Origin of the sequence: Endozoicomonas sp. 8E (genome assembly GCF_032883915.1) — a bacterium.
In the GTDB taxonomy this organism is placed as follows: domain Bacteria; phylum Pseudomonadota; class Gammaproteobacteria; order Pseudomonadales; family Endozoicomonadaceae; genus Endozoicomonas_A.
Window position 1 is genome coordinate 4,429,213 of record NZ_CP120717.1, and the last position, 461,373, is coordinate 4,890,585.

399 protein-coding genes, 12 tRNA genes and 5 pseudogenes (2 of these 416 cut by a window edge) are annotated in these 461,373 nt (G+C 46.7%); 133 read left to right on the forward strand and 283 right to left on the reverse strand.

The features are described from left to right. Positions 1 to 518, reverse strand: the 5' portion of a protein-coding gene (gene rluC / locus P6910_RS14480; protein WP_317141992.1) for a 23S rRNA pseudouridine(955/2504/2580) synthase RluC. Its footprint begins 466 nt before the window's first position; only the first 518 of its 984 coding nucleotides appear in the window; its start codon is at positions 516 to 518; the stop codon falls past the left edge of the window. Positions 519 to 1,089: 571 nt separating this feature from the next. Here rluC and rne point away from each other — a divergent pair. Both rne and P6910_RS14490 read left to right on the forward strand, forming a co-directional pair. After that, positions 1,090 to 4,041, forward strand: a complete 2,952-nt coding sequence (gene rne / locus P6910_RS14485) for a ribonuclease E (protein ID WP_317141993.1) — start codon at positions 1,090 to 1,092, stop codon at positions 4,039 to 4,041. Between the two features lie 297 nt (positions 4,042 to 4,338). After that, positions 4,339 to 4,704, forward strand: coding sequence for an RING finger domain-containing protein (locus P6910_RS14490; RefSeq protein WP_317141994.1), 366 nt, complete (start codon positions 4,339 to 4,341; stop codon positions 4,702 to 4,704). Between the two features lie 194 nt (positions 4,705 to 4,898). Here P6910_RS14490 and P6910_RS14495 read toward each other — a convergent pair whose 3' ends face one another. From P6910_RS14495 to P6910_RS14540, 10 genes are all read right to left on the reverse strand, one after another. Beyond that, positions 4,899 to 5,663: a DeoR/GlpR family transcriptional regulator gene (locus P6910_RS14495; protein WP_317146555.1), complete on the reverse strand. Its 765-nt coding sequence runs from the start codon at positions 5,661 to 5,663 to the stop codon at positions 4,899 to 4,901. Between the two features lie 324 nt (positions 5,664 to 5,987). Next, positions 5,988 to 7,445 carry a L,D-transpeptidase family protein gene (locus tag P6910_RS14500; RefSeq protein WP_317141995.1) on the reverse strand — a complete coding sequence of 486 codons (1,458 nt, stop codon included), beginning with the start codon at positions 7,443 to 7,445 and terminating at the stop codon, positions 5,988 to 5,990. Positions 7,446 to 7,615: 170 nt separating this feature from the next. Next, the gene (gene murB / locus P6910_RS14505; RefSeq protein WP_317141996.1) at positions 7,616 to 8,629 is read right to left on the reverse strand and encodes a UDP-N-acetylmuramate dehydrogenase; all 1,014 of its coding nucleotides are present in this window, start codon (positions 8,627 to 8,629) and stop codon (positions 7,616 to 7,618) included. 3 nt (positions 8,630 to 8,632) lie between these two features. After that, positions 8,633 to 9,115 (reverse strand): low molecular weight protein-tyrosine-phosphatase, encoded by a 483-nt coding sequence (locus P6910_RS14510; RefSeq protein WP_317141997.1) that lies wholly within the window; start codon positions 9,113 to 9,115, stop codon positions 8,633 to 8,635. A gap of 25 nt (positions 9,116 to 9,140) precedes the next feature. Then, positions 9,141 to 9,932, reverse strand: coding sequence for a 3-deoxy-manno-octulosonate cytidylyltransferase (kdsB, locus tag P6910_RS14515; protein WP_317141998.1), 792 nt, complete (start codon positions 9,930 to 9,932; stop codon positions 9,141 to 9,143). Further along, complete coding sequence (locus tag P6910_RS14520; protein ID WP_317141999.1) at positions 9,932 to 10,153, reverse strand: Trm112 family protein; 222 nt, start codon at positions 10,151 to 10,153, stop codon at positions 9,932 to 9,934. Before P6910_RS14520 ends, kdsB begins: the two co-directional genes overlap by 1 nt. Further along, the gene (lpxK, locus tag P6910_RS14525; RefSeq protein WP_317142000.1) at positions 10,134 to 11,195 is read right to left on the reverse strand and encodes a tetraacyldisaccharide 4'-kinase; all 1,062 of its coding nucleotides are present in this window, start codon (positions 11,193 to 11,195) and stop codon (positions 10,134 to 10,136) included. Before lpxK ends, P6910_RS14520 begins: the two co-directional genes overlap by 20 nt. A 98-nt stretch (positions 11,196 to 11,293) precedes the next feature. After that, positions 11,294 to 11,722 carry a biopolymer transporter ExbD gene (locus tag P6910_RS14530; protein ID WP_317142001.1) on the reverse strand — a complete coding sequence of 143 codons (429 nt, stop codon included), beginning with the start codon at positions 11,720 to 11,722 and terminating at the stop codon, positions 11,294 to 11,296. Continuing rightward, complete coding sequence (locus P6910_RS14535) at positions 11,722 to 12,351, reverse strand: MotA/TolQ/ExbB proton channel family protein (RefSeq protein ID WP_317142002.1); 630 nt, start codon at positions 12,349 to 12,351, stop codon at positions 11,722 to 11,724. The genes P6910_RS14530 and P6910_RS14535 overlap by 1 nt, the downstream gene beginning before the upstream one ends. A gap of 131 nt (positions 12,352 to 12,482) precedes the next feature. Continuing rightward, complete coding sequence (locus P6910_RS14540; protein WP_317142003.1) at positions 12,483 to 14,939, reverse strand: DNA internalization-related competence protein ComEC/Rec2; 2,457 nt, start codon at positions 14,937 to 14,939, stop codon at positions 12,483 to 12,485. Between the two features lie 329 nt (positions 14,940 to 15,268). Between P6910_RS14540 and P6910_RS14545 the strand changes: the two genes are divergently transcribed. Both P6910_RS14545 and P6910_RS14550 read left to right on the forward strand, forming a co-directional pair. After that, positions 15,269 to 15,796, forward strand: a complete 528-nt coding sequence (locus P6910_RS14545) for a DUF2062 domain-containing protein (RefSeq protein WP_317142004.1) — start codon at positions 15,269 to 15,271, stop codon at positions 15,794 to 15,796. A gap of 196 nt (positions 15,797 to 15,992) precedes the next feature. Next, positions 15,993 to 16,283 carry a hypothetical protein gene (locus P6910_RS14550; protein WP_317142005.1) on the forward strand — a complete coding sequence of 97 codons (291 nt, stop codon included), beginning with the start codon at positions 15,993 to 15,995 and terminating at the stop codon, positions 16,281 to 16,283. A gap of 387 nt (positions 16,284 to 16,670) precedes the next feature. On the opposite strand, the gene P6910_RS14555 is transcribed toward P6910_RS14550, so the two are convergent. Then, positions 16,671 to 17,216 (reverse strand): hypothetical protein, encoded by a 546-nt coding sequence (locus tag P6910_RS14555; protein ID WP_317142006.1) that lies wholly within the window; start codon positions 17,214 to 17,216, stop codon positions 16,671 to 16,673. Between the two features lie 115 nt (positions 17,217 to 17,331). Beyond that, the gene (locus P6910_RS14560) at positions 17,332 to 17,697 is read right to left on the reverse strand and encodes a hypothetical protein (protein ID WP_317142007.1); all 366 of its coding nucleotides are present in this window, start codon (positions 17,695 to 17,697) and stop codon (positions 17,332 to 17,334) included. A gap of 10 nt (positions 17,698 to 17,707) precedes the next feature. Between P6910_RS14560 and P6910_RS14565 the strand changes: the two genes are divergently transcribed. Next, positions 17,708 to 18,118 (forward strand): lipocalin family protein, encoded by a 411-nt coding sequence (locus P6910_RS14565; RefSeq protein ID WP_317142008.1) that lies wholly within the window; start codon positions 17,708 to 17,710, stop codon positions 18,116 to 18,118. A gap of 266 nt (positions 18,119 to 18,384) precedes the next feature. Continuing rightward, entirely contained in the window at positions 18,385 to 19,209 is an 825-nt protein-coding gene (locus P6910_RS14570; RefSeq protein WP_317142009.1) for a hypothetical protein, read from the forward strand. Between the two features lie 393 nt (positions 19,210 to 19,602). Here P6910_RS14570 and P6910_RS14575 read toward each other — a convergent pair whose 3' ends face one another. The 6 genes and pseudogenes from P6910_RS14575 to P6910_RS14600 form a co-directional block, all read right to left on the reverse strand. Then, on the reverse strand, positions 19,603 to 19,854 hold the full coding sequence (locus P6910_RS14575; protein WP_317142010.1) for a hypothetical protein: 252 nt from the start codon (positions 19,852 to 19,854) through the stop codon (positions 19,603 to 19,605). A gap of 29 nt (positions 19,855 to 19,883) precedes the next feature. Next, a pseudogene (locus P6910_RS14580) lies at positions 19,884 to 20,213 on the reverse strand (transposase); the annotation flags it as partial. A 303-nt stretch (positions 20,214 to 20,516) separates the two neighbouring features. After that, positions 20,517 to 22,028: an amidophosphoribosyltransferase gene (purF, locus tag P6910_RS14585; RefSeq protein WP_317142011.1), complete on the reverse strand. Its 1,512-nt coding sequence runs from the start codon at positions 22,026 to 22,028 to the stop codon at positions 20,517 to 20,519. A 175-nt stretch (positions 22,029 to 22,203) separates the two neighbouring features. After that, positions 22,204 to 22,701, reverse strand: a complete 498-nt coding sequence (locus P6910_RS14590) for a CvpA family protein (RefSeq protein WP_317142012.1) — start codon at positions 22,699 to 22,701, stop codon at positions 22,204 to 22,206. Positions 22,702 to 22,813: 112 nt separating this feature from the next. Further along, positions 22,814 to 23,098, reverse strand: a complete 285-nt coding sequence (locus P6910_RS14595; protein WP_317142013.1) for a ComEA family DNA-binding protein — start codon at positions 23,096 to 23,098, stop codon at positions 22,814 to 22,816. A 639-nt stretch (positions 23,099 to 23,737) separates the two neighbouring features. Then, positions 23,738 to 23,893, reverse strand: a pseudogene (locus tag P6910_RS14600) (DegT/DnrJ/EryC1/StrS family aminotransferase); the annotation flags it as partial. Positions 23,894 to 24,191: 298 nt separating this feature from the next. On the opposite strand from P6910_RS14600, the gene P6910_RS14605 reads away from it, so the two are divergent. Together P6910_RS14605 and P6910_RS14610 are read left to right on the forward strand one after the other, a co-directional pair. Further along, positions 24,192 to 24,506 (forward strand): type II toxin-antitoxin system HigB family toxin, encoded by a 315-nt coding sequence (locus tag P6910_RS14605; protein WP_317142014.1) that lies wholly within the window; start codon positions 24,192 to 24,194, stop codon positions 24,504 to 24,506. Next, positions 24,503 to 24,955: a hypothetical protein gene (locus P6910_RS14610; RefSeq protein WP_317142015.1), complete on the forward strand. Its 453-nt coding sequence runs from the start codon at positions 24,503 to 24,505 to the stop codon at positions 24,953 to 24,955. Before P6910_RS14605 ends, P6910_RS14610 begins: the two co-directional genes overlap by 4 nt. Positions 24,956 to 25,116: 161 nt before the next feature. Here P6910_RS14610 and P6910_RS14615 read toward each other — a convergent pair whose 3' ends face one another. The 25 genes and pseudogenes from P6910_RS14615 to folC all read right to left on the reverse strand — a co-directional run bounded on the left by P6910_RS14615 (position 25,117) and on the right by folC (position 53,510). Beyond that, a complete protein-coding gene (locus tag P6910_RS14615) occupies positions 25,117 to 27,147 on the reverse strand; it encodes a nucleoside-diphosphate sugar epimerase/dehydratase (protein WP_317142016.1) in 2,031 nt (676 codons plus the stop codon). An 18-nt stretch (positions 27,148 to 27,165) separates the two neighbouring features. Beyond that, on the reverse strand, positions 27,166 to 28,350 hold the full coding sequence (locus P6910_RS14620; protein ID WP_317142017.1) for a DegT/DnrJ/EryC1/StrS aminotransferase family protein: 1,185 nt from the start codon (positions 28,348 to 28,350) through the stop codon (positions 27,166 to 27,168). A gap of 52 nt (positions 28,351 to 28,402) precedes the next feature. Beyond that, a complete protein-coding gene (locus tag P6910_RS14625) occupies positions 28,403 to 29,077 on the reverse strand; it encodes an HAD family hydrolase (protein WP_317142018.1) in 675 nt (224 codons plus the stop codon). After that, positions 29,074 to 30,057, reverse strand: a complete 984-nt coding sequence (locus P6910_RS14630) for an ATP-grasp domain-containing protein (RefSeq protein ID WP_317142019.1) — start codon at positions 30,055 to 30,057, stop codon at positions 29,074 to 29,076. Before P6910_RS14630 ends, P6910_RS14625 begins: the two co-directional genes overlap by 4 nt. 173 nt (positions 30,058 to 30,230) lie before the next feature. Then, entirely contained in the window at positions 30,231 to 30,878 is a 648-nt protein-coding gene (locus P6910_RS14635; RefSeq protein WP_317142020.1) for a sugar transferase, read from the reverse strand. Between the two features lie 2 nt (positions 30,879 to 30,880). Continuing rightward, positions 30,881 to 31,954 (reverse strand): nucleotidyltransferase family protein, encoded by a 1,074-nt coding sequence (locus P6910_RS14640; protein WP_317142021.1) that lies wholly within the window; start codon positions 31,952 to 31,954, stop codon positions 30,881 to 30,883. A gap of 121 nt (positions 31,955 to 32,075) precedes the next feature. Continuing rightward, a complete protein-coding gene (locus P6910_RS14645) occupies positions 32,076 to 33,263 on the reverse strand; it encodes a glycosyltransferase family 4 protein (RefSeq protein ID WP_317142022.1) in 1,188 nt (395 codons plus the stop codon). A gap of 4 nt (positions 33,264 to 33,267) precedes the next feature. Then, positions 33,268 to 34,449, reverse strand: a complete 1,182-nt coding sequence (locus tag P6910_RS14650; RefSeq protein ID WP_317142023.1) for a hypothetical protein — start codon at positions 34,447 to 34,449, stop codon at positions 33,268 to 33,270. A 1-nt stretch (position 34,450) separates the two neighbouring features. Next, entirely contained in the window at positions 34,451 to 35,101 is a 651-nt protein-coding gene (locus tag P6910_RS14655) for a hypothetical protein (protein WP_317142024.1), read from the reverse strand. Between the two features lie 5 nt (positions 35,102 to 35,106). Next, positions 35,107 to 36,192, reverse strand: a complete 1,086-nt coding sequence (locus P6910_RS14660) for a glycosyltransferase family 4 protein (protein WP_317142025.1) — start codon at positions 36,190 to 36,192, stop codon at positions 35,107 to 35,109. Beyond that, the gene (locus P6910_RS14665) at positions 36,189 to 37,418 is read right to left on the reverse strand and encodes an O-antigen ligase family protein (protein ID WP_317142026.1); all 1,230 of its coding nucleotides are present in this window, start codon (positions 37,416 to 37,418) and stop codon (positions 36,189 to 36,191) included. The genes P6910_RS14660 and P6910_RS14665 overlap by 4 nt, the downstream gene beginning before the upstream one ends. Before the next feature lie 304 nt (positions 37,419 to 37,722). Further along, entirely contained in the window at positions 37,723 to 38,838 is a 1,116-nt protein-coding gene (locus tag P6910_RS14670; protein WP_317142027.1) for a glycosyltransferase family 4 protein, read from the reverse strand. Then, positions 38,828 to 40,231 carry a hypothetical protein gene (locus P6910_RS14675; RefSeq protein ID WP_317142028.1) on the reverse strand — a complete coding sequence of 468 codons (1,404 nt, stop codon included), beginning with the start codon at positions 40,229 to 40,231 and terminating at the stop codon, positions 38,828 to 38,830. Before P6910_RS14675 ends, P6910_RS14670 begins: the two co-directional genes overlap by 11 nt. A 19-nt stretch (positions 40,232 to 40,250) precedes the next feature. Beyond that, the gene (locus tag P6910_RS14680; protein WP_317142029.1) at positions 40,251 to 41,126 is read right to left on the reverse strand and encodes an NAD(P)-dependent oxidoreductase; all 876 of its coding nucleotides are present in this window, start codon (positions 41,124 to 41,126) and stop codon (positions 40,251 to 40,253) included. Positions 41,127 to 41,187: 61 nt separating this feature from the next. Beyond that, a complete protein-coding gene (locus P6910_RS14685) occupies positions 41,188 to 42,405 on the reverse strand; it encodes a DegT/DnrJ/EryC1/StrS family aminotransferase (RefSeq protein WP_317142030.1) in 1,218 nt (405 codons plus the stop codon). 22 nt (positions 42,406 to 42,427) lie between these two features. Next, on the reverse strand, positions 42,428 to 43,507 hold the full coding sequence (gene rfbG / locus P6910_RS14690) for a CDP-glucose 4,6-dehydratase (RefSeq protein ID WP_317142031.1): 1,080 nt from the start codon (positions 43,505 to 43,507) through the stop codon (positions 42,428 to 42,430). Then, positions 43,498 to 44,271, reverse strand: a complete 774-nt coding sequence (rfbF, locus tag P6910_RS14695; RefSeq protein WP_317142032.1) for a glucose-1-phosphate cytidylyltransferase — start codon at positions 44,269 to 44,271, stop codon at positions 43,498 to 43,500. The genes rfbG and rfbF overlap by 10 nt, the downstream gene beginning before the upstream one ends. Before the next feature lie 182 nt (positions 44,272 to 44,453). After that, positions 44,454 to 45,881 carry a mannose-1-phosphate guanylyltransferase/mannose-6-phosphate isomerase gene (locus tag P6910_RS14700; RefSeq protein WP_317142033.1) on the reverse strand — a complete coding sequence of 476 codons (1,428 nt, stop codon included), beginning with the start codon at positions 45,879 to 45,881 and terminating at the stop codon, positions 44,454 to 44,456. 83 nt (positions 45,882 to 45,964) lie between these two features. Beyond that, on the reverse strand, positions 45,965 to 46,423 hold the full coding sequence (locus tag P6910_RS14705; protein ID WP_317142034.1) for a GDP-mannose mannosyl hydrolase: 459 nt from the start codon (positions 46,421 to 46,423) through the stop codon (positions 45,965 to 45,967). Beyond that, positions 46,423 to 47,385: a GDP-L-fucose synthase gene (locus P6910_RS14710; RefSeq protein WP_317142035.1), complete on the reverse strand. Its 963-nt coding sequence runs from the start codon at positions 47,383 to 47,385 to the stop codon at positions 46,423 to 46,425. The genes P6910_RS14705 and P6910_RS14710 overlap by 1 nt, the downstream gene beginning before the upstream one ends. Before the next feature lie 23 nt (positions 47,386 to 47,408). Then, complete coding sequence (gene gmd, locus P6910_RS14715; protein WP_317142036.1) at positions 47,409 to 48,530, reverse strand: GDP-mannose 4,6-dehydratase; 1,122 nt, start codon at positions 48,528 to 48,530, stop codon at positions 47,409 to 47,411. A 424-nt stretch (positions 48,531 to 48,954) separates the two neighbouring features. Next, complete coding sequence (locus tag P6910_RS14720; RefSeq protein WP_317142037.1) at positions 48,955 to 50,325, reverse strand: phosphomannomutase CpsG; 1,371 nt, start codon at positions 50,323 to 50,325, stop codon at positions 48,955 to 48,957. Positions 50,326 to 50,381: 56 nt separating this feature from the next. Then, positions 50,382 to 50,564, reverse strand: a pseudogene (locus tag P6910_RS14725) (ISAs1 family transposase); the annotation flags it as partial. Positions 50,565 to 50,575: 11 nt separating this feature from the next. After that, positions 50,576 to 51,712, reverse strand: a complete 1,137-nt coding sequence (locus P6910_RS14730) for an ISAs1 family transposase (protein WP_317142038.1) — start codon at positions 51,710 to 51,712, stop codon at positions 50,576 to 50,578. A gap of 436 nt (positions 51,713 to 52,148) precedes the next feature. Next, positions 52,149 to 53,510: a bifunctional tetrahydrofolate synthase/dihydrofolate synthase gene (folC, locus tag P6910_RS14735; RefSeq protein ID WP_317142039.1), complete on the reverse strand. Its 1,362-nt coding sequence runs from the start codon at positions 53,508 to 53,510 to the stop codon at positions 52,149 to 52,151. Between the two features lie 116 nt (positions 53,511 to 53,626). Here folC and P6910_RS14740 point away from each other — a divergent pair, with 116 nt between their 5' ends. Beyond that, the gene (locus P6910_RS14740; protein ID WP_317142040.1) at positions 53,627 to 53,878 is read left to right on the forward strand and encodes a hypothetical protein; all 252 of its coding nucleotides are present in this window, start codon (positions 53,627 to 53,629) and stop codon (positions 53,876 to 53,878) included. A 149-nt stretch (positions 53,879 to 54,027) separates the two neighbouring features. On the opposite strand, the gene accD is transcribed toward P6910_RS14740, so the two are convergent. The 7 genes from accD to truA all read right to left on the reverse strand — a co-directional run bounded on the left by accD (position 54,028) and on the right by truA (position 60,888). Further along, positions 54,028 to 54,957 carry an acetyl-CoA carboxylase, carboxyltransferase subunit beta gene (accD, locus tag P6910_RS14745; protein WP_317142041.1) on the reverse strand — a complete coding sequence of 310 codons (930 nt, stop codon included), beginning with the start codon at positions 54,955 to 54,957 and terminating at the stop codon, positions 54,028 to 54,030. 90 nt (positions 54,958 to 55,047) lie between these two features. After that, positions 55,048 to 55,851 (reverse strand): tryptophan synthase subunit alpha, encoded by an 804-nt coding sequence (gene trpA / locus P6910_RS14750; RefSeq protein ID WP_410493935.1) that lies wholly within the window; start codon positions 55,849 to 55,851, stop codon positions 55,048 to 55,050. A gap of 17 nt (positions 55,852 to 55,868) precedes the next feature. Further along, the gene (trpB, locus tag P6910_RS14755) at positions 55,869 to 57,083 is read right to left on the reverse strand and encodes a tryptophan synthase subunit beta (protein ID WP_317142043.1); all 1,215 of its coding nucleotides are present in this window, start codon (positions 57,081 to 57,083) and stop codon (positions 55,869 to 55,871) included. After that, entirely contained in the window at positions 57,080 to 57,694 is a 615-nt protein-coding gene (locus tag P6910_RS14760; protein ID WP_317142044.1) for a phosphoribosylanthranilate isomerase, read from the reverse strand. Before P6910_RS14760 ends, trpB begins: the two co-directional genes overlap by 4 nt. Positions 57,695 to 57,960: 266 nt before the next feature. Continuing rightward, complete coding sequence (locus tag P6910_RS14765) at positions 57,961 to 58,920, reverse strand: KTSC domain-containing protein (protein ID WP_317142045.1); 960 nt, start codon at positions 58,918 to 58,920, stop codon at positions 57,961 to 57,963. Between the two features lie 128 nt (positions 58,921 to 59,048). Next, entirely contained in the window at positions 59,049 to 59,912 is an 864-nt protein-coding gene (locus tag P6910_RS14770) for a hypothetical protein (protein WP_317142046.1), read from the reverse strand. A gap of 172 nt (positions 59,913 to 60,084) precedes the next feature. Then, complete coding sequence (gene truA, locus P6910_RS14775; protein WP_317142047.1) at positions 60,085 to 60,888, reverse strand: tRNA pseudouridine(38-40) synthase TruA; 804 nt, start codon at positions 60,886 to 60,888, stop codon at positions 60,085 to 60,087. A 313-nt stretch (positions 60,889 to 61,201) separates the two neighbouring features. Here truA and P6910_RS14780 point away from each other — a divergent pair, with 313 nt between their 5' ends. Continuing rightward, the gene (locus P6910_RS14780) at positions 61,202 to 62,539 is read left to right on the forward strand and encodes a hypothetical protein (protein ID WP_317142048.1); all 1,338 of its coding nucleotides are present in this window, start codon (positions 61,202 to 61,204) and stop codon (positions 62,537 to 62,539) included. Between the two features lie 275 nt (positions 62,540 to 62,814). Here the strand turns inward: P6910_RS14780 and P6910_RS14785 are convergent, their stop codons facing one another. The 17 genes from P6910_RS14785 to ndk form a co-directional block, all read right to left on the reverse strand. Further along, the gene (locus P6910_RS14785) at positions 62,815 to 63,156 is read right to left on the reverse strand and encodes a group II intron maturase-specific domain-containing protein (RefSeq protein WP_317142049.1); all 342 of its coding nucleotides are present in this window, start codon (positions 63,154 to 63,156) and stop codon (positions 62,815 to 62,817) included. Between the two features lie 11 nt (positions 63,157 to 63,167). Continuing rightward, positions 63,168 to 64,121 (reverse strand): reverse transcriptase domain-containing protein, encoded by a 954-nt coding sequence (locus tag P6910_RS14790; protein ID WP_317142050.1) that lies wholly within the window; start codon positions 64,119 to 64,121, stop codon positions 63,168 to 63,170. Positions 64,122 to 64,699: 578 nt separating this feature from the next. Further along, positions 64,700 to 65,782: a group II intron reverse transcriptase/maturase gene (ltrA, locus tag P6910_RS14795; RefSeq protein WP_317142051.1), complete on the reverse strand. Its 1,083-nt coding sequence runs from the start codon at positions 65,780 to 65,782 to the stop codon at positions 64,700 to 64,702. Continuing rightward, positions 65,746 to 66,024, reverse strand: a complete 279-nt coding sequence (locus P6910_RS14800; protein ID WP_317142052.1) for a hypothetical protein — start codon at positions 66,022 to 66,024, stop codon at positions 65,746 to 65,748. The genes ltrA (P6910_RS14795) and P6910_RS14800 overlap by 37 nt, the downstream gene beginning before the upstream one ends. A gap of 506 nt (positions 66,025 to 66,530) precedes the next feature. Further along, entirely contained in the window at positions 66,531 to 68,936 is a 2,406-nt protein-coding gene (locus P6910_RS14805; protein WP_317142053.1) for a FimV/HubP family polar landmark protein, read from the reverse strand. Positions 68,937 to 69,369: 433 nt separating this feature from the next. Beyond that, positions 69,370 to 70,377 (reverse strand): Asd/ArgC dimerization domain-containing protein, encoded by a 1,008-nt coding sequence (locus P6910_RS14810; RefSeq protein ID WP_317142054.1) that lies wholly within the window; start codon positions 70,375 to 70,377, stop codon positions 69,370 to 69,372. 109 nt (positions 70,378 to 70,486) lie between these two features. Next, positions 70,487 to 70,936, reverse strand: a complete 450-nt coding sequence (locus tag P6910_RS14815; RefSeq protein WP_317142055.1) for a PaaI family thioesterase — start codon at positions 70,934 to 70,936, stop codon at positions 70,487 to 70,489. Next, positions 70,933 to 71,394 (reverse strand): PaaI family thioesterase, encoded by a 462-nt coding sequence (locus P6910_RS14820; protein ID WP_317142056.1) that lies wholly within the window; start codon positions 71,392 to 71,394, stop codon positions 70,933 to 70,935. The genes P6910_RS14815 and P6910_RS14820 overlap by 4 nt, the downstream gene beginning before the upstream one ends. A gap of 137 nt (positions 71,395 to 71,531) precedes the next feature. After that, positions 71,532 to 71,879, reverse strand: coding sequence for a hypothetical protein (locus tag P6910_RS14825; protein WP_317142057.1), 348 nt, complete (start codon positions 71,877 to 71,879; stop codon positions 71,532 to 71,534). A 260-nt stretch (positions 71,880 to 72,139) separates the two neighbouring features. Beyond that, a complete protein-coding gene (gene der / locus P6910_RS14830; protein WP_317142058.1) occupies positions 72,140 to 73,606 on the reverse strand; it encodes a ribosome biogenesis GTPase Der in 1,467 nt (488 codons plus the stop codon). A gap of 224 nt (positions 73,607 to 73,830) precedes the next feature. Continuing rightward, positions 73,831 to 74,985 carry an outer membrane protein assembly factor BamB gene (bamB, locus tag P6910_RS14835; RefSeq protein WP_317142059.1) on the reverse strand — a complete coding sequence of 385 codons (1,155 nt, stop codon included), beginning with the start codon at positions 74,983 to 74,985 and terminating at the stop codon, positions 73,831 to 73,833. A gap of 3 nt (positions 74,986 to 74,988) precedes the next feature. Beyond that, on the reverse strand, positions 74,989 to 75,654 hold the full coding sequence (locus tag P6910_RS14840) for a YfgM family protein (protein ID WP_317142060.1): 666 nt from the start codon (positions 75,652 to 75,654) through the stop codon (positions 74,989 to 74,991). 3 nt (positions 75,655 to 75,657) lie between these two features. Next, positions 75,658 to 76,938: a histidine--tRNA ligase gene (gene hisS, locus P6910_RS14845; RefSeq protein WP_317142061.1), complete on the reverse strand. Its 1,281-nt coding sequence runs from the start codon at positions 76,936 to 76,938 to the stop codon at positions 75,658 to 75,660. A 192-nt stretch (positions 76,939 to 77,130) separates the two neighbouring features. After that, entirely contained in the window at positions 77,131 to 78,087 is a 957-nt protein-coding gene (locus P6910_RS14850) for a RodZ domain-containing protein (RefSeq protein WP_317142062.1), read from the reverse strand. Then, on the reverse strand, positions 78,077 to 78,835 hold the full coding sequence (gene pilW / locus P6910_RS14855; RefSeq protein ID WP_317142063.1) for a type IV pilus biogenesis/stability protein PilW: 759 nt from the start codon (positions 78,833 to 78,835) through the stop codon (positions 78,077 to 78,079). Before pilW ends, P6910_RS14850 begins: the two co-directional genes overlap by 11 nt. A 143-nt stretch (positions 78,836 to 78,978) precedes the next feature. After that, positions 78,979 to 80,127 carry a 23S rRNA (adenine(2503)-C(2))-methyltransferase RlmN gene (gene rlmN, locus P6910_RS14860; RefSeq protein ID WP_317142064.1) on the reverse strand — a complete coding sequence of 383 codons (1,149 nt, stop codon included), beginning with the start codon at positions 80,125 to 80,127 and terminating at the stop codon, positions 78,979 to 78,981. 289 nt (positions 80,128 to 80,416) lie between these two features. Next, complete coding sequence (gene ndk / locus P6910_RS14865) at positions 80,417 to 80,848, reverse strand: nucleoside-diphosphate kinase (protein WP_317142065.1); 432 nt, start codon at positions 80,846 to 80,848, stop codon at positions 80,417 to 80,419. A 113-nt stretch (positions 80,849 to 80,961) separates the two neighbouring features. On the opposite strand from ndk, the gene P6910_RS14870 reads away from it, so the two are divergent. Next, positions 80,962 to 82,542, forward strand: a complete 1,581-nt coding sequence (locus P6910_RS14870; protein WP_317142066.1) for a serpin family protein — start codon at positions 80,962 to 80,964, stop codon at positions 82,540 to 82,542. A gap of 59 nt (positions 82,543 to 82,601) precedes the next feature. Here the strand turns inward: P6910_RS14870 and iscX are convergent, their stop codons facing one another. The 10 genes from iscX to trmJ all read right to left on the reverse strand — a co-directional run bounded on the left by iscX (position 82,602) and on the right by trmJ (position 90,479). Beyond that, positions 82,602 to 82,796 carry a Fe-S cluster assembly protein IscX gene (gene iscX, locus P6910_RS14875; protein ID WP_317142067.1) on the reverse strand — a complete coding sequence of 65 codons (195 nt, stop codon included), beginning with the start codon at positions 82,794 to 82,796 and terminating at the stop codon, positions 82,602 to 82,604. Between the two features lie 82 nt (positions 82,797 to 82,878). Continuing rightward, positions 82,879 to 83,217 carry an ISC system 2Fe-2S type ferredoxin gene (gene fdx, locus P6910_RS14880; protein WP_317142068.1) on the reverse strand — a complete coding sequence of 113 codons (339 nt, stop codon included), beginning with the start codon at positions 83,215 to 83,217 and terminating at the stop codon, positions 82,879 to 82,881. Between the two features lie 3 nt (positions 83,218 to 83,220). Beyond that, positions 83,221 to 85,086, reverse strand: a complete 1,866-nt coding sequence (gene hscA / locus P6910_RS14885; protein ID WP_317142069.1) for a Fe-S protein assembly chaperone HscA — start codon at positions 85,084 to 85,086, stop codon at positions 83,221 to 83,223. A gap of 9 nt (positions 85,087 to 85,095) precedes the next feature. Beyond that, positions 85,096 to 85,638: a Fe-S protein assembly co-chaperone HscB gene (gene hscB, locus P6910_RS14890; protein WP_317142070.1), complete on the reverse strand. Its 543-nt coding sequence runs from the start codon at positions 85,636 to 85,638 to the stop codon at positions 85,096 to 85,098. 206 nt (positions 85,639 to 85,844) lie between these two features. Further along, complete coding sequence (gene iscA, locus P6910_RS14895; protein ID WP_317142071.1) at positions 85,845 to 86,168, reverse strand: iron-sulfur cluster assembly protein IscA; 324 nt, start codon at positions 86,166 to 86,168, stop codon at positions 85,845 to 85,847. Positions 86,169 to 86,222: 54 nt separating this feature from the next. Continuing rightward, positions 86,223 to 86,609, reverse strand: a complete 387-nt coding sequence (iscU, locus tag P6910_RS14900; protein ID WP_317142072.1) for a Fe-S cluster assembly scaffold IscU — start codon at positions 86,607 to 86,609, stop codon at positions 86,223 to 86,225. A 27-nt stretch (positions 86,610 to 86,636) separates the two neighbouring features. Next, on the reverse strand, positions 86,637 to 87,851 hold the full coding sequence (locus P6910_RS14905) for an IscS subfamily cysteine desulfurase (protein WP_317142073.1): 1,215 nt from the start codon (positions 87,849 to 87,851) through the stop codon (positions 86,637 to 86,639). Positions 87,852 to 87,936: 85 nt separating this feature from the next. Beyond that, on the reverse strand, positions 87,937 to 88,413 hold the full coding sequence (iscR, locus tag P6910_RS14910; RefSeq protein WP_317142074.1) for a Fe-S cluster assembly transcriptional regulator IscR: 477 nt from the start codon (positions 88,411 to 88,413) through the stop codon (positions 87,937 to 87,939). A gap of 404 nt (positions 88,414 to 88,817) precedes the next feature. Beyond that, positions 88,818 to 89,624, reverse strand: a complete 807-nt coding sequence (gene cysE / locus P6910_RS14915) for a serine O-acetyltransferase (protein ID WP_317142075.1) — start codon at positions 89,622 to 89,624, stop codon at positions 88,818 to 88,820. Between the two features lie 54 nt (positions 89,625 to 89,678). Continuing rightward, a complete protein-coding gene (trmJ, locus tag P6910_RS14920; RefSeq protein ID WP_317142076.1) occupies positions 89,679 to 90,479 on the reverse strand; it encodes a tRNA (cytosine(32)/uridine(32)-2'-O)-methyltransferase TrmJ in 801 nt (266 codons plus the stop codon). A gap of 415 nt (positions 90,480 to 90,894) precedes the next feature. Here trmJ and P6910_RS14925 point away from each other — a divergent pair, with 415 nt between their 5' ends. Continuing rightward, positions 90,895 to 91,710: an inositol monophosphatase family protein gene (locus P6910_RS14925; protein WP_317142077.1), complete on the forward strand. Its 816-nt coding sequence runs from the start codon at positions 90,895 to 90,897 to the stop codon at positions 91,708 to 91,710. A 49-nt stretch (positions 91,711 to 91,759) separates the two neighbouring features. Here P6910_RS14925 and P6910_RS14930 read toward each other — a convergent pair whose 3' ends face one another. The 6 genes from P6910_RS14930 to queA form a co-directional block, all read right to left on the reverse strand. Then, complete coding sequence (locus P6910_RS14930) at positions 91,760 to 92,299, reverse strand: isochorismatase family protein (protein WP_317142078.1); 540 nt, start codon at positions 92,297 to 92,299, stop codon at positions 91,760 to 91,762. A gap of 199 nt (positions 92,300 to 92,498) precedes the next feature. Beyond that, a complete protein-coding gene (secF, locus tag P6910_RS14935) occupies positions 92,499 to 93,431 on the reverse strand; it encodes a protein translocase subunit SecF (protein WP_317142079.1) in 933 nt (310 codons plus the stop codon). A 10-nt stretch (positions 93,432 to 93,441) separates the two neighbouring features. Beyond that, positions 93,442 to 95,304, reverse strand: a complete 1,863-nt coding sequence (secD, locus tag P6910_RS14940; protein WP_317142080.1) for a protein translocase subunit SecD — start codon at positions 95,302 to 95,304, stop codon at positions 93,442 to 93,444. 224 nt (positions 95,305 to 95,528) lie between these two features. Continuing rightward, on the reverse strand, positions 95,529 to 95,867 hold the full coding sequence (gene yajC / locus P6910_RS14945; RefSeq protein WP_317142081.1) for a preprotein translocase subunit YajC: 339 nt from the start codon (positions 95,865 to 95,867) through the stop codon (positions 95,529 to 95,531). Positions 95,868 to 95,934: 67 nt separating this feature from the next. After that, a complete protein-coding gene (tgt, locus tag P6910_RS14950; protein WP_317146556.1) occupies positions 95,935 to 97,047 on the reverse strand; it encodes a tRNA guanosine(34) transglycosylase Tgt in 1,113 nt (370 codons plus the stop codon). 140 nt (positions 97,048 to 97,187) lie between these two features. Further along, positions 97,188 to 98,213, reverse strand: coding sequence for a tRNA preQ1(34) S-adenosylmethionine ribosyltransferase-isomerase QueA (gene queA / locus P6910_RS14955; protein WP_317142082.1), 1,026 nt, complete (start codon positions 98,211 to 98,213; stop codon positions 97,188 to 97,190). Positions 98,214 to 98,511: 298 nt separating this feature from the next. On the opposite strand from queA, the gene P6910_RS14960 reads away from it, so the two are divergent. Beyond that, a tRNA-Leu gene (locus tag P6910_RS14960) sits at positions 98,512 to 98,598 on the forward strand. A 182-nt stretch (positions 98,599 to 98,780) separates the two neighbouring features. Here the strand turns inward: P6910_RS14960 and P6910_RS14965 are convergent. Next, a complete protein-coding gene (locus tag P6910_RS14965) occupies positions 98,781 to 99,293 on the reverse strand; it encodes a hypothetical protein (protein ID WP_317142083.1) in 513 nt (170 codons plus the stop codon). Between the two features lie 534 nt (positions 99,294 to 99,827). Between P6910_RS14965 and P6910_RS14970 the strand changes: the two genes are divergently transcribed. The 6 genes from P6910_RS14970 to P6910_RS14995 all read left to right on the forward strand — a co-directional run bounded on the left by P6910_RS14970 (position 99,828) and on the right by P6910_RS14995 (position 109,274). After that, the gene (locus P6910_RS14970; RefSeq protein WP_317142084.1) at positions 99,828 to 100,442 is read left to right on the forward strand and encodes a hypothetical protein; all 615 of its coding nucleotides are present in this window, start codon (positions 99,828 to 99,830) and stop codon (positions 100,440 to 100,442) included. A gap of 412 nt (positions 100,443 to 100,854) precedes the next feature. Then, positions 100,855 to 102,351 (forward strand): DUF3375 domain-containing protein, encoded by a 1,497-nt coding sequence (locus tag P6910_RS14975; RefSeq protein ID WP_317142085.1) that lies wholly within the window; start codon positions 100,855 to 100,857, stop codon positions 102,349 to 102,351. A 4-nt stretch (positions 102,352 to 102,355) separates the two neighbouring features. Then, positions 102,356 to 103,102, forward strand: a complete 747-nt coding sequence (locus P6910_RS14980) for a DUF4194 domain-containing protein (RefSeq protein WP_317142086.1) — start codon at positions 102,356 to 102,358, stop codon at positions 103,100 to 103,102. A 3-nt stretch (positions 103,103 to 103,105) separates the two neighbouring features. Continuing rightward, the gene (locus tag P6910_RS14985; RefSeq protein ID WP_317142087.1) at positions 103,106 to 106,522 is read left to right on the forward strand and encodes an ATP-binding protein; all 3,417 of its coding nucleotides are present in this window, start codon (positions 103,106 to 103,108) and stop codon (positions 106,520 to 106,522) included. Then, positions 106,506 to 107,654 carry a Wadjet anti-phage system protein JetD domain-containing protein gene (locus P6910_RS14990; RefSeq protein ID WP_317142088.1) on the forward strand — a complete coding sequence of 383 codons (1,149 nt, stop codon included), beginning with the start codon at positions 106,506 to 106,508 and terminating at the stop codon, positions 107,652 to 107,654. Before P6910_RS14985 ends, P6910_RS14990 begins: the two co-directional genes overlap by 17 nt. A gap of 750 nt (positions 107,655 to 108,404) precedes the next feature. After that, entirely contained in the window at positions 108,405 to 109,274 is an 870-nt protein-coding gene (locus P6910_RS14995) for a hypothetical protein (protein WP_317142089.1), read from the forward strand. 174 nt (positions 109,275 to 109,448) lie between these two features. Here P6910_RS14995 and P6910_RS15000 read toward each other — a convergent pair whose 3' ends face one another. Further along, a complete protein-coding gene (locus P6910_RS15000; protein ID WP_317142090.1) occupies positions 109,449 to 110,360 on the reverse strand; it encodes a hypothetical protein in 912 nt (303 codons plus the stop codon). Positions 110,361 to 110,700: 340 nt separating this feature from the next. Between P6910_RS15000 and P6910_RS15005 the strand changes: the two genes are divergently transcribed. Then, the gene (locus P6910_RS15005) at positions 110,701 to 111,252 is read left to right on the forward strand and encodes a hypothetical protein (protein ID WP_317142091.1); all 552 of its coding nucleotides are present in this window, start codon (positions 110,701 to 110,703) and stop codon (positions 111,250 to 111,252) included. 73 nt (positions 111,253 to 111,325) lie between these two features. On the opposite strand, the gene P6910_RS15010 is transcribed toward P6910_RS15005, so the two are convergent. After that, a complete protein-coding gene (locus P6910_RS15010) occupies positions 111,326 to 112,087 on the reverse strand; it encodes a DUF6309 family protein (protein ID WP_317142092.1) in 762 nt (253 codons plus the stop codon). Positions 112,088 to 113,221: 1,134 nt separating this feature from the next. Here P6910_RS15010 and P6910_RS15015 point away from each other — a divergent pair. Next, positions 113,222 to 113,548 carry a hypothetical protein gene (locus P6910_RS15015; RefSeq protein WP_317142093.1) on the forward strand — a complete coding sequence of 109 codons (327 nt, stop codon included), beginning with the start codon at positions 113,222 to 113,224 and terminating at the stop codon, positions 113,546 to 113,548. Positions 113,549 to 113,615: 67 nt separating this feature from the next. Here P6910_RS15015 and P6910_RS15020 read toward each other — a convergent pair whose 3' ends face one another. After that, positions 113,616 to 113,810, reverse strand: a complete 195-nt coding sequence (locus P6910_RS15020) for a hypothetical protein (protein WP_317142094.1) — start codon at positions 113,808 to 113,810, stop codon at positions 113,616 to 113,618. A 43-nt stretch (positions 113,811 to 113,853) separates the two neighbouring features. Then, positions 113,854 to 114,033 (reverse strand): hypothetical protein, encoded by a 180-nt coding sequence (locus P6910_RS15025; protein ID WP_317142095.1) that lies wholly within the window; start codon positions 114,031 to 114,033, stop codon positions 113,854 to 113,856. Positions 114,034 to 114,928: 895 nt separating this feature from the next. Here P6910_RS15025 and P6910_RS15030 point away from each other — a divergent pair. Further along, positions 114,929 to 116,119, forward strand: a complete 1,191-nt coding sequence (locus tag P6910_RS15030) for a hypothetical protein (protein WP_317142096.1) — start codon at positions 114,929 to 114,931, stop codon at positions 116,117 to 116,119. A gap of 1,099 nt (positions 116,120 to 117,218) precedes the next feature. Here P6910_RS15030 and tnpA (P6910_RS15035) read toward each other — a convergent pair. Together tnpA (P6910_RS15035) and P6910_RS15040 are read right to left on the reverse strand one after the other, a co-directional pair. Beyond that, positions 117,219 to 117,671: an IS200/IS605 family transposase gene (gene tnpA / locus P6910_RS15035; RefSeq protein ID WP_317142097.1), complete on the reverse strand. Its 453-nt coding sequence runs from the start codon at positions 117,669 to 117,671 to the stop codon at positions 117,219 to 117,221. Positions 117,672 to 118,168: 497 nt separating this feature from the next. Further along, a complete protein-coding gene (locus P6910_RS15040; protein WP_317142098.1) occupies positions 118,169 to 118,522 on the reverse strand; it encodes a hypothetical protein in 354 nt (117 codons plus the stop codon). A gap of 257 nt (positions 118,523 to 118,779) precedes the next feature. Here P6910_RS15040 and P6910_RS15045 point away from each other — a divergent pair, with 257 nt between their 5' ends. Next, positions 118,780 to 119,112, forward strand: a complete 333-nt coding sequence (locus P6910_RS15045; RefSeq protein WP_317142099.1) for a type II toxin-antitoxin system VapC family toxin — start codon at positions 118,780 to 118,782, stop codon at positions 119,110 to 119,112. Between the two features lie 322 nt (positions 119,113 to 119,434). On the opposite strand, the gene P6910_RS26855 is transcribed toward P6910_RS15045, so the two are convergent. Next, complete coding sequence (locus P6910_RS26855; protein WP_410493836.1) at positions 119,435 to 119,716, reverse strand: transposase; 282 nt, start codon at positions 119,714 to 119,716, stop codon at positions 119,435 to 119,437. 354 nt (positions 119,717 to 120,070) lie between these two features. On the opposite strand from P6910_RS26855, the gene P6910_RS15055 reads away from it, so the two are divergent. Further along, positions 120,071 to 120,589 carry a hypothetical protein gene (locus P6910_RS15055; RefSeq protein WP_317142101.1) on the forward strand — a complete coding sequence of 173 codons (519 nt, stop codon included), beginning with the start codon at positions 120,071 to 120,073 and terminating at the stop codon, positions 120,587 to 120,589. Between the two features lie 218 nt (positions 120,590 to 120,807). Here the strand turns inward: P6910_RS15055 and P6910_RS15060 are convergent, their stop codons facing one another. The 11 genes from P6910_RS15060 to P6910_RS15110 form a co-directional block, all read right to left on the reverse strand. Next, entirely contained in the window at positions 120,808 to 121,194 is a 387-nt protein-coding gene (locus P6910_RS15060; RefSeq protein WP_317142102.1) for a hypothetical protein, read from the reverse strand. Positions 121,195 to 121,269: 75 nt separating this feature from the next. Further along, positions 121,270 to 121,689, reverse strand: a complete 420-nt coding sequence (locus tag P6910_RS15065; RefSeq protein ID WP_317142103.1) for a Fic family protein — start codon at positions 121,687 to 121,689, stop codon at positions 121,270 to 121,272. Between the two features lie 9 nt (positions 121,690 to 121,698). Continuing rightward, positions 121,699 to 121,854 carry a hypothetical protein gene (locus P6910_RS15070; RefSeq protein WP_317142104.1) on the reverse strand — a complete coding sequence of 52 codons (156 nt, stop codon included), beginning with the start codon at positions 121,852 to 121,854 and terminating at the stop codon, positions 121,699 to 121,701. Positions 121,855 to 122,536: 682 nt separating this feature from the next. Then, complete coding sequence (locus P6910_RS15075; protein ID WP_317146557.1) at positions 122,537 to 122,863, reverse strand: transposase; 327 nt, start codon at positions 122,861 to 122,863, stop codon at positions 122,537 to 122,539. A gap of 142 nt (positions 122,864 to 123,005) precedes the next feature. After that, the gene (locus P6910_RS15080; protein ID WP_317142105.1) at positions 123,006 to 123,182 is read right to left on the reverse strand and encodes a hypothetical protein; all 177 of its coding nucleotides are present in this window, start codon (positions 123,180 to 123,182) and stop codon (positions 123,006 to 123,008) included. 137 nt (positions 123,183 to 123,319) lie between these two features. After that, on the reverse strand, positions 123,320 to 123,691 hold the full coding sequence (locus tag P6910_RS15085) for a transposase (protein ID WP_317142106.1): 372 nt from the start codon (positions 123,689 to 123,691) through the stop codon (positions 123,320 to 123,322). A gap of 139 nt (positions 123,692 to 123,830) precedes the next feature. Next, the gene (locus tag P6910_RS15090) at positions 123,831 to 124,304 is read right to left on the reverse strand and encodes a hypothetical protein (protein ID WP_317142107.1); all 474 of its coding nucleotides are present in this window, start codon (positions 124,302 to 124,304) and stop codon (positions 123,831 to 123,833) included. A gap of 846 nt (positions 124,305 to 125,150) precedes the next feature. Further along, complete coding sequence (locus P6910_RS15095; protein WP_317142108.1) at positions 125,151 to 125,537, reverse strand: hypothetical protein; 387 nt, start codon at positions 125,535 to 125,537, stop codon at positions 125,151 to 125,153. Positions 125,538 to 126,041: 504 nt separating this feature from the next. Continuing rightward, positions 126,042 to 126,461, reverse strand: coding sequence for an IS66 family transposase (locus tag P6910_RS15100; RefSeq protein WP_317142109.1), 420 nt, complete (start codon positions 126,459 to 126,461; stop codon positions 126,042 to 126,044). Positions 126,462 to 126,473: 12 nt separating this feature from the next. Beyond that, complete coding sequence (locus P6910_RS15105) at positions 126,474 to 126,899, reverse strand: hypothetical protein (protein ID WP_317142110.1); 426 nt, start codon at positions 126,897 to 126,899, stop codon at positions 126,474 to 126,476. Beyond that, the gene (locus P6910_RS15110) at positions 126,896 to 127,210 is read right to left on the reverse strand and encodes a type II toxin-antitoxin system HigB family toxin (RefSeq protein WP_317142111.1); all 315 of its coding nucleotides are present in this window, start codon (positions 127,208 to 127,210) and stop codon (positions 126,896 to 126,898) included. Before P6910_RS15110 ends, P6910_RS15105 begins: the two co-directional genes overlap by 4 nt. Positions 127,211 to 127,455: 245 nt before the next feature. Between P6910_RS15110 and P6910_RS15115 the strand changes: the two genes are divergently transcribed. The 4 genes from P6910_RS15115 to P6910_RS15130 all read left to right on the forward strand — a co-directional run bounded on the left by P6910_RS15115 (position 127,456) and on the right by P6910_RS15130 (position 129,058). Continuing rightward, on the forward strand, positions 127,456 to 127,881 hold the full coding sequence (locus P6910_RS15115; RefSeq protein WP_317142112.1) for a phage integrase N-terminal SAM-like domain-containing protein: 426 nt from the start codon (positions 127,456 to 127,458) through the stop codon (positions 127,879 to 127,881). Beyond that, entirely contained in the window at positions 127,878 to 128,174 is a 297-nt protein-coding gene (locus P6910_RS26860) for a hypothetical protein (protein ID WP_410493936.1), read from the forward strand. The genes P6910_RS15115 and P6910_RS26860 overlap by 4 nt, the downstream gene beginning before the upstream one ends. A 243-nt stretch (positions 128,175 to 128,417) precedes the next feature. Further along, positions 128,418 to 128,660 (forward strand): FitA-like ribbon-helix-helix domain-containing protein, encoded by a 243-nt coding sequence (locus P6910_RS15125; protein ID WP_317142113.1) that lies wholly within the window; start codon positions 128,418 to 128,420, stop codon positions 128,658 to 128,660. After that, entirely contained in the window at positions 128,657 to 129,058 is a 402-nt protein-coding gene (locus tag P6910_RS15130; RefSeq protein ID WP_317142114.1) for a type II toxin-antitoxin system VapC family toxin, read from the forward strand. Before P6910_RS15125 ends, P6910_RS15130 begins: the two co-directional genes overlap by 4 nt. 78 nt (positions 129,059 to 129,136) lie before the next feature. Here the strand turns inward: P6910_RS15130 and P6910_RS15135 are convergent, their stop codons facing one another. After that, a complete protein-coding gene (locus tag P6910_RS15135; protein WP_317142115.1) occupies positions 129,137 to 129,601 on the reverse strand; it encodes a GNAT family N-acetyltransferase in 465 nt (154 codons plus the stop codon). Between the two features lie 167 nt (positions 129,602 to 129,768). On the opposite strand from P6910_RS15135, the gene P6910_RS15140 reads away from it, so the two are divergent. Continuing rightward, positions 129,769 to 130,494 carry a group II intron maturase-specific domain-containing protein gene (locus P6910_RS15140; protein ID WP_317142116.1) on the forward strand — a complete coding sequence of 242 codons (726 nt, stop codon included), beginning with the start codon at positions 129,769 to 129,771 and terminating at the stop codon, positions 130,492 to 130,494. A gap of 93 nt (positions 130,495 to 130,587) precedes the next feature. On the opposite strand, the gene P6910_RS15145 is transcribed toward P6910_RS15140, so the two are convergent. After that, complete coding sequence (locus P6910_RS15145; protein ID WP_317142117.1) at positions 130,588 to 131,292, reverse strand: hypothetical protein; 705 nt, start codon at positions 131,290 to 131,292, stop codon at positions 130,588 to 130,590. Between the two features lie 231 nt (positions 131,293 to 131,523). On the opposite strand from P6910_RS15145, the gene P6910_RS15150 reads away from it, so the two are divergent. Beyond that, complete coding sequence (locus P6910_RS15150; protein ID WP_317142118.1) at positions 131,524 to 132,588, forward strand: transposase; 1,065 nt, start codon at positions 131,524 to 131,526, stop codon at positions 132,586 to 132,588. A 272-nt stretch (positions 132,589 to 132,860) separates the two neighbouring features. On the opposite strand, the gene P6910_RS15155 is transcribed toward P6910_RS15150, so the two are convergent. After that, positions 132,861 to 133,193: a type II toxin-antitoxin system HicB family antitoxin gene (locus P6910_RS15155; protein ID WP_317142119.1), complete on the reverse strand. Its 333-nt coding sequence runs from the start codon at positions 133,191 to 133,193 to the stop codon at positions 132,861 to 132,863. A gap of 722 nt (positions 133,194 to 133,915) precedes the next feature. Further along, positions 133,916 to 134,041 carry a hypothetical protein gene (locus P6910_RS15160; RefSeq protein WP_317142120.1) on the reverse strand — a complete coding sequence of 42 codons (126 nt, stop codon included), beginning with the start codon at positions 134,039 to 134,041 and terminating at the stop codon, positions 133,916 to 133,918. Between the two features lie 346 nt (positions 134,042 to 134,387). On the opposite strand from P6910_RS15160, the pseudogene ltrA (P6910_RS15165) reads away from it, so the two are divergent. After that, positions 134,388 to 135,590 (forward strand): annotated as a pseudogene (gene ltrA / locus P6910_RS15165) (group II intron reverse transcriptase/maturase); the annotation flags it as partial. Positions 135,591 to 135,684: 94 nt separating this feature from the next. On the opposite strand, the gene P6910_RS15170 reads toward ltrA (P6910_RS15165), so the two are convergent. The 5 genes from P6910_RS15170 to P6910_RS15185 all read right to left on the reverse strand — a co-directional run bounded on the left by P6910_RS15170 (position 135,685) and on the right by P6910_RS15185 (position 137,620). Then, entirely contained in the window at positions 135,685 to 135,930 is a 246-nt protein-coding gene (locus P6910_RS15170; protein WP_317142121.1) for a DUF2442 domain-containing protein, read from the reverse strand. After that, positions 135,911 to 136,162: a DUF4160 domain-containing protein gene (locus P6910_RS26865; protein ID WP_410493837.1), complete on the reverse strand. Its 252-nt coding sequence runs from the start codon at positions 136,160 to 136,162 to the stop codon at positions 135,911 to 135,913. Before P6910_RS26865 ends, P6910_RS15170 begins: the two co-directional genes overlap by 20 nt. A gap of 449 nt (positions 136,163 to 136,611) precedes the next feature. Continuing rightward, entirely contained in the window at positions 136,612 to 136,905 is a 294-nt protein-coding gene (locus P6910_RS15175; RefSeq protein ID WP_317142122.1) for a hypothetical protein, read from the reverse strand. A 95-nt stretch (positions 136,906 to 137,000) separates the two neighbouring features. Beyond that, entirely contained in the window at positions 137,001 to 137,300 is a 300-nt protein-coding gene (locus P6910_RS15180) for a helix-turn-helix transcriptional regulator (RefSeq protein WP_317142123.1), read from the reverse strand. Continuing rightward, a complete protein-coding gene (locus tag P6910_RS15185) occupies positions 137,297 to 137,620 on the reverse strand; it encodes a type II toxin-antitoxin system RelE/ParE family toxin (RefSeq protein ID WP_317142124.1) in 324 nt (107 codons plus the stop codon). The genes P6910_RS15180 and P6910_RS15185 overlap by 4 nt, the downstream gene beginning before the upstream one ends. Positions 137,621 to 137,879: 259 nt before the next feature. Here P6910_RS15185 and P6910_RS15190 point away from each other — a divergent pair, with 259 nt between their 5' ends. The 3 genes from P6910_RS15190 to P6910_RS15200 are packed head-to-tail and all read left to right on the forward strand — an operon-like array spanning position 137,880 to position 139,860. Next, positions 137,880 to 138,047 carry a hypothetical protein gene (locus P6910_RS15190; RefSeq protein WP_317142125.1) on the forward strand — a complete coding sequence of 56 codons (168 nt, stop codon included), beginning with the start codon at positions 137,880 to 137,882 and terminating at the stop codon, positions 138,045 to 138,047. 20 nt (positions 138,048 to 138,067) lie between these two features. After that, positions 138,068 to 138,781, forward strand: a complete 714-nt coding sequence (locus tag P6910_RS15195; protein ID WP_317142126.1) for a tyrosine-type recombinase/integrase — start codon at positions 138,068 to 138,070, stop codon at positions 138,779 to 138,781. Beyond that, a complete protein-coding gene (locus P6910_RS15200; protein ID WP_317142127.1) occupies positions 138,778 to 139,860 on the forward strand; it encodes an IS91 family transposase in 1,083 nt (360 codons plus the stop codon). Before P6910_RS15195 ends, P6910_RS15200 begins: the two co-directional genes overlap by 4 nt. On the opposite strand, the gene P6910_RS15205 is transcribed toward P6910_RS15200, so the two are convergent. The 3 genes from P6910_RS15205 to P6910_RS15215 form a co-directional block, all read right to left on the reverse strand. Further along, positions 139,817 to 141,451 (reverse strand): IS1634 family transposase, encoded by a 1,635-nt coding sequence (locus tag P6910_RS15205; protein WP_317142128.1) that lies wholly within the window; start codon positions 141,449 to 141,451, stop codon positions 139,817 to 139,819. The two genes, P6910_RS15200 and P6910_RS15205, sit on opposite strands and share 44 nt — an antisense overlap. Before the next feature lie 391 nt (positions 141,452 to 141,842). Beyond that, positions 141,843 to 143,549, reverse strand: coding sequence for a GIY-YIG nuclease family protein (locus tag P6910_RS15210; protein ID WP_317142129.1), 1,707 nt, complete (start codon positions 143,547 to 143,549; stop codon positions 141,843 to 141,845). Between the two features lie 600 nt (positions 143,550 to 144,149). Beyond that, on the reverse strand, positions 144,150 to 145,133 hold the full coding sequence (locus P6910_RS15215) for a hypothetical protein (RefSeq protein ID WP_317142130.1): 984 nt from the start codon (positions 145,131 to 145,133) through the stop codon (positions 144,150 to 144,152). 180 nt (positions 145,134 to 145,313) lie between these two features. Here P6910_RS15215 and P6910_RS15220 point away from each other — a divergent pair, with 180 nt between their 5' ends. Both P6910_RS15220 and P6910_RS26870 read left to right on the forward strand, forming a co-directional pair. Then, positions 145,314 to 145,739 carry a phage integrase N-terminal SAM-like domain-containing protein gene (locus P6910_RS15220; protein ID WP_317142131.1) on the forward strand — a complete coding sequence of 142 codons (426 nt, stop codon included), beginning with the start codon at positions 145,314 to 145,316 and terminating at the stop codon, positions 145,737 to 145,739. Beyond that, complete coding sequence (locus P6910_RS26870) at positions 145,736 to 145,942, forward strand: hypothetical protein (RefSeq protein WP_410493937.1); 207 nt, start codon at positions 145,736 to 145,738, stop codon at positions 145,940 to 145,942. Before P6910_RS15220 ends, P6910_RS26870 begins: the two co-directional genes overlap by 4 nt. Positions 145,943 to 146,214: 272 nt before the next feature. Here P6910_RS26870 and brnA read toward each other — a convergent pair whose 3' ends face one another. The 6 genes from brnA to P6910_RS15250 form a co-directional block, all read right to left on the reverse strand. Then, complete coding sequence (gene brnA / locus P6910_RS15225) at positions 146,215 to 146,445, reverse strand: type II toxin-antitoxin system BrnA family antitoxin (RefSeq protein WP_317142132.1); 231 nt, start codon at positions 146,443 to 146,445, stop codon at positions 146,215 to 146,217. After that, positions 146,435 to 146,692 (reverse strand): BrnT family toxin, encoded by a 258-nt coding sequence (locus P6910_RS15230; protein WP_317142133.1) that lies wholly within the window; start codon positions 146,690 to 146,692, stop codon positions 146,435 to 146,437. The genes brnA and P6910_RS15230 overlap by 11 nt, the downstream gene beginning before the upstream one ends. A 139-nt stretch (positions 146,693 to 146,831) precedes the next feature. Then, positions 146,832 to 147,725, reverse strand: coding sequence for a DapH/DapD/GlmU-related protein (locus tag P6910_RS15235; protein WP_317142134.1), 894 nt, complete (start codon positions 147,723 to 147,725; stop codon positions 146,832 to 146,834). A 97-nt stretch (positions 147,726 to 147,822) separates the two neighbouring features. Further along, on the reverse strand, positions 147,823 to 148,452 hold the full coding sequence (locus tag P6910_RS15240) for a LysE family translocator (RefSeq protein WP_317142135.1): 630 nt from the start codon (positions 148,450 to 148,452) through the stop codon (positions 147,823 to 147,825). Between the two features lie 140 nt (positions 148,453 to 148,592). Beyond that, the gene (locus P6910_RS15245) at positions 148,593 to 149,126 is read right to left on the reverse strand and encodes a GNAT family N-acetyltransferase (RefSeq protein ID WP_317142136.1); all 534 of its coding nucleotides are present in this window, start codon (positions 149,124 to 149,126) and stop codon (positions 148,593 to 148,595) included. Next, complete coding sequence (locus P6910_RS15250) at positions 149,123 to 149,392, reverse strand: DUF1778 domain-containing protein (protein WP_317142137.1); 270 nt, start codon at positions 149,390 to 149,392, stop codon at positions 149,123 to 149,125. The genes P6910_RS15245 and P6910_RS15250 overlap by 4 nt, the downstream gene beginning before the upstream one ends. Before the next feature lie 709 nt (positions 149,393 to 150,101). On the opposite strand from P6910_RS15250, the gene P6910_RS15255 reads away from it, so the two are divergent. Together P6910_RS15255 and P6910_RS15260 are read left to right on the forward strand one after the other, a co-directional pair. Beyond that, positions 150,102 to 151,004, forward strand: coding sequence for a site-specific integrase (locus P6910_RS15255; RefSeq protein WP_317142138.1), 903 nt, complete (start codon positions 150,102 to 150,104; stop codon positions 151,002 to 151,004). Next, a complete protein-coding gene (locus tag P6910_RS15260; protein ID WP_317142139.1) occupies positions 151,001 to 151,945 on the forward strand; it encodes an IS91 family transposase in 945 nt (314 codons plus the stop codon). The genes P6910_RS15255 and P6910_RS15260 overlap by 4 nt, the downstream gene beginning before the upstream one ends. Before the next feature lie 484 nt (positions 151,946 to 152,429). Here the strand turns inward: P6910_RS15260 and P6910_RS15265 are convergent, their stop codons facing one another. The 5 genes from P6910_RS15265 to P6910_RS15285 all read right to left on the reverse strand — a co-directional run bounded on the left by P6910_RS15265 (position 152,430) and on the right by P6910_RS15285 (position 155,194). Further along, a complete protein-coding gene (locus P6910_RS15265; protein WP_317142140.1) occupies positions 152,430 to 152,882 on the reverse strand; it encodes a hypothetical protein in 453 nt (150 codons plus the stop codon). Positions 152,883 to 152,984: 102 nt separating this feature from the next. Next, the gene (locus P6910_RS15270) at positions 152,985 to 153,524 is read right to left on the reverse strand and encodes a hypothetical protein (protein WP_317142141.1); all 540 of its coding nucleotides are present in this window, start codon (positions 153,522 to 153,524) and stop codon (positions 152,985 to 152,987) included. A 54-nt stretch (positions 153,525 to 153,578) separates the two neighbouring features. Further along, a complete protein-coding gene (locus P6910_RS15275; protein ID WP_317142142.1) occupies positions 153,579 to 153,953 on the reverse strand; it encodes a hypothetical protein in 375 nt (124 codons plus the stop codon). Positions 153,954 to 154,045: 92 nt separating this feature from the next. Next, positions 154,046 to 154,588 carry an AAA family ATPase gene (locus P6910_RS15280; protein ID WP_317142143.1) on the reverse strand — a complete coding sequence of 181 codons (543 nt, stop codon included), beginning with the start codon at positions 154,586 to 154,588 and terminating at the stop codon, positions 154,046 to 154,048. Between the two features lie 81 nt (positions 154,589 to 154,669). Further along, positions 154,670 to 155,194: a GNAT family protein gene (locus tag P6910_RS15285; protein ID WP_317142144.1), complete on the reverse strand. Its 525-nt coding sequence runs from the start codon at positions 155,192 to 155,194 to the stop codon at positions 154,670 to 154,672. 267 nt (positions 155,195 to 155,461) lie between these two features. Between P6910_RS15285 and P6910_RS15290 the strand changes: the two genes are divergently transcribed. Then, positions 155,462 to 155,827, forward strand: a complete 366-nt coding sequence (locus P6910_RS15290; RefSeq protein WP_317142145.1) for a site-specific integrase — start codon at positions 155,462 to 155,464, stop codon at positions 155,825 to 155,827. A 34-nt stretch (positions 155,828 to 155,861) separates the two neighbouring features. Here P6910_RS15290 and P6910_RS15295 read toward each other — a convergent pair whose 3' ends face one another. Beyond that, a complete protein-coding gene (locus P6910_RS15295; protein WP_317142146.1) occupies positions 155,862 to 157,025 on the reverse strand; it encodes an RNA-guided endonuclease TnpB family protein in 1,164 nt (387 codons plus the stop codon). A gap of 11 nt (positions 157,026 to 157,036) precedes the next feature. Further along, positions 157,037 to 157,321 (reverse strand): recombinase family protein, encoded by a 285-nt coding sequence (locus P6910_RS15300; RefSeq protein WP_317142147.1) that lies wholly within the window; start codon positions 157,319 to 157,321, stop codon positions 157,037 to 157,039. Here P6910_RS15300 and P6910_RS15305 point away from each other — a divergent pair. From P6910_RS15305 to P6910_RS15320, 4 genes are all read left to right on the forward strand, one after another. After that, entirely contained in the window at positions 157,273 to 157,998 is a 726-nt protein-coding gene (locus P6910_RS15305; RefSeq protein ID WP_317142148.1) for an integron integrase, read from the forward strand. The two genes, P6910_RS15300 and P6910_RS15305, sit on opposite strands and share 49 nt — an antisense overlap. 252 nt (positions 157,999 to 158,250) lie before the next feature. Continuing rightward, complete coding sequence (locus P6910_RS15310) at positions 158,251 to 158,814, forward strand: DUF2878 domain-containing protein (RefSeq protein ID WP_317142149.1); 564 nt, start codon at positions 158,251 to 158,253, stop codon at positions 158,812 to 158,814. Then, a complete protein-coding gene (locus tag P6910_RS15315; protein WP_317142150.1) occupies positions 158,808 to 159,557 on the forward strand; it encodes a hypothetical protein in 750 nt (249 codons plus the stop codon). The genes P6910_RS15310 and P6910_RS15315 overlap by 7 nt, the downstream gene beginning before the upstream one ends. After that, positions 159,544 to 160,086, forward strand: a complete 543-nt coding sequence (locus tag P6910_RS15320) for a DUF3833 domain-containing protein (RefSeq protein WP_317142151.1) — start codon at positions 159,544 to 159,546, stop codon at positions 160,084 to 160,086. Before P6910_RS15315 ends, P6910_RS15320 begins: the two co-directional genes overlap by 14 nt. Positions 160,087 to 160,235: 149 nt before the next feature. Here P6910_RS15320 and P6910_RS15325 read toward each other — a convergent pair whose 3' ends face one another. Then, the gene (locus tag P6910_RS15325) at positions 160,236 to 163,586 is read right to left on the reverse strand and encodes a hypothetical protein (protein WP_317142152.1); all 3,351 of its coding nucleotides are present in this window, start codon (positions 163,584 to 163,586) and stop codon (positions 160,236 to 160,238) included. 129 nt (positions 163,587 to 163,715) lie between these two features. Further along, positions 163,716 to 167,072 carry a hypothetical protein gene (locus P6910_RS15330; RefSeq protein ID WP_317142153.1) on the reverse strand — a complete coding sequence of 1,119 codons (3,357 nt, stop codon included), beginning with the start codon at positions 167,070 to 167,072 and terminating at the stop codon, positions 163,716 to 163,718. Positions 167,073 to 167,273: 201 nt separating this feature from the next. Here P6910_RS15330 and yghU point away from each other — a divergent pair, with 201 nt between their 5' ends. Next, the gene (gene yghU / locus P6910_RS15335; RefSeq protein WP_317142154.1) at positions 167,274 to 168,113 is read left to right on the forward strand and encodes a glutathione-dependent disulfide-bond oxidoreductase; all 840 of its coding nucleotides are present in this window, start codon (positions 167,274 to 167,276) and stop codon (positions 168,111 to 168,113) included. A gap of 299 nt (positions 168,114 to 168,412) precedes the next feature. Here yghU and P6910_RS15340 read toward each other — a convergent pair whose 3' ends face one another. Then, the gene (locus tag P6910_RS15340) at positions 168,413 to 168,742 is read right to left on the reverse strand and encodes a DUF5615 family PIN-like protein (protein WP_317142155.1); all 330 of its coding nucleotides are present in this window, start codon (positions 168,740 to 168,742) and stop codon (positions 168,413 to 168,415) included. Next, a complete protein-coding gene (locus P6910_RS15345; protein WP_317142156.1) occupies positions 168,742 to 168,963 on the reverse strand; it encodes a DUF433 domain-containing protein in 222 nt (73 codons plus the stop codon). The genes P6910_RS15340 and P6910_RS15345 overlap by 1 nt, the downstream gene beginning before the upstream one ends. A 386-nt stretch (positions 168,964 to 169,349) precedes the next feature. Between P6910_RS15345 and P6910_RS15350 the strand changes: the two genes are divergently transcribed. The 3 genes from P6910_RS15350 to P6910_RS15360 all read left to right on the forward strand — a co-directional run bounded on the left by P6910_RS15350 (position 169,350) and on the right by P6910_RS15360 (position 171,035). Beyond that, the gene (locus P6910_RS15350) at positions 169,350 to 169,883 is read left to right on the forward strand and encodes a methylated-DNA--[protein]-cysteine S-methyltransferase (RefSeq protein ID WP_317142157.1); all 534 of its coding nucleotides are present in this window, start codon (positions 169,350 to 169,352) and stop codon (positions 169,881 to 169,883) included. Positions 169,884 to 169,915: 32 nt separating this feature from the next. Beyond that, on the forward strand, positions 169,916 to 170,464 hold the full coding sequence (locus P6910_RS15355; RefSeq protein WP_317142158.1) for a GNAT family N-acetyltransferase: 549 nt from the start codon (positions 169,916 to 169,918) through the stop codon (positions 170,462 to 170,464). 88 nt (positions 170,465 to 170,552) lie between these two features. Beyond that, positions 170,553 to 171,035, forward strand: coding sequence for an RDD family protein (locus P6910_RS15360; RefSeq protein ID WP_317142159.1), 483 nt, complete (start codon positions 170,553 to 170,555; stop codon positions 171,033 to 171,035). 123 nt (positions 171,036 to 171,158) lie between these two features. Here the strand turns inward: P6910_RS15360 and lptG are convergent, their stop codons facing one another. Both lptG and lptF read right to left on the reverse strand, forming a co-directional pair. Then, positions 171,159 to 172,217: an LPS export ABC transporter permease LptG gene (gene lptG, locus P6910_RS15365; protein ID WP_317142160.1), complete on the reverse strand. Its 1,059-nt coding sequence runs from the start codon at positions 172,215 to 172,217 to the stop codon at positions 171,159 to 171,161. Beyond that, entirely contained in the window at positions 172,210 to 173,319 is a 1,110-nt protein-coding gene (lptF, locus tag P6910_RS15370; protein WP_317142161.1) for an LPS export ABC transporter permease LptF, read from the reverse strand. Before lptF ends, lptG begins: the two co-directional genes overlap by 8 nt. A gap of 507 nt (positions 173,320 to 173,826) precedes the next feature. Here lptF and P6910_RS15375 point away from each other — a divergent pair. The 5 genes from P6910_RS15375 to P6910_RS15395 all read left to right on the forward strand — a co-directional run bounded on the left by P6910_RS15375 (position 173,827) and on the right by P6910_RS15395 (position 179,746). Further along, entirely contained in the window at positions 173,827 to 175,308 is a 1,482-nt protein-coding gene (locus P6910_RS15375; protein WP_317142162.1) for a leucyl aminopeptidase, read from the forward strand. Between the two features lie 146 nt (positions 175,309 to 175,454). Next, positions 175,455 to 175,748: a hypothetical protein gene (locus P6910_RS15380; protein ID WP_317142163.1), complete on the forward strand. Its 294-nt coding sequence runs from the start codon at positions 175,455 to 175,457 to the stop codon at positions 175,746 to 175,748. Positions 175,749 to 175,884: 136 nt separating this feature from the next. Next, positions 175,885 to 176,316, forward strand: coding sequence for a DNA polymerase III subunit chi (locus tag P6910_RS15385; RefSeq protein ID WP_317142164.1), 432 nt, complete (start codon positions 175,885 to 175,887; stop codon positions 176,314 to 176,316). 75 nt (positions 176,317 to 176,391) lie between these two features. Continuing rightward, entirely contained in the window at positions 176,392 to 176,787 is a 396-nt protein-coding gene (locus P6910_RS15390; RefSeq protein WP_317142165.1) for a hypothetical protein, read from the forward strand. 103 nt (positions 176,788 to 176,890) lie between these two features. Then, positions 176,891 to 179,746, forward strand: a complete 2,856-nt coding sequence (locus P6910_RS15395; protein WP_317142166.1) for a valine--tRNA ligase — start codon at positions 176,891 to 176,893, stop codon at positions 179,744 to 179,746. A 407-nt stretch (positions 179,747 to 180,153) separates the two neighbouring features. On the opposite strand, the gene P6910_RS15400 is transcribed toward P6910_RS15395, so the two are convergent. From P6910_RS15400 to P6910_RS15410, 4 genes are all read right to left on the reverse strand, one after another. Further along, positions 180,154 to 180,513 carry a hypothetical protein gene (locus P6910_RS15400; RefSeq protein WP_317142167.1) on the reverse strand — a complete coding sequence of 120 codons (360 nt, stop codon included), beginning with the start codon at positions 180,511 to 180,513 and terminating at the stop codon, positions 180,154 to 180,156. Between the two features lie 229 nt (positions 180,514 to 180,742). After that, entirely contained in the window at positions 180,743 to 182,260 is a 1,518-nt protein-coding gene (locus tag P6910_RS15405) for a fumarate hydratase (RefSeq protein ID WP_317142168.1), read from the reverse strand. A 593-nt stretch (positions 182,261 to 182,853) separates the two neighbouring features. Then, positions 182,854 to 183,078 carry a DUF4019 domain-containing protein gene (locus tag P6910_RS26875; protein WP_410493838.1) on the reverse strand — a complete coding sequence of 75 codons (225 nt, stop codon included), beginning with the start codon at positions 183,076 to 183,078 and terminating at the stop codon, positions 182,854 to 182,856. A gap of 607 nt (positions 183,079 to 183,685) precedes the next feature. Beyond that, positions 183,686 to 184,903: a hypothetical protein gene (locus tag P6910_RS15410; protein ID WP_317142169.1), complete on the reverse strand. Its 1,218-nt coding sequence runs from the start codon at positions 184,901 to 184,903 to the stop codon at positions 183,686 to 183,688. Positions 184,904 to 185,125: 222 nt separating this feature from the next. Between P6910_RS15410 and P6910_RS15415 the strand changes: the two genes are divergently transcribed. The 7 genes from P6910_RS15415 to P6910_RS15445 all read left to right on the forward strand — a co-directional run bounded on the left by P6910_RS15415 (position 185,126) and on the right by P6910_RS15445 (position 191,639). After that, positions 185,126 to 185,803, forward strand: a complete 678-nt coding sequence (locus tag P6910_RS15415) for a hypothetical protein (protein WP_317142170.1) — start codon at positions 185,126 to 185,128, stop codon at positions 185,801 to 185,803. A 150-nt stretch (positions 185,804 to 185,953) separates the two neighbouring features. After that, positions 185,954 to 187,054: an RING finger protein gene (locus P6910_RS15420; RefSeq protein ID WP_317142171.1), complete on the forward strand. Its 1,101-nt coding sequence runs from the start codon at positions 185,954 to 185,956 to the stop codon at positions 187,052 to 187,054. A gap of 604 nt (positions 187,055 to 187,658) precedes the next feature. Then, positions 187,659 to 188,495, forward strand: a complete 837-nt coding sequence (locus P6910_RS15425; RefSeq protein WP_317142172.1) for a type II CAAX prenyl endopeptidase Rce1 family protein — start codon at positions 187,659 to 187,661, stop codon at positions 188,493 to 188,495. Between the two features lie 385 nt (positions 188,496 to 188,880). After that, on the forward strand, positions 188,881 to 189,813 hold the full coding sequence (locus tag P6910_RS15430) for a 2Fe-2S iron-sulfur cluster-binding protein (RefSeq protein WP_317142173.1): 933 nt from the start codon (positions 188,881 to 188,883) through the stop codon (positions 189,811 to 189,813). 100 nt (positions 189,814 to 189,913) lie between these two features. Next, positions 189,914 to 190,222 carry a BolA family protein gene (locus P6910_RS15435; RefSeq protein ID WP_317142174.1) on the forward strand — a complete coding sequence of 103 codons (309 nt, stop codon included), beginning with the start codon at positions 189,914 to 189,916 and terminating at the stop codon, positions 190,220 to 190,222. Between the two features lie 126 nt (positions 190,223 to 190,348). Then, entirely contained in the window at positions 190,349 to 190,771 is a 423-nt protein-coding gene (locus tag P6910_RS15440) for a hypothetical protein (protein WP_317142175.1), read from the forward strand. Positions 190,772 to 190,952: 181 nt separating this feature from the next. Further along, complete coding sequence (locus tag P6910_RS15445) at positions 190,953 to 191,639, forward strand: DUF3313 domain-containing protein (RefSeq protein WP_317142176.1); 687 nt, start codon at positions 190,953 to 190,955, stop codon at positions 191,637 to 191,639. Between the two features lie 66 nt (positions 191,640 to 191,705). Here P6910_RS15445 and P6910_RS15450 read toward each other — a convergent pair whose 3' ends face one another. Then, positions 191,706 to 192,326, reverse strand: a complete 621-nt coding sequence (locus tag P6910_RS15450) for a phosphoadenosine phosphosulfate reductase family protein (RefSeq protein WP_317142177.1) — start codon at positions 192,324 to 192,326, stop codon at positions 191,706 to 191,708. 242 nt (positions 192,327 to 192,568) lie between these two features. Next, complete coding sequence (locus P6910_RS15455; RefSeq protein WP_317142178.1) at positions 192,569 to 193,204, reverse strand: O-methyltransferase; 636 nt, start codon at positions 193,202 to 193,204, stop codon at positions 192,569 to 192,571. 204 nt (positions 193,205 to 193,408) lie between these two features. On the opposite strand from P6910_RS15455, the gene P6910_RS15460 reads away from it, so the two are divergent. After that, positions 193,409 to 193,687 carry a SelT/SelW/SelH family protein gene (locus P6910_RS15460; RefSeq protein WP_317142179.1) on the forward strand — a complete coding sequence of 93 codons (279 nt, stop codon included), beginning with the start codon at positions 193,409 to 193,411 and terminating at the stop codon, positions 193,685 to 193,687. A 115-nt stretch (positions 193,688 to 193,802) separates the two neighbouring features. On the opposite strand, the gene P6910_RS15465 is transcribed toward P6910_RS15460, so the two are convergent. The 3 genes from P6910_RS15465 to ispZ all read right to left on the reverse strand — a co-directional run bounded on the left by P6910_RS15465 (position 193,803) and on the right by ispZ (position 195,479). Next, complete coding sequence (locus tag P6910_RS15465) at positions 193,803 to 194,501, reverse strand: TIGR04211 family SH3 domain-containing protein (protein ID WP_317142180.1); 699 nt, start codon at positions 194,499 to 194,501, stop codon at positions 193,803 to 193,805. 102 nt (positions 194,502 to 194,603) lie between these two features. Beyond that, positions 194,604 to 194,903, reverse strand: coding sequence for a YciI family protein (locus P6910_RS15470; RefSeq protein WP_317142181.1), 300 nt, complete (start codon positions 194,901 to 194,903; stop codon positions 194,604 to 194,606). Then, positions 194,904 to 195,479, reverse strand: a complete 576-nt coding sequence (ispZ, locus tag P6910_RS15475; protein ID WP_317142182.1) for a septation protein IspZ — start codon at positions 195,477 to 195,479, stop codon at positions 194,904 to 194,906. 180 nt (positions 195,480 to 195,659) lie between these two features. Here ispZ and P6910_RS15480 point away from each other — a divergent pair, with 180 nt between their 5' ends. Then, on the forward strand, positions 195,660 to 196,580 hold the full coding sequence (locus P6910_RS15480; protein WP_317142183.1) for a PHP domain-containing protein: 921 nt from the start codon (positions 195,660 to 195,662) through the stop codon (positions 196,578 to 196,580). Between the two features lie 57 nt (positions 196,581 to 196,637). Here P6910_RS15480 and P6910_RS15485 read toward each other — a convergent pair whose 3' ends face one another. Then, positions 196,638 to 198,272: an RING finger domain-containing protein gene (locus P6910_RS15485; RefSeq protein WP_317142184.1), complete on the reverse strand. Its 1,635-nt coding sequence runs from the start codon at positions 198,270 to 198,272 to the stop codon at positions 196,638 to 196,640. A gap of 406 nt (positions 198,273 to 198,678) precedes the next feature. Here P6910_RS15485 and P6910_RS15490 point away from each other — a divergent pair, with 406 nt between their 5' ends. The 8 genes from P6910_RS15490 (at position 198,679) to rapA (ending at position 207,995) form a co-directional block, all read left to right on the forward strand. Beyond that, positions 198,679 to 198,852: a hypothetical protein gene (locus P6910_RS15490; RefSeq protein ID WP_317142185.1), complete on the forward strand. Its 174-nt coding sequence runs from the start codon at positions 198,679 to 198,681 to the stop codon at positions 198,850 to 198,852. 196 nt (positions 198,853 to 199,048) lie between these two features. Beyond that, positions 199,049 to 199,672 carry an L-threonylcarbamoyladenylate synthase gene (locus P6910_RS15495; RefSeq protein WP_317146558.1) on the forward strand — a complete coding sequence of 208 codons (624 nt, stop codon included), beginning with the start codon at positions 199,049 to 199,051 and terminating at the stop codon, positions 199,670 to 199,672. Between the two features lie 206 nt (positions 199,673 to 199,878). Further along, positions 199,879 to 201,093 (forward strand): tryptophan--tRNA ligase, encoded by a 1,215-nt coding sequence (locus P6910_RS15500; RefSeq protein ID WP_317142186.1) that lies wholly within the window; start codon positions 199,879 to 199,881, stop codon positions 201,091 to 201,093. A 142-nt stretch (positions 201,094 to 201,235) separates the two neighbouring features. Next, positions 201,236 to 202,099 carry a segregation and condensation protein A gene (locus P6910_RS15505; protein WP_410493839.1) on the forward strand — a complete coding sequence of 288 codons (864 nt, stop codon included), beginning with the start codon at positions 201,236 to 201,238 and terminating at the stop codon, positions 202,097 to 202,099. Continuing rightward, positions 202,099 to 203,022, forward strand: a complete 924-nt coding sequence (scpB, locus tag P6910_RS15510) for an SMC-Scp complex subunit ScpB (RefSeq protein WP_317142187.1) — start codon at positions 202,099 to 202,101, stop codon at positions 203,020 to 203,022. The genes P6910_RS15505 and scpB overlap by 1 nt, the downstream gene beginning before the upstream one ends. A gap of 117 nt (positions 203,023 to 203,139) precedes the next feature. Further along, positions 203,140 to 204,051, forward strand: a complete 912-nt coding sequence (gene rluB, locus P6910_RS15515; protein ID WP_317142188.1) for a 23S rRNA pseudouridine(2605) synthase RluB — start codon at positions 203,140 to 203,142, stop codon at positions 204,049 to 204,051. Between the two features lie 153 nt (positions 204,052 to 204,204). After that, on the forward strand, positions 204,205 to 204,483 hold the full coding sequence (locus P6910_RS15520; protein ID WP_317142189.1) for a YebG family protein: 279 nt from the start codon (positions 204,205 to 204,207) through the stop codon (positions 204,481 to 204,483). 641 nt (positions 204,484 to 205,124) lie between these two features. Further along, positions 205,125 to 207,995, forward strand: coding sequence for an RNA polymerase-associated protein RapA (rapA, locus tag P6910_RS15525; protein WP_317142190.1), 2,871 nt, complete (start codon positions 205,125 to 205,127; stop codon positions 207,993 to 207,995). A 128-nt stretch (positions 207,996 to 208,123) separates the two neighbouring features. Here rapA and lpxL read toward each other — a convergent pair whose 3' ends face one another. Further along, positions 208,124 to 209,074, reverse strand: a complete 951-nt coding sequence (gene lpxL / locus P6910_RS15530; protein ID WP_317142191.1) for an LpxL/LpxP family Kdo(2)-lipid IV(A) lauroyl/palmitoleoyl acyltransferase — start codon at positions 209,072 to 209,074, stop codon at positions 208,124 to 208,126. 275 nt (positions 209,075 to 209,349) lie between these two features. Here lpxL and minC point away from each other — a divergent pair, with 275 nt between their 5' ends. From minC to minE, 3 genes are read left to right on the forward strand one after another with little or no spacing between them, the layout of a single operon-like run. After that, on the forward strand, positions 209,350 to 210,132 hold the full coding sequence (gene minC, locus P6910_RS15535) for a septum site-determining protein MinC (RefSeq protein WP_317142192.1): 783 nt from the start codon (positions 209,350 to 209,352) through the stop codon (positions 210,130 to 210,132). Positions 210,133 to 210,179: 47 nt separating this feature from the next. After that, a complete protein-coding gene (gene minD / locus P6910_RS15540) occupies positions 210,180 to 210,995 on the forward strand; it encodes a septum site-determining protein MinD (protein ID WP_317142193.1) in 816 nt (271 codons plus the stop codon). Then, a complete protein-coding gene (gene minE, locus P6910_RS15545) occupies positions 210,992 to 211,249 on the forward strand; it encodes a cell division topological specificity factor MinE (protein ID WP_317142194.1) in 258 nt (85 codons plus the stop codon). The genes minD and minE overlap by 4 nt, the downstream gene beginning before the upstream one ends. Before the next feature lie 650 nt (positions 211,250 to 211,899). Here minE and P6910_RS15550 read toward each other — a convergent pair. Then, positions 211,900 to 212,880, reverse strand: a complete 981-nt coding sequence (locus tag P6910_RS15550) for an NAD(P)H-quinone oxidoreductase (protein ID WP_317142195.1) — start codon at positions 212,878 to 212,880, stop codon at positions 211,900 to 211,902. A 464-nt stretch (positions 212,881 to 213,344) separates the two neighbouring features. On the opposite strand from P6910_RS15550, the gene P6910_RS15555 reads away from it, so the two are divergent. The 3 genes from P6910_RS15555 (at position 213,345) to P6910_RS15565 (ending at position 216,727) form a co-directional block, all read left to right on the forward strand. Further along, positions 213,345 to 215,516 carry a carboxy terminal-processing peptidase gene (locus tag P6910_RS15555; RefSeq protein WP_317142196.1) on the forward strand — a complete coding sequence of 724 codons (2,172 nt, stop codon included), beginning with the start codon at positions 213,345 to 213,347 and terminating at the stop codon, positions 215,514 to 215,516. A gap of 232 nt (positions 215,517 to 215,748) precedes the next feature. Then, the gene (locus P6910_RS15560; protein ID WP_317142197.1) at positions 215,749 to 216,354 is read left to right on the forward strand and encodes a glutathione S-transferase family protein; all 606 of its coding nucleotides are present in this window, start codon (positions 215,749 to 215,751) and stop codon (positions 216,352 to 216,354) included. Between the two features lie 85 nt (positions 216,355 to 216,439). Further along, entirely contained in the window at positions 216,440 to 216,727 is a 288-nt protein-coding gene (locus P6910_RS15565; protein WP_317142198.1) for an antibiotic biosynthesis monooxygenase, read from the forward strand. A 64-nt stretch (positions 216,728 to 216,791) separates the two neighbouring features. Here the strand turns inward: P6910_RS15565 and P6910_RS15570 are convergent, their stop codons facing one another. From P6910_RS15570 to P6910_RS15585, 4 genes are all read right to left on the reverse strand, one after another. After that, entirely contained in the window at positions 216,792 to 217,160 is a 369-nt protein-coding gene (locus P6910_RS15570; protein WP_317142199.1) for an STAS/SEC14 domain-containing protein, read from the reverse strand. 132 nt (positions 217,161 to 217,292) lie between these two features. After that, positions 217,293 to 217,724: a TraR/DksA family transcriptional regulator gene (locus P6910_RS15575; RefSeq protein WP_317142200.1), complete on the reverse strand. Its 432-nt coding sequence runs from the start codon at positions 217,722 to 217,724 to the stop codon at positions 217,293 to 217,295. Continuing rightward, a complete protein-coding gene (gene zigA, locus P6910_RS15580) occupies positions 217,721 to 218,920 on the reverse strand; it encodes a zinc metallochaperone GTPase ZigA (RefSeq protein ID WP_317142201.1) in 1,200 nt (399 codons plus the stop codon). The genes P6910_RS15575 and zigA overlap by 4 nt, the downstream gene beginning before the upstream one ends. An 88-nt stretch (positions 218,921 to 219,008) precedes the next feature. After that, complete coding sequence (locus tag P6910_RS15585) at positions 219,009 to 219,206, reverse strand: hypothetical protein (RefSeq protein WP_317142202.1); 198 nt, start codon at positions 219,204 to 219,206, stop codon at positions 219,009 to 219,011. 8 nt (positions 219,207 to 219,214) lie between these two features. Here P6910_RS15585 and P6910_RS15590 point away from each other — a divergent pair, with 8 nt between their 5' ends. The 4 genes from P6910_RS15590 (at position 219,215) to katG (ending at position 223,775) form a co-directional block, all read left to right on the forward strand. Continuing rightward, on the forward strand, positions 219,215 to 220,246 hold the full coding sequence (locus tag P6910_RS15590) for a hypothetical protein (protein WP_317142203.1): 1,032 nt from the start codon (positions 219,215 to 219,217) through the stop codon (positions 220,244 to 220,246). A 258-nt stretch (positions 220,247 to 220,504) separates the two neighbouring features. Beyond that, positions 220,505 to 221,083 carry a DJ-1/PfpI family protein gene (locus tag P6910_RS15595; RefSeq protein ID WP_317142204.1) on the forward strand — a complete coding sequence of 193 codons (579 nt, stop codon included), beginning with the start codon at positions 220,505 to 220,507 and terminating at the stop codon, positions 221,081 to 221,083. 80 nt (positions 221,084 to 221,163) lie between these two features. Next, on the forward strand, positions 221,164 to 221,439 hold the full coding sequence (locus P6910_RS15600) for a hypothetical protein (RefSeq protein WP_317142205.1): 276 nt from the start codon (positions 221,164 to 221,166) through the stop codon (positions 221,437 to 221,439). Positions 221,440 to 221,594: 155 nt separating this feature from the next. After that, positions 221,595 to 223,775: a catalase/peroxidase HPI gene (gene katG, locus P6910_RS15605; RefSeq protein WP_317142206.1), complete on the forward strand. Its 2,181-nt coding sequence runs from the start codon at positions 221,595 to 221,597 to the stop codon at positions 223,773 to 223,775. 71 nt (positions 223,776 to 223,846) lie between these two features. Here the strand turns inward: katG and sstT are convergent, their stop codons facing one another. Further along, positions 223,847 to 225,097: a serine/threonine transporter SstT gene (gene sstT, locus P6910_RS15610; protein WP_317142207.1), complete on the reverse strand. Its 1,251-nt coding sequence runs from the start codon at positions 225,095 to 225,097 to the stop codon at positions 223,847 to 223,849. An 837-nt stretch (positions 225,098 to 225,934) separates the two neighbouring features. On the opposite strand from sstT, the gene P6910_RS15615 reads away from it, so the two are divergent. Together P6910_RS15615 and P6910_RS15620 are read left to right on the forward strand one after the other, a co-directional pair. After that, entirely contained in the window at positions 225,935 to 226,999 is a 1,065-nt protein-coding gene (locus tag P6910_RS15615; protein WP_317142208.1) for an AraC family transcriptional regulator, read from the forward strand. A gap of 189 nt (positions 227,000 to 227,188) precedes the next feature. Next, complete coding sequence (locus tag P6910_RS15620) at positions 227,189 to 228,520, forward strand: acetyl-CoA hydrolase/transferase family protein (protein ID WP_317142209.1); 1,332 nt, start codon at positions 227,189 to 227,191, stop codon at positions 228,518 to 228,520. A gap of 481 nt (positions 228,521 to 229,001) precedes the next feature. Here P6910_RS15620 and P6910_RS15625 read toward each other — a convergent pair whose 3' ends face one another. The 3 genes from P6910_RS15625 to P6910_RS15635 form a co-directional block, all read right to left on the reverse strand. Beyond that, complete coding sequence (locus P6910_RS15625; RefSeq protein ID WP_317142210.1) at positions 229,002 to 229,298, reverse strand: DUF6482 family protein; 297 nt, start codon at positions 229,296 to 229,298, stop codon at positions 229,002 to 229,004. Positions 229,299 to 229,307: 9 nt separating this feature from the next. Next, positions 229,308 to 229,850, reverse strand: coding sequence for a hypothetical protein (locus P6910_RS15630; RefSeq protein ID WP_317142211.1), 543 nt, complete (start codon positions 229,848 to 229,850; stop codon positions 229,308 to 229,310). A 94-nt stretch (positions 229,851 to 229,944) separates the two neighbouring features. Beyond that, positions 229,945 to 230,103, reverse strand: a complete 159-nt coding sequence (locus P6910_RS15635; protein ID WP_317142212.1) for a hypothetical protein — start codon at positions 230,101 to 230,103, stop codon at positions 229,945 to 229,947. 152 nt (positions 230,104 to 230,255) lie between these two features. Here P6910_RS15635 and P6910_RS15640 point away from each other — a divergent pair, with 152 nt between their 5' ends. The 4 genes from P6910_RS15640 to P6910_RS15655 all read left to right on the forward strand — a co-directional run bounded on the left by P6910_RS15640 (position 230,256) and on the right by P6910_RS15655 (position 233,002). Continuing rightward, positions 230,256 to 230,504: a hypothetical protein gene (locus P6910_RS15640; protein WP_317142213.1), complete on the forward strand. Its 249-nt coding sequence runs from the start codon at positions 230,256 to 230,258 to the stop codon at positions 230,502 to 230,504. A 103-nt stretch (positions 230,505 to 230,607) separates the two neighbouring features. Next, positions 230,608 to 230,883 (forward strand): hypothetical protein, encoded by a 276-nt coding sequence (locus P6910_RS15645; protein ID WP_317142214.1) that lies wholly within the window; start codon positions 230,608 to 230,610, stop codon positions 230,881 to 230,883. Position 230,884: 1 nt separating this feature from the next. Next, entirely contained in the window at positions 230,885 to 232,126 is a 1,242-nt protein-coding gene (locus tag P6910_RS15650; RefSeq protein WP_317142215.1) for an MFS transporter, read from the forward strand. 273 nt (positions 232,127 to 232,399) lie between these two features. After that, positions 232,400 to 233,002 (forward strand): porin family protein, encoded by a 603-nt coding sequence (locus tag P6910_RS15655; RefSeq protein WP_317142216.1) that lies wholly within the window; start codon positions 232,400 to 232,402, stop codon positions 233,000 to 233,002. A 317-nt stretch (positions 233,003 to 233,319) separates the two neighbouring features. On the opposite strand, the gene P6910_RS15660 is transcribed toward P6910_RS15655, so the two are convergent. The 3 genes from P6910_RS15660 to P6910_RS15670 all read right to left on the reverse strand — a co-directional run bounded on the left by P6910_RS15660 (position 233,320) and on the right by P6910_RS15670 (position 236,811). After that, a complete protein-coding gene (locus P6910_RS15660; RefSeq protein ID WP_317142217.1) occupies positions 233,320 to 234,684 on the reverse strand; it encodes a leucyl aminopeptidase family protein in 1,365 nt (454 codons plus the stop codon). A gap of 194 nt (positions 234,685 to 234,878) precedes the next feature. Further along, positions 234,879 to 235,574, reverse strand: coding sequence for an ABC transporter ATP-binding protein (locus tag P6910_RS15665; protein ID WP_317142218.1), 696 nt, complete (start codon positions 235,572 to 235,574; stop codon positions 234,879 to 234,881). Next, positions 235,567 to 236,811, reverse strand: coding sequence for a lipoprotein-releasing ABC transporter permease subunit (locus P6910_RS15670; RefSeq protein WP_317142219.1), 1,245 nt, complete (start codon positions 236,809 to 236,811; stop codon positions 235,567 to 235,569). The genes P6910_RS15665 and P6910_RS15670 overlap by 8 nt, the downstream gene beginning before the upstream one ends. Before the next feature lie 170 nt (positions 236,812 to 236,981). Here P6910_RS15670 and P6910_RS15675 point away from each other — a divergent pair, with 170 nt between their 5' ends. Further along, positions 236,982 to 237,362: a hypothetical protein gene (locus tag P6910_RS15675; RefSeq protein ID WP_317142220.1), complete on the forward strand. Its 381-nt coding sequence runs from the start codon at positions 236,982 to 236,984 to the stop codon at positions 237,360 to 237,362. A 208-nt stretch (positions 237,363 to 237,570) separates the two neighbouring features. On the opposite strand, the gene P6910_RS15680 is transcribed toward P6910_RS15675, so the two are convergent. The 6 genes from P6910_RS15680 to rlmKL form a co-directional block, all read right to left on the reverse strand. Further along, positions 237,571 to 239,064, reverse strand: coding sequence for an oligopeptide:H+ symporter (locus tag P6910_RS15680; RefSeq protein ID WP_317142221.1), 1,494 nt, complete (start codon positions 239,062 to 239,064; stop codon positions 237,571 to 237,573). 649 nt (positions 239,065 to 239,713) lie between these two features. Beyond that, positions 239,714 to 240,283, reverse strand: a complete 570-nt coding sequence (locus P6910_RS15685; protein WP_317142222.1) for a DUF29 domain-containing protein — start codon at positions 240,281 to 240,283, stop codon at positions 239,714 to 239,716. Then, positions 240,234 to 240,380, reverse strand: a complete 147-nt coding sequence (locus P6910_RS15690; protein WP_317142223.1) for a hypothetical protein — start codon at positions 240,378 to 240,380, stop codon at positions 240,234 to 240,236. Before P6910_RS15690 ends, P6910_RS15685 begins: the two co-directional genes overlap by 50 nt. A 286-nt stretch (positions 240,381 to 240,666) precedes the next feature. Further along, the gene (locus P6910_RS15695; protein WP_317142224.1) at positions 240,667 to 241,002 is read right to left on the reverse strand and encodes a hypothetical protein; all 336 of its coding nucleotides are present in this window, start codon (positions 241,000 to 241,002) and stop codon (positions 240,667 to 240,669) included. 442 nt (positions 241,003 to 241,444) lie between these two features. Beyond that, positions 241,445 to 242,362 (reverse strand): hypothetical protein, encoded by a 918-nt coding sequence (locus P6910_RS15700; protein ID WP_317142225.1) that lies wholly within the window; start codon positions 242,360 to 242,362, stop codon positions 241,445 to 241,447. Between the two features lie 581 nt (positions 242,363 to 242,943). Continuing rightward, positions 242,944 to 245,148, reverse strand: a complete 2,205-nt coding sequence (gene rlmKL / locus P6910_RS15705) for a bifunctional 23S rRNA (guanine(2069)-N(7))-methyltransferase RlmK/23S rRNA (guanine(2445)-N(2))-methyltransferase RlmL (RefSeq protein ID WP_317142226.1) — start codon at positions 245,146 to 245,148, stop codon at positions 242,944 to 242,946. A gap of 272 nt (positions 245,149 to 245,420) precedes the next feature. Here rlmKL and rmf point away from each other — a divergent pair, with 272 nt between their 5' ends. Beyond that, a complete protein-coding gene (gene rmf, locus P6910_RS15710; RefSeq protein ID WP_317146560.1) occupies positions 245,421 to 245,633 on the forward strand; it encodes a ribosome modulation factor in 213 nt (70 codons plus the stop codon). 148 nt (positions 245,634 to 245,781) lie between these two features. On the opposite strand, the gene P6910_RS15715 is transcribed toward rmf, so the two are convergent. Beyond that, a complete protein-coding gene (locus P6910_RS15715) occupies positions 245,782 to 246,807 on the reverse strand; it encodes a quinone-dependent dihydroorotate dehydrogenase (protein ID WP_317142227.1) in 1,026 nt (341 codons plus the stop codon). A gap of 206 nt (positions 246,808 to 247,013) precedes the next feature. On the opposite strand from P6910_RS15715, the gene P6910_RS15720 reads away from it, so the two are divergent. Then, entirely contained in the window at positions 247,014 to 250,997 is a 3,984-nt protein-coding gene (locus tag P6910_RS15720) for a hypothetical protein (RefSeq protein WP_317142228.1), read from the forward strand. On the opposite strand, the gene P6910_RS15725 is transcribed toward P6910_RS15720, so the two are convergent. The 3 genes from P6910_RS15725 to P6910_RS15735 form a co-directional block, all read right to left on the reverse strand. After that, positions 250,990 to 253,722: a hypothetical protein gene (locus P6910_RS15725; protein WP_317142229.1), complete on the reverse strand. Its 2,733-nt coding sequence runs from the start codon at positions 253,720 to 253,722 to the stop codon at positions 250,990 to 250,992. The two genes, P6910_RS15720 and P6910_RS15725, sit on opposite strands and share 8 nt — an antisense overlap. Positions 253,723 to 253,814: 92 nt before the next feature. Further along, a complete protein-coding gene (locus P6910_RS15730; protein WP_317142230.1) occupies positions 253,815 to 256,667 on the reverse strand; it encodes a hypothetical protein in 2,853 nt (950 codons plus the stop codon). A gap of 265 nt (positions 256,668 to 256,932) precedes the next feature. Next, on the reverse strand, positions 256,933 to 261,738 hold the full coding sequence (locus P6910_RS15735; protein ID WP_317142231.1) for an NAD-glutamate dehydrogenase: 4,806 nt from the start codon (positions 261,736 to 261,738) through the stop codon (positions 256,933 to 256,935). A 1,048-nt stretch (positions 261,739 to 262,786) separates the two neighbouring features. Here P6910_RS15735 and P6910_RS15740 point away from each other — a divergent pair. The 6 genes from P6910_RS15740 to P6910_RS15765 are packed head-to-tail and all read left to right on the forward strand — an operon-like array spanning position 262,787 to position 269,965. Then, entirely contained in the window at positions 262,787 to 263,749 is a 963-nt protein-coding gene (locus P6910_RS15740) for a MoxR family ATPase (protein WP_317142232.1), read from the forward strand. A gap of 14 nt (positions 263,750 to 263,763) precedes the next feature. After that, complete coding sequence (locus tag P6910_RS15745) at positions 263,764 to 264,699, forward strand: DUF58 domain-containing protein (RefSeq protein ID WP_317142233.1); 936 nt, start codon at positions 263,764 to 263,766, stop codon at positions 264,697 to 264,699. After that, complete coding sequence (locus P6910_RS15750; RefSeq protein ID WP_317142234.1) at positions 264,696 to 265,223, forward strand: DUF4381 domain-containing protein; 528 nt, start codon at positions 264,696 to 264,698, stop codon at positions 265,221 to 265,223. The genes P6910_RS15745 and P6910_RS15750 overlap by 4 nt, the downstream gene beginning before the upstream one ends. Beyond that, positions 265,216 to 266,250, forward strand: a complete 1,035-nt coding sequence (locus P6910_RS15755) for a VWA domain-containing protein (RefSeq protein WP_317142235.1) — start codon at positions 265,216 to 265,218, stop codon at positions 266,248 to 266,250. The genes P6910_RS15750 and P6910_RS15755 overlap by 8 nt, the downstream gene beginning before the upstream one ends. Then, positions 266,247 to 268,244: a vWA domain-containing protein gene (locus P6910_RS15760; protein ID WP_317142236.1), complete on the forward strand. Its 1,998-nt coding sequence runs from the start codon at positions 266,247 to 266,249 to the stop codon at positions 268,242 to 268,244. The genes P6910_RS15755 and P6910_RS15760 overlap by 4 nt, the downstream gene beginning before the upstream one ends. Beyond that, entirely contained in the window at positions 268,238 to 269,965 is a 1,728-nt protein-coding gene (locus P6910_RS15765) for a BatD family protein (protein WP_317142237.1), read from the forward strand. Before P6910_RS15760 ends, P6910_RS15765 begins: the two co-directional genes overlap by 7 nt. A 375-nt stretch (positions 269,966 to 270,340) precedes the next feature. Here the strand turns inward: P6910_RS15765 and P6910_RS15770 are convergent, their stop codons facing one another. Together P6910_RS15770 and P6910_RS15775 are read right to left on the reverse strand one after the other, a co-directional pair. Next, positions 270,341 to 272,254 (reverse strand): F-box/WD repeat-containing protein, encoded by a 1,914-nt coding sequence (locus P6910_RS15770; RefSeq protein ID WP_317142238.1) that lies wholly within the window; start codon positions 272,252 to 272,254, stop codon positions 270,341 to 270,343. Positions 272,255 to 272,397: 143 nt separating this feature from the next. Further along, positions 272,398 to 274,233, reverse strand: coding sequence for an F-box/WD40 repeat-containing protein (locus P6910_RS15775; RefSeq protein WP_317142239.1), 1,836 nt, complete (start codon positions 274,231 to 274,233; stop codon positions 272,398 to 272,400). A 254-nt stretch (positions 274,234 to 274,487) separates the two neighbouring features. Here P6910_RS15775 and P6910_RS15780 point away from each other — a divergent pair, with 254 nt between their 5' ends. Continuing rightward, positions 274,488 to 275,765 (forward strand): IS4 family transposase, encoded by a 1,278-nt coding sequence (locus tag P6910_RS15780; protein WP_317146561.1) that lies wholly within the window; start codon positions 274,488 to 274,490, stop codon positions 275,763 to 275,765. Positions 275,766 to 275,850: 85 nt separating this feature from the next. Here the strand turns inward: P6910_RS15780 and P6910_RS15785 are convergent, their stop codons facing one another. The 3 genes from P6910_RS15785 to P6910_RS15795 form a co-directional block, all read right to left on the reverse strand. Then, on the reverse strand, positions 275,851 to 276,075 hold the full coding sequence (locus tag P6910_RS15785) for a hypothetical protein (protein ID WP_317142240.1): 225 nt from the start codon (positions 276,073 to 276,075) through the stop codon (positions 275,851 to 275,853). Positions 276,076 to 276,221: 146 nt separating this feature from the next. Then, positions 276,222 to 278,051, reverse strand: coding sequence for an F-box/WD40 repeat-containing protein (locus P6910_RS15790; RefSeq protein WP_317142241.1), 1,830 nt, complete (start codon positions 278,049 to 278,051; stop codon positions 276,222 to 276,224). A 176-nt stretch (positions 278,052 to 278,227) separates the two neighbouring features. Beyond that, positions 278,228 to 280,033, reverse strand: a complete 1,806-nt coding sequence (locus P6910_RS15795; protein WP_317142242.1) for an F-box/WD40 repeat-containing protein — start codon at positions 280,031 to 280,033, stop codon at positions 278,228 to 278,230. 42 nt (positions 280,034 to 280,075) lie between these two features. On the opposite strand from P6910_RS15795, the gene P6910_RS15800 reads away from it, so the two are divergent. After that, positions 280,076 to 280,345: a hypothetical protein gene (locus tag P6910_RS15800; RefSeq protein ID WP_317142243.1), complete on the forward strand. Its 270-nt coding sequence runs from the start codon at positions 280,076 to 280,078 to the stop codon at positions 280,343 to 280,345. 108 nt (positions 280,346 to 280,453) lie between these two features. Here the strand turns inward: P6910_RS15800 and P6910_RS15805 are convergent, their stop codons facing one another. The 16 genes and pseudogenes from P6910_RS15805 to P6910_RS15880 form a co-directional block, all read right to left on the reverse strand. Continuing rightward, a complete protein-coding gene (locus tag P6910_RS15805) occupies positions 280,454 to 282,265 on the reverse strand; it encodes an F-box/WD repeat-containing protein (RefSeq protein ID WP_317142244.1) in 1,812 nt (603 codons plus the stop codon). A gap of 178 nt (positions 282,266 to 282,443) precedes the next feature. Then, positions 282,444 to 284,249 (reverse strand): F-box/WD40 repeat-containing protein, encoded by a 1,806-nt coding sequence (locus tag P6910_RS15810; RefSeq protein ID WP_317142245.1) that lies wholly within the window; start codon positions 284,247 to 284,249, stop codon positions 282,444 to 282,446. A gap of 178 nt (positions 284,250 to 284,427) precedes the next feature. Then, positions 284,428 to 286,239 (reverse strand): F-box/WD40 repeat-containing protein, encoded by a 1,812-nt coding sequence (locus P6910_RS15815; protein ID WP_317142246.1) that lies wholly within the window; start codon positions 286,237 to 286,239, stop codon positions 284,428 to 284,430. A gap of 178 nt (positions 286,240 to 286,417) precedes the next feature. Continuing rightward, positions 286,418 to 288,223: an F-box/WD repeat-containing protein gene (locus tag P6910_RS15820; RefSeq protein ID WP_317142247.1), complete on the reverse strand. Its 1,806-nt coding sequence runs from the start codon at positions 288,221 to 288,223 to the stop codon at positions 286,418 to 286,420. A 168-nt stretch (positions 288,224 to 288,391) separates the two neighbouring features. Beyond that, on the reverse strand, positions 288,392 to 290,221 hold the full coding sequence (locus tag P6910_RS15825) for an F-box/WD repeat-containing protein (RefSeq protein WP_317142248.1): 1,830 nt from the start codon (positions 290,219 to 290,221) through the stop codon (positions 288,392 to 288,394). Between the two features lie 170 nt (positions 290,222 to 290,391). After that, positions 290,392 to 292,194, reverse strand: a complete 1,803-nt coding sequence (locus P6910_RS15830; RefSeq protein ID WP_317142249.1) for an F-box-like domain-containing protein — start codon at positions 292,192 to 292,194, stop codon at positions 290,392 to 290,394. 341 nt (positions 292,195 to 292,535) lie between these two features. After that, positions 292,536 to 294,335: an F-box/WD40 repeat-containing protein gene (locus P6910_RS15835; RefSeq protein ID WP_317142250.1), complete on the reverse strand. Its 1,800-nt coding sequence runs from the start codon at positions 294,333 to 294,335 to the stop codon at positions 292,536 to 292,538. A 339-nt stretch (positions 294,336 to 294,674) separates the two neighbouring features. Further along, positions 294,675 to 296,465: an F-box/WD40 repeat-containing protein gene (locus tag P6910_RS15840; RefSeq protein WP_317142251.1), complete on the reverse strand. Its 1,791-nt coding sequence runs from the start codon at positions 296,463 to 296,465 to the stop codon at positions 294,675 to 294,677. Positions 296,466 to 296,643: 178 nt separating this feature from the next. Beyond that, a complete protein-coding gene (locus P6910_RS15845) occupies positions 296,644 to 298,443 on the reverse strand; it encodes an F-box/WD40 repeat-containing protein (protein WP_317142252.1) in 1,800 nt (599 codons plus the stop codon). Between the two features lie 178 nt (positions 298,444 to 298,621). Then, a complete protein-coding gene (locus P6910_RS15850; RefSeq protein WP_317142253.1) occupies positions 298,622 to 300,424 on the reverse strand; it encodes an F-box/WD40 repeat-containing protein in 1,803 nt (600 codons plus the stop codon). Between the two features lie 166 nt (positions 300,425 to 300,590). Further along, the gene (locus P6910_RS15855; RefSeq protein ID WP_317142254.1) at positions 300,591 to 302,393 is read right to left on the reverse strand and encodes an F-box/WD repeat-containing protein; all 1,803 of its coding nucleotides are present in this window, start codon (positions 302,391 to 302,393) and stop codon (positions 300,591 to 300,593) included. Positions 302,394 to 302,547: 154 nt separating this feature from the next. Next, positions 302,548 to 304,356 (reverse strand): F-box/WD repeat-containing protein, encoded by a 1,809-nt coding sequence (locus P6910_RS15860; protein ID WP_317142255.1) that lies wholly within the window; start codon positions 304,354 to 304,356, stop codon positions 302,548 to 302,550. Positions 304,357 to 304,524: 168 nt separating this feature from the next. Beyond that, positions 304,525 to 306,330 carry an F-box/WD40 repeat-containing protein gene (locus tag P6910_RS15865; protein ID WP_317142256.1) on the reverse strand — a complete coding sequence of 602 codons (1,806 nt, stop codon included), beginning with the start codon at positions 306,328 to 306,330 and terminating at the stop codon, positions 304,525 to 304,527. A 118-nt stretch (positions 306,331 to 306,448) separates the two neighbouring features. Then, positions 306,449 to 308,290 (reverse strand): F-box/WD40 repeat-containing protein, encoded by a 1,842-nt coding sequence (locus P6910_RS15870; RefSeq protein ID WP_317142257.1) that lies wholly within the window; start codon positions 308,288 to 308,290, stop codon positions 306,449 to 306,451. A gap of 247 nt (positions 308,291 to 308,537) precedes the next feature. Then, positions 308,538 to 308,990 (reverse strand): IS200/IS605 family transposase, encoded by a 453-nt coding sequence (gene tnpA / locus P6910_RS15875; RefSeq protein ID WP_317142097.1) that lies wholly within the window; start codon positions 308,988 to 308,990, stop codon positions 308,538 to 308,540. Positions 308,991 to 309,087: 97 nt separating this feature from the next. Continuing rightward, positions 309,088 to 309,429: pseudogene (locus P6910_RS15880) on the reverse strand (hypothetical protein); the annotation flags it as partial. Positions 309,430 to 309,654: 225 nt separating this feature from the next. Between P6910_RS15880 and P6910_RS15885 the strand changes: the two are divergent. Then, the gene (locus tag P6910_RS15885; protein ID WP_317142259.1) at positions 309,655 to 310,266 is read left to right on the forward strand and encodes a hypothetical protein; all 612 of its coding nucleotides are present in this window, start codon (positions 309,655 to 309,657) and stop codon (positions 310,264 to 310,266) included. Between the two features lie 265 nt (positions 310,267 to 310,531). Here P6910_RS15885 and P6910_RS15890 read toward each other — a convergent pair whose 3' ends face one another. The 7 genes from P6910_RS15890 to P6910_RS15920 form a co-directional block, all read right to left on the reverse strand. Then, the gene (locus P6910_RS15890; RefSeq protein WP_317142260.1) at positions 310,532 to 312,412 is read right to left on the reverse strand and encodes an F-box/WD repeat-containing protein; all 1,881 of its coding nucleotides are present in this window, start codon (positions 312,410 to 312,412) and stop codon (positions 310,532 to 310,534) included. A 158-nt stretch (positions 312,413 to 312,570) separates the two neighbouring features. Then, positions 312,571 to 314,361, reverse strand: a complete 1,791-nt coding sequence (locus tag P6910_RS15895; protein ID WP_317142261.1) for an F-box/WD repeat-containing protein — start codon at positions 314,359 to 314,361, stop codon at positions 312,571 to 312,573. Positions 314,362 to 314,543: 182 nt separating this feature from the next. After that, positions 314,544 to 315,887 (reverse strand): WD40 repeat domain-containing protein, encoded by a 1,344-nt coding sequence (locus P6910_RS15900; protein WP_317142262.1) that lies wholly within the window; start codon positions 315,885 to 315,887, stop codon positions 314,544 to 314,546. 82 nt (positions 315,888 to 315,969) lie between these two features. Continuing rightward, complete coding sequence (locus tag P6910_RS15905) at positions 315,970 to 316,356, reverse strand: F-box protein (RefSeq protein WP_317142263.1); 387 nt, start codon at positions 316,354 to 316,356, stop codon at positions 315,970 to 315,972. Positions 316,357 to 316,525: 169 nt separating this feature from the next. Beyond that, positions 316,526 to 318,334: an F-box/WD repeat-containing protein gene (locus P6910_RS15910; protein WP_317142264.1), complete on the reverse strand. Its 1,809-nt coding sequence runs from the start codon at positions 318,332 to 318,334 to the stop codon at positions 316,526 to 316,528. A 187-nt stretch (positions 318,335 to 318,521) separates the two neighbouring features. Then, positions 318,522 to 320,330, reverse strand: a complete 1,809-nt coding sequence (locus P6910_RS15915) for an F-box/WD40 repeat-containing protein (RefSeq protein WP_317142265.1) — start codon at positions 320,328 to 320,330, stop codon at positions 318,522 to 318,524. Positions 320,331 to 320,510: 180 nt separating this feature from the next. Further along, positions 320,511 to 322,319, reverse strand: coding sequence for an F-box/WD repeat-containing protein (locus P6910_RS15920; RefSeq protein WP_317142266.1), 1,809 nt, complete (start codon positions 322,317 to 322,319; stop codon positions 320,511 to 320,513). An 896-nt stretch (positions 322,320 to 323,215) separates the two neighbouring features. On the opposite strand from P6910_RS15920, the gene P6910_RS15925 reads away from it, so the two are divergent. Beyond that, positions 323,216 to 323,779 carry a hypothetical protein gene (locus tag P6910_RS15925; RefSeq protein ID WP_317142267.1) on the forward strand — a complete coding sequence of 188 codons (564 nt, stop codon included), beginning with the start codon at positions 323,216 to 323,218 and terminating at the stop codon, positions 323,777 to 323,779. A gap of 70 nt (positions 323,780 to 323,849) precedes the next feature. Here P6910_RS15925 and P6910_RS15930 read toward each other — a convergent pair whose 3' ends face one another. From P6910_RS15930 to P6910_RS15980, 11 genes are all read right to left on the reverse strand, one after another. Beyond that, positions 323,850 to 324,020, reverse strand: coding sequence for an F-box protein (locus tag P6910_RS15930; RefSeq protein ID WP_317142268.1), 171 nt, complete (start codon positions 324,018 to 324,020; stop codon positions 323,850 to 323,852). A gap of 319 nt (positions 324,021 to 324,339) precedes the next feature. Continuing rightward, positions 324,340 to 326,145, reverse strand: coding sequence for an F-box/WD repeat-containing protein (locus tag P6910_RS15935; protein WP_317142269.1), 1,806 nt, complete (start codon positions 326,143 to 326,145; stop codon positions 324,340 to 324,342). A gap of 103 nt (positions 326,146 to 326,248) precedes the next feature. Continuing rightward, positions 326,249 to 328,126, reverse strand: coding sequence for an F-box/WD40 repeat-containing protein (locus tag P6910_RS15940; protein WP_317142270.1), 1,878 nt, complete (start codon positions 328,124 to 328,126; stop codon positions 326,249 to 326,251). Between the two features lie 156 nt (positions 328,127 to 328,282). After that, entirely contained in the window at positions 328,283 to 330,094 is a 1,812-nt protein-coding gene (locus P6910_RS15945; protein WP_317142271.1) for an F-box/WD40 repeat-containing protein, read from the reverse strand. A 166-nt stretch (positions 330,095 to 330,260) separates the two neighbouring features. Next, on the reverse strand, positions 330,261 to 332,069 hold the full coding sequence (locus P6910_RS15950; protein ID WP_317142272.1) for an F-box/WD repeat-containing protein: 1,809 nt from the start codon (positions 332,067 to 332,069) through the stop codon (positions 330,261 to 330,263). Positions 332,070 to 332,398: 329 nt separating this feature from the next. After that, a complete protein-coding gene (locus P6910_RS15955; protein ID WP_317142273.1) occupies positions 332,399 to 334,198 on the reverse strand; it encodes an F-box/WD40 repeat-containing protein in 1,800 nt (599 codons plus the stop codon). Between the two features lie 259 nt (positions 334,199 to 334,457). Continuing rightward, entirely contained in the window at positions 334,458 to 336,260 is a 1,803-nt protein-coding gene (locus P6910_RS15960) for an F-box/WD repeat-containing protein (protein ID WP_317142274.1), read from the reverse strand. Positions 336,261 to 336,601: 341 nt separating this feature from the next. Continuing rightward, positions 336,602 to 338,407, reverse strand: coding sequence for an F-box/WD repeat-containing protein (locus P6910_RS15965; protein ID WP_317142275.1), 1,806 nt, complete (start codon positions 338,405 to 338,407; stop codon positions 336,602 to 336,604). Between the two features lie 259 nt (positions 338,408 to 338,666). Further along, complete coding sequence (locus P6910_RS15970) at positions 338,667 to 340,472, reverse strand: F-box/WD40 repeat-containing protein (protein ID WP_317142276.1); 1,806 nt, start codon at positions 340,470 to 340,472, stop codon at positions 338,667 to 338,669. Positions 340,473 to 340,808: 336 nt separating this feature from the next. Then, complete coding sequence (locus P6910_RS15975; RefSeq protein WP_317142277.1) at positions 340,809 to 342,611, reverse strand: F-box/WD repeat-containing protein; 1,803 nt, start codon at positions 342,609 to 342,611, stop codon at positions 340,809 to 340,811. A gap of 213 nt (positions 342,612 to 342,824) precedes the next feature. Further along, complete coding sequence (locus P6910_RS15980) at positions 342,825 to 343,022, reverse strand: hypothetical protein (protein ID WP_317142278.1); 198 nt, start codon at positions 343,020 to 343,022, stop codon at positions 342,825 to 342,827. Positions 343,023 to 343,390: 368 nt separating this feature from the next. Between P6910_RS15980 and P6910_RS26880 the strand changes: the two genes are divergently transcribed. Then, entirely contained in the window at positions 343,391 to 343,543 is a 153-nt protein-coding gene (locus P6910_RS26880) for a recombinase family protein (protein WP_410493871.1), read from the forward strand. A gap of 14 nt (positions 343,544 to 343,557) precedes the next feature. Next, positions 343,558 to 344,688, forward strand: a complete 1,131-nt coding sequence (locus P6910_RS15985; protein WP_317142279.1) for an RNA-guided endonuclease TnpB family protein — start codon at positions 343,558 to 343,560, stop codon at positions 344,686 to 344,688. Between the two features lie 416 nt (positions 344,689 to 345,104). Here the strand turns inward: P6910_RS15985 and P6910_RS15990 are convergent, their stop codons facing one another. The 4 genes from P6910_RS15990 to P6910_RS16005 form a co-directional block, all read right to left on the reverse strand. Further along, the gene (locus P6910_RS15990) at positions 345,105 to 346,385 is read right to left on the reverse strand and encodes an IS4 family transposase (protein WP_317146562.1); all 1,281 of its coding nucleotides are present in this window, start codon (positions 346,383 to 346,385) and stop codon (positions 345,105 to 345,107) included. Between the two features lie 417 nt (positions 346,386 to 346,802). Continuing rightward, a complete protein-coding gene (locus P6910_RS15995) occupies positions 346,803 to 348,656 on the reverse strand; it encodes an F-box/WD40 repeat-containing protein (RefSeq protein ID WP_317142280.1) in 1,854 nt (617 codons plus the stop codon). Between the two features lie 262 nt (positions 348,657 to 348,918). Next, positions 348,919 to 349,632: a hypothetical protein gene (locus tag P6910_RS16000; RefSeq protein ID WP_317142281.1), complete on the reverse strand. Its 714-nt coding sequence runs from the start codon at positions 349,630 to 349,632 to the stop codon at positions 348,919 to 348,921. Positions 349,633 to 349,852: 220 nt separating this feature from the next. Further along, entirely contained in the window at positions 349,853 to 350,740 is an 888-nt protein-coding gene (locus P6910_RS16005; RefSeq protein WP_317142282.1) for an F-box/WD repeat-containing protein, read from the reverse strand. A gap of 491 nt (positions 350,741 to 351,231) precedes the next feature. Between P6910_RS16005 and P6910_RS16010 the strand changes: the two genes are divergently transcribed. Further along, entirely contained in the window at positions 351,232 to 352,416 is a 1,185-nt protein-coding gene (locus P6910_RS16010; RefSeq protein ID WP_317142283.1) for an RING finger domain-containing protein, read from the forward strand. A 78-nt stretch (positions 352,417 to 352,494) separates the two neighbouring features. On the opposite strand, the gene P6910_RS16015 is transcribed toward P6910_RS16010, so the two are convergent. From P6910_RS16015 to P6910_RS16055, 10 genes are all read right to left on the reverse strand, one after another. Beyond that, complete coding sequence (locus tag P6910_RS16015; RefSeq protein ID WP_317142284.1) at positions 352,495 to 353,562, reverse strand: ShET2/EspL2 family type III secretion system effector toxin; 1,068 nt, start codon at positions 353,560 to 353,562, stop codon at positions 352,495 to 352,497. 53 nt (positions 353,563 to 353,615) lie between these two features. Beyond that, the gene (locus P6910_RS16020) at positions 353,616 to 354,671 is read right to left on the reverse strand and encodes a ShET2/EspL2 family type III secretion system effector toxin (protein ID WP_317142285.1); all 1,056 of its coding nucleotides are present in this window, start codon (positions 354,669 to 354,671) and stop codon (positions 353,616 to 353,618) included. 240 nt (positions 354,672 to 354,911) lie between these two features. Continuing rightward, complete coding sequence (locus tag P6910_RS16025) at positions 354,912 to 355,979, reverse strand: ShET2/EspL2 family type III secretion system effector toxin (RefSeq protein ID WP_317142286.1); 1,068 nt, start codon at positions 355,977 to 355,979, stop codon at positions 354,912 to 354,914. A 207-nt stretch (positions 355,980 to 356,186) separates the two neighbouring features. Then, on the reverse strand, positions 356,187 to 356,267 hold the full coding sequence (locus P6910_RS26885) for a hypothetical protein (RefSeq protein ID WP_410493938.1): 81 nt from the start codon (positions 356,265 to 356,267) through the stop codon (positions 356,187 to 356,189). A gap of 10 nt (positions 356,268 to 356,277) precedes the next feature. Beyond that, complete coding sequence (locus P6910_RS16030; protein ID WP_317142287.1) at positions 356,278 to 357,342, reverse strand: ShET2/EspL2 family type III secretion system effector toxin; 1,065 nt, start codon at positions 357,340 to 357,342, stop codon at positions 356,278 to 356,280. A gap of 186 nt (positions 357,343 to 357,528) precedes the next feature. Further along, positions 357,529 to 358,746: a hypothetical protein gene (locus P6910_RS16035; RefSeq protein ID WP_317142288.1), complete on the reverse strand. Its 1,218-nt coding sequence runs from the start codon at positions 358,744 to 358,746 to the stop codon at positions 357,529 to 357,531. Between the two features lie 255 nt (positions 358,747 to 359,001). Then, positions 359,002 to 360,189 carry a hypothetical protein gene (locus P6910_RS16040; protein WP_317142289.1) on the reverse strand — a complete coding sequence of 396 codons (1,188 nt, stop codon included), beginning with the start codon at positions 360,187 to 360,189 and terminating at the stop codon, positions 359,002 to 359,004. Between the two features lie 189 nt (positions 360,190 to 360,378). Further along, positions 360,379 to 363,015: an aminopeptidase N gene (pepN, locus tag P6910_RS16045; RefSeq protein ID WP_317142290.1), complete on the reverse strand. Its 2,637-nt coding sequence runs from the start codon at positions 363,013 to 363,015 to the stop codon at positions 360,379 to 360,381. 87 nt (positions 363,016 to 363,102) lie between these two features. Beyond that, on the reverse strand, positions 363,103 to 363,942 hold the full coding sequence (locus tag P6910_RS16050; RefSeq protein ID WP_317142291.1) for a DUF2797 domain-containing protein: 840 nt from the start codon (positions 363,940 to 363,942) through the stop codon (positions 363,103 to 363,105). Between the two features lie 10 nt (positions 363,943 to 363,952). Continuing rightward, entirely contained in the window at positions 363,953 to 364,225 is a 273-nt protein-coding gene (locus tag P6910_RS16055; RefSeq protein ID WP_317142292.1) for a YeaC family protein, read from the reverse strand. Positions 364,226 to 364,482: 257 nt separating this feature from the next. Here P6910_RS16055 and P6910_RS16060 point away from each other — a divergent pair, with 257 nt between their 5' ends. Beyond that, a complete protein-coding gene (locus P6910_RS16060) occupies positions 364,483 to 366,249 on the forward strand; it encodes a trans-sulfuration enzyme family protein (protein WP_317142293.1) in 1,767 nt (588 codons plus the stop codon). A 142-nt stretch (positions 366,250 to 366,391) separates the two neighbouring features. On the opposite strand, the gene rhuM is transcribed toward P6910_RS16060, so the two are convergent. Further along, complete coding sequence (rhuM, locus tag P6910_RS16065; RefSeq protein ID WP_317142294.1) at positions 366,392 to 367,366, reverse strand: RhuM family protein; 975 nt, start codon at positions 367,364 to 367,366, stop codon at positions 366,392 to 366,394. Positions 367,367 to 368,147: 781 nt separating this feature from the next. On the opposite strand from rhuM, the gene P6910_RS16070 reads away from it, so the two are divergent. Both P6910_RS16070 and P6910_RS16075 read left to right on the forward strand, forming a co-directional pair. Next, complete coding sequence (locus P6910_RS16070) at positions 368,148 to 368,615, forward strand: hypothetical protein (protein WP_317142295.1); 468 nt, start codon at positions 368,148 to 368,150, stop codon at positions 368,613 to 368,615. A 224-nt stretch (positions 368,616 to 368,839) separates the two neighbouring features. Next, a complete protein-coding gene (locus P6910_RS16075) occupies positions 368,840 to 369,100 on the forward strand; it encodes a hypothetical protein (protein ID WP_317142296.1) in 261 nt (86 codons plus the stop codon). 30 nt (positions 369,101 to 369,130) lie between these two features. Here the strand turns inward: P6910_RS16075 and P6910_RS16080 are convergent, their stop codons facing one another. Both P6910_RS16080 and P6910_RS16085 read right to left on the reverse strand, forming a co-directional pair. Continuing rightward, entirely contained in the window at positions 369,131 to 370,000 is an 870-nt protein-coding gene (locus P6910_RS16080; protein WP_317142297.1) for a rhomboid family intramembrane serine protease, read from the reverse strand. Between the two features lie 45 nt (positions 370,001 to 370,045). Continuing rightward, a complete protein-coding gene (locus P6910_RS16085; RefSeq protein WP_317142298.1) occupies positions 370,046 to 370,930 on the reverse strand; it encodes an NAD(+) kinase in 885 nt (294 codons plus the stop codon). 208 nt (positions 370,931 to 371,138) lie between these two features. Between P6910_RS16085 and P6910_RS16090 the strand changes: the two genes are divergently transcribed. Beyond that, on the forward strand, positions 371,139 to 372,068 hold the full coding sequence (locus tag P6910_RS16090) for a DUF1853 family protein (RefSeq protein WP_317142299.1): 930 nt from the start codon (positions 371,139 to 371,141) through the stop codon (positions 372,066 to 372,068). 104 nt (positions 372,069 to 372,172) lie between these two features. Then, the gene (locus tag P6910_RS16095) at positions 372,173 to 372,682 is read left to right on the forward strand and encodes a DUF2780 domain-containing protein (RefSeq protein WP_317142300.1); all 510 of its coding nucleotides are present in this window, start codon (positions 372,173 to 372,175) and stop codon (positions 372,680 to 372,682) included. On the opposite strand, the gene P6910_RS16100 is transcribed toward P6910_RS16095, so the two are convergent. Beyond that, on the reverse strand, positions 372,675 to 373,598 hold the full coding sequence (locus tag P6910_RS16100; RefSeq protein ID WP_317142301.1) for a 1-aminocyclopropane-1-carboxylate deaminase/D-cysteine desulfhydrase: 924 nt from the start codon (positions 373,596 to 373,598) through the stop codon (positions 372,675 to 372,677). The genes P6910_RS16095 and P6910_RS16100 overlap by 8 nt on opposite strands. A 130-nt stretch (positions 373,599 to 373,728) precedes the next feature. Here P6910_RS16100 and P6910_RS16105 point away from each other — a divergent pair, with 130 nt between their 5' ends. Next, entirely contained in the window at positions 373,729 to 374,163 is a 435-nt protein-coding gene (locus tag P6910_RS16105) for a hypothetical protein (RefSeq protein WP_317142302.1), read from the forward strand. Positions 374,164 to 374,280: 117 nt separating this feature from the next. On the opposite strand, the gene P6910_RS16110 is transcribed toward P6910_RS16105, so the two are convergent. The 10 genes from P6910_RS16110 to P6910_RS16155 all read right to left on the reverse strand — a co-directional run bounded on the left by P6910_RS16110 (position 374,281) and on the right by P6910_RS16155 (position 375,622). After that, positions 374,281 to 374,357 (reverse strand) — tRNA-Asp (locus P6910_RS16110). Between the two features lie 49 nt (positions 374,358 to 374,406). Beyond that, a tRNA-Val gene (locus tag P6910_RS16115) sits at positions 374,407 to 374,482 on the reverse strand. A 70-nt stretch (positions 374,483 to 374,552) separates the two neighbouring features. After that, positions 374,553 to 374,629, reverse strand: a tRNA-Asp gene (locus tag P6910_RS16120). A 48-nt stretch (positions 374,630 to 374,677) separates the two neighbouring features. Next, positions 374,678 to 374,753: transfer RNA gene (locus P6910_RS16125), tRNA-Val, on the reverse strand. Positions 374,754 to 374,823: 70 nt separating this feature from the next. After that, positions 374,824 to 374,900 (reverse strand) — tRNA-Asp (locus P6910_RS16130). Between the two features lie 46 nt (positions 374,901 to 374,946). Further along, positions 374,947 to 375,022, reverse strand: a tRNA-Val gene (locus P6910_RS16135). Between the two features lie 71 nt (positions 375,023 to 375,093). Then, positions 375,094 to 375,170, reverse strand: a tRNA-Asp gene (locus tag P6910_RS16140). A 46-nt stretch (positions 375,171 to 375,216) separates the two neighbouring features. Then, a tRNA-Val gene (locus P6910_RS16145) sits at positions 375,217 to 375,292 on the reverse strand. A 130-nt stretch (positions 375,293 to 375,422) separates the two neighbouring features. Beyond that, a tRNA-Asp gene (locus P6910_RS16150) sits at positions 375,423 to 375,499 on the reverse strand. Positions 375,500 to 375,546: 47 nt separating this feature from the next. Continuing rightward, a tRNA-Val gene (locus P6910_RS16155) sits at positions 375,547 to 375,622 on the reverse strand. A 255-nt stretch (positions 375,623 to 375,877) separates the two neighbouring features. Here P6910_RS16155 and rdgC point away from each other — a divergent pair. Then, the gene (gene rdgC, locus P6910_RS16160; RefSeq protein WP_317142303.1) at positions 375,878 to 376,801 is read left to right on the forward strand and encodes a recombination-associated protein RdgC; all 924 of its coding nucleotides are present in this window, start codon (positions 375,878 to 375,880) and stop codon (positions 376,799 to 376,801) included. Positions 376,802 to 376,878: 77 nt separating this feature from the next. On the opposite strand, the gene P6910_RS16165 is transcribed toward rdgC, so the two are convergent. The 4 genes from P6910_RS16165 to dapA all read right to left on the reverse strand — a co-directional run bounded on the left by P6910_RS16165 (position 376,879) and on the right by dapA (position 381,763). Further along, positions 376,879 to 377,739: a tetratricopeptide repeat protein gene (locus P6910_RS16165; RefSeq protein WP_317142304.1), complete on the reverse strand. Its 861-nt coding sequence runs from the start codon at positions 377,737 to 377,739 to the stop codon at positions 376,879 to 376,881. 472 nt (positions 377,740 to 378,211) lie between these two features. Next, positions 378,212 to 379,315 carry a phosphoribosylaminoimidazolesuccinocarboxamide synthase gene (locus P6910_RS16170; protein WP_317142305.1) on the reverse strand — a complete coding sequence of 368 codons (1,104 nt, stop codon included), beginning with the start codon at positions 379,313 to 379,315 and terminating at the stop codon, positions 378,212 to 378,214. A gap of 315 nt (positions 379,316 to 379,630) precedes the next feature. Beyond that, positions 379,631 to 380,773, reverse strand: a complete 1,143-nt coding sequence (gene bamC, locus P6910_RS16175; protein WP_317142306.1) for an outer membrane protein assembly factor BamC — start codon at positions 380,771 to 380,773, stop codon at positions 379,631 to 379,633. A 114-nt stretch (positions 380,774 to 380,887) separates the two neighbouring features. After that, on the reverse strand, positions 380,888 to 381,763 hold the full coding sequence (dapA, locus tag P6910_RS16180; protein WP_317142307.1) for a 4-hydroxy-tetrahydrodipicolinate synthase: 876 nt from the start codon (positions 381,761 to 381,763) through the stop codon (positions 380,888 to 380,890). A gap of 286 nt (positions 381,764 to 382,049) precedes the next feature. Here dapA and P6910_RS16185 point away from each other — a divergent pair, with 286 nt between their 5' ends. Beyond that, a complete protein-coding gene (locus tag P6910_RS16185; RefSeq protein ID WP_317142308.1) occupies positions 382,050 to 382,517 on the forward strand; it encodes a peroxiredoxin in 468 nt (155 codons plus the stop codon). A gap of 92 nt (positions 382,518 to 382,609) precedes the next feature. Here the strand turns inward: P6910_RS16185 and P6910_RS16190 are convergent, their stop codons facing one another. After that, positions 382,610 to 383,677 carry an AI-2E family transporter gene (locus P6910_RS16190; protein ID WP_317142309.1) on the reverse strand — a complete coding sequence of 356 codons (1,068 nt, stop codon included), beginning with the start codon at positions 383,675 to 383,677 and terminating at the stop codon, positions 382,610 to 382,612. Between the two features lie 80 nt (positions 383,678 to 383,757). After that, on the reverse strand, positions 383,758 to 383,988 hold the full coding sequence (locus tag P6910_RS16195) for a sulfurtransferase TusA family protein (RefSeq protein ID WP_317142310.1): 231 nt from the start codon (positions 383,986 to 383,988) through the stop codon (positions 383,758 to 383,760). 398 nt (positions 383,989 to 384,386) lie between these two features. Here P6910_RS16195 and P6910_RS16200 point away from each other — a divergent pair, with 398 nt between their 5' ends. Next, positions 384,387 to 385,838: a M48 family metalloprotease gene (locus P6910_RS16200; RefSeq protein ID WP_317142311.1), complete on the forward strand. Its 1,452-nt coding sequence runs from the start codon at positions 384,387 to 384,389 to the stop codon at positions 385,836 to 385,838. Positions 385,839 to 385,871: 33 nt separating this feature from the next. Here the strand turns inward: P6910_RS16200 and nadA are convergent, their stop codons facing one another. Together nadA and P6910_RS16210 are read right to left on the reverse strand one after the other, a co-directional pair. Then, entirely contained in the window at positions 385,872 to 386,918 is a 1,047-nt protein-coding gene (gene nadA, locus P6910_RS16205; RefSeq protein WP_317142312.1) for a quinolinate synthase NadA, read from the reverse strand. Between the two features lie 102 nt (positions 386,919 to 387,020). After that, positions 387,021 to 387,096 (reverse strand) — tRNA-Lys (locus tag P6910_RS16210). 234 nt (positions 387,097 to 387,330) lie between these two features. Between P6910_RS16210 and P6910_RS16215 the strand changes: the two genes are divergently transcribed. Beyond that, positions 387,331 to 388,701, forward strand: a complete 1,371-nt coding sequence (locus P6910_RS16215; protein WP_317142313.1) for an esterase-like activity of phytase family protein — start codon at positions 387,331 to 387,333, stop codon at positions 388,699 to 388,701. 90 nt (positions 388,702 to 388,791) lie between these two features. Here P6910_RS16215 and queC read toward each other — a convergent pair whose 3' ends face one another. The 11 genes from queC to ruvB all read right to left on the reverse strand — a co-directional run bounded on the left by queC (position 388,792) and on the right by ruvB (position 398,048). Beyond that, entirely contained in the window at positions 388,792 to 389,469 is a 678-nt protein-coding gene (gene queC / locus P6910_RS16220; RefSeq protein WP_410493840.1) for a 7-cyano-7-deazaguanine synthase QueC, read from the reverse strand. Between the two features lie 172 nt (positions 389,470 to 389,641). Further along, the gene (gene queE, locus P6910_RS16225; RefSeq protein WP_317142315.1) at positions 389,642 to 390,292 is read right to left on the reverse strand and encodes a 7-carboxy-7-deazaguanine synthase QueE; all 651 of its coding nucleotides are present in this window, start codon (positions 390,290 to 390,292) and stop codon (positions 389,642 to 389,644) included. Between the two features lie 168 nt (positions 390,293 to 390,460). Then, a complete protein-coding gene (gene ybgF / locus P6910_RS16230) occupies positions 390,461 to 391,255 on the reverse strand; it encodes a tol-pal system protein YbgF (protein WP_317142316.1) in 795 nt (264 codons plus the stop codon). Positions 391,256 to 391,374: 119 nt separating this feature from the next. Then, positions 391,375 to 391,935: an OmpA family protein gene (locus tag P6910_RS16235; RefSeq protein WP_317142317.1), complete on the reverse strand. Its 561-nt coding sequence runs from the start codon at positions 391,933 to 391,935 to the stop codon at positions 391,375 to 391,377. A gap of 288 nt (positions 391,936 to 392,223) precedes the next feature. Beyond that, entirely contained in the window at positions 392,224 to 393,693 is a 1,470-nt protein-coding gene (gene tolB / locus P6910_RS16240; protein WP_317142318.1) for a Tol-Pal system beta propeller repeat protein TolB, read from the reverse strand. Further along, positions 393,690 to 394,511: a cell envelope integrity protein TolA gene (locus P6910_RS16245; RefSeq protein ID WP_317146563.1), complete on the reverse strand. Its 822-nt coding sequence runs from the start codon at positions 394,509 to 394,511 to the stop codon at positions 393,690 to 393,692. Before P6910_RS16245 ends, tolB begins: the two co-directional genes overlap by 4 nt. Before the next feature lie 79 nt (positions 394,512 to 394,590). Further along, entirely contained in the window at positions 394,591 to 395,037 is a 447-nt protein-coding gene (gene tolR / locus P6910_RS16250) for a protein TolR (RefSeq protein ID WP_317142319.1), read from the reverse strand. Between the two features lie 18 nt (positions 395,038 to 395,055). Then, complete coding sequence (gene tolQ / locus P6910_RS16255) at positions 395,056 to 395,730, reverse strand: protein TolQ (protein ID WP_317142320.1); 675 nt, start codon at positions 395,728 to 395,730, stop codon at positions 395,056 to 395,058. Positions 395,731 to 396,035: 305 nt separating this feature from the next. Further along, on the reverse strand, positions 396,036 to 396,449 hold the full coding sequence (ybgC, locus tag P6910_RS16260; protein ID WP_317142321.1) for a tol-pal system-associated acyl-CoA thioesterase: 414 nt from the start codon (positions 396,447 to 396,449) through the stop codon (positions 396,036 to 396,038). 63 nt (positions 396,450 to 396,512) lie between these two features. Further along, positions 396,513 to 396,977, reverse strand: coding sequence for a hypothetical protein (locus P6910_RS16265; RefSeq protein ID WP_317142322.1), 465 nt, complete (start codon positions 396,975 to 396,977; stop codon positions 396,513 to 396,515). A 60-nt stretch (positions 396,978 to 397,037) separates the two neighbouring features. Further along, positions 397,038 to 398,048 (reverse strand): Holliday junction branch migration DNA helicase RuvB, encoded by a 1,011-nt coding sequence (gene ruvB / locus P6910_RS16270; RefSeq protein ID WP_317142323.1) that lies wholly within the window; start codon positions 398,046 to 398,048, stop codon positions 397,038 to 397,040. 226 nt (positions 398,049 to 398,274) lie between these two features. Between ruvB and rarD the strand changes: the two genes are divergently transcribed. Then, positions 398,275 to 399,150, forward strand: coding sequence for an EamA family transporter RarD (gene rarD / locus P6910_RS16275; protein WP_317142324.1), 876 nt, complete (start codon positions 398,275 to 398,277; stop codon positions 399,148 to 399,150). A 53-nt stretch (positions 399,151 to 399,203) separates the two neighbouring features. On the opposite strand, the gene ruvA is transcribed toward rarD, so the two are convergent. Then, positions 399,204 to 399,815 (reverse strand): Holliday junction branch migration protein RuvA, encoded by a 612-nt coding sequence (gene ruvA / locus P6910_RS16280; protein WP_317142325.1) that lies wholly within the window; start codon positions 399,813 to 399,815, stop codon positions 399,204 to 399,206. A 138-nt stretch (positions 399,816 to 399,953) separates the two neighbouring features. Here ruvA and P6910_RS16285 point away from each other — a divergent pair, with 138 nt between their 5' ends. Continuing rightward, a complete protein-coding gene (locus P6910_RS16285; RefSeq protein WP_317142326.1) occupies positions 399,954 to 400,499 on the forward strand; it encodes a hypothetical protein in 546 nt (181 codons plus the stop codon). 288 nt (positions 400,500 to 400,787) lie between these two features. Here the strand turns inward: P6910_RS16285 and ruvC are convergent, their stop codons facing one another. Then, entirely contained in the window at positions 400,788 to 401,315 is a 528-nt protein-coding gene (gene ruvC, locus P6910_RS16290; RefSeq protein ID WP_317142327.1) for a crossover junction endodeoxyribonuclease RuvC, read from the reverse strand. A 342-nt stretch (positions 401,316 to 401,657) separates the two neighbouring features. On the opposite strand from ruvC, the gene P6910_RS16295 reads away from it, so the two are divergent. Beyond that, positions 401,658 to 401,843 (forward strand): hypothetical protein, encoded by a 186-nt coding sequence (locus tag P6910_RS16295; protein WP_317142328.1) that lies wholly within the window; start codon positions 401,658 to 401,660, stop codon positions 401,841 to 401,843. On the opposite strand, the gene P6910_RS16300 is transcribed toward P6910_RS16295, so the two are convergent. The 5 genes from P6910_RS16300 to P6910_RS16320 form a co-directional block, all read right to left on the reverse strand. Further along, on the reverse strand, positions 401,840 to 402,586 hold the full coding sequence (locus P6910_RS16300; protein WP_317142329.1) for a YebC/PmpR family DNA-binding transcriptional regulator: 747 nt from the start codon (positions 402,584 to 402,586) through the stop codon (positions 401,840 to 401,842). The two genes, P6910_RS16295 and P6910_RS16300, sit on opposite strands and share 4 nt — an antisense overlap. 98 nt (positions 402,587 to 402,684) lie before the next feature. Continuing rightward, positions 402,685 to 404,466 (reverse strand): aspartate--tRNA ligase, encoded by a 1,782-nt coding sequence (gene aspS, locus P6910_RS16305; protein ID WP_317142330.1) that lies wholly within the window; start codon positions 404,464 to 404,466, stop codon positions 402,685 to 402,687. Positions 404,467 to 404,586: 120 nt separating this feature from the next. Further along, positions 404,587 to 404,847, reverse strand: a complete 261-nt coding sequence (locus tag P6910_RS16310; protein ID WP_317142331.1) for a zinc ribbon domain-containing protein — start codon at positions 404,845 to 404,847, stop codon at positions 404,587 to 404,589. Between the two features lie 178 nt (positions 404,848 to 405,025). Further along, positions 405,026 to 406,522, reverse strand: a complete 1,497-nt coding sequence (locus tag P6910_RS16315; protein ID WP_317142332.1) for a hypothetical protein — start codon at positions 406,520 to 406,522, stop codon at positions 405,026 to 405,028. Between the two features lie 2 nt (positions 406,523 to 406,524). Then, the gene (locus tag P6910_RS16320; protein WP_317142333.1) at positions 406,525 to 407,010 is read right to left on the reverse strand and encodes a SycD/LcrH family type III secretion system chaperone; all 486 of its coding nucleotides are present in this window, start codon (positions 407,008 to 407,010) and stop codon (positions 406,525 to 406,527) included. A 687-nt stretch (positions 407,011 to 407,697) separates the two neighbouring features. Between P6910_RS16320 and P6910_RS16325 the strand changes: the two genes are divergently transcribed. After that, the gene (locus tag P6910_RS16325) at positions 407,698 to 408,921 is read left to right on the forward strand and encodes an OprD family outer membrane porin (RefSeq protein ID WP_317142334.1); all 1,224 of its coding nucleotides are present in this window, start codon (positions 407,698 to 407,700) and stop codon (positions 408,919 to 408,921) included. A 203-nt stretch (positions 408,922 to 409,124) separates the two neighbouring features. Here the strand turns inward: P6910_RS16325 and P6910_RS16330 are convergent, their stop codons facing one another. After that, on the reverse strand, positions 409,125 to 409,466 hold the full coding sequence (locus P6910_RS16330; protein WP_317142335.1) for an HU family DNA-binding protein: 342 nt from the start codon (positions 409,464 to 409,466) through the stop codon (positions 409,125 to 409,127). A gap of 592 nt (positions 409,467 to 410,058) precedes the next feature. Here P6910_RS16330 and P6910_RS16335 point away from each other — a divergent pair. Beyond that, positions 410,059 to 410,592 carry a cold shock domain-containing protein gene (locus tag P6910_RS16335; RefSeq protein WP_317142336.1) on the forward strand — a complete coding sequence of 178 codons (534 nt, stop codon included), beginning with the start codon at positions 410,059 to 410,061 and terminating at the stop codon, positions 410,590 to 410,592. A gap of 59 nt (positions 410,593 to 410,651) precedes the next feature. On the opposite strand, the gene P6910_RS16340 is transcribed toward P6910_RS16335, so the two are convergent. Both P6910_RS16340 and P6910_RS16345 read right to left on the reverse strand, forming a co-directional pair. Then, positions 410,652 to 410,870 (reverse strand): SlyX family protein, encoded by a 219-nt coding sequence (locus P6910_RS16340; protein ID WP_317142337.1) that lies wholly within the window; start codon positions 410,868 to 410,870, stop codon positions 410,652 to 410,654. Beyond that, the gene (locus P6910_RS16345; RefSeq protein WP_317142338.1) at positions 410,867 to 411,283 is read right to left on the reverse strand and encodes an HIT domain-containing protein; all 417 of its coding nucleotides are present in this window, start codon (positions 411,281 to 411,283) and stop codon (positions 410,867 to 410,869) included. Before P6910_RS16345 ends, P6910_RS16340 begins: the two co-directional genes overlap by 4 nt. Before the next feature lie 158 nt (positions 411,284 to 411,441). Here P6910_RS16345 and P6910_RS16350 point away from each other — a divergent pair, with 158 nt between their 5' ends. Together P6910_RS16350 and P6910_RS16355 are read left to right on the forward strand one after the other, a co-directional pair. Next, positions 411,442 to 413,157 (forward strand): proline--tRNA ligase, encoded by a 1,716-nt coding sequence (locus P6910_RS16350; RefSeq protein ID WP_317142339.1) that lies wholly within the window; start codon positions 411,442 to 411,444, stop codon positions 413,155 to 413,157. A gap of 67 nt (positions 413,158 to 413,224) precedes the next feature. Continuing rightward, on the forward strand, positions 413,225 to 413,761 hold the full coding sequence (locus P6910_RS16355) for a lytic transglycosylase domain-containing protein (protein WP_317142340.1): 537 nt from the start codon (positions 413,225 to 413,227) through the stop codon (positions 413,759 to 413,761). A gap of 31 nt (positions 413,762 to 413,792) precedes the next feature. Here P6910_RS16355 and P6910_RS16360 read toward each other — a convergent pair whose 3' ends face one another. The 4 genes from P6910_RS16360 to P6910_RS16375 form a co-directional block, all read right to left on the reverse strand. Next, positions 413,793 to 414,065 carry an acylphosphatase gene (locus P6910_RS16360; RefSeq protein WP_317142341.1) on the reverse strand — a complete coding sequence of 91 codons (273 nt, stop codon included), beginning with the start codon at positions 414,063 to 414,065 and terminating at the stop codon, positions 413,793 to 413,795. After that, positions 414,058 to 414,456, reverse strand: coding sequence for a TlpA disulfide reductase family protein (locus P6910_RS16365; protein ID WP_317142342.1), 399 nt, complete (start codon positions 414,454 to 414,456; stop codon positions 414,058 to 414,060). Before P6910_RS16365 ends, P6910_RS16360 begins: the two co-directional genes overlap by 8 nt. 380 nt (positions 414,457 to 414,836) lie before the next feature. Beyond that, entirely contained in the window at positions 414,837 to 416,093 is a 1,257-nt protein-coding gene (locus P6910_RS16370) for a YihY family inner membrane protein (protein WP_317142343.1), read from the reverse strand. Positions 416,094 to 416,163: 70 nt separating this feature from the next. Continuing rightward, a complete protein-coding gene (locus P6910_RS16375) occupies positions 416,164 to 416,739 on the reverse strand; it encodes a DUF4136 domain-containing protein (protein WP_317142344.1) in 576 nt (191 codons plus the stop codon). Positions 416,740 to 417,057: 318 nt separating this feature from the next. On the opposite strand from P6910_RS16375, the gene arsC reads away from it, so the two are divergent. Then, the gene (gene arsC, locus P6910_RS16380; protein WP_317142345.1) at positions 417,058 to 417,402 is read left to right on the forward strand and encodes an arsenate reductase (glutaredoxin); all 345 of its coding nucleotides are present in this window, start codon (positions 417,058 to 417,060) and stop codon (positions 417,400 to 417,402) included. Between the two features lie 2 nt (positions 417,403 to 417,404). After that, on the forward strand, positions 417,405 to 417,770 hold the full coding sequence (locus P6910_RS16385) for a DUF2069 domain-containing protein (protein ID WP_317142346.1): 366 nt from the start codon (positions 417,405 to 417,407) through the stop codon (positions 417,768 to 417,770). An 82-nt stretch (positions 417,771 to 417,852) separates the two neighbouring features. Here P6910_RS16385 and P6910_RS16390 read toward each other — a convergent pair whose 3' ends face one another. The 4 genes from P6910_RS16390 to P6910_RS16405 form a co-directional block, all read right to left on the reverse strand. Further along, positions 417,853 to 419,910, reverse strand: coding sequence for a hypothetical protein (locus P6910_RS16390; RefSeq protein ID WP_317142347.1), 2,058 nt, complete (start codon positions 419,908 to 419,910; stop codon positions 417,853 to 417,855). A 14-nt stretch (positions 419,911 to 419,924) separates the two neighbouring features. Then, positions 419,925 to 420,641 (reverse strand): DnaA regulatory inactivator Hda, encoded by a 717-nt coding sequence (gene hda, locus P6910_RS16395; RefSeq protein WP_317142348.1) that lies wholly within the window; start codon positions 420,639 to 420,641, stop codon positions 419,925 to 419,927. A 206-nt stretch (positions 420,642 to 420,847) separates the two neighbouring features. Beyond that, entirely contained in the window at positions 420,848 to 421,915 is a 1,068-nt protein-coding gene (locus P6910_RS16400) for an AI-2E family transporter (protein WP_317142349.1), read from the reverse strand. Between the two features lie 78 nt (positions 421,916 to 421,993). Beyond that, positions 421,994 to 423,085, reverse strand: coding sequence for a DUF2066 domain-containing protein (locus tag P6910_RS16405; protein WP_317142350.1), 1,092 nt, complete (start codon positions 423,083 to 423,085; stop codon positions 421,994 to 421,996). 314 nt (positions 423,086 to 423,399) lie between these two features. Between P6910_RS16405 and purM the strand changes: the two genes are divergently transcribed. The 6 genes from purM (at position 423,400) to P6910_RS16435 (ending at position 429,248) form a co-directional block, all read left to right on the forward strand. After that, positions 423,400 to 424,455, forward strand: a complete 1,056-nt coding sequence (gene purM / locus P6910_RS16410; protein WP_317142351.1) for a phosphoribosylformylglycinamidine cyclo-ligase — start codon at positions 423,400 to 423,402, stop codon at positions 424,453 to 424,455. 81 nt (positions 424,456 to 424,536) lie between these two features. Further along, entirely contained in the window at positions 424,537 to 425,202 is a 666-nt protein-coding gene (gene purN, locus P6910_RS16415; protein WP_317142352.1) for a phosphoribosylglycinamide formyltransferase, read from the forward strand. A 123-nt stretch (positions 425,203 to 425,325) separates the two neighbouring features. Then, positions 425,326 to 426,078, forward strand: coding sequence for a DUF3108 domain-containing protein (locus P6910_RS16420; RefSeq protein ID WP_317142353.1), 753 nt, complete (start codon positions 425,326 to 425,328; stop codon positions 426,076 to 426,078). A 163-nt stretch (positions 426,079 to 426,241) separates the two neighbouring features. Next, entirely contained in the window at positions 426,242 to 426,649 is a 408-nt protein-coding gene (gloA, locus tag P6910_RS16425; RefSeq protein WP_317142354.1) for a lactoylglutathione lyase, read from the forward strand. A gap of 101 nt (positions 426,650 to 426,750) precedes the next feature. Continuing rightward, positions 426,751 to 427,854: a membrane-bound lytic murein transglycosylase MltC gene (gene mltC / locus P6910_RS16430; protein WP_317142355.1), complete on the forward strand. Its 1,104-nt coding sequence runs from the start codon at positions 426,751 to 426,753 to the stop codon at positions 427,852 to 427,854. Positions 427,855 to 427,952: 98 nt separating this feature from the next. Then, positions 427,953 to 429,248, forward strand: a complete 1,296-nt coding sequence (locus P6910_RS16435) for a hypothetical protein (RefSeq protein ID WP_317142356.1) — start codon at positions 427,953 to 427,955, stop codon at positions 429,246 to 429,248. Positions 429,249 to 429,456: 208 nt separating this feature from the next. Here the strand turns inward: P6910_RS16435 and P6910_RS16440 are convergent, their stop codons facing one another. Then, complete coding sequence (locus P6910_RS16440) at positions 429,457 to 432,018, reverse strand: hypothetical protein (protein ID WP_317142357.1); 2,562 nt, start codon at positions 432,016 to 432,018, stop codon at positions 429,457 to 429,459. A 550-nt stretch (positions 432,019 to 432,568) separates the two neighbouring features. On the opposite strand from P6910_RS16440, the gene P6910_RS16445 reads away from it, so the two are divergent. After that, positions 432,569 to 434,785, forward strand: coding sequence for a hypothetical protein (locus P6910_RS16445; RefSeq protein ID WP_317142358.1), 2,217 nt, complete (start codon positions 432,569 to 432,571; stop codon positions 434,783 to 434,785). Positions 434,786 to 435,287: 502 nt separating this feature from the next. Here the strand turns inward: P6910_RS16445 and P6910_RS16450 are convergent. Beyond that, a complete protein-coding gene (locus P6910_RS16450) occupies positions 435,288 to 436,502 on the reverse strand; it encodes an argininosuccinate synthase (protein ID WP_317142359.1) in 1,215 nt (404 codons plus the stop codon). A 557-nt stretch (positions 436,503 to 437,059) separates the two neighbouring features. Here P6910_RS16450 and pyrC point away from each other — a divergent pair. Together pyrC and rnt are read left to right on the forward strand one after the other, a co-directional pair. Continuing rightward, positions 437,060 to 438,112: a dihydroorotase gene (gene pyrC, locus P6910_RS16455; protein WP_317142360.1), complete on the forward strand. Its 1,053-nt coding sequence runs from the start codon at positions 437,060 to 437,062 to the stop codon at positions 438,110 to 438,112. Between the two features lie 92 nt (positions 438,113 to 438,204). Next, positions 438,205 to 438,804: a ribonuclease T gene (gene rnt, locus P6910_RS16460; protein ID WP_317146564.1), complete on the forward strand. Its 600-nt coding sequence runs from the start codon at positions 438,205 to 438,207 to the stop codon at positions 438,802 to 438,804. A 276-nt stretch (positions 438,805 to 439,080) separates the two neighbouring features. Here rnt and P6910_RS16465 read toward each other — a convergent pair whose 3' ends face one another. From P6910_RS16465 to clpB, 7 genes are all read right to left on the reverse strand, one after another. After that, a complete protein-coding gene (locus tag P6910_RS16465; RefSeq protein WP_317142361.1) occupies positions 439,081 to 440,808 on the reverse strand; it encodes a hypothetical protein in 1,728 nt (575 codons plus the stop codon). A gap of 460 nt (positions 440,809 to 441,268) precedes the next feature. Next, positions 441,269 to 443,005 carry a hypothetical protein gene (locus tag P6910_RS16470; protein ID WP_317142362.1) on the reverse strand — a complete coding sequence of 579 codons (1,737 nt, stop codon included), beginning with the start codon at positions 443,003 to 443,005 and terminating at the stop codon, positions 441,269 to 441,271. A 336-nt stretch (positions 443,006 to 443,341) separates the two neighbouring features. Beyond that, positions 443,342 to 444,916: a hypothetical protein gene (locus tag P6910_RS16475; protein WP_317142363.1), complete on the reverse strand. Its 1,575-nt coding sequence runs from the start codon at positions 444,914 to 444,916 to the stop codon at positions 443,342 to 443,344. Between the two features lie 499 nt (positions 444,917 to 445,415). Beyond that, positions 445,416 to 447,143 carry a hypothetical protein gene (locus P6910_RS16480; protein WP_317142364.1) on the reverse strand — a complete coding sequence of 576 codons (1,728 nt, stop codon included), beginning with the start codon at positions 447,141 to 447,143 and terminating at the stop codon, positions 445,416 to 445,418. Between the two features lie 464 nt (positions 447,144 to 447,607). Beyond that, positions 447,608 to 449,344 carry a hypothetical protein gene (locus P6910_RS16485; protein WP_317142365.1) on the reverse strand — a complete coding sequence of 579 codons (1,737 nt, stop codon included), beginning with the start codon at positions 449,342 to 449,344 and terminating at the stop codon, positions 447,608 to 447,610. Positions 449,345 to 449,630: 286 nt separating this feature from the next. After that, a complete protein-coding gene (locus tag P6910_RS16490; RefSeq protein ID WP_317142366.1) occupies positions 449,631 to 450,434 on the reverse strand; it encodes a Cof-type HAD-IIB family hydrolase in 804 nt (267 codons plus the stop codon). Between the two features lie 249 nt (positions 450,435 to 450,683). Next, entirely contained in the window at positions 450,684 to 453,254 is a 2,571-nt protein-coding gene (clpB, locus tag P6910_RS16495; protein WP_317142367.1) for an ATP-dependent chaperone ClpB, read from the reverse strand. 248 nt (positions 453,255 to 453,502) lie between these two features. On the opposite strand from clpB, the gene P6910_RS16500 reads away from it, so the two are divergent. Further along, positions 453,503 to 454,186, forward strand: coding sequence for a hypothetical protein (locus P6910_RS16500; protein WP_317142368.1), 684 nt, complete (start codon positions 453,503 to 453,505; stop codon positions 454,184 to 454,186). Positions 454,187 to 454,225: 39 nt separating this feature from the next. On the opposite strand, the gene P6910_RS16505 is transcribed toward P6910_RS16500, so the two are convergent. Next, positions 454,226 to 455,992 carry an MOSC domain-containing protein gene (locus P6910_RS16505; RefSeq protein WP_317142369.1) on the reverse strand — a complete coding sequence of 589 codons (1,767 nt, stop codon included), beginning with the start codon at positions 455,990 to 455,992 and terminating at the stop codon, positions 454,226 to 454,228. A 213-nt stretch (positions 455,993 to 456,205) separates the two neighbouring features. Between P6910_RS16505 and P6910_RS16510 the strand changes: the two genes are divergently transcribed. Next, on the forward strand, positions 456,206 to 457,846 hold the full coding sequence (locus P6910_RS16510) for an alkaline phosphatase D family protein (RefSeq protein WP_317142370.1): 1,641 nt from the start codon (positions 456,206 to 456,208) through the stop codon (positions 457,844 to 457,846). A gap of 256 nt (positions 457,847 to 458,102) precedes the next feature. Here the strand turns inward: P6910_RS16510 and pgeF are convergent, their stop codons facing one another. Together pgeF and rluD are read right to left on the reverse strand one after the other, a co-directional pair. Next, on the reverse strand, positions 458,103 to 458,843 hold the full coding sequence (gene pgeF, locus P6910_RS16515; RefSeq protein ID WP_317142371.1) for a peptidoglycan editing factor PgeF: 741 nt from the start codon (positions 458,841 to 458,843) through the stop codon (positions 458,103 to 458,105). Positions 458,844 to 458,907: 64 nt separating this feature from the next. Then, complete coding sequence (gene rluD, locus P6910_RS16520) at positions 458,908 to 459,864, reverse strand: 23S rRNA pseudouridine(1911/1915/1917) synthase RluD (protein WP_317146565.1); 957 nt, start codon at positions 459,862 to 459,864, stop codon at positions 458,908 to 458,910. 409 nt (positions 459,865 to 460,273) lie between these two features. On the opposite strand from rluD, the gene P6910_RS16525 reads away from it, so the two are divergent. After that, positions 460,274 to 461,194: an outer membrane protein assembly factor BamD gene (locus P6910_RS16525; protein ID WP_317142372.1), complete on the forward strand. Its 921-nt coding sequence runs from the start codon at positions 460,274 to 460,276 to the stop codon at positions 461,192 to 461,194. 52 nt (positions 461,195 to 461,246) lie between these two features. Further along, positions 461,247 to 461,373, forward strand: the 5' portion of a protein-coding gene (gene yacG / locus P6910_RS16530) for a DNA gyrase inhibitor YacG (RefSeq protein WP_317142373.1). The gene runs 71 nt beyond the window's last position; the window shows 127 of its 198 coding nt (coding positions 1–127); it begins with the start codon at positions 461,247 to 461,249; its stop codon lies off the right edge, out of view.

Sequence of the window (461,373 nt, forward strand, 5' to 3'; positions counted from 1 at the left end):
TGAAGATAACGAAGCATGCTTCGCTTTTTGGCAATCATCAGGCAGCCCGAAGTATCCCGGTCCAAACGATGCACCAGTTCCAAACTTCGATCCTGTGGGCGGATGTTTCTCAGAGTCTCGATAACGCCATAGGAGATACCACTGCCACCATGAACAGCAATACCGGCTGGTTTATTGATGATAATCAGAGATTTGTCTTCATAGAGGATGGCGTCTTCCAGCTTCTGGATAATAACAGCCCCAGGCGTTGCCATGGGAGCCTTTTCAGAAATTCTGACAGGAGGAACCCTTAACAGATCCCCATCCTGAAGCCGGTAATCTGCAGTTACACGCTTTTTGTTTACTCGTACTTCACCTTTACGGATGATTCTGTAAACCCGGGTTTTGGGCACACCTTTGAGAATCCGTACCAGATAATTATCGACCCGTTGCCCGGCATCTTCGCTGTCAATATTGATCATTTTTACCGCTTGGCGGGATTCTCCGGCTTGCCGGGAGTCGTTCTGATGTTTATCCATTGCGCTATAGTATCAGCTTTCCGTCATTTGAAGCACTTACTGATTACTGGTATAGTTGTTGCACTGCCTTATGCGTATATGAATAGGCAGTTCGATTTACGAATCCTGAGAGCGGCCGACAGCGGAACTGGCAAATAGGAAAGAGCCATAAAGCCACTTGAACCAGAGCCGATGACACTCAGGACAGATGAAACACCATCACGGCCCAGCCGTGTAAGATAAACAGCGCTACTCTCTGTCAAGCAGTGCACCCCCGGATTCCGGGCGTGAGGAGAACTCCGGGAAAAATGACATTATAATCGGCCTACTTTTTTATCGAGCCAATCGCTATCGATAAACGCCGAAAAATTCCCGGTTAAACTGAATTCCCCGCCCAGGGTGACCCGTCTGGATTAAGACCTGGTCACCGGTTTGATGCTAAATAGTTACAAAGCTGGTTAAAGAAGTACTGGGAAGTAACCCTGATAGCACAGATTATAAACCGGCAGTTCCGCATCAGTGACGGACCGGAAGACAAGAAAACGGGCAGTGCCGGCTTGAGAGGATAGCCTCTGAATGTATTCGGTACTCTATGAAGAGAATGTTAATCAACGCAACTCAGTCTGAAGAGTTGCGCGTTGCGCTGGTTGATGGCCAGCGCCTTTACGACCTGGATATCGAGTCCGGCGCTCGTAAACAGAAAAAAGCCAACATCTACAAAGGAAAAATCACCCGGGTTGAACCCAGCCTGGAAGCGGCTTTTGTCGATTTTGGCGCTGAGCGTCACGGATTCCTCCCCCTGAAGGAGATCTCCAGAGAATACTTTAGCTCCCCTCACCAGGGTGGTCGTCCCAACATCAGGGACGTTATCAAAGAGGGGCAGGAAGTCATTGTTCAGGTAGACAAAGAAGAGCGTGGCAATAAAGGCGCTGCTCTTACGACGCTGGTCAGTCTGGCCGGTCGTTATCTGGTTCTGATGCCCAACAACCCAAGAGCCGGCGGCATTTCGCGTCGCATCGAAGGTAATGAACGGGCTGAACTCCGTGAAATCCTGAGCAACCTCAAGATCCCTTCCGAAATGGGTGTTATTGTCCGCACAGCAGGTCTCGGTTGTTCCGGGGAAGAGCTGCAGTGGGACCTCGATTACCTGCTTCAACTCTGGAGTTCCATCAAGGATGCGGCGCAAAAACCTGCACCCATGCTGATTTATCAGGAAAGCAACGTTATTATCCGAGCAATCCGGGACTATCTGCGTCAGGACATTGGCGAAGTTCTGATCGACAAATCCAGCGTATTTGATGAAGCTGTGGACTTCATCACGCAGGTTATGCCCCAGTACCAGCACAAGGTCAAGCTATACAAAGACAGCATCCCGCTGTTCAACCGCTTTCAGATCGAATCTCAGATTGAAACAGCTTTTCAGCGTGAAGTTAAGCTGCCTTCCGGTGGTTCTATTGTCATTGACCCCACTGAAGCCCTGGTTTCCATAGATATTAACTCTGCCCGGGCAACCCGTGGTGGCGATATTGAAGAAACGGCACTCAACACCAACCTGGAAGCGGCCGATGAAATCGCCCGTCAGCTCAGACTCCGTGATATCGGCGGGCTGATCGTGATCGACTTCATCGACATGAGTCACAACCGCAATCAGCGTGAAGTCGAGAATCGCATTCGTCAGGCACTCTCCATGGATCGCGCACGCGTGCAGACTGGACGCATTTCTCTTTTCGGACTGCTGGAAATGTCTCGTCAGCGTCTGCGCCCGTCACTGGGTGAAACCAGCGGTGTGGTCTGCCCAAGATGCTCCGGCCAGGGCACTATACGTGATATTGAATCCCTGGCCCTGTCTATACTGCGCCTGATGGAAGAAGAAGCTCTCAAAGACAAGACTTCTGAAATCCGTGCCCAGGTGCCGGTCGCTGTTGCTGCCTTCCTGTTGAATGAGAAACGCCAGACCATCGCCAAGATTGAGAAGCGTCACAAGATTCGCATTGTTGCGATTCCCAACCCCAACCTGGAAACACCCCATTACGACGTCCAGCGTCTGAGAGATGATCACGTTCTGGAAGGCTCCGAGAGCAGCTACGAAATCATCACTGCCGAAGAGCCACAGGAAGAAAAAGTGACCGCTTCACAGACCAGGGCAACTCCACGTCAGGAAGCGGCGGTTAAGAACGTAGCTCCATCACAACCCGCGCCCGCTCTAGCTGAAAAACAAGGTCTGCTGAAGTCTTTTGTCAGAGCAATTGGTGGTCTTTTTACGGCCGAAGAAACCTTACAAAAACCTGCCCAGACTGAAACCCAAAAGCCTGCTCGTCAGCAGCGCCAGCCAAGAGATCGCAATAATCAACAGCGCGACTCTCAGCAGCGAGATCATCGTGGCCAGCGCCAACAACGCAACAAGCCACCGCACCGCAAAGAGCAGCCTGATGATCGTCAGGCTCGAAATGATCGCCGTCGCGGTAGTCGCCAACAGGACGAGAGAAGAGACGACACGCCCCGTCAGGAACGCGTTGCTCGCCAACAGCCGGAGGAGCGTAGCTCTCGTCGCCAGCAGCAGGAAAGAAGAGACCGCCGTGAGCCTTTAGCAGAACGGAAACATCAGGACCAGACCATTTCCGAGCAGCAGGAAGATAACCGCCGCCGTCGTCGTCCCGGCTCTGCACATCGCAGAAGAAACAATCGCCCCTCCCAGAGAGATCGTAACCAACTGGAACAACCTGTACTACCATCTCTGTCTCAGCCTGAAGAAGGGAAGACGGAAGCGCCAGCGCAACCTGCTGCCACCAGAGCGCGTGAGGCTATAAAAGAGCCTGTAGAACAGACCTCTCAAAAACAGAGTGCTAAACCGGCTCCCGAGCTGGACGTAAGAGACTCTCAGGAATTAAAAGCCCCACTGGAAGCTCCGGCTGAAAAGACGGCTGCCAGAGAATCTGAACAGAAAGCATCCCACCAGTCAGAAAAGGTCGATGTTATTGCCGAAGCGCCAACAACCAGGCAGGCTGAGGAAGCCGTCAGCAAGGCAGCTCCTGCCAATGAGCAGAAGCCTCAGGCTGAAGATACCCGACCTGCTAACCAGCCAGTTGCTGAGGCACCTGAAACTGCAGCACCTCGCATGACTGAAATGGCCAAGGCAGTCGCTGCCAGCAGCCACAGGGAAGCAGCCCCTCTCCAGAAGCCAAATGTTCCGGTTCAACAAAGCGTTGAACCCACAGTCGCAAAAGCAGAAGAACCTGCCAAGCCCGCAACTCCAGCAATTGAGAGCAGCAGGGAAACCGCTCCGGCACCGGTTGCTGAAGCAGCACCTCAACAGCAGGAAGCACGCAAAGCTGCCGAACCCGAAGCTGCAGCCGAGCCAACATCAAATGTTGTTGAGTTCAGCAAGAAAGAAGAACCTGCCCCCCGCCGCAGACGCAGCAGGGCTCACAACGACCCTCGCATGAAGCGTCGTCAGGAGCAACAGCAGGCTTCAACAGCCCAGCAGCCCGAAAGCAAGCCATCTGAAGATGAGCAACCTGCTGTCTCTGCATCACAGGAAAATTAATCATCAAGCCCGGTGAACTATCATCGGGCTGTTATGACTCCAGTGATGAGAGTTCATCATTTCACGCTGTCATGTTGCAATGACGCCCATAGAAAAAGGAGAGGCAATGCCTCTCCTTTCTTGTCTTAAAACTCATATCTTCATGCTTATTACGGGAGTTGGAAAACACGATTGACGTTGCAACTCCGATTACATCGTTACCGCTTTCAATAACCACAAAAAATACAGAGGATCAGGGAACTAAAAGAGATAACGCAAGTCAAATAAATATAAGCCAAGCAAACAGGAGTAAATATCATGAACGGAATCACAACCCCTTCTGACCAATATTACTGGCCCGCTACTGAATATATGCAAGAGGACGAATGTGCTATTTGTTATTTTAGTTTTGCAGAAAAAGAAGTATCGGTTACCAAATGCGCCCACAATTTTCACACATCCTGTCTGGAAACCTGGCTAGAGCATGGAGATGTATGTGCTATGTGTAGGACTCCCCTCAAGGATAGGACTACCCGGCAAGAGGACCCATTTGTTCATATATTGACAGAAGCTGATAACTTCACACCTATCCTGCACCTGATGGACCCTGACCACAATGACTTGCATTTTTTAAATTTGTTGATTGAAGCTCGCGTCAGCTTAAGAAATGGCGATAGCATTTAAACCAACGGACTTTACTCGTTGAGATAAGAGCCTGCTTCTCTTTGCCTGAAAGCCCACCGGATTCTGGCTAGTGTATGGCTGAAAGTCCTTAGACAGATGAAGGTTGAATCTTGTATGGCTATAAGGGCGATTTGGTGCTCTTTAACCATTAACCTTTTTTGAAAAAAACACTTTTTATGCGCAACAATGATCCGTTATTCGCAAATTACCATCTCTATCGCCGAATTTGCCATAACCTCTTTAAGCGGCTCAGGTGGCTCAACATCCGTGAACAAGACATCAATCTGCTCAAGATGACCGAGCCTGACCATAGCACTACGACCATATTTACTGTGATCCGCCGCCAGGAAACAGTGTTTGGCATTACCAATCATGGCCTGTGCGACCCTGACCTCGTGATAGTCGAAGTCCATCAGGGCACCGTCCATATCGATGCCACTGATCCCCATGACGGCATAATCCACTCTGAATTGTTCAATAAAATCCCGGGTTGCCTGACCGACAATACCGCCATCACGATTACGGACTTCACCACCTGCAATGACAACGGTAAAGTCCTCGCGCTGCAGCAAAATTGACGCCACATGAAGGTTATTGGTAACGACTCTTAACGCCTTGTGATTCAACAACGCCCTGGCAACGGCTTCAGTTGAAGTACCGATATTGATAAACAGAGATGCACCATCGGGGATTCTTTTTACCAGCTCGGCAGCAATACAATCCTTTTCTTCACTCAGGCTCATCTTGCGCTCTGAATAAGCTGTGTTGACTGTACTACTGGACGGCATACCTGCACCACCGTGATGCCTGGAGATCAGGTTCTTTTTGTCCAGCTCATTCAAATCTCTGCGAATCGTCTGGGCAGCCACTTTAAAGTGTTGCACCAATTCATCGGTCGTCATAAAGCCATGCTGACGAATCAAATCAACAATTAATTCCTGACGATGGGTCTGAGGTATAGAAGATACAGCGGCTGTCTTGGCAGTCATCCGAAAACTCTTGTCAGCTAAAACACCCTGCAACAGAGTGTCAATCCATGGAGATATTCCAATCAATCCCTTCAGGATACCAATTTCAAATGCTCGTGGCGAAGAAAATTCGAAGGTCTCCAGTGGTGTAACTAGCAGCCTGTCGGACTTGAGCGTCCGTAGCGAGGATTGCGAGAAATTGAGGATAAGAATTTCTGATTCCGAGGAGAATAGCGAGCTATTTGACGAGGGAGCAGGAATTTTTAGACCAATTTATCGCAACCGCAGTAGGACAGTCTTAAGTCCGACAGGCTGCTAGAGTCCGGACAGCAACGCATCATCCAGATTGTAGATATCCTGCCTGAAGCGGACACGACCACGACTGTCTGGCCAGGCGGTGAAGTAAACAAAATAAAGTGGAACAGGCTTTCTGAGTTTTAACTTGCCGGTCTCCGAAGTGGCTTGCAGAGTCCTTACTTCATTTTCCATTCCCTGGCTTTTAAGAATATTGCCAATTAAATGTTCAATATTTTCAACCCGGGTGCAACCGGAACTGAAGGCTCTGACAGATTGCTTGAAAAGATCCGGCTTGTCAGTATCATGCAGGTAAATACTGTAGGCATTGGGAGAGTCCAGCTTATATTTGCCCAGTGGATTCACCTTCCCCGGCTTCTGCTCCAGACGATAGGGAAAGACTCTGCGATTGTATTTTTTCCAGTTAATCGTGTCAGGATCCAGCTCTCTTGCAGTTGACTTCCAACTCTCATACACGGAAAAACCCTCACGTTTCAGGAATGCAGGATCTTTCTGAGCCCTCTTCAATATCGAAGTCGAGGAAATAGAGGTAGGTACCCGCCAGTATGGATTGACTGTAATACTCTCTATACTTTCCTGAAAAATCGGAGTCTGCCGAGAAGGCTTACCAACAATGGCGCGATAAAGCCTCTGTTTTCTTTGACTCGTCACCCAGGCCACATTAAAACCGGCAATATCCACCAGCACATGAGGATAAGGCAATGATCTGGGCATCCACCTCATTCGCTCCATATTCACCTTCAGGACTTTGATTCTCTGAAGGGTTAATGCAACCAGAGCCTGACGAGTGCGCTCGCCTACATATCCGTCTGCACGAATACGATACTGCTTCTGTAATGTCTTGACCACTGACATGTGGGATCGACTGTAATACCCTGTCGGCAGACGATCAGCCAGATCCAGATCAAATAACCATTGGTTCAGAATCAAGACGGAAGGATGCCGATCGCCTTCTTGCAGCACCATACTCGACGGAAAGTGATCAACAGCTGTCTCCAGATAGGAATAAAACCGTTGTAGTGCTCTCATGAACAACTCATATTGCGGCAGCCTGGGCTCAATCATATCAAGCGAGTTGGAGTCCATATGCTCTTGCAATACAGGCAAAGTAGCTGTGTCTGCAATTCTCCACCCAGGCTGATAAACCCTTCTGTCCAGTCGCCCGGTATCCAGATAAGCCGCAAATTCGTAAGCGACTTTTCGAACATTCTGCTCGGAGGGATCAATCGCCAGCTGCAACCACTGACTCTGAGGAAATTCAATACCATGCTGGGGCGCTGTCGACATCCAGCTGATCAACTGCTCACTGGAAGCAGCTTGTGAATACCCTTCATTCTTGATTCGGATATCAGGCTCAGAAGATGCTGAAGGGACTGATAACCAGTCCTCGGCGGACACGGCTGTAGCCAATAGGTTAACAAAAAGGTATGGCAACACTAACGATAGAAAACCACGCATGAAAGCTCCATTTACAGTGCAAGCCTCACTGCATCAAAGGCTTTCATCGAACAGAAAACATCTCGTACTTTTTTAAGAGTAGACAGCCTGAAAAATGGGTTTTTCTTTATCATCAGAAGGGAAAGGGAATGCCAGAAAACTGGCACTCGCTATTGGAAGAGCTAAAGGAATTAATAGACTCTTGGCTCCATCTCCAGCTCGACGCCAAACTTATTATGAACCTCAGCCTGAATATGTCTGGCCAGCCCCAGAAGATCATCGGGCTCTGCTCCACCATGATTGACAAGTACCAGAGCCTGCTTGTGATAAGTGCCTACCGATCCCTGACGAAAACCTTTCAGACCCGCCCTGTCAATCAGCCAGCCAGCGGCCAGCTTCCAGCGGCCTTCAAAGGGATAAGCAACGATGTCAGGGTAATCTGCCTGCACCTTCTTCAAAAGTGCTTCATTCACTACAGGATTCTTAAAGAAACTACCGGCATTACCCAGTTTCAAAGGGTCAGGCAATTTTTCCCTGCGAATATCAGAGACAGCATCACTGATCGCAAAAGCATCAGGGCTCCCGTCTGAGCGCCGCTCTAGTTTCTGCTGTAAATCGCCATAAGAGAGCCTGGGCGACCACCTGGCATCAAGAGCAAACGAAACAGACGTGATGATAAAGCGGTCTCGAGCTGATTGCTTGAAGATCGAGTCACGATAGCCAAACCGGCAATCCTCAAGAGAAAAGCTTTTCAGTTCTCCGGACTGGATATCCAGTGCTTCCAAACTCCGGAAGTAATCTTTGATTTCAACGCCATAGGCACCAATGTTCTGAATCGGTGCTGCTCCTACACTCCCCGGAATCAGGGAGAGATTCTCAAACCCGAAAGCCTGTTCAGACAGAGTCCAGCGGACAAACTCATGCCAATTCTCACCCGCTCCCGCAGTCACAGTGACACATTCATCTTCTCGGGAGATGACCTTTTTGCCAGGAATATTGATATGGACAAACAGAGCCTCCTGATCACCACTTAACACCAGATTACTACCACCACCCAGAGGAACAAGGGGTAGATTCTTTGTGCTTGCAAAAACAATGGCCTCGCGGAGATTCTCAACCGAAACGGCATCAACGAAATAACGGGCATTGACTCTGAAACCAAAGGTGTTCAGAGTCTGGAGGGAATAATTTTCAAGAATTCTCATGAACTACCGCAATTCACTCCGATCATGATGTTTGATGTGCTCCAACAGTGACACCCCTCCTTTCTCAACCAGAGAGAGCACTTCGGTAAAACCCTGTGCCCCACCATAATAGGGATCAGGCACTTCACGTTCAGAAACATCACTGAAAGACAGAAAAAGTTGTACTTTGTGGCGGTAATCAGGCGGGCAGATATCCAGCAAATCACCGAGATTACTCTCATCCATGGCCAACACATAATCAAACTCTTCAAAATCAGAGATTGAAACCTGCCGTGAACGAATAAACGACAAGTCATAGCCCAGACGTGAAGCTTCTGCCATTGACCTGCCATCGGGCTCTGCTCCCTTGTGCCAGCCACTGGTACCGGCTGAATCCACCCCGATCTGTCCAGATAAACCGGCCTGCTCCACTAAATGAACAAACACACCATGAGCGGTGGGAGAACGACAAATATTGCCCAGACAGACAAAAAGTACCTGAATCATCCTTTTACCCTTGCTTGACTGCCAATCAGGAAATATCTGCCAGCCTGTTCTCCATGAGCCCCCTGATCACTTCAAGATCGTCTTCCGTATCAACCCCGTGGGGAGGTGTCTCCATGGCGTCGGCCACATGAATACGATGACCATTCCAAAGCAGTCGCAACTGCTCAAGCGACTCAACGGACTCAACCGGACTCTGTTGCCATTGCACGTACTGATTCAACAGGTTGACACGATAAGCATAGATACCGATATGGCGTCTGAAAATATCCACCTTGGGCAGAGCTTTACCACTGTCAGCAAACTCATCTCTGGCCCAGGGCACAGGAGCACGACTGAAGTAAAGAGCAAACCCTTCATGATCAGTCACTACCTTGACCACATTGGGATTAAACAGATCTTCCCGATTTCGCACAGGCTCCGAAAGAGTTGCAGCACCCGCCGAGTCAACCTGTATGAGATTATTAGCCACCTGATCGATAACTTTTGCCGGAATCAGTGGCTCATCCCCCTGCACATTAACAATCACCTCATTGTCACCCATCTCATAAAGGCGGGTCACCTCCTGAAGCCGATCGGTTCCGGAGGGATGGCCGGAGAGTGTCATGCAGGCCTCGGCATCGAAACTTTCAGCCACTTTGACAATACGCTCATCATCCGTCGCGATAATGACGCGATTGGCGTGACTCTCACAGGCCCGCTCATAGACATGCTGAATCATGGGCTTACCACAGATATCAATCAGCGGCTTGCCGGGCAGACGACTGGAACTGAATCGGGCAGGAATAACAACAGTAAATGCAGCATTGGAAGCACTCATCAGGCTGACGTATCCTCTTGGGAAGGTGTCGCTCCGCCACCTTCAAGCCGCTCATCAGCAGTCAGGGTGCGGGCTTCGTTTTCCAGCATAACAGGAATACCATCACGAATGGGATAGGCCATGCCGCAGGGACGACAAATCAGCTCAGCCGCTGATTTGTCGTATTTCAGATCGCCCTTGCAGTGGGGACAGGCCAGAATCTCAAACAGCTTCTTGTCCATGGGTATCCTTATCAGGCCGACTCTGCGGCCCATGAGTTTCAATCAGTGTCAGAATTCGTTCAAAAACCGACTCAGGCACCTTTGCCTGGACCGGCAGAAACCAGAAACGGGATTCTGCGAAAGCAGAGCATTTTACTGCATCCTTGGCCGTCATGATAACAGGCAGATTGTCCCGAAACTGAAAATCTTCTTTCCTGAACCCATAATGATCGGGAAAAGGATGGGGAATTACCTCGTATCCAAGCTTTTCCAGCGTTTTGAAAAAGCGCTCCGGATTACCGATACCTGCCACGGCATGTACTTTTCCGGAGGCAGGAGGCTGGTCTGTATTTTGCCCATTGACAGGCTTGAGTGCACCTGGCTCAAGGGAAAAACGTTCAGAGTGACAATCCAGCGTCCCGGAGGGCTCGCCATTGATCAGCACCTGATCCACTTCCCTGAGTCTGTCCGGGGGTTCCCTGAGAGGTCCGGCAGGCAGAACGAGACCATTACCCAGCATTCTCTGGCCATCAATCACCACCAATTCAACGTGGCGATCAAGATTATAGTGCTGAAGACCATCATCAGCGATGACCAGATTACACTTTTTCTCTTCAATCAACGCTTTCGCTGCTGAAACCCGATCCGGGTCAACCATAATCGGGATATTCAACTGCTGAGCCAACATTACAGGTTCATCCCCAACCAGAGCAGGATCAGAGCCAGGCAATACTTCCGCGGGTAAATGAATGCCCTTACCGGCTCCAAAGCCCCTACTGGCAATCCCGGGCTTGAATCCCTGCTGGATTAATTTTGCCACCAGACTGGCTACAAAAGGCGTTTTACCTGTGCCCCCTACCGTAATGTTGCCAACGATAATAACAGGAACAGGCGACTGCCAGCGCTCTGAGCGCTCTAGCTTTACCCGGCGGCTTTGGGCGATTCGAGCGAATAAAAAGGACAGTGGAAGCAACAGTCGGGTCCAGCACCCACTGCCGTACCATGACTTGAGAACCGAGTCACTGAGTACCGCCTGCCAACGACGAGATTCCTTGCTTTCCATAGGGGGGGTCAGTCGCTCTCGTAAGAAAAAAATGCCAACGCAGTCTTTAGTGACTGCGTTTGTACCAGAGGTAACAGGCCTTTCAGGCTCATTTACCGTTACTGTTCCGATTCTACCGGTTTGCGCGTTGTCATGCTGAGGTTGGCAAAACCGAGCTGACCGGCAGCATCCATGGCGGTGACCACTGACTGATAAGGTGTCTTGGCGTCTGCCGTAATAGTAAGAGGCAGATTGGAGTCTCCCTCACTGACTTTTGCCAGGGCATTTTTCAATGTGTCCAAACCACTGTTCACAAGAGACTGGCCATTCACCGCATAATTACCTTCACGGCTGATGGTAATTTCCACCTGAGTTTTCTCAACAGACGCGCTTTGCTCTCCACTGGCTTCCGGTAAATCAATGGCTAACTGAGTCTCTTTGGTGAAGGTCGTCGAGACCATAAAGAAGATCAGCAACAGAAAGACCACATCAATCAGCGGTGTCAGGTTCAGCGAGACTTCTTCCCGGGACTGGCGACGAAATTTCATCACTTGCCCTCGCGGTCTTTCAGCTTACGCTCTCCCTGGAGCACTTCCACCAGCTTGGTGGCTTCCTGCTCCATAGTCACCACCAGTTCATCCACACGACGGGTAAAATAACGGTGAAAGATCAGACTGGGAATCGCAACGGTCAGACCAGCTGCAGTGGTGATCAGGGCTTTGGAGATCCCCCCTGCCAGCACACCGGCATTTCCTGTACCTTCCAGCATGATCACTGTAAACACATCAATCATACCAATGACCGTGCCCAGCAGGCCCAGCAAAGGGGCAATGGCAGCCACCGTTCCCAAGGTATTCAGATAACGCTCCAGCTCATGGATAACCCTGCCTGCCTGTTCCTCAATACTTTCTTTCATGATATCGCGGCCATAGCGGGCATTACTGATGCCTGCAGCAAGGATTTCACCCAACGGAGACCCACCCCTCAAGCCACTGACTTTCTTGCTGTCCAGATCATTATTCTTTATCCACTTCCAGACCTGAGACAAAGTATTTCTGGGTGCAATACGCGACGGTCTGAGCGTCCAGAGACGTTCAAAAATAATCGCCATGGCAATGACAGAACTAAGCAGGATTGGCAACATCAGCCAACCACCGGATTTCACCAACTCGAACACAGCCCATTCCCTTCCAGAAGCCTGTTTAATAGAAAGACTCTATCATAGAGCATCGGCTTAAAACCACGCACACATGCGTCTCAACTCTAATATTGCTAACAACCTAAGTGCAAACATTGGACAGCCCCTTCTCAGCGCCACCAGTATCTGGCACTTTGACTTTTGTACTTTTTCACGGTCTCAGGCTCCTTCCCCATAACAAAACTGAGGGTTCCTGAACTGGCCGTGTTGAAGAGAGCCGCTCCCAGTTGTTCAACCCGGCTCAGGGTTTCTGCCGTCGGGTGTCCAAATGGATTTCGATAACCCGATGACACCAATACCTGTGATGGGTTGACCTGGGATAGAAACGCCTTTGAGCCTGAAAAGCGGCTGCCGTGATGGGGAAGCAGAAGATAATCTGCCTCAAGATTTTCAACCTGACTGATTAAATAAGACTCGGTTTTTTTGCCAATATCGCCGGTCAGGAGCAACTTTTCAGTGCCGGCTGTCACTTTCAAAACACAGGATCGCTCATTATCAGAAACCGATAATCGGCTGCCTGACAAAACCTCGAACGCCACTCCATCCCATTGCCATTTCATTCCGGGCAGACAGGGGCTCATTGCCCCTTCAAACCCGGCAACTGCAGAGCCTGAAATAATCTCTGCTTCAGGGAATCGCTGATGAATCAAGTCAAGCCCACCAGAATGATCATTATCACCATGGGAAATCATGACACGGTCCACCCGGTCAATACCAAAGCGATTAAGGTAAGGAACAATGATACCATCCACCGAGTTGAAACGGCCTCTGGAAGCCACTCCGGTATCATACAGCAGTGTGTTTCGACGAGTTTGCAAGACCACTGCAACACCCTGCCCCACATCCAGTACGGCCACTTTCACTTCACCTGTTTCAAGATAATCCTTGATGGGGAAAAACAGAGGCAGAAGAAAAAAGGGGAAAAGCACCCTCAACCCAAGCCCTCCGGGTGAAGCCAGAATCAATACGGCTACTGCCATCAGGAGAACTTGTGTCAGTCCTATGCTGACCTCGGGTATGAAGACTGGCAATGAGGATACAGCGGCCAATCCCATGTCCCATAACCTGAAAGTACCATCCAGAAAATGAAGAATCCCGTTAGAGAGCGAAGTAAAAACAGGCTGAAAGGCCAAAGCAAGAAAAGCTGCAGGCACCACCAGCAGCCCCATAACAGGAATCGCAACGAGATTAATCAGCGGTGAAAACAGAGATACCGACTGCTCATTGAATAACAACATGGGAGCCAGCATCAGGAAAACCAGCCATTGAGGTCTGAGCCAAAGCTTCGACCTGGCGCCCATACTGACATCGTCATCAGCTTTCATGCAAAGCCGTCCACAACAGCCGTAAAGCAAAATACCCACCGCCGAAAAGGAATACCAGAATCCGGCACTGGTTATAGCCAGAGGCTCGATAGACAATACGACACAAAGCGCCAACAGGAACAACGTCAGGGGTCTGGCTTTAATACCCAGTAAAGGGCCCGATAATGCCAGACCGGTCATCACCAGCGCTCTCTGAACCGGTACCGTAAAACCTGCCATAAAGGCATACATCAGGGCAAACAAGAGCCCTGCTCCAGCCGCATATCGGGGTAAGGTAATCTTCCTGAGAGGAACAACGCCTGTTTGTGCCAGCATCATCATTAGCCAGTAACCTACAGCCGCCATAAGACCTATGTGCAGTCCCGAGATCACCATTAAATGAGTTGTACCCGTCTGATTCAACCACTGCCATTGCTGCTGAGAGATTCCTGACTTGTCACCAATTAACAGCGCCGATAACAAGCCGGCAGAATGCTCGCTGCAATGTTGATAGAGCCAGTTTCGCACAGCACTTCTAAAGCGGCTTCTGAAGAAAACCATGCTATCAGAAGTCGCTATTTTTTCGCCTGTTTTGACATAACCCGTAGCCTGAATGTTCTCTCTGGCTGCCCAGGCCTCTCTGTCGAAAGCCCCAGGACTTCGATTGCCCTGAGGGTGCTTGATCCGAACCTGTAATTTCCATAACTCTCCAGCCTGAACTTCAGGTGCCCGGTACCAGCTGAGTCGAATCTTTTTAAGATACCCGGCAGTCTTTCCCTCCAGCGTTTTCACATTAAAATCAAAGCGGGTAAGATGTGGATGATAAGCAGGAATATCAGAGATAAATCCTGTTACTATCATCGCTCTGCTTTCTTGCTCAGTGTTGATCCAGCTCTTCTTAAGCCCATCAGCATGTAAAAATCCTGTAAAGATTCCGATCAACCCCAACCCGGCATAAAGGAGAATAGGCACCGAAAAACCATTCAGGAGATAACTAACACCTGGCAAAATGCTCCGAAGGCTTCGATAGCCTTTATAAAATCTCCGGAATCTCAACACTCTGTTTAATGGCACAGAGTCTGGGGTTTGGACGACTCCAGCCTCCATGATGACATGCAGCAGCCCGGTTATAATCAACAGCACGCCCAGGACGCCGATAACCCTGATAGACATATCGCCTGGTATTGTCGGAAAAAGAACCGTCAGCACTATTCCCGATAAATAGCTACAGTATGCTGTGGGAAGATAGATAGTGTGTTTCATTTAATCAGTGCATAATGTCGCGCTTTTTGCAGAGAACCCAACGTCAGACCCAAGATCAGTTTAACGTTTGGATCAGGCTCTCAGCATAGTCATCAAGATTGGATTATGCTGAAAGGTATGCTGGTTAGATGGCTTTCAACCAACCAATTCTGCAAGGCAATGACAGGCTGAGTGGTAAATGCTCACAAGATTGCCTGATCAAAACAACCGGAGACGACCGACTTTTAAGGTGTGAATCACTAAACTCGATTCGCTAATTATGGAACGGTATTTCCACACTGAAGACTGGAAATCAGTCTCAGATCAGAGAAAGAGTACAGTTAAGGGACATGGCGAGGAAACTGATAAAACGCTATCTGCCGGATCCGGGAACCATCAAGGGCAACCGCCATCTTCGGTTTCTGGGCAGCACTATCCATGACGCCAACCTATGGCACCTGAATCGTCGCTCTGCAGCCAGCGCTTTTTTTGTGGGTGTGTTTTGTGCCTTTATCCCCATCCCTTTCCAAATGGTTGTGGCTGCTGCTATGGCCGTGGTATTCCGCTGCAACCTACCCCTCTCGGTAGCTCTCGTCTGGATCACCAATCCGGTCACTATGCCAGCCATATTTTATTTCACCTATAAGGTGGGATGCTACATTCTGGATGTCCCCATCAGCGAAACCCCTTTTGAGCTCTCGGCACATAGCCTGGGTGTTGAATTGGCCAGAATCTGGAAACCCCTGTATCTGGGCTCATTAGTTACCGGTGTTATTCTGGGTTTTCTTGGCTACCTGCTGATCAGGCTATACTGGCGCTGGAATGTCGTTCACAACTGGCGCCAGCGACGCAAACGTACAATATGCAAAAAGTCATAGGCCCTTCTTTGCCCAAATGTCCCTTATGGACATTATTCCAGTCCGGGGTATAAAGGGATAAATTTCACTTAAAATGCGACATTTTTATTCTATTACTATGGACAGGAGATCGCTGTCTTCCTATAGTTATCGCCATGAGTTAGAGCACTCACCTTTCGAAAACTTTTTTTGACTCCTCGGTAATCCAAATACTGCCATGCAAAGAAGCTTCCAAAAGCGCAAGCCAAAGCTGGAAGGTCGCGGTGTGCTTGAGAACATCAGCACCGAAGGCCCACACAGTGACTGGCTGGGTATGCCCGATTATTACATCCACACACTGACCATATCCGATGATGAATATAAGTACCTCTCAGCCGACAAGACCTTAGATGTCAATGTGGGCGATACTGTCGTCTTCCGCTATAAAGAGCAGAGCAATGAAAAGCGTATCGACAAACGTTCTCTGGGTATCTACATTGACCCAAGCCAGTATATGAGCGACAACTGATCGGTACTTTCTGAGCTGCACTTCCACTGAAGTGCAGTTTGTGCGGGGCTCCGCTCCATATAGCTCTCCTTCCAGCAAGCTCCCCATTGATACACCGGATAAAGTTCAGGGCTGTGGCTGCATGCCCAACCATAAGTCTCACATCATCATTATTACTAGGAGCCTGACCGAGAATAGCGCCCGTAGCGAGGACGGCAGAAAATTGAGGATGAAAATTCGGTTTTGTAAGGAGAATAGCGAGCTATTTGACGAACAAAAGCGGATTTTCAGACCAATTTGCTGCCGCCGCACGACTGCATGGATGCAGGAGCTAGAGCAACGCAGGAGCAGTTGCCGCGTAGGGCAGTCTATTCTCGGTCAGGCTCCTAGCCATCCATGGCTCCACTCTTATTCTACGTAAGGATATGCAAGGGTCATTCGATGGTTAGAAAGCTTTATAGTCACCTTTGATTGCCATGAAGGATCATACCTCTCCACAACACCTCGCACTGTCAGATAACTCTTAGAACCCTTTCCTATGAATTCACCATTAATCTCTCCACTTAGCGTCTTCCCATGAAGATTGATGTTCTGAAACCAAAAGCTGAAATGGTTGCCATTGCACAGGTTGGCCAAATCCGCTGAGTTACCATAGGGATTGACCAAAAAATACTCTTCTCTGCCATCAGGAACCAGTTGCAGGGTCAAAACCATGAGACCGCCAGGATTCACATGCAGTTTCAGGAGGAGTTTGTTAATGCCTATGTTATGCAATTTGGCCAGATACTTAGCATCAAGCCTGTAGGTCCCTGCTGGAATGGCGCAGGGAGTAATCGCCTGTCCAAATACATGCGGCGGAGGCATTGTGTCGTAGCCAGGATAAGGTGGGAACTCAAAGCCAATGGCAAAAACCAGCTGTGGAATAGCCCATAGGCTGTACCAGTATCTTTTCATGATATATTACCCTATCGTCAGGAATCAGAGCGTTAATGCGTATCGACGAGATTCTTCAGGATAGGCGAAAGGTAAGGTCTGCTGTGCTATTACAGGGTGTTTATTATCGCCTCGATCAAAAACCACTGAATTCTGGCGTAAATCCATCAGTACCATAGTCATCACTCCGTTGGCGATGCCGCCCGGTGCGTGAGGGTGGTTGCTGTCGCAAAAGTGCTATAAATTCTTCTGCGTTTTTATTGGATAAAGATTCCAGGAAAACAAGCTGATGATAAAGAACTTTTCTGGACAGGGGTGAAACTCCATCTTCGCGACAATAGATGTTTAATTGCTTCCAATCCCTTAAAATCCCCTTATCGTTACCATGAATAAAAAGAGGATGACTACTTGTGAAGCTCATTGCCTGCCTGGCTATGTTCGCACTACTTTCAGGCTGCACAGGAATTCCCGAACGCGTAAAGCCAGTAAAACCTTTTGACATCGAAAAATATATGGGCAAGTGGTTTGAAATTGCCCGACTGGATCACTCCTTTGAGCGAGGACTGAGCCAGGTCACTGCTGATTACACCTTACAACGGGATGGTTCTGTCAAAGTGATCAACTCTGGCTACTCTGAAAAAGACGATGAATACCATCAGGCAACAGGCACGGCAAAGTTCGTTCAACAAAGTGATGAAGGCTATTTAAAAGTCTCTTTTTTTGGCCCCTTTTATGGCTCTTATGTTATCTTTGAGCTGGACCAGAAGGGCTACCAGTACGCTTTTATCAGCGGTTATAACAAGAATTATCTATGGCTTTTGTCCCGAACCCCTGAAGTGAGCCAGAAGTTAAAAGAACAGTTCATCCAGCAATCCGGTAAGCTCGGATTTGATACTGACCAGTTAATCTGGGTCAAACAGTGATAGTCAGAAACTGAACTGTCAGGGCTGAGAATGCTTCTCGCAACTTTCTCAATCCCTCGGCTGGCAGTGTAGCCACCGATACCCAGCTGGATCATGCTTAACATACTCAAATATCTGACACTCCCCGCTACTCGCTTCGCTCTGGGCGAGGGTTCTTGATTGCTCAAATTACCATTGGTCGCCAGCACGGTCGCAATCAGCTTTTCAGACTTGCAAGTTAGCAATATTGTCTATAATCGTGCCATCAATAAAAAAGAGAACAACCGATGGAACACTACAAAGAAGTCTTTGTTTGGCAAATATTATTTATTGCTTGCCTGCTTTTTCTTTCCGTAAACGTTTTAGCTAATCACACATGTAATCAATGTGATAAGTCAGATCAGGAATGTGACTGCCCCAAGGCTGAGGCATTTAGCCCAAAAAATTTGATTGATATGACAACACTGAGATTGCAAAGCTCAACAGGTATTAGTCCCGATGCTAAACTGCCCTCTCATCTGAGTATTGGGTTTTATCAGGCATTAATGCCAACCTCAACCAGTGGCTCGCCTGAAACCCCAGCTCTCACTTTGCTGTTCAACACACCCCAGGATCAAAGCCTGATGGCAGGGTATCTCAATGCCATGGGTGCTCTGTTAATAAATGACAGTCAAGGTACTGAAATAGACCCAAATTTTGTATTTGCCATTCAGGACAGGGAAACTGTACAAGGTGATATACAAACTCTGGAGTTTCTGCAGGCTACAACTTTTAATGATCAACAACTTAATGATTCGCGTCATGAATTTATTCCTGAAGAAATAACTGAACTTGGCCAACAAATCCGTAATTGGATTAACAACAATCTTCGACTGGAAATAAACTCCTACCATTTTATTTATTTTCAAACGAAAGATTACAGCGAAGTAAAATACGGAATCTTTGTCTCAGCGGTTGGGAACATTTACTTTATTGCCAAGTCTGGCGTTCATCAATTCAGGGATGGAGGCACTCTTTGCCTTCATTTACACGCAATGCTCTACCGTTTTAAAGTTCGGCAGGTAAGGTATGCAACAAACTTCTTCAGGCGCAACTACTCACTTCTACGTTAAAAGACAGTTGTTCTGTGATTCCTATAAACTGCATTAAGCGCCAATGGTATACCTTGCCAAAGTTCAACTACCGGCAACAAGCCTAAAGCAAAGACGAAAAGAAAAATTCTAATGCAGTAGCTCAAGATACGTTGAGTGATAAGGAAAGAAAATAATAGTTTGTTTCTACAGCCTGTATATAGCATTTTTTAAGGCTCACTTAAATTTATCAAATCATCTTTGAGATGAAAATCAGTGTAGCTCTTCCATTGCTTCTTTGTACATTTCAGCAGATTTCAGAACTTTTGATTCGCATATCTCAATGGGAATCCCTTTTCGCTTTAAAAACTCCAAAGATAAATGAACTACCTCATATGCATCAAAACCAACAAGAACGAATGCAACTATTTTTCATCATTTATCAAACAGTAATTGCACCGTTTTCATAGGCAAGAACTTACGCGCTCGACTACTTTCCTTCGTTAAGGATTCAAAGCCAAACTGTTCATAAAAGGCCGCAATGTTATCGTTCAAACAATCAACAATAACAGCATAAGCCCTCATATGAGCATTAATGTCGTATAAGTGCTCAAGAGCTTTGATCAGAGTAATCTTAGCAAGCCCCTTATCTTTGAAGCCTTCGTGAGCCGCAAGTTGTGCTAACAAAAAAACAGGCACAGGTCTGCACGCTGAGAAGCCTGATCAGCACCTGAAATACAAGCGTGCTTCCACTCCTTGACTTGTTGAGGATAAAGCCCTTTTTTACGGCAGTATTCACTTAACTCTGTTTCTGACAAAGCAGCGGTTTCAACGACCACGGCAAATTTGCTTTCAGCAGACCATTGTTCTGATTTTTGTTCGTTCCCTGGCACAGGTAATCCTTTGTCCCGTCGCTTTTTACGCCAATTATACAGAGTTTGTTCGCTGACACCTTCCTCTCTGGCAACGTCCGGTACAGAGCAATTGTGTGGTGGTAACAGTTTTTTCAAAACAGCTGATTTACGTTCCTCTGAAAAACGAAGCATATTCAACGTCCATCGCCCACTGTCTAGCTTTTATTGGTTAATCAGTGAGCGGGACAACTATCCTGACACCGCGGGTTTAGCCCCTGCCAGCAAGTCTAACAAGGGCTAGCAGCCTGTCGGACTTAAGCGTCCGTAGCGAGGATTGCAAGAAATTGAGGATAAAAATCTCTGTTTCTGAGGAGAATAGCGAGCTATTTGACGAAGAAACAGGGATTTTTAGACCAATTTATTGCAACCGCAGCAGGACAGTCTTAAGTCCGACAGGCTGCTAGACTCTGGTAACTGGCGCTGTTGGCGGATAAATCAGGCAAGCTCTTCATCATTGTGAAGGTCAATGATCGAATCGCTTCCTTCATTCGCCCGGGTTTCTTCGTTCCTGCTGGCCGCAAGACGACTCAAATATTCACTGTCGATACCGCCAGCAATGTATTTACCATCAAAAACAGAACAGTCGAAGTCGGTAATCTCGGGATTCAACGAAGAAACGATCTTCTTTAGATCATCCAAATCCTGGAAGATCAGACGATCTGCCCCGATTTCCTGCTCAATTTCCTTATCAGTCCGATCGTAGGCTATAAGCTCTTCTGATGTCGGCATGTCGATCCCATAAACATTGGGATAGCGAATCGCAGGGGCAGCAGAGCTAAAATAGACTTTCTTGGCACCACTGTCTCTGGCCATTTCAATAATCTGCTGACAGGTTGTGCCTCTGACAATAGAGTCATCAACCAACAGCACATTCTTGCCTTCAAATTCCTGTTGAATCGCACTGAGTTTTTGACGAACGGATTTTTCCCGGACTTCCTGACCAGGCATAATGAAGGTTCGACCGATATAGCGGTTTTTAACAAAGCCTTCTTTGTAAGGAAGCCCCAACCGGTTGGCAATCTCCAGTGCCGATGTTCGGCTGGTATCAGGAATGGGCATGACAACATCAATATCGTGCTCTGGCCAATCTCTGAGAATCTTGTTGGCAAGGATCTGCCCCATTCTCTGATGCGCCTGGTAGACAGAAATACCATCCACAATTGAGTCAGGGCGAGCGAGATAGACGTATTCAAACATACAAGGGTGCTTGGTGCCCTGGACACACTGGAAGCTGTGCAGCTGATTATTTGAGTCTATAAATACCGCTTCGCCTGGCTCAACATCACGGATTACTTCAAAACCAGAGGCACTCAGGGCGACGGATTCAGAAGCCATCATATATTCTGTGCCTTTCTCGCTTTCTCGTTTACCGTAGATCAGGGGGCGAATACCATAAGGGTCACGAAAACCAATAATACCGTGACCATTGATCATAGCAACGACAGCATAACCCCCTTCACAACGCTCATAGACGCGACGAACCGCCTGAAAAAAATCTTCCGGACTGGGCTGCAACTTGCCAGACTGTTCCAGTTCATGGGCGAAGACATTCAACAGAATCTCCGAATCAGAACTGGTATTGATATGGCGAAGATCTGCTTCAAAGAGCTCTTGCTTGATGCTCTGGGCATTGGTGAGATTTCCGTTATGGGCAAGGGCAATCCCATAGGGAGAGTTCACATAGAAGGGCTGGGCTTCGGCTGAGCTGGAAGTACCCGCAGTAGGATAACGAACATGAGCGATGCCCATATTCCCTACCAGTTTTTTCATATGCCGGGTTCTGAAGACATCACGGACCAGCCCGTTATCTTTTCTCAGATAAAAATGCCCTCCCCCCAGAGTTACCATTCCGGCTGCGTCCTGCCCCCTGTGCTGAAGCACGGTCAGCGCATCGAACAACAGCTGGTTAACATTCACTGTCGCCGAAATACCGACAATTCCACACATTTATCACATCCTCAGGCTGGATCAGCGGCTCTAAAGCTATGGCAGGTTAACCTGAAAATCAGCTCTCCCCGCATTTTATGCTTTTGGCTGTCTTTAGAGCCTATTTTTTCTCAAGAGTTCATTGAAAGCCCCACCTGGACGTTTGCCTGTTCCCGGAAAGCTTTCAGAGATTATTTCAACCAGCTTGCAGCACAGGTCCAACCCACTGGACCACTGTTTGCCTGGACCAGTCTGCAAGCAGCAAAAAGTGGGGCAATAATACCGAATCTTGCCATGCTTCGTCATTCTCTAATGGGGCAAATGTCATTAATCCCACCACAAGCACCACAAGCAGGCAGCCTCTGAGCCCCCCAAAAACCATACCCAGCACCCTGTCAGTCCCAGTAAGGCCAGTGGCTTCCACCAATTCTGCAAACAATCGATTCACTAACCCACCCACCAGTAGGGTTGCGACAAAAAGCAGGATTGATGCGGAAATTACTCTAACTGATGGGGTCTCTACATACTGGGTCAGCAAGTTGGCAACACTGCCGTTAAAAGTCCAGGCTACAAAAATAGCCACTACCCAGGTCAGAAGAGAAAGGACTTCCTTGAAAAAGCCACGTTTAAGGCTGATAAGAGAGGACACAGCAACTATGGCCACAATGACCCAGTCGATCCAGGTAAACGTCAAAGGAAAACTCCTGCATTAGTCTTTATTCAGGTCAGATTATCGGTTTTGGAACAGGTACTCAACACACAAAAAAGCCCGTCTCTATGGACGGGCTTTTTTGTGTGTTGAGTACCTACTCTTCAAAAATTATTCTGGATTCGTTTTTCTTCATAAAGGCTTCACCGATGAACTTCACCTGATCAAGGTCATCCATATTCTTGTAAGGACCATGTGCTTTGCGGTGTTTTACTATCTCTTCTGCTGTTCGTCGGCCTACACCTATAAGCTTTTCGTCCAGTTCTTGAACGGTGGCTGTGTTGACATTAACGACCCATTCTTTTTCGTCGCTATTGGCAAATGAGCCTGCAGAGAACATCAAAAGACTGGAAAGAGCGAGGGCTGGGAAAAAATTATTCATAATCAAACTTCCTTATTGATTATTTAAATTTGGCTTCGGATATTTCCAAAACCGTTATTTCCAGTTTTAGACTGCTTTTAGAAAAAGCTAAAGCAATAAATTTAAATAAATCTTCTCGCTTCCAGTAATTTCCCGTAAGTCACTGTTTTTTCTGCATCCAGTTATGATGTCGACAATGTACCCAATTAAAAATCCATGTCAGTATTCTGACCATTTTCAATAGACTCATTAGACCGCCTGGGAAAATGACAAAGACTCTATTGGATCTACTCTATTGGGCGCATAGAGCTAAGAACGGTTCCCTAATGGTCAATGATATTTGAGGGATTGCCTCTCTTGTCGTGAGTCAGACTGTCTGGACTGATCCATCCAATCCACCACATCAGAGGTTGGATTAAAACCATTCACACAGCTGGAAAGCAGATCTCTTAGATCGGTAAAACGCCCACTCCTTGCCACTTCGAAAACAGTTTCCAGGGCCAGCCTATAGTTATTCCATAATTCTTTGCTTTCCATAGCAATACTGATTTTAGGATGACTGGTACCTGTCACATTGTCTCCAATCAACAGCTCTTCATAGAGCTTTTCACCGGGGCGTTCCTGTGTAGACAATTTCAATATCGCCTTCAGGGTTACCCGCTGAGTATTATAAACCGCATCATAAGACTTACCGTGATCTTTATACGACCACATTTTTTTCCATAACACTTCATCATTGGTGGTGACCATGCCACCTTCACCGCCGGTGGTCATAATCTTGTCCTTGCAGAATGATCAGGCACCGATGTGGCCAACACTCCATGACTTTATTGGACAACACTACACGGCTGAACGCATCGGCCTCTTCCTGCGTATAGGAAGGTCAGGGGGAAAAGGGCTGTTTAGCATGTTTTTTTTCAAACTGAGTCATTAAATTAATGGCAAATCTCACTATCCGCTTCCCGTAGACCGTTATCTGAAAAAGATAAGAAAAAATGCTTAACGGGTTAAGGACAACGGGAAACGAACAGCGGCTTTATCTGGACTACTATGAAATACCAAAAGGATTGACGGTAAAAATTGCAAAATCTCAAATTGAGATATAAGGTTAACAATGCATATCATTGCAAAGCGAAAGTTCTCTGAAGCGGCAAGAAAGTACCCGCAGCACGCCGGGGCCATTATGGAAACCTACCTGGTATTGAATAAACGCAGCTTTGTGGATATTCATTCCTTAAAACAGATCTTCAAAACGACAGAGCGTTTTCGTTATGACAAAGATGCCTATGTCATCGATATTGCCGGTAACCACATCCGGCTGGTTGGCATTGTTTACTTTAAGAATCAGAAGCTCTTTGTAAAGCACATTGTTGACCACAAGGGCTACGATGAAATCACCAAACGCTGCCGAAAAGGAGGAAGTCTGTGAACCTGAACGATTCAAAAGGCATGGCCGAATTAACCCGACGTTTTCAGCATTTACTGGAAGTTGCCCCCTTTCTGGAAGGCATCAATAACGAAAACGAATATCAACAGGCCCTAGATGCTACGGAACTGCTGTACAGAACCATCGGCGATAACCCGAATGATCCCAGAAATCTCCTTCTGGATATGATCGCCCAGAAAATAGAGCACTATGAATACCAGACAGACCCGGTGCTTTCCCAGTGGGACCAACAGGATGGCACAATTGCCCTGATCAAAGTATTAATTCGCCAGCACGGCCTGACTCAGGCCGAACTGCCTGAGATCGGCAGCCAGGGTGTTGTTTCGGAAGTATTAAACGGCAAGCGACCGCTGAACCTGCGACAGATGCAAAGCCTGGCTAAACGGTTTGATTTGCCGGTGACTCTTTTTCTGGAGCATGAGGAGCATTGATTGTCGTTGTTCTAAACAGCCGTCTTTTCAGACTCTAAATATTCATCAACGGATAACAGTGGATTTTTCGTAGCATTTTGTATCTGGCTCACCGATCATTTCAAAAATATGAGCCGTTCAATATGGACAGGGATTAAGCAAACATCATAGCAAACGACAGCTCAATGGTAGTTCAAAACTCCTCGCTCTGGTTTTGATTCAGCTTGTCTGGACTGATCCATCCAATCCACCACATCAGAGGTTGGATTAAAACCATTTACACAGCTGGAAAGCAGATTTCTCAGATCGGTAAAACGCCCATTTCTTGCTACTTCGAAAACAGTTTCCAGGGCCAGCCTATAGTTACTCCATAATTCTTTGCTTTCCATAGCCATACTGATTTTAGGATGACTGGTACCTGTCACATTGTCTCCAATCAGCAGTTCTTCATAGAGCTTTTCACCAGGGCGTAATCCTGTGTAGACAATTTCAATATCGCCTTCAGGGTTACTTTCATCCTTCAGGGTTAAGCCAGATAAATTAATCATACGCTTTGCCAGGTTGGCTATTTTGACAGGCTTCCCCATATCCAGCACAAAGACCTCCCCTCCGCTGGCCATCGCACCGGCCTGAATCACCAAAAGTGCAGCCTCAGGAATCGTCATAAAATAACGATTAATGTCTGGGTGAGTCACCGTCACAGGGCCACCGACCCGAATCTGCTCACGAAACGCTGGTATAACTGAACCACTCGAGCCCAATACATTTCCAAACCGCACCATTGTAAAACAGGTATTAACGGGTATTTTTGTTTCTGGCCGAAAGCCAAACCTGTCGGAATGGAACAGATTCACCGAACGTTCATCAGCCAACCCCTGCAAAGCCATTTCTGCCAGACGCTTTGAGGCACCCATAACATTGGTGGGACGTACCGCCTTATCAGTAGATATCAGAACAAAACGTTCTACCTGAGCAACAATGGCGGCTTGTGCCGTATAAAGCGTACCCAAAGTATTATTGCGTAAACCTTCTTCAATATTTTGTTCAACGATAGGTACGTGTTTATAGGCAGCAGCATGATAAACCGTATTCACAGCAAATCTTCGCAAGGTCTCAATTAATCGATCCGGATTGTTGACCGAACCCAGCACTGCCGCAAGCTGAACCGCTTTACAGTCATTGGTACTCTTTTGCGTCTTTATCAAATCCTGCTCAACAGAATATAAGCTGAACTCACTGTGTTCATAAAGCACAAGACATAAAGGTTTCTTTTTAAGAATCTGACGACAGAGTTCAGAACCGATAGAACCTCCTGCCCCAGTCACCATGACAACCTTACCGGTGATACATTTCTCCAAAAGCTCTTGCCTTGGCTCTACCTCATCTCTTCCGAGCACATCACCAATATCAACTGGCTGAATTTCCTGCATTTTCATGCGACCGCTGGCCAGGTCAGCCATCGCGGGTATAGTTCGAATAGGTAGACCATGTTGTTCAAGAGTATGAACTATCTCCATTCGTCTTTGCCTGCTCGCAGAGGGAATAGCCAGTAACACCTCCTGAACACCTGTCTCCTGAACCATCTGCTCGAAACTTAAGGGTCGGTAAATGCGCCTCCCTTGAATAGCACGACCAGCATTGTCCTTTTTGTCATCTAAAAAAGCGACTGGCTGGTATTCAATCCCTTTGTCTAAAGCGGACATTACCTGCACACCTGCAGCACCTGCGCCATAAATGGCGACAGGAACTCCCCGGCGTGAGTGGCGTTCCCTGCGTGGAAAAAATTCAGGAAAAATATCTGCTATAGATTCCTCTAATAACCAGCTTCTGATCAGATAGCGAGAGATAATCATTGTCGGTAGCAAGAGGAGCCAATATATAAAGGGTATGGACCGGGGAAGATGAGCCTGACCGGAAAGAAACCCAGCCAACATCAGGCAGATAGCAGCATAGGAACAGGCTTTAAAGATGACGATAAGAGAGTCTGAGCCCATGTACCGGAGGACAGCTCTATAAAGTCCCATTTTCACCAGGAAGGGCAAAGTGACCGCTATAGCAATGATAAACGCAGGATAATATCGAGTGAATGAATCCACCATGCTCAGGCGTATATAAAACGCCATCCATAGACAGAAGATTATTGCTATTGAATCGAATAGCAATGCGACCAGCCGTTTGCCTGAGCGTGGGAGTGAGAGCAGTGTGTTGCGCATTTTTATCAAACCCAAAGGTTAAAGTTCGACTTGTGAGGCATGGCGCATAACCTCGCGAAGAACTTCCAGAGTTTTATTTATTTCGCCATCTTTTAGGGTTGGATGAACAAGAAACATCAGACTACTCTCTCCTAGTTCTTGAGCTACTGGAAGTCGTTGCGCCGGTTGAAGCCCGGTATTGTCAAATGCTTTCTCCATATAAATTTCTGAACAAGAACCATGCAAGCAAGGAACACCTCTGGATTGAATTTCAGCAACAACCCTATCTCTTGTCCAGCCTTCTTTTAGTTTTTCAGGCTGAACAAAAAGGTAATATTTATAGAATGCATGTCTAATATACTGCGGAACTTCAGGTAGCCGCAAAGCTGCAAATTCTAGAGACACCTCTCTTATAGCTTCTGCATTGGCCTGACGTTTCCTGTTCCATTCTGGCATCCTTTGAAGCTGAATACGGCCTATAGCTGACTGCATTTCTGTCAGCCGCCAGTTGGTACCGAATGACTCATGAAGCCACCGAAAGCCCGGCGGATGCTCAGTATTGTAAACCGCATCATAAGACTTACCGTGATCTTTGTAAGACCACATTTTTTTCCATAAAGCTTCATCATTGGTCGTCACCATACCTCCCTCTCCGCCCGTTGTCATAATCTTATCCTGACAAAAAGACCAGGCACCAATATGGCCAATAGAGCCAACACTTTTATCCTTATATGAAGCACCATGAGCCTGAGCACAATCTTCAATTACAAACAGGCTATGGCGGTCAGCTAAATCCATAATGTCGTCCATCTCACAAGGCCAACCTGCCAGATGTACACAGATAACAGCCTTCGTTTTAGGTGTTAGAACCTTTTGAATGGTTTCTGCAGTTATATTCTGGGAGTCTCGGTCCACATCAGCAAATACTGGAATAGCACCTGACAAAACAATAGCACTGGCTGATGCAAGGAAAGTACGGGATGTAACAATTACTTCATCACCAGATTTGATATCCAGAGCTTTCAAGGCAAGTTCAAGAGCTAGGGTTCCGTTAGCTACAGCTACAGCATGTTTTGCGCCACACCAACTAGCAAATTCTTTTTCGAATTCTCGACCTTGAGTTCCAGTCCAGTAGTTAACTTTATTAGAGAGTATGGTTTGGGTGACAGCTGAGGCCTCTTCTTCCGTGAAAGAAGGCCAAGGAGAGAATGGAGTATTTAGCATTTAAAGAGTCTTTTATTTTAAGACGAAGTATATCTTATATTAAGAGTACGACTTATAGATATCCCAAGACATTTTTAAGGAAAAAAAATGAATCTATTTTTATATGAGCTTGAAAAGCCTGATCTACATCCATCGAACAGTACTCACCTTTCTCAGTCAATATCTGAATGGTTTTCCAACCAAGACGATTTGGCGTCACAAAGTCTTTAGTAGGGTTATCACCGACATAAACGCATTCTTCAGGCGCAACATTTAAAAATTCTTCTGTTTTTTTGTAGGAGATCTCATGAGGCTTCCAATACTCCTTACCAAGCACATCTGTAATGCAGATATGATCAAAGTAAGTACCAATATTGAGTGATTCAATTTTTTTCTTCTGAGCGACCTGATAGCCATCAGTAATTAATGCAGTTTTATAGAATCTTGATATGTAATCTAAAACTCTCTGTGTCGTTTCGTCTAACTTAATATCAGGGTTATGATTTCTATAAACTGAAACTAACAGCTTTATAAAAGCATCATCATGTGAAAAGCTTAAAGATTCCAAGGCTTCATTGAATACATACCCTCGAGAACCCTTAGAAAATAACAGACTAGCCACTTCATAGAAACCTATCAAATTATAATTCTCTGTAAGAAACTGATCAACAGCCTTAAATCCACTATCTACATACCTATGTTCTGGATATAGAGTGTCATCCAGATCAAAAACTACTGCTTTAATCAACGGATATCTTCTCCACGGACAATAATCTCATCATCATAACGAAGCATAGCCAGATCATCCTGCCAGGCATCCTGCCGGGCTTCACATACCTGATCGGTGAGCTCCTGAATAATCCATTTTGGGAAATCAGCACCAGCATGCAAACTGAGAGGGTGACCACCACCGAAACGAGGGTTAATCTCAATAAAACAGATTCGACCATCTGCTTGTTTAAAGCATTGTACCGTCATACAACCTGCAGCATGAGGCAACTTGGCTACGACATTATTTACTGCTTCGATAATGTCAGCATCGTTAACGGTCAAACCTTTACTGACTTCCCCTGCTCTTGTCTCCAGGCGCTTTCGGGGCACAACACAGCGAACTTGTCCATTAAAATCTACATAGGCATCACAGGTATATTCATCTCCCTGAATGTATTCTTGGACAATGGCATTTTTCACATACTGCCTGAAAAAGTGCAGTTCTTCTAAACTGTTCACCTTATTAACACCAATACTGCAACTTCCATCCCAAGGTTTTACAAGCAAAGGGAAGTCCGATGCATTCAGGTTCTGAATCTCGTTTTCAGAGAACACCTTGGGAGTATCAATTTCGTTATCAGTAAAAAATTGCCAAGTATTATTCTTATCGAAACAGATCTCATTGGTTGCAGGATCACAGACTAATACCTCTGTACCCACATCTATGAACTTGGCTTTATGTTGTGATAGCAAAGTCAGGTCTGTATCGATAAGGGATATCAACAGACGAATCTTCAACCTCTCACAGAGAGATAACAACTCAGGAATATAATCAGGTGATGACACTCTGGGAACTTGCACACGGTGATCAGTAACAAAAGATGCCGGGGCTGACTTACCAGCATCTGCAGCAAAAACTGCCCCGGTAATTCCCATCTCGTACAGCGTTTTTTTAAAATGACGGATCAGGGAAACACGCCGACCAGCAGCAGAAAAAAGTATATTAAATTCGCTCATAGAATATCGATATTTAATAATCAGCACATGTAAAAGTCTGGCTGACAAACAGCAGAATAGGAAAGTTAAAGATCAACTTTATTCTTACAAGTATTAACTTTTAAATCGTTAACCTTTTCATTTTTACGAGAAGCAGCCAACGAGCAGTCAGTAACATCTTTCTCAGTCGTAGACTAAATAACATCGGTCTTATTTCGGATAACGGAATGCGGATCACGGACAACGCCCGAAGAGCTTCCCTCAAAAAAAGGCATAGTCGCATGATCATCCGCACTAATCCCTTCCCGCAAAACCACTTTCTTGACCGTTAAAAAAAGAATCTTGATATCTAGCCAGAGCGACTGGTTATCAACATACCAGACATCCAGCTTGAACTTTTCATCCCATGAGATGGCATTACGACCATTAATTTGTGCCCAGCCGGTAATGCCTGGTTTTATCTCATGACGACGATACTGCTCTTTGGAGTAAAGAGGTAGGTACTGCATTAACAAAGGTCGGGGCCCCACAAGACTCATATCCCCTTTCAGTACATTCCAGAACTCCGGCAGCTCATCCAGACTGGCACGGCGCATAAAGCTACCAAAAGGTGTAATTCGTTCAGCATCAGGCAATGGTTTACCATCGGGGCCATTGGCATCCCGCATTGTTCGGAATTTAACCATTTTAAATGGTTTGCCATCCTGACCAGGGCGTATTTGGCGGAAAAAAACAGGCCTCCCCATCTGTTTTGCGACTTTCCAGGCAACAAAAATCATGATTGGGAAAAACAAAACAAGTGCAACACAGGCCCCAAAAATATCTAATATCCGCTTTAACATGGTTAAGTATTTACTCGTCGCAGAACAAGGTTTGCCAGCCTCTTACAGTGGTAATAGGGCAAGAGCCCACTACTTTTAAAATGATATTGCTCTTTCATTAGCTCAGCTTTAGGAAATACACCGGCCACTAAATCAGAAAAACAATCGTAAAGTAAACTAACAAAAATAATATAACCCAGTTTACTCCACTTAGGCGCATCGGGTTCAAAGATACCAACCCTATGTAACCATGCAACCATAAGCTTAACTTTCCATTTAGCAGGTGAAAGTTCTTTTAAAACGCTGTCAGGTATTGGTGTTCCGAGCAAACTTTTAGCCATAGCCAAGGACATAAAAACGGCTGTTTTTGTTCTAAGTTGTATTACACGTTTGACAAACGCAGACCAGTCGACCTTTTGAGATGAAACTATACGATCTACATCGGTATGGAGGCGGAAACCGGGAGCCCGCACGAATGTATGTTTAGCAGTATGGAGAGCAACCTGCAATAAATTATCTTCTGGTGACAAGAGTTTAACATCAGAACCTTCAATAGGTATTGATCGCTGAATAAGATCATCAGCGTCAGGTTCCTGATCTGGTTGAATCCAGCGTCCTGCTACAGGGCGCCACTGAAGTTCAAACCAGAGGTGCTCTCCATTTGGAAGGTTTACGGAATATTCTGCTCCACCACCATGCTCAGCTGCTTCTAGGCTATCTTCTTCAAAAGGACAGCGAAACTTTAATTTATAGCCCTCATTGGTGAGAACTTTGTGGGCCTTTCTAAATAGTTTTTTGCTCACAAGAACATCAACATCACCCATAGGACAAGCACCATAGTAGGGGTACATGCCACGAGTGATACCACTATTTTTCAGGGCTAATAGCGGTATACCATTATTGGCAAGCAATGAGGATACTTCATCCAGCTCATTCATATAAGATTCAATTCGCTGGCCAATCTTATTATATTCAGCCATCCAGTGCTCTGGAATATTGCCAGAAAAAACCTTATCCAGAGCATGAGCAACAATTGGAACAACGCCATTCAATGATGCTTCCTTGAATAGCTTTTCATCCCCGATTTTGGTATACATGGAACGGATTTCCTGAGTATTCAAGTAATTGCAGTGTCGAATGCACAGGCAAAGAAATCTTTGAGAATCTGTCAGTTTGAATTCAATCATTAATATAATCCAAATATCACTTCAAAGTTTTTCATCTCTCTAAGGGAAGTGAATTGATAAATAAATAGGTGCAAACAGCTCTTGAATAGGAATTAACCGCTGCTCTTCTTGCTTTTTTACGAAGCAGGCACAACTTTTCAGGATCATCGACCAACAAACTGATAGTTCTTACAAGCTCATTAGGCATTCCGGGAGTTACAGTAATCCCACAATCAGCCTTATTTAATGTTTCGGAAACATCATTTCTGCCATGACAAATCCCTAACACGGCTGAACCAGCCGCCAGGTAGTAATACATTTTGCTGGGAACCATTAATCCCTCTGCACCTTTATCCAAGGCAACCAGTGCTATATCACCCAATGCCATGGTGTATGGTAGTTTTTCTTCGGGTTGGAAAGGGAGTACATCCAGATTATTCAATCGATGTTTGTCACGAAAATCACAGGCATCCTGCCACTTTGCGCCTTCTCCAATAAAAAGAAACTTTATGTCCTGACGAGAGCGAAGCAGGCGTACTGCTTCAAGCATGCTATCGATATCATGGCTAATGCCCATATTGCCGGAATATAAAACAGTGATAACACCGGCTTGGCCAAATTCTTCAGCCAAAGGATTGACCAATTTAGAGACAGGTTTAATTCGCTGGGTATCAGCCCAGGGAGGCACAATACCAACTTTACCCAGTGGCGTACACAATGGGTCAAACTGCGATGCCAGCTTTTCCGCCATAACCGGACCTATGGTATATACCGCTGCGGCTTTTTCCCAAACAGTGCGGTTAATTTTTCTCCATAGCCTGGTAATTATCGAGTCTTCACTGAGTACACCAAAGCTGACCATAGTATCAGGGTGCATATCGTAAACCAGGACAACATAAGGCGTATTTCTTATGCAGTTTACCAGCCAGGCTAGAGGGCCGAGCAGTGGTGGGTTAGATACAATTAATAAAGCTGTATTTTTATCTGCTCTTAACATCGACCACAAGCTGATAACAGCATAATGAAGCCAGCTCAAAACACGGGTAATTTTATTTTTCCTGTTATATGCTGGAGCAGAGTCTATCTTGAGTTTTATAGTCTGACTGCCTAAGCGCAGGGTATCAGGGTGCCCCGTTTTTAAAATACAGCCTTCGGGCATCGCATCGGCAAGGTCTTCCGCCAGCTCCCTGAATAAAGGTCCCGCCATTTGGTTCAATAATAGAAATTTGGTGATCTTCATCGGTTTAAACAAACTGTCTGATTAATAGAAAATCTGAGAGCCATGGTCTGAGTGTTACTTCCTTGTCAGTAATAGACTCAGACGCAACCTCTTTGAGTTTTACCAGACATTCTTCCAGCAAGAATAAAGGTAAGAGCAGTTTGTGTGAGTACACAGAACCAATCCCGGACCATCCAACAACCGCTTTCAATAATTCAGGATTGTGTAGCAGGTGGTGATATCGTTGGGCAATACCCGTGCTGAATCTGCTCATTAGTCCGTAGCATAATGCATCGTGAGTACGGCAACGTTTATCCGCGTATTCCCAGTCGATAATCCAGCACTTGCCATGGTCATACAACAAGTTTGCTGGCTGAAAATCTCCATGAGTGGAGGCTAATTCAACCTTATGATCAGCGTACACACTAAGGGCAGATTGCAGATTTTTAATATAATTGGATAACCGAATAATCAATTCCCTGGACAAAGAAGGCTCTACAGCATTGAAAACATCTTTAATTGCCTGATCAACAACAACCAGATAGTCAGAAAGCAGGCAAACGGTTGAGGATTCATCATAGAGTCTGGCCATGGCCTTATGAGCAATCGCTAAAGCTTCATCGACAGTGTTCTTATCACCTAGCCTGTTTAGGGGCAGCGCCCTGATACGTTGCTCTATATACCAGGATTTTGATGGTGATAACTCAAGGACAGTCGGCGAAGGAAGCCATCGATTGTTCAGTCGAATTTCTGCATCAGTGCTTGTGAATAAAGGATTAAAACCGGGTTTATAAAAAACAAAACAACACTCATTAGCTACATCCACAGCCCTGTGACTATGATTACCAGGAATAAACACCCAGTTATGTAACTCAGGAGGGCAATTTTCGATGATAAGCTGGGCAGACGTAGCGAAACTTTCAAATGGTCGTCTGACAGCACCATAAATATAGGCTTGTTGTAATTTACGTCGAAACCATATGGGGTTATAAGAAAATTCACGGGTAAGGCTATAAAGGCGTTCCCGTGGTAAGTTGTTCGGATAAATAACGTTCAGGTAATCATTGGCAACAAACACAGCACCAGCTGTGTTTTTATCCCAACTCATCTTCCCGGACCAGCCCAAATAATCTTGAAGAAACTGGGATAATGCCCGAATAAAACCCTGCTCAAAATCTTCACGCTGGCGAAGCAGCTGTATCCGCATATTAAGCTGCCTCAATATGATTTAGGATTAGAGCTTGTATGGCTTCAACAGAATGCTGACATTCAATTTTACAAAACTTCTCAGAGGGGAAATATTTCTCATTAAGGTAATATTCTAGCCTCCACTTAAGGGTTTCTGGTGAATCAGGGAATGGTTCATTTTTAAATTTAGATCGCTCCAGACTGAGTTCAACAGGAACGTAGAGCAGAAATGATTTATCAGGTTTAGGTGCTAACAGTTTTACCATACACCAAAGAAAACCTTTTTCTTTAAACCGACTACCAAAGTTGAGTTTAAAATCAAGACAGCTATCTTCTAAATAACGGTCACATATAACAACATAACCTAACCAAGAGTGTATTCTTGCATAGAGCCCATAAAACATTAATAAATCAGTAATAGCAATAAACAACCAGACACTACTAACACTTTTTCTCTGAATAATCCTTTCTCTTTCTTTGCTTTTTCCTTCTGATATTTTTTTAAAAAACAACCTTTTTGCTAATTTCTTAACACTTTTAAAACAAGGAGTATATCCACCTCTACCCCAAAGATACTTAACATGTTTTTCTTTGTCTTTATAATAATCTTTCAACAGCTCAATTTGCGTTGACTTACCTGCGCCATCAGTACCAGAGAAAACTAAAATCATTTAAATTAAACACCTAAAAAACTTCTAACATTAGCTTGGTATTTTTTTTCAGAATATCGATCGATAGCCTCAGAGGAATTACATGAAGAAATATTATTTAACACATCCATATTACTAATTATAAACTCCAGCTTTTCGGCAATACCAATAACTGATCTAGTTTCAACTAAATAACCATTAACCCCATCCTTAACTATAGATGGCAAGTATTTATATTTTGTTGTCAAAATCAAACATCCCATTCGCATTGCTTCAATAATTGATAAAGGAACAGCCTCTGACCGATAATAACTAGGTAGTGAAAAAACATCTGCTTGTGATAAAAGATTGTATTTTTCTTCACTACCTACCACTCCAACATAATTAATATAATCAAACCCTTTTATATCAGATCTTAATTTATCTTCTATTTCTTTACCGGAGTATTCTTGATCGCCTAGAAACCCGCCCGCAATAGTTAAGGTTAAATTAGCACCCTTATCATTCAAATATTTAACCGCATCTATCAATTCAAAAACACCTTTACTTTTAACTATACTTGAAAGGTATAAAATCTTAAGGCTATTCGAAGCTTTACCCCTTTTTGCTTCAAAAATAGAAGGGTGGTCTTTATAAAAATTATGGATAACACTGACAGTTGCGTTGCCTTTAATATCATTGAGCTGTTCTTTCATTTCATCAACAAGGACCGCATGTTTATTTACTCTAGAATAAGCAGCCCTTAACAAGGATTTGAAGCACGCATTAAGCGGCCTATAAAATTCCTTAAAATCAGAACCATGTAAATGATTATATACTTTAGCTTTAGAAAAAAAACATAAGAATAAAAGATATAAATCTCTAGAAAAACCTATCTTTGTTCGAGAACATGTAAAATATACAATGTCTGGTTTGAACAAAATGATAACAATTGGTAGTTTTAGAAAATATTCAACCGCATTAAGGCAAGATTTAACAACACTAGTATTTCTAAATGAAGTATTTACAGTCTTACAATGCTGATCTGAAAGGGCTTTTAATGTTGAATCTAAGCATATCGACTGTCCATGATATGGTGGTGGAAGAGATCCGACTATAAGTATCTTTTTCATAATTCAGGATAAGATTTTTTCATATTTATAATTCCGCCTGTTATTATAAACAGCAGAACAATTTCCAATTGAAATGATGCTAATGAAGAACTAGTTAACCCTCTGATCAAAAAAGAAGAAAGCATCACAAACAAAACTATATTTTTTTTAGTCGGTTTTTTATTTAAGTAAAAAAAGGACTGCATATAAAAACAAACAAAACAAAATACAAAAACCCCTCCTCCTACACCTCCAGAAACTAAAATATCTAAAATACTATTATGCGAAGATGCATTACGCATTACACCACTTTCATACAATTCTCTAGTAAACCCTATCCCCCTACCAAAAGGTTCAAAATCATGAATAAATGGCATCACATTACGTGCTAACTCTAATCGACCAGAGCCACTCATCAGATTTTCTAAGCTTTGCCCTTTGCGCAATATATAACCTAAAAAATACTCGACATTTTCACTAATGTAATATATAGACATAAACAAAAAAAATAGGAACAGGACGTGCAGGCCGTAAATTTTTTTTTTGGCTTGAAAATACGCCATTAAAGAAAGCCCAACCAACGCCGCAACATATGAACTTCTCGAGTTCTCGTTCAAAAAAAACCACAACCCAAAAGCTATGAGCGTAATAAAAACTATTTTTTTTTCAAGATGGAAATCAAACAAGAGTAACAAAACACAAAAATATAAACTATAAAATCCAAGTGCATTAGGGTTAATACTTGGGAATGATGACTTTAAAATCTGATAGCCAAATATATTTAGCGAATATATATAATCAGTAGACAGCAAAGAACCTATAAACACATATACCAAGATAACCCCCAAAAAACAAGCAGTTACTTTAAATGCATTTTGCAACTGCAAGTCATTATATTTATGTGTACCTAGCACAGTGACCGACCAAATAAAAACTACCAAAAGTTCAAAGCCTTTCCAAACACCTATAGGCGATAAATATAATGCGCTTGCTAAACAGGAACTGATAGCATAACAAAAAAAACCCAACTGCAGTTTTTTTGAAAAAAAAGACACCTTCATATCATTTAATAGAAAAATGGCAATCGACAGAAAGAAGACGAGTAGTATAGCTATCACTCTAATAAAAGCATGAATATTATAGTATTCTATTGCTGAAGACGTTTTATACCATGATAGAGAACTCACTAATAAAAGAAGGAAAGAAAAATAAAAAACACGATTCTTTGAATAAAAAAGATCAAGCACTTATCAAAATCTCAATTATAGAAATTTATCTTTTTGCAATACGAAAGAAAAACTAAGGCAATGGAAATCAACTTATAAATTACAGAAATACAATAGAACCTAAAAACTCTGACACCTGAATATTTCATTGTGTAATATTTTTTAATAATCTCCATTACATATTCTACAAGCGCACGTGTGAAGGAAATATTTCTTACCTGTAGTAGTCACGATCTTACCTAATCAAATTGCAACTTTTCCTCATGTACCGGCTTTTGAGTACTTACGGTATTTTCATATTATTTATTTCAATACTACTTTTTCTTTAATACGCCAATTGTTTTGAAAATATACTCTTTAATAATTTACTAACATATTCGCTACTACCATAAGATGAGTCCTTTCTAGCTTGAAAAGACATTCTTTTGAGGTTGTCTTTATTAATGATGCAGTACCTCATGTTTTCATACAAACTTTCATAACTCATATTTAATACCTTTCCATTGATATTATGACGTAAAAAATACCGAGCGGCTTCAGCCCGATTTGTTGAGAGTACAACCACTCCAGCAGCCATCGCTTCAGGAATAACCAAGCCCCAGCCGGAATGGCTTGTTGGATAGATAAGAACATCAGCATTAGCAAAAGGTCTTATTCTATCTTCCCAATTCTTATAATCTCGATCATAACTTATTATTTTATGAAGCTTTGGCTTCTCTTTAAATAACTGGGTGATGTACTTTTCATGTGGACCTTTTGCCGCAATTATAACCTCAAATTCATTATGGTGAGCTTTATCAAGTTCAAATATGGCTTTACAAATCCAGGGGATATTATGCCTTTTAATCAACTGTCCTGAGAACAGAAACTTTACTTTACTATTATCTTTATTATTTGTGTCAACTTCTAGGAAACGGGACAAATCCTGTCCATAACTAAGATGTAAGACTTTTGTTTTCTTTGATGCAATTTTCTGATAATTAGCTTCACAACGATCCCCAATAGTTAAGAAAAAATCCGCATTGCGAATCCTGTAAGCTGAGTAATATTTTAAGATCAATTGAATTGCCTTAGGCAATAAAAAATTTGGTGGCTCCATCCAGTAGCCATATATTATATTGTTTTGAAAAGCATAATCAGATAATTTATACCATAACTTTCTCTTCCATTGTCCAAGTATAATATGCGTAGGTTTTATTTTTTGAATCAGATTAATCACCCACTCGTACTTATACTCTTCTCCATTATCTTTATCAATGGTATGTATAAATTGTGACTCACCGGCAGCATGCGAACGCCAATGTGCCCCTCTGTGACTTGCTGCATTTAAAGTGAAAGCGATGTGATACTCAAACTGCCCAGGTTCTTGCTCGAATGAATTAACAACATCAATCTGAAAAGGTGAATATAGAGTAGAAATAAAAAGTATTTTAGTTTTCATTTGATATGCTTCTGAGCTCCATGATTTCTTTCATCATTTTGTACAGTATTAACACAAAGCTAAAAAGGAGTAGTAAGATACTGGCTATATACAGGTTTTTGCTTCCATATTCAATTATAAGCTCGATTAGCATTGCGTAGCTGACAGCTATCGCAAAGCTTTTCACCACTATCATATGATGTTTTTTTTCTAAACCAAGTATTAAGTGAACACGCATAGATCTTGCAAAGTTCATTAAAAATTGAGCTAAAAGTGCAGAGACTGCGATTCCCAGCGCTCCGTAGAATTTTAAAAGTAGCATTGAACTAAGCAACATAAATATGCATGTACAAAAAATATTTTTAAACTCCCATTTTTTATCAAATGAGTTAACTATAGGTATGTTAAGCCCAAACAATAACGTACTGAAGTTTGCAAATAGTAAAATTTTTACAAAACTCAGGGATGCCATATATTTAGGATCTATCCAGGTGATTAAATATTGACTGAATCCATATAAGAAAAGGAAAGAAATAAGATTTAAGGTTGATGTAACTCTCGTTGTACTTACATAAACTTCCCTAAGCTTTAATTTACAATTTGATTCACCTACACGAACCAGAACTGGTACCAGAAAGCCATTGAAAGCAATGACCACCATCGCTAGTAGAGCAGCATAACGTATCGCAAAACTATACAACCCTAATTCATCTGATGACGCATACTTTTTCAGTAATGCAATTGCTATATAGTTTTGCTCAACACCTGATAGAAAAAACTGTAACACAAAAATCGATAAAGATATTTTTAATAGGCTCCCAGCATCACCTTTATTCATAAGGCTGAGAGTGAAAATGTTTTTTCTATATAAGAGTAATATTAAAACCAACCCTGAAACCAAAAAACTGATTATTCGAAAATCTAACACGTTATTTACATCTACATGTAGCATCGCGATTAAAAAACACATTATTAAAGGCGCTAAAACATATAATCCAAATACTCTTTCTGTATTAGCACCAATTACCCTTAGAGTAGCACTGGCAAAAGTCAGAAGGAAAAACGATGCGGTTATGAAATATACTCTATAGTAGTCTACCTCAGGGTAAATTTTATTAAACAAACTTTTCCATATGAAACTCGTTAAAAATATCGAAATAAAAACAAAAAAGTAAAATAGATACAGTGATGATATTATTGCCTTATTATTCTCTTTTGATTGATTTGATCTTGGCATAAGATAAACTAATCCTTCATCTATTCCCGCCTTTAAAATCATCACCAAAAAGAAAGAGATACTCAAATAGAATTGATATTCACCAAAATCACTAACACTTAAATTTAATGCTAAAACATATGTTATATATAAATTTATCAGCTGATAAAAAACTAATCCAAACGTGTTAGAGAACACAAACACACCCTATCTAAAATCAATTTGCTTTTTTATTCCTAATATCATCAATGAGTTTATTCAAACTTTTTTCAATAGATAATAATGGTTCCCAACCCAGCTCATGTAACTTTGTAATATCTGCCTGACAAATATTGGGCTCATTCGCTCGGGTGGATATAACTCCAAATTTCAATTCTGTAGTACTCCCTGAAATTTCTTTCATCTTTTCTACAAAATCTTTTATTTTTATTGCTTTCCCTGTACCTATGTCGATGCTTTCGTATCTATCTAGTAGTGACATCTTGTCAATTATCTTATTTAATGCTGATAACAGTTCAGATAAGTAAATAAAATCTCTTTTCTGTTCGCCTGCAGTTAATTCTATATAGGGTACATTCCTTACCAACTTTGTTGCAATCATCTTGACAAATCGATTATCAGGTTCATTTGCATCAAAGAAGTACTCAGCATTGATATTGATAAACTGCATTCCATTGTTGGTTGAATAAAACCGACCCCATTCAACTAACTGGCTTTTACTCAGAGAATAACTTGCTACTCCCCTAGGTAGCGATGTCCCTATATTTAAAAAAGTACATTTCTTTTTTTTTGCAGCCAATTCCATTAGTTGCACGGGGATTAAAACATTTGAATCAATTACCTCTTTAACACTTTCATTCGCTCTTTGGTAGCAAACAATGCAATTGATGATTAAATCAATATCAATCTCATCAAATATACAATCTAAGGAATTTTCTATATGGTAAAATCTGTTCGCTGGCATGTAACTTTCCAACAGTCTTATGTTGCTGCTTTTTCTAACTAAGGCTGTAATATTATTATTACCCTTGACTAATTTTTCTATTAAGGCTCTTCCTAGGTAGCCAGTAGCACCAGTTACCAAAATATTCATTATATTCTACTTTCCAAATTGTGAGCGCTGAGGAGGGTGGAACCCCTCCTCTTACAAAGTTTTATTTATACTGTTTAGCGAATGTGGTGAAACTGCCGTGAACATGAGCCAGCATTTCATCAGTTAAACCATGATGGCAGGCCAGTAAAACTCCACCGCGCATAACGTGGTCCGCAACAGGGTAACCTTCAGTGGCTTTTTTCATTTCAATATCTTTAAAACCAGGCTGCCGAGTGATATTCCCAGTAAAGACAACACGGGTCTGAATATTGCGTTCTTCGAGGAAGATTTGCATCTCACGACGAGTGAATGGTGCATCATCCCGAATAGTCAACGGGAAGGCCAACCAGCCCGTGCGGGATTCGTTGGTCTGATTTGGCAAAATAAACCAGTCCTGATACTGGCTGAAGAATTCGTATTGCTTATTGAAATACGCTTCACGAGCCTTAATATTTTGTTCAAGCTTGGCAAATTGCACCAGAGCAAAAGCGGCACTAATTTCAGAAGGCTCCAGCTGGTAACCAATGGCTTCAAAAACGAATTTAGCATCGTAAGGAATACCATCCACTTCAACGTTAAAGCGGTTTTCAATGGCTTCACTTTCTACAAACAATGAAGAACTTCGCCCCCATGAACGTAGCAACCGAGCTCTGGCTGCCATGGCATCATCCTTTACACACAACATACCGCCATTACCTGCACCATTAATTACATGAGAACCATAGAAACTGGTAATACTGATATCGGAGTAGTGGCCACTGGATTGACCTGAAAGGGTGCCACCCAGAGTGTCTGCGCTATCTTCAATGATTTTCAAATTGTGCTTGCAACAAATTTCAACAATACGATCCCAGTCGCAGATATTCCCGATCAGGTTCGGGATACAAACTGCGCTGGTTTTTTCAGTGATCATGGCTTCGATTTTCGCTGGATCAATGCAGTAGGTGCCTTCTTCTACATCGACAAAGGCCGGGATCAAACCGTTTCTAACAAGGCAGCCCACTGTGGTGGAAAAAGTCAGTGCCGGAGTAATAACCTCGCTACCTTGGGGCAGATCCAACACTTCTACAGCAAGATAAAGTGCAGAAGAGCCTGAATTCACCATAATGCCGTGAGGTTTATCAAAGGTTGCAGCTACCTTTGCTTCAAACTCGCGGACGTGGGGGCCCATTTGTGTTGATGTACGCAACACTTTATCAACGGCCTTGATTTCTTCTTCACCGTGAACGGTGCAGCCGTATGGCACATAGAGGTAATCTTCACGTTTCAGTTCTGTCATCGTGATACTCGATAAATAGCGGTTATACGCTTGCTGATTGATATTGATGAATTTGCTGAAGGGTCAGCGCATGCATATCCGCGCCACTTTCATGGGCTTTATGCCATTCGGTAATGTTTGCCAGCGCCTGTTTGAGTGACCAACGTGGTCGCCAGTTTAACCGGGCATAGGCTTTTGAGCAGTCCAATTTCAGATAATGGGCTTCGTGGGGGTGCTCATTACCGTCTGTTTGCCATTGGGCCTGCTCGCTCCACAGACTGCTGATTTCTTTGGCTACCCAGCTGACAGGTTTGGCATCGTGCAGCTCAGGGCCGAAATTCCAGGCTTCGGCAAATTCCGGACCGTGCTCACACAGTTTTTGAGCCAGTTCCAGATAGCCGGCAAGCGGTTCCAGAACATGCTGCCAAGGGCGGATTGCATTGGGGTTACGGATAACAGCCAGTTGCTCGTTGATAAACGCGTTGATCATATCTGGAATTAAACGGTCTTCAGCCCAGTCCCCACCACCTATTACATTTCCGGCTCGGGCTGTCGCAATGGCCGTTTTGTGCTCGTCGTACTTCTGCGGTAGGAAATAGGAGTTTCGGTAAGAAGCTGTCAATAGCTCCATACAGCCTTTGCTGCTGCTGTACGGGTCAAAGCCACCCATTGGGTCGATTTCCCGATAGCCCCAGTCCCATTCCCTGTTTTCGTAGCACTTGTCGGTTGTGATCAAAACACAGGAGCGAACTGTGTCGGTACTGCGAATAGCTTCCAGCAAATGCAATGTTCCCATCACATTGGTTTGATAAGTTTCTACAGGTTCACGATATGAGTACCTTACCAGTGGTTGAGCCGCCAGATGTAAGACAATTTCTGGTCTTGCTTCTTTCATTGCTTGCTTAAGATTACTCCCATCTCGGATATCTCCGATAACGTGCCCCATATTCTGTGACACGTTAGCCAGGGTAAAAAGAGATGGTTTTGTTGGTGCAGGAAGTGAGTACCCAGTTACTTCTGCGCCGAGATCCTGCAACCAGAGAGATAGCCAGCTGCCTTTGAAGCCTGTGTGGCCTGTCAGGAATACTTTTTTTCCCTGCCAGAAGCTCTTGTTTAGTGCCATGTTTTCCAAGGTGCTTTTCCTGACTGCCAGAGTTTTTCCAAGTGCACTTTATCCCGAAGGGTATCCATTGGTTGCCAAAAACCGTGGTGTTCATAGGAAGAGAGTTCCCCATCCTCTGCCAATTTCATTAATGGTTCCTGTTCCCATGTAGTTTGATCATTATCAATGTAGTCAATCACTTTGGGAGATAGCACGAAAAATCCACCATTAATCATGCCTCCATCGCCTTTTGGCTTTTCGTCGAACGACATGACTTTATGCTTATCGGTGGTTAAGGCACCAAAACGACCGGGTGGATAAGTTGCGGTAAGTGTTGCCAGGGTATTCTGTTTTTTGTGGTGCTTGATGGTTGCGGTGATATCAACATCTCCGACACCGTCACCGTAGGTAAAACAGAATGCCTCTTCATTCTCCACGTAATCTTTAACCCGCTTCAAACGACCTCCAGTCATGGAGGCGTCACCAGTATCTACCAGGGTCACCTTCCATGGCTCCGCTTTTCGGTGGTGTACATGCATCTGGTTGTCGCTCATATCAAAAGTAACATCAGACATATGCAGAAAATAGTTGGCAAAGTATTCCTTGATTACATAGCCTTTGTAGCCACAACAAATAATAAAATCGTTTATCCCATGGGTGGAATAGATTTTCATAATATGCCAGAGGATAGGTTTGCCACCGATTTCAACCATTGGTTTTGGCTTGGTTTCGGTTTCTTCACTGATACGGGTGCCCAGACCCCCTGCTAAGATTACGGCTTTCATACATTATTTACTTGTAAATGAGTTGATTTTCATACCATGTACAGAACTGAATTTGGTATGAAATGCAATTTAAAATATCAATTTTGATTATTGATATTTTCGAAGAAATGTTTGAAGAGAGCGCTACTGATCATTCGATTTAAACGGTCAGAAAAAATAGAGCAGAGTCTGACATAATGACTTCATACTCTGCCATAAGTATCTTCAAATCGAACAATATCATCTTCCCCAAGATAAGACCCGCTTTGAACTTCTATCAGCTCAAGGTCAAACTTACCGGGATTTTTCAGCCGATGAATAGCCCCGATAGGGATAAAGGTTGATTGGTTTTCGGTAAGTAGTGTCTCCTGGTCTCCATTGGTCACCAGCGCTGTACCTTTAACCACAATCCAATGTTCTGCCCGGTGATGGTGCTTCTGCAAGGATAACTGTGCACCCGGCTTCACGGTAATCCTCTTAACCTGAAAGCGGTCGCCCATATCAATGGAGTCGTACGCCCCCCAAGGCCGGTAAACTTTACGGTGCAGTTTTACCTCTGGCCTTTTTTCTGCTTTCAACCGATCAACAATTTTTTTAACATCCTGCACCCGGCTCTTATGGGCCACCAGGATGGCATCGTCGCTTTCGGTGATGACCAGGTCATTAACACCCAGTGTAACAATCAGTTTTTTCTCACTGCGAACGTAAGTGTTGCGGGTATCCTGTAGCAACACATCACCCTGAACAGAGTTCCCAGATTCATCCTTTTTACAGATATCCGCCAATGATGACCAGGAGCCGACATCGGACCAGCCCGCATCCAGTGACACCACTACCGCATCGGTGGTTTTTTCCATTACCGCATAATCGATGGATTCCTCGGGGCAGGCTTGAAATGCCGCTTCATCGAGTCGAACGAAATCAAGATCAGTACTTTCAATTGCCATGGCCTTTTCACAGGCTTGTAATATATCGGGGCGAAACTTGTTCAGCTCTTCCAGATAGCGGGTAGCCTTAAATAGGAACATACCGGAGTTCCAGTAATAGTCGCCGTCAGCAAGATAGCCCTGAGCTGTTTCCAGTTCAGGCTTCTCGACAAAACTTTCTACCAGGGCAACCTGTTCACTGTTACCTATTAATTCTTCACTGGCCTTGATATAGCCATAGCTGGTTTCCGGATGTGTAGGCACAACTCCAAAAGTCACCAGATCGCCGTCACTGGCCGCAGGTAACGCCGCTTCAATAGCATGATGAAAAGCAGGTACATCCTTAATCACATGATCCGCAGCCAACACTAATAACAGTGGCTCATTTTCCTCGGAAACAGCTTTGGCTTTCATTGCTGCCAGAGCAACCGCAGGTGCAGTATTTTTACCAACAGGTTCAAGAATGATGGCTGAAGCTTTTCGCCCTATCTGCCGAATTTGCTCAGCCACCAGGAAACGGTGCTCTTCATTTGCAATGACCATTGGATCGGAAACAGAGTCCAGCCCATCCAACCGGGAAAGGGTGTTTTGCAGCATTGTCTGTTCGTTTACCAGCGGCAAAAACTGCTTTGGATATAAAGAGCGGGACTGGGGCCAAAGTCTGCTGCCGGAGCCTCCGGACATGATTACGGGTATTAAATTCATATTGATGTTTTTGCAGTTGTGGGTTGTTTGGTAGAACTGTTTTTAGGGCTTGAACTCATGCCTCAAAACACATCACTCACAACTTATAGAAAATAATCTTTGGTATGTTGATGAACTTGCTCAGAAGCCAACAGCTCATTAACGGTAAACCAGCGATAATCCTGATGCTGATCAGCAGACAGATTATTGAGATTAATATCCAGTTTCAGCTCATAACCCAGCACCACGTAATGAGTACTAAAATTCTCGCCGGAAAAGTTATCAGGATATAAATGTTGATAAGACCGTAAGAACCGCGCTTGCTCAAACCATGCGTCACATCTCAGCTCCATTTTAACCAGACGATCAAAAGCATTTTCAAACCGTTCCTCTTTCTGAATGCGACCACCGGGTACAAACCAATACCCTTGGCCTGGGCGGTTATTCCGCAACCCCAACAATACCTGCTCTTGACTATTGCGAACAACTAAATCAATAGCCACAAGCGGCGTTGAGGCAACAATAGTTTTAAAGATTTCAACTTCAAGCATCTTAAACGACATCAAACCGAGCGTAACTCGGCAGCATGTTCCAGAAACCAATGGTAAGTCATCTCCAGTCCATCCTGTAAGGAAACTGAAGCCTTCCATCCCAGCCGCTCCAGCCGGGAAACATCCATCAGCTTGCGGGGAGTACCATCGGGCTTGGAAGTATCAAACAAAATTTCCCCTTCAAACCCTACTACCACCTTCATAGTTTCGGCCAGTTGACGAATGGTGCAATCTACACCGCTACCCACATTGATATGGGACATCATCGGTTGGGTGTGTTCGCTGTAGATGGTCTTATCCAGTTCCATGACATGAATACAGGCCGCCGCCATATCATCCACATGTAGAAACTCTCGCATGGGGGTGCCGGTTCCCCAGACCACTACTTCTTTGTCGTCCCGTAGTTTCGCCTCATGAAAGCGACGCATCATGGCCGGGATCACATGGCTGTTTTCCGGATGGAAATTATCATTCTCACCGTAAAGGTTGGTAGGCATTACCGAGCGGTAATCCACACCGTATTGGCGATTGTATGATTCACACAATTTGATGCCGGCAATTTTAGCGATGGCATAAGGCTCATTGGTGGCTTCCAGATGCCCGTTTAGCAGCACAGTTTCTACCATAGGCTGCTGTGCCAGCTTCGGATAAATACAGCTGGACCCGAGAAACAGCAATTGCTTGACACCAGCAGCATAAGCCTGATGGATAATATTGCACTCCATCATGAGGTTTTCATAAATAAACTCAGCCGGATAGGTATTATTGGCGTGAATGCCGCCAACTTTCGCTGCGGCCAGGTAGACCTGTTCAATTTTTTCAGACTGGAAAAAATCCTGAACCTCTGCCTGACTTGTTAGGTCCAGCAACTCCCGCTCACGGCTGACAATGTCAAAACCACCAATGGCTTCCAGTTTGCGTACAATAGCGGATCCCACCATCCCACGGTGGCCTGCTATATAGACTTTCTTCATATAATCTTGTTAACAACCGTCAATTATTCCCGTGATACTTTTATATCGTATCCGTGAGATTTGAGAAGTGCATGCTGCTTGGCCTTAGCAAGGTCGTGAGTGACCATCTCGGTTACCATATCCTCAAGTGAGGTTGTTGGCTCCCAGCCTAATTTTAATTTGGCATTGGTTGGATCACCTAAAAGGGTCTCGACTTCAGCAGGCCTGAAATAACGGGGGTCGACAGCAACAATTTTCTGTCCGACTTTTAAGGCTGGTGCATTTTCGCCGTTTATTTCTTTGACGTATCCACACTCTTCTGTACCTTGACCTTTCCAGGTTAACGTTATGCCCAGAACGGTTGCGGTAAACTCAACAAATTCTCTTACTGAGTATTGAACTCCGGTGGCTATTACAAAATCTTCCGGTTTTTCTTGCTGTAACATCAGCCACTGCATCTCGACATAATCACGAGCGTGCCCCCAATCCCGCAGTGCATCCATATTGCCCAGGTAGAGGCACTCTTCAAGGCCCTGGACAATGTTGCATAGTCCCCGGGTTATTTTGCGGGTAACAAAGGTTTCTCCCCGTCTCGGGGACTCGTGATTAAACAGAATCCCGTTACAGGCATACATGCCATAGGATTCTCTGTAGTTCACACTAATCCAGTAGGCATAAAGTTTGGCAACCGCGTAGGGAGAGCGCGGGTAAAACGGCGTTGTTTCCTTTTGGGGAGTCTCTTGTACAAGACCATATAGCTCAGAGGTCGACGCTTGATAAAATCGAGTCTTTTTTTCCAGCCCGAGAAAACGAATTGCTTCAAGCAATCTAAGGGTACCCAGTGCATCTACATCGGCGGTGTATTCTGGAGACTCAAATGAGACAGCAACATGGGACTGGGCTGCTAAGTTATAGACTTCATCGGGTTCTACTTCGCTAATGATGCGCGTCAGATTGGAGCTGTCGCTCAGATCACCATAATGTAATTTAAAACTTTGATTTTCTCTGTGCGGATCTTGATAGATATGGTCGATACGCTCGGAGTTAAATGAAGATGCGCGGCGTTTGATTCCATGCACATCATAACCTTTGTCAAGTAAAAACTCAGCAAGGTAAGAGCCATCTTGCCCTGTTACACCTGTGATAAGGGCAACTTTCTTGGACATAAATTTATCCTTTCGGAGATGAAAATAAAAAGCGGAAAATTCCAGGGAAAATCATGAAACCCCTCACCATGCGAGTACTTCAGACAAATAGAGTGTAGAAATTGCTACCAATTAATCACCATCATACCCAGGGAAAAATCTTGAAATTCTCTGCTATCACTAGGTTACAGCAGCATATATGCCCTGCGACTTAATGGTTATAAAGCATGCAATTTAATTCAAAACCAGACCAATTAAGACTTCAAAAGCATCAGGCATTTTTCTCTTTGCTAGTAATGAGCTTTGAGCTTAGTGAACACCAGCACTTTTATTTCTAAAAAAATGCAGGGTTTTATTATCCCCCCTGCATTTAATGCCTTTTGTCAGGTTCTTAAAGTTTTGAGTACTTTTAAATTCTTTCTATTTAGATTCAGGACATTCGAAATTAACTGCGGAGCAATCCAAGAATATCTTTTGTTTTTTCACTCATCAACACTTCATCTTTTTTACTTTCAACATTTAATCGCACTACTGGCTCAGTATTAGAACAACGAAGATTGAAACGCCAGTCTTGAAATTCAAGACTAACACCATCTGTATGGCCTATCGAAAGAGCATCTTGTTGATAGGCACTGAGTACTTTTTTAATTGCACTATTTGGGTTTTCTAATTTGCTGTTAATTTCGCCTGAAGATGGATAAGCTGCGATTCTTTCTTTCACCATCTCAGAAAGCTTCATTTTTTTGCGACACATAAGTTCAGCCACCAGGAGCCAGGGAATCATACCACTATCGCAGTAGGCAAAGTCACGGAAGTAGTGATGAGCACTCATTTCTCCACCGTAAATAGCATCTTCAGATCGCATTCTTTCTTTAATGAATGCATGACCCGTTTTGCTCACTATAGGAGTACCACCTAAATTTTTGACAACTTCAAGCGTATTCCAAATCAGTCTTGGATCGTGAATGATTTTTGCACCTTTCTCTTGATCAAGAAAAGCTTCTGCCAAGAGACCTACTATATAGTAACCCTCTATGAACTTGCCATTCTCATCAAAGAAAAAGCAACGATCAAAGTCACCATCGAAAGCGATGCCCATATCTGCATCATGGGCCTTTACTGCATCTATGGTATCTTGTCGACACTCTGGTAGCAGGGGGTTGGCTATGCCATTAGGGAATGTACTATCTGGTTCATTGTGAACTTTGATTAGTTCTACTGGTATATTGGCTGAAATAAACTTGCTTTCAATTGCATCAATGACATGACCCGCAGCTCCATTGCCACTGTTAATTACAAGTTTGAGGAGTGACAGGTTGTTAAGATTAATAAAACTGAGAATCTTCTCAATATAAGCATCGAGTATCGATACTTTCGTAAAAGTTCCTATCTGGCTTCTATTTTCAAACTTCCAGTTCCCAGTCTCAACAAGTTTTTTAATCTCAAATAATCCAGTATCTCCGCTTATCGGCTTAGCGTGTTCACGAACAAGCTTCATACCATTGTAATCAATTGGATTATGGCTTGCAGTGACTTCAATCGCACCATCGATATCAAGATATTGTGCGGCAAAATAGACTTCTTCTGTTCCGGTTAGCCCAAGATCTAGTACATCAGAACCTGCATCCTGCAAGCCTCGGGCTAGAGCGACCTTTAACTCTTCACTTGTTTCTCTAGCATCTCCACCTAAAGCAACTTTTTTAGCATTTAAATATTCACCAAATGCCCTGCCAATTCGATAGGCAACTTCATTATTTAATTCGGAGCCTAATTGTCCGCGAATATCGTATGCTTTAAAACAGGTTAATTCGTCCATCTCTTAGCTAGACCCTTATTAAACCCACGGAAAAATCATGAAACCCCACGGCAAAATCATGAAAGTGCCTGCCCAGCAAGGACTTCAGCCAGATAGCGTGTACTCATAGCGGCTTTCTTTTGTTTTCTCTTCAGGCCTGCTTTGAAGGTTTTCGTGTTGTTCAGCAGATTGACTGCAATATGCCTAAAGCCTGCTAAAATTTCTGCTCCGTCATTTCTTCGAATGCGACACTCGTCTTCTCACGGAAAAATCATGAAAGTGCCTGCCCAGCAAGGACTTCAGCCAGATAGCGTGTACTCATAGCGGCTTTCTTTTGTTTTCTCTTCAGGCCTGCTTTGAAGGTTTTCGTGTTGTTCAGCAGATTGACTGCAATATGTCTAAAGCCTGCTAAAATTTCTGCTCCGTCATTTCTTCGAATGCGACACTCGTCTTCTCTCATCGCAACATCGAGTTTCCAGTGAAGCTTATTCTCTATGTGCCAATGCTCCCGGCTGGCCTTACCCAATTGCTCAGCCGTTAGCTCTGCAGAGCTGATGTAGTAGCGAATGTAGACATCATCCAAGCTCACCAGCTCACCCTCAATTTCTCTCGATGACAGTACTGTTCCCAGGGTTTTTAAACCCGGCCAGTCGAAGGAAAAATTCACAAACTCATCGAAGATATCACTGACAAAATACATCCGGCTTTCTGTGCGGCCATGGCCTGTTTCTCGGGTCATATAGCTATCACCTTGCCATTGGTTCAGCTTCTCCAAAGAGAAGTGATGATCGAAGGCCTTTTCAAGCTTGCCCTGATTGCCCTTGACCGCCAGCAGATAGTCAGCCTCCTTTTCGACTATGGCCCGGGCTATATCTCGCTGACATCCCATGGCATCGAGTGTCACCAGACAGCCCTTTATTTCCAAGAGCTTCAGGAGTTCGGGGATGGCGGTTATTTCATTAGATTTCTCTTCTGTTTTAAGCTGCCCCAGCACCACGTTATTGGCCGCAGAGAAAGCACTAACCCTATGAATCGCACCGCGTTTTTTACTTTTATCGTAAGAACGTCTGAGCGTCTTGCCGTCGATGGCTATAACGTCTCCTTGAGTGACGTCATGACAGGCATTCATCCAGTCAATAAAGCACTTCTGGAATCGCTTTGGGCTGATGGTACTCACGACTCGCGCTATGGTGTCATTAGAAGGAACGCCTTCTTCAAAGTCACCGTACTGCTTAAGCCAGTCCAGCCGTTCATGACCAAAGTCTTCGATTTCACCCCAGCCTTCTGCGCCAGCAATGACAGCACAGATGGTCAGAAAAAGGATGTCTGTTAGCTTGTGACCGACTTTCCAAGCTTGGCGTGGGTCACTGATGATAGAGAGTTGTGAAATCAAATCGTGAGCATTCATGCTGAGGCCTTATCCTGATGTACAGGTATAAGACCATAGACGTATTAAAAAGAAAATAAATATAAGCTACGGGTCAATAATTTCAGGGGTTTTCATGATTTTTCCCTGCTGTCACAATGGCTTGCTGCTATGACTCAGTCAATCGCACCGTGCTCTCTCAATCATTGTTTTTAGAAACGCTACCGCCCTCCAGATAACACCTCCCTCTGAAAAGCAGCTTAAAAACCGTCTAATTTTTATTGACTACACAACCAACTACAGACTCTCCAAAGCGAAGCAACTGAGAGTTAAGAGACTTCTCCATATATCATGAAAAATTAAAACAAGAGTACCATTTATACATACACTGACAAGTACCAATCACCGAAATTACACGTCAAAATACGAATAATTTCATAAAGATACTAAAGTGTACGTAATACTCATATCAAAATTCTTATTTCAAAGGCAAGGCTTCACTGCCACCACCCATAACAGCACCAACCGTCAAAAACGACCCCACAACGAGAACCCTATCCCTGCTAGTTGAAACTTCTTTTAATTGTTGAAATCCAAGCTCCAAATTTTCAGTCATCACAGGCAAACCAGAATATCTAGCCACTGCTTCACTCAGATCAGCCTTATCAAGCGCTCTAGGCGAGTCAATATCAGTAACAACCCACTCATCAACAACTTCAGACAGAGTCTCGATAACCCCGTGATAATCCTTATCTTTATAGATGGCCATCAGTGCACGAGTTTTTCCTGATACAGGGTCTGATTTCAGACGCTCTACCAGCTTAGCTGCTGCCTGGGGGTTATGAGCAACATCAAGAACAACCTGAATTTTCTCCCCGCTTTTGTTGGTCTCAACGACTTTTTCATAGCGACCAGGAAGGCGCGATGCTTTTAAACCTTCTACGATGGCACCACGGCTTACCACTTCAGGTAAAAACTGAATTGCTTGCAGAGCAGTAGCAGCGTTATCAATGACTAACGCAGGTACAGGGAGGTCGACATACTCAATACAATCACCCGTTTTGTTCAAACCCTTCCAACTCCATGTTTTACCTTTTTCTTTTAGCTCGAACTCTTTATTTCTTCTATACAGAGCCGACTTCAGTCTGACAGCTTGATCGACAATACTGTCCGGTGTCTCAACACCACCAAATATTGCTGGTTTTTCGGAGCGAAAAATACCTGCTTTTTCTTTTGCTATGGCTTCGATACTGTAACCCAACCAGTCCTGATGATCCAAGCCTACTGTAGTAATAACTGAAACATCGGGCTCAATCACATTCGTGGCATCCAGACGACCACCGAGGCCAACCTCCATGAGCGCGATATCTACTTTTTCTTTCCGGAACACATCTACGGCCAACAGGACTGCAAACTCAAAATAGGAAAGCCAGTCACCGCCTAGCCCGTCATTTACTTTTTGAAAAGAATCACAGAGGCTTTCATCACTCGCTTCAGCACGATTGACTTTAATTCGCTCATTGAATCTGTGTAAATGCGGGGAGGTGTAGACGCCCACTTTATAACCAGCCGCAAGGAGAATAGACTCAAGAATAGCGACAGTCGAGCCCTTGCCATTGGTACCACCTACCGTGATAACGAAAGGCGCTGGCTTGATAAGAACCAGCCTCTCGGCCACCTTTCTAATTCTGTCCAAGCCAAGTTCCATTTCGTGTTCAGGCCGGGTGTTTTCCAACCAGTCAAGCCAATCAGACAGCTGCTCGAACGGAGGCTGACTGTTTTGCTGGTATGTCATGCAGGGATTCCTTGGAAGTACATCATGAAGGACGAATGGTTGCATATTTGCTTAAATCATTCCACGTCTGGTTTTGAACAGGTGATCTTTGATGAATTTTAACTAGAATGAACATTCATTTCTCAAATGGGGAAGCCCTGAGCTATGATCCAATACTTTAGATGGCCCAGCTTATGTGCGGTTTAAAGTTTGATCATGAAACCTCTGATAAGTTTCATGAGCTGGCTCGATTAAGAGATCAGTGTATCTCCTATCTGATCCGTGGAGCAGTTAATGACTTGATTGAGAAGACAGCGTGGCAAATAGTAGAGGTAGAAAAGACACTGGAGGACATTGATTCTGGCAAAGTTTCTACCAGGCCACTGGATGATTTTTTGACAGAAGCCAAAGAAATCCTCTCCAAACAGTCATAAAATCAAGAAAATCAAAACGAGCAGAGGAAGACTTCCACAGCCATATCAAACACTTTGATCGACTTAACCCGGAAACCCGTATCCCTCTGTCGAGCAGTATCAAAATAGAAAAAATACAGTTTGAATTTTCCGGGTTAACTCTTCAACCATCACCCAGTCGCTGAAATCACCTCTTCCTCAACCTCACTAAATTCCGAATCCGGCTCAGCAGGCGCAGGGGCCATGCCCTGCATTTTTCTGCACAGTCTTGCAACCGTCGAACGCATTTCGCCTCGATCAACAATCATATCGATGGCACCATGCTCCAGCAGAAACTCGCTGCGCTGGAAGCCTTCCGGCAACTTTTCACGAACGGTCTGTTCGATCACCCGTGGACCGGCAAAACCTATTAATGCTCCAGGCTCGGCAATATTCACATCACCCAACATAGCCAGAGAGGCAGACACACCGCCATAAACGGGATCTGTCAGCACCGAGAAATAAGGTACCGCCTGCTGTTTCATACGCTCCAGTGCCGCACTGGTTTTAGCCATCTGCATCAGGGAGAACAAGGCTTCCTGCATACGAGCACCGCCACTGGCAGAAAAACAGACAAAAGGAATCTTGAGCTCCAGGCTAAGCTCTGCCGCACGGGCAAACTTCTCGCCAACAACAGAACCCATTGATCCACCCATAAAGCTGAATTCGAAAGCCACAGCGACCACAGGCAGACCATCAAGCTGGCCCTTCATGGCCACCAGAGCATCTTTTTCACCGGTCTGCTTTTGGGCCGATGACAGGCGATCCTTGTATTTCTTTGAATCCCGGAACTTGAGCTTATCGACAGGCTCTATCTCAGAGAACAGCTCTTCAGTGCTGTTTTTATCCAGAAAATACTGCAGACGTTTTCGGGCACCGATACGCATGTGATGATTACATTTTGGACAAACGTACAAATTTTTCTCAAGCTCTGGACGATACAATACCGACTCACACTTAACACACTTGCGCCACAATCCTTCTGGCACATTGCTGCTCTTCTGTTGACTCGCAGAACGTGACAGCGAAGGTATCAGTTTGTCGACTAGCCAGTTACTCATTCACGCTTCCTGTCTGTTAGCAAGACTGAAAACAGGGAGCACCTGGATGTTCAGAGCACTCCCCATTTTCTATCGCCTTAATTCATTGGGTTAACCTTTATCCATTGCCTGACGCATGGCCTTCACATGGTCAGAAACCCGGTCGATAGCACCTTCCCCCTGGCTTTCATAATTAGCCAGCTCAGATACCAGCAGGGACCCTACTACCACACCATCCGCAACCGAAGAAATGGCAGCGGCAGACTCACCATCGCGAATACCAAATCCTACTCCTACAGGCAGATCGGTAAACCCTTTGATGTGAGTGACTCTGGACTGAACACTGTCCAGATCCAGCTTGTTCGAGCCTGTGACTCCCATTACCGAAACGTAATATACGAATCCTGAGGCAACAGAACAGATCTTCTGAATGCGCTCATCGGTGGTAGTCGGCGTAATCAGGTTGATCATATCAATCTGTCTGGGCTTTAAATACTCAACCAGATCACCGGCAAATTCCGCAGGCAGATCAACAATCAGTACACCGTCTACACCGGCTTCAGCTGCCCGGGTTGCAAACGCCTCATAACCCATAATCTCTACCGGGTTCAGGTAGCCCATCAGGACAATCGGTGTATTATTATCGTTTTCCCTGAAGCGAGTTACCATTGAAAAAACGTCATTCAATGTAACACCTTGTGATAATGCCCGCTCGTGAGCCTCTGCAATCACCGGCCCGTCAGCCATGGGGTCAGAGAACGGAAACCCCAGCTCAATCAGGTTAGCACCACTGGCTACCATCTTGTGCATAATGTCTACGGTCTTGCTGGCCGGATCACCCGCCGTTATGTATGGCATCAGAGCCTTCTGACCTTCTGAAGACAGTCGCTCAAAGCATCTTTTAATTCTCATAATGTTTTCTCCTCGAATGCTTAGAACGAAAGTCCATCAATCTCGGCCACGGTGTGAATATCCTTGTCACCCCGACCAGACAGATTGACAAGAATAATCTGATCCTTTTCCATGGTTGGAGCCAGCTGCTCAACAAAAGCCAGGGCATGAGAACTCTCAAGCGCCGGCATAATACCTTCCATTCGTGTCAGGCTTCTGAATGCCGCCAGGGCCTCATCATCTGTCACGCAAGGGTACTCTGCACGACCCACGGTTCTGAGATGGCTATGCTCTGGCCCTACTCCCGGATAATCCAGTCCAGCCGATACAGAATAGCTTTCAGTTATCTGACCATCGTCGTCACACATCAGGAAACTGCGCTGCCCCTGGAAAACGCCCTGTCTTTCACCAGACATTCTTGCGGCATGCTCTCCGGACTCGACACCGTGACCACCGGCTTCAACACCGTAGATTTTGACGTCTTCATCCTGCAGGAATTCATAGAACAATCCCATAGCATTAGAGCCCCCCCCCACACAGGCCACCAGCGCATCAGGCAGACGCTGAGTCATTTCCAAACATTGCCTGCGAGCCTCACGACCAATAACACTCTGAAAATTACGCACCATTTCCGGATACGGATGAGGGCCACAAACCGTTCCCAGAATATAGAAGGTTTCTTCCGGACGGGTTACCCAGTCACGCAGTGCTTCGTTGATGGCATCTTTCAGTGTTTGAGAGCCACTCTCCACCGGTACCACAGTGGCCCCAAGCAGCTTCATTCGGTAAACATTCAGCGCTTGTCGTTTTACGTCTTTAGCGCCCATGTAAACGATGCACTCCAGACCCAGTCTGGCAGCAACAGTAGCGGTAGCCACACCGTGCTGACCGGCACCGGTTTCGGCAATAATCCGCTTTTTACCCATGTGTTTGGCCAGCAGAGCCTGACCAATGGCATGATTGATTTTGTGGGCACCGGTATGATTCAGATCTTCGCGCTTCAGGTAGATTTGCGCACCACCCAGACTTTCAGACCAGCGCTCAGCATGATAAAGCGGTGAAGGCCTGCCTACGTAATGAGCCAGATCACGGTCAAAGTCAGCCTGAAATTCCGGATCATTCCAAAGCTTCTTGTAGGTCGACTCCAGCTCTTCAAGGACACACATAAGCGTTTCAGCCACATAACGTCCACCAAAACGACCAAAATGGCCGGATTCATCCGGCAGTTCGTGCAACTTTTTATAATCTACAGTCATTGTTTTACCGCCTCGACAAAGGCTTTCATCTTTTCGGGGTCTTTACCCCTGTCATTCTCTACACCACTGCTGACATCGACAGCAAAGGGCGCAACCTGTTCTATGGCTTGCGAAACATTCTCAGGATTCAGGCCACCCGCCAGAATAACAGGCTTATCCAGACTGTCGGGTATCAACTGCCAGTCAAAGGCCTCACCGGTTCCACCGGGTATACCTTTACGATAAGAATCCAGAAGCAGACCACAGGCACCGGGATAAGCGGCAGCACTTTCCTCAACAGACGTCCCGAGACGTACTCTGAGTGCCTTGATATATCTTCTTCGCCATCGCTCACACTCCTGATCGGTCTCATTGCCATGAAACTGCAACAGATCCAGAGGGACCTGATCCAGAACACCCCGGATAACCGCTTCCTCAGCGTCAACAAACAAACCTACCAGAGTGATAAAGGGCGGGACCGCAGCGGCAATTTCTCGAGCCTTACTAACGGACACAAACCGCTTGCTGGGCGCATAAAACACCAAACCCAATGCATCGGCACCCGCATTAACCGCTGCAAGCGCTTCTTCTACAGAGGTGACCCCACAGACCTTGATCCGAGTCTTCAACAATACCTCTCCTGTATGTGCCTATGGCTAATAAGGAACGCCTAAGGCATTCGATAACAGTGAACTCTCCCGGTCATCAGATAAACCGGTTAAATACGGCTTCTTTGATGAGTGAGCGATGGGAGTCATTGAACAGGATGCTTCCGTACCCCTCCTCAAGGAGAAGGAAATAAAACAGGATCAGAAAGCAGAACGTGGATGTTAGCAGAAATAGCCGACCCTTGTCTCATGGTGAAGAGACAAGAGCCAAATCAAGAGTAAAACTCATTTCAATTCAAACGCCTGGAAGGGTACTGCCCTCTGATGGCCAGATTGTAATAGCGACCCACAGATTCGGCCGACAGCAAATCCTGATAGACACTCTCAGGCACATCATAATATCGATAGAGACTGTCACTACCCACAAACTGGATTTCCAGTATCCGGGCCGTTGGATCATAGCCCGCAGACGCCAGCGCAGTTGAATCTACTGGCTGCCGATCAAAAGGTAAGGTTTCCAGACTATAGGCAACACTTCTGATCTGCTCCCTCAACATCTGGCCGCTGGGATCGCCCAAAACATAACTCATCCCAAAACTATGATTTTTCCAGTCGTCGCTCACAGTACTGTTTGTTACATTGGCGGGCAGAGGTCCGAAGGCAGCACTTCTCAAGAAATTAATCACCAGATCATCAGAAAGCGTCAGGTATCGGGTCACACTCTGTTGATCAACGGGATAACTCAACGGGTAACCTACCTGACTGGCCGGAGTGGCCACTGACACCATCCCCATTAACTTCAACTCATCCCAGGCGATGCCAGCGGTGAAAGTCTGATAAACCGAACGCCAGGACTCATTACCATAAAAGTTCCCCTGAGAATGAGCCACCAGCAAAACCTTTCGGCATTGGCTGATGTCTTGCGTGTATTGACTAATATGCCTGCGAAGGTCGCTATCGAAAACATAACTGAATGCATCATAGCTGACCACTATCAGCTCCAATCCTTCCCGGAACCAATTAGGTGCCGACTCCACTCCTGCAAGCCACAGTAAAATATTACTGTAATCTTGCAGCAGTTTTTGTCGCGCCACTTCGAGTATTTGATCAACAGGATTTTCGTTGTAGTTATAAGAAAGCCTGTAGCTGACCCGGTAACCGGGAAGCTGGCTTGCCATCATCACCTTCAGCCTACCCTGAGACTCAACGGCATCCTCCCGGTCGTTAAACATCCCATTACCATAAGCCATTGTTAAATCAGGTCTTGAAACAGGACACTCTGCAGCCCATAAATTCAAGCTGAAGCACACAATAAACAAGAGCATTACTTTCTTCATAATCATCCCTGAAAGAAGTTGAGACAGTGACTCATCCAGAACTATTCGGTTGAACCATTCACTGCAAAATCACATTGACTCGCAAAATCTTCCGGTAATGTGTAGGGCAGTCCACTTAGATGGCTATTCATTTTATTCCATGCCTCTATACGCTCTGACGTGTTATATATTTTCGCCTTCATTTTATGGCGAAATGCGGTGGCATCCCGGCCCATTATATGCAATAGACAAAGCACTGCCGAACCTGACTCATCATCCAATTCAATAATTTTTTCCCTGTCATAGGCATTTTCAAGTTTCTTCTGACTCACTTCCGCCAACTGCCTGGCTGCTTTCTTTTCTTGTTCAGAATCAGTCAGAGTTCTCTCAATAAACCGCTCAATATCGTCACGAACACCATCTTGATTACTGTCAATTCCTGCTAAACCTATCAAGCCATCCTCACCAGGATCGGGTGGCAGATCAAATAACCAGCGGGTTTCGACCGATTGCAGACATTGCTCCCAGGAGAGACTTTCAAAGCGCTTGTTTTTGTTCAATACCAGACAGTAGCGACTGTTTCTGAACTCAAAACTCAAACGTTGTTGCAGGTACTGAACCGGATAAAGGACACCGAATTTGCGCTCAGAGGCTACCGGATAGAACTGCTTGCGCCATCGAAAAACGTTCAGGGTTCTGCCTTCAAGAGAAACCACCTCATCTTCATCCACCTCCCAGTCCTGCAGTCTGCTCTGATCACAAGAACGGGAATAGACCATCCTTCCACTGCTAAAGTGAGGTAGCCAGTTAAACTTCTTTTTAATATTTTGACTCCATTGGTCTCGCTCCTTCGAACCCTCCTGAAGACAGATTCCCTCCTCCTGAGCAGCTGATTCCAGTGATCCGGCCCGTGCTATTCCACTCAAGACCAATGAAACTAAGACGTAGACGATAAAGCCTGCTGTAGACCGATGTCGTTTTCTCATATCCCATCCCTGATTGCCTATTTCCTTAGCTACAAAAACATCAATCGATAAAGACAAATGCTTTATTCAATAAAAAGACCTCTTACCAACCAGTTTGTCAAGTACCTTCAGATCACCAAGGCAGCGTCGAGGCTACAAAGAAAGGATTTGGTTCACTTTTTGGCAGTTCGTAATCTGCCGGATAACCCACATCAACAAAATAAAGACCATGGGGCTTGGCTGTGGTACCGCCTTCAGAACGTTTTCGGGCCTCCAACACTTCTTTTGCCCAGACTGGTGGTTTTCTGCCCGCACCAATTTCCAGAAGAACACCCGTGATGTTTCTTACCATATGATGAAGAAAAGCATTCGCCCTGACATCAATCACCACCATATCGCCATGTCTGTAGACATTCAGATGCTGAATTTCACGAACTGCATGTTTCGCCTGACACTGCACCGCACGGTAAGAATCAAAATCATGCTCACCAACAAGGTGCTGCCCGGCAATATTCATCAACTCTACATCCAGTGGCCGGTAGTAAAATGTGACACCTTTGGGCAGGTGAGCGGGTCTCACCGGTCGATTGAGAATCACATAGCGATATCTGCGCCACAGAGCAGAATAGCGGGCATGAAAGTCTTCACTGACAGGCTGAACCCAGTTGAAGGTAATGTCATCCGGCAGGTTGGAGTTCCCTCCAAATGTCCAACCATAACCACTACGAACAGACTCAGTATCAAAATGAATAATCTGGTTGCAACCATGCACTCCGGCATCCGTCCGTCCTGCACAAACGACAGATACAGGATGATTGGCTACGTTCGACAACGCCTTTTCTACAGCAGTCTGAACCGAGGGAAGCCCTGACTTCAGACTCTGCCAACCATGGTAACGGGAACCGTCGTATTGAACACTGGCAGCTAATCGCGGCATGAAAAATACTCACTCCATCCATTAAAGAGGCTGCTGCAAAACGCCAATAACTCATTTCCACGCTGGGACCAGGAGAGCTTTGAGCATAGGTGCCAGAGTTTTACAACAGCCGCTAAAAGGAGGGAAATTTATCAGGAGGCAGAAACAATTGGTAGGGCAGCAAGCCGAATAAATATAGGGTCCGACTCGTATTTATACTCAGAGAAGCAATCTTTGGTAGTCGAATGAAAAACACGTTTATTTCCCAGATCCATCACTTTCCTGGTCTATCTTTACCTCCTACAAAAACACAAATAGATGTAAGGATAGATTTTTGAAAAACTTACTCTCTAATAGATGTAATGACAGAGTCTTCAGAAAACCACTCTCTGCGGGACTCGTGTTGCTGTTACTCACATTGCCTGCCCTATGCCAGGCCGAATCATTTAAAAGAGGCTTTGTTGTCGAGTTGCAACAGGATGGAAGCTCTCCAACAGGCAGCTTTTCCATACTGCAAGATCCGCACACCTTACTGAGCACCCCGTCATACCTTACCGATATAAACGACTATGCGGAAGCAATTCTGCCATCTGAAGACAAAACAGACAAACTTGGCTATGGGGTAAAAACCTCCTTATTTGATTCGATCTCATGGCAGTTGATTTACGCCACTCATTTTCTGGTTGCTTACAAACTGGTTATGATTACCAGCGACGCCACTCTGCGCACAAAACTTTATTCAGGGGTACCTGCAGAAGCGTTTGTCGCTGTCGGCACGCTTTTGCAAAGCTATTGGAACACCGATTCCCCCCTGTTCAATCCGATAGGGCAACTGGAGGCAAGTCAGGATGATCCGTTTGTGATCACCACGATGATGCTCCCCGGACATGGTCAACAACAAAGTCAACAAAAAAGCCAGGAACCAAACCAGCCATCAGCATCACCCGGTCAGCAAGCCTCTCATTCAACCAGGCTACTTAAAGCCACTCTCACCTACCGTTCTGGCTCCGGTGACGGTAACAAAGGCCCCGGACAACAAAAGCATACTTTAGGTTTAAATTGTCACGTCGACACCTGTAATGGCGTTTGTAAACTTCGACAATCATCGGATAGTAGCGAGTCATCAGAAGAGGGGTCGCTGAATGCCGCAGAAACTCCAACAAACCATACCACAGGGACAACAGAACAAGGCATGCAATGCGCACGAATGGATGATCTCATCCAAGCCCTGCACGATCTTCAGCCACACGCCCTTACATCATCGTTTATCAAGCCGGAAAATGAACCGCGTGAACAGAGAAGAGCCCAAAAGAAGCAACCCAAGCGCTTACATAGCACCGTCAGCAGCCTGAATAGAAGAAGATCCAGTCTCTTCGAGCAACACCATTGTAACGAGACAGTGGTCGGAGCGGATGGCAAAGAGCACCGATGCGATCGGGTCTCAGTCAGCGCTTCAGCCCTCAAGCGTCACAAAAAAAGATTCCACACCGAATCACAAACTTGTGACGAGCCAGCGGTTGGAGAGGATGATCAACAGCAGCCATGCGGAACGACCTTAGAGAACTGTGAAGCGCTGCCCTATCAAACTGAAGCGCATCGAAAAGGCAAGCAGCCTCTTGATACAAAACAGGATGATAATGACTTTAATCCTTCAGAAGAAAGTAAAGAGTGATCCAGCTTCCAACCCTATTAAAAGACACTTCCAGAATGGATAGACATCTCAGATATCATCAGTTTTTTCATCCCAACAAAAGGTCTGTTCTGAAATGCTGGTTAAACTTCTGGCAGACATTCGTTACCTGTTGCTTTAATCCCGATTCCAATGAATCGGGATAGGGCGTAGCCTCACAGCTACGCTCACCGGGTAGAAGGAGCTACCAATTGTAGCTCCAACCCCCTCAGATCCCGGCGTGCGGATTTCCCGCACCGGGCTCTTCGATATTTGACTCACAGCACAGCCATGGATTTCATTGCCATAAAAGGCAGCATCATCCTCGGTTTCTGTAACGGCAGAAGCTGCTTGAGATTATGGTACTTTTCCCATGGAATCTTGCCTTTCCGGCATCGGCTACACAGCATCTTGTACCAGTAGCGGTCAACAAACCGGTAAAGCTTCTCCATACTTCGGAAGTTTCCTCCCAGACCGTAATACGCATAATGCCCTCTCAACCGTCGATTGATCGCTGTCACTTGTTCGTGCAGCGGATCATGGCGTATTCGTCTCAGCAGTTCCTTCAGTTTGGCTATGCTGCGTCTTAGGCGGGATTTTTCCGTTCTCCTTCCCACCATGAAGTTTCCTTTCAGATTCCTTGTGCAGTAGTGCGTAAAGCCAAGGAAGTAAACCGTCTCCGATCGTCTTCCCCACGACTGGCAAAACGTCCGAACCTGACTAACCGGGTTTTATCCGGCTCCAGTTTCAACGCAAATTTCTCCAGTCGCTGTGGCAGCACATTCATGAACCGCTCCGCATCACTGCGATACTGAAAACACACCACAAAGTCATCAATGTACCTGATCAGCCATGCCTCGCCTTTTAGCCGGGGCTTGACCTTGCACTCGAACCAGAGGTCAAGCACATAATGCAGGTACAGGTTGCTCAGAACTACGCTGATCGGCCCACCCTGAGGCGTACCTTCTTCACACTCTTGCAACTCCCCGGCCTCCATCACCCCGGCTTTCAACCAGCGCCGTATAAGGTTCAGAATTCTGGGATCACCGACCCGGTGTTCCACAAAACGAAGCAGCCATCCATGGTCAAGACTCCCAAAGAAATTCTTCAAGTCCGCTTCCAGCACCCAGCTGACCTTTCGGCCTGAAACCACCTCGTTAAAAGTGGACAGGGCATGGTGCGCTCCCAGTCGTGGCCTGCCACCCATGGAACAGGGCAAAAAGTCCTGCTCATAAATAGCATTCAGCACATCAGCAACACTTCGCTGCAAAGCCCGGTCATTGATGCAGGGAACACCCAGAGGGCGCTTTTCCTTTTTCCCCGGCTTGGGTATCCATGCCCTTTTGACCGGCGGTGCCTTGTAGCCTTGCCGATGGATAGACGTCAGTGTCTGTTGCAACCACCGCTTAAAGTCTTTCTTTGTCTCTTCGACAGTCAGCCCATCGACTCCGGGCGATGTGTTGTGTGGAATCTTGTTCAGATTCATACACAGGCTCGCCGGGGTAATATGATGTGCCAGACTTGTGAAGCGAAGTTTCGGATAACTCCGGGCTTTCGCTGCTACCCTCTCCAGTCCCGTTGCCATGGCTGGTTTACCTTCTCACTGCGTAAAAGACCGTAACTCCCTCAGATGTGGAGCCCATGTTTCCCTGGAAAGGCTCAAATACCGCCAGCCGCTTCCCCATGTGACGGGCTCTCCCCGCCTCGGAGTACTATCAGCTGGTCTGACTTCCTGAACGTCATCAAGTCGTTCTTGCTTTACAGGCTCGTCGGACCCTACAGGCTCCGCCTGAACGTTCAGGATCTCCCTTGTTCACGTAAAATCATTCGATAACATGCCGTGGGTACGAACCCCGGAAGCAGTCGGGATGCCTTGTCATTAGCGGAGCTCCCGACTTCCGCTTTCCCCATTGAGAGAGAAGGTCAGCCACTTCAACCACGTTCAATTTCGGGGCTAATTATCCCTTAGCAGACGTTACGGCCTGTTATCACCCTGTCTACGCTTCGCAGTAGTCGTTACCTTCTACCACGCAAGACTCGGTACACGGCTGCCGACCACAGCTTTACCGCGATGACCATTTCAGGTCACAAGATTTTACGCGCTTGCAAGGCGCAACTCCCACAACACCCAGCATACGGGTCCGTACTGGGCGTTTCGGTCAGTTAAGCAGCCAATAATCTAATCAAACCTAATTCATCGAACCAACTATTCGGCAATGCTAAGTGTAGCGCAGGACTCCGGCTTATCCGCCAGTACCCTTTGCTCGATCCTACTGTCTGCCTCGTCAGCTCTTCACTGACTCCTCGCCTTCTTAGCTCCGCATATCGCTTCGGACTTTTCTTCCATTGATACCAGAGCAAACTTCTCAATCGTCGCCTGATCCAGCAGTCAAAGTTTTCAAACTCCGAACGGGTTTCAACTTCTCGAAAGTAGTTCTTCCAGCCCCGTAAATAGCGATTCAGAGACTCCAATCTCTGCTCCAGTGACCGCCCGCCTTTGCGGGTTAGTTGTTTGACCTTGTCCCTGAACCGCTTGCAGGTTTTATCTGCCAGCTTCTTCCTGCCATCTCTGGTAAAGCTGTATCCCAGGAACGCCCGCCTCCATGCCTTGTCAACTGCACTTTTCGCAACGTTGACCTTTAGCTTCAGCTTACTTTCGATGTAACGAGTCAAACTTGCCATCACTCTCTCGCCTGCTTTCTTGCTTCGCACAAACACCCGACAGTCGTCAGCATAACGTACAAATCGTAAATCACGCTTTTCTAACTCTTTATCGAGTTCATCCAGTACGATGTTAGATAACACAGGTGAGAGCGGTCCTCCCTGAGGCACTCCTTCAGTCTGCGGTTTTACCAGCCCGTTCTCCATCACTCCGGACTGTAGGAATCGTCGAATTAAACGTAATACATCCTTGTCATCTGTGTGAACGGCCAGTTTTGCCATCAGTCGATCATGGTTAACCCGGTCGAAGAATTTCGACAGGTCAATGTCCACAACCCAGTTATATCCTTCTCGGATATACGACTGAGCCTGATTAATCGCCTGATGAGCTGACCGGTTCGGCCTGAACCCGTAACTGAAAGCTGAAAACCTTAGTTCCCACTCGGCCTGCAATACTTGCTGTATCGCTTGCTGCACCATTCGGTCTAAGGCGATTGGTATACCCAACTGCCTTTCTCCTCCGTCCGGTTTGGGAATCAGTACTCGCCTTACGGGAGCAGGACGCCATTCTCCCTGCAAAGACATTGCCGCAGTTCATGACCATGTTCTTGTAGATGGGTGTACAACCCTTCCACTGTCATACGGTCGATGCCTGCTGCGCCTTTATTGCGTTTAACTCGCTGAAAGGCTCTTGTTAAATTATTGGGGTTGGCGATACGTTCCATCAGGCTCGTACCACCCGCCGGGCTTTCGTAATCCTGTGATACCGACACGACCTCAGCTCTCATAGCCTTGCAGCCTCCGGTTCCGCCGTGACCACTTGGCATGAGTTCCAGTGTTTTCTGGATTTGTCTGCGTCCAGTGTATCGAATAACAGAAACTACTCACCACTCTGTACCGTTCAAGCCTTCACTGACATACGCCAGCTACTATGCCATCTGCTGACTTCTGTGTGGCGGTCAAGTCACCTTACGATGGCCTCAGTCCGAAATATCAGACACCACACAGACCTCCCGAGGTAAGTCACACCGCCTTCGCCGCACAACCGCCAGATCTACTGCCTGAATGTCCGGATGAGTATGGACTTCGTCATCATACGCTGACTCGTCCTCACGCAAACAGCCTCATATCTGATTTCTGTTCGTCGGCTCGCGGTTTTGCTCCACACTGCCTTCAGCCTGCACCTCACGATACAAACCTTGTGCTTCACTAGTCCTTCGCCCTCATCTGGCTGGACAGGGGACTTTCACCCCCAAGCTGTGTGACATGCTCGGCACACATAAAAAAACCCGAAATGAATCATTTCGGGTTTTTTCAGTAGAGATCAGTAATGTTAAACCGCCTGTTCCATCAATGCCTGAGCTTCCCGCTTCTGCTCATCAGAGCCCGACTCAAGCACTTCTTGCAGAATGTCCCGGGCACCTTCTGTATCACCCATGTCAATGTAAGCCCTTGCCAAATCCAACTTGGTTGCGGCTTCATCATCATCAGAAAGGAACTCCAGATCATCACCTTCCAGAACCGACTCCAAGTCAGGCAAACCATCATCAAAGCTTAGCGACTCTTCTTCAGCATCGGCATAGCCTTCATCCAATTCAAGCTTCAGATCGTCAAGGTCATCAACCGGAGCAGGAACCTCTTCCTGAACAGGTACATCCGATTCTGACGGCAGCTCCAGTTCCTCAAGCGACCCAGAAGTATCAGTATCATCTTCGCCCTCTTCCGGCTCCAGATCATCCAGCTGGAAGTCCAGATCATCAGACGACTCAGTCGGCTCATCATTGAATTCCAGGTCATCAAGATCAAACTCCAGATCACCCAGCTCGCCATCAGGATCAACATCGCTTTCATCGCTAAGCGCTTCATTCAGGTCGAATTGCTCAAAATCGTCATCTTCCTCTTCAGTAGCCGCTTGTGGAGTAGCATCTCCAGAGAAAGCTTCAGCCGGGAACCGGGCTTTGTAGGCATCAGCCTGACGCAGGGCATCTTGATCATCCAGCGACTCAACACCTGCCAGAGCTGCCTTAAAGTTATCCAGATCATTATTTTCAGAATGAACTTCCAGCAGTTTGAGTCTCAGATCCGAACGATCCGGCTCGTTTTCAATGGCTTTTTCCAGCAGCTCAACAGCTTGCGGGAATCGGCCGTAGGCAATATAGATATCGGCCTCACTGATTGCATCATCGGTCTGCTGAGTCGTCTCTTCTGGCTCTTCATCTTCCAGCAGAATGTCTTCATCGATTTCGAGTGTCTCATCCAGCTCAAGCTTTTCCTGGTCATCCTGTTGAGGTTCATCAGGAATCAGCGACATCGGCTCCAGACTGGACTCTTCCTCAACTTCGATCTCATCCTCTTCTTCCTTGCGACGACGGTAAACTAACAAGGCCACAATCAGACCTAATGGCAGCAGAGCTGACAGAGCCAAATAAAGAGGATGACCAAACAGGAAGCTCAGGAAGCCAGGCTCAGATTCTGGTAATGGTTGCTCAGCTACAGGAACCGGCCTGGTTTCCGGCGCTTTTTGCGCCGGTGTCCCGGCAGGCTGCTGTGTCAGAGCTGCCATCTGATCATCTTTCAGATCTATCAGTCGTTTCAAGGTACTGATCTGATCGTCGAGATCTTTCAAACGGCTTTTAAGCTCTTCATTCTCGCGAGTCAGGTTATCCATCTTCTCACGAGTCATTGCCAACTCATTCTGAAGCGCCGTGGTTGCCGCGTCTGCAGACCCTCTTCCCAGATCGCTGCCCGTACCGGAGCTATCATTTGTAGCAACAATCGACAAACGCCCATTATTTCCAGCACCTTTTCCACCCGATTCGGCTGAGCTGCGACGTGTTGCATCCAGCTGCTCGAGACGAGCCTGCCACTCACGGTTCTGTCGAGCCACCTCACCAACAGCATCCTGAAAGCTCACTTGTTCAATTTCATCTCTGTCAGGCAAACGCAACACCTGTCCTTTTTTGAGACGGTTGATGTTATTTTGAACAAAGGCTTGAGAATTCTTTTTCTGCAGGGCCAGCATCGTCTGCTGAATACTCAGATCACTGGCAGGCCTGACACTTCTGGCAATATTCCAGAGACTATCATTAGGCTGCACTTCATAAGTATCTCGCTGGCCTGGTCCAGAATAGCTACCGACACCAGTGCGGACAGGCTCTTCCCTGACCGGAGTGGCCTGGATCGGCCTGGCTGATTCTTCCGGCTGATAGGATGAAGATTGACTCTCAGAGTACCCTCTCTGATCGAACGGATTCACACTTTGACCACGTGAAGGCTCAGGAAAACCACCGTTGTACGTCTGGGTAGAAGCAGGATTTACCGGAGCCGCTGCTTCCTGACTGAAGGCAGGCGGATCCAGCAGCATGGTGTATTCCCGGAGCAAGCGGCCACTGGGCCAGTGCACTTCCAGCAGGAAATTAAGGAAGGGCTCACGAACCACCTGACTACTGGTGACATGAATATAGCCCGTACCGTCCTCTCTCAGAATGGTTTTAAACTTCAGGCCAGTCAGACTGAAAGGTCTGTCGAGCCCCGCCCGCTGAAAATCTGCACGACTGGCAAGATTGGGCAGAATCTCGTTCCGGGTCAACTCTCTGACTTGCAGCAATTCAATCTCGGCATCCAGCGGTTGATTGAGCGCAGAATTTAAGCGCACTTCACCCAACCCCAGTGCGTTCGCCAGACCGGAACCCATTGCTCCTGATATGACCATAGCTGCTACAAGCTTTTGCAGTTTCATTATGAGTCCTTGTTATCTGCACGAATCAGAAAACCCGCCCGTAAACACACCTTACATCGACAGCCAGAAGCAGAACCGAGTTAAAAACTGAACAATTCAGGTCATCAACTATTCTCAACCCCCGCCTTTCAGGTCATGAGGTTTTCTCTGACGACACTTTTTATAACAAACAGCTTTCCAGACGTGTGCTGCACCCTCGAACAGAAGACAGGTGCCCAATCTGTACTCCAACATGGAATACACCAAAAACTATGATCACTCATAGCCATAAAACCGGTACGGTTAACAGTTCCCGATAGCCTGAAGCCCTGCTGCTCCAAGAGCCTGTCGAACTTAAGACCGACAGGCTCCTCGTCAAAGCAAGGCTTCAGGATAAATTTTTTATTATTCTGACAATTTCAATAAGGAACTGTCACTAGTCTAAGCTAAGTTATCATTTTAAAAAGTCTTTTAGCAATATCTCTGCCACCGCCAATGCCTGAAATGCGCCACATCGCACCGGATCAGCAACAATCCAGAGACATATTTGATCAGCATGATCCGGATTTTGACGAATCCGACCAACAACAATGGCATCTTTTCCCGCAACGGTTTCAACAGAAGGCATTTCATCAACGGCCGCCAACTCAATACCAGCAACTCCTGCAAGGAGATCCCTGACAGTCTGCTCATCAATTGGACGGTCAAGATCCAGGTGAACCGCCAGGCTGTCACCGAAGAATACAGGCACACGCACACAGGTAGCACTGACTCTGAGATCATCCTGATCCAACCCTTTCATGAGTTCTTGAGCAATCATTCGCTCCGGTGATGTAAAGCCTGACTCAGTGACGACACCTACCTGTGGCAGAACATTAAAGGCAATTCGCTGCTCAAAAAGCTTTTTCTTGACCGGCTTGCCACTGAGCAAATCAATGGTTTGCTCACGCAGTTCTTCAATCCCTCTCTGACCACTTTCAGCCAGTGAAAGGTTAGCCATGAGATTGATAGAATCAATACCGACTGCATCCTGAAGCGGCTTCATGACCTGAAGCATCAGGGCAGCAGGACTGGCTGGAATAGAGACCTCCTGCAAACCTGACAGTTCCGCAGCATCCGACAGACCTGGCAGGTACATTTCGGCCTCGGCACCAATAGCACCATTAACCACACGACAGCCAGCCTCACTGGCCAGATTCAGAACCTCAGGATTAATTTTTGAGCCAGCGGGTACAATCAGAAGATCGGCATCGGCATAATTAAACGTCAACGCATCAAGCACATCGATTTCAGTGCCTTTGAAAGCCACTGCATTCTCATCTCCAGGCTCAGTGGAGGCTTCATCCCCTGTCAGTGGATAGACCACTCCGGGTGTTAAATGACTCTCTTCCAGGATAGACAACACTGCTTCCCCGGCAAGACTCTGTGCATCATAAATCGCTAAATCAAAGGTTCCGCTCATGAGCTTCTCTGCATCTGTACAAAATTGTCGGGAAATGTATCAGGAAGTTTTCTGGAAAGCATCACTCAGGCACGAATTGCAGTCATGCCCGAGTTTATGAGATCAGGCTCTACAAGCTATCAAGCCGAAAGTGAGCTCTTGCTGTCGCCACCGGTGTTTCCCTGCGGCTCTGCCAGGCGGTGATCGCAACATTGGCGATCCGGCTACCCTGTCTCACCACATCGCATTCTGCAAAAACATCCTGAATTTTTGCGCTTCTCAAATAATCAATAGAAAAATCCACAATCTTGGGAATTTTTGGCTCATCCATAAACAACATCAGGTGAATGGCTGCCGACATTTCCATAAAACCTCCCAGCACACCACCATGGAGTGCCGGTAACACCGGATTACCCGTGTTGTCCCTGTTTTCAGGCAGAACAAAAAGGGCATCATCACCCAAGGACTGGCAACTCATGCCAATTTTCCTGGCATAGGGCAAGAGCTCTGTCAAATAACTGTAATCACTGGTCGCTCTGGCCTGAAGCAGAGCCTCACGAAAATCTTTCTGAATCTTCATTTTGCCAGCCCCTTAGCCATTTGACTCAACGTTCGCCCGGATCTCATAAAGGTTCCCACACCGTGCGCAAAAGGGTCGTTACGGTTATCCTGATAGACTACCCCTCTGGTAAAGACAACGGTTTTAGTTACGCGATAGGCTTCAGCAAAGCAGCGAACCGGCTTAAAAGGAGCCGGAAAACCCAAATGATCAATTCGCAGGTCAATGGTAGGACAGGTCTCAAAGCCAGGCAGACTTACACAGGCGGCTACACCAAAAGCACTATCCATCAAGGTTGTTATCGCACCTGAATGGATGATTCCACTCCCCGGGTTGGCTTCAAGCTCTTCATTAAACGGCATCTTAATGACAACACCTTCAGAAGAGGCATGCTCCGGCTCCATCTTTAATATACGACAGTGGGGTATTGCTTGGAAAAACTGCTGAACAATGCTGACTATCTGCTCATCGGTATTCATGTCAATACAATCTCAAATCATAGTACGCACCAATGTACAGCATAACCATTTTCAAACAACTGTTTAATTTACTGGTGGCTCTAAGACCTGTTTGCACCTTCGCTAAAGGAGAGAAAAAATCGTCGTTAATCGAAATTTTACAGATACTCCCGCGAAGGAGGCTGTCGCAAAACTCTAACAACTCGTTCCCACGCTCTGAGAGGCTGTCGCAAAACTCCAACAGCTTGTTCCCATGCTCTGAGGTCGTCATTCCCGCGAAGGCGGGAATCCAGCGCAAACGGTGGATCTCTGCCTTCTCGGGGATGACAAGGCCAAGGGGGCACCGGGCAGTATGTTTCTGGTGGTGAGTCAGTGTGGATTCCCGCCTTCGCGGGAATGACGAGAATGAAGTCGGGAATGACGAGAATGAAGTCGGGAATGACGAGAATGAAGTCGGGAATGACGGGAGTCAACTCATTCCTTCGCTGGTGAGGGTTTTGCGACACCCTCTGGAGCGTGGGAACCAGAGTTTTGCGACAACCCCCTTCGCGGGAATGACAGGAGTGTAGCCGGGAATGACGGGGGTTTAGCCGGGAATGACGGGAGTGAAGGCGGGCATCATTAAGCTTGAGTTAATAAGCTTGCAGTTATACCTGCTGGCGAGTACCCACTCTCCCTTATATATCAAGATTCCTTACGAAATTGTCTCCTACAGAGCACTTGCACCCAGTTTTTTTTTGGCCCAGGCAGTCTATTCTCGGTCAGCCTAGCGGCGCGATTTCTGTTTTTTCTTTTTATCGTCCTTCTTCTTGCCTTTCAGCTCGATAACACGACGCTTGTGAGTCACCTTCCGCTCACCGCCTGGGCTTTTCTTGTGAACTACTTTGCGTTCTGCATAAGGGTTTTCGGAAGAACGGAATTCAATCCGAATGGGGGTTCCCATGATCTTGAGAACTTTTCTGAAGGTATTTTCCAGATAGCGCTTATAGGAAGCAGGAACTTCTTCCGTCTGATTACCATGAATAATGATGGTCGGTGGATTCATGGCCCCCGCATGACAGTACCTCAGTTTGATACGACGGTTTCGAACCATGGGTGGCTGGTGAATCTTGGTAGCATCTTCCAAAATTCGGGTCAGCTGGTTGGTGGACAGCTTGCGCGTCGCACACTCATAGGCTTCATCAATGGAGTCGTAGAGATGACCGACATTGGTTCCGTGTTTGGCAGAGATCATATGAATACGGGCAAAATTGATAAACTCCAGCCTTCTGGACAGTTCTTCCTTAACCTTTTTTCGATCTTCTTCTTTCATGCCGTCCCATTTGTTCACGGCAATCACAACGGCACGACCAGCTTCCAGCACAAAGCCCAGCAGATGCAGATCCTGTTCCACAATCCCTTCTCTGGCATCCACAACCAGCACCACGACATTGGCATCTTCAATAGCCTGAAGGGTTTTAATGACTGAGAACTTTTCAGCCACTTCATGGACTTTACCACGGCGGCGAACGCCTGCCGTATCGATCAAAGTGTAATCCTGCCCCCAGCGCTCATAAGGTATGTAAACACTGTCGCGGGTAGTTCCTGCCTGATCATAAACGACAACACGCTCCTCCCCCAGCAAACGATTGACCAGTGTCGACTTACCCACATTGGGTCGTCCTACAATGCCAATTTTGATACCTCTGGCCTTGACCGTTTCCGAGTCATCTTTATCTTCTTCAAATACATCGGACTCTGGGCCCATCACTTCTTCGAGGACACCTTCAATCATGCCTTTGACACCACGGCCATGAACAGCAGCAATATGGAAGGCTTCACCAAAGCCAAGAACGGCAAAATCGGCTTCTGCCTGATCAGCATCAACGGCATCCGTCTTGTTAAGCACCAGATGGTACTGCTTGTTCTGCTTACGCAGATGATCAGCTATCATTTCATCAGCGGCAGTCAATCCGGCCCTGGCATCGACCAGGAACAGAACAATATCGGCTTCCCGGATGGCCGCCAGGGACTGTTCTGCCATAGCTGAATCAATGCCTTCCTCATCGCCGCTGATTCCACCGGTATCAACAACAATATAAGGTCTGGAACCCATTCTGCCTTCCCCGTACTTACGATCACGGGTAAGACCGGCTACATTGGCAACCAAAGCATCACGAGAGCGAGTCAGACGATTAAATAGCGTAGACTTGCCAACATTGGGACGCCCCACCAGGGCAATTACAGGAACCATAGACTTCATTCCACAGGGGCTATTGAATACCCCCAAAGCTTTAAACCAGTTACAGACAAACCGCCGCTTAAGTGAGAGCAGCCTGTCCTGAAATCTGTCCTGACAGGCCCTGATGGGCCAATTGCAACAGATTCCCAACATTCTAATAACAGAAAAAGGGCTGAACCTTCCAAGATTCAGCCCGGCTTTAATCCTTTGCCAAACTCACTGATTAATTCAGCAAGTTATTTTTGGTTCAGCGCAGTCAAAGTACCGTCGGCACTGAGCACATAGAGGAAATCACCCGATACCACAGGGGGGGCTTTGATCGCTGATGAACTGGCTTTGAACCGACCTGCCATAACGCCATCAACCTGAGACAAAAGATGTACATAACCTTCCAGATCACCCACAACTACGTAGCTGCTGTAAGTCGTTGGTGCTGTCAGCAAACGATATTCCAGCTTATCCTGCCTCCAGCTGACCGCTCCACTGCGCTGATCCAGAGAACTGACATAACTGCTGTCATCCGTCAGATACAGAGAGCCAAAACCTTCTGCAATCGACTTGAAGCTGGATAACTCTCGACTCCAGCGTACACGGCCACTGTACATATCCATGGCAGCTACATTACCCTGAAAACTGACCATAAACAGGTTGTCACCCACGATCAGTGGCTCTGCCTTAATGTCGACCATTCTTTCCAGTTCGGAAGCACCTTTCGGAATAGATACCCGACTGTTCCACAGAGGACCGCCGTCATTCACTCTGAATGCTTTCGCCTCACCATTGGAGAGCCCCACAAACACCGCTTCACCTTCAATAAGCGGCGTACTGGAGCCTCTCAGAGTCAATGCAGGCTGCAGGTTTTCCTGATGCCAAAGTTCCTTGCCAGTTTCAGCATCCAGAGCCGTAATCGTATCGTCAATACTCTGAACCATTACGACGCGACCATTGGTTTGGGGAGAAGAAATCACTTCACTGCTCACTCTGGCTTTCCAGAGTTCACTGCCATCTTCCTCTTTCAGAGCAATGACATGCCCATCCAGGGTTCCCAGAAGCAGCATTCCGTAGTCAGCAGTAATGCCACCACCGACAGCTAATTCCAGAGTTTTCTTCCAGATCTCCTTACCAGACTCGAGGTTCAGGGCAATGACATTCCCCTGGGCGCCTGCAGCATAAATAACGTCGCCTGATACAGAAGGCACCAGTCGTTCATAGCTGTCTTCGACACCTTTACCGATACTTTTGGACCAGACCTCTTGCAATTCAATATCCGATTCAAACTCGGTGAGGGGTTTTGGTTTGCGGACTATTTCCTCGTCATCAGAAAACAGACTGCAGGAAGCCAGCCCCAGCGTCAGGAAAACGATCAGCAGTGATCTGATTATTTTCTCCATCCATTAGCCCTCTTTTACGTTAGCTGCCAGATCATCCAGTTTGAACTGCAGCAGAGGCCGGGATTCTCCGTTAGTACGGGCAGCTTCCAGTGCCTTTTCATAGGATTCACGTGCTCTGTCTCTCTGACCCATTGCCAGATGCGCATCGCCTCGAACGGACTCGATAGTTGCAACAAAACCGGCTTCTGAATCGGCTTTGGCCAAAACATCCAGCGCCGCTTGTGCGTTATCGTCAGACTGGCTCAGCATCACTCGAGCCAGTCGGGCACGAGTCACCAGTTCAACTTCCAGATCGGGCTTTTGAGCCAGCACCCATTCAAGGGAAGAACGGGCACCATCAAGATCATTATCGAGAACTTGTTCACGAGCCTGAAACAGTGTTGCAAAAGCCGCATAATCAGAGTTCTCGTAATCAGACTGCAGAGTTTCCACCACGTGTTTAACGGTGGATTTCTGTTGTTCTGACAGTGGCTGTCCCTGAGTCGTGACTTCCAGAAGGCTCTGGTAAAGCTGCGATGAAGCAGCTGCTGTTTCCAGCTGATTCTTCTGGTAAGCCTTATAGCCGAAAATAGCTACGACTGTGATAGCAACACCAGTAACAACAGGCTTGCCGTATTCCTGCCAGAGGTTTTTGAGCAGTTCTACTTCTTCTTCATCTGTCCGGCTCACTCTTTACTCCTGAATTCGCTTTTTCAAAAATTCAACCACAGCAGGAATATCCATGCTTTCCTGCTCACCATCTGTTGACAGAGGCTTAACGGTCACCAGCTGACTAGCCAACTCATCTTCCCCAATGATGAAGGCGAAATCAGCTCCACTGTTATATGCCCTTTTCATCTGTCCTTTAAAGCCTCCACCGCAATTCACCAGAATGCGTACATCCGGAACCACTGTTCTTATTTGCTCGATCAAAGGCAGAGCTTTAGCACTGACACCCTCCCCACGGGTGACCACAGCGACATCAACTGTCTTTTGAACCGACTCGGGAATCAGATTCAACGTTTCCAGCATCAGTACTAGACGTTCCAGCCCCATGGCAAATCCTACTGCCGGCGTTGGCTTGCCACCCAGCAGTTCAACCAGGGCATCGTAACGGCCACCACCGCAAACGGTGCCCTGTGCGCCAAGACTGTCTGTTATCCATTCAAACACGGTCCGGCTATAGTAATCCAGCCCGCGAACCAGACGTGGATTGACCACGTAAGAAATCCCTGCCGCATCAAGAATACTTTTCAGGGTTTCAAAATGCTCAGCCGATTCCGCGTCCAGATAATCATGCAATACTGGTGCATCCGCGACAATTTCCCGGGTGCGTTTATCTTTACTGTCGAGGATTCTCAGAGGATTGATACCCAGACGATTCCGACTGTCTTCATCCAATTCCTTTTCGAAGCGGGATAAATACTCGACCAGAGCCTCACGATAGTTCTGCCGCGCTTCCAATGTACCCAGAGTATTGAGCTCCAGACGCACATGCTGATCAATACCCAACTCTTTCCAGAGTCTCGCAGTCAACAATATAAGCTCTGAGTCAATGTCGGGGCCAGCCATGCCAAAGGTTTCAACACTAAACTGATGAAACTGACGATAACGGCCTTTCTGTGGACGCTCATAACGAAACATAGGTCCCATAGTCCAGAGCCTTTGTGTCTGGTTATAGAGCAAACCGTGCTGGATACCGGCACGAACACAACCGGCTGTCCCTTCAGGACGCAGAGAAAGACTCTCGCCGTTGCGATCCTCAAAGGTGTACATTTCCTTTTCTACAATATCCGTACCTGCACCAATGCCCCGGCTAAATAGTGGACCGGGCTCAACCACAGGCATCCTGATTTCGCGATAACTATAGGTCGCCATCAGGTTACGGAGCCTGGACTCCAGATACTGCCAGGCAGGACTCTGATCTGGCAGGATGTCATTCATCCCACGAATGGCTTGAAGTTGCTTTGCCAAGTTCTGACGCCCTCTCAATCCTCTAAATGACCGTTGGTGAGCAGATAATAATGGCAGATAATGCCAGAAGTATTACTATCAACCGGCAAAAATTGCTCAAAAAGGCTTATTCCAACGGCAAAAGCGCCAACTATAACTTTTCCGGCGCCCTGAGTATAGGCAGACTGGCTTGTCACAGAACCGGATTCTCAGTCAGCCAGCTTTCAGCAGCAGGCTTGCTACCCTTCGACCCGACTCAGGTGTCTTGACCGCAACTTTTTTGCCATTAAACTTTAGATCCGCCACACCTTTCACATTCCCAAAGCGGACCTGAACGGATGAGGGTACTTCAAGCTCCAGGTTAGAGCCTGCTCTCTGAACATCGGTATAGAGATCACGACCACTCATATCCTTGATTTGAATCCAGCAGTCCTCTGCAAACTCAATAGCCAGACTGACACGGGAGCCATCGACTTCATAAGGAGAGTCATCAGTTTCCGAGAGAGAGCCGTCAGCTTCGGGAAGCCCCCCTTCAATTTGACTAAGAGGCTCTTCACTGTCCTGATCAACAGCGGGCATATCATCATTTTCTGATTCTGACTCAGGCTCTACCACTTCTGTTTCAGAATCATCAAAGTCAACCTGAGCGGGCATCACTTTTTCCGCTTCAGAAACATCATCTGACGACTCGATAACAACAGAGGGCTGTTGCCGGAAAATAGCTTCCGATTGTGAAGCAGAACGTTTGTCCAAATTCCATCCATAATAACTACCCGCACCCACCAGAATAACGGTGAGAAGGCTTGCTCCCCAAGCAAAAACAGAAGACATTGGACGCCAGGTTGTCAAAGCAGCACCTGCTTTCAGGTGAGGGGTTTCAGACCCGCTGTGCCCGGTGAAACGATCAAAGTGATCTACCAGCTCGTCACCATCCAACCCGAGAGCACGGGCATAGCGTCTGACGTACCCTCGGGCAAAAACCAGACCTGGCAGTGTCTCAAACTCATTACTTTCCAAGGCCAGAATATAAGACTCTGGCAATTTCAAACGGTCTGCAGCCTCATCTATTGAAAGACCTGCTTTTTGCCTTCCAGCACTTAGTAACTGACCAGGAGTGACAGCAGAAGCCTCCTCCTGGTCTTCCAGGCTGTTTTGCTCATCAGTACTCATAACTGCTTCTACTCCGCACTCCCCCTCCAGTGGAAGAAGGGAATAAACGCCCTAATTGCAAAGAATAACTGGCTGCAGCATCCTTATCGCCATTAATTCTGGCCAAGCGAACCCCCAGCCTCAGGGATCGCTCATTCTGACGGGAAAGACGGGTAAAGACCTGATAGTACTTCCAGGCTTCACGAAACTGGCCTTGCTCTTCAAGTATCGCCGCTAATTCCAGACTTGCACGAGGTAAGTTACTGTTCAGTTTAAGAGCTTTGTCAAAATGCTCTACTGCCAGGGATCGTCGACCTTGTTTTAATGCCACCAGACCCAGGTTTTCATAAGCCCGGCTGCGGCTAGTATAACGAACGTCATCGGCGGCTTTCTCAAATTCACGGTAAGCCTCGCCCAAGCGGTTCTGACTGAAGAGAAATACACCAAAGTTATTATGGATTTCAGAAGAGTCAGGATTGAAAGACAGGGCTTTCCTGAAGGAAGTCTCTGCCAGGCTGGCTTCTCCCTGAAGCTGATAAACCAACCCAAGCATGCCGTAGGCATCGGCTGATCGGGGCTGGATCTCCAACGCCCGGTTGATGGGCTTGACTGCCTTCTCGGTTAGACCCTGTTGCACATATCCCCTGGCCAGTTCAAGATAGCTACGAACAGCTTCATCTTCATTCACGGGCTCAAGCCCGCCGGTTGCAACACAACCACTCAGGATGATACTGAACAAAACTGCACTGATTCCCAGTTTTGCGATCATGCTTCTCCCCGCTTTTTAATTATTTTGAACATAGTAAGTGAACCGGGATAGTCGAGGCCACAGAAATCTGGCCCCTGCGGTCATAATTTTCAGCTCAAACAGGCTTTTATCAGAACCAATGAATTGGAAACCGGATACTCTGATCAGCCAAGATTTAGCTGACGAGCAGCGATATAACGTTCACTTCTTCGTGTTTTGTCTGCAACCTGCCCCACCAGCTGACCACAGGCAGCATCAATATCGTCACCACGAGTCTTGCGCACGGTCACATTAAAACCGGCTTCCTGTAGTTGCTCCTGAAAACGACGTACAGCATTGTTACTGGGGCGTTCATAACCGGAATGCGGGAACGGATTAAAGGGGATCAGGTTGATTTTACAGGGGACATTCTTCAACAACTGAATCAGCTCAGTCGAATGCTCAGGCTGATCATTCACTCCCGCAAGCAACGTATATTCAATGGTTACGACACGTTTGTCGGGAAGCCCACTCATGTATTGATCGATCGCATCCAGCAACTCTGACAACGGATACTTGCGATTGATGGGAACCAGCACATTTCTCAATTCGTCATTAGGTGCATGGAGTGACACAGCCAGTGACACATCGGTCACCTCACCCAGTTTACGCAGGGCGGGAACAACCCCCGAAGTACTCAGTGTTACCCTGCGCTTGGACAGACCATAACCCAGGTCGTCCATCATCAGGTTCATGGCATCAACGACATTGTCAAAGTTCATCAGAGGCTCGCCCATCCCCATCATTACAACGTTGGTGATAGAACGATCTTTCTTTGCGGGAACATTATTAAAGTGACGCGCGGCAATCCAGACCTGACCGATAATTTCAGCCACAGTGAGGTCGGAGTTAAAACCCTGCTTACCGGTAGAGCAGAAGCTGCAGTCCAGTGAACACCCTGCCTGGGAAGATACACAGAGGGTGCCGCGCTTTCCTTCCGGTATATAGACTGTCTCGACACAACTGCCTGAGGCGACTCTTACCACCCACTTGCAGGTACCATCTTCAGAAAACTGGCTGCTGATGACTTCGGGACCTCGAATTTCAGCCACATCTTTCAGCTTTTGCCTTAGGGTTTTGCTGATATTGGTCATTTCATCAAAATTATCGACGCCGAAGTGGTGAATCCACTTGAGCATCTGCTCGGCACGAAACTTCTTTTCACCTATGCTGAGAAAAAAATCCACCATCTTGCTGCGGGACAGATCCAACAGGTTAACAGGTGTATTTTGAACCTCACCGGCCTCAGCGCTTACGGTGATTAATTCTGACATTCTTAATACCTCAAAAAGCCATGAGCGCTATAATTCGCCCAACAGCCATGGGGCGGCCACGCATTATTCCTCGCAGGAATTTAATGCAAACCCGAAATGGCTGCATTCTCATTAACTGCCATGATTGACTGTAGAGATAAGTCGTCGACACTGAGCTAATGAAAAATGATTGACGATAAAAACATGAGCGCCATTAAACCACAATAGCCACGGCATTTTTATAGATAAAAATACAGGGCATACGCCTGCCCCTGATTTCAGGGTGCAGAATGAATGCCCCGTTATGTCATTATCGAGTGCGAGGACAAACGCCTGCATCTTCAAAGAAGTAGGACACTTCTCTGGCAGCAGAAGTCGGAGAATCCGAACCATGCACTGCGTTTTCATCAATAGTCTGAGCAAAGTCGGCACGGATAGTTCCCGCAGCGGCTTCGGCCGGATTGGTAGCGCCCATCAGCTCACGATGATGAGCAACCGCATTCTCACCTTCCAGAACCGACACAACGACAGGGCCCGATGTCATGAAGGCCACCAGATCCTTAAAGAAAGGACGCTCTTTATGCTCTGCATAAAAACCTTCTGCCTTCTCTTTGCTCAGGTGAACCATGCGGGTTCCGACAACTTTCAGGCCGGCTTTTTCAAAGCGGCTAAAAATCTCGCCGATGACGTTTTTAGCAACAGCGTCAGGCTTGATAATTGACAAAGTGCGCTCTACGGCCATTACACTCTCCAAACTTTCTTTTATTGGCCCGCTAAGGGTCAAGTTTATAATTCATTACGCCACCTCCAGTCATTGGGGAAGCTTGGTCGGCATTGTAAACGATCACTATCCCGGTGTCAGTCATATCCGTAAAAATCATACAAGAGAAAAAACAAACTCATATCATCAAGTTTCAAGACGCCAATACCACGCCTATCTCATTTGAGAGACCAGCAGTGCGCCCAATGTGTGTCTACAATTCTTACGCACTCGCACATGTGCCAGAACATTTCTATTTACTCAAGCTTAATAACTCACTCACTAAGGCAAGCATAACATTGACTTTAACAAATAAGTTGAGCAGCCGTTCCTCTCGATGCGCTGCAATACAGCTTTCACTATTGACATTCTGTTTCATATTAACATCACCTCCGCTTCGGGCCGCCCCCCAAACATGCCAGGAGTGTATGTCTGCTTTCAATGATAGTGACTTTCTAGTCTGCCCAGTCTGCCACCCGGGACCTGACGATCCGGCTCAGTCCTTGCCAAAAGCCAATCAGCCTATCGCCAGCTACACGACACCTAACAATCCAGTAACTCAACCTGCAATACCACACTCCCAACATCTGGATGTGGTGATGAGACTTTTTATGTTGGCAGCCCAGACCCATTCAAATTCAAATTTTGTTTTTTCCCCTGACAGCCTTTTTCACGCCCTGTCGGCCATACTCGCGGGAGCCTCTGGCACCACCCGGGAGTTGCTCGCAAATTTTCTGGAAAGCAGTGCTTTCCCCACCACAACAGAAGAACCAGGTGCCGGCTCAGGACAAAGCGAGGTCTACTCTGTGGGCAACGCTTTATTACTGGCCTCCCGACACCAGCTTCAGGATACCTATCGAAGGGAAGCTGAAAAGATGAATACGATTGTTCATGAGGATATTGACTTTACTAACAGACCATCCGTGAAAGCACTCGCAAGGCATCTTAACGAAGAGTTCTGCTATTTAACCCATGGCATGATTCAATCTTTTTGCAGTGCTGATGATTGGAACACAGAGACTGCACTTATTCTCATCAATTCTGTTTATTTCAGAGGGCTGTGGAAACAACCTTTTTATCGTAAACAGGAAGGAGGAATGTTTACTTTAGCAAACGGAAGAGTGCATCTCAGAAGAGTTTTACATCAGGAAATACGACAAACAGGTTACGCTACCCACGATGAGTGGCAAGCAGTAACGGTTCCCTACCGGGGTAACTATGAAATGGTTCTGGTTTTACCTCCGGAAGGAACAGCAGTTTCAGGAATATCTAGTGGAATAATGGCCGATTTACTTGCGTCAATGCAAACTGTACCAGAAGTGGATCTTACTTTACCCGCTTTTGAGACCCATTCCAAAAGTGACCTGCATTCCGCCTTACAAAACACGGGTCTGGGATGTTTGTTTGAGCTAGGCAGAGTCAATTTAGGTGGCATGCTAGTAGGTTCTTCGAAAGAGATCTTTTTAAGCGGTGCTCAACAAAATTGCGCCATAAAAGTCAACGAATTAGGGACTGAAGCTTCAGCAGTCACTCAAACCATGTTTGTCGATGGTATCAGAAATAATATCAAAATTAATTTTAACAGGCCATTTCTTTATATATTACGACATAAGAAAACGGAGAGAATACTCTTTATCGGGCAGATACTTCACCCTGAAGACCTTAACTATCGTTAACTGGAAGAATAGAATCAACAATCACTAAAGGCGCTCATTGGTACTGTCGGCTGGGCTGATCACTCAAGCTCTTCTATCCAGGCCGCCTGAATAGCTTCCAGAACCTTTTCTCCACAACGCTCTGGATCATCATCAAAATCTTCCAGAGCCATCACCCAGCTTCTCAGATCAACAAAATTGACAAACTTTGGATCAACATCCGGATGGGCATCGACCAGCTCAGCAGCAATGTCGTAAACGTCTGTCCATCTCATTGCCTTTCTTCCTCCTATTCGTGATCCGCTCTACGAAAAGAAAGAGACTCATTGGAGCCTCTCCAGCGAAAACACATCAGGATCAGTGTTTCTCTGACACCTGGTTAAGCGTGTACCTGGGTATTTCTACCACCAGATCCTTTTCAGCAACCACCGCCTGACAGCTCAAACGAGATTCAGGCTCCAGACCCCAGGCTTTGTCGAGCAGATCTTCTTCCAGCTCATCCGCTTCTTCCATACTGTCAAAACCCTCACGAACAATCACGTGACAGGTAGTACAGGCACAGGACTTTTCGCAGGCATGTTCAATCTCAATACCATTAGCCAGAGCCGCATCACATACGGTCACCCCCGCCTCAGCTTCAATCACAACCCCTTCCGGACAGATTTCATCATGGGGCAGAAATACGATTTGCGGCATTGTTCAGGACTCCTTGAATTCGTCAATCTTATGGCCCGAGAGTGCTTTTCGTATGCCCGAATTCATTCGACGGGCAGCAAACTCATCACTGGCCTTATTGATACGTTCTATTTCTAGCTTGATGGCGTCGGCATTGCCCAGACGCCTTACAGTTCCGAGTTGTTCCAGATCAGCCACCAGCCGGTTAAATTCATCTTCACTCAGCAGTTCACGCCCGTCGACTTCAAGTGCCGTTGTCAGAGCTTCTGTCAAACGATCAGCCTCAACTTCCTGCTCCCGCAGTTTCCTGGCATCCCGGTCTTCGACAGCACTACTCATGGACTCTTTCAGCATACGAGCGATTTCATCATCGGTCAGACCAAATGAGGGCTTGACCTGTACACTGCTTTTAACACCCGTTGCCATTTCTTCCGCTGAAACATCCAGCAGACCGTCCGCGTCGACCTGGAAAGTCACACGAATCTTGGCAGCACCGGCAGGCAGTGGCGGAATACCGCGCAACTCGAAGCGAGCCAGCGAACGGTTATCTCTCACCAGTTCCCGCTCACCTTGCAAAACCTGTATGGCCATCGCGGTCTGGCCTTCTTTATAGGTAGTGAACTCCTGAGCCCTGCTGACCGGGATAGTGGTATTTCTGTGAATGACTTTTTCCATCAGTCCACCCATGGTCTCCAGACCGAGCGAAAGAGGAATAACGTCCAACAGCAACATTTCTTCAGCAGACTTGTTCCCTGCCAGAACATTGGCCTGTTGTGCAGCGCCCATTGCAACGACCCGATCCGGATCAATAGACGTCAGGGGTTGCTTGCCGGCAAATTCAGCCACAGACTCTCGAACCAAGGGTACACGGGTAGAACCACCCACCATAACTACATCACGAATGTCAGCCGCCTTAACGCCTGCATCACGCAGGGCTCGCTTGAACGCTCTGATGGTTCTGGAAACCAGTGGCTTAATCAGTCCATTGAACCGAACACGGCTCAGCTCACCTTGCCAGCCAGCAAAGGCGACGGGCACACTATCAAAGTCAGTCAGGGCTTCTTTGACCCTGCAGGCCTCTGTCATTACAGCCCTGAAAAGCCCACTGTCGAGATCCGCTTCGGAAACGGAAGCGGACTCCAGAATCCAACGGGCAACGGCTTTGTCAAAATCATCACCACCCAGTGCAGTATCACCACCCGTAGCCATGACTTCGAACACGCCTTTCTTCAACCTGAGCACAGAAATATCGAAGGTACCACCACCCAGATCGAAGACAGCAATAACCCCTTCCGCGCCTTCATCCAGTCCGTAGGCAACGGCCGCTGCGGTGGGTTCATTCAAAAGACGGTACACATGTAAACCTGCCAGCCTGGCTGCATATTTAGTTGCCTGCCGTTGTGCATCGTCAAAATAGGCAGGCACGGTAATGACCGCGCCATCCAAATCACCGCCCAGGCTTTCCCTGGCACGCTCTGATAATGAACGAAGAATTTCAGCAGACACCTCAACCGGACTGACAGCACCCATACGGGTTTCTATCAGAGGCATACTGCTTTCTGATTGAGTGAAGTGATAAGGCATCACCTCACCCAGCGTATTGACATCTTCCAGACCTCGTCCCATTAATCGCTTAACCGAGACAATGGTATTCAGGGAATCCTCCACGACGTGAGGTTTCGCAGCCAGCCCCACCTCGATACCCTGGTCTGCGTATCGAACTATTGAGGGCAGAATATGATGGCCATCGTGATCTGGTAATGTTTCCACAGAGCCGGATCGAACGGTCGCTACCAGGGAGTTGGTCGTTCCCAGATCGATGCCTACTGCACGTTTTTGCTGATGAGGTTCCGGAGCCTGCCCGGGTTCAGATATCTGAAGAAGTGCCATATTCGATTCTCAATCATCCAGGAACTCGGCTTCCAGCTGTTCCAGTTCGGTAGACAGCTTAACCATGAATTGCATTTTTTGAACGACAGCCGCAGCCTGCTCCAGAGAAGCCTCATCGCCCTTTTGCCAGAGAGAGGCAAATTCGTTTTGATAATCCGTTACAGATTGGTCCACTTGAGCCATCAGCCGATCCAGTTCAGACTCAGGATCCTGATGTTCACGAATTTCGCTGACAACTTCTCTCAGCTCCATCTGCTCCATCAGGAAGACCGTGTCCATAAGCGTATTATTTTCAAGATCAACAGGACGACCAGCCAGGTCCAGCAGGTAAAGTGAGCGATTGAGAGGCAACTTCAGTGTTTCGAACCCTTCATTAACATAGGCCGCATACTGAACCGCCAACCTTTGCTGACGCTCGTCTTCCCCGGCAAAACGGTCAGGATGAACCGACTTTTGCAATTCGCGATATCGCTCGGATAATAACGCCTGGTCGACCTGAAATTCGACAGGCAACTGAAACAGCTCGAAAAAATTCTTGGTTAAATCGACCACGATACCGGACATTCCAAATAGGTGAATGCTGGAATTCCAGCAACAAATAAAATGTCTGAAATCCCAAAACTTATTTATTACGCAGCCTTTATTGCGACACTCTCTCAATGCCAAAAAGTCTTTCATCACCTGCGCGACAAAAGACTTTTCAATGCATTCAAAAACGGACAAGGTCAGGCTGCATAGGTATCACTGTACGTCAGGATTCAAACGTTAAAGCTCTCACCACAACCGCACTCACTGGCTGCATTGGGGTTGTTGAATTGAAAGCCTTCATTCAAACCTTCCCTGACAAAATCAAGCTCAGTGCCATCAAGGTAGACCAGACTCTTCTGATCCGAGTATATGTAGACGCCCTGACTTTTAAAAGACAGCTCGTCTTTGGCAGTTTCATCCACGAACTCCAGCACATAAGCCATGCCCGAACAGCCAGAAGTTCGCACCGCAACACGGATACCTAGCCCTCTGCCGCGCTTCTTCAGTTGATCCCTTACATGCCGGGCTGCGGCCTTTGTCATGGTGATCGCCATGAAATACTCCAACTCAATACATAAATCCAGCAGGTCAATGAAATATCACTGACCTTAAGACTCGCCGTGCTTGGTACGATAATCGTCTATTGCAGCCTTGATTGCATCTTCAGCCAGCACTGAACAGTGGATCTTCACAGGAGGAAGCGCCAACTCTTCAGCAATATCTGTGTTTTTAATTTCTGCTGCCTGATCCAGGGTCTTGCCTTTCATCCACTCTGTTGCCAAAGAGCTGGAGGCAATAGCAGAACCACACCCGTAGGTTTTGAAACGGGCATCTTCAATCACACCCTCATCGCTGACCTGAATCTGAAGACGCATTACATCACCACAGGCGGGCGCACCGACCATACCGGTACCTACCTTGTCAGATTTGTCGTCGAGTTTGCCGACATTGCGGGGATTCTCGTAGTGATCGATTACTTTTTCACTGTATGCCATGATATTTTCCTCCCACCCGGTTCGATATTAGTGTGCTACCCACTGAACAGTGCTCAGATCTACGCCATCCTTGTACATATCCCAAAGAGGTGAAAGTTCACGCAGTTTTCCTACGGCCTCTCTTACCTGGGCTACAGCATGATCTACTTCTTCAGCCGTTGTGAAACGACCAAAGCTGAAACGCAGGGAACTGTGTGCCAGCTCATCGCTGACGCCCAGCGCACGCAGCACATAAGACGGTTCCAGACTGGCTGAAGTACAGGCCGACCCGGAAGAGACAGCAATATCTTTCAGAGACATAATCAGGGACTCACCTTCCACGAAGGCAAAGCTGATATTGAGATTACCGGCAACACGGTGTTCAAGACTGCCATTGACATGAACTTCTTCCATGTCTGAAATACTGTTCAAAAAGCGTTGACGCAACTTCAGGCTGTGCTCGTTATCGGCACCCATCTCTTCTTTGGCGATACGACAAGCTTCACCCATACCGACGAGCTGATGTGTAGCAAGAGTACCTGAACGCATACCACGCTCATGACCGCCGCCATGAATTTGAGCCTCGATACGAACGCGTGGCTTACGGCGCACGTACAGGACACCCACACCTTTAGGGCCATACATTTTGTGAGCCGATAAAGACATCAGATCCACTTTGAGACTACCCAGGTCAATAGGCAGTTTACCGGCACTCTGCGAAGCATCAACGTGGAACAAAACCTTGTTGGCCCGGGTGATTTCGCCAATCGCTGCGATATCTGTGACCACACCAATTTCATTATTGACGTGCATGAGACTAACCAGAACAGTGTCTTCACGCAGTGCATTGCTTACCTGCCCGGGAGTAATCATCCCTTGAGAATCTGGCTCGAGGTAAGTCACCTCAAAACCTTCACGCTCTAACTGACGACAGGCATCCAGAACCGCTTTGTGTTCAATCCTTGAAGTAATGACGTGCTTACCCTTCTTGCTGTAAAAGTGCGCTACGCCTTTAATGGCCAGGTTGTCAGACTCGGTGGCACCTGAAGTCCAGACAATTTCGCGGGGGTCAGCATTCAACAAGTCCGCAACCTGCCTGCGAGCATTTTCAACCGCTTCTTCTGCCTTCCAGCCGAATACATGTGAACGGGATGCAGGATTACCGAAATTGCCCTCAGACAACAGACATTGACTCATCTTCTCAGCAACACGAGGATCACAGGGTGTTGTTGCTGAATAATCCAGGTATATAGGTAGTTTCATCCCGTACATCTCCAGGCGCTCGGACACTGATGTCGTTCGAGTCGCTCAAGGCTGTTTGTCCCTGCGATCAACTGAACTTCCCTCATCAAAGAAGACTATTGATCGCACTCTTGTTTTTCAGTCCCTGCTGCTCATCCTGACGGATTGCAACACTCTGAACCTCACGTCTGGCAACGAGTTCAGCAAGACTGATACCACTGAGGAACTCGTGGATCTGCTGGCTAAGATCATGCCAGAGGTCATGGGTAAGGCACTTAGCTCCTTTCTGGCAGGAACCACTGCCGTGACATCGCGTGGCATCGACCGATTCATTAACCGCATCAATCACTTCTGCCACATAGATTTCATCAATATCACGACTGAGGCGATAACCACCTCCAGGCCCTCGAACACTGCATACCAGGTCTCCCTTACGGAGACGAGAAAACAGCTGCTCCAGATAGGACAGAGAGATACCCTGACGATCGGAAATATCAGCCAGCGCTATAGGCCCTTCACCAGCATGAAGAGCCAGGTCCAACATAGCGGTTACGGCATAACGCCCTTTTGTTGTTAATCGCATGCTGGCAACATCTCCGAACTAGCCGACCAGAGCCGGTATTATCAAAAGAATCCAATCTACTGATTTTGCTGCCTGTCCAGATAGCAGCTCCATCCTGTATACGTAATAAAACCATCGCAGGATCAGTATTCGTGCGAATTATGAAATACCCTAGTAATTTAGTCAAGTATTATAAATGATAGCTCGAGAGCCTGTTTTGGCCTTAAGCCAACCAATGCGAGAGAGAGAGGAGTGGGTTGAAGAGCGATAAGGCAGAATTGAGATCAAGCCAACTGAAAAGATCACCTAAAGTAAGGACCTGTTGCTCAACTATCTGGAAACGTTACTAGCAAAACACTATAAAAAACGTACCGACCTATAAGCCGACGCCATTGTATACAAGCAGCGCCCTGCATCCAAGCAAATTATGGATGCGTAAGCACCTCATCCTCCCCGCCTGACTTGACGCTGGCAAAATCTTCTTTTCTTAACTCAGGCAGCTGCTTGTCACCACAATCAAGCCCGCGCTCCCTGAGCGTCATACAGAGCTCTTCTATACGGCTATCCACTGCCTGCATATGATCCAGCATCGCAGATATAGCGTTTGCGGTAGGATCCGGCATATCTTCTGTAACTGCATAGGCATCAAAACCTATCTTTTCGGCCATTTTCTGGCGCCGACAGTCCACTTCTTCACGCTTTTTGACGATACGCCCCGGTATGCCGACCACCGTAGCACCTTCAGGTACTTCACGAACCACCACTGAGTTGGAACCAATTTTGGCATTTGCGCCAACAATAAATGGGCCCAACACCTTGGCACCTGCACCAACCACAACTCCCTCCATAAGTGTCGGGTGACGCTTACCCTGATTCGAAGGGTGATTTTTACCTCTATTTGGCGAAGTCCCACCCAGCGTTACACCATGATAAAGAGTCACATCGTCATGAATGATGGCCGTTTCACCGATCACCACACCCATTCCATGGTCTATGAAAAAACGTCGACCAATGCTGGCACCAGGATGTATTTCTATACCAGTTAACCAGCGACTGAATGTCGATAGTGATCGACCCAACCAGCAGAACCCGGACTTCCAGATTTTATGCGCCGCACGATGCAACAGCAGAGCATGAAGCCCCGGATAGTTGGTAAGAACTTCAAAGGTGCTCCGGGCAGCCGGATCACGTACCATGACCGTTCTTATGTCTTCTTTTAAACGTTCAAACATGGGTCAATTCGTCACTTGTTTCTGGGTGCTGTTGTTATTATTGAATGTACATTCTTACTTCTTTTGAGTCTCTTCAGCCTCTTCAGTCCTGCCGGAACAATCTGCAAACTTCCCCGTCTCTGACAAAATGCCTCTAAGGATACTCAGCTCGACGCGATCTGGACGAATGCGGCCGTACATACGCCTGAGCTTGGCCATGATCTTCTCATGACTGCTGTGCTCAAGAAAGCCGATTTGCACCAGCGTCTTATATAAATGCTCATAAAAACGCTCCACATCATCCTGGGAAGCCAGTTCATGGGTTCGCGGTGAAGGCAACGGAACTTCACCCCGAGTTACAGCCAGCCATGTCATTCTCAACTCGTAGGTCATAACCTGGACAGCAGCTCCGAGGTTCAGCGAGCTGAAATCCGGATTGGTCGGTACATGCACCTGAAGATGACACATCTGTAATTCTTCATTAGTCATCCCGCGATCCTCCCTACCAAAAACCAGAGCAATACCTCCTGAACTCGCTTCAGAAAGAATCTGGTTAGCACAGGCACGTGGATCAACCAGGGGGAGCGACACCCCTCTGACTCTGGCACTGGTACCGACTACAAAGTGACAGTCTGCTACTGCCTCTTCTAAAGTACTCACCACTCTGGCATCAGCCAGCAGATCGTCCGCTCCGGAAGCCAGCGCACTAGCCTTACCTGAAGGAAACTCCTGCGGCTCCACCAACACCAGCTTACCAAGCCCCATGGTCTTCATAGCCCTTGCTGCCGCTCCGATATTACCGGGATGAGTGGTATTGATCAGAACAATGGAAATATTGTCGAGCACCAAAGGCTCAATTGCTACTGCGTCACTCACTGAGGGATATCTCGTTTGCACCAAAAAACAAGGAGCCAGAAGCTCATTAAAAGCCATAAAACTCATCCAAAACCTGTAGCGGATGATTTTTTATGATGTCTACGATCGAAGCGGCAAGTTTAACCCAAACAATGACTGACAGCCACGCAAGGGAAGCTTCTATTGACCTTAAAACCGATATAGTTAACAACCAATACCTTCATCCTGATCATCACCATTAAATCAGAGACTACACAGGAGCGCAGCGAAAGGTTTCCAGTCTTAAATAACACTGTTATACTCACGCGATTATTTTCCCAGTCACTGGCCTAATACTCGGAGCTTTATTTTTCCGGAGTAGGAAACCAGTCTGTACCAGGCTGCCGATCTCCTCGGTCAGCATTTCGATCTTTCACAGTCAGACGTAGTCCAGCCTATGCAACCCATGGTGAATATGGCCCTGCGAGCAGCTCGCTCGGCCGCCGAAATCATCCTTCATGCCCATCAGGACCTCGAGAGCCTCAAGGTGCAGGCAAAAGACCGGAACGACTTTGTCACTGAAGTCGACAGAGCTTCCGAGCAAGCCATTATCGGCGCATTAAAGAAGGCGTACCCCGACCACGGATTTTTTGGTGAAGAGTCCGGAATTATTGAAGGAAAAGGTGAAGGTAAGGACTACCTCTGGATCATTGATCCACTGGATGGCACCACCAACTTCATCCGTGGCATCCCCACTTTTGCTATTTCTATTGCCTGTCAATATCGCGGCCGTATTGAACACGCCGTTGTGCTTGACCCCATTCGTGACGAGGCATTTTGCGCCAGCCGTGGACAAGGTGCCACAATGAACAGCAAACGCATTCGCGTGAGCAACCGCAAAAGCCTTGAAGGCGCATTAATCGGGACAGGCATCCCTTTCTCCGGAAACAGCCTGAACTATCTGGACGGCTACCTGAACATGATGCGCGCCTTACTGGGCGATACTGCCGGCATTCGTCGTGCAGGCGCTGCCGCACTTGATCTGGCCTACGTTGCCTGCGGCCGTCTGGACGCATTCTGGGAATTCGGTCTGCAAAAATATGATATGGCAGCTGGCATACTGTTGATTCAGGAAGCCGGTGGTCTTTGCAGCGATTTCAATGGCAGACACGACTTCCTGGACAAGGGTCAGGTCGTTGCCGCCAACCCCAAATGCTTCAAGGAAGTGCTGCAACGTATTCGTCCATTTACCCATGAAAACATGGGACGCTGACCTCATAGAGCCTTACCCTTACGGGCTAAGGCTCGTTTTTCAGGCAAAGTCATTTCACCAGTTTCGCCAGATCCCGAAAAACATCACTCTCGGCAGTTCTCATCAGTTCAAACAACGCCATTTCAACATTGGTCACCTCAACACCCTTGCGTGCCAATTTATCTAACGCCAGTCGCTTGCTGTGCTTAGATCTGGATGAAGTCGCATCAGCCACTATTTCAACTTCATAGCCTGAAGCCATTAAATCCAGAGCCGTCTGATAGACACAAATATGAGTCTCAATACCGGACAGCAAAATGCATGTTTTTCCAGTTGCCATAAGTGAATCCATAAACGTCTGGTGCCCACAACCACTGAATGTTGCCTTAGCTATGGGAGTCACACCCTCCAACTCATCTGCAACCTCAGGAGTCGTTCGCCCCAATTTTTCGGGCAACTGCTCCAGCCATAAAACAGGCATATTCAGCATTCGAACCCCTTTAATCATTTTCACCAGAGCGTCATGCATTTTCTCCTGCTTATACATCAATGTGGCAAGCTTACCCTGAACATCAACAACAACCAGAGCGGTATTATTCTGACTCAGCATACTGACACCTCAACGCGGTAGTACAAACAGTTTAATAATATTTGGGACCTGATCCAAAGCCATTGTACAGGTTGCTTTTTATGCAGCATGACAAGATGTAAAACATTGAGTCAGAGCGCAAAAAAAACCGACCTTTTTACGGCCGGTTATTCATTAAACTGACAGGCGCCTCAATACAGAGACCTGGTAACGACAGCCATCAGGGTCTGTGATCAGCATCATCTTCCTTAACAGGAACAATCAGGTCTTCGCGACTGATCTTCATGTAAATCAGCAGATTAGAGGCAATATAGATGGAGGAATAAGTACCCACACCAATACCTACAATCAGTGCTGTGGCAAAACCATTGATCATCTCACCTCCAAACAGGAACAGAGAGAGCAGTACCATCAAGGTAGTACCCGAGGTCGCCAATGTCCGGCCCAATGTCTGAGTCAGGGAAACATTGATGATTTCATCAGCATCACCCTTCCTCAGCTTCCTGAAGTTTTCACGAATTCTGTCGTAGACAATAATGGTATCGTTCAACGAGTAACCAATAACCGCCAGTATCGCCGCCAGAACGGTGAGGTCGAACTGCAACTGCAGAAAGGAGAACAATCCCAGAACGATAATGGTGTCATGAGTCAATGCCAGAACGGCACCAACAGAAAACTTGAACTGGAATCGGAAAGCGATATAAAGCATAACCAGACCCAGGGCCATCAGCATCCCCAGGCCACCCTGCTCTCTCAGTCGCTCACCCACCTGAGGACCAACAAACTCGACTCGTTTGACGACAACGCTGCCATCGTGATTCTGATTCAACTGCCTGGCAATATTATGACCCAGAGCAGGGTCATCACCGGGAATACGAACCAGAATGTCACGCACAGAACCGAACTCCTGCACGACGGCGTCATTATAACCAGCTTCACCCAGCTGATTACGAATCTCTTCAGTGTTCGCAGGCTGATCATAAACCAACTCGATCAGGGTACCGCCGGTAAAATCCAGACCCCAGTTAATTCCTTTAGTGGCCAGGGAAGCCAGGGAGCCCAGAATCATCACAACGGAAAGAATAGTTGCATAGGTACGCAACTTCATAAAATTAATGGTTTTATCGCTCAAGGCTGCTTTCTTGTCTGCCATTGTGACCACCTCAGATGCTCAGTTTCTTCAGATCACGACGTCCGCCATACACCAGATTCACCAGTGAGCGGGTCACCATAATCGCGGTGAACATGGATGTGACGATACCGATAGACAGAGTCACAGCGAAGCCCTTGATTGGACCGGTTCCCACGGCAAAGAGAATCAGACCGACCAAAAGCGTGGTAATATTACCATCAAAAATCGATACAAAAGCACGATCATAACCATCATGAATCGCACGCTGTATAGGACGCCCCAGCTTAATCTCCTCTCGAATACGCGAGAACACCAGCACGTTGGCATCCACCGCCATACCCAGTGTCAGAACGATACCGGCAATACCGGGCATTGTCAGGGTAGCACCAAAGATACTCATGACAGCAATCAAGAGCATAAGATTGATAGCCAGGGCAATATTCGCCAGCAAACCAAACACCCGGTAGACCACCACCATAAACATGACAACCAGACCCAGCCCCATCAGAGTAGAGTCCAGCCCCATCTTGATATTCTCGGCACCCAGGCTTGGGCCCACTGTACGCTCTTCAACAAAATACATAGGCGCCGCCAGGGAGCCAGCTCTTAGCAACAGAGCCAGCTCAGAGGCTTCACCCGAAGAATCCAGACCGGTAATACGGAACTGGTTACCCAGTGCCGACTGAATAGTAGCCAGACTGATCACTCGTTTTTCTTCGCGGAAACCAGGCACTTTAACTTTGACCAAGTTTCCGTCAATTTCACGAGTTTCAGTACGGGTCACAGGCTTCTGCTCAATAAAGATGACCGCCATGCTGCGCCCGACATTATTTCGCGTGGCGTTATTCATTTTCTTGCCGCCGGTACTATCCAGACTGATGTTTACCTGAGGCTGACCACTTTCGGTATCAAAGTTTGACTGAGCACTGGAAACTCGCTCACCGGTAATAATTATGTCGCGCTCCAGGTTAACGGAACGCCCCTGGTAATCAAAAGCCTCTGAAGTACTGCGAGAAGCATTTGGCAGCGCCTCGAGACGGAACTCGAGGTTAGCGGTTTTACCGAGAATACGCTTGGCTTCCGCGGTATCCTGAACACCCGGAAGCTCAACAACGATGCTGTTACGCCCCTGACGCTGTACCAGAGGTTCAGAAACACCCAACTCGTTAACACGGTTACGAACAGTCGTCAGGTTTTGCTTGACCGCATAATCCTCCAGTTCACGAATATACTGTTCGGAGTAGCGATAGGAAACAGCATAACGCTCCCCCAGGTCATCAGCCTCTACCAGCAAATCAGGAAACTCACGTTTGATCAGGCGCTCTGCCTTGTCACGGGTTGTTTCATCCAGGAATGCCAGCTGACGGGCACCGTCAGCACGATCTGGCATAGTGCGATAGCGGAGCCTTTCTTTTCGGAGCAGTGTACGAATTTCGGTATTGGAAATATCCAGCTTGGTCTTAACAGCCCGATCCGTATCCACCTCCAGCTGGAAGTGCACACCGCCCGACAAATCCAGACCCAGTTTCATGGGATAGGCGCCCATGGATGTCAGCCATTCAGGTGTTGTCGGAGCCAGATTGAGCGCTACGATGTAGTCATCGCCCAGTGCGTCCTTTATCACCGATTTAGCCAACTGCTGTTGATCAGCATGCTTCAGTCGAATCAACAAGGCATCGTTATTATTATCACTGGCCTTAACCTCAATATTGGCCTCAGCAAGCGCTTTCTGCGCCTTATCCTGCACACCAGCATTGATGGTTTCAGATGAACTGGCGCCCGATATCTGAATAGCAGGGTCATCGGGATACAAATTGGGCAGAGCGTACACAAAGCCAAGGGCAACGATGATTGCAATCAGCAGGTACTTCCACAGCGGATATCGATTGAGCATGGCCCACCGGTTCCTGTTCTAAATTTTAAATGCCTGGATCAGAAAGAAGCCTGTTCAAGGAACAAAAACTCTCCCTGATGCTCAGGCAAAGTCCGTTTCTCCAGAAATAACCGGAAACCATCCTCGATTTCCGGTCACGCTTTTTATCATGAAAAAATTTTTCATCATCAACGATGCGGAAAAATCATTTCCATAGCTCATGACTATTAATTAGCACATGACTATTACTGAATGGCTTTAATAGTGCCCTTGGGCAGAGAAGCAGCTACTGAAGATTTTTGGAAGTTCAGTTCGATGTTCTCGGCAACCTTAAGGGTAATAAACTCATCGGTAGTGTTCACGACCTTGCCAACGATACCACCAGTGGTCACGACCTCATCCCCCTTGGACAGGTTGCTGAGCAGATTCTTGTGCTCCTTGGCCCGCTTGGACTGCGGGCGCCAGATCAGCAGCCAGAAAATCAGGACAAAACCGCCCAGCATGATCAGCTGACCGTACATGCTAGGACCCACAGGGGCTGATCCAGCCGCTTCAGCAAATGCCGGACTGATGAATGGGATCATTCAAATGCTCCTTAAAACAATACACAGTTAAATTCCGTTACATCAAAAACAGGATCTTACCGACCGATTAAAGTACCGGCACTGCTTGACCACGCTTTCGGTAGAACTCTTCGACAAAGTCGTCCAATTTACCTTGTTCAATGGCGTCTCGCAAACCTGCCATGACTCTCTGGTAGTAGCGAAGATTGTGGATTGTATTGAGCATACAGCCCAGGATCTCGCCACATTTGTCCAGATGATGCAGATAGGAGCGACTGAAATTCTGGCAAGTATAGCAGTCGCAACCCTCTTCCAATGGCCGGTTATCCCGCTTATGGACGGCATTGCGAATTTTAATGACACCTTCGTCTACAAAAAGATGGCCGTTGCGGGCATTTCGGGTCGGCATCACACAGTCAAACATATCCACACCACGGCGAACGGCTTCAACAATATCTTCCGGCTTGCCCACGCCCATCAGGTAACGTGGATAACCTTCGGGCACTTTATTGGTAATGTGCGACAGAATACGCATCATATCCGCCTTGGTTTCACCCACAGAAAGACCGCCAATGGCATAACCATCAAAGCCAATCTCGGCCAGCCCTTCCAGAGAACGATCGCGCAGATGCTCAAACATGCCGCCCTGGATAATGCCAAACAGGGCTGAAGGACTGTCGTCATGGGCCTGTTTGGAGCGCTTAGCCCAGCGAAGGGACAACTCCATGGACTCTTCTGCTTCCTTTTCAGTAGCCTCGCCATCGGTGCACTCGTCAAAGATCATGACAATATCTGAACCCAGCTCACGCTGAACCTGCATGGAGACTTCAGGGCTCAGGAATACAGGAGAGCCATCCACAGGCGACTTGAAGGAAACACCTTCTTCAGTGATCTTGCGCAATTTGCCCAGACTGAAAACCTGAAAACCACCCGAGTCGGTCAGAATCGGCCCCTGCCATTGATTGAAATCGTGCAAATCCCCATGCTCACGGATAATTTCGGTGCCGGGACGCAACATCAGATGGAACGTATTCCCGAGAATAATCTCCGCACCGGTGTCGGCAATATCCTTGGGCATCATGCCTTTAACGGTGCCATAGGTACCGACGGGCATAAAACAGGGCGTTTCAACCGTGCCACGGGGAAAGGTCAGCCGTCCACGTCGAGCTTCACCATCAGTGGCGAGCTCCTGGAACTGCATGAAGCACTCTTCTCTACTCATGAGCCTCTCAATTCAGACGACACAGCAGACTGCATTCATCTGAGTCATATCTAAAATAAAATCAAGTTTAAGGTGGGAACGGATCCGTTTTTTTCAAGCCCGACGTCCGACTTTCATATTCAGGCTTTGCGGGTCAGCCACATGGCATCGCCATAACTGAAGAATCGATAGCCTTCTTTCACCGCCTCGTTGTAGGCCCGAAGTATGGCGTCTTTACCTGAAAAGGCACTGACCAGCATCAACAATGTGGACTGTGGAAGGTGGAAGTTCGTGATCATTGCATCTACAGAACGGAATTCATAACCCGGGAAAATAAAGATATCTGTGTCGCCGAAGAAGGGTTTGATTTCCCCATCTCTGGACGCTGACTCCAGGGAACGTACCGACGTAGTCCCTACAGCCACGACTTTATTACCCCGGGCACGAACGGCATTGACTGCTTCACAGACTTCTTTCGGCACCTCTATGTACTCAGAATGCATTTCATGGTCAGCGATATTCTCAACCCGCACTGGCTGAAAAGTGCCAGAACCTATGTGCAAAGTAACAAAAGCCTGCTCAACACCTTTATCTTTCAGGCGTTGCAACATGGCTTCGTCAAAATGCAGACCGGCAGTTGGCGCTGCCACAGCACCGTCTTTTTGAGCAAACACTGTCTGATACCTCAGACGATCCGCACTACCATCTTCCCGGTCAATATAAGGCGGAAGAGGCATATGACCATGCTCTTGTAACTGAGGCAGCACGGGCTTATCAAAGTCAATGAGAAACAGAGCCCCTTGCCGACCTGTCACTTCTGCTTCCACACAACCATCAGCCAGAAAGATACGGCTGCCGGACTTTGGCGCTTTACTGGAACGTATGTGCGCTAAAACTTTTCGTTCTTCCAAAACACGTTCTATCAAAACTTCCAGTTTGCCACCGGTCTCCTTTTGGCCAAACAACCTCGCAGGAATAACCCGGGTATTGTTCATGACCAGGAGATCGCCGGGCACGAGCAGACTTTCTACATCGGAAAACTGCCCATGGGTAATGGTCTCTGTCGGACCATCAAGCCGCAACAAACGACTACCGGTTCGTTCCCTGGCAGGAAACCGGGCAATCTGTTCGTCGGGCAGCTCAAAATCAAAATCACTGACGCGCATAGTAAGTGTGTGGCCTGGTACTTGAAAACTAAACAGCCAGAAGCAGCTCAACCGATTCGAATCACGAGTCCGGGCAAACAGGGCCATTTCTCAAAAAAGCACGTCAATATACTGCAAAACCCCAACTCTGTCAGGCGACATTCTATGCACTTTGGTTTCAGTCACTACGAAAAGAAGGAAGAGAAAACAATCAGAAACACCGAATACCAACTCTCAGGGCAAAACGGCTGTTGAAAACGGTTCGGGCTTATGTATACTACGCCACATCTTGTCGGGACAGCACAGTCCCGAAGACAGTGCCGGTGTGATGGAATTGGTAGACATAGGGGATTCAAAATCCCCCGCCTTTGCGGGCGTGGCGGTTCGAGTCCGCCCACCGGTACCAGTAAGAAAACCCCTCTGCGTTAGTGAGCACCACAAGTCTTTTTCTGTCTGTGAATCAGGGACAGGCAGAGGGGCAGATTTTTTGCAACACTCAATCGCTCATATCTCCTTGAACTGTTGGTAAGTATCGCCCGTCGCCTGGCGAGAACTCACTCGATAAATATCATTCAACAGCCATCCCGTTCACACACTGGTTTCAACAGTGTTACCTTTTATCGTATCAATGTATTGTCTCAGCTCTTCTATTTTATGTTCAATTATTACTCTTTCACTGGGGAGTTCATTGCGATAATGAATAAGATGGCCAATTATCATATGTGCCAGGCCTCTCATCATATTTGCATCAATTTTTGACCAGTCCTGGTTGAGGGGGTGAGAGAGTGTGTCATCAGCAACTTTTAGCAAATCATGAAACTTGGTTGTAAAGTAACCATGAGGATTAGAGTCGAAAGACCTCAAGAAGGCTTTGATCTCTCTATCCATCTTTTTGACCCGATCCCCACAAAACAAAGCAACGCTTCTTTCCTGAAGAAGACATCCTGCATTTTCTGGCCGACGTTGAGAAAGCTCATTGCCAATATCACTGGGTTTAACCTCCTTGTTATCATCAAAAGCACGGACGACTTCCTCATCATCTGTTGGCGGCAGACTGCTTAATGCTGAAGTTGTAGCACTGGTTTCAGGTATGTTGTTCATTCCTTTTTTCCTGTTTTTTATTGCATAAATCAGAGATTTTCTAAACTCTGTCGTTTTGACCAATAAATCAGAAAATAGTTCAAATGACCCAGTAGAATGCCCAGGAAATTACTGAGCATCCAAAGAATCTGAAGCGAAACTGATTATCGTTCGGGATGTGGAGCAACTGGATATTCTCGACCGCGATAGACATTGGCTCTGGCTCTATCTACCAAAAACTAATCTGGAATGAGAAATCCTGTCCGCCATTACATTAATCGGGAGATGTTAAACTATGAGCGTTTTTTTGTCTGACTGATTGCTTCCGCGACGCAAAAACAAGCAACCCCATCAGACGTCACGTACATAGTGACGATTTGATGAGTAGTGAGGCAGTTACCGAATGTGATAAAAAGAAGATAAACAAAAATTGAACTTTCAGTTAATTTACTTGTCTAAAACTTAGAGAACTTAATGTTACCAAAATTGAATCTTAAAATAGGACTCTCACACTATTGACTGATATTGGGTGAGTAACGAAAAGGAGTATTTTCAATGAATCCAGGTATTAATAGTGTTGGCCAGCCTTATTGTAGTGGTGCTTTCAGCAATAAAGATGACGGATTGCGCCAAAAAAAGGAAAGCGCAGGCTCATATGCCAGCCGCTCCGTTTCTGTTCATCAAAATCAGGAAGTCCAGCCTTCAATTCAGAAACCCATTAAGCATGAAGAGCATTCCCGTCTCGGGGGCTATTTCGATGTCGGAAGCTATAGAGCTTTCAAGCATGAAGCACCACCTCTCTACTTCGGCCAAGACATAGTTAGGGCTGAACGGAAAGCTCGTTTGGAAAAATTACATCACCCTTCTGTGCATCTGAAAGTGGATGGCTATTCAAAAAAGATATTTGTCGGATGTCTGGATTTTAAACAATTGTTGAAAGGCCGCATCGAAATTCTCCCAACTATATCAGGTTCTGGATTCTCTGCTCATCCTTTGGGCGGTTCAAAGGAACGCAAGGTCGAAATGGAGTGGGAAAATGAGGAAACGATCATTACGTTTACAGGTGATGACGAAATTAGGCCAACAAAGCTCCATATTAGTAATGAATATTGGAAGCATAATAGTATTAAAGTACTGATTGAAAAGTATAAATCCATGAACCTCATATAGTGTTCTGGCTACCGTTTAAGACACCCTGAAATAACAGCAGGTAGAACGGAACAACTGTATCAGCCGTTCGGTATCAATGTTCTGGTCATTTTAAGGATCAATAAGTCATATATCACCAGCTGACTGATGACTTAACTATTGATTAGCCATACATGCTATGAAAATTAGCCTGTACGACTGTTTATTACGGGCCAAGAAGCCAGGATTGGTCCCAGTGATGCAGAGGTTGATATTGGAGAACTGCTTACCCGGCTTCAGGTCTACCTGTGCGATATGTTTTGTTGGTTACCATTGGCAAGGAAAGGACAAAGACATATCAAAACGATGAACTTTTAAAAAGTTCTGTAGTCCGATAATATCGCCAACTATTATAAAAACAGCCCCTATTCCAGCACCTGACGGGACTACAAAAATGCTCTCCCCCGATAGTAAACTCAGCAACGACCTAGTGCTGGCCCGCAACCAAAATCCAGCCTGGCAACTGCTGGCATCCCGGCGTGGCCCCTTGATGATCAGTTGCCTTAAGACTCTGTTCGAGCAGGAACGGGAGGCAGTTTCAGAAGAAGAAGCCCTCCACGTTCTGGCCGAAATTCTCAGTCAGTTTGTCAATCACGATGAGTTCGATATCGATACCGAAGACTTTCTGTTATTGGCCAAAAAGGAGATGAGAGAGTGGCGTCGACGCAAGCTGATCGTAGAACGGGAAGGTCAGCTGTTTGCTACGGATGCCCTGCAACAGGCCATGGAGTTTATTGACGGCATGGATAATCGCATTATGACGTCTACTGCTTCCCGCCTGGCCACTGTCCAACGGGAGATCGATACTCTTGAAGCCAAGCTGAACCCCGATCAGAAAAGCCGGGCAAATGCACTGAAACGACAGATCGAGGCACTTCAACAGGAGCTGGAACGGGTTAATCGTGGTGAATTTAAAGTGCTTGACGGGCCATCTGCAGTGGAAAATATACGGGAAGTTTATAACCTGGCCATGACACTGAAGTCGGACTTTCGCAGAGTTGAAGATTCCTATCGTGAGGCGGACCGACACCTCCGCCAATCCATTATCAGTGAACAGCACCACCGGGGAGAGATCGTCGACCGCCTGCTCGATAGCCACGACCATCTCCTGAACACACCCGAAGGTCAGGTTTTCCACGGCTTTTATCAGCAGCTGAGCCACTCGGTTGAGCTGGAGAATATGAAGCATCAATTACGGAGTATTCTTGGCAGTGCCCCCTGCCGCAAGGCCCTGACACAACAGCAGTCCGCCGAACTGCGCTGGCTCACCTCCAGCCTGGTCCGGGAGTCCGAATATGTGATTCGTGCCAGGGCCCGCAGCGAACGCGATGTGAAAGGTTTTCTGAAATCCGGGCTGGCAGCCGAGCACCACCGTGTGGGCCAACTGCTGAATGACATTATGGAAAGCGCATTGAATCTGGATTGGCAGAGCCAGAAACTACGACGCGCCCCCGCGCCATTCAAGCCGCTGGCAATCCCCTTATCCGGACTGCCTCTGATTGAACGACTGACGTTCAAATCCCTTGAGCAGCTGGAGTCCCGGGAGCTAATGCTCACTCAAGGTGCCGTCGATCTGAATGAGCTGGACGATGATTTCTGGGACGCCTTTGATGGTCTGGACAGAGAAGCACTTCTGGAAGAGACCATTGCCCTGTTAAAGCGCCGGGGCACACCCATGACCATCGCCGAGCTGGCAGAACACCTGCCCCCGACCCACGACCTGGAAACCCTGGCACTCTGGTTAAGCATGGCCAGGGAAGCGGAACTGATTGTCGATCAGGATGAGGAGCAACTGGATATTCAGGACCGCGATGGACACTGGCTCCGATTCTATCTGCCAAAAGCTAATCTGGAAGGGGAAACCCTGTCCGCCATTAATTGGGAACTGTAAAACTATGAGCGATTTTTTTGACCAACTGATTGCTTCCGGGACGCAGAAGCAGCCGCCCCCGGCAGATGTTCCAGAGGACCAATCCAACAGCCAGCAGCATGAAAACCCCACCACAATAACGGCTAAAAACATAAAGAAGGCTGTACAGGAGCTGATGAAATTCGGTTATCTTGAAGCCAGCCGTCGACCCAATCTCTATCAACAGTCCGTTGTCTCCCGGGAGCAGATCAATCAAATTCTGGAACCTCTGGATCTGAAACTCACCATTGATGATATCCGTGGCCTCGCATTTCTGGTGGTAAGCGACCTCTGGCAGAACCAGGAAGAGGACGGGACAGACGGTGATGAATGGACACATCCACTGGTCAGGCGACAACGGATAACTATGGAACAATCTCTCCTGATCGCCATACTTCGGCAGCAGTATATCTCCCATGAACAAGAAGCCGGGATTGGTGCCAGTGATGCACGGGTTGATATTGAAGAACTGCTTTCCCAGCTTCAGGTCTACCTGGGTGATATGGGGAGCGACTCCCGTGAACGCAAGCGGCTGGATAATCTGCTGGACAAACTCTCAAGCCACGGACTGGTTTCAGTAGACGACAAACAGCAAACAGTAACCATCCGACCCATCATCACACATCTGGCGAATCCTGAGAGCCTGCAAACCTTGTTGAACCACTTCAAACAATTACACAGTCTGTCTGATGACGTTTCCACAACCATTGTCCGTGATGAGGCAGAGCAGTAAGCCATGAGTGACCATAACAATTCACAACACGACGACGCTCTACCACCGAAAAACAAGAATGGCCCGACAAAAAGCATTGATCTTTTTCAAGCAACAGAGCAACCGGACACCGCTTTTGTTCTGAAAGAGCTGAGCCTCTACAACTGGGGACCGTTCCATGGTCCCAACCAGGCTACGTTTGACCTGAATGGTACCGCTATTATTGGCCCAACAGGCAGTGGTAAAACCACACTGGTTGATGCCCTGATGACCTTGATCGTTGCTCAACCCAAATACAATCTGGCCTCCACTGGAGGGCATGAAAGCGACCGGGATCTGATCTCCTACGTTCGCGGGGTGACAGGTGCCGGTAACAACTCTGGCGATGATAACCATATCGCCCGCACCGGTAGGACCATCACCGGGTTGGCAGCTCGTTTTGAACACCGCGATCAGGTGGTGCATATTGGCGGTCTGTTCTGGATTGATGTGCCAGGCAATGCTTCCACAGACCTGAAAAGACTCTGGCTATTTACCCAACGCGACGATCAAACTCTGGAGGAGTGGCTGACCCGACTGCACGAAGGCGGTAAACGCGCACTGAGGCAGTTTGAGCGCAATACGCCCGATCTAAAACTGTTTGACAGCAAAAGAGCTTACCTGGATAAGATTCAGCGTTTTTTTGAAGTGGGCAAAAATGCCTTTCCCCTGCTGAACCGCGCAGCAGGTCTGAAACAACTGAACAGCGTTGACGAGATATTCCGGGAGCTGGTACTCGAAGACCGTTCAATGTTTGTGCGGGCTGGTGAAGTGGCTACGGAATTTGACGATCTTGCCATCATCCATGAAGAGCTGAACACTGCCCGCCGTCAACAGAGTTCACTCCAGCCCCTGCTGAGCCTCAATAAAGACTATCAGAAACAGACACTTAAGCTATCCGAGCAGCAGGAACTGTCGGGCATCATTCCTATCTGGTTTGCCATGGCAGGCCACCAACTCTGGGAAGCCAGGATTGAGGCCTTGGATGCGTCAATAGCCGATGTCCAAAACAACATTGAAACGGGTCAGAAGCAACATACCCAGCTTCAGGATCAGGCAGACCGGTTAAATGAAGTGTATCTGAAGGCGGGAGGGGCCAGTATTGAGTCTTTAGGCCGTGAAATTGAACAGCAGGAAAGACTGACCGCCGACTGTCGTCAACGAGCCAAAAATTACCAGACACTGGCCCGCAATCTCAACCTTGATGACACCCTGTCGGCAAAAGCACTCACTGCCAACCAACAGCAGATAGACCAGCAGCAGCAAGCGTTGCAGCTACAGTCAGAACAACGGGAAAACGAAGTAAAAGAACTGGGATTTGAGCTGGTATCCAGAGAAAAGCAGCTGACAGAAGCCGGCAAGGAATACGACAGCGTTAAAGCCAGACCCGGCTCCAATATCAAGGGATCACTGCAGAGTTTCCGTAGCGATCTGGCTGAAGCACTGCAGCTACAAGAGGAATCTCTGCCGTTTGTGGCAGAGCTGGTGGAAGTCAAGGCTGAAGAAAAAGCGTGGCGCGGAGCGATTGAACGTGCCATTGGCAGCCATCGTGAGCGGATCCTGGTCCCTTCAGAGCATATGAAGGCGGCACTTCGCTGGATCAACAGTCGTCATAACCGAGTCCATGTTCGACTCCAGGATGCCAGGAAACCGGATACACAACCCCGGTTTTATGACGATGGTTTTACCCGCAAACTCAACTTTAAAGACCATTCTCACCGGGAAGCACTGAAAATGCTTCTGGCCAGTATTGATCGCCATTGTGTCGACTCACCGGACCAGTTAAAAATAACCCCCCACGCCATGACCCAACAGGGCTTGATGTCCGGCTCCGGCGGTCGCTATGAAAAGCAGGATCAACGCTCCCTCCGTGAGAACTGGATGACCGGCTTTGACAACCGCGACCGTCTCGCCAGTCTGGAGACAGAAATTCAGACACTGCGGCAGGAAGAAAAGCTCTTCAATCAGAAATATACAAAAGCCGAGGGGCAGAAACAGGCAATACAACAAAAGCTGGACTTATTAAGCAGGCTATCAGAGATTAGCTTTGAAGAGATCAACCTGCCGGAGTACGAACAGCAACTGAGCCACCTTAAGCAACAGCTGGCCACCCTTTTAGCACCCGATTCCGATGCCGCCAAAGCCAAGGTGGAGCTGGATCAGGTCAGAGCGGCAATGACGGAAGTACAGGCACAAATAAGTGCGAAAAGGCAACAACTGGGCGCGCTGGACAATCAACTGAACGCTGCCGAGCAGAAAAAGAACAAAGCATTTTCGGCCATTGGTCCTGGCCTGACCAATGAGCAAATGGAGCTGGCAACAGGACGACTGCCTGATCTCTCTGCAGTTAACCCTGACGACCTGCCCGACCAGGAAAAAGACTCCCAGAACAAGTCAACGACCCGTATTAAGGAACTGCAGGAGACAATAAAGACCACCGAAGGAAAACTGATCCGGCAGATGAACGAGGCCCAGAAACAGGATACCGGCGCCCTCAGTGAAGCGGGCACCGAGCTAATGGATATGCCTCAATACCTCGAACGACTGAAAGTTCTGACCGAAGAAGCCTTACCGGAAAAACAGAAGCGTTTTAAAAACTACCTTAACCAATCCTCTGATCAGGGTGTCACGCAGCTGCTGAATACTATTGATAACGAAGTCAGCCAGGTGGAAGAGCGCATTGAAGACCTGAACCGTACCCTGCAACGGGTGGATTTCAAGCCCGGGCAATATCTTCAGTTAAAACCCCAGCGCGTTGTCCATGAGAGTCTGCGTACTCTGGAGTCGGCCCGTCGCCATCTGCGGGCAGCCTCCCTGAAAGACGACGATGGTGAAAGCCATTACCAGGCCCTGGTGAATATGGTGAGTTTACTGCGGGAGGCCAGTGACAATCGCAGAACTCTGGGGGCTCGGGCACTGCTTGATCCCCGCTATCGACTGCAGTTCACGGTAGAAGTTTGCGACCGTACGGATCACACCATTATTGAACGGCTTAAAGGGTCCCAGAGTGGCAGTGGCGGTGAAAAAGAAATCCTGGCCAGCTACATTCTGACCGCTTCCCTGAGCTATGCACTCTGTCCTGCGGGTGCAGCCCGCCCATTGTTTGGGACAATTGTCCTTGATGAGGCCTTCTCCAAAAGCTCCCAGGCAGTGGCGGGCAGAATAATCTCTGCCCTCAATGAGTTTGGTCTTCACCCACTGTTTGTCACGCCAAATAAAGAGATTCGCCTGCTACGGGCACATACCCGGTCAGCCATTCTGGTGCACCGTAAAGGGATGAAAGCCACGCTGACGCCCATGCGTTGGGAAACCCTTGCCCAACACGCTGCCGAAAAGAGCCTGACCGCAACCCAATCACCTGTTGCCATGGATGAGCCAGCCAATCATGAAATCACCAGATGACATAGCTCGGGAGCTGGCCAGACAGTGGAATAACGCCAACATCAGGGAAACACGCCTGCTGATGGCGGACAGCTGGCCCCTGAAAATCAGCATTGGCAGGCCCAGGTCACAGGTCATCAACCAGCAGCCAGACAAAATCAGGCAGCACTTTCAGCAATGGCGGCAAATAAACATCGGTGAGGTACAGTGGACTCCGGTTAACTATCGGGGAGCTGCCGCTTCTATTGAGGCTCCTGTCTACTGGGTGTTGTCAAAACCCAGTGAATGGATTGAAGCAAGCGGTTGTAAAAACAGCAAACATGAATATCAACAACTACTGACCATCATCAGTCAGGTAGACCCGATTTTTCATCCATACTTTGTACGCCAGAAACGCTGGCTGGCCAAACCGGCAGACGAAGTGATCAAAGCTGCAAAGCTGGCCCTGATCCTCACCCCTGGTTTTGCCCAGGGCGTGCCACTGCGCTCTCTCGGCGTGGCCAATACCGACACCAAATTTTTCGAGCGCAATCACCTGCTGATCCGGCAACTGCTGGATATCCGGTTTGATGGGCTGGCAAGCAGGCTGGGGCTTGAGGCGTTTCTTGATGCCCCGGACGACAGTCACCACTGGTTATTAGTCACAGACCTTGATGGAACACTGTTACCTTTCAAACAGCTTCGGGTCAGAGATCATGAACTCGTCACCACCCCTTTACCGGCAGACAAGATCCTGATCGTGGAAAATGAACAGTGCCTGCACCTGTTACCTGCGCTGTCCAATACCATTGCCATCCTGGGCGCAGGCCTTAACCTGTCATGGTTGCAAGCAGCCTGGCTATCGTCGAAAGTCCTGGCTTACTGGGGTGATATGGACTCCTGGGGACTGACCATGCTGGCCAGGGCACGCAAATATCATCCAGAGCTTTCCGCACTTTTGATGAATCAGGCGCTGTTCAATCAATACCAGGAAAATAAAGCTGTTGCAGAGCCAAACCCATCGGTAAATGAAGACTGTACAGCACTGAAAGACGAAGAACAGGAATTCCTGACAGCTCTCAGACTCCATGAAAAAGGGAGACTTGAGCAGGAATTTTTACCTAAGGAAATTGTTCATAGGGCATTGTGTCAATGGCACTTGTCGATCCAGTAGAGGTTTGCATCCTCCTCAAGTCAATAACACGAAAAAAAACCATGGTGCCAATTTTGTCAGGATTTTTGCTCCAGACAAGCCTGCACCCAGGCTTCGATTGCCTGGTCAGTAGCTGTCTGACTCTGCTCTTCATTGGCGAAGTCGCTGGATAATCAGCAGATTGTTCTACCTGCCGGAGTGTCTCGACGTTACTATTGTTCGTGGCGTATCTCTTAATCTTGAAAAACGCAGGTATTTCCGGACAAGTTCAGATTTATTGATTATGCGGCTGTTTGCAATAGCTTAAAAAGCCCTTTTCCGAGTTTTCAAATCCAGCTTTTTTTGCGAGTTCCCAGGGTCTCTCACAGCTGTTTGTCCGCTTACACCAAAGATAGCCGGCAGAACCAATGCACCCGTGCTCATCCCGATCAGATCCAACCAAAGGTTGGAAATCTTGTTCTTCCGGGCTGTTCGAACTGCAACCGGTAAGAAGAAAGGAGGAAATGAATAGACATGAAATTAGCTTTTTCATAAAACAGACTCACATATCTTATGAGGTACTAAACCTAAAGTTTGACGAAACAATTATAGATCAACCCATTCCAAATCATCAGAGTGTATTATTCAGCTGAAGTTTCAGTGTCAGAGCATAACGAAAGGGAAAGCCGCGCCCCTCAGGTGCGTCGGAAGAAGACTTTCAGAATGAAATTTACTCCAGTCACTTAATTAGGAGGCTATACTCGAAAGCTCAATTCAATAAGGATGATGATAATGCTTATTCATATACGGCCATATTTTATATTTGCAATTCTTACAACAGCTTTAGCTTTAAATGCAACAACAAAGGTTCATGCAGGTGATTTTCGAATATTAAACCTGTATGAAATCAGGGTATTAATCCTAAGCTATCTTTCTGCTAAAGATCTTTTATCTCTAATGGAAGCGCTTAATATTGGGGTATATCAAAACGTTAGTATGCATATAAAAAATGATTTGTGCGATAAAGTTAATGCTTTAAATATTGACTATATTCCTCCTACGCTATGGCGTGAGTGCGAAGACCAGGAACAAGGCTGGCATGACTACAGAGCTTTTACATATTGGTTTATTGAGCATGAAGATGACTTTGATGATGAATTTTACTATCAAGAGATCAATGAACATATCAGGGGTGTACCAATGCCCGGAATGATTGAGTATAAACCTCTGGTGAGTGTCGCAATAGAAAACATAAAATTCGTTATTTCTTATGTATGGATAGGTCCACGAGCTGACAACATATGGCATGTATTTGGTGAATTGATTGATGGTTCGGCCTTCTATTTTAATTCAGAATGTTGTTATACCGGCTTTACTGCATGGGGAGAAGGTTTAGTAAGGTTGGCACCAACCTGGAGTTGTTTAATACAAAACATGAGTGAGTCTGAAATCGAAAATTTTATTTCATCGTTAAATTTAGATGATGTTTCTAAAGATATTTTAACCCACTCAAGAACAGCAAAATCATCAGATTGCACAGAAGTATTTAGTTATTTTCTGCAAACTCTGATGTTTAAAGATGAGTACGAATCATACGAAGCGCAGATCAGATTTGAAGAACAGGAACTAGATTCAAAAAAACTACCATCCTATATAAACTAACATTAAAGCCCTGAAGTGGCTGGATCAATGGTGATGAAGAGGCTTTCACCGATCGAAGCAAGTTCTGAAAAGATTCATGATGAACTGAGTTAGCTGTCAGCTACCGCAATTACGCTAATCCTTTCTCTGTTATTGGGAATCATGAATCAAAAAGAGACGACATTTATCCTGACATCAGGGGTCAGAGTCAGAAAACAGATGCTTACTCAGCCCTTTATCAAGACCTTCATTATATAGATCAATACATTGGCGTGTCTGTGTAATCAAGGCTTCATCCTCTTCCTCACTTTGCCACTCGTCTCCGTCCTTTTGTTCAGAGCCTGGTTCTCCACACGACTCTGCAATAGAAGCAGGGTCAAGGAACCCTGAATAATACAATGTGGCTTCATAAGTGATAATTCCTTGTTCCCTGTTACTGAGCAGATGAGCCTTCCAATATTGTGGAGATTCGAATACAGGATCACAATCAGTATTTGAACATTCAAAACATCCACATTTTGGGCGCATTGCTCTGGCCCTATTATCTATTTCTGCAGCTGCAGCTGCAGCTTCGCCTTCATCATTGCTGAAACCAGGATTCACATCAAACTCATCACCAGAATCGTCAGGGCTACTGTCCGCTGCTGCCCCTTGGCTGCGTTCAATATTGGCTCGGCCCAGATAGTAATTTTTATCAGGGTTAAAATGAACTCTAAAATACTCAGTCAATAATGGCAAAATAGATAAAAAGGAGGCGTTAATGATGGCACTCACAGCATAGGATTTTAAAGATTGGGGTTGTGGACCAACATCAACATCTAAAAGAGGGGTATGAAAGCTGGCAGTCACAACCATAACTCCATCAACAGTCTGTTCGTCAAGTCCGCCATCGGATGAGTAGTGATCCCTGTTAAACGACCATACTCTAACCTCTTTTAGATTCAAAAGGTATCTCGGTAATGTTTCTTCTATAAAGACTCGGAGCATTTGAGAGAGTTGGAATGCTGTTAAAGGCAGTAAAGCATCATACCTGTCATCTCCAGAATACCCTATACGGGGCAATACCATTATACCTAAGATTGTCACTAACCGGATAAATCGCTTCATGCGCTCAGACCTTTTTTCTTGATAAAGGTAATTTATATAACCAAAATCAAAAAAATCAATAATTCTATCGAATCTATGTTTGTGCTTATCGAGATGGGAAACGAAGCGGCTAATGAAAGCATTAGTAGCATGTCGTAATGTGCATCCATTATTCCGGTAAGGCTTTTAGGGACACATTGTCGTTTTGCTTGGTCAGACTTCCTTTCAAAATAATCCAGTGTCGGATAGAAAAATCTGAGTATAACAGACTAACCTCGAAATATCGTATATATTCTCTCAATGTCTATATTCGTTATTCCAGAATATAGACTTACCATTCACTGACACGAGCTTGTGTATTATGTTCTCTACAAAAGTAGCTACCCTATCGCTTTTGTTTTTTGGCTGCTCTGCATTTTCCTCTGAGCCATTTTTCATGGGAGAATGGCAAGGTCATCAAGAAAACACTGACTTTTTTTGTAATATATTATTTACATTTCAATCCAAACTTGAATATTCACAAGATCATTATTTTTACGTACCTTTATCGGAGGGTATTATTGTTGAAAAATTTCGCTCGGGCGACTACGGGCAATATTCTTTAATGATTTATGATAAAGCCAACAAAAAAATAATTGATTACCAGTATTATAAATTATGGTTTTATATAGACGCCATTGATCGAAAAGATAAAATCAGCACACAAAAAATACTGCTATTAACCGATTTGAATGACTCTAAAGAATTTGATAATAAAGACTTACCTACAAAAGTTTTGACAGCAGCTTACAATTTAAATATTCAGCCGACAATTAATGAAACTTATTCTATTGGTATGATCGAGTATAAAAATCGGATTTTTAAAAGCTGCACTGTAACGAAAAAAAATGATCCCTTTACAGATGAGCTTTAGAATATATCATGCCGAACTAAGGGACTGCTCTGAAAGCGCAGTCCTCTGAGACTATTTATCAGATTAAGTTGTATTAGTTGTTCTCGATACCACTTCGGCTAACTGCCCCTAAACCATCAATTTTTTTTGGTGCTGTCTTGCATGCAATAAAAGCAGGAATAGTGCTTTCCGGGTCATCTTTTATTGCTAATGACACCAAGCGATGCAAGCCATCCAGATGAACTAATCTTCCCTCAGCAAATTTAGGATCATCTATGATTTTTCCATAATCGTAACGACTATCGATGGGCTCTACTGTTAAAAAGATAGGCTTTTCAGCAGGGTCTTTTCCTAAATGATAATTTAGAGACCCTGAACATAACGGATTATTACGCTTATCTTGTTCAGTCCAAACTTTATAATTATTTGCTGCATCTTTAGCTGTTAATCCACACTCTGGAAGAAGGGTTTTTCGCTCACCATCATGTGTGTGCCCTGGCAATAATACTTTCATGGCTGTTTCAAATGGAAGTTCTGCGAATAACCAAACTCCATGATTTGGTAAAACAATTTCCCTATGTGCCATCTTGATATAGCTTTTGGCAATCCAGTTAGTATCACCATATTGTCCATGCTCTTTTTCAAAATTATCCAGTACTTCCTGGAAGCTGACAATTTTTGCACTTCCATATAAGGAATCTTTTGAATTATTAGCTACTGAATATTCACTTATCGATTTATTTTCAGTCAGCCGAGTGGTGACCGGCATTTGCTTTTCGGTGCTATCTTTCTGCTTCAAAAAACTCGATTCGTGATAGCAATACCTACTCATTCCAGATAAACTTACTGCATCCATAATATATCTCCATTTCATTGTTTACTAATGGTTTAGAGGCAAAATATTCTCATTTGTTCCATAAACAACTGACAAGATTGTTACTGCAATTGACAGTAATGGTCTATCTGGTTTTTTTAAAAATATAAAGCCGCCTTCAGGGGCTGCCCCACAGCTGCAGCCTCATGGAAGGCATGTTATGCGTGACTGGAATAAAAAACTAATAATAAAACAACCATTTATTAAGCCATCTAAGTATTTCAGAGTGAACATTGGAGGTGGTTGCAAGTTCTGCTTCTAAAAAGATTAAGTCATCCAGGTCTTGGAGGTCAGTTTGACTTGAAACCACAAAGTCAAGCATCGGAACTAAAAGGTCATGGGAGATTATATTTAAATATTCAATGAGACCATTTACGAAGGGAAATTGAACGATATGAAACAAATGAACATTTTTATAACCGTGCTTCATATAAATATCACGAATATCAGCCTTCCCTAAAATGCAAAGCACTGACAATGTTGAGAACAGAATCAAATTACGTAGTGACCGACTGCACATGAAAATTCTCTATTACAACTAATAATTAGGAATAACAATAGTCCAAATAAATAGGAATGATTTTGCAACGCATATCAACTGTTTCAAGTTTGCGGTAGGTGCCACCAGAAACCCCACATCGAAACACTTTTTATGCTAAAACTGAGACTTATTTGTAGGCAAATAATATAATCGAAATTTATATGAAAACTTATTTAAAATGCATATTAGCAATAACGACCATGGCAAATACCTTATATATTCCCACAAGTTCAGCCATAGAAGTGTTTAAAAAGGAAGGGCGTTTACTAGCAGCCTGTCGGACTTAAGCGTCCGTAGCGAGGATTGCAAGAAATTGAGGATAAAAATCTCTGTTTCTGAGGAGAATAGCGAGCTATTTGACGAAGAAACAGGGATTTTTAGACCAATTTATTGCAACCGCACGACTGCATGGATGCAGGAGCTAGAGCAACGCAGGAGCAGTTGCCGTGTAGGACAGTCTTAAGTCCGACAGGCTGCTAGTACTGAGGGATGTACCCATTAGTCATGTACTGACTCCACGAGTGATGATGGCCGCGATAACATACAATTTACCGGTAACACTGTCTGGTGCAATATTGGGTAGCTTTTTTGGTGGTCTCGGAGCCTGTTTCTTTCAAGATACTAATGTTTTTACTTCATTACCTTCAGATGATTTTGGCATTCATGTCACTGATTGTGGACTATCTATTATTGCTACATCATCTGAGATTTCAGCTGCCCACTGCACATTGGATAGCGGAATATCAATTGGTTGGACACTGGGGGCGACTTTTGGAGCTGCGTTTGGTGCTTTTTCCATAGGTTTTATTTTTTCCAATATGATCCAGCGATATGGATTAGATGAGGCAATATTGCGGTTCACCCAGCCTTGGGCTCAAAATAGAAACACTGAATCTGAATAGGATATAAAGCCAGCTTATGAACGTCGTTCAGAAGGAAAACCAGCTAGAAGGTTTTGATTTTACTTTTTTATTTATTTTTTGCAGATGAAAAGAAGCTATTTTTGAAATACTCCTTTTCTTCTTTAGTCTTTTTTAACTCTTCTTCAAGGCTATTAATTTCTTTATTTTTCTCCTCCAATTCACAAGATAATAATTGTATTTTTCTACCCCTTTCTTTAAGTTCTTTAGTTAATGTTTTAACTTCTTTTTCCAAGTCTTCCAAGTATTTTTTCTTTCTCTTGATAATGCGGGTGCTACTCTATTTTTTATTTTTCTTTAGTATATTCTTCTCTCTCTTCATCTGTTACTTTTCTTTTCTTAGCTTTTGCCGTTTCTGTGTCTACTTTCATTCCAAAACATTTAGACTCATCAGGGCGATCAACCATATAACCCTCTTGAGTTCCATAGTAAGGGGAGGAGGAAGAACTACAACTCGGTTTATCCACAACGTACTCCAAGGCTTAAAAACAATAATTTCCAGATTCGGAGTTTAGTTAGACGAATATTCTGACTTTATTGGAATTTACCACATAGAATTCATCTATTTACTTCCGGTTTAATGAATAGTTAGATGGCTGTATTCCAGATTCGTTCCTTTTCTAACAAAATAGTTAGAAATATTGACCATTTATGGAGCCTAATCAGATTTCAATTGAGAGATCAGCTTACAATCTTCCTGCTGATAATCATCAGTTTTGTTGTCCAGCTTACCGATAATGCGTACATTTTCAACAACACTGGTGCCCGGTAACTCTTGCTTAACTTCGATCCAGGTTAAAGACAGATGCTTTCTGTAACCCTGAATGGATGGATAAAAGCTATAGAATAGTAAAGGTGAGATACCTATCAAGTGGTGAGCGCCCCTACGTCAGGGACAATGTTGATTGAAACACGTAACGTGCAATCACTGCTTCTGTTCTTTTTATTAATCCTGAACTTTGCCTGTTGAAGCCTTAATGACAATGCTGATGCAACTTTTAAACTGGAATAGTATACAAGGCCAAATGCTCATATAAACCGGGCAACAATGCCCATCGGAACACCTACGACGGTTATGTGACCGGCTCGCAAATTTTGGACATACTCTTCTAAGAGCTTCTCAGAACTGGTTTTTATCGGACAGAGTGCTGATATAGATATTGGCAGCCACTCAACCGCTGGCAAAACAGAAAAAATTCGCTCACATCGTTAGCCAACGCCAAACTCAGGGGCCGGACGATAGCGAAAAACTCTGAATTTTTTTGTTATGCACAGCTATTGAAGAGGCAAAACTTAAAATAACCCTTATGTGAAAATTCAGGTGCTAATATATCCAAATGCCAATCACAGAGCCTCATTTTTATGGATATTATTGTAAAGCTAAAGTACATTGAATATGTTGTTTTTTTCATGCTTCTTTATTCTGTTAAAGCTCTGGCTTTAAACTGCCCTCATTGTTGCTACCCAATGAGTTTTACAATGGGGCGATTTGGATGCACAAACCCATTCTGCCCTATGTCCGTTCAGAATAGAATGGCTTTTCCTGTTGGAAATCTAGAACTCAATATTGAAACACGCGATTATAGTTTTTCTTGTAAAGGGGCAGGCTTACCAGCTCTGCATTCTTTGCGAGTCATTCCATTTCTGGCCCAGCAAACATCTGTTCAAGCGCAGATGTCAACAATACCCCAAATCACGCCTATCCCGCAAACGCCAGCAATCCCAAAAATGCCAGCAATCCCGCAAATGCCAGCAATCCCACAAATGCCAGCAATCCCACAAATGCCAGCAATCCCGCAAATGCCACCAATCGCGCAAGCCCTACCAATCCAACAAGCCCCACCAACCCTGCAAGTCCAGGAAGTCCCGCAAACTCAACAAATGGCTTTAGCCTCTACTGCTTCAAATCAACCTCCTGATGAGACTACCCGATACATTGAGCCCGGTCAGCTTATGGCAACAGACCATTTGCAAACGCCAATCGTTAAACTAAGAAACACACTGGAAATACTGCTAAAAGATTTCGGAGTGAACCAGCGAAAACATACTGAGCTAAATTTCATCAGTGATTCCAGTTATTTTTTATTAAGGCGTTTCGCTGTGACTTGGGCCACTCTTTCCAGAAACAGGCAACTTACTAACAATCAGATATTGGCCAAACTCTGTGAAGAGCTAGGTTTTTGTGGTATTTGGCCTCCAGATATTACACCAGAACAACCCGTTTTTGATAACTCTTTAGATACTTTGATGAATGCAGTCTTACAAAACAATCAAGTATTTATTGCATTTTATACAGAGAATAACCCATTCATTATGTTGAACATAAACGTTTTACAGAATACATTCGCTTCCTTGCCAGCCATACAAATTCATGGAATTGACCAGGAAAGAGGCTTTGACACGACCTTGTCTCTTGATTCTCTAAGGCAGTTCCTATTTTACCTACTTCATGCAGGTAACCAAGAATTCCGTCACGTGTCCGTTTTAATGTTTAAAATAGTACACCGTTCGCGTGAGCCTAACATGGATAAATTACAAATTACCGAAAACTAATGTGGAAAAGAGCATAACATCAAATTCTGGGGCTGCTTTCTCTTCACATGAATGCCCTGTAGATTGAGAGCCTTGAAAATTCATAGGATGTAATAAGAACCTTTGTATTTGATAAGCAGGGGATTAATTTTCTTTAACAACTTAATATCGGACTGCTGTCAGATATCAGGGGTTCTGTTATTACAGCCGTATGAATCACTGCTGGATAGTTGGATTTGAGTGTTCATTAAAACGGTAGAGATTGATTTTTTTTATGCCTATACTAGATACTCTGTTATAAAGAATTGGGAAAGGTATGAAAGCCCTACTCGTAATAATTGCTTTTACAACACTCATACACAATAAAGCAATTAGTGCTTCTGAGTGTGACACTCCCATGCATGATACGTATGTTCCGAATCATTCAGAGTACCATTTCCAAAAAGATGAAGATAACAGTAAGTACCTGGCCAGTTGGTTTCGCATATTCTGGCGAGTGGATTTTTTCATCCTTCAAGGCACAACGACGGGCGCGTAGCCACAGCTACGCAACCAGAGTTGGAACGCAGAAGGGTGGAAAAAGCCGCCGTCCAGAATATGCGAAACCAACTGGTTAGGTACTTACATGTGCTGCTACATTTGACCGGAAAGATTTTGGCGTTACTGTGTCAGAACTATCATTTATATTCTATACGTTTGATTGATTTACACATAGATATAACGCTCCCGTTAAAGTGGTTTTAAGTGCAGCTTTACTAGGAGGAATCGTTTATGTTTATGATACTTTATGGCTGTCAGCATATAGCTGTCTTATAGGCTCAATCGAAAATCAATTTGTAGTTGAGGCTGCAGGCGTTCTTCCCTTTATGCTCTTATCTGTATATCTTTATGATAAATGCATCAAATAAAATCACATAGGTACAGCACTAATCGAAAACCCCTTGTAAATGTGGCTTAGACAACCTTTTTGATAAATTATTTTGCATGATTTTTCTATGGCAGTCTCATATTACTGATATCTTTTTGCTTTAGACGATTGTCTAACAGTGGATCATGAGAAACAAGTTAAATGACCTCCGGCAGAGCCGGAGGCTTATTAGGTGACGCCCTCAAAGGGCTTTTATTGCGCCCAAGGGCGCGTGTCAAAACCAAGTTTCAGCTGATCTCGTGTTTCATCATTTTTCTCCTGATTTCGGATATATTCCCTAACCACATCTTCATCAAGACCTACTGTGCTGACGAAATACCCTCTTGCCCAGAAATGCTCACCAGAAAAATTCCTCTGCTTACCTTTGAAGTGTCTCGCAATAGCTATTGCGCATTTACCCTTCAAATAGCCAACAACATTGGAAACAGAGTATTTCGGCGGAATGCTAATGCAAATATGAACGTGATCTCGCATCAAATGCCCTTCCACAATTTCACACCCTTTGCGACTGGCAAGATCGTGGAAAATGGCTCCCAGAAATTTTCTCAAGCTCCCATAAATAACCTTTTGCCTTTTTTTGGGAATAAAGACAATGTGATACTTACAATCCCATCGAGTATGAGTCAGACTTTTGTAGTCTGGCATAAGTTAAACCTCTTGGTTCTTGGCGGAACCTTTGAGGTTAGCTACCGAAGCCTCGGTATAACCTATGCGAGTCTCCCCGGCATAGCCGGGGGTTTACCTAATGATTAATTAAGTTGACGTTCATTATTTACTCGAAAAAAATAACACTCAGACAAGGGGCGAAGTACGCAGAATCTTGCCCCGCATAAGCGTTTTTGTATGGTTACTTGCATTGATGCTCTGCCTTGAATGGGTGGTTGTTTTCATAATCACAGACACATGTATCATAATTAAAGCTACCACCTGAATCCAGACAAGTATCTACTGTGGACTCCGAAAGGAAGTATAGTGCAACTATTGAAATCAAAACACCCAGGATCAAAGGTAGCGCCAAAACACCCAGCACGATTTTGAATACTAGCTTGAAGTGGCGGTTAATATTGATTGCTCTCGTTTCCTGTGACAGATAACCTCTTGCATAATGGGCTTATCCCGTTGATTTGCTTGTTATGCGGCGGTTAGCTGGGAAGCCTGGACAGAATGAGCTTTAAGGATTCTTTTATTTCCGCATTGTCAGCTTTCAACTCTACGTTGTCTGCTTTCAGTGCAGCAATCTCTCTGTCTTGACGATCAAAACGTTTCTCTTGCTGATCAAAACGTTTCTGTTGCTGATCAAAAAGTTTGTCTTGCTGATCAAAACGTTCCTCTTGTTGATCAAAACGTTTGCCTTGCTGATCAAAACGTTTCTCTTGCTGATCGAATCTTTGGTGCATTTCACCACGGGTTTTACTGGCGTAGCTAACAATACCGGTTAGGGTGTCTCGAATATGGTCAAGCTCTGTTTCGGGCGGTTGTTCAGCGTTTAAGCTCATGCTCTACTCCTGACAGTTGAATGAGAGAGATAGCTTAGCACACATAATAAACCAGAGGAGTAGAACTATGACTGACACTCCCTGCCCTAACGATTGTGTCGCAAAAGTAGCGATTAAAGCTGAGCCACTTATTAACGCAGTATCAGCGAAGCTCAGCACTTTTACGACAGCCTCTAACGGGCTCGGGTTCCTGATCGCTCCAGAACGTTTCTGTTTCAAACCATGAGACCCACGGTAGGTCTACATGAGACGGATCGTTGCCAGAATTCCGATACCACCGAGTTGCTCCCCACCTCTGGCGTAGCGAATTTAGAAATGTTTTAGCTTTTTATTTGAGAAAGGGACTCATTTCCTACGACAAGACCCTTCAGATACAGCATGAAGCTGAAACATTAATGGCTGGCAATGAATATGATATTAAGTCACTGGATGTGTTGTCACTAGTAAATCAAAGCAACTGCTTCGCATACGACTGTGAATATGTTTCTTTAGCAATAAATCTTGGAACAAAACTTTTCACCATGAATAAAAAAAAACTGATTTCTGAATTCCCTCTCATTGCAAAACCTATGCGTAATGTTGAGTTGTGAGTACCTAACGAGCCTGTAGAAAAATCCAAAAAAAAAGCCGTAAAACTTACGGCTCCTGTTATTAGCGAGTGCTGAACTTCAGGCTCCCGGTTAATTTATAATTTTTCAGCTCTGACTTATTACCAGTTTGAGAACCGTTCAGAACACTGCAGGCGCTTCTTCCGGGACAAGCTTCACACAAACACCGACCAAAGTCGTTTCAGCGCTTCTTTTTGATCTTCTCCATCCGCTTTAGTAGCTTCTAGCCGCCATAACCATGGATTTTCTTGAGATTGTGCAAAGCGCACATCAATTGCCACTGGGCCTTGAACTTGGGCCGTCCTCAAAGCGTGAACCGGGTGAATCCCATCTCCTTCGTATGGCCGAAGGGCGGCTCGGCAATGGCAAGGCGTTTGCTGTAAATCCTTTTATCTGCCGGGCTGTCGATCTGGTCTCTCACCAGCTGCAGGGCATCGGGCTTCTTGTAGCCTTCCAGTTTGTAGTGGAACACTACTACGGAACGCGCCGAGGGTTGATCAGGTTTACGCAGGCACTGAGCTTTTAACGAGCAGACCCGGCAATGATGAAGATAGTTGATATGCCTAACGTTTTTTTGACTACTCAAATATATGAACTATAAGTTACGAATTATTTTTAATTTTACATTGGCTAAGGTAAAAATAATGAAAATCAATCATTATCACTTTATATTTCTATTTTCTCAGATATTTTCTTCTTCGATACTTGTCGAGCCATTTCATGAGTTCTCTTTTGATAGTGCAACAGAATTTAAAAAAATTATTATTGATAGATTTTACGATCCATATATTAAAAACATAATGTGCTACTTAACAAGAATTGAAGATTCCTTGATTTTTAATATGGCGAATCCTTCTAATTCCAGTATTAGTCATAATACCAATTTCAGGGGTTGCGCCTAACACGCAGTGATCTTCCAATACATCGGCCTGGTAAAGTAATGAAAATACTCCACAATCTGCTAATTTTATTAGTTTTTGGCTATGTACACTATGCCAGCGCAGTCTCTTTCCAGGGAAAAGTGCATGTTAATTTGCAAGTAGTTTTGCACATGGCAGCAATACCAACATTGTTAAGTATAAGGCCTCTGTTAGATATTCTTCCTGAATATATAGTTGATATGCACTTGCCAAACATGATGCCACACATAATGGGTCAGCTAGAACCACAAGTTAATACTATTATTCGTGAAAATCAGTTTCCTGAAACACCTCTATTGTCAGCAAATATAGTGAATGAAATTACACCACCAATGATCTTGGGCGGAGCTGTTCATAACACTCAAACTAAACCGATAATATTACAAATAACATTTAGCTTTCACTTGTTAGTAATCGAAGACCATATAGTTCAAGTAGCATTGGATAAAGAGTTCATATCAGGCGTAAAAAAAGATTTAACTAAAGAGCTGAGTGCTTCTGAAATTGATGAGCAACTTGTTAAAAATAATGTTCGTTAATCGAAATTATTGGTAACTCAATCTCTATGAGGCACAGTGAGTCTGTAGAAAAAATATCTAAAGCTGTTCTCAACAAGAGAATCACTTTAATATTCATTTAATCCTGTTTCAGTCATTCGCAACTCTTCGGCTCTGCGAATACCTGGTAAGAGGACTTTCACCTCTCAAGTTAAGTGCCATGCTCGGCACACACGCCAAAACCAGGTACGCCGTAGGCGTCACCTGGATTTTTTTGTTAGCTGCGTTCTCCATTTTTTCTGAATAGAATCTTTATCCATCATGTAGAAGAGCCACTCTTTACCGTGTTTCTTTTTTTCAAAAATATTTAGATCAACCAGTTCGTTTAGTACAGTTGAAGCAGTATTATACGAGCAACCAAGATTGTCTCTTACACTAGATGCTGTGAAGATACTTACTGTACCACTCTTTGCCACCTGAAACATTACTCTCTGTTTTTCTGATAGCTTTTTATAAAGTCCTGAAGACCAAATCCATTGATTGAAACTTTCAATATCGTCTAACGCTTTTTTGTATACTTCTTTAAACTTGTTTATTGCTTTATGAATAATTCCACACTGATATTCGATAAAATATGTTAAGTCCATATCTTCCGTCTCAGTGTATAAATATGACATTCCATATTTTACAGGAACAGCATTTAGTAAAACACTTATTGCAATCTATCTGAATGCTGCATAATCATTTTTGAACATGAACCAATAAAATAATGATCTGGCAACTCTTCCGCTTCCATCTCGAAATGGATGCTCAAAACCAATCGAAAAGTGCAATGAAATTGCCTTGACTAGTGGATGAAGGTATTCTGAACTATCAGCATCATCATGACATTGATTTATCCAGTGGCATAAAAGTTTAAACCGTTTCTTTATCCCTTCGTGAGAAGGCGGTGTATGAACGGTTTCACCATCACTATCTACCACGACAACATCATCGGTTTCTCTAAATACACCTGGCGTATATTTATCATCATCAATGTCACTGACACCAATCCTGTGCATGTCACATATCAAATCAATAGTCAGAGGCTCATTTCTATTGTCCCATGCAAATCTCATCATTTTATAGTTTCCAAGAATCATTTTTTCATCTTATGTTCTTGGTTTTCTCTTTCTCTTGAGCATATCTTTTGCCACAAGAGTCGTTGTAGCTGCCCCTTCCAACTGGCTACTACTAATTGCTTCATCTTCAATGAGATCATTTAGAAGATATTCAATATATTGCTCTTCCCCAACTTTGCTAATCATCCACTGTAGTGCAAGCTGTAGTTGCGTTCTGATCAGTGTGTGAGATCGTTTTTTGAATCGATGGCGTAAGCATTAGGCTACATAGTCCAGTTGGTTCACCCACAGGTAGCAAGTTCACATATTGGCTATTTCTAGACAGTTTTGTTAAAGACCATGCAATAGTTGCATCCAAGCCTTTCTTTACTCGATATCGGAATTCATCAAATGGTAAATAGCGACCTTTTCCATCTAAGGGCCTGTAAACTGAGATAATCTCCAAATTTCTCTGGGCTATTTTGAGAGATTTCCTGAAATATATTTGGATTTAGGCCTTTATTTGGTGGTGCCTTGAACATGACATGTCTCAAAAAAGTGTGATATTGAGATATTCTAACTTAACAGTTCTAGTTTTTCTCAATTATGTCGTATTTTGAGATGTGGTGAGAGCAGTGCATATTCTGGCACCGCTTGAACACTGATTCTGCTAACTCTTGAACACCTATTCTGGCTTATTACCAATCTGGGAACCGTTCAGAACACTGCAGGCGCTTCTGGCGGGGGAAGCTCGGCCAAAGTCGTTTCAGCGTTTCTTTTTGATCTTCTTCATCCGCTTTAGTAGCTTCTAGCCGCCATAACCATGGATTTTCTTGAGATTGTGCAAAGCGCACATCAATTGCCACTGGGCATTGAACTTGGGCCGTCCTCAAAGCGTGAACCGGGTGAGCTCCGTCTCCTGCACATGGCCGAAGGGAGGCTCGGTAATGGCGAGGCGTTTACTGTAAATCCGTTTACCTGCCGGACTGTCTATCCTGTCTTTCATCAGCTGCAGAGCATCAGGCTTCTTGTAGCCTCCCAGTTTGTAGCGGAACACTACGGAACGCGCCGAGGGTTGATCAGGTTTGCACAGGCACTGAGCTTTTGAGGGACAGACCCGGCAATGATTAAGATAGCCACAGAACTGATAGGCTGGTGTGTCGCCTACCATCACGTCCCTACTGCTAAGCCACATGGCCTTACCCGCCGGGCAAATGCAGGTTTCTTACTGTTTATCGAAGGCAAAATCTTTCAGGGTGAAGCGGCCTGAGGCGATAGGCTTGCCGTGTTTCTTAGCCAGGGCCGCCCGCTCCTTTTTGTGTTGAATCTTATAACGCCCGGCCTGATCAAAGTTCGGATCACGCTAACGAAACTTTGAGCCATTCGCAGTGTGCGTCAATCGCCTGAACCATGGGTATCAGAGTCGGTCGCTCAGCGCCGCTACCGTAGGCTTCCCCGTGTATAATCACCTGATGTTTACCATCAACACCGGCTACACTGCAGTAGCCTTGGATCACGCCTTTGGAGGTTTTCATTTTGCACTGTCGGGATCGGTGGCATTACCCTTTCTTTGTGGGTGCCACTCCACTCTTTCCCCGCATTGGACGGCATCTTGCGGCCATCAATGGCACAAACCTCTCCCTTCCGATAAGACCCAGTTGATCACACACCATTAGCACCTGCATAAACAGCTGGGTAATCGGTCCCTGCAAGCAGCTGATAAAGTCGGGTTCGTAAAGTGAGGCTGACTGTCGGCTGACAGTGCCATAAATACAATGTTCTCCCGGCAGGCTTTTTCAATTTTATGACTAGAGGTGATCCCCCGGGAATAGGCGAACGACACAACCTTTAAAAGCATGGCTGGATTGTAGGCTAAACGACCGGTTTCATCATTGTTGTAATGCTCATGAAAGATCGAAGTGTCGATTTCATGATCTACCAGGGAATTCAGCGTGTATTCAAAAGACCCCGACACCAGTTGTTCGGCAAGATTAACTGGTACTAAAAGATTCTGACTGGTGTCGTACGGTTTAAAGCGAGGCATAGTGCGGGTTTAAGTCTTCTCAGGAGCGTGAGCGCTATTTTATCAGACAACACCAGTCAGGAAGGGACTTTGAGGATTTTTCTACAACCTCAACGCTGACAGCAGCAGAGAGCGTAGCGATTCCGACTGACTGGCCTTGTTAAGCTTTTTCTATCGTCATAGTATTTTTCTGCACAGACAAAACCAAAACATAGCCTAATATAACTGGAAGGGCGGCCCACTTAAAAACAGCAAGCCAAGAATGGATTAAAAATATATCATCCGAAAAAATTGCAGTATCTTCTAAAAAACGAAGTTCAATGGTGTTTTCAATGCAATCCAGTATTCCTGCCAGAAAAGCTAGGTATACAACCCAAGTATAAGAAAAGTGCTTGGACTTGTTGTTTTTGAAAATAAGAAATGACAATAACGATGAAAAAAACAAGGAGTAAGATACGGCATAGATATAATCAGTAAATATCAATGATTTGAAATTATTTATTCCAGAATCCCCCCAATGTCTCACCAACTCGATACCATCCGCTTTATTAAAGGCCAGCTGTAAACCAATAACTTCAAACCCACTTTTACCATCAATAGATGGATTTACATAAAACATGACAATTGAAAACATAATGCATGTCGATATCAGTGAACATATTATTAGTATTTTGTTGTTCAGTTTATCTAACATATTAAATCCTACTGTTATAAACGTACGTAGCATAATCGGGATAGTGCAGAGCCTCACGACTCTGCTCCTCTCAAACCACGAGCCGTACAGATCACCTAGCATCGCGGTTCAAATCACTTTGTATTCATCCTGTTGCCAGCTCTGGCAACCCAAGGTTCTTGAAATATCTATTCGGCAATGCTCGGGTTAACGCCGGACTACCACTCAATCGCCAAGGTTCATGAGCTGATTTTTCCATATTCCATGCAAGGAATCGACTGACCACCAGACGTCTTAGCATTCGGTATCTTTTGTTGCCCCCATTGATTCAGGATATAACATCGTAATTGTCGTCGAATCCATTTATCCAGATGCTGCAGAGGACTCAGTATTTCGGCAATATAGAAATACGCTTTGACTAGCAGGGATGGTGGAAAGTCTGATTTTCCAGGAGAAAAAACCAGCCCAACCAAGCAGGTATTTTCTTAGCTCTGTAAGGATCTGTAAGATCGAATAGCCTCTCTTTCGACGGCTCAGTTGTTTAACGGTCGCTTTCAGTTTGGCCCGCGCTTTATCACTGACTTTTATCTTCAGCTCCCGCCGACTTAATGTGAACCCGAGAAAAACTTCGTTCCCACGGGCGACCTACCGCGCTCTTTTGGGTATTCACTGTGAGCCGCAGGATTCTCCAATAGAGCGTTGCAAGCTTTTCATCACGCGTTCACCTGCTTCTTCATGGCGGATAGCCTGATGTGTATTCCGATGGGGACGGGACCCATAACTGTTGTTATGGAATTTGCCATTCCATTATTCTTGCATAATCTGGGCAATCCCTTGTTGTATCAGTCGATCCAGAACGGTAGGGGTACCCAGCTTGCGTTTGCGTCCATCCGGTTTGGGGATTTCCACTCTCAGGACGGGTTTTGGGCGGTAGACTCCTTCCATCAACTGCTGCCGGTTTATCGGCCGGTGCTGTTTCAGAAAATGTGAAAGTTCGTCAACGGTCATACCATCGACGCCAGCAGCTCCCTTATTACATTGAACCTGTTTCAGTTCGCGTAGCAGATTATTCCTGTCCAGTATCCGCAACATCAAGGACGAACAAGGGTTGAATTTTGGTTCAATCGGGTCTCCCGATTTCGATTCACCCTCTGGAATCTCCCGAGACAACGACCCTTGTTTAACAGATGCCATCCGAAATCACTTCCCAAATGATTGCTCTCCAAGATTTGTTTCGGCCTTCAGTGGCAAGAGACCAGTTACTATGGCGTCTGCTGATTTCTACACCGCGATCATGCAGGATTGCTCTTGCATCAGTTGTTCCCTCAACGCAATGCAGACCTCCCGAATTAAGACACTTAACTTTCCTCGCGTAGATGCCCAATTTATAAAACGTACCCCGATTGCAGATGGAGGGCTTAATGGTCACGTGCCCACTGGCCCCGAATACGTCACACCTCATATTGGGTTCCTGTTCGTCGCCCCGCGATTTTGCGTTGGGCTTCCTTCAGACCGGGTCGCGTAGACCGGGTCGCGTAGACCGGGTCGCGTAGACTCTGCCTCACGACAACGCCCTTGCCCTTTCACTAAGCTTCGGCTCTGCGAATACCTGGTAAGAGGACTTTCACCTTTCTAGTTAAGTTAAGTGCCATGCTCGGCACACACGCTTGGTTCAGCCGCGCAGCCGTGAGTGCTTAGTCAACAACACCTACCCCGCAATACATAAACGGGATATTTTAAAGATTCCGGCTTGATGTTCATCGGCAACAGCTGTTCCACGTCCGCGTCTTTCTCCAGGGCCGGTAGAATCGTCAACACATGCCTTAGCCACGCGTAAGGCTCATGCCCGTTGATTTTGGCGGTTTCCACCAGTGTGTACAGCGCTGCACTGCTGCGTGCACCAGCGATACTGTCTGAGAATAGCCAGCCTTTGCGCCCCATCACGAAGGGTTTGATCGCCCGTTCTGATGCGTTGTTGTCAATGTCCACAAGGCTATTGTCCAGATAGCGCACAAGGTACGTCCACTGGTTCTGCATGCAGCGGACCGCCTCACCCAGCTTGCTTTTGGGGGTGACATTCAGCGCCTGTTTTTCCAGCCAAACCTTGATTTTATCCATCACCGGACCGGGTTATGCCCCGTTGAAGAACACAGATGGCGAGATTTTGAAACGCTGTGAAAGTGCTTGAATATGATCCCTAGTAAGGTTTCTTGAACCATTAAGAATCATGGATACAAGACTTTTGCTGCCCAACTCATTTTTCAAGTCATCCGCTTTTAGCTGATACTGATCCATTATTGTTCTGAGGATCGCGACACCATCATCAAGTTTTTCAATTCTTTTATTAAATTCAGAAAAATGCTCTGACTCATCCTCCCATTTTTCGATTGAGACAGAAAGTACCTCAATCAGTGGAAGATATTTATCATAATCTTCAATGAGTTCATCCATTAACTCTAGAGCTTGTTCGTATTCAGCCTCATTATGAATACGCCCAACAAAACTAGCTTCAGAGAAGAAGTCTACAGCTTTTTGCTTTAGATTTGAGAATCTCATGAACCTGCCTCCTTTGCGTACTTCTTGCATAATTTGTCATATTCAGCGTGAGTGACAATATGTTTTACATACATGCCACTATCTCTGAACTCAATAAAAGCAATGAGTCGGAGGTTGTTGCCACCAATATCAATCACCCACCATTTATTTTTGTACCTGAAATTATCCAGGCTTGGAAAGAGTGATTTCAGCTCGTCTGGGCTATGAAAATCACCATTTCTCAATGACTTATATGCAGCATCAATAGCAGCTGCATCATTTGGGTATTTTTTTGCAGCTTCGTTAAACGGTTTTCTTGAGATAACGTGCATAACAGCCCTTACGTTCACTTATTGTGAACTTTAGCACGCCTTAAGAAGATTTATAAATTGTGAACTATGGTTTGAGGTTAGGGGCAAAACGCTTGGTTCAGGGGCGCCGTAGGCTTCACCTGGGATCACTTGTTGAACCAAGCCGCTAACGTGGCAAAAAAATACCGTTCATCCCAGCCACCCCAGCATTGCCAATACTTCCTGATATCCGTACCACTCCGGCGCGGCTTATATAAGGAAGCAACATGGAACGTTCTGAGCAAATCCGGTTTGACAAACTGTATCAAAAACACATCACCGCCCTGAAACTTCAGGGCAAAAGAAAATCAACCATTGATCTATACAGCAGGCCAATTCGGCGGCTGGCAACCTCCTTTGATCCTTGTCCTGACAGACTCAGCCCTGAGGATTTAAAAACCTGTTTTGCCGCCCTGGTGGAAAGCCATTCCTGGAGCACGGTCAAAACCAATCGTAATGGCCTGCAGTTTTTCTGGAAACATGTTCTGGGCAAACACTGGGACTTTGTTGAAATCATCAAACCACCGACCGTCAAGCGACTGCCTGTTATCCTGACGCCTGTAGAGATAGAACGACTGCTCAATACTGCACGGAAACTGCGCTATTACACCATTCTGTTGACACAGAAGAAGACTTCCTGTGGCTGGTACTGAAACATGTATTACCCAGGCGACTTCGACGATCGCGGGATTATGGATTTTTACACAGCAACGCAAAAAAACAATTATCTCTGGTGCAACTGGTTTTAAATGTGATGGTGAAAGCAGTCGAACCCGTCATTCGCCCGAAATTCACATGCAGGCGTTGCGGTGAGTCTATGAAACACATTGCGTTCGGTTTCCTGAAACCGACCTGGGCTATTGCCACATACAAACACCGCCATTCACAAGCAAGGAGGAAATGTAAGCTCATCCAGACAGACTCGACATATCCAAGACTATCGTAATGCAGTGCTCTGGAGACATTCATCCTGAATAAATAGCGTTCTGCAAAAACGTTTTGATTCAAGGTCCGCCAGAAAAATAAACTTCAATGGACCTTACTTACCAGAATTCAATCCGGGCTTGTGCAACAACAGGATAAGATTGCGGCTGGGCGTAATCTATCCTTATTCGTCAGGTGCGCTGTTTGACTGGATAGCATTTTGCAACCATAATGAAACCACTGTAACATTTTTGGGAAATACACAATGCCAGCAATTACGGTTAAAAACATACCTGAAACTCTTTATAACAGGCTTAAAGAAGCAGCTTCTGCCCACCACAGAAGCATAAATAGTGAACTAATTCATTGCCTTGAACAAATGCTCCTGCCTAAACGGGTGAACCCTTCTGAGCACTTGCAACGTGCCCGGGAACTACGCAAAGGAATTGATACAAACTTGGTTGATATTGAAGATATCCAAGATGCAATTAACGAAGGCAGAGCATGATTGTTGTCGACACTAACGTACTTGTTTATCTGTACTTTCCAACGAAATATACCGCACATGCGGAAAAACTTCTTGAGATTGATCCGGTGTGGGTTGCTCCTCACCTCTGGCGTAGCGAATTTAGAAATGTTTTAGCCCTGTACTTAAGAAAGAAACTCATTACCTACGACAGGTCTCTTCAGATACAGAATGAAGCTGAAACAATAATGTTTGGCAATGAGTACGACATTAAGTCTCTGAATGTATTATCACTTGTAAATCAGAGTAACTGCTCGGCATACGACTGTGAATATGTTTCTTTAGCTATGAATCTTGGAACAAAACTGTTCACTATGGATAAAAAAGTGATTTCTGAATTTCCTCTCATCGCAGAACCTTTGCGTGATGTAGAGTTGTGAGCACCTAACGCCTGCGTTTAGGGAGGGCGCCGCCGCAGGCGGCGTCCCAGCCAGCTTCCTGGCGACACCATGTGCTTGTTAGCTGAACTTTTCCATTACGAAGTACCGGAGTTTTTCACCACGGATCTCAACAATTTGCTCTTCGCTTACTTGAAAACCAAGCCTTTCATAGAAGGGACGAGCAGTAATACTTACCTCCGAATAAAACCGTTCAATTTCACGAGATTTACCTACTTTTAGGACATACTCCATTAAACTACGACCTACCCCTTTACCTTGATACCTGTGATGACAAAAGAAGTGATCAATTAAGCCATTTTCTTGAAGGTCGGTATAGCCAACTATCTCCCCATCAATCTCGGCTACAAATGGTGATATCGAGTTCATTTTTTGTTTCCAAACCCCGGGATCGAAACTATCAGGAGCCCATGCTTCAACTTGCGCCTGAGAGTAATCCTGAATATTCACATTACGAATCGTGTTGTAATGGATTTCCCATAGATCATTTGCATCTGAATTTTTGTATTTTCGGATTTGTATCATGCTGATTATTGTACCATTCAGCTAATGCCGTCGGCAGGGTCAGCTTACCTTGTGCGCGTTTTGCGCGAAAATTGGAGCGCAGCGACCCGCGCAAAACGTGCACAAGGAAAGCTGCCCTGCGGAGGGCCAGAGGCCCGGAGTGAATTGCCCCCACTGTGTCATGATTGATGGGCAATGCTACCCGACACGGGTGGGTATGTATGCCACAAGGCGGTCCATTTTCACCGCTGCTGTCGAATGTACTTCTTGATGACCTGTACAAGGAACTGGAATACCGGGGTCACGGTTTCGCAAGATACTGCGATGACTTCGTGATATTGGTTCACAGCCAACGGGCAGGGGAAAGGGTGATGGTAAGTATCACCCGATACCTTGAGCGTCGACTGAAACTGACAATCAACCTGACCAAAAGCAAGGTGGTGAAATCCACTGAGGTCGAGTTCCTGAGTTTTACCTTCACAGGGAAGAGAATCCGCTGGTCACAGAAAAGCCTGCTTCGCTTTAAGCGGACAATCATCAAACTCACCAGCCGCAGCTGGGGAGTCTCGATGGGCTACCGCCTGCGAAAGCTTGCCGAATATATCCGGGGCTGGATGGGTTATTTCAGAATAACCGAATATTACCGTCCTATACCGCTGCTGGATCAATGGATACGTCGGCGCATCCGTTGCTGTTTTATTAAGCAGTGGCGCAAGCCGAAAACCCGTTATCGAAATTTAGTCAAGTTAGGCGTTGATCATATCAAGGCCGCTTCGATTGCAGCCTGCAGCAAAGGGTATTATCGGTTGAGCAAAACCTTTGCAACACAGCAGGCACTCAACGACAGTTATCTTGCAAATATTGGGCTTGTTTCCCTGAAAGAGTTATGGATCAGGTTTCACTATCCTCGGTGAACCGCCCGGTGCGGACCCGCATGCCGGGTGCTGTGGGGAGGGCTGGAGAAAGACCAGTCCTTACCCGATTTATCAGTACCGTTGGCACTGTGCTTAACTGACTCGGCAACGTTTACTCGGTTTATAATTATCCGTACCAGGAAAAAAGCCTTTTTCTTTTATTGCAGGTATGTGTTCTAAAAATGATATTAACTTCCCATTCTCGTCTATTATTTGACAGGCAAAAACCTTGCTCCCTTTTGATTCATATTGATAATACGCTGATATAAAAAGTACTGGCTTGCCGTCTACTCTTAGAGCAAATGGATATAAATTGGTTCTCGTGTTCGGAGACAGTGTTGATTCCGATCTTTCTTGATACAAAAGTTCATCTATTTTTTCTATCACCGCCCAATAACTAACATGATATAGGTTTTTATTAGGGTTTATAGTCGTGCTATTTTCATAAATGAGGCAACTTTCACTTGGCTTATTTTTATTATTAAATATTGGCTTTATATTTTTTCTAAGTTCAATAATATTGCCTGATGAATTAATTTTCACACATGTATATTCATAACTATTGGCATAATTCAATTTACTTTTGAATAGAAAAGCTGTGATTAGATCTTTTTTGTCGTTTGTAAATCCATAGCTCAAACCGAATAGTTCATAGCCTACATCATCTGATTCGACTTCACTTTTACCTATTTGATGAAGTACTTCTACATGAACATCGTAGTAATCAAATCTGTAAAGCTCTCCAGCATGCAGACTTAAAGAGAGATTATATAATATTATTAATTTTATAATTTTCATGATCGGTACTCATAACAATATTAATTTTGTACTTTGCATGACAGGTACTGATAACGCCAAGCTGTGGGGCGCCGCGCAGCGGCGTCCCAGCCCCTTTAGGGGCGACACCAGCGCCTTGTTGAACCAAGCCGCTAACGCGGCAAAAAAATACCGTTCATCCCAGCCACCCCGGCATTGCCAATACTTCCTGATATCCGCACCACTCCGGCGCGGCTTATATAAGGAAGCAACATGGAACGTTCTGAGCAAATCCGGTTTGACAAACTGTATCAAAAACACATCACCACCCTGAAGCTTCAGGGCAAAAGAAAATCAACCATTGATCTATACAGCAGGCCGCTGCGGCGGCTGGCAACCTTCTTTGATCGTTGTCCTGACAGACTCAGCCCTGAGGATTTAAAAACCTATTTTGCCGCCCTGGTGGAAAGCCATTCCTGGAGCACGGTCAAAACCGATCGTAATGGCCTGCAGTTTTTCTGGAAACATGTTCTGGGCAAACACTGGGACTTTGTTGAAATCATCAAACCACCGACCGTCAAGCGACTGCCCGTTATCCTGACGCCTGCAGAGGTAGAACGACTGCTTAATACTGCACGGAAACTACGCTATTACACCATTCTGTTGACACTTTACGGCATGGGCTTAAGGCTGGCCGAAGGCCTGAACCTGACCATTGCCGACATTGATTCCGAACTCATGAGAGTCCATTTGCGCATACACTTTGTCGTGCCAGGTGGCGGCATCAATACCCGACGAAAAGAGTGGCGCAAACTCACAGGCAACTACCTGTTCAATGGCAAGAACCTGGCCATGGTCTTTCGAGCCAAACTCCTTCGCGCCCTGGACGAACAGGAACTACTATCTCCGAGCCTGAAAACAAGGCTGCCCATAGAGTGGGTCGTCAATTGCAAACGGGTAGGCAAAGGATTACCAGCACTTGAATATCTATCCCGCTATCTGTACCGAGGCGTGATCAGTGACACCAATATCCTGGCCAGCAAACGAGGAAAGGTGACCTTTTCTTACCTCAACAGTGAAACCGGCAAAAAGGAGAAGCGAACCCTGCCAGGAGAAGACTTCCTGTGGCTGGTACTGAAACATGTATTACCCAGACGACTTCGACGATCGCGGGATTACGGATTTTTACGCAGCAACGCAAAAAAACAATTATCACTGGTGCAACTGGTTTTAAACGTGATGGTGAAAGCAGTCGAACCTGTCATTCGCCCGAAATTCACATGCAGGCATGGTGAGTCTATGAAACACATTGCGTTCAGTTTCGTGAAACCGACCTGAGTATTGCCACAGCAACAAACACCGCCATTCACAAGCAAGGAGGAAATGTAAGCTCAGCCAGACAGATCCGTCATATCCAAGACTACCGTAATGCAGTGGTCTGGAGACACTCATCCTGAATAAATAGCGTTCAGAAAAAACGTTTTGATTCAAGGTCCGCCAGAAAAGTAAACTTCAATAGACCTTTCTTACCAGAATTCAACCCGGGCTTGTGCAACAACAGGATAAGATTGCGGCTGGGCGCAATCTATCCTTATTCGTTATGCGCTGATTTATATGCGAGAAGCCTGAACTAATGCCTGTGAAACCCATTGGTTGATGCTTTGACCGCTAACCTGAGCTGCTGTAGCAATGGTTGCATGAAGCTCTGGTGGAATGCGTAGCATCAATTTTCCTGAGTATGGTTTCTGGGGTTCTTTGCCAACAGCAGCACAAGTTTCGAGATAATCTTCGACAGCTTCGTGAAAGGCATCCTTGAGTTCTGTGACAGACTCACCATGAAAACCAACTCGATCTTTGATGCCTGCAATATGACCAATAAAGCATTCATCATCGTCGCTATATTCAATACTGGCTGCATAACCTTGGTATGTCATCGTATTCATGGTTTAACTCCAATTCTGTTTAGAAAATCTCGTGCATCTTTCACCTGGTACGGCTTTGCCTCTTTTTTCGGGTGGGGCCTATGAAAAGTTCCAATTTCTCAATCTTTATGGAATCTTACGCGCGATCCTCGTCCCTCGATAACTTCAGCGCCGACAGCAATAAAGAGAGCTTCTATTGCTTTCCATTCCAGTTGTTTTGGAGCTGGATCTTTGTATATCGCAATGAGAGTTTTTCGGTGTTTAGCATTCATAGAAGATACTATAGATGATAGTATCAAAAATTGGTATCACTATTTTGGTTTGTATGTTGATAAGCGCATAACGCTGAAGCTCAGCCGCCGCCGAAGGCAGTCGGGTGGAGGGCAAAGCCCGGAACGAACTGGAGCGACTTGTGTACGCCCGACGTGGGCATGAACTTATGGGGTGAAAGTCCCCTATGGGTAAACCAGCATCGGATCTTGCGCCCAATAAGCCAACCGATGATAACCATTAGCCGACGGCAAGTGCAATTCCGCGAGGAATTGTGCGGAGGAAGCCTGAGCGCAAAAGTGCGAGCCGACGGACAGAAACTGTATACAAGGCCGAGTCTTGTGGGCGAGTGAGCACAAGATCACAAAGCCCTCTGGTTTGAGAGATACGGTAAATGCAGCGGTCGCCTGCATGGATGCAGGTGAGGAGCGTGAGCAGGACGCGGAAGCTTTGTGTACTGACAGTTCATGCTCTTATTCGGGGAGGTCTGCCCAACCGGCGACCGTGAATAATATCCAGTTTGACCACTGGTTCAACAGGTCTGGCATTCTGGCTTCATCAACCGGAATGAGCGAACTCGATGAAACACGGTAGCGCATTCAGGAGTAATCCTGTCTGTGTTTGGGTAGAAGTCAGCAGACGTCATACGACTGCATGGATGCAGGAGCTAGAGTAACGCAGGAGCAGTTACCGCGTAGCTGTTCGACAGAAGTCATTAACTGACCGAAAGTCGTCAGCGAAGGACTGAACACCGAAGACAAAGAGGAGACTGATTCCCTCGGAACAGTGCAGCCGAACGGCGAAACACTGTATCTGGCGACAGAATCTTTAACCAGCTTTGAACCACAATCTACTAAGTTATGCACTGGAACCTGCCAACTTACTGAAGGCATGCGACTGCAAGGATGCAGGAGGTAGGGCGAAGCAGGAGCCAGAGCCGAGAAACAGGTCAGAAGCAACAAGGGTGCTCCCGGCATTGATGGAGTCACCATTGAGGCCTACCCTGACTTTGCTAAACAGCATTGGCCTTCAGTGCGCCAAGCCTTACTGGATGGAACATATAAACCGTCTCCGGTACTTCGGGCCGTCATTGAGAAACCCGATGGAGGAGAAAGGTTGCCTGGAATTCCTACCGTTCAGGATAGGGTCATACAACAGGCCATAGTGCAGGTGTTAACCCCTATCTTTGATCCCGGATTTTCAAACAGCAGCTTTGGTTACAGACCGGGAAGATCTGCACAAGATGCCGTGCAACAGGTTAAACGCTATATCAAACAGGGGTTGCATCAGGCGGTTGACGTTGATCTGAGTAAATTCTTTGATACCGTCAGCCATGATGTCCTTATGTCGAGAGTCTCTCGCAAGATTAACGACAAGTGCCTATTAAAACTGATAGGCCGCTACCTTCGTGCTGGCGTCATGATTGATGGGCAATGCTACCCGACTCGGGTAGGTATGCCACAAGGCGGCCCTCTTTCGCCGCTACTGTCAAATGTACTTCTCGACGATCTGGACAAGGAACTGGAATACCGGGGTCATTGCTTCGCACGTTACTGTGATGATTTTGTGATACTCGTTGGCAGTCAACGATCAGGGGAGCGAGTGATGGATAGCATTACCCGTTACCTTGAACGAAGGCTGAAATTAACGGTAAATCCGACCAAAAGCAAGGTGGTGAAAGCCACCAAAGCAGAGTTCCTGAGTTTCACCTTTACAGGTAAGAAAATCCGGTGGACAGAGAAGAGCCTGCGCTGTTTCAGGCGGCAAGTCCTTAAACTCACCAGCCGCAGCTGGGGTGTATCAATGGGCTACCGTTTGCGAAAGCTTACCGAATATATCAGGGGCTGGATGGGTTATTTCAGAATAACCGAATATTACCGTCCTATACCGCTACTGGATCAATGGATACGTCGGCGTATCCGCTGCTGTTTTATCAAGCAGTGGCGTAAACCGAAAACCCGCTATCGAAATTTGGTCAGGTTGGGCGTTGATCACATCAAAGCCGCCGGGATCGCAATCAGTAGCAAAGGGTATTACCGGTTAAGCAAAACCTTTGCAACACAGCAGGCACTCAACGACAGTCACCTCGCAAAACTTGGGCTTGTTTCGCTGAAAGACTTATGGATTAGGTTTCACTATCCTCGGTGAACCGCCCGGTGCGGACCCGCATGCCGGGTGGTGTGGGGAGAGCTGGAGAAAGACCAGCTCTTACCCGATTAGGCGCGATTGGCACTTGGGGTTTTTAGTGAACACCGAGCAAGAGACCTTTAACGCTCAAATCTTCATCAAGATCAGGCCAATGAATACCATCACCTTCGCCAAGCAACTCCCAGTTGCTTAGCTGTTGTTTGGTTCCATTTGAAAGAGATGGAAACCAAGAAATAGGTACGAGTATAACCCTACCATCAACCAAGCTAACAATTAACTCAGATTCAGAAAATTTCACATCCTGAGCCAAGGGGTGGGCTTCAACCTTTAAAGTATTCATTCCATGCCTCCAAGAATTGATTTCGATTTTTCTCTACATGCTTTTGAAGCTCTCTGATCTCTTTAGCAGAGAATCTTGTTGAGCTTGCAAGCATGACAGGCTTTAACCAGAACTTCGCGAGAGCTTTGTCTCGTTGAATATGAATATGGGCAGGTTCTCCATTCTCATTAGAGTAAAAGAAAAACCTGTATGGCCCGATTCTTAAAATAGTTGGCAATCTGAGCACTCCCATAGATAGATCATTTAGATAATAAGTTATTGATATTCATCTGGAATCATATAACTATGAGTCATAAGATAGCTGATTAGTTCAATTTTGACGATGTTTGTTTAGCGCCTAATGCCTGCGTGTGGGGTGCCGCCACAAGCGGCATCCCAGGCAGCTTGCTGCCGACACAACGCTTTTGTTAGGTTTTCGATTATTTGAATGCCCCGGTGGATGCCCACCGAGGACTCGGAGTTAGAGTAAACCGATTTCGTGAAGGTCCATTATGCAGGCGGATACCGACATAATGATTCTATCCACACTGACGTTTACTCTGATTGCGATGAGCATTTTCATGGCTGTCACCATTTCAATGCATTTTGGATGTCCTTTTTATTTTATTTTCATGCGGCCCCGCATGCCGGTGTGGTTTGGGAAGGGCTGGAGAAAGACCAGTCCGTACCCGATTTAAGTATCTATTTTGGCACCGGGTATAAAGCCTCGTACCTAAGCACAATACAGCTTCCGGTAAGATCCTCTAAAACTGCTTTTGTTGAACCAGATTCGTAAATTGCTTTACCAGCTAGTTCACCCATATATTTATAGTCTTTGCAAGTAGTTTCACGAATTGCATTGCATGATTTATTTGGAAACATCATCATCTGCATTAATGTTCCGTCACATGAGTTATTGATGCCAGGGGCAACATTGACAGCTGCATAACCCCAAGTACCATCACGATATTTTTTTACATTAAGCCCAATGTACAAAAGTAAACTTCAATAGACCTTCCTCACCAGAATTCAACCCGGGCTTGTGCAACAACAGGATAAGATTGCGGCTGGGCGCAATCTATCCTTATTCGTTATGTTGCGGCTTGTGGCACAAAGCTTATTTTTACTTTGTAGCCAATAGCTTTTGCATAGTCTTCTATCGTAGAAAGCTTGGGAGAAGTTTTTGAATTAACATTCTCCAGCCGTGAAATATTACTTTTTTGTGTATGTAAGATCTCGGCTAATTCTTCTTGGGTTAGCCCTGCCTCTTTACGTAGTGCAATAAGTTGCTTGCGTAATTCGTAAGCAAGCTCTAACTCTTCGTACTCTGCTCTCACTTTTGGGTTATCAAGAGCCTTTTTCTTAAAATTTGAAAATGTTGGCCTAGTCATTTTTTGATCTCCTTCATCCGCTTTCTGGCAAGTATCAGCTCCTTATTTGGCGTTTTCTGTGTTTTCTTGATAAAGGAGTTGAGAATAATAATTTCTTGTCCTTTAACCTGACAAAACAGAGAACGACCTATACCTTCTTTGCCTTTAGCCCTGATTTCGAAGAGACCATCGCCCATCGGAGCTGTATATGGCTTACCTAATGCTGGGCCATATTCTTCAATCATTTCAGCTATATGGATGAAATTAGCCAAGATTCCTTCAGGAAATCTTAGAGTCTCTTCTTCTACCTTCTTGCTGTAAAACGTTATTAGCCACTTCATATCACCAAGGTTATCATAAAAGATAACTTTTGCAAGAATGTATTTACCTGAGATTTATGACATATTTGTTGCTGCAACATAACGCCATGCTGTGGGGCGCCACACAGCGGCGTCCCAGCCCCTACAGGGGCGACACCAGCAACTTGTTGAACCAAGCCGCTAACGCGGCAAAAAAATACCGTTCATCCCAGCCAACCCAACATTGCCAATACTTCCTGATATCCGTACCACTCCGGCGCGGCTTATATAAGGAAGCAACATGGAACGTTCTGAGCAAGTCCGGTTTGACAAACTGTATCAAAAACACATCACCACCCTGAAGCTTCAGGGCAAAAGAAAATCAACCATTGATCTATACAGCAGGCCACTGCGGCGGCTGGCAACCTTCTTTGATCGTTGTCCTGACGACTCAGCCCTGAGGATTTAAAAACCTATTTTGCCGCCCTGGTGGAAAGCCATTCCTGGAGCACGGTCAAAACCGATCGTAATGGCCTGCAGTTTTTCTGGAAACATGTTCTGGGCAAACACTGGGACTTTGTTGAAATCATCAAACCACCGACCGTCAAGCGACTGCCCGTTATCCTGACGCCTGCAGAGGTAGAACGACTGCTTAATACTGTACGGAAACTACGCTATTACACCATTCTGTTGACACTTTACAGCATGGGCTTAAGGCTGGCCGAAGGCCTGAACCTGACCATTGCCGACATTGATTCCGAACTCATGAGAGTCCATTTGCGCAACTGCAAAGGCGGCAAGGATCGCTATGTTGATCTTCCCAGTCGAACACTTAAGGCCCTGCGCCGCTATTGGGCCACTCACCGAAACCCAAAGTTTCTTTTTCCTGAAGGCCAGAGCGCACAGCAACGGCACCGAGCGACTCAGCCCATGAGCCGTTCCTGCACCCAGAAAGCCATGAGACAGCTGGTTGAAGAATGCAGGATTAATAAAAAGGTCAGCCCTCACAGTTTACGACACAGCTTTGCCACGCACCTTCTTGAACAGGGTTTAAGTCTCAGGGCTATTCAGACGCTGCTCGGGCACATGTGCCCAAAAACCACCGCTATCCATACCCAGTTAACAGAAACCGCCCAACTTAATACCAGGAAAGTGATGAATCATCTGATCAATGAACTCAAGCTGAAAGGAGATGATCAATGAAGCTTTCCGATATAGCAGCGCAATACGGTGATCGGTTTCTGGAAAAATACAGTCAATGTCTTTTACCTGGCCATATCAAAGCACTGCAAGCGATACAGCACTGTCGAACGTCGGCAGCCGGTATGACCTTGCTGGAATGCAACAGCTGCGGGACACGGGATCAAAAGCTCATGTCCTGCGGGCATCGCCACTGCAAACGCTGCCAGAACACCGATACCAGCGAGTGGCTGCAGCGGCAAAGACAAAAACTACTGCCCGTTGAATACTTTATGGTGACCTTCACCTTGCCAGCGCAACTTCGAAACCTGGCGTGGCAACATCAACGACAGGTGTACGATTTACTGTTCAGAACGGCAGCTGACACCCTAAAAGAATTCGGCAGCAATTCCAAAAAACTGGATGCAGGCCTGGGAATGACCGGCGTCCTGCACACTCATAGCCGACGACTGGATTACCATCCCCATATACACTTTGTCGTTCCAGGTGGCGGCATCAATACCCGACGAAAAGAGTGGCGCAAACTCACAGGCAACTACCTGTTCAATGGCAAGAACCTGGCCATGGTCTTTCGAGCCAAACTCCTTCGCGCCCTGGACGAACAGGGACTACTATCTCCGAGCCTGAAAACAAGGCTGCCCAAAGAGTGGATCGTCAATTGCAAACGGGTAGGCAAAGGATTACCAGCACTTGAATATCTATCCCGCTATCTGTACCGAGGCGTGATCAGTGACAACAATATCCTGGCCAGCAAACGAGGAAAGGTGACCTTTTCTTACCTCAACAGTGAAACCGGCAAAAAGGAGAAGCGGACCCTGCCAGGAGAAGACTTCCTGTGGCTGGTACTGAAACATGTATTACCCAGACGACTTCGACGATCGCGGGATTACGGATTTTTACACAGCAATGCAAAAAAACAATTATCACTGGTACAACTGGTTTTAAATGTGATGGTGAAAGCAGTCGAACCTGTCATTCGCCCGAAATTCACATGCAGGCATTGCGGTGAGTCTATGAAACCGCCTTTCACCACCCCTATCAGGAATACATGGACTCGTAAAAAATGCCTAAAATTTGAATGATCGTCCACTGCCTTTCCTTCAAGCCAACCACATGTTTCTCCTGATTATTGACCGTTAATACACTAAGCCCCTGGAAACAGAAAAATACCCATCTCGCTGTTGGGTTCTGGCAGGGCTTTTTTTTCTGGTCTGGAAATACACGACTTTGCTTTTTCAGTTCCTGCCTGATTCTGTGCTGGATAGCAGCATAGACCATCAGGCATAGAGTCATCACCATTAACAGGGCTTCAATACGTTCCGCTTTCTTCAGATAGAGCGAAGAGACCAGAAAGTCCGGGCTCTTCAGGAACCGAAAGCCGCCTTCAACTTTTTGTTGCGACTTGTAGATAGACAGCAGCTCAGAGGCATTCAAACTATTTTTATCCAGTTCATTGGTGCTTAGGATAAAACAACCCAGTGAGGCCTGTGCATGCTCCCTTTTCTCGCAGGAAACAAAGCATTCAGCCTGCACAAAGTACTCGAAGTGATCAGGCTTGCTATCCGGCGATGGTCTTCCTTTGCCCGAATAGCGGGGTTTACAGATAACCTCAGGCTCTGTTTCGCTTTGGCAAAGTTTCGATTGTTTCTGCCACAAGGCAAAAGCCTTCAATGCATCGTCCCGGCACAGAAAGGCCTTTTTGTGCAGTTTTTCCAGATCACGGGCCTCTTTCAGCGACTGCTTTTGCATCTTTCGGGTCAGTGTTTTCAGTTCACTAAGCCCGCGCTTTTTGTTGAGAAACAGGAACCATCGTTGTTCAACCCCTCCATAGCAGGAAGGCACTTCAGCTGAGTAGTAATCTTCATAGCCTTCAACAGGCTCCAGCGACATGGTTGGCGCTTTGCAGACCAGCTCCTTTGCCTTCTTGATGTTCAGGGGCACCCGGGAGATAAACAGCTGCTTTTGCTCATCAAGCGACTGAAGGGTTTCTGTAACATACATGGCAGCATCAGCAACCAGATAGCGGCTATTCAAAGCGGCCTTAAAACATGACAAATGATTTTTGATAATTTCCTGAAAACAGGTTTTGTCGTTTACATTACCACTGGCAGGGGCCATAAACACAGGGATGCCCGCCTCATTTTCAGTCATTAACTGCAAGACCACCTGATTCAGTTCAGGCCGGTGATCACGGCTGTAACCTTGGCAGATATGGATACAGTTCAAGTCGTCTGGATTGTCATGACTGTTATAGACTCCATCCACATGAAAGCTGGTGCCATCCAGATTTAATGCCTTGCAAGGAAGTTTCAGATGATTGACGACCTTGACGGCCAGATTGAGATACAAGTCGCTAACACCAGCGTCGTACAAACTGTCGAGAGCCCGACCAAGTACCTTGTCGTTCAAGTGTTCGGCCTGTATATCTTCCCCGATAAGGCGGTCAATCGGCTTATCCTCAAAAAACTCAGGGAGCATGTACAGAGTTTGCCTCGTAAAGCCCAAGCCATTGATGATCATTGCGACTACAGCTTGCCCAATAGTGACATTACGAACATCGGAGTCATTTGTGATACGGGCATCAATGTATTCGGCTATCTTTAACTCCCGACACATAGCGGCAACCAAGCCAAGGTGGTTGAGGTTCTTAGACTGGTATTGAGCTGTAGGCATGTTGGTGCACCTGAATGTCTGTTTATTTCTTTGACAACAGATTTTAGGCAAATATCAATCGGGGTGGTGAAAGGCAGATGAAACACATTGCGTTCAGTTTCGTGAAACCGACCTGAGTATTGCCACAGCAACAAACACCGCCATTCACAAGCAAGGAGGAAATGTAAGCTCAGCCAGACAGATCCGTCATATCCAAGACTATCGTAATGCAGTGGTCTGGAGACACTCATCCTGAATAAATAGCGTTCAGAAAAAACGTTTTGATTCAAGGTCCGCCAGAAAAGTAAACTTCAATAGACCTTTCTTACCAGAATTCAACCCGGGCTTGTGCAACAACAGGATAAGATTGCGGCTGGGCGCAATCTATCCTTATTCGTTAAACCTTGCGCCATTAAACGAATTCTACATCTAACCAATAATGTTCTGATAGAATCCTACCATGCCTCCATCCTAACGAAACCATCCCCTTTGTGAAGGCCTGTTTCTGATATGAAACAGTAATGGAATTTTCGGAAGCCCAGCTCTCGAAAGACTTGAACATATCACTCTTAGTAATCTTGCCACCCTTCCTAGAGCAAATAATCTCAGCCGAGAAGCTTTTCAGATGGTCTTTTAGACGGCATTTATTTAGAGCCTCTTCAATGCTCAGCCCTCTTGAGAGGAAGTTTTTAAAGCTAGTCCTTTCGATACCATATTCCTTAGCAAATTGGGAAACACTTTCATAGACAACACCATCATAGACAATGCTTATCTTTGATTTGATACCAGATTTATATCCATCATTCTTAGCCTTCCATTTGCATTTATCAGAGCAATAAATATGAACTCGCCTTTTTCGAGTAAATTCAACACCACAGATTTTACAGGTGCCCGTCCTCCATTCTTCAAGCGCTTCGTCTAAGGATAAACCATTACTCAACCTGCCTCGCAATGTAGTCGCTGACAGACCAAAAGAAGCTGCCAAATCACTTTGGTCTCGATAGATAACGCCTCTGAAGACAATTGAGTGATCTGCCGGCCGGTCGACCGCCTCCTCTATAGACATGCCTGCCCTGATTCGTTGACGCACCGTAATAGGCGACCTTCCATTATTGCGAGCAAGATCAGCAACGCTCTTAAAATCCTGACCTTTATATGAAATAAGACTGGAATCAAGCGCACCAAGGCTACCTCCCACAATCGAGTTTAATCCGTTCGGGTAAGCCGTCCCCTCTTCTTCTATAAATGTTTTTTCAATCTGCTTTAAGTCCTTATTGCAGAATGCAAAAAACAGCTCTTCAACCTTAAATGACTCCGCTCCATTTTCCCGAATTGCCCTCTTTAATGGAGAGGCCGCCTCCGCCTGGTTCGCCTCGGATATATGGCTGGCCCACCTTTCCCTAACAGTACGAGTAGTAATACCTATATAGGAAAGCTTTGTTACACTATCGGTTAACCGATAAAGCCATCCACCTCTGTCAACGATAGTCTTTTTACCGTATACAATTTCTTCAAGTGCAATATCATCAAGAGCCCCACCAGACCTTAAGTTAGCGATCCTGACATTTAAGGTCGCTCTTGAAAAAGGAGAAGAATCCAGTACCGAATCGATAAAGCTTTTTTGCGATTCGAAATGCTCCCCTCTAAAAACGATACCGTTGCTCTCATTCTTGGGAGTAACTAGCGCTTGCTCAAGTGTCATCCCGCCCTTCATCCGTTTCCTAACCGAAGTCGTTGATATTCCATAAACAGAACAAGCTTCTTTTACAGAAGAGTAAGAGCTGCCTTCAATCACAACGGAATCTTTACTATTGCGAACAAACCTCTTATCCACTGGCATAAGCGCCTGCTCTACAGACAATCCATTTTTTATCCTCTCACAGTAGACCGTTCGGCTGACATCAAAATACTCACATGCTTCAGTAATTGTCGAAAATTCCATTCCATCGACACAAAGGGGTTTACTACGTCCACTATATGGTGCTGATAAAGCCTCTTCAGTGCTCATTCCCTTCGCGACTCGAGAGCGATAAACATAACTTGGAATGTTAAATGCGTCGCAAGCGCTTTCCACGCTGCGGTAAAGCTTCCCACAAACTAATAATTCTTTTCTTGCCATTTCTTGCGACTACCCACAGCGCTTACTAAATTTCGTACTTAAGATATCAAAAATTGTGCAAGAAAACGTCACCTTCAAATAAAAAGTAGGCATCTGCTCCTACATTACTCTACGAACCTCCAGAGCTGGAAACTAGAGTTTCGACGGTTAGGCTATGGGTAAAGCTGGACTTTAACGCTGGCAGCAAGGGTGGCGAACGCAGTGAGCCATCCCATTGCCTGTATTTGTTAGCCCGGCAGCCCTGCCGCCTGGGACAATGTTGATTATTGCAGAGGAGCTTCAGTAAAACCTGCACCTGCTGCACCGATTGAAGTGCATAAAAGTTACCGCTGGAAAACTTGCAGGCAACCCCAATGCTGATACAACTTTTAACTGGTTTAGTGCGCCGGACCAAATACTCATAAACACCGTGAACCCACGCTGACATGCCCAGCAAGACACCGCAGATTTTTCATCGACTGACAGAGAATCTACAGACATGCATTACTGAGAATCACTCAGAACTGGAATTGACCAGACTGGTTGCTGGCGTAGATTTTAGTTCGTGATTCATCGATTGGAAAAATAGAAAAAACTTTCATACTGCTGCCGGCTAACGCTTCAATCAGCTGCCGCGTTAGCGGTCTGCTGCATTGACTTGGTAGCACTCTCAGCCTGTAGTTTTTCCCTCACCACTGATTGTGCATATATGAACCCTTTTCCATACCATTCTTCGTAGTTTGAAGAAATCGGGTACTTTCCATAGACATCAGTAAAGTCATCCCACCAAGGGTTTTCAAATGAGGGTCTTGACAGTACAGATTCAGGAAAAACCCTACCAGAGAGTAGTTTTTTAAATACCACTGGCTCTAGTATACGGCCACCACATTTTAAGCTGTGATCATTTTTCTTAAGCTTTCTTATTAATTTATAAAGGCCATATATCTGGCGGCGCCCACCACCGCCAACATGACTACTAACATGCCAAGTTCTTTGTAATATCTTGTATTTAAAATCCGATAGTTCTAGCAGGATAAAAACCTCCCCGACTTCGGAGTTATTCATGATGAAATAGATTCTATTTGGGTTTTCTTTCTCTATCTCCGAATAATATTCAAGAGGGTCAAAGTTTGTTTGTTCTGGATTGTTATAGGGCGTTCCTTGACCGTGAATTAACCAGTTCTTACTTATTCCAAACGTATTACAGAAATGGGCAATAAACTCAAATGAAGGCTCCTCTTCCGCATTGAACACCCTCTCAAGCTCACCGATTTTATGTAGCTTCATTAGTTGAGCAAGCTTTGCAATCGTGAACGGAGAATACAAGTTTCCTTCATTCATTAGCTCTAGTGATTTTCTAAATCTAGAGGCGACTAACTCAACTTCAGTAGGCTTTTTGACATCAGGTTCAGCGTCTACGATTTTTTGATAGTCACTTTCAACTACAATTTCTTTTTTATTTGATTTAGATGACTTAATCGAAAGCCCTATCAGCGTCAAAATAGCTGTAATCGCAACAATAAATGGCTCAAACCCTGGCTCGAAAGCAAGCCATAATAGAGAAGCTATCAATACGATGGTGTTTAATACAATTGCGATATTCATCCTTGCTCCATACTGAGTGCTAACGCCCCCTTAAGCCGCACGCCTGCGTGTCGGCTTGAAGGATTTGTTGAACCAAGCCGCTAACGCGGCAAAAAAATACCGTTCATCCCAGCCACCCCAGCATTGCCAATACTTCCTGATATCCGTACCACTCCGGCGCGGCTTATATAAGGAAGCAACATGGAACGTTCTGAGCAAATCCGGTTTGACAAACTGTATCAAAAACACATCACCGCCCTGAAACTTCAGGGCAAAAGAAAATCAACCATTGATCTATACAGCAGGCCAATTCGGCGGCTGGCAACCTCCTTTGATCCTTGTCCTGACAGACTCAGCCCTGAGGATTTAAAAACCTGTTTTGCCGCCCTGGTGGAAAGCCATTCCTGGAGCACGGTCAAAACCGATCGTAATGGCCTGCAGTTTTTCTGGAAACATGTTCTGGGCAAACACTGGGACTTTGTTGAAATCATCAAACCACCGACCGTCAAGCGACTGCCTGTTATCCTGACGCCTGTAGAGATAGAACGACTGCTCAATACTGCACGGAAACTGCGCTATTACACCATTCTGTTGACACAGGAGAAGACTTCCTGTGGCTGGTACTGAAACATGTATTACCCAGGCGACTTCGACGATCGCGGGATTATGGATTTTTACACAGCAACGCAAAAAAACAATTATCACTGGTGCAACTGGTTTTAAATGTGATGGTGAAAGCAGTCGAACCGGTCATTCGCCCGAAATTCACATGCAGGCGTTGCGGTGAGTCTATGAAACACATTGCGTTCGGTTTCCTGAAACCGACCTGAGCTATTGCCACATACAAACACCGCCATTCACAAGCAAGGAGGAAATGTAAGCTCAGCCAGACAGATCCGTCATATCCAAGACTACCGTAATGCAGTGGTCTGGAGACACTCATCCTGAATAAATAGCGTTCAGAAAAAACGTTTTGATTCAAGGTCCGCCAGAAAAGTAAACTTCAATAGACCTTTCTTACCAGAATTCAACCCGGGCTTGTGCAACAACAGGATAAGATTGCGGCTGGGCGCAATCTATCCTTATTCGTTATGCTGCGCTCTCATCTGCGGGTTTGATCTAATTTTTCAGCCATCCATGTTTTTACTATTGCTTGACGAGTGACTCCAAGCCTGGCTGCTTCTTTATCAAGGGCATTGATCATCCATATTGGAAAGTCAATATTGACACGCTTTGTATCAAGATCAGGACGATGCCCCTTGTCCCACTGAACCACATCATCAATTAGCTCACTGCCTTCATCAAAGGCTTTGTCGAAATCTTCAGTTTTCATAGCAAGTAATCTCCTTTGTTCTCGAACGGCGAACTGAAATAATTCTGATGTTATCTCCTCGTAGTGTATAAACTGCTGTCCAGTGTTTACCTTTATACCTTGCAACCACGAGGAATCGCTCTTCTCCCTCAAGACTTGCAGGAAAGACGATTTTTGACTCATCCTCCCATAAGTTTTGAGCTTCATCGAAGTCAATACCATGTTTGTCAAAATTAGTCATACTTTTATTCGAATCATATTCAAACACTTAATTTTGACACCTATAAATGCAGCAATTAGGTGTCAATTATATGCCATTTTGATGATAGGTATAGCAGCATAACGCCGCCAGCTGGGGCCGGAGCACGCAGTGCGGAGGTCCCTCTGGCTGGCTTTGTTATGCATTGCTAGTCGTTGCTATGTAGATTTGAATTAAGGCCTCCCCAGCGAGAGGAGTCAGTAGGTATAGCTTCTACGGCTCCTGTTTGGCTATTTCGCCGAAATAAGAGTCCCGATTCTCCAGAAAGCTCACGTGCTGAGACGACGCTGCCATCAGGAGCTTTTACTTTAGTTCCAGCAGTAACATATAAGCCGGCTTCTACAATACACTCATCTCCAAGTGATATACCAATACCGGCATTGGCGCCAAGGAGGCTCCTTTCTCCAATCGAGTTGACTTGCTTTCCTCCTCCAGACAAGGTGCCCATGATTGATGCTCCGGCCCCAACATCTGAGTTTTTACCAACAATAACCCCTGGAGTTACTCGGCCTTCAATCATAGACTCGCCTAAAGTACCCGCATTAAAATTTACAAAACCCTCATGCATTACCGTAGTACCTGGTGATAGGTGAGCTCCCAGTCGGACTCTGTCAGCATCCGCTATTCGGACTCCTTGCGGGACTACATAATCAGTCATTCTTGGGAATTTATCTATTGAAGGAACGCCTAATTGATAGTCTTCATTTACAATCAGTTCCCGGAGTTCTTCAACTTTTGATGGAAACACTGGTCCAGCTGTTGTCCACGCGATATTGGGTAAAAGTCCAAATATACCTTCTAGGTTAATTTCATTTGGACGAACTTCGCATTCAGATAACAAATGTAATCTTAGATATGCGTCTTCTGTTGATAGAGGCGTTGAGGAATATGATTCGAGCTCCACTTCGACAAAGTCACTCCTAATAATTCCAACTTTCTGAGCTAGGCAACTTCTTTCAATCCGCCTATTGCTTTTTGGAAACCATGTATCGATGGTGTTTCCTGTCTCGCAATCTATATATCTATGACCGATTCGTTTCATTTTACGTCTCGTTGCTTAATGGATGCATAACGCCCAGCTTTTCGGAAAAACGGCTCCATCGTTTTTTCCGCAAAGCTGGGCGTTATGCGCTTACGCTTTACGATCGATTTGTCACTGATAGAAAAGTACCAGCAGTTATAAATACACCGCCAGTTAAACGATTGAAAAGCTTTGCGCGACCATTTTTGAAGATCCAGTTTGAAGATTTTGTACCTAGATAGCCGTATATAAGTAGCCAAGATAACTCAAGAACGATGAACGTCGATGCAAAAATGATGTACTGAAGCATGAGCGGCGCACTGGAATCGATGAACTGTGGAAATAGTGCACTGAAAAATAATATAGCCTTAGGGTTGCTTGCGCCCACAATGAAGCCACTTAAAAAGTGAGAAATGCATCCTGTTTGTGTGGTTGATGCATTTTGATGAGATTCAAATTTTTCTTGTTTGGACAGCAGAGCGTTTATACCAAGATAAATTAAATAAGCTGCACCAGTCCATTTGATAGAGTTGAATGCAAGTTCTGAGCTTGTAATTAAAACGCCTAACCCAGCAAATGATAGAGTCAAAATTCCCGTGATTGCGGTAAGACTACCAACTGCTGTGAAAAATGATTGTTTGATCCCGTTTGTTACACCTTTTGATAAGCAAAGCAGGGAGCTTGGCCCCGGTGATGCAGTAAGAATCAATACAGCAATAAGGTAGTAAACCCAAGTTTCTAAAGTCATGAGAGATTCCTTTCTTCAAGGTTTGGCTAAAAAGAGAATTTCTGAGATTTGCGCATAACGCCTGGTTCAGCCGCGCCGCCGACGGGTGGAGGGGCGCAGCCCCGGAACGAACTGGAACCATTCGTTACATTTGCGGTTGGCTACGAACCAAAAAGCTGGGCTACTGTTTTCATGGGCAGGAACATGCGAACCCTACCATTATGTTCACACAGAACTTCAAACCCATATTTTGCATAAAACTTCTCTGCGGCATCTGTTAAGCAGTCAACAATAATGGCGTATGCACGCATATGAGAGTTGATTTCCCATAGGTACTTTAAGGCATTTATGAGACAGATTTTGCCCAGCCCCTCACCATGAAATTCTCGATGAACCGCAAGCTGTGCGATCAAAAATACAGGAATAGGGTATCGTGGAAGTTTTTTTGCTAAAGCTTTAGGTAAGGTATCACGGCAGATAGAGCTTGGTGTGATGCTGTAAAATGCACAGATTGGTATTTTTTGATTTGGCAAAGGATTTGATGCAGGCAGAACCATTGTGCGACTGATACCAGCCTGCATATGTTTTGCAGCTTCAGTCTGGATGAACAAATTAAGTTCAGTTTCACCACAATCAAATGATGCTCTATCGTGGATACCTTTACCGAGTTCCACAAACTCCTTTGACCAGCTCACTTGACACCTTTCTCCTCGGTAAATGCTAAGGCATCTAGCAACGCTTTATTTGGAGCCTTTGCCTTTTCGCAGGCCTCTGTAAAGCGATCAAACACATCGTTTTCGACTGTAATGCTCTCATACTCAGAAATGACCTGAGTAGAGTCTTCATCCATGAGCCTGACAACGTATTCGGTCAAACTCTTCAGCCCTAGTAAGGCTGAAGCCTTTTCTGCTTTAGCCTTGATTTCCTCATCAAGCCTTAGGTCTAATCGTGCAGTAGCCATTTTCCACTCTCCATTTGTACAGATATCTTCCGTATAGGCAGAGTTTAGACCTGAGAGTTCCTATAAGCAAGATGTACGGATAAATAACGGATTATTTGAGCGAATGTAACGCTGACAGCAAGGGTGGCGAACACAGTGAGCCATCCCTTTGCCTGTATTTGTTAGCCCGGCAGCCCTGCCGCCTGGGACAATGTTGATTATTGCAGAGGAGCTTCAGTAAAACCTGCACCTGCTACACCGATTGAAGTGCATAAAAGTTACCGCTGGAAAACTTGCAGGCAACGCCAATGCTGATACAACTTTTAACTGGTTTAGTGCGCCGGACCAAATACTCATAAACACCGTGAACCCACGCTGACATGCCCAACAAGACACCGCAGATTTTTCATCGACTGACAGAGAATCTACAGACATGCATTACTGAGAATTACTCAGAACTGGAATTGACCAGACTGGTTGCTGGCGTAGATTTTGGTTCGTGACTCATCCATTGGAAAAATAGAAAAAACTTTCATACTGCTGCCGGCTAACGCCTGCGTGTGGGGCGCCGCCGCAAGCGGCGTCCCAGGCAGCTCGCTGCCGACACAATGCACTTGTTGAACCAAGCCGCTAACGCGGCAAAAAAATACCGTTCATCCCAGCCACCCCGGCATTGCCAATACTTCCTGATATCCGCACCACTCCGGCGCGGCTTATATAAGGAAGCAACATGGAACGTTCTGAGCAAATCCGGTTTGACAAACTGTATCAAAAACACATCACCACCCTGAAGCTTCAGGGCAAAAGAAAATCAACCATTGATCTATACAGCAGGCCGCTGCGGCGGCTGGCAACCTTCTTTGATCATTGTCCTGACAGACTCAGCCCTGAGGATTTAAAAACCTATTTTGCCGCCCTGGTGGAAAGCCATTCCTGGAGCACGGTCAAAACCGATCGTAATGGCCTGCAGTTTTTCTGGAAACATGTTCTGGGCAAACACTGGGACTTTGTTGAAATCATCAAACCACCGACCGTCAAGCGACTGCCCGTTATCCTGACGCCTGCAGAGGTAGAACGACTGCTTAATACTGCACGGAAACTACGCTATTACACCATTCTGTTGACACTTTACAGCATGGGCTTAAGGCTGGCCGAAGGCCTGAACCTGACCATTGCCGACATTGATTCCGAACTCATGAGAGTCCATTTGCGCAACTGCAAAGGCGGCAAGGATCGCTATGTTGATCTTCCCAGTCGAACACTTAAGGCCCTGCGCCGCTATTGGGCCACTCACCGAAACCCAAAGTTTCTTTTTCCTGAAGGCCAGAGCGCACAGCAACGGCACCGGGCGACTCAGCCCATGAGCCGTTCCTGCACCCAGAAAGCCATGAGACAGCTGGTTGAAGAATGCAGGATTAATAAAAAGGTCAGCCCTCACAGTTTACGACACAGCTTTGCCACGCACCTTCTTGAACAGGGTTTAAGTCTCAGGGCTATTCAGACGCTGCTCGGGCACATGTGCCCAAAAACCACCGCTATCTATACCCAGTTAACAGAAACCGCCCAACTTAATACCAGGAAAGTGATGAATCATCTGATCAATGAACTCAAGCTGAAAGGAGATGATCAATGAAGCTTTCCGATATAGCAGCGCAATACGGTGATCGGTTTCTGGAAAAATACAGTCAATGTCTTTTACCTGGCCATATCAAAGCACTGCAAGCGATACAGCACTGTCGAACGTCGGCAGCCGGTATGACCTTGCTGGAATGCAACAGCTGCCGGACACGGGATCAAAAGCCCATGTCCTGCGGGCATCGCCACTGCAACCGCTGCCAGAACACCGATACCAGCGAGTGGCTGCAGCGGCAAAGACAAAAACTACTGCCCGTTGAATACTTTATGGTGACCTTCACCTTGCCAGCGCAACTTCGAAACCTGGCGTGGCAACATCAACGACAGGTGTACGATTTACTGTTCAGAACGGCAGCTGACACCCTAAAAGAATTCGGCAGCAATTCCAAAAAACTGGATGCAGGCCTGGGAATGACCGGCGTCCTGCACACTCATAGCCGACGACTGGATTACCATCCCCATATACACTTTGTCGTGCCAGGTGGCGGCATCAATACCCGACGAAAAGAGTGGCGCAAACTCACAGGCAACTACCTGTTCAATGGCAAGAACCTGGCCATGGTCTTTCGAGCCAAACTCCTTCGCGCCCTGGACGAACAGGGACTACTATCTCCGAGCCTGAAAACAAGGCTGCCCAAAGAGTGGGTCGTCAATTGCAAACGGGTAGGCAAAGGATTACCAGCACTTGAATATCTATCCCGCTATCTGTACCGAGGCGTGATCAGTGACAACAATATCCTGGCCAGCAAACGAGGAAAGGTGACCTTTTCTTACCTCAACAGTGAAACCGGCAAAAAGGAGAAGCGAACCCTGCCAGGAGAAGACTTCCTGTGGCTGGTACTGAAACATGTATTACCCAGACGACTTCGACGATCGCGGGATTACGGATTTTTACACAGCAACGCAAAAAACAATTATCACTGGTGCAACTGGTTTTAAACGTGATGGTGAAAGCAGTCGAACCTGTCATTCGCCCGAAATTCACATGCAGGCATTGCGGTGAGTCTATGAAACACATTGCGTTCAGTTTCCTGAAACCGACCTGAGTATTGCCACAGCAACAAACACCGCCATTCACAAGCAAGGAGGAAATGTAAGCTCAGCCAGACAGATCCGTCATATCCAAGACTACCGTAATGCAGTGGTCTGGAGACACTCATCCTGAATAAATAGCGTTCAGAAAAAACGTTTTGATTCAAGGTCCGCCAGAAAAGTAAACTTCAATAGATCTTTCTTACCAGAATTCAACCCGGGCTTGTGCAACAACAGGATAGATTGCGGCTGGGCGCAATCTATCCTTATTCGTTATGCGCGGCATGGAGGGTTACGATACCCAGCGAAGTGCTGGATTGATATAATAAGTTCAACCGAGAGAAATTTTAGATTTGAGCTAGTGCTAGTAAGTTCTCTTTTATTATGATTTTTATTCATCATGATCTGGATACTTTATACCTGTGTACGCTGATGCAACTAATACTCCTGAAATCAATCCATATGGAACTGTGATCCACCCTATCAAAATTGTACTCCCAATATATAAAAACCAAAATTTTTGGATTTCAAAAGTATCACCTAGAAAAGAATTATAAAGAGTAAAGATGAACCATGTTGGCAAATGACTTAACAAGCCTACAATCGCTCCTGATTTACAACTACTTGAAACCACTTTATTTGCATCGATTGAAATCAGCTCATGACATATTAAACAAGATGATAAAAACGTACATATAGGAGCAATAAAGAAAATTGAATCAAAGTCATTTTGATTGATGGGAAAACTAACGGGAATTTTGTCCATAACATAGTGGGTAATCATGAATGAGCTTACACCCCAAAATAAAGATATAAATAATATATAATTTGTTTTTGCACTCATAAGCTACTCATGATTATTTTTTTACTAAGCGCATAACGCCTGCGTGTGGGGCGCCGCCGCAGGCGGCGTCCCAGCCAGCTTGCTGGCGACACCACGCACTTGTTATGCCTCGGTTAGTTGTGAACTTGATGCTCTTCCTACCCAAATTTTGTGCCCACTGTTTTCTGGCAAGATAGCAGACTCTACTAAGCCTTTAAGTAAAGCAACTCTTGTGTGTCCTTCAACCAAATGAAAATTAGAGCCAATGGTATAGACAGAGTTGCTAAATATGACGGGAGGTTCTACCCATGTGCTATTCTCTTTCCAGTGCTCTATTACTTGAGGACGAACATCAATGCAATTCCAGCCTTTAGAGACAAACTGTAGTGTTCTTTGTGAAACACCCTGAAACCAAGTAGAAAAACCCGGATAGAAACTACTGCCCGTTATTTCTGTAGCAGGAATTTCTTCTAAGCTCCATTCAATCACTGATAGATCTAAGTCCGCATACTGATCTTGAAAATCGATATTTCGACCATGATCTGAATAGACCTGTTTTAAAATAGTTAAAGGAGTATTCGGAAGCTTTTCTTGAAGAAAAGCAATATCAATACAGCGAGTATCTTTATTGTGAGGAACATCCATTAAATCATAGAATTTCACAGAACAACCTTAAGCTTATAACTTATACATTTAACTTTTGAGAATTATACCTTTTTATTTTGTTTTGCTCCCAGGTTTTGAAATTACGTAATGTGAAATAAGCCCACCACCCAGACCAGAACTTGCCATTAAGATTATTTGAAAGAATGTTTCAATTACATTTACATCTTCTCCGGCAGCTAATGACTCCATTAGAAAATTTAAAATGTAGTACTTACCCAAAACGGCAATAGCTGCACCAAAGTAAATTACCAAAGCCCCTTGCTCTAGGTGATTAAAGTTGAACTTAAAGATAAAAAACATCACAGTGATATAACCAATAAGCCAAAGCATTGTTATGGGCATTTTGGGAAATATCAAACACAAAGGGATGCTTAAAATTGTAAATAAAATCACTTTAGCTGGTGTACGAAGATCTTTATTATTCATGATATTCCTATAAATAAAACACGATCCTGGTTAAGAGGCATAACGCACGTGTCACGGGGAGGAGCGCAGCGACGATCCCGTGGACACACTTGTTAACCAGACACAGCCTTTAAAATGAACTGAAGCCTATTTTTAACAGTATCCAGTGGCATTTCCGTAACACTGTAACCAAATTTTAAATAGCAACTTACCATAACTTGATACGTATTTACAGCCTCACTAAATGTTTGCTTTCTTTCGCTGTCATTTTGATAAATTGATTCCCAAGGGGGGAACATAAACACTTCTTTTGAATGCCTAATCTCAGAACAACTTTTTTCTAATGCTTTTGGTATTTCCAACCCTTCCAACTGCCTATACCCATACACATCGACAATTGATCTATCCAGAAAGATTAAACTCTCAGTAGTTTTTGTTGCTTTTAGGGCTTCATTTTCCAATCTTTCCATTTCATCAGCAAACCGACACTTATCTCTCCAAGGTAAGCATTCTGAATTCTCTTTTTTTTCCTCTTGAATAACCTTCCTACCAACTTCTTCTTTTACATTGAATCCTTTCAATTTTAATTGTTCAAGTAAGCTTGTCTTTCCAGCTCCCGGGCCTCCTGAAAAAATTATATGATTCTTGAGATGCATAAGTTATATTCGTCTGGTTAACGCCCACATGTGGGGCGCCGTAGGCGTCCCAGCCAGCTTGCTGGCGACACCATGTGCTTGTTATAAGCCGGTTTTCCCGTAAACAACAGTATTTGATAATTTACCGGATGGAAGTCGGCGCTCGTTTATGAATGTTGCTTCGAGTTGATAGCCATTTCTCTCTGCAACAGAACGACTTTTTTTGTTACATTCAGCTGCTCTGATTTCTATGCGTTTTGCCCCAAGCTCTTTGAATGAATAGGTCTCAAGAACTTTTAGAGCTTCTGTGACAAAGCCTTTACCTGATTTTGAATTTCTCAGCCAATAGCCAATTTCGAAAAATGGTACATTTTTGTCTCTTATTATCAAGCCAATTGCACCAAGTAGGTCATCGCTGGATTTTTCAATGATAAAAAATCTTAGCTCACCATTAAATGATTCATAGTTTGTTATTGCATGTTTCATATTTTCTTCAGGGTGAGATAAGCCATTTTGAACCCATGGCAAATATACGCTTAGACTCTCTTCACTTTCATTTATAGCATCATGAACTTTAGATACTAACTCCATAGAAGGAGGGGATAACTTAATTCTATCAGTTTCCACGAATTTTCCTTGAGGCTTATAACAGCTATTAGAACTCAAGCGAGTGATATCAGATATTACACTCACACGCATTATACCCCCCCAAATCAGGGAAAATTAACTCACTAGAGATATATCCCGTTTTTTCAATCTGTCAAAAAGTCATTAATTATCAACAGACTATGAGTCTATTCTACCTACCGTCCAGAATAGGCCGCTAGTGAGTTATTTGCATTTTTGGTATTTTCTTCAATAATACTGTACAAAATAACAGTTGTTGAGTTTACCATGCCATCTCCTTTTATGACTGAAGTACGCAACACCCTCAGAGTGAGGCGCTATAGCTATAAAACTGAACAGTCGTATTGTTATTGGATCAAGTACTTCATTCGTTATCAAAACATGAAACATCCAAAGAATTTAGGGCCTGATCATGTCAGACAATTTTTGACTTATCTTGCCGTTCAGCGTCGGGTTGCTACTTCAACACAAAACCAGGCATTGAATGCTCTGAACTTTTTATACAAACAAGTTTTAGGCAGAACCCTGGGCGATGTCAGCAACCTGGTCAGAGCAAAGAAGCCCACAAGGATTCCTGTGGTGTTTGAAAGGCATGAAATAAATGCAATTTTCACAGTGATCAGCCGCTACTAAAAATCTAACATAATCTGTAATTATGTAGACTTATCTACGCCGTCGACATGGATGCACGACGAATCGTGTCTGACTCCACTCTTGCGTAGGGTTTAGGGTCGAGCTGTAACCTGTCTCGACCATAATTATCAAGGTTAAAACTCGCACTGTAATCCCTATCATGCAGAGTTTTACATTTTGGACACCGCCACTCACGATCAGACAGAGTAAGATTGTCATTTACGTAGTCGCAAGTATGAACCGCACACTTCTTCGAGCTGGGAAAGAACCGATCTGCAATCACAACCTGACATCCTCGCAGCTCTGCCTTGTATTCAACCAGTTCTCTCAGCTTACCGAAACCTGCGTCACTGATTGCTCTTGCCAGTTTGCGGTTTTTTACCATGCCTTTGACATTCAGATTTTCGAGGGTGATTATTTTGAATCTTGACGTCAGATAATCACTTACCTCATGTAGTACGGCTGTTCGCTGGTTACTTATCCGGTAATGCAGTTTGGCAACCGCTCGCTTGGCTTTCACATAGCGGTTGCTTCCCTTTGTTTTGCAGCTTAACGCCCTCTGTTTCCTGTTAAGGCGTTTCAGAGAGCCTTTCAGTTTCTGATTAGCAGCAAAGGTTTTGCCATTCGAACAAATAGCTAAATCTTTGATGCCAAAATCAACGCCTACAGACTCATTGCTTTGTGCTTTTGGGTCGTAATCCTGAGTGTCTACCAAAATAGAAGCGAAATACTTTCCGGCTCGCTTAGTGATCGTCACCTGACAGGGTGTTCCTGTGAACCTCAGTTTCTGGCGCATCTTGATGCGGGTTTTCAATTTCTCAATGCGAAGTGTTCTGCCATCAACATCGAACTTGGGTTTTTCTCTGAGAGAAAAACTGTCGTGTAGTCCTCGCTTCTTGAATCTTGGATAACCTGCTTTTTCTCCTTTCTTCACCCGACGGAAGAAGTGAGTAAAGGCGTCATGAAGATCGTCGATTGTATTCCTGGTGACACGTTGGCTGACTTCGGCATACCAGGGAAACTCAAGCCTGAGTTCTTGGTATTTTTCATTGGCAGCCTTCTTTGACCATTTAACGCCTTCTTGATTGAAATGGGCTAACAGTTGATTGAACGCATGACGACGAGAACCACAAGCCCTATCAAGATAATCGGCTTGTTGTTTTGTCGGTCTGAGTTCAATCTTGTGAGCTAACAACATCTCGCAAAGTCTCAAGCATTTTTTCGTATAACCTGAGTTCGCCAACCTTCTATAGAACAGTAGGCTTCCAGTAACTCTTGCTGCCTGTCTAAGTCTGGCTTTTGGTCGTGACTGGATACTCTGCAATAGCAAAGCGTAGGCGCAGCTTCGTTACTGTAGCCCATCAATTCAGACACGTCGTAGTAACAAGTTCCAACTTTGGTCTTTCTGGCAGGAAGCAGCTCACCTGTGCTTTCCGATTTTCGTAGTGTTATTGGGTCTGTACCATGTAAACGAGCTGCCTCACCTATCTTCACTAATCACTTATCCATGCTCGAGATTTTATAAGATAGTTTTAGATTATAATAGATTTCTGCGAACTGTTTTTAACCCTACACACAAGTTACCGGTTCAACTGATGTATGGCTCCGGGCTGCGGCTAATGGAGTGCCTTCGTCTGCGTATAAAGGATATTGACTTCAACCGTAAGGCTATTCTTGTTCGCAGTGGTAAAGGCAATAAAGACCGGGTAACTGTCTTGCCTGACCCACTTATTCCTGGGCTAAAAGCCCGAATAAGCGAGGTTCGTTTTCTCCATACTATGGATAAAGAAGCCGGTTTTGGTGAAGTATGGATGCCGGATTCTCTTGCAAAAAAATACCCATCTGAAGCAAAAAGCCTGCATTGGCAGTATTTATTTTGTTCTCACAAACGTTCAACTGACCCCAGAGATGGCCGCGAGCGACGCCATCATATTGATAACAGCACTTTGCAAAGAGCGGTAAAACGAGCCATTAAGCTATCCGGTATAGAAAAGAAAGGAAGCTGCCATACTTTCCGACATTCTTTTGCTACTCATTTGCTGGATGATGGTTACGATATTCGAACTGTTCAGGAGCTTCTTGGCCACAAAGACCTCAAGACAACCCAGATCTACACTCATGTGCTAAATCGTGGTGGTCATGCAGTAAAGAGCCCTCTGTGCAAAATATAACTGGCACGCTACCGCCCGGGGAGTTCCCCGAGACTGCTGAAGAGCGCTTATCCCTTTGGCTCAATAGCTTCCTGACTGCCTGAGTGAATAGATTCTATTGAGCGACATTGTGCCAGTATTCTCTATTGAAGGGTAGGTAGTAGTGCTTATTTATGGCTGTCTTATATTTTTCGTGATCCATTCATCACGGCTATACGTAGAAAAAGACATAACAACATATTGGCTGGCAGGCATGATAAGGAACGAAGTTACATGGGTTACCGGGGTGGCAACTGGTGCAGGCAGAGTCAATACATTATGGTTAAAGAAAGCAAGCGTTTATTAGTCCTTAACGCCGTGTTATTTCAGCTGGTTTGGTTTATTGCTGTGCAAGGTAACAACCTGTATGCGCTCTTGGCATTACTCTTCTTGCTTTTTGTGCACTTCACGCTAATGAAACCCGATGCACAAGAGTTACGATTGATCTTTTTCGTGCCAGCCGTTGGTATCTTCGCTGACACTTTAATTATGAATGCAGGATGGATTGCATATCAGCGTACTGATCATTTTCTTATTCCAATCTGGCTATGCGTTTTGTGGGTTGCGTTCGCAACTACTCTTAAACATTCGATGAGTTGGGTATTTAAGACCTTCTGGTTACCTCCATTGGTGGGCTTACTGGTTGTGCCATTCAGTTATTGGGCAGGCATTAAATTATCAGGGGCTCAGCTTTTGATCCCCATGGAGAGGCTATTGCTGCTGGAAGGCCTGATCTGGGCTGTTTTATTGACTCTGATTGGCTATACAAAAAGAAAACAGGAACAATCCTTATGCTAGCGTCTTTAACCCCAAAATCGATCATGATGTTCAGCCCGGCTCTACTACTCTCTCCGCTCACTCAAGCAGATCATCCGGCAATTATCGGGTATGCATATCATTTGGGAACACAACAACTGGCATACACTGAAGAGCACAGATTCCCGGACTCCCTGTCTCATCATGTTGTTTATAAAGAGACTGACGGAAGTATTTTCGCCAACAAAACCATCGACTACAGCGATAGCTTTATTGCCCCTGATATCATCCAGACAAATCAGCGTAATGGAGAACTGATCAAAACCGAGTTCGTGGACGGTGCAGTCAAAGTTTCTTACAGAGCAAGCTTCGGTGCAGACACTCAACTATCAGACATCACCTTATCACCTGACCTGGTAATCGATGCCGGCTTCGATCATTACATTCGTTTAAACTGGGACGAACTTTTAGCAGAAAAAGAAACAGTGATTCAATACCTGATACCAAGCCACCAACGGGAAATCGATCTCCGCATAAAAACAGTTGAATGCAAGAAAGACCTGAAAGAGACTCATATTTGCTTCAATATTGCCCCAGACAGCTGGTTATACCGCATGCTCTCGTCGTCACTTACACTCAGCTATGACAAGCAAAGTCAAAAGCTGATGATTTTCTCTGGCCGCTCTAATATCAGCGGTAAGAATGGTGATTATCAGGACGTCACTATTCGCTATCAATTCCATACACCTATTAAAAACCAAGAGATTAGTTATGTTGCGAATTAGCGCCCTACTGATGGTTCTGTTTTTATTTGGCTGCAGCTCCGTCGATATCAGTCAATATCAAGATAACCAACCCACTCTCTCATTACCGGAGTTTTTCAATGGTCCTCTGACAGCCCATGGGATTCTGAAGAATCGAAGCGGCGAGGTAATACGCTACTTTAACGCCACCATGACAGGGAGCTGGGACGAAGAGGGGATTGGCACTCTGGATGAGGATTTTATTTTTGACGACGGTGAAAAACAAAAACGTATCTGGACATTCACTCCGGATGGCAAAGGCAGCTACCTGGCCAGTGCAGGAGATGTTAAAGAAGCCGTGCCTGTGAAAACATCTGGCAATGCCTTATTTATGGCGTATGTACTGAACATCCTCTACAAGGGTAAACCTCTCGAAGTGTCAATAGACGACAAAATGTACCTGGTCAGCGATAAAGTCATCATCAATGAATCCATCATGACCAAGTTCGGTATCGACTTGGGCTATATTACTCTGACGATCATCAAAGACGGGAATGATACCGGCAGCTGAAGATAGTTTCCGTTTGGGCATTCGGTCTATGCAGTAGTTTCATCTGCTTTATTATCTATTCGCGAAAGATATTCAAAGCTGGTGTGGGGCTTCTGTACTGATAGGAGTACTCTGTAATGCACTAATGAGTTTATCCTGAAAGATTGAACTCACAGAGAACTCAGGGCTCCTTTGACCAGCAGCTTTACAATCACTGCATTCAGCGTAACCAATGGATTGACACCAAAAGAAATGCCAAGGTTTGGCTGGTTATCCCGCGTAACAAAACCAACATCGGAGACCAGCTCACGAGGTTCAAATATGAAGAAATCAAAGATATTGGTCGTTTCAGGACAGTCTGGATAAGTCAACTTCGGTATAACGTTCTGTTTTATATCGTTAACGAATCTGGCGTCATGACCACACCAGTAGATAAGCTCTCTAACAGCCTGTGACAGCAACCCATTCTCATCCATGGACTGCCCTATGGACTCTTCTGTGAATTGAGGAAACGCCTTGTGAAACAGGGTAGCCAGAATTGCCTTTATTTTATGCTCATGATTGACTGTGGACTCCCTATTGCCAGAGTCGAACTGTTTTTGAAAACAGAGAGCATATTGCAATACCAGCCCCTGGGCATTTTTTGCCAGTTCTGAAAAGGCCACCTTGGCCCGATCCTCTGACTTTTCAAAATCAAGAAATTTCTGACACCTGCTGGAGAAAAAATAATCTTCACCCAGCTCATTCATACTTTTCGTATCTCCGGAATCCCGCATGCCAATGGGACCTACATTGGGATGTTCTGAGGCTTTTTTCCACTGGAGCATCCTCCCCTCGCTAGAAGCATCCACATAAGACGAAAGCACATGGTGCTTCCGGTTCGTCACAGAATCATGGTCAGCCGCCATTAACTCTGGGGCATATAATCCGCAACTGAATAAAACACCGCAATCATGGGCATACTTATAGAGTCCCTCGAAAATCTGATCCGCCTTTGTTACTGGATCAAGAACGTAAGGGTATAAATGATAAGGCGCATCTTTGGTTGATTTCAGATGCAGAGAATAACCTGTCTTGCCATCAATGTAGCGACACTTTTCCTCCAGTTTGGTCTTTATGGTGGGAGGTATTAATCTCGTCAGGTCAGTCTGCACATTTTCCCAGCAATAACTGCCGACTACTTCAGGTATCGAACTTTTCAAGCCATGCTGGCTGGCTATGGTTGCCATCAGGCTGGTTTTATTACCCTCTTTAGCCAGTTCTTCAGGCTTTTCCGTATCACTGAGAAATTTCAAATAATCCCAGCCGCCATCCGTTCGCTGAATGACCAGCGTTCGCCCGCACACCTCGATAGATTTGCCCATCAATGATGCTGTCGGGGGAGGGGCAGTCCACTGCTGCGGATTGTCCAGTTTTTGCCAATCATTATCAAACTGATTTCCCTGTGGTTGATAATCTTTATCAAGTGATAACAGTAACTGCCAAATGTTAGGACTTCCCACAATATTGAGGGGATAAGCAGTTCTGCAAAACAAGGCTTCCCGCTGTTTTGCACAATCAGGATTGTTTAACCAGGTATTTAGCACATGGATTCGATGGCCTGGAGGAGCAAGCCGCAGAAATGATTCAATGATGTCAAAATGTAAGTTAGTGACGCCAGTGGTGTACGTTACAAGTTGAGAATATGCATATGATCCTGGTGGTGTTGCCGATGCCTCATTGCCCGGGTCCGGCCACAGGTCCGGACGGTAACTTTTCAGCCTGGTTGTAAACGTTGCCTCAACCTCACGGTAGCGCGATTCCGATCGAACCCATGACAGGCCATCCAGCAAAAGCCAGTCCATGAATTTCCTGAAATCATCAGGATGGGTGAGGCCATTGCAGCATTTGACCTGACTGATAAGGGTGTTCCATGTCTCACTATACTGGACATCTTCCTGTAAAAGACCTGCACTGTTTGCCAAAATAGTATCATTAATTCCCTTAAAAATTTTTGCTGCCCACAAGCTTATATCTCTCAGATCCAAATATTTCCCATGATACGCCCATAACCCATTTTCCGATCCATAACTCCCCTTATGGCAAATGGACATCTGTTCCATGACAAGATGGATAAATGGCAGCTCATCCTTCTCTGAATACAGGTGTTCCTCGTGCATCTGCATTCCAAATTGGTCGGGCAAGGTCCATAAAAACGGAGCTATTCGATTGACTGTATTGACAAACAATCGTTCATTGGTCAAACCAGCCTCTTTGGCCATAAGAAAAGGAGATTTATTAAGATTAACCGATGCGTCTTTAAACGCCTGTCTGGAGATGGTAACACCCATTTCAGTCAATAATTCGGAGCATTGGTGAAGTCCTCCCAATACAGCAATCATTGCAATCAGCTTCTGTTCTTCCTGACAAAATGAAACAATAAGTTTGCGGGCTTCTTTTTGTGATTGTTGTGCAATAGCTTCAATAACAAACACCATTATTATGTTTTTTTTGTATCTGTGAATCTCTCTTCTATTAGTAAATCGGTGGTATCGAAATTGATGCTCATTCAAGTCTCTGATTATGTTTCTGCTATTGCATCCACGGCGGAGGTAATTAAAGAAAATCATTAACCTGGCCAATGAAACCTTTGGTATTGATTGTGCAATTACTTCCTGAAATAACATACCATCAATGGATCGGGAATTTAGAATCTCCTCGGAAAGAAGTTCAAAGCGAGAGTCCGGATCAGAAAAAACACCCTTGACAAATAACAGGTCCGGGCAATGATCTTCGCAGTTATCGACCAGCTTTCTCATCGTATCAAAAGGGAGGTATACGGTAGTTTCAAGGTCAAAATCAAGACCGCTGGATAGAGGATTGATGGGGAACCCTTGCTCAATAATATAGGTAAGTACTTTCAGATTGTTTTTTTCGACCCCGGCCCAAATAGCAATATCCCGTGCTATTTTTTGAACATCAACCGCTATTTTTTTCCTTGATTCGATACCGCTTGTAATTTCCGATTTATACCTGCTAACGATGTAAGTATCATTATCAAAATATTCTTTAACCTCTCTTTTCAGCTCATTAACTTTATCCATTAGACTGATATTGACATGTAATTTATCAAATTGTTGGAAAAGTTTCTCAAATTCTTCTTTTATACATTCTTCTTTATCATGTTCTGAAGTCAGTAATTCCAGCAACTTTGTTTGCTCTGGCTGACCATGACCAGAGCTGGGGGCTACTTTCTGGTTGCCTTCGGCCCCAACTTCTATATCGATATTTTTCGGACTGTAAAGTGTGGAATGACTGACACTGTAGTCGGTAAGATCAGGTGAGTTGTCAACACGTTGAAATCGGGGCCCAGATACTCCGGTGTTGCCAGATACAACATTGGCAGGATTGAGGTATATCTCTTTGCCTTCAGTGGATCTTACTGTCAGCGATTTATAGTTCCCTGTTCCTTCACTATCACTGACCTCAGAAATTAAGCCAGATCCGGTCATGGTATTGGTATTTTTACCTGTTACATCCATATATGCGCACCCTTATCAAAATGTTCTTTTTACCTTTTGACAATGAGAACGAAAAAAAATTCCAATTCCCGGGCCACAACGGACAATTGCGGTAAATCCAGTGATGAGTTTATCCTGAAAAGATTAAACTCACAGAGAGGTCAGAGCGCCCCTGGCCAGTAGCTTTACAAGCACTGCATTCAACGTAACCAATGGATTGACACCGAAAGAAACGCCAAGGTTTGGCTGGTTATCCCGTGTAACAAAACCAACGCCGGGGACCAGCTCACGAGGTTCCAATGTGCAATAATCAAAGATATTGGTCGTTTCTGGACAGTCTGGGTAGGTCATCTTCGGTATAACATTCTGTTTAATATCGTTAACGAATCTGGCGTCATGACTACACCAGTAGACAATCTCTCTAACAGCCTGTGACAGCAGCCCATCTTCGTCCATGGCCTGAACCGCGCGCTCTTCTGTGAATCGGGGAAACGCCTTGTGAAACAGAGTAGCCAGAATGGCCTTTATTTTATGCTCATGATTGACTGTGGATTCCCTATTGCCAGAGTCGAACTGTTTTTGAAAACAGAGAGCATATTGCAATACCAGCCCCTGGGCATTTTTTGCCAGTTCAGAAAAGGCTACCTTGGCTCGATCCTCTGATTTTTCAAAATCAAGAAATTTCTGACATCTGCCGGAAAAAAAATAATCTTCACCCAGCTCATACATACTTTTCGTATCACCGGAGTCCCGCATGCCTACGGGACCCACATTGGGATGTTCTGAGGCTTTTTTCCACTGAAGCATCCTCCCCTCGCTAGAGGCATTCACATAAGACGAAAGCACATGGTGCTTTCGGTTCGTCACAGAATCATGATCAGCCGCCATTACCGCAGGAGCATATAATCCGCAACTGAATAAAACACCGCAATCATGGGCATACTTACAGAGTCCCTCGAAAATCTGATCCGCCTTTGTTACTGGATCAAGTAAATAAGGGTATAAATGATAAGGCGCATCTTTGGTTGATTTCAGATGAAGACAATAACCTGTCTTGCCATCAATGTAGCAACACTTTTCCTCCAGTTTTGCCTTTATGGTGGGAGATATTAATGTCTTCAGATCAGTCTGCACATTTTCCCAGCGATATCTGCCGACCACTTCAGGAATTGAGCTTTTCAAGCCATGCTGGCTGGCTATGGTTGCCATCAGGCTGATTTTATTACCCTCTTTTGCCAGTTCTTCCGGTTTTTCTGTATCGCTGAGAAATTTCAGATAATCCCAGCCACCGTCCGTTCTCTGAATGACCAGCGTTCGCCCGCACACCTCGATAGATTGACCCATCAATGATGCTGTCGGGGGAGGGTCTGACCACTGCTGCGGATTGTCCAGTTTTTGCCAATCATTATCAAACTGATTTTCCTGTGGCTGATAATCCTTATCCAGTGATAACAACACCTGCCAAATGTTAGGACTTCCCATAGTATTGAGGGGATGAACAGATCTGCAAAACAGGGTTTCCCGCTGCTTTGCGCAATCAGGATTGTTTAACCAGTTATTTAGCACATAAATTCGATGGCCTGGAGGGGCAAGCCGTAGAAATGATTCAATGAAGTTAAAATGTAAGTTAGTGACACGATTGCTATATGTTTCAAGTTGATCACATAATGTCGGTGATGTTGTCGAATCCTCACTACCCGGGTCCGGCCACAAGTCCGGCCGGTAACTTTTCAGTCTGGTTGTAAAAGCTGCCTCTTTCTCACGGTATTTCGATTCCCCTCGTACCCATGACAGACCATCCATCAAAAGCCATTCCACGAATTTCTTGAAATCATCGGAACGGGCCAGCCCATTGCAGCATTTAACCTGGCTGATCAGGATGTTCCATGTCTCACTATAGCGGGCATCTTCCTGTAAAAGACCTGCACTGTTTGTCAAAGTAGCATCACTCATTCCCTTAAAAATTTTTGCTGCCCACAGGCTAACATCTCCCGGAACCAATGTTGCTCCATGCTTCGGCGCTAAACCATTTTTCGATTCATAACTCCCCTCCTGACAAATCGACAATTGATCCATGACAAGATGAATAAACGACAGCGATTTTTTATCTAAAAGCCAGTGTTCCTGGTGCAGATATAGCCCGAATTTATTGGGCAAGGACCATAAAAACGGAGCTATTCGATTCACTGTATTGGCAAACAGTCGTTCATTCGTCAGACCCGCCTCTTTAGCCATAAGAAAAGGAGAATTTTCAAGATTAACCGAGGCTTTTTTAAACGCCTGCCTGGAGACGGTAATACCCATTTCAGTCAATAGTTCGGAGCATTGGTGCAGTCCTCCCAAAAGTGCAATCATTGCAATCATCTGCTGCTCATCCTGATAAAATGATCCAATAAGATTACAGACTTCTTCCTGTGCTTCTTTTTGTGATTGTTGAGCCATAGCTTCCAAAACAAATACCATTATTATGCTTTTACTGTATCTTTCCATCCTGTGACGATTGGCAATGCGGTGATTTTCGAAGCTATGCCTATTAAGGTCTTTAATCATGTCTCTGGCATTACATTTACGACGAAGGTAGTTAAAAAAAATCATTAACCTTCTAAATGAAACTGTTGGTATTGATTGTGCGATTGCCTGCTGAAATAATTCATCTTTAATGTATCTGGAAGTTAAAATCTCCTCGGAAAGAACGTCAAAGCGAGGATCAGCATCAGCAAAAATACCCTTGACAAATAACAGGTCCGGAAAGTCTGGTTTGCAGTTATCTACCAGCTTTCTCATCGTGTCAAAAGGAAGGTATACAGTAGACTCAGAATCAAGATCAATACGGCCAGCTTTCCTTTCGATAGGAACCCCTTGTTCAATAATATAGGTGAGCACTTTCAGATTGTCTTTTTCAACCCCCGCCCAAATAGCGATATCCCGTACTATTTTTTTAATATTATCCGCTATTTTTTTTCTTGATTGAGCACCATTTATACTTTCAAATTCTTTCCCTGTGTAGCTGTAAGTACCCGTATCAATGTATTCCTTAATCTCTTTTTTCAGCTCATTGACTTTATCCATTAAACTGATACCGACATGTAATTTATCAATTTGTTGGACAAGTTTCTCTAATTCTTCTTTTACACATTGTTCTCTAACATTTTCTGAAGTAAGTAATTCCAGCAACTTTTTTTGCTCTACCTGACCGTGGCCAGAACTGGGGGCTACTTTCTGGTTGCCTTCTGCCCCACCTTCTATACCGATGGTTTTCGGACTGTAAAGTCTGGAATGGCTGACATTGCAGTCGGTAAGAGTAAACGAACTGTCTAGCCGTTGAAATCGGGTTCCAGATACTCCGATGTTGCCAGATACAACATTGGCAGGATTGAAGAGTCTCTCCTTGCCTTCGGTGGATCTTACCGACAGCGATTTATAATTCCCTATTCCTTCACTATCACTGGCTTTGGAAATTAGGCCAGATCCGGTCATGGTATTGGTATTTTTGCCTGTTACATCCATATATGCGCACCCTTATCAAAATGTCCTTTTTACCTTTTGACAATGAGAACGAAAAAAAATTCCAATTCCCGAGCCGCAACCGACAATTGCGATATAACCCCTGCTTGAGTCTTCCATCTGTCAAATACTTTTCCATTTCATTATCTGTTCAAGAAAAGCATTCAAAGCTAGTATGGGTCCACTAATCTGAGGACTTAGAACATGAGCGAACAAGACAAATACGCCCCTCCGGCGGTCTGGACCTGGGACGATGAATCCGGCGGACAGTTTGCCAATATCAATCGCCCGGTATCAGGTAAAACACACGATAAAAAACTGCCCAAGGGAGAGCATCCTTTCCAGCTGTACTCACTAGCCACTCCCAACGGAGTAAAAGTCACTATCATGTTCGAAGAGTTGTTAGAGAAAGGCATTGATAACGCCGAATATGATGCTTATCCAATCAAGATCATGGAAGGAGAGCAATTCGGTAGCGGGTTTGTCGATATCAACCCCAATTCGAAGATTCCGGCATTGATCGATAACAGTGGCGAGAAACCGGTTCGTATTTTTGAATCCGGTGCCATTCTGGTTCACCTGGCAGAAAAGTTTGGCGAATTTTTGCCGCAAAAAGAGGGCCGTGCAGAAGTCATGTCCTGGCTATTCTGGCAGATGGGCAGTGCACCTTTTTTAGGTGGAGGCTTTGGCCATTTTTATGCCTATGCACCCGAGAAATTTGAATACCCGATTAATCGTTACACCATGGAAGTAAAACGCCAGCTGGACGTACTGGATAAACAACTAGCGAAAAACAATTATATCGCAGGCAATGAATACTCCATCGCCGATATCGCTATCTGGCCCTGGTACGGTACTTTGGTCTTGGGTCATCTATACAACGCGGCAGAGTTTTTGAGTGTGGACTCTTATAAAAATGTTAAACGCTGGGCAGAACAGATGGCTTCACGACCCGCAGTTGAACGCGGCAAGATGGTCAACAGAACCTGGGGAGAACCCGAGGAACAGTTGCCTGAACGACATGATAAGACTGACTTCAAATAATTGAGAGCTGTCTGGTAATTAATAAATTCAGCAAGTTGAGGACGATCTTATATTTTTCACTCTCTCAGTCCCAAATACACTCTCAGACAGGAGCGTGGATACGGGCCAAAACATAGAGAAGATATGAAGGTTAAGGTGCAGTCAAAGATTCTGCTTCAGGTGGATATGACCAGTGGCATGACAAAGTCAGTCCTGCGCACGACAGACCTACACTGAGTCGTTCTGAAGTGGGAGCTAAAGCAGAATCTATGCTGCATGATAATCCACCTGTAAGGTAGTGGCTACAAACTTTTGTATAACTAGCCCATTTTCAAGACACCTTTTTTGTCCAATGTGACAAATGATTTTATGATCGCTTCATTTTCTAAAAGAATGGCTTCTACAACAGCCAGTTTTGCATTTCCTGTTGTCAGATAAACCAATTTTGGTGGATGGCCGTACTGAATTGCATAGCGAAGAAAATCTTTGTCTTTGCTGACAATGGTTAACTGTTGTTTTTTTGCATAACACCAGATTTCAATATCAGGTGAGTTATCCGGCTTTGAATGCAAAACATGCAAGCTTCCGGGGTATGTATTATTGATTCTGACAACAAGTTTTGGTGAAAGGTTTTCATCCAACAATAACATCAGGCGGCACCAGATAGCTGATTGGCTGCATAGAGCAATGCAGCCTTAATATGCTCAGCCAGAAGATTAGGGTGTTCATCAAGTATTTCTGCTTGCGTCATACCACTTGCCAGCATTTCCAGTATGTCCGTAACCGTTATTCGGGTCTCTTTTATACAAGGTTTTCCAAAACGTTTTGCCTGATCAACTTCAATATGCTTTAAATAACCTTCTTTATTCATAATTCTCTCCCGAATAAGCCCGTAAACATTCTACAACGGGCCAGTAGCGTGTATTTCCTCTATATACTTAAAACACAATGCTACACAGCCTCACCATTCTAGCAGTAACTTCCAGGGAATTAATTTTCTTGGCGAATATCAGGTGGCGAATATCAGGCACCCAGTTTTTTAGCTTGTTCCCATGGTATGGAGGCTACCACAAAATCCTGGTTTCCTCGCTTTCAGGCCCTTTGGGTTCAGACCAGGAAACCAGTACTTTGTCTTGAGTTTCGGGGTCCGCTTATCGGGATGCATACACTCCAATCCGTAGCATGGGAGCAAGCCTGTAACATATTTTCCACCTCAACCAAACAACCTCAGCTCAAAATATGTTATAAACCTTCACTATGAACACCATCAACATCCAATACTACAAATCACCCGTTGGCGAGCTGATGCTGGGCACCTATGACCAGCAGCTCTGCCTGTGTGACTGGCGCTATCGAAAGAAAAGATTGCAAGTTGACGCGCGTGTCAGAAATGGGCTCAAAGCAGAGTATGTCGAGCAAGACAACGAAGTTATGGCCCTCACCCGACAGCAGTTGGAAGCGTATTTTCGTAAAGAGCGGAATAGCTTTTCAGTACCCCTGCTTCTGGTTGGCACTGCCTTTCAAAAGCAGGTTTGGCAGGCTCTTATGGATATTCCCTATGGAGAGACCACCACCTATGCCGGACTGGCAGAGTCCATGGGAGACAGAAACGCCCTGAGAGCCGTAGCCAATGCCAATGGTGCAAACGGCATTTCAATACTGATTCCCTGCCACCGAGTTATTGCCAGCAACGGTGAACTTCAGGGTTATGCCGGTGGTAAACCGGCTAAAGAAAAGCTACTTAATCTGGAAGGTGGCTTACCTGCTCAACAGGGTTCGCTGTTTGATTAACATACCCTCCCCCTCCGACTCACCATAAAAATATGATCAATATAAAAACACCCAGAACTCAATTAACCCTGCTTGATTCCGAACACGCCGGACTGCTTCTGGAGTACAGACTGACTAACCGGGATCACCTTACCCCCTGGGAACCTGTGCGAAGCAGAGGTTTTTATACACTGGAACAGTGTGAGCACCAGCTCACTGAACAGTACAAAAGCTTCGAGGAAGGTTCAGGTTTCCAGCTCACAGCAATGACACCTGACCGAAAAGAAATCATTGGCCTGTGTAATTTTAACAATGTCGTCCATGGTGCATTTCAAGCCTGTCACCTGGGCTACTCTATTTCGAAAAAATACCAGGGTCAGGGATTAATGTTCGAGATTGTTTCTGCGGGCATGGACTATATCTTTCAGGAAGCAAAGCTTCATCGCATCATGGCCAACTATATTCCTGACAACCATCGAAGTGCTGCATTACTCGAAAAGCTGGGCTTTGAAGTAGAAGGCAGAGCCCGGTCTTACCTCAAGATTGCCGGAAAGTGGCAGGATCATATTCTGACATCCAGAATCAACCCTGCGGATCATTAACAGCCTTACTTTTTATGGGTGCCTTTATGCCATAGCTGCCCAACAAGATAGAAACTGATAAACTCCGCAGCCTGTTACAGGAGTTTTTATGTCAGGCACATCTCAAAAGAAGCAGGCTCAACCCGCACCCGTTTGGCGGCGACTGGCTGCCATGATCTACGACAGTTTTCTGGTTTTGGCCATTATGTTTCTGGTGGGTTTTATCAACCTGGGTATTCAGATGAAGGTGCATGGAGCTGAAGAACTCAAGGCCATGACAGAGAGCGGGCAATCCATTGGCGGACCTTTCTTTTATGCTGCGCTTTTTCTGAGCATTTTCAGCTTCTTCGCCTTTTTCTGGTCTCGTCGAGGCCAGACACTGGGCATGCAGGCCTGGAATATTCAGATTTTGGATCGGCAAGGGGGTTATATTTCTATCGGCCAATGTCTGATTCGCACACTGACCGCTATTCCTGCCCTGTTACTTTGCGGACTGGGAGTCTTCTGGTGTCTCTGGGATCGGGAACGTCTGAGCTGGCAAGATCGGTTATCGCGGTCCAGAACGCTTTATATTCCTAAACAAAAGTCCTGACCGGATAAATAACAGGCAGTCAGCCTATGTCAGCTAAATGACTGCCTTGGTATCTGGCTTCAACACCATTCCTACCCTTTCAAAATAGCCAGCCATCTTCCGAAATAAGACTGCGCTCTGTCATCAGGCAGCCCGGTATAGCAACAATGATCCTATACCAATACAGATTAGAACCGGCAGCAGAACAGAGAAGACTGGCGGAAAACCAAACACCAGGCTGGAAGGCCCCAGCAGGTTCTGCACAATCATAAATACCACCCCGGTAATCACACCCGAAAAGATTCTCAACCCCATACTGACCGAGCGCAGAGGACCAAAGACAAAGGAGATCCCCACCAGTACCAGGGAGAAAATAGACAAGGGTTGCAGTGCTTTTGTCCAGAACGCCAGCGCATATTCCCCCGTATCCAGCCCCTGCTCTTCCAGATAACGGGTGTAAGTATTCAGGCCTGATATAGACAGGCCATCGGGCTTAACCACCACCACTTTCAATAGCGTTGTTGTCAGGTTGGTATCCCAGGGCTCTGTATTCACTTTTTCTGAAACGACTTTATCGCCTTCCATACGACTAAGAGTGACATCTTCAAGTAGCCAGTGATCCTGTTGATAGATCGCCCTTCTGGCAAACGAACTCTCCTTGAGCTTCATATCATCATCAAAGACGTACCGACTCACACCATAGAGCACACCATTAGGCTCAACGGCATTAAAATACATAAATTCATTGCCTTCACGGTGCCAGACCCCTTCTCCGGAATACTCGCCATTGTAGGATCGGGCGATATTCTTCCGGCTTTCGGCAATCTGCTCTGTGGCAGGCGCCACATATTCTCCCAATACGATGCCTATGAAAATCAGCACCAGGGCCGGCTTCATCACAGACCAGACCATCCGCCACAGCGAAACACCTGCGGCTCTCATGACCACCAGCTCGCTGTTTGAGGCCATACTGCCAAGGCCGGCAAGACATCCAATCAAGGCTGACACCGGGATGAACTCATAAATCTTCTTGGGGATGAGAAGCAAAATATAGACGACTGCATCCGCCATCTGATAATTGCCACGAATATTATCCAGCTCACCCAGAAACGCGAACATGGATTCCAGCGCCACCAGAATCAAAAGCACCACGACCATGGAAGCCAATACGTTCCATGCGATGTAACGGTCCAGTTTACGCATGAGCAACTTTCCTTTTGGCAATCATGACCCGCAAAGGCTCCTGAAAATAAACGACCAATGCAAGCAGCAGATAAACCCCATGCACCGACCAGACACCGACCTGTGGAGAAAGGCGACCATCATCAACCATTCCCCGGGTTGAAATCAGTAACGCCAGATAAAGTAAATAGAGTAATACACCGGGCAAGAGTTTGACGAAGCGCCCCTGTCTGGGGTTTACTTTTGAGAGCGGTACAGCCAGCAACACAATAATTGGGATCAATAATGGCAGTGAGATACGCCACTGCAACTCCGCTATATAGGTGAGATTATCAGAGCCTAACAATGCAGAAGTCGGCAACGCCTGCTCTTTACTGATCTCATCAGCGACTGCATTCTCTTCCATTCGGACGCCATAGGTTCCATACTGGGTCACCCTGACTTTTTTGCCGCCGGGTGTCAGATCGTAGCGATAACCATCACTCAGGATCAGATAGCGCTGACCGGCCTCCTCTGTGGTAGATATACGACCACGCTCTGCCAGCACCAGAGACATCTCTGAGCTACCCCGCCCGGATGACTGGTGAGCAATAAACACCTTCTCCATCTGTTGATTGTCATCCGTCAGCGATTCGGTGTAAGTAACCCGGTTTGCCCCCTCAAACTTTTGAAAACGACCCGGTACCAAGGTATCGAACTCAGTCATGGAATCCTGCTGATGAAGAATGGTTTCTACTTTCTTTATCCCCCAGGGGGCGACCAGAATACTCAGAAGAGCTACCAATAGCATAACGCCCAGCGCCGGAATCATGGTCATGCGCAGCAGCTGACCCTGACTGACACCACAGGCCCCCATAACCGTCATTTCATTCTCTACATAGAGCCTGCCATAAGCCATGATAATGCCCAGAAACAGCCCCAGGGGAATAATCATTACCAGGAATTCGGGCATTCTGTAACCCATAATGGCAAAAAGGATATCGGCGTTCAGCGTGCCATTAGCGGCCTGCGCAAGATAGTTCACAAAACGGCCACTCATGATAATCAGGAGCACAACGCCGGTCACAGCAAATGTGACCTTGAGCATTTCTTTGGCCAGATATCGAAAAAGGATCGAAGGCATGATCTTGAGTTACTGTTTCCGATAGTTCATAAAAGTAAAACTCACTTACCCGACAGGTCCGGTAAGTGTGACGCTTCAGGATAGAGAGTAATCCTGGCCATTTGTCGACCATCAAAACATGATTTTTCTGCCCGAAAAATCAGTTGTCGACACATTGAGACAATAAACGGACTAAAATCTATCTCTGAAAGCCTTGCGGGAATTCACTTCTCGTGCAAGCTCTGTTCAAATACCCGATCTGACAATTATCCAACAAACCTCTTCGAGTTTATAGCCCGGATGAAAGAAGTCTCATCATTTACATGCCTTTTGCAAAAAAAGGGTGTGTACCTGAGAGGCATTCAGGGTTGACTCAGGTGTCCGTCGGTTCAATCGAAATCCCGACTTCTGGTTACCAGAGCCACAAGCCCGATTAAGAGTATTTATCAGGAATTTGTCAGAAAGATTAACAGGAAATCGGGTCATCCCCGAGAGTTAGAACCGGACAAGTGTCCTATGGGAGCAACCATGCAATTTATCGTAAAAAGCGGAGCGGTAGAGAAGCAGAAAACTGCCTGCCTGGTACTGGGTGTGCAGAAGAAAGAGCTTACCGCCGCAGCCGCAGCCGTAAACGAAGCCAGCAAGGGTGCCATCAACAGCATCCTCAAACGAGGCGACCTCAAGTACAAGGCAGGTCAGACCCTGTTGCTCCAGCATGTTCCGGAAATGCCCTCTGAGCGGATTCTGCTCTGTGCGACCGGCGAAGGAAAAACCGCCCTCCAGGAAAGTGAATTCATCAAACTGGCCAAAGCCGTTGCTGGTGAACTGAAAGCTGCCTCTGTCAAAGACGCCCTGGTGTCCCTGGAAGATATCAATGTAGACGGCAAGGACCACAGCTGGAAAGTACGTCAGCTGGTAGAAGCCATTGTGTATGCGTTCTACCAGTTCGACGAATTCAAGAGTAAAAGTGCCGATACACTGGTACTGAAGAAAGTCACCTTTCTGGCTGATCGCAAGCAGGCAAAATCTCTGAATCAAGCTATTGCTGAAGGTCAGGCCATTGGTGAAGGTCGTAACCTGGCTCGCACTCTGGGCAACCTGCCGGGCAATATCTGCCACCCGACTTATCTGGCAGACCAGGCTAAAGCTTTGGCAAAATCCCATGCCAGGATGACCGCCAAGATTCTGGGTGAAAAACAGATGTCCGATTTGGGTATGAACTCCCTGCTTTCTGTAGGCCAGGGTTCAGACCAGGAATCCAAATTGATTCTGATGGACTACAAAGGTGGCAAGCGTGGCGAGAAGCCCATTGTCCTTCTGGGTAAAGGCATCACCTTCGATACCGGTGGCATTTCCCTGAAGCCCGGCGCAGCCATGGACGAGATGAAATTCGACATGTGCGGTGCAGCCAGCATTTTTGGCGCCATGCAAACCATCCTGGCATTGAACCTGCCCATCAACGTTGTGGGTATGGTTGCCGCCGCCGAGAATATGCCCAGTGGCAACGCTACCCGCCCGGGAGACATCGTAACTTCAATGTCAGGCCAGACCATTGAAATTCTTAATACTGACGCCGAAGGCCGTCTGGTACTCTGCGATGCTCTGACTTACGCCGAGCGTTACAAGCCAAAAGCAGTGATCGATGTTGCCACTCTCACAGGTGCCTGCGTTATTGCCCTGGGTCACCACACCACCGGTCTTCTTGGCAACAATGACGAGCTTACCGAAGCACTGCTGAAAGCTTCCAAAGACGCTTCCGATCTGGCGTGGCAGCTGCCAATGGGTGAAGAGTATCAGGCTCAGCTGGATTCCAACTTTGCTGATATGGCCAACATCGGTGGCCGTGCGGCTGGCACCATCACTGCGGCCTGCTTCCTGGCACGCTTTACAGAAAGCTACCCATGGGCTCATCTGGACATCGCCGGAACGGCCTGGAACTCCGGTAAAGCCAAAGGTGCTACCGGTCGCCCTGTACCCATGTTGATTCAATATCTGCTGAACCAGCTGTAATATTCTCAGGGTTGTGGATCTCTGGAGGCTCACAACCCCTGTTTCCGAAAATCATCAACGCAACATTCGATAAGCCGCTGTCAGATGTCTTGCCGTAAACCTCTGCTAGTCTGTGCCATTCACTCATATTGATTGGAGTTATGCCAGTGAATACAAAAGCAAAGCCTCAGCCGACAGAGATTGATCATATTAGAAACACCTTGGCTGATGTCGTTGATGGTTTGGGTCAAACCCGTGGTGAAATGCACCAAAGGTTTGACCAGCAAGAGAAAGAACATAGTCAATTCAGACAAGAAGTTAATGAGCGGTTTGGCGGCCTCGAACATGAGGTCCATGAGGTTAAAGTCCGTTTTGACGGCCTCGAACAGAAAGTTGACCGGCAAGGCTCTGAAATCAGTGAAATCAAAGAAATGCTCCAGGTTTTGCTTTCCCGCCAATAACCAGGCTACCTGACCAGCGGTGGAGCAGGTTCCGTCCTTAAGGGCTCCACCCGAGGCACCTTCGGTGCGCAGCTAACCCAAACGCTAACTGTTAACGAACTTTAAACCAGCATCATTTCCCATTACACTCAACCTCATGTCTCGAGTTACCTTCTATTTACTGCAACAGCAGTCTGCCCAAGCCGTTAAAAAGTTCGCCTGTCGACTGACCGACAAAGCGTGGCGTAGTGGTATGCCTGTACATATTCATACGGATAATGATATCCAGTGCGAAACCCTGGACCGACTGCTTTGGGAATGGCGTGAGGACAGTTTTCTGCCACACCAGATCATCCACAACGAGACAACGGTAGCGCCAATCACGCTGGGATATGAACCACCGAAATCGTTGCACGACAACACCCTGCTGATCAATCTGTCCGGCCAAATTCCGAACTTTTACAAAAATTTTGTCCGAACCTGCGAAATTGTTGACCAGAGTCCGGGCCCGGTTGAGGTTCTCCGTGAAAAATTCAGGACTTATGTTATGGATGGCATCCAGCCGGAAACCCATCAAATCCGGGATTGAAGACATTAGCGGGTAAAAAGCCATTAGCGGGTAAAAAGCCATTCGCAGGCAAAAAGAAATTAGCAGGTAGAAAATATGAGTCAGAAAAAGACGGAAGGTCTGCTGAATGAACAGGAAAGACTAAAAAGCCTTCTGAAGGAAGAGATAGACCGCAATGATCATCTCAATCAACACATTCCTGTTCTTACCGACCTTGCTGAGCATGAAGGGGCCAGGCAGACCGTCACAGTTCTCAATGTCACCGGGGATTATCAACAGAATGATTCGCAGGAACCGCCTATTCTGAGCCCCCTGCTTAACCCCGGTGTCACGGAGTCTGAACTGAAAACCCGGTTACGCAAACAGGCCCGACTCCTGATTCAGGAGATCATCGATGAAGAGCTGGTCAGGGTCGAAGCTCAGCTGAACCGTGAGCTTAACAACTATCTGGATCACCTTCTCGATCATATGCCCGACGGTCTATCGGATTAACATCTTCTATCATTCAAACAGGTGACTTCTCCTATTAACACTGCCCTGTCGGTTCCGTGTATACTGCACCGTTTAGATCAGAACCTGTCAGAACCCTGTAGTTATGGAAAAAACGTTTAACCCTCACGCGATTGAGCGCAGCTGGTATCAGACTTGGGAAGAAAAAGGCTACTTCGCCCCCTCCGGCGAAGGCTCTCCCTACTCCATCATGATTCCACCGCCCAATGTCACCGGCAGTCTGCACATGGGTCACGCTTTTCAGGACTCCATTATGGACGCCCTGATTCGTTACCAGCGCATGAAAGGCAGCAATACTCTGTGGCAGGTGGGTACTGACCATGCTGGTATTGCCACACAGATGGTGGTAGAGCGTAAAGTCCAGGCGGAAGAAGGCAAGACACGTCACGATTATGGCCGTGAAGCTTTTACCGACAAGATCTGGGAATGGAAAGAAGAGTCCGGCGGTCACATCACCCGTCAACTGCGTCGTCTTGGAGCCTCTGTTGACTGGGACAATGAACGCTTCACCATGGATAAAGGTTTCTACAAAGCCGTTCAGGAAGTCTTCGTTCGCCTTTATGAAGACGATCTGATCTATCGTGGCAAGCGCCTGGTCAACTGGGACCCCAAACTTCATACCGCCATCTCTGATCTGGAAGTGCTGAATAAGGAAATCAAAGGGCACATGTGGCACCTGCGGTATCCTTTGGCTGACGGCGAAAAAACCGCTGAAGGCAAAGACTACATTGTCGTAGCCACAACCCGTCCCGAAACCATGCTGGGTGACACAGGTGTTGCCGTTAATGCCGCAGACGAACGCTATAAGGCCCTGATCGGAAAAGACATTATCCTGCCACTGGTCAACCGTCGTATTCCCATCGTTGCCGATGAACATGCCGACATGGAAAAAGGCACAGGTTGTGTAAAAATCACTCCGGCTCACGACTTCAACGATAACGAGGTCGGCAAGCGCTGCGGCCTGCCCATGATTAATGTTATGACTCTGGAAGGTCATATCAGCGAACGGGGTGAAGTCTTTAACATTGACGGTTCCAGCAATCACGACATGGACGCCCCCATCCCCGGGAAGTACCGTGGCATGGAGCGTTTTGCTGCTCGTAAAGCCATTATTGCCGACTTTGAAGCGGCCGGGCTGCTGGAAGAAGTTAAAGATCACGAGCTGATGGTGCCTTACGGTGACCGCTCTGACGTTGTTATTGAACCTCTGCTGACGGACCAGTGGTTTGTCCGTGCCGGGCCTATGGCAAAACCCGCTATTGAAGCCGTCAAAGATGGCCGCATTCAGTTTGTCCCCAAACAGTACGAAAACATGTACTTCTCCTGGATGCAGGACATCCAGGACTGGTGTATTTCCCGCCAGCTCTGGTGGGGCCACCGCATTCCTGCCTGGTATGATGAAGAGGGCAATGTTTATGTAGGTCGCAGTGAAGAAGACGTACGACAGGAAAACAACATCCCGGCCGAAGTCAGCCTTAAACAGGAAGACGACGTACTGGATACCTGGTTCTCTGCCGCACTCTGGACTTTTGGCACCCTGGGCTGGCCTGAAAACACCGGACGCCTGAAAACCTTCCACCCGACAGATGTTCTGGTGTCCGGCTTTGACATCATTTTCTTCTGGGTTGCCCGGATGATCATGATGACCATGCATTTCGTCAAAGATGAAGATGGCAACCCTCAGGTACCGTTCAAATACGTCTACATGACTGGCCTGATTCGAGATGAGAACGGCGACAAGATGTCCAAGTCCAAAGGCAACGTACTGGACCCTCTGGATATGATCGACGGCATCAGCCTGGAAGATCTGGTTGCAAAACGCACCGGCAATATGATGCAGCCACAACTGGCGGCAAAAATTGAAAAACGTACCCGCAAAACCTTCTCTGAAGGTATCGCGGCGCACGGTACGGATGCTCTGCGTTACACCCTTTACTCACTGGCTTCCACCGGCCGTGACATCAACTGGGATATGAAGCGCCTGGAAGGTTACCGAAACTTCTGTAACAAGATCTGGAATGCAGCCAACTATGTACAGATGAACACCAGGGGTGAAGACTGTGGTCAGAGCAATACCGACGTTGAGCTGACTCTGGCGGACAAGTGGATTATTTCCCGGCTGCAACGCCTTGAAGCCCAGCTTGAAAAGAATCTGGCAGACTTCCGCCTGGATCACGCGACCCAGAATCTCTACGATTTCATCTGGAATGAATACTGTGCCTGGTACCTGGAGCTTTCCAAGCCCGTTCTATGGAGTGAAGATGCTTCTGGAGCCCTGAAGCGGGGTACCCGTCGAACACTGGTGCGGGTTTTGGAAACCATTATGCGTCTGGCTCATCCATTCATGCCATTTATTACTGAAGAGATCTGGCAGAACATCAAGCAAGAAGCCGGCGTTGAAGGTGAAACCCTGATGCTACAGAGCTACCCAACTCTGGACGAAAGCAAGCTGGACGAAACTGCCGAGCAGGACATCGAATGGCTGAAAGGCTTCATTACCGGTATCCGTAATATTCGTGCTGAACTGAATATTGGCCCCAGCCGTGAACTCAATGTTCTGCTGCGCAACCTCTCTTCTGACGACCAACGTCGCCTTGATGAAAACAGCGCTTTTCTGAAGTCTCTGGCAAAATTGTCGGACATTCGTCTTCTGGGTTCTGACGAGGAAGCACCTATGTCGACGACTCAGCTGGTCGGCAAGATGGAAGTTCTGGTGCCTATGGCGGGCCTGATCGACAAAGACAAGGAAGTAGCCCGTCTGAGCAAAGAAGTTGAACGACTGAATAAAGAAGTTCAGCGTTTTGAAGGCAAACTGGCCAACGAGAAGTTCATCAACAACGCCAAACCTGAAGTGGTTGCAAAGGAACGCGGCAAGTTGACCGAAGCGCTGGCTGCCAGAGAACGCCTCGATGATCAGCTCAAGGCGATTCAGGCTCTGTAAATCCGTTAGCTGTTGAGTTTATCTGTTATTGAGTTCTGAAAACATAAAAAGGCCCGGGTGCTAATAGCAGCCAGGCCTTTTTTACTGGCCTCTTAGGCGGCTGTTGATATTCCCCTAATGCCTTGTGCGAGCGGAGCTAAGTCTTCTGGCAAAATAACATTCGTGCTTTCCCACTTTGCAGGAAAGCACTGCGGTCATAAGGGCACCTCTGGTAGCTCCATCAAGAGTTTCATTGAGGACACCCTTGGCAAGGGCTGTCCTACTGCCAATATTCCGGACATGAATTGCTCCTTTGCGTTATCTCCTTTGACCCGCTCCTTTTCTCGCTATTGCTATCATGGGGTAATAAAATTGATTAAGAACTAACCAGAGCGTCAGTCTGACTAACAATATTCCTATGGGAGCAGCTAATCAGTGTTTTTCCGGAATTGATCCCTGATCTGCTGCAATCGTATCCACTCTTCTTCAGCAGCCAGTAACTCTGAAAACAGCTCATCATCAACGACCGACTCACAATGATTGTCCTCGACAACACCCCCTGGATGCTCTGCAATCCAGAAGTGCTCGAATCCACCTTCAATTTGGAGGTTCAACAGATTAGCCCGGACGATTCTGGAATCAGAATCCATCCTGATAACGTCTTCCCTATCTGAGACGAGGCGTTTAATCCTGGCAAAGAGGTTCTGCCAGAAGAAAAGAAACTCAGCTTTTTCAGGATTATCCCGGCCGGAGGTAGGCTCCCGAGCCTGATCAGAATCGTCAACCATTGTGCGTCCTTGCTGCATGTTCTAATAGATTGATTATAGAACCCTGCTCATATCTCACCTGACATCCAGATTTTGGCAGTGTCTATGTTCCATTCAATCAGGCAGGAGCACTCTGAGAATCCACTAAAAGGAGCAGAAAGATCGTCAAAAGAAAGGCAACTGTGGAATAAACTAACGAATAAAGCCGGACCAGCCCCGAGAGGCTGATCCGATACAGGCTCTTGAAAACTTATTTAATAGCCAGAACCTGCTCTTCTATCTTTTGTTTCCAGATTTGTGGTCCGGTTTTGTGGACAGAATCACCGGTGTGATCGACTGCTACGGTCACAGGCATATCCTTAACCTCAAACTCGTAGATAGCTTCCATACCCAGCTCTGGGAAGGCAACGACTTCCGCTTTCTTGACTGCCTGGGAAACCAGATAGGCGGCTCCACCCACAGCAATCAGATAGACAGATTCGTTATCCTTGATCGCCTCAATCGCAGCGTCACCCCGTTCAGCTTTGCCAATCATTCCAGCCAGCCCCGTCCGCTCCAGCATAGTTCGGGTAAATTTGTCCATACGGGTAGAAGTGGTTGGACCCGCCGGACCAACCACTTCGTCACGAACCGGATCAACAGGTCCAACGTAGTAAATAAAGCGACCTTTCAGATCAACAGGCAACTCTTCGCCACGAGACATCATGTCAACCATACGCTTATGAGCAGCATCACGACCGGTTAGAATTTTTCCTGACAGCAATACCGTGTCGCCCGGCTTCCAGCTTTTGATCTCTTCTTTGGAGATGTCATCAACATTAACCTTGCGCACCCCTTCACTCATATCCAGAGCGACTTCAGGGTAATCATCTAGGCTCGGAGCTTCCTGAATAACAGGGCCATTGCCGTCCAGTACAAAATGCGCATGTCGTGTGGCAGCACAGTTTGGAATCATCGCCACGGGCAAAGAAGCGGCATGAGTCGGGTAGTCCTTGATCTTGATATCAAGCACCGTGGTAAGACCACCCAGACCCTGCGCACCAATACCCAGACTGTTGACGGCATCCATGATCTCCAAACGCAGCTCTTCAACCCGGTTACTGGGTCCGCGCTCTCTGAGTTCATGGATATCAATGGGATCCATCAGAGATTCCTTGGCCAGCACCATGGCTTTTTCAGCTGTTCCACCAATACCAATACCCAACATGCCCGGAGGACACCAGCCCGCGCCCATCGTCGGCACGGTTTTCCTGACCCACTCAACAATATCATCAGACGGGTTAAGCATGGCCAGCTTGGACTTGTTCTCGGAACCTCCACCTTTGGCTGCCACCTGGACATCAACAGTATCTCCGGGCACCAGAGTCATGTGAATAACAGCAGGTGTGTTGTCTTTAGTGTTTTTGCGGGCACCTGCCGGATCTTCCAGAACAGAGGCACGCAGAACATTTTCCGGATGCGTATAGGCACGGCGAACACCTTCATTCACCATATCCTCGACACTTCGGCCACTTTCAAAGCGGACATTCATACCGATCTTCAGGAAGACCGTAACAATACCTGTATCCTGACAAATGGGTCGCTTGCCCATTGCACACATTCTGGAATTAATCAGAATCTGGGCCATGGCATCTTTGGCAGCCTTAGAGGGCTCTTTTTTCCAGGCATCATGAACAGCGTGAATAAAGTCCAGTGGATGATAACAGGAGATAAATTGCAGAGCGTCAGCTACGCTCTCAATCAGATCCTCTTCACGAATTAGTGACATTGCGCTCCCCAACTCCCATGTTCGGTCCAGAAACCTGTCGGACTTAAAGCACAGTTCCAACAGACCCCGGATTTGCAAGCTTCAAACTATTGCGATCTCTGAAGAACAGCCTTCAGGACCCTGGCCGGTTCCCCGGCTCTGTTGTTCGGTTCTGATCTGAACAGAAACGTCTGTCATACAGATCAGAATATCAACGAAGACCCCTTCGAAACACGACAGTTTCATCGGTTTCCCATGAGCTTCCCCTCCTCATTTGCCCGGCCAGTATATCAATGCTTTGCATCAGAAAACATGGATTGAAAACAGGATCTATCACTTTTTATCACGGATTGCCGAAACAAAACGACAGACAATACCTGATAACACGGGTCAGAGCAGAATAATGCTCTCGGTTAATACGCAAAAAAGTAAAAAACAGAACAGCATTGCAAAGCAGGTTTTTCTTCAGAAGAGGGCAGGCTGGAAAAAGACGACAAGTGCAATAGGCTGATATATTGGAAGTGAGTCAGTTACCGGTTACTAAAAATCAGTTAATGAAGTAACCTATAAACCCCAGCCCTGATGCTTTTAGTCAGAGTCAGCATTTCAGTAGCTCACTTACCTGAGAATACAGATCGATATTGAATGACAACATACTCACCATCTGGCATCTTCGCTAAGAAAGTCATAGGCTTTGTCAGCGATAAACTGCGCGATTGAAGACTACCGCCTGGTTCAGCAGAGCCACATAAGGGGTATGGGGTGAAGAGGGTATTCCCACGCAATAGCTTTAAGAAATATGGGAAAATTAGGACAAGCATTAAATATTTTAAACTCATGCCTGGTAAAAATAGTTTTTTTTAACCCAACAAACCTCAGAAATTTGCGAATTTACTATGAACTTTCATTTGTCACTCTTTGATGGGAAACCATAATGATGCGGTTCATTATTATTATTTGTTTTTTACAAACAGAGAAGAGAAAGAAATACATCACTCGATCTATAAATTATGCAGTAAATTCAGCAGTCATAGCTACGGTTTGTAACTCTACAGATGAAAAAGCATACAGCTTACTTTCATATTACTGGAATAATTTGAAACATAAAATAAATTCTAAAAACATTGAAAAAATGCGTACTTATGGATTCAACTGGACAAGTAACGATCTAATCTGATACCCGTTCCTTGAAGCTGCACTTGACCAGTGTTTTTAATAAGAGGCCTCCAGACTGAAAGCTTCACTGTTTTGGAGGACGAGGTTGTTGCTAATGTGTGAAGAATTTTTCGTTTACGCTATAGGGGTTTTAACCTGCCAGGCGACAGCCTATGTTGTTTTGTTAAAGCTTTTGCAATAGCCTCTAAAGTATGGGACTGAGACAATAGTTACGAATACATAGCTGCCTGCGGTAACACAGGCAACCCCGGACTTGATAAGAAGTTGAAGTTAAGGTCTCGATTCTATGAAAATATCTACTAATGAGCCCTTGGAATCAGATTCATCGATTACCTGTAAATTTATTTTTGGAGTCAACGGTATGGTTTTGGCGTCTGATGGTGGTGAGGAATTTATTATCTGCCTGACACCATAAATTTGTGGGCCCTCAACCTCTCCCATAATCCTTTGAATTGCCCGCCTCTCTATTATCTCCCAGACTTCCCGGAGGCTTTTATCCGGTACTGCCTTGACTGGAGAACTGGCTTGAGACAGTTTGCGAGATATATTAATTGTAAATTTTGAGTTTCTGGATGAAAGAGAGTCTATATTGACTGTGCCTTCTGTAGTGTTGGTGCTGACAAGCATTGTTACTGGAACACTAACCGTATTCTTTCTCTTCCTGTTTTTCTTTGCTCTTGATGTATGTGGGACTTCGATGCCCAGATTAATATGCCCTGTGAGACGAAATTGGTAGTGATCCTGCTCATTCGTAGCGTAGCTTTCAGAGGCAGCAGCTGCATTAGAGGGCCCTTCTTCAGGTGGCGGTCGTGGGGAGGTCTCAGCCAATATGTTTGCAGAAGGCGCTTTTCTTTTCCGCTTTGATCGCGAGGTTTCCTTGTTGGTGCTTCTGTCGGAAGCTCCTTGTTCTCCTGGTGCTGGTTCATTTTCAATGCTGGATGAAGAAGCAGTGCTTCCGCAAGTAGTCACTATTGGATCTTGAAGTATTGGATCAATCACATATAACTGATTCTGTCTTTCAATTTCAATAGGCCCCATCGGGAGAGCGATTGCGAAACCAGATTGTTGGCCAGCCCCAGTTGCCATTTGAATTAAATTCTCGTGCGTAAGCATTTGAAGAGTATCATGAGTCATTACCCCTTCCTCTAAAGAAGGAGAGAACAAGCGATCTGGAGTTGAGGAGTAAGAAGGCGGCCAGAGCTCTGCAACAAAAGATGGGTTTTGACTGTAAAAAGACTCAGGAAAGATAATTGCAGCACTTGGTTGTGGTGGCTGTTGATTAAGTGAGGGACCAAGAGTGTGTGAAATAATAAGGTGGCAATTATCCCCTTGCCGATGTGCAACGACAATTTCGTCATATATTTCATTAATAACAACGCTATATTCGGTGGCGCTATCAACTGAGTCATCATCTGCACAAGCATTGATTACTGTAAACCCAAGCACAAGTGTAAATAATATTCTTGCAAAAAGACTAGAGAAAAGCATCGTTTATTACCTGATTTACTACCAGACAGAAACATTCTGGCTCATCCATGATGACCAATTGGCCACTTATAATAGCACATAACCTCAGGTTCAAGTGCTGCGCATCAGCGCATTCCTTTGGAAAAATTTGTTAGTTTACGGGATTATGACTATATTCAGGTGCTTTCCTTGTTGTACTTTGTAGCCACAAAATACTAAAAGTATTTTTAAACGAGTAAGATCATGTTTTATATGCTGTATCTTTTACTATTTTATATATTTTCTTTCTGTACCTTGACTTGGGCGACCGTAGAAATCATTGGGCCAAACACTTTCACCTATGCGGATAGTACAGGCAGTACAAAAACTCGACAAATTCTTGGCCACACCAGGCCTGAGAATGTTGATCAATATTTACAACTGGCTACTTCCATGTCTGAAACCACCCTGAGAGTTGATAAAAATCTCAAAGAGAGAATTATAAGTAAAGTTTACGTTATTCAGTTTTCAGCTGATCCCGATGGCCTGGTTGACCAGAGTGAAAATATTGGTTTTATTGTCATTTTGAACGATGGAACAGCTCTCTTTAGTTTTGATTTTTTGTCCGCACCAGGCCAGGTTGCGAGTAGCTTCAATCAAGGCGAAGCAGGAAACAGATTAATGTCACTTATCTCCAAACATGCTACAGGAGTCGGTATGTTGGCTCAGGGCTCAACAGAGTCTTATCTCTGGTCCTTGCCCTCATCCTCATATCAAAATTTCAAGCAATCCGGCTTTCGCAGAGGCAAGAAAATAACCAATAGATATCAAGCAACCTTTCTGATTCCCTGTCTGACTTTATCTGGTCAGGGGACTTTAAAAATAAGAAATCTTGGCACATACGAATACACCATTCTTGAATCTACTTCGTTACAGTCGTAGTATTTTAATTCTGTCCTATTAAATGAAGGTCTTTAATTGAAGAATAAATTTGCATCTAGGACGAGGCTAATTTTACTATCCGTTACAATTTCATGTCTCTCATCAGCTTGTTTCTCGAATTATGAAGGACATGACGAGAGTGAAGTAACTATGGAAGATCAAAATTTTTGGTATCACACTTTTCAAGAGTCATTGTATTACTACATCTATATACCAGTGGATTATTACATAAGTCCAAGAGGTATCTTTCGTTTGTCATCAGCAATAGCAATGGGATACAGAAACTACTATAAATTTTATTTACATCGAAGAGCTGATGATAGAGTAGCTCGTGGACTTTTAAGATTTTCTCTTGCAGTTATACCTGTGAATATTATTTATGATGTTTTTGAGGATAGAGCGGCCCCAGGTGATAGTAAAATTCCTAAAATAAAAACAGATGAAATTAATGGCTCCCCTGTTTTTAAAATAGAGTTTTCAGGCTTATCAAAAAACAGCGTTCTACACAATATATCAAAACCATTACGCAGCCGTGGTGTGAAAAGCATTACATTCACCTCTTCTATAATAGACGACGAAATACATATTTTAGGAGATTTAACACAGACTGGCAAAAAAAATAAAATATTCTTTGATATTTCTTTTCCTAAATTAAATTCTGATAGCTATTATTGGCTTGAGCTTTGTTGCAACAAATATATTAATTGTAATACTTCTTCCTCAACTCCACTGAGTGTACTGTCAGAAGAAGTGGTCGATGAGTTAGTCTTTTTTTTAGATGGAAACTATGATCCCCTAGTTTCAAAAAGCAATTTTAACAGAGCCAAAGGGATTGACTTTTCAGTTAATGAAGACTTTGTTGTAGCAAAAATACAACAGCGAGAGTACGATATCGTTTCTTATTCTATATGTAATACTCAAACTGATACTTTGCAAATAAAAAGCAACCAACTGCACTTCTCTAATCAAACTTTAGTTTTAGAACTTAAACAAAAGTTATCTTTTCAGCCTGAAGGGTGGCTTGCATATACCATAAATTTAGCTTTTAAACAGTTTGAACATATTTTTCTTATCGCGCTCATTGATGAATTTTTTGAAGGTTTTTTTCTGGGAGAGTGTGCTATTTGCCATAAAAACATGATCGCAGGAAAAATTTCCATGGCTGGCTGTCATAGGCATTATTTTTGTACCTTATGCCTGCGTCAATGGGCACTACTTGGCTCTGGAAGGTGCCCATATTGCAATAGGTAGTCCCAGGCATAACGATGATTACAACTTTGTGCCAAGCCCTTTGCCTGAAATTTTATGCGATAAATAAAAAGTTACCGGAAGGCTGGCACCCTGCTGCTATTTTCGTTTGGCTCTGGTCCCAAATAGTTAGTATTCCTAACATACTTGTTTCTATTCATTGAACTCTTTGGCAACAGCATAGTCAAATTAATAATTAACAATAAAATCGCTTCTTAAGGAGAAAAAATGCAAATGCCAAGAATACTTAAAGCAGATCTTCCTGATTCTTCAGAGCATCTTTCTATAAAGCTAAAGTACATTCGATTATCATTGCTACTCCTAATAGATAATTTTCGTATTCGATACCTGCACTCAGAGAAACCTGTGGTATCGCTGGACTTGCTTTTTAAGACAGTAGCGTTATACAAAATACTTAATTTACTGATGCAGCAATAAATCAACTTTTGATTACAAATATTTTTAAGTCAACTGTGCACATTAATTGAAGTAAATAACGCCTGCTTCAGCCATTTACCGAAGGGGAGACGCGTGAAAGGACGAAGTCTCGGAACAAACTAAAATCATTTGACAGCTACCATGCTTGTTTTTTCAAGGGATAAATACAATGAAAAAATACACTTTAATAATCGCAATATGTTGCTCATTAGTAACTCAATATGCAAAGTCAGCCCCTCTCCTAAAAAAAGAAGATGAATTGAGCACTTTGCACGCATTAATTAATATGACCCTCACAGATTCAGCAACTATTGATGATAGAGAATCTAATATAACGGTCATTCTTACAAAGTCGGATGCACCTCTCCTAAAAACAGAGGATGAATTGAGCACTTTACACGCAGTAACAAATATGAGCCTCACAGATTCAGATTCAGATTCAGTGAATACTGAAGATAAAGAGCCTTACAAAATAGTCGGTTTTATAAAGAGGTATAATATTGATAAGCAAATTTATTATGGATTATTATTAGGTGCAATACATTCTGCACAGTATCGAATTTTGTATTTTTGCATTTTACGCCCTCTGTCATTAGTACATGACCCATACGATGGAAAATTAACATTTGTAGAGGCTTTTACAGGAGCTATCATTGAAGAGGCTATATTTAATGGTTTGTTACTCCCTTTAATCAATTACTCTATAGAATTGGCAACTAACAGTAGCACCAAATTTGATGGAAAAATATTCATTTTAAGTGACAACAACCATCATGATGAAAAAATATTTATTATGAGTAACCTCATCAAATCCACAGCATTTGGACTTTTACACCTTGCCGGCAAGAACCCATTAATGGCACAAGTCCTGATATCAATGATCAACTCATTCGTAAGAGGACAATTTACTAAACATTATGGTTTACTAAGTGCGACTGTAGCTCATGTTACTTTAAACTCTATGGGTTATTTAGTCTACATCTATAGTGGACGAGAGCACTTTTAGCGACTAACAGTTATTAGCAGTCAAACGAGCGACATTAGTTATGACACTCAGACGCGTCCCCTCCCTAAGCCAGGGATAATAAACTCATTTGAGTACATCTAAACTTTTCAGTTTGTCATAAAGCCATTAATGACCAATAGGCTATTAGCTATTTTTTGGCTTGCATACTTCCAGGTTGGGCAAACTGAATTGTTACAGAGCACTTTATTTTCCTCTGTAAAACAGTATTTTTCCCACACGAACGTCAGGCGATGTATATTTGAAGATCTTGTTATAATCTGATGGGACACGGGGACACAACAAGTTTGTTATTGCTTAGATACAACAGCACCCATGGAAAACATTGATATTTCCGTAATGAAAAGCACTAAGGTAAGATACCATCATGCCTGTTATCACAGTGTCTAACCGGGCTTACCCGGTCGATAAAAACCAGAGCCTGCTGGACTCTTTACTGGCAATGGGTGAAAAAATACCTTTTTCCTGTCGTTCAGGTATCTGTCATGCCTGCATGATGAAAGCCGACACAGGTCAACTTACCGAGCGGAGCCAGGTCGGCCTGAGCAGTGAAAAAGTTCGTGAGGGGTATTTTCTTGCCTGCCAGTGTCTGCCTGAAAATGATATGACTGTCTCCCTGCCCAGCAGGAGCCACACCCAAGCCATCATTACCGGGAAACAATTCTTATGCCCTACCGTTGTGGCTCTGACTCTCGCCCCCAGGCATCCGATGAACTATTTTCCCGGCCAGCATGTCTTTATTGATACCGGGCTACAACTTAAGAAAGAGTGCTATCTGGCCTCAGTGCCATCACTGGATCAGACGATGGTCATCCAGGTCCAGCGCCAGGTCGCAGATCCTTTCAGCACCTGGGCGCACGATTCTGCCGAAACAGGACAGAAAATCAGCATCAGCAGCCCCCGCGGAATAAATCTATGTGGAAGCCTGCTGGATATCCCTAACCAGATACTGATCGCTCAGGAAGTGGCGCTGGCCCCCATACTGGCTTATGCCCGTGAAGCTTTGAACAATACCGAGTCCTCATCACAACTTAGAATTCATCTTATCCACGAGGCACCCAACAGCAATGATCACTTTGGTGTAGAGCTATTGGAAGCACTCTCACAAATGGATCAATTCAGTTATGCTCTGACAACCGGACGACAGGATTATGGGCAACGGCTGGACTCGGCTTTATCAGAAGCCTCATCGATTAGAGTTATTTGCGCTGGTGACGCATCATTCTGCAAACCTATTGAGGAAACCTGCTCTCTGCGCTCAGGTGCTCAATTCACCGCTCTGAACAGTGAGTTTTCCTGATCCACTTTTCCCTTCGCAACCCCCCCGTCTTCCTGTTAATCTAAAATCATATATCTGATCGTCCAAGCAAGATTAAAAAGGTGGAAATGGAAGTATGACTATGCTAGATCGTGTCAGCGACAAACTGACTACTGCCCTGGAGCTTGAACACTTTGAAATATTAAATGAAAGCCATATGCACAATGTGCCGCCGGGCTCTGAATCTCATTTTAAAGTGGTTCTGGTTAGCCAGTCGTTTGAGGAACAGATGCCGGTTAAACGCCATCAGCTGATTTACAAAATTCTGTCTGATGAGATGCAGGGGGGCATTCATGCTCTGGCCCTTCATACTTATACCCCCGGTGAGTGGTACGAGCGTAAAGGCCTGGCACCTGTTAGCCCGGACTGCAAAGGCGGCAGTAAACACTGAACTCTCTCAACCGGCCACAGCCAGAGCAGGCCACTAAAATAAGCTTTCGCCAACTTCTTGGGTGAAAGGCATTTCACAATCAATAATGGAGAGCCCCGGGACGTGTGCGGCGCTGTGCAGTTCGAGTTGGATGGCCAGACCATCAAAACCTTTTTCCCAAATCCCAAAGCCCGTCTGCCGGTGATGAGCCGGCAGGGCCAGCGGATTCTGGTTCCCTGGGGACGCCGTGAGGGTCAGCCTGGCCTTACACCGCAGGGAGGTTGGGCAAGACTGGAATCCATTAAAAAGGGTATTTGGAACCGGTTTAGCCCCAGACCTGTCAAAATAAGTGTCGATGCCTTTATGGAAAAAGATGAAGCGGGCGAGAGTCATTGGTTTCTCCTTGAAAACCAACAGTTCATACAGGGGCTGATCACTACTGATGGCCCTTTTACCCGGCTTTATGTCGTAACAGAAGAGAACGAACAAAGTTGCCACAAGAGACACCGTTGGCCCAGAGTAATGGATGCAGCAGAACCCCTCAGAACCGCTTCAGGGGGACTTTTTTAGCAGCAGCTCGCCCCCCCCCCTCCTTTCTCGTCCCGATTATTGGCATCCATGCAGGTCATCACTGGATTATCCTCCGTAATGCAATGATTATCTCGGTAAATCATACTTTTCAAAAGACAAACATTGATAGACACTATACCCCAGTTAAAGCAAACACCTTAATCAAACGACGGCTCGCAACATGACAATTTATAACAAAACTCGCCGACTTTTTGCTCTGCCCTTTATACTGGTCAGCGCCCTGTTTCTCATAGCTTGCTCAACGCAACAAAAAATTGATACTGAAGAACAACCCTTCAGCGGCTATCTGGAAAACTATGAAAGACTGACTGCTTTTGATGACGATACTGCCATGCGCTGGGTCAGTGGTGATCTGAAAAAGTATAAGAAGGTCTATGTTGAGCCCGTTAATCTGTTTCCGAATTACAATGCAACCAATGATGCCCAGCGGGAAGTGGCCACTAAAGTCGCTGACTACCTGAACAATGGTTTCAGAGAAGGTCTGAAGCAGCGTGGGATGCTGGCAGAGAAGCCGGGACCGGGCGTCCTGGTCATTCAGCCTGCCATTACCGGCATTGTGTCAGAAATGCAGGACCTCAAACCCAGGCAATTCGTTCTCCCCGTCGCCGTTGCCAGAACACTGATCAAAACAGCCACCGACCGACTGGATTACATAGTAGCTCTCTATTTGGAAGTACAACTGAGAGATGGCGAAACGGGCAAGCTGGAGGGTGAAGTGCTGCGTAAAGGAATTAATAAACAATCGGACAATGATGAAGTCACCAAGGAAGATGTTAAAGCTGTTCTGGATGACTGGCTGGAATTCTATGACCGCGGTCTGGAAAAGCTGACCAACAAAGAGCAATAAGAAAAACAAATACATGGCTGCCTGTCAGAAACATCAGGCAGCCTGTCCTTACTCCCCCTTAACAACTCAGGACACCGAGGTGTGTAGCCCACACTCCCGGTTACCAATCACTTTGGTAGGGTCGTAATAATCTTCTTCAATGGGAAGATCATTCATGACCAGATACTCTTCAACATCCAGCTCTGACCAGTTCAACAGAGGGGCCACCCGGTAATAACCATCTTTGGTTTCACTGACGACCTCTAATCCCTGACGAAAAGCTGTCTGGTCTTTCCTGATGGCCGTCAACCAATAATCCGGAGAAAAACTCTGCATGGCCCGTCCAAAAGGCTCCAGTTTGACCTGACGGGTAAACTCATCATGGGCTGGCGTATCCACCTCCGGTACACCACCCATAATGGCATCACGATAAGCACGACTGTACTCTGGATGGTAAATCTGAATGTTTAACTCCAGCTTCTGAATTAAATCCCGGGCGAAGCGGTAGGTAGCCTGTGTCCCGTAGCCAGAATCAATCCAGATAACCGGCAAATCAGGTTGTATCCGGGTAGCCATATGCAGAATGGCAGCCTCATGGGGACCAAAGTTGGTGGTGACCAGCGGCTTCAAGGCCTTCTGCAGGGCCCAGCGGATTATCTCTTGTGGCGAGCGCTCGGCAAGCTCTCGGTTTATGGTCTCCAGATCCATTGACTTCCCCCGAAATGTTTCTTCTTTAACACTTATGTCTTGATTGAGTCGAACTATAGGTGATGAAGTTCCCGGGAAGCAATGGATCGTCTAGAACATATCTTTCTTTGCAAATAGTGAGTTGGACTAATGCCCTAGGAGCCTGACCGAGAACAGACTGCCGTCCTCGCTACGGGCGCTATTCTCGGTCAGGCTCCTAAAAACTTGTCACAATTAAGACAACTTCGAAAGGATGATAACAATCAAATCTTCCGTACCACATGAAGACCATGCCTGACAGGCAGGAGAACATTATCCAGATCCTCTCTGGAAGACAGATAACGGTTAAGCTCTGCAATCACCTCGTCCCGCTCATCCTGAGGATTCAAAACACCACCTTTCCAGAGGGCATCATCAATGACACAAAGCCCCCCCTGCTTGAGCATGGGGAGTACAAGCTCCAGGTATTCAAAGTACTTTTTTTTGTCGGCATCAATGAAAACAAAATCGAGCTCGCCCTCAATGGTAGGGATGGTTTCCAACGCTTTGCCAAAAAGTACTTTCAACTTATGAGAATGAGATGATCGGTCAAAGAATTCCTTTGCAATAGCAATGGCTCGCGGGTTGGTTTCACAACAGTAAATTTCACCATTCTCTGGCAATGCTTCTGCCATGGATAAAGCCGCGTAGCCGGTGAACATGCCGATTTCCAACACTCTTTTGCTATTGCTCAGTGCCACCAGCAGTTTCAGGGTTTGTCCCACCATTCTTCCCGACATGTTTCCTGGGTAGCGGGTCCGGTCCTCCGTTGCCTGGGCCAGCTCTTTCAGAAGTGATGATTCACCGCCGGTAATGTCATGGCAATATTGTTCAATATCGGGATTTACAATGACCGTCATGGCCCTTCCTTCACTGCATTAACGAGCTGATTCTATCAGGAGCCTGCTGAGTAAAAAATGCCCTTTAACCATGCTCGATTGATAAACTCATGGTAGGATTTGAAGCGGCTTCCCGAACCTCTGAACAAGTCAGACAGGAACAAGGGGCTCAATCAAAAAATAAAAAAATCCATCACTCATCCAACTCCTCCAAGGCAGTAGACTGTGACAGAAAAACCCATTGTAGAAATAGAATATTGTAGCCAGTGTCAGTGGCTGCTTCGCTCCGCCTGGCTTGCTCAGGAACTGCTCAGTACGTTCAGTACTGACCTGGGAGAGGTAAGACTGAAACCCGGAACAGGCGGTATTTTTGTCATCACCCTGAACGGTCAACAGATCTGGGAGAGAAAACAGGATGGCGGCTTTCCTCAGCCCAAGCAGATCAAGCAGAAAGTCCGTGACCTGATAGATCCGGAAAGGGATCTCGGTCACAACGACCGTTGACTTATGTTACTCCGATCAAAGTGAGCCCCTGGTATTTTCAGCCTGCTCCGGCTGCATTGAGCTATTTTTGAGGCTCTGACGATCAACCAGAGCCTTTTTCAACTATTTACGACATTTAAACCCAGTCTGACGCCGGCTTTTTGCGGAATCGGATCATTGGCAGGAACAGACCCAGCAGAACCCCTATGATTATCGTACCACCCCCATAGAGATACCAACGCATACTGCTGCTGCGAATCAGCTGGTTATTTTCAGCCTCAACCACCTCAATCCGGTTTTTCAGCTGCAAATTTTCTTCCATCAATTGCTTGTTCCGACGATCCAGTGCCTGAGGGTCAGCGGTGGCTTCTCTCAGGGCAATAAACTGAGAGGTTTTGTCATCCAGCAATCCGGTGGTCTCCTGAAGAGAACCTTTTACATTGTTCAGCTCATTCTCAGTGGCAGATAACTCAGATTTCAGAGCCGTATTTTCTTTGCTCAGCCGCGAAACGTTTGCCAGCACTTTTGGCAGACGTTCCCTGGCAGGCTGCTCGGCCACCAGATACTGACGGGGGATATAACCCTCTGATCCGTCGGCCATTCTGACCTTGCTGAACCCTTCTCCGGCATCAGCTTCGAGGACGGTCATTTTCAGCCCTGTTTTCAGGCCCCGGTGCAAAATCCGGTATTGATTACCGGGCCCTGACCGCATTGGCACATAAACGACATCCGTAACATAACGAGTTTCAGCCTGTACCGGTTCAGCCTGAACCATTGAACCCAGCAGTACTAAACCACTGAGTGATAAAAACAGTTTGGGTAAGGTTCGTTTCACGTTTTCTCTCTTAACCAGGCTACCCTGTTATCAGAATTATTCGAATAGGGCAGGATGCCTGTAAAACCTAATTATAAAAATGACAGACTTCCGGAAGGAAAATCAGGGCAGTACTCGCTTGAATGGCTTCACACTCAAAGAATGATAAACACCGGCGGCCACGTAGGGATCATCATCAGCCCATGATTGTGCGGCTTCGAGGCTGTCAAATTCAGCAATAACAATACTGCCACTGAATCCGGCCTCGCCCGGGTCGTTACTGTCAATAGCAGGACAGGGGCCTGCCAGAACCAGACGCCCCTGGGACTTCAATGCCTCAAGCCTTTCCAGGTGAGCAGGTCTGGCTGTCTTGCGCAGAGACAGACTATTGTCAACATCTTCACTGATGACTGCGTAAAGCATTTATTTTTCCTCAGCCTGTATATGTCTTGAGATCACCAGGAACTGCAAGACAACAAAGACAAAAGTAAGAATCAGGCTACCGAACACCTTAAAGTCAACCCAGAACTCGTGGAAGGTGAAAGCGACATAAAGGTTAGCGGCACCCAACAGTGCAAAGAATACGACCCAGCTCAGATTCATGCGAATCCAGATCTCATCCGGCAGGCTGATGGCATGCTCCATCATTCTCTGAACCAGACTTTTCTGACCAACAAACTGACTGCCAAGGAAGGCGGCAGCAAAGATCCAGTTTACAATCGGGGCTTTCCATTTCAGGAAGTTTTCGTCCTGAAAGGCCAGGGTCATGCCACCGAATAAAACCACGGCCATAAGCGTAATCATCTGGCTCTTTTCAAGGGTTTTGTTCTTGATGAAGCTGCCACCATAAACAATGACAGAGGCAATGATCAGGAAGAAAGTGCCACTAATAGCCCCTCCGACCTCAAGGGAATATCCGGCTATATCCACCATTCTGGGGTCCATCTTGTAGACCGTAAAAAAGATAATAAGTGGAATAAAATCAATCAGTTGCTTCATATTAAACCAGTCGGGTTACCTTGTGATTTACTTCGATATTTCGCTCAGGGCTTCTCACTGCCCAGGTTCAGAGCTCGTTAAATCATCCTGTAGTTTACTATGGAACGGCTGCATTGCCATGTCTGGTCGACTCCATCCTGCCAACTTTTTAAAAGCCTTTACAGTTCCATTGGTGGTAGAGTGTACCGACAGTTACTACTTATTTGTATCGCAATGACCCTGAATGTCGACCTCCATTGTCACACCACCGCATCCGATGGCTCAATGGGACCACTGGAAGTTTATGAACGAGCACGTGATAACGGTGTCGATATACTGGCTATTACGGACCATGATTCGGTGGCTGCACACCAGTTTCTCTCCAATAAAACGCTCGCAGGCCCCAAGCTGATAACCGGGATGGAATTATCAACCACCTGGTCTGCCATGGAAATCCATATTGTCGGTCTTAACTTTTCCCTGTCGGACCCGGATCTTGAACGAATCATCCATCACCAGTGTTCTGCCAGAAAGCAGCGATCTCTGATGATCGCCAGTCGTCTGGTGAAACAACTGAAACTTAAAATCAGTGCTGACACTCTGATGAATGAAGTCATTGATCTGGCATTGAACCGGCAGAAACAATCGCCCGACGGCTTTGTTCTATCCAGGGAAAATATCCAGACAGGCCGACCTCACTTCGCCCAGTGGCTAATTGAAAAAGGCTACATCAAAGAGATGCAAGCAGCTTTTGATAAGCATCTGTCGCACCAGAAAATAGGCAAATTGAAGGCGTTCTGGCCTCCCATGGGTCAGGCCATAGCCTGGATCAGAGCCCTGGATGGTACGGCTGTGTTAGCTCACCCCGGAAAATACAAAATGACCCGTACCAAACTCAGAGCTCTGGTCAAAGACTTCAAACTGGCTGGCGGCCATGCCCTGGAAGTCAGTGGCTGCCAGCAACCTCCCGGGCAGCGGGAAGCACTGGCCAGCCTTTGCCAGGACTTCGAACTCAGAGCCTCAAGAGCCAGTGACTTTCATACCCCCGCCAACCCTTGGGTAGAACTGGGCAGAGCGCCAGAACTTCCCAAGGGTACCCTGCCTGTCTGGGAGAAATGGTAGATGATTTTCTAATGCCTGAGTGCCAGAAAACACTGATTCTCTCGTTCCCTCGCTCAATTAACCATCCCTCCATAGTTCGGTAACTTTTGCTAAGTGGCCGGAACTTCTGGTCAACACGAGGCGGCTATCTTTGCTGAAGCTGGCCGATAAGATCTTTTCAGAATGGGAAATGGTGGCTTTGCGTTGCCATGATCCGTCAGCCTTGCGACCGATGATTTTAGCTATGTGATCAAAACTGGCGGTCAGTAAATGATCGCCATCGGCATTGAAGGTGGCTGATCTGATCGAACCATTATGATGAATGGTCGTTTCTTTCCACCATGACCCATCGGTCCGCTTGCCAGTGATTTGCACCTTATTATCTCTACCAACGGTCGCCACACAGCTACCATCTGGGCTAAAGGCGGCTGTGATAACACTTTTATGGTGGGAAATGATCGCTTTTATTTTCCATGTTCCATCGTCTTCAAGGCCATAGATTCTTGCCTTATGATCATCACCAGCCGTCACCAGATAGCGACCATCCGGGCTTAAGCTGGCAGAGTTGACAAGGTTATCATGGACAATAACGATTTCTGTTTTCCATGATTTATCCGCCTGCAGACCATGGATTTTCACCGTATTATCGTTACCGACAGTCACCACATGGCGTCCATCAGCACTAAAGGTGGCTGAGCTGATCGAATCATTGTGGTTAATGAACATTTTGGCTTCCCATGATCCATCGTCCGCTCGCCCATAGATTTTTGCCGTATGATCCTCAGCAACGGTCACTAGATGGCAACTATCGGGACTGAAGGTGGCTGAGCTGACAACATCATCATGAGTAATAATGGCTTCTTCTACCCATGATTTGTCATCCTTCTGGCCATAGATTCTCGCAGTATGATCCATACTGGCGGTGACTAGATGGCAGCCATTGGGGCTGAAGGTGGCCGAGATGACACCGTCACAATGGGTAATGACGAATTCTTCTACCCATGATCCATCATCCTTCTGGCCATAGATTTTCGCCGTATGATCCATGCTGGCGGTTAATACATAGCGGCCGTCGGGGCTGAAGCTGGCTGAGTTGACAACATCATCATGGGCAATGATGACTTCTTGCGCCCATGATTCGTCGGCCATCACGCCATGGATTTTCGCCGTTCTATCGTCACTGGCGGTGATCATATGGCGGCCATCAGGGCTAATGCTGGCTGAGTTGATCCATGATTTATGAGCAACAGTGGATACTGTCACTGGAAGCATTGTTTTTCCTAAAACATTGACAGCCTCTGATACATTTGTATTCTGGCTGTTATATCTGCAAAGCTGGATAAAATGGATCAGGGTTTCATAACTTACTTCTGCTTTAAGTGTTTCCTTTATACTCCGATCGTAAATCGCCCTATTTGCAACAGCTAAAGAATTACAACCGCCAAACTCATTCAACAGCTTTTCAAATTCGTTCAGTTTTTCTCCCAGGCCATTAAATTCTTCCGGGCATGAAGGACAGTTTTCAAATTTACCGTCTGACAGACTGGTTTTCAGCCACTCATTAAAACAACCCAGGTGAAAAAGATGATCACAGGGGGTTTTCAATAACCTTGAAAACCATTTAATGGGATCAGTACATATTGAGCATTCCCTGTCATTAACTTTCACACGTTCCACATTAAATGCGTTATCACGAAAGACACTGACATCCATGTAAATATCTTGTTTTTTTTCGGGTACTATTGTGGTAGATCTTCCTGCACTCACACAAGAAGACCTTCCTTCCATTCGAGCTTGCTTAGTTTCTGGTAAGAGTGAGCTTACAATACTCGAATTCTTCCTTGTTACATCCATGCTTGATTTCTCCGAAGTCACTAATTACTGTCGATTGTCAAAAGAATCAACAATTAACTCCGTGACTTAGAGTCGGCTTAATAATAAAAGTTCAAGAATTCTTAACTGCAATTAACATTTTTCAACTCATTTATACATTCCACAGGCTATTGCAAAAGTACAACTTCGGAAAATCATGAAAAAGTAAGGAAGAGTAACATGTGTGTTATGAACCTTTTCTAATATTGTCTGCCATAATGGTCAGTTCAGGAAGAGGTTATGTAGCATGGATGCTCAATATTTTACTAATACTTTATCAGCCAGGCCATATACCTCAGAAAACTCAAAGCTGACTTCTGAACAGCTAAAACTTAAAGAAGTAGAATTATCAACCTATTTCAAATCAACGGCTATTAATGTTTTAGAAGAATGCAATAATAACCCTTGCACAACTTACTGAGGACTGTGAAACCTTATCACTAAATCAAAGCCGTTATTATCGCCCCGAATTGAACGGAACCGTTGCACCGGATTACTTCGGTGGTATGATGCGCACTCCATTTTTACTGCAAGAGAATGGCAACCTGTCGACATCCCTTTGAACACAGTGTCCAAAAGACGGTTCAAAAGGTGCAGGTTCCATGTACACAACCGCCATGAGTCAGTTTTTCCAGATCCACCCAGAGACGCCACAGCTTCGTCTGATCCGTCAGGCCGCAGAAATTCTGAGGGCTGGAGGGGTGATTGCCTACCCTACTGACTCAGCCTATGCTCTGGGCTGCCTGATCGGTGACAAAAAAGCGGTTGAGCGCATTCGCCAGATTCGTCGATTGGACGAAAAGCATAACTTCACCCTGGTGTGCAGAGATCTCTCTGAACTGGCCACCTATGCTCAGGTCGACAATGTTCAATACCGTCTACTGAAACATCATACACCCGGCCCTTACACTTTCATTCTCAGAGGCACCCGTGAAGTGCCTCGCCGCCTGATGCACCCCAAGAGAAAAACCCTGGGTTTACGAGTACCAGAGTGCAATATTGTAAGCGCCCTGCTCAATGAACTAGACGCACCCTTAATGAGCAGCACCCTTCAGCTTCCAGGTGACAATGAACCCATGCTGGACCCATACGACATTCGTGAAACACTCGAAAACCAGCTCGACCTGGTCATTGATGGAGGCTATCGAGGTATGGAACCAACCACCGTGATCAGTTTGCTGGCAGACACGCCTGAAGTCCTCCGAAAGGGTAAAGGCAATCCGGAACCGTTTCTCAACTGAATCCGGTCCAATGCACTAATCTGTTGCTGGAGAAATCCGATTTCATGGCAGAATTTTTTTACTGTGAAACATTTTTCATCCCCAATGGCGACGAGAATTTGTTTTAGTCGCTCATGGCTAATTTATTCACTGCTGGCAAAAACACGCTTTTACCGTCGTGCAAACTGTCGTACTCTGTTCATTCAGGATTCTAACGGGAGAGCCTCTTGAGCGCTGTAGACTCACAGTCGCGTGTTCTGTCTGGCATGCGACCTACTGGCCGATTACATCTTGGCCATTATCATGGGGTATTAAAAAACTGGCTTCAGCTGCAACACGAGTATGAATGTTTTTTCTTCGTAGCTGACTGGCACGCGCTGACCACTCACTATGAAGAGCCGGAAAAACTCGAAGACTCAGTCTGGGATATGGTCATTGACTGGCTGGCGACCGGCATCAATCCCGGTTCGGCCACCCTGTTCATACAATCCAGAGTTCCGGAGCATGCAGAACTGAATCTGCTGCTCTCCATGATTACCCCGCTCTCCTGGCTGGAACGGGTACCCAGCTACAAGGATCAACAGGAAAAGCTGAAGGAAAGGGATCTCTCCACCTTCGGCTTTCTTGGCTATCCACTCCTGCAAAGCGCCGATATCCTTGCCTACCGTGCGGGCCTGGTTCCTGTTGGTGCTGACCAGGAAGCCCACGTGGAGATTACCCGGGAAATCGCCAGACGCTTTAACCACCTTTATGGTCGGGAGCCCGGCTTTGAAGATAACGCCGAGGCCGCTATCGGCAAAATGGGTAGAAAAACCGCCAACCTCTACCGAAAGCTCCGCCGCGCCTACCTTGAACACGGGGATGACGAAGCTCTGGCCACGGCCAAGGCGCTGCTAAAGGAACAGAGCAATATCACCCTGGGCGACCAGGAAAGACTGTTTGGCTACCTGGAAGGGACAGGTAAGGTTATCTTGCCGGAGCCTCAGGCTTTGCTGACTGAACAGCCCCGTATGCCGGGTCTGGATGGTCAGAAGATGTCCAAGTCCTGCGGCAATACCATCGGCCTCAGGGAAGGCCAGGACAGCGTTGCGTCAAAACTGAAAAAGATGCCTACAGACCCGGCCCGCATTCGCAGAAATGATCCGGGCGAGCCGGAAAAGTGTCCGGTCTGGCAACTGCACCAAGTTTATTCAGATCAACAACGCAGAGACTGGGTTCAGGAAGGCTGTCGCTCGGCAGGTATCGGCTGCCTTGACTGCAAAAAACCCCTGATCGAAGCGGTACAGGAAGAACTGGAGCCCATTCGCACAGAGGCAAGGGAACTGGAAAACAATCCCGATGTCGTAAAAAGCATCATTGCCGAGGGAACCGAAAAGACACGGGACGAAGCCCAGGACACTCTCAGGGAGGTTCGGGAAGCTATAGGACTGGACTATCGTTGAACACTGTGTTTCAGTGAAGTATCAGCTATTACAAAATACAGGTCAGGCTCTTCGAGCCTGATCATCATAAAAAGCAGTTTAACCGTTTGTCGGTCAAACTGCTTTTTTTCAGTTAGAGGATTCGAAACAGGGTGAAGCATCAATGACCTCCACGGAAACCGTGGCTGAGCCCGGAGAACAACCCCCTGAAGAGCTGACACCGCAAGTTCAATCAGGCTCTGAGCCTGAACTCATTGAACACCAAATACGGGTTATGGGTCAGCCCATGGCCAAGCTGCCTGACGACCTTTACATCCCACCGGATGCCCTGCAAGTCTTTCTGGAAGCCTTTGAAGGGCCTCTTGACCTGCTGCTCTACCTGATCAAGCGCAACAACATGGACATCCTGAACATCCAAGTGTCTGTCATTACAGAGCAATACATGCAGTATGTGGAATTGATGGAATCAGGACAATTTGAGCTGGCAGCGGAATACCTTGTCATGGCCGCGACACTGGCCGAGATTAAATCACGAATGCTTCTGCCCCGGGTCAATGAGGACGAAGACGAGGAAGAAGATCCCCGTGCCGAGCTGATTCGTCGACTGCAGGAATATGAGCGCTTCAAGAAAGCCGCAGAAGATATTGATCAAATGCCCAGAATGACCCGGGATCTGCATGAAGCCATTGCGGCCCCACCCGACCTGGAACAGGAACGCCCCCATCCGGCAGTGGATCTCAAAGAGATCATGCTGGCCATGGGAGAAATACTCCGCCGGTCAGAAATGTACGTCAGTCACCAGGTTGAACAGGAAGCCCTGTCCACCCGTGAACGGATGAGTGAAGTCCTCTCCATGCTGACCTCTGAGCGTTTCACTCCCTTTGTTGCCCTGTTCCGGCTTGAGGAAGGCAAACTTGGCGTCGTCGTTACTTTTATGGCGGTAATGGAACTGATCAAGGAATCCCTGATCGAACTGATCCAGAATGAACCTTTTGGCCCCATTCACGTAAAGGCCCGGATTGACTAATGGAAGCAGAACAACTGCAACGTATCCTGGAAGGAGCCCTGCTGGCCAGCCAGAAACCCCTGACTGAAGAGAAGCTGGCCGCCCTGTTCCCCGAAGACCTTTATTCTGAGGAAGAGCGCCCGGATGGCAACCAGATTCGTGAGGCTCTGGTGGCCATCTCTGAAGCCTGTGAAGGACGGGGTTTTGAACTCAAAAAAGTGGCATCGGGCTACCGCTTTCAGGTCAGACAAGAATTGTCACCCTGGGTTGGCAGACTCTGGGAAGAAAAACCACAGCGCTACACACGGGCGCTGCTGGAGACCCTGGCCTTGATCGCCTACCGGCAGCCCATCACCCGGGGGGAAATTGAAGACATTCGTGGGGTAGCCGTCAGCAGTAACATTATAAGAACCCTTCAGGACCGCGAATGGGTACGTGTGGTAGGTCACCGGGATGTACCGGGTCGTCCGGCCATGTTTGCCACTACCCGCCAGTTTCTGGACTATTTTAATCTCGAAAATCTCAATGAACTGCCCCCCCTGTCCGAGATTCGTAATCTGGAAGAAGCAGCCCGGGAACTGGCTGAAGCTAACGATCAGAGCAGACCTGAGGCAGAGGCCGCTGAAGCTCAAGAGGACACCGAGGTGCAAGAGCAATCCTCTGATGAGCTATTTGCCGAACTGGATGAACTGGAAGCTGATCTGCCAGATAACTTTGACGACCTGATCCGTAAAAAGAACGTCGAAGAGCCAGAACCCGCACAACCGTTGGTTGAACAAGACACCCTGGTTGAACAGGACACCCAGACATCGGATCAGTCGGCAGAACTTTTCGCCGAAGAGGATCAAGTCTTACACCAGGCGACAAATCCGTCCTTTGAAGAAGAGCCTGCTTCTGAAACAGAAACACCCGTGGAAATATCAGACGAAATAACTAACCCCTGAGCAATGCCTGATGACCCGATAGAACAGCCGCGGAAATCCACGCTGTCTTAACCTATCCTGAATCGCTATACTCTGACCCCTTTGATTGAGAAACAGAGCGGCATAGCCGTAAATACCATGACAACTGAAACCACTCCTCCCCAGGGTGAGAAACTGCAAAAAATCCTGGCGGGCGCCGGCCTGGGCTCGCGCCGTGAGATGGAACGCTGGATCAGCGAAGGCCGAATCTCCGTCAATGGAGAACAGGCCAGCCTCGGCGACCGAGCCTCAGCCGCAGACAAGATTGCTGTCGACGGCCGCCCGGTCAAACTGGAAACCTATGCTTCCGGAATCCGCCGTGTCATTGCCTACAACAAGCCAGAAGGCGAGATTTGCAGCCGCCACGACCCGGAAGGCCGCCCGACCGTTTTTGACAAACTGCCCAAACTTCAGGGCGAACGCTGGATTGCCATTGGTCGTCTGGATATCAACACTTCCGGTCTGATGCTGTTCACCACCGATGGTGAGCTGGCCAGTCGCTTGATGCACCCCTCTTACCAGGTTGAACGTGAATACGCTGTTCGAGTCATGGGTAATGCGACAGAGCAGAAGGTTAAAAACCTGTTCGATGGTGTCGAGCTGGAAGATGGCCCTGCCCGTTTCACCGATATTGTTGACTCAGGCGGTTCAGGTATCAACCGCTGGTTTCATGTCTGCCTGCTGGAAGGTCGTAATCGTGAAGTACGCAGACTCTGGGAATCCCAGGATTTGACAGTAAGCCGCTTGAAACGCGTCCGTTTTGCCAATGTCATCATTCCTGACCACCTGCGCATGGGTCAATGGGAAGAAGTAGAAAAAACTGACATCGACGAACTGGCGGCAACCGTTCAACTATCACCCGCACCCAACGCACCCACTCGCAGAGTTGATCCAAGACACACCAAAACCGGCCTGAAAACCAGAGGCACCCGTGGTAAACCTGCTATCAACAAGAAGCGGCCCTCGCCTCACAAAAAGCCTGGTGTTTTCAAAAAGAACAGACATCGCTGATGCCATCTGAGCTCCAGCCATGGGTTGGAGCTCTTGCTAATACCCTGAATATGCTTTGATGAGTTTCCATGCTGGCCCCGACCGGGTTCCCACTGGACAGGTTAACTGTATTTATATACAGTTAACCTAAACCAAGCCTGACAGGAGAGGCCCATGTCTATTACCCCCATGTGGCGAGTTGACCGGGACGGAAGCATGTTTACAGATAAGAAAGCCGCTGAAGAATACGATCGCATGTTGGAACTGGCCGGGAATATCACCAGCCTGCTGGAAGACCGCTTTGAAATCGATGAACACCTGGCTGAAGAGATCGGCCTGATGTTCGCCAAAAACAAGGAAGCCTTCGCCAAAGCCTTTAAAGGCAAACCGGACCTGGTGCTTGAGATAGGCCAGACTTCTGAGCAAGACCATGAGGACGAGGCTTCGGCCTGAGCTGGCCCACCAATATCCGATAACCAGGAGCGGAAGGCCCTGATCCGCTCTGCCAGAAACCCTTTTTTACCCCCTCCCATTTGGGGGGTGTCGCAAAACTCCGACAACTCGTTCCCACGCTCTGAGAGGGTGTCGCAAAACTCCAACAGCTCGTTCCCATGCTCTGAGGTCCTCATTCCCGTGAAGTCGGGAATGACGGGAGTCAACTCGTTCCCACGCTGGAGAGAGTTTTGCGACACCCTCGCTCTGCGTGGGAATGCATTACCTCCACTAAAAAGCAGACTCTACAGCTTGAGATAGGTATGGGTTCCGACGCTGAAGCATGGGAACCAGAGTTTTGCGACAGCCTCATTTAGAACGAGTCAGGAATAAAGAGCATGGGCAAAAACAGTCATCCATTTCCCTCAGATTCACTTCAGATTCAGCTATAAATAGCCCTTTGTGAAAAAAAATCTTTCTTCCATTCTTGGTAGAGAAACCCTTTTTTTTACCAAAAACAGCGGTTCTACCGGTCATTTTTCCCATTATCAGACCAAGACACTAGTGAAGCAGCCCGCCAAGTAGCACTTGTACTGGTTGCTAATACAGCGAATTCCGCTAATATAGCGGCCTTTTTGTCTGGCAAGGTATGTAGTCACGACATGACGAGCTTCGTTCCTGGACAGCGCTGGATCAGTGACACCGAAACTGAACAAGGGTTAGGTACCGTTCTGACTTTCGATAGTCGCATGGTAACCCTGTTGTTCCCAACCACCGGTGAAACCCGGCTCTACTCCATTAATAACTGCCCGCTATCAAGGGTACAATTTAATCCTGGTGACAAGATAGAAAGTCACGAAGGCTGGACCATGACGGTGACGGAAGTCATCGAAGAGAATGGTCTGCTGCTGTATAAAGGCGTTTTTCCCGACGGTAAGCCCGCAGAGCTTCCCGAATCGGAACTGGGCAACTTCATTCATTTCAACAAGCCGCAGGACAGGATGCTGGCTGGTCAAATCGACCAAAACAGCAACTTTTCCCTGCGTTACAAAACTCTGTTGAACAATTGTCGCCTACTCCGCTCTCCTGTGAGAGGGCTGCTCGGAGCCCGTACCAGCCTGATACCTCATCAGCTGCATATAGCCCGTGAAGTGTCTGGACGTCATGCCCCCAGAGTGATGCTGGCTGACGAAGTCGGCATGGGTAAAACCATTGAAGCCGGTCTTATCCTTCATCAGCAACTGATCACTGAACGGGCCAGTCGGGTATTGATTCTGGTACCGGAAACACTTCAGCATCAGTGGCTGGTTGAAATGCTGCGTCGCTTCAATCTACACTTCGGACTGTTTGATGAAGAGCGTTGCCGTGCGATTGAAGATGAAAACCCGTTCAACACCGGGCAACTGATTCTTTGCAGCCTGGACTTCCTGAGCCAGTACGAAAATCGTTTCCAGCAGGCCCTGGAGGTTGACTGGGATCTCTTGATCGTCGACGAAGCTCACCACCTGGTCTGGTCAGAAGAAAACCCCAGCCGTGCATATCAGGTTGTGGAAACATTGTCGTCTCAAATTCCCGGCCTGCTGTTGTTGACAGCAACACCTGAACAGATGGGACCCGAAAGTCACTTTGCCCGGCTCCGCCTCCTGGACCCTGATCGCTTCCACGATCTGCTGGCCTACCAGGAAGAGGAAAAAAGCTATGAGCCTGTAGCCGAAGCGGTTCAGGAGCTGCTGGAAAATGACCATCTGCCGGAAGTCGCCTGTCAGCACCTGACCGGCTTCCTGGGTCAGGACTGCCAGCCTTTGATCGGCCTGATCAACAATGGCCCTTCTGAACAAAGAGAAACGGCCCGCGAACAACTGCTAAAAACCCTTCTCGACCGCCATGGTACTGGCCGGGTTCTGTTCAGAAATACCCGTGCAGCCGTGGGAGGATTCCCCGGTCGTGTTGTTCAGGGATACGCCCAGAAGCTGCCTGAGCTTTATCAAATAGCCCAGGAAGAAGAAACCGAAGCCCGTGGTTCGCTGTACCCCGAACTGGCTTACCAGTCCCATATCTGTGTTGATGATATGGACCCCTGGTGGAAAGTAGACCCTCGCATCGACTGGCTGATTAATCTGCTGAAGCTGCTTAAAAAACAGAAAGTGCTGGTGATCTGTGCCAATGCCAATACCGCTCTGGATCTCGAGGACGCTCTCAGAATACTGTCTGGCATACCCACAGCAGTGTTCCACGAGAACATGACTATCGTCGAGCGGGATCGTGCAGCTGCATGGTTTGCTGATGAGGAATACGGTGCCCAGGTTCTGGTCTGCTCAGAGATTGGCAGTGAAGGTCGCAACTTCCAGTTTGCCCACCACCTGGTGCTCTTTGATCTGCCCGCTCACCCGGATCTGCTGGAACAGCGTATTGGACGACTCGACCGCATTGGCCAGACCGAGACCATCAAAATCCATGTTCCCTTTATAGAGGGCACCGGACAGGAATTAATGTTTCATTGGTATGGTCAGGGTCTGAATGCCTTTGCCGATACCTGCCCGTCTGGCAGCATGGTCTTTGAAAAATTAGGTGAAGCCTTCACTGAAGCACTGGCGCCTGAGAAGAAAACGACACTGGCTGATATTCAGCCTTTGATCGCGGAAACCGCCGAACTCAATGCAAAAATGAACGAGCACCTTCACAATGGTCGGGATCGCCTGCTGGAAATCAACTCCCGTGGCACCCTGTCCAGTGAAGATCTGATTAACGACATCGAAGCACAGGAAGAACCCAGGCAGCTCAAGCGCTACATGGAAAAGCTGTTTGAAGGATTTGGTGTCGAGTCAGAAGATCATTCCAAACATTGTCTCGTTGTGCGTCCGGGCAGTCATATGGTGACCTCCTTCCCGGGCCTTCCGGCTGACGGCATTACCGTCACCTTTGATCGGGATATGGCCCTTTCCCGGGAAGACATGCACTTCCTCACCTGGGAGCACCCCATGGTTCGTGAAAGCATGGACATGCTTCTCACCAGTGAGATGGGCAATACCTCGGTGGCTCTGTTGAAAAACAAAGCTCTGAAACCGGGCACCATGCTGCTGGAAGCGATCTATGTCGTCGGAGCTTCAGGAGAGAAAAAACTTCAGCTGGATCGATACCTGCCTGCGACACCGATTCGCTGCCTGATCGATCCCGGCATGAACAACCTCTCGGAAAAAGTGGCCTTCGATACCCTGAACGCCCAACTTCAGCCCATCAAAAAAGGTATGGCGAAGAAACTGGTGAAAGCGCAACGGGAACCGATTCTGGCCATGCTGGCCAAAGCAGAGCAAGCAGCGAAGGAACAGGTTAACCCCATTGTGACCGAAGCCTGCAAAAACCTGCTAAGCCATGTCACGGAAGAGATCAAGCGACTGGCTGCCCTGAAAGCAGTGAACCCGAACGTACGTGATGAAGAGATTGAACACCTCAAACTACGTGCCGCCCTGGGTCATCAATGCCTTCAGAAAGCGATGCTCAGACTGGATGGTTTGCGATTGATGATCGCTGGTTAACACCACATACGGCACTGGCGCGATGTTTTTCGTGGTCAGTGCCAGTGGTTGTTGTTTGTCTCATTCACAACCGGTTTAGGCTAAACGAGGCCCCCCACAGTCAGAGTATTAACCTTACGAGATACGATTCAGCTTTTCCTGTAAAAACCCACCTCACCCTCAGGCCGGGTCTTGAATCGGCGATGCAACCACATATACTGATCCGGTTTTTTCTTTACCTGTTCTTCTACAAACTGATTGACCCGGATCGCATCCTGAAGATCATCACCCTTTGGAAAGTCCTTCCAGGCCTCAAACACCTCAAGAACATACCCCTCGGAACCTGGTTTTCGGGTGACCACCATGGGCACCACCCTGGCCTTACCCATTCTTGTCATTCTGGAAGTGCCAGTCACCGATGCGGTCTGAACACCAAAGAAAGGGGCAAAAACACTTTGTTTAGGCCCATAATCCTGATCGGGAGAGTACCAGACGGTTTTTCCCTGTCTCAGGGATCTCAGCATACCCCTTACATCCCTTCGACCTAACAGACGGCTCCCCCGGTCATAACGCAGACGTTGCCTTCTCTGCATGTATTCAAAAACAGGATTCTTGTGTTCACGATAGGTCGCGTCGACACTGTGCCTGAGGGTAATCAGAGCGCCCGATATTTCTATGGTCGTAAAATGCAGAATCAACAAAAGGTTACCCTGGCCAGTCTCTGAACTGAGATGTTCAAGGCCTTTGTAGGTCACCAGTCGTTCAAGACGCTCTCTTGGCCACCACCAGGCCATGATGACTTCCATCAAGCCGATACCGACCGACTCAAAGTTTTTCTGCAACAGGGCGTCCCTTTCCGCCTCACTCAAATGGGGAAAACACTTTGCCAGATTGACCCGGGTAATACGCACCCTGCTGCCACCAAAGCGCAGTAAAAGACGACCTATCAAACGCCCCAGACGCACCATGACAGAATAAGGAAGCAATGCCACCAGGGCGGTGAACCCCAGCCCCAGCCATACCGGCCAGAACTTTGGTTTCAGGTAGGACCACCGAAAGCGATCAGCTTCCGTAGTGTTGCTTAATTCATCCGACTTCATCTATTCACCAGAAACCCTGTTTCAATAAACTTGCATAACTGGCAGACCATCAGCCTGCCTTTGTCCGGCCCTATTATCTCAGCTGGCAGGACTGAGGTCATGTTTATCAAGGGCTAGCTTGTAAAATGACTTGAGAAATATTGCTTTTGATCGTAGCCTGAGAAGCAATACGGAGCGATAGGCCAGAAAATGAAGAGCGTTGTAACTTTTTCCTATTATCCGTCAGATACAGCAAGAACATTACTGACCTTACTTCCGTAAATGACGTGGCCGCCATGAATTCAACTCTGACCTCAAAGCCGACAAAAGCCGCCTTCCAGCTCAAAGGTGGCATTTATACGCTGACTACACTTGAATTGCACAACAGCTGTCTGATCAGTTTTAGCAGGCAGTTGCAGGCGATGTCGGAAAAAGCACCCCACTTCTTTCAAGAGACACCGGTTGTATTGGCTTTAGAGAAGTTACCGGCAACGATTGCTGCCTCTGATCTGAGGGCCATTGCCGGGCGGCTGAGGGAGTCCGGTATGATTCTGGTAGCCGTCCGCGGCAGTGAGCAGTTAAGATATACGGCAGAGCGTGCAGGCATAGCCTGGCTGCCCTTTCAGAAGACAAAGTCAGAGAAAAATGTGGTCATGATGCAACAGAACGGTCAACCGATGCCGGTCGAACGTCATGAACCTGCTCGCTTAGAGCAAAAAGAAGAAACTTCAGCCACCTCAGGCTCAGAAACAAAAATTATCGACCAACCTGTTCGCTCTGGTCAGCAAGTCTATGCCCCGGGCGACCTGGTTGTACTATCACAGGTCAGTCCGGGTGCAGAATTACTGGCTGGCGGGCACATACACGTCTACGGACTTTTAAGAGGCAAAGCACTTGCCGGGGTTAATGGCAACCCCGAGGCAAGGATTTTCTGCCATCGATTTGAAGCCGAGCTGATTTCCATCAGTGGTCAGTACAAGCTGACTGGCCAGACGGAAGAATCGTCCTGGAGCCGCCACTGGGGTAAGTCTGCTTTAATAGGGCTTGCTGAGGATCACTTGCACATCAGCAGGCTTTAATAAATACTTGAACATTGACCACCACTTACTATTCACAGGATTTGAACTTGGCACGCATAATTGTTGTAACGTCAGGAAAAGGCGGTGTTGGTAAAACCACAACCAGCGCTTCATTTGCCACGGGCCTGGCCATGAAAGGACACAGAACCGTCGTGATCGACTTCGATGTCGGGTTGCGAAATCTCGATCTTATCATGGGGTGTGAGCGCAGAGTCGTTTATGATCTGGTGAATGTGATTAATGGCGAAGCAGCTCTTCATCAGGCACTGATTAAAGACAAGCACACTGAAAATCTGAGCGTATTACCGGCATCACAGACCCGGGACAAAGAAGCACTGACTCTCGAAGGTCTTGAAGCGATTTTTGACGAGCTGGCAAAAGATTTTGAATACATTATCTGCGACTCACCTGCCGGCATTGAGCATGGTGCTCTTATGGCTCTGTACTTTGCAGACGAAGCCATCATAACGACGAACCCTGAAGTTTCTTCCGTTAGGGATTCAGACCGGATCTTGGGTATTTTGCAAAGCAAATCCCGGCGAGCTGAAAAAAAGCTTGATCCTGTTAAAGAACACCTGTTGCTGACCCGTTATAACCCGACGAGGGTAGAAATGGGCGATATGCTTAATGTTGAAGACGTTCAGGAAATCCTTGCCATCCCATTGCTGGCGGTTGTTCCGGAATCCAAAGACGTACTGAAGGCATCAAACCATGGTGTTCCGGTTATTCATCAGCAGACCACCGATGCCGGCCAGGCTTACAATGATATGGTCGCACGTTTTCTGGGCGCTGAATTACCCCACCGGTTTATTGAACCTCCGAAAAAAGGCTTTCTCCAGAAAGTTTTTGGGAGTCGTGCATGAGTCTGCTGCAATTTTTTAAATCCAGCAAATCCGAAGGCAGTGCATCAGTAGCCAAAGAGCGTCTTCAGATACTGGTTGCTCACGAAAGACTGAACCGTTCTGGCCATGATTTTCTTCCGGCTATGAGACAAGACATACTGAAAGTCGTAGAAAAGTATTTCCAGGTGGCTGACAACACCATCTCCGTTCGATTGGACAAAGATGGTGACTGCTCAACCCTGGAAGTGAACGTTCAGCTTCCTGAAAGCTCCTGACAATCAGAGCCAGCTCCTCTCTTTATACTCATACAGTACTGGCATAGATTACTTCTATGCCAGTGTCTTTCCAGCGTTGAATCAAACAGCTGTTTAATACCAATCGAACTTTCTAACTCCCTATTGCGCTGAAGATTTGAACCTTAATCCTGCGTTGACGATCGTCGCCATAGCTAAGGCTCAAATCTCCATGCTCATCACAGGAGTTAGAAAGCACGATGGGTATAACACACCAGAATTTAACGCCTCCAACAGATTGCAACGTTTTATTAACACAGCGTTGCAAACTGCAATTGAAACTCTCAGTTAAGTACAAATTCAGACTAACCTAATAGTTGAGTTGCTGTTATTCTTAAATTGTATTCATGCAAAAGCCAGCACGGTCAGGAAAGACTATGAAACATCACTACTCAGCGCCATTTAAAAGTCGGAAAACCACTATTCGCCCACAGGTTCGCGCATATAATGCTACAGCCTACCCAAAAAACCTGAGGCCTCTGATGAAAAACAGCAACCAGCTGCCAGCCAGCAAGCCTGAGGGCAACGAATGCTTTGAGCTCGGGTATAACTGATACATTCTGCCAAGCGCCTTTCAATGCCCACAGCAGAATAATCAGAGGCCTTTATGACTGTTTTAAAGCGACTCAAAATCATGAAGCAGGCAAGGAAAGAATCACCTTGCCTGTTGTTTTATTGGACGCCATTAAATCATACGCTTTCTGATATTGAGCTATAGGAAGAACCGTATCAATAATCGGTTTTAATTGGCCCTGAGCAAATAAAGGCCAAACCTTTTCCATTAATTCGGCTAACAACTTTTCTTTTTCGGTAATTGGCAGAAAACGCAGGGTTGATCCCATCAACTGAATTCGTTTCATTAGTAGCAGTCCCATATCCAATTGTGTTTTTCGGCCTGCCATTAAACCTATAGTGACAATTCTTCCGCCGTTATTCATTAAAGACAGGTATCTTTCCAGCCAGTCTCCGGCACAACAATCCAACACCATATCAAAGGGGCCAAAGGCTTTAAGAGCCTTCCAATCCTGCTGATGTCTGTTCAGGCCATTTTTTGCTCCCAGCCCTCTGCAGAATTGCAACTTCTCATCACTGCCGACCACTACCGTCACATCAATGCCAAAGTGGTCACATAATTGAAGAACTGCAGTACCCACACCACTGGCACCCGCCATCAGCAGAACCTTGTCTCCGGCTTTGACCTTGCCACGATGAAACAGGTTTAACCAGGCCGTTGTGTAAACCTCAACAATCCCTCCTGCCTGCACAAGACTCAGTGACCCGGGAACCGGCAGCAACAGCCGCTGATCACACACTACACTCGTCGCCAGTCCTCCACCCGGTAACAATGCACACACCTGCTGGCCTGGCAACCACCGGCTGACATCGGCTCCCACCGTCTCAATAATCCCGGAGCATTCCAGCCCCATAATGGGGGTTACACCTTCTGGTGGATTGTAAGTTCCAGCCTGCTGCGACAGGTCGGCACGATTAAGACCTGCGGCCACTACGCGAACTTTTACCTGATCTTTACCCGGAGGCTCATCGGGAAAAGACCGCCATTGCAACGCCTTGTCAATAGCCACAAGTCCGTGAAAGTTTTTGCTCTCTTGCATCTTTACTCAATCCTTAGTGATCAAGCCGATACAGGTATCATGGAAATACCTCTGTTATCGAACTTCATTGAATGAGCGGTTAACCAGCCTGAAGCGGTTCTGAAAGCCCCCTGACTGGCTGCATTCAGTTATAGACTGTATTATGTCTCAGGGGATATTCACAATCACAGAAGAAAACTGATTGAGAAAGCCCCCAAAGCACTGGTAACTTAAAAATAGAGGTCAACCAATGCTTTGGGATGGGTCTGTGGACCAACTGTCTGGAAGCCAGCAGTGCCAAATGCTCCAAACGCAGTATCACCCGATAACAAGGCTTTGACAGGCTTTGGATTACTTCCGGTGCAGAATAGGCTGAAACGCACGTTCTGAATGTTTTGGTACAAGTGTTTCAGGCACAGTGGGATGGAGTGTCCTATAGTCGATGAACGTCGTCTTAAACACTCTGTAACAGGACGTAATCCTTCATGAGCCGAGGCGGCACACCCGATATCGAAAAACGACACGGAGCTTCACAATCCATGATACCGACCCTGCTAAACGCCAGGAAAACACCATCGGTTTTTTTTGCCCTGTTCACCGCGCTCTGTTTAACCACCAGCTCGGTTTTTGCCGCTGACCAGAATCTTGAGCGTCCAGTTGAAGAACTAAAGCCCAGCCTGCAGCAGGCCATTGCCAGTGTTAATGTGGTACAACTGCTGTCACGTAACCATTACCGCAAAATTGAGCTGGACAAAGAGAGTGGTGAAAAAGTATTTCAGCGCTACCTCGATCGTCTGGACCCCAACCGCAGCTTTTTCCTGCAAAGCGATATTGACCAGTTTGCCCCCTACAAAGAAAAGCTCGACAGCTCACTGAAGAGCGGCGACCTGAAACCTGCTTTTGAAATATTCAATCGCTACACCGTCAGGGCAGAAGAACGTGCTCGCTACATGCTGGCCCAGGTCAAGCAGGGAGTCGACAAACTGGACCTGAAAAAGAAAGAAAACCTGATTGTTGACCGCAAGGAACAGCCTTGGCTGGCCAATAAAAAGGCCCAGCGCAACCTCTGGAAAAAGCAATTCAAGGACAGCGTACTGACCTTGAAGTTGAACAACAAAACCGATGAAGAAATTGCGGATCAATTGAAACGACGTAACACAAACCTTTTACGCCGATTGCATCAGAGTAAAAGTGAAGACGTTTTCCAGACCTACATTAATTCTTTCACCGGAATTTTCGATCCCCACACCCAGTACTTTTCGCCCCAGACTGCCGAGAACTTTGACATTAATATGAGCCTGTCTCTGGAAGGTATTGGTGCAGTGCTGTCTGCCGAGGATGAATACACGAAAGTGGTCAGCATAGTCCCCGGTGGTCCTGCCGATAAAGCAGGCAAGCTGAAGCCCGGCGATAAAATCATCAGCGTGGGCCAGGGCCAGAAAGGTGCCTTGGAAGATGTCGTAGGAATGCGTCTGGATGACGTGGTTAAACTGATCCGTGGTAAAAAGAAAACCCTGGTCAGACTGGAGGTTATTCCGGGGTCCAGCAAAAGCAGTAACACCCGTATTTACGAAATTATTCGTGACAAGGTCAAGCTGGAAGAACAAGACGCGAAAAGTCACATTCTGGAATTTAAACAGAATAATAAAAACAAGCGTATAGGGGTTATCGAAATTCCTACCTTCTACATAGACTTCAAAGCGGCTCAGTCCGGTGATCCCAACTACAAGAGCACGACGCGCGACGTGCGCAAGCTGCTTGAAAAGCTCAAAAAAGAAAACCTGGACGGCATGATCATAGACCTTCGTGGCAATGGTGGTGGCTCTTTGCAGGAAGCCAATGAGCTGACTGGCCTGTTTATTGATCAGGGCCCAACCGTTCTGGTGCGGGACAGCAGAGGTCGCACCGAGCGTCAACAGGACCCGGACCCGACTCAGGTCTACAGTGGCCCCATGGCCGTTGTGGTTGACCGCCTGAGTGCTTCCGCTTCAGAAATCTTTGCCGGTGCCATGCAAGACTACGGACGAGCACTGGTGATTGGCGGTCAGACTTACGGAAAGGGTACCGTTCAAAGCATTCAGCCGCTTAACCATGGACAGCTGAAACTGACCCTGGCCAAGTTCTACCGTATTTCCGGTCAGAGTACCCAGAACCAGGGTGTGCTGCCCGACATTGCCTTTCCGTCACTGTATGACGGACGTGATATCGGCGAAAGCAAACTGCCTGACGCCCTGCCCTGGGATACCATCAAGCCAATCCCTCACAGAAAGTATTCAGATATGAAACCTTATCTGGAACCTCTCGATGATAAGCACCGCAAGCGAACGGATGAAGACCCGGATTTCGTCTATCTGAACGAAATGAAGGAGTACCTGTCCCGCTACGAAAATCAGGAAAAAGTGTCGCTGAACGAAGCTGAGCGCAAGCACGAAATCCAGACCATGCGTAGCCAGAGGCTGGCCATTGAGAACCGGCTAAGAAAAGCCAAAGGAGAACCCCTGTTAAATAATCTGGATGAACTGGAAGCAGCCGAGCAGGAAGAATCTTCTTCTGAAACCAAAAAGAAAAAGAAAGAAACAGACGCCTTTATCAAGGAAGCTGGAATGGTTCTGGTGGATCTTGTTCAAATTCAGACAAAACAAACAGCCAACCGTTAATAACCTCTCAGGGCCTGATTGTCAGGCCCTGACAGTCTCAAGAGCTCAACCTCCTGAATCTCAAGACAGCTACTAATATCTACCTTTCGAAAAAAACTGGTACAATGTCGCTTAATAAAATAAAAGCGCCCTTAACAGGAAGCTATTGAACAAATAGGGAAAGATAACGGAATATCCTGATTTCATTGGGCCCGATAAATCATCTAAACCTTAATTGGGAGCTCCCTCAGATATGAAAATATATGGCGATATCCAGTCCGGTAACTGTTACAAGATCAAACTGCTCACTGCCCTGCTTGACCTGAATCACAAATGGGTTGCCATTGATGTTTTGAATAATGAAACACAGACTCCCGATTTTCTCGCCAGAAACCCTAATGGCAAAATTCCATTGCTGGAGCTTCATGATGGCCGTTGTCTCTGGGAATCAAACGCTATCCTGAACTTCCTGGCCAGAGAGTCTGAGCTGCTGCCAACAGACCCTTTTTTACAGGCAAAAATCCAGCAATGGCAGTTTTTTGAGCAATACAGCCACGAACCCCATATCGCTGTTGCACGCTTTATTAATAAGTATCTGGGAATGCCTGAAGATCGAAGAGATGAATTCGAAAGCAAACAGGAAGGCGGCCACAAAGCTCTTAAAGTCATGGAACAGCAGCTTTCACAAACCCCTTTTCTGGTGGGGGAACAGCTGACGACGGCTGACTTGTCTTTGTTCGGGTATACTCATGTTGCCCATGAAGGCGGCTTTGACTTATCTGAGTACCCTGAAATCCAAAACTGGATTGAGCGAATCCGCAGCCTTCCGGGATTTGTTTCAATGTCTAATAAATGCTGAATGCCTGGCCTCTTCTGCAGTGCTCTCTGTTAATAATACCCATTCACTGCAGGAGACTTCTAAAAACTCCAATCAGGGAACGACCATGTACGCTGTCATTTTCAGAGCTACAGTCAAACAGCTGGATCAAGAGTACCTTGAATTGGCCCAACGTATGCGTGAGCTGGCCTTGAATGAATACGGCTGTATTGAGTTTATAGCCAGTACTGAAGGTGATCAGGAGCTGGCCATCTCATACTGGCCAGACAAAAACAGCATCCATGCCTGGAAGAACAACCCTGAACACCTGATAGCCCAACAAAAAGGCAAGGCACTCTGGTATCTGAACTACCAGGTGGAAATTGTCGAAGTCCTTCAGAAATACCGTGGCTAAAAATCAAATGCCCGGATACCTCTGAAGTGTAATGTTCGCATAGATCGTTTTGCCCACTTCCGCCTCAATCCTCTTCCTGAATCCAGAGCTTTGCCGCCTCCAGCTGCTCGTATTTGAAGTGCCTGATTTTTGCGGCAATAAAGTGGCTGGCCATTTTTTCCCTTGCCCCCACCTCTTTTGCATCCGTCACAATGGCAATTTTTCTCAGATGTTTGTGATGGTTTTTCACAAACCGGATGTGGCTGACCAGTGCACCAAAGGATTCCCAGCCGGGAAAATGATCGGTATGGATAATCAACCCGGCCAGCCCTCCTCTCTCTTCAATCATAGGATCAATTTGTCGAGCGGCCGAAACAAAATCCTCTTTTGAAAGCGGTCCATGAGGTTCCAGAAGAGCAATGCCGTCTTTCCTGCCCATTTCAATAGAAAGCATATTCGATCCCAGCCTCTGCATGAATGAAATAGAGTTGTACTGCAATCACTATAGGTCGGATCACTGTCTTCTCCAGTGACGCCCTCTATTTGTGGAATCTTTGACGGCAGCCTATTTCAATGACTGACACCTTCAGTCCCGGTATGACTGTTCCCTGTATTCCATCCGGGCTTTCACTTCGGCGCAGTATTCGGCTGTGGGTCTTGCCAGAAGACGGGGGATGCCTATGGGCTCGTCCGATTCAAGACAGTAACCATAGGTACCTGATCGTATACGCTCCAGTGACTGTCTGATCTTGGACAGCAATTTTTGTTCTCGATCTAAAATCCGCAACGAAGTGCTGCACTCTTCTTCCCAGGATGCTCTGTCACTGTCATCGTTCAATTCCGGTGGGCTGGCCATTTGACTTTTGGCTTCTTGAATTCGGGCTTCTGTCGATTCGTGAAGCAGCAATAGTTGATGCTTGAAGAAATCCAGTTGCTCAGTATTCATGTAGTCAGACTCTGCAGCCTGTTTAATCTGATCTTCAGTCAACGTGCAATGTCCCAGTGATGTTGTCTTCATTGACTTTCTCCCCAGCCAGGAAAAGGATCGCTCAAGCTTGCCCAGTACTCTTTACCTTTGAGAACCTCTTCTTCTTTCAATAAACAATCGTCGAGGGCTTTAGTGATGGCGTGTTGATCCAAGCCCTGACCGATGAAAACAAGCTCCTGGCGCATATCGCCGAAAGGTTCTACCCAGTTATTCTGAATGGAGGCAAGGTAATCTTCATCGTCAGGCCAGTTCTCTTTCGGGACAGCTTTCCAAAACATACCTGCGAAACCATAACGTGCAATACCGCCAGCCTGACTCCATTGGCCTGCAAATTCCGGACGAGAGGCCAACCAAAAGTAGCCTTTGGATCGAATCAGTTTTCCATAGTCTCTTGCGGAGTGGAGAAACTGGTAAAACTTATCTGGATGAAAGGGTCGGCGGGCGGTGTAACTAAAACTTCCAATGCCGTATTCTTGGGTTTCCGGCACATGTTCGCCGCGTATTTCCTTAAGCCAGCCTGGCGCTGATTGTGCGCGCTCAAAGTCAAACAGCCCAGTGTTTAGTACTTCGTCAACATTTACCTGACCATGAGCAATGGGAATGATTCGGGCATTGGTATTGAGCGTTTTCAGGATCGCAGTCAAACGTTCCAGTTCGGGCTGTTCGATCAAATCGGTTTTGCTGATTAGTAGTATATCGGCGAACTCGACCTGATCTACCAGTAAGTCAGCGACACTGCGTTCATCCTCTTCCCCTAAAGACTCCCCGGTTTCCTGAAGGTATTTCGCCTCGTCATAATCCTTGAGGAAATTCACCGCATCCACCACTGTGACCATTGTATCCAGCGTGGCGACATCAGACAGTGATTCACCCTTTTCATCAGCAAAGGTAAAGGTTTCAGCGACGGGTAAAGGTTCGGAAATGCCGGTGGATTCAATCACCAGGTAATCAAAGCGTCCCTCCTGTGCCAGTTTGTTGATCTCCAGCAGCAGATCTTCGCGCAAGGTACAACAAATACAGCCATTACTCATTTCCACCAGCTTCTCTTCCTGGTGACTCAGTGAGACTTCGTTTTGAACCTGTGCTGCATCGATATTGATTTCGCTCATATCGTTAACGATAACGGCCACTTTTTTACCTTGACGGTTGTTGAGAATGTGGCTCAGTACAGTGGTTTTTCCTGCGCCAAGAAAGCCTGAAAGCACAGTGACGGGTAGTTGAGTCATGACGGATAGTTCCGGTCCAAGTGAATATGCAGGTGAGTACGCCCTGAATTATTATGTTATATTATAACAATTCAAATTTAGTCAACCACTACCGAATGCTCTTTATAACCTGAGTTCGATCATGACAATCGGGAAATAACAGCCTGTGCCCAAAAGCTTCGGCTTTGGCGGCACCAATATCTGTCTGGCGTTTAGCCTCGTCGAGGGAAAACATCAGTACGCTCTCATAGACGACCCCATGGAAGAAGTGCAAAACCCCGTTGCAATCAACATGGAACTTTTTCATAACTGCCAATGTCAAACTTAAAGACTGATCAGAACTTTTTGTACCAAGTTAGAGAGGTTAACCATTTTATTTTCAAGGAGTATTTGATGATGAGAACGGCGATGATGAGAATGGCAAGTATTTACCGACAAAACAATAACAGACTGCTCGACCAATGGCGCTCTGAAATCGGTCAAAAGACAGGGGATACCACTCAACCAACATTTAATGGCCGGTTTATTGCCAGATATGATGATTTTTTAGATAAAAACTTAGTGCATAAGGTATACAAGGACGTAAAAGCAGCCAGAAGATTTGATGCCTTTGCCGGTAACAGATTGGAGTATCTGGCCCATGGAAAAGAAATGAAATACTACCCAAACTTCCTGGACAGCAGTCCCCACAAGGATCGCTATTATGTGCCAGTGCTCGGGGCATTTTGTGGGCCTGAATTACGGGTACCCGCTATCGCATTTGACAGGTCTTGTAAATTAGCTGAGGAAGATCTGGTGAGAGCCTATCTTGAGGAACAGAATGTCACTGAATCAGTGGCTGATTTCACCTGCTCCAACCTTGAAAAAATGGCCCAACTAGGCAATTGGTCCGATCAGAGAGTACCATTTCACTGCAGCATACTAAAATATACGCTCAATTCAGACTTCCCGGAAATATCCCATCTGGATTGGCATTATGACAGGAACAGTTTATCAATGACAGCAGTCGTTTCGCCATGCGAGCAGGAAGGCGGTACGTACTCCGGCGGAGAGCTGTCTTTTGCTGAACGCGCACAAGAAACGTTTTTTTCCGGACTTTATTCTAAGTTTTTTTCTACGAAAAGCTACATTCCTGAAACGGTCAAAACATATTCCTATCCAGAAAATGGCTGCCTTTTTTTCGAGAACCTGTGGTCAGAACACAAAGTGAACAAGATGAGCCTGGTTGCAGGGGAATCCTGTGAACGCGTCCTGTTTACACTGTTCGCAAATCCGAATTTAGAACAACTGATGTCCTTTTTGAGCCGAAATTCAGACAAAAATCTGGTGACAAAAGACAGGCTTTGAAGTCAGATGCAACAGGCGCTGTAACCAACGGCGCCGAGCATGATTACTGACAATCCCTCGATAAACGCAAAATCTGACAGGTTTTTCGCTGCTCCAAAGTCATTCGGAACAATCAGAGCATCAGAGTCAGCGACTTACTGAAGTGCGAGGGTTTCGAAACCCTCCGAGCCATATGTGGCTGCTCTATCGCTTGTCTCACTGGGAAGATCTCTTTATATTCGAGAAACTCAATAAGCGCCAAATCAAGAATAAGAACCCATGAATATTGCCATCTATATATACGACAATGCAGAAGTACTGGATTTTTCCGGTCCTTTTGAAGTATTTTCAACAGCCAGCCGGGTCTGTGCAGACGGCAAGCCTTTTAATGTCTTTCTGATAGGAGAGACTGGGGAAACCGTTACTGCCCGGGCAGGATACAGCGTGAACCCTGACTATGGATTCTACAACCACCCCCCTGTTGACCTACTGATGGTAGTCGGCGGCGAGCATAATGCCGAATTGAAAAAACCTCACGTACTGGACTGGCTAAAAACCTTTTCAGCCAGTGCACAAATGACAACATCCGTTTGTACTGGCGCTTTTATCCTGGCCGAAGCGGGTATTCTGACCGACCAGAAAGTCACTACTCACTGGGAAGATATTCCTGACCTCAGGCAACATTATCCACAACTGGATGTGGTCTCAGACCAGCGCTGGGTAAAAGACGGCTCTATTATGACATCAGCCGGTATTACCGCCGGGATCGATATGAGTCTTTCCCTGGTGAGTTTACTGCACAGTCAGGAACTTGCAGAGAAAACTGCAAGACAGATGGACTTTGTATGGAACCGATAATCCCGCTGGAAGGTGGCCATTTTGACAGTCAATCAAACCGGTATTACCTTCAGCGATAGTCGTTTGGTAAGATCAAAACCATGTCCATCCGCTCTGTTGCCGGTAAAGATCAAGTCACCATTATCGGTAAAATCAGGAAAAAGTCCCAACTTCAACCTGGTGGTGGAGCCATGTTTGAAGAAAAGGATGAAATGGTTGTCACTACCCAAACGGCTGATGATATTGAGGCCTTGGGAGGTTGTCTGGCAGATCATACCAATGGCCAGAAAGCCACTCTGGATGATATGGAGGATAGCATTCAGGCGGCTCAAGAGCTTTTGATTACTGATCCAGAGCTTTTTTTCGGCATTGATTAATCAGGATTCTTAACTCCGAAACAGTGACTTTATCATTTGCTGACTCAGCCGTTGACTCTTAAACTTCCTATCATCTGATTTCTTTGACTTCATCCGGGTAAAGCAATTTTAAAAGGCATGTTCCGCAATTTGTCGGGACGAACAGGAGGCTCTGTATGTCTGTTAGTCAATGTCCGGTTATGCATCATACCTCTGGTGGCGGTACATCCAACCAGGATTGGTGGCCCAACCGATTAAAGCTGGAAATCCTGCGACAACACGGTGCTGCCTCTAATCCGATGGGTGCGCATTTCGATTATGCAGCCGAGTTCAACACCCTGGACCTCAAAGCAGTCAAAACTGACCTCGAAGTACTGATGACTGACTCCCAGTCCTGGTGGCCCGCCGACTTTGGTCATTATGGTCCTCTCTTTGTCCGGATGGCCTGGCACAGTGCCGGAACCTATCGTAATCTTGATGGCCGCGGTGGTGCAGGAACAGGTAGCCAGCGTTTTGCCCCCCTTAACAGTTGGCCGGATAATGCCAATCTCGACAAGGCCCGTCGTTTGCTCTGGCCTATCAAACAGAAATACGGCCGAAAACTGTCCTGGGCCGACCTGCTGATTCTGGCAGGCAATGTGGCTCTGGAATCAATGGGCTTTAAAACCTTTGGCTTTGCCGGCGGACGAGTAGATATATGGGAATCAGAAAAAGACATTTACTGGGGCAACGAAAAAACCTGGCTAAGTGATGAGCGCCACATCGGTGAACGCAATCTGGAAAAGCCACTGGCCGCCGTCGAGATGGGCCTGATCTATGTCAACCCCGAAGGCCCTAATGGCAATCCTGACCCAAAAGCCGCTGCTGTGGAAATCCGTAGTACTTTTGCTCGTATGGCCATGGATGATGAGGAAACCGTTGCTCTGATTGCTGGTGGCCACACTTTTGGCAAATCTCACGGCGCGGGTGACCCCTCTCTGGTCGGTCCTGAACCCGAAGCAGCAGACATAACCGAGCAGGGACTGGGATGGAGCAGCAGCCATGGATGCGGAAAAGCCGGCGATACCATCACGGGTGGACCGGAAGTGACCTGGACCAGCCAGCCGACCCAGTGGAGCAACCTGTATTTTGAAAATCTGTTCCAATACGAATGGGAACTGGCCAGAAGTCCGGCCGGAGCTTATCAATGGGTTGCCAGAGACAGTGAAGCTACTATTCCTGATGCCCATGATCCAACAAAACGTCATCAGCCCACCATGCTGACTACCGATCTGTCACTTCGTTTTGACTCAGCTTATGAAAAAATATCCAGAAACTTTTATAAAAATCCGGATCAGTTTGCCGATGCCTTTGCCCGAGCCTGGTTTAAGCTGACTCACCGAGACATGGGGCCCAGGGCACGTTACCTGGGTCCGGAAGTGCCTGACGAAGTGATGATCTGGCAGGACCCCATTCCGCCTGTTGATCATGAACTGGTCAGCAAGGAGGATCAGGTCGTACTCAAGCAGCAGATTCTGGATTCCGCACTCTCAATCAGTGAACTGGTATCAACCGCCTGGGCTTCTGCCTCAACCTTCAGAAGTTCGGATATGCGTGGTGGCGCCAATGGCGCCCGAATCCGGCTGGAGCCCCAGAAAAGCTGGGCAGTCAACAGACCAGAACAACTTTCTCGCGTTCTGCCGCAGCTTGAAGATATCCAGCAAGCGTTCAATGGTTCTCAATCAGTTAACAAAAAGATTTCCCTGGCCGACCTGATTGTCCTGGGTGGCTGTGCCGCTGTTGAACAGTCTGCCAAAAATGCAGGCTACGATATTGACCTGAAATTCAACCCTGGTCGTATGGATGCTTTACAGCAGCAAACGGATGTTCAGAGCTTCCGGCTACTGGAGCCTTTAGCGGACGGCTTCAGAAACTATCAGAAAAGTGCCATGGCTGTCTCTGCAGAAGCACTTTTAATCGACAAGGCTCAGCTGTTGACCCTGACCGTTCCTGAAATGACGGTTCTTATTGGCGGCATGCGTGTTCTTAATACCAACAGTGACCAGAGTCAGCATGGGGTTTTCACCTCTAAATCAGATGCCCTGACCAATGATTTCTTTATCAATCTACTGAATATGGACACTGAGTGGAAAGCTACATCTGTAGATAAAAGTATTTTTGAAGGCCATGATCGTAAAACCGGAGCCAGTCAGTGGAGCGCAACCCGGGTAGATCTGGTTTTTGGCTCAAACTCGGAGCTCCGTGCAGTAGCCGAAGTCTATGGTTCCTGCGACGCCGGTGAGAAGTTTGTTCACGACTTCGCCGCAGCCTGGCTCAAAGTGATGGATCTTGACCGGTTCGACCTCAAAGCTTCCTGATAGCTCAACAAATAAAAAAACCGCCAGAATCAGCTGGCGGTTTTTTTTATGCACTGAATGATACTTCAGTCTCAGGCATTAGCTTGCCGGATGACATCGACAGTCTGACCATTCTCTTCGGCAGAGATACAGGCTGCAGCAGTGAACAAAACGTCGGTTGAACTGTTCAGTGCAGTTTCAGCAGAATCCTGGATAACACCGATGATAAAACCGACGGCAACAACCTGCATAGCCACATCAGCAGAGATGCCGAACAGGCTGCAAGCCAGAGGAATCAGCAGCAAAGAGCCACCTGCCACACCGGAGGCGCCACAGGCAGACACAGCAGCAATCAGGCTCAGAATCAGAGCCGTTGGCATGTCCACCTGAATACCCAGAGTGTTGACAGCAGCAAGGGTCATTACAGTGATGGTGATGGCAGCCCCCGCCATGTTGATAGTCGCTCCCAAGGGAATGGATACAGAGTATGTATCCTCATGCAGGTTCAACTTTTTGCAAAGCTCCATGTTCACTGGAATGTTAGCGGCGGAACTACGGGTGAAGAATGCGGTTACTCCACTCTCACGCAGGCATTGGAAAACCAGTGGGTACGGGTTGCGCTTGAGTTTGGCGAACACGATCAGCGGGTTCACAACCAGCGCAATAATCAGCATACAGCAGATCAGAACCATCAGCAGCTGCCCGTAATCAGCAAGAGCAGAGAAACCAGTCTGGGCTATGGTGTTGGCGACCAGACCGAAGATACCCAAAGGTGCCAGCTGGATCACAAACCGGACGACGTTGGATACCGCATCAGAAAGGTCATGAACAACACGCTTGGTGCTATCAGAAGCACGATGCAGAGCGAGGCCCAGTGCGATAGCCCATGTCAGGATACCGATAAAATTACCGGTCATCAGGGCTTCAACGGGATTCTGGACAATGTTGAACAACAGGGTGTTCAGAACCTCACCAATGCCCTGGGGCGGGTTGGCACTGGCTTCATTGGTGACCAGAGTCAGGGTAACCGGAAAAGCAAAGCTCATGGCAACGGCCGTCAGAGAGGCCGCCAGGGTGCCGATAAGGTAGAGGCTAATGATGGGCCTCATGTTGGTGTGCTGACCTTTTTTCTGGTTGGCAATAGAAGCCACCACCAGCACGAAGACCAGAACAGGTGCTATTGCTTTGAGGGAACCAACGAACAGAGAACCCAGCAAAGAGAAAGAGATAGCCATATCAGGAGCAACGACCGCAAGGCCTGCCCCCATTACAATGCCTGCGATTATCCTCAGAACCAGGCTCGTGCTGGCCATGCGTTCGAATAGAGATTGAGTTTCACCCATACCATACCCCACTTTATTTATAATGAAATTCACGCCCTTTCAGACAATCGGTTGACAATCATGGAAAGGTTGAGCGCCCGGCTTTTGGCTGTTTGCTCATTAATCCTTCCGTACCATTCCCCCTTCTGAAAGACCCCTTCATACTTCGGAAATCACCAATCGGGCGATCGTTTCATAAGCAGTTCACACAAATCGAGCGCGCAAAGCTAATGGATCAGCCCCTTGATAGTATTGATATAAGTCAACTATTTAGACCCTTATTCTATAGAGTAAGTTCACTATTACTTTTCCGCCAGCCGGCTCAATGGTCATTTCTGAGGGGGCATTGAGTCACTCCCCCGTCAACCCTGTTGACCTTTTTCCGAAGGATAAAAATCAACTTTCTCCATTATTTACTGGCTTCTAGAGCTGTTTTCTCTGTTTATTTCTTGAACACACAGTTAGGATAGAGAGTCCAAGACGAAGAGTCATTGTGGATTGAACAGTAATGGGAAGGGTCTCCCCCCAGACATTTATCAGTAAATCACATGAAAAATACGTATATTCGCTCTGTGACACTGTTTTCTGCCGCAAAAGCAATCACAGCCAAAGGAACTTTGCTCGCTGTTTGAATCACGAAAGTATCAGTTTAAAGTCTCTTTTTGAGCGGTATAATCTGCAACAGGCATTAAAAGTGCTGAACGGCAGTGATGCAAACATTACCACGATGACGAACACGCCGGGACTCCAAGCGCCTTTCGTCGCTGGACTGTCTGTCGGCCCGCCAGACCAGGCTAAAAGGTTAATCCATCAAGTTTGCATGTTTGCCAGCACACTTCTATAGCGAACCAGATATTTATGTACCGTAAAACGTCTTTCACCGATTCGTCATCGGAAGTGATTAATAAATACCGCGGAACGGTCAGTGGACGCTGGTTTGACCTGATTATTCTGCAAATACAGAAACATGGGGTGAATCCATTATCTCCTGAGCATTTTAATATTCCCCTTGAAAGCTGGTCGAACTGCGACAGGCCAGTCCCGGTTGATGGCGCTCGCAGGTTGCTCTACTGGGCCGTGGAGCAAACTGGCAACCCCCTGTTACCGGTCGACCTGGGGCTTTCACTTCAACCGCTTGATATCAAGTCGCTGGGTATCGTCTTGTGGAGTGCTGCATCACTCAGGCAACGAATTGAAAAACTGGAAATGTATCAATCGCTGATCACAACAACCACCCGAATCATCTTCAATCAAAAAGCCGGGACAGCCTCATTATTATTAATTGACAGTGACGCTCTCGATAAACAGGTCAACCTGACCACACACGGTATGATGGCCCTGGTTTCAGCTGTTACCAAGGTGATACGCTGGGACAATGAAGCCGAAATCACGATACACCTGCCATTTGAACAACCGACATACCACAAAAGACTTGAGGACAAATTGGAGAGCACTCTGAAATTCTCCATGTCTCAGTATCGCATAGAATTCAGTGTTGATGCGCTGGATCAGCCTCTGCGCACCACTGACCCCGAGCTGCTTCAGGCAACTGAATCACTGGTTCAGAAAAAGCTGTTAATGATCGAACAAAGCAACCTTGTTTTAAAAGTCAGTCGCTCACTCTTGGAGTTAAGCCCGCTTATACCGCCAACGACTGGTGAAATGGCCAGCCTGATGAATATGAGCAGTCGCACATTCCAGAGAAAACTGACAGAGCTGGGGCTGAGTTACCGGGAACTGGTTAACAAAATACGCCATGAAAAAGCGATTGCCCTGATTGAGTCCGGCGACACACCGCTGTCCACGATCGCTTATGAGTCAGGGTTTGGCGATTTAAGCAGTTTTTCCAGAGCCTTTAAAAGCTGGACAGGTTTGTCGCCAAGGCAGTACCGCAATGTCCAATCCTGCAAGGTTAAAAAATAAAACGGTAGGAAATATGACTCAAATCAAACCCTTTATTGAGAGTCGCTAACAAACAAGTACATGGCGCATCCTGCCAAGTTTTTGATGGATCATTGATGTAGAGTGAAGACCTCATCGTTACCAAACAAGACCCTGAGTTACAGATATTTTCGGGGCGGGTCACTCTGTGCCTATAAAAAAGGAGTCACCATGACTGCTCAATTTGATATCAAAAACTGGCAATCAACCTACGATCGTAAATGGTCCCCGCTGGAAAGTGCGGCAAATGAAATCCAGTCCGGGGACAGGGTCTGGATTGGTGGTGCCAATGGTGTTGCTATTCCGGTTCTTAAACAGCTTTGCCATCGTAAAGATGAATTAAAAGACGTTGAACTGTTCGGTGCACTATTAATGTTTCCTTTTGATTTTCTCAAGGCAGAATTTAAAGGCCACATAAATTACAACTGCTTATTTACTGGGCCACTGGAGAGAAAATTCCTGGGGCCTCATGGCAATATAAAGATTAATTCTGTGCACTTTTCCCAGACGCAGAGCTTTATGAAAAACATCATGAAGCCGAATGTTCTGTTGATGGAAGTTTCCCGACCTGATGAAAATGGCTTCATGAGTCTGGGTCATATCGGTGCCCTGTTAGGCGACAGCGTGGTCGAAAATGCCGAAAAGGTGATCGTGGTTGTTAACGACCAGGTACCCTATCTTAAAGGTGAAAGTAACTTTGTCCATGTAGACCAGGTTGACAAACTGGTTGAATGCAATCACGAACTGCCCTTCGCGCCTCAGGCCCAGCCAAGCGAACTGGAGCAGAGTATTGCGAGCCACATTCTGCCTTACATTAATGATGGAGACACCATTCAGATCGGTTTTGGCGGACTCTCAGATGCGGTTGCCTATGGTTTGGAAAACAAAAAGAATCTGGGCGTGCATTCGGAAATGATGACAGACTCCCTGCTGCACCTGATTAAAATTGGCGCTATTGATAACAGCAATAAAACCATTGACAAAAACAAACTGGTTTATGGACTGGCTGTAGGAAGTCGGGAACTTCTGGATTTTCTGGATAACAACGACGACACCCATGTCATGCCCCTGTCAACGCTGAACAGGCCGGAAGAAATAGCTGAACAGGATAATTTCATTTCCATCAACGGAGCTTTGATGTGCGATCTGACCGGTCAGATTGCGGCTGAAGGTGTTGGTCTGAATCAGATTTCATGCACAGGTGGTCAGCTTGATTTTGTTCGCGGCGCTGGCATGTCCAAAGGTGGCAAGTCCTTTATCGCCCTGTCGTCTGTCTTCAAAGGCAAAAACGGTCTGGAATCTCGCATTCAACTGACCCTGCCCGCTGGAACCCCGGTGACCACACCTCGCAGTGACGCTATGTTCATTGTCACAGAATACGGTGTTGCCGACGTGCACAACAGGCCCCTCAAAGACCGTACCGCAGCCCTGATTGCCATCTCTCATCCGGATTTCCGCGAGGCCCTCACTGCCCAGGCACGTGAAGCGGGTCTGATCGACTAAAACGGACATTTTCTCTTCGGTGACCTTTGATTAATTCTGCAAAGGTCGGCCGATGCCCATACCTTTAAATTGGAGAATGCTATCGTCTCTGAAGAAACGACCATTGTAGAATAGCTCAAGAGGCTTGCTCTGCAAGCTTGGCTTAGATCCCGGCACTCACGTCCTAGGGTGATGAAATTACGGGGTTCAAGCGGGGATTCGATAAATGGAGGAGGGCAAGCGATGCAGTCTCACAATCTTCTGGCAGGGTTAGCCATCGGCTTGTTTCTGACGGGGTGTTCTTATCATAGCGGGTCAGAAAAAAAGTCGATGTGCACCGAAAGCTGGTACGAGTACGTAGAGTCGAGAGTGCCCACAGGCGATGGCATGGGCCACGGCCCAGACCCCGGCTCCACAGAATGGCGCTCAGTTGTGGAATTCAGGCTGAACTTACGAGATCAGAACCTGTTGCCTGATCGATCAGGTGATCAATGGTGTTGGGCTATCGATCAATTTTTAAAAGCCCATGACGAATAGTTTTACCTTCACCGGAATCACCCGAGCTGATCATCTCGTCATAGGCTGAAGACATCACCATATCCAGCTGACCCGAAAGATCCTTGCCCAAAGTGTATTTGGCTTCGAAGATGCTATGAAAGACTTTGGGCTTATTTTCTGCACGCTCGGTGAGCCATTCCCTGTCGTTAATCCGGCACAGATAGATGTCACCTTCAGCCGAAATCAACTCCAGATGCGTCGGCTTCTGGCGAACAATGGCAGTCAGAGTTTTCAGATTCATAACCTAGCCTCACGAATGTTTTCTGAGTAACCATGATCCCATGAAGGGGTTGTCCAGCCTCTGGCTTCTACCAGCCGGTTCCGCCTCAGGGATTTGAACTGCAATAACGCGCGTCAGTTTTGAAACGGAAGTAGATTCAACATCCAGCATGACCACAGAGCCACCCTTTTCAAGGTGATCATGGAAAGGCTGAAGCCTGAAGTTGTCACTGGAAGCTCCGATCAACCCCCCCAGCCAGGTGGAGTAACCCAGTACCACCATACATGCAAAAAAAGTGACCACCGAGGCAACCGGATGCCCCTCCATTAATTCGTGGACCGCAAGGCCGGTCAGTACTGTCAGCAGGATACCAATGAGAAACCCTCTCTCACCTGAACGAACAGTGTCGTACTCTTCGAGAAAGGACAGATCATTCAGATGCTTTTTCTGCGTCGCCAGATGATCTTTGTGAGCAATGTGGATCCGATTATGGGAGACCCCTTCGGCTTCGGCAAGGTCGTTCAGCTTTTGAGCGAAGGTGAGGTCAGGCAGACGATAGAGTACTCTTAACATACAAAACACCTTCTTGCGGTGATTAAGTAAGGTCTCAAAACCCAATATTAGAGCCAATACGGACGATTGGCGAATTTGGATCACTTAGAAAGCATCAGGGCTTTTTTGCACGCCTCTCCTCCACAAACTCCCTGAAGGTTCGGTCGGCCAGAGAGATCACTTTTTTTCGCCAGACCATGACAATTTCCAGTTTTACCGACTCAGTGAAAGGTACACAGATTCGGTATTCACTTTGCGTGACGAGCTCAAACATTGGGGTTATAGCACGATTGTCTGCGTTCTTGCACTGGTTTCAGGGCGAAGCACCGGAACGAACTGGAAGCATATGTTAGATGCGCTAGCCAGATTGTTATGAACTTTATGATGAATGAGCTCTCTAAAATAAAAAAATGATAGGAATTTACTATGAATACAGCCCCTACTCAGCCCTCTGTGTCAACAAACTTTCACGCCTTTGCTGCAACCAGTCAACTTAGGACGTCTGAAGATTATCATTCATCTCAGGTGTTTAGACTTAGAGGTAATGAAAACTTTGATTTGCAAAGATTAATCACCAGCAGAAAAGAGGGAAAAGTAAAAAACGGACACATACTTAGTCCTTCTATCACTAAAGATAAAGTATTCCCATTGTGGCTGAGAATAACCATCAGATAAACCTGATAATGCTTTTTGGACCTGCACTCTAAAAAAAGACGCCATCAACAGTAAAAGTACAACTGCCCGGATAGAGTGGTGCAGAGAAAATGGATTAAGATTCTTGTTAGGAAACGATGCTGCTCACTTTACAGTTTCAGAAACAGCAAAAATATTTAAGATTGATTCCTTTGAAAAATATGAAAACTTAGTGAAAAACTTCCCCCATGCAGAAAATGATGATTATATCGACAGGGAACGGGTAGCTACTGAGTTTGACTCTGTGCATTGCACAGAAGATTTTTGTATTCCGGGATGGGATTGTGAATCAACAGCATGGCTCAATACAGATAAATTAGCATTCCAGAAATCTATAAGCTCAGAAGAAATTGACTTGTAGAATGTACGATTTAGCAGCTGACAGAAGCAATAACATGATCGATCTTGCCACACCTTCTTATCGAAAAGCCAGCTTTGCCCTGGCACTGGGATCGTTCCTGATATTCTGTAACCTGTATCTGTTTCAGCCACTGATTCCGGTCATGGCCGATCAATTCTCGGTCTCCGTGCTCAAAGCCAATGGCCTTCTGGCGGCAAGCACTACGGGTCTGGCGCTGACTCTGCTACCCTGGGCCATTCTTTCAGAAAAACTGGGACGCTACCCTGTGATGATGATCAGCCTGGCATTGGTCCCTCTGACAGGACTGGGTATACTCCTTTCAAACAGCCTGACTGTTATGATTGTTGCCCGGGCACTGCTGGGCGTCGCCCTGGCCGGTTTTGCGGCCGTAGCAGTGGCTTACATGGCAGAAGAATTCACCCAAAGCGCCCTTACGATGGCTATCGGCACTTATATTAGCGCTAACTCTCTGGGTGGAATCAGTGGTCGTATCTTTGGGGGATTGGTCTGCGAACAGTGGAACTGGGAAACAGCCGTTGCGGCCATGGCGCTGTTTAGCCTGTTGTGTGCGCTGATTGTCTATGCGTTATTGCCCAGAGCGGTTCATTTTCAACAAGAACCCGGATTCAGTGTTAAGAAAGCCATACGTAATATTGCCGGGCACCTGCAAAACCCGAAATTGTCTCTGGCTGTATTAATTGGTGGACTGAACTTTGCCCTGTTCGTCAATCTATACACCGTAACAGGTCTCAGACTGATTGCTCCTCCCTACTCTCTTCCCGCGGGCTGGACTGCATTGATTTTTCTCTGCTACCTGAGCGGCACCCTCTCTTCCCGACTCAGTGGGCACTGGCGTAAGCAACGCACCACCACTCAGGGCCTGTTGATCGGAACATTTATCAGCATGAGTGGCGTATGGGTAGCCAGCCTGCAGGAGTTAACGGCGGTCATTATCGGATTACTGCTGATCAGTTCCGGGGCATTCTTTGTTCACTCTCTGGCTTATGGCTGGGTCAGTCATCATGCAACCCGTGCCAAAGCTACGGCTACCGCACTGTATCTTGTTGCTTATTATCTGGGAGGCAGTCTGGGAGGATTTCTACTGATCGCTTGCTGGCAGAAGGCAGCCTGGCATGGAGTATTAGTGGGCTCAATGACACTCTACGGATTAATGTACTGGATGTGCTTCAGGCTGAGAAAGTATGATTCCACGGATCAAACACCGACAATGGCTGCGTCATAAATAAAAGACAAAAAAGTCTTCTAAAGCCCTTTACCTGTCGTACAACATTTTACCCGGTTCAAAAACCTGATTGATTTCCGGACCTGTATTCTGCAGGCCAATATCCATCAGGCCAGCATTGCTGAAGTATCAGTTGAAATGACCACTACTCCTTCTTTGAGGTTGGTGGGTTGGTTAATCCAATAGTGTGCTGTAATGTAAAAGAACCGCACTGAGATTCAGACAGCACCTTCTTGTGGCGGTGGTTAGCCAACAACACTGAGGAAAATATTTATGAGAATCACGGTTGTAGCTCTAGCCCTTACCTTTGCCAGTTCTGCGTTTGCATCTGAGGATGGTTTCTACATTGGAGGTAAAGTCGGATATGAATCCATCAATAGCAAGATGGAGCATGGAACACTGAAGGTTGATTCTTTTGGTAACCAGGGGAGTATCTATGGCGCTTTTGCCGGTTATAATTTTTTTCTGGACCGTAGTATGTATGTGGGACTGGAAGCTGAATATAACCACCACAACACTAAGGCTGAGTACAAGCTTGGTTCCTTTGAAAAAGAGATCAAATTCAAAGGTGAATATGGTGCAAGCCTGATTATAGGCAATGCTCATAGTGATACTGTAAACGTCTATGGTCGTTTCGGAATAAGTCAATCAAAGTCAGAAGGTAAAACCTCTAACGGTGATAAAGGGGATGATACTGTTACCGGCTGGCACGGTGGATTCGGTGTAGAGTTAAAAAATGACCCCGATCTCCCCCTTTCACTCAGAGCTGAATACAGGTATACCCAGTACGATGATATTGACTATGACTACGGGGTAGACGTAGAAACCAAACCTAAAACTCATTCGATTTCTCTCAGTGCCATCTACGGTTTCTGAAAATCGACTAAATTAGCAAGAAACTGAAAGCCAGAGAAGCCGACTGCGAATTTGTGCTCGGCTTTTTACGACCTATTCCCATCCTCGGGAGTGCTTTCAGCTGGGCTTTGATTGGCAGCTAAGGAAGAGAACTCTTTTCATATCCGGCCAGTTCATCTCGAAGGCTTCTCAGTACCTGTTTAAAATCAGTCGCAATCATATGATTTCTTTCTGTCGCCATATGCTACATCTTGCCGTCGCAGGAAATTCTATCTATCAACCCCTGAGGTAAAGCCACTGCCTGCAATCAGGAGTGGCTTCTTTCTACAGCAATCAGATTACTGTCCGTAGCGATCCAGCAGTACTTCAAACACGGCACGAACCCCGAAAGCTTCTCCACCTATAGGACGACCTGGCTGATTACGAATATTCCAGGCCATGATATCAAAGTGAACCCAGGGAATGTCCTTGCCGACAAACTCCTGCAAGTAGAGTGCTGCAGTAATAGAACCCCCATAAGGCTCCCTGGCGCAGTTGGTCATGTCAGCGATTTCGCTTTTGAGCATGTATTTGTAGCCCTTGTGCAACGGCATGCGCCAGACCGGGTCCTCCGTTTTATCACCCGCCTGCATCAGTTCACAGGCCAGAGCCGTATCATCGGTATAAAAACCACCCACTTCAGTACCCAGAGCGACACGACAGGCGCCAGTCAGCGTGGCAAAATCGATAATCATTTCAGGATTTTCGGTACTGGCTTCCGTCAGTGCTTCACACAAAACCAGACGACCTTCTGCATCGGTGTTGTGAATTTCTACTGTCAAACCCTGACGGGTTTTAACAACATCGCCAGGACGCAGGGCATTGCCGGCAACCGCATTTTCTACGGCTGGAATCAGCATTCTCAGGCGAACCGGCAGGTTGAAGTCCATGATCAGACGGGCCAGTCCAATGACGTGAGCGGCACCGCCCATATCTTTTTTCATCAAGCGCATACCGGCTGCGCCTTTCATGTCCAGACCACCACTGTCGAAGCAGACGCCCTTACCCACCAGAGTAATGAATGGATGCTTCTCGTCACCCCAGGTCATATCGATCAGTCGTGGCGCATGGCTACTGGCTCGGCCTACCGCATGAATGGTGGGGTAGTTTTGGGCCAACAGCTCATCACCGACAATCTGACTGACTTTACCACCAAACTCTTCAGCCAGCTTTTCCACCGCCTCGCCCAGATGCTCAGGCATCATATCGCCTGCCGGGGTGTTCACCAGATCACGAACGCTAGCCAACGCTTTAACAAACTTTTCAGCTTCTTCTACCTGAGCCTGGCTCGGCAGAATCAATCTTGGACACTCTTTCTGATCAGTTTTTTTGTAACGGTTAAATTGATAGGCACCCAGTCCCCAGCTGAATGCAGCCAATTTGAGCAGGTGTTCATCACCCTGAAGTTTGTAGTCTCCGATGGGCAACTGATTGACCAGATCACCGCAGATAAAGTGACTGGACAGATCTTCAACTCCAACAATGACCTGCCCCATGACACCTTCTTCACCGGGGATCAGACTGATACCTTTCCCTTTGTAGTCCGTACAGGTCAGCCAGTTCTGAAGGGGCTCTGGCTGCTCATCAAACCAACGATCATAATCTGAAGTTTCCACCAGAATCAGAGGAATACCGTGGTCACCAGCCAGCAAATAGGAAAGCATAGGTCTCTACCATTTGGGAAAAAAAGAGATTAAAAGACAACAATATCGAAAGAAGGTACTCAGTATCGAGATAACCTGCACACCCTGTGCGGTAGCAGATGCATGGGGCAAACCGCAATATTACCGTTTGCCCATGCTATCAAAGCCTCATTAACCATGCCAGTGGGCATAGCGTTTTTGGAGCTACGGCAGGCTTAAGAATCCATAATCAGCCTGCCAGACTCCAGTCGAAACACCCGATCCATCTGCCTGGCCAGATTCATGTCATGGGTTACGACTATAAAACTGGTCTTGAACTCCCTGCTGAGAGTCGCCATTAAACCGTGTACTTTTTCGGCAGTGTTAGGATCCAGGTTACCCGTTGGTTCATCCATGAACACCAGATCAGGTTCAGCGACCAGGGCTCTGGCAATGGCTACACGCTGGCGCTCGCCACCGGATAATTCTGCGGGCTTATGTTTGGCCCTTGCCAGCAACCCTACTGCCTCCAACAGCCGTTCGGCTCTCTCCTTAATCTGCCTGATGGGTATTTTCTTTCTTAGCAGCAGCGGCATAGAGACATTTTCCAGGGCGGTGAACTCGGGTAACAGATGATGAAACTGATACACAAAACCGAGGTGGCGATTTCTCAGCTCATTCTGCCGAGCCTCTTTCATCGTCGACAGATCATGGCCGCAGACTCTGATTTCACCGGAAGAAGGGCGATCCAGTCCGGCCAGCAGTTGCAGTAATGTCGTCTTCCCTGAACCGGAGCTGCCAACCACCGCCAACCTTTCAGAAGGACCGACGACCAGGTTCAAGCCTTTCAAGACTTCCAGTTTTTCAGGACCTTCATCAAAACTTTTGGCAAGTGCCTTGCACTCCAATATTGCTTTTACTGACTCAGTCATAACGAAGTGCCTCTGCTGGCTGGGTTTTAGAGGCTCTCCAGGCGGGATACAGAGTAGCCAGGAAACTCATGGACAGACCTGCAATACTGATGGCAGCAACATCGCGCCACTGCAATTCAGAAGGCAGATAACTGATAAAATAAACATCCGGACTGAGGAACTGGATACCCAGAGAGGACTCAAGCGCTGAAATAACTTCAGAAACGTTCAATGCCGCAATAATACCGAGCACAACCCCCAGTAATGTGCCCACAACGCCAATGAGAGAGCCCTGTACCATAAAGATACCCATAATAGTTTTCGGACTGGCGCCCAGTGTTCTCAGAATAGCGATATCTGATTGCTTGTCAGTCACCACCATCACCAGAGTAGAGACGATATTGAATGCCGCTACCGCAACAATCAGCGTCAATAGCAGGCCCACCATGGTTTTTTCCATCTGGATCGCCTGAAACAGTTGCCCCTGGGTTCGAGTCCAGTCCTGCACGAAGTAACGGCCGGGCAGCTGAATGGCAACATCCCAGGCCAGTTTGGGTGCAGCAAACAGGTTTTCCATTTTCAGCCGAACGCCTTCAACACCTTCCGGGACTCTCATGAATCGTGCAGCATCCCGAATGTTGATATAAGCCAGGCTGCCATCCACTTCAGCGCCCACTGAAAAAATACCCACCACAGTGAAACGCTTGAGTCTGGGGAAAACACCGGCAAGGTTCACATTCGCCTCAGGAAGAACCATGGTCACCTTGTCACCGGTCGTCACCCCCAGGGACTGGGCCATGATCTCACCCAGCACTATGCCAAACTCTCCGGGTTTCAGGTTATCGAGAGATCCCTGCTCCATATGCTGATCCACAATTGAAACCTGCTGTTCGTAGGCCGGATCAATCCCGTAAACCATCGCCCCCCGAACCTGACTGCCACTGGTCAGCATCCCCTGACCATCCACAAAAGGAGCAGCAGCAACAATTCCCTCCTGCCCGGAGACCTGTTCAAGAATATCCTGCCAGTCGGGCATGCCGCCGGATGCCGAAGTAATGGTGGCATGGGGAACCATACCCAGTATGCGCTGTTTCAGTTCCCGGTCAAAACCGTTCATGACAGACATGACAATGATCAGTACGCAGACCCCCAAGGTCAGCCCAACCATCGACATGAGTGAAATAAAGGAAATAAAGTGATTCCTTCGTTTGGCCCGGGTATATCTCAGGCCGACAAAAAACGGTAATGGTCTGAACATTTAGAATTTATGAGGCGTCAATAGTTGCGAAGTTCGCTATTATAACCCCAACGGCCTGGTACAATAAGGTTGTTTGCATTTCCTTGCAAAAGCTACAGTCTCCCACAACGATAACCGGGGCTGCAGAGCTGTTGCAGCTGACCATGAGAACAAAAAAGTAGTGAGAAAGTATGCCTGTCATGAAACATCTGTTATCAATAACGTCATTAGCCCTATCCATGACCTTGTTGGGTCTTGTCAGTTTCAACCAGAATGCTTTTGCAGCAGAAACCGGTGACACCATTGCGGTGCCCGTTGGCAGTCAGTCGGCTGAGCTCCGCAGCACAGTTCTGTTGCCGGAAAGAGGTCAAAGCATGGAGTCGGTCAAGGATCGTCTGGGACCACCTGAAATATCTGAAACGGTTGGAAAACCTGCAATTACCAAGTGGAAGTATCAGGACATGACAGTATATTTTGAAGATAAAACCGTTCTGCGAGCGGTTGTTCACCCCAACTTCCAAAAAGCCGAGCCAACCGCTGTTGCCACTGATTCGGCTGTCAGACAGCCGTGAGCGGAGCAAACCACTAAAAATGGCGACCGTGTTTGAACGGTCGTCCTTTTATAACACCAAAAGGTCTGCATAATCAGGCTATTGCCAGTTTCGTCTGGCTTTTATCTTTTGGGTTCATCAATCTGTCCAGATGGATAGCAGTAATAAAGCTGAACCATTAAAAAAGGTGGCCCTCACTAAACAGCCACCTTTTCATAACACTAAAATGTCAGAACAATCTGCCTGTTGCCAATTTCTCCTGACTTTTTTCTACCGGACTCATCAATCTGTTCAGTTTAGGTGTCGTCAGAAACATGATCAGGGCAACCACTGCTGAAATCACACCCATAACTTCGAAGAAATGGCTGTAAATCGGCAGAGTAACCAGTGCGGTCGCTGACTGACCGGCATCAACAGCGGTCAGGCCCGCCACATAACCAGCCAACAGAGAGGCTGCAGAAGTCGTCAGGAACCAGGCCCCCATAATGAAACCATGCATACGCTCAGGCACCAGCTGAGCCACCATCGCCAGGCCAAGACCACTGATCAGAAGCTCTCCCAGCGCCTGAGCCAGATAAGTACCAACAATCCAGCCCGGAGCTACCAGCCCTTCAGCACTGGCAAACCGGGCAGCCAGAGGAATAAGGACAAAGCTCACCGATGTCAGGGCCATCCCCATGGCAAACTTGGCTGGCATACTCATGTCTTTACCGGTCACACCACCACGGTTGTATATGTAAGCCAGTATCGGACTCGCTACCATGATCCAGAACGGGTTGAGGGACTGGAAGGAAATCGGGTTAATTTCAAAACCAAAAACAAAATGCTCAACATTATGGATGGTGAAGAAGTTCAGTGATGTTGGCATCTGGAAGTACATTACCCAGAAGATAACGGCTTCGAGCATCAGTACCAGAGCAACAATCATCTTGCCACGCTCAACACCCTTAGAGCCCAGAATCTCCTTGAGGAAGATCAATACCACACTGCTTCCAAGCATCGCCAACAGGACATTGGCAATAAACAGATGATTCAGGATAAAAACACTGACAAAACACGCAGCAATAACACCGACAAAAACCAGTCCAAACTTCTTGTAGTCCAAAGGTTTAAAGTCAGGCTCTGAGCCATAATCGGCTACCCAGTGACGAATGATGAAATAGTTAGCCAGAGCCACAAACAGCCCCAATGCGCTAACCATGAAGCCCAGGCTCCAGCCAAAATGATCCACAACATAAGGTACGCTCAGCAGGGAAATAAAGGAACCTATATTGATCGCCATATAGTACATGGTGAAGGCACCATCCAAACGACTGTCGCCTTTTTTATAACACTTGGCCAGAAGGCTAGAAGGATTGGCCTTAAACAGTCCATTACCCACTGCAACGGTTCCCAGGGCAAGATAAACCATCTGAATGTCATTGCCTGCCAAAGCCATGATGGCATAACCGGCCATCAACACCAGGGCCCCGAAAACTATAGTCCGCTTGGTACCCAGTACCCTATCTCCAAGGAAACCACCAATCGCCACCAGACCAAAAACCAGAGCATTGAAGGCACCAAAGATAATAAACGACTCAGACTCCGAAATATCCAGTTCACGAACCAGATAGACGGCCAGAATAGCCTGAAGTCCGTAGTAACCATAACGCTCCCATAGCTCAAGAAAAAAGATCAGATAAAACGGCTTGGGCTGTTTCAGTACATTTAAAGATTGCTGCATGTAACCCCCCCTGACTCCGATGTTTGTATCTCCCGCCCTGACAGATACCCGTTGCGAATGATGGTCGACCTACCTTTATGTCTGAGCTTTTGATTTTGTTGAAGGTAAGCCAGAAATCCCGTGTAGAAGGAAATACAGTGAAAATATGACAAATTAAAACCCGGGTTCCCATGCTTCGGCGTGGGAACCCGTAGCTGTCTCACACTGTAGAGTTCGCTTTTCAGGGGAGGCATGCATTCCCACGCAGAGCGAGCCAGTCGCAAAAACCAGCGAGCAAAGCTGAGACAAGGAAAAAAGTGACGAAAAGTCGCAGTTTACAGCGAGTAAATAAACATTTTGAGCCACTTTTTAACGCAGCACCAGCAAAGCGCAGCACTTTTGCGACGGCCTCAGAGCGTGGGAACGTGTTGTTGGAGTTTTGCAACACCCTCTTCAGATGAGAGAGATTTCAATAAGTCATAGAAACATATTCTGTTATTTATAAACTTATTGAGAGTTCTCCCTTTGATTTTTTGATGGGTCAGTAAAAAACCTCTGCCCCCCCATCTCGTGTTCCATGGCCTCCAACAGATTCTCTAAATCCAATTGGTCAAATTGCTTTTCAGACAGTAAATCTCACTGCTGCCCCAGCCACTTATGGTAATCAGTCTCATACAAACTTTTCATCGTTTACCTCCTCAGGTAACCAGTCATCATCCATAGTCTGTTCAAACGTCCACGGGCATTGGTCTGGAAAGCTGTCTTTGTTCAAACGCTGTGCTGTGCTTCTGGCATGACTGTTCATTTCCTTGATAGCAGCCCTTTTCGCCATCTGATACGTTTCCGGAAATATCTCAGCAACGACAGGCTTCAAGTGCGCATTCTCTTCAAGCAGCAGTTTGATCTGCGAACGGGCATTAATGATACTAACAAGCCAAAGATGGGCCACCCTGTCCTCCACCCATGGGTCATTCAAAACAGTTTTCTGGTAATGATATTTGAGCAAATGCAAAAACAATACGTTCAAGTAAGACCGCAATTCACGCTTACAACTCATTAAGCTCGACTCCAACTCCTCAAGCAAATTGTCCAGGTCAAGCTGCTCAAAATCCCGATTTTTGAGTAAAAATACCTGCTGCTCCAACCACTTGTAGTAATCAATTTCGTACAAACTTTTCATCATTTCCCTCCTAAAAATCCTGTTCAAGCTCGTCGATTTCGGCCTTGCTAAGCTCTTCATCTCTGGGCTCAACGTCGGGCACTTCCTCACAGGGTAGATTAACAATGCCGGTAAGAAAGTTGTCCCAGACCTCCAGCAACTTAATCTTCAGCTTCAAATAACCAAACCCTTCATAGTTCGTTTCCCTAACGTTAGTGGCTAAATTGTGAACAAGAATCAAGTCACGGTAAGAATGCCCTTACCCTTTTTATTAAGTACCTGGCCAGTTGGTTTCGCATAGCCCGACAAGGGGATATCAGAGCTGCTTCCTTTTACATAACCTTCCCGCTTCGACAAAAACATCTTTGCCGTTGAAAATCACAATCAATGGTTTGAAGAGAAGAGAAAAGAACACCACCTTCACAAAGCCTTCAGCTATGAGCCAACCATAAACTTTTATGCTGTCATTCCCGGAAATTGTAGTGTCTGCAACTGCCACCTGAACCGGCCACATCCTGACCCACAACGAGCATTACATCAGTGCCATGTCCGAAATGATCAAAGGGACACTTTAATAGGTTGGCAGGATCAGATTTAGTCTCAGCCCAGGGTTCACAGAAGTCACAAACCGGCATATGCCACCTGACGACTGCGATCGCCTTGGGCGGAGTATCCCGGGATATGACGATATCCTGATATCGCGGTTTATCGCCATCGCCACAGTCTGTAAATACGACATTCTTATAATGGAGGCCAAGTTTACTGATATTTAAGTAATGGGGTGGCATTGAGTCAGTCATTGGATTATATACCCCGTACATGCAAGAACTCTCTGACCCAGCCTTGAAAGAGTAGGACACGCTATGGTCGGAATCATAATTTCTTATAAAATAAATATTCCGATCCAGTGCGTGCACACTTCCGAACGCGAGCGCAAGAATCGTTGACCATGCCAGCCTGGAGATCAGCTTCATACTCCCCACCTACTGGTTAGTTAACCGGGCAGTCAGGGTATGAGGCCTCATACCCTGTTGTCGCCTGAATCGTCACGAAAATTGTAGCTCTGATTTACTGCCAGCTCAATTAACCTGAAATGACCTTTCTGAACAACAAAAACATCCTTAAATCTCTTGCAGTTGGAAAAAGTGGGGGGTCCGCAAAATCAGTTCGCACTCGCTGATATCCTTTTGCAACCATCACACTGGTCTGGATGCAGAAACGGCAGTGGAATCTATGGAGTAATTATTCCAGTAATCGATGCTGGCACTTTTCCCAGGAATCAGTTGGTTTACAATCCAGGGCTAATGCTGGTGTGTATCTGGTCATTAATGATTGTGAATTTTCATAGTGACTAATGAGTGATCTCCTGATCGTCCATGTAACCTGGAAATTCACCGGTTCCCCGTGGGTTTTCACCCAAGGGAGTGTGTAGTAAAAATCCTGGAAACTGCCTCTATCATAGTCACGTGCCTTGCCGTGTTTAACGTGTTCGCCGTCAATGTAAAGGTCAACGTCGGTTACACTGTTGAAACTGCCATCTTCATCCAGGCCACGATCATTGCTCCAGAAGATGTGCACCACCTGATTGGTACAAAATTGCGCTGGTGATTTGACACTCTGGCATTTTGGTATTGGCGGTAGCCGCATCGCTTTGGCCTCAATGGGTGATACCGGCCCTTCAGCGCCAGACCCAACGGGATTGAGTGCATCACCTCTGGATTTGTAATAAAAATAGACGGCGGCGCGTTTCAAATCACTTTTATCTTTATCATCCTCTTTATAATAGCGATAGGTAGCCTTGAAGTAATAAGTCTTACCGGGCTTTACCCGATAGTAAAAACCATGAAAGTCTGGCCCGCCGCTCTGCACCGGGGAGAAACCTTTACTGAGATCAGATGCATCCTTTGCGACACCCACCCTGGTGCTGACTAAGGTCCAATTCCACGAAATAAAATCATCAGTATCCATGGTGATCAGTACCATATCGCCCGTGCATATCTGGTTATAAGGGCAGGCATTAGTGCCTGACGCAGAAATAGCGTACGAAGCCTGATCGTCGTGAGTAAAAATGTTGTCGGGTTCTGCCTTAACGAGCTGCACCCAAATGAAGAATGGAATCGTCAGCAGGAAAAGATTTTTCAGCGTCTTAATCTGATACATAAACCGATATCTTTCAAACCTGAGGGGCAACAGCCGATGTTCACCAATGAGGGTGAAGCGGCTATTGAACTAACTCTTAAGTCACTCAACGTAGTCATCCCTGCCACTTAGCAGTAAATACTTTTTTGGAGTAAAAGTCGGTGATCCATGACCGGATATGTTATTTAAGGTGAGTTCGATGCAAAAAAGACAGGGAGCTACTGGTTATTTAACTAGCTTCTGATTATCAGACCACACATCGCCAAACAGAGACTTCCATGTCCAGGACCAGTGTAAGTACTCAACCATACGAAATCATATTTTCTGACTCATTGTTCAGGCACTCGCGGCAACTGCTCCTGCGTTGCTCTAGCTCCTGCATCCATGCAGTCGTGCGGCGGCAGCAAATTGGTCTGAAAATCCGCTTTTGTTCGTCAAATAGCTCGCTATTCTCCTTACAAAACCGAATTTTCATCCTCAATTTTCTGCCGTCCTCGCTACGGGCGCTATTCTCGGTCAGGCTCCTAGACAGGCTCCGGAAGCAGGAGAGATTTTTGCACAACCAGACGAGGGGATGCCGACAAACCGGAAAGAGCTAATGCCTAAATATTAGTGCCATTTACTTTTTTCATAATCTTCCAGCTTCGATGAATACCTTTTCGCCGTTGAAAATCACGGTCAATGGTTTGATGAGTGATCTCTTCGACAAGAAATTCTGACTCAACACGCTCATCCAGTTTGAATTTTCTGAAATTGTTTGAGAAATAGAGAACCCCCCCCTTACTCAGCCTCTTTACTGCCAGTTCAATTAACCTGAAATGGTCTTTCTGAACATCAAAAACATCTTTTAGCTTCTTGGAGTTGGAGAAGGTAGGAGGATCCATAAAAATCAGATCGTACTCGCTGGTATCTTTTTCCAACCATTTCAGGCAATCTTCCCGCTCCATTCGGTGACGGCGCTCGCTCAGACCGTTCAGGGCAAGATTCTTTTTACCCCAGTCGAGATAGGTATTGGAAAGATCAACACTGGTAGAAGAAACGGCTCCCCCCATAGCGGCATGAACGGTTGCTGTGGCGGTATAACAGAACAGGTTGAGGAAGCGTTTGCCCGCCGCTTCTTTCTGCAATCTCATTCTCATCAGTCGGTGATCCAGAAACAGCCCCGTATCCAGATAATCATGCAGGTTTACCAATAAGCGACATCCGCCCTCTTCAACTTCCATCATCTGCTTCTGTTCGTCTTGTCGGACGTACTGACTGGAACCTGATTGACGTTCGCGTCGTTTGAGGACAATATTTTCATCCGGTATATTCAGCACTTCAGGCGTCACTGCCAGGGCTTCGATTAACCGCTCCTGAGCTTTTTCCTCGTTAATGGATTTAGGCGCTGCATACTCCTGAACATGCACCCAGTCACGATACACATCCACCGCTACAGCGTATTCCGGCATGTCGGCATCATAGAGGCGATAGCAGTCAATGTTGTTTTTTCTGGCCCATTTGCTCATCTGCCTGAAATTTTTCTTCAACCGATTGGCAAACATGTTAGCCCCTTCAGAAATATAGGTAACTGTTCTGGCCTCTGGTTGATTCCGTTCCTGTTTTTCTGCAACAGCCTCTCTCGCTTCACGGCTGCGAATGTCATAAAGAAAGAGCTTACAGGGCAGTGCACCGTTAAAGAGTGAATAACTCTTTTTTGGCCCCATTCCGAGATTTTTCACCAGACTGGGCGTGCCGGTGAATATGCCTGCCTGCCAGCCCGGGCAATGCTCCTTCAGTTTTTCACCCAGATGTTTGTAGAGGTAGACCAGACTGGCTTCATCGCCCATACGTTCACCGTAGGGAGGATTACAAACTACCAATCCCGCATCTACGTCAGAATCCATCGCCAAATCCTTGAGTTCCTGCTGTCGTATCCTGACCCTTTTCGACAGCCCTGCCCTTTCCAGGTTGGACTTGGCACGATGAGCAACAGAACCCAGACCTTCAAAGCCAGTCATATGGGAACTCAGGTTAGCCAGCCCCTGTTGCCGACGCTCCCTGGCTTCCTCCAGCACTTTCGTCCATACCTTGGGCACATGCCCCATCCAGCGGTCAAAACCGAAACGGGCTCGGAGCAGACCGGGGGCAATATCAGCCGCCATCATGGCACCTTCTATTAACAGAGTACCGGCACCGCACATGGGGTCCATTAACGGTTTACCCTGTGCCGCCATTTCAGGCCAGCCAGCCCTTATCAGAATGGCTGCTGCCAGATTTTCCTTCAGAGGCGCTTCACCTGATTCCTGACGATAGCCCCGTTGATGCAAACTCTGACCTGACAGGTCAATCGACACAAACGCTGTTTTTCCCCTGGCATGAATATTGACTCTTAAATCGGGGTTAGTGGCTTGCACAGAGGGCCGCCAGCCATGGTTATCTCTTAACTGATCAACAATGGCGTCTTTAACGACCTGGGCACCGAATCGGGTGTGATTAATATCTGGGGTGGAGCCGTTGAAGTCGACCCGAAAGCTGCTCTGGTTGTCGAGGTGATCATCCCACTCAAACGTTCTGACCCCCTGATACAGGCTGTCTTTATTCTCAGATCGGATCTCACCCAACCGCAGTAAAATCCGGCTTGCCAGTCTGGACCAGAGACAACTGCGATAAGCAACCTCAAGACTGCCGTTGAAACTCACACCAGCGACAGTTTCCTGGACAGATTCAGCACCCAGATCCGCCAACTCTCTGGCCAGCAGGATTTCCAGCCCCTTGGGGCAGCTGGCGAAGAGTTCCAGAGAGCGCTCAGTAAGAGGCGTATTCATAACTTATATTCCAAAATAATTTAAAAACTCAGTCCTTATCAGGATTGATTTCTCGACAGCCTGTTCAAACTTCGTTAGAAATTAGACCGTAGACTTTCCCTGTATGTTTGCTCTCTGGTTTTTTCCCAGTTCCCTCGTTGCATGTAACTTGCATATAACCTGGTGGGCTTCCGGAGTTATCACAACAGACCGGATCAGGGAATTTTCCAAGTGCTGTAACAGGGTGCCAGGGAGGCATTGATAAACGAATCAGCAAGAGGCAGTTCCACATGATGAAAAGACAAAAAAGGGATATGACAGACAGAGCCTTTACCAAAGGATATCGGACAGGTGCGTCTGGACGTTCGAAGGATATCTGCCCACATACGGACCCCCAACTTCGCCAAGCCTGGCTAACGGGCTGGCGGGAGGGTCGCGTAGACAACTGGGATGGCTTGATTGGCATTTCCGGCCTGCAACGGGCCAATAATGCCTCCTTTCTATGAGTTACCCTATTGTTAAAGCCCATATAAGCCCCGGATTTCCGGGGCTTCTTTCATCATAACAACCGAAAAAGCATATCCCTTAGTCAGACCCTGCTTAAAAGTGTTTCAAAAGCTCACCAGGCTGACCATAATCAGACTATCCGAGCCTTCAACCATGATCACAGGAATAAACGGCCTCTGCCGCTTCACGAATCAGTGAAGGGCCTTTATAAATGAAACCTGAATAGAGCTGAACCAGGCTGGCCCCTGCTTTGATCTTGTCCGCTGCGGTTCGGGCATCCATGACACCGCCCACACCAATAACAGGCAGTTTTCCGGACAGTTCGCAAGACAACAGTTTAATCACTTCTGTCGAGCGGTCACTTAATGGCGCACCACTGAGCCCACCCTGTTCATCAGCATTGGACAAGCCCACAACAGCATCCCTCGACAGCGTGGTATTGGTCGCTATAACCCCGTCCATCTCGTAGGAAACCAGTTCACGCGCGATGTCAGCAATTTCATCTTCATCCATGTCCGGTGCCATTTTGATAGCTACCGGAACCCTGCGACCGTATTTTTCGGTCAATAAAGCCTGTTCTTTCTTCAAGGCATCCAGCAGACTTTTCAGAGCATCACCAAACTGTAATTGACGCAACCCCGGAGTATTAGGGGATGAGAGATTAACCGTGATGTAGCTGGCATGGGGATACACTTTTCGCAGGCAAGTCAGATAATCACTCTCGGCGTCTTCTACCGGAGTATCAAAGTTTTTGCCAATATTAATGCCAATGATGCCCTGGTAATGACACCTGCGGACATTTTCAACCAGGTGATCAACCCCTTTATTGTTGAACCCCATGCGGTTGATCAGCGCCTGACGCTCCGGAATCCGGAAGCACCGGGGCTTTGGATTGCCGGGTTGAGGACGGGGTGTCACAGTACCCAGTTCAATATGACCAAAACCCAGACTGCCGAGACCATCAATGCAATCTGCATTTTTATCAAGACCGGCTGCCAGGCCTACAGGGTTTTCAAAGGTCAGCCCCATAACTTCCCTGGGACGGGAAGGCACAGATGGCACAAAAGCACCGGTCAGGCCAAGCCGCTGGCCCGCACCTATCATCTCTAATGCCACATCGTGTGCATTTTCAGCAGAGAGACAAAATAATAACTTTCGGCCCAGTTGATACATGAAAAGCCCCGGATAATAGATAAACCTGCGGAATTATACGCAGCTTCATCTTGAAAACCAGTGTTGTGCTGGGGTTTTTATAACTCCGAATTGACTGGGACTAACCAGACGGACAGTTATTCTGACCAAAATGGAAATTTTCTGCCATCCAGAGGGTCTTAATTAGTAAGGGACCCATTTTATCTGATATTGGCAGGAGGCCAGATATGTTAGAAGTATCGATGGGAAGTGTTTTAGAAGGCACAGGTTGTCCAGGCAAGCCTGACTCTTGCCTGAGCCCTGCGCAGAAACCTCTGGCGGAGACAGGAAGCTATTTTCCCCGTCAAGAGGCCGGGAGCGATTCTACACCTTTCTCCAGACCTCTCTCTGAACACCAGGTCACTCAATCTAACCCCACCGCATTCTTCGGAAAAACGACCATTTCTGCTCCTGATATTGATGATGAAAATGAACTCTTTGAGGATGCCGACGACAACCCGGAATGGATAAAGGATTACGATGCCAGGCTGGCGGAAACGGCAAATCCCCTTCCCATCCCCCAAAAGGATCACTGGCAGTTCTCGGCTCAGGACCGGGAAACCCTGATCCGTGAGTATCCCGACTTGCTGGACAGGTTCAAACAAGAAGGTATGGATGCTGAAGTCATCTCTATGTTGCATCCCTATGGCATTCTCGAACGGATTCTGGATGAGTGTCCGCAAAGTGGTTTTGCCCTGTTACAACAGAGATTACTGGCACTGGCTGAGGACATAGAAAAAAACTGGTGGGGCATTACCTCCAGCAGACCGGAAGCCAGAAAACAGCTGGAAGCTTTATTCAGCCTTTTAGCAGCTGATGATTACGATGCTCTGCTTGAAAAGTTACTTGAATTTGAAACACAGCATGGCAAGACACCTTTTTACCATGTGCTTCAAGAGTGCTTCGTACAGAACGTAAAGACCGACCCCTTCAAACCAGAAAATGCCGGAGCCAAACCGGCTGCCGGGACCTTGAAAAAAATGAACGCTCAAAAAGCGCTCAAGGGACTCTATTTTCCACCACCCGGTGACTGGAATAACTGCTCAGAATTGACCGGGACAATGATTTGGAAAATCCCGCAGGTTGTTCACGAACTGCTGCTGGATCGCTGCAGCGCTGATATTAATGAAGCCCGAAACAAGATGCGCTCCGGGCAATGGCAAAGTCGTCAGCAACTGCAATTATTATCGAACCGTCTCAAGTGGCTTGCCGAGACGCCCTGCACGCCCGAAAAACTGACGGACTTTATTGAAAATCCTGATCATAAAGAGGTTCAGGACTTTCTGGAAATGGAATGCCGAAAGCTCTACTTCGAACAGCGTTACCAACACTTAATGTCGATAGAGTTATCGGAACTCTCCATCGATGAGCTGAATGAAACAGAGCAGCAGGTTAGCCCTATGCTGGCGATGGAAAAGCATGAGGAAATGACTGCTGACACGCTGACACAGTTAAAGCATTTCCATCACGCCATTCAACTGGTTCGCTTTATGAAACTGGAGCTGGAAGCTCCAGTTTCAGAACGGATCTTTATGCTCAAGCCCCCTGCCACCGGGCATCTCATGCACAAGCTGAATACCTGCAGGCAAGAGGCCGATGCAGAAATGAAGCTGTATCACGCCATCGTGCAATACAGTGATCACCTGCAGGCTTATCATAAAAACCCAAGCTACTCATCCATAGTTGCTTATCAGCAGAAACATCATGACCTCCGGCTGGCTCAGGAAGAACAGGTGATGGCAGAGACCAGAGCCTTGATAGAACACCCTGAAATGACCCCCGTCATGAGTTCAGGTGATTATCAGGAAAACCTGCAACTACTCAAACTGATGGATCAGGCACTGCAGGAAACAGCCCCGGTCAGGCCCGTCAATTCGGGTGAAGAGGCTATGATGGCGGTGGGGTATCAGATCATCTGGCCCCATAGAAAATCATTTGATGACAAACTGGCCGAACTTCAACATCTTAAAGATCTGAAAGCCGTAGGCTACTCGTTCACTGAAGAGCTTCTGAAAACCTGCGAGTCCATTCCCGGTTCTACCGCTGGTATCCTTAACCGAGTGTCCAACATTGTGCAGCCCGCCGCGGCCACGATTCAGGACTGGTACAGCGGTAAAGGCAGTGCCTGGGGTGTACTGACCGGAGTACACGGCAGTTACACAGAGTTGGAAAAGCAGGCCTGTGAGACACTTTCGGGCATAGTGGAAATCGCCCAGAGCCATCCACGAATGTTCCGTCGTCTGGTCGGAGACTCTGTCCAGACTGTTGAGCAGTTAAAAATACTGGTAGGCGCCGGCAATACAGGACTGGTTTCACAACTTCAGGCAAGAATGTCGGCTGAGTCGGCAGCCTCCTGCTTTGCAGGAGATAAAGCCGTTAATGAAATGTTCGACCCTACAAACAGCTATGCCAACCACCCTGAACAGGCGGCATTGTTAAAACGGTTCCAATTTCTGCTGCATGTATCAGACCTGGCTCTGAAAGGCTCTATCGCCCTGAACTTCTTTGCCGACCTTTCCAACCATACGGCAGGTTCCAGACTGGGTAATCTTCTCGGACTGACAGCAGGCGCCCTGATTGCCGGACCCGCAGGTGGCGTAATGGGCTGGACCGTTGGCGGACTGGCAGGAGCCGTCGCTACCGCAACAGCTCATGCAACGGGAGCCGTTGCGATCCGTGAAGGCGTCAATCAACTTGATGGTCGTCAGGTTCGAGTCCTGAATCGTTTGATCAACTATGGACCAGCCTTTGCCAACACATCCAGCCCCATGGATCAGCTGGCACTGATTGCCAGAGGCGTTGCTAAAAAGGAAGGTCTGGCCAGAAGCTTCTTTAACATCTACTTCAACCCCTTTCGGGTCCGTTACAACCGACTGACAGAAGCGATCCATGCCTACAACAAAAAGGAAGCCGGAGCCTTTAGTCGGCTCGCCGCTGAAGGTGCCAAATGCCTGGTCGTTCTGGGTGGCTCAGTCACAACCGGAGCTCTGGTAGCTGGTGGCGCTTTCTACGGGAGCCTTCTGACTGCGGCATTATGGCCCATAGTCGCCTCCAGCTTCGAATTGATTGTCACGACATTGACTGCCGGCAGCGTCATCAGTCGACTATCTAACTCTCTGGATCATGTCGAGGCCCTGATTTGTACCTACAAAGACGGCCTTCACTATTACCAGATGCTGTTGCCGGAAGGCTCCGATGAAAGAGCCCGTATTGAAGCGCATTGCATGGAATCATCACGACGGATGATGGCTAAAATGACCGCCCAGAGCTCTTTCAAGCAATACCTGCGGGAGACCATCACCGCCGAAGTAGCCAATACCTACTGGCAGCCATGGTGTCAAACCGAAGAGGACAAACACCTGGTTGATAGCGTTAACGCCGGGGTGGAAATGGAAGTCAGCGAATTAGCTGACTCCAGAAAAGAACTGGCAGAAAGCATTCTGAAAAACCAGAAAGCCCTGATGATCCTCCAAAGCTATAAAGACAGGATCGATACCCTGACCAAAGATCACAAAGCCTTTAACACCTTCAGAAGAAAACTCAGGGAATTGGGGCTTCATCCTCCAGAGATCAGCCGTGGCATTGGTTATTACATTCAGGATCAATTACTGGAGATTCCTCTGGCCATCAACCGCCATTGTGGTACCCCCACCCCCGGCACCACCCTGCCAGCCATTGAGAAGACTCTGGAAGACACTTTGAGGCAAACGATCAGGGGTCACTATTTGCTGAAAATGGCTGCTCTTGGCAGACCGATCAAAAGGGTTTTAGACGAGGATGGTAGTGTTTCGCACCGATCTCTCAGTCGTGACGACCTGCTGACCATCAAAAACCATGTCATGAGTGAGTTGTATAACCGTCTGGAGAAGGACATTTCATCGGCGGCGCTGGAGCGACTGCAACTGGCGGTTCACACGGCCGCAAAAAGCGTTGAGGACGACTTTGGCAAGGGTCGAAAAGTCAACCTTAAACAGATGAGTACAGCACTGGCCAATCGGCTGGAAGATCAGGGTCGGACCATGGAAGACGTTGAAAGGCTCAGGGTTGCCCGTTTCCGACAGCAATTGAAAGAGAACCCTGACTTTCAGAATATGACCGAAGAAGAGCAGGCTCTGATTATTGATCAGGCTGTTATTGCTCAGTCCGGAGAATCAACCCGGGCCTTCACCTGAGAAATATCCGGGCGTTCTCACTGACATAGCCAGTGGTTCTGCTGTGCCTGGTTTCATGCTCTGCCCGATGCAAGTCTGGATCAAATGGATCGGTATGTTTGGCCGTTTTATCGGTAAAGTCCTGCAGACTCAGAACATTTTCTCTGGCACCGCTCATTCCACTGTCAAGCATGAAATGATCACCGACTGCAGTTTCACCAGCTGCCGTCACCGCCAACTGATGCTCATGGGCTTCCCTGATTGCAAAATTTTGCTCGAGCCGTTGATGCCGCGTGCACAAGACTGAAGTAAAATGGTGATTGATTTTGTCTGATGTAGCCCCTATGGACTGATCAATTCCATGATAGTGGGCAACCGCCTGCAACCAGGCTTTGTGAACCACCTTTTTGACACTCTCCAGGGCTTTTTTTGTAGCCCGTTGAAAAGCCTCTTGTGAATGGGTGGGATCCGATCCAGAAGTCGATCTCTTGAGTAACTGATCCCTGATGTCTCGCTTCAGTTTGTGACAATACCCATCTAAGGGGTTTGGCAACTCCATGCCAATGTAAACCTGATTCTTGTTCTCTAAACAGCGGGTCTGCATGCCCTTATCCAGCGTCTGGCGCTCCAATTCTGCCAGATCCTCCGGGAAGACGGCGTTCCTTATGGGGTCATCAGAGTCTTTTAACATCTGCAACTCCCGGTAAAGCTGTTCCTTGAAGTGCTGATGAAAATCTTTGTTGAAGACCACCGTCTTCTTGAAATCCTGAAAGGTATTCAGCCCCTGGTTGGTTAATTCCTCACCTTGCTTACCTTCCCAGCTGCAGGCAGTGTATGACCTGCCATAGTTGTCCATGCCATCCCTCAGGAACTTGTTTCCGAGTCGGCTATTTTTCCCGCTGGCACAAATGATCATATCCACAGGTCGGTGCACAACCGCTTCCTCAAGGGTGTCATGCTTTGCCCCGGCCTGTTGGTCATAAGCAGGGTTATAACGTGCTCTGACCTTGTAGCCCTGCTCTCCCGACTCAACGCCTTCCAGCTCAAAAGCAGCCATTCTTTCCAGACTGGAAGGCTCGTCATCCTCATGGGTTTGATTATTCCTTTGCCGCAACTCGTTCAGTCGATCGTGCAAGGCTTCTTCCAGATGCTGAATCGCTATCTCGCCAAGACCATCGGAACGAACAATGCCCTTGCTTTCCTCACCTTCAGCAAAGAGCTCATAGTAGTGCTCACCCAGATAAAACTTCAGCATATCCATCCATTTGAGGTCCAGCCTGACCACCTGACCCTTGTCGTGTTCAGTACTTTTGTTATCAAAGACGGAAACATCGGCACCGACTTCAAATTGTGACAAGGCCAGAGCCAACCCGGTGGGACCCGCCCCTTCAATCGCTACCCGGGGGTGAGTTCTGGCATCATCATGCTGCTTAATCAACCAGTCGAGCTGTGCCAGATCAATCTCCTGCCCCCTCAAAGTGCCGATTTCCTGAATCTTTAACAGCTTGGTGAGAGTGTTCTGCTGACCTGGCCATTGTTCAGGCTGCGAGAGTATGCTCAGCTCCCATCGTCTGCCCGCTGTCAACTGGATATCCAGCAGTGCTCGTCGTGATTTTGCTATCAGCTGCCCCTCTTCTTTGGTCAGGTTTTCACCGGCTTTCAGGCGTTCTCTGATCTTATCTACATCTAACCTGGTAACTTCAGCACTCAGTCGATTCAATGTTTTTCTCACATTGGTTTTATCCGCAGATAACTGCCTATCCTGGAAGGAAAATTCCCTGCGACCATCGAATTGAACTTTCAGTTTCGGATGACGCTTCAGGTCTTGAATAAGACGGTAGTCTTTTTCCAGTACCAAATCTCTTGGGTCGCTGTGAAAGGGAAACTCTTTGCCTACAGCACTCAAAAATATTTGGTTCATCACTGTGCTGAGGGGTCCATCACGCTCCGGAATGCTGTAACTTCTAAATTCGTCACCCCAGATTGACAACAGATCGTCATACTCATCCTGCGACAGCCGTTCGGGCAACGAATGAAGAATTTCCCGAACCACATCTGTGACCAGACACTGAAAATCCCCGGATTGATCGGTGCGATCAAAATGCTGCTTCAGCGTGCCAAAATCCTGCTCCAGCCTGATGTCATGCCTTACCCGGTCTGGTGTGAGTAGTGAAGCCATATAGAAGCCTTTCATGGCCTCACGAGCATCGTGCAGAGATACCGCTGGAATCTTGTCAATCAGTCCCGGCAAGGATTTTATTCCCTCTTCCGCTTCATTGAGCATCGTTTTTATGTTCTCAGTCCTGAGAACAGCGTAGAGAATTTTCTCCCTTATGTTTTCTCTTTCCGAACGGCTGAAACCCGGAATAACCCCACCAGACACATCATTTACCAGACGTTTTCTGTCCTGTTTACTAAGCTCCCCGCCCTCAATAGCCTTCATCACCTGGTCATGCAACAAAACCTTTGCTTCACGCTCTCTGGCCCTTTGCGCTTTTGCGCTGCGAGTGGGAGAAAAAAAGGCAATCAGCCTTTTGAAAAGGTTTCCACGGGGTTTGACAATGATGACCTTTCTCCCCCCGAAAGTAGCGGAAGTGTCCTGCCCTGGTGCCCCCGACTCGCTAATCACTTCAAGCCGGGCTGCTTTTCGTTGTCTGCAAAACGTCTCAAGCTTCCCAACATTGTCCATTAAATCAGCGTACTGAGAACTCGCTTGTGTTCGTCCACCTGCACCTTCGATGCTCATAGTTATAGACCTCCCTGCCCAGGTAATTAAACAAATACAACGATAAACAAATAATTCCGTTATTGATCAATGCAACCGTCAAAATCAGGTCTTCAGCTCATCATGAGTATTCCGTCTCGCCTACCAATTTCATCAGCGGTTATCTTCTGTTTGGCCTCAAGATCTGCCTGATGCTGAGCCGGATCAAATGGATAGGTATCTTTGGCCGTTTTGTGGGTAAAGTTTTGCAAATGCAGAATATTTTCCCTGGCACCGCTCAGTCCACTGCCAGTCATGAAATGAGAGCTGGCTGCAGCTTCACCGGCTACCGTCACTGCCAAATTATGTCCATGGGCTTTTTCGGTAACAACATTTTGTTTAACCCGTTGCTGGCTCAGCGGAAAGACCGAAGCAAACTTTTGATTCATTTTATCCGATGTGGCCCCCAATGACGTTGATCGATCAATTCCGTAATAATGGGCGACCGCCTGGAACCAGGCTTTTTGAACCATCTTGACCCCCTCTTTGGCTTTTTTCACAGCCCCTTCTGCAGTGAGGGGATCCAGTCTTGAACCCAGGCTGCTCAGCTCCTTCTGCAGAATTTCATCCTCCAGCTTTTTACAATACTGATCAAAGGGTTCTGGCAACTCCATGCCTATGTAAACCAGATCCTTGTTTTCAAAACAGCGGGTCTGCATACCCTGATCCAGAGTCAGGCGCTCCAACTCTGCCAGATCCTCCGGGACAACGGCACTTTTTATCGATTCATCAGGCTGTCGCAAAAAAAATAGCTCTCCCGTAAGCAGCTTGTTGAAGTGCTGATGAAAATCTTTGTTAAAGACCACCATCTCCCTGAAATCCTGAAAAGTGTTCTGCTTCTGGTTGGGTAATGCCTTGCCTTTCTTAACTACGTTTTTCCAATCGCCCACCAGCTCATCTCTGACCAGCTGTAACTCCTCACCTTTCTTACGTTCAAAGTTTACCAGGCCAACCCTGTTCGTCCTGCTCTTTTTGGAGAACGCCTTACCTTTGTTAAATTCCCAGCTACAGACACCGTATGGCTTGGCAAAACTGAACAGATGATCGGTCATGTATCTGCCTCGCAGCCTGCTATTTTTCCCGTCAGCACAGATCAGCATATCCACGGATCGGTGCTTAAGCGCTCTCCCAGGGGTGTAATCCTTTGTTTTGGACAGTTGTGCTGAATCATAAGCGGGGTTGTAACGGGCTCTGATCTGGTAACCCTCCTCTCCCGGCTCAATCCTTTCCAGCTCAAAAGCAACGATTCTTTCCAGACTCGAAGGCACCTCGCTATCACTGGTTTGCTCATTATTCCTTGCAATTAATTCGGCCAGTCGATCATGCAATACTTCTTCCAGACGATCAGTCGCTATCTCGCCAATGCCATCGGGATGGACAATGCCATTGCCTTCCCCTCCTTCGCCAAAGAGTTCATGGTAGTGTTCACCCAGATAAAACTTCAGCATGTCCATCCATTTGCGGTCCAGCCTGACTATCTGAACCTTGTCATATTCAGAACTTCTTTTCTCAAAGAGGGAAACGTTGGCACCGGCTTCGAATTGTGACAAGGCTAACATCAGTCCCGTGAGGCCAGCTCCTTCGATAGCTACCCGAGGGTGAGTTCTGGCATCATCATGTTGCTTAATCAGCCAGTCGAGCTGCGCCAGATCAATTTGCTGCCCTCTTAGAGTGCCGATTTCCTGAATCTTTAACAGCTTGACGAGATAATCCTTCTGACCACTCCATTGTTCAGGCTGCGACAGCAGATTCAGATCCCATCGTCTACCTGCCGTTAACTGGATATCAAGTAATACACGACGCGACTCTGCTATTAGCTGTCCTTCCTTCTGGCTCAACTCTTCACCGGCTTTCAGGCGTTCTTTGATACCCTCTAAATCCAACTCTGTGACTTCAGCACTCAGTCGATCCAATTTCCGGCACACCTGAGCTTTATCCTTGTGGAATTGAGTCTCCAGGTGAATAACTCTGCTGGTCAGATCAAATCGAGCTTTTAGTCCCTGATGACGGGACATGTCTTGAATAAAACGATAGCTTTTTTCCAGTACCAAATCTCTTGGACGGCCGTGAATGGATGGCCGTTCGACGGTGGCATTAAAAAATATTTGTCTCAGCAGTCCGGCCAGGACTTGTTCACGATCTGGCTTATATTCGTCACTCCAGGTTGACAATAGATCGAAATATTCATCCTGCGGCAGGCGTTCGCGAAAAGAGTGAACGATTTCCTCAATCACCTCAGTGACCAGATATTCGTAAGCTATAGGTTGACGGGTTTCTTTAAAATGCTGTTCCAGCTTCTCAAGATCCTGACGCGTTGGGCTGTTATGGGATATTCGGTCAGGATCAAGCAGCAGAGTCGTGTAGTAGCCTTTAATGGCATCACGGGCCTTGTATAGAGATACGGATGGAATGCTGTCGGTCAGTGTTGGAAAGGTATTTATTCCCTGCTCTGCCTCACTCAGTATCATTCTCATGGACTTAGACCTGTACAAGGCATCAAGACTTCTATCCTTTATCTCTCGCCTCTCGACATTACTGAAACCCGGAATAATCCCCTTGGCCACATCATTTACAAGACGTCTTCTGTCCTGTTTATCCAGACCTTTGTCGCCAAGAGCCAGCAACACCTGATCATGCAACAAAGCCTTTGCTTCGCGTTCCCGGGCTCTCTGCTCTCTTGCACGACGGGTGGGAGAAAAAAAGGCAATCAGTCTTTTGAGCAGGTTCTGACGGGGTTTGACGCTGACGACCTTTCTCCCCCTGAAAGTAACCGGAGAGTCCTTCACTTCTGCACCCGAAATGCCAGTGACTTCAACCCGGCCCGTTTTTCCTTTTCTATGAATATTCTCAAGCTCTGTGACGTTGCGCATCAAATCAGCAAACTGAGAACCCGCAGCTTTTGGCCCACCTGCGTTACCGTCACTCATTGCAATAGGCCTCCCTGCCTGAGTTAATAAGTGCAAACAACGAAAAAAAACATTTCTAGCAGCCTGTCGGACTTAAGCGTCCGTAGCGAGGATTGCAAGAAATTGAGGATAAAAATCTCTGTTTCTGAGGAGAATAGCGAGCTATTTGACGAAGAAACAGGGATTTTTAGACCAATTTATTGCAACCGCACGACTGCATGGATGCAGGAGCTAGAGCAACGCAGGAGCAGTTGCCGTGTAGGACAGTCTTAAGTCCGACAGGCTGCTAGCTCGCCTGAGCCAGCCCCATCAGCTCCCGATTGGCCACAGTAAACATCACCATTTCGTGCACACTGGCACTACGAATTTCGGATAACATAGCCTGCCAGCGAGCCACCAGCCCCTGGTGCTGCACCATCCATTCATCCAGCTTAAGAGTAAGGTCTTCCTCTTCACTGCCGGTATTGAGTAATGCAACCGTCAAAGCGATCTGCTGCCAGGTCAACTCGTCACGAATACTATTACGGGCTAATGACTGCCAGTGATTGGTAACCTCTATATTGCCCAACTGTGCGCTGTACCAGTTCAGCTCCAGTCGCTCACCCACTGCAAAGTAAGTCCGGGCGACCTTTTCTATAGGCTGCCCGGTCTGATCGGCGGCCTGAATAATTGACAGGGCACTCAACAGGTGTCTCAGGCTACAAACGACTTTGGCCAGATTTTTTGGCACCTGATGACTGATCATCTCAGCCATTTTGCTATCCAGTTCTTCTCTCTCGGACTCACTGAGGTATTCAGTAAACGACTCGATAAAGCTACTGATCAGTGGACCAAAATGTTCAATACACTCTGCTGCTACCAGATCCTGACGTTTGAGCCGGATAAACCAGCGGCTGGCACGACGGGTCAGTTTGATCAGCGACACCATCATTTTCTGCTGCACACTGCTGGGAATCTGGTTATCCATATTTTCGATGGCCTGCCAGTAATCAGAGATACCGAAAACCTCCCGACTGACCATAAAGGCCCGGGCAATCTCCGCCGCACTGGCACCGGTGGTCTGATGAACCCTGAGCACGTGAGTGATCCCCATCATGTCAATCATGTGATTAGCTGTCTGGGTGGCTACAATTTCCCTTCTCAGACGGTGTTGATCAATCTGTTCTGAAAACTTTTCTACCAGAGTATCAGGGAAAGAGGTATGCAACTCACGGGTCATGTAGGGCTCATCAATAACATCCGAACTGATCAATGCTTCCTTGAGGTCCGCTTTACTGTATGAGATCAGCAACGACAATTCCGGACGGGTTAACCCCTGACCCGCTGACAACCGTTCTGCAAGGGCTTCATTATCAGGCAGGAACTCAATAGACCGGTCAAGTTTGCCTTCCCCTTCCAGGTACTCCATGAAGCGCCGGTATTCATCCATGCGATTGCGGACTTCTAATTCTGCCAGGGAAAGCGCCTGAGTCTGGCGATAGTTATTGGAAAGAACCAGTCTGGAAACATCGTCAGTCATGCGTTCCAGTAATGCATTGCGCTGTTTCACGGTCATGTCACCACTGGCGACAATATCGTTGAGAAGAATCTTGATATTTACTTCGTGGTCAGAGCAGTCAACCCCGCCAGAATTGTCAATAAAGTCTGTATTCAGTGCGCCACCCTGCAGGGAATACTCAACCCTTCCCAACTGGCTGAGACCCAGATTACCACCTTCACCTACCACTTTGGCCCTGAGCTCACAGCCGTTGATACGCAGTGGGTCATTAGCCTTGTCACCCACATCGGCATGACTTTCATTAATGGCTTTCACATAGGTGCCAATACCACCATTCCAGATCAAATCGACGGGAGCCCTTAGCAGCGAACGTATCAATTCATTAGGCGTCATTCGACCTGCTTTGATATCAAAGCGCTCCTTCATTTCGTTTGATATCGTGACGGACTTGGCGTTGCGGGAGAAGATCCCACCGCCCTTGGAAATCAGAGACTTGTCATAATCCTGCCAGCTGGAACGGGGAAGATTAAATAACCTCAGCCGTTCAAGATAACTGCGTTTTACATCAGGGTTTGGATCCACAAATATATGTTGATGGTTGAAGGCAGCGACCATTTCCAATGTTTCAGAAGAGAGCATGCCGTTACCAAAAACATCCCCGGACATATCTCCGACGCCAATGACCGAGATGGGATCTTCCTGAACATTCACTCCCCGCTCACGGAAGTGACGCTGTACCGAAACCCAGGCCCCTTTGGCAGTAATACCCATTTTCTTATGGTCATAACCGACACTGCCTCCGGAGGCAAAAGCATCGCCCAGCCAGAAGTCGTATTCGTGAGCAATCTCATTGGCAACGTCTGAGAAAGTGGCGGTTCCCTTATCAGCTGCCACCACCAGGTAAGTATCATCATCGTCATAAAATACGACAGACTTCGGATGGATAACATCGGATTCAGAAAGATTATCAGTGATATCCAACAAAGCACGAATAAACGTCTGATAACAGGCCACCCCTTCTTCCATAATGGCTTCCCGATGACCATCTACCGGCAGCTGTTTGGCAACAAAACCTCCTTTGGCACCCACCGGAACAATCAGGGCATTTTTGACCTGCTGAGCCTTGACCAGACCCAGAACCTCAGTCCGGTAATCTTCCACCCGGTCAGACCAGCGCAGCCCTCCCCGCGCGACTTTGCCACCCCGGAGATGGATACCTTCTACCCTGGGCGAGTAAACAAAAATTTCGTAAAGTGGCGCTGGCTTTGGAATATCAGGAATTTCCCGTGGTGACAATTTATAGGAAATATACGACTTTGTATTACCATCACAATCAAGCTGGTAGAAATTGGTTCTCAGGGTGGCCATGATCACACTCTGAAAACGGCGAACAATCTGGTCTTCAGTGAGCACCGTCACCTGATCCAGAGCCTCAAGAATCGCTTGCTGAATCTGCTGCTGTCGTCCAAGCCGTTGAGAGTTGGACAGAGACAACTCAGGGTTAAAGCGTGTTTCGAACAAGGCCACCAGCATGCGAGTAATTTCTATATTGTTGCATAAGGTTTCAGCAATATAAGTTTGACTGAAACCCATCCGAATCTGTTTGATGTACCGGGAATAGGATCGCAGCATGGCTACCTGACGCCAGCTCATACCACAAGCCAGCACCAGCAGATTAAACCGGTCATTCTCAGCTTCCCCGAACCAGACCTTTTCAAATGCCTCCTTGAAGGTCTTGTCAACTTTCTGGATATCCATCGACTTTTGTGGGTCATAGCACAACAGAAAGTCATGAATCCAGATCAGCTGACCATCGCTCTTGCGAATCAGGTAGGGATACTCAGCCAGCACCCTCAGCCCCAGGTTCTCAATAATCGGGATCTGGTCAGCCAGTGGCAGTGGTTCGATATAGTGATACAGCTTGAAATGAATACGCCCAGGCTCATCGTCCAGAGAGCGGTAGAATCCCATAGACAGTGTTGATTTTTCATTGATGCGCTCAAAGTGTTCAACATCAACAACCGCTGACTCTGGCGAAAATGCCTCTTTGTAACCGGCAGAAAATCCTGAGGCATATCTGGCAACCAGTTGATTGCCCTTGGCTTCGCCATTGGATTCCAGAAGCGCTGAACGAAACTCATCAATCCAGGAGCGGGTGGCCAGGGTCAGCTCATCATTGATCGCCTCCAGATCATACTCAATTCGCCCACGCAGCTTGAATATAAAGTGCACCCTGGCCAGAACAGACTCGGAAAAATACGTGGTGAACTCCGAGTCAACCGCACAGAGCCGTCGGCAGAGAATCTCTTCCATCTTGAGCCGCAGGCTGGTGCTATAGACATCTCGGGGGACAAACACCAGTGCGGAACAAAAAGTGCCATAAGGGTCCTGACGGATATAGATCCGGATCTTCTTGCGCTCCTGAATCCTGAGGATGGACATTGCCGTGGTGAACAGTTGCTCTCTGGGTGTCTGAAACAGTTCATCACGGGGGAAAACTTCCAGAACCTGCTCCAGATCCTTGCCGTGATGACTTTTGGGATCCAGCTCGGAACGCTCAATCACTTCCCGGGCCTTGTGATTGATATAAGGTATCGAGAAAGGGCTCTGACGATAAACCGGAGAGGTATAGAGACCCACAATTCTGGTCTCACCCACCACCGAGCCATCCTCTGCAAATTGTCTTACCGTGATGAAATCGGGATAAGCGGGACGATGAACACTGGATCGGACAGCCGCCTTGGAGAAGGAAAGCCAGTCTTTCTGCTCAAAGAAGTCCTTTTCTATAAAAGGCTCCAGTTCGTGCTGACCGATTTCCCCCTTATGGGTGGTTCTCAAAAGTCCCAGCAATGAATCGGAAGGACGAATAATCTGGCGCTGACCTTCACTTTCTGCCACCCGGAGCTCTTCGTAACCGAGAAACGTAAAGTTGTTGTTCAACAGCCAGTTCAGAAACTCCTTAACCTGCTCTGCCTGCCCCCCGACCATAGAGCTTGCCAACTGCTCGACACGACTCGACATGGACCGGTAGTCTTCAACCACCCTGGCCACATCAGCCATCACCGCGGCCACCTGCTCGGCAACGGCCTCCAGCTCTTCTTCATTATCCTGACGATCAATCTCTACGAAGATAATCGCTTCCCTGTGAACCGTGGCCTCGGTGCTCATATCGAACACCAGGTTAAACTGGCTGTCCCTGCGGTTATGAATGACGGTATTGCGCAGGTTATGTATGGTCAAGCCACGCTCATTCAGTTTCATTCTGAGGGAGTCCACCAGGAAAGGCATATCCCGATGAATCAGTCTGAGTATGGTATGGGTTGAGTGCCAGCCATGGTGGGGATAATCCGGATTCAATACCTCTATTTCCGGACTGTCAGGATCATGGTGCTGGATAAACTTCCAGAACGAAAGGGTTGAGCCCAGAAGGTCCCGACGCCTGCATTTGTTCAACTCCCGTCGGATATCCATGGAATAGTACTGGTACACAAATTCACGAAGGGCTTCTTTCTGCTGTTCGGGTATCTGGCTGCTTAACTCCTCAATAATTTTGTCCAGATACTCCTTTCGTTCCATAGTCTCGCGATGACCCATTCTGGCATCTCCGGTTTAGAAATGTATAGCCAACGGCCGTTGACGTCCTTGTCAGCCTGAAAATGACTTCGTCAACAGCTTCTGAATAATAACGGTTGCGTTCGAGAAATCTTTTGGCAGGAATGAGCACAATGAACAGGTTTATAGCCTGAAAGGAAACTTTTCAGGGAAAGACGCTGTCTAAAAGTGAATTTACCCGACCTGTTACTAACTTATCGGCCTTTGCGCTTTTATAAAAGAGTCTGAAGTCACTCTGTCCAGAATTTGAAAAGAAGCTGTCAGATAACGGACAGCTTCCCGTGGACGACTAGACCTGAGCGACTACTGAACCTATATTACAGAGTCTCTACCTGAACTATAGGTAAAGGCCTTGGGCTTTGCCCAAATGGACTTTCAACAGGGTCAATTATGGATGGATCCGCTGACGAAGCTGAGTGCAACAGGTAGAACAGGGTGAACCGAAGCGGCTGACACTATCGAAGCCTTATAAAAGCAATCTTATAAAAGCAGTAAGTACTCAGCCATACGGAATCGAATATTTCTGACTTATTGGGCAGTTGCTCTGCAAGGCGCAACGACGGGAACATAGCAAGAAGCTATGTGACCAGAGTTGCAACGCAGCACGACTGCATGGATGCAGGAGCTAGGAGCCTGACCGAGAATAGCGCCCGTAGCGAGGACGGCAGAAAATTGAGGATGAAAATTCGGTTTTGTAAGGAGAATAGCGAGCTATTTGACGAACAAAAGCGGATTTTCAGACCAATTTGCTGCCGCCGCACGACTGCATGGATGCAGGAGCTAGAGCAACGCAGGAGCAGTTGCCGCGTAGGGCAGTCTATTCTCGGTCAGGCTCCTAGAGCAACGCAGGAGCAGTTGCCGCGAGTGCCTGAACAATGAGTCAGAAAATATGATTTCGTATGGTTGAGTACTTATGAATAAGGTATCTGTTGTCGCTGTTCGGATACGATAACGAACTCATATAATCACAGGCAGCTGTCAGGCATGTCCACCGCTCAGCCGCCAGAAGCTATCCGGGATTCAAGATTCTATGTCTAACAATTCAGTATTGAATGAACTCAGGCAATACCTGTGCAACAGTATTATCGGACAGGAGCACCTGGTAGACCGTTTATTGATTACCCTGCTGGCCGATGGACACTTGCTGGTCGAAGGTGCTCCGGGTCTGGCAAAAACCCGGGCCGTCAAGGCCCTGGCCGATGGTCTGGAGGCTGGATTCCACCGTATCCAGTTCACACCGGACCTGCTGCCGGCAGACGTTACCGGTACCGATATTTATACCCCGGAAGACGGTAGCTTCCGTTTCCAGCCCGGCCCTATCTTCCAGAACCTGGTGTTGGCCGATGAGATCAATCGCTCTCCTGCCAAAGTTCAATCCGCTTTGCTGGAAGCCATGGCTGAGCGCCAGGTCAGCGTGGGTCGAAAAACCTATCCACTCCCTAAAGTATTCATGGTCATGGCCACCCAGAACCCCATTGAGCAGGAAGGTACTTACCCTCTGCCGGAAGCTCAGCTGGACCGCTTCCTGATGCACGTCCGGGTCAGTTACCCCGATGTAGAGTCCGAGCGACAGATTCTCAGGCTCGCCCGAGGTGAAGCCATGAAACAGTCTCCGGCAAAACCGGTTACGCTCCTGAGCCAGGCTAACGTTCTGGCCGCAAGACAGGAAACCCTGGCGGTTCATATGGAGCCTGTGGTTGAGGAATACATCGTTCAGCTGATCAATGCCACCCGTCACCCTACCCTCTACAATGATCGTCTGGGTGAATACCTCGATTACGGTGCCAGTCCCCGTGGTACCATTGCCCTGGATCGGTGTGCCCGCGCCAGAGCCTGGCTTTACGACAGGGATTTTGTCAGCCCGGATGACGTGCAGGCGGTAGCCCACGATGTCCTTCGGCACCGTCTTCTGCTGAGTTTTGAGGCAGAGGCCGAAGGAAAAGACGCTGATCACATCATTGATCAGTTGCTGAACCTGGTTCCTGTTGCCTGAGCCAGGAGCAAAGAATGAGTGGAGCATACTCGCAACTGAAAGAGCTGGTCGGCCTGCGTTTTCAGGCCAGGGAACTGGCCATTTTCCGTCAAAACCATGCCCGCAGTTTGCTGGCGGGTACAGGCTATTCTCCCTTCAAAGGCAGAGGGATCGACTTTGAGGAAGTTCGTGCTTATCAAGCGGGTGACGACATCCGGTCCATTGACTGGCGCGTCACAGCACGCAGGATGAAACCTCATACCAAACTTTTCAGGGAAGAACGTGAACGCCCGGTTCTGGTTCTGGTTGACCAGAGTCATTCGATGTTTTTTGGCAGTCAGTTGAACTTCAAGTCTGTCACTGCTGTCGAAGCCGGTGCTTTGCTGGCCTGGGCCACTCTCCAGCACAGTGACCGTATCGGAGGTTTGATTTTTGATGAGCAGGGACTCAGTGAGATTCGTCCCAAGCGTTCCAAAAAAACCCTTATGCACCTGTTCAACAAGCTTGAACATCATAATAGAAGCCTGAAGGCTGACACCATTCCTCATCAACAACAGGACAACTATCTAAGCAAAGCGTTTCGACACGCTCGCAGGGTCGCTCATCCGGGTACTCATATTTTCGTAATCAGTGATTTTCAGCAGCTTGACGAAGAAGGCTTTCGCCACCTTTCCCGGCTTTCAAGACATTGTGAGTTAATGGCCATACAAGTGACAGATCCGCTGGAATCTGAGTTACCCAGACCGGGACGCTATGACATTACCAATGGCATGCATCAGCAAACCATCAACACCCGCTCCAGAAACCTTCGCCAGCAATACCGATCCCGGCATCATCGTTTTCAGAACTCTCTGAAAAGCCAGCTTGCCAGTCTCAAGGTGCCGCTTCTGGAGCTTGGGGCTGACCAGGATACAGGCGCTCAACTTCAAGCCTGGTTTGGCTCCCGTATAACTCCCCGGAGGTCGGTATGACACCAAACCCTCTGGATCAACTCCGACCCAATCATCTACCTGACCCGGTCAGTTTTTGGCCACTGGCTCCCGGCTGGTGGCTATCCGCCGTTTTGATAATAGTGGTTGTCACCCTGACGACGTTATTTCTGGTTCGCTACGTTCGTCGAAATCGCTATCGCAGGCAGGCACGCAAACAGGCCCATATTATTTTCAGCGCCTATCAGAATCACCAGAATTCACTACAGTTTGCCAATGACTGTAACCGTTTACTAAAACAGACAGCACTGCATGCCTACCCGGCCGAACAGGTTGCTGCTCTTCACGGCGCCCCCTGGCTGGAGTTTCTCTCCCGAAAGAGTGGCATCCTTGCATTCAGCGGGAAACCCGGACAGTCCCTGGGCGACGCACGTTTTCAAAAAATGTCTGTGGCAAACGAGATGTCGACAGAGAAAGAAATGCCCACCGCGAAAGACAAATCAGAGGTTGATGTGAACCAGCTCCATAAACTGACAGTCCGCTGGATCAGGAAACACCATGCTTGAGTTGCAATGGCCCTGGATGTTACTGGCCGCCCCCCTGCCCTGGCTGGTTTATCGTTTTGTAAACCCTGCCCCCCGTGCCGCTGGTGCAGCTTTAAGAATCCCTTTTTATCGAGATCTGGCCGACATTGCCGGTGAGCATTCTGAGCACCGGGAAACACTTAAGCGTTGGCAGAGGCTGATCCCCTGGCTAATCTGGGTGCTGCTGGTGGTGGCTGCTTCAAGACCGGTCTGGCTGGGAGAGACGGTTCAAATAGAGAGATCAGGAAGAGACTTGATGATCGCCGTCGACCTTTCCGGCAGTATGGAAATCGCCGACATGGAACTGAATGGCCAGGCAGTGAATCGTCTGGTGGTAACCAAACATGTCCTCAACGACTTTATTGACAAACGCAAGGGCGACCGACTTGGACTGATTCTGTTTGGAACCCAGGCCTACCTGCAAGCACCTCTTACCTTTGACCTGAAAACCATTGGCACCCTCATGGATGAATCTTCGATTGGCATGGCAGGCAACAAAACTGCCATCGGTGATGCCCTGGGTCTGGCAGTCAAGCATCTTCGCAAACGCCCCCAGGACAGCAGGATTCTGATACTAATGACCGATGGTGCCAACACCGCTGGAGAGATTACGCCTGTCCAGGCTGCAAAGCTGGCCGCTTCAGAAAACATTCGCATTTATACTATTGGCCTGGGAGCGGATGAAATGATTCAACCCGGCCTCTTTGGTTCATCCATTGGCGCTCGTCGGATCAACCCTTCTGAAGACCTGGACGAAAAAACCCTGAAAGAAATTGCAGAGCTCACGGGTGGACAGTATTTCCGGGCAAAAAATACCGAAGGGCTTGAAAAAATATACGCCGAACTCGACAACCTGGAGCCTGTAAAGCAGAACAAAGAACGCTTCAGGCCCAGCATAGCGCTGTTTTTCTGGCCTCTGGCACTGGCCCTGATTCTCAGCCTGATTATGGCAACACTGAGAGCCTTTCCTGAAGCATCCATTAGCCAGACAGGGAGGAATCGTCAGTGAATGAGTTTATTAGTCAATTCCATTTTCTACGCCCTCTGTGGTTGCTGGCCTTCATCCCGTGTCTGATTCTGCTGACCGCTCTCTGGCGTCAACAACTGCAGACCGGAGACTGGAAACGGGTTATCGCCCCCGAATTATTACAACACCTTATACAGGGTCGCAATGAGAAACAGAGCCGACTCCCGGTCTACCTGCTTCTGGCAGGCTGGACACTGGCTGTTGTGGCGCTGGCAGGTCCAACCTGGCAAAAAATCCCCACTCCTGTCAACAAGAGCCTTCAGCCCATGGTAGTCGTGGTGGATATGTCGCACAAAATGTATGCTGAAGACGTTACACCCAATCGACTTTCCAGAGTTCGTTACAAACTGCTGGACCTGTTTAAAATGCGTAAGGACGGGCTTTCTGCTCTGGTGGCCTACGCAGGCTCGGCCCACACTGCGGCCCCCTTAACAGACGACAATCGTACTTTAGCCAATCTGGTTCCGGCGCTGAGCCCCCAGATCATGCCGGAACAGGGAGATAATGCCCTGAAGGGCCTTGAGCAGGCCGTTGAATTACTGAAGCAGGGGGCAGGGGAAGCAGGCGATATCCTCCTGATTACCGACCAGGTTCCAGATACGCAGGTCAGCGAGATACGCTCACTGCTGAAGGACAGCGGCAGCACTCTCTCAATTCTGGGCATTGGCAGCGAGGAAGGCGCTCCCATCAGCCTGCCCGAAGGCGGCTTTCTTAAAGACAAACAAGGCACCATTATTATTCCGAAGAAGGAACGTCAGCAACTGCGTCAGCTTGCACAATCGACAGGTGGCGTCTATGCCGACATGACTCTGGATGATAGTGATTTGAAAGCCGTTCTGCCAAAAGCAGGACTAAGTGACAACTCAGTCAGAGTTGAGAGTCAGTTTGACCAATGGCAGGATGCCGGCTTCTGGTTAGTTCTGCTGTTGTTGCCTCTGGCACTGGCCGGTTTCAGAAAAGGCTGGTTAACTATCCTTCTGGTGGCAGCGATACTCCCCTCCCCCCCAGCACAAGCCCTGGAATGGAACAGTCTCTGGCAAAACAGTAACCAACAGGCTATGGAAGCACTCAACAACAAAAAGCCCGAACAGGCCGCTGAAAAGTTCACCCAACCGGACTGGAAAGCTGAAGCTCTCTACCAGGCAGGTAAGTATGAAGAAGCAGCCACTGAGTTTGCCCGTTCTGATACCGCTAACGGTTTTTACAATCAGGGGAATGCTCTATCCAGAGCCGGTAAACTCGATGAAGCGGTAGCAGCCTACGACAGAGCCCTTGAGATAAACCCTGCCATGGAAGATGCCGCCGCCAATAAAAAGCTGATTGAAGAACTGAAGAAGCAACAGCAACAACAGCAACAACAGCAACAACAGCAACAACAGCAACAGGATCAGAACAACAACCAACAGCAAAATCAGCAAAATCAGCAAAATCAGCAAAATCAGCAGAATCAGCAGAATCAGCAGAATCAGCAGAATCAGCAGAATCAACAAAAAGATCAGAGCCAGCAGGGTCAGAGTCAACAGAACTCTGATAATCAACAACAGAACCGGCAACAAAACTCTGATAATCAACAACAAGGTTCCGACAAGGGTCAGGAAACTCAGCAACCGCAGAACCCGCAAAATTCTGGTCAGCAGAATAAGGAGCAAGAACAATCTTCTCAATCCCGGTCAGGCCAGCAGCAACAGGAAGATCAGAAAGAGCACTCATACTCTGGTCAGCAGGATCAGAAGTCTGAACAACAGAATCCGGCTGAGAACAAGCAACAACAAGCCAGGGCCGGAGAGCCTCAGGAACAGGGTGATCAGGAGCAACAAGCACTTGGGTATCCTGAAGAACAACAAACCACCAGCCCGGACCAGCAGGCCATTGAAAACTGGTTAAAAACCATACCGGACGACCCCGGTGGTCTGCTCAGGCGCAAATTCCTTCAACAGCAGAGAGAGCAAAAAAGACAACAGGAGCAGTCATGGTGAAGCCAATTTTTTTCAAACTCAGTAAAATACTGATTCTGCTGACAGGGTTGTTTCTCACTGCACAGGGGATGGCTGCACTGACTGCCTCTGTTGACCGGACTCATCTGGCAGAGTACGAGACTCTGGAACTCACCCTCAGAACAGACAGTGATACCAGTGCCGCCCCCGATTTGTCACCTTTGGAAAATGACTTTGACATACTGGGGACCCGCCAAAGTCGTCAGGTTCGAATTATTAACGGTAAAAATGAATCCTGGCGTGACTGGATTATCACGCTGTCACCTAAAAAATCCGGCCGTTTGCTGATACCCAGCCTGCAGTTGGAAGGTATGACTTCAAAAGCTATTCGATTGGAAGTATCCAACACGCCCACTGAACAAAAAGTCGGATCAGGCGGGATCGGTCCGGTTTTCATCCGAACTGAAGTCAGTAATGAAACACCTTATGTTCAGGAAGAGGTGATCCTGACCCTGAAGATTTACTACCGGGTCCAGCTTTACGACGACCGTCGACTTTCACCCGTAAATATCGACGGTGCTATTGTTCAGCAACTGGGGGAAACCCGGAACTATGAGACGGTTCTCGACGGCACCCGATACGGTGTCTTTGAACTGAACTTCTCGATTCATCCGCAAAAACCAGGTCCAATGGACATTCCGGGCCTGACTTTTTCAGCCACCATGCCAGACCGCCGGGACAGTTTTGGCAGTATTTTTTCAATGGGCGGCAAACCCGTTGCAGCCCGATCTGCTGAAATCACCCTCAATGTCCAGCCACAACCAGACAGCTTTAAAGGTCCGGTCTGGCTGCCTGCTCGAAAACTGACCCTGACCGATGGCTGGAGTGCACCACTGGACAAGGTCAAAGTGGGCGACGCCATCACTCGAACCATTGTTGTAGAAGCTGAAGGACTGACCGGTGTTCAGTTGCCTGCCATTACTATGCCCAGACTCGACGGCATCAATGCTTACCCGGACAAGTCTGCGACCGATGACAAGGCGACTGACTCGGGTGTTATTGGCAGCCGGATAGAAGCCATCGCCCTGATTCCAACCCGTCCCGGAAAAATTGAACTCCCTCCGGTGCATTATCAATGGTTTGACACCAAAACCCAGACCGAGAAAGTCGCTACCATTCCTGCCAAAACCATCACCGTGTTGCCATCGGAAAACGGCGAAGTATTAACAACGACTCCAGAGATTCCATCCCAGGCTACCGAGAAGAATGAAGAAACGGTTTGTCCACCTGTGGTTGCTAATCTCACCTCGCAGGGACCAGGCTGGCTTTGGCCTTCTTTATCTGCCCTGTTTGGATTACTCTGGCTGATCACTTTATTGGCATTATGGCGATGCCGGTCTTCCCGAAAGCCGGCAATTGAGTCTTCTGCCACCACTGAGCCTAAGGGATTCAATGAGAAAGAAGCTTGGCAAAAATTTGCAAATGCCTGCAATGCCGATGACCTGATTCAGATCCGCCGATGTTTTATTGAATGGGTTCAAGCTCTGTCTGGCAACTCAGGATTGTCGACCATGGACAGGTGTTTGAAAAAACTCAACAGTGCCCCATTAGAGTCTTCGTTCAACCAGCTTGAAGCCAGCCTTTATTCTGGTCAGAAACAAAAGCTTGATACAAAGGAGCTGATAATGCTGTGCACGCAACTGCGTAAAGAGCAAAAGAGCAGCGAACCAGACAATGGCCTTAATAGTCTTTATCCGGGCTAGCAGCCTGTCGGACTTGAGCGTCCGTAGCGAGGATTGCGAGAAATTGAGGATAAAAATTTCTGATTCCGAGGAGAATAGCGAGCTATTTGACGAGGGAGCAGGAATTTTTAGACCAATTTATCGCAACCGCACGACTGCATGGATGCAGGAGCTAGAGCAACGCAGGAGCAGTTGCCGCGTAGGACAGTCTTAAGTCCGACAGGCTGCTAGGAGCCTGACCGAGAATAGCGCCCGTCTAGGCGACCCCGTAGCGAGGACGGCAGAAAATTGAGGATGAAAATTCGGTTTTGTGAGGAGAATAGCGAGCTATTTGACGAACAAAAGCGGATTTTCAGACCAATTTGCTGTCGCCGCACGACTGCATGGATGCAGGAGCTAGAGCAACGCAGGAGCAGTTGCCGCGTAGGGCAGACTATTCTCGGTCAGGCTCCTAGTAATTCTGAGCTCTGAAAACTCTTGTCGGCCGGGTGATTCTGGCCGCGTTGAAAGCGATGAATCATTCATGCAAAGTTTATTAATTTGGACCTTGTTACCACAACAGACGGTTACCACATGGCTGCCATCACCACTGAAGCTGGCGAAAGTGATCCCAAATTCATGGAGAATGGTGGCTTTTTCAACCCATGATCCATCAGCCTTCTGGCCAAAGATTCTCGCCATGTTGCTGTAATCACTGGCGGTTACCAAATGGCAACCATCGGGGCTGAAGGTGGCTGAGATGACCGGACCTTTATGGGAAAAGTTGGCTTTTTCGCCCCATACTCCGTCAGCCTTCTGACCATAGATTTTCACCGAGCCATCCACACATGCCGTGACCACATGGCGACCATCGGGGCTGAAAATGGCTGAGATGACAGCGTCATCATGATGAATAGAACGCTCTACTTCCCATGATCCGTCGTCTTTCTGACCACAGATCAGGGCAATGCCATCATCACTGGCCGTCACCAGGTAGCGGCCATTGGGGCTGAAGGCAGCTGTGTTGACATGGTCACGATGGGAAATGATGTCTTCTTTTCCCCATGATCCATCGTCCTTTCGACCATAGATCCTCACCGTGTTATCGTCACTGGCTGTCACCAAATGGCGGCTATTAGCAGAAAAGGTGGCTGAGTTGACAGTGTCATCATGGTCAATGGTGACTTCTGACTCCCATGATCCATAGACGATTTTCACCCTGTCATCGAAACCGATGGTCAACAGATAACGGTTATCGGGGCTAAAAATGGCTGACCTCACCCGGCCTTTGTGACAAATGGTGACTTTTTCTTCCCATGATCCATCATCCACCTTGCCGAAAATTTTCGCCGTTTTATCACTACTGGAGGTCATCACATAACGGCTATCAGAACTGAAGGTGACAGTGTTGACATAGTGATGATGATAAATGATGAGTTCTTCTTCCCATGAGCCATTGCTTTTCTGACCATAGATTTTCGCTGTGCCATATTTACTGGCAATCACCACATAGCGACTATCGGGGCTGAAGGTGGCTGAGGTGATCGTACTTTTATGGGGAATAATGGCTTTTTTGTCCCATGATTGATCAGCCTTCTGACTATAAATTTTCACCGTATTATCTCTACTGGCGGTCACAAGATGACGACTATCGGGGCTGAACGTAGCTGATTCGACCTCATCCTCATGAAAAATGGTGAGTTTTTCTTCCCATGTTCCATTAGCCTTCTGACCGTAAACTTTTGCCGTTCCATCAAGACTGGCCGTCAGCAGATAGCGGACATTGGCACTGAATTTGGCTGAGGCAACATAACGACGATGAACAATGGTGGCTTTTGGCTCCAAATTAAACGTTTCACACTGAGACATCAGTCGTGCTCTGGTGAAATAGAATAGTGCAGGAAAATAATTACTCTCCCGGAGTTCTGTGAGTGATTTGACTAATGCTTGATCCTTCGTGAACGGTCGTAGCCTGTTATGGAGTTGTTCTTCATCCTGTGTAGGAAGGGCTTTCTTTAGTTGATATCGGTGCTCTGGAGTAAACCGGCGATACCAGGCCTCTGCCAGAGCATGATTGCTTTTAACAACCTTATGTAAGTAAGCAGATACCTGCTGTAAACGGGTGATATCCCGAAACTCCAGCAAGCGAATAATTTTGAGGGTTAATTCCTCGGGCAAATCCTGCAATAAGACTGTTTTCTTTATCTCGGTCCCAGGTATAGCGATGGATCTACCCAAACTGACACCCGATGGTTCTTTCCCCAATCGTGCGTGCTTGGTTGGGGGTAAGGATGAAGCAACTATGTCGGATTTATTAGTTGTAGAATCCACTTCTGATTTCTCCTAAATTACTGTTTCAGGACATTCAAGATTTTAGAAGTGTTTTTTACAATAAAAGTTCATAACATGTTGTTAAGTGCAAATAACAAAGTTTCTGCCTTTCAGCACATTTACAAGGGCATCCCTTTTATTCGTCACAGCAAACAATCATTCATCTGCAATTTATTAATTCGCACTTTATTATCACTACTGGTAGTCAATACATGGTGTCCATCGGTGCTGAAGGTGGCTGATTCGATGGGATCTTCATGGGAAATGATCGCTTTTTCGACCCATAATTCATCGCTCTGCTGACCATAGATTTTTGCCGTTCCATCGTTACTGGTGGTCAGCACAAGGCAGCCATCGTCGCTGAAGGTAGCTGAGGTTACCGAAAGCTTATGGAAAATAATGGCTTTTTCGACCCAGGATCCATCAGCCCTGATACCATAGATTTTCGCCGCGCCGCCTTTATTCTTATCAAAGAGTGTGCACATACCCTTTATACTGGCCGTCACCACATGACGGCCATCGGGGCTGAAAGAGGCTTCTGTAACCCAGTCATCATGGGGAATGGTCACTTTTTCTTCCCATGATCCATCGGCCTTCTGGCCATAGATTTTCGCCGTGTTGTCAAAACTGGCGGTTACCACATGGCGGGCATCGGGACTGAAATCGGCTGACCTGACTTGACAACCATGGGAAATGATCGCTTTTTGTTCCCATGATCCATCGCTCTTCTGGCCGAAGATTTTCGCCGTGTTATCGCTACTGCCCGTCACCACAAGGCCGTCACCGGTGCTCACTGCGTTGACTGCACCACTGTGGAAAATGGTGACTTTTTCTACCCATAACCCATCGGCCATCTGGGCATGGATTTTCACCTCGTCATCTTCAGTAATGGTCAGCACAAGGCGGCCATCGTCAATGAACCTGGCAAAGTTGACTTCGTTATCATGAAAAATGGTGGCTTGTAGTTCCCATGATTTATCATCCTGCTGAGCGAAGATTTTCGCTTCATAGTCGTCACTGGCTGTCACCACACGACGGCTATCGTCACTGAATCTGACTGAGTTGATGTTATCTTCATGAGAAATGATGAGTTTTTCTTCCCATAATCCCTCGAAACCCTGACTGCAGATTTTCACTTTGTCGTTAGTGATGGTCAACACATGGCACCCATCGGGACTAAATATGGCTGAGTCAACCTGATCATCATGGGTAATGGTGATCGTTTCTTCCCATAATCCATTGTCCTTCTGGACATAGATTTTCGCTGTGCCATCATTGCTGGCGGTCACTACATGGCTACCCTCAGGGCTGAATCTCGCTGACTCGACTGAACCTTCATGTTCAATGATGGCTTTTCGGTCCCATGATCCATCATCCTCCTGGCCAAAGATTTTTGCCGTGTGATCAGAACTGCTGGTCACCATATAGCGTCCATCGGTGCTGAATCTGGCTGATCTGACAAAGTGATCATGATCAATAACGAGTTCTGTATCTACGTTAAATATTTTGCATTGAGACATCAGTCGAGCTTTGGTGAAATAAAATAAAGCAGCAAAGTAATGCCCATCTCGGCGTTCTATGATTGATTCGACCAACGCTTTATCCTTCGTAAACGGTCGCAGCCAATGACGAAGTTGTTCTTTATCCTCTGCAGGAAGAATTTTCTTTAGTTGATTTTGATGTGATAAAGAAAAGCGCTGATACCAAGCCTTCGCCAGAGCATGATCGTTTTTGATAACCCCGTGTAAATGAGTAGATACCTGCTGTAAACGGACAATATCCCGAAACTCCAGCAAGCGAATAATTTTGATGGTTATTTCCTCGGGCAAATCGTGCAATGAAGCTGTCTTCTCTGCTTGTTTGTCAGGTAGAGTGATGGACCTGCCTGCACTGGCGCCCGATGCTTCTTCCACTAATGGACTAGTCACAGGTGGCCGCAAGGGTGAATCGATTACTCCGAGGTTATTACTTGAATGCACGTCTGGATTCTCCTGAGTTAGTCCAAATTAATTAACAGAGAAGTTGAAAAATTGATGTGACCAGTTAGAGTCGGTTTGGAAATAAAAGTTCATTACACCGTGTTAATTGCAGCTCTTAGGGTAGACATTAAGCTCAAAAAAGCTTCATTTCCAGCGGCAGAACTCACCTTGAACAGCCAAAATAAAGCTTCGCAAAAAGTATCAAGGCTGAACAAGATGAGTACTGCAAATAGTAGACTAGTTGAAAAAAACTGCTGACGTGTTTCGACCGGTCTGAACTCCTCAGCATGGCGGAACAGCTTGGTTTTACTATACGACAGCGAGATATCCGCCCCTTGGACTTTATCCTTTCACTGATTGATGCCCTTGCGGGTGATGGAAACTGCGATACTCAAGCCGATCTCCACCGTAAATTTAATGAGTTGACGGGGCTGAATGTCTCCTATCGTTCCTGGGCAAATCAAGCTAAAAAAGACGCGATGCCTGCTCTTGTCCTCTGGCTATGGGTGCAGTGTTTGGAAGTCTTTTCCCGCAAAGTCATGGCGTTTGATGAGGACAGTCCATTTTCAGAGTTTGAGCACATTCTGATTCATGACGGCTCATCGCAAGCTGTCTACGATGCCCTGAAGGAAGCATTTCCCGGCAGGTTCTCAACGGTCAGTCCTGCTGCTGTCGAACTGCATACGACAATGGATCTCCTTACCAACAATCTGGTGCGCGTGCAGCTCACTGAAGATACCCGTTCAGAAAGAGACTGTCTGCCACCACTGCCAACCTCCATGGCCAATATCCTGATGCTGATGGATGCCGGCTATTTTGAGTTGGAATCCTTTGCTGCCATTGATGACCGGGAGGGTTCTTTTATCTGCAAGGCGCCTCAGAGTATCAACCCGACGATACTCAGCGCAGTACGGGAGGATGGCAAAAATCTCAATCGCTACAAAGGGAAAAAACTTAAGGAAGTGTTGTCTGGCTTCCCTAAAGATCAATGCCTCGACCTGGATGTAGAATGGCCAGGATTCAAAGCCTGGCCATATCGTTTGGTTGTCCGCTGGAATGACAGGAAACTGAAATGGGTATTCGTTGTAAGCAACCTTAACCGGGTTGAGTTCACCCTGAGTGAAGTACTTCAGGCCTATCGTCTACGATGGCAAATAGAGCTTATCTTCAAAGAGATCAAGTCCTATTCAGGGTGGCATCGTTTTAACACTAAATCAGCGACACTGGTGTTTAGCCTGATTCTGATGTCCTTCGTGGTTGTGACGTTGAAAAGGTATCTTGCCCATGCTGCGCAGGCGAACCTCTATGAAAGTGGAGCCATTGAAGAAATCTCGACGCATAAGGCGATGAAAAGTGGAACCCGGCTGTTTGGTAATGTCATTTTATCCCTTATGAATGCAGGAAAGTCTCTACTCTCACATACAAGGAAGCTGCTCAACTTCTGGGCAGATAATGCGAAACGTGAACACCCTGCACGAGATGGTTGTTCAGGGCGTACAAGATTAGGTCTTTGTGCTGTGGGTGGGGCTTAATGTCTACCCTAAGAATTGCAGCTAACAAAACTTCTGTCTTTCAGCCATGCAGAATGGTCTCTCTTTTATTTGTCACAACAGACAGTCAATGATGCATCAGAAGCTTACTAACAATCACATGTTTGCTAAAGCTCGTCACCACGTAGAGGCCATTAGTGCTAAAGGTGGCTGATACGATCGGATCATCATGGCAAATGATGGCTTTTTCAACCCATGATCCATCAAGCTCCATACCATGGATTTTTGCCGTTCCATCTTTACAGGTGGTCAGCACATAGCGACCATCGGCACTGAAAGAGTTTTGCGACACCCTCTGGTAGCGGGGGAGCATGGACTGTACCGAATTTATCAGCGTTAGAATGCATGCCTGGTTTCCTCATATTAACTATTTCGGCAATTGACATAGATGTTCAGAATTAGCACAATGGCATCCCTTTTATTCGCCACAGCAAACAATCATTCATTCATCTGCAGTTTATTAATATGCACGTTCCAAACCTTAGTGATGGTTAATACATGGTGTCCATCGGTGCTGAAGGTGGCTGATTCGATGGGATCTTCATGGGAAATGGTCGCTTTTTCGACCCATAATTCATCGCTCTGCTGACCATAGATTTTTGCCGTTCCATCGTCACTGGTGATCAGCACAAGGCGGCCATCGTCGCTGAAGGTAGCTGAAGTGACCGAATACCTACGGAAAATAATGGCTTTTTCGACCCAGGATCCATCAGCCCTGATACCATAGATTTTCGCCGAGCCGCCTTTATTCTTATCAAAGAGTGTGGATATACCCATTATACTGGCCGTCACCACATGACGGCCATCGGGGCTGAAAGAGGCTTTTGTAACCCAGTCATCATGGGGAATGGTCACTTTTTCTTCCCATGACCCATCGTCCTTCTGACCGAAGATTTTCGCCGTGTTGTCAAAACTGGCGGTCACCACATGGCGAGCATCGGGACTGAAATCGGCTGACTTGACTTGAAAATCATGGGAAATGATCGCTTTTTGTTCCCATGATCCATCGCTCTTCTGACCAAAGATTTTTGCTGTGTGATCGTTACTGGCCGTCACCACAAGGCCGCCACCGGCCCTGACTGTGTTGACTTCACCACTATGGGAAATGGTGACTTTTTCTACCCATAATCTATCGGCCACCTGGGCATGGATTTTCACCTCGTCATCTTCAGTAACGGTCAGCACATGGCGGCCATCGTCAATGAATCTGGCAAAGTTGACTTCATTATCATGAGAAATGGTGGCTTGTAATTCCCATGATTTATCATCCTTCTGAGTGAAGATTTTCGCATCATCGTCGTCACTGGCGGTCACCAGATGACGGCTATCGCCACTGAATCTGACTGTGTTGATGTGATCTTCATGAGAAAAGATGAGTTTTTCTTCCCATGACCCGTCGAAACCCTGACTGCAGATTTTTATTTTGTCATCGTCAGTGACTGTCAACACATGGCGTCCATCGGGACTAAAAGTGGCTGAGTTGACTCCACTGTCATGAGTAATGGTGATTGAATTTTCCCATGATCCATTGTCTTTCTGGTCATAGATTTTCGCAGTACCATCATTGCTGGCGGTAACCACATGGCCACCATCGGGGCTGAAGCTGACTGACTTGACTGAACCTTCATGTTCAATGATGGCTTTTCGTTCCCATGATCCATCATCCTTCTGGCCACAGATTTTCGCCGTGTTATCAAAACTGCTGGTCACCATATGGCGTCCATCGGTGCTGAAGCCGGCTGAGCAGACAAAGCCATCATGACCAATAACGAGTTCTGTACCTACATTAAACATTTTGTATTGAGACATCAGTCGAGCTTTGGTGAAATAAAATAAAGCAGCAAAGTAATGCCCATCTCGGCGTTCTATGATTGATTCGACCAACGCTTTATCCTTCGTAAACGGTCGCAGCCAATGACGAAGTTGTTCTTTATCCTCTGCAGGAAGAATTTTCTTTAGTTGATTTTGATGTGATAAAGAAAAGCGCTGATACCAAGCCTTCGCCAGAGCATGATCGTTTTTGATAACCCCGTGTAAATGAGTAGATACCTGCTGTAAACGGACAATATCCCGAAACTCCAGCAAGCGAATAATTTTGATGGTTATTTCCTCGGGCAAATCGTGCAATGAAGCTGTCTTCTCTGCTTGTTTGTCAGGTAGAGTGATGGACCTGCCTGCACTGGCGCCCGATGCTTCTTCCACTAATGGACTAGTCACAGGTGGCCGCAAGGGTGAATCGATTACTCCGAGGTTATTACTTGAATGCACGTCTGGATTCTCCTGAGTTAGTCCAAATTAATTAACAGAGAAGTTGAAAAATTGATGTGACCAGTTAGAGTCGGTTTGGAAATAAAAGTTCATTACACGGTGTTAATTGCAGCTAACAAAACTTCTGCCTTTCAGCCATGCAGAATGGTCTCTCTTTTATTTGTCACAACAGACAGTCAATGATGCATCTGAAGCTTATTAACAATCACATGTTTGCTAAAGCTCGTCACCACGTAGAGGCCATTAGTGCTAAAGGTGGCTGATACGATCGGATCATCATGGCAAATGATGGCTTTTTCAACCCATGATCCATCAACCTCCATACCATGGATTTTTGCCGTTCCATCTTTACAGGTGGTCAGCACATAGCGACCATCGGCACTGAAAGTGGCTGGCATGAGCCAATCTTTATGGGAAATGATGGCTTTTTCAGTCCATGATCCATCAGCCTTCCTGCTACAGATTTTCTCCGTGCCATCTTTACTGGAGGTTAACACGTGGCAGCCATCGAGGCTGAAGATGGCTGAGATGACATCGCCAACATGGAAAATAATGAGTTTTTCTTCCCATACCCCACCGCCGTTCTGCTCATAAATTTTTGCCGTATTATCGTCACTGGCCGTCAGCACGTGGTAGCCGTTGGCGCTGAAGGTGGCTGAGGTGACCCAGTGATCGTGGTAAATGGTGGCTTCTTCTTCCCATGAGCCATTGGTCTTCTGACCATAAATTTTCGCTGTACCATCTTCACTGGCGGTCACCACATGGCGACCATCGGAGACGCTGAAGGTGGCTGAGTTGACTCCCCTCTTATGGCAAATGGTGGCTTTTTGCTCCCATGATCCATCGTCCTCCTGGCCGTGGATTTTTACCTTGTAATCATCATCGACGGTCAACACATGGCGAGCATCAGGGCTAAAGCTGGCTGACTTGACAAAGCGATTATGGAAAATGGTGGTTTCTTGTTGCCATGATCCATCGGTCTTCTGCCCATAGATTATTGCCGTGCTATCGTAACTGGTAGTCACCACATGGCGACTATCGGCACTGAAGGCGGCTGAGATGACCGATCTATTATGGGAAATGGTGAGTTTTTCTTTCCATGATCCATCGGCTTCCTGACCATAGATTTTTGCCTTGTTATCCCTGGTAGCGGTCACCAGATAGCAGCTATCCGGGCTGAAGGTGGCTAAGTTGATCCAGGGATCATGGGGAATGGTGGCTTTTTCATGCCATGATCCATCATCGTCCTGACTATGAATTTTCAACGTATAATCCCAACTGACGGTCACCAGATGACGGCCGTCGGCACTGAAGGTCGCCGAGTCGACAAAATTATCATGAGAAATTTTGGCTTGTTCTACCCAGGTTCCATTGGCCTTCTGACAACAGATTTTTGCCGTTTCATCGACACTGGCGGTCACCAAATGACTGCTATAGGGGCTAAAGGCAGCTGAGTTGACACAATTACCATGGTAAACAATAACTTCTGTATCAACATTAAACGTTTTACATTGAGACATCAGTCGAGCTTTGGTGAAATAAAACAGAGCAGGAAAATAATCATAACTTCGGTGTTCTAATATTGATTCGACTAACGTTTCATCCTTCGTAAACGGTCGCAGCCAATTACGGAGCTGTTCTTTATCTTCTACAGGAAGAATTTTCTTTAGTTGATATTGGTGTAGTGAAGAAAACCGGCGATACCATGCCTTTTCCAGTACAGGATCGTTTTTAATGGCAGTGTATGTGTGAGTCGATACCTGTTGTAAACTGACGATATCCCGAAATTCCAGCAAACGCGCAATTTTGATGATTATTTCCTCGGGCAAATCGTGCAATGAAGTTGTTCTCTTTATTGCTTTTTCAGGTACAGTGACGGACCTGCCTGCACTGATACCCGATGGTTCTTCTCCCAATGAAGTGCTCACGGTTGGTAGCGAAGGTGAACCGGCTATGTCGGAATTATTAACGTCAGAAAACATATCTGGTTTCTCTTAAGTCTTCACCTCTCCCCCCTGATGTGGGTGTCGCAAAACTCTCTCCAGCGTGGGAACGAGTTGACTCCCGTCATTCCCGACTTCATTCTCGTCATTCCCGCGAAGGCGGGAATCCACACTGACTCTCCGCCAAAACCGTACTGCTCGTTGCCCCCCTGGCCTTGTCATCCCCGAGAAGGCAGAGACCAACTGTTGGCCCTGGATTCCCGCCTTCGCGGGAATGACGACCTCAGAGCATGGGAACGAGCTGTTGGAGTTTTACGACACCCTCTGAAGAGCAAAGATATTCAAAATTGATGAAGTGAGTTGGACTCAGATTTGAAATAAAAGTTCATAATGTGTTATTGAATGCCAGCAAAGAAATTTCTGCCTTTCAACACATGCAGAATGGCATCCCTTTTATTTTCACAGCAAACAATCATTCCCCCGTAGCCTGTCAATTCGTACCTTGTTATCACTACAGAGGGTCATCACGTGGTGGCCATCATCGCTAAAGGTGGCCGAACTAATCGAATTATTATGGGAAATGATGGCTTTTTCGACCCAGGACACATCAGTCTCCTGACCGTAGATTTTTGCCGTTCCATCTTTACATGCGGTCAACACATGGCGGCCATCAGCGCTGAAGGTGGCGGAGGTGACCGAACCTTCATGGAAAATGATGGCTTTATTGACCCATGATCCGTCAGCCTTCCTGCCAGAGATTTTCGCTGTGCCATCTTCACTGGCGGTCACCACATGACGGCCATCGGCACTGAAGATGGCTGAGATAACATCGTCATCATGGGAGATGGTGGCTTTATGTTCCCATGATTCATCGGCCTCCAGACAATAGATTTTCACCTTGTCATCTCTACTGGCCGTCAGCAGATGATCGCCAGCAGGGCTGAAGGTGGCTGTGTTGACTTCGTCATCGTGGGAAATGATGGTTTCTTTCCAAGAGCCGTCGGCCTTTTCATCACAGATTTTCGCTGTATTATCTTCACTGGCCGTCAACAAATGGCGGCCATCGGCGCTGAAGGTTGCTGAGTTGATGTGGTTATCATGGGAAAAAATGACTTTTTCTTCCCATGATCCATCGGCCATCTGGTCATGGATTTTCACCTTGTGCTCGCTACTAACGGTCACCACACGGCCGTCATCGGCGCTAAAGGTGGCTGAGATGGCCCGATGATCATGGAAAATAGTCATTTTTTCTTTCCATGCTCCGTCGTCTCCCTGGCCAAAAATTTTCGCCGTCATGTCGAAACTGGCTGTCATCACATAACGGCTATCGGGGCTAAAAGTGGCAGACTGGACGTAATCATTATGGAAAATGGTGAGTTTTTCTTGCCAGGATCCATCAGCCATCTGGCTAATGATTTTTGCCGTGCAGTCGTCACTGGCGGTTACCATATGGAGACCATCAGAGCTGAAGTTGGCTGATGTGATCAAAGCATTATGGGTAATGGTGAGTTTATGTATCCATAGCCTATCGACTCCCTGACCATAGATTTTCGACGTTTTATCCCAACCGACGGTCACCACGTGGCGGTTATCGGGGCTGAAAGTGGCTTTTCTAACCCAGCAATGATGGTCAATGGTCACTTTTTCTTCCCATGACCCATTGGCCTTCTGGCTAAAGACTTTTGCCGTGCTGTCATAACTGGCGGTCACGACATGACGGCTATCGGCGCTGAATTCGGCTGATTTCACAGAGCAATCATGGTCAATGATAACTTCAGTATCTACATCAAACGTTTTGCATTGAGACATCAGTCGAGCTTTGGTGAAATAAAACAGAGCAGGAAAATAATCATAACTTCGGTGTTCTAATATTGATTCGATTAACGTTTCATCCTTCGTAAAAGGTCGCAGCCAATTACAGAGCTGTTCTTTATCCTCTACAGGAAGAATTTTCTTTAGTTGATATTGGTGTGGTGAAGAAAACCGGCGATACCATGCCTTTTCCAGTACAGGATCGTTTTTAATGGCAATGTATGTGTGAGTAGATACCTGTTGTAAACTGACGATATCCCGAAATTTCAGCAAACGCGCAATTTTGACGATTATTTCCTCGGGCAAATCGTGCAATGAAGTTGTTTTCTTTATTTCTTTGTCAGGTACAGTGACGGACCTGCCTGCACTGACACCCGATGGCTCTTCCCCCAATGAAGTACTCACAGGTGGTAGCGAAGGTGAACCGGCTATGTCGGAATGATTAACCTCAGAATACATACCTGGTTTCTCTTAAGTTTTTAACCTCCCCGATTAACAAGGACGTTCAAAATTGATGAAGTCAGTTAGAGTCGAATTTGAAATAAAAGTTCACAGTATCTTGTTAAGTGTCATCAAAGAAATGCCTACCTTTAAGAAAATGCAGAATGCTGTCTCTTTTATTGATCTCAGCAAACAATCAATTCTTCATCGATAGTTTATAAATTCTCAAAGCGTTAAGGCGAAAGGGCGAAACCAAATGATGGCCATTGGCACTGAGGGCGGTTGATTCGGCCATACCTCTATGGACAACCACGGCTTTTTCTATCCATGACCCATTAGCACCCTGACCATAAATTTTTGCCGTTCCATCCATACTGGTGGTAATCACAAGGCAGCCATCGACACTGAAGGTGGCTGTTTTGAGTGAAGCTTCATGGGAAATGATGGCCTTTTCGACCCAGGATCCGTCAGTCTTCAGACTATAGATTTTCGCTGTGCCATCTTTACTGGCCGTCACCAGATGGCAGCCATCAGGGCTGAAGTTGGCTGAGAGGACACTGCAACCATGGTTAATTGTACACTTTTCTTCCCACGAACCGTGGCTCTTCTGTCCATAGATTTTTGCCGTATGATCTTTGCTTGCGGTCACCACATGGTAGCCATCGGGGCTAAAGTTGGCTGAGAGGACACGGCGACCATGGTTAATAGTGCACTTTTCTTCCCATGAGCCGTCGCTCTTCTGTCCATAGATTTTTGCCGTATGATCATCGCTTACGGTCACCACATGGTGGCCATCGGCACTAAAAAGGGCTGACTTAACCCTGTGGTCATGGGAAATGATGGTTTCTTCTTCCCATGAGCCATCAGTCCTTTGACCATAAATTTTCGCTGTGCCATCTTCACTGGCGGTCACCACGCGACGGCCATCGCCACTGAAGATGACTGAGTTGATCCAATGGCCATGGAAAATGGTGAGTTTTTCTTCCCATGATCCATCGGTCTTCTGCCCATAGATTTTTGCACTCCTATCGTAACTGGTAGTCGCCACATGGCGACTATCGGCACTGAAGGCGGCTGAGATGACCGATCTATTATGGGAAATGGTGAGTTTTTCTTTCCATGATCCATCGGCTTCCTGACCATAGATTTTTGCCTTGTTATCCTTGCTAGCGGTCACCAGATAGCGGCTATCCGGGCTGAAGGTGGCTAAGTTGATCCAGGGATCATGGGGAATGGTGGCTTTTTCATTCCATGATCCATGATCGTCCTGACTATGAATTTTCAACGTATAATCCCAACTGACGGTCACCAGATGATGGCCGTCGGCACTGAAGTTCGCCGAGTCGACAAAATTATCATGAGAAATTTTGGCTTGTTCTACCCAGGTTCCATTGGCCTTCTGACAACAGATTTTTGCCGTTTCATCGACACTGGTGGTCACCAAATGACTGCTATCGGGGCTAAAGGCAGCTGAGTTGACACAATGACTATGGTAAATAATAACTTCTGTATCAACATTAAACGTTTTACATTGAGACATCAGTCGGGCTTTGGTGAAATAAAACAGAGCAGAGAAATAATCATAACTTCGGTGTTCTATGATTGATTCGACTAACGCTTCATCCTTCGTGAACGGTCGCAGCCAACTACGGAGCTGTTCTTTATCCTCTACAGGAAGAATTTTCTTTAGTTGATATTGGTGTAGTGAAGAAAACCGGCGATACCATGCCTTTTCCAGTACAGGATCGTTTTTAATAGCAGTGTATGTGTGAGTAGATACCTGTTGTAAACTGACGATATCCCGAAATTCCAGCAAACGCGCAATTTTGACGATTATTTCCTCGGGCAAATCGTGCAATGAAATTGTTTTCTTTATTTCTTTGTCAGGTACAGTGACGGACCTGCCTGCACTGACACCCGACGGCTCTTCCCCCAATGAAGTACTCACAGGTGGTAGCGAAGGTGAACCGGCTATGTCGGAATGAATAACGTCAGAATACATACCTGGTTTCTCTTAAGTTTTTAACCTCCCCGATTAACAAGGACGTTCAAAATTGATGAAGTCAGTTAGAGTCGAATTTGAAATAAAAGTTCACAGTATCTTGTTAAGTGCCATCAAAGAAATGCCTACCTTTAAGAAAATGCAGAATGCTGTCTCTTTTATTGATCTCAGCAAACAATCAATTCTTCATCGATAGTTTATAAATTCTCAAATTGTTATAGAGAAAGGGCGAAACCAAATGATGGCCATTGGCACTGAGGGCGGTTGATTCGGCCATACCTCTATGGGCAACCACGGCTTTTTCTATCCATGACCCATTAGCACCCTGACCATAAATTTTTGCCGTTCCATCCATACTGGTGGTAATCACAAGGCAGCCATCGACACTGAAGGTGGCTGTTTTGAGTGAAGCTTCATGGGAAATGATGGCCTTTTCGACCCAGGATCCGTCATTCTTCAGACTATAGATTTTCGCTGTACCATCTTTACTGGCCGTCACCAGATGGCAGCCATCAGGGCTGAAGCTGGCTGAGAGGAGACTGCCACCATGGTTAATTGTACACTTTTCTTCCCACCAACCGTCGCTCTTCTGTCCATAGATTTTTGCCGTATGATCTTTGCTTGCGGTCACCACATGGTAGCCATCGGGGCTAAAGTTGGCTGAGAGGACACGGCGACCATGGTTAATAGTGCACTTTTCTTCCCATGAGCCGTCGCTCTTCTGTCCATAGATTTTTGCCGTATGATCCTTACTTGCGGTCACCACATGGTGGCCATCGTCACTGAATATGGCTGACTCGACCCTGTGATCATGGGAAATGATGGTTTCTTCTTCCCATGAGCCATCAGTCTTTTGACCATAAATTTTCGCTGTGCCATCATCACTGGCGGTCACCACATGACGTCCATCGGCACTGAAGATGGCTGAGTTAATCCACTGGCCATGGAAAATGGTGAGTTTTTCTTCCCATGATCCATCGACTCCCTGACGATAAATTTTTGCCGTGTAATCGTCGTAACTGGTGGTCAACAGATGGGTACTGTCGACACTGAAGGTGGCTATGTCAAAGCAACTATCATGGGAAATAGTGATTTTTTCTTCCCATGATCCATCATCTCCCCGAACACAGATTTTCACCGTTTGGTCCTTACTGGCGGTCACAAAATAGCTACTATCGGCGCTGAAAGTGGCTGAGTTGAGCCAATCATCATGGGAAATAGTGAGTTTCTTTTCCCATGACCCATCGTCGACCTGACCATAGATTTTTGCCGTTTTATCGAAACTGACGGTCATTGCGTAGCGACCATCAGCGCTGAAGATGGCTGACACGATCTCATCTCTATGGGGAATAATGGCTTTTCTATCCCATGATCCATTGTTATGGTAAATTCTGGCCTTTCCGTCTGCGCACCTCGTTATCAGGTAGCTGCCATCGGCGCTGAAAGTGGCTGAGAACACACCACCCCAAAAACCAGAATGGTTAAGGATCACTTTTGTATCTACATTAAACGTTTTGCATTGAGACATCAGTCGAGCTTTGGTGAAATAAAACAGAGCAGGAAAATAATCATAACTTCGGTGTTCTAATATTGGTTCGACTAACGCTTCATCCTTCGTAAACGGTCGCAGCCAACTACGGAGCTGTTCTTTATCCTCTACAGGAAGAATTTTCTTTAGTTGATATTGGTGTAGTGAAGAAAACCGGCGATACCATGCCTTTTCCAGTACAGGATCGTTTTTAATAGCAGTGTATGTGTGAGTAGATACCTGTTGTAAACTGACGATATCCCGAAATTCCAGCAAACGCGCAATTTTGACGATCATTTCCTCGGGCAAATCGTGCAATGAAATTGTTTTCTTTATTGCTTTGTCAGGTACAGTGACGGACCTGCCTGCACTGACACCCGACGGCTCTTCCCCCAATGAAGTACTCACAGGTGGTAGCGAAGGTGAACCGGCTATGTCGGAATGATTAACGTCAGAATACATACCTGGTTTTCCCTAATTGATTATTAGCCCCGATTAGCAAGGAATTTCAAAATTGATGAAGTCAGTTAGAGTCGGCTTTGAAATAAAAGTTCATGATAGGTTGTTAATTGCCACTAAAGATTTTTCTGCCTTTCAGCACATGCGCAATGGTGTCCCTTTTATTGATCACAGCAAACAATCAATGATTCATCGATAGCTTATAAATTCTCAAAGCGTTAAGGCGAAAGGGCGAAACCAAATGGTGGCCATTGGCACTGAGGGCAGTTGATTTGGCCGGACCTGAATAGGTAACAACGGCTTTTTCTACCCATGACCCATTAGACCAATGACCATAAATTTTTCCCGTTCCATCCATACTGGTGGTCACCACAAGGCCGCCATCAGCACTGAAAGTAGCTGTTTTGAGTGGACCTTCATGGGAAATAATGGCCTTTTTGACCCAGGATCCGTCAGTCTTCAGACCATAGATTTTCGCCTTGCCATCGTTACCGGCGGTCACCACATGACGGTCATCGGGGCTGAAGGTGGCTGACCTGATATCGTAATCATGGGAAATGGTGCATTTTTCTTTCCATAATCCGTCGTCCTTCTTACTAAAGATTTTCGCCGTTTTATCGCCACTTGTTGTCAACACATGACGGCCATCGAGGCTGAAGGTGGCTGAGTCAACGTTGCCCTTATGGAAAATGACAGCTTCTTCTCCCCAGGATCCATCGTCCCTATGAACACAGATTCTCGCCGTTTTATCCATACTGGCCGTAACCAAATGGCGGCTATCAGTACTAAAGGTAACTGAGTTGACCCATTGATCATGGGAAATGATGGATTCTTCTTCCCAAGAGCCATCGATCTTTTGACCATAGATTTTCGCTGTGTGATCGTTAGAGGCCGTCACCACATAGCTACCATCAGCGCTAAAGGCGGCTGATCTGATCAAATAATTGTGGGAGATGGTGACTTTTTCTTCCCATGATCCATCGTCCCGCAGGCAGAGGATTTTTGCCGTATTGTCGTAACTGGCAGTCACCAAATGACGACTATCGTCGCTGAAGGTGGCCAGGTGGACCCAACCACCATGGCAAATGGTGAGTTTTTCTTCCCATGACCCATCGTCTCCCTGAACACAGATTTTCGCCGTTTTATCCATACTGGCCGTAACCAAATGGCGGCTATCAGCACTAAAGGTAGCTGTGTTGATCCATCGATCATGGGAAATGATGGATTCTTCTTCCCAAAAGCCATCGATCTTTTGACCATAGATTTTTGCCGTACAACCCCAACTTACGGTCAACACATGGTGGCCATCAACGCTAAAGAGGGCTGATCTGACACCGCCTTGATGGGAAATGACGCCTTTTTTTGCCCATGTTCCATCAGTCCCCTGGCCATGGATTATCGCCGTTGCATCCTCACTGGCCGTCACCAGGTGGCTACCATCAGGGCTGAAGGTGGCTGAGTTCACCCTGTCTTCATGAGCAATAACGACCTCTGTATCGACATTATACTTTTCGTATTGAGACATCAGTCGGGCTTTGGTGAAATGAAAAAGGGCAGGAAAATAAACGGCCTTTCGGTGTTTTATGAGTAATTCGATTAACGCTTGATCCTTCGTAAACGGTCTCAGCCAATTTCGGAGCAGTTCTTTATCCTCTAAAGGAAGGCTTTTTTTCAATTGATATTGGTGTGATAAAGAGAACCGGCGATACCATGTCTTTGCCAGAACATGTTCGTTTTTAATAAACCTGTTTAAGTGAGTAGATACCCGCTGCAAACTGACGATATCCCGAAGTTCCAAAAAGCGAAAAATTTTGAGGGTTAACTCCTCGGGCAAATCGTGCAATAAAGCGGTTTTCTCTATTTCTTTTTCAGGCACAGCCACGGACCTGCCCGCACTGACACCCGATGGTTCTTCCCCCAATGAAGTGCTTACAGCTGGTAGCGAAGATGAACCGGCTATGTCGGAATGATTAACGTCAGAATACATATCTGGTTTCTCTTAAGTCTTCCCCCCACAATGAGCAAAGACATTCAAAATTGATGAAGCCAATTAGAGTCGGCTTTGAAATAAAAGTTCATAATACTGCCACTAAAGAAATTTCTGCCTTTCAGCACACGCGCAATGGTGTCCCTTTTTATTGACCAAAGCAAACAATCAATGATTCATCGATAGCTTATAAATTCTCAATTTGTTTTGGCGAAAGTGCGAAACCAAATGATGCCCATTGGCACTGAGGGCAGTTGATTTGGACAAACCTGTATGGTCAAGGGTTAAATCGGGCAACCCTATATGGTCAACAACGGCTTTTTCTACCCATAATCCATTAATATCCTGGCCATAAATTTTTACCGTTCTATCTGTACTGGTGGTCACCACAAGGCGGCCATCGGCACTGAAGGTGGCCGACATGACAATACCCAGATGAGAAATGATGGTCTTTTCAACCCAGGATCCGTCAGTCTTCAGACCATAGATTTTCGCCATGCGATCGTCACTGGCCGTCACCAAATGGCGGCTATCGGGACTGAAGGTGGCTGAGCGGATAGACTTACGATGGGAAACGGTGCGTTTTTCTTCCCATGATCCATCGTCCTTCTTAGTGTAGATTTTCACTTTAGCGTAACTTGCCGTCACTACATGGCGGTCATTGGGGCTGAAGGCGGCTAAGTTGACACAGCAATTGTGAGATATGTTGGCTTCTTCTCCCCATGACCCATCGTCCTTCAGACCACAGATTTTCGCTGTGTCATCATTACTGGCTGTCACCACATGGCGGCCATCGGCACTAAAGGTGGCTGAGTTGACACAGTCATCATGGGAAATAATGGTTTCTTCTTCCCATGAGCCATCGGTCTTTTGACCATAGATTTTCACTGTGCCATCCTCAGAGGCTGTCACCACACGGCGACTATCGGCACTGAAGGTGACTGAGTTGATCCGTTGGTCATGAAAAATGGTGATTTTTTTTACCCATGATCCATCGACTTCCTTACCATAGATTCTTGCCGTGTTATCGTGACTGGCGGTCACCAAATGACGACCATCGTCGCTAAAGGCAGCAAATTTGACCCTATCATCATGAGAAATGGTGAGTTTTTCTTCCCATGTGCCATCGTCTCCCTGAACGCAGATTTTTGCCGATTCATCATTGCTGGCGGTCACCAAGTGGCTGCTATCAGCGCTAAAGGTGACTGAGTTGAGCCAAAGATCATGGGAAATAGTGAATTTCTCCACCCAAGCCCCACCAACTTGACCATAGATTTTTGCCGTACAATCCCAACTGACGGTTATCACATGGCGGCCATCGGGGCTGAAGATGGAAGATCTGACACCCTCTTGATGGGAAATGACGCCTTTTTTTGCCCATGATCCATTGGCACTCTGGCCATAGATAAGCGCAGTTGCATCGCTACTGGCCGTCACCAGGTGGCTACCATCGGCGCTGAAAGTGGCTGATTTCACCCAGTCATTATGAGCAATATCGGCCTCTGTATCGACATCATACTTTTCGTATTGAGACATCAGTCGGGCTTTGGCGAAATGAAAGAGGGCAGGAAAATAAACGGCCTTTCGGTGTTTTATGAGTGATTCGATTAGCGCTTGATCCTTCGTAAACGGTCTCAGCCAATTTCGGAGCTGTTCTTTATCCTTTACAGGAAGGCTTTGCTTCAATTGATATTGGTGAGGTAAAGAAAACCGGCGATACCATGTCCTTTCCAGAACATGTTCGTTTTTAATAAACCTGTTTAAGTGAGTAGATACCTGTTGCAAACTGGCGATATCCCGAAGCGCCAAAAAGCGTAAAATTTTGAGGGTTAACTCCTCGGGCAAATCGTGCAATAAAGCGGTTTTCTCTATTTCTTTTTCAGGCACAGCGACGGACCTACTCGCACTGACAGCCGATGATTCTTCCCCCAATGAAGTGCTTACAGCTGTTAGCGAAGGTGAACCGGCTATGTCGGAATGATTAACGTCAGAATACATATCTGGTTTCTCTTAAGTCTTCACCTCCCCCGATGAGCAAAGACATTGAAAATTGATGAAGCCAATTAGAGTCGGCTTTGAAATAAAAGTTCATAATTAATTACCACTAAAGAAATTTCTGCCTTTCAGCACATGCGCAATGGCGTTCGTTTATTGATCACAGCAAACAATCAATGATTCATCGATAGCTTATAAATTCTCAAAGCGTTACGGTGAAAGGGCGAAGCCAAATGGTGGCTATTGGCACTAAGGGCGGTTGATTTGGTCATACCTCTATGAGTAACAACGGCTTTTTCTACCCATGATCCATTAGCCCCCTGCCCATAAATTTTTGTCGTTCCATCCACACTGGTGGTCACCACAAGACGGCCATCAGCACTGAAAATAGCTGTTTTGAGTGAAGCTTCATGGGAAATAATGGCCTTTTCGACCCAGGATCCGTCAGTCTTCAGACCATAGATTCTCGCCATGCCATCGTTACTGGCCGTCACCAAATGGCGGCTATCGGGGCTGAAGGTGGCTGAGCGGACATGGTTATCATGGGAAATAGTGCGTTTTTCTTCCCACAATCCGTCGCCCTTCTTACTAAAGATTTTCGCCGTTTTATCGCCACTTGTTGTCACCACATGACGGCCATTGGGGCTGAAGGCGGCTGAGTCAACATTGCTCTTATGGGAAATGACAGCTTCTTCTCCCCACGATTCATCGTCCCCCTGAACACAGATTTTTGCCGTTTTATCGATACTGGCCGTTACCAAATGCCGACTATCGGCACTAAAGGTAGCTGAGTTGACCCAGTGATCATGGGAAATGATGGATTCTTTTTCCCAAGAGCCATCGATCGTTTGACCATAGATTTTCGCCGTTCGATCGGTAGAGGCCGTCACCACAAGGCGACCATCGGCGCTGAAGGTGACTGAGCTGATCAGCGTGTAATGGAAAAGGGTGGTTTTTTTTACCCATAATCCATCGGCTTCCTGACCATAGATTCTTGCCGTGTTGTCATAACTGGCAGTCACCAAATGACGACTATCGTCGCTGAAGGTGGCCAGGTGGACCCAACCACCATGGCAAATGGTGAGTTTTTCTTCCCATGACCCATCGTCTTCCAGGACAAAGATTTTCGCTGTTTTATCCTTACTGGCGGTCACCAAATGGCGGCCATCAGCACTGAAGATAACTGAAGTAACATGGCCATCATGGGAAATGGTAAGCATCTCCTTCCATGCCCCATCGACTTGACCATAAATTTTTGCTGTGTGATCCCAACTGGCGGTCACCACATGGCGGCCATCGGCACTGAAGATGGCAGATCCGAGAATGTCTCGATGGGAAATGACGCCTTTTTTTTCCCATGATCCATTGGCCCTCTGGCCATAGATTATCGCCGTTGCATCGTCACTGGCCGTCACCAGGTGGCTACCATCGGCGCTGAAGGTGGCTGAGTTCACCCTGTCTTCATGAACAATAACGGCCTCTGTCTCGACATTATACTTTTCGTATTGAGACATCAGTCGGGCTTTGGCGAAATGAAAGAGGGCAGGAAAATAAACGGCCTTTCGGTGTTTTATGAGTGATTCGATTAACGCTTGATCCTTCGTAAACGGTCTCAGCCAATTTCGGAGCTGTTCTTTATCCTTTACAGGAAGGCTTTGCTTCAATTGACATTGGTGAGGTAAAGAAAACCGGCGATACCATGCCCTTGCCAGAACATGTTCGTTTTTAATAAACCTGTTTAAGTGAGTAGATACCTGTTGCAAACTGACGATATCCCGAAGCTCCAGAAGGCGAAAAATGTTGAGGGTTAATTCCTCGGGCAAATCGTGCAATAAAGCGGTTTTCTCTATTTCTTTTTCAGGTACAGCGATGGACCTGCCCGCAGTGACACCCGATGCTTCTTCCCCTAATGAAGTGTTCACAGGTCGCAGCGAAGGTAAACCGGCTATGTCGGAATGATTAACGTCAGAATACATATCTGGTTTCTCTTGGGTGATTATTCCCACCGATTAGCAAGGAAATTCAAGATTGATGAAGTCAATTAGAGTCGGCTTTGAAATAAAAGTTCATAAGTACCTAACCAGTTGGTTTCGCATATTCTGGACGGCGGCTTTTTCCATCCTTCTGCGTTCCAACTCTGGTTGCGTAGCTATGGCTACGCGCCCGTCGTTGCGCCTTGAAGGATGAAAAAATCCTCTCGCCAGAATATGCGAAACCAACTGGCCAGGTACTTAATAGGTTGTTATGTGTCACTAAAAAAATTTCTACCTTTCAGCACATGCGCAATGGCGTCCCTTTTATTGATCACAGCAAACAATCAATGATTCATCGATAGCTTATAAATTCTATATTTGTTATGGCGAAAGCGCGAAACCAAATGATGGCCATTGGCACTGAGGGCAGTTGATGTGGGAAAACATGTCTGCTCAACAACGGCTTTTTTTACCCATAATCCGTTAATATCCTGACCATAAATGTTTGCCGTTCTATCTGTACTGCTGGTCACCACAAGGCGACCATCGGCGCTGAAGGTGGCCGACAAGACAATATCCAGATGGGAAATGATGGTTTTTTCAACCCAGGATCCGTCAGTCTTCAGACCATAGATTTTCGCCGTGCGATCGTCACTGGCCGTCACCAAGTGGCGGCTATCGGGGCTGAAGGTGGCTGAGTGGATAGAGTCACGATGGGAAATAGTGCGTTTTTCCTCCCATGATCCGTCGTCCGTCTTACTATAGATTTTCGCTCTGGTGAAACTTGCCGTCACTACATGGCGGTCATTGGGGCTGAAAGCGGCTAAGTTGACATAGCAATTAAGAGATATGATGGCTTCTTCTCCCCATGACCCATCGTCCTTCAGACCACAGATTTTCGCAGTGTTATCTTTACTGGCCGTCACCACACGGCGGCCATCAGCACTAAAGGTGGCTGAGTTGACACAGTCATCATGGGAAATGATGGTTTCTTGTTCCCATGAGCCATCGGTCTTTTGACCATAGATTTTCGCTGTGCCATCGTCACTGGCGGTGACCACCCGGCGACCATCGGCGCTGAAGGTGACTGAGTTGATCTCTCGGTCATTGGAAATGGTGATTTTTTTTACCCACAATCCACCAACTTCCTGACCATAAATTCTGGCCGTGTTATCGTCACTGGCGGTCACCAAATGACGACCATCGGCGCTGAGGGCAGCAAAGTTGACCCAATCATCATGGTAAGTGGTAAGTTTTTCTTCCCATGACCCATTGTCTCCCTGAACACAGATTTTCGCCGTTGCATCGTCACTGGCCGTCACCAGGTAGTTGCTATCGGCGCTAAAGGTGGCTGAGTTGATCCAATCATCATGGGAAATAGTGAGTTTCTCCATCCAAGTCCCATCGACCTGACCATAGATTTTTGCCGTAAAATCCCAACTGAAGGTCATCACATGGCGACCATCGGGGCTGAAGATGGCAGATCTGACACCCCTTTGATGGGAAATGATGCCTTTTTTTTCCCATGATCCATTGGCACTCTGGCCATAGATAAGCGCAGTTGCGTCGTCACTGGCCGTCACCAGGTGGCTGCCATCGGGGCTGAAGGTGGCTGGTTTCACCTGTTCACTATGAGCAATAACGGCCTCTGTATCGACATTATACTTTTCGTATTGAGACATCAGTCGGGCTTTGGCGAAATGGAAAAGGGCAGGAAAATAAACGGCCTTTCGGTGTTTTATGAGTGATTCGATTAACGCTTGATCCTTAGTAAACGGTCTCAGCCAATTTCGGAGCTGTTCTTTATCCTCTAAAGGAAGGCTTTTTTTCAATTGATATTGGTGTGGTAAAGGAAACCGGCGATACCATGTCTTTTCCAGAACATGTTCGTTTTTAATAAACCTGTTAAGGTGAGTAGATACCTGTTGCAAGCTGACAATATCCCGAAATTCCAATAAACGAAAAATTTTCAGGTTTAATTCCTCAGGCAAATCGTGCAATAAAGCGGTTTTCTCTATTTCTTTTTCAGAAACAGCGACGGACCTGCCCGCACTGACACCCGATGGTTCTCCCCCCAATGAAGTGCATACAGCTGGCAGCGAAGGTGAACCGGCTATGTCGGAATGATTAACGTCAGAATACATCTCTGGTTTCTCTTAAGTCTCCCCCCCCCGATGAGCAAAGACATTCAAAATTGATGAAGTCAGTTAGAGTCGGCTTTGAAATAAAAGTTCATAAGTACCTAACCAGTTGGTTTCGCATATTCTGGACGGCGGCTTTTTCCATCCTTCTGCGTTCCAACTCTGGTTGCGTAGCTATGGCTACGCGTCCGTCGTTGCGCCTTGAAGGATGAAAAAATCCTCTCGCCAGAATATGCGAAACCAACTGGCCAGGTACTTAATAGGTTGTTATGTGTCACTAAAGAAATTTCTACCTTTCAGCACATGCGCAATGGCGTCCCTTTTATTGATCACAGCAAACAATCAATGCTTCATCGATAGCTTATAAATTCTCAATTTGTCATGGCGAATGAGCGAAACCAAATGATGGCCATTGGCACTGAGGGCAGTTGAATTGGGCAAACATGTCTGCTCAACAACGGCTTTTTCTACCCATAATCCGTTAATATCCTGACCATAAATGTTTGCCGTTCTATCTGTACTGGTGGTCACCACAAGGCGGCCATCGGCACTAAAGGTGGCCGACATGACAATACCCAGATGGGAAATGATGGTTTTTTCGACCCAGGATCCGTCAGTCTTGAGACCATAGATTTTCGCCATGCAATCGTCACTGGCCGTCACCAAATGGCGGCTATCGGGGCTGAAGATGGCTGAGCGGATATAGTCACGATGGGAAATAGTGCGTTTTTCCTCCCATGATCCGTCATCCTTTTTACTATAGATTTTCGCTCTGGTGTGACTTGCCGTCACTACATGGCGGTCATTGGGGCTGAAGGCGGCTAAGTTGACATAGCGATTATGTGATATGATGGCTTCTTCTCCCCATGCCCCATCGTCCTTCAGACCACAGATTTTCGCAGTGTTATCTTCACTGGCCGTCACCACATGGCGGCCATCGGCACTAAAGTTGGCTGAGTTGACACAGTCATCATGGGAAATGATGGTTTCTTCTTCCCATGAGCCATCGGTCTTTTGCCCATAAATTTTCGCTGTATCATCGCTACAGACCATGACCACCCGGCGACCATCGGCGCTGAAGGTGACTGAGTTGATACATTGGCCATGGATTTTTTTTACCCATGATCCATCAACTTCCTGACCATAGATTCTTGCCGTGCTATCGACACTGGCGGTCACCAAATGACGACCATCGGCGCTGAAGGCAGCGAAGTTGACCTCATCATCATGGTAAATGGTGAGTTTTTCTTCCCATGACCCATTGTCTCCCTGAACACAGATTTTCGCCGTTGCATCGTCACTGGCCGTCACCAAGTAGTTGCTATCGGCGCTAAAGGTGGCTGAGTTGATCCAATCATCATGGGAAATAGTGAGTTTCTCCACCCAAGTCCCATCGACTTGACCATAGATTTTTGCCGTACAATCCCAACTGAAGGTGATCACATGGCGACCATCGGGGCTGAAGCTGGCAGATATGATACCCTCTTGATGGGAAATGATGCCTTTTTTTGCCCATGATCCATTGGCACTCTGGCCATAGATAAACGCAGTTGCATCGCTACTGGCCGTCACCAGGTGGCTACCATCTGTGCTGAAGGTGGCTGGATCCACCCAGTCATTATGAGCAATAACGGCTTCTGTATCGACATTATACTTTTCGTATTGAGACATCAGCCGAGCTTTGGTGAAATGGAAAAGGGCAGGAAAATAAACGGCCTTTCGTTGTTTTATGAGTGATTCGATTAACGCTTGATCCTTAGTAAACGGTCTCAGCCAATTTCGGAGCTGTTCTTTATCCTCTAAAGGAAGGCTTTTTTTCAATTGATATTGGTGTGGTAAAGGAAACCGGCGATACCATGTCCTTTCCAGAACATGTTCGTTTTTAATAAACCTGTTAAGGTGAGTAGATACCTGTTGCAAGCTGACAATATCCCGAAATTCCAATAAACAAAAAATTTTCAGGTTTAATTCCTCAGGCAAATCGTGCAATAAAGCGGTTTTCTCTATTTCTTTTTCAGAAACAGCGACGGACCTGCCCGCACTGACACCCGATGGTTCTCCACCCAATGAAGTGCTTACAGCTGGCAGCAAAGGTGAACCGGCTATGTCGGAATGATTAACGTCAGAATACATCTCTGGTTTCTCTTAAGTCTCCCCCCCCCCCGATGAGCAAAGACATTCAAAATTGATGAAGTCAATTAGAGTCGGCTTTGAAATAAAAGTTCATAATAGGTTGTTAAATGCCACTAAAGAAATCTCTGCCTTTCAGCAAATGCGCAATGGCGTCCCTTTTATTGACCACAGCAAACAATCAATGATTCATCGATAGCTTATAAATTCTCAAATTGTTATAGCTAAAGGGCGAAACCAAATGATGGCCATTGGGACTGAGGGCGGTTGATTTGGCCAAACCTCTATGGGCAACAAAGGCTTTTTCTACCCATAACCCATTAATATCCTGACCATAAATTTTTGCCGTTCCATCTTTACTGGTGATCACCACCAGCCGACCATCGGCACTGAAGATAGCTGTTTTGAGTGAAGCCTCATGGGAAATGATGGCCTTCTCGACCCAGGATCCGTCAGTCTTCAGACCATAAATTTTCGCTTTGCCATCAAAACCGGCGGTCACCAGGTGACGGTCATCGGGGCTGAAGGTGGCTGAGATGACACCGCGACCATGGCAAATGGTGCGTTTTTCTTCCCATGATCCGTCGTCCTTCTTACCATAGATTTTCGCCGTGTTATCATAACTTGTTGTCACCACATGGCTGCCATTGGGGCTGAAAGCGGCTGAGTCGACATAGCAATTATGAGATATGATGGCTTCTTCTCCCCATGACCCATCGTCCTTCACACCACAGATTTTCGCCCTATTATCTTTACTGGCCGTCACTAGGTGGCGGCCATCGGCACTAAAGGTGGCTGAGTTGATACAGTCATCATGGGAAATAATGGTTTCCTCTTTCCATGAGCCATCGGTCTTTTGACCATAGATTTTCACTGTGCCATCGTTAGAGGCTGTCACCACACGGCGACTATCGGCACTGAAGGTGACTGAGGTGATCCGTTGGTCATGAAAAATGGTGATTTTTTTTATCCATGATCCATCGACTTCCTGACCATAGATTCTTGCTATGTTGTCAAAACTGGCGGTCACCAAATGACGACTATCGGCGCTGAAGGCGGCAAAGTGGACCCAATCATCATGGGAAATGGTGAATTTTTCTTCCCATGACCCATCGTCTCCCTGAACACAAATTTTCGCCGTGTTATCCTTACTGGCGGTCACCAAATGGCGGCCATCAACGCTAAAGAGGGCTGACCTGACAACGTCGTCATGGTAAATGGTGAGCTTCTCTTCCCATGTTCCGTCGACTTGACCATAGATTTTTACCGTTCCATCGTCACTTTTGGTCACCACATGGCGGCCATCGCTGAAGATGGCAGATCTGACAGCGTCTTGATGGAAAATAACTCCTTTTTTTGCCCATGATCCATTGGTCCCCTGGCCATAGATTATCGCCGTTGCGTCGTCACTGACCGTCACCAGGTGGCTACCATCAGGGCTGAAGGTGGCTGAGTTCACCTTGTCTTCATGAGCAATAACGGCTTCTGCATCGACATTATACCTTTCGTATTGAGACATCAGTCGGGCTTTGGCGAAATGAAAGAGGGCAGGAAAATAAACGGTCTTTCGTTGATTTATAAGTGATTCGACTAACGCTTGATCCTTCGTAAACGGTCTCAGCCAATTTCGGAGCTGTTCTTTATCCTCTATGGGAAGGCTTTTCTTCAATTGACATTGGTGAGGTAAAGAAAACCGGCGATACCATGTCTTTTCCAGAACATGTTCGTTTTTAATAAACCTGTTTAAGTGAGTAGATACCCGCTGCAAACTGACAATATCCCGAAGCCCCAGAAAACGAAAAATTTCAAGGGTTATTTCCTCGGGCAAATCGTGCAATAAAGCGGTTTTCTCTATTCCTTTTTCAGGCACAGCGACGGACCTGCTCACACTGACAGCCGATGGTTCTTTCGCCAATGAAGTGCTCACAGTTGGTAGCGAAGGTGAACCGGCCATGTCGGAATGATTAACGTCAGAATACATCTCTGGTTTCTCATAAGTCTTCACCTCCCCCGATGAGCAAAGATATTCAAAATTGATGAAGTCAATTAGAGTCGGCTTTGAAATAAAAGTTCATAATAGGTTGTTAATTATCACTAAAGAAATTTCTGCCTTTCAGCACATGCGCAATGGCGTCCCTTTTATTGACCACAGCAAACAATCAATGATTCATCGATAACTTATAAATCGTCAAAATGTTATCGGGAAAGGGCGAAACCAGATGGTGGCCATTGACGCTGAGGGCAGTTGATTCGGCCGTACCTCTATGGGTAACAACGGCTTTTTCTACCCATAATCCATTGGTCATCTGGCCATATATTTTTGCCGTACCATCTTTACTGGTGGTCACCACCAGGCGACCATCAGCACTGAAGATGGCTGTTTTGAGTGAAGCATCATGGGAAATGATGGCCTTCTCGACCCAGGATCCGTCAGTCTTCAGACCATAGATTTTCGCTTTGCCATCAAAACCGGCGGTCACCAGGTGACGCTCATCGGGGCTGAAGGTGGCTGAGATGACACCCTTATCATGGTAAATGGTGCGTTTTTCTTCCCATGATCCGTCGTCCTTTTTACCATAGATTTTCGCCGTGTTATCATAACTTGTCGTCACCACATGGCTGCCATTGGGGCTGAAGGCGGCTGAGTCGACATTGCGATTATGGGAAATGATGGCTTCTTCTCCCCATGATCCATCGTCCTTCAGACCACAGATTTTCGCCGTGTTATCCTCACTGGCCGTGACCAAATGGCGGTCATCGGCACTGAAGTTAGCTGAGTTGACAGAGCAATCATGGAAAATGATGGTTTCTTCTTCCCATGAGCCATCGTTCCTTTGACCATAGATTTTCGCTGTGCCATCGGAAGAGGCCGTCGCCACACGGCGACCATCAGCGCTGAAGGTGACTGATTGGATCAGTCGGTCATGGGAAATGGTGATTTTTTTTACCCATGATCCATCAACTTCCTGACCATAAATTCTTGCTGTGTTATCGCTGCTGGCGGTCACCAAATGACGACTATCAGCACTGAAGACGGCAAAGTCGACCCAGTTATCATGGGCAATGGTGAGTTTTTCTTCCCATGACCCATCGTCTCCCTGAGCACAGATTTTCGCCGTGTTATCCGAACTGGCGGTCACCAGATAGCGGTTATCAGCACTGAAGGTGACTGAAGCGAAACTGCCATCATGGAAAATGCTAAGTTTCTCTGCCCATGATCCCTCGACCTGACCATAGATTTTTGCCGTTTCAATGACACTTTCGGTCACCACATGGCGGCCATCGGCACTAAAGAGGGCTGATACGATTTCGTGGTTATGGGAAATGATGGTTTCTTCTTCCCATAATCCATTGGCCCTCTGGCCATAGATTATCGCCGTTGCATCGTCACTGGCCGTCACCAGATGGCTACCATCAGCGCTAAAGGTGGCTGTATTCACCTTGCCTTGATGAACAATAACCGCTTCTGTATCGACATTATACTTTTCGTATTGAGACATCAGTCGGGCTTTGGCGAAATGAAACAGGGCGGGAAAATAAACGGCCTTTCGGTGTTTTATGAGTGATTCAACTAACGCTTGATCTTTCGTAAACGGTCGCAGCCAATTTCGGAGCTGTTCTTTCTCCTGTACAGGAAGGCTTTTCTTCAATTGATATTGGTGTGGTAAAGAAAACCGGCGATACCATGTCTTTTCCAGAACATGTTCGCTTTTAATAAGCCTCTTAAAGTGAGTAGAGACCTGTTGCAAACTGACAATATCCCGAAGCTCCAGAAAACGAAAAATTTTGAGGGTTAATTCCTCGGGCAAATCGTGCAATAAAGCGGTTTTCTCTATTTCTTTTTCAGCTACAGCGACGAACCTGCCCGCACTGACACCCGATGCTTCTTCCCCCAATGAAGTGCTCACAGGTGGTAGCGAAGGTGAACCGGCCATGTCGGAATGATTAACGTCAGAATACATATCTGGTTTCTCTTAAGTCTTCACCTCCCCCGATGAGCAAAGACATTCAAAATGGATGAAGCCAATTAGAGTCGGCTTTGAAAGTATGTCGTTAGATGCCACTAAAAAGATTTCTGCCTTTCAGCACCTGCGCAATGGCGTCCCTTTTATTGATCACAGCCAATAATCAAGTTTTCATCGAGAGCTTATAAATTCTCAATTCGTTATAGTGAAAGGGCGAAACCAAATGATGGCCATTGGCATTGAGGGCAGTTGATTTGGCCAAACCTCTATGGGCAACAACGGCTTTTTCTACCCAAAATCCATTAATATCCTGACCATAAATTTTTGCCGTTCCATCTGTACTGGTGGTCACCACAAGGGGGCCAACGGCGCTAAAGGTGGCTGATTTGACGGCACTCAAATGAGAAATGATGGCCTTTCCGACCCAGGATCCGTCAGTCTTCAGACCGAAGATTCTCGCCATGCCATCGTTACTGGCCGTCACCAAATGGCGGCTATCGGGGCTAAAGGTGGCAGAGCTGACATAGTTATCATGGAAAATAGTGCGTTTTTCTTCCCATGATTCGTCGTCCTTCTTACTAAAGATTTTCGCCGTGTTATCGTGACTGGTTGTCACCACATGGCAGCTGTTGGGGCTGAAGGCGGCTGAGTTGACATAGCGATTATGGGAAATGACGGCTTCCTCTCCCCATGATCCATCGTCCTTCAGACCACAGATTTTCGCCGTGTAATCCTCACTGGCCGTTACCAAATGGCGGTCATCGGCGCTAAAGGTAGCTGATTTGACAAGGCAATCATGGGAAATTATGGTTTCCTCTTCCCATGAGCCATCGTCCTTTTGACCATAGATTTTCACTGTGCCATCGTTGGAGGCTGTCACCACACGGTGACTATCGGCACTGAAAGTGACTGAGTTGATCCGTAGGTCATGAAAAATGGTGATTTTTTTTACCCATGATCCATCAACTTCCTGACCGTAGATTCTTGCTGTGTTATCGCGACTGGCGGTCACCAAATGACGACTATTGGCGCTGAAGACGGCAAAGTCGACCCAATCATCATGGGAAATGGTGAGTTTTTCTTCCCATGTGCCATCGTCTCCCTGAACACAGATTTTCGCCGTGTTGTCATTACTGGCGGTCACCAAATGGCGGCCACAGACACTGAAGGTGACTGAGCACAAATCGCCATCATGGGAAATGGTGAGCTTCTCTTCCCATGTCCCATTGATTTGGCTATAGATTTTTGCCGTACAATCCCAACTGGCGGTCACCACATGGCAGCCATCGGCGCTGAAGATGGCAGATTTAACAAAGTCTTGATGGGAAATGACGCCTTTTTTTGTCCATGATCCACCGGCCCTGTGGCCATAGATTATCGCCGTTGCATCGTCACTGGCCGTCACCAGGTGGCTTCCATCGGCGCTGAAGGTGGCTGAGTTCACCCCGTCTTCATGAGCAATAACGGCCTCTGTATCGACATTATACTTTTCGCATTGAGACATCAGCCGGGCTTTGGCGAAATGGAAAAGGGCAGGAAAATAAACGGCCTCTCGGTGTTTTATGAGTGATTCGACTAACGCTTGATCCTTCGTAAACGGTCTCAGCCAATTTCGGAGCTGTTCTTTATCCTCAACAGGAAGGTTTTTCTTCAATTGATATTGGAGTGGTAAAGAAAACCGGCGATACCATGTCTTTTCCAGAACATGTTCGTTTTTAATAAACCTGTTAAGGTGAGTAGACACCTGTTGCAAGCTGACAATATCCCGAAGTTCCAGAAAACGAAAAATTTTGAGGGTTAATTCCTCGGGCAAATCGTGTAATAAAGCGGTTTTCTCTATTTCTTTTTCAGGCACAGCGACGGACCTGCCCACACTGACACCCGATGCTTCTTCCCCCAATGAAGTGCTCACAGGAGGTAACAAGGGTGAATCGACTAAGCCAACGTTATTAGCGTTAGGGGTCATGTCTGGTTTCTCCTGAGTTACTGTCTTCCAGACTAACAAGGACGTTCAAAATTGATGCGGTAAATTGGAGTCGGTTTTTAAATAAAAGTTCAAAACAGGGTCTTGAAAATTTTCTTTTTTTTATGACGACCCTTTTATTTCTTAAGGCAAACAATCAATGATTCATCGATAGCCTATAAATTTGCACCGTGCCATCGGTACAGGTGGTCACCAGATGATGGCCATCAGAGCTAAAGCTGGCTGAGTCAATCGAACCGTCATGGAAAATGATGGCTTTTTCGACCCATGATCCATCCATCTCCTGACCATAGATTTTTACCGAACCATCTCGAGTGGCAGTCAACACATGGCGACCATCGGGACTAAAGGAGGCTGTATTGATCCGGGAATCATGGGAAAGGGTGGTTTCTTCCTGCCATGATCCATCAGTCTTCAGACCGTAGATTTTTGCCGTTCCATCTTTGCTGGCGGTCACCACACTGCGTCCATCGGGGCTGAAGGTGGCTGAGATGATTGAGTTACGATGGGAAATGGTGACTTTTTCTTCCCATGATCCATCATCCTTTGGACCACAGATTTTCGCCGTCTTATCCTCACTGACGGTTACTATGTAGTTGCCATCGGGACTAAAGGCGGCTGAATGGACACCACAACTGTGGGAAATAGTGGTTTCTTCACTCCATGACCCATCGGCCTTCAGGCCAAAGATTTTCGCCGTCTTATCGAAACTGGCGGTCAGCAGACGGCTGGCATCAGGACTGAATATGACTGAGCTGACCCAGCGATCGTGGGGAATAGTGAGTTTTTCTTGCCATAATCCATCGTTCTCCTGGCTGTAGATTTTCACCTCGAAAGCCCAACACATGGTCACCAAATGACGGTCATCGGCGCTGAAAGTGGCTGATTCGACCCAGTTATCATGGGAAATGGTGGCTTTTTCTTTCCATGACCCATCAGCCTCCCGGCTAAGGATTTTCGACGTCATATCGTAGCTGCCGGTTACTACATGAAAGCTATCAGCGCTGAAGGTGGCTGAGGTGATCCGGCGATTATGAGAAATGGTGAGTTTTTGCTCCCATGACCCATCAACGCCCAGACCATAGATTTCTGCCGTGTTATCGTTGCTGGCGGTCACCACAAAGCAGCCATCCGGGCTGAAAGTAGCTGACTCGACGAAGTCTTCATGGGAAATGGTGGTTTTTTCTTCCCAGGACCCATCGGCTTTCATACCATGGATTTTCACCTTGTTATCCCATCCGCAGACGGTCAACACGTGGCAGTCATTTGCACTAAAGGTGGCAGAATCGACAAAATGATCATGGAAAATGGTCATTTTTTCTACCCATTTACCATCGTCCTCCTGACCATATATTTTCGCCGTGTTGTCGTAACTGGCCGTCACCAGATGGCGGCCATGGTTGCTAAAGACGGCTGATGAGACTCCAATATTATGTGCAATGGTAGCTTTTGTATCCAAATGGAATGTTTTACATCGAGACATTAATTCAGTTCTGGTGAAATGGAATAGAGCAGGAAAATAAACTGTCTTTCGATATTTTATGAGTGATTTTACCAGGGCTTCGTCCTTCGTAAACGGCCGCAGCCAATTACGAAGTTGTTCTTTATCCTGTGCAGGAAGGATTTTCTTTAGTTGATATTGGTGTGGTGAAGAAAACCGTTGATACCATGCCTTTGCCAGAGCATGATCGTTTTTAATAACCCTGTGCAAGTAACTCGACACCTGTTGCAGTCGGGCAATATCCCGAAGTTCCAACAAGCGAATAATTTTGAGGGTTATTTCCTCGGGCAGATCGTGCAATGAAGTGGTTTTATTTATTTCTGTGTCAGGTAAAGTGACAGACCTGCAGGCACTGACACCCGATTCTTCAACCCCCAGTCGTTCCAGATTGGCAGGTAGCGAGTATGAACCGGATATGCCGGTGTGACTAACCTCAGAATGCATATCTGATTTCTCCTGAGTTATTTTCCTCCTCGATTAACAACGAGGTTCGAAATGGATAAAGTCAATTAGAAACCGCTTTGAAATAAAAGTTCCTGACAGGGTCTTAAGTTTGTGCTTTGCAGCGAATGCAGAACGGCATCCCTTTTGTTTGTCACCTTAAACAAACAATCATTTATTCCTCTTTAGTTTATTAATGCGCACCTTGTTATCCTCAGAGATGATCGCCAAGTGGTATCCATCGTTGCTGAAAATGACTGATTTGACCGGACTTTTATCGGAAATGATGACTTTTTCAACCCAAGATCCATCAGTCTTGTGACCATAGATTTTTGCCGTTCCATCCTGACTGATGCTCAGCACATGGCAGCCATCGGCACTGAAGGTAGCTGATTTGACCTCACCTTTATGGGAAATGATGGCTTTTTCGACCCATGACCCGTCAGTCTTCTGTCCGCAGATTTTCGCCTTGCCATCCTTACTGGCAGTCACCATATGGCGGCTATCGGGGCTGAAGGTGGCTGAGATGACATCGTCATCATGGGAAACGCTGAGATTTTTTTCCCAGACTCCGTCGTCCTTCTGACTACAGATTTTCGCCTTACCATCTTTACTGGCAGTCACCACATGGCGGCCATCGGGACTAAAGCCGGCTGAGTTGACCCAATTATCATGCAAAATGGTGACTTCTTTTTCCCATGAGCCGTTAAATCTCTGACCACAGATCTTTGCCTTGCCATCTCTACTGGCGGTCACCACACGACAACCATCGATGCTGAAAGTGGCTGAGGTGACCCAGTTATCATGCAAAATGGTGGCTTCTTTTTGCCATGAGCTATCAGTCCCCCGGCTATGGATTTGTGCCTTATTGCCTGTACCGGCGGTCACCACAAGACGGCTATCAGCGCTAAAGCTGGCTAAGTCAACATTGTAATCATGGGAGATGATGGCTTCTTCTACCCATGATCCATCAGTCTTCTGACCATAGATTTTCGCCTTTTTATCTCTACTGACGGTCACCACATGAAGGCCATCGGCGCTGAAGATGGCTAAGTTGATGGAATGATCATGTGAAATGGTGAGTTTTTCTTCCCATGATCCATCGTCCTTCAGGCCACAGATTTTCGCCGTGTTGCCCCAACTGCTGATCATTAAATGGCGACCATCGGCGCTGAAGGTAGCTGAGCTGATCGTATCATTATGGGAAATGGTGAGTTTATGTACCCATGCCCCATCCGCTTTCTGATCATGGATTTTTATCTGCCTCTCCCAACCGATGGTCGCCATATGGCGGCTATCGGCGCTGAAGATCGCTGATCTGACAGGGTCCCGATGGAAAACAATACCTTTTTCTTCCCATGATCTGTTAGCCTTCTGGCTAAAGATTTTCGCCGTCTTATCGCTGCTGGCCGTCACCAAATGGCGGCCATCGGGACTGAAGCTAGCTGAGTTGACCATAAGATCATGGGCAATGATGACTTTTTTAACGACTTTAAATACTCTGCATTCAGACATCAGTCGAGCTTTGGTGAAATAGAACAGAGCAGGAAAATACGTTTTCTTTCGTTTTTTTATGAGCGATTTGACTAACGCTTTATCCTTCGTAAATGGCCGCAGCCAGTGACGGAGTCGTTTTTTATCCTTTGTGGGCAGGCTTGTCTTTAATTGATATTGGTCTGGTGAAGAAAACCGGTGATACCAGGCCTTTGCCAGAACATGATTGCTTTTAATAACCCCATAAAAGTGAGTAGATACCTGCTGTAAACGGGCAATATCCCGAAACTCCAACAAGCCAATAATTTTGATGGTTAATTCTTCGGGCAAATCGTGTAATGAAGCTGTTTTCTTTATTTCTTCATCAGGTAGAGCGATGGATCTGCCCGCACTGACAACAGATGGTTCTCGCTCCAATCGTGGGAGCCTGGTCGGGGGCGAGGATGAACCAACCATGACGGATTTATTATTTACAGTATCCATAACTGATTTACCCTGAGTTACCCCCGATTAACAAAGACATGCAAATTTTATCGAGAAACTTTGCGTCGATTTTGAAATAAAAGCCCATAAAACGGTGTTCGAAGTTTAAGAAAAGTGATCAAGGTGGCGGGCTTATGGATCGTGGAAAAGCACTGAACGTATACTTCTTCAGCAGCAGGTCGACGGGTGCAAAAGCACTGGTGGTCAGCACATGGTGACCGTCAGTGCTAAAAGTAGCTGAGCGAATTGAAGCATCCTGTAGCATCATGGCTTTTTCGACCCATGATCCATCAACCTGCTGACCATGGATTATTACTGTTCCATTCACAGTGGCGGTCACCACATGTCGGCCATCGGAGCTGAAGGAGGCTGAGCTGACCCAGTTATAACGGGAAATGATAGTTTCTTCCCTCCAGGATCCATCGATCTTGAGACTATAGATTTTTGCCGTTCCATCTTTACTGGCGGTCACCACTCGGCGTCCATCGGCACTGAAGGCGGCTGATCCGATATAGTTATCATGGGAGATGGTGATTTTTTCTTCCCATGAGCCATCAGGCTTCAGACCACAGATTTTCACCAGGTTATCGTCACCGATAGTCATTACATAGCAACCATGGGGGCTGAAGATGGCTGATTTGACACTGAGATGGTGAGAAATGGTGGCTTCTTCTTCCCATGAACCACCCGTCTTGAGACCAAAGATTTTTGCTGTGTAATCGTGACTGGTGGTCACCACTCTGCGACTATCAGCACTGAAAGTGACCGAGGTGATCCAGAAATCGTGGGAAATGGTGACTTTTTCTTCCCATGATCCATCGACCTCAAAGCCAAGAATTTTGGCCTTCTTGTCATTGCTGACGGTCACCAAATAGCGGTCATCGGGACTAAAGACGGCTGAGGTGACCCAATTATCATGGAAAATGGTGGTTACTTCTCTCCATGACCCATCGGTCTTCTGACCATAGATTTTTGCCGTGTTATCGCAACCGAGGGTCACAAGATGGTGGCTATCGCCGCTAAAACAGGCTGAGGCGACCCAGCCACTATGGGAAAGAGTGAGTTTATGTTCCCATGAGCCATCGCCGCTCAGACCGTAGATTTTTGCCGTGTTATCGTTACTGGCGGTTACCATATGGCATCCGTCCGGGCTGAAGGAGGCTGAGTTGACACATTCATCATGGGAAAAGCTAGCTTTTTCTTCCCATGAGCCATCGGCTATCTGTCCATGGATTTTCACCATATTTTCAAGACCACTGAAGGTCACCAGATGACAACCATCTCCGCTAAAGGCGCCTGAGCGGATCCAGTAATTCTGGGGAAAGATCGCTTTTTCTGCCCATGAACCGTCGACCTCCTGCCCATACAATTTCGCCTTCTTATTATTATGATCGGTCGTCAACACATGGCGGCCATCGGCGCTGAAGACTTTTGGATCAACGCAATGATTTGAAATGGTCGCTCTTGTATCTAAATTGAACGTCTTACATTGAGACATGAGTACAGTTCTGGTGAATTGGAACAAAGCAGAAAAATAAACGTTATCTCGCTTTTCTATGATTGATTCAATTAACGCTTCATCCTTCGTAAACGGTCGCAGCCAGTTACGAAGCTGTTCTTTATCCGTGGCTAGAAGGATTTTCTTAAGTTGATATTGATGTAATGAAGGAAACCGTTGATACCATTTCTTTGCCAGAGCAAAATCGTTTTTAATAACCCTGTTTAAGTGAGTCGACACCTGTTGTAAACGGGCAATATCCCGAAATCCCAACAAGCGAATAATTTTTATGGTTAATTCCTCGGGTAAATCGTGTAATAAAACGGTTTTCTTAATTTTTGTATCTGGTATAGCCACGGTTCTACCCACACTGACACCAGATGACTCTCCCTCTGATTGTGCCAGATTGTTTGGGGTCGATGATGAACCGACTATGCCTGCGTTATTAGCATCAGAAAGCATATCTGTATTTTCCCGGGTTAGTAGCGCCCCAATAAACAAAGACGTTCAAAATTGATAAAGTGAATTAGAATCTATTTTGAAATAAAAGTTCAAAACATGGTCTTAAAAAGTTTTTGTCTTTAAGCGCATGCAGAGTAGCGTCCCTTTTATTTCTAAAAGCAAACAGTCAATCATTCATCGAAAGCTTATAAGTTAAATGACCTCCGGCAGAGCCGGAGGCTTATTAGGTGACGCCCTCAAAGGGCTTTTATTGCGCCCAAGGGCGCGTGTCAAAACCAAGTTTCAGCTGATCTCGTGTTTCATCATTTTTCTCCTGATTTCGGATATATTCCCTAACCACATCTTCATCAAGACCTACTGTGCTGACGAAATACCCTCTTGCCCAGAAATGCTCACCAGAAAAATTCCTCTGCTTACCTTTGAAGTGTCTCGCAATAGCTATTGCGCATTTACCCTTCAAATAGCCAACAACATTGGAAACAGAGTATTTCGGCGGAATGCTAATGCAAATATGAACGTGATCTCGCATCAAATGCCCTTCCACAATTTCACACCCTTTGCGACTGGCAAGATCGTGGAAAATGGCTCCCAGAAATTTTCTCAAGCTCCCATAAATAACCTTTTGCCTTTTTTTGGGAATAAAGACAATGTGATACTTACAATCCCATCGAGTATGAGTCAGACTTTTGTAGTCTGGCATAAGTTAAACCTCTTGGTTCTTGGCGGAACCTTTGAGGTTAGCTACCGAAGCCTCGGTATAACCTATGCGAGTCTCCCCGGCATAGCCGGGGGTTTACCTAATGATTAATTATCACGCTGTTATCGTTAAAGGGCGCCACCAGATGGTGGCCATTGGTGCAAAGGCGATTTACTTCGGTCGAATCTCTATGCCTATGGGTAACGATGGCTTTTTCTACCCATGATCCAAAAGTATCCTGACCATAAATTTTTTCCTTCCCATCCGAACTGGTGGTCACCACAAGGCAGCCATCAACACTGAAAGTGGCTGATTCGACAACACCAAGATGGGGAATGATGGCCTTTTCGACCCAAGTTCCGACAGTCTTCAGACCACAGATTTTCGCCGTGTGATCGAGACTGGCCGTCACCACATGGCGGCTATCGGCGCTGAAGCTGGCTGAGTTGACTCAGAGATGCGAGGCAATGGTGACTTTTCTGAGACTGCTCTGAGCGTTTCGCATTCAGACATCAGTCGGGCTTTGCTGAAAATGATAGCGGCTTTTTGATGCATGCAACTTTTGACAGAATAATAGTGCTGACTTCAGTGCTGTTATCCTCCTGCAAAATAATAAAAAAGTGCTACATTTCAGGGTTAATTTTCAAAGTAAATAAACCTGAAGCACATGAAAAATCACAGAGCCATTGTAATCACTCGAATTATTTTTATTATTTCTGTTTTGTACTCATATAATGCCAATGCGTCACCGCTCTATAATGCGTTTAACAGTCTGGCTACCCTCATTGATGAGGTACATTTAAAAGAGTTTCAACTAACTGGACGAGTCTTATACACTTTTTCTCATTCAGTGTTGAATAGAAATCTCGAAATGCTAAAACTATACTGCGCTTCATTACTTGCCAGACAGCAGCCAAGAGCAGTTCCTTCAAAAAAGTTCTATGTAAGAAAAATGAAAGAACGACTGCTTTGCCGTGTGCCTGAATGCTCTTCCCAACATGAGGAACAGAATTTAGACCAGTTAACATCTCGTTGTAAAGGGGTGGGTTACTTTCCATTTCATGAAAGCGGAGAAGTATATGATGACGGACAATATGTACTTTTTTCTGAAATAGATGCGCTGGAAGATAGAGAAATCAGCGAAAAGGCAAAAGAATTTTTATCAAAATTCTACAATTTGTTGAAAAATGATGAGCTTTTTTTAACAAAGTGTACTAATTCTGGCTTGGACAGTGAGTACAAAATAACGATGGATTTAATGAGTGCAGTGTTACATTAACATTGCAGACTGAACAAAATTGCCAGTGAATGGGTGTGTTGCGCGAAAGGAGACCGCTTGAGGTAATGGGCTTGCAGAATACCTGCTATCGGTCACCAATTCGCCCTTTCATAAGTACCTGTCCCGTTGGTTTCGCATAGTCTGGCGAGAGGATTTTTTCATCCTTCAAGGCGCAACGACGGGCGCGTAGCCGTAGCTACGCAACCAGAGTTGGAACGCAGAAGGATGGAAAAAGCGGCCGTCCAGAATATGCGAAACCAACTGGTTAGGTACTTATCAAGCTTTGTCCCGAAACTGTCCCCTGCAGAGGTGGTGGACTTGTGGGTTGTGGAAAAGCACTGAGCGTATACTTCTTTAGCAGCTGGTCAACGGGTGCAAAATAACAGGTAGTCATTACATGGTGACCGTCATTGCTAAAAGTAGCTGAGTCAATCGAACCATTCTGTACAATGACGGCTTTTTTGACCCATGATCCGTCAACCTCCTGACCATAGATTATTGCTGCTCGATCTTTACTGGCGGTCACCACGTGGCGACCATCGGGGCTAAAGGAGGCCGAGTTGACCGAGGAGGTATGGAAAATGGTGACGTCTTCCCTCCATGATTCATCGGCCTTCAGACCATAGATTTTTGCCGTTCCATCTTCACTGGCGGTCACCACACCGCGCCCATCGGCGCTGAAGCTGGCTGAGTTAATATAGCCATAGTGGGAGATGGTGACTTTTTCTTCCCATGAACCATCCACCCTGGGACCACAGATTTTCACCTTGTTATCGTCACTGATGGTGATTACATAGCAGCCATTGGGGCTGAAGGTGGCTGAGGTGACCTCGAGATCGTGGTAAATGGTCATTTCTTCTTCCCATGACCCACCCGTCTTGAGAGCAAAGATTTTCGCTGTGAAATCGTTACTGGTGGTCACCACTCTGCAACCATCAGCACTGAAAGTGACCGAGCTGACCCAGAAATCGTGGGAAATGGTGCCTTTTTCTTCCCATGATCCGTCGCCCTTAAAACGGCAGATTTTGGCCCTGAAATCTTCGCCGACGGTCACCACATGGCGGTTATCGGGGCTAAAGGTGGCTGAGGTGACCCAATCATTATGAGAAATGGTGGCTACTTCTCCCCATGATCCACAGACCTTCTGACCATAAATTTTTGCCGTGTTATCGCAACTGACAGTCACCAGATGGTGGCTATCCGCACTGAAACAGGCTGAGTTGATCCAATCATTATGGGAAATGGTGAGTTTTTGTTGCCATGAGCCATCGACGCTCTGACCATAGATTTTTGCCGTGTTATCGTTACTGGCGGTTAACACATAGCAGCTATCCGGGCTGAAAGAGGCTGAGTTGATGTAATCATCGTGGGAAATGGTCGCTTTTTCTTCCCATGAACCATCGGCTTTCTGACCGTGGATTTTTGCCTTGTAACCCGAACTGCTGAGGGTCACCACATGGCTACCATCGCCACTGAAGGTGGCTGAGTCGATAGAGTCATCATGGGCAATGGTCACTTTTCTTAACCATGACCCGTCGACCTCCTGACCATATACTTGTACCTTTTTACGATCACAACCGAACGCCACCAAATGGCAGCCATCGGCGCTGATGGCTTCTGAAATGACCCAATTATTTGAAATGGTGTCTTTTGTACCTAAATTAAATGTTCTACACCGAGACATGAGCCCAGTTCTGGTGAAATGGAACAAAGCCGAAAAATAAACGCTCTTCCGGCTTTTTATGAGTGATTCAATTAATGTTTCATCCTTGGTAAAGGGTCGCAGCCAACTACGAAGTTGTTCTTTATCATTGGCAGGAAGAATTTTCTTAAGTTGATATTGATGTAATGAAGGAAACCTTTTATACCATGCCTTTGCCAGAGCATGATCGTTTTTAATAACCCTGTTTATGTGAGTCGATACCTGTTGTAAACGGGCAACATCCCGAAGTTCCAACAAGCGAATAATTTTGATGGTTAATTCCTCGGGCAAATCGTGCAATAAAACTGTTTTCTTAATTTCTCTGTCAGGTATAGCGACGGATTTACCCACACTGACACAAGGTGCCCCCCCCTCTAATCGTGCGAGCTTGGTTGGGGTCGAGGATGAACCTACTATGCCTGATTCTTTAGCAGCATAAAGCATATCTGGTTTTTCCAAAGTAAGTAATGCCCCAAAAGACAGGGACGCTCAAAATTGATGAAGTAGATTAGAATCAATTTTGAAATAAAAGTTCAAAATATGGTCTTAAAAAGTTTCTGCATTTCAGCACATACAGAATGGCGTCCCTTTTACGCAAACAGTCAATCATTCATCGACAGCTTATAAATGATCACGCAGTTATCGTTTAAGGGTGCCACCAGATGGTGGCCACTGGCGCTAAGGCGATTTACTTCGGTCGATTCTTTATGTCTATGGGTAACGATGGCTTTTTCTACCCAGGATGCAAAAGTATCCTGACCATAGATTTTTGCCTTCCCATCCGAACTGGTGGTCACCACAAGGCGTCCATCGGCGCTGAAGATGGCTGATTTGACAGCATCCAGATGGGAAATAATGGCCTTTTCGACCCAGGATCCGTCAGTCTTCAGACCGTAGATTTTCGCCGTGTGATCGAGACTGGCCGTCACCACATGGCGACCATTGGGGCTGAAAATGGCTGTGAGGACCCGGTCTCCATGGCGGATAGTGCACTTTTCTTCCCATGATCCGTCGCCCCTCTGACCGTAGATTTTTGCAGTCTTGTCCCAACTGGCGGTTACCACATGGCGGCCATCGGGGCTAAAGGCGGCTGATTTGACATAGTCATTATGGGAAATGATGACTTCTTCTTCCCATGATCCATCGTCCTTTTGACCGCAGATTTTCGCCGTTTTATCGCAACTGGCCGTTACCAAATGGCGGCTATCGGCACTAAAGGTGGCGTCGACGCTTTTATCATGGTCAATGGAGACTTCTGTTCCCCACGATCCGTAAACGATTTTCACCTTGTGATCGACACCGACAGTCACAACATGGCAGTTATCGGGGCTGAAGTCGGCTGATATGATACTAGCGTCATGGAAAATGGTGACTTTTTCTTCCCAGGATCCATCGACCTTCTGACCGTAGATTTTTGCAGTCTTGTCCCAACTGGCGGTCACCAAATGGCGACTATCGGCGCTGAAGGTGGCTGAGAGGACCCATTCATCATGGGAAATAGTGAGTTTTTCTTCCCATGTCCCATCGTCTCTCTGAACACAAATTTTCGCCGTGCTATCGTGGCTGGCGGTCACTAAATGGCGGCCATCGGCACTGAAGGCAACTGAGGAGCAATCGTCATAATGGGAAATGGCGAGTTTCTGTGCCCATACCCCATCGACTTGACCATAGATTTTTACCCTATAATCAAAAGTGGCGATCGCCAGGTGGCGGCCATCGTCGCATAAGACGGCCAATTCAACATTGTCTTCGTGGGGAATGAAGATTTCTCTTTCCCATGATCCATTGGCCTTTTGGCCGTAGATTTTCACGCCATCGCCGCCCTCGGACATCAGGCGGCTGCCATTGCCGCTGAAGGTGACTGAATACACTCCGATTTCATGGGTAATCTCGACTTCTCTGACTGCATTATAGGTTTTGCATTCAGACATCAGCCGGGCTTTGGTGAAATAAAAGAGAGCCGGAAAATAAACTTTCTCTCGCTCATTTATGAGTGATTCAACGAACGCTTCATCCCTGGTAAACGGTCGCAGCCAATGACGGAGTTGTTCTTTATTCTTTGTAGCAAGGATTTTCTTTAATTGATCCTGGTGTGGTAAAGGAAACCGGCAATACCAGGCCCTTTCCAGGGCATGATCGTTTTTAACAGCCCAGTTAAAGTAATTACAAACCTGCTGTAAGCGGGTAACATCTCGAAACTCCAACAAACCAATAATTTTATTGGTTGTTTCAACAGGTAAATCGAAAAATAAAGATTTTTTCGTTTTTCCCTTATCAGGTATAGCGATGGACCTGCCTGCGCTGACACTGGATAATTCCTCCTCCGATCGATCACGATTAGTTGACGGCGAGAGTGAACCAACCATGGTGGATTTATTATCCGTAGCTTCCAAACCTTGCGCCTCCTGATTAGCATTCTCCCCGGATAAAAAAGGGCGTTAAAAATTAAGACAGTAAATCAGACTCGGTTTTGTAATAAAAGTTCATGACATTGCCTTAAGTGCCATTAAAGAAGCCTCTGTCGTTCAGCGCATGCAGAATGGTGTCCCTTTTATTTGTCACAGCAAACACACAATCATTTATTCTTCTGTAGTTTAATAATTCGCACCTTGCTATCGTACGAATTGGTCACAAGGTGATGTCCATCGACGCTGAAAGTGGCTGATTTGAGCGGACTTTTGCTATAGATGGTGACTTTTTCGACCCATGATCCATTCTTCCTGAGACCATAGACTTTTGCCGTTCCATCCTCACTGGTAGTCAGCACTTGGCAGCCATCGGCGCTGAAGCTGGCTGATTTGACCACCGATTCGTGGGAAATGGTGGTTTTTTCGACCCATGATCCGTCAGCCTTCTGACCACAGATTTTCGCCTTGCCATCTTTACTGGCGGTCACCACATGACTGCTATCGGGGCTGAAGATGGCTGAGGTAACAGCGCCATCATGGCAAATGGTGAGCTTTTTTTCCCATGATTCATCGTCCTTCAGACTAAAGATTTTCGCGGTCTTATCGTCACTGGCGGTCACCACATGGCAGTCATCAGGGCTAAAGATGGCCGACTTGACGCAACAATCGTGGAAAATGGTGGCTTCTTTTTCCCACGAGCCATTGTCCTTCCGACGAAAAATTTTTGCTGTGCCATCTCCGCTGGCGGTCACCACGCGGCGAGAATCGCCGCTGAAGTTGGCTGAGTAGACCCATTCGTCATGCAAAATGATGACTTCTTTTTCCCATTGACCATCAGCCTTCTGGCTATGGATTTTTACTTCCTTGCCACTCCCTGCGGTCACCACAAGACGGCTATCGTTGCTAAAGCTGGCCAGGTAGATACAATCTTTATGAGAAATGGTAGCTTCTTCCTCCCATGATCCATCGGTCTTCTGACCATAGATTTTCACCTTTTTATCCATACTGACGGTCACTAGATGGCGGCCATCGGCACTGAAGGTGACCAGGAAGAGCCTATGATCATGCAAAATGGTCAGTTTTTCTTCCCAGGATCCATCGTCATTCTGACTGCAAATTTTCGCAGTATGATCCCAACTGCCGACCACCAGGTGACGACTATCGGGACTGATGTCAACTGTGCTGATCGTAGCATTATGGAAAATAGTGAGTTTATGTACACATGACCCATCAGCCTTGAGATCATGGATTTTTACCTGACTATCGCGTCCGGCGGTCACTACATGGCAGCTATCGGGGCTGAAGATGGCAAAGTAGACAAAGCTATCATGGGAAATAATGGCTTTTTCTACCCATGAGCCATTGGTCTTCTGACTATAAATTTTCGCCGTATTATCGCAGCTGGCTGTCACAATGTGGGAACCATCAGGGCTGATGCGGGTTGACGTGACCGAGTAATCATGGTCAATAATCGCTTTTGTAACTGCTTTAAATGTTTTGCATTCAGACATCAGTCGAGCTTTGGTGAAATAAAACAGAGCAGGGAAATAAGAAATCTTTCGTTTCTTTATAAGTGAGTTGACTAATGCTTTATTACTTGTAGAGGGGCTGCAGCGGTAGCCAAAGACAAAGTTGTTTTTTATCCTCTACAGAAAGGATTGTCTTTAATTGATCTTGGTCTTGAGCAGTAAACCGCTGGTACCATGCTTTCTCCAAAGCATGATCATTTTTAATAACCCTGTTAAAGTAAGTACTGACCTTCCGTAAACGTACAATATCCCGAAACGCCAACAAGCGAATAATTTTGATGGTTAACTCCTCGGGCAAATCGAGCAATGAAGCTGTTTCCTTTAATTCTTTGTCAGCTGCAACGATGGACCTGCCAGCACCAAAACCAGATGGTTCTCTTGCGAACCGTGTCAGCTTGGTTGAGGGCAATAGCGAACCGATCATGCCTGAGTTGTCAGTCTTGATATCCATATCTGGCTTCTCCTTAATGAGGACCTCCCTCGATTAACAAGGACTTTTTAAATTGCTGGAGTAAATTAGAGTTGGTTGCGAAATAAAAGTTCAAAACAGGGTCTTACAACGAAGTTTCTGTCTTTCTCACAAACTCAATGGCGTCCCTTTTATTTGCCACAGTCAACCATCATTCACTCGTCCGCAGTTTATTAATTCGCACTTCATTATCGCTGCTGATGGTCAATACATGGTTACCATCGGCGCTGAAAGTGGCTGAATTGATCGAATATTTATGGGAAAGGATGGCTTTTACGACCCATGATCCATCAGTGTGCTGGCCAATAATTCTCGCCGTGCAGTCATCACTGGCGGTTACCACATGGCGACCATCAGGGCTAAAGGTGGCAGAGTTGATCGGACCATCATGGGAAAGGGTGCGCTTTTCTTTCCACAATCCATTGAGCTCAAGGCCGAAGATTATCAATGTGCCATCGTTACTGGCGGTCAGCAAATGACGATCATCAGGGCTGAAGGCGGCAGAGTTGACAGTGCCATCATGGGAAATGGTGACATTTTCTTTCCATAATCCATTGACCTGCCGACTATGAATTTTGACCTTGTCATTTCTAGCGACGGTCACCACATGGTGGCCATTGGCTGTTAGCCTGGCTGATTCGACCCAGTGACCATGGGTAATAGTGGCTTCATGTCCCCATGATCCATCAGTCTTCTCACCATAGATTTTCGCCGTGTTATCAACACTTGCCGTCACCACACGGTGGCCATCAAGGCTGAAAGTAGCTGATTTCAAACGGTAATCATGGAAGATGGTCACTTTTTCTAACCATGATCCGTTCTCTTCCAGATGGTGGATTTTCGCCTTGTGATCACCACCGACGGTCACCGCATGGCGGCCATTGGCAGAGAAGTTGACTGATAAGACCCAGTGATCATGGGTAATGAAGGCTTCTTCTTCCCATGAACCATCAGTCTTCACACCATAGATTTTCGCCGTGTTATCGAAACTGGCAGTGATCAAATGACGGCTATCGGGGCTGAATGTGACAGATGTGACCCAATTACTATGGGAAAGGATGAGCTTTTCTTCCCATGATCCATCATCCTTCTGGCTAATAATTTTTGCCGTGAAGTCGTCGCTGCAAGTTACCAAATGGCGATCATCAGGACTGAAGGAGGCTAAGCCGATAAAACCACTATGGGCAATAGTGAGTTTATGCACCCATGCCCCACCGACTTCCTGACCATAGATTTTCGACGTGTTATCCACACTGACGGTCACCACATGGTGGCCATCGGCACTGAATGTGGCTGAGGTGACGTGACCATCGTGGGAAATGACGGCTTCTTTTACCCATAATCGCTTATTTTCATTCTGACCATAGATTTTCGCCTTTCTGTCGTTACTGGCGGTCACCAGATGACGGCTATCGGCACTGAAGTTGGCTGATCTGACACGGTCACGATTGGCAATGGTTGCTTTATTCTCTAAATCAAATGTTTTACATCGAGACATCAGTCCAGCTCTGGTGAAATAGAACAAAGCAGGAAAATAAACCTTCTTTCGGTATTTTATGAGTGATTTGACTAACGCTTCATCCTTCGTAAACGGACTCAGCCAAAGCAGGAGTTGTTTTTTATCATCTGTAGGAAGGCTTGTCTTTAATTGATATTGGTGTGGTAAAGAAAACCGCTGATACCACGACTTTGCCAGAGCATGGTTGTCTTTAATAACCCTGTGTAAGTGGGTAGATACCTGTTGCAAACGGGCAATATCCCTGAGTTCCAACAAGCGAATAATTTTGAGGGTTAATTCCTCGGGCAAATCGTGCAATGAGGGTGTTTTCTTTATTTCTTTTTCAGCTACAGCGACAGACCTGCCCGCACTGTAACCCGATGGTTCTGGTGCCAATCGCGCGAACTGGGTTGTGGGCGAGGAATAACCGACCATGCTGGATTTATTATTTGCAGCATCCATCACTGATTTTCCCTGGGTTAGTATTAAGTACCTAACCAGGTACTTACCGACGATTGATAAGGAGTTTCAAAATTGATGAAGCAAATTAGAGTCGGTTTTGAAATAAAAGTTCATAAAATGGTGTCCTGAGTTTCTGTCTTTGAGCACATGCAGAATGGCGTCTGTTTTTATTTATCACAGCAAACAATCAATTAATTTTTGAATCCAGCTTCATCGATAATTTATTAAATTGCACTTTGTTATTTGTCGTGCTCGTAACGACGTATTGGCTACCAGCGCTAAAGCCGACTGAGCGGATCGATTCATCATGGGAAATAATGACTTTTTCGCCCCATGATCCATCAATCTCCTGACCATGGATTTTTGCCGTTCCATTTATATGAGTGCTCAGCAGGTAGCGGCCATCGGCACTGAAGATGGCTGATTGGAACGAATGGGAAATAATGCTTTTTTCGACCCATGATCCATCAGCCTTCCTGCCAGAGATTTTCCTGGTACCATCTTTACTGCTGGACAACAGATGGCGACTATCGGGGCTGAAGATGGCTGAGATGTCTCGGTCATAATGGGGAATCGTGAGCTTTTCCTCCCATAGTCCATCGTCCTTCCGACCAAAGATTCTCACCGTGTTAAGACTGGTGGTCACCACATAGCGACTATTGGGGCTAAAGCTGGCTGATTTGACCTCGTGATAATGGGAAATGTTGGCTTCTTGTTCCCATGCGCCATCGGTCTTCTGACCGTAGATTTTCGCGCTGTTATCGTCACTGGCTGTCACCACTCGGCAACCATCGCCGCTGAAGGTGACTGATTTGATCAATCGGTTATGGGAAATGGTGACTTTTTCTACCCATAAACCATTGATATTCTGACCGAAGATCTTCGCCTTGTAGTCATCACTGACGGTCAATACATGGCGGTTATCAGCACTAAAAATGGCAGACATGACACAGTCACTATGGCGAATGGTAGTTTCTTCTTCCCATGAACCATCGGTCTTCTGCAGGTAGATTTTCGCGGTTTTATCAAGACTGGCCGTCACCATTCGGCGACCATCGGCGCTGAAGGTGACTGAACTGATCTTGAGGTCATGGGAAATAGTGATTTTTTCTACCCATGCGCCATCGACTTCCTGACCATAGATTTTTGCCATGAAGCCGTTAATAACCATCACTAAATGACGACTATCGCCGCTAAAGGTGACAGAGTTAACCCAATCATAATCGGAAATGACAAATTTTTCTTTCCATGACTCATCATCTCCCTGCCCAAAGATTTTCACCGTTTCACTCTTACTGACGATCACCAAATGACGGCCATTGGTACTGAAGGCTGAGGTGAAATAGTCATCATGAGAAAGGGTGAGTTTACAAGCCCATGTTCCATCAGACTTCTGACCGATGATTTTCACCTTGTCATCACTACTGGCGGTCACCAGATGGCGGCCATCGGTGCTGAAGACGAAAGATTTCACCCGGTCACTATGAGTAATGACAGCCTCTGTATCTACATAATACTTTTTGTATTGGGACATCAGCCGAGCTTTGGTGAAATAGAACAGAGCAGGAAAATAAGTTTTCTTTCGTTTTTTTATGAGCGATTTGACTAACGCTTTATTCTTTGTAAATTGCCGCAGCCATTGACGGAGTTGATTTTTATCCTCCACAGGCAGGGCTGTCTTTAATTGATATTGGTCCGTTGAAGAAAACCGTTGATACCATGCTTTCTCCAAAGCAAGATCATTTATAATAACCCGGTTAAAGTAATTGCTAACCTTCCGTAAAACTGCGATATCCCGAAACTCCAGCAAGCGAATAATTTTGATAGTTAATTCCTCGGGCAAATCCAGCAATGAAGCTGTTTTCTTTAATTCTTTGTCAGCTGCAGCTACAGACCTGCCAGAACCAAAACCAGATGGCTTCCAGCCGGATCGTACGAGCTTGATTGGGGGCGATGATGACCCGACCATGCCTAAGTTGTCAGTCCTGGAATCCATATCCGACTTCTCCTTAATTAAGTACCTAACCAGTTACTTAGCCCCCCTCGATTAGCAGGACGTCCAAAATTGATGTAGAAAGTTAGAGTCGGTTTTGAAATAAAAGTTCATAAAATGGTGTTTTAATCTGTCTTTGAGCACATACAGAATGGCGCCCCGTTTATTTGCCACAGCAAACAATCACTTGTTCATCCTTAGTTTAATAATTCGCACTTTATTATCGCTGCTGATGGTCAATATATGGTTACCATCGGCGCTGAAAGTGGCTGATTGGATCGAACGTTTATGGGAAAGGATGGCTTTTACGACCCATGATCCATCAGTGTGCTGGCCAATGATTCTCGCCGTGCCGTCATCACTGCCGGTTACCACATGGCAACCATCGGGGCTAAAGGTGGCAGAGTTGACCCAACCATTATAGAAAAAGGTGCGTTTCTCTTCCCATGATCCATTGATCTTGAGGTCACAGATTCTCACCGTGCCATCGTAACTGGCGGTCACCACATGGCGGTCATCAGGGCTGAAGGTGGCTGAGTTGACCCAATCATTATGGGACAGGGTGAGCTTTTCTACCCATGATCCATTGACCTGCCGGCTATGGATTTTGACCTTGTAATCTCCACCAGCGGTCACCAAATGGCGGCCATTGGCAGTTAAGTTGGCTGATATAACCCGGCTATCATGGGAAATAATGGCTTCTTGTTCCCATGAGCCATCAGTCTTCTGACCATAGATTTTCGCCGTGTTATCCAAACTGGCCGTCACCAAATGATGGCCATCGACGCTGAAGGTAGCTGACTCCACGTAATCATCATGGGAAATGGTCACTTTTTCTAACCATGACCCATTTTCTTCCAGGTGGTGGATTTTCACCTTGTGATCATCACCGGCGGTCAGCGCATAGCTACCATCAGCGCTAAAAGCGACTAATTGGATCCAGTGATCATGGATAATGATGGCTTCTTCTTCCCATGATCCATCAGTCCTCTCACCATAAATTTTCGCCGTGTTATCGAAACTGCCGGTCATCACACGACGGCTATCAGAGCTGAATGTGACAGAGTCGACCCAGTGATTATGGGAAATGATGAGTTTTTCTTCCCATGACCCACCATCCTTCTGGCTAATAATTTTCGCCGTGTGGTCGTCACTGCCCGTTATCAAATGCAGACCATCTGGGCTGAAAGAGGCTGAGATGATGAAACCATTATGGGAAATGGTGAGTTTATGTACCCATGACCCACCGACTCCCTGCCCATAGATTTTCGCCGTGTGATCCTTACTGATCGTCAACACGTGGCGGCCATCGGCACTGAATGTGGCTAAGGTGACGTCACGATCGTGGGAAATAGTGGCTTGTTTTACCCATAATCGCTTATTGTTCTTCTGGCCATAGATTATCGCCTTTTTGTCGTTACTGGCGGTCACCACATGACGGCTATCCGCGCTGAAGTTGGCCGATCTGACACGGTCGTAGTGGGCAATGGTAGCTTTTTTCTCTAAATCAAATGTTTTAAATTGAGACATTAGTCCAGTTTTTGCGAAATGAAACAAAGCAGGAAAATAAACTTTCTTTCGGTATTTTATGAGTGATTCGACTAACGCTTCATCCTCCGTAAACGGCCTCAGCCAACGACGAAGTTGTTTTTTATCTTCTGCAGGAAGGCTTGTCTTTAATTGATATTGATATGGTGAAGAAAACCGCTGATACCATGCCTTTGCCAGAGCATGATTGTTTTTAATTACCCTGTGTAAGTGAGTCGATACCTGTTGTAATCGGGCAATATCCCGAAGTTCCAACAAGCGAATAATTTTAATAGTTAATTCCTCGGGCAAATCGTGCAATGAAGCAGTTTTCTGTATTTCTATTTCGGGTACAGCAATGAACCTACCTGCACTGACACCAGATGATTCCCCCTCCGATCGCGCGCGACCAGCTGACGGCAAGATTGAACCGGCTATGCCGGGTTGACTATTGATAGAATCCAAACCTGATTTCTCCTGTGTTAGAATTCTCCCTCAATTAAAAAAGAGCTTTCAAAACTGATGCAATTAATCAGAGTAGGTTGTGAAATAAAAGTTCACTAATTGGGGTTAAGTGCTAATTGACATCCTCCTCCACCGGAATCAGGGCTGTCGCAAAACTCTGGTTCCCATTCTCCAGAGGGTGTCGCAACAGTAGCGAGCAAAGCTGAGACAAGGCAAAAAGTGGCGAAAAAGCACAGTTTACAGCGAGTGAATGAGCAGTTTGAGTCACTTTTTAACGCAGTATCAGCGAAGCGCAGCACTTTTGCGACACCTTCTCCAGGCGTGGGAACCCGTAACTTATCTCATGCTGTAGAGTCCGGTTTTCAGTGGAGGTATGCATTCACGCGCAGAGCGTCGCTGGATTCAAGCAGTTGGCCGACTCAAGGCTGTGAAAACTCATACGATTGGTAGAGTTCAATCATGGTTTTGTGAGCCAAATTATCGTAGTCGTTTATTTTTGACTGCTTGATTCATTTTTTTGGTCTTACACGTCATCATTTTACTGAATAACTTTGGTGAGATGGCATCGTGTGTCTTTTAAACCTTTGCAGTCGTTTTTCCACGTTTTATCGAGTTTGACGCCATTCCCAAAGTGAAAGTTTGAGCCGTTCCGGTGAATCTTAAGCAAGATCAATTATATATTAGTTTCTAACTTATAAAATTTTTCTATGACCAGACTTTTTCTATTTTTGATTTCTCTCCTTACTTTTTCTTCGCTTCGATAGGCTGGGGATAAGGCCCAATAGGTACTAAAAATCGAGGTAACGACACAAACGGCGAATTTGATTCAGGCGCTTTGCTTTTCCAGATATCCAATGCTACTTTCCATCGTAATGTAAATTTTAGATCACTCTAGTATGAGACTCACAAATACGACTTTAGTGTTATTAATATGTTTACTTTCTTGTTATTCAAGCGCAACAGTACTTTCGACTGCTACTCGCCTCATCTCACTAAACGACAAAGCTTTAGCAATATCATTTAAAAAAAATGAAGCTAGTCATAGAATGCTTGTGAGTGCTAGTGAATCATCTGGGCTTTCAGGTATGATTGAGGCAACTAGAATGATGAGAGCAGTGCTTTCAAGTGAAAGTCGATCTAACCCGACAGATCCTAAAGATATATATTTAGGGCAATTATGGAACTTGGCAGAAATCGGCATAGGTAGTGATCCGTTAGATCTGATGGCGACTTTTTCTGAATTTTCTCCAGTGTCTCGGTCAGGTGGTTCACTTGATAGAGCTTTTGAGGTTTTGCAAAGAAACAAAAGTTTGAATGAAGACTTAAAGAAGGTCTTGCTCATGGTATTGAAAATACTTAATGAGAGTAGTGAGATTATAAACTCATTTACTGAATTAGGACTAATAGAGAAGCTTCAAGAAATAAAAGAAGAGATTGAGGAGTTGGGTCAAAGTGAATAAAAAAAAGAATTCGTAAATGTTCGCAGCCAATTACAGAGTTGTTCTTTATCCTCTGTGGGAAGACTCGTCTTTAATTGATATTGGTGTGGTGAAGAAAACCGCTGAAACCATGCCTTTGCCTGGCATGATTGTCTTTTACAACCCTGTGTAGGTGAGTCGATACCTGCTGTAATCGGGCAATATCCCCAAGTTCCAACAAGCGAATAATTTTAATGGTTAATTCCTCAGGCAAATCGTGCAATGAGGCTGTTTCCTTTATTTCTTTTTCAGCAACAACGATAGACCTGCCCGCACTGTAATCAGACGGTTCTCTGGCCCGATCTTGCGAGCATGGCTTGGGGCGAGGAATAACCGACCCTGCCGGAGCTATTATCAGCAGTATCCGAAACCGATTTTTCCCGGGTTAGTATGACCAGTAATAAGGACGTTCAAAATTGATGAAGTAAATTAGAGTCGGTTTTGAAATAAAAGTTCATAAAATAGTCTTAAGTACAATTAACGAACTTTCTGTCTTTCGGCGCATGCAGAATCGTGCCCCTTTTATTTGTAACAGTAAACCATCACTCGCTCATCCGCAGTTTAATAATTCGCACTTTATTATCGCTACTGATAGTCAATGTATGGTTACCATCGGCGCTGAAAGTGGCTGATTCGATCGAACGTTTATGGGAAAGGATGCCTTTTACGACCCATGATCCATCAGTGTGCTGGCCAATGATTCTCGCCGTACAGTCATCACCGACAGTTACCACATGACGACCATCAGGGCTGAAGGTGGCAGAGTTGACAGAATCATTATGGAAAAAAGTACGTTTTTCTTCCCATGATCCATCAATCTTAAGGCCGAAGATTCTCACCGTACCATCGTAACTGGCGGTCAACAGATGGCGGTCATCAGGGCTGAAGGTGGCTGAGTTGACAGAGTCATCGTGGGAAATGGTGACATCTTCTTTCCATAATCCATTGAACTGTCGGCTATGGATTTTGACCTTGTTATCTTCACTGACGGTCACCACATGACGGCCATTGGCAGTGAAATTGGCTGTTAAGACCCAGTGATCATTGGTAATGGTGGCTTCTTGTTCCCATGTTCCATCAGTCTTCGCACCATAGATTTTCGCCGTCTTATCGAAACTGGCCGTCACCAAACGGTGGCCATCGACGCTGAAGTTAGCTGCGTTCACAAAGTCATCATGGGAAATGGTCACTTTTTCTAACCATGATCCATTCTCTTCCCGATGGAGGATTTTCGCCTTGTGATCATCACCGACGGTCACCACATAAATACCATCGGAGCTAAAGGTGGCCGAATCAATCGAATCATCATGAGAAATGATAGCTTTTTCTTCCCATGATCCGTCGTCCTGCTGGCAGAGGATTTTCGCCGTGTTATCGTAACTGCTGGTCATCACATGACGGCTATCGGAGCTAAAGATGACAGAGTTAACCCAATCATTGTGGGAAAGGGTGAGCTTTTCTTCCCATGATCCATCATCCTTCTGGCTAATGATTTTCGCCGTGCAATCGCCACTGCCAGTTACCAAATGGCGACCATCAGGGCTAAAGGAGACTGAGCCGATAAGAAAATTATGGGAAATGGTGAGTTTATGTACCCATGACCCATCAACGCCCTGACCATAGATTTTCGACGTGTCATCCAAACTCGCGGTTACCAAATGGCGGCTATCGGAACTGAATGTGGCTGAGATGACGTCAAAAGCGTGGGGTATGGTGGTTTTTTTTATCCATGATTCATTGTCCTTCTGGCTATAGATTTTCACCTTTTTGTCGTCACTGGCGGTCACTACATGAAGGCCATCAGCGCTGAAGTTTGCTGATCGGACCCGGCCATCATGGGTAATGGTTGCTTTTTTCTCTAAATTAAATGTCTTACATCGAGACATCAGTCCGGTTCTGGTGAAATGAAACAAAGCAGGAAAATAAACTTTCTTTCGGTATTTTATGAGTGATTCGACTAACGCTTCATCCTTCGTAAACGTCCTCAGCCAACGACGAAGTTGTTTTTTATCTTCTGAAGGAAGGCTTGTCTTTAATTGATATTGGTGCGGTAAAGAAAACCGTTGATACCACGCCTTTGCCAGAGCATGATTATCTTTTACAACCCTGTGTAAGTGAGTAGATACCTGTTGTAAGCGGACAATATCCCGCAGTCCCAACAAACGAATAATTTTGATGGTTAATTCCTCGGGCAAATCGTGCAATGAGGCTGTTTTCTTTATTTCTTTTTCAACGACAGCGATAGACCTGCCCGCAATGTAACCAGACGGTTCTCGGCCCGATCCTGGGAGCCTGGCTGGGGGCGAGGAATAACCGACTCTGCCGGAGCTATTATCAGCAGGATCCATAACTGATTTTTCCTGGGTTAGTATTACCAGCGATTAACAAGGACGTTCAAAATTGATGAAGAAAATTAGAGTCGATTTTGAAATAAAAGTTCATAACATGGTGTTAATTACAATTAACGAAGTTTCTGTCTTTCAGCACATGCAGAATAATGCCCCTTTTGTTTGTCACAGTAAACAATCGTTCACTCATCCGTAGTTTAATAATTCGCACTTTATTATCCCTGCTGATAGTCAATACATGGTTACCATCGGCGCTGAAAGTGGCTGATCGGATCGAACGTTTGTGGGAAATAATGGCTTTTACGACCCATGATCCATCGGTGTGCTGGCCAATGATTCTCGCCGTGCCGTCATCACTGGCGGTTACCACATGGCGACCATCATGGCTAAAAGTGGCTGAGTTGACCGAATCATTATGGGTATTGATACGTTTTTCATCCCATGATCCGTCCTTCAGGCCGTAGATTCTCACCGTGCCATCCTTACTGGCGGTCACCACATGTTGGCCATCAGGGCTGAAGGTGGCTGAGTTGATAGTGCCATCATGGGAAATGGTGACATTTTCTACCCATGATCCATTGACCTGTTGGCTATGGATTTTGACCTTGTCATCTTCACCGACGGTCATCACATGGCAGACATCGGGACTGAAGGCGGCTGAATTGACCCAGTGATCATGGGAAATAGTGGCTTCTCGTTCCCATGAGCCATCAGTCTTCTCACCGTAGATTTTCGCTGTGTTATCAAGACTGGCCGTCACCACATGATGGCCATCGACGCTGAAGGTAGCTGACCTCACAAAATCACCATGGGAAACGGTCACTTTTTCTAACCATGATCCATTCTGTTCCAGGTGGTGGATTTTCGCCTTGCGATCATCACCGACGGTCAATGCATAGCTACCATCAGCGCTAAAGGTGGCTGATCTGATCCAATGGTTATGGGAGATGGTGACTTTTTCTTCCCATGATCCATCGTCCCGCAGGCGGAGGATTTTCGCAGTGTGATCGGCACTGACGGTCAACACATGCCGACTATCGGAGCTGAAGGTGGCAGAGTTGACCCAATCATTATGGGAAAGGGTAAGCTTTTCTTCCCATGATCCATCATCCTTCTGGCTAATAATTTTCGCCGTGTGGTCGTTACTGGCGGTTATCAAATGCAGACCATCCGGGCTGAAAGAGGCTGACTTGATGAAATTATTATGGGAAATGGTGAGTTTATGTACCCATGACCCATCGACTCCCTGACCATAGATTTTCGACGTTTCATCAAAACTGACGGTCACCACATGGCGGCCATCGGCACTGAAGGTGGCAGAGTTGACGTCTTGATTGTGGGAAATGGTTGCTTTTTCTACCCATGTTCCCTTGTCATTCTGGCTATAGATTTTCGCCTTTCTGTCGTTACTGGCGGTCACCACATGAAGGCCATCGGCACTGTAGTTGGCTGATCTGACAGAGCCATCATGGGTAATCGTTGTTTTTTTCTCTAAATTAAATGTCTTACACTGAGACATCAGTCCGGTTCTGTTGAAATAGAACAAAGCAGGAAAATAAACTTTCTTTCGGTATTTTATGAGTGATTCGACTAACGCTTCATCCTTCGTAAACGTCCTCAGCCAACGACGAAGTTGTTTTTTATCTTCTGAAGGAAGGCTTGTCTTTAATTGATATTGGTGTGGTAAAGAAAACCGTTGATACCACGCCTTTGCCAGAGCATGATTATCTTTTACAACCCTGTGTAAGTGAGTGGATACCTGTTGTAAGCGGACAATATCCCGCAGTTCCAACAAACGAATAATTTTGATGGTTAATTCCTCGGGCAAATCGTGCAATGAGGCTGTTTTCTTTATTTCTTTTTCAGCGACAGCGATAGACCTGCCCGCACTGTAACCAGACGGTTCTCGGCCCAATCGTGGGAGCCTGGATGGGGGCGAGGAATAACCAACTCTGCTGGAGCTATTATCAGCAGGAACCATAACTGATTTTTCCTGGGTTAGTATTACCAGCGATTAACAGGGACGTTCAAAATTGATGAAGAAAATTATGAAATAAAAGTTCATAACATTGTCTTAAGTGCCATTGAAGTGGCTTCTGTCGTTCAGCGCATGCAGAATGACGCCCCTTTTTATTTGTCACAGTAAACAATCATTCATCCGTAGTTTAATAATTCGCACTTTATTATCCCAACTGATCGTTAATACATGGTTACCATCGGCGCTGAAAGTGGCTGATTGGATCGAACGTTTATGGGAAAGGATGGCTTTTACGACCCATGATCCATCAGTGTGATGGCCAATGATTCTCGCCGTGCCGTCATCACTGGCGGTTACCACATGGCGACCATCAGGGCTGAAGGTAGCAGATTTGACATAATCATTATGGAAAAAGGTACGTTTTTCTTCCCATGATCCATCGACCTTCAGGCCATAGATTCTCACCGTGCAATCATTACTGGCGGTCACCAGATGGCGGCTATCAGGACTGAAGGTGGCTGATTTGACAAGGCCACCATGGGAAATGGTGATATTTTCTTTCCATAATCCATTGACCTGCCGACTATGGATTTTAACCTTTTTATCTGCTCCGACAGTCAACACATGGCAGCCATTGGCAGATAATTTGGCTGATACGACCCGGTGATCATGGGAAATAGTGGCTTCTCGTTTCCATGAGCCATCCGTCTTCTCACCATAGATTTTCGCTGTTTTATCGAAACTGGCCGTCACCAAATGGTGGCCATCGAGGCTGAAGGTAGCTGACCGCACAGATTCACCATGGGAAATGGTCACTTTTTCTAACCATGATCCATTCTCTTCCCGGTGGTGGATTTTCGCCTTGCAATCATCACCGACAGTCACCGCATAGCTACCATCAGTGCTAAAAGCGACTGATCGGATCCAATGATTATGGGAGATGGTGACTTTTTCTTCCCATGATCCATCGTCCCGCAGGTGGAGGATTTTGGCGGTGTGATCGATGCTGGCGGTCATCGCTTGACGGCTATCGGAGCTGAAGGTGACAGATCTGACCCAATTATTATGGAAAAGGGTGAGTTTTTCTTCCCATGATCCATCATCCTTCTGGCTAATTAATTTCACGGTGTAGTCGTCACTGGCGGTTATCAAATGCAAACCATCTGGGCTGAAAGAAGCTGAATTGATGTAATCATTATGGGAAATGGTCAGTTTATGTACCCATGCCCCATCGACCTGACCATAGATTTTCGACGTTTCATCGAAACCGACGGTGAACACATGGCGGCTATCGGCACTGAATGCGGCTGAGTTGACTGCAAGATTGTGGGAAATGGTTGCTTTTTCTACCCAGGTTCCTTTGTCATTCTGGCCATAGATTTTCGCCTTTGTGTCGTCACTGCCGCTCACCACATGAAGGCCATCGGCACTGAAGTTTGCTGATCTGATCCGGCCATCATGGGTAATGGTTGCTTTTTTCTCTAAATTGAATGTCTTGCACCGAGACATCAGTCCAGTTCTGGTGAAATGAAACAAAGCAGGAAAATAAACTTTCTTTCGGCATTTTATGAGTGTTTCAACTGATGCTTCATCCTTCATAAACGGCCTCAGCCAACGACGAAGTAGTTTTTTATCTTCCGAAGGAAGGTTTGTCTCTAATTGATATTGGTGCGGTAAAGAAAACCGCTGATACCATGCCTTTGCCAAAGCATGATTGTCTTTAATTACCCTGTGTAAGTAAGTAGATACCTGTTGCAAGCGGACAATATCCCGAAGTTCCAAAAAACGAATAATTTTAATGGCTAATTCCTCGGGCAAATCGTTCAATGAGGCTGTTTTCTTTATTTCTTTTTCAGCGACCGCGATAGACCTGCCCGCACTGTAACCCGATGGGTTTCCGGCCAATCGTGCGAACTTGGTTGGGAGCGAGGAATAACCGACCATGCAGGATTTATTATTTGCAGCATCCATCACTGATTTTCCTTGGGCTGATGTTACCGACAATTGATAATGAGGTTCAAAATTGATGAAACAAATTAGAGTCGGTTTTTAAATAAAAGTTCATAAAAGGGTGTCCTGAGTTTCTATCTTTCAGCACATGCAACATGGCGGCCCTTTTATTTGTGACAGCAAACAATCATTTATTCATCCGTAGTTTATGAATTCGCACTTTATTATCGCTACTGACAGTCAATATGTGGTTACCATCAGTGCTGAAAGTGGCTGATTTAATCGTTTTTTTTTGGGAAATGATAGCTTTTACGACCCATGATCCATCAGTTTGCTGGCCGATGATTCTCGCCGTGCAGTCATTATTGGCGGTTACCACATGGCGGCCATCGGGGCTAAAGGTGGCTGAGTTGACGGAATGCTTATGGTAAAAGGTACGTTTTTCTTCCCATGATCCATCGACCTTCAGGCCATAGATTCTCAACAAGCCATCCTCACTGGCGGTCACCACATGGCGGTCATCAGGGCTGAAAATGGCTGAGTTGACATCGCCACCATGAAAAATGGTGACACTTTCTTCCCATGATCCATTGACCTGTCGGCTATGGATTTTGACATTGTAATATTCACTGACGACCAACACATGGCGGCCATTGGCAGTTATGTTAGCTAATACGAGCCATTGATCATGGGAAATGGTGGCTTCTTCTTCCCATGAGCCATCAGCCTTCTCACCATAGATTTTCGCCGTGTCATCGAAACTGGACGTCACTAGATGGTGGTCATCGACGCTGAAGGTAGCTAAACACACAGAGTCATCATGGGAAATGGTCACTTTTTCTAACCATGATCCGTTCTCTTCCAGGTGGTGGATTTTCACCTTGTAACCATCATCGACAGTCACCGCATAAATGCAATCGGCGCTAAACGTAGCCGACCGGATCAAATCATCATGAGAAATGATAATTTTTTCTTCCCATGATCCATCGTCTCTCTGCGCGAGGATTTTCGCTGTTTTATCGGAACTGCCGGTCATCACATGGCGGCTATCGGAGCTGAAGGTGGCAGAGTTGACCCAATCATTATGGGAAAGGGTAAGTTTTTCTTCCCATGATCCATCATCCTTCTGGCTAATTAATTTTGCCGTGTGGTCGTTACTGGCGGTTATCAAATGCAGACCATCTGGGCTGAAAGAGGCTGAGTTGATGAAATTATTATGGGAAATGGTCAGTTTATGTACCCATGATCCATCGACTCCCTGACCATAGATTTTCAAGGTTTTATCGGAACTGACGGTTACCAGATGGCGGCTATCGGCACTGAAGCTGGCTGAGCTGACGTCATGATCGTGGGAAATGGTTGCTTTTTCTACCCATGCTCCTTTGTCATTCTGGCCGTAGACTTTCACCTTTTTGTCGTTATAGGCGGTCGTCACCACATGACGGCTATCGGCGCTGAAGTCGGCTGATCTGACAAAGGTACGATGGGCAATGGTCGTTTTTTTCTCTAAGTTAAATATTTTACATTGAGACATCAGTCTAGTTTTGGCGAAATAAAACAAAGCAGGAAAATAAACTTTCTTTCGGCATTTTATGAGTGATGCGACTAACGCTTTATCCTTCGCAAACGGCCTCAGCCAAAGACGGAGTTGTTTTTTATCTTCTGCAGGAAGGCTTGTCTTTAATTGATATTGGTGTGGTGAAGAAAACCGCTGAAACCATGCCTTTTCCAGAGCGTGATTATCTTTAACAACCCTGTGTAAGTGAGTCGATACCTGTTGTAAGCGGACAATATCCCGAAGTTCCAACAAGCGAATAATTTTGATGATTAATTCCTCGGGCAAATCATGCAATGAGGCTGTTCTCTTTATTTCTTTTTCAGCGACGGCGATAGACCTGCCCACTCTGTCACCAGAGGGTTCTGCGCCCGATCGTGTAAGCCGGCTTGGAGGCAAGGAAGTTCCAACGACGCCGGAGTTATTATTTGCACTGTGCATACCTGATTTTCCCCGGACTGGTATTGCCGCCGATTAACAAGGAGGTTCAAAATTGATGGAGAAATTTAGAGTTGGATTTGAAATAAAAGTTCAAAACATGGACTTAAAAGTTTCTGTCTTTCAGTAAGTACCTGGCCAGTTGGTTTCGCATATTCTGGCGAGAGGATTTTTTCATCCTTCAAGGCGCAACGACGGGCGCGTAGCCATAGCTACGCAACCAGAGTTGGAACGCAGAAGGATGGAAAAAGCCGCCGTCCAGAATATGCGAAACCAACTGGTTAGGTACTTACATGCAGAATGGCGCCCCTTTTATTTATCACAATCATCAATCATTCACTCATCCGTAGTTTAATAATTCGCACTTTATTATCGCTACTGATAGTTAATACATGGTAACCGTCGGCGCTGAAAGTGGCTGATTTGATCGAACGTTTATGGGAAAGGATGGCTTTTACAACCCATGATCCATCAGTGTGCTGGCCAATGATTCTTGCCGTGCGGTCATCGCTGGCAGTTAGCACATGGCGACCATCGGAGCTGAAGGTGGCAGAGTTGACAGAATCATTGTGGTAAAAGGTACGTTTTTCTTCCCATGATCCATCGACCTTCAGGCCATAAATTCTCACCGTGCGATCATTACTGGCGGTCACCACATGCTGACCATCAGGGCTGAAAGTGGCTGAGTTGATAGCGTCATCATGGGAAAAGGTGACATTTTCTTTCCATAATCCATCAACCTGTCGGCTACGGATTTTGATCATGTCATCTTCACTGACGGTCAGCACATGGCTGCCATTGGCAGTTAAGTGGCCTGTTAAGACCCATTCATCGTGGGAAATAGTGGCTTCTCGCTCCCATGAGCCATCCGTCTTTTCACCATAGATTTTCGCCGTTTTATCTAAACTGGTCGTCACCAGATGTTGCCCATCGGCGCTGAAGTTAGCCGAGCTCACACGCTGCTCATGGGAAATGGTCACTTTTTCTAACCATGATCCATTCTCTTCCAAATGGTGGATTTTCGCCTTGTGATCAACACTGACGGTCACCACATGGTTACCATCCGCGCTAAAGGTAGCTGACTGGATCAAGCCATTATGATAAATGATGATTTTTTCTTCCCAGGATCCATCGTCTCTCTGTGCGAAGATTTTCGCAGTGTGATCGAAACTGATGGTCATCACATGACGGCTATCGGAGCTGAAGACAGAGTTGACCCAGTGATTATGGGAAAGGGTGAGCCTTTCTTCCCATGATCCATCATCTTTCTGGCTAATGATTTTCGCCGTGTGGTCGCTACTGCCAGTTACCACATGGTGACCATCAGGGCTGAAGGAGGCAGAGCAGATCAAACCATTATGGGAAATGGTGAGTTTATGTACCCATGACCCACCAACTCCCTGACCATAGATGTTCGAAGTGTCAAAACTGACGGTCACCACATGGCGGCTATCGGCACTGAATTTGGCTGAGGTGACTAGAAAGGCGTGAGGTAGGGTGGCTTTTTTTATCCATGATTCATTGTCCTTTTGGCCATAGATTTTCGCCTTTTTGTCGTTACTGGCGGTCAACACATGAAGGCCATCGGCGCTGAAGCTTGCTGAACTGACAAAGTCATCGTGGGTAATGGTAGCTTTTTTCTCTAAATTAAATGTTTTACATTGAGACATAAGCCCAGCTCTGGTGAAATGAAACACAGCAGGAAAATAGACTTTCTTTCGGTATTTTATGAGTGATTCGACTAACGCTTCATCCTCCGTAAACGGCCTCAGCCAAAGACGGAGTTGTTTTTTATCTTCTGCAGGAAGGCTTGTCTTTAATTGATATTGGTGTGGTGAAGAAAACCGCTGATACCATGCCTTTGCAAGAGCATGATTGTCTTTAATTACCCTGTGTAAGTGAGTCGATACCTGTTGCAAGCGGACGATATCCCTAAGTTCCAACAAGCGAATAATTTTGATGGTTAATTCTTCGGGCAAATCGTGCAATGAGGCTGTTTTCTTTATTTCTTTTTCAACAACCGCGATAGACCTGCCCGCACTGTAACCCGATGGTTCTCGGCCCGATCGTGTAAGCTGGGTTGGGGGCAAGGAAGACCCAACAATGCCGGAGTTATTATCTGCGCTATGCATACCTTATTTTCCCTGGACCAGTATTGCCGTCGATAAACAAAGAGGTTCAGAATTGATGGAGAAGTTTAGAGTTGGATTTGAAATAAAAGTTCAAAACATGGACTTAAAAGTTTCTGTCTTTCAGCGAATAATAAGGACATCCAAAATTGATGAAGCAAATTAGAGTTAGTTTTGAAATAAAAGTTCACAAAATCCTGTCCTGATTTTCTGTCTTTCAGCACATGAAGAATGGCGCCCTTTTATTTGTCACAGCAAACAATCATTTATTCATCCGTAGTTTATTAATTCGCACTTCATTATCACTACTGATAGTCAATACATGGTCGCCATCGGCGCTGAAAGTGGCTGATATGATCGGACATTTATGGGAAATGATGGCTTTTACGACCCATGATCCATCAGTTTGCTGGCCAATGATTCTCGCCGTGCAATCGTCACTGGCGGTTACCACATGGCGACCATCAGGGCCAAAGGTGGCAGAGTGGACAGAATCATTATGGTAAAAGGTACGTTTTTTTTCCCATGATCCCTCCTTCAGGCCGTAGATTATCACCATGCCATCGCTGTCGGCAGTCACTAAGTGGTGGCCATCAGGGCTGAAGATGGCTGAGTTGACATCGTCATCATGGGTAAAGGTGACATTTTCTTTCCATAATCCATTGACCTGCTGGCTATGAATTTTAACCTTGTTATCTCCACCGAAGGTCACCACATGTTGGCCGTCAGCACAGAAGCTGGCTGAGACGAACCAGTGAGCATGGGAAATGGTGGCTTCTTGTTCCCATGATCCATCAGCCTTCTCACCGTAGATTTTTGCCGTTTTATCAAAACTGGCCGTCACTAAATGGTGGCCATCGACGCTGAAAGTAGCTGAGTGCAGACATTTATTATGGGAAATGGTCACTTTTTCTAACCATGATCCGTTCTCTTCCAGATGGTGGATCTTCGCCTTGTTATCATTACTGATGGTCACCACATAAATACCATCGGCGCTAAAGGTGGCCGAATCAATCGCATCATCATGGGAAATGATCGCTTTTTCTTGCCATGATCCATCGTCCTGCTGGCAGAGGATTTTCACCGTGTTATCGTAACTGCTGGTCATCACATGACGGCTGTCGGAGCTGAAGGAGGCAGAGTTGACCCAATCATTATGGGAAAGGGTGAGCTTTTCTTCCCATGATCCATCATCCTTCTGGCTAATAATTTTCGCCGTGTGGTCGCCACTGGCGGTTACCGCATGACGACCATCAGGGCTGAAGAAAGCTGAGTTGATGTAATCATTATGGGAAATAGTGAGTTTGTGTACCCATGACCCATCGACTCCCTGACCATAGATTTTCGACGTGTCATCCAGGCTGACGGTCACCACATGGCGACTATCGGCACTGAAGGTGGCTGAGCTGACGTCAAGATCATGGGAAATGATTGCTTTTTCTACCCATGTTCCTTTGTCATTCTGGCCGTAGATTTTCGCCTTTTTGTCGTCACTGGCTGTCACCACATGGCGGCCATCGGCGCTGAAGTCTGCTGATCTGACACAGTCACGATGGGTAATGGTAGTTTTTTTCTCTAAGTTAAATATTTTACATTGAGACATCAGTCCAGTTTTAGCGAAATAAAACAAAGCAGGAAAATAAGCTTTCTTTCGGTATTTTATGAGTGATGCGACTAACGCTTCATCCTCCGTAAACGGCCTCAGCCCGAGACGGAGTTGTTTTTTATCTTCTGCAGGAAGGCTTGTCTTTAATTGATATTGGTGCGGTAAAGAAAACCGCTGATACCACGCCTTTGCCAGAGCGTGATTGTTATTGATAACCCCGTGCATGTGAGTCGATACCTGTTGTAAGCGGACAATATCCCGAAGTTCCAACAAGCGAATAATTTTGATGATTAATTCCTCGGGCAAATCATGCAATGAGGCTGTTCTCTTTATTTCTTTTTCAGCGACGGCGATAGACCTGCCCGCTCTGTAACCCGATGGTTCTCCGCCCGCTCGTGTAAGCTGGGTTGTAGGCAAGGAAGTTCCAACGACGCCGGAGTTATTATTTGCACTGTGCATACCTGATTTTCCCCGGACTTGTATTGCCGTCGATTAACAAGTCGATTAACAAGGAGGTTCAAAATTGATGGAGAAATTTAGAGTTGGATTTGAAATAAAAGTTCAAAACATGGACTTAAAAGTTTCTGTCTTTCAGTAAGTACCTGGCCAGTTGGTTTCGCATATTCTGGCGAGAGGATTTTTTCATCCTTCAAGGCGCAACGACGGGCGCGTAGCCGTAGCTACGCAACCAGAGTTGGAACGCAGAAGGATGGAAAAAGCCGCCGTCCAGAATATGCGAAACCAACTGGTTAGGTACTTACATGCAGAATGGTGCCCCTTTTATTTGTCACAGTCATCAATCATTCACTCATCCGTAGTTTAATAATTTGCACTTTATTATCGCTACTGATAGTTAATACATGGTAACCATCGGCGCTGAAAGTGGCTGATTTTATTGAACATTTATGGGGAAGGATGGCTTTTACGACCCATGATCCATCAGTGTGCTGGCCAATGATTCTCGCCGTGCAGTCATCGCTGGCCGTTAGTACATGGCGACCATCGGAGCTGAAGGTGGCAGAGTTGACAGAATCATTATGGCAAAAGGTACGTTTTTCTTCCCATGATCCATCGACCTTCAGGCCATAAATTCTCACCGTGCGATCATTACTGGCGGTCACCACATGCTGACCATCAGGGCTGAAAGTGGCTGATTTGATAAAGTCATCATGAGAAATGGTGACATTTTCTCTCCATGATCCAGTGACCTGTCGGCTATGAATTTTGACCTTGTTATCTCCACCGAAGGTCACCACATGGCGGCCATTGGAAGTTAAATTGGCTGATTCGACCCAGTGAGCATGGGAAATGGTGGCTTCTTCTTCCCATGATCCATCAGCCTTCTCGCCATAGATTTTTGCCGTGTTATCGAGACTGGCCGTCACCAAATGATGGCCATCGACGCTGAAGGCGGCTGACTGCACAAAATCATCATGGGAAATAGTCACTTTTTCTAACCATGATCCATTCTCTTCCAGGTGGTGGATTTTCGCCTTGCGATCATCTCCGACGGTCACCACATGCCTACCATCGGCGCTAAAGGTAGCTGAATAGACCTCGCTATTATGAGAAATGATGACTTTTTCTTCCCATGATCCATCGTCCCGCTGTTCGAAGATTTTCGCTGTATGGTCGAAACTCGTGGTGATCACATGACGGCTACTGGGGCTGAAAGTGGCAGATCTGACCCAATCATTATGGGAAATGGTGAGTTTGTGTTCCCATGACCCATCATCCTTTTGGCTAATGATTTTCGCCGTGCAGTCGCCACTGCGAGTTACCAAATGGCGACCATCCGGGCTAAAGGAGGCTGAGTTGACAGAATCATTATGGGAAATGGTGAGTTTATGTACCCATGACCCAGCAACTCCCTGACCGTAGATTTTCGACGTGTTATCGTAACTGGCGGTTACCAAATAGCAGCCATCCGGGCTGAAGCTGGCTGAGTTTATGTCAAGATTGTGGGAAATGATGGCCTTTTCTACCCATGTTTCTTTGCCATTCTGACCGTAGATTTTCGCCTTTGTGTCTTTACTTGCGGTCAACACATGACGGCTATCGTCGCTGAAGTTTGCTGAACCGACAAAGCCATAATGGGTAATGGTTGCTTTTCTCTCTAAATTAAATGCCTTACACCGAGACATCAGTCCGGTTCTGGTGAAATGAAACAAGGCAGGAAAATAAACTTTCTTTCGGCATTTTATGAGTGATGCGACTAACGCTTCATCCTCCGTAAACGGCCTCAGCCAGAGACGGAGTTGTTTTTTATCTTCTGAAGGAAGGCTTGTCTTTAATTGATATTGGTGTGGTGAAGAAAACCGTCGAAACCATGCCTTTGCCAGAGCGTGATTATCTTTAACAACCCTGTGTAAGTGAGTCGATACCTGTTGCAAGCGGACAATATCCCGAAGTTCCAACAAACGAATAATTTTGATGGTTAATTCTTCGGGCAAATCGTGCAATGAGACTGTTCTCTTTATTTCTTTTTCAACAACCGCGATAGACCTGCCCGCACTGTAACCCGATGGTTCTCGGCCCGATCGTGTAAGCTGGGTTGGGGGCAAGGAAGACCCAACAATGCCGGAGTTATTATCTGCGCTATGCATACCTTATTTTCCCTGGACCAGTATTGCCGTCGATAAACAAAGAGGTTCAGAATTGATGGAGAAATTTAGAGTTGGATTTGAAATAAAAGTTCAAAACATGGACTTAAAAGTTTCTGTCTTTCAGCGAATAATAAGGACATCCAAAATTGATGAAGCAAATTAGAGTTAGTTTTGAAATAAAAGTTCACAAAATCCTGTCCTGATTTTCTGTCTTTCAGCACATGAAGAATGGCACCCTTTTATTTGTCACAGCAAACAATCATTTATTCATCCATAGTTTATTAATTCGCACTTCATTATCACTACTGATAGTCAATACATGGTCGCCATCGGCGCTGAAAGTGGCTGATATGATCGGACATTTATGGGAAATGATGGCTTTTACGACCCATGATCCATCAGTTTGCTGGCCAATGATTCTCGCCGTGCAATCGTCACTGGCGGTTACCACATGGCGACCATCAGGGCTAAAGGTGGCAGAGTTGACAGAATCATTATGGTAAAAGGTACGTTTTTTTTCCCATGATCCGTCCTTCAGACCGTAGATTCTCACCATGCCATCGCTGCCGGCAGTCACTAAGTGGTGGCCATCAGGGCTGAAGGTGGCTGAGTTGACGTTGTCATCATGGGTAAAGGTGACATTTTCTTTCCATAATCCATTGACCTGCTGGCTATGAATTTTGGCCTTGCCATCTCCATCGACGGTCACCACATGTCGGCCGTCAGCACAGAAACTGGCTGAGAAGAACCAGTGAGTATGGGAAATGGTGGCTTCTGGTTCCCATGATCCATCAGCCTTCTCACCGTAGATTTTTGCCGTTTTATCAAAACTGCCCGTCACTAAATGGTGGCCATCGAGACTGAAAATAGCTGAGTGCAGACATGTATCATGGGAAATGGTCACTTTTTCTAACCATGATCCGTTCTCTTCCAGGTGGTGGATCTTCGCCTTGTGATCATTACTGATGGTCACCACATAAATACCATCGGCGCTAAAAGTGGCTGAATCAATCGAATCATCATGGGAAATGATCGCTTTTTCTTCCCATGATCCATCGTCCTGCTGGCTAAGGATTTTCACCGTGTTATCGTAACTGCTGGTCATCACATGACGGCTATCGGAGCTGAAGGTGGCAGAGTTGACCCAATCATTATGGGAAAGGGTGAGCTTTTCTTCCCATGATCCATCATCCTTCTGGCTAATAATTTTCGCCGTGTGGTCGCCACTGGCGGTTGCCGCATGACGACCATCAGGGCTGAAGAAAGCTGAGTAGATGTAATCATTATGGGAAATAGTGAGTTTGTGTACCCATGACCCATCGACTCCCTGACCATAGATTTTCGACGTGTCATCCAGGCTGACGGTCACCACATGGCGGCTATCGGCACTGAAGCTGGCTGAGCTGACGTCAAGATCGTGGGAAATGGTTGCTTTTTCTACCCATGTTCCTTTGTCATTCTGGCCGTAGATTTTCACCTTTTTGTCGTTACAGGTGATCGTCACCATATGACGGCCATCGGCGCTGAAGTCTGCTGATCTGACAAAGTCACGATGGGCAATGGTCGTTTTTTTCTCTAAGTTAAATATTTTACATTGAGACATCAGTCCAGTTTTGGCGAAATAAAACAAAGCAGGAAAATAAGCTTTCTTTCGGTATTTTATGAGTGATGCGACTAACGCTTCATCCTCCGTAAACGGCCTCAACCAAAGACGGAGTTGTTTTTTATCTTCTGTAGGAAGGCTTGTCTTTAATTGATATTGGTGTGGTAAAGAAAACCGCTGATACCATGCCTTTGCCAGAGCATGATTGTCTTTAATTACCCTGTTTAAGTGTGTCGATACCTGTTGTAATCGGGCAATATCCCGAAATTCCAACAAGCGAATAATTTTGATGATTAATTCCTCGGGCAAATCATGCAATGAGGCTGTTCTCTTTATTTCTTTTTCAACGACGGCGATAGACCTGCCCGCTCTGTAAACCGATGGTTCTCTGCCCGATCGTGTAAGCTGGGTTGTAGGCAAGGAAGATCCAACGATGCCGGAGTTATTATTTGCACTATGCATACCTGATTTTCCCCGGACTTGTATTGCCGTCGATTAACAAGGAGGTTCAAAATTGATGGAGAAATTTAGAGTTGGATTTGAAATAAAAGTTCAAAACATGGACTTAAAAGTTTCTGTCTTTCAGTAAGTACCTGGCCAGTTGGTTTCGCATATTCTGGCGAGAGGATTTTTTCATCCTTCAAGGCGCAACGACGGGCGCGTAGCCGTAGCTACGCAACCAGAGTTGGAACGCAGAAGGATGGAAAAAGCCGCCGTCCAGAATATGCGAAACCAACTGGTTAGGTACTTACATGCAGAATGGCGCCCCTTTTATTTGTCACAGTAAGTACTCAACCATCATTCACTCATCCTTAGTTTGATAATTCGCACTTTATTATCGCTACTGATAGTTAATACATGGTAACCATCGGCGCTGAAAGCGGCTGATTTGATCGAACGTTTATGGGAAAGGATGGCTTTTACGACCCATGATCCATCAGTGTGCTGGCCAATAATTCTCGCCGTGCAGTCATCGCTGGCCGTTAGCACGTGGCGACCATCGGGGCTAAAGATGGCAGAGTTGACGGAGTGATTATGATAAAAGGTACGTTTTTCTTCCCATAATCCGTCGACCTTCAGGCCATAGATTCTCACGGTGCCATCGTTACTGGCGGTCACCATGCGGGAGCCATCAGGGCTGAAGGTGGCTGTTTTGACATGGCCACCATGGGAAATGGTGATATTTTCTTTCCATAATCCATTGACCTGTCGGCTAGAGATTTTGACCTTTTTATCTGCACCGACGGTCACCACATGGCAGCCATTGGCAGTTAAGTTGGCTGATACAACCCAGCGTTCATGGAAAATAGTGGCTTCTCGTTCCCATGAGCCATCCGTCTTCTCACCATAGATTTTTGCCGTGTTATCGAGACTGGCCGTGACCAAATGATGGCCATCGACGCTGAAGGTGGCTGACTGCACAAAATCATCATGGGAAATAGTCACTTTTTCTAACCATGATCCATTCTCTTCCAGGTGGTGGATTTTCGCCTTGCGATCGTCTCCGACGGTCACCGCATAGCTACCATCAGCGCTAAAGGTGACTGATCTGATCCAGTGATTATGAGAGATGGTGGCTTTTTCTTCCCATGATCCATCGTCCCGCAGGCGGAAGATTTTTGCAGTGTGATCGCCACTGGCGGTCATCACATGACGGCTATCGGAGCTGAAGGTGGCAGAGTTGACCCAATGACCATGGGAAAGGATGAGCTTTTCTTCCCATGATCCATCATCCTTATGACTAGTAATTTTCGCTGTGTGGTCGTCACTGGCGGTTACCACATGACGACCATCTGGGCTAAAGAAAGCTGAGTTGATGAAATTATTATGGGAAATGGTGAGTTTATGTACCCATGACCCACCGACACCCTGACCATAGATTTTCGACGTGTGATCCCAACTGAAGGTCACCAAATGGAGGCTATCGGCACTGAAGGTGGCTGAAGCGACGTAAGCATCGTGGGAAATGATTGCTTTTTCTACCCATGCTCCTTTGTCATTCTGGCCATAGATTTTCGCCTTTTTGTCGTCACTGGCTGTCACCACATGACGGCCATCGGCACTGAATTCAGCTGTGACAAGGTCATGATGGGCGATGGCAGCTTTTTTCTCTGAATTAAATGTTTTACATCGAGTCATCAGTCCACTTTTGGCGAAATAAAACAAAGCAGGAAAATACACTTTCTTTCGGTATTTTATGAGTGATTCGACTAACGCTTCATCCTCCGTAAACGGCCTCAGCCAAAGACGGAGTTGTTTTTTATCTTCTGTAGGAAGGCTTGTCTTTAATTGATATTGGTGTGGTGAAGAAAACCGCTGATACCATGCCTTTGCCAGAACATGATTGTTATTAATAACCCCGTGCATATGAGTCGATACCTGTTGTAATCGGGCAATATCCCGAAATTCCAACAAGCGAATAATTTTAATAGTTATTTCCTCGGGCAAATCGTGCAATGAAGCAGTTTTCTGTATTTCTTTGTCGGGTACAGCGATGGATCTACCTGCACTGAGGCCAGATGATTCTCCCTCCAATCGAGCGCGACCAGCCGTTGGCAAGATTGAACCGGCTACGCCGGATTTACTATACGTAGAATCCAAACCTGATTTCTCCTATGTTAGAATTCTCCCTCAATTAAAAAAAGAGCTTTCACAACTAATGCAATTAATCAGAGTAGGTTTTCATATAAAAGTTCACTCATTGGGATACTACTCGTTCCCCGCTCTGAGGCTGTCGCAAAACTCTAACAACTCGTTCCCACGCTCTGAGGGTGTTGCAAAACTCCAACAGCTCGTTCCCATGCTCTGAGGTCGTCATTCCCGCGAAGGCGGGAATCCAGAGCCAACGGTGGATCTCTGACTTCTCGGGGATGACAAGGCTAGGGGCGGCACCGGGCAGTATGGTTCTGGTGGAGAGTCAGTGTGGATTCCCGCCTTCGCGGGAATGACGAGAATGAAGCAGGGAATGTTGGGAGTCAACTCGTTCGCACGCTGGAGAGAGTTTTGCGACACTCTGGCTCTGCGTGGGAATGCATACCTCCACTGAAAAGCAGACTCTACAGCCAGAGATAGTCATGGGTTCCCACGCTGAAGCATGGGAACCAGAGGTTTTGCGACACCCTCTTCAACGTGGAAACCCGTAACTTATCTGACGCTGTAGAGCGGTTTTCAGGGGTTAAAAACAGTTCGCAGAAATCTATTATAATCTAAAACTATCTTATAAAATCTCAAGCATGGATAAGTGATTACTGAAGATAGGTGAGGCAGCTCGTTTACATGGTACAGACCCAGTAACACTACGAAAATCGGAAAGCACAGGTGAGCTGCTTCCTGCCAGAAAGACCAAAGTTGGAACTTGTTACTACGACGTGTCTGAATTGATGGGCTACAGTAACGAAGCTGCGCCTACGCTTTGCTATTGCAGAGTATCCAGTCACGACCAAAAGCCAGACTTAGACAGTCAGCAAGAGCTACTAGAAGCCTGCTGTTCTGCAAAAGGTTGGCGAACTCAGGTTATACGAAAAAATGCTTGAGACTTTGCAAGACGTTGTTAGCTCACAAGATTGAACTCAGACCGACAAAACAACAAGCCGATTATCTTGATAGGGCTTGTGGTTCTCGTCGTCATGCGTTCAATCAACTGTTAGCCCATTTCAATCAAGAAGGCGTTAAATGGTCAAAGAAGGCTGCGAATGAAAAATACCAGGAACTCAGGCTTGAGTTTCCCTGGTATGCCGAAGTCAGCCAACGTGTCACCAGGAATACAATCGACGATCTTCATGACGCCTTTACTCACTTCTTCCGTCGGGTGAAGAAAGGAGAAAAAGCAGGTTATCCAAGATTCAAGAAGCGAGGACTACACGACAGTTTTTCTCTCAGAGAAAAACCCAAGTTCGATGTTGATGGCAGAACACTTCGCATTGAGAAATTGAAAACCCGCATCAAGATGCGCCAGAAACTGAGGTTCACAGGAACACCCTGTCAGGTGACGATCACTAAGCGAGCCGGAAAGTATTTCGCTTCTATTTTGGTAGACACTCAGGATTACGACCCAAAAGCACAAAGCCATGAGTCTGTGGGCGTTGATTTTGGCATCAAAGATTTAGCTATTTGTTCGAATGGCAAAACCTTTGCTGCTAATCAGAAACTGAAAGGCTCTCTGAAACGCCTTAACAGGAAACAGAGGGCGTTAAGCTGCAAAACAAAGGGAAGCAACCGCTATGTGAAAGCCAAGCGAGCGGTTGCCAAACTGCATTACCGGATAAGTAACCAGCGAACAGCCGTACTACATGAGGTAAGTGATTATCTGACGTCAAGATTCAAAATAATCACCCTCGAAAATCTGAATGTCAAAGGCATGGTAAAAAACCGCAAACTGGCAAGAGCAATCAGTGACGCAGGTTTCGGTAAGCTGAGAGAACTGGTTGAATACAAGGCAGAGCTGCGAGGATGTCAGGTTGTGATTGCAGATCGGTTCTTTCCCAGCTCGAAGAAATGTGCAGTTCATACTTGCGACTACATAAATGACAATCTCACCCTGTCTGATCGTGAGTGGCGGTGTCCAAAATGTAAAACTCTGCATGATAGGGATTACAGTGCGAGTTTGAACCTTGATAATTACGGACTAGGCGTCCCCGTCGAGACAGGTTACAGCTCGACGGGGTCGCCCAGACCCTAAACCCTACGCAAGAGTGGAGTTAGACACGATTCGTCGTGCATCCATGTCGACGGCGTAGATAAGTCTACATAATTACAGATTATGTTAGATTTTTAGTAGCGGAAGTATGCTCCCATACAGAGCGTCGTGAGCTAAATTATTGTAGACTGCTTGATTCATTTTTTTGGTCTTATACGTCATCATTTTACTGCATAACTTTGGTGAGATGGCATCGTATGTCTTTTAAAACCTATGCAGTCTTTTTTCCACGTTTTATCGAGTTTGGCGGCATTCCCAAAGTGGAAGTTTGAGCCGTTCCGGTGAATCTTAAGCAAGATGAATTATAAGTATCTAATTTATAGAATTTTTGCGTGACCAGACTTTTTCTTCGCTTCGACAGGGGGGATAAGGCCCAATAAGTACTCTTAGGTTAGACATTAAGCCCCACCCACAGCACAAAGACCTAATCTTGTACGCCCTGAACAACCATCTCGTGCAGGGTGTTCACGTTTCGCATTATCTGCCCAGAAGTTGAGCAGCTTCCTCGTATGTGAGAGCAGAGACTTTCCTGCATTCATCAGAGATAAAATGACATTACCAAACAGCCGGGTTCCACTTTTCATCGCCTTATGCGTCGAGATTTCTTCAATGGCTCCACTTTCGTAGAGGTTCGCCTGCGCAGCATGGGCAAGATACCTTTTCAACGTCACAACCACGAAGGACATCAGAATCAGGCTAAAAACCAGTGTCGCTGATTTAGTGTTAAAACGATGCCACCCTGAGTAGGACTTGATCTCTTTGAAGATAAGCTCTATCTGCCATCGTAGACGATAGGCCTGAAGTACTTCGTTCAAGGTGAACTCAACCCGGTTAAGGTTGGTTACAACGAATACCCATTTCAGTCTCCTGTCATTCCAGCGGACAACCAAACGATATGGCCAGGCTTTGAATCCTGGCCATTCTACATCCAGGTCGAGGCATTGATCTTTAGGGAAGCCAGACAACACCTCCTTAAGTTTTTTCCCTTTGTAGCGATTGAGATTTTTGCCATCCTCTCGTACTGCGCTGAGTATCGTCGGGTTGATACTCTGAGGTGCCTTGCAGATAAAAGACCCCTCCCGATCATCAATGGCAGCAAAGCGTTCCAACTCAAAATAACCGGCATCGATCAGCATTAGGATATTAGCCATGGAGGTTGGCAGTGGTGGCAGACAGTCTCTTTCTGAACGGGTATCTTCAGTGAGCTGCACGCGCACCAGATTGTTGGTAAGAAGATCCATTGTCGTATGAAGTTCGACAGCAGCAGGACTGACCGTTGAGAACCTGCCGGGAAATGTTTCCTTTAGGGCATCGTAGACAGCCTGCGATGAGCCGTCATGAATCAGAATGTGCTCAAACTCTGAAAATGGACTGTCCTCATCAAACGCCATGACTTTGCGGGTAAAGACTTCCAGACACTGCACCCGTAGCCAGAGGACAAGAGCAGGCATCGCGTCTTTTTTAGCTTGATTTGCCCAGGAACGATAGGAGACATTCAGCCCCGTCAACTCATTAAATTTTCGGTGGAGATCGGCTTGAGTATCGCAGCTTCCATCACCAGCAAGGGCATCAATCAGTGAAAGGATAAAGTCCAAGGGGCGGATATCTCGCTGTCGTATAGTAAAACCAAGCTGTTCCGCCATGCTGAGGAGTTCAGACCGGTCGAAACACGTCAGCAGTTTTTTTCAACTAGTCTACTATTTGCAGTACTCATCTTGTTCAGCCTTGATACTTTTCGCGAAGCTTTATTTTGGCTGTTCAAGGTGAGTTCTGCCGCTGGAAATGGATCTTTTTTGAGCTTAATGTCTACCCTAAGAAGAGCAACTAATAAGTACTCAACCATACGAAATCATATTTTCTGACTCATTGTTCAGGCACTCGCGGCAACTGCTCCTGCGTTGCTCTAGCTCCTGCATCCATGCAGTCGTGCTGCGTTGCAACACTGGTCACATAGCTTGCTATGTTCCCGTCGTTGCGCCTTGCAGAGCACCTGCCCAATAAGCCAGAAATATTCGATTCCGTATGGCTGAGTACTTAAAACTTCTGTCTTTCATCACATGTGGACTGGCGTCTCTTTTATTTATCACAGCAAGCCATCAATTATTGCTTGAATCCAGTTTCATCGATAACTTATCAATTTGCACTTTGTAATCGGTATGGAGCCTATGACTACGCACTTTATGATCGACAATGGTCGTCACCACGTAGTGGCCACCAGCGCTAAAGCGTGAAAATGCGGTCGAAACATCACGGAAAAAACTGACTTTTTCACCCCAGGATCCATCAGTCTCCAGACCATGGATTTTGAACTCTCCAAGTGAAGAGTTGGTCACCAGAAGACGGCCATCGGCACTGAAGCCTTCCGATGAGAAAGAACTTTTATAGCAAATGGTGGCTTTTTCGACCCATGATCCATCAGCCTTCCTGCCAGAGATTTTCTTGGTACCGTCTCTACTGCTGCTTATAAGATGGCAACTATCGGGGCTGAAGATAGCTGAGACAATTTTTTCATCGTGAGAAATGGTGAGTTTTTCTTCCCAGGATCCACCTTCCTTGCGCCCAAAGATTTTCACCGTTTTATTAGCACTGGTGGTCACCACATAGCGGCCATTGGGGCTAAAGCTGGCTGATTTGACCCTGTGATAAAGAGAGATATTGGCTTCTTCTTTCCATGAGCCATCGGTCTTCTGATCATAGATTTTCGCCGTGTTATCCTTACTGGCCGTCACCACTCTGCCACCATCTGCGCTGAAGGTGGCTGAGTTGATCGAAGATTCATGGGAAATGGTGACTTTTTCTCCCCATGAGCCATCAACCTTCTGGCCGTATATTTTCGCCTTGTCATCAGCACCGACGGTCAACACATGGCGGTCATCCGCACTGAAGATGGCTGAACTGACAGAGAGATCATGGAAAATGATACCCTCTTCTTCCCATGAGCCATCGGTCTTCTGAACGTGGATTTCTGCGGTTTTATCTTTACCGACCGTCACTATTCGGCGACCATCGGTGCTGAAGGTGGCTGAATCGACCCCCGGATCGCGGTAAATAGCGTATTTTTCTAGCCATGATCCATCGTCTTCCTGACCATAGATTTTTGCCAACCCTTTGAAACCAACAATCAACAAATGGCGACTATCGGCACTGAAGGTAAATGATTTGGCCAGCAGGTCATCGGAAATGGTCAGTTTTTCTTCCCATGATCCATCGCCTCCCTGACTGAAGATTTTCAACGTTCGATCCTCACTGACGATCATCAAATGGCGGCCATCGGAACTAAAGGTGGCTGATCTGACAGAGTCTTGATGGGAAATAGTGATTTTTTCTTCCCACGACCCATCGGCTTTCTGACCAATGATTTTCGCCTTGCCACGACGACTTCCCGTCATCAAATGGCGGCCATCATCACTGAGGGTCAATGGTACCGGCTGGCCGTTATCAGCAATGACAGCTTCTGTAACAAGATCATACTTTTTGTATTGAGACATAAGTCTAGCTTTGCTGAAATGGAAGAGTGCAGGAAAATAAACTTTCTCCCGGTGATTGATGAGTGATTCAACTAACGCTTCATCTTTCGTAAAGGGTCGCAGCCAATTACGGAGTTGTTCTTTATCCTCTGCAGGAAGGATTTTCTTTAATTGATCCTGGTGTGGTAAAGAAAACCGGCGATACCATGCCTTTACCAAGGTATGATCGTCTTTAATAAGACTGTTGAAATGAGTAGATACCTGTTGTAAACCGATAATATCCCGAAACTCCAAGAAACGAAAAATTTTGATTTGTAATTCTTCGGGCAAAGAGTGCAATGAAACTGTTTTCTCAATGTCCTTATCAGGTAGAGCGATGGATCTGCCCGCACTAACACCGGGCGGCTCTCTCTCTATTGGAGTGTTCACAGACTGTAGCGAAAGTGAAGCGACTATGCTGGAAATGCCAGTGTCAGAGTGCATGCTGGGTTTCTCCTGGGTGACTATCTCTCCGGTTAAAAAGGGCGTTCAAAATTGATGCTGTATATTGGATTCGATTTTGAAATAAAAGTTCCATTAAAAAACTCAAAATACAATCACCACGCCCCCCAAGAAAAATCAGGAAATCTACTTTCAAGAAGCTTGTTATCCAACAGCACAGTTTTTTCCAATAGACAATACAAGGAAGCACAATATAAAGATTCTGCCCTTACATACGAAAAAGTTGTCTACGCTCATTCAACCATCAATCCTTCTTGCGTAGTTCAGCGATTCTCACCTTGTTATCTTGACTGACGGTCACCACATTGCGGCTATCGGCGCTGAAGCTGGCTGCGGTGAATTCTGTCTTTTTTTGAATGGCGGCTTTTTGCAGCCATGAGCCATTGGCGTCCACGCCATAGATTTTTACGACACCATCGATACTGGCAGTCACCACATGGCAAGCATCGGCACTGAAGCTGGCCGAGAGAACCTTATCCTGGTGGACAATGTTGGCTTTTAGTTTCCATGATCCATCGGTCTGCAAGCTACTGATTTTCGCCGTGCCATCATCACTGGCGGTCACCACATGCTGGCAATCGGCACTGAAGTTTGCAGAGGTGACCTTCTTATCGTGGACAATGCAGGCTTTTTCTTTCCATGATCCAGCAATCTGGCTATGGATTTTCGCCTTATGATCGTCACCGGCGGTCACCACATGGACGCAGTCGGCGCTGAAATTGGCTGATTTGACCCAGAAATCATGTTTAATTGTGCCCATTTTTTTCCACGATCCATCAGCCTGTAGATCACAGATTATCGCTGTGCTGGCAAAAGTGATGATGACCAGATGACAGCTATCGGCACTAAACTGGGCCGAGCCGGCTCCGCCCTCTGTTTGAATGGTAGATGTTACTGCCCATAATCCAGCAGCCGTCTGACCAAGGATTTCAATAACGAAATTTGCAGGATTGAACATTATCATGTGATGGCCATCAGGGCTAAGCCGGGTCGAGCTGATCGTATTTTTATGAAAAGCGTTCTCTAGGAGCCTGACCGAGAATAGACTGCCCTACTGCGGCGGCAGCAAATTGGTCTGAAAATCCGCTTTTGTTCGTCAAATAGCTCGCTATTCTCCTTACAAAACCGAATTTTCATCCTCAATTTTCTGCCGTCCTCGCTACGGGCGCTATTCTCGGTCAGGCTCCTAGTTCCCATGATCCATTGTTCCCCCGACCAGTGATTTTCACCGAATCACCCAGACTGGCAGTCACCACGCGGCGACCGTCACCAATAAAGATGGCTGAAAGGAGGAGATTATTATGGCTAATGATGGCTTTTTCTTCCCATGAGCCATCGTCCTCGAGACCATAGATTTTCGCTGTATGATCGTGACTGGCGGTTATCAGATAGCAGCCATCGGGGCTAAAAATGGCTGATCTGACCCATTCATTATGTGTAATAATGGCTTTTTGTTTCCACGAGCCATCATCCTCCAGACCATAAATTTTCGCTGTTTCATCACGACTGGCGGTTACCAGATGTTGGCCATCGGGGCTGAAATTGGCTTCTAAGACTCTATCACCATGGGAAATTTCCAGTTTTTCCACTAACTCGAATTTTTTACATAGAGACATCAGTTTACTGTTGGTAAAAAGTAACTGAGCAGGAAAATGAATATTCTCTTGTTGTTTTATGAGCGGCTCAATGGTCTCCTTATTTGCAAACGGCTTCAGCCAATCACGGAGTTGGTGCTCATCTTTTGTCTTAATGGTGGTCTTCAGTTGATATTGGTGTGATGAAGGAAAACGGCGATTCCATGCTCTTTCCAAAGCTTTATTTTGTTTAACAAGATGGCGAAAATATCTGCATACCTCTGCTAAACGGGTAACCTCACGTAAACCCAGACAGCGAATAATTTTTGAATGTATGAATTCGGGCAACTCAAAGAATGGAGAGTTATTGTTGTGATAAAGAGTTACGTCCCTGCTTTCACTGACACCCGTTGCTGCTTCCTCCAGTTGGTTTTGCTCAAATGTTGGCGAGAGTGGTTCGTGTATGCTGAAATTGCTCTTAATAGGGTTCATTCCTGATTTTTCCATAGCTACAAAGTCATTATTTATCCTCCCTTGGAAAGGACATTTAAAATTAATTAAATCTGTTAGAGTGGGTTTTATAACGGAAGTTCAAAATATTGAGCTCATTGAAACCAGGGAAAAGAAGAGTTCTGGACTGTGAAAATGATAGAAAGAAGCTCTTTCATTGAGAGGCCACTATAAAATTGTCATTGGGCCCTCGATATAACCTCTGGTTCACAGTCCTTTGGAACCGTTTGATGACCTTTTCTTCGACACACTGCCTCAAAAAAGAAAAAACTGTATTTTTCATCAACGAAAACAGCCAGTTAGAAGCATTTTGGCTGCATGAACCCCCAACTGTCGGCCATACCTCCATTAGAACGAAACCTCCTGTATGCCCGGTTAGGAACTTTTTCTTGTGAAAATAGTCAAAGATATGAATAGCCAAAGATAAACAGTCAAAGATATGAAATTAACCAATAAGATAAGTGAGGTACAACATGAATAACATCAGCAATGGCACAGAGTCCAAATACGCTATGCCTGAGACTAAAGCCCATTCTTCTGAATCAACGTCTCCAGCTAATAATGCAAACTTTAAGGGACACCAACTTCAAGCTACAAAGTCATCTCGGCGAGTAGAAGCTGCTCTTCAAGGCAAGTGCAGTATTTGTATGGATCCTTTCACCAATACTGAAATCAAACCATTATCCTTGTTGCCATGCTTCCATGTGTACCATTCAGAATGCGTTACTCAATTAAACAAACAGTCCTGTCCCGAGTGCAGGGATCATGCCAGTCCTTCAACGATTAAAATTTACCAAAATAGCACATCATTAAGAGAAGATTTGCCACTGGAATGCGCTGAAAACCTTTGTTCTGTGGTAGGTGCCAATGCCTCGATTAGCTCCGGCAAGAAAGCGCTCTGCCCTTATCCTCTTGCAACTTTCCCATATCAAGCGGCAGAAAACTTTCTGGAGAACAACCATGCTCCAATTATTGAATGGCTCCGTGAGTCATTTGCTGAAAAAAAGTACAAAGCCACTCATGTGCATTATGATGAAAAATATTGCGTAACAACCCGATTCGTACACCTTCACGAGAAACCAGCGATTGTGTTTTTTATGCAGCTCAAACCCAACGAGCCCGAGGGCGAATTTTCCTATTGGGCTGAAGATATTAACAAAGCGAAAACTCCAGAAGCTGCTTTCACAAATCTTCTGGAAGACATGCGAACCGATTTATTATTTATCAGCCTGAAAAAAACGCATCCAGCCATTTTTGACATCAGCACAGATCTATACATCTACCATTATGATTTATGGAATTACAACGCTATTTTCTTCAATAACGAACATAACTCCGTGCCTCTTCGCACCATTTTCGATCCATCTACTAAATCTTTTAGCTGGGATAGATTGAAACAGGAGCTGGAAAAAAAGGGTTTTGAATATAAGAAGTTATTCGAAACAACCCCTTCTGAAAAATTTTTAGAATTTAATCAATCTTCTCGGATGGGAGCTTTTGAGAGGTGGGAGGTTGATACTGTTGACGGTTTTCATTCCAATAGCCGGGGAGAAACTGCAGTCCCAGATTGTATCACGCCCAGCTCTCAACGCCCTGTTAGTGAAAGCAGGTTAGAAATTCCCTCTGGGGATTTGGATACCGATAGTTTCTTATTCTGATCTGAAGAAGCTTAACCGGGTGACACCCGATCACCACGAATTAACTCAGGTGATTGGGTGCATTAGTAGCAGATATAGTCAAGCATCAATAGATTTGGACTTAATTCGATGAGAACCAGCAGCATAATGCCCAATGGCTATTTGTATATGACGACTCATCACATTGGGCGAGGCACCAAAGCACTGAATATCACATTGATTAGAAAATCTCTTAAAATCATCAATATTAATCAGTGCTCCATGAGAGAGGAAGCTGGTTTGAAGATCTTCGCCGGTAATGTGTGCAGCCAAATCAGGTTCCGAGAGAAGGATTGTTCTGTGCATGAGTGTAGCGTTAGGGTCATAAAAAATAACCTTCATGCATCCATCCTGCTTCTTTAATCTCAAGGCCATTGCGTGGTCAATTGTGCCATCATCGTTTTGTGAACGAAAATAAAAGTTCTTTTCAGCGCCAGCCGACATATTCCAATATTTTTTTACCAGCCCTTTAAGAGCCTCAGAAAACTTTCCCTCAAGGAAATAATATCCATCAGCAAATATTCCATATTTTGAATAGTCTACTACTTCGTATGGAAAATTAGATGTATTTGCAAAGGTTGACTGTATTTTTTCTGAGGTATTTATTCTTTCAAAAGTATCTTTCCCACGGCCAAATACATTTTTGCCATAAGCCCAGGCAAAATGTCGGCAGACTATTTTTTCTCCAGGTGCTCTGATGTCATTGTCAGACCGACAGGCTTGACCATTGAGGTTTTTTGGAAACCAGGAATTATCAGAGTTATACATGGGAATTGGAATGATAGAACCATCCTGTTTGAAAACAAGTTTAACCTGAAGACTTCGCCCTTTATCATGCAGTTGTTTTATCTTGTTGGAAACATAGCAAGTTGATCTCTCGCAAGCTTGCGGGATGTTGATGTTATAAGCACTTAATGGTTTGTGGAGTGCTTTAATAAACCATGCATCAGGGTGTTCTTTCATTAGCTTTGCGGTGAGACAACGCAAAGCACTGACAGAATAACCACCAAAACATGCCTTAATGCCATTAACCAGGGATGTTATGGCCCTGACTGGCAGTAAGGATTTTGAATGACTGTGCCATGAATGTGAAATTGCCGACTCAACACCAAGATTTATTTGATCCATTAGCTGTTATCCTTTTTTAATTAACCATAAACCATTACCTGCAGGGTGATCTATCAAGAGGCACGCATTTGCCATCGTACTATTTCGGGATAATGCCCAGGTGCTAATGGTATATGATGACTCATCACATTGGGTGAGGCACCAAAGCACTGAGTATCACATTCATCAGGAAATTTCTTACCATCATCAATATTAATCAGTGCTCCATGAGAGAGGAAGCTGGCTTGAAGATCTTCGCCGGCAATGTGTGCAGCCAAATCTGGTTCCGAGAGAAGGATTGTTCTGTGCATGAGTGTAGCGTTAGGGTCATAAAAAATAACCTTCATGCATCCATCCTGCTTCTTTAATCTCAAGGCCATTGCGTGGTCGATTGCTCCATCGTCTCGTGAACGAAAATAAAAGTTCTTTTCTTCGCCAGAAGACATATTCCAATACTTTTTTACCAGCCCTGCAAGGGCCTCAGAAAACTTCCCCTCAAGGAAATAATATCCATCAGCAAATATTCCATATTGATAATAGTCAGCAGCTTCGTATGGAAAATTAGATGTATCTGCAAAGGTTGACTGTATTTTTTCTGGGGTATTTATTCTTTCAAAAGTATCTTTCCCACGGCCAAATACATTTTTGGCATAAGCCCAGGCAAAATGTCGACAGACTATTTTTTCTCCAGGTGCTCTTTTGTCATGGTCAGAGCGGCAGACTTCATCATTAAGGTTTTTTGGAAACCAGGAATTATCAGAGTTATACATGGGAATTGGAACGATAGAACCATCCTGCATGAAAACCAGTTTAACCTGAAGACTTCGCCCTATTTCATGCAGTTGTTTTATCTTGTTGAAAACATAGCAAGTTGATCTCTCGCAGGCCAGCGGGATATTAATGTTATAAGCACTTAATGGTTTGTGGAGTGCATCAGTAAACCATGCATCAGGGTGTTCTTTCATCAGCTTTGTGGTGAGACAACCCAAAGCACTGACAGAATAACCACCAAAACATGCCTTAATGCCATTAACAAGGGATGTTATGGCCCTGACTGGCATCCAGGAGTCTGAATGTCTGTGCCAGGAATGTGAAAGTGCCGACTGAACACCAAGATTAATCTGATCCATTTCATGATATTCCTTTCATTTTTAACAATCATGATCAATTTTCTTAAACCTATAGAGTTCAAATGTGCTAATAAGTTCAAATTAAATGACAACCAGTGTTTACCAGAGACCTAAATGAAAACAAACCTCTATAAATCGCCAAAAAATTTACAATTACCTTGTAAATCTTTGGATAAGACCAAATGCTTGAAAAGTTGCTTCTCTGAAACAACAGCACTATTTTCCGAATACTTATTTCCACTATCTTCTTAATACAGCATGAGTCTCACGCCCAGGCTCTATCATCAAATGATTACTCTTCAGTGAGCCACCAAAGCTCTGGATATCACTCTCATCATAAGATTTCTTCCTATCATCAATATTCATAAGCACTCCATAAGAGAGGAAGCTGGCTTGAAGATCTTCACCGGCAATGTATGCAGCCAAACCGGGCTCCGAGAGAAGGAATGTTTTGTGCCTGAGTGTAGCGTTAGGGTCGTAAAAAATAACCTTCATGCATCCATTCTGCTTCTTTAATCTCAGGGCCATTGAGTGAGAAAATCTTCCATGTTCTCGGGAACGGAAAAAAAAATTCTTTTCATCACTGTCCGACATATTCCAGTACTTTTCTACCAGCCCTGTAAGAGCTGCTGAAAACTTTCCTTTATGAAAATAATACAAGTCAGCAAAACAGGATCTCTTAGTCATTTGACCACCTGCCAATCTAACTGGAAGATAGTATGACTCTCTTAATGGATCATCAGGTGTATTTGCAAAGGTTAACTGTATTTTTTCTGAGGTGTTTATTGTTTTAAAAGTATCTTTCCCCCGGCCAAACACTTTTTTGGCATAAGCCCAGGCCAAATGTCGACATAATATTTCTTGCCCAGGTGCTTTGGTGTCAGTAACAGAGCGGCGGACTTGACCATTAAGGTTTTTGGGGAACAATAAATTATCAGAGTTATAAATGGGGATTGGAAGAGCAGACCCATCCCGCTTGAAAGCTAGCTTGACCTGAAGCTCGCGCTCTTCATTATGCAGTTTTTTGATCTTATTGAAAACATAGCGAGTTGATCTCTCGCAGGCTAGCGGGATGTTAATGTTATAAGCACTTAATGGTTTATGGAGTGTTTTAGTAAACCATGCATCAGGATGTTCTTTCATCAGTTTTGTGGTGATACAGTGCAAAGCGCTGACACAATAACCACCAAAATACGCCTTGATGCCATTAACGAGTGATGTTATAGCCCTAACTGACATCAAGGATTTTGAATGATTGTGCCATGAATGTGAAAATGCTGACTGAGCACCCAGTTTGATTTGATCCATTAAATGCCCCCACTCTTTTTTTTAATTACCATAATCCATTTGCTCAATATATATTTAGAGCACTAAAGTACTAATAAGTTCCACAGCTGTTGCTCTGTTCAGGAAAAAGTAAAGTTTGCTCTTGCAGGCAGGATGCTTTAGCAGGGTGTCTGTTAAATGGGTTCTACCCTGCTTCCAAGATGACAGCAGGGTAGAAAGAGGCAGAGATTACAAACTCTTGGTGATTACTTCATAAATATCAGCAGACAGATCAGGTACTGCCTTGATCCGCTTCAGCGCTTTTCTGATGTGCTCACTCCTAACTGGCTAGCATTTCTTCCAGCGTGTCAATGGCGTCATCAGACAAGAAGCGAAACCAGTCAGACCGTATTACTTCGGGATGATTAAGATGCCCATTCTCTATTATGAAAAGATGAGTCGAATTGGTGGGTGAGGCACCAAAGCACTGAACATCACATTCATCAGCAGATTTCTTCCTATCGTCAATATTAATAAGTGCCCCAACCGAGAAACAATATGTTAGAAGTTCTTCGCCGGTAATCTGTGCAGCCAGATCGGGTTCCGAGAGAAGGAATGTTCTGTGCATGAGTGTAGCGTTAGGGTCGTAAAAAATTACTTTCATGCATCCATCCTGCTTCTTTAATCTAATGGCCATTGCGTGGCAACATTCTTCATCGTCTTGTACGCGAAAATAAAAGTTCTTTTCATTGCCAGCCGACATATTCCAGTACTTTTTTACCAGCCTCTTAAGAGCCTCAGAAAAATCTTCCTCACGGAAATAATAGCCTTCAGCAAAATAGGGCTCGTCAGTCATTGCGCCCTCTGCTAATCCATCTGGACGAAAATCATCTTCTTCAAGTGGAAGATCAGGTGTATTTGCAAAAGTTGACTGTATTTTTTCAGGGGTGTTTATTATTTCAAAATCCTTCCGCCGACCAAACACTCTTCTGGCATAAGCCGAAGCGAAATGACGGCAGGCTATCTCTTCCCCTGGTGCTATGGTGTCATTATCAGAGCGATGGACTTGACCATTAAGGTTTATGGGGAACCAGGAATTATCAGAATTATACATGGGGATTGGAACAGTACTGCCATCCTCCTGGAAGGCAAGTTTAACCTGAAGACTTCGCCCTTGATCGTGCAGTTGATTTACCTTGTCAACAACATAGTGAGCTAATCTCTTGCAAGCTAGCGGGATGTTAATGTTATAAGTACTTAATGGTTTATGGAGTCTTTTAGTAAACCATGCATCAGGATGTTCTTTCATCAGTTTTATGGTGGTAGAGTGCAAAATGCTGACAGAATACTCACCAAAACATGCCTTGATACCATTAACAAGGGATGTTATGGCCCTGACTGGCATCAAGGATTCTGAATGATTGTGCCATGAATGTGAAAGTGCCGACTGAACACCCAGTTTGATTTGATCCATTGCGTGCCCCCCCTTTTTTAATTACCATGATCCATTTGCTCACTCTATATTTAGAGCACTAAAGTACTAATAAATTCCGCAGCCGTTGCTCTGTTCAGGAAAAAGTAAAGTTTGCTGTCATGACCGGGGAGTGGCCGGGGTAACCGCACTATCAAAAAGGCCAAGATTCATGGTGAACTGACCCTGCTCGAGCTTGAGGTTAATGCTGGATTGCATTTGCATTATTGCTTTAAACCAGTCCCACCGTGCTATTACTTCAGGATGATTAACATGCCCCTCTGCTATTACACTACGATGATTAAACCTGAAGGGTACGGTACCAAAGCACTGAACATCACATTCATCAGAAGATTCCTTCCAATCACCGATATTAATAAGTGCCCCATATGAGAAACGGTTAGCTTGAAGAATTTCGTTGGTCGTGTGTGCAGCCAGATCGGGTTCCGAGAGAAGGAACGTTCTGTGCATGAGTGTAGCGTTAGGTTCGTAAAAAATCACTTTCATGCATCCATCCTGCTTCTTTAATCTAATGGCCATTGCGTGGCCATATTCTTCATAGCCTTCTGTGTGAAAATAAAAGTTCTTTTCATTGCCAACCGGCATATTCCAGTACTTTTTTATCAACCTCGTAAAAGCCTCAGAAAAATTTTTACTATGGAAATAGTATCCATCAGCAAAATAGAGTTTATCAGTAATTGAGCCATCTGCTAAACCATCTGAACGAAGATCTTTATCTACATCATCTAGAATATCAGATGTATTTTGAAGATCAGATGTATTTGCAAAAGTTGACTGTATTTTTTCACGGGTGTTTATTATTTCAAAATCCTTCCGTCGACCAAACACTCTTCTGGCATAAGCCGAAGCAAAATGACGGCAGGCTATCGTTTTCCCTGGTGCTATGGTGTCATTATCATGGCGACGGACTCTACAATTGAAGTTTGTGGGGAACCAGGAATTATCGGAGTTATACATGGGGATTGGAACAGAACTGCCATCCTCCTTGAAAGCAAGTTTAACCTGAAGACTTCGACCTTGATCATGCAATTGATTTACCTTGTTGACAACATAGTGTGTTAATCTCCTGCAAGCCAGCGGGATGTTAATATTATAAGCACTTAATCGTTTATGGAGCCTTTTAGTAAACCATGCATCAGGTTGTTCTTTCATCAGTTTTATGTTGGTAGAGTGCAAAATGCTGACAGAATAACCACCAAAACATGCCTTGATGCCATTAACAAGGGATGTTATAGCCCTGACTGACATCAAGGATTCTGAATGATTGTGCCACGAATGTGAAAGTGCCGACAGAACACCTAATTTGATTTGATCCATTGCGCGCCCCCCCCCCTTTTTTAATTACCATGATCCATTTGCTCACTATATATTTAGAGTACGTAAGTACTAATAAGTTCCACAGCTGCTGCTCTGTTCAGGAAAAAGTTAAGTTTGCTGTTACAGGCAGGATACGCTGGTATTTCTTCCAGCCTGTCAAAGGAGTCGCGGTTTGCGGGTTCTGTTTGTTCTGGGTAATGATCGAGTCTGCCAGGTATTCATAGCCTTCGCCCGCTATAGTAAGACAGATTGCTGTCATGACCGGGAGGGGCCGGGGTAACCGCTATCAAAAGGGCCAAGGTTCTCGGCGGTCTGATCCTGCTTGAGGTTTTTACTGGATAGCCTTTGCATCATTGCTTGAAACCAGTCCCACCGTGCTATTACTTCGGGATGATTAACATGCGCGGTTGCTATTACTAAAAAATGAGGCAACTTGATGGGTGCGGCACCAAAGCACTGAACATCACATTCATCAAAAGATTTCTTCCCATTGTCAATATTAATAAGTGCCCCAACCCGGAAACAATAAGTTAGAAGATCTTCGCCGTTAATGTGTGCGGCCAGATCGGGTTCCGAGAGAAGGAATGTTCTGTGCATGAGTGTAGCGTTAGGGTCGTAAAAAATAACTTTCATGCATCCATCCTGCTTCTTTAGTCTAATGGCCATTGAGTGACCAATTGCTCCATCATCTCGTATTTTAAAAATAAAATTCTTTTCATTGCCAACCGACATATTCCAGTACTTTTTTACCAGCCTCGTAAGAGCCTCAGAAAAATTTTCCTTATGGAAATAATATCCATCAGCAAAATAGAGATTATCAGTCATTGCGCCTTCTGCTAATCCATCTGGACGAAAATCATCTTCTTCAAGTGGAAGATCAGGTGTATTTGCAAAAGTTGACTGTATTTTTTCAGGGGTGTTTATTATTTCAAAATCCTTCCGTCGACCAAACACTCTTCTGGCATAAGCCGAAGCGAAATGACGGCAGGCTATCTTTTCCCCTGGTGCTATGGTGTCATTATCAGAGCGACGGACTTTACAATTAAGGTTTATAGGTAACTGGGAATTATCGGAGTTATACATGGGGATTGGAACAGTGCTGCCATCCTCCTGGAAAGCAAGTTTAACCTGAAGACTTCGCCCTTGATCGTGCAATTGATTTACCTTGTTTTTAACATAGTGAGTTGATCTCTCGCAGGCTAGCGGGATGTTAATATCATAAGCACTTAATGGTTTATGGAGTGCTTTAGTAAACCAAGCATCAGGGTGTTCTTTCATCAGTTTTGTGGTGATACAGTGCAAAGCGCTGACACAATAACCACCAAAATATGCCTTGATGCCATTAACAAGGGATGTTAAGGCCCTGACTGGCATCAAGGATTCTGAATGATTGTGCCATGAATGTGAAAGTGCCGACTGAACACCCAGTTTGATTTGATCCATTACGTGCCTCCACTCTTTTTTAATTACCACAATCCATTTGCTCACTATATATTTAGAGCACTAAAGTACTAATAAGTTCCGCAGCTGTTGCTCTGTTCAGGAAAAAGTAAAGGTTGTTGCAGGCAGGGTGTCTGTTAAATGGGTTCTACCCTGCTTCCAACATAACAGCAGGGTAGAAAGAGGCAGAGATTACAGGCTCTTGGTGACTACTTCATAAATATCGGCAGACAGATCAGGTACTGCCTTGATCCGCTCCAGCGCTTTCCTCATGCGTTCCCTTATGACTGGCTGGTATTTCTTCCAACGTGTTAATGGCGTCATCAGACGAGAAGCGGTTTGCGGGTTCTGTTTGTCCAGGGTAATGATCCAGTCCGCCAGGAACTCATAACCCTCGCCTGTGCCAGAGTGAAACTGCTTCATATTCCCGCTGGCAAATCCGCCCAATAAAGCTCTCAGCTTATTCGGGCTGGTGCTGTCGAAAGATTCATGCTCCTGAAGTGACCTTAGATGCTCCAGAGTGCCCAGAGACGGGCTGCTGCTTTGCATCATAAACCAGCTGTCCATGACCACTGCGTCATCTCTATAACGATCCAGATAGTCATTGAGCAGAGAATCAATGGTTTCCCGACTCTGATAACTGGAATTAATGACAGCGCCCATGGCTGCACGCAGGTCGGTCATATTACTGGCATTGTTGTACTGATCTTCAGCCAGTTGTTGCAGGCCGTCGTCTTCCAGTTCAACCAGGTAGCCGAGACAGATATTTCTCAGGGTACGTTTGGCAATATCTCCGGCTTCCGGGCGATACTCACCCTTCAGCTTCAGAGTTTGATAAAGCCCCAGCAGTTTATCTTTGTGAGCCTCAGCAATGGCTTTGCGAACACGACTTCTGGATTCACAGATCTGCAGAGGGTGAATTTCTTCCGCCTGCTCAGCCAGACTCGCTTCAGAGGGCAGTTTCAACATTTCTGCTTTAACCGCTTTGTCCAGCTCTTCATCGGCGAGCACGACACCGAAAGCATCAATCAGCCTTGAATCAATCCCGGTTTCTTTGTCCTTCAGCAGTCCCTCGACCAGATCTTCAATAACCGCAGTGGCCAGACGCTGACCTGCATCCCAACGATTGTAACTATCGCTGTCGTACTTCATCAGGAAAACCAGATCTTCACGACGGTAATCGTATTTGACACGAACGGGTGCAGAGAAGTTTCTTAAAATAGAAGGCAATGGCTTTTCAGTCAGTCCTTCGAATGTCCAGGTGTCTTCAGCCGCTGTAACATGAAGAACCCGTTCAGTCTCACCGGCTTCGTTCAGTGGCAGGGCTTTGCCATCCTTGTCCAGCAGGGCAACAGCCACAGGAATATGAAAAGGCAGTTTAGTCTCCTGACCCGGAGTAGCCGGACAACTCTGAGCTATTGTCAGAGTGTACCGACCTGACGCCTGATCAAAGCTGTCGGTCACAGAAACAACCGGCGTTCCCGCCTGGTTATACCAATGGCGGAACTGACCAAGGTCAACGCCGGAAGCCTCTTCCATGGCTTTGACAAAGTCTTCACAGGTCGCTGCTTTACCGTCAAAACGGTCAAAGTACAGGTCTGAACCTTTGCGGAAATGGTCTTTACCGACAATGGACTGAATCATCCGAACCACTTCACAACCCTTTTCGTAAACGGTCAGGGTGTAAAAGTTGGAGATCTCGATAAATGACTGCGGACGTATAGGATGAGCCATGGGGCCGGCATCTTCAGCAAACTGTGCCGTCTTCATTATCGCAGCGTCTGAAATCCGCTTGACGCCCCGTGAATTCATATCTGCCGAGAATTCAGCATCACGAAATACAGTGAAGCCCTCTTTAAGGCTCAGCTGGAACCAGTCGCGACAGGTGACTCTGTTGCCAGACCAGTTATGGAAATACTCATGCGCAACGATCGCTTCTATACGCTGATAACTGGCGTCAGTAGCTGTCTCGGGGCTTGCCAGTACACAGGAAGAGTTGAAAATGTTCAAACCCTTGTTTTCCATCGCCCCCATGTTGAAATGATCTACCGCTACGATCATGAAGATATCCAGATCGTACTCACGGCCATACACCTCTTCGTCCCACTTCATGGACTTTTTCAGAGAAAGCATGGCGTGGTCGCACTTGTCGATATTGTGGGACTCGGTGAAAATACGCAGTGCCACTTCCCTGCCGTTCATGGTGGTGAAACTATCTTCCACCGTTTCCAGATCACCGCCTACCAGGGCAAACAGGTAGCTGGGCTTTTTGAACGGATCCTCCCAGGTCACCCAGTGTCGTCCACCTTCAAACTCGCCACGGGCGATATCATTACCATTGGACAGCAGAACCGGGTAACGACCTCTGTCGGCAATCACCTTGGTGGTGAATTTGGACATAACATCCGGACGATCCAGATAGTAGGTGATTTTGCGGAAGCCTTCTGCCTCACATTGAGTACAGAACATGCCATTGGATTTATACAGTCCTTCCAGAGAAGTGTTTTCCTGAGGACGAATGCGAGTCACAACCGTCAGAGAGAATGAGAGACGGGTGACCGGTACAGTCAGGCTTTCAGAACCGAGGATGTACTGATCAGAGGTCAGCTCGGAACCGTCAATAAAGACACTGACCAGCTCCAGGTCGACACCAACCAGAGTCAGATCGGGGGTATCTTGTCCATGATCTTCATTGCGGCGCAAGCCGAGTACCGAGGTCACCAGTGCGTGATCTTCGAACAGGTCGAAGGTCAGGTCGGTGGTGTCAATCCAATAATCCGGAGCCTGATAATCTTTCAGGTAAATAGCTCTGGGTTGGGCGTCTTTCATTTTCAACCTTCCTTTACCATGGTCGTGCTTTTGTTGTTAGAGCTTTTGGCTCAATTTGCGCAGAGGTATGTTTCCTCGCCATGCCGATCAGGCTGCAACTGATACGTTGACTTGATAAGAAGTGTGCTTGCGAATATTGATGACACCGGTATCAAGGATCAGGTATTGCCCCTTGATACCCATCAGTACGCCTTCAATAAGCGGTTTTTTATCAAAAGACATGGAAGTCACTTTGACAGGATATTGCTCGACGGGATAGCGAATATCAACGACTTCCGGATCAACCACCGGCGTTATGGCCTGCAATCCAAACTGCTCCTGAAGCGCTTCCAGCCGTGAAGCGTTCATCTCCAGCAGATCTCTGGCCTGTGTTTTGAGATCCAGAGGCTCTGCCGTTCCTTTCAACATGGCACGCCAGTTGGTTCGATCATTCACAAACGCCTTGAACAGGGTTTCGATCAAACCGGACTGCTGTCGTGTAGAAACTCTGACAAAAGGCAGGGCCTGAGTCGCCCCCTGATCCACCCAGCGGGTGGGCACCTGAGTCGCACGGGTGATACCTACCTTTAAACCCGAAGAGTTGGCCAGATAGACCACATGATCGGTCATGCAGAACTTTTCACCCCAGGCGGCATCCCGGCAGGTACCTTCATGATAATGACACTTTTCGGGACTCATAATACAGCTGTCGCACTGGGGCAGCTTTTTGAAACAGGGATAACAGAAACCCTGGCTGAAACTTTTCTTCGTCTTGCGGCCACAGTGGCAGCAGTTGATTTCGCCCTGGTATTCAAGGGTCAGCTTTTTTCCCATCAGTTCATTCAGGGGCAGCCGATCATCGCCCACGGGCAGCTGGTACTCCACCGGCTGGCCTTCTTTCAGTAGCGATTCCATTTTGCGCAGTGCGCCACTCAGACGTTGAGTCAAGTTTTATACCTCAGTCTTTAAAGCGCAGAATAGTGGTTTCAGACGCATCCTCTCCGGATGCACTTTTGCAATTCACAGGCATGTAACCAATGCGCTCTTCTTCGGGCAGGTTGTCGTGCTCCCAGGCGATCAGAGCCTCCAGCATGCCTTCTCTCTGGTCCGGTGTCAGCTTGTCACCATTGGGCCAGCGGCTCAGCTCCAGTGACTGTTTCATATTCTGGTAGATTTCCGGCGTCATCTGGGCCAGAAAGTCCTTAAGCTGCATAAATCCACTTACCCTCATCTGAATAATTCCTGGTGGACCCCCTAAGGTTCACAATCCAGGAAAAAAATTTTGCCTTTCAGGCTTTTTAGCCCGTTACAAGGCAAAATAAATATGAAAGGATAATACTATCAAATCGCCACAAGCGAAAAAACGCAGTCTGCATCACCTTACCGGGATGTTCGCTGTAATTCCCGATAAAAAAAGCCTTAAGCGGAAAATGCCACCAGCTCTGTATCACGAAGTCGGGGCATTTTCTTGATAAAAAGGACACACTCATGACTAACCAGATTCCTGTTATGCAGCGTTTGTCACCCATTCGCAACACTACCCGGGCTCAGGATGCCGATGCACTGGCCGCTGAGCAGCTTCAACATTTTGGTATTCAACCTGACACGCCCTTTGGCCAATCCTTACTCAGCGCCGCCAGCAGTCTTTATCAGGCAGGTTCCGATATCAGCCAGTTCGAGAGCCTCTGTCAGGCCATAGCCTCACTGCCTGAGTCAGACAAAATCAGCCACTTTAATGCCAAAAAGTTTCTCTGTTTCCAGCTGGCCAAGCTGATCGACATGCTGCAACCGAGCATGAAGCAGGATTATCATGCCCTGGGAATGGATGTCAGCAGCCGGGTTGTCAAAGGTGACTACCCTCTGTTTGCCAATGTCGGCGCCCTCTTCTCGGCCACGCCCGCCGTAGTAAAGACCGCCACCTATCTCTATGCCTGTACCGAGTGGGTCGAAGATGCCTTTCACGGCAAGGAAAGCACTCACCCGATTTACAGCCGCCTGCTCAACCCGACATCGATCTCTCTGGCCAACACCCTGACCGCTCTGGAAGCAGGAGAAAATGCCGGTGAGTACATGACCTGGAACTTCAACAGCGGTATGGCTGCAATTGATGCCCTGCTGGCCAACCAGCTCAGGCATGGCGACATTCTGCTCAGTTCCCGCAATGTTTATGGCGGTACTTTCCAGCTGATGCAGGATTTCTATGCCCGTCCTGACCGCATGGCCGTCAAGCTGGAATGGTTTGACGGATTTTCTGGCGAAGCATTCAGCGAGCAGCTCAAGCAGGTCGAAGATAAATATAAGTCAGCCCTGAAAGATGGCAAAAAAATCCTGGTTTATCTGGAATCTCCCTGCAATCCCCATGGCAATGTGATTGATGTCGCCAGCATCTGTAAAAAAAGTCATGAGAAAGGTTATCTGGTGGCTCTCGATTCAACTCTGGCCACGCCCTTCCTTCATCGCCCACTGCGCAATAAGGACAAGAGTAAGCGGCCTGACTGGGTCATCCACAGTTACACCAAAGACATCTCCGGCTCCGGCAGCGCCACTGCGGGTGGTATCGTTGGTGAAAGCCGTCGTATGTTCCTGCCCAAGAACACCGAGCATGAAGGCGTAAGCTGGCATGAAACCCTGTTCTGGGACGTTTACTACATCAAGGGCGCTTTCCTGGATGCCGATAAATCTCTGGACATTATCAATGGTCTGAAAACCCTGGAAAGCCGAATGCTATCCAAGTGCATTAATACGCTGGTGTTCAGTCACTATCTTAATGCTCATGACCAGATCCAGGTCAACAGCCATGCCCTGAGCAGCCACCCTAACTCAGACTTGCGGGAACAGCAGCTCTATCTCGGTCTGCCCAGCCCGCTGTTCAGTATTGATATGGAGAAAGCCCGGATTCCAAGAGAAGCTTTCATCCGTTTCTTTGATGCCCTGGAGCCTGCTTTTGGTCATATGGTCAGCCTTGGTCAGAGCAATACGCTGGTACTCTGTCCGGCCTTAACGTCTCATTCGGAAATGGACGAGTCCGCCCAGCAAGAGGCGGGTATTTTCCTGACCACCATTCGTGTCGCCATGGGCGATGAAAACCCAAAGGACCTGATAAGACAGTTCAAGGCGTGTGCAAAACTTCATCTGGACCCGGTTATGCCGGGATTTTCCGAACAGTTTATGTCAGACGAAGAACTGGATAAAATGATACGAGAGACTCATCTGGATGTGCATTCCAGACATCTGGAATTTATGAGCAAAGAATAAAGACGACGATTCATTTATATCTGAAGGAACAGAGAACAATGCTGGATGAAAAGGCCATAATGGATTCTTTTCATCCTGTTCCTGAACTGTTGAAGCAGCGTGGAGTATTGACAGATTCAGTTGAAAGTGAAGTCATTTATAGTCAGGCTTCTCCGGGAGTCAGCATGTTCATAATCAAGCGTATCAGGATATCTTTTTGTTTCGGGTCTGACTCTGCAACCAACAGGGTTAACGCTGCAAGACCCGTGTCGTTAATCACCGGTTGGTGATCCTCGTTCATAAGGCGACCATTGCGATACAGAAAGTCTACAAACAGGAAAGCACCGCTGCGCTTGTTACCATCCACAAACGGGTGGTTTTTTACCACAAAATAGAGCAAGTGCGCTGCTTTGCTCTCTAAGGTTGGGTAAGCAGGTTCACCGAAAGTCGTCTGCTCAAGATTTCCCAATAATGCACCCAAACCATCATCCCTGTTTTTTGCAAACAGCTCTGTGGCCTCGCCTCGCTGAATTAATTGCTTTTTCAGTTCATTTAATGATGCCATGGCCTGATGCTCATCGACCAGGGTGCCGCCGGACTGACCTGCAGGTTCGTTCAATAAACCCTCATCGTAGCGTTGCAGCCAGAGAAAGGTCTGAGTATACCGGCTGACGATTTCAACCAGTCCCCTGCCTGCCTCTGCTTCCAGTTCCGGCGTTGCTGCTGCTTTGCGAATAAGCGCTAAGGCAGCTTCCAACTCTTTGGCGTTTTCTTCAAAACGTTGCTGATTGATGGAAAAACCTTGAGTAAGGTGATCATTCAGAGCTTTTGTAGCCCACTGCCTGAACTGAGTTCCTTTTTTAGAGTTGACTCTATAACCAATAGAAATAATGGCATCGAGATTGTAATACTCCACCTGATACGTTTTACCGTCACTGGCAGTTGTTGCATTTTTTGCAACTACTTGCTCACGTACCAGTTCTTCATCATGAAAAATATTACGCAAATGGCGCGAAATTACCGATTTATCCCTATCAAACAGCTCTGCCATCTGGTTCAGGCTTAACCAGACGGTTTTCTCGGAAAGCTTGACTTGTATATTGCCATTACCGGCCTGGTAGATTAGTAGTTCACTCATTGTTTGTCCCAAATTTATTATTCAATGCGTGATCAAGAATAGCCTTTAATGACTCCAAGGTACCTGCCATTTTATTCTCAGCGAACTTTTACCCGCTGCAACCTTTGGTTTTTGACAGAAATAAACACTTGGTTTTAAAGGTGATGGTGAAAGCAGTCGAACCCGTCATTCGCCCGAAATTCACATGCAGGCGTTGCGGTGAGTCTATGAAACACATTGCGTTCAGTTTCCTGAAACCGACCTGAGCTATTGTCACATCAACAAACACCGCCATTCACAAGCAAGGAGAAAATGTAAGCTCAGCCAGACAGATCCGTCATATCCAAGACTAACGTAATGCAGTGGTCTGGAGACACTCATCCTGAATAAATAGCATTCAGAAAAAACGTTTTGATTCAAGATCCGCCAGAAAAGTAAACTCCAATAGACCTTCCTTACCAGAATTCAACCCGGGCTTGTGCAACAACAGGATAAGATTGCGGCTGGGCGCAATCTATCGTTATTCATTAGTCTACTTTGCACAAACAGAAAGAAAAGATGTCTGGATAACGATGGTAAAAACACTTTCTACGGTGCTTCTCTTGTTCCTGCTTTCGCTGTCTGTTATTTGTCAGGCCGAAAAGCTGACAAGACGTTTTGTTGTCGAGTTTGCACCGCATCAGGGGACAGGTTCTCCGGATCGGATCTTTTCCATAAAGCATAATCTGCCGGTCAGGCTGCTAGCAAAAACACCAGAGTGTCCTAGAATACTCACTGTCGTTATACGGCAGTAGGTTCGATTATGTTGGTGCAAAAGACAAGCCAAAGCTTTCTACCCGCGCTATTGGTGGCTGTGTTCTTGCTCTCTTCCCCGGATGCTTCCTCCGATGGTTTCGGGCACATAGAATTCTTACAGAAAATCGGGACCGATAAAGATGTTTACATAGCTAAGCCAGTGCAGGATCCATCGGATGCATGCGTTGATTATGTCTCACCGGCCTCTGTGCAGACGGTTCCGGGATATGAGAACGGACAAACTATGAAAATTCATTACGTTGATACGGGGATCTGTGACAGGTCCTGGGCTTCCGTGCTGTTCAAGGTAAAAAGCAAAAATCACTCTGGAAGATCAGCCCAACTTTTATGGTTTAAAGATTTGCATCAGGATCCCTATGCAACGATAGGCGAAGATGCAGATCCATACGGATTGTTATGGATTGACAATAGCGATAGCAGCAAGATTAAAGTCTGGGTCAGTTATGATCACTAGGAGCCTGACCGAGAATAGCGCCCGTAGCGAGGACGGCAGAAAATTGAGGATGAAAATTCGGTTTTGTGAGGAGAATAGCGAGCTATTTGACGAACAAAAGCGGATTTTCAGACCGATTTGCTGCCGCCGCACGACTGCATGGATGCAGGAGCTAGAGCAACGCAGGAGCAGTTGCCGCGTAGGGCAGTCTATTCTCGGTCAGGCTCCTAGTGCAGCTTCAGCTGATGACAAACCAAGAGGCCCCGGGTATCGGTTCCTCGCAAACGACTTATTTCGGGGAGGTCTCAGAATCAATCATCGAACCCGCAGGTTCTTTCACCAACCTTCTGCATTCGAGCTCTGCCGACGGTAACCGACAGCATACTTTGGGTTTATACTGTTCCGTCTATCCCTGCGATGGCGGCGCTTGTCGAGTGCGAACCGTTATATTCAGCGAAGTGTCAGGGGCATCAGAAGATATAGAATATCTGGCTGATCTAGATTAGCAGCACCCAGGCCAGCCCCCTCCTTAACCATTAAGTCTTAATTCTGGACTTGAACATCAAAGCGGCCAGCCCACCCAATAAAGCCCCGGATACCAGCCCTCCGAGGTGGGCGGCGTTTGCCATCTGTCCCAGCAATGGCCCCAGAACACCGGTATAACCAATCACCAGCCAGACAAGCATAAAGCCGTAGATCGCCGGTGGCAGTCCCATATAAAAACTTTTGTCCAGCCTTTCACGTACCATACTGTAACCCATCAGACCGTAAACCACACCGGAAAGACCACCAAACAGCACAGAACCCTCTGACATGGCATATTGGGCAAAATTTGACAGAACCCCGGTCAGCAAAACCAGCCCCAGCAGATGGATACCGCCCTGATGCATTTCGATTCTACCACCCAGCACATAGAACATCAGGGCATTGAACACCAGATGAAGAATCCCGAAATGAATGAAGATCGGAGTGATCATACGCCAGTATTGATGACTCTCCAGAGTATGCTCCAGAGTGGCATAATAGATGTAGCCGTTAGCGACCTTGAAGTCTACGAAGGTGAAACTGGAAATAGCTTGAATATTCTCGCCCAGATGAGTCAGGACAGCCACCACCAGACAAACCGCAAGAATCAGGAAGGTGAAGGGAAAGCGTTTCCAGGGAATGTTTTTGAAAAAGTTTCCGACTTCAGGTCCTCTTCGGGGAGGTGCCACTTCCAGCTCAAGTTCTCCAGACTGCCAGTCCCGGTAAAACTTTTCTACCGCTTCTCCCTGCTGCTCATTCTGGGTCCACAGTATCTGTTTCCCGGATTCCTCGGTAATTCTGTGGGGCACTCCCTGCCGGTAAAGAAAGTAGGACAATGCACTCAAATCCTTATGTGCAGAAAGCTCAAGCGCCCTATACATAGTCAACTCTTGTAATGCTCAAACGGGTAATTGTAGACAAAAATGTTACTCTGCATCCTCATTGGGATACCATCTTAATTTGGATCGACAGGCTTCGTAAAAATTGTGATTTAAAGGATGCAACAATCTCAGACTTTGCTTCTTTTTACGAATCAGGATGACATCATCAGGCATCAACTCGATATCCACCTGCCCGTCAAAGCTGATGCGCGGATGGATTTCATTGCCTTCATGAATCACAAGCTTCAACTGACTGTTACCATCCACAACCAGGGGCCGGTTTGTCAGCATATGCGGATACATGGGGACCAGCACAATAGCATCCAGCTTTGGATGCATAATGGGTCCGCCACCCGACAGAGCGTAAGCTGTTGAGCCTGTAGGCGTCGACATAATCAGACCGTCAGAACGCTGGCGATAGACAAACTGGTCTTCAATAAACAATTCAAACTCTATGATCTTGGTGGACACCCCCGGATGCAGCACCACATCATTGAGAGCATCGCCACAACCAATGGTTTGACCCTGACGCTCAACCTTGGCTTCCAGCAGAAACCGGTTCTCCATTCGGTAATGGCCATTGAGTATTTCACCAATGCAGGTTTCCAGCTCATCGGGTGAAACATCGGTCAGAAAGCCCAAACGACCAAGGTTGACACCCACTACCGGAACATCATGGACAGAAAGCTCTCTGCCAGCCCCTAATAAACTGCCGTCACCTCCGATGACTACCACCAGATCACAGGTTTTACCCATGCTCGCCCGGTCGCTGATCTGAAAATCATGTCCCGGCAAAAGATCCGACAATTGCTCATCCAGAGATACAGTCACTCCCTGCAACTGCAGAAAATCGCTCAGACGCTTCAAGGTGCCTTCGATATGAGCCTTACCCTGACGCCCGGTAATCCCAACCTGCTTGAATTCTTCCATCGGTCTAAATCACTTGTCGTTGGTGAATTTATCCTGCCCGGATGACACTACACCCAGGATTGGGTGACAGTTGTTATCTGTTGAATATAAACACACCGATTTAAATCTGTTACTCTTATTCATCACCTGCCGACTTATCACAGTCGGCGATGATCAGCCATCATTTTATTATTCAAAGCCATCGTTCGGACACCATGAACTGCCAAAAATGATTCGTCTCTCTCATCAGCAGATAGCCCGGGATGTTCAATGGTTACTCAGCAGTCCTTCCGTCATTAACCCTGATTATGATGCGAGGTTTATCTGCCCGGCAACCTGCCCGGTGCATAATGACCAGATTACAGGCTCTGGCTATTCAGAGCTAGTAGAGATTCTGCGTCAGCGACGGAGTCATCTGCTGGGTATCTATTATGAATCACTCTGGCAATACATCCTCAGACATTCAGAAGACTATCAGCTGATTGCCTGCAATCTTCAGATTCAGAATAATCACCAGACACTGGGTGAGTTCGACCTGATTCTCAAGTCCCTGAAGGACGAGGTTTTTATTCACCGTGAACTCGCCGTCAAGTACTACCTGGGTCTTCCTTCCCACACTCACCCGGCCAGCCCATGGCACCACTGGATTGGACCAGGTCTGCACGACCGCATGGACAAGAAGCTCAACCATATGTTGCACCATCAGATCAGGCTTTCAAAGACGCTGGCTGGACAACGTGCGCTCAATGCTTTGGATATCTCAGGGGTAGAGACAGAAATACTTTTTCAGGGATACCTTTTTTACCCGGTCACAGGCATCTGCCCACCTCCGAAAGACTGTTCTGTTTATCATCCGAGAGGACACTGGCTACCCGTTAGTCAGCTGTCGTCCTGGCTGAAACTCGAGGAAGGCGAAGTCTGCTACCTGCCTCTGCCAAAATCACTCTGGCTATCGTCCTACAGAGGCCTGTCTGATGCAGCGACTCATCTCTCGGGAGACAAACTGATCAAGCGCTTACAACTGCAACTATCCAACAGAGCCCGCCCTCAAATGGTGGTTCGATGCCATGAAAAAGAAGGTGAACTGTGTGAAAACAGTCGTTTTTTTGTGGTGCCCGATGACTGGGAAGCCAGGGCGAGAATGGCCGCTAAAATATAAACGACTCTTGTTAAACAATCATTTTTATATAACAATTTGTAACAACTATTTATCGGCATTGATAAATAATTAAAGGATTACTTTTGCTAATAGGGTATTGTTTTATGAAACGCCGGAGCTTTTTCATTAACCGTTTCTGCAGTAAACTGTTCTTCTTTCTTGCCACTCTTTTTATTCTGCAATCACCGGCCAGTCATGCCATGGGGTTGATTGATACCCTGACCAGCCAACTCAATGTCAGCAAGACCCAAGCCGAAGGAGGTGCAGGGGCCCTTCTACAGTTAGCCAACGCCCAATTGTCAAAAGAAGACTTTAGTGTAATTAAGGAAGCTCTACCGGAAGCATCCGAGTTATTAAAGGCAGCTCCGGAGGTGACCCATGACAAAAACTCATCGTCGCTGTTGAGTAGTTCCAGTTTACTGGGCAATTTCGACACCCTGAGTCAGCAGTTTACAAAACTGGGTCTGAAGGACGAGATGATTTCGAAGTTTTCAACCATACTGATCGATTATCTAAAGGCTAGCCCCAGTGGCAAAGCCGCTGAGCTGTTGAGTTCGGCTCTTCCTTCAGGGATAACCGATACCGTGGGCTCGCTGATTAATAAATTCAAGTAGCCCACTCCCTGAAGCCACGACGCCCCTGAAGACCGCCGGTATGAATCAGCAGCAGCCTGCTGATCCCCGACAGCCCTCCCAATTGGGCCATCTTTTTCAGAGCGAAAAATAGTTTACCCGTATAAACCGGGTCCAGAGGGACTCCGGTTTCCCGCTCAAATTCCAGAATAAACTGAATAAGACCGGGAGTGGTTTTGCCATAGCCGCCACAATGGTAATCGAGCTCAAGATTCCATCGTGTTGCAGTGGGGGAGAGGTACTGCTGGATATCATCTTTCAAAAAACCTGCCCCCCTGAGCACGGCAACCCCCCTCACGCGGGTGTCACTGCCTGCACTGCGTATAATGCCGGCCATGGTGGCTCCAGTACCACAAGCGAGCCAGATCTCGTCATATTCCGAAGCCTGGATGGATCCTGCGTCAAGAATATCCTCACATCCCCTGACACCCTGTTCGCCCGAGCCTCCTTCCGGAACAATCATCAGTTGATCCAGAGAGAGCGACAGTTGTTTTAAAAGCGCGTGCTGATATTCAGTCTCGTATCGCTTCTTATAATCAGCACGACTGACATAGATCAGCCTCATACCCCAGCGTTCTGCATCCTGCAACATGGCTGAAGATTTAGCCGGTTTCTCACCGCGAATAATGCCTATTGTCTGAAAGCCAAAACGATAACCTGCCGCCGCCATGGCATGAAGATGATTAGACCAGGCCCCACCAAAACTTAAAAGTGTTCTGATCTTTCTTGAATGCGCTTCAATGAGAAAGTATTTAAGCTTGAACCACTTGTTACCGCTGATTAGCGGATCAACTTGATCAAGACGAAGAATATCAACAGCAATAGAGTATTTACGTATAAAGTAAGTATTTATTCTTTCAACAGGTACTCTATTACCAATAACATTTGAAAAACACATAATCCCGTTTGTTCTTCTGGTTTAACTCTGAGTAAGCGAAGATGGCGTAATAGGATGCCAGTGATATAAACGATATCAGTAATAAAGAATACATATAACAAGCCTTCATTCCACTGATCTACGTGCTACAATGGAATCTCACTTAAACATTGTACTCTTACCTGATACCCGAAAAGACAGTGTCTCTAACGACACTTGGTGCTTTGAAAGGTCGCAGAAAAGCAGCTACAGCGTCCCCGGAGATAGAGAAAAAATGGCAAACAAACTGTTCGTTGGCAACCTGGCCTTCGCCGCAACAGAACAAGATCTGGAAGAGGCTTTTGGTGCCTTCGGCGAAATCGAGGAGGCAAAAATCATCCTCGATCGTGAAACCGGTCGTTCTCGTGGCTTTGCTTTCGTAACTTTCAGTTCCGCAGATGCTGCAGAAGCAGCTCTCGCTCTGGATGGTCAGGATGTAGCGGGTCGCAGCATCCGCGTCAGTATCGCAACCGAGCGTCCTCGCAACAACAACGGCGGTGCTCGTCGTGGCTTTGGTGGTAATCGTGAAGGCGGTCGTCGCTTCTGACAAAAAGCACGTTCCCTTTCCAAAAAAGCTGGTTCAGTACTAGCTTTTTTTTCGCCTTAAACCTGGCCATCTGTAAATAAAAAAAAACGACTACCCAAAGATAATCGTTTTTGTAGATGGCGGACCGGACGGGACTCGAACCCGCGACCTCCGGCGTGACAGGCCGGCATTCTAACCAACTGAACTACCGGTCCGCATTCTTTTAATAGAGAGCAGTATTCAATCACTGCTCTCTATAAATTTTGGTGGGTGATGACGGGATCGAACCGCCGACCCTCTGCTTGTAAGGCAGATGCTCTCCCAGCTGAGCTAATCACCCTGATCTAAAGCTTCTGGCTTCATAGATCGATTGCGCCTGTCATGCAATCTTTGCTTTCAGTTAAGAAGCGTGGCGGACCGGACGGGACTCGAACCCGCGACCTCCGGCGTGACAGGCCGGCATTCTAACCAACTGAACTACCGGTCCGCATTCTTTTAATAAAGAGCTGTATTCAATCACTGCTCTCTATAAATCTGGTGGGTGATGACGGGATCGAACCGCCGACCCTCTGCTTGTAAGGCAGATGCTCTCCCAGCTGAGCTAATCACCCTGATCTGAAGTTTTTGACTTCAGAGATCGATTGCGCCTGTCGTACAATCTTTGCTTTCAATTAAGAAGCGTGGCGGACCGGACGGGACTCGAACCCGCGACCTCCGGCGTGACAGGCCGGCATTCTAACCAACTGAACTACCGGTCCGCATTCTTTTAATAAAGAGCTGTTCAATCACTGCTCTGTATAAATCTGGTGGGTGATGACGGGATCGAACCGCCGACCCTCTGCTTGTAAGGCAGATGCTCTCCCAGCTGAGCTAATCACCCAGACCCAAAGTCTTCAGACTTCAGACATCGATTGCGCCTGTCGTACAATCTTTGCTTTCAATTAATAAGCGTGGCGGACCGGACGGGACTCGAACCCGCGACCTCCGGCGTGACAGGCCGGCATTCTAACCAACTGAACTACCGGTCCGCATTCTTTTAATAAAGAGCTGTTCAATCACTGCTCTCTATAAATCTGGTGGGTGATGACGGGATCGAACCGCCGACCCTCTGCTTGTAAGGCAGATGCTCTCCCAGCTGAGCTAATCACCCAAAGTATTTTTTAACGACTCCTGGCTGGCGAGTCGAGACTGAACTATACATGAAGACATTTGTCGTTCAAGTCCTGATCGAGAGAAGGGATAAAAAAAGAAATCATCCACTGCTGCCTCCTGAATCAGGATGGCGGACCGGACGGGACTCGAACCCGCGACCTCCGGCGTGACAGGCCGGCATTCTAACCAACTGAACTACCGGTCCGCTATGCAGCACAATTAACCTGCCACTTTACGTCTTAACATTCAAAGTGGTGGGTGATGACGGGATCGAACCGCCGACCCTCTGCTTGTAAGGCAGATGCTCTCCCAGCTGAGCTAATCACCCTCTCGGTACTGGCCGTGTGTCTCTCAACAACGCGGCGCATTATAAGCAGCGAACCGAACCTCACGCAACCGCCTTTAGACACTTTTTTTATAAGTGTTGATAACATAGCATTACAAAACGGTATTCACGCTACGAGAACGCTTCCTTGTTAAAGCAGCTTTATGAATGTTCAATACCGTAAACAACACACATTCTCTCACTTAGCGTAAGCCTGATGCGTATAATGCAGGCACTCAATTTTGCACGGACTCAATCATGTGGTTTAAAAACCTGATTTTCTATCGTTTCACCAAACCCATTGCATGGAACAGCGAAGAGCTGGAAGAAAAGCTCTCTGAAAAACGCTTTCGTGGCTGCAACAGTCAGGACATCAGCTCCTATGGCTGGGTCCCACCTTTAGGTCGCCATGGAGATATGCTGACTCACACCAGTGGTGATTTTGTCATGATCTGCGCCAAGAAAGAGGAAAAGATTCTTCCCGCCAGTGTTATCAAAGATGCCCTGGAAGAGAAAATAGAAACCATAGAACAGGAAGAACAACGGGAAGTGTTCAGTAAGGAAAAGAAAGCACTCAAGGACGACATTATGATGGAGCTGTTGCCCAGGGCTTTCACCAAACACCAGAAGACGTTCGCTTACATGGATACAAGAGAGGGATGGCTGGTTGTGGACGCTTCTTCTTTCAAGAAAGCAGAAGAACTGACCAGCTGTCTCAGAGAGTGCCTCGGCAGCCTGCCGGTTATTAACCCCCCCTTAAAGAACCTGCCCTCAGCGTCCATGACACAATGGCTTTCAGAAAACCCTGCTGTCCCAGCTCCCTTTATTCTGGGTGACGAATGCGACCTGCGGGAGCCTGGTGATGAGGGTGGGCAGATCAATGTTCGCCGGCAGGCGTTGATCACAGAAGAAATTCAAGCTCACCTGGAGGGTGGCATGCAGGTGAGCAAATTATCCCTGCAATGGGACGAAGCACAGACTTTTGTGCTCAGCGATGATCTGATTGTACGAAAGCTGAAATTTACTGAAGTGATTCAGGATCAACTGGACGAAGTAGAAGCGGAAACCGCAGCGGAACAATTCGATGCCGATTTCGCTGTCATGAGCCTTTCGCTGAGAAAGCTGATCAATGACCTGGCAGAGGCGCTGGGCGGACTTACAGAAGTGGCAACTGAATCTTAAGCAACGGCTCAGGTAAAAAAGCCCGCCACCGGGCTTCCCTTCACAGGAAGCCCAACTCATACCCATTCATTAATCCGTCAATGCATCAACCCAAACAGCTTGCCACGATAACGCTTGGCCATTGGGTCTCCAGCCCCCAGCTGATCAAAAACCTTCAGCATTAACAGTCTGGCTCCGTCTTCACGGAAGGTACGGTCTGTTCTGACAATCAACAGAAGGTTTTCCAGGGCCTGCTCATTTTCATCGGCAATCACCTGACGGATAGCAAGCTGATAACGGGCCTCATGATCTTTTTCATCATCATGAAGGCGAGCTTCCAGTTCTGCCATTTGCGGTGCATGAACTACCATCTCATAGAAAGCCAGCTTCGCCCTGGGCTGGGCAATACCCGCGGCATCGTCAGGCAGTACAGCCATCAATGCTTTGGCATCGTCAAGACGACCTACTTCCAGCAGAAGGTTAACCTGTAGTACCTGAAGTGCGTGATTTTTGGGCTCTTCCTGTAAAATCTGCTGCAACAGCAGCAGAGCCTGCTCATGCTGCCCCTCATCAATCAACTGATCGACCTGCAAACGGATGCGCTCCACAGGGCTAATAGTCAAAGGATCCAACACTTCTCTCAGGGCCACCTCAGTCTGCAAACCTGACAACACCTGCACAGGTTGCCCCTGATGGAAGAAAACCAGTGTCGGTACACTGCGGACACCCAGCTGAGCCATTAACTGCTGACCCAGAGGTTGATCCGCATCCAGTTTGGCCAGCAAAAACTTACCCTGATAGTTCTCTACCAGATTGGCCAGAATCGGTAGCTGGCTTTTGCAGGGCTCACACCACTCAGCCCAGATATCCAGTAGCACCGGTCGCTGGGCCGACTGTTCAACTAATACTTCTCGAACATTTTCTTCTGTCAGATCAACAATATTCGGCAATTCGTTCATACTCAGATTCTCTAGCCGCCTCGTCAGGAGCGCAGCATTCTTTAATAAAAAGTTGTCATAAAGGGCTTTGAAGGCAGATCATATGACTTGTCAGTGAAGCATTACTGCAATCTTACCCACAAAATCTGTGGATAACTTTGTGGAAGAACCTGCCAAATCATTCAGAAAGACCGATTCTTACTGCCTCACATACAAATCGATCATTTTTTGATCAAATAATTTTCTTTAATTTTCAATAAGTTACAACTCATCCTTATAAAATCAATTACTTAGACTCGATGCTTTTTTTTGACGTCAAGGGCTTGACATTTGTGCATAAAAAACAGATGACGTAAGCCTTATTCGGACCATCTATTGAAAAAAGAGGGCTAATTACCGTCATGCCGCACGTTTTCGCTAATAACCAATCGCTATTAAGCGGCCAAACCCCTTCAACCGCCTCAGACGACTGAAGAACGCCTGACCACAACCTTTAATCAATCAAACCATATTGATCCTTGAGAATGGCAACAATTTCAGCTTTGGGACTGTCTGAGAGTCGAACAGGCTGGCCTGTAATGCGCTCAGCAATATCCAGATAGGTTCTGGATACAGCCATCATAATGGATTGAGGCAGCTCATTTTCTTCGGCCAGAGCCCGTCGCTCGTCCATTCGATCCTTGTTGAGCAGAATGTCCGGATCAGGAAAATAATTCAGCAACTGTTGGCGAAAACCTTCCTTGGAGTTTTCCACCACCTTACCCACTCTGTATGAAGCGCCATCCCAGATTCTGGATGAATCCGGCGTTCCTACTTCATCCATGTAAATGAGCTTGTCCTGACCACTGGCAGTGGTGACATAACCAAACTCAAACTTGGTATCCACAAACACCTGATTCAGCTTGCCAAGGGCTTCTGAAATGACATCAAAGCCTTCTTTCAGAAGCCTTTCATAACGATCAATATCTTCAGGCTTGCGAAAGTTAAAAGCCCCGTAATTCGCCTCAAGGTCAGCGCGGGTGATATTAACATCATCGACTTCCGGCACACCGGGAATCCCTTTCAGAATCCCCTTGGTGGAAGGTGTTATCAGCAACTCCGGTAACTTCTGATCCTTCTCAAGATCATCCGGAAGCCGGATACCACAGAAATCACGCTCACCCTTGCTGTAGGCACGCCACATGGATCCTGTAATGTATTGACGACAGATCGCTTCAATCATCACTGGCCGGGCTTTTTGAACGATCCAGACGAAGGGATGGGGAATATCCAGTATATGGCTGTCAGCCAGACCCGACTCCCTGAACAGTTTGAACCAGTGATTGGAGATCGCATTCAGGGCAGCGCCTTTTCCGGGTACTCCCTGCATGTTTCCTTCACCCTTCCAGATGCAGTCAAAGGCACTCATCCGGTCAGAAATTACCATGATGGCCAGAGGCGTATCACCGGCTACATCATAGCCCTTTTCCCTGATCAGACGACGGCTGTCCGCCTCTGTCAACCAATAAACAGAGCGAACCTTACCTGAGTGCACGGGAAGCTCTGTACGAATAGGAAGGTCGTTATTTACGGCCAGTACTTTATCAGCAAGGCTCATTGCCAATATCCTGCATTCTACTAATGGACAATCAACAGAAGCGAAACCAGGAGCCTGACCGAGAATAGCGCCCGTCTAGGCGACCCCGTAGCGAGGACGGCTGAAAATTGAGGATGAAAATTCGGTTTTGTGAGGAAAATAGCGAGCTATTTGACGAACAAAAGCGGATTTTCAGACCAATTTGCTGCCGCCGCAGTAGGGCAGTCTATTCTCGGTCAGGCTCCTGGAAGCCGCTCCATGGAACTGTTTGCGTTGCCTGGCAAACAAAACAAAAAAGCCAGTCATGGAGACTGGCTTTTACAATGAGATTCTACCCTATTTGAGGTTTTCCTTCACAAGATTCAGCAACTTACGACTGATCTCGGCAGGTGCTGAGGTATTGGCATCCTTTTCTACCGATACCCTGACGACCCCATTCAATTCTGAAACCCTCATTAATAGAATATCCTTAGGTGTCTCTTTCTTTTCATCACCGCCAAACCAGCCACTGAACCAGCCACCGGATTCTTTCTCTTTCTTGATCACTCCTTCAGGATCTACCTGCAGGTAGAAAATACCCGCCGAGCGGTTCTTATCGGTCACATCCACCCCAGCCTGTTGCAGTGCAGCATCAACAGCAGACCAACTACGGGCATAGGAGAGCTGATCCATTCTCAGTAGCGGATTACCAGCACCGTCCTGTTCCATAATAGCCAGGTTATCCAGATTCAGATCCTGAGCAAGATAGGAGACGGATTCTTCACTGCCATCACGCACCATGAACAACAGCAGTTCATTCAATATACTGTCACCCATCTTCTGACTGCGCTCTGCAAAGTTGTTCCAATCCGGCTCAGTGGTAATTCTCTGACTTTCTTCAGGAACGGCGCGAGACTTGATCTTCAGACGCACCTCAGAGGAATTTGGTTTCACACCCTGGCGCACTTCGAACTGGAAACGGTCTTCAACAGGACCGGTCACCTCAGCACCGATCAACTTACTGAAGGCACGGGAGACATAACCTTTTTCAGGGTCTTTGCCCAGATCAGTCCACTCTGTTTCAAGAACGCCCTGTTTGTCATTACGGGATCTGGCAGGAATGTTGTTCTCCTCAAGGAAAGCCAGAACCTTTGGCCAGACTTCACTGGGCGAATGCCCCACCAGCAACCACTCTTCATTACCTGCCCTTTCGATGGTATAGACGCCACCTTCTTCCTGAGTCAGGCGCTGGTCAGGTCTGGGCACATCAAAATCGGATTCCAGTTGCGAGTGATCCGCAGAAATGGGCGGAATAGACAAGGAGTCCACCATGGGCTCTGCATTCATCTGCTCCGGTATTTCCAGCGACCGGGTCACCCGTGCCTGAGTATAATCACCGGATTTATCCCGGAAATAACCCTCCTTGCCGAATGGATTGGAACAACCTGCCAGTGCCAGAGCACAGGCCACAACCGGCAAGGTTTTCATCGCTAGCGACATACGATCTCCATTCTGAAAAGCTCCATAACAGTCCCCCGGATGATACCTTTCGTTTCCCGGGTTCAGTCATAATCAGGTGCCGGGATCAGGCTCAACGCCTGGTCCCTTGAATAATTAAATCAGTTCAGCCTGCTTCAAGGCTTCACGCAGAACCGGGTGGCAACCTTCGGACAAGGGAGTCAGTGGCAGGCGTATACCCTCTCCAATCAGCCCCATTTCCGACAGCGCCCATTTCACAGGAATCGGATTCGCCTCAACAAACAGATTCTGATGCAGTCCGTCCAGTTTAGCGTTAATTGCCTCGGCTGTAGCGCGATCTCCATTAAGAGCCGCTACACACATTTCATGCATTTTCCGTGGCGCCAGATTATTGGTTACAGAAATAACACCGTTAGCGCCCTGCAACATCATCTCCATGCCGGTAGCGTCATCACCGGAGTATATAGCAAAGTCATTCCCGCACAGCTCACGAATCTGAATGCCACGCTCGACAATGCCGGTCGCTTCTTTTATACCGACGATATTTTCGTGACCGGACAGACGCGCCACAGTCTCAGGCAACATATCCACGGCAGTACGACCGGGTACATTATAGAGAATCTGCGGAATGGCCACAGAATCAGCAATGGTTTTGAAATGCAGGTACAAACCTTCCTGGGTTGGCTTGTTGTAATAAGGAGTCACCAGCAGGCTGGCATCAGCCCCCAGGATTTTTGCCTCTGCTGTCAGCAAAACAGCTTCCTGGGTAGAATTTCCTCCGGTACCGGCAATCACCGGAATACGGCCATTAACCTGTCTGACAATCCGTTTAATCACTTCGCAGTGTTCTTGCACGGTCAGAGTAGCAGATTCTCCGGTAGTACCCACCGCCACGATGCCATCAGTACCTTCCTCTATATGAAATTCAACCAGTTTCTGAAGACGTTCCCAGTCCGGTTCTCCATCGTCCTGCATCGGGGTCACAAGCGCTACAAGGCTACCGGTAATCATCTATCCACTCCAAGAGATCAATCATAAGCTGTGCGTAATGTTACTGACGAGCACCGGCATTAACAAGGGCAGCGTTGACATTCTGCCAAACTCAGTCCAGCTTTATAGACCATTGTCAGTCATTCGCACTATGCTACAGGTTCGCTGCATCTGAAAACATTCTGTTGATCTGGCCGTTTTTGTGGCTGAATATAAAATTCTGACATCCATCAAAGCCAGCTGAAGCAGAGACAACCGTTTACTATTCAGACTTACTATCAAAGACAACAGAATCGAAGGAAGAACAATGAGTTTTACCCTAGGCCAACCCGTTACGGAATTCACCGCCCAGGCAACCAATAACACCACCGTCACCCTGTCCGAACTGAAAGGCAAGAAGGTCGTCATCTATTTCTACCCTAAAGACAACACTCCAGGCTGCATTAGTGAAGGCCAGACTTTCCGGGATCTGTTCCAGGAATTTCAGGAAGCTGACACCCTGATTTTCGGTGTCTCCCGTGACAGCCTGAAATCTCACGAAAATTTCAAGGCTAAACATGAGTTCCCGTTCGAGCTGATCTCCGACCCGAATGAAGAGCTCTGCAAACTGTTTGACGTCATCAAGTTAAAAAATATGTACGGCAAAGAGTACATGGGAATTGAGCGCAGCACGTTCCTCATTGATCGTGAGGGCACACTGCAACATGAGTGGCGCAAGGTAAGGATCAAACACCATGTAGAAGACGTTCTACAGGCTGCTCAGGCACTGGGTTGACCATCCAAACGGGCCATCTACCCGCGATGGCCCTTAAAGAAATACTCTAATGGTAATCAGACAGCCCGGTTTTATTGTATTGATGACGACCCCTAGCTGACCATTTCCACATCATGCACACTGGGCCAGGCATTCATCACTGCCTTTAGCAGGGTCGCCAGTGGAATCGCAAAGAATATTCCCCAGAAGCCCCAGACTCCCCCAAACACCAGAACCGCAACGATAATAGCAACCGGGTGCAGGTTAACCGCCTCGGAAAACAGCAGGGGAACCAGAACATTGCCATCCAGAGCCTGAATGATGCCGTAGACAATCATCAACATCATGAACTCTTGCCCCACACCCCATTGAAAGAGACCAATCAGAGCAATAGGAATTGTAACCACAGTGGCACCGATATAGGGAACCACTACCGAAAAGCCCACCAGTACAGATAGCAGGAAGGCATAGTTCAGCCCAAGCCAGGCAAAAGCGACAAAACTGACTCCACCAACAATCAAAATCTCAATAACCTTACCCCGTATGTAGTTGGCAATCTGGTCATTCATTTCGTCAGCCACCTGAATAATCAGGCGACGCCGCATGGGTAAGCGGTTACCAATCCAGCCAAGCAGTTCAGTTTTATCCTTAAGAAAAAAGAACACCAGAATGGGGACCAGGATCAGATAAACCAGGATACCCAGGGCACCAGGTAACTTGGAGATAGAGAAAGACAACGCCCAGGGTCCGAACTTGGCCAGATGCGTATTAATAGCACTACTGAGAGCCGCTGTCTGGGATTCCGAAATAAAGGCCGGATAGAGTTCTGGCAACTCTTTCAGAATCATCTGCCCCTGTTTCACCATATTTGGCAGTTCATTCAGTAAACCAGTGACCTGTTGCCAGATCAATGGAATCAACAGGAATATTGAAACAAGTAGAACCGCCATAAAGAGAGTGAAAATGAGGCTGACGGCTAAGAGATGGGGTACCCCCCATTTTTCGAGTAAGTTCACCACACCCTGCATCAAAAATGCCAATACCAGTGCCGCCAGGACCGGGGCCAACATATTACCCATAAAGATGATGACCAAAAATCCGGTCACCAGCATCAACAGCAGCACCAGAGCCTCATGATCCGACAGGTAACGGTTCAGCCAATCCCTGATGATATCCAGCATATTTTCTTCCTTATGACTTACTCAGAAAACTGACCAGGTTGTCTATTGTCAGTCAGGCTCGGGATATTAACAATCCGACCTTATTTATGCTCGAGAGTAAAGATAAATACCCCGAAAGCTTCATCACTGGCCAACAGTTTATGACCACTGATGCGGGCAAAGCTGGCAAAATCCCGAACCGAGCCCGGGTCTGTGGCCTGAATCCGCAACACTTCGCCCTGATCCATTTTACTGAGCGCCTGCTTGGCTCTGAGCAGAGGGAGCGGACAACTCATTCCCTTCAGATCCAGTTCAACATCCACTTCTATCATGATGAAACTTATTCTCCCTCAGGAAAGCTGAAAATCAGCTGTACAGGAACCCTGCTGCCAATGTTATGCTGAACCGACTGATAATTAATAAACCAGTAATGCGCTTATAGTGTAAAAATGTATCCAAGTGTCATTCACACACTTGCCCGGAAACGGCAGGCAAGTTGCCATCCCACCCAAGTCTTACTAAAAGGCTCTGGTGCAAATGTCGGTGACGTGTGAAATGAAGTGATGGCTACCCTTTCCATTACCACAAAGGCCAGTCATGATACACGCATTATCGGCCTGACCCGAAAAGTAAGGAGGCCGTAAAATACGATGTTTTTTTTCATAGCTGTTTGAGCCAACACCTCTATGACGATACAGTGTACCGCAGATTATATGAGTATGGATATTCTATGAAGCAACCGGGTTTCCTGATGGCAGCCCTGCTAAGCACCTGGCTCGGAACTTCTTCCGCAGTGGTAAGCGCGGCCCCAATTGAACTACCCAGCCTGGGGGACAGCACCTCCGGAGTCGTCTCACCTCAACAGGAGTATGAGCTGGGACAGACTTATCTGAAATATATACGCAGCCGAACCCCTACGGTCAGTGACCCCGAGGTCAAGGAATACCTCGAAAGACTCGTCTACCGTCTGGCTGAATTCAGTGAGATTAAAGATCACCGATTAAACACCATAGTAATAGACAGTAGCGTACTGAACGCTTTTGCAGCACCGGGCGGAATTATCGGGGTCAACTCCGGACTGTTCTTCAATGCTGACACAGAAGCTCAATTTGCTGCCGTACTCGCTCACGAATTAGCTCACCTGAGCCAGCGTCATTACGCCCGAAACGTTGAAGATGCCAAGAACAAGAGCCTGCCAACCGCTGCTGCCGTTCTTGCATCGGTTGTCCTGATGGCAACAGCAGGAACTGAAGTAGGTGCCGCGGCACTATCAACAACGGTGGCCGGCATCCAGACCAGTCGTTTGCGCTTCAGCAGACAGTTTGAACGCGAGGCCGACAATATTGGCATTCAGACTCTTGCCAGAGCGGGCTTTGATCCCCAGGCCATGCCTGAAATATTTGAGAACATGAACAAGTCCAGACGATATCAGAGCAGACCTCCGGAGTTTCTGCTGACGCACCCCGTTACTGACAACCGCATTTCAGACTCCAGAGCCAGGGCTGCACAATTGCCTTTCGAGGGTTCTCAGGGCAGTCTTGATTATCAGTTAACTCGAACCAGACTATTCGTACTCAGCACCGAAGATCCGGCCCGTTATGCACGTCAGTTAAAGCAGGAACTGAAGACCGGTCATACCAGCTCAGAAGACACTACCCGCTATGGTCTTGCACTGGCGAGCATTGAAGCACGGGATTACAAAACAGCAGAAAAAGAACTGACTGTTCTGCTGAAGAAATACCCTCGCAATCTGCATTTAATTATGGCTCAGGCGCAGCTGGAATCAGCTACCGGACAATCCATTGAAGCGATTAAACGACTGGATGCGGCACTTTCAATTCATCTGGATAACTATCCGTTGATGGCAACCAAAGCGGATATTCTGATTCAGGCAAAAAAATTCAGCGAAGCCAGAGACCTTCTTCTGAGACTGAGTCGCACTCGACCCGACGACCCGGATATCTGGTATGAACTGGCGGAAGCCCAAGGTCAGTCCAATGACATTCTGGGCTTACATCAGGCCCGGGCAGAGTACTTCTTCTTAACAGGCAATCTTGACGATGCCATCAAGCACCTTCAGTTTGCTCGAAAAATGGTGGGGGATAATTACGCCCTGAGAGCCAAGATCGACAAAAAGTTAAACGACATATTTGAATATCGCAAGAAACTTGAAAAAAGCTGATCAGACAAGGCCGCCATGATCGGCGGCCATACCTCAGGCTGATAGTGATGCTGTGAAATCGAGCATACGATTCAGAGGAATCAGAGACTTCTCTCGCAACTCATCATCGACGTTCACCAGATTCAACTTGCCTGGTTTTTCCAGACACTGAACCAGTGCTTCCAGAGAGTTCATTGCCATCCACGGACAATGGGCACAACTCTTGCAGGTAGCACCGCTACCGGCAGTTGGCGCTTCTACAAAAGACTTATCAGGGGAAGCCTGTTGCATTTTGTAGAAAATACCTCGATCCGTTGCCACAATAAAGGTTGAGTTTGGCATTTCCTGAGAAGCTTTCAGCAATTGGCTGGTAGAACCAACGACGTCTGCCACCTGCACAACCGAGTCTGGTGATTCAGGGTGCACAAGAACCGCAGCATCCGGGTAAACCCGTTTGAGGTCTTCAATACCCCTGGCCTTGAATTCTTCATGAACGATACAGCTACTGTTCCAGAGCAGCATGTCTGCCCCAGTGTTCTTCTGGATGTAACTGCCCAGATATTTATCCGGCCCCCAGATGATTTTTTTGCCCTGATCCATCAGATGCTCGACGATGTCCACAGCACAACTGGAAGTCACAACCCAGTCAGCCCGTGCTTTTACCGCCGCAGATGTATTGGCATAGACAACCACTTCACGATCGGGGTATTGATCACAAAAAGCCGAAAAGTCATCGACCGGACAGCCAAGATCCAGAGAGCATTCTGCTTCCAGCGTTGGCATCAAAACACGTTTTTGAGGGCTGAGGATCTTGGAAGTCTCACCCATAAAGCGAACGCCAGCAACAACCAGAGTATCCGCAAAGTGATCACGTCCAAAGCGAGCCATTTCCAGGGAATCTGCTACATAACCACCGGTTTCTTCGGCCAGCGCCTGAACGACAGGCTCAGTGTAATAATGAGCGACAAGAACAGCGTTTTCCTGTTCCAGAAGCTCTCGCACTTTCTGCTTCAGTGCTTGCTCTTTTGCTTCGTCCAGACCCTGAACGGGTGCGCTACCGAGATGCTCCTGAACAAATGCTCTATCACTAAGTACACTCATAAAAATCGTTCTGAAAGTCTCTATAAGACATAATTAGGCAAATCTTGCCGATTTTAACACAAATGAAAGATTCAGACAGCCGGGAAAAAAGAGAAGGGAAAATGGTGGGTCGTGTAGGATTCGAACCTACGACCAATTGGTTAAAAGCCAACTGCTCTACCAACTGAGCTAACGACCCGACGCGGCGCCATAATACTCAGTCGCTTAAATCTTGCAAGTTTTTTCTTCAACCTTTCCTGCCTGTTGGGTATAAGACTCTACCGCATCTGTTTATTCACTGAATACTCATCTATGAATGATTCCAACTCTGAAGCATCTCACCAAAACTGACCCACTGACCCTCCGGTAACTTCCTGAATTTAGACTAGGATTATACCAGTTTCTACGAACCTCCTTTAACAAAGGTAGCCTCATGTCATCTAAAGGACTATGGCCTCTCTTCCTTTTTCTCACCTATGCTTTGTTATCCCCTGAAACTGCCATTACCAGCCAGAACGGCGTAATGCTTCTCGGTAGTAAAAAGCTGGATTACAGTGAAGACCAGCCAATCCTGGGAATTTCTTCCATCCGTTACGACAAAGCCCACAATCAATTCATTCTGCTTTCAGATGATACCGGGGCCATTCCCAACTATTACAACAAAAACGGCTCGCCCCGATACTATCTCATTCCGGAGGAAACCCTGATTAGGAGGAAAGGCATTGCAAAAAGCAAAGGTACTTTCCTGCAAGAGTCTGGCAGACGAGTCAGGGAAGTTGTCATTGAACCTAATGACTCTGTTTTTTGGACAACCCATGGGCATATTGATACGGAAGGCTTTGATTTTCTTGGCGACAGCGCTTTTCTGGTCGCTTCGGAACAAAACGCAACCTTTCTGTTCAACCTGGTCTACCCCTGGATTCGATTCCCTGGATGGAATATTCACAGTTCTCTTCTGAAAGTAGGTAGAGACGGATCTCTTCTGGGCGCATACCAATACCCCAGCGAATTTTCCAATATCGGCTGGCGCTTTGACTGGAAGATACCTCACTGGGTACCCGGCATCTATGACACTCAGTTCAACTGGCACAGTGAAGACCCCAATAAAAAGGGGGTCAAGCGAAACCGAGGCTTCGAAACTGTCATCCACCTTCCGGGAACCCCTGATTATCTGGCTATATCTGAACAGGGCATTCTTCAGGATGAACAAGACAGGGACCATTATAAAGACCCTTTACCCAGTCGGGTATTGCGCTTCTCAATGGCTGAAGCGGTCCATCAGGTTTCAGCTTCTGTGAAGCCAGAGATTCAGTACCACTATCAGCCCACTTCTGTTCCTGCAGAGCTTTACAACCCTCGGACAGACGTCATTGTACAGAGCATCAGCGACGCCCAGGCAGTCAACAATCACCAGTTTCTTGTCATCGAAAAAAATTTCATCAAGGCAGCCAACAGAAAAACCGTAAACTATACATACTCGGAAGTTTATCTGGTTGATCTGGATGCCCCCCTTCCCCCAAACCAAGGCAATAAATGCACCTGTCCAGAAGAGAAACCGAAAGAGACTGCTAATACGTCTCTGCCTTTACTCAGAAAGAAGCGTCTGCTGAGCACCCGGGACTTTGAAAAAACCTTCCCGGACTTTAAAAGAATCAATATCGAAGGGGTGACGATTGGACCTGACGGGACTAACGACAGCAGACTGCTGGTTCTTGTCAGCGATAATGGTGCTAATTTTCCCAAGCCAAGAAGCACTGATGTTATCTTCTTCAAAGTGCCTGAAAAACTGTTCAAGATGCAATAGATCGCCTGACTGTCGTACTCAGGACTGGTTTGAGAACGACAGTGTAAAATTGAACAGACTTGCAAACGTTCAGTGACCAGGTTGGAACACTTAAGATCCTACGTAAGGCGTTGGATCGGCGACACTGGCTTCGGCAAAGCCCTTTTTACGATAGCGGCAGCTGTCACAGACACCACAGGCGCGACCTTGTTCGTCAGCCTGATAACAAGAAACGGTCATCCCGTAATCAACCCCCAGACGACTGCCTTCCTTTATGATCTCAGCCTTGGTCAGCTCCAGCAGCGGAGCGCGGATATGAAAGAGCCCCCCTTCAACCCCCGCTTTGGTGGCCAGGTTAGCCATTTTCTCGAAGGCATCGAGGTACTCAGGTCGACAATCCGGATAGCCGGAATAATCCACATCATTAGCGCCTATGAAAATATCCCGGGCACCGAGAATTTCAGCCCAACCCAGTGCCAGAGAAAGAAATACAGTATTGCGTGCTGGTACATAAGTTACAGGGATACCCTCACCCAGATCCTCAGGGACATCAATATCGTCATCCGTCAAAGCAGACCCACCAAGATCACGCAAGTCCAGTTTCAGGGTTTTATGATCCCTGGCCCCCAATGCTTGAGAAACATGAACAGAGGCTTCGAGTTCCGCCCTGTGTCGCTGACCGTAATCAAAGCTGACGGTATAGCACTCATATCCCTGATCTCTGGCAATGGCCAGTACTGTGGAAGAATCCAGACCACCGGATAGTAAAATGACTGCTTTTTTTGTCATGCTCATTATTCCTATTTTTCTTCGCTCATGGCCTGCTTTTTTGAAAGTGCAGCCAAGTCGAGGGTTACAGCGACGCTCGCGACAGGTGACGCTCCAGCGCTGACCAGACTGTTATTAAAACGCTTACGAGTTAACTTAAATAGCTCTCAGCCAACCTGAGCAGGATTTTGACTCAAACGCCGGTTTTGTCGCCCCAGATCACACGGTGTAACTGCACCTGAAACCGAACCGGAAGCTTGTCTGAGATGATCCAGTCAGCCAGCTGATCAGGGGCCAACTGGTCGTTAACGGGAGAAAACAGTACATCTGACACCCGGCCCGAGAGGTTGTACTGTAACATTTTACTGACCGACCACTCATAATCTTCCCGATTGGCAATGACGAACTTAACCTGGTCATTAGCGGTAAGGTGCTCAATATTCTCGTAAAGATTTCTGTGACTTTCACCAGATGCCGGCGGCTTGAGGTCGAGCACTTTGACCACCCGCTCATCCACCAGGGAAACATCCAGGGCACCACTGGTTTCCAGTGATACTTCATAACCTTTGCCTACCAGCCGCTCTAGCAAAGGCAGGCAATTTGGCTGCCCAAGAGGTTCACCGCCTGTTACACAGACATATTTAGCGCCATAGCTGTCTACCTCCTTTATGGTCTCGTCGAGAGACATCCGGGTGCCACCGTGAAATGAATACTCGGTATCACACCAGACACAACGAAGTGGACAGCCCGTCAGACGGACAAAGACCGTAGGCAGGCCCGAGGTACGGGACTCTCCCTGCAGGGAGTGAAAAATTTCAGTAATTCTGAGGGTATCAGCAGTCATTGAGCTCTCACCAGACATTCAGGTCGGCAATACTAGGAGTCCAACCGACTTAAGTCAATTTTGGTTTAGTAGCCCGAACAGAATGCAAGATCCCTGGAAAAGAGAAAACAGGAAATGGATGAAATACCCAAACAGAGTCAGTGCCCACCCGGGGGCAGGCAGAATGACTCAGGAATCGGACATATTCCTGAGATAGGTATCTGACAATCGCGCAGCAGCACTACCGGGGTATTGACTGATCACTGACTCAAGATGCTTCCTGGCAGCGTCTTTTTCGCCTTGCAAATCAAGAATACGACCCAGCTTGTAGGTAGCGTCAGATACTTTTGGACTGTCAGGATAACGATCAATCAGAGACTGGAAGTCGTCCTGGGCTTCCTTGTATTTGCCCTGAGCCATCTGAACTTCACCTAACCAGTATTGTGCATTATCTGAAAACTGACCTTTGGGATAGTCTTTCAATAACTTTTTCAAGGCCACAACAGCTTCATCAAAACGCTTGTCCTTGATCATTGAGAAAGCAGCCTGATAAGCAGCTTCCTCACGGGTGTCAGACTCTGACACTGAAGGCTTGCCAATAGCAGGTAAAGTCACCGGGGAGTTTGAAGCGCCTCCTGCACCAGCAAGCGCCTCTTTGGAAGAGTCACCCAGACGGGAAATGCGTTGATCAAGATCCAGGTAACGATCCCGGTTCTCTTTCTGCAGCTGCTTGATCTGATAAGCCTGCTCTTCTAACTGCCCCCTGAGGGTCATGATCTCCTGACGAAGCTCATCCATCAGATTCAACACGTGGGCAGTACCTCCCACCGATGATTCCATTGGAGCCGGTTCACGAGCTTGTGAGCTCTCAACAGAATAAGCGTTTCCGGAAGGCTGGGAGTCCACCACCGGCACCTCTGCTTGAACATAAGAGGCCAGACCGGCAACAACAAAAGCAGAGCAAACAGATCGTTTCAGAGGCATTCAGTCTCATTCCCTGTCGGGCAGCCATGAGTCTGAAATGCTGCCCACCCAAGGGTTTTACACCAGTGAATGGGCCATGGCTGCATTATGAAATCGATATTCTTCTTAAACTATGGGCATCAGTTGATCACAATGTGAGCACGACGGTTCTTAGCCCAGGCAGCTGAATTGTGAGCCGGGTCCACAGGCTTCTCAAAACCAAAGCTAATCACTTCAATTCGGCTTGGAGATACACCCTTGCTAACCAGGTAGTTCTTCACAGCATTAGCACGACGCTCGCCCAGAGCCAGATTATATGTGCGGGTTCCGCGCTCATCCGTATTACCCTGAATGGTGATTTTCTTGCCGCGCCCCTCAGAAGAATTCAGATAAATAGCCTGCACGTCCAGAGCCTTATAATCGCTCTGTTTCAGCTTAGAGCTGTCAAAAGCGAAGTGGTAAGTTTTATGCGCCAGCAATTGTTCGATCTCTTCAGGAGAAGCCTGAATCTCACCGCTATCAATTACGGCTTGAACAGCAGGGCTATATGCAGGGAAGGTTTCAATCACAACTTCTTCCGTCGCAAAGTCAGTGTTAGATTCAACATCAGAAGTACTCTGACCACCTGTAGAGGCACAACCAGCCAGCCAGAGTGCAGTGGCAGTTAGTGCGGTGGCTTTGACAAAATTGGCAAAACGCATGACAAGCTCCAATTGTTCGATCAATGTTGGTAAATCAAAATCAATGTATTGATTGATGCAGTACAGTATCAGAACTGCAGACTCCGGACTAGCCCGAATACCAAGGGGGTCAGCTGAACTTGCGACTTCTTCGGCCTGAAATCCAGAAACAACGTCCAGCGCTACAGATGAATTTGATTGAATAACCTAACTATTCGCACAAGACCATTTGAAGAGCTGGCTCACTCTACTGAATTTTATGCTCGAATGCCAAGTTCGACTGACTCCAGCGAACCAATCCAACCCGATTTAGCGCTGTGTAGCTATTGACGGCCCCCAAACCGGCTCTCTGACATCACCCTCGGCCGATGGCAGGCGATATTTTACTCGACCATCAGCTGTAACAATGCCAAGCTCCCCGTTTTTGCCTCCCGATACCGCATAGATTAGACGACGCCCCCCCGGGGAAACACTGGGTGAATCTTCCAACCGGGCAGACGTAAGCTGACGCAGTCGTCCAGTGTCAAGATCCAGAATGGCGATGTTAAATTCGGTAGCTCCCTGACCTTTATGGACTAATGCCAGAGATTTACCATCAGGGAATACTTTAGCACGGGCATTGAATTTACCTGTAAATGTCAGCCGCTTGGGTTTGCCTTCAGCAACCACAGTACCGTTTGACAACCTGTCAAGACCCACCTGATAAATCTGGGCACTGCCTCCACGGTTAGATGTAAAGATCAGACTTTTCCCATCTGGCATCCAGTCTGGCTCAGTATCAATCGAGAAATGCGATGTAATCTGACTGAGTTTGTCAGTGGCCAGATCCATCACATAAATGTCGGGATTCTCCCCCTTGGACAAAACCAGTGCTAACTGCCTGCCATCGGGAGAAAATACCGGAGAGCTGTTCAACCCTTTGAAGTCAGTTACCTTCTGACGCTTACCGGTAGCCAGCTCCTGAATATAGATAGCCGGACGGCCGGTTTCAAAAGAAACATAGGCAACACGACTGCCGTCGGGTGACCAGCTCGGTGACAGTATAGGCTCTCTTGAACGAAGTATCTCGCGCTGGCGCTGACCATCGGCATCGGCATAGTTTAGACTGTAGTCCGTACGTTCAGCACTTTTACGATCAGCAGTGACATACATGATTCGGGTAGAGAAATCGCCGGGAATGCCGGTAATCTTTTCATATACCGCATCACTGATATGGTGAGCCAGCCCGCGCAGCTGACTTTCATCGCCTCGAACCTTGCCTTTCATAATGCTTTTCTGGCGAACAATATCAAACAGCTGATAGTCCACTTCAAACATATTGCCTTTCTGCTCCACTTCTCCGGTAACCAGATAGGAAGCACCCAGTATATTCCAGTCACGATAAACGACATCTTTGGCACTGGATGGAAAGCTGAGCATATCTTTTCTGGGCAAAGCTGCAAAAAGGCCACTGAAATGAAGGTTGTCTTCCACAACAGAAGCCATATCTTCGGGCAAAATTTTCTTACCACTCCAACTGAAAGGTGGTACTGCCACCTTGACGGCCTTGTCATTACCCTGTGTCACTTCGATTGTGAGAATGGCCTGAGCACTCTGCATTGACGTCAGCAGCACAACAAACAGAGATGAGACCAAAATACTCCTACTTCGGAACCATGAAAATATTGCAGAAGAGATTAATAGATAAACACGACGACGAGTGTCTTCCCTGAAGACAGTCTGTTCACTTTTGAACCTGCCCGACAATCCGGCAGAAAACCATTGCAGTTGTTGCTTCATCTCACCAGATCCTCTGGCCTGAACCTAAAGTTAAAGCGTTTGAAATTATTATCGAACACACGCCGTTCCAGCTTTTTCAATTCAGGAAAAGGCGCCGCCTTCTGTATCGCCTGTACGACAGAACGATCATAGGCATCATTACCACTGCCTTCAAGCAACCTTACTTCCAGCAAGTCACCAAAAGGTGACAGACTGAGCTGAACCAGAGCCACCATATTGTTGCGGGCACTGGGCGGTCGGTTCCAGTTGCGGGCAATCAGGTTTTTCAGCAGTTCGGAGTAGTAAGCCACTTCTCCAGCCTCTTGTTCTGCCTGCTCGGCGGCAGCTGCCTGAGCCTGCTCACGGGCAACCCGCTCCTGCTCAAGTTGTCTGCGCAACTCTTCCTGTTGTTTTTTCTTTCTGCTTTCTTCAGCCAGACGCTGTTGCCGCTCTTGCTCTTTACGAGCGGCTTTTTCCTTTTTTGCTTTCTCTTTGGCTGCCTGCTCTTTTTTCAGAGCCAGCTCTTTCTGTTTTTTAATTTCTGCCTGTCGGCGGGCTTCTTCTTTGCGTTTCTGAGCAGCAAGCTCACGAGCTTTTTGTGCCGAGTTGTCTACAACAGCCTTGGGAGCTGGCGGTATTGGCTTTGGCTGGGCAATTTCAACGACACTGGCTTTGATACTTTTTGGCGGTACGATCCTCAACTCATCAGCAGTTGACCAGTCCCGGGACACCAGACCCAGTATCAGAACGTGCAGCAGTAAGGAAAACACCACTGCAAACCCGTAACCCTGAAAAAGCTTATGATTGAATAAAGCACCGATCAATGGAATCTTCTTCATCACAGCCCTGCGTTCCACAATACTATGATCATGGTTTGTTTTGCCTGACAGTCAAACCAGGGGGTAACACTTTCTATCATCAGCGCTTCGTCCCTTCATTGAGCAACGCAGGATCTGTAATCAACCCCACATCATTAACACCTACTCCCTGCAATCTGGCCATCAGCTCAACCACCGAGCCATAGTCGACTTTGCGATCTCCCTTAATCAACACCCGGGTCTCGGGACTGGCAGAAAGAACCTTACCTACCTTCTCACTGATTGCTTCCATTCCTTTGGCACTTTCCTGATTACCGCCCAGATCAATAAAGAACTTGCCATCGGACTGGACAGAGATAATCAGGGTCTTGGCATCATCAGGCAGCGGCATTGGCTTACTGGTTGCCTTCGGAAGTTCTACCTTTACTCCCTGAGTCAGCATCGGGGCACTGACCATAAAGGCCACCAGCATGACCATCATGATGTCGATAAACGGCACCATGTTGATTTCTGACATCGGCTTGCGCCGGGTTCTGGATCGAGCCATGATTTTTTACTCGCTCCCTTAGCCTGCAGTGTGACGACTGTGAACCTTGCGATGAAGAATACTGGAAAATTCATCCGCAAAGGTCTCGTAGTTCGCCAGCAGGGCTTCTACTCTGGATGCATAACGGTTATAAGCTATAACCGCAGGAATCGCAGCCACCAGACCAACCGCTGTCGTCATCAGGGCTTCAGCAATACCAGGAGCAACCGACGCCAGAGTGGCCTGCTGCACATTAGCCAGCCCACGGAAAGAGTTCATAATGCCGACTACGGTACCGAACAGACCAACGTAAGGGCAGGTCGAACCGACACTGGCCAGGAAGGGCAGATGTGTTTCCAGTTTTTCCTGCTCACGGGAGATGGCCACTCTCATGGCTCTCTGGGTGGCTTCCATGACAGCATCAGCCTCTCCTGTACCCTGGGAGCGCATTCGAGAAAACTCACTGAAGCCTGAACGGAAAACAAGTTCCAGACCTCCCAGGTCTTCTTCTTTGTCCAGCTCTTTATAGAGCTGGGTCAGATCCATCCCCGACCAGAAGCGATCTTCAAAGGCCATCATATTCCGTTGAGCGGAACGAATGAGTACCCCTCGCTGAACGATCATCACCCAGGAAACAACAGATGCCACCACCAGCAGTATCAGCACCAGTAAAACGATCCAACTGGCATTGCCTACCAGTGACCAAATGGACATGCTATCTGCCACTGAAAACCTCGCTTTTAATTTGATTAATACTTATTAGAGAAATGATCGTCGACAATCATTCTGGAATCGGGCCAGACGCTGTGACTGCATTTTCATGATAAACAGCTAGGAGCCTGACCGAGAATAGCGCCCGTAGCGAGGACGGCAGAAAATTGAGGATGAAAATTCGGTTTTGTGAGGAGAATAGCGAGCTATTTGACGAACAAAAGCGGATTTTCAGACCAATTTTCTGCCGCCGCAGTAGGGCAGTCTATTCTCGGTCAGGCTCCTAGTTACGGATACTACCACCAATCTCAGGGCGAATTGCTGTCAGGACTTAATTTATTCCGTAAGGATTCTGTAATCGCTGTAGGTTTTCTACTTTGACTGTTCAGGCAAGCCACCACAAACCGGCCTTCACATATCAAAAGACCTTCACGAAAACACTGTTGCAGAAAAACCATCCTGGCTTTACCCATACTTTCGACTGCGACGGTCACGTTAAGAGAGTCATCCAGCTGGGCAATGTTTTTGAACTGAACAGAAGCATCAACCACCACCAGCTGCTTCTTTTCCTTCAACAACTTCTGGTGGTCATAACCGGTAGTTCGGAGATATTCGGTTCTGGCTCGCTCCATAAACTTCAGGTAATTGACGTGGTATACGATGCCGCCGGCATCGGTATCTTCATAATAGACTCGAACGGGAAGGGAAAAGGTATCAGTCACAGAGCAGGTCACATAACATTAAATCAGATCAGAGACTGCCAGAGACGCCTATGCCATGGCAAGTCAATAGCACGACGAACGACCACAATGAGGCAAATAATGAGGCGGAGGATAAGAGCCTCTATTGAGTTTTTCCTCATCCAGTCTCTGCTTGTTCAGGTGCCGCTCCTGCTCTGTTCTGCGTTGCAGCAAATCAGGAGCTGGAACTGGTTTGTGCAAACGCCTCAAGGCTTGGGCGGCTTCCGGAATCCCCCATCGAGCCGCCATGGAGTAACGCTCAACAGCCTGGGCTAACGAAGCTGTCGTACCCACTCCCTGCTCGAAGCAGACTCCGGCATGATACAGATCAATCGGCAGCTGGCTGGAACCATGAAGCACTTGCGAACAACTTGCCGCCGAGACAGAGAAAGGTGCAGAGTAGAACCCTGGACGCATTGGCGTCGCTTCCGTAGTAATATTCTGACAACCACTCAGAGCGGTGAGCGCCAGAACACACAGACAGTAGATTCCCGGAATTCTCATGAGCATCAGCGTTTCCTTAGTCACTCGTTTATCAAAAGAACCGTCCAAATATTAAACCGGAAAGACTTATTCTTCTTGCCGGTAGTCAAGCCCAAAATGCAGGTATGCGTGTTTGGTGACCATCCGCCCTCTGGGGGTTCTCATCACATAGCCCTGTTGAATAAGATAAGGCTCCAGTACATCTTCGATGGTATCCCTCTCCTCACTGATCGCAGCTGCCAGACTGTCTACCCCGACCGGCCCACCATCAAACTTTTCGATCATGGCTAACAGCAGCCGTCTGTCCATATGATCAAAGCCGCTGGCATCGACATCCAGCATATTCAACGCGGCATCGGCAGTCTCCTTGTAGATCACACCATTACCCTTAACTTCAGCAAAATCACGCACCCTTCTCAGCAGTCGGTTGGCAATTCTGGGCGTCCCCCTGGAGCGTCGGGCTATCTCTCCTGCACCTTCCTTATCAATCCCCACCCCCAGAATTCCGGCAGAACGTTCTACGATATGAGTCAGGTCCTCAATATTGTAAAACTCCAGCCTCTGCACAATGCCAAAACGATCCCGAAGCGGAGACGTCAGCAGACCCGCCCTGGTTGTGGCTCCCACCAGGGTAAAGGGAGGCAGGTCCAGCTTGATAGACCGTGCGGCAGGACCTTCACCGATCATGATGTCCAGCTGATAATCTTCCATCGCCGGATACAATACTTCTTCCACTACCGGACTGAGGCGGTGAATTTCATCAATAAACAGAATGTCATTGGGCTCAAGGTTGGTCAGAAGAGCTGCAAGGTCACCTGCCTTTTCCAGCACCGGGCCAGAAGTCGTTCGAATATTGCTACCCATCTCATTGGCAAGGATGTGGGAAAGCGTGGTTTTACCCAGCCCCGGAGGCCCGAATACAAGGGTATGATCAAGGGCATCATTACGAAGTCTTGCAGCCTGGATAAAAATTTCCATCTGCTCCCTGACTTTTGGCTGTCCTACATAATCAGCCAGTTTTACCGGGCGGATAGCCCGATCCAGTACCTCTTCCAAAGGACGTTCTGAAGAGGATATCAATCGATCTGCTTCAATCATGTTCTAGCTCATCTACCATTACTCTCAGCGTACCATCTCCAGTCTGTTAAAAAAATAATCCAGCATTGGGAACAAAACGCTACATTTAATCGTCCAAGCACTCTGAACGTAAAAAAAGCGCTTGTGGGCACTTGGCTGCCCGAGGGTGCATTACCTTTTAAACTTCAGAGTTATCGGACTCCTATACTCTCTTTGTTTTAAATTCTGATTAAAGGAAGTACTCAGAATGAATACACATTTGGTTTCTGGAAAAGGCCTGACTAACTCGGTCATGGCCTCCGTGATGTTTGGGCTTGTGCCCATTTATGTGCAGTTTATTGGGCTGTCTGGAAATACCCTGTTCTGGAACAGGATCATTTTCAGCGCTCTCTGCCTGACAATGGTCTGCTATCGCCTGGACCGGCTGCGGGGCTTCAGGGCAGTTTTTCTCTGCCGGAAAACCGTGCTGATGCTGTCCCTGGGCGGATTGATTGTTGGCTTTCAGTGGTGGCTTTTTGTTTGGGGTCCCATGAATGACAAAACCCGGGATCTTTCTCTTGGTTACTTTTTGCTGCCACTCACTCTGGCATTAACCGGCAAGCTGGTATTTAACGAGAGACTGCACAAGGCTCACTACTTTGCCATGGGGTCCGCGTCACTGGGTGTCCTTGCCATGATTTGGCAACAGGACTCGTTACCCTGGGTCAGTCTGGCAGTGGCCGGACTTTACCCAGTGTACTTCATCATCCGTAAGCCTCTGCAGGTCGACACCCTGCCAGCTCTGCTGTTTGAGCACCTGTTGTTCCTTCCGGCCGGTATTTTCATACTGATGAGTGATCAGAGTTTTATGCAAAACCTGACCCATTCCGTCACTCTTTGGTATCTGTTGCCAGGTCTGGGACTCCTCTGCAGCCTGTCACTGATCTGTTACATTAACGCCTCCAGACATCTTTCTGTCAGTTTGTTTGGCCTGTTGAGCTACCTGGAGCCCGCTTTGATATTCGTGGTGGCTGTTACCGTTCTCGGAGAAGTCTTCACCTTACAGCAGTGGCTCAGCTATAGCTTTATCTGGCTGGCAACGGCAGTCATCTGCGTTGACTCGGTCAGGAAGTTCATTCGTTAAAGACAAGCAGGTGAGACTCACTCGTCTCACCTTTTAAATAATGCGCAGTGTTATCAGATCATACTTTTCAGAGCCTGACGAATCAGCTCTTCACTGGTCATAGCATCCTTGAGCAACTTACCGATGACTTTGCCGGCTTCCTGGGGCTTATAACCTAGGGCCACCAGTGCACTGACGGCTTCCTGTTCAATATCTTTTGCTTCGGCTGCCATTTCGCCACCGGCAACCAGGGGCTTACCTTCCAGCAGAGGCGCTGATTGCCAACGATCCAGCTTATCTTTCATTTCAACAATCAGCCGCTCGGCTGTTTTCTTTCCCACACCTGGCAGCTTCACCAGCGTGGCACTGTCACCCTCCTGCACACAGCGCACAAAAGCATCAGCTTCTATACCGGACAACAGGGTCAGTCCGAGCTTGGGGCCGACCCCATTGACCTTGATCAGAGTTCTAAACAACTCCCGCTCATCACGATTACTAAAACCGTATAGGAGCTGGGCATCTTCCCGCACCACAAAGTGGGTATATAACACGACCTCCTGACCAACTTCCGGTAGTTTATAAAAAACCGACATCGGAGCTTCCACTTCATACCCGATACCATGGGTCTCTATCAGCAAATGAGGGGGCTGTTTGTCAGCCAGAAGGCCCCGAATTCTTCCAATCATCTTGTTTTCCAAATTTTTTATTTTCTGACTACAAGGTCAGAACGCCTAACAATACACCGAGTGCGAAGAACTCCTGCGAATTGTCCCTCTCTAAACACTAAGAGAAGTTCAATTCAATGATCTGAAGGAGCTGCCCCTTTGAAGAAACTTCGCACATTCCTGGGATCGCTCTGGCAGATCCTGCCTGAGGCTGGTCTGGCCAGTGAATACCACCCAGCTGTATCCGGTGGCCCTATTCCTATCCCTTTCATCAGGTCACAGAAATCTTTGTTGAAGAAAGACTTCCCAGGACGCCCGGCAAACTCACCTGAGCTTGATAAGCCTGCTCGCAGTTTCACCAGTTATATACAAGGCTACAGCAGCCTTCCTATGAGAGATCGCGCTCTGGTTGCTCTTCGAAGTGCCTACCTCTGCAATACCCGACACCTTATCCCGGATATTGCTCAATGCGCTCTGGATACGGGACTGAAAGCCAGTGATGTACAGATGGTTTCTCGTGGTCATCTGGCACCGGGCTGGGACAACCGCCAGCGCCTGTTACTGAAAACCACGGAAGAACTCTACAAAGAACAGATCATAGGTCCGGCGAACTGGAAAGAACTGAAGAAAATCTACACGCCACAACAGATTCTGGATCTGGTGTTTTGCATCGCTTCCTTTCACCTTTGTGTCCACCCAAACTAAGGAGGCTGACCGGGAATAGACTGCCCTGCACCGCAACTGCTCCTGCGTTGCTCTAGCTCCTGCATCCATGCAGTCGTCGGCAACTGCTCCTGCGTTGCTCTAGCTCCTGCATCCATGCAGTCGTCGGCAACTGCTCCTGCGTTGCTCTAGCTCCTGCATCCATGCAGTCGTCGGCAACTGCTCCTGCGTTGCTCTAGCTCCTGCATCCATGCAGTCGTACGGCGACAGCACATTGGTCTGAAAATCCGCTTTTGTTCGTCAAATAGCTCGCTATTCTCGGTCAGCCTCCTATGACTGCCCCGTAAGACGACGACGTCGAGTACCTGTAGCACCTGCCATTCTGACCAGACTGGAGCGAGTATGAGCATGACAAAGAGCAACCGCCAGAGCGTCCGCAGCATCGGCCTGGGGGGTATCATTCAAGTCAAGGATCGACTTCACCATGTGCTTTACCTGGTACTTATCCGCAGAGCCTTTACCAACGACAGCCTGCTTAACCTGTCGGGCAGAGTACTCCGACACCTCAATATTGTGATTAACCACAGCCACAATGGCCGCTGCCCTGGCCTGACCCAGCTTTAGTGCCGAATCAGCATTTCTGGACATGAAGACTTGTTCTACACCGACGGACTGCGGGATGTAACGTTCGATCAGAGTGCTGATGCCTTCATAAATCTGCTGCAACCGCTCAGGCAGGGGCGCTTCCCGGATGCGAATACAGCCGGACGCCACATAATGCGTTTTATTGCCTACTTCTTCAATTAATCCATAGCCGGTAATTCTTGAGCCCGGATCTATCCCCATCAGGATGGCCATTCAGAATTTATTCTCAAGTCAGATGTCGCTATTTTCAATGACAGCGTTTTGATGTACCCCCGGGGTCAATAAGTATGACAGCCTCTGCCAAAAAAATCTGACAGGCGAGGGTTCGGAGTCATGGTTATGTCAAAAGGATACTGTACACCCATACAATATACCAGCGGTCCCGGTGGGTATCAGAAACTTACAATTCAAGAACACTGAATTACCAAACTTGCCTGTGAGTAACGATAGAAGCAGCTTAGTATTTCTCTGGTAATACTTTCGTGGCGAGACCCGCAAAGATCATTGTTCTTGCTCAAGACTGTTTTACTCCACAAGATGATCCGGAAACGATTAATGTCCGACCTGTTAAAAACATTAATGATTATCACAGGCATCATTATTGTATTGTTTATGCTGCTGGTAGGCTTCAATGTCTGGGCATTCACTGGTGCTCCAGCCGGGATGGTATCACCGAAACAGAAACAAAAAAGCCCCGACACTTTCGTTATCGAGGCTCTTCAGATCGATAGAACAACTTAGTCCAGCTGCTCCATCACTTCGGCAGGAATGTCAGCGTTAGTGTATACATTTTGCACGTCGTCCAAATCTTCGAGACGATCCACCAGCTTCATGATTTTTTCCGCACCGTCTTTATCCAGTTCTGTCCGGGTAGAAGCGATCATTGCTACTTCACCGCCCGCTGGTGTCAGACCTGCAGCTTCAATGGCTTCTTTTACCGCCATGAACTCAGTCCACTCAGTGACCACTTCAATGGAACCATCGTCGTTAGTCAGGACATCTTCGGCGCCGGCTTCCAGAGCAGCTTCCATGACAGTGTCTTCATCAAGACCCGGCTCGAAGAAGATCTGCCCCTTACGCTCAAAAAGATACGCTACAGAACCATCAGTACCCAGATTGCCACCGTGCTTAGAGAAAGCATGGCGTACTTCTGCAACGGTACGGTTACGGTTGTCTGTCAGACATTCCACCAACACCGCGATACCGCCAGCACCGTAGCCTTCGTAGGTCACTTCTTCCATGTTGGAATCGTCATCACCACCGGCACCACGAGCAATGGCTCTGTTGATGGTGTCACGGGTCATGTTGGCACCCAGAGCCTTGTCAACCACCTGACGCAGCTTGGGGTTATCCTCGATATTCCCACCGCCCTGCTTGGCCGCTACCACCAGCTCACGAATGATCTTGGTGAAGATTTTGCCACGCTTGGCGTCCTGAGCCGCCTTACGGTGTTTGATATTGGCCCATTTACTATGACCTGCCATAGAAAATACCCTTTATCTCTTCTTGAACAGGCCGGTAAAAACCGGCTTCAACAATTTATAAAATGGTCGCAGACGCGTTATGAAATGGTCGCAGACGCTCAGTGACTGGTTGCAGACGCCGGATCACGACGAATACGGATATTCAGATCGCGCAGCTGGGTAGCATCCACTTCGCCCGGAGCCTGAGTCAGCAGACAGGCTGCGGACTGAGTTTTCGGGAAAGCAATAACGTCACGAATATTATCGGTACCGCACAGCAGCATAACCAGACGGTCCAGACCAAACGCCAGACCACCGTGGGGAGGCGCACCGTATTTCAGAGCGTCCAGCAGGAAGCCAAACTTTTCCTGCTGCTCTTCTTCCTCAATTTTCAGGATACGAAATACTGTCTGCTGCATTTCCTGATTGTGAATACGAACAGAACCACCACCGACTTCATAACCGTTGATAACCATGTCATAGGCACGGGACAGAGCTTCAGCAGGATTTGCTTCAAGCTCTTCAGCTGAGGTCGTTGGCGCTGTGAACGGATGGTGCAGTGCGGTCAGTTCGCCGCCGTCTGTTTCTTCAAACATCGGAAAGTCAACAACCCAGAGTGGCGCCCACTCTTTCGTATACAAATTCAGGTCAGCACCGATCTTACAACGCAATGCACCCAGAGCTTCGTTGACCACCTTTTCTTTGTCCGCACCAAAGAAGACGATATCGCCATTCCTGGCGTCCAGACGCTCCATAATCTTCATGGTGACATCGTCGCCCAGGAACTTGATGATCGGAGACTGAAGGCCGTTTGTGCCGTTTTCGATTTCATTGACCTTGATCCAGGCCAGACCCTTGGCACCGTATATGCTGACAAACCGGGTGTAGTCATCAATCTGTTTACGGGAAAGCTCAGCTCCACCGGGTACTTTCAGTGCAGCTACGCGTCCTTTCGGGTCTTCAGCCGGTCCTTTGAAGACCTTGAATTCAACTCCGGCCATCAGATCAGCAACGTCCACCAGCTCCAGAGGAATACGCAGGTCTGGCTTGTCAGAACCATAAAGGTTCATGGCTTGTGCAAAAGTCATGTGCGGGAATTCGCCCAGCTCAACACCACCCACCTTTTTAAAAGTGGTTTTAACCAGCTCTTCAGCCATACCCATGATCCGGGACTCGTCCATGAAGGAGGTTTCGATATCGATCTGAGTAAATTCCGGTTGGCGGTCAGCACGCAGATCTTCGTCACGGAAGCATTTTACGATTTGATAGTAACGATCAAAGCCTGCCACCATCAGCATTTGCTTGAACAGCTGGGGAGACTGTGGCAGCGCAAAGAACTTACCTTCGTGAGTTCGACTGGGTACCAGGTAGTCACGGGCACCTTCCGGGGTCGCACGCGTCAAAACGGGGGTTTCAACATCCAGATAACCCTGCTCATCCATAAAGCTGCGAACAGCACTGGTCAGCTTGCTGCGAAGGATCATTTTTTCCTGCATTTCCGGACGACGCAGATCAATAACACGGTTTTTCAGACGAACTTCTTCACCTACATCGGTGTAGCCTTCGACCTGGAAAGGCGGTGTCTGGGCTTCATTCAGGATTTCTACCTGCTTACCCAAGACCTCAATCTCACCGGTACCCATATTGGTGTTTACAGTGCCTTCGGGACGGGGACGTACAAATCCGGTGATTTTCAGCACGTATTCACTGCGTGCTTTATCGGCGAGAGCAAACGCCTCTTCGGTGTCAGGATCAATAACAACCTGGGCGATACCTTCACGGTCACGCATATCCAGGAAGATCACACCACCATGGTCGCGACGGCGGTGTACCCATCCACACAGGGTAACCTCATGCCCGTCATGGGAGAGATTCAGTTCGCCGCAATAATGGCTGCGCATAACATACCTCGAAACTGGGGGGCTATTCAGGTTCAGCACAGAATCATCTGAAATTTTGTGCCTGAATTTATGGTTTTGAGTCACTCCGGGTGAAACAACCTCAGTGCTCAAATGACCGAATTACTCACTGGCGGCTACAGCGCCGCCCGAGCCCTTGGCAGGGCCCTGATGATCATTGGAGGACAGATTCTTCTTATTGCCATTCTTGAAGTCTGTTTCGTACCAGCCACCGCCTTTCAGCCTGAAGGCCGGGGCACTTAACAGTTTTTTTAACTCAGGCTCACCACAGACACCACAGTCAGTCAGAGGTGCATCACTGAACGCTTGAATCACTTCCTGCACACCACCGCAACTTCCGCACTGATATTCGTAGATCGGCATTGAATCTGTCTATCCTTTGTTTGCCATTGTCAGAACTGGGGCATTATACCTGAACCCTTGATTTTCACCAGATAGTGTCAAGACCAATAATCAGGAAATAGAGACGGGATCAGGGATATTTTCGATGACTCTGCAGACTCTCCGAAAGACGAGGGAGGGAGACCCCTCCCCGCTGCTCTCAAACTCGATTACTTTTACTGATTTGAACAGCTGCCTCCTGCTGCTTTTCCAACGACTCCGCGACTTCCAGTAGAATCGACTCAAAATCCTGCAGATGCTCGGCAACACTCTTGCGTTGAGCATCCACATTCTCAGCCACTTCATCGAGGTGATCTTCTTTCACATCCTGAGTTTCCTGACCTTCTTCCAGCTTTGCTTCCATCCAGAGGCGGGCAAAAACCTGAGGACTGCTTGCACCTTCAAAACTGAGATTATCACCCCGGTGAGTCTCCTCTGCAGGGTTGACTGCATCCTCCAGTGCCTTTTCTGAGGGGACGCTGTTCAGAGCAATAGCGAACCCTTCTTCGGCTGCAGGAGAGTTTCTTACCTGAGGTTTATCGTCAAGGCCCTGAACAGCACTTCTCAGCTCTGCAGGGTCAGAGGGAGAGAATACCTGTTGCAGAGTCTCCAGATCCTCAGCGGCCAGGAACTGATTAACACCCTCCTCAAGCTCAATCCGGTCATCCTCTGACCGGATTTCACCTTCTCTGTGCTCTTTATCCAGCGACTTTACTCCGTCCTCGTTCTGCCCCCTTCTTCTGGACTCTCTTACCTGCTCTTTCTGAGCCCTCTGTTCGAGCTCTTTTACGGCTTGCACACCTTCTTCACCGGTTTTCATAGCAGCAGGATCGAACCGCTGACGAATTCGCCCCAGCAGACTGTTAACACGCACAAACTCTGGCGTCACTGTGTTCAGCTGTCTGTTAGCTTTGAGTAATGCAGCATGATCCGCAGTATTACTGACTTCCAATGTCTTCATCTGCTGGCTCAGAGCATTGATTTCTGTGGCAACACCTGCAATTTGATACTCGAGCGCTGTAATTTCATTCATCAACCGGTTTATTTGACCACCACTGCTATTGTTACCGGCTTGATTGGACTGAGCACTAGCCAATTCAGCCTCTTTCAGAGTTTTATGAAGATTTTTGCTGATCAGAAGTTCAGCATAGACGTCCCGCTGAGCCGCTATGTCTTTTAAATCCTCGGTTCTGGATCGAATATTTTCTCTCAGATTAAGGGCAGTGACTGCACTATCCTCCCTCCTGCCCTGCTGATAGACCCGATTGCTGAAATTCTGATCGATAGAAGCAGCACTCACCATAGCCTGTGTATCACTGATCATCCCTTTAACAATAAGAATGAGTGACTGGGTGTCATTAATATCGATATCCTGGGCATTGAAACGACGATTGAACTCATGCACTGCTGCCCTGAAGCCATCCAGCCTGGCATCAAAAGCTCTTTGGAGAAAATCATCACTGTCTGCATTGGAGACGCCCGGCTGATCTGGACTGACACTGACCGCCTGACCGCTATTACTATTTTGTGAGTTGGAAACCGAATTCGAGTTACTGAACCCCTGACTTACCTGTACCTGTGCAGGAGTTTGAGATACCTGCACATTCTGTTGCACAGGGGTCTGGGATACTCCGGAATTGGGATCGACTGGATTCATAGTCACTTCCTCCCTGAAGGTTCTATTAGATAGTGTTTTAGTTGTTTGGCCTGTTTCCGCTCTTCTTCCCACCCTTTGGATGATTTCAGAATTTTCGCTGCATTTGACAGTGCTTTAACCGCCAACTTTCGATTTTTTAGCCGAATAAAGCACTCTGTCATACAAATTGATGGACGAGGATCTTTGTCATCCAGCTTTTCAGCATAATTCAGTGCGGGTATTGCAGCTGCATCCTGATTTAGATGGTGAAGAGCCAACCCTATTCCCAGGTAGTAACGAGAACTGCGATGATCCAGAAGAGCCAGATAACGAAAGACTTTAAGAGCTTCCGCGTAGTGACCAATACTGAAATGACTGAATCCAAGCTGATAGATGGCCTCCATCTGATCCTGATCCAGCCTTCTTAATTCACGTATCGTTCCGCCCCGTCTTAAATAAGTCAGCCAAAGGTCTTTTCCTGCTTCAGCATTTTGCTGCAAGCTGTTCATAATTCATCCCTGAAAAACAAATGATCTCAATTCATTATAAACATTCATTTTTTTCTGCCTTTCATTCATTAATCCTGTCAAAACAACAAAAAGAAATTAAAAGCATTAATATTTATTCATTAAGATAATTTGCAAAATATCAGATCGCTGTTTTACTCAAGTATTCATATTGCCTAAACACTGAATCAAAAAAGGACTGAGCCTGATAATTTCAAGTTTCATAGCTCCATGCATTTGGAACTTGTCGTTATAACTACGATGAGTGCTGTTGTGGTTGTGGCATTCATTTAGCTGGCAAGTCGGCTGGTCGAGGTAGTTGTGGCATATTAGGTCTGGAAAATATCATAGGCGTTGCCAGAATCGAGCAAGACTCTGTTCATGTCCGGTTCCCCGGTACGTCCATGAGTAAGAGGACATGACTGTTATTCACCTCAAACTCGATTACACAGTCGGTGCCTTTAGGGGCGGGATTGCAGGATAGCTTTATCATGCATGGATGCGGCCCCGCTAAACGCTTGTACAAATGATGTGAGATTTTTCTAAACCCTGTTGCATCCTGTTCAGGATTGTATAAGAATCACTCTTAGCCCTATGGGGAGGTTTCGCAGTACATTCCGTCCAAGCATTACAAGGATTTTGAAACCAGGGCTAGAACACACATCGAATGCAGCAAGGAGCTGAACACTAATGAAACTCGCACAAATCAGTGCACTGAGTGCTGCCATCTTTATGGCTACCTCTGCTCAGGCTAACGCCTTCCTGGACGAATCAAGCCTGGATCTGGAGTTGCGCAACTTCTATCAAACTAAAACCAAGGATGACGGCTCGACCGACTCCTCCAACTCTCAGTGGGCCCAAGGCGTTCGTCTTGACTTCTCCTCTGGCTACTTTCAGAACATAGTCGGACTGGATCTGGGTGGTTACTACTCTCTGAAACTTGGCGCTTCCGATATTGACGGTTTTGTTGGCAACCCTGGCTTGCTCAGAGTGGATAGCGACGGCGATTCCCACAGCTACGGCAAAACATCCTACGCAATCAAATTCAATCTTGCTGACATGGGTGTTGCAAAATACGGACGCATGTTCCTTGACACACCTCTGGTCAACGACTCTGACAGCCGTGTTCTGCCAAGCCTGAGCGAAGGCTTTTACGCAGACATCACTGTATCCGGCTTGTCTGCTCACACTGCCTGGATTACGAAAGGCAACGGTAAGACCGAGTCGGGCTTTGAAGATTACGAAGTAGGTGACGACAGTGAAGCCGTAATGACACTGGGTGGTGCCTATGACTTTGGCAACGGTTTGGAATTGAGCGCCGACTATGCCAGCCAAAGCAACTACGCCAAGAAATATCTGGGTGAGGCCAGCTTCTCTACTGAAGTTGAAGGTGTTGAGGTGGGTGTGGCTGGTCAGTATGGACAAGTCGACCTCACTGGCGACAGCAAACCAACAACTGGAGACAAGAGCCAGTACACTTACGGACTGAAAGTGGCCGCCGGTGTGGGACATGCTGACTTTGGTGTTGCGTACACCAAAGTTGAAAGCACAGACTTAGGTCCATACAAAATTGGTTGGGCTGGCGGTGACGATGACACCGGTTACTTTGGCTATAACTCTATCCAGATCTCTGACTTCAACAGCAACGGTCAAAAAGCCTGGGGCTTCTCTGCAGGCTATGACTTTGAAGGCATCGTTGACGGTCTGAGCGTCAAGGGTATTTACGTCATGGGTGAAGTTAAGTCTGAGGACGAAACTGAGTACAACCTGGACATCAATTATGCAATCCCTCAGGTTGAGGGTCTGACCGCCCGTCTGAGATACGCAAATAATACTGTTGAAGCCAAAGGTGCAGACGATGTTGTCAAGACCGACACACGTGTCATCCTGAAGTACAACGTCGCTGTGTTCTGATCTAACCATCAGAAGAAGCGACCTTACAAAGCCTCTGCTATGCGGGGGCTTTTTTTATTGCCTCAGGAAAGCAGCAAACCGACTTAAACAGCACCCCATCAAAAGGCAATCATTGCTAAACAAATACTTCAGATACTAAAAAGGGAGGCTGAATGCCTCCCTTGAAGGGCCGAAAAGAGCTCAACGAGTCAACACCAGCGTCATCACGAAGCGGCGTATTCCTTGAGCTTTTTCAAAGGACGAACCTTAACCTGTATACTGGCCGGTTTGGCGGGCACATCCATTAACTCGCCGGGCTTAAATGGGTTAGGTACGCCTTTCTTGGCTTTCTGAGCAGGTTTTTTCCTGGTCACGATCTTGAGCAGTCCCGGAAGAGTGAACTCGCCACAGCCCCGCTTCTTGATATGACGCTCTACCAGTATTCCCAACTCTTCCAGCACAGCACCCACTTCTTTCCGACTCAAACCGGTACTCTCTGAAATATCAGCAAGAATCTGGGTTTTACTGTACTTATCCTTGATAGCTGTGGCTTTCTTCGCTGCCATTCGATTACTCTCCTGATGGATTTTCCCTGTAGGTTACCTTCCGCACCAGCGGATTGTGATCTGCCACTTCACCAGGCTGATTTAATGTTTCACGAGGCAAGTCCGAAAAATCGGACATTCAACTTCCCTAACCTCAGAGAGCCTGCAAAACCAGACTTTTGAAACATCTGAAATCACTATAACAAGTGATTTTTTACAGTGGTAGTCTTTTTTACACCCTTTTAAGCATTGCCATAGCCCTCTATATAAGGGGCATAGAAAGAGTTTGAGATAGAGGCACAATGACGTTACATTAATCCTTACAGCAGTGTTACGCTGTGGCTTTTTGTTGCCCGTTTGTTTGCGCGCTGAATTGACCGCATTACTGATTTCAAAGCATTCCCATAATTTCGGGAGGCAGTCACTTCATAGAGAGCTTGCAACAGGGAGCTTTATTGATGTTTTACCGGGGTAAGGCGCTTTTTAATGCAGTAATGCCTGAAATCCGCATATTTTTACAGTCACACACATAACAACCAAAAGGACTCAGCACTTGAAACATCTTAAATTTATCCACATGATCTTAGGCATCCTTTCACTGGCAGTATTAATTGTGGAGGGGTCTGTCCTCAATGTGCTGCTTGGTGGCGCACTGGCTATCGCCTCAGCTACGATGCTGCTGCTTACTGCCGCACTGATTCACCTCTGCCTTGGCTGCTATCTGACAGTCTATCGCGGCAAAAAATGCTTTTTGCAGGCAATGGCTTCAGTCATGCTGATTGCAGCGACTGCTCTTAGTGGCTGGGCAATATTTTCTCACCAGACACCTGAGATTCCATCTTCACTGCTCCTTGTCACCGGCGTCCTGCTGCACGTTCTGATCAACCTGAAATCCTTTAACCCCACAAGCCCAATGGAAGTCATAGATTCCGACAGAGAGACTGGCACCGTCAAATGGTTCAACGTTTCAAAGGGCTTCGGCTTTATTACCCGGGACAGTGGTGAAGATGTCTTCGTCCACTACCGCACGATACGTGGAGAGGGTCACCGGACACTGTCTGAAGGGCAAAGGGTAGAATTTATCGTTGTGGAAAAAGACAAGGGACTGCAGGCAGAAGACGTGATTGCTGCACCCAAAGGCCGCTAAAGCCAATATTTTTTTCTGAACGGGGCTCTGTCCTGCCCCGTTCAAGCTTGTGACCCTTATTAATAATGAGGAGGAGCACTCTCCTTCTGTTCTTCCAACCGAGAGCTGGCCATAGTCATTAATTGCTTTTTCAGCTGAATCATTTCCTGCTTCAAACGATCAATTTCCTGCTGCTGACGGGTCACCACCTCGTTGAGCTGGGCAACGGTATCTTCCTGAAAGCTGAGCTGGGTCTGCAACTCAATCAGTTCCTCATTCATTTCATTCACCCCACTCATTCAAAGCAGCTGAACAATGATTCCAGCTTCTTTTTGATCTCACCGACCTGCGCCTGCTCATATGGCTTGGCTGGCAACCTGCCCCAAACAGGGTTTGGCCAGGCAACATCACTTTCATAACGGACAATATGATGAACATGTAACTGTTTAACAACATTACCCAGAGCCGCCACATTCATCTTATCTGCTTCAAAGACATCATTCAGAATGGCAGCAGTCAATGACGACTCACAAGCCAGCTGCAGCTGTTGCTCTTCATCAAGATGAAAAGCCTCATGAACCCCTGCCACTCTGGGCACCAGAATAAACCAGGGGTACTGACTGTCATTCATCAGCAAAACCCGGCAAAGGGGCAGATCCCCCATGACAAAGCAGTCCTTCTCCAGTCTGTTATCCAGCTGAAATTCGCTCATAATTACTCCGATTAAGCCGAGTTGCCAGTAATAATTTGCAGCACTATAGCTAACCTGCTGATGAAATTCGACCGTGATTCACTCAGCAGCCATGACGTCTCTGCACAACCGTAGTAATATGCCGTTTTTGTGTTTTTGATAATCGGATAACTGAGCACATGCGTACTAGTCAATCCTTGATCTCCACCCTCAAGGAAACACCTTCTGATGCCGTCGTCGTCAGCCACCAGCTGATGCTGCGAGCAGGCATGATCCGCAAACTGGCATCTGGTCTCTACAGCTGGATGCCCATGGGTCTGCGCGTTCTCCAGAAGGTAGAGAACATTGTTCGTGAAGAGATGAACCGCTCCGGCGCACAGGAAGTCCTGCTGCCTGCCGTGCAACCGGCTGAACTCTGGCAGGAAACCGGGCGCTGGGATCAATTTGGCCCCGAACTGCTCAGGTTTAAAGACCGTCATCAGCGCGACTTCGTCATTGGCCCTACTCATGAAGAAGTCATCACCGATATGGTTCGTGACACTATCAGCAGCTACAAACAGCTGCCCATGAATCTGTACCAGATCCAAACCAAATTCCGTGATGAAATCCGTCCCCGCTTTGGTCTGATGCGTGGTCGAGAGTTCATTATGAAAGACGCCTATTCATTCCATTCCAATGATGAAAGCCTCGGTCTTGAATACGAAAACATGCACGACACCTACAACCGTATCTTTACCCGCCTGGGTCTGAATTTCAGGGCCGTAGAAGCGGATACGGGCTCCATCGGTGGCAGCGCCTCACACGAAATTCACGTTCTGGCCGAATCTGGAGAGGACGCCATCGTCTTCAGTGACCAGAGTGAATACGCAGCCAACATTGAAAAAGCAGAAGCCCTGGCACCTGCTCACCAGAGAGCAGCTCCCTCTGAAGAAATGCGTCTGGTTGATACCCCCGAAGCAAAAACTATTGCCGATCTGGTTGAACAATTTGACCTACCCATTGAGAAGACAGTCAAGACCCTGATTGTTGCAGCAGCCGAAGAATCAGATGCGGACTTCGTTGCCCTGATAGTTCGTGGTGATCATGAGCTGAATGAAATAAAAGCGGAAAAACTGTCGGAAGTTGCAACACCTCTGCGTTTTGCGACAGAAGAAGAGATCAACTCCATCATGGGAGCAGGGCCCGGCTCTTTGGGCCCTGTAGGCATCAAAATCCCTTGCATAGTTGATCGCTCGGTTGCGGTCATGTCTGACTTCGGTGCAGGAGCCAACATAGATGGTAAACATCAATTTGGTATCAACTGGGAAAGAGACGCATCTTTCGATCGTATCGCCGATGTGAGAAATATTGTAGAAGGTGATCCCAGCCCTTGCGGCAGAGGCACCCTGGAAATCAAGCGCGGTATCGAAGTAGGTCATATTTTCCAGCTGGGTACTAAATACTCTGAGTCCATGAAGGCTACCGTTCTGGATGAAAACGGAAAAGCCGTGACTATGGCGATGGGTTGCTACGGGCTGGGGGTTTCCCGTGTCGTCGCAGCCGCCATTGAGCAAAATCATGACGATCGCGGAATCATCTGGCCCGAAAGCATTGCGCCTTTCCAGATCGCCATTGTTGGTCTGAAGATTGAGAAGTCTGAAGCCGTCCGGGAAGCCGCCGAGAACCTCTATAAGGAACTGACTGAAGCGGGCTACGACGTCCTTCTGGATGATCGTAAAGCCAGTCCGGGCGTCAAGTTTGCCGACATGGAACTGATCGGTATTCCACACCGGGTGGTCCTGAGTGATAGAGGGTTGCAGAACGGTCAGGTAGAATACAAATATCGCAGGGCAGCAGATCGCGAAGACGTGGCACTCAGTGAAATTTCGGACTTTCTTAAGGAACGTCTGGCCTGAACAGTTTATCAAACGGCCGTCGTTTTATAATAAAAATAGCCTGATTACAGGTTTCACCCTCGCACTTTTGCTAACTCCGACAACCGGTTGGAGTCAGCAGAAAGTAGATGAAGGGCTGCGAATCTATCTTGAAGAGGCTCTCAGTACCACCGAGAGTTTTTCAGATCGTTTCGAGGCAGAAGTCTGGCTGGTCGATATGTCCAGCCGACTAAAGCCATTCATGAAACATCAGAGTCAGCGAAAGCGTCTGGAGTTGCTCAAAAAAATTCACAAAAAAGCCACTGCCGCTAAACTCTCCCCCGAACTGGTGCTGGCATTAATTCAAACAGAATCCTCTTTTGACCGATTTGCTGTTTCTTCTGCCGGAGCCCAAGGTCTGATGCAGGTTATGCCGTTCTGGAAAGACGTCATTGGCCGCCCACAGGATAACCTGACCGACGTAGAGACCAATCTGAAATACGGCAGCCATATTCTCAGTTATTACCTGGAAAAGGAAAAAGGCAACCTGACCCGGGCACTGGCCCGTTACAATGGCAGTCTTGGCAAAACATGGTATCCGGAGCGAGTGTATAAAAACTGGGATCGCCACTGGCGTAATGACTGAGAAGGACTTCAGAGCCCTAGCCATCAACTGATTACCCAGTAGTAAACTCGGAAAATTCCTGTTCCGACTCCACGGAAACACTGACACCAGTCACTCGAGCCATGGGAGGACCTTTATGCAACCAGGCTTCCAACCTGTCCAACTCTTGCTCTTCACCGCACATTAAAACTTCAACTCTTCCGTCTGGTAAATTTTTTGCCCACCCGGTAATCCCCAGTTTTCTGGCTTCCTGCTGGGTTGAGCCACGGAACCAGACGCCCTGCACTTTCCCATCAACCATTGCACGCCTGCATTGATTAGCCATTTTCATCAACCTTGTTCATTAATACCCGAACGCTGTCTTCCAGACTTTCCTTTGTCTGAGGTCCATACAATACTTCTATCAGTTTTCCCTTAGGATTAACAATCATGGTCGCAGGCAGTACCTGGGGGTCTCTGGTCTCCAGCAACACCATAGGACTCTGGGTAACAACAGGAAACCGAATACCCATATTTCTGGCTTTTTTTATCAGTTCTTTTCCCTGACTGTCATCAAAATCATACCCGAGAATCCGAATTTTTCCGTCACTGGCCAGGGCATTCAGCTCCGGGATCTCTTCACGACAGGGACCACACCACTGGGCCCAGATGTTTATAACGGTCCACCGACCTTTATCATCCTTGAGAAATACGCCTTTTCCCTGAGTATCTGTCAAGTCAGGTTTCGAGCAGGCAGACAGAAATAGAGCGGTCAGTAACAATGAAAAGAATCGAAAAAAAAATAATCGCATTACCCTTAGATCCTGTAACGAGTTTGTTCTGATTCTAGTTGGAATACTTCATAAAGTCGCCCCGAAGCCTGTTGAAATTATGCTTTAGAGCATGGAGTAGAAAACCCTCTCTGTCTGTCACTCAATACAAAAAAAACCGGCCTGAACAAAGACCGGCTTTCGAACTGAATAAACGATGAGATTATCATGCCGTTGCCACTTTCCCCGGGGCCTGCCCGAATTCCAGTGCTTCCAGCGAGCGACTGTAACTCCTTTCATTAACCGATCACACTCATTAAATCATCTTTTGACTGAGGTCAGTATTTTCAGAATTCAGTAAAGAGGTCATCAAGATGGCAATCGAGTACAGCCCGCTGCTGTTCATTCAACTGTTTCAGACGATCTACCATTTGAACATACCATCCGGGCTTATCCAGAGTGACAACAGAATCCAGCTGCTGATCCGAAGGGTAAGACCAGGGGAGTTGCTGGCAAAGGTTATTGAGCCCCAGATGTCTAAGATCCCTGGCCAGTATCATTTCTCCCAGATCATTTTTACTGACCACCCCCTCCTCCAGCAGGTGGCTGGTGTAAAGCTCCCAATCTTCAAGAGAGAGATTCCATCCTGCCTGGTGCAGCTGCTCGAGCTTGAAACTCAACCCTTTTTGAAACTGCTCATTAAATCCGTTCAGGACCACCAGAACGCCTAACAAAGGTGGAAGCGCCTCATTCCGAGTCTGGTTGGATAAAGCAAAACTCCTGACCAGTACCGCACCAAAAAGAACCAGTATCCAACTTAAATAAATCCAAAGCAGGAATACGGGAACGGCCGCAAAAGCGCCATAGATCAATTGATACGACGGCGACAGAGTAATAAACAGAGCAAAGCCATTCTTTGCCAGCTCAAGCAAAAAAGCTACGATCAGCGCCCCCGTGAAAGCGTGACGAAAAGGTACACGTCGATTGGGTACAGCCATATAGAGCAAAGTGAAAACAATGCTGCTCAACAGAATGGGAGTTAACCGTAACAGCCACTGATCAACCCCAAGATAGGCAGTAGTATCAGCTATCAGTTTCAGGGATGCCAGATAAGACGTCAGCACAAAACCAACACCGAGCAGGAAGGGCCCCATGCTAAGAATCGCCCAGTAGAGCAGGAAGCCGACAATTCCCCGGCGAACCCTGTCTACCTGCCAGATCTGATTAATAGCACCATCAATGGTTCTGAGCATCATAAATGCCGTGACCACCAGAAAAGCAACACCCACTCCAGTCAACTTGCGTGCCTGCTGGGAAAAACTGGAAAGGTAAGACTGGATCTGTTCACCCGCTGTCGGAACAAAGTGACTGAATATAAAACTCTGTACCATCTCGCCTACCCCCTGGAAAGAGGGAATAGCCGATAACATGCTATAGGTAACCGTCATCATTGGCACTACAGCAAACAGTGTCGTATACGTCAGCGCAGCGGCGTTATTGAGGCAACGGTGCTTAAAGAAAGTATCAGAGACAGACAGAAGATAGGCACGGAGCCATTGAACATATTGAGCCTGTGTAGAACTGGAAAAAAGCGAGCCTGGCATAGCGAATCCCTGATATTGAAAAGAGCCTGACGCGAAGATTTTCAGCCAGGCTCCAGCTCAGAGAAGCGTATCAGTTCTTATGCCCCGGAGGAAAGCCATTCAATATGCCCTCAACCGCGGCATTGATCTTTTCACTCCGCTCTTCGGGTGTGGCACTGTATATCACTTTGGAAGTGAAGCGTCCTCGCCATTCCAGCTGCTGACTTTCCGGATTCACAAAATCGATGAGGAGCGAACCTTCCTGATAGTCTCTCACCCGGGTTTCTGTCGTAGCACCCATTCCCCGTAAGCCCATGCCATAGCCCATAGAGGTAGAAATTTGGTTCAGCTCCCTGTGGGTACGGGTCATGGTTAGATAATTAACCAGAAAATCCGGACGGTCATCTTTGCTCACCTCTCGATACCCTCTGGCCTGGAGATCTCTGTTAATAGCAGCCCGGATTCGCATCTGCGTCAAACCATCAATGTGATATCCCTCGACCTTTTTGTTGTCCTCCGGTTTGTTCAACCATGCATAGGTTTTCCAGTCTTTCATCGATTGAGTGGCAGCAGGGGTATTGTTGTAGTCCCAGTCGAGTCTCTGACTGGAACAGCCAGTCACTGCAATGGCAACAAGCACAATCAGCAACTGTTTAAGCTTGTACATATCAATACCTGCCTGTTGGGAAGAAAGTTTATTGTTAGATCTGTGTCCACCAGCCAGACTTAATTACAGCAGCCCATGCGACTAATTGATCCATCACCCAAGCCGATCCAGCCTGCTCTGGCAGTATCCCTGTAGAATTATACGGTTGACCCGGTTAGAAGTGTGTGAATTTACAGAATATTTGCGGGCTACATGACTTCAATTGCACCAAAACCCATTCAACGATAATCTTCCCATCACAGAAATAGCAGTATGACTTCAGGCTCCAGCCTGTCGAAACAACTGCCCATTGCGAAAATAGTTCGAGAGCAAAGCAATATGAGCGTTACGATTTACCATAACCCCCGCTGCTCAAAGTCCAGACAGACTTTGGCCCTGATCGAAGAAAAAGGCATCAACCCTGACGTAGTGCTTTACCTGGACACCCCGCCCAGCGAAGCCGCTTTGACTGACATTCTGAAACAGCTCGGTAAGAGCCCCGAAGAACTGATGCGCAAGGGCGAACAGGAGTACAAGGACCATATCAAAGGTCAGGAACTTTCAGAACAGCAGCAAATAGCAAAAATGATTGCCCACCCCAAAATAATTGAAAGACCCATCGTCGTGAGCAACGGTCAGGCGCGTGTCGGTCGCCCGCCGGAATCCGTTCTGGAGATCCTTTAATCGTGGACCTGAATCAAAAAGCCAGGCTAAGCTACCGATTGAGCCTGCTACTCTACTTCTGCCTGCTAGCTTCGCAGATCGCAAAAGTGCTCTGGCTGCACCCACCTCAAAACTCGGCATGGATGATTGCGTCTTTCACCATTGTTCCACTGTTGCTACCTCTTTACGGGTTGATCAGGCGACAGCCAAGGGCATCGGCCTGGTTATGCTTCATTCTCTGCTTTTACTTTATCAGCGGTGTGCTTGATGCCTGGTTTATCAGAGACTCCATACATGGTTGGCTGATTACCGCATTCAGCAGTGCACTGTTTGTATCCGCCATGATGTTTACCCGCTGGCAGGGACAATTAAACAACCTGCCCCGGTGACTGAACCTTCCCTGGACAGATCAACCCTTTTCTTCTCAAAAAAAGCTCCTGCATTGGCAAGAGCTTTTTTCGTCAAACGATCTTAATAGGACAACTGAACTTCGATGGCTGACCCGGCCTGTTCTACCGTTGAGGGTGGACTGCTGATGATACGTTTCTCGCTGACACCTTCACTCCGAAGAAAATCATAAACCAGATTAAGACGATCAGTGGCCAGCTTATTCATTTTTTCCTGATTCGCAGGCCAGTTTACCAACAACCATTGCTCCGCTTCTTTGATACGTTTGCTCTGACTGGCATCACCCACTTCGGGTAATGTTCGATTGTGAGCCCTGAGATACATTTGCTCAATCAAATGCCCTCTGACGTCGGCCGGAATTTCTTTCACTTCTCCCGGCTTTGTTTGATGGATGGCCGAATAGAGTTCAGCCAGATTGGACTCAAGCTCTGCCCTGGAGAGACTGGGCCAATCTTGATTCTTGCTGGCTACCGCTTTCAGAGACAGACCAAGTTCAGGCCTTATTCTGAGCACTCGACCCCAGCCCTTCAATTGTGTTTTGTCGTATTCTGTCAACACAGCCTTACCCGACGGCATCTGTATATCACCGGATAATATTGGCTTGATACCGGCCTGGTTGGAAAGGTACTGCAGGGGCTGTTCCAGCACACTTTCCCAAGCCTCCCGCGTAGCTGTTCCTGCCGCGACTTGCGGCGACAATCCATCACGGTCTGTAACGTCTATGGAAATAATGGACTGCGGGTTAGCCATCAAAGCTTTCACATGATTGATATCCAGCTCGGGCTCGACAGGTCTGCCTACAAGCTTTGAAAAAGTCAGCTTGCCCTTGCTGCCTCCTCCTGCAGAAGAAACAAGATTCAGGTTTACACGACTTCCGGCCAGATCATATCCGGCAACAGACCGCTCTGAAACAGGCAGCAAAGATAAATCCACATCCCTTGCAGTAACGTTAAGTCTGGAGGTTACCGCATTCTTCAGATCGACGCTGCCTTTCAGAGAGACTGGAACACGCTCAAGCCATTGTCCAGCGAGCTGAAAGGTGTACTGTTCTGGACTCATCACTGCCAGCTCCACCCGACTGTTACTGAACAGTTTTCGATTCTGCTTTTGAGATGACTGAATAGCGCCATTGAATTCGATATTCTTAAGCGTAAATGGTACAGAGCCATCAGTGGGTAATGAACGATTAAGCGTTTTTGCAATTTGCTCCAAAGGACTGCCTTTGACCGTCAACAAGCCGCCCCTGAAAGAAAGGTCTTCGACAGAACCTTTCCGGCATCTGAATTGAAAACCCTCTGCAAATAATTCTTTCCAGCTCAACTCAAGACCGGAGCTCAAATCATGATATTCACCATCCAGCACTTTGGCCGTGCCAGTCAGCTCAACCCCCTGATCCCCGGACCATTCAACAGACAAGTCTGTCGAAAGACGGCCTTCCAGCGAGCAATTTGAACATTTAAGAAAGTTCTGACTGACAACATCAGCCAGTGGTAGCTCATCAATGGATAACTGACCAGACAGTGCCAGTTTCTTTAAATCAATAATACCGCCCAGTGACCACTTTATGTGACTTGACTCCCTAACTACTTCAACATCGATCTGATCAGGCCGATGGGTTTTCAGCTCCATTTTACTGAAATCAATACTGACCACTTTACTGGAACCGGTCTGTTCGGTGTTCACTACCTTCATCGATCCGTCTTCGAAGACAAACTGCTCCGTTTCCCTGAGAAATTGATAAAGGTTGGGCATGGGTGGTTTCTGACCGATGATCGCCAGATCAATAAAGATCCCGGGCTTTTTAAAATCGATTCGATCCAGCTCAATGGTTTCTTTCCAAAGGGAAGTCCAGGCGACATTGACAGCCATAGATTCTGACTTAAGAGTAATTCCGGGCGAGATTCTGAGTTCCGGCCTGGTGAGCAGGAATTTACCGGATAAGAAAGAATACTCTTTCTCAACAGAAAGGACTTCAACCCCGGTTTGATTTTCTATTTGCTGGAGCAGCTGGTCTGTGTATCGACCAGGAACCATTAGCATCACTGAAATCAGAAACAGCAGAATGGCCAGAATAACTACGACAAAGAGCACAAACCGGATAGCCGGCTTCTGGGTTTGCATACTACTTCTCTTGATTACCAATTCATGACTTGTTTGACGAAGGGTATGGTCAACTTCCTTTTGGCCCTCAATGAAGCACTGTCCAGCTTCTGCAGCATCTTGAATAAGTGCCCCATATCCCTGTTACTGCGGTATATGATATACCGGGCCACATCTTCATTCAGATCCAGCCCACGCAAATGAGCCCTAAGCTGCAATGCCGACACTTTGTCCCTGTCGCTGAGAGGCTGAACCTGAAACACCAACCCCCAGCTTAGTCTCGAGACCAGGTCGGGCAAAAGGATAGCAAGTCTTTTAGGTGGACAATCAGCTGCCACCAGCAAGCGAGTCCGGGAATCCCTGAGGCGATTGAACAGATCAAAAAGCCCTTCTTCCCACTCTGGTATGCCTGCTACAGCATTAACATCATCAACACACACCAGTTGAAGTCTTTCCATACCCTCCAGCAGCTTTGAAGGATAGTGAACAAGCTCCTTCATCGGCAGATAGATACTACGGCCTTTTCTGCGATCAACCTGGTGACAGGCAGCCTGAAGAAGATGACTGCAGCCAACGCCGGGGGCTCCGTAGAGATAGATAAACTGTTCTGAGTCTACTCCACCGACCTGCTGATCCATATCCAGCATATTGACCAGCGCAGCATTATCTCCGCTGAAAAAGTTTTCAAAGGTGGCATCGTCCCTAATCTGAACACTGAGCGGTAATTGCACAGGCTGGCTCACATACGACATTAAACAGCCTTGAGCGGGAAATGCCGCTCAACCTTGACAATGGATAGACATTCCGAACCCTCTATTGCGGCATTTCTATTAAAAAATACCAGCTTCAGCGGGTTGATAGAATCTGCAGGAGACAGCTGCAACAAAATCACTTCACTCATCCCTCGTCTGAATAGCATGGTAAAATGGATTTCTGTTCGCTGCAGGCATAGATCACCTTACTCCTTCGGCTCACCAGCATTATACAGGTGGCTCGCCTTATAATTTCGATGCAGATGACGCAAGAGTACCATAATAATGGCTGCTAATGGCAGTGCTATTAGCATCCCGACGAAGCCCAGAATCTGCCCACCCGCCATCAGCGCAAAGATAACCGCCACCGGATGCAGACCAATCCGGTCACCCACCAGATAAGGTGTCAGTACCCACCCCTCAAGAGCTTGTCCCAGGGCAAACACACCGGTCACCAAAAGTAGCGGCAGGTAGCTGTCAAATTGAAAAACAGCCACCATGATGGCTGTAGTGAAACCGACCACAAACCCCATATAAGGAATGATACTGACCAGCCCTGCCAGCAGTCCGATCAACAACGCAAACTGCAAGCCTACCGCCCAGAGTCCCAGACCGTAGATCAATCCCAGGGCCAGCATGACCATAAGCTGACCTTTGAGGAAAGCGCCCAATACTTCATCGCACTCACTGGCAAGTTCAACCACAATAGGTTCAAGATTGACAGGCAGCATCAGACGGATATGTTCCATCATATGATCCCAGTCGCGCAAGAGGTAAAAAGTCACAACCGGAACCAGGAACAGATTCACGAGAAAACCTATTACTGCCAGACTTGAGCTGGTTACTGAACGACCAAGCTGAGCCAGAAGTCCACCGGCTTTTTGCCATTCACCCGCCACGGCCTTGACCAGCTGACTGATATCAAACCACTCTGGGTCCAGGTCGGTGTATTCAACCAGTCTTGGGATGACATTGATTCTAATCCACTCTTCCCAGACCGGAAGCAACTGCATAAGGGTTTTGACTTGCTGGAATAAGGCCGGTATCAGGATGAGCAGCATCAGTACCAGAAAAGTAAAAATCACCAGAAAAACCAGTGTCACCGAAAGCGACCGGGAGAGCTGCAGCCTTTCCAGACGATCAACCAGCGGATCGCCTAAATAGGCAAGCACAGCACTGATCGCAAAGGGTGTCATGACCGCCCCGACAAAATTAATCAGCACTACGCCAACCAAAACGATGCCTGCTAGCATCCACTGTTGCTGTCTGGTCATTTTTTTCCTTCTATTGCAACTCGCCTTGCAGGGTGCATGAAAAAAACCGCACTCCGGAATTTAATATCTGACTTCCTGTCAGCCTCCCAACCAACGGTATTGCAACGTCTGGTTGACCTCGTCAGCACCAGTCGCTCTCATCTTCCGCCCCAGGGCAATAGCATCCGACAATTGACTCAGCGTACCATCAATTAGCAGCTCCAATTGAATTTTATTACCGCCAACTTTGACTGCCATTACATCCCTGACCGCCGTCAAACCTTTAAGATATTTAATCAGCCCTGCATAGTCCTGCGTGCTGGCAATACCCTCCACTACCAGCATCGGATTGACACTACTGCCACCCGAGAGAACTGCATAGTGCCGGGAAAGGGAATTACCAATAAGATCAGCAATGGCCAGAGCCAGTCCTTCTGCAGAAAGGTCTGCGACTGTGGCATCAAACTGCTGATTTTTAAAGAGAAGAACCAAGCGACCATTATAATGGCGTCCACGAACTTCGCTCAGACGCCCCCCCAATACGGCCTCAGAACCATATCTTCTTGACGCCTGACCCAGCTTGTCCGAAAACAGCCCCCAGACATCGACATCAGAAATCGCGGCATTGTCTTCAAAGTCCATGAGAGGGAGAGTCAGAGGCAATGAGCGGGCAGCCATAACATGCTCCAGATCACTCACCAGAGGCGAGTCTGCTTCTTCTCTCAAAACCTGCCTGCCCCCCTGCTTTTCAATGGCTAACCAGACAATGGTATCTGGTCGGTTGGAACCCCAGATCCCCAGATCATTTTCTCGCAGCAGTCGATTAACTGCCGCTTCATTGAAACGCACCTGAAGGAAAAGTTGCTGTCCTGATCCGGTATCACGGCGCTCATAACCAAAACTCCGAACCAGCGCAGAGGCATTCTTAAGTGACTGTATAACCCCCTTGTTACTGAGGGTACTGCGCTGCCCGGTCACTTTAACCAGGACCTCAGACAAAGCCCGCTTAATGGCGGCCTCCCTTTCATCATTGCCCTGACCGGTAACAGGTACGCCGGCACGATAAAGTCCGCTCATCTCTGCAGCAGGCAGCTGAAAAGACAACAGGGCCAGCAGAAGAGTAAATATCAGTCTGGAAAATGGGAACAATCGTTCCAGCTTGCATGCTTTGTACATAATGTCCGGAATCAAAAACAGGCACTCTTCCTGAACAAACAGTCATAAACACCAATAAAGCCAAGGTCCGGTTTATGAAATGTTAGCAACTTCCGACAAGACTGCTTATCTTTGTATAGAGTACTAATTTACCCAGACGAAACGCCCGGAGCCGAGTATCCCTATATTTTGCCATAACTTTCTGGCTTTGTAGAAAATCTTTATAAAACAACAGGCGGCCAACCGTAAAACCAAAGCAATAGCAGGCGGCTTTATGAATTTTACGGGTTACGTTAGAATGCGCGCTCTGATCAATCCACTTTAGATTCCACGGTGCGGATACATCTCCGATGAGCAAAAGCGACCGCGATACAAATTCCCCTGTTTCTTCCCTGAGCTATAAAGACGCAGGTGTCGACATCCAGGCAGGCAACGCCCTGGTTGATCGTATCAAGCATGTAGCCAAAGCCACCTCACGTCCCGAAGTAATGAGCGGCCTGGGAGGCTTTGGTGCCTTGTGCCAGATACCATCAGGTTATAAGGAGCCGGTTCTGGTTTCCGGCACTGATGGTGTCGGCACCAAGCTGAAACTGGCTATGGATCTGGGCAAGCACGATACCATTGGTATTGACTTGGTGGCCATGTGCGTCAACGACCTGCTGGTTTCTGGTGCCGAGCCCCTGTTTTTCCTGGATTACTACGCAACCGGAAAACTCAATGTTGACGTGGCCGAGCAGGTCGTTACTGGCATTGGTGCAGGCTGTGAACAGGCTGGCTGTGCCCTTATTGGTGGTGAGACCGCAGAAATGCCCGGTATGTATCAGGGCGAAGACTATGACCTGGCGGGCTTCTGCACCGGTGTCGTTGAAAAGTCCAATATCATTGATGGCAGCAAAGTCGCCGCCGGCGATGTTCTGATCGGCCTGAAGTCCAGCGGTCCGCACTCTAACGGATACTCCCTGATCCGCAAGGTTCTGGAAGTCAGTCAGGCAGACCTGACCAGTGAAGTCGACGGCAAACCTCTGGCTGAAGCCCTGATGGCTCCAACCCGAATCTACGTCAAACCCCTGCTGCAGCTTCAAAAAGAAGTACCAGTCCATGCTATGGCACATATTACCGGTGGCGGTCTGACTGAAAACCTGCCAAGGGTTATTCCTGATGGCTGTGTTGCTGTCATTAACACCAAGAGCTGGGAAATCCCGGAAGTGTTCAAACGCCTGCAGCAAGCTGGCAACATTGCCCAGTCAGAAATGTATCTGACCTTTAACTGCGGTGTTGGCATGATAGTCTGCGTTCCCCGGGAGCAGAGTGAACAGGCCGTTGCCAGACTCAATGAGCTGGGCGAAGAGGCCTTTATCATCGGCCATATGGAATCGGGTTCCGGCGACAAAGTCGTTTACCGTTAAGAGAAAGAAAGGGCTTGAGCTGCATTTTCTTAGCCTTGTTCAAGCCTTCTTCAATATGAGTTAAGAATCTTGAGAGCGGAAATGACGGATAACTATCGAGTCGTCGTATTGCTATCGGGCAGTGGTACCACTTTACAGGCCATTCTCGATCGGCAGGAACAGTATTGCTATCAGGTGGTCGGTGTGCTCAGCAACCGCCCTGATGCCCATGGTCTGGAGAGAGCCAGCAAGGCAGGGGTTGATACCTGTAGCCTTGACCATAAACGTTTCTCCAGCCGGGAATCATTTGATCTTGAGCTGGTGAAGCGTATTGATGAGTTTAAACCTGATCTGGTTGTACTTGCAGGCTATATGCGCATACTCAGCCGTGCTTTTGTTAAGCACTATCAGGGAAAACTGATCAATATACACCCTTCCCTGCTCCCCAGGCACAAAGGTTTGAATACCTATCAGTCAGCACTGGATGCAGGTGACAAAGAGCATGGAACATCGGTTCACTATGTCACGGAAGAGCTGGACAGTGGTTCTGTTGTAATGCAAGCGACGCTGGATATCACTGATGTTGATACAGCGAAGACGCTTGAACAGAGAGTCAAGGTCATGGAACACCACCTTTACCCCAAGGCTATAGACTGGATTGCTTCTGGCCGAATAACGATCCAAAACGATGCCATATCACTTGACAAAAAGCCGCTTGGTCCTCAAGGATATCGTATATCTGAAAAAAGTATCGCCACAGCAAACTGACTCCGTTTTAGACATTTCTTGTTGATTCAAGCATTAACAACGGTTTCATTAATGAGTGGCCATAGGCTGTGAAGACCTCCCTATTACCGGCAGGAGGTTTTCCCTTAAAAAGGAATTATCCTGATGACCTCTTTCAAGACCGTCTCGGCCCTTTTGGCTTCTGGCCTCTTGATCGCCAGCACTCCTTCCATTGCAAAACCCGAAGAAGCCACGTTAAAGCCATTCACAGCGGAATATAAAGCAAAAGTCTCCGGCATCAGTGGCTCAGGTACACGCAGTCTGAAAAAAGAGGGAGACCAGTGGGTTCTGGATTTTGGTGCCAGTGCATCGGTCATGATCGCTTCCATCAGTCTGGATGAATCCAGTCGCTTCAATTTACAAAAGGGTCAGGCACTTCCCCAGGATTACCAATACGAGCGAAAGGGGATAGGCAGCAAACCAGCCAAAACAGCCCGGTTTGACTGGAAATCCATGGAAGCCTCCTGGCAACAGGCTGAGAAACAATCAAAGATCCCATTTAAATCAGGCGTCCAGGACCCTCTCTCATACCAGCTCCAACTTCGGCTGGACTTGAAGGCAGGAAAAAAAGAGCTGACCTACCCAATTGTTGACGATGATGAAATCTACGAAAGACGGTTTGTGATTGAAGCTGATGAAGTACTGAATACACCAGCCGGCCCGCTCAATACGACCCGTGTAAAAGTGGTCCGCGAAGATAACGACCGCGAAACCTGGATCTGGTTTGCCAAAGACTGGGATTATGTTCTGGTGCAACTGCATCAAAAAGAAAACGGTTCAGACTACCTGATTCAGTTCAAAGGTGGTGAACTGGATGGCAGAAGTATTAAAGGAATCACCCCCACTCCATCAAAGTAGATCTTGCGGAGGACTCAGCTCATCCCGATACACAAGTTTTATACAAGACTATCCGGTTTTGTGGTGCGCAGATATAACGAATGCGCTGTCTGTTGCTCCGGGTTTCCGATAAAATGGTAGCTCCTGTTTCAACACTCCTTCACCTCAATGTCAGGAGCTTTCCGTGAGACTTCTCCACACTATGCTTCGAGTGGGCGATCTCGATCGTTCCATTGCTTTTTATACTGATATCCTGGGTATGAAACTGCTTCGCAAGCACGATAATGAGCAATACAAATACACTCTGGCTTTTGTTGGCTATGCCGATGAATCAGAACAGGCCGTTATTGAACTGACTTATAACTGGGGTACCAGTGATTATGACCCTGGTACGGGTTTTGGTCATATAGCCATTGGCTTTGATGATATCTATGTAACCTGTGAGACCATCCGTGCCAACGGTGGCAAGATTACCCGTGAACCAGGCCCGGTCAAGGGTGGAACGACAGAGATCGCCTTTGTAGAAGACCCCGACGGCTACAAAATCGAAATGATCCAGAACAAAAGTGCATCCCGGGGACTTCAGGGATAAGGACAATACACAGGGAAGTGAACCAGTCAATGCCAGACAATTCTGAAAAACCTTCCGATACCGCTATCAAAAAGACTCAGAGAATAGCTGGCCTCTGCCTGATGATCTCTCTAGTTTCAAGCTGCTCCAGAAATTCAACCGTTAACTATGCGACTGATGTTGTGGTTCGAGAGTTGGGTGGACCTGCAGCTGAGGTCTACTCAACGGTTAAGGCCGTCAAGAGTGTCCAGAAAGATGTGATCGCATTTGAAGCCCTGGTTCGGATTCTGTCAACAGAGGCCCGTGTTAACTGGGGTGACGAAAAAAGTGCCAGCAGGAAGGAATACGTTAAATACACCAACCATTACCGCACCCGGGTATTTGTTAACTTTGAACAGGGCAAGGTTCACGTTGAAACGCTGGATAGAGAAGACCTGAAACACGCGATTATTGTCACCCTGCTAACGCCTTACAATCCTGATGAAGTTGACCTGTTCAGCGACAAAGCCGTCCCCATCGGGGAAGAGCCCATGCTTTATGGACAGGTTGTGGACCATCAGGGACAGCCTATACGCTGGGAGTGGCGAGCCAGTCAGTTTGCCGATTATCTGATTAACCATCAGTTAACCACTCGCGCCAGCACCAAGGGTACCGTTTACTCTGTTGATCTTGATCTGGTTGGCGACCATATGATCAAAAGGCAGTATCAATACGCCGGTATCGTTAGACAGATGTCGCAAAGATACAAGATTAAGGAAAGTTTGATCTATGCGATCATGAGGACAGAAAGTAGCTTCAACCCTTACGCTGTGAGCCATGCTAATGCCTATGGACTGATGCAGATTATCCCATCAACGGCAGGAAGAGATGTTTTCAAACTGGTCAAACGTCGCAGTGGACAGCCCAGCAGACAATATCTTTTCAACCCGTTTAATAATATTGATGCAGGCACCGCTTATCTGCACCTTCTTGAAACCCGCTACCTGAAAAATGTCAGAGATCCACTGGTAAAACATTACGCTATTATCTCTGCCTACAATGGTGGAACAGGGAATGTTTTGAAAACCTTCCATTCCAATCGCACCCGGGCTATAGAAATCCTCAATGAGATGGAACCAGAAGAAGCGTATTGGTCTCTCACCCGCAAACACCCCAGACAGGAATCAAGAAACTATCTGAAAAAAGTCACCAAAGCTCAGAAAGACTTTTATAAAGGCGATGTCTGAATTTGGTTTTTGACCGCAAAACACACTTACTTTCTTGAACTACCACTGTCGTGATCTACCTTTCCTCTCCACAAAATTAATAACGTATGAATCGAATAATGAAACGATCGTTTTTTGCGAAACTCCTGTTACTGCTTTTGTCTTTGTCTGCCATCTGTCAGGCAGAATCGTTAACAAGACGTTTTGTTATCGAGCATAAACAGAGCACTCAAACCTTTTCTGTTAAGCGCAGCCTGAATCCATTGTTGGACAATCCGAAGTACCCTGCCGACACAAACGGCTACGCAGTTTTTTTGCCGCATGATGACAAGCCAAACAAACCTGAGGGTTACGGGCTACAAATGACCTTTATTGAGTCCATTTCTTGGCAATTGCTTTACGCCACCAACGTGCTGATTGCATACGAACTGATCCTGACCACCAGGAACCCTGCCCTGAGGGGCAAACCTTATTCATGGATACCTGAAGAAGTGTTTGTCGCAGTCGGCTGGCTTTTAAAAAGTTACTGGAACCCCGATTCATTGCTGTTTAACCCGAAGGAACATCTGGAGGTAAGTCGGGTTGACCCGTTTACGATCACCACTATGACGCTCCCCGGACAAAACAAACAACAAAGCAACCAACAAAACCCGCCATCAGGATCATCGGGTCAGCAAGCCCCAGGGGCAACCAGCCATGTTACAGGACCTATCAAAAGGCTATTGTCGTTTTTATGTGGCGACGGTGACAAAGACCCTGAACAAGAACAGCATACTTTGGGTTTCGATTGTCACGTCGATTCCTGTCATGGCGTTTGCAAACTCCGGCAAGCATCCAATGGCAGTGAGTTAGCTGAAGAGACGCTGAGTACCGCAGAAAGTTCGACTGGACAAAAGGCGAAAAAAACCAGTTTACAAGAAGTAGATGAGCATTCTGAGTCACTTGTTAACGCAGTGCCTGACACCGAAACAGATGAATCAAACACAACAGCTGATGACATTGTTTCAGCAATCATAGAGCACATGAATACGTTAATAGCTATTCTCATTAAAAACGATGCGAATTATGGAGTTGAATCTCCTAGCCCGGATATTCAGGTATTCAGAAATGCCATTGAATTACTTGAATACCTTGACCCTTCCGATATTTCACAAGGTCCAGAAGTGACCGACTCGAATTGTGACTGTCTATACTGTGAAGGCTTTAGCGATACTTGGTATATCGTCTATTACAGGGGTAAGTTGTTATTCACAGTAACACAAACTGAAGCTGAAACCAGGTTTGCAGATCGCTGGACATATGGGGAATCAGCAAAGATTAAAACCGAAGACTTATTTAATGAACTCTATTATGCTCCCGATGCTCCCGGTTTCCAATATGCAAAGAGTGAATTTGAGAAATGTAGAAAAGAATAACCCGAAAAGCCACAAACTAATCCTGTCAGTGTTCAGCTGCACACGTAAAAAGGCTAATGACAAAGACAGCTCGTCCCCAACACATTCTCACACTCCCAATGGGAATCGATACACCGTGAAAAATGGACTCTACCGCATGGGCTAAGATATGGGTTCCCACGCAGCAGCATGAGAACCAGAGTTTTAAACACCCACCTTAAAACGAGGATTATCTCCTCTTATATTCAGGCTGATCTGCAAAATCCTCCTCAATTAACAACAGATCATCACCATTAGTAAAGCCACGATTTTTAACCTTCACAAAAGACCCATTTGAGTCCATGAATGAAATAGTTGCTCCAACAATGCTGTTATGAACCTGCATGTCATTTGGCAGCAGATCCGGATCAATCATAGCCACAGGCATTGGCACAAAGCTGGACACATGAGTGCCATAACCATAACGGGCAGCGCCACGGATAGTGGTTACGTCTTCTTCACCATTTTCACCGCCGACCAGCAGATCCAGACCCAGGGTTCTGATTAAAGGATCTGTACCACCCAGAGGCATTTCATCACTCTGGTTTACAATCACAAAGTCACCCGGATTGTATTCATTACCCTCTGTCGCCAGAGCAATACCAAGACCCAGTATATTCAGATCATTTGAACCATCACCGACAGCCTCTGTCAGCAGAATGGGCTCATCGGGATATTGAGCCAGCACTCTGGCATAACTGATTGGATCGGAAGGGTCAGTGATGGCCTGAGAAGCAATCTCGGCCGCGCTTTCGTAGGCTACCCAGACTTGCTCTTCAAATTCAGCAAAGTCGGTCGGCGCTGAGTTACCCATGGCAGCACTGGCGGCCAGCACATCATTAGCCAGTTGAAGTATCTGTTCATCGGTAATCTGCTCAGGCTGGGTCAGATCAACATCTTCCAAGCCATTGCGATACTCATCGGTTTTATCCAGAGCAGTCACTTTCTCATCCTTCGAAAGCTGTCTTACAGGATCATATAAACCCAGTTTTTCAGCCATAAATAAACGGAAAGCGGCAGAGTGCAGAATGTCTTCTTTCAACTCTGGCAGTAAAACGGGAGACTGCATCAATACAGTGGCTACACCTGCACCGGGTACATTCAATGTTGTCGTCTTCAGATCCAGCTGCTCTTTGTAACCGGGAATATTCTCCTGAGCATCTTTGATCATTCCAGAAATAATAGTGCTGTGAATCCCCCCCAGTGACCCCCCTAGCATGTGCACATTATTGGTATCGAGAAGTATATTACCCTGATCGTCCTCTACACCATTGGCTATCGCCATTCGAATGCCCACATAATCCAGGGCAGACTGCCACATAAAACCACGGGTGGTTAACAGATTTTCAGGGCTGGCATAGTCAGTCCGACGCACCGAAGCGTCCAGATCGGCGACACCGTCGCCATCAATATCCACCACTCTGTCACCGTGCAGGGGATGATCGATGGCAACCACAGCATAACCGGACCCAACCAGTTGTTCAGCAAACAGTTCAGCCTCATCTTTTGAACTACCGAAGCCATGGCTATGCATAACCACTTTAAATCCAGCCTCGGGAACTTCACCAACAGGTAGATAGATTCTGGCATTTATGGCATTTTGATCAGGCTCTCTAAAGACCCGAATATCAGAAGCATTGTTGGCATTTATAGGCGTACCGTCGTTTGTCTGAAAATAACTGAAAGCACCTGAACAGAATTCCTGTGGTGCTACCCTGTATTCATTGAAGTTTTCAGGATGACTGTCATGGCTGCCGCCTTCCTGCATACTATCAACATATTCATTGTAATCACAGTTCATCCCCATCTCAGGTGTGTCCAGATAGGCTGGCAAGTTGATGGTCGCAGAGAAAACCCGATATTCAGGGATTTCTGTCGACTCTGGTTCCGGAATTGATACGCCTTCCTTCTCCAGCAGATCAGAAAACTCATTAACCAGCGTATTTTTCTCAGTACCTGTTAGAACAGCCTCTGCTACTAAATTTGTGATTTTGGTTTCTGATGAGTACTCACTAAGGTAGTTTTCGACAACGGGTCGAATTACGCTGATATTGCTGCCCGTAGTAAAATCAGCTGCATAAAGAATGCTGCTATCAGAAATACCAGCGCCTTCCAACTGATCAATAACTTCTTGCAAATGCAGCCCCATTTCATCATTACTGCTTAATAGCTGCTTATAAGCAGATGATGCCTGCAAGGGTCGACCATGAACGTCCTGAACGCCCGTTGTCAGAGCGACAAAATAGCGGCTAGCTTCATCAAAGGGCTTCAGAGGCTCGATATTGATAGTGCCAGCTTTTGCCAGAATCGCCCGGAAATCTTTATTCCAATCCAGCTCTTTAAGGGAAGCATCATCACTTTTCCGGAACATTTTAATGCTGCCCTCGAAAGTAGCAGGATCAATACTGGGCGAACCGCCTGACTCTTCCGGAGCCTTGGCAAATTCCAGAACCACAGGCACTGATGTACCCCAGCCCTGCTGAGTGCCGTAGTAGTTCCAGAATGTATTGGGGCTATCTTTCGGATTATGAACCCAGTCTGTCTCTCCGGGTACTTTCAGCGTGCCATCTTCATCAAATCCGGCAATATCATTGGGGTAAGGAATAACACCATTGGCCGGATCAAACTTTAACGTCTGGGGTTGCAGTGTCACTTCTTCAACATCGTCATTTAGAACATCATCACAGCCTGCCAGCAATATCACGGGTAGAGTCAATGAAATAGCTTTGGCTAAACGAGTGTATTGCATCATTTTTCCCTTGTAATTATTTTTCATCATTCTCGGCGAGGGGGTATTTAAATAAGCTTTATTAACAAGAATTTTTGATCTCAGTTCGCCCGTGACTGTTCGCACTTTCATCTTTACAGAAAGGAAACGAACAAGAGCGATAAAAGGATCAATTAACAGCAGAAAGGATATTGAATTAAAACAATTGACTTAACCCGAAAAAGCATAAAAAAACAATTCATTGACTCAGGTCACCTTATTAAAGAGCCTCGGTTTTGTTTTTGTTACTCAATATTTCAGCCTATTAACAAAACAATCTAACTAAATAAGAAGCTAAATATTCTACATTAATCCTACTGGGTCAAAAACATTAATTTGATGAATAACAAAAGGCAGTTCAACTCGTTTATACGCTCCAGAGGCTATCGCAAAAGTGCTGTCCTTCGTCAATAGGACGTTAACAAGTAGCTTAGCTTTGCCTGCTACGTTGTTCAGCCTCTCTGCGTGGGAATGCATTCAGCCGATAAACGATATTGACAACTTGAGAGAAACCCCGGCTCCGGAGCTGGAGTATGTGAACGCAGGTTTTTACAACACTCTATTTCATAGGGTGATCTATTCTTTCTTCCTGAAACCGGATAGCAAGGATAGAATTATTAAACACCCACTCTTTGTAGCACCATTTTTGCTGTTCCTGTCATTGTCTGCCATCTGTCAGGCCAAACCGGTGACAAGAAGTTTGGTGGTCGAGTTTGAACAGCATACAGACTTTCAAAAACAGAGCCTCTCTATAAAGCTTGAACGGCACTGCCCATCATCAGACATCACCGACTCAAGCAGCTATGCAGAAGCAGGTTCACCGCCTGATGACAAACCACAGAGACCCGATGGTGATGGGGCAAAAACGCCCCTTATTGAGTCGATTTCCTGGCCATTGCTTTTCGCCACTCATATGTTGGTTGATTACAAACTGACCCTGACCATCAAAAAGGCTCCCTTGAGATCCCCTTTTTCACGGCTATCTCCAGAAGTGATTGCATTAGTCGGTTGGCTTTTGAAAAGCTATTGGAACCCCGATTCACCTCTGTTTAACGCGATAGAACAACAGGCACCGAGTCACAATCACCCACATCCGTCCATTACTGTAATGTTTGGCTCCGGACACGACCAACATCAATACCAGCCGTCAGAATCGTCCGACCAGCAAGCCCCGCAAACCAACACCCGCACTGCAGGCTCTTTTATTGCCCCTCAGAATACTGACTATCGGGGCGGTAACCAAGGCCCTCATCAATACTCACATACTTTTGGTTTAAATTGTTTCATCCATCCCTGTCATGGCGCTTGTCAATTCCGACCATTATTCGATCGCGGGGGGGGCGCAGAACGGACGCTGAATATCGAAGAAATTTCGATAGCCGAAAATAGCTTATGCCCTCACTTGGTCTATGGATACTGCTTTATTTGCATGGATCATTTTGATCCTCCAAACACTACACATTCTCAAAACAACTCAATTTTCACGGTATTAGGTAATTGCCCTGACACTCCAATTTTATTTGATTCTTATCAAGTATTTGAGGCAGGGGCGCATGACATTGATGTCAACCCGGCTAATAACTGCAACCTTATAGACGGGGTCGCCCTGGACGGGGTCGCTTTAGACTCAACGATCGCAGGGGCCGCCTATACAACTGCGTCTTCCGGGCCAGTCAGTGATGACCTGGCAACGCCAGAGAATGATTGCCTTGCTCTCGTCGCGACTGCCTACTGCCAACAAGCTCTGTCGGGTCACAAAAGCAAATACCACCACGGACAATTCATCTGTGACATGATCGTGGCCACAGAGGATGGCTATCTCCGGCAATGCGGAAAGATCTTCAAGAACTCTCCAACCCTGTCGGCTCACAAAAGCAAAGTTCACACCGGGCAAAAAACCTGTGACGTGACCGTGGTCAGGGACGATGGCCAGCCTGGTCCATGCGGTACGGTCTGCAAGAACGCTCAAAACCTGTGGGATCACAAAAACAAACATCACTCTGGGCAAAAAATCTGTGACACGATCGTGGCCGGAGAGGATGGTCAGTCGCATCCATGCGGCAAGGTCTGCATACATGCTCGCTCCCTGCGGGATCACAGAAGAAGATACCACAGCGTGCAAAAAACCTGTGACCTAACCGTGGTTGGGGAAGATGGCCAGCCGCAGCCATGCGGGACGCTCTGCAAAAGTGTTCAAGTCTTGTCAGATCACAAAAGAAGACACCATACCGTGCAACAAACCTGTGGCGAAATCGTGATCGGAGAGGATGGCCAGACGCAACTATGCGGAAAGATCTGCAAGAACGGTAAGGCCCTGTCAGATCACAAAGTCGGATACCACACCGGACAAAAAACCTGTGACGCAGCAGTGCCCGGGGAGGATGGTCAGCTGCAGCAATGTGCAACGGTCTGCAGGAATGCTCGCGCCCTCCTGGATCACAAAAGAATAAAACACACCGGGCAACAAACCTGTGACGTAAAAGTGAACAGGAAGGATGGCCAGCCTCAACCATGCGGGACGGTCTGCAAGAACCTTAAAGTACTGTCGGATCATAAAAGAAGAGAGCACACCGGCCAACAAACCTGTTACGAAAAGGTGGCTGGGAAGGATGGCCAACTGCGGCCATGCGGAAAGATCTCTAAGAATGCTCAAGCACTTTGTTGTCATAAAAGAGTACATCGAAAGCGCAAAAATGTTGACGTATTCAAGAACGATGAATTCAACAATCCAGAAGGTAAAGTGCACAAGTAACAGCCTGATCTCCGCCCCTTCGAGGCTATTGTATGGGAACCAAAGCCTACGACACCCGAAGCAGGGGGGGGGGCGGATGATGACTGAGCCCGGAAAGCAACATTGAGACATCTCTTTAATTGCATACGGATTCTGACCAGATTTTTTTATCCACCACTACCCTAAAAGTCAGTTCTTACTGAGAATCACCATCATAACCAACCCAGACTTTAATATGATTGCCATCATTGTCTTTGTCATTATCAATGGTCAATAATTCCTGAGGGTCCAAAGTAGGTTCTGGCACTGATGAGTTTTTCTAAAGGAGCCGTCCGATTATTACCCGGTGAGGCCCCTTGTAGCTAGCTCAAGATATACTTTCGCTGCCCCCTCTTCATGCTTCAGGTCATGGTATATACTCGTTCACCCTCGTTGTCGTACAAGGCGACAGTGCCACACATGGCGACCCGGTAGCCCTCGTAATACAGTAGGTTTGCTCCATCCAGACCAATTACTCACTCAGTTAACCAGGATTACGCCCCTTATTGGCAGCAATTCTCAGCCTCAATGCATTCAGCTTAATAAAGCCTTCAGCATCTGCCTGATTATAAGCACCGGCATCATCTTCAAAGGTGGCAATATTCTCATCAAACAGGGAGTCATCAGACTGACGACCAACAACCGTTACATTACCTTTATAGAGCTTCAGACGTACGACACCATTCACGCAACTCTGGCTTTCATCAATCATCTTCTGAAGCATCTCACGCTCGGGAGACCACCAGTAACCGTTGTAAATCAGTTTCGCATACTTGGGCATCAGTTCGTCTTTCAGGTGTGCCACTTCACGATCTAGAGTAATGGATTCGATCGCCCTGTGCGCTTTCAGCATGATGGTTCCACCCGGAGTCTCGTAGCAACCACGGGACTTCATACCGACATAACGGTTCTCAACGATGTCCAGGCGACCCACACCACTCTCTCCACCTACCTTGTTCAGGTAAGTCAAAACGGTGGCGGGTGTCATTTCCTGACCATCGATGGCAACGATATCACCATTCTTATAGGTCAGCTCAATATACAGTGGCTGATCCGGGGCATTTTCCGGAGATACACTCCAGCGCCACATATCTTCTTCGGCTTCAGCCCATGGATCTTCCAGGACTCCGCCTTCGTATGAAATGTGCAGCAAGTTAGCATCCATAGAATAAGGAGACTTACCTTTCTTCTTCTCAACCTGAATACCGTGCTCTTCACAATAGGCCAGCAGTTTTTCACGGGAATTCAGATCCCACTCACGCCAGGGAGCTATTACCTGCACGCCTGGCTTCAGAGCATAAGCGCCCAGTTCAAAACGCACCTGGTCATTACCCTTGCCGGTAGCACCATGGGAGATAGCATCGGCTCCCGTCTCATTGGCAATTTCAATCAGTCGCTTGGAAATAAGAGGACGGGCAATAGAAGTACCCAGCAGGTACTCGCCTTCATAGATGGTATTGGCCCGGAACATCGGAAACACAAAATCCCGAACAAACTCTTCACGCAGATCTTCGATATAGATCTCTTTAATGCCCAGTGCCTCTGCTTTGGCTCTGGCAGGCTCAACTTCTTCACCCTGCCCCAGATCCGCGGTAAATGTAACAACTTCACACTGATAAGTATCTTCCAGCCATTTGGCAATGACTGAGGTATCCAGTCCACCCGAATAGGCCAGTACCACTTTTTTGATCTCTTTCACCGTGCACTCCCAATTCCCGATACGGTAAAACCTGATTTATAGAAGAGTATTGATGATCCAAAACTGGAAATCAATATTTATTCAATAAATCCACATATTAATTCAATATTTCCATTTTTTATGGCTACCTCTTAACTCTGAAAGCCCGATGTGGAAATCACCCAACTGACTTCGGATAGCCACAGAGCGGACAACATTATTCTCGAATACTTCCCTATTTTCCAGACCGGAAAATCTCACAAGCAGTTTACCTGAACTGATAAAAACCGAAAATGTGCAAACAGCTGAAAACCAACGCCTTTGAAGTCCTGCAAATTGATCGAAGGGTTTGATCTGAACGGTAAATATTACTACCAAGCCTGCATGATTTTAGATACGATGCTAGCCCGGTGAGGAGGGTCTCCTGAACTCTCCAACCTACTCCATTTTATTCACGTGCTTTTTTGATCATCCTGTGCTGTATTTAGCCGACTCATGATAAAAACACGATTAAACTGTTGCTATCCAGCAATCAACCTTTCTTTTCTGGATCAGGTACTCTTTGGAAGATGACGCAAATGCCCATAGCGAAAGAAAAGCTCTCCCTGACACGCCCTGATGATTGGCATATCCATCTGAGAGACGACGCAGCCTTGGCTGAAACAGTGCGTTCTGCAGCCAGAAATTTTACCCGCGCTATTGTTATGCCTAACCTTCGTCCGCCGGTGCTGAACGCCGATGATGCTGCAGCCTACAAGGCCCGAATTCTTGAGCATTCGCCTGCTGGCAGTCAGTTTGAACCATTGATGACACTGTACCTGACGGATAACACCACCCCCGAAATGGTTCGTGAAGCCAAAGCCAGAGGCGATGTCAAAGCTCTGAAGCTCTATCCAGCCGGAGCGACCACCAACTCTGACTCAGGTGTCACTGATATCAACAACATTGAAGAAAGTCTGAAAGCCATGGCTGAGGTTGGCCTGCTACTGCTGGTGCATGCTGAAGTCACTGACAAAGACATTGATATCTTCGATCGTGAAAAAGTTTTCATTGATCGTTACCTGCGAGACATTACTCTTCGGCACCCTGACCTGAAAGTAGTAATGGAACACATTACCACCGCTGATGCGGTCGAATTTGTCAAAAGCAGCCACAGCAATGTAGCCGCCACGATAACTGCACATCACCTGCTTTACAATCGCAACGATATGCTGGCAGGGGGTATTCGTCCTCATTACTACTGTCTGCCAATACTGAAGCGTAATAGCCACCAGCAGGCCCTGCTGGAAGCCGCAACCAGTGGCAATCCGAAGTTTTTCCTGGGCACCGACTCTGCACCTCATACGGTAGATGCAAAAGAAACCTCCTGTGGCTGTGCAGGTTGCTACACCGCACCGGCGGCTCTGGAATTGTATACTGAAGCCTTTGAGAGCATGAATGCACTGGATAAACTGGAGGGATTTGCCAGCCACTTTGGTCCGGATTTTTACGGTCTACCCAGAAACCAGGCTTCCGTAACCTTGATTAAAGAAGAATGGCAATTGCCAGAGTCCATCCCCCTGGGTGACAATCGGGTGATTCCTCTGCGCGCAGGCGAAACCCTGAACTGGCGCTTACAAACCCAGGACTAACATTGAAGACCGGAAGGTTAGCCCTCAGGAGGCCGACTTTCCACTGACTCTGAATGAATTAAGGAGATTCCGTGGTCGATGATAGCCATTTGATGGCCAACCGCTTTCGTGGTTTTTTGCCTGTTGTGGTAGATGTAGAAACCGGAGGTTTCAATTCCGCCACCGACGCCCTGCTGGAAATTGCGGCAGTGGTCATTGAAATGGATGAAAGCGGCTATGTGCACCCCGGTAAGCCTCAGTCTTTCCATATCAAACCGTTTGAAGGCGCCAATATTGAACAGGCGGCGATAGAGTTTATCGGCATTGATCCCTTCCACCCACTTCGCATTGCCACTGAAGAGGAGCAGGCGCTGAACGGTATCTTCAAAACAGTACGCAAGGAGGTAAAAAAGCAGGGTTGTAACCGGGCAGTACTGGTGGGTCACAATGCATCATTTGACCTTGGCTTTTTGATGGCCGCAGCAGAGCGCTGTGATATCAAACGCAACCCTTTTCATCCATTCTCCTGCTTTGATACAGCCACCCTGTCTGGATTGGCTTACGGTCAGACCGTGCTGGCCAGAGCCTGTGAAGCTGCAGAGATTCATTTCGATAAGGGTGAAGCCCACTCTGCCCGTTATGACACAGAGAAAACTGCCGAGCTATTTTGCTCTATCGTCAACCGCTGGAAGGATCTGGGCGGCTGGTTATAAAGAAGCTTGTAATGCCGTTGCTGTGTTCGCCTGATTTGATGACCCCGATGCCTCCTTGCAACTGGGTACTGTTTTTTATGACTGGACCGAGTATCACAAGAGCGATGTGATTGATGGGTATGGAGTAGCGGGCAAATCGTTTCCGGAATTTTGAGAGAGTGGCTTATGGCAACCACTCGACCAAATCATCAGGGCTGAGTCAATCTCATGGTGTGAAATTGATCATAAATACTCAACCATACGAAATCATTGATGGCGAAATTCCGGATATCCTGTTTATTCTTCCTGCCCGGGCTGGTTCATTTCCAGCAAATCAATATTCATTTTCATCCACAGCAGAGTAGCAGCCAGATTGGCGTTATTATTGCGGATTCCATCATTGCCGGACAACAAACCCCTGGTTTCATCAACCACCTGGTCTACCTCTTTTTGTCGTTCTTCAGGGAATCTCTCAAGCAATCGCTTTAGACGCTGCTGCCCTTGGGTCAGATGTGCAAACCTCTGAGGAAACTGACGCAATTGATAAAACTTAAACAAGCCTGGTTCCAGCCCCACTGCAGTCCAGGTTTGCAGCGACATAAGAATAAGGGTACTCAGGTCATGTGCAAGTGCAGGTTTATCTGCTGTGTCCGTAAAATTCTTAATCTCCCCGTTGACTCGCAATCGACCAAGTTGCTCAATATTCACGTCATACGTTATTTGCAAAAAAAACTTGACCATATCGTCATTAGTAAGAGGTTCTTTGTCCACATAATAACCGTTACCAGCCAACATGGGGAATTCCAACAATGTTTTCAGGTCGTGTAACATGAATGACTCGCTGCAAAAGCCAATATCTTGACGTCCAGGCAGAAAGTAAAACCGGGAATCAGTAAAGCCATGATATTTTAACGCCAGTGTTAAAGCTAAACCGACAAGATGTGCCAGAGATGAATAAACCTGATCTTCGTAGTAACGCTTAAAAACACTTAAACTATCAACGACAAAAACACGATAACATCCTCCAGCATTTTTCCGGATAGAAAAGACGCTAACGTGACCCGTTTGATCCTGAAAAATAAAATTTTTAGTTTGATCTGTTGCCATTAACGGTAGCTGGGTAATAAATAACCCAATCAGCTGCTGAAGACACTGAGAGCTGCCAAGATAAGCTTGTACAAACTTTATAGTGAGCGGGTTAGCAGCATTCTCAATTTTCTCAATTAACGCCTGTTTGGTCATCTCTTGAGGTAAAACAAGCCCCAGTACATCTTTGGCAAATGATCTGATTAAATCTTCTGGCAGGCTCTCAAACCAGGGATATTCAAGTAAAACCTGTGATATTTCACCTTTTTCCAGCTTGCCAGGAAAATGGTTCTTGAGCAGCCTCAGAATAGCTCTCCAACGGTATCCAGCGCTCTCCAGGGAACCCTTCTCCTTCAAAAGATTGGGGGATTTGGCATACAGTCTTTCCAATTCTGCATAAAAGTCATCAATATTTTTTTTCTGATCCATTATTTTCAATGACTTTTCAGCGGCCTTGAGTATTTGTTTCAGTTTTTCAAGATGCCTGGCATGACTCTCATCGTTACCGGAAGCCGATGCTGACGCGGCACCAGAGCCTGAGGAACCTGAAGAGCCAGAATTGCCTTGCCCTTTATGACTTTGTTTTTTACTCTGACGCTCTTGCTGCGGAGGCGGAGATTTACCTTCAGTTTTAGACTGTTCCTTGTTTTCGTCGCCATAACGGTTTAATTCGAATGGATAGCCAGTAAACATCGTACCTTTATCCGGATGAAGCCCACCCCCTTCAGAGACAGGGAAACTGATTATCGAACCTTTTTTCCCCTTATGTAACAGCAACAGCGGAACGACGTTAGATTTTAGTAGACGAATAGGATCAGCCACGAAAGAAGAAAGAATCGCATCGACACCGCTGCCGGAAACGAATGATGACGTGAGAGGAACTGAAGCCTGACTACTACCCGACAAAAGCAGGATAGGCACAATAAAGACAAAAGTCATAAAACACCTGAGCTTCAAGTAGAGATAAAGAGATCATTCTAGACAAGAAACTCAGATTTTCCTTACTCCGGAATATTTACATCGTTCGAGAAGTTTTCTCGCAATAAAAATGAACACAACTTGGGCATTTACCGCAATATCACAAGTAGAATCTGAGATTTCCAGTCTCAGATTTAGCCAAAATACGACTTTGTAAACCTAATTCTCAGTGTTTTTGACTGACTCATAAGAGCTTTGGCTTGATGGACCTGATGCCTCCTGGAAACCGGGTACCGTTTTTATGACTGGGCCGGGTATCACGAGAGCGATGTAATTGATGGATATGAGTGGCGGGTGAATCGGTACCACATTTTTGAGAGAGTTGCTTATGGCAACCACTCAAACAAGTCATCAAGGCTGAGTTAATTTCACAGTATGAAATTGATCATAGCCATTGATGGCGAATTTCCTGATATCTTTTTTATTTTTCCTGCCCGGGACGATTCATATCCAGCAACTCAATATTCATTTTCATCCACAGCAGAGTAGCGGCCAGATTAGTGTTGTTATTGCAGATTCCATCATTGCCGGACAACAAGCCCCGTGTTTCATCAACTACCTGATCAACCTCTTTTTGTCGTTCTTCAGGGAATTTCTCAAGCAATCGCTTCAGTCGCTGCTGTCCTTGGGTCAGATAGGCAAACCTCTGAGGAAACTGACGCAACTGATAAAATTTAAACAAATCTGGTTCCAGACCCATTGAACTCCAGGTATGGAGCGACATAATAATAAGGGTGCTCAGGTCATGTGCATTAAGTGCAGGTTTATCTGCTGTGTCCGTAAAATACTTAATCTCCCCATTGACTCGCAATCGACCGAGTTGCTCAGCCGGGTCATACGTTATGTTGAAAAAAAACCTGAACATATTGTCATTAGCAAGAGGTTCTTTGTCCACATAATAACCGTTACCAGCCAACATGGGAAACTCTAACAATGTTTTCAGGTCGTGTAACATGAATGTCTCACTGCCAAGGTTACAATATTGACATTGACGTTCAGGCAGGAAGTAAAACCGGGAATCAGTAAAGCCATGATATTTTAACGCCAGTGTCAAAGCTAAAGTGACAAAATGTGCCAGGGGCGAATAAACTTGACCTTCGTTGTAGCGCTTAAAAACTCTTAAACTATCAACGACAAAAACACGATAACGCCCTTTAGCATTTTTCCGGATAAAAAAAACGTTAACGTGACTCGTATGATCCTGAAAAATAAACTTTTTAGATTCACCTGTTGCCATTAGCGGTAGCTGGGTTATAAATAACCCAATCAGCTGTTGAAGACACTGAGGGTGGCCCAGATGAGTTTGCATATACCATAGAGTTATCGGACTGACAGAATTCACAATGAAGTGAACTAACGTCTCTTTGGGCACCCCCTGTGGTAATGCACTTTCTGGGAGCACATTTCTGGCAAGTAATCTGATTAATTCTTCTGGCAGGTCCTCAAAACCGGGATATTCGAGTAAAACGTGTGACATTTCACCTTCTTCCAGCTTGTCGGAAAAATGATGCTTGAGCAGCCTCAGAATCGCTTTCCAGCTGTATTCTCTGTTCACCAGTGAGCCCTTTTCCTCGAGAAGATGAGGGGATGCCACATACAACCTTTTCAATTCTGCAAGAAAGTCATCAATATTTTTTTTCTGATCCATTGTTTTCAATGACTTTTCAGCAGCCTTGAGTATTTCTTTCAGTTTTTCAAGATGCCTGGCATGACTCTCATCGTTGCCGGAAGCCGATGCTGATGCGGCACCAGTGCCTGAGGAACCTGAAGAGCCAGAACTGCCTTGCCCTTTATCGCTTTGCTTTTTGCTTTGTTGCTCTTGCTGCGATGGTGGAGATTTACCGTCGGTTTTACACTGTTCCTTGTTTTCGTTGCCATAACGGTTTAATTGGAATGGATAGCCAGTAAATGTCGTACCTTTATTCGGCTGCAACCCATCCCTTTCAGAGACAGGCAAACTGATTATTGAGCCTTTTTTACTCTTTTTTAACAGCAACAGAGGAGCAACGTTAGATTTTGGTAGACGAATGAGATCAGGTGAAAAAGAAGAAAGAATTGCATCGACACTGTCGCCGGAAACGAATGATGACGTGAGAGGAACTGAAGCCTGACTACTGAACGACAAAAGCAGTATAGTCAGAATAAAGACGATAGTCATAAAATACCGGAGCTTCAAGTAAAGATAAAAAGATCATTCTAGAAAAGAAACTCAGATTTTGCTGATTCCATGATATTTAAATCGTTCGAGAAATTCACTCAGGTTAAAAATGAGTACAATTTGAGTATTTACCCCACTATCACAAGCGGAATCTGAGATTTCCAGTCTCAGAGTTAGCTAAAAGACGACTTTGAACACCTGAGTGGCGGGTGAAGCGGTACCGGAATTTTTGAGAGAGTTGTTTATGGCAGCCACTCAAACAAGTCATCAAGGCTGAGTTAATTTCATGGTATGAAATAGAACGCAGCATTAATGATGAAATTCCAGGTATCTTGTTTATTCTTCCTGCCCGGGACGGTCGTTCATTTCCAGTAACTCAATATTCATTTTCATCCACATTAAAGTAGCAGCCAGATTATCGTTGTTAATGCCGACTTCACCATTGCCGGACAACAAGCCCCGTGTTTTATCAACGGCCCGGTCCACCTCTTTTTGTCGTTCTTCAGGGAATCTCTCAAGCAATCGCTTGAGACGCTGCTGCCCTCGGGTCAGATATGCAAACCTCAGAGGAAACTGACGCAACTGATAAAATTTAACCAAATCAGGTTCCAGCCCCGATACACTCCAATTTTCGAGCACCCTAAGAATAAGGATGTTCTGGTCATGTGTATTCAGTGAAGGTTTATCTGCTGTGTCCTTAAAATACTTAACCTCCCCATTGACTCGCAATCGGCCAAGTTGCTCAGCATCCGCAACAAACGTCATTCGCAAAAAAAACTTCACCATATTGTCATTAGTCAGGGGCTCCCGGTCTGAATAATAACCATTACCAGCCATCATGGGGAATTTCAACAATGTCTCCAGATCGTGCAACATGAATGACTCACAGCTAAAGCCACTACCTTGACGTCCAGGCAGGAAGTAAATCCGGGAATCAGTAAAGCCATGATGTTTTAACGCCAGTGTTAAAGCTAAACTAACAAAATGTGCCAAGGCAGAATAAACCTGACCTTCGTAATAACGCTTAAAAACACTCAAACTATCAACGACAAAAACACGATAAAGCCCCTTGGCATTTTTCCGGATAGAAAAAACGCTAACGTGACCCGCATGATCCTGAAAAATAACATTTTTAGATTCACCTGTTGCCATTAACGGCAGCTGGGTTATGAATAACCCAATCAGCTGTTGAAGACACTGGGGGTAGCCCAGATGGGTTTGCAGATATTTTAGAGCTAACGGGTCGACAGCATTCTCAATGAGGTCAACTAACTCCTGTTTGGGCAAACCTTCAGGTAATGAAAGCTCCGAAAGCCCTTCTTTGGCAAATAATCTGATTACTTTATCTGGCAGGCTCGCAAGACTCGGATATTCAAGTAAAACGTGTGACATTTCACCTTCTTCCAGTTCCCTGGGAAAATGATGCTTCAGTAGGCTCAAAATCGCTTTCCAACGGTATTCACCTCTCTCCAGAGAACCCTTCTCCTCCAAAATCTCAGGGCATGCCGCATACAATCTTTCCAATTCTGCATTAAAGTCCTCAATATTTTTTTTCTGATCCATTGTTTTCAATGACTTTTCAGCAGCTTTGAGTATTTCTTTCAGTTTCTCAAGATGCCTGGCATGACGCTCATCGTTGCCGGAAGCCGATGCTGATGCGCCACCAGAGCCTGAGGAACCAGAAGGGCCAGAACTGCCTTGCCCTTTATCGCTTTGCTTTTTGCTGTGTTGCTCTTGCTGCGATGGTGGAGATTTACCATCGGTTTTAGACTTTTCCTTGTTTTCGTTGCCATAACGGTTTAATTGGAATGGATAGCCAGTAAACGTCGTACCTTTATTCGGCTGCAGCTCATCCCTTTCAGAGACAGGCAAACTGATTATCGAGCCTTTTTTACCCTTTTGTAACAGCAACAGCGGAGCAACGTTAGATTTTGGTAGACGAATGGGATCAGGCAAGAAAGAAGAAAGGATTGTGTCGACACTGTCGCCGGAAACGAATGATGAAGTGAGAGGAACTGAAGCCTGACTACTATACGACAAAAGCAGTATAGAAAGAATAAAAACAAAAGTCATAAAATACCGGAGCTTCAAGTAAAGATAAAAAGATCATTCTAGACAAGAAACTCAGATTTTTCTGACTCCATGATATTTAAATCGTTCGAGAAATTCACTCAGGTTAAAAATGAGTGCAATTTGAGTATTTACCCCACTATCACAAGCGGAATCTGAGATTTCTAGTCTTAGAGATAGCCAAAAGACGACTTTGGACACCTGAGTGGCAAGTGAAGCGTTACCGGAATTTTTGTCAGAGTTGCTTATGCCAACCACTTAAACAAGTCACGAAGGTTGAGTTAATTTCATGCTACGAAATTGATCATAACCCTTGATGGTGAAATTCCGGATATCTTGTTTATTCTTCCTGCCCGGTACTGTTGTTCATTTCCAGCAACTCAATATTCATTTTCATCCACAGCAGAGTAGCAGCCAGGTTAGCATCGTTATTGCAGACTCCATCATCGCCGGACAACAGGCCCCGTGTTTCATCAACTACCTGATCCACCTCTTTTTGCCGCTCTTCAGGGAAATTCTCAAGCAATCGCTTTAGTTGCTGCTGCCCTTCGGTCAGATGTGCAAACCTCTGAGGAAACTGACGCAACTGATAAAATTTAAACAAATCTGGTTCCAGCCCCATTGTACCCCAGGTGTGCAACGACATAATAATAAGGGTGCTTAGGTCATGTGCATTAAGTTCAGGTTTATCTGCTGTGTCCGTAAAATACTTAATCTCCCCATTGACTCGCAATCGACCGAGTTGCTCAGCACTCTCGTCAAATGTTATTTGCAACGAAAACATGGCTACTTTGTCATTAGGAATAGGTTCTTTATCCGCATAATAACCGTTACCAGTCACCATAGGGGATTGCAACAATGTTTCCAGGTCGTGCAGCATGAATGACTCAGAGCCAAAGTCACCAGCCTGACGTTGAGACAGGAAGTAAAATCTGGAATCAGTAAAGCCATGATATTTTAAAGCCAGTGCCAAAGCGAAAATGACAAAATGTGGCAGAGATGAATAGACCTGATCTTCGTAGCAACGCTTAACAACACTTAAACCATCAACGACAAAAACACGATAACGTCCTTTAGCATTTTTCCGGATAGAAAAAACACTAACTTGCCCTGTATGATCCTGAAAAATAAACTCTTTAGATTCACCCGTTGCCACTAAAGACAGCTGGGTTATAAATAGCCCAATCAGCTGCTGAAGACAATAGGGGTAGCCCAGATGAGCTTGTATATACCTCAGCATTGACGGGCTGACAGCATTCACAATGCTGTCAACTAACAACTGTTTGGACAAACTTTCAGCTAATGCAGGTTCTGTCAGCTTCTGTCTGGCAAAAAATCTGATCACTTCTTCTGGCAGGCTCGCCAGACCAGGATATTCAAGTAAAACGTGTGACATTTCACCTTTTTCCATCTTGTTGGGAAAATGAAGCTTAAGCAGCCTCAAAATCGCTTTCCAACGGTGTTCACCACTCTCCAGGGAGCCCTTCTCCTTCAAAATATCGGGGGATTCCGCATACAATCTTTTCAATTCTGCATGAAAGTCATCAATATTTTTTTTCTGATCCATTGTTTTCAATGACTTTTCAGCGGCTTTGAGGATTTCTTTCAGTTTTTCAAGATGCCTGGCATGACGCTCATCGTTGCCGGAAGCTGATGCTGATGCGGCACCAGAGCCTGAGGAGCCAGAACTGCCTTGCCCTTTCTCTCTTTGCTTTTTGCTTTGTTGCTCTTGCTGCGGTGGCGGAGATTTACCCCCGGTTTTAGACTGCTCCTTGTTTTCGTTGCCATAACGGTTTAATTCGAATGGGAAGCCAGTAAAACGGGTACCTTTATCCGGCTGCAGCCCACTCCCTTCAGAGACAAGTGAACTGATTATCGAACCTTTTTTACCCTTTTGTAACAGCAACAGCGTAGCAACATTTATTTTTGGTCGACGAATGGGATCAGGCAAGAAAGAAGACAGAATTGCTTCGACACCATCGCCGGAAACGAATGACAAAGTGTGAGGAACTGAAGCCTGACTACTACCCGACAAAAGCAGGATAGGCACAATAAAAACAAAAATCATAAAATACCGGAACTTCAAGTAAAGATAAAAAGATCATTCTAGAAAAGAAATTCAGATTTCGCCGACTCCAGGATATTTACATCGTTCGAGAAGTGCACTTACGTTCAAAAATGAGCACAATTTGAGTATTTACCGCAATATCACAAGTGGAATCTGAGAATTCCAGCCTTAGAGTTAGCCAAAATACGACTTTGGATACCTGATTTTCAGTACTTTTTGACTGTCTCAAAAGAGCTTTGGCTTGATGACCCTGATGCCTTATGACAAGCGGACACCGTTTTTTATGACTGGGCCGGTTAATACGAGAACAGTGTAATTCAGAGAGTAGCGGCTGAATCGGTTCTGGAATTTTTGTGAGAGTTGCTTATGGCAACCACTTAAACAAATCACGAAGGTTGAGTTGAGTTAATTTCATGGTATGAAATTGATCATAACCGTTGATGGTGAAATTCCGGCTATCTTGTTTATTCTTCCTGCCCGGGACGGTTGTTCATTTCCAGCAACTCAATGTTCATTTTCATCCACAGCAGAGTAGCAGCCAGGTTAGCATTGTTATTGCAGCTTCCATCATTGCCGGACAACAAGCCCCGTGTTTCATCAACTACCTGGTCCACCTCTTTTTGTCGTTCTTCAGGGAATTTCTCAAGCAACCGTTTTAGACGCTGCCGCCCCTGGGTCAGATGTGCAAACCTCAGAGGAAACTGACGCAACTGATAAAATTTAAACAAATCCGTTTCCAGCCCAAACATCTCCCAAGTCTGGAGCGCCATAACAATAAGGACGTTCAGGTCATGGGTATCAAATGCAGGTTTATCTGCTGCGTCCGTGTAATACTTAATCTCCCCATTGACTCGCAATCGACCAAGTTGTTCAGTATCCGCTTGATACATTATTTGCAAAAAAAACTTCACCATATTGTCCTTAGCAAGGGGGTCTTTGTCCGCATAATAACCGTTACCAGCCAACATGGGGGATTCCAACAGTGTTTCCTGATCGTGCAACATGAATGACTCACAGCCAAAGCCGGCACCCTGACGTTCAGGCAGGAAGTAAAACCGGGAATCGGTAAAACCATGATATTTTAACGCTAGTGTTAATGCTAAACTGACAAAATGTGCCAAGTTCGAATAAACCTGCTCTTCGTAGTAACGCTTAAAAACACTTAAACTATCAACCACAAAAACACGATAATGCCCTTTAGCATTTTTTCGAACAGAAAAAACGTTAACGTGGCCTGTTTGCTCCTGAAAAATAAAGTTTTTGGTCTCACCTATTGCCATTAATGGCAGCTGGGTTATAAACAGCCCAACCAGTTGGTGAAGACACTGAGGGAAGCCAATATAAGTTTGCATAAGCTTCAGAGTTAACAGGCTGGCAGCACCCAAAATCCTGTCAATTAACAACTCTTTGGGCATTCCTTCAGGTAAAACAAGCCCCGGTAACGCATGTCCGGCAAATAATCTGATTAAATTTTCCGGCAGGTTCTCTAACTTGGGGTATTCAATTAATACGTGTGACATTTCACCTTTTTCCAGCTTACCGGGAAAATGATGCTTAAGTAGACTCAGAATCGCTTTCCAACGGTATTCACCTCTCTCCAGAGAACCCTTTTCTTTCAAAATATCGGGTGATGCCGCATACAAGTTTTCCAATTCTGCATTAAAGTCATCAATATTTTTTTTCTGATCCATTGTTTTCAATGACTTTTTAGCAGCTTTCAATATTTCTTTCAGTTTTTCAAGATGCCTGGCAATACTCTCATCGTTACCGGAAGCTGATGCTGACGCGGCACCAGAGCCTGAGGAACCTGAAGAGCCAGAACTGCCTTGCCCTTTATGACTTTGTTTTTTACTCTGACGCTCTTGTTGCGGCGGTGGAGATTTAGCGTCGGTTTTAGTCTGCTCCTTGTTTTCGTTGCCATAACGGTTTAATTCGAATGGATAGCCAGTAAACGTCGTACCTTTATCCGGCTGCAGTCCTCCCCTTTCATAGACAGGCGAACTGATTATCGAACCTTTTTTACCCTTGTGTAACAGCAACAGCGGAGCAACGTTAGATTTTGGTAGACGAATGGGATCAGGTAAGAAAGAAGAAAGAATTGCATCGACACTGTCGCCGGAAACGAATGAAGAAACATTAGGAACTGAAGCCTGACTATTACCCGACAAAAGCAGGATAGGCACAATAAAAACAAAAGTCATGAGATACCTGAGCTTCAAATAGAGATGAAGAAATCATTCTAGACAAGAAACTCAGATTTACCTGACTCCGGGATATTTATATCGTTCGAGAAATTTGCTCGCGTTAAAAATGAGCACAATTTGAGCATTTACCACAATGCCACAAGTGGAGCTTTAGATTTTAGTCTCAGAGTCAGCCAAAATATGACTTTTGATATTGATTTTCAGTGCTTTTCGGGTGTTTCGAAAGAACTTCGTAAAGGCAGTGATTAATGCCCACCGGGACACCGGTAAGCTTGTCCACAACTCAGTTCAGGTAATGATTTTCGAGGTATTGAGCCACGGCATCATCATTGCATTGGCCAATCACCTGATGATCAGGCAGTTTCGCTTTCAAACGCTCTGTCGCATTCCCCATAACCAGTCCTTTGCCTGCCACCTGTAACATCTCAACGTCGTTCATGCCGTCACCGAACGCCACTGCGTCTTTGGGCTCCAGACCTTTGAGTTTCATGACCTCTTCCAGAGCCGCACCCTTGCTCACCGCTGGCGCCATGATTTCAAGGCAGGTATCCAGAGAGAAAGCCATATTCACCGAATCACCAAAGGCTTTATGGATATCCCGCTCAAGATCAAGCAACTCATCATGCTCTTTAGCTACAAAGAACACTTTGATAATCTTGTCGACAGGAATCGTGTCCAGATCCTGCATGGTGTAGCTAAAGCCTGTGTCCTTATGAAACTTCAACAGGCTTTCATGGTGCTGCTCGACATACCACTTATCTTCGCTGTACACACTCAAAAACACGGTATCATTGTATTGACGGCCAAGCGCAATTAAGGGCTGAATAAACTCGGGATTAAGATCATGACTGACAATCATCTCTCCCCTGGGGTTGTGTGCACGTGCGCCATTAGAAGTAATAGTGAACATATCGATGTCCAGCTGCGCCCTTATCTCTTCAACATCCAGATAATGTCTGCCCGTGGCAAAAACAAAACGGATTCCCTGATTGCTTAAACGACGAATAACTTCTTTTGTGCGTGGTGCCAGCTCGTGCTGGTCATTAAGAAGGGTACCATCAAGGTCTGAGACAACAACGGGATACATGCATACCTCATCAGAGAGTACGTTTTATCTGTATCCTGATGCTACTTCATGACACAGTGATAAACAGACAAAACAGGTGGCTTATCCCCTGTAATTATGCACACTTGTCTCACTTTCTGGCAATAGGCGCATATACGAAAGATAATGAGTTAATTCCCCCTCCTCCCAAACTGCTAAAAGCAGCAGGGTTAGTCTTGAAGGAATAGCAAGAAAAGGAAGCCGCTGGACAGCGGCCCCGATTAGAGAGCATTACTCAAACGTAATCTCACCCTCTGTAAGTATTGCCTTGATGACATCACCGGGAGAGTACTGACCTGACAGTATGGATTCTGCAAGAGGATTTTCGATACTGCGCTGTATGGCGCGTTTCAACGGACGGGCTCCGTACACAGGATCAAAGCCGACTTCAGCCAGTTTTTTCATTGCTTCATCAGAGACTTCCAGAGACAGACTGTTTTCAGCAAGACGCTTGTTCAGTCGGCTTAACTGAATAGCCGCAATGCCTTCTATCTGACTCTCTGTCAAGGGGTGGAAGACCACCAGCTCATCGACACGGTTAACAAATTCAGGCCTGAAGTGAGCTCCCACTACATCTATAAGCGTTGATTTCAATGCTTCAAAATCTTCACCCTGCATGGTCTGAATAACATCAGAACCGAGGTTGGAAGTCATGACAATCACAGTATTTTTGAAGTCTACCGTTCTTCCCTGGCTATCAGTTAAACGACCATCCTCCAATACCTGCAAGAGAATATTGAAAACATCCGGGTGAGCCTTTTCTACTTCATCCATCAATACCACCGAATAGGGTTTACGACGAACAGCCTCTGTCAGATACCCCCCTTGTTCATACCCCACATAGCCGGGAGGTGCTCCCAGCAGGCGGGCAACAGAGTGTTTTTCCATAAATTCGGACATATCGATGCGAACAATAGCGTCTTCTGTATCAAACAGAAATGCCGCCAGCGCCTTACAAAGCTCTGTCTTACCCACACCGGTTGGCCCAAGAAACATGAAAGAGCCATTAGGTCGGTTGGGATCGGCCAGACCTGCTCTTGAACGGCGTACCGCGTTAGAGACAGCGACTACTGCTTCGTCTTGACCAATTACACGACCATGAAGTGCGTCTTCCATCTTCAAGAGCTTTTCACGCTCACCTTCTAACATTTTGGAAACAGGTATACCCGTCCAGCGAGAGACCACTTCGGCAATCTCTTCATCTGTGACCCGGTTGCGAAGCAGCTTGGTTTCTCCACCCGACTTGGCAGCATCTGCTTCAGCCAGCTTCTTTTCCAGCTCGGGAAGCTGGCCATACTGAATCTCTGACATTTTAGCGAGATCACCGGAACGCTGAGCAACTTCCAGGGCAATGAGTAATTGCTCACGCTCTTCCCGTAACTTCTGAGACCCCTGGAGTATGACTTTCTCGGCCATCCAGATGTCTTCAAGGTCTGAGTAGTCTCTCTCAAGGCGGCCCACTTCTGAATCCAGGAGTGCCAGCCTCTCTCTGGATGCGTTGTCGTCTTCCTTTTTAAGTGCTTCCCGTTCGATTTTCAGTTGAATCAGACGACGCTCCAGGCGATCCATTTCTTCCGGCTTGGAATCCATCTCCATACGTATACGACTGGCTGACTCATCAATCAGATCGATGGCCTTATCGGGCAGTTGCCTGTCAGTGATGTAGCGCTGGGAGAGTTTTACGGCAGCGACAATGGCCGGATCGGTAATGTCAACACCGTGGTGGGCCTCATAACGCTCTTTCAGACCACGCAAGATAGCAATAGTGTCTTCTTCTGTAGGCTCATCCACCAGCACTTTTTGGAATCGACGCTCTAGCGCTGCGTCTTTTTCGATATATTGCCGGTATTCATCCAGTGTCGTCGCTCCAACACAATGGAGTTCACCCCGGGCCAGAGCTGGTTTAAGCATATTACCGGCGTCCATGGCACCTTCTGCCTTACCGGCACCTACCATGGTATGGAGCTCATCAATAAACAGGATGATCTGCCCTTCCTGTTTGGACAGCTCATTGAGAACCGACTTCAGGCGCTCCTCAAATTCGCCCCTGAATTTGGCCCCGGCAATCAACGACCCCATATCAAGCGACAAAAGCCTTTTACCCTTGATACCGTCAGGCACTTCACCATTGATAATTCTTTGAGCCAGCCCTTCCACAATGGCGGTTTTACCAATACCGGGCTCGCCAATAATCACCGGATTATTTTTGGTACGGCGCTGCAGCACCTGAACAATGCGTCTTATCTCATCGTCCCGTCCAATGACAGGGTCGAGCTTGCCTGCTTCAGCCCGCTCAGTAAGATCAATGGTGTAGGTGGCCAAAGCATTGCGATTACCTTCAGCATTGGGATCATTGACCGCTTCGCCACCCCTGAGATTGTTGATGGCATTTTCCAGAGCCTGCTGACTCACCCCCTGCCCTTTCAGGACACGGGAAACTGACGAACTCCCGTCCATCATAACCAGAAGGACAGTTTCACTGGAAATAAACTGATCCCCCTTTTTCTGAGCCTGTTTATCGGCCAGATTAAGCAAGCGAATGGTTTCCTGTGACGGTTGAATATCGCCGGTTGGATTATTAATGACTGGAACCTGGTCAAGTAGCTTCTCGAGCTCATCAGCCAGCTGTTGCAAATTAAAGCCCACTTGACTCAAAAGAGGCTTGATAGAACCACCCCGCTGATTAAGCAGCGCCATTAACAGGTGGACTGGTTCTATCTGATTGTGATCCTTACCCAGAGCCAGTGACTGAGCATCTGACAATGCGGACTGCAGCTTACTGGTCAGTCTGTCTGCTCGCATAGTGAGTTCTCCCGTGCTTTATTACTTGCCGATAGGGCTCCTTATGTCATCTATATTGCGGCAGAATCGATCTTTTCAAGAGCTGGCTTTCCTGCCCCCTCGTGAACTAGCTAATATCTTGATGTCTGCTAGATTCAGAGGTTTTGATTTAATCCGGTATAATCTTCAATATTATGAAAAAGTTATGGAACCCACACAATCAAAAGCGTCAGCCAGTCCCATCTAGCCCGTTATATGCAAGGCTTTTTTTGACATTTTCATATATATTCGCCCTTTCTTTTCAGACAATGGCGACCTCCCCCAACCCGGAAGATAGTCTCGTTGTGATCTACAATGCCCGGTCTTTGACCGGCTTTTGTCTTGGCGTTGTAACAGGAGAGAAAGAGGTCACGACTACAGTTCCTTGCGCAAAACACGGTGGATTTGGCAATTACTCCATCTTCATCAGCCCGGAAGACCTCAGTTATTGGGAAGGTGTCAACCAACTTGACTGGCAATCAGGTAGAAGCCAACGGAAACCTATTGAAGAGAAACAGATAGTAACGATCAGTTTAGAAAAGCACCCGGAAAATAAAAGCATTGCCAAAGTTTCCAAACAGGCATCCCCAATCTGGAGGACGCCTCTCTGGAAGTGTCTTGCAATGACCGGAGACTGGACTGATGTTCACTGGCAATGGCAATGGCAAAAGCGTTGGTTAAAACCTAACATCACCAGACAATCCTACGTACTCCCTCTAAACAATCACCTGCCTGCAAGTTTACGGGACTGGTACTTCAATAACATTGTTGCAATATTTGACCAGGATAGCAGCCTGGTAGGCTTTTCCCATTGTCCTGAGGCCGCCTACAGCACTTCTTCAGATGAGTTCAGGGTATACTCGGTTGACTATCGATCAGGAGTACTTAAAAAATATCAAGAACTCTATCGCTGAACCCAAACCGTTGTAGCTGGACGTCGAGACAGGTTGCCATCAGTCTTCAACAGGATCATAACCATTGTCTGTGTTTACAGGCAGCGTGACTGTGACTTTTTCAGTCCCGGGTCTTGAACAGCACAGCAGGAAGTCACCTTCAGGAGGTGCAATGGCAATCTCGCGGTCGTAGTAAGTACGACCTGCTACCAGCCGGGAGGTGCAAGTGTGGCATACACCCATTCGACAGGCGTTTGGCGGTGTCAGCCCGTAAACCTCAGCCAGTTCCAACATCGAAAGATTGGAACCTGCATCCCACTTCGCAACAACCCCATCGGGTAAGAAAGTGACCTCAGCAGTTTCCACTATGGCTGGAGGTGGTGCTCCCGGCTCTGTTCCAAAGCTTTCGGTATAGATCTGATGAGCGTTGGCTTCGAGTGCCAGCAGGGATTCTCGAATATGAGTTTGAAAAGCTTGTGGACCACAGAGAAAATACAGCAATTCACAGGGTGGCATATCGATCCGTTTGTCTCCATCCATGATGTGTAGCCCATCGAGCTTCCCCGCAATGATTTCCTTCGTTACATAACCCTGATAATCGAAACGGCCAGAAGAAATGTCGTTTTCGTTGGGCCGCGAAAAAATATGAATAACGGTAACATCCGGGAGCGCCCCAAGCTGATCCAACTCGTCCCGGTGCGCCTGATGAAGGCCATCCTGAACAGCGTGAAAGAAAAATACGGGTGGGTAGTTTTTGACAGAAGTGTGTGCTTTCAGCATGGCCAGAAGAGGAGTCAACCCAATCCCGCCCGCAAACAAAACGACAGGTTTTGGATTGCCACGTGCAAGGGTAAACTGACCCAGAGGAGAAGACACGCGCAAACTGTCTCCAACCGCCAGAGTCTCGTGCATGTAGGCACTTCCGGGCCCGCTGGGCGATCGTTTAATCGTTATGCGGTAGTGATCAGGGCCATCCTGATAGTCACTAAGGCTCCAGAGTCGGGTGATTTCCCCTTTTGCCAGCGGAATCTTCACGGCCAGAAACTGGCCTGCCAGCGCCCCCGCCAATGGCGCTGTTCCATCCGGAGCTTCAAGCCAGACAGATTTTGTGTCTGCCGTCTCCTGACGAATGCCTTTAACCCTCAATGCCCGAGAGCCTGACCAGCGACCTTTCGATAACTGCGCCCGCTCCCGCTCCGCAGCGATTTTTGACGTCAGGAAAAAAGTAGACATCGGACTCAGGCCTTCAAGTTCTGACATCGCCTGCATCTGATCCAAACTGGCGGTGTCCGCAAAGAGCGCTTTAGATATGTTCAGCACCAGAGTGCGTGGCTCTGATTTGGCTTCGACCTGAACGTGATCACCAGGAATTATGGTGCCTGTTTTAACAACATTCAGGTAAATGCCACTGTGGCCTGAGATGGCAAACTCCGGAATAAAGCTGTCTGGCTGCCCCAACCGCCAGCACACTTTGAAACATGGAATACGAGGTCCGGACACGGAGAGCACCACTTCATCGCCAATGCGCAAGACATCACCTACTGCCAGAGCGACCTCGTCCAGTCCGTCTATGATAAGGTTTTCGGCAAAACGACCCTTCGGCCAATCTTCATCACTACCACCCAGACGATCCTTCCAGTAATCATAAGTGGTTGATGAAACGGCGTAGATGTGATCGTTATGAACAGCCACCTCATTGCCCTTAATACCGCTGGCATGAATCTTTACCGGACCCTGCACTTCAGACTTAAGGTAAGCCGTTGTGACATCGTGGCCACGTATGTTATGACGCTTTGTTTTACCAATGCAGATCGCAGTAAGTTTCATTTTTTAAGCCAGCCCTGCTTCGAAATCTCGTAAGCCATGAATCACTCGAAACAGACATTCGACAACAGATCAGATCAACGGCTTTGGTTTTTGATTAACAACCCATTGATTTTTGCCCTTTCTCAGGCTTTGTCAACAAACCTTCTTCATACTGACACATTGCGCTTTTATCCTGCCATGACAATTTTAAAAAACACCTGTCATGGATTGGATATGGCTATAACAAGAAGACGTTTCTTTCAGGGAGCCGCCCTGGGGATTGCTACATTGCCGTTGCTCAAGACGTTTGCGAGCAGCCACCAACCTTTTCAGCACGGGGTAGCCAGTGGCGATCCTCTGGCTGATAGAGTGATCCTTTGGACCCGGATCACACCCGATGCAGACCCGGACTTTCAACAGGCCATCGTTCCCTATTCCTGGGAAATGGCCCTTGACCCGCAGATGAACCAGCTAGTCCGCTCCGGCGAAGGCGTTACCGGACCAGACGTTGACTATACCGTCAAAGTTGATGCAGACAGCCTGGTCTCGGGCACCGTTTACTACTACCGATTTTTTTCCAATGGAAAACCCTCGCCGGTGGCCAGAACACGGACCTTGCCAGAAGGACACCTGAACAGTCTGCGACTGGCATTCTGCTCCTGCTCCAACTACCCGGCGGGCTTCTTTAACGTCTACCGGGAAATCGCCCGGAGACCTGATTTGGATGCCGTGCTCCATCTTGGAGACTATATCTATGAGTATGGTCCTGGTGGCTATGGGACAAACAATGGCCTTGGCCGGAGCCCAATTCCTGCGAAAGAAATAACGGTACTTCAGGACTACCGACAACGCTACGCCCAGTATCGAGCCGATCCGGATTTGCAGGAGGTTCACCGTCAGCATCCTTTCATCTGCGTCTGGGACGACCATGAATCCGCCAATGACTCATGGAAAGGTGGAGCTCAAAACCATAACCTGGGTGAAGGTGCCTGGGAGTCACGCCGCAACGATTCAATTCAGGCTTACTTTGAGTGGATGCCTATCAGAGAGAGTGGCATTGTTGACCAGTTTGGACAAAGAACCATTTATCGAAGATTCCGCTTTGGAGACCTGATGGATCTCTTTATGCTGGATACCCGACTGACTGGCAGAGACCGGCAGGTTCTGCCATTGAATGCCAAAGCCGCTAAAGATCCGTCAAGAAGCCTGCTGGGAGTGGATCAGGAACAATGGCTGCATAGTGGCTTAAGTCAATCCATGAATGAAGGGGTTCGCTGGCGGGCACTGGGACAGCAAGTCATGATGTCACAGCTCACTATCAATCCGGATCTTCCTATCCTAATGGATCAATGGGATGGTTATCAGGCATCTCGACAGCGTCTGTTTGATCATATTCAAAATCAGGGCATCAATAACTTGATGGTACTGACCGGCGATACTCACAGCTCATGGGCATTTGATCTGGCACCTGAACCACGCTTCCCTCACTACGGACGGATTTCAGGTTTTGGCGCACTGGGTGGAGAATTTGGAACCCCCGCAGTCACATCCGGATTTTCTGAAAAGACGGGTCTTGCCAAAATAGCCTCAGCGGCTCTGGACGGTGCTCTGCCGAACCTTAAATGGACCAACCAGAGCGAGAAAGGCTATGTGTTGCTGGATATCACTCATAGTCGGACGAAAGCCCACTGGTATCATGTAGACACTGTTGCCAGCAGAAACTACAACCACTACCTGAAAAGAGTGTATAAGCAGAATGATGGTGCCAATCATATCCACAGATCCTGGTCAGAAAGCGTTTCCGGAGAGTCACCTGCTCCAGCGCCTGATCTGGCCAATTTATTTGAAGGACTGAGGCAGCGCTATTACAGCTAGCAGCCTGTCGGACTTAAGCGTCCGTAGCGAGGATTGCAAGAAATTGAGGATAAAAATCTCTGTTTCTGAGGAGAATAGCGAGCTATTTGACGAAGAAACAGGGATTTTTAGACCAATTTATTGCAACCGCACGACTTCATGGATGCAGGAGCTAGAGCAACGCAGGAGCAGTTGCCGTGTAGGACAGTCTTAAGTCCGACAGGCTGCTAGTAGTCCATTACAGGAAGAGCTCTTATTGAAGGCTCTTCCTGTTTGTTTATTCAATCCAGACCATTGTGGCTAAACGTCCGGACTGAACGCCATCCCTTCGGTAAGAGAACCAACGGTCATCTTCCTCATAGGTACAGAAATTACCGCCACTGACTTGTGTTACACCCAACTTCTGCAACCGAAGCCTTGCCAGTTCATAGAGATCCCCATACCAGCGATCACTCTGGCCGGGAATAAAAGCCGTTTCCATTTGTGGATCAGAATTCAGGAAAGCGTCGCGAACTTCAGGTCCCACTTCAAAATGAGACTGACTGATAGCGGGACCCAACCAGGCCATCAACTGACCAGGTTCATCGCCCATAGCTTTAACTGTGGCTTCCAGCACGCCTGCCTGAAGCCCTTTCCAACCGGCGTGCGAAACGGCAACACGGGTCCCGGAAGAATTGCAAAAAATAACCGGAAGACAATCCGCAGTTAAGACGGCACAGGGTAACCCCTGCTTATCTGTCCAAACCGCATCACCTTCTCTTTCTATGTTATCCGGCTGGGCCGCTACTACATCAGTACCATGAACCTGTTTGAGCCACTGCGGCCTATGCCGCCAGTGACAATTGTCGCCGAGCAACGCTCTGTTTTTTGCTACCACATCAGGATCATCACCAGACCGCAGCCCCAGATTGAAGCTGCTGAAAGCTCCCTGACTGTAACCGCCGGTTCTGAGAGTAACAAAAGCCCTGACACCCTCCGGCGCAGGCCAGTCCGGGAGCAGGTAACGATCTTCAGACATGTTCAGTTCTCTCTATTGCAACGCCCTGGGAACATAAGTTCACCATTAAAACAGGAAATCCTGCTCAGGACTCTTTAACGTCTTCTTTTAATACTTCCAAAAGCGCTGAAAAGTCATCCGGTAATGGCGCTTCCCACTCCATGTAATCATCCGTCACCGGGTGCATAAGACCCAGCTTTCTGGCATGAAGCGCCTGATGTTTGAAGCCCCTCAGAGTCTCTTCCAGAATAGGAGAACATCCCTTGGGAATTCTCAAACGGCCAGCATACAGATCATCTCCTACCAGCGGGAAGCGAATATAACTCATATGCACTCTGATCTGGTGAGTTCTGCCTGATTCCAGTTTACAGCGGACATGAGTATGAGCATTAAACTTCTCCAGGACCCGGTAATGAGTTACAGAGGCTTTGCCACCAGGCACCACCGCCATACGAAGACGATGAGTCGGGTGACGGGCAATGGGCTCATTAACCGTTCCGCCTGCCGTCATAACACCCTGAGTCACAGCTTCATACTCTCGACTGACACTTCGGTCCTGAAGCTGAGCCACCAGATCGGTATGACTGGCCAGAGTTTTGGCTACCACCATCAGTCCTGAAGTATCTTTATCCAGACGGTGCACGATTCCGGCCCTGGGCACAGAGGCTATCTCCGGATAGTGAAATAACAAGCCATTCAACAAGGTACCTGAGTAGTTTCCTGCCGCAGGATGAACGACCAGTCCCACCGGTTTATTGATGACCAGGATGGCATCATCTTCGTAAATGATATTCAATGGAATATCTTCAGGTTCCCAACGTTCTTCATTATCGACTTCAACGCTGAGAGTCAGCTTCTCGCCACCGACCAGCTTGTCTTTAGGCTTTTTCTTCTGGCCATCCACGCGCAGATCGCCATTCTTGATCCACTCCTGAAGGCGTGCTCTGGAAAAGTCCGGAAAGCAGCTGGCTGCAACCTGGTCCAGTCTCTTGCTCCCCTGTTCATCAGGTACGATGACCTGCTGATTGATCTGCTCACTCATTAACCACTTCTCAAGTAACAGGAGCCCCAGGAGGCTGACCGAGAATAGACTGCCGTACTTGCTACTGGCGTTATTCTCGGTCAGCCTCCTGGCGGGCATTATTCCCGACCCTGCTCCCGGACAAAAAATCTTAGCCGCCGAAGGTCAGATGCTGCACCGGAACGCGTTAATAAAAGTGTCCAACCTCCCGAAAGCAGCTGAATGATTATTAATAGACCCGGTTTCTTTTCGTTTTACAGCGGACTGTGTTTAAATTAGTTGATCAAAGGCGGGTAGTTTATCACATCATTAGGTCTGGCTGGGCTATGCTCAAAACTTTATCAGCCTGCCTCCCTGTTATAAGTTCAGGGGAGGCCTGTAACACCCTATTTCCTCACAATCATGCCGGAGTACGGAAACTGTAAATACCATGACAATACTCAAAACCACATATTCGCGCCTGATATTTCTGTTCCTTGCTGCGGTGGTTCTGGCAGGATGCTCATCAAGCCCCGAAAAAAAGACGCTTCCGGAATCCCTGACTGAGGCCGAACTCTACCAGATGGCCAACCAGTCCCTGAATAATCAGAGTTATACAAAGGCTGTGGAGTATCTGCGTACACTGGAGTCACGCTACCCCTTCGGCTCTTTTGCAGAACAGGCACAGCTGGACCTGGTTTATGCCTATTTCATGAATGTAGAGCCTGAAGCCGCCAGAGCTGCAGCGGATCGTTTCCTTCGCCTGCACCCACAGCACCCCAATGCAGACTATGCCTATTATATGAAAGGCTTGGCCTCCAATACGGCCTCCATGGGTCTCATTGAGCGCTACCTGCCATTGGACAACACAAAGCGTGATCCTGGTCAGGCTCGCCAATCCTTTAATGAGTTTCGTGAATTGCTGACGCGCTACCCGGACAGCAAATACGCACCAGATGCCCGTCAGCGGATGGTAGCCCTGAGAAATCGCCTGGCTGACTATGAGATTCATGCAGCCAATTACTACATGAAACGCAAAGCCTATGTAGCGGCTGTGAACCGTGGCAAGTATGTTGTTGAAAATATGCAGAAGACCCCGGCGGTAGAACCTGCACTGGGTATCATGGTGGAAGGTTATCAGCGACTGGGCCTGATAGAGCCCGCGAATGAAACCCTTGAGGTGTTAAAACTGAATTTCCCTAATTCAAATCTCCTTAATGAGCAGGGCGAATTCATCGGCTATCAGTCCTTCGGAGATGTCGATCCCTCACTGCTTTACACCGTGACCTTCGGCCTGTTGGGTGATTCAGGTATTGAAAAGCAGAAAGCGCAGACCCCGGTTGCTCCCCAACCTCCCAAGGACAAACAGTAATTCCCTGTGGCTTCCAGCAGGAAGTCACTCCACCTTCTGGTTTAGTAATTCAATGCCAACGACTGTGAAGTGCCCGAAATGCGGCAAAGAAGTAGAATGGAAGAAAGAAAACAGGTTTCGACCCTTTTGCTCCCAACGATGCAAGCTGATTGATCTTGGAGCCTGGGCGAATGAAGAGC

Bases quoted from the DNA above. Each gene is read 5' to 3' on its own strand.
- P6910_RS16010 (WP_317142283.1), top strand. From the start codon at position 351,232: ATGAATAACATCAGCAATGGCACAGAGTCCAAATACGCTATGCCTGAG.
- P6910_RS16375 (WP_317142344.1), bottom strand. From the start codon at position 416,739: ATGTACAAGCTTAAACAGTTGCTGATTGTGCTTGTTGCCATTGCAGTG.
- P6910_RS14970 (WP_317142084.1), top strand. From the start codon at position 99,828: ATGAATCCAGGTATTAATAGTGTTGGCCAGCCTTATTGTAGTGGTGCT.
- P6910_RS15340 (WP_317142155.1), bottom strand. From the start codon at position 168,742: ATGTTATTGTTGGATGAAAACCTTTCACCAAAACTTGTTGTCAGAATC.
- P6910_RS15655 (WP_317142216.1), top strand. From the start codon at position 232,400: ATGAGAATCACGGTTGTAGCTCTAGCCCTTACCTTTGCCAGTTCTGCG.
- P6910_RS16020 (WP_317142285.1), bottom strand. From the start codon at position 354,671: ATGGATCAGATTAATCTTGGTGTTCAGTCGGCACTTTCACATTCCTGG.
- lpxK (WP_317142000.1), bottom strand. From the start codon at position 11,195: ATGGAAAGCAAGGAATCTCGTCGTTGGCAGGCGGTACTCAGTGACTCG.
- P6910_RS15490 (WP_317142185.1), top strand. From the start codon at position 198,679: ATGGATGCTCAATATTTTACTAATACTTTATCAGCCAGGCCATATACC.
- bamB (WP_317142059.1), bottom strand. From the start codon at position 74,985: ATGGAGAAAATAATCAGATCACTGCTGATCGTTTTCCTGACGCTGGGG.
- lptF (WP_317142161.1), bottom strand. From the start codon at position 173,319: ATGCCTTCGATCCTTTTTCGATATCTGGCCAAAGAAATGCTCAAGGTC.
- P6910_RS15100 (WP_317142109.1), bottom strand. From the start codon at position 126,461: ATGGATAAAATCAAGGTTTGGCTGGAAAAACAGGCGCTGAATGTCACC.
- P6910_RS15355 (WP_317142158.1), top strand. From the start codon at position 169,916: ATGATCAATATAAAAACACCCAGAACTCAATTAACCCTGCTTGATTCC.
- P6910_RS14630 (WP_317142019.1), bottom strand. From the start codon at position 30,057: ATGAGCGAATTTAATATACTTTTTTCTGCTGCTGGTCGGCGTGTTTCC.
- P6910_RS16295 (WP_317142328.1), top strand. From the start codon at position 401,658: ATGTCCGACCTGTTAAAAACATTAATGATTATCACAGGCATCATTATT.
- rnt (WP_317146564.1), top strand. From the start codon at position 438,205: ATGGCCAACCGCTTTCGTGGTTTTTTGCCTGTTGTGGTAGATGTAGAA.
- P6910_RS14975 (WP_317142085.1), top strand. From the start codon at position 100,855: ATGCTCTCCCCCGATAGTAAACTCAGCAACGACCTAGTGCTGGCCCGC.
- P6910_RS16185 (WP_317142308.1), top strand. From the start codon at position 382,050: ATGAGTTTTACCCTAGGCCAACCCGTTACGGAATTCACCGCCCAGGCA.
- P6910_RS26875 (WP_410493838.1), bottom strand. From the start codon at position 183,078: ATGAGTTTAAAATATTTAATGCTTGTCCTAATTTTCCCATATTTCTTA.
- der (WP_317142058.1), bottom strand. From the start codon at position 73,606: ATGGTTCCTGTAATTGCCCTGGTGGGGCGTCCCAATGTTGGCAAGTCT.
- P6910_RS16075 (WP_317142296.1), top strand. From the start codon at position 368,840: ATGACAAACCAAGAGGCCCCGGGTATCGGTTCCTCGCAAACGACTTAT.
- P6910_RS14685 (WP_317142030.1), bottom strand. From the start codon at position 42,405: ATGACAGAACTGAAACGTGAAGATTACCTCTATGTGCCATACGGCTGC.
- P6910_RS15955 (WP_317142273.1), bottom strand. From the start codon at position 334,198: ATGCATAGCGCAGATAATAACTCCGGCATTGTTGGGTCTTCCTTGCCC.
- P6910_RS16025 (WP_317142286.1), bottom strand. From the start codon at position 355,979: ATGGATCAAATCAAACTGGGTGCTCAGTCAGCATTTTCACATTCATGG.
- P6910_RS15390 (WP_317142165.1), top strand. From the start codon at position 176,392: ATGAGTCAGAAAAAGACGGAAGGTCTGCTGAATGAACAGGAAAGACTA.
- P6910_RS14660 (WP_317142025.1), bottom strand. From the start codon at position 36,192: ATGAAAAAGATACTTATAGTCGGATCTCTTCCACCACCATATCATGGA.
- P6910_RS16030 (WP_317142287.1), bottom strand. From the start codon at position 357,342: ATGCCAGTCAGGGCCATAACATCCCTTGTTAATGGTATCAAGGCATGT.
- P6910_RS14820 (WP_317142056.1), bottom strand. From the start codon at position 71,394: ATGAATACCGATGAGCAGATAGTCAGCATTGTTCAGCAGTTTTTCCAA.
- rmf (WP_317146560.1), top strand. From the start codon at position 245,421: ATGAAAAGACAAAAAAGGGATATGACAGACAGAGCCTTTACCAAAGGA.
- P6910_RS15140 (WP_317142116.1), top strand. From the start codon at position 129,769: ATGGGCAATGCTACCCGACACGGGTGGGTATGTATGCCACAAGGCGGT.
- P6910_RS16170 (WP_317142305.1), bottom strand. From the start codon at position 379,315: ATGAGCCTTGCTGATAAAGTACTGGCCGTAAATAACGACCTTCCTATT.
- rlmKL (WP_317142226.1), bottom strand. From the start codon at position 245,148: ATGAATACGCCTCTTACTGAGCGCTCTCTGGAACTCTTCGCCAGCTGC.
- P6910_RS15250 (WP_317142137.1), bottom strand. From the start codon at position 149,392: ATGGCTACTGCACGATTAGACCTAAGGCTTGATGAGGAAATCAAGGCT.
- ruvB (WP_317142323.1), bottom strand. From the start codon at position 398,048: ATGATTGAAGCAGATCGATTGATATCCTCTTCAGAACGTCCTTTGGAA.
- queC (WP_410493840.1), bottom strand. From the start codon at position 389,469: ATGACAAAAAAAGCAGTCATTTTACTATCCGGTGGTCTGGATTCTTCC.
- hscA (WP_317142069.1), bottom strand. From the start codon at position 85,086: ATGGCACTTCTTCAGATATCTGAACCCGGGCAGGCTCCGGAACCTCAT.
- P6910_RS15550 (WP_317142195.1), bottom strand. From the start codon at position 212,880: ATGCAAGAGAGCAAAAACTTTCACGGACTTGTGGCTATTGACAAGGCG.
- P6910_RS16005 (WP_317142282.1), bottom strand. From the start codon at position 350,740: ATGAACCCTATTAAGAGCAATTTCAGCATACACGAACCACTCTCGCCA.
- P6910_RS15405 (WP_317142168.1), bottom strand. From the start codon at position 182,260: ATGTCACTAATTCGTGAAGAGGATCTGATTGAGAGCGTAGCTGACGCT.
- ruvA (WP_317142325.1), bottom strand. From the start codon at position 399,815: ATGATTGGAAGAATTCGGGGCCTTCTGGCTGACAAACAGCCCCCTCAT.
- ltrA (WP_317142051.1), bottom strand. From the start codon at position 65,782: ATGTCTTTGCAGGGAGAATGGCGTCCTGCTCCCGTAAGGCGAGTACTG.
- P6910_RS15055 (WP_317142101.1), top strand. From the start codon at position 120,071: ATGAAAATACTCCACAATCTGCTAATTTTATTAGTTTTTGGCTATGTA.
- P6910_RS14905 (WP_317142073.1), bottom strand. From the start codon at position 87,851: ATGAAACTACCTATATACCTGGATTATTCAGCAACAACACCCTGTGAT.
- iscR (WP_317142074.1), bottom strand. From the start codon at position 88,413: ATGCGATTAACAACAAAAGGGCGTTATGCCGTAACCGCTATGTTGGAC.
- P6910_RS26880 (WP_410493871.1), top strand. From the start codon at position 343,391: ATGGGCTACAGTAACGAAGCTGCGCCTACGCTTTGCTATTGCAGAGTA.
- P6910_RS15255 (WP_317142138.1), top strand. From the start codon at position 150,102: ATGGAACGTTCTGAGCAAATCCGGTTTGACAAACTGTATCAAAAACAC.
- P6910_RS15325 (WP_317142152.1), bottom strand. From the start codon at position 163,586: ATGGATGTAACAGGTAAAAATACCAATACCATGACCGGATCTGGCTTA.
- P6910_RS15435 (WP_317142174.1), top strand. From the start codon at position 189,914: ATGCTAGATCGTGTCAGCGACAAACTGACTACTGCCCTGGAGCTTGAA.
- P6910_RS14640 (WP_317142021.1), bottom strand. From the start codon at position 31,954: ATGTATACCAAAATCGGGGATGAAAAGCTATTCAAGGAAGCATCATTG.
- P6910_RS16370 (WP_317142343.1), bottom strand. From the start codon at position 416,093: ATGCCAGGCTCGCTTTTTTCCAGTTCTACACAGGCTCAATATGTTCAA.
- P6910_RS15185 (WP_317142124.1), bottom strand. From the start codon at position 137,620: ATGAAGTGGCTAATAACGTTTTACAGCAAGAAGGTAGAAGAAGAGACT.
- P6910_RS14655 (WP_317142024.1), bottom strand. From the start codon at position 35,101: ATGATTTTAGTTTTCTCTGGTACTGATGGCGCAGGTAAGTCAACGCAA.
- P6910_RS15830 (WP_317142249.1), bottom strand. From the start codon at position 292,194: ATGTATTCTGACGTTAATCATTCCGACATAGCCGGTTTACCTTCGCTG.
- P6910_RS15995 (WP_317142280.1), bottom strand. From the start codon at position 348,656: ATGCACTCTGACACTGGCATTTCCAGCATAGTCGCTTCACTTTCGCTA.
- P6910_RS15085 (WP_317142106.1), bottom strand. From the start codon at position 123,691: ATGCCTCGCTTTAAACCGTACGACACCAGTCAGAATCTTTTAGTACCA.
- P6910_RS15820 (WP_317142247.1), bottom strand. From the start codon at position 288,223: ATGTATTCTGACGTTAATCATTCCGACATAGCCGGTTCATCTTCGCTA.
- P6910_RS16165 (WP_317142304.1), bottom strand. From the start codon at position 377,739: ATGAACGAATTGCCGAATATTGTTGATCTGACAGAAGAAAATGTTCGA.
- P6910_RS15520 (WP_317142189.1), top strand. From the start codon at position 204,205: ATGTCTATTACCCCCATGTGGCGAGTTGACCGGGACGGAAGCATGTTT.
- P6910_RS14555 (WP_317142006.1), bottom strand. From the start codon at position 17,216: ATGAAAAGATACTGGTACAGCCTATGGGCTATTCCACAGCTGGTTTTT.
- ruvC (WP_317142327.1), bottom strand. From the start codon at position 401,315: ATGGCCATCCTGATGGGGATAGATCCGGGCTCAAGAATTACCGGCTAT.
- P6910_RS16465 (WP_317142361.1), bottom strand. From the start codon at position 440,808: ATGACTTTTGTCTTTATTGTGCCTATCCTGCTTTTGTCGGGTAGTAGT.
- P6910_RS15160 (WP_317142120.1), bottom strand. From the start codon at position 134,041: ATGCGCTACCGTGTTTCATCGAGTTCGCTCATTCCGGTTGATGAAGCC.
- P6910_RS14815 (WP_317142055.1), bottom strand. From the start codon at position 70,936: ATGAAGATTCAGAAAGATTTTCGTGAGGCTCTGCTTCAGGCCAGAGCG.
- rhuM (WP_317142294.1), bottom strand. From the start codon at position 367,366: ATGAGTGAACTACTAATCTACCAGGCCGGTAATGGCAATATACAAGTC.
- P6910_RS14710 (WP_317142035.1), bottom strand. From the start codon at position 47,385: ATGAAGAAAGTCTATATAGCAGGCCACCGTGGGATGGTGGGATCCGCT.
- P6910_RS15155 (WP_317142119.1), bottom strand. From the start codon at position 133,193: ATGAATACGATGACATACCAAGGTTATGCAGCCAGTATTGAATATAGC.
- P6910_RS15065 (WP_317142103.1), bottom strand. From the start codon at position 121,689: ATGATTCTTGGAAACTATAAAATGATGAGATTTGCATGGGACAATAGA.
- dapA (WP_317142307.1), bottom strand. From the start codon at position 381,763: ATGATTACCGGTAGCCTTGTAGCGCTTGTGACCCCGATGCAGGACGAT.
- P6910_RS15125 (WP_317142113.1), top strand. From the start codon at position 128,418: ATGCCAGCAATTACGGTTAAAAACATACCTGAAACTCTTTATAACAGG.
- fdx (WP_317142068.1), bottom strand. From the start codon at position 83,217: ATGCCGCAAATCGTATTTCTGCCCCATGATGAAATCTGTCCGGAAGGG.
- P6910_RS15935 (WP_317142269.1), bottom strand. From the start codon at position 326,145: ATGGATCCTGCTGATAATAGCTCCGGCAGAGTCGGTTATTCCTCGCCC.
- yghU (WP_317142154.1), top strand. From the start codon at position 167,274: ATGAGCGAACAAGACAAATACGCCCCTCCGGCGGTCTGGACCTGGGAC.
- trpB (WP_317142043.1), bottom strand. From the start codon at position 57,083: ATGACTGTAGATTATAAAAAGTTGCACGAACTGCCGGATGAATCCGGC.
- rdgC (WP_317142303.1), top strand. From the start codon at position 375,878: ATGTGGTTTAAAAACCTGATTTTCTATCGTTTCACCAAACCCATTGCA.
- tnpA (WP_317142097.1), bottom strand. From the start codon at position 117,671: ATGCCAGACTACAAAAGTCTGACTCATACTCGATGGGATTGTAAGTAT.
- P6910_RS14500 (WP_317141995.1), bottom strand. From the start codon at position 7,445: ATGCGTGGTTTTCTATCGTTAGTGTTGCCATACCTTTTTGTTAACCTA.
- P6910_RS15590 (WP_317142203.1), top strand. From the start codon at position 219,215: ATGTCAAACTTAAAGACTGATCAGAACTTTTTGTACCAAGTTAGAGAG.
- P6910_RS15680 (WP_317142221.1), bottom strand. From the start codon at position 239,064: ATGCAGCAATCTTTAAATGTACTGAAACAGCCCAAGCCGTTTTATCTG.
- P6910_RS15470 (WP_317142181.1), bottom strand. From the start codon at position 194,903: ATGCTTTACGCAGTCATCAGTGAAGATGTTGACAATAGTCTGTCTCTG.
- P6910_RS15215 (WP_317142130.1), bottom strand. From the start codon at position 145,133: ATGAATATCGCAATTGTATTAAACACCATCGTATTGATAGCTTCTCTA.
- yajC (WP_317142081.1), bottom strand. From the start codon at position 95,867: ATGATCCCATTCATCAGTCCGGCATTTGCTGAAGCGGCTGGATCAGCC.
- P6910_RS15860 (WP_317142255.1), bottom strand. From the start codon at position 304,356: ATGCATTCTGAGGTTAGTCACACCGGCATATCCGGTTCATACTCGCTA.
- P6910_RS16085 (WP_317142298.1), bottom strand. From the start codon at position 370,930: ATGGAAGAATTCAAGCAGGTTGGGATTACCGGGCGTCAGGGTAAGGCT.
- secD (WP_317142080.1), bottom strand. From the start codon at position 95,304: ATGCTCAATCGATATCCGCTGTGGAAGTACCTGCTGATTGCAATCATC.
- pgeF (WP_317142371.1), bottom strand. From the start codon at position 458,843: ATGTCTGAAGATCGTTACCTGCTCCCGGACTGGCCTGCGCCGGAGGGT.
- P6910_RS14995 (WP_317142089.1), top strand. From the start codon at position 108,405: ATGCTTATTCATATACGGCCATATTTTATATTTGCAATTCTTACAACA.
- kdsB (WP_317141998.1), bottom strand. From the start codon at position 9,932: ATGAGTGCTTCCAATGCTGCATTTACTGTTGTTATTCCTGCCCGATTC.
- P6910_RS15010 (WP_317142092.1), bottom strand. From the start codon at position 112,087: ATGGATGCAGTAAGTTTATCTGGAATGAGTAGGTATTGCTATCACGAA.
- P6910_RS14790 (WP_317142050.1), bottom strand. From the start codon at position 64,121: ATGGCAACGGGACTGGAGAGGGTAGCAGCGAAAGCCCGGAGTTATCCG.
- P6910_RS15430 (WP_317142173.1), top strand. From the start codon at position 188,881: ATGCCTGTTATCACAGTGTCTAACCGGGCTTACCCGGTCGATAAAAAC.
- P6910_RS16360 (WP_317142341.1), bottom strand. From the start codon at position 414,065: ATGGCTAATCAATGCAGGCGTGCAATGGTTGATGGGAAAGTGCAGGGC.
- P6910_RS16265 (WP_317142322.1), bottom strand. From the start codon at position 396,977: ATGCTCATGAGAATTCCGGGAATCTACTGTCTGTGTGTTCTGGCGCTC.
- P6910_RS15765 (WP_317142237.1), top strand. From the start codon at position 268,238: ATGGTGAAGCCAATTTTTTTCAAACTCAGTAAAATACTGATTCTGCTG.
- iscU (WP_317142072.1), bottom strand. From the start codon at position 86,609: ATGGCATACAGTGAAAAAGTAATCGATCACTACGAGAATCCCCGCAAT.
- bamC (WP_317142306.1), bottom strand. From the start codon at position 380,773: ATGTCGCTAGCGATGAAAACCTTGCCGGTTGTGGCCTGTGCTCTGGCA.
- P6910_RS14850 (WP_317142062.1), bottom strand. From the start codon at position 78,087: ATGAGTACTGATGAGCAAAACAGCCTGGAAGACCAGGAGGAGGCTTCT.
- P6910_RS16200 (WP_317142311.1), top strand. From the start codon at position 384,387: ATGAAGCAACCGGGTTTCCTGATGGCAGCCCTGCTAAGCACCTGGCTC.
- P6910_RS16340 (WP_317142337.1), bottom strand. From the start codon at position 410,870: ATGAGTGGGGTGAATGAAATGAATGAGGAACTGATTGAGTTGCAGACC.
- P6910_RS16300 (WP_317142329.1), bottom strand. From the start codon at position 402,586: ATGGCAGGTCATAGTAAATGGGCCAATATCAAACACCGTAAGGCGGCT.
- P6910_RS14980 (WP_317142086.1), top strand. From the start codon at position 102,356: ATGAGCGATTTTTTTGACCAACTGATTGCTTCCGGGACGCAGAAGCAG.
- P6910_RS14990 (WP_317142088.1), top strand. From the start codon at position 106,506: ATGAAATCACCAGATGACATAGCTCGGGAGCTGGCCAGACAGTGGAAT.
- P6910_RS15810 (WP_317142245.1), bottom strand. From the start codon at position 284,249: ATGTATTCTGACGTTATTCATTCCGACATAGCCGGTTCACCTTCGCTA.
- P6910_RS14615 (WP_317142016.1), bottom strand. From the start codon at position 27,147: ATGCGCAACACACTGCTCTCACTCCCACGCTCAGGCAAACGGCTGGTC.
- P6910_RS14530 (WP_317142001.1), bottom strand. From the start codon at position 11,722: ATGAAATTTCGTCGCCAGTCCCGGGAAGAAGTCTCGCTGAACCTGACA.
- P6910_RS15745 (WP_317142233.1), top strand. From the start codon at position 263,764: ATGAGTGGAGCATACTCGCAACTGAAAGAGCTGGTCGGCCTGCGTTTT.
- P6910_RS15575 (WP_317142200.1), bottom strand. From the start codon at position 217,724: ATGAAGACAACATCACTGGGACATTGCACGTTGACTGAAGATCAGATT.
- P6910_RS15505 (WP_410493839.1), top strand. From the start codon at position 201,236: ATGACCTCCACGGAAACCGTGGCTGAGCCCGGAGAACAACCCCCTGAA.
- accD (WP_317142041.1), bottom strand. From the start codon at position 54,957: ATGAGTAACTGGCTAGTCGACAAACTGATACCTTCGCTGTCACGTTCT.
- P6910_RS15115 (WP_317142112.1), top strand. From the start codon at position 127,456: ATGGAACGTTCTGAGCAAATCCGGTTTGACAAACTGTATCAAAAACAC.
- brnA (WP_317142132.1), bottom strand. From the start codon at position 146,445: ATGAAAACTGAAGATTTCGACAAAGCCTTTGATGAAGGCAGTGAGCTA.
- P6910_RS15805 (WP_317142244.1), bottom strand. From the start codon at position 282,265: ATGTATTCTGAGGTTAATCATTCCGACATAGCCGGTTCACCTTCGCTA.
- P6910_RS15890 (WP_317142260.1), bottom strand. From the start codon at position 312,412: ATGCTTTATGCTGCTAAAGAATCAGGCATAGTAGGTTCATCCTCGACC.
- P6910_RS14560 (WP_317142007.1), bottom strand. From the start codon at position 17,697: ATGTCAAAAGGTTTTACTGGCTTTACGCGTTCGGGAATTCCTGTGCAG.
- P6910_RS16060 (WP_317142293.1), top strand. From the start codon at position 364,483: ATGACTAACCAGATTCCTGTTATGCAGCGTTTGTCACCCATTCGCAAC.
- P6910_RS15315 (WP_317142150.1), top strand. From the start codon at position 158,808: ATGCTAGCGTCTTTAACCCCAAAATCGATCATGATGTTCAGCCCGGCT.
- P6910_RS16485 (WP_317142365.1), bottom strand. From the start codon at position 449,344: ATGACTTTTGTTTTTATTGTGCCTATCCTGCTTTTGTCGGGTAATAGT.
- secF (WP_317142079.1), bottom strand. From the start codon at position 93,431: ATGGCAGACAAGAAAGCAGCCTTGAGCGATAAAACCATTAATTTTATG.
- folC (WP_317142039.1), bottom strand. From the start codon at position 53,510: ATGCAACCATTCGTCCTTCATGATGTACTTCCAAGGAATCCCTGCATG.
- arsC (WP_317142345.1), top strand. From the start codon at position 417,058: ATGAGCGTTACGATTTACCATAACCCCCGCTGCTCAAAGTCCAGACAG.
- rfbF (WP_317142032.1), bottom strand. From the start codon at position 44,271: ATGAAAGCCGTAATCTTAGCAGGGGGTCTGGGCACCCGTATCAGTGAA.
- P6910_RS14705 (WP_317142034.1), bottom strand. From the start codon at position 46,423: ATGTCGTTTAAGATGCTTGAAGTTGAAATCTTTAAAACTATTGTTGCC.
- P6910_RS16390 (WP_317142347.1), bottom strand. From the start codon at position 419,910: ATGCAAACCCAGAAGCCGGCTATCCGGTTTGTGCTCTTTGTCGTAGTT.
- P6910_RS15330 (WP_317142153.1), bottom strand. From the start codon at position 167,072: ATGGATGTAACAGGCAAAAATACCAATACCATGACCGGATCTGGCCTA.
- P6910_RS16310 (WP_317142331.1), bottom strand. From the start codon at position 404,847: ATGCCGATCTACGAATATCAGTGCGGAAGTTGCGGTGGTGTGCAGGAA.
- P6910_RS16490 (WP_317142366.1), bottom strand. From the start codon at position 450,434: ATGTATCCCGTTGTTGTCTCAGACCTTGATGGTACCCTTCTTAATGAC.
- mltC (WP_317142355.1), top strand. From the start codon at position 426,751: ATGATCTCTCTAGTTTCAAGCTGCTCCAGAAATTCAACCGTTAACTAT.
- murB (WP_317141996.1), bottom strand. From the start codon at position 8,629: ATGAGAATTCTTGAAAATTATTCCCTCCAGACTCTGAACACCTTTGGT.
- pyrC (WP_317142360.1), top strand. From the start codon at position 437,060: ATGCCCATAGCGAAAGAAAAGCTCTCCCTGACACGCCCTGATGATTGG.
- P6910_RS15840 (WP_317142251.1), bottom strand. From the start codon at position 296,465: ATGTATTCTGACGTTAATCATTCCGACATAGCCGGTTCACCTTTGCTG.
- P6910_RS15360 (WP_317142159.1), top strand. From the start codon at position 170,553: ATGTCAGGCACATCTCAAAAGAAGCAGGCTCAACCCGCACCCGTTTGG.
- P6910_RS14565 (WP_317142008.1), top strand. From the start codon at position 17,708: ATGGGCAAGTGGTTTGAAATTGCCCGACTGGATCACTCCTTTGAGCGA.
- aspS (WP_317142330.1), bottom strand. From the start codon at position 404,466: ATGCGCAGCCATTATTGCGGCGAACTGAATCTCTCCCATGACGGGCAT.
- P6910_RS15570 (WP_317142199.1), bottom strand. From the start codon at position 217,160: ATGCTTTCTATTGAAATGGGCAGGAAAGACGGCATTGCTCTTCTGGAA.
- P6910_RS14650 (WP_317142023.1), bottom strand. From the start codon at position 34,449: ATGCGGATACAGCTGCTTCGCCAGCGTGAAGATTTTGAGCAGGGTTTT.
- P6910_RS16070 (WP_317142295.1), top strand. From the start codon at position 368,148: ATGTTGGTGCAAAAGACAAGCCAAAGCTTTCTACCCGCGCTATTGGTG.
- P6910_RS14605 (WP_317142014.1), top strand. From the start codon at position 24,192: ATGCATATCATTGCAAAGCGAAAGTTCTCTGAAGCGGCAAGAAAGTAC.
- P6910_RS15870 (WP_317142257.1), bottom strand. From the start codon at position 308,290: ATGCTTTCTGATGCTAATAACGCAGGCATAGTCGGTTCATCATCGACC.
- P6910_RS14800 (WP_317142052.1), bottom strand. From the start codon at position 66,024: ATGCCAAGTGGTCACGGCGGAACCGGAGGCTGCAAGGCTATGAGAGCT.
- P6910_RS16000 (WP_317142281.1), bottom strand. From the start codon at position 349,632: ATGTTCAATCCTGCAAATTTCGTTATTGAAATCCTTGGTCAGACGGCT.
- P6910_RS15350 (WP_317142157.1), top strand. From the start codon at position 169,350: ATGAACACCATCAACATCCAATACTACAAATCACCCGTTGGCGAGCTG.
- P6910_RS15700 (WP_317142225.1), bottom strand. From the start codon at position 242,362: ATGTATCAGATTAAGACGCTGAAAAATCTTTTCCTGCTGACGATTCCA.
- hda (WP_317142348.1), bottom strand. From the start codon at position 420,641: ATGTCGTATGTGAGCCAGCCTGTGCAATTACCGCTCAGTGTTCAGATT.
- P6910_RS15695 (WP_317142224.1), bottom strand. From the start codon at position 241,002: ATGACTGACTCAATGCCACCCCATTACTTAAATATCAGTAAACTTGGC.
- P6910_RS15030 (WP_317142096.1), top strand. From the start codon at position 114,929: ATGGATATTATTGTAAAGCTAAAGTACATTGAATATGTTGTTTTTTTC.
- P6910_RS15095 (WP_317142108.1), bottom strand. From the start codon at position 125,537: ATGGCATCTGTTAAACAAGGGTCGTTGTCTCGGGAGATTCCAGAGGGT.
- P6910_RS15685 (WP_317142222.1), bottom strand. From the start codon at position 240,283: ATGAAGAGCTTAGCAAGGCCGAAATCGACGAGCTTGAACAGGATTTTT.
- P6910_RS15915 (WP_317142265.1), bottom strand. From the start codon at position 320,330: ATGGATTCCAGGACTGACAACTTAGGCATGGTCGGGTCATCATCGCCC.
- P6910_RS16470 (WP_317142362.1), bottom strand. From the start codon at position 443,005: ATGACTATCGTCTTTATTCTGACTATACTGCTTTTGTCGTTCAGTAGT.
- P6910_RS14550 (WP_317142005.1), top strand. From the start codon at position 15,993: ATGCAAAGAAGCTTCCAAAAGCGCAAGCCAAAGCTGGAAGGTCGCGGT.
- P6910_RS16100 (WP_317142301.1), bottom strand. From the start codon at position 373,598: ATGTGTTTTTCAAATGTTATTGGTAATAGAGTACCTGTTGAAAGAATA.
- scpB (WP_317142187.1), top strand. From the start codon at position 202,099: ATGGAAGCAGAACAACTGCAACGTATCCTGGAAGGAGCCCTGCTGGCC.
- pepN (WP_317142290.1), bottom strand. From the start codon at position 363,015: ATGAAAGACGCCCAACCCAGAGCTATTTACCTGAAAGATTATCAGGCT.
- P6910_RS15040 (WP_317142098.1), bottom strand. From the start codon at position 118,522: ATGAGCTTAAACGCTGAACAACCGCCCGAAACAGAGCTTGACCATATT.
- P6910_RS15825 (WP_317142248.1), bottom strand. From the start codon at position 290,221: ATGTATTCTGACGTTAATCATTCCGACATAGCCGGTTCACCTTCGCTA.
- P6910_RS14720 (WP_317142037.1), bottom strand. From the start codon at position 50,325: ATGGACGAATTAACCTGTTTTAAAGCATACGATATTCGCGGACAATTA.
- P6910_RS15345 (WP_317142156.1), bottom strand. From the start codon at position 168,963: ATGAATAAAGAAGGTTATTTAAAGCATATTGAAGTTGATCAGGCAAAA.
- P6910_RS15630 (WP_317142211.1), bottom strand. From the start codon at position 229,850: ATGTTAAGAGTACTCTATCGTCTGCCTGACCTCACCTTCGCTCAAAAG.
- P6910_RS15240 (WP_317142135.1), bottom strand. From the start codon at position 148,452: ATGACTTTAGAAACTTGGGTTTACTACCTTATTGCTGTATTGATTCTT.
- rluD (WP_317146565.1), bottom strand. From the start codon at position 459,864: ATGAGTGAGCAGATCAATCAGCAGGTCATCGTACCTGATGAACAGGGG.
- P6910_RS15415 (WP_317142170.1), top strand. From the start codon at position 185,126: ATGTTTTATATGCTGTATCTTTTACTATTTTATATATTTTCTTTCTGT.
- P6910_RS15290 (WP_317142145.1), top strand. From the start codon at position 155,462: ATGCCATCTCCTTTTATGACTGAAGTACGCAACACCCTCAGAGTGAGG.
- queA (WP_317142082.1), bottom strand. From the start codon at position 98,213: ATGCGCGTCAGTGATTTTGATTTTGAGCTGCCCGACGAACAGATTGCC.
- P6910_RS15715 (WP_317142227.1), bottom strand. From the start codon at position 246,807: ATGTATCAACTGGGCCGAAAGTTATTATTTTGTCTCTCTGCTGAAAAT.
- P6910_RS14810 (WP_317142054.1), bottom strand. From the start codon at position 70,377: ATGAGCGGAACCTTTGATTTAGCGATTTATGATGCACAGAGTCTTGCC.
- P6910_RS26865 (WP_410493837.1), bottom strand. From the start codon at position 136,162: ATGGGAGTGCTCAGATTGCCAACTATTTTAAGAATCGGGCCATACAGG.
- P6910_RS15275 (WP_317142142.1), bottom strand. From the start codon at position 153,953: ATGAATAATAAAGATCTTCGTACACCAGCTAAAGTGATTTTATTTACA.
- iscX (WP_317142067.1), bottom strand. From the start codon at position 82,796: ATGAGATGGACAGACGTTTACGACATTGCTGCTGAGCTGGTCGATGCC.
- P6910_RS15855 (WP_317142254.1), bottom strand. From the start codon at position 302,393: ATGACCCCTAACGCTAATAACGTTGGCTTAGTCGATTCACCCTTGTTA.
- P6910_RS15900 (WP_317142262.1), bottom strand. From the start codon at position 315,887: ATGTCTGAATGCAAAACATTTAAAGCAGTTACAAAAGCGATTATTGAC.
- P6910_RS14805 (WP_317142053.1), bottom strand. From the start codon at position 68,936: ATGAAACTGCAAAAGCTTGTAGCAGCTATGGTCATATCAGGAGCAATG.
- P6910_RS15000 (WP_317142090.1), bottom strand. From the start codon at position 110,360: ATGAAGCGATTTATCCGGTTAGTGACAATCTTAGGTATAATGGTATTG.
- P6910_RS15735 (WP_317142231.1), bottom strand. From the start codon at position 261,738: ATGGGTCATCGCGAGACTATGGAACGAAAGGAGTATCTGGACAAAATT.
- P6910_RS15910 (WP_317142264.1), bottom strand. From the start codon at position 318,334: ATGGATGCTGCAAATAATAAATCCAGCATGGTCGGTTATTCCTCGCCC.
- P6910_RS15660 (WP_317142217.1), bottom strand. From the start codon at position 234,684: ATGCTTTCCTATTTGCTGGCTGGTGACCACGGTATTCCTCTGATTCTG.
- P6910_RS16215 (WP_317142313.1), top strand. From the start codon at position 387,331: ATGTCATCTAAAGGACTATGGCCTCTCTTCCTTTTTCTCACCTATGCT.
- tolR (WP_317142319.1), bottom strand. From the start codon at position 395,037: ATGGCTCGATCCAGAACCCGGCGCAAGCCGATGTCAGAAATCAACATG.
- P6910_RS15145 (WP_317142117.1), bottom strand. From the start codon at position 131,292: ATGAAAATTATAAAATTAATAATATTATATAATCTCTCTTTAAGTCTG.
- P6910_RS14545 (WP_317142004.1), top strand. From the start codon at position 15,269: ATGGCGAGGAAACTGATAAAACGCTATCTGCCGGATCCGGGAACCATC.
- P6910_RS14680 (WP_317142029.1), bottom strand. From the start codon at position 41,126: ATGAATATTTTGGTAACTGGTGCTACTGGCTACCTAGGAAGAGCCTTA.
- P6910_RS15615 (WP_317142208.1), top strand. From the start codon at position 225,935: ATGTACCGTAAAACGTCTTTCACCGATTCGTCATCGGAAGTGATTAAT.
- P6910_RS16040 (WP_317142289.1), bottom strand. From the start codon at position 360,189: ATGGATCAAATCAAACTGGGTGTTCAGTCGGCACTTTCACATTCATGG.
- P6910_RS15400 (WP_317142167.1), bottom strand. From the start codon at position 180,513: ATGGTTGACGATTCTGATCAGGCTCGGGAGCCTACCTCCGGCCGGGAT.
- P6910_RS15170 (WP_317142121.1), bottom strand. From the start codon at position 135,930: ATGAATACTTTAAAGGTTGAAGCCCACCCCTTGGCTCAGGATGTGAAA.
- P6910_RS15755 (WP_317142235.1), top strand. From the start codon at position 265,216: ATGCTTGAGTTGCAATGGCCCTGGATGTTACTGGCCGCCCCCCTGCCC.
- P6910_RS14635 (WP_317142020.1), bottom strand. From the start codon at position 30,878: ATGTTAAAGCGGATATTAGATATTTTTGGGGCCTGTGTTGCACTTGTT.
- P6910_RS16510 (WP_317142370.1), top strand. From the start codon at position 456,206: ATGGCTATAACAAGAAGACGTTTCTTTCAGGGAGCCGCCCTGGGGATT.
- P6910_RS15925 (WP_317142267.1), top strand. From the start codon at position 323,216: ATGAGACTCACAAATACGACTTTAGTGTTATTAATATGTTTACTTTCT.
- P6910_RS14985 (WP_317142087.1), top strand. From the start codon at position 103,106: ATGAGTGACCATAACAATTCACAACACGACGACGCTCTACCACCGAAA.
- P6910_RS16350 (WP_317142339.1), top strand. From the start codon at position 411,442: ATGCGTACTAGTCAATCCTTGATCTCCACCCTCAAGGAAACACCTTCT.
- P6910_RS14730 (WP_317142038.1), bottom strand. From the start codon at position 51,712: ATGAATGCTCACGATTTGATTTCACAACTCTCTATCATCAGTGACCCA.
- P6910_RS14930 (WP_317142078.1), bottom strand. From the start codon at position 92,299: ATGCTGAGTCAGAATAATACCGCTCTGGTTGTTGTTGATGTTCAGGGT.
- P6910_RS15970 (WP_317142276.1), bottom strand. From the start codon at position 340,472: ATGCATAGTGCAAATAATAACTCCGGCATCGTTGGATCTTCCTTGCCT.
- P6910_RS16400 (WP_317142349.1), bottom strand. From the start codon at position 421,915: ATGACCAGACAGCAACAGTGGATGCTAGCAGGCATCGTTTTGGTTGGC.
- P6910_RS15420 (WP_317142171.1), top strand. From the start codon at position 185,954: ATGGAAGATCAAAATTTTTGGTATCACACTTTTCAAGAGTCATTGTAT.
- lptG (WP_317142160.1), bottom strand. From the start codon at position 172,217: ATGCGTAAACTGGACCGTTACATCGCATGGAACGTATTGGCTTCCATG.
- P6910_RS15150 (WP_317142118.1), top strand. From the start codon at position 131,524: ATGGAACGTTCTGAGCAAATCCGGTTTGACAAACTGTATCAAAAACAC.
- P6910_RS15450 (WP_317142177.1), bottom strand. From the start codon at position 192,326: ATGGATCTGGAGACCATAAACCGAGAGCTTGCCGAGCGCTCGCCACAA.
- P6910_RS15190 (WP_317142125.1), top strand. From the start codon at position 137,880: ATGGAACGTTCTGAGCAAGTCCGGTTTGACAAACTGTATCAAAAACAC.
- P6910_RS15565 (WP_317142198.1), top strand. From the start codon at position 216,440: ATGTACGCTGTCATTTTCAGAGCTACAGTCAAACAGCTGGATCAAGAG.
- P6910_RS15555 (WP_317142196.1), top strand. From the start codon at position 213,345: ATGAGCCGAGGCGGCACACCCGATATCGAAAAACGACACGGAGCTTCA.
- ispZ (WP_317142182.1), bottom strand. From the start codon at position 195,479: ATGAAGCAACTGATTGATTTTATTCCACTTATTATCTTTTTTACGGTC.
- P6910_RS15110 (WP_317142111.1), bottom strand. From the start codon at position 127,210: ATGCACGTTATCTCAAGAAAACCGTTTAACGAAGCTGCAAAAAAATAC.
- P6910_RS14645 (WP_317142022.1), bottom strand. From the start codon at position 33,263: ATGAAGATCACCAAATTTCTATTATTGAACCAAATGGCGGGACCTTTA.
- P6910_RS14570 (WP_317142009.1), top strand. From the start codon at position 18,385: ATGGAACACTACAAAGAAGTCTTTGTTTGGCAAATATTATTTATTGCT.
- P6910_RS16525 (WP_317142372.1), top strand. From the start codon at position 460,274: ATGACAATACTCAAAACCACATATTCGCGCCTGATATTTCTGTTCCTT.
- P6910_RS14520 (WP_317141999.1), bottom strand. From the start codon at position 10,153: ATGGACAAGAAGCTGTTTGAGATTCTGGCCTGTCCCCACTGCAAGGGC.
- P6910_RS15495 (WP_317146558.1), top strand. From the start codon at position 199,049: ATGAGTCAGTTTTTCCAGATCCACCCAGAGACGCCACAGCTTCGTCTG.
- P6910_RS15265 (WP_317142140.1), bottom strand. From the start codon at position 152,882: ATGAGTGCAAAAACAAATTATATATTATTTATATCTTTATTTTGGGGT.
- P6910_RS15455 (WP_317142178.1), bottom strand. From the start codon at position 193,204: ATGACGGTCATTGTAAATCCCGATATTGAACAATATTGCCATGACATT.
- P6910_RS15585 (WP_317142202.1), bottom strand. From the start codon at position 219,206: ATGAAAAAGTTCCATGTTGATTGCAACGGGGTTTTGCACTTCTTCCAT.
- P6910_RS15210 (WP_317142129.1), bottom strand. From the start codon at position 143,549: ATGGCAAGAAAAGAATTATTAGTTTGTGGGAAGCTTTACCGCAGCGTG.
- P6910_RS15950 (WP_317142272.1), bottom strand. From the start codon at position 332,069: ATGCACAGTGCAAATAATAACTCCGGCGTCGTTGGAACTTCCTTGCCT.
- P6910_RS15595 (WP_317142204.1), top strand. From the start codon at position 220,505: ATGAATATTGCCATCTATATATACGACAATGCAGAAGTACTGGATTTT.
- P6910_RS15205 (WP_317142128.1), bottom strand. From the start codon at position 141,451: ATGCCTACAGCTCAATACCAGTCTAAGAACCTCAACCACCTTGGCTTG.
- gmd (WP_317142036.1), bottom strand. From the start codon at position 48,530: ATGTCCAAGAAAGTTGCCCTTATCACAGGTGTAACAGGGCAAGATGGC.
- zigA (WP_317142201.1), bottom strand. From the start codon at position 218,920: ATGACTCAACTACCCGTCACTGTGCTTTCAGGCTTTCTTGGCGCAGGA.
- P6910_RS15640 (WP_317142213.1), top strand. From the start codon at position 230,256: ATGAATACAGCCCCTACTCAGCCCTCTGTGTCAACAAACTTTCACGCC.
- P6910_RS15180 (WP_317142123.1), bottom strand. From the start codon at position 137,300: ATGACTAGGCCAACATTTTCAAATTTTAAGAAAAAGGCTCTTGATAAC.
- P6910_RS15310 (WP_317142149.1), top strand. From the start codon at position 158,251: ATGGGTTACCGGGGTGGCAACTGGTGCAGGCAGAGTCAATACATTATG.
- P6910_RS15960 (WP_317142274.1), bottom strand. From the start codon at position 336,260: ATGCACAGTGCAAATAATAACTCCGGCGTCGTTGGAACTTCCTTGCCT.
- P6910_RS16320 (WP_317142333.1), bottom strand. From the start codon at position 407,010: ATGAACAGCTTGCAGCAAAATGCTGAAGCAGGAAAAGACCTTTGGCTG.
- P6910_RS15090 (WP_317142107.1), bottom strand. From the start codon at position 124,304: ATGTTTTCAATTGTCATGTTTTATGTAAATCCATCTATTGATGGTAAA.
- P6910_RS15200 (WP_317142127.1), top strand. From the start codon at position 138,778: ATGAAGCTTTCCGATATAGCAGCGCAATACGGTGATCGGTTTCTGGAA.
- P6910_RS15485 (WP_317142184.1), bottom strand. From the start codon at position 198,272: ATGGATGTCAGTGTCTTTCGTGATAACGCATTTAATGTGGAACGTGTG.
- P6910_RS14740 (WP_317142040.1), top strand. From the start codon at position 53,627: ATGGCCCAGCTTATGTGCGGTTTAAAGTTTGATCATGAAACCTCTGAT.
- P6910_RS15385 (WP_317142164.1), top strand. From the start codon at position 175,885: ATGTCTCGAGTTACCTTCTATTTACTGCAACAGCAGTCTGCCCAAGCC.
- iscA (WP_317142071.1), bottom strand. From the start codon at position 86,168: ATGGCGATCACCATGACAAAGGCCGCAGCCCGGCATGTAAGGGATCAA.
- P6910_RS15105 (WP_317142110.1), bottom strand. From the start codon at position 126,899: ATGAGATTCTCAAATCTAAAGCAAAAAGCTGTAGACTTCTTCTCTGAA.
- P6910_RS15850 (WP_317142253.1), bottom strand. From the start codon at position 300,424: ATGTATTCTGACGTTAATCATTCCGACATGGCCGGTTCACCTTCGCTA.
- P6910_RS14510 (WP_317141997.1), bottom strand. From the start codon at position 9,115: ATGATTCAGGTACTTTTTGTCTGTCTGGGCAATATTTGTCGTTCTCCC.
- purF (WP_317142011.1), bottom strand. From the start codon at position 22,028: ATGTGTGGAATTGTCGGTATTTCGGCGACAGTGAATGTTAACCAGCTG.
- P6910_RS15005 (WP_317142091.1), top strand. From the start codon at position 110,701: ATGTTCTCTACAAAAGTAGCTACCCTATCGCTTTTGTTTTTTGGCTGC.
- P6910_RS16480 (WP_317142364.1), bottom strand. From the start codon at position 447,143: ATGATTTTTGTTTTTATTGTGCCTATCCTGCTTTTGTCGGGTAGTAGT.
- P6910_RS15600 (WP_317142205.1), top strand. From the start codon at position 221,164: ATGTCCATCCGCTCTGTTGCCGGTAAAGATCAAGTCACCATTATCGGT.
- P6910_RS15295 (WP_317142146.1), bottom strand. From the start codon at position 157,025: ATGTTGTTAGCTCACAAGATTGAACTCAGACCGACAAAACAACAAGCC.
- P6910_RS15670 (WP_317142219.1), bottom strand. From the start codon at position 236,811: ATGTTCAGACCATTACCGTTTTTTGTCGGCCTGAGATATACCCGGGCC.
- tnpA (WP_317142097.1), bottom strand. From the start codon at position 308,990: ATGCCAGACTACAAAAGTCTGACTCATACTCGATGGGATTGTAAGTAT.
- P6910_RS15795 (WP_317142242.1), bottom strand. From the start codon at position 280,033: ATGTTTTCTGACGTTAATAATTCCGACATAGCCGGTTCACCTTCGCTA.
- rapA (WP_317142190.1), top strand. From the start codon at position 205,125: ATGACGAGCTTCGTTCCTGGACAGCGCTGGATCAGTGACACCGAAACT.
- P6910_RS16345 (WP_317142338.1), bottom strand. From the start codon at position 411,283: ATGAGCGAATTTCAGCTGGATAACAGACTGGAGAAGGACTGCTTTGTC.
- P6910_RS15815 (WP_317142246.1), bottom strand. From the start codon at position 286,239: ATGTATTCTGACGTTAATCATTCCGACATAGCCGGTTCACCTTCGCTA.
- cysE (WP_317142075.1), bottom strand. From the start codon at position 89,624: ATGTTTGAACGTTTAAAAGAAGACATAAGAACGGTCATGGTACGTGAT.
- P6910_RS16505 (WP_317142369.1), bottom strand. From the start codon at position 455,992: ATGAAACTTACTGCGATCTGCATTGGTAAAACAAAGCGTCATAACATA.
- tgt (WP_317146556.1), bottom strand. From the start codon at position 97,047: ATGCAGTTCCAGGAGCTCGCCACTGATGGTGAAGCTCGACGTGGACGG.
- P6910_RS16055 (WP_317142292.1), bottom strand. From the start codon at position 364,225: ATGAGGGTAAGTGGATTTATGCAGCTTAAGGACTTTCTGGCCCAGATG.
- P6910_RS15725 (WP_317142229.1), bottom strand. From the start codon at position 253,722: ATGAGCATCGAAGGTGCAGGTGGACGAACACAAGCGAGTTCTCAGTAC.
- minC (WP_317142192.1), top strand. From the start codon at position 209,350: ATGAATTCAACTCTGACCTCAAAGCCGACAAAAGCCGCCTTCCAGCTC.
- pilW (WP_317142063.1), bottom strand. From the start codon at position 78,835: ATGATCGCAAAACTGGGAATCAGTGCAGTTTTGTTCAGTATCATCCTG.
- P6910_RS14540 (WP_317142003.1), bottom strand. From the start codon at position 14,939: ATGAAACACACTATCTATCTTCCCACAGCATACTGTAGCTATTTATCG.
- rlmN (WP_317142064.1), bottom strand. From the start codon at position 80,127: ATGTCAGAATTAATCACCGTAAGCGCTGAGGCCGGTGAGGTTCAAAAT.
- lpxL (WP_317142191.1), bottom strand. From the start codon at position 209,074: ATGAAGTCGGATGAATTAAGCAACACTACGGAAGCTGATCGCTTTCGG.
- queE (WP_317142315.1), bottom strand. From the start codon at position 390,292: ATGACTGCTGATACCCTCAGAATTACTGAAATTTTTCACTCCCTGCAG.
- P6910_RS15650 (WP_317142215.1), top strand. From the start codon at position 230,885: ATGTACGATTTAGCAGCTGACAGAAGCAATAACATGATCGATCTTGCC.
- P6910_RS15560 (WP_317142197.1), top strand. From the start codon at position 215,749: ATGAAAATATATGGCGATATCCAGTCCGGTAACTGTTACAAGATCAAA.
- P6910_RS16315 (WP_317142332.1), bottom strand. From the start codon at position 406,522: ATGAATCCAGTCGATCCCAATTCCGGAGTATCCCAGACCCCTGTGCAA.
- P6910_RS16420 (WP_317142353.1), top strand. From the start codon at position 425,326: ATGACCTCTTTCAAGACCGTCTCGGCCCTTTTGGCTTCTGGCCTCTTG.
- P6910_RS14595 (WP_317142013.1), bottom strand. From the start codon at position 23,098: ATGAATAATTTTTTCCCAGCCCTCGCTCTTTCCAGTCTTTTGATGTTC.
- P6910_RS15905 (WP_317142263.1), bottom strand. From the start codon at position 316,356: ATGGATATCAAGACTGACAACTCAGGCATGATCGGTTCGCTATTGCCC.
- P6910_RS16105 (WP_317142302.1), top strand. From the start codon at position 373,729: ATGGAATCTCACTTAAACATTGTACTCTTACCTGATACCCGAAAAGAC.
- P6910_RS15220 (WP_317142131.1), top strand. From the start codon at position 145,314: ATGGAACGTTCTGAGCAAATCCGGTTTGACAAACTGTATCAAAAACAC.
- P6910_RS16435 (WP_317142356.1), top strand. From the start codon at position 427,953: ATGAAACGATCGTTTTTTGCGAAACTCCTGTTACTGCTTTTGTCTTTG.
- P6910_RS15395 (WP_317142166.1), top strand. From the start codon at position 176,891: ATGGAAAAAACGTTTAACCCTCACGCGATTGAGCGCAGCTGGTATCAG.
- P6910_RS15260 (WP_317142139.1), top strand. From the start codon at position 151,001: ATGAAGCTTTCCGATATAGCAGCGCAATACGGTGATCGGTTTCTGGAA.
- truA (WP_317142047.1), bottom strand. From the start codon at position 60,888: ATGCCGCGATTAGCTGCCAGTGTTCAATACGACGGTTCCCGTTACCAT.
- P6910_RS15740 (WP_317142232.1), top strand. From the start codon at position 262,787: ATGTCTAACAATTCAGTATTGAATGAACTCAGGCAATACCTGTGCAAC.
- P6910_RS15635 (WP_317142212.1), bottom strand. From the start codon at position 230,103: ATGTTTGAGCTCGTCACGCAAAGTGAATACCGAATCTGTGTACCTTTC.
- P6910_RS14620 (WP_317142017.1), bottom strand. From the start codon at position 28,350: ATGCTAAATACTCCATTCTCTCCTTGGCCTTCTTTCACGGAAGAAGAG.
- P6910_RS16245 (WP_317146563.1), bottom strand. From the start codon at position 394,511: ATGAAGAAGATTCCATTGATCGGTGCTTTATTCAATCATAAGCTTTTT.
- purN (WP_317142352.1), top strand. From the start codon at position 424,537: ATGACGGATAACTATCGAGTCGTCGTATTGCTATCGGGCAGTGGTACC.
- P6910_RS15965 (WP_317142275.1), bottom strand. From the start codon at position 338,407: ATGCATAGCGCAGATAATAACTCCGGCATTGTTGGGTCTTCCTTGCCC.
- P6910_RS14965 (WP_317142083.1), bottom strand. From the start codon at position 99,293: ATGAACAACATACCTGAAACCAGTGCTACAACTTCAGCATTAAGCAGT.
- P6910_RS15730 (WP_317142230.1), bottom strand. From the start codon at position 256,667: ATGAGTGACGGTAACGCAGGTGGGCCAAAAGCTGCGGGTTCTCAGTTT.
- rne (WP_317141993.1), top strand. From the start codon at position 1,090: ATGAAGAGAATGTTAATCAACGCAACTCAGTCTGAAGAGTTGCGCGTT.
- ybgF (WP_317142316.1), bottom strand. From the start codon at position 391,255: ATGCCTCTGAAACGATCTGTTTGCTCTGCTTTTGTTGTTGCCGGTCTG.
- tolQ (WP_317142320.1), bottom strand. From the start codon at position 395,730: ATGTCCATTTGGTCACTGGTAGGCAATGCCAGTTGGATCGTTTTACTG.
- P6910_RS16090 (WP_317142299.1), top strand. From the start codon at position 371,139: ATGATTCGTCTCTCTCATCAGCAGATAGCCCGGGATGTTCAATGGTTA.
- sstT (WP_317142207.1), bottom strand. From the start codon at position 225,097: ATGGGTGAAACTCAATCTCTATTCGAACGCATGGCCAGCACGAGCCTG.
- P6910_RS16330 (WP_317142335.1), bottom strand. From the start codon at position 409,466: ATGGCAGCGAAGAAAGCCACAGCTATCAAGGATAAGTACAGTAAAACC.
- ndk (WP_317142065.1), bottom strand. From the start codon at position 80,848: ATGGCCGTAGAGCGCACTTTGTCAATTATCAAGCCTGACGCTGTTGCT.
- P6910_RS15835 (WP_317142250.1), bottom strand. From the start codon at position 294,335: ATGTATTCTGACGTTAATCATTCCGACATAGCCGGTTCACCTTCGCTG.
- rluB (WP_317142188.1), top strand. From the start codon at position 203,140: ATGACAACTGAAACCACTCCTCCCCAGGGTGAGAAACTGCAAAAAATC.
- P6910_RS16325 (WP_317142334.1), top strand. From the start codon at position 407,698: ATGAAACTCGCACAAATCAGTGCACTGAGTGCTGCCATCTTTATGGCT.
- P6910_RS15060 (WP_317142102.1), bottom strand. From the start codon at position 121,194: ATGGACTTAACATATTTTATCGAATATCAGTGTGGAATTATTCATAAA.
- P6910_RS14700 (WP_317142033.1), bottom strand. From the start codon at position 45,881: ATGAATTTAATACCCGTAATCATGTCCGGAGGCTCCGGCAGCAGACTT.
- clpB (WP_317142367.1), bottom strand. From the start codon at position 453,254: ATGCGAGCAGACAGACTGACCAGTAAGCTGCAGTCCGCATTGTCAGAT.
- P6910_RS16440 (WP_317142357.1), bottom strand. From the start codon at position 432,018: ATGATGCAATACACTCGTTTAGCCAAAGCTATTTCATTGACTCTACCC.
- P6910_RS15865 (WP_317142256.1), bottom strand. From the start codon at position 306,330: ATGGATACTGTAAATAATAAATCCGTCATGGTTGGTTCATCCTCGCCC.
- rarD (WP_317142324.1), top strand. From the start codon at position 398,275: ATGAATACACATTTGGTTTCTGGAAAAGGCCTGACTAACTCGGTCATG.
- P6910_RS16095 (WP_317142300.1), top strand. From the start codon at position 372,173: ATGAAACGCCGGAGCTTTTTCATTAACCGTTTCTGCAGTAAACTGTTC.
- P6910_RS15080 (WP_317142105.1), bottom strand. From the start codon at position 123,182: ATGAAAACCTCCAAAGGCGTGATCCAAGGCTACTGCAGTGTAGCCGGT.
- P6910_RS15945 (WP_317142271.1), bottom strand. From the start codon at position 330,094: ATGGATGCTGCAAATAATAAATCCTGCATGGTCGGTTATTCCTCGCTC.
- P6910_RS15675 (WP_317142220.1), top strand. From the start codon at position 236,982: ATGCCTGTCATGAAACATCTGTTATCAATAACGTCATTAGCCCTATCC.
- P6910_RS16235 (WP_317142317.1), bottom strand. From the start codon at position 391,935: ATGCGTTTTGCCAATTTTGTCAAAGCCACCGCACTAACTGCCACTGCA.
- minE (WP_317142194.1), top strand. From the start codon at position 210,992: ATGAGTCTGCTGCAATTTTTTAAATCCAGCAAATCCGAAGGCAGTGCA.
- P6910_RS15410 (WP_317142169.1), bottom strand. From the start codon at position 184,903: ATGCTTTTCTCTAGTCTTTTTGCAAGAATATTATTTACACTTGTGCTT.
- P6910_RS15620 (WP_317142209.1), top strand. From the start codon at position 227,189: ATGACTGCTCAATTTGATATCAAAAACTGGCAATCAACCTACGATCGT.
- P6910_RS15720 (WP_317142228.1), top strand. From the start codon at position 247,014: ATGTTAGAAGTATCGATGGGAAGTGTTTTAGAAGGCACAGGTTGTCCA.
- P6910_RS15885 (WP_317142259.1), top strand. From the start codon at position 309,655: ATGAAAAATCACAGAGCCATTGTAATCACTCGAATTATTTTTATTATT.
- P6910_RS14785 (WP_317142049.1), bottom strand. From the start codon at position 63,156: ATGGTGGGAAGGAGAACGGAAAAATCCCGCCTAAGACGCAGCATAGCC.
- P6910_RS15070 (WP_317142104.1), bottom strand. From the start codon at position 121,854: ATGATTAGCAAAGTTGGGGAAGAGCAATATATTGAATATCTTCTAAAT.
- P6910_RS14765 (WP_317142045.1), bottom strand. From the start codon at position 58,920: ATGGCTTATGGTAATGGGATGTTTAACGACCGGGAGGATGCCGTTGAG.
- P6910_RS15845 (WP_317142252.1), bottom strand. From the start codon at position 298,443: ATGTATTCTGACGTTAATCATTCCGACATGGCCGGTTCACCTTCGCTA.
- nadA (WP_317142312.1), bottom strand. From the start codon at position 386,918: ATGAGTGTACTTAGTGATAGAGCATTTGTTCAGGAGCATCTCGGTAGC.
- P6910_RS15665 (WP_317142218.1), bottom strand. From the start codon at position 235,574: ATGACTGAGTCAGTAAAAGCAATATTGGAGTGCAAGGCACTTGCCAAA.
- P6910_RS15940 (WP_317142270.1), bottom strand. From the start codon at position 328,126: ATGGTTCCTGCTGATAATAGCTCCAGCAGAGTTGGTTATTCCTCGCCC.
- P6910_RS16035 (WP_317142288.1), bottom strand. From the start codon at position 358,746: ATGGATCAAATCAAATTAGGTGTTCTGTCGGCACTTTCACATTCGTGG.
- P6910_RS15130 (WP_317142114.1), top strand. From the start codon at position 128,657: ATGATTGTTGTCGACACTAACGTACTTGTTTATCTGTACTTTCCAACG.
- P6910_RS14925 (WP_317142077.1), top strand. From the start codon at position 90,895: ATGCAACCCATGGTGAATATGGCCCTGCGAGCAGCTCGCTCGGCCGCC.
- P6910_RS15750 (WP_317142234.1), top strand. From the start codon at position 264,696: ATGACACCAAACCCTCTGGATCAACTCCGACCCAATCATCTACCTGAC.
- P6910_RS15135 (WP_317142115.1), bottom strand. From the start codon at position 129,601: ATGATACAAATCCGAAAATACAAAAATTCAGATGCAAATGATCTATGG.
- P6910_RS15625 (WP_317142210.1), bottom strand. From the start codon at position 229,298: ATGAATCTGAAAACTCTGACTGCCATTGTTCGCCAGAAGCCGACGCAT.
- P6910_RS16195 (WP_317142310.1), bottom strand. From the start codon at position 383,988: ATGATAGAAGTGGATGTTGAACTGGATCTGAAGGGAATGAGTTGTCCG.
- katG (WP_317142206.1), top strand. From the start codon at position 221,595: ATGTCTGTTAGTCAATGTCCGGTTATGCATCATACCTCTGGTGGCGGT.
- P6910_RS16080 (WP_317142297.1), bottom strand. From the start codon at position 370,000: ATGTATAGGGCGCTTGAGCTTTCTGCACATAAGGATTTGAGTGCATTG.
- rfbG (WP_317142031.1), bottom strand. From the start codon at position 43,507: ATGGCACTAAACAAGAGCTTCTGGCAGGGAAAAAAAGTATTCCTGACA.
- P6910_RS15280 (WP_317142143.1), bottom strand. From the start codon at position 154,588: ATGCATCTCAAGAATCATATAATTTTTTCAGGAGGCCCGGGAGCTGGA.
- P6910_RS16190 (WP_317142309.1), bottom strand. From the start codon at position 383,677: ATGCTGGATATCATCAGGGATTGGCTGAACCGTTACCTGTCGGATCAT.
- tolB (WP_317142318.1), bottom strand. From the start codon at position 393,693: ATGAAGCAACAACTGCAATGGTTTTCTGCCGGATTGTCGGGCAGGTTC.
- P6910_RS15375 (WP_317142162.1), top strand. From the start codon at position 173,827: ATGCAATTTATCGTAAAAAGCGGAGCGGTAGAGAAGCAGAAAACTGCC.
- P6910_RS14490 (WP_317141994.1), top strand. From the start codon at position 4,339: ATGAACGGAATCACAACCCCTTCTGACCAATATTACTGGCCCGCTACT.
- P6910_RS15445 (WP_317142176.1), top strand. From the start codon at position 190,953: ATGACAATTTATAACAAAACTCGCCGACTTTTTGCTCTGCCCTTTATA.
- P6910_RS16015 (WP_317142284.1), bottom strand. From the start codon at position 353,562: ATGGATCAAATAAATCTTGGTGTTGAGTCGGCAATTTCACATTCATGG.
- P6910_RS15235 (WP_317142134.1), bottom strand. From the start codon at position 147,725: ATGAAACGAATCGGTCATAGATATATAGATTGCGAGACAGGAAACACC.
- purM (WP_317142351.1), top strand. From the start codon at position 423,400: ATGAGCAAAAGCGACCGCGATACAAATTCCCCTGTTTCTTCCCTGAGC.
- P6910_RS14670 (WP_317142027.1), bottom strand. From the start codon at position 38,838: ATGAAAACTAAAATACTTTTTATTTCTACTCTATATTCACCTTTTCAG.
- P6910_RS15425 (WP_317142172.1), top strand. From the start codon at position 187,659: ATGAAAAAATACACTTTAATAATCGCAATATGTTGCTCATTAGTAACT.
- P6910_RS15320 (WP_317142151.1), top strand. From the start codon at position 159,544: ATGTTGCGAATTAGCGCCCTACTGATGGTTCTGTTTTTATTTGGCTGC.